Raw genomic sequence first — 434,065 nt, 5'->3', positions numbered from 1 at the left:
AGGTGTCCGTGAACGGAAGCGACGCCGTTTGTGTGCGTATGACCAAACACCGTCATACCTTCAAGGCCGGCGTTGAACCGTTCGACCAGATCCCGTTTCGGGGTCTACGCGCCGTCAGCTCAGGAAAGCAGCGTACGTTCGCGCGGATTCAAGTTTGCCGTCGTGACGGCCATCGCTGCGCGACTGACGGGGTTGAACCGGATCGTGGTCGCAGAAAGCGGTCAAGGCGCGCTCGGCCCGGTCCTTCTACTCCTGCACAACGTGTATGCGGATTACCGTAATCACCCGACCCACCTTCGCAGGATGGAGCGTTTCATCAAGACGTTGCTAGAACACGACGTCGGCTATGAGCAACCACGCCTGTGGAACACGAAGGGCGAGACCATTGCGGCCTTATTCAGAAACTCAAGAAGGCGGACGCCCCCTCCGCCAGATGGCCCTGACCCCGCCCGCTCCCATGAATTCTACTTGAGCAGTTCCAGACGCGAGGGCGCTCGCCCGAGGCCGCCGCCCACGCGCGCTCGTCGGCAGCTTACTTCTTCGCCTGAAGCCCCGGCGGCGCGTGGTCCCAAGGATAGCCTTTCGACGCCTTGTCATAGCCGTAGCGATAAAGCGCGCGCATGAATGTCTGGTCGAACTCTTCCGGGTGCGGCGCCTGGAAGTCCTCGCCGACATAAGCGAGGTTGAAAGAGGCGCCAGCGCGCTGCGTCACCAGATACATCCGGTAGAGATCGCCCACGCCGTTATAGTTGATCATCGTGGAGACGGCTTTTTCCGCGATGGGGAGCGTCGTGTCCTCCACGTCGGTCCAGGACGTCGTCAGCCGGGAATTGCGAATGATATAGGCGACGGACGATTTCCGGCGGTATCCGGAGCGCTCGAGCCCCGCGCGCGTATTGAGGCTCGGGGGCACGAGAAAGGCCTGGCTGACGGCGCCGCCGTCGACATGCATTTCCTGATATGACCTGCCGCCGGCCTCGACGTCGAAGAACACGGGCGGGAACGCCGCCGGGATCGATGCAGACGCCAGCAAGATGTGGCGAATGAGATCGGGCGCGCGCGGATCGCCGCTCGCGGCGAGCGCGCCAATGTTCCAGATGGCGGGGCGGCCTGCGTCCAGATCCGTCGTCTGGATCAGGAGCAGCCGGCCTTTATGGTATTCCTCGGCGATGCGCGCGAGCATCGTCCCGTCGAAATAATGCGCGATGGTGTCGTAGAGCGGCGCGCTGTCGGAGAGAGCGTTCTGAGCGAGCGCCGCGTAAGGCAGGAAGCGCTTCTCATAAACCTTCGACGGGTCGATGTTGGTGTAGACGTCGGTGAGCGCCGCGTCATAGTCCGGCCCCAGAAAGGCGAAGGGCGCGATCAGCGCGCCGGTGCTGATGCCGGTGACGAGCTTGAATTTCGGGCGGTCGCCATGCTTCGTCCATCCGGAGAGCAGGCCGGCGCCGAACGCGCCATTGTCGCCGCCGCCCGAGAGCGAGAGCAAATAGGCGGTCGGCAGCGCGCCCCCTTTGGGAACGCCCAGCGCCTTCGCCTCGCGCTCGAGCGCAAGCGCCTGCTCGGCCGCCATCAGGGCCGGCTGATCGATGAAGAAGCGACCGTTGGGCAGGCCGAGAACGCTCGTATTCTGACGCTCGGCGATTGGAACGGGCGTGCGCGGCGCAATGGACGAACAGGCTGAAAGCGCAAGGAGGGAAAAAGCGGCGAGCCAGCCGAGCGAATGAAAGCGTTTCACGAAACCGGTCGTGGTCAGACGCATCACTATTTCTCTCATTTACGCGGTCGGCGCGCGGCCCGGAACGACAGGCCTGCTGTAAGATCGCTCCGGCCTGCCGGCTTAGCGCGATCCCTTATCGCTTGCATGACTCTCGACAGGCGGCAAGCGCCGCGAGGCGGGCGCGATTGAAGCGAATCGAAATATTCGTCCGATGTTGCGGCCATGACACGCAAAGACAGCGGCGACGATTCTCATCGCCGCCGCCCGTCCTTTGCGAAGCCCACAGACTATTCGCTTGCCTTGTTGTTGCGGTCGGCCTCCATCAGCCGCTTTTCATCTTCCGCGGTGAGCTTGGGCCGGTCGATGGTCAGCGTGATCTTCCCGATCTTGCCGTTGAAGGCGAAGGGCGGCCGATAATCGGCGTCGTTCACGCCGGTCAGCGTGTCAGAGCCGATATCGAGCGCTTCGTCCCATTGCAGGATCAAGGGTAGCGTGCGCTCCATCTTCTGCTCGGCGACGACCTTGCCGTCGACTTTCAAGACGCCTGTTCCGCTCCGTCCGATCCCAGACAGGTTATTGAAGGCGAGCGTGCCGATGCCGAGGCCGTCATATTTGAAGTCGAATTCCAGCGTGTGTTCCCCGGGCGAAACCGGCTCCTGTCCTTCCCAGCGCACGCGCTTCAAATCGACGAGATTCCAGGTGAAGACGGGCTTGCCCTTCAGGAGATAGAAGCCGTAGCCGCCGAAGCGGCCGCCTTGCGTGACGAGCATGCCGTCGCCGCCGCCATCCGGAATGTCGACCTCCGCCTTGAAATTATAGGAAGCGTCGAGAACGGAGGGCGCGTCGCCGTTCGGCGTTCCGGTGAGCGGCATCGTCCAGGTGAAGACGTTGCGTCCCGCGGTGATGGAGGGCCGCGGCGTCACGAGACGCGTCGCCACCGTCGCATCGAGAGGAAGCACCTGGTATTTTTTGGCTTCCGCCCAGAAAATCTTTTCGAGCTCTTTCACCTTGGCCGGGTTTTTGTCGGCGACATTCTTCGACTGGGTCCAGTCGCTCTTCAGGTCGTAAAGCTCCCAGGGATAGGCGGCGGGGTCCTGGCTGACTTTTCCCATCACGTCCCAGGGCGGGCGCATCACTTTGGCGCTTGCGATCCAGCCGTCATGATAGATGGCGTGGTCGCCCATCATTTCGAAATATTGCGTCTTGTGCCGCGACGGCGCATCGGCGTTCGCCTTGTCGAAAGTGTACATCAAGCTGACGCCCTCGATCGGGCTCTGCTTCACGCCGTCGACGACTTTCGGCTCCGCGATATGCGTCGCCTCCAGAATGGTCGGCACGATGTCGATCATATGATGGAACTGGTTGCGAACGCCCCCCTTGTCCGAGATGGCCTTCGGCCATGAAATCGCCATGCCCTGACGGACGCCGCCGAAATGCGAGGCGATCTGCTTGGTCCAGGAGAAGGGCGTGTCGAAGGCCCAGGCCCAGCCGACCGCCATATGCGGATAGGTCAGGTCCGTGCCCCATTTGTCGTAGAAATATTTGAGCTGATCTTCGACCGGCACCTGAACGCCGTTGAACATGGCGACTTCGTTCGGCGTGCCGACGAGCTGGCCTTCGGCGCTCGTGCCATTGTCGCCGTTGATGTAGATGATCAGCGTGTTGTCGAGCTTGCCCATGTCCTCGACCGCCTGGATAACGCGGCCGATCTCGTGGTCGGTGTAAGCGACATAGGCGGCGAAGACTTCAGCCTGCTTGATATAGAGCTTCTTTTCATCCGCAGAGAGTTCGTCCCAGTTCTTGAGGAGCTCGTGCGGCCAGGGCGTCATCTTTGCATTCTGGGGTATGACGCCGAGTTTCTTCTGGTTCTCGTAGATCTGATCGCGCAGCGCGTTCCACCCCTTGTCGAAGAGATGCATGTCGCCGATCTTCTTCACCCATTCGGGGGTCGGATGGTGCGGCGCATGGGTGCCGCCCGGCACGTAGTAGAGGAAGAAGGGCTGCTCGGGGGCGAGCGCGTTGATGCGGTTCATATAGGCGATGGCGTCGTCCGCCATTGCGGTCGTCAGGTTCCAGCCGGGCTTGCCGAGGAAGGGATAGATCTGCGTCGTGTTGCGGAAGAGGTTCGGCGCCCATTGATTGGCGTCGCCGCCGACGAAGCCGTAGAAATATTCGAAGCCCATGCCGGTCGGCCATTGGTCGAAGGGCCCGTTCTGGCTGGCTTCGAAAGCCGGCGTGTTGTGATCCTTTCCGAACCATGACGTGCGATAGCCATTGTCCTTCAGGATTCGGCCGATGGTCGCCTTGTTGTCGGGGATGACGCTGTTGTAGCCGGGATAGCCCGTCGCTTGCTCGGCGATGACGCCGAAGCCGACGGAGTGGTGGTTGCGGCCGGTGATCAGCGCGGCGCGCGTCGGCGAACAGAGCGCGGTGGAATTGAAGTTGGTGTAGCGCAGGCCATTATTGGCGATGCGGTCGAGGGAGGGCGTCGGGATCACGCCGCCGAACGTGCTCGGCACGCCGAAGCCGGAATCGTCCGTCATGATCAGCAGGACATTGGGCGCGCCCTTGGGCGGTTCGATGCGCGGCGGCCAATAGGGTCTGGATTGCGCAGCGTTCTTTTCGATCTTTCCGCCGAATTTGAAAGGCGGCGCGGGCAACTGGTCGCCCTTGATCGTGACGGTCGCGCTGGGTGAACCGGCGACGCCGTTGATCTGTTGCGCAGGCGCGGAAGACGCGCCGATGAATGTGGCCGATAGAAAAACAATCGAGTGCAAAAACCGCATCTCGCCCTCCTTCGTTTTTCAAGTTTGGCGAAGTGTGGTTGGGCGAGCGATAAGCGTCAATAGTACTTAGCGTCCTGATGCGAAAACTGACGTTTGGCGCCCCTTAACTGACTTTGAAAGACTTGTTTCATGGAAAAACTGCCCCGGAAAAATAAAAAGCCCGGCGCGAGGCCGGGCTTTCCCTGATCCCTGCGGGCGCGGGGCTGGCGACACCCGCAAGTTTCAGAAGTGCGATCAGTACTTCGCGACGACCGGAGCGGCAGCGCCCCAGTTGAAGTGATAGTTCACGCCGGCGCGGACGGTATGATAGCTGGGGGTGATGCGGTTGGTGCCCCAGGTCCAGCCGAAGGCGCCCTGCGCGCCGCCGCCGGGGAGTTCGGTGTAGAGATATTCCAGCTTGGCCGACCAGTTCGGCATGAACAGCCACTCGCCGCCGCCGCCGACCGTCCAGCCGGTGCGGGTGTTGCTGAAGCCGTTGGCGTTGGCCGACAGGCCGGCATAGGCGAAACCGCCCGTCGCGTAGGCGAGCAGGGTGGGCGTGATCAGATAGCCGGCGCGGCCGCGAACGGTGCCGAACCAGTTCAGCGCAACGCCATTGTTGCCGCCCGAGGTCAGCGGAACCCAAAGGCTGCCCGCGGGGCCGAAAGCGCCGCCGTCGCCGGGATAGACCGCGAAATTGTTGGCGCCGCCCGAATTCATGCTCGAGCCCTGGAAGTCGGTTTCGACGCCGAGCAGGAACGAACCCATCTGGTAGTTGTAGCCGATCTGGCCGCCGCCGATCACGCCGCCGGCGGTGTTGCCGCCAGAATTGTTGCCGGGCAGGAAGATGATCGCGCCCGAGACGTTGTTGGCGTAGGGGGCGAGGCTGTTCGGGTTGACGCTGTTGGCGCTCCAGGCGCCGCCAATGTTCAAGCCGGCGTAGAAGCCGGTCCAGGTGATCATCGGGGGCGGGGGGATATAGGCCGGGGCCTCCTTGCGGGAGGGCAGATCCGCCGCGAGAGCGGAGCCGGCGGCAAGCGAGGCCGCCGCAATCATAGCGAGTTTCTTCATCTTAACTTCCTTACGCCTGTTTCCAAGGACTGCTTCGGGTCCGAAAGCGCTCAACCTACTCTGGGTAGCATTGATCCGCTCTAGCCAACCGATAGCTGAAGCCAGGAAGTTGTCATTCCAGGCCAAAGACCAGGGTCGGGCGCGAAAAGCAGGGTGTGTCGCTTTTTTGCAACAGGCCTGGCGACGCACGCAAAGGTTGCGTCAAAGGCCGCGCCGCCAGCGGGCCGGCGTCTTGCCCGTGAACTGCTTGAAAGCGCGGATGAAAGCGGTGGGATCGGAATAGCCCAGCGTCGCCGCGATTTCCGACAGGCTTTTCCCCGACCGCAACATGCGCTGCGCCACCTCGAAGCGAATGAGCTGGGCGAGTTCGGAGAAGGTCGCGTTTTCGTCGGCGAGCCGGCGCGAGAGCGTACGGACGCTTATGCCAAGCGTCGCCGCGGCGCGGTCGGGCGTCAGCGCGCCGCCCAGGACCTGCGTCCGCAGGATGTCGCAGAGCCTGTCCTTGAAGTTCGCCCCTTTTTCCTCGAGCGCCTGCGTAAGGATCGGCGACAGGATGTCGTGAAGCTGCGAATCGCGACCAGAGACGGGTTCGTCGAGCCACCCTTCTTCAAACATGACGCAGGCGACGTCGGTTTCGAAGCGGATCGGCGCGTTGAAAAACTGAACGTAGAGCGCCGCATTTTTGGGGCGTTCGCGCGTGAGACAGATCTCCGCGGCGCGCCAGCGCTTCCCGCAAAGGCCGCTCACAATGTTGAACATGACAGCGACGGCCAGATCGTCGATATGGTCGATCGCCGGGACCTCGGGCTCCACGACGATCCAGCGTAGGGCGGCGTAACCCCTTTCCACGACGAGGCTCGCGCTGCCCCCCGTATCGGAAAGCTTCAGGGAGCTTGTCATCGTCTCGAGCGCCTGGGACACGGTGGGCGCATTGACGCCGACATAGCCAGCGAGGCCGAGAATTGGAGCCGATTGGCGCATTCCCACGCGCAGTCCGAAATCCTCGAGGCCTGTCGCGAGAATGCTTTTTTCGATGAGGCGGCCGGCGGCCCGATAGCTGACGAGATTTTCCGGATTGGAGAAAAGGTCTCTCTCGAGACCGGCCTCGTCGAGCAAGGCGGCAAGGTCGACCCCCGCTTCAGCGAGAAGATCCGGAATCGCTGAAATATTTCTGACTTTAACGGTCCCCTGGGCGGTGACCCGGCCCGGGGCGGAGCGCGCACCCATTGTCGTCTCTCGGTCAGGAGGAACGGGTCTCCGGTCGCCCCTCGCAACGCTGTGAGCCCGGCGCCGCCAGCCGCCGGGAAGAGAAAAGCCCGGCTTTGGGCCGGGCTTCATTGCTTAGCGAGCGTTCTTCTGCACCGCGTCCATCAGCTTCGAATTCGGAAGCTTCTTGCAGTAGCGCGCGATCTTCTGGCTGTTACGCTTCACGTAGCGCGAATCGATGACCGTGAGGTTCTTCGCAGCCATGAAATAGCCGCGCATCCAATTCGAGACGAAATCCTGACGGGCGGCGTCGTACCCACCGAAATCCTTGCAGGTGATGTCCGCCATTTCCAGAGTGACCTGGGCGTCGGCGGGCGCGGCGAAGGCGAAGGCGGCGAAGAGGCCGGCGAAAATCAGCTTGCGATTCATGTTTTTCCCGATCTCTCTTACTTCTGCTGCGAAGCCCGCTCGAGGCCGTTGAAGACCGACTCGCCCTTGTTCGAGGCGCACCAATCCATCACGCTGGCGACGTTCTTCTGGAAAAGCTCAACATTGATGAAGGTGCGGCCGGCCTTCTGGGCGAAGAAGCCGCTCATGAACGCCGCAAAGTCGCTCTGCAGATCGGCCGGCATGGCGAGCACTTCGCCGCAGGTGATCTTGGTCATGTCGATCTGCACCGTCTGCGCCTGCGTCAGCGACGGAGCGAGCGCGCCCGCCATAGCCATCGCGAATATCAGTTTCCTCATCAGTTCTCCTCCAGAGAAACTCCGAATTCCAAAAAGCGGGACTGTCCCCCGCCCGGTCGGCGGGCTGTGTGATTTGCAACTTGAGCGCGTATAATTCAAGCGCAAGCCATGCCGACGCGAGACGGACAATGCCACATATTGTAAACAAGTCCAGCCCTTGCCGAGAGCTGAGCATTAAAACTTTCGCGGGAGAAATGAATAAGTTTTCAGAGAGACAGAGATTTAGCCCAAAAGCGCCCGGGCGCCCGTTTCTGTGGACGGGACAGCGACTCTGTCCTAGTTTGCGCCAAGGAGCGGTTTGTGGGTCCGCTCCCTCCCTCTCATAAGAGAATTCTCATGGATTGGACGCGACTTCGCGCTTCTCCCCGCTTTGCGTGGCTATCGTTTGGCGTCATCGTCTTGATCGCCGCCGCGGTCTTCCGCAACGGCGTCAGCGCCCAGGAAGGCGCGCCCGCCGCCCCGCCGGCGCCGGGCGTCACGGTCGCGCACCCGCTCGCCGAAGTCGTGCCGCGCTGGGATGAATATACGGGTCGCTTCGTTCCCATCCAGCATGTCGAAGTGCGCCCGCGCGTCTCCGGCGCCGTCGAAAAGATTCACTTCACGGACGGCCAGATCGTGAAGGCGGGCGATCTCCTCTTCACCATCGATCAGCGGCCCTATCAGATCGCCGTCGACAGCGCGCGCGCCGAGGTCGCCCGCATGCAGGCGCAGACGTCGATGCTGTCCAAGGACGTCGCGCGCGGCGAGACGCTGGTGAGCGGGGGCACGATCACCAAACGCGACATGGATCAGCGGCGCGGCGGCTCCGATTCGGCGCGCGCCCAGCTTCTCGGCGCCGAGGCGTCCTTGCGCAACGCCGAGCTCAATCTCGAATGGACGCAGGTGCGCGCGCCGATCGCTGGCCGCGTCTCCGACCGGCGCATTGACGTTGGCAACCTCGTGCAGGCCGGGACGACGCTGCTCACGACGATCGTCGCGCTGGACCCGATCCATTTCGAGTTCGACGTTTCGGAATCCGATTTCCTGCATTATTCCCGCAGCGGCGCAACCCGGCAGAAGGGCAAGACGCCGGCCTATGTGCGCCTCTCCGACGAGACGGACTGGAAACGCATGGGTTCGATCGACTTCCTCGACAACCAGCTCAATGCGCGTTCGGGAACCATCCGCGCCCGCGCCGTTCTCGACAACAAGGATCTCTTCCTCACGCCGGGCGCCTTCGGCCGCGTGCGCGTCAATGGCGGCGATCTCGCCGCCTTGCTGATCCCGGACGCCGCCATCGCTTCCGACCAGACCAACAAGATCGTCATGACGGTTACGCCGGACAACAAGGTCGTCCCCAAGCCGGTCTCGCTCGGCCCGCTGCACAAGGGGCTGCGCGTCATTCTTTCGGGTCTCGATCCCAAGGATCGCGTCATCACCGCCGGCCTCGCCAATCCGATGGTGCGGCCCGGCGCCATCGTCGCGCCGACCGAAGGCGTCATCGCTCCTCTGGCCAATTAGACGAAAGACGCATGCGCTTCCCGCACTTCTTCATCGAACGGCCGATCTTCGCCGCCGTCCTCTCGGTGCTGCTCACGATCGCGGGCCTCATCGCCCAGCGCACGCTGCCCATCGCGGAATATCCCGACATCGCGCCGCCGACCGTCGCCATGATCACGCCACCTATCCTGGCGCCTCGGCCCAAGTCATCGCCGAGACCGTTGCCACGCCGATCGAGCAGGAGGTCAACGGCGTCGACGACATGCTCTACATCGCCTCGCAATCGACGGGCGACGGCCTGCTGACGATCAATGTCGTCTTCAAGACCGGCGTGAACATCGATCTTGCGCAGGTCCTGGTTCAGAACCGCGTCGCCATCGCGAGCCGCGCCTGCCGGACGAGGTGCGCGCCTCGGCGTCGTCCGTCCGAAGCCTCGCCCGACCTGATGATGGTCGTGCATCTACCTCGCCGGACGGCTCGCGCGACCAGCAATACATCTCGAACTACGCCACGCTCTATGTGCGCGACGAGCTGACGCGCATCGACGGCGTCGGCGACGTGCGGTCTTCGGCGCGCGCGACTATTCGATGCGCGTCTGGCTCGATCCCGACAAGGTCGCCGCGCGCGGTTTGACGGCAGGCGAAGTGTCTCCGGCTGCGCGCCGCCAATCTCCAGGTCGCGGCAGGCTCCATCAACCAACCTCCCGCATCCTCCGATGGCGCCTTCACGATCAATGTCAAAACGCTCGGCCGGTTGTCTTCCGTCGAGCAATTCGGAAACATCGTCGTCCACGCCGAACCGGACGGATCGGTCGTCCGCGTCCGTGACGTTGCGCGCGTCGAGCTCGGCGCGCAGGATTACACGGTCAACGCCTATCTCGACCGCAAATCCCGCAACGGCCTGGTCATTTCCAGAAGCCGGGCTCGAACGCGCTCTCTACGGCCGCCGCCGTCAAGGCCGATGGTCGAGATGGGGAGATCCTTCCCGACCGGCCTCGCTTATTCGATCGTCTACAACCCGACCGAGTTCATCCAGCAATCCGTCGACGCCGTCGTTCGCACGCTCATCGAAGCGCTCGTGCTTGTCGTGCTCGTCGTGATCCTGTTTCTGCAGACGTGGCGCGCGGCGATCATTCCGATGGTGGCGATTCCCGTATCGCTTGTCGGCACGTTCGCGGTGATGAGCGTGGTTGGGCTCACGTTCAACACGCTGTCGCTCTTCGGTCTCGTGCTCGCCATCGGCATCGTCGTCGACGACGCGATCGTCGTCGTCGAGAATGTCGAACGTTACATCGCGCAAGGGCATCACGCCGAAGGAAGCCGCGCACAAGACGATGGACGAAGTCGGCGGCGCGCTCATCGCCATCGCGCTGGTGCTGATCGGCGTCTTCCTGCCGACGGCCTTCATCACGGGTCTGCAAGGCTCGTTCTTCAAGCAGTTCGCCATCACCATCGCCGCTTCGACCGCGATTTCGCTGATGGTATCGCTGACCCTATCGCCTGCGATGGCTGCGCTGCTTTTGAAGCCCCACGCCACAGGTCACGAAAAACGCAACCCGCTCGTGACGATCCTCGGCGCGCCGTTGCGTTGGTTCTTCGCCGGTTTCAACCATCTCTTCGACACGATGTCGCACGGCTATGCCTGGCTGACGCGCAATCTGATCGTTCGTGTCGGCCTTGTTCTGCTCGTCGTCTATGGCGCGCTCATCGGCGTCGCGGCGGCTGATGGCGACGCCTACCGGTCTCATTCCCCAGCTCGACCGTGCTTATTTCATCACCGTCTTCCAGCTGCCTCCTGGCTCGACGCTAAAGCGCACCGATGAGGTTGTTCGCCGGGCGTCCGAGATCATCATGCAGCGTCCTGGTGTCGAGCACGCAGTCGAGTTCGTCGGCTTCGACGGCGCGACATTCACAAATGCGCCGAACACAGGCGTTGTCTTCGTCGGCCTTCAGTCGTTCGAAAAGCGCCTCGCCAGCGGCCTGACGAAAGATGGCATTCGCGCCGACGTCCGCGCCGCGCTGTCGCCCATCAAGGAAGCCTTCGTTTTCGTGCTGGAGCCGCCCGCCGTGCCGGGCATCGGCACCGGCGGCGGATTGAAGGGCTACGTCCAGGATCGCGGCGGCATGGGCCTGCCCGGCGCTCGAAGGCGCGCATGGGCGATGGCCGGCGCGACCGGCCATGCACATGCCGGCTGTCGCGCAGGCCTTCACGCTGTTCAACACGCGCACGCCGCAGATCTTCGCCGACATCGACCGCACCAAGGCGGAGATGATCGGCGTGCCGATCTCGCGCGTCTTCGAGACCATGTCGATCTATCTCGGCTCGGTGTTCGTGAACGACTTCAATATTCTCGGCCGCACCTATCGCGTCACGGCGCAGGCCGACAATCCATACCGGTTGTCCTTGCGAGACGTATCGAACCTGAAAACCCGCAACGTCGATGGCGACATGGTGCCCATCGGCTCGGTCGCAACCTTCCGCGACACCACCGGCCCCTATCGCGTGCCGCGCTACAATCTCTACCCGGCCGCGGAAGTGCAGGTCGATCTCAAGAAGGGCGTTTCCTCCGGGCAGGGCATCGCAATGATGGAGGCGATCGCCGACAGGTTCTGCCGCAAGGCTTCGCCTTCGAATGGACGGAGATCGCCTTGCAGGAGAAGCTCGCCGGCAACACCGCGATCTCGCCTTCGGCCTTTCGCCGTGGTCTTCGTCTTCCTGCTGCTCGCCGGCCTTGTATGAAAGCTGGCTTCTGCCGCTCGCCGTCATTCTGATCGTGCCGATGTGTATCCTCGCCGCCATGATCGGCGTGGCGATGTCCGGGCCTCGACCGCAACATCCTCGTCGAGATCGGCCTTGTCGTGCTCGTCGGCCTGGCGGCGAAGAACGCCATCTTGATCGTCGAGTTCGCCAAGCAGGGCGAGGATAACGGTCTGTCCCGCGTCGATGCGGCAGTCGAAGCCGCCCGCACGCGCCTTCGCCCGATCCTGATGACGTCGCTCGCCTTCATCCTCGGCGTGTCGCCTCGCCTTCACGCCGATCTGGTCTTCGCGCCGATGGGCGCGGATGGCGCGCGACGTCGATGCGGCTGAATCGCTCGGCAGCGTTCGCCGCCGTGTTCGCGGGCTCACCGTCTCGATGCTTGGCGTAACGCTCTTCGGCCTGGTCTTCACGCCGATTTGCAGGCGTTGGGCGCCTTGGGATTCCTGAAGATCGCGTGCGAGCCGACGTGGATCTCTCCGCCATATTCATGCGCTTCGAGAAGACGCACGACATTGTTGCAGTAAACCCGCTTTGCGTCCTGCAGCCATGTCACTTCACGCACGGGTTCATATACAGGGGGCTCGAGCTTCGAGCCGAGGTCGAGCAACCGCAGATCATCGACGAAGGGCCGCTGGTCCAGAGCGTCGGTGTGGGCGAGGCCCAGCGCATCGCATAGCGTCTCATAGCCAAGCAGGCAGCCAACCGGATTCCAGTGCGTGTCCGTCCGCCAGTACAGGTCGACATCGTCGCGATGGGCGCGCATCAACGCGATGAGATCGACATAGCCGTAATGTGCGGGGTCGCCGCCGAAGAGTTTGATGAGCCGCAGACCAGGCGCGAGGTCGGGATCGACGAGCGGCTCCGCCTGCTTGTGACCGTAAATCGTCAGTTTCTCGGGGATCACGATATGTGCGTAGCGCGCCCCAATCGCGTCGCAACGCGCCTTGCGCGCCATGATCGTATCCCGCCACCTCGCCAGAGCGGCGTCGGGCAGGTGGCCGCCGTCGCTTTGATAAAGCGTCGTGACGAAATTGGACCCGCCGGTCAGGAAGAGCCAGTCGTCGAGGCCCTTGTGAACATGGAGGCTGGTCAGACTCATTTCGGAGCAGAACCGGTCGGCTTGCGCGCCAGGAGAATGGTGGCGGCGGCGAGTTCGAACTGCTTCTCCATGGGCAGATCGCGCGCCCAGGGCTGGGCGAGCATCGGGCCCGGGAAGGCGACAAGATCGCTCACGCGCAATTTCAAAAAGGATTTTTTCGCCGCCGGCGGCAGTCCTTCCGCCCAGGCGCGCAATTGCCAGGCGATGGCCCAGACGGGGTGGGTTGCCGGATTCACTTCCTGCCGTTCGATCGTCAGATAGGGTTCGAACAATGTCCGCAGCCCCTCATGCGTCATGTTGAAATAATGATGCGGATAGCCATGCAGCGGCTGCAGGAAGGGCACGCAGCATTTCAGCCAGCCGCCCGGTTTCAGCACGCGCGCGATCTCCCTTGCGCAGGCGAAGGGGTCCTTGACGTGTTCGAGCACCGCGATGGAGATCACGCCGTCGAAGGAATCGTCCTTGAAGGGCAGCCTGTCGGCGACGCCGATCACGTCGGTCGTCGGATAGTCCTTCACTTCGAGATTGACGACATTGCTGTAATAGACCGGCCGAAAGCCCGCGCCCACATCCAGAACGAGACCATCGGCGCAGCTTTCGATCAGCCCAACCGTCTCGTCGTCATAGCCGTTTTCGCTGATGGGAATCTCGTCGTCGAGCGCGTCGCGCGCGCGCGTTTCCGCGTCGAGAAAGCAGAGCTTTCCATTGGCGTCGAGAGGCCGATCGGGATCTAGAAGGCGCGGCCTCAGGGCCGAGAATTTTCGCGCGCGGATTGCAGGAAGGGGGCTTTCGCGGCGTTGCCGCCTGTGCTGCGAGCGGCCGATCGCATCGAAATGCGCGCGGGCCGACGCGACGTCGCCGCGCCGCACCGCTTCCCGCGCGTCGGGGTTCGCGGCGAGATAGCGCGTCTCGTCGAAATTTTCGGCCGTCGCCAGCTCTTCTTGAGAGACCGTCTGCCGCCGTCCTTCGACCGAGCCGAATTTCCTGAAATGCGCCCAGCCGGACGCGACTTTTCCTGATTTCACCGCGTCCGCGACGTCGGGATTGGCGGCGAGATAGCAGGCCTCGTCGAAAGTTTCCCGGGTCGGAGCCTCCTGGAGGGGCGCAGTCTGGTATGGATTGCTCATGATGCGTGGCGCGTTCGCGGGAGCTTCGACTATTAGCACAGCTCGCCCCCATGGAAAATTCGGCGCCTTGCGCCCCTTGCCGCGGCTTGGCCTTTCGCGGCGAGGGGCCTATCTTGCGGGCGAAAGAGCGACACTTTCGTTAAGGGGCGGGCATGTCTGACGTCGAGCCGATAGAGGTCGAAGCCTTTTACCGATACGGCTATCGCGGACGCGAGATGATTGCGATCCGGGCGCCTTTCGCTATGTCCGCTGATTCGGAAATCATCGGCCGGAACGTCCGCGTCGGCGCATCCGTGCACCATGTAATGGGCGTCCTGCGCCAGATATCGGGTCCAATCCAGAAAGGCGAGCCGATCGGAGTGGAGGTCGCCGCCGCGCCAGGGCCTGAGCGCGGATGAAAATCCTTGGTTTGGGCCACAGCCATATCGTCGCCATCGCCAAGGGCTGCTACGAACTCCAGCACCAGGGCGCGACGATCGGTGCGGAGACCATAACCTCGGCCTTCGTCTATCTTTACGACCCGCAAATCATGCCCACGCTCCTCGGCGGCGAGGGGGCGCCCGTCATCAATCCGCGCCTCGCCGAGATCGTCGCCAAGGAAGAGGCGGCGTTCGGTCTGCTATCCGTTGGCGGCAACGAACATGTCGCCATGTCCATCGCGCAGCCGCGCGAGCCCTTCGATTTCGTCCTTGGCGAGAATCCTGGCCTACCGCTCGCCGAGCGTGTCGTCATCGTTCCCGAGGCGGGCGTCCGCGAAACGATGCGGGAAAAAATGGCGTCCACGCTCGCCACGCTCTCCGCACTGCGACGCGCGACGAGCATCCCACTCTTCTGTCTGGAGCCGCCGCCGCCGCTACCCGATTCGCGCGTCCTGGCCTATCCGCAGGAGTTCTTCCGCAAGGCCGTCGATCGCGCCAAGCTGTCGTCGGAGCTTTTCCGTTATAAGATGTGGCGGGTGCAGAGCGGGCTTTATCGAACGGCCTGCGCTCGGGAAAACATCACATTCATAGGCGTTCCGGAGCGCTTCGTTTCGTCGCCGGGCGTGCTCGCCGAGGAGGCTTGGGGCGCGGATGCGAGCCACGCCAACCCAATTTTCGGCGCGGCCATGGTGCGAAAGGCGATGGAGATCATGGAAGCCAGACTGGCAGCGGGCGCGGGGAAATGAAGTCGCATCCCTATTCGAGGCTGCCCGGCTCGTCCTACTGGCGGCAGGCTGTCGCCAATGTTCCGCCGGACGATGTCGATCCGATGGGCGATCCCCCTTTTCGTCTCGGCGCGCGCGACAAGATCGTGACGGCCGGCAGTTGCTTCGCGCAGCATATTGGACGGCATCTGGCGCAAAGCGGGTGCAATTATCTCGTCACGGAAAAGGCGCATCCATTTCTCACCGCGGACGCCGCGCAGGCGTTGAACTACGGCCTCTATTCGGCGCGTTACGGCAATGTCTATACGAGCCGACAGTTGCTGCAACTCTTCGATCGCGCCTATGGCCGCTTCGTTCCCAAGGAGAATTACTGGCGCGAGGGGGCTGACGTCGTCATCGATCCCTTCCGTCCGCAGATCCAGGAGGGCGGCTTCAATTCCCTGCGCGAACTCGATCTCGATCGCGACCAGCATTTCGCCGCCGTGCGGGAGGCGTTCGAGACGCTGGACGTTTTTGTCTTCACGCTCGGACTGACGGAAGCGTGGCGCGCGCGCGCGGACGGCGCGGTTTTTCCGCTCTGCCCCGGCGTGGCGGGCGGCGACTATGCGCCCGAAGCGCATGAGTTCGTCAATTTCGGCGTCGACGAGGTCGTGGCCGACATGACCGGATTTTTCGAGCGCCTGTGGGGCGTCAATCCCGGCGCGCGCGTCATTCTCACCGTCTCGCCCGTCCCGCTCGTCGCAACCGCCGAGCGCCGCCATGTGATGGTTTCCACCATGGCGTCCAAGTCTATTCTGCGCGTCGCTTGCGACACGCTCGAGCGCCGCTTCGCGAATGTCGCTTATTTCCCATCCTACGAGATTGTCGCCGGCGGCTATTGCGGCGTCGACTATTTTGGCCCCGACAGGCGCAGCGTCACGCCGGAGGGCGTCGCGCATGTCATGCGCGTCTTCGACCGTCGATTCATCAAGCGTGGCCTCGTGGAAGAGGCGATGCGGCGCACCGTAAAGGCCTTTGCGCCCTCGCCGCCCGCGCCGCCGGACCCGGTCGCAGACGCGATGAAGCTGATGTGCGACGAAGAGGCGCTGGCGCTTGCGCCCGTGTCTTCCTCGCCCGGCGAGGAGTCTGCGACGCCGGAAGCCAGTGCGATCGACGAAGGTCCTGGTCAAACGCAAAACGGCACGGACGCAGCCGCAGACTGAGCCAACGGATCATGAATTGACCGCGGCGTCGGTGAAACGTGCAGAAGCGGGATGTTGACTTCAAAGTGCTGAGTGAAATTCTCGTAGACAACGCCGTTCGCTTCATAATTGAAGCCCCCCGCATTGTCCGGCGTGATGGCAAGCGCGCTGAATTTCAGCCCCGACGCTTCGCCGGCTGAGCGTCCTCCGACCCATCCCGCGCCGGCTTGCACGATCTCTCATTTCGGAAACCAAGTCGCCGATTGCGCGCGAACGATATATCGCGGCGCCCAACCACTCCTCCTAAGAACCGCGCGGCTTCTCGGGGTTCGTGGAGAGGCGAGCCGCGCTCTCTACCAGGAGATGATTTTCCCTCTGAAGAGACGGTCTCCCAATAGCGCGATCGCCGCGAGACTCCCGGCAATGACCAAGACATAGGCCTTATCGAAGGATCCAGACTCGTAACTGATGAAATAGGCGGAGCGCGACCACTCGACGAGATGGTAAATCGGGTTGTAATAAAGGTATTTCTGCGCCTCCTCCGGCATGGTCCATACCGGAACGTAAACGCCTGATACGAGGAAGAGCGCCATCATCAACAGCATCGCGACGACAGAGAAGAAATATCCGAAGATACCGCACATCATGACGTTGAACAGGCCGAACGCCACACCAAGGATGACTGAGGCCCCAAGAGCGCTCGCCGCCTCAAGATAATCGATCGGCGCAATGTCGATATCGAACAGATAAAGCCCGAGCAAAAATGTGGCCATCACGAATATGGCGTTCAAGGATTCCAGTAAGCACCTGGCCAGCATCAGATGGAGCGGTTGGAGAACCGGAATGCTGAGCAACTGACGATTGTCCATAAGCGCTTTCGCTGCTTCTCGACTAGGATAGATGCAGACGATGTAGGGGAGGGCGCCTGTAGTGATGAAGAGGGCCGGGCTGTCTCCGACCGGCGCGACAGCCGTCCGGACATAGTAGATGGCTGTCAAGAACGAAATATGAACGAGGGGCGTTATGAGCGTTATCAGATAACCGAAGTGGCTGCGCTGTCCATATCGGGTGCGCATGTCCTGCAATGCGACGATCCCGATCAGCCGGCAAAACGCTCGCATCTTCTCGGTGAAGGCGGGAAACGGAGCGTGGGCCAGGTCTCGCGTGGTGGAATTCATGCCATCATCCTTAGCTCGGTTCCGCTACCAGTAGAGCGCGGCGCAAAAAAGGCCTAGTGGTGGCGGCGCTGTTTTGGCGCTTGGCAAGGCGCCCGCCTCAACGCTTGTCTCTCGGCGGATTGAAATCATGCACGTTGTGGCCGTCGTTCTTTTGCTTTTCCAATTCCTCCTGCCCTCCGTCCCCCTCGCCGCGCAAGAGTCCTCCGCCAGTTTCGTCGGCTCCGCCGCCTGCGCCTCCTGCCATCAAAGCCAGCACGCCGACTGGCTACATTCGCAGCACCGGGCGGCGATGCAGGAGCCGACGGAGGCGAGCGTGCTTGGCCGGTTCGACGGCGCGACATTCAAGAAGGGCGGGACGGAGACGGTTTTCTCCCGGAAAGACGGCAGGTTTCTGATCCGCACGGAAGGCCCGGACGGGAAGCAGGGCGATTTCCCGGTCCGCTATGTCCTTGGGGTCGCGCCGCTCCAGCAATATCTGATCGAGCTGCCGGGCGGGCGTCTTCAGGCCTTCGGAATCGCCTGGGATTCGCGCCCCGTCGAGGAGGGCGGCCAGCGCTGGTTCGACCTTTACCCCGACCGCAAGCTCGCGGCGGGGGATCCCTTGCACTGGACGGGGATCGACCAGAACTGGAACTATCAATGCGCCTGGTGCCATTCCACCAATTTGCGCAAGAATTACGATCCCGCCTCGGGCGTCTTCGCGACTGCCTTCTCGGAGATCAGCGTGGGCTGCGAGGCTTGTCACGGGCCGGCGTCGAATCACCTCGCCTGGGCCGCGGGGCCGCGGTCGGCGCCCAACCGCGGCTTCGCCGTCAGCCTTGCGCGCGGCGGCGCCTGGCAGGCGGAGGGCGGCGCGACGGCGGTCCGGACAGGTCCGCCAGCGAGCGACAAGGAGGCGCTCGTCTGCGCGGGTTGCCATGCGCGCCGGCAGCAATTCTCGGATGATCCCCTCGCGGCCGCGCGCTTTTACGACGCCTTCCGACCGATGACGCTCGAAGCGGGCCTTTATCACGTCGACGGGCAGCAGCGAGACGAGGTCTATAATTTCGGCTCCTTCATGCAAAGCCGCATGCATGGGGCGGGCGTGACCTGCGCGGATTGCCATGATCCGCATTCGGGCAAATTGCGTCTCGCGGGAAACGCGGTCTGCGCCCAATGCCATTCGGCGACGGCCTTCGACGCGCCCGCGCATCATCATCACGCGTCGGGCTCCGCCGGCGCCCAATGCGTAAACTGCCACATGCCGACGACCACCTATATGGGCGTCGACGCCCGGCATGATCATTCGTTTCGCATTCCGCGTCCCGACCGCACGGCGTCCCTCGCGACGCCGAACGCTTGCAACAAGTGCCACGCCGACAAGAGCGCGGCCTGGGCGGTGGGGGCGCTCAAGTCATGGGGAGCCGGGTCGAAGCCCGGCGCGCAGAGCTTTGCGGAGGCATTCCAGCTCGCCGACGCCAATGCGCCGGGCGCGCAGGCTGCGCTGGCCCGGATCGTGGCGGATGCGGGGCAATCCGCCATTGCGCGGGCGAGCGCGTTGCAACGCCTGAGCCAGGCGCCGACGCCGGCGGCCTTGCAGGCTGCAAAAACCGCGCTTTCGGACAAGAACCCGATGGCCCGCGCGGCGGCTGTCGCCGTTTTCGCCAACGCCGACGCGGCGACGAAGCGGGAGGCGCTGGCGCCGCTCCTCTTTGACGAGACGCGGCTCGTGCGCATGGACGCCGCCCGCGCCCTCGCCGGCGACGCGGAGGCGGGCTTCTCGGATGTGGAGAGGGCGGCTTTCGAAAAGGCGCTCGCCGAATATGAGGCCGGCCAGCGCTACAACGCCGAGCGGCCGGAATCCCAAGCGAATCTCGGTGCGCTGAACCTTGCGCGGGGGACGAACGACGCCGCCCGCGCGGCCTATGAGAAGGCGCTGGCGCTCGATCCGACATTCGCGCCGGCGGCGATCTCGCTTGCGGACGTCATGCGCAGCGCCGGCGACGAAGCCGGCGCGGAGGCCGCCCTGCGCAAGTCCCTCGCCAGCAATCCCGATTCGGGCGCCCTGGCCCACGCGCTGGGCTTGAGCCTCATCCGGCAGAAGCGGCTCGGCGAGGCCATGGCGAGCCTGGAGCAGGCCGTGCGCCTGGCGCCGGACGACGCCCGTTTCGCCTATGTCTATGGCGTGGCGCTGCATGACACGGGCGCGACGCAAAAGGGGATCGAGACGCTCGTCCGCGCGCTGTCGAACCATCCCTTCGACCGCGACATTCTTGGCGCGCTCGCTTCCTATGAGGCGGAGGCCGGGGATTACGCGGCGGCGCTCCCCCATGCCGATCGCCTGGCCGAACTCGAACCCGAGGATCGTTCGATACAGAACATGGCCGCCGCCATCAGGGCGATGGCGGCGCGGGACGGTCGCTAAAATATGCACGCACAAGGTGCGGTATTTTCCCGAGGGCGGCAACGGCCGCCCGAGGCCCTGTTGCCGATCCGACACGCCAATAAAGAATATCGTGGCTGAAGGCAGAAACGGAGCCGGAAGCGACAATTCTCGTATAAGTTTAGCTGGCTCGCAGCCGAGCGCTGCGGGCGTCGTTGCTAGACGGGTTTCGATCGTGGCGAATTTCGTAAATCAATACAAAGCGCAACTCCTCGTGGTCGCGGGCCTCGCGCTCGCTTCTCCGGCTTTCGCCGCCGATCTTCCAGCCCATAAGGCGCCGCCGGCCGCGCCTCCCGCGTTCACCTGGACCGGCCTCTATGTCGGCATGAACGCCGGCTACACATTCGCGGCGAGCGACCCGATCAATCTTTCCTCCGTGAATCTCCTCGACAACACGCTGCTGAATTTCGGCTCGGCTTCGGCGCTCGGGGCCACGGGAACGGTGCGCGCGCGCCTCGACGGGTTCTTCTTCGGCGGCCAGCTCGGCTATAACTGGCAGTTCTCGGATCGTTTCATCCTCGGCGTCGAGGCCGATATCCAGGGGGCAGGCGTTCGCGGCGGCAATGGACAGTTGAGCGTCTGGCCCGCCGGGCCGGGCTTCGCCTCGACCAGCTTCAAGGCCAATCGCCAGCTCGAATATCTCGGCACCGCGCGGGCGCGCCTCGGCTATGCGGTGACGCCCACCATCATGGCCTATGTCACGGGCGGCTTCGCCTATGGCGGCACCAATATGTCGGGCGCGGTGTCTCAAGCCCTTCGCCCGTCGGCGCTGACCACCGACACGGCGAAGGGCGATCATTACGACATTCTCACGGGCTGGACGGCGGGCGCCGGCGCCGAAATGGCGCTGAGCCGCAATCTCTCCGCGAAGCTCGAATATCTCTATTATGACCTGGGAGAGCTCTGGCTTGGCAACCCGTCGCTCTCGCATCGCGACGTCCTGCTCGGCACGACGCCGCTGATAGACGCGACTTATGCGCATACGCGCTTTGCCGGCCATCTGGTGCGCGCCGGCCTGAACTATCGCTTCGACGCCTCGATCCCGGAGACCGGCGGATCGGCGGCGACGCCGCTTTTGGCCTCGCCCGGTTTCGCCTCGGTCGAGCGACCCAAATATGAAGGCTGGCGTTGGCTCGTCATGCCTTATGTCTGGGTCATCAACATGAATGGCGGCATGAAGCTGCAAAATCAGCAGCTCGCCACGGACGCCAGCTTCATCGACGCCCTGACCAGGAGCGCTTCTTTCCCGCTCGCCTTCATGGGCCGCGTCGAGACGTCGAACGGCCCGTTCTTCGCTTATGGCGATCTCGCCTGGGCGCGCATGCGCTTCGCCGGCTCCACGCTGTCGCTGCGCTCGCCCTTGGGCGATTTCGCCGTCGCCGCCACCACCAGCGGTCGCCTGCGGATGACGGTGACGGTCGGCGAAGCGGGCTTCGGCTACGAGCTTGCGCGCTTCAAGCTGATGAGCGCGCCGGCCTCCTTCACCGCCTTCGACGCCTATGCGGGCCTGCGCTACGTCAATATGGGCCTGAATCTCGACGGAAACATCAATTTCGCCGGCAACTCCGCCCTGCTCGGCATCCAGCAGATCGGGACGCGGAGCGTCGTGGGGACCGGCGCCCTTTGGTGGATCGACCCCGTCATCGGCATGCGCATGCGGCACAGCTTCGCGCCGGGCAGCCAGTTTGAGGCGCGCGCCGATATTGGCGGCTTCGGCGCCGGCAGCAAGTTCAGCTGGCAGTTCTATGGCGGCTATACATACGATTTCCAGTTCAACGGCGTGAATCTCACCGGCCTCATCGGCTATCGCGCCCTCGGCATGAATTTCTCGAAATGGGTCGACGGGCGTGAGAATGGAATCAACGCCGTGATGCATGGTCCCGTCACGGGCGTCGGCATGAAGTTCTGATCCCGAGCGGCGATGTTGCTTCGGCCTGGGGTTAACCGCTTCCGTAATCGAATCTTGGCAATAGCGAGGCTTTCTTGATGCGTTTCGCGCCCTCGGCCGCTCTGGTTTTCGCCCTCGCTTTTCCCGGCCTCGCGATCGGCGCCGAGAAGGCCGACGTCATCTATTATGGCGGGCCAATCGTCACGATGGACGACAGGCGGCCCACCGCGGAGGCGGTCGCCGTCAAGGGAACGAAAATTCTCGCCCTCGGCGCCGCGGACGACGTTTTGCGCGCGCATAGAGGCAAGCGCACCCAGCTCAACGATCTCGCCGGCCATACGATGATCCCCGGCCTCGTCGACGCGCATGGCCATGTATTCGGCGTCGGCTTGCAGTCCATCTCCGCCAATCTTCTCCCGCAGCCCGACGGACCGGTCAATTCCATCGCCGACCTGCAAAAGACGATGCGCGAGTTCATCGCGACGTCGCCTGTCGTGAAGAGCTATGGCCTCGTGATCGGCTTCGATTATGACGACGCCTCGCTCGCGGAGCATCGCCATCCGACGCGGGACGATCTCGACGCGATTTCGACCGAGCTTCCGATCATCGTGATCCATCAGTCCGGCCATCTCGGCGCCGTCAACAGCAAGGCGCTCGCCCTTGCCGGCGTCACCGCCGAGACCAAGGACCCGCAGGGCGGGATCATCCGCCGCCGTCCCGGAAGCGAAGAGCCGAACGGCGTTATGGAGGAGAACGCCCATTTCATGGCGCTGATGAAGCTCCTGCCGAAACTCGGGCCGGAGCAGGTCGCCGCGCTCGTCGGCGCGGGGGCGCAGACTTATGCGCGCTACGGCTACACCACGGCGCAGGAGGGGGCGGCGCTCGCGGGTTGGGCGCATGCGCTCGAAAATCCCGAGAACCGCAAGAACCTGAAGATCGACGTGGTGTTCTACCCGACGCTCGCCATGCTCGGCGACGATCCGATCATGTCGAGTCCGCTCGTCTCCAGAAAATATGACAAGCACGTCCGCATCGGCGGCGTGAAGGTCGTGCTCGACGGTTCGCCGCAGGGGCGGACCGCCTGGCTCACCAAGCCCTTCTACAAGGCGCCGGACGGACAGCAGCAGGGCTATGCCGGCTATGGCGCGCTGACGGACGATCAGCTCAAGGCCCTCGTCACCAAGGCCTACAAGAACAAGTGGCAGCTCCTCGCCCATTCCAACGGCGACGCCGCCTCGGACCAATTGCTTCGCACGGTCGCAGCCGTCTCCAGGGAGATGCCGGGCAAGGATCGCCGCACCGTGCTCATTCACGGCCAGGTGCTGCGCGAGGATCAGGTCGATCAGATCAAGTCGCTCGATATCTTCCCGTCCCTCTTCCCCATGCACACTTTTTACTGGGGCGACTGGCATCGCGACGTGACGCTCGGACCGGAGCGCGCGCAGAACATTTCGCCCACCGGCTGGTTCCTGAAGCGCGGCATGGTCTTCTCCTCGCATCACGACGCGCCGGTCACCTTCCCCAATTCCATGCGTGTCCTCTCCGCGACCGTGAACCGCACCACGCGCACGGGCGCCGTGCTCGGCCCGCAGCATCGCGTCGAGCCGCTCGTCGCGCTCAAGGCCATGACGATCTGGCCCGCCTTTCAGCATTTCGAGGAGAAGACGAAGGGCTCGATCGCGCCGGGCAAGCTCGCAGACCTCGTCATCCTCTCCGACAATCCGCTGACCGTCCCGCGCGACAAGATCGTGGACATATCGGTGCTGGAGACGATCAAGGAGGGACAGAGCGTCTTCAAGCTGGACGTCAGGAAGGCGGGGCTTGAAATCGATTGCGGCGCTTCCCCGACCTGCGCGCGACACTTCGTCGCTTTCCGCGCCGCGATCCTCACGCAGAAAGCCAATTCGCCGCTGGTCGAGCTCTTCGGCCCGCCGCCGCATTTCCATCCGAATTAAGAGGGCCAATATCGCCGGTCTTTTGGCAAGGAATTTACTTGCCGTCAAAGCTAAGAGCAGCTGCTGGCGCCCTTTCCGCGCCTATTGCAACTTTGCGTTGGCATTCGCGCAGAGCCGCTGGTAGGTTTTCGCTGCAATGCACAGTCATCACTTTTGATTTTGAGGAGGATGCGGAATGTCCAGTTTATCCTCGGACGACATCATTCGAGCGAGAGCGGCGGAGGCCGCGCCCCTGCATGAAAAATGGGGATGGATGGTCGCCTTCGGCGCCTTTCTCGCCCTCGCCGGATTTATCGCGCTCGGCAGCGTCGTCTCCGCGACGGTCCTGACCGTCGTCTTCGTCGGCGCCGCGATGATCGTGAGCGGCATCGTCGAGATCGCTTATTCCTTCGCCGTGAAGTCCTGGAAGAAATTCTTTCTCTGGGATCTCATCGGCCTGCTCTACATCATCGGCGGCGCGGCGACGGTCGCCAATCCGCTGCTGGCGGCCAGCTTCCTGACGCTTCTGCTCGGCGCCGGACTCGTCGCTTCCGGCCTCGTGCGCACCTTTCTCGCCTTTCAGCTTCCCAAGCACGCGCCATGGGGCTTCGTCGCATTCTCCGGAGTCGTCACCTTGCTGCTCGGCGGCGTGATTCTCACGAAGTGGCCCTATTCGAGCCTCTGGGTCCTCGGCACATTTCTCGGGGTCGACCTGATCTTCGCCGGGGCGAGCTGGATGGGATACGGCCTTTCTCTCAAACGCGTTGCGGGCGAGGGCGAAGCGGCCGCCCTCATTGGACAGGAAACAAGGAGCGTTTCGATGCAGGATGGATATGGCAAGGGTTTTGGGCGCAAGCTTTTTGCGGAGTTTCTCGGCACCTTCTGGCTGGTGTTTGGCGGCGTCGGCAGCGCGCTGATCTCGGCCGGCTTTCCGCAGCTTGGCATCGGCTTCACCGGCGTCGCGCTCGCCTTCGGCCTCACCGTGGTGACGGGCGCCTATGCTTTTGGTCCCATCTCCGGCGGACATTTCAACCCGGCGGTGTCGCTCGGCCTCGCGACGGCCGGGCGCTTCTCGTGGAGAGAGCTCGGGCCCTATTGGGTGGCGCAATTGATCGGGGCGACCGTCGCCGCCTTCGTGCTGTTGAAGATCTGCCAGGGCAATATTGATTTCTCGCTCGCCAACGGCTTCGCCGCCAACGGCTACGAGGATCACTCGCCCAACGGCTATACTTGGCAGTCCGGCTTTCTCGCCGAGACCGTGCTGACGGCTTTCTTCCTTCTCGTCATTCTTGGCGTGACCGAGGGCCGCGCGCCGGTCGGCTTCGCGCCGCTCGCCATCGGCCTCGCTCTGACGCTGATCCATCTCGTCGACATTCCGATCACCAACGCTTCGGTGAACCCGGCGCGCTCGACGAGCCAGGCGGTCTTCGTCGGCGGCTGGGCGCTGGAGCAGTTGTGGCTATTCTGGGTCGCGCCGCTGCTCGGCGGCCTCATCGGCGGTCTGATCCACCGCTTCGCGCTCGCCGACGACGTGTAAGCGCAAAGCTTGTTGTGACGAACGGGCCCCGCCGCTAGGCTGGGCCCGTTTTTCTTTGGAGACTGCCTATGCGCGCTTTCCTCGCCGCCGTTTTTCTTCTCGCCGCGCTTTGCGCGACGCCGTCGTTCGCCGCGCCGTCGCTCACGGGGCGATATCGCATCGTCTCCGTCGCTGGGGCCGAAGGTTTGGATGTGGCGCGCACCCAAGCTGAGTTCGCCGCGAATGGCCGCTTCGCGTCGACGATCGGCTGCAATCGCATCGCGGGGATGCCGACGCTCTCGGGATCGGAACTGACCTTCGGCCCGATGATGGCGACGCGCATGGCCTGTCCGCCGCCGCTCGATCAGGTCGAGCGCGCCTATATGGAGGCGCTGAAGAACGTGCGTAGCTACACGCTCTCCGGCAAGACTCTGGTCTTCACCGGCGAAGGCGGTGAGGCGCTCGTCACGCTGGAGCGCGCGAAATAGCGGCTATTCCTTCCCATTTGCTGCGAGGCGGCTCTCCGCGAGGCGGGCCGCTTCGGCGCCCGACAGCATCGCGCCGTTGAAGCCGTGCTCGCCGCCAAAGGCCGAGGCGAGATAGAGCCCGCCGATCGGCGTCGCCGGCGTGCGCGGGAAGCCCATAAGAATGGGCATGTCCGGCGGCAGCGGCGCGAAGCCGTAGACCGCGCCTTCCGGCGTGTTGAGATAGCTCGACATGGAGAAGGCGTTGAGCAGCATGCGCGACGTCACGAGGCTGGAGAAACCGGGATATTCCTTCTCCAGCCGCTCCTGAATCGCGTCGAGCCAGGCCTCGCGACGCGCGACCGCGTCTTCCTTGGAGACGCCCTTCCAATTGTCGAGCCGGTCGAGGCCGAGCACGCTCAACAGGATCGGCGGCTCGTCCCACAGGCCGGAATCCACCGCGGTGAAATTCGAGATGGCGTGGAGCGGCAATTCGCCCTTCGGCATGTCCGCCATCGCCGTCGCCCCGTCGCCATATTGGTCGAAGCGGCCCATGGAGGAGGGCAGGGTGATCGACAGGAAGTCGTTCACACCGACCGTCGAGGGCTTCGCCTTCAATCCGAAATTTGCGGAGAAGAGAGACGTCGAGAGCGGGCGGCCGCCAAAAGCCTCGTCCATCTTCGCGCGCGCCCGCGCGTCCATCATTGCGCCCGCCACCGAAGGCGCGCAATTCGCCATCACGACGCGCGCTTCGATGCGCTCCTCATTGTCGCTCGTGCGGCGCGCGACATGGCGAATGGCCACGGCGTTGCCGTCGGCGTCCGTCTCGATCTGCGTGACGAGGCGCCCCATGCGCACGGCGCCGCCCGCCCTAGTGATGCATTTGGCGAGCTTGAGGCTCAATTGCCGCGAGCCGCCCTTGATGTAAGCGCCGCCCGAGGCGATGTAGCCGCCCTGCGCGATGGCGTAGAAAATCCACCAGAGCTTGCGCGGATCGTCGCCGTAATAAGCGAGATTGGCGCCCAGCGCGCATTTCAGCGCCTCGGCTCCCGCGAAGTCGCGCGTGAAGATGTCGTCGAGCGACTTCATCCAGCCGTCGGCGGCGGGTTGCGCTTCCCAAAGGCCGCGCGTGAATTTGGCGAGCGAGCCTTCCTCGCGCGCCTGCTTCATCGTCCACATGGCGTCGTGGATTTGCTCGACTTCGCCAAGGAAGCTCTTGATCGCCGCGCTCTTGTCCGGAAAGCGCGAGGCCAGGGCGTCATGCGCGGCCTCGAAACCCACGGGCAGCGCGAAGGGCTCGCCAATGGGGCCGCCTTTCACCGTATAGAGCGGGCCGGTCGGCTGCCATTCGATCTCGTCGAGAATGCCGAGCTGACTCAAAATATGATGCTTCACGTCGCGCGGATTGCGCGCGTCGGAGGTCTGATGGAGCGAGGCTTCGACCCAGAGCTCGCCAACCTTGTAGACCGAGGCGGCGCCGCCAATGCTGAAATTGCGTTCGAGGAGGCAGACGCTGTAGCCGGCGTTGGCGAGCAGGGCGCCGGCGGTGAGGCCGCCCAGTCCGGAGCCGATCACCACGGCGTCGTATTTCTTGTCGCTCATCGGGGAATCGCCGCCTCTTTCTTGCAAATGCCCGGTCAATGGGGCCCCGTCTGGCCAAAGTCTGAATCGGCCCCAACATAACATGGCGCGGCGGGGGAGCGCCGTCCCGTTTCGAGGAAGCCTCAATGACAGATGAAACTTACCCGGTCACGCGCACGGACGAGGAATGGCGCGCCCGGCTGACCCGCGAACAATATGACGTGATGCGCGGGCACGGCACCGAGCGCCCGGGAAGCTGCGCGCTCAATCACGAGAAACGGCGCGGCGTCTTCCAATGCGCCGGCTGCGACCAGCCGCTCTTCCGCTCGGGCGAGAAGTTCGAGAGCGGCACCGGCTGGCCGAGCTTCTTCGATCCGCTGCCGGGCGCGCTCGGCTCGACCGTCGACCGCAGCTACGGCATGGTGCGCACGGAGGTGCATTGCAGCCGATGCGGTTCGCATCTCGGCCATGTCTTTCCCGACGGCCCCCCGCCCACCGGGCTGCGCTACTGCATCAACGGCGTCGCGCTCAATTTCGCGCCCGAAACCGCGCCCGTTCGATAAGCGCTCGCAATCGCCCGATAGGCGCAGCGCTGCGACAGGCAGGTGCGACAAAAATTTTTTTGACCTGCCTGTTTCCTGCGCAATCGGTTTCGCGCATACCCCCATCCAGGATGGGTTCGGGCGGGGCTCCCCTGTCCGAAAATGTTTGAGGTTGTCGTTTTTCAGCCCGCCGTGTCGGTCTGAGCGATTTTCCGATACATAAATGATTGATTGCTGGAATGTGGATTTTCGCAGGCGGTTGCTCACCTGCCCGTTCAGATAGGCTAGGGCTAGCCGGATAGCCTCGCTTGAAGAATATGCGGCGCCCGATGGGCGCATCTTCGCGCGAGCGGGAGAATCACTTTTGTTGCAATGCAGCGTCGCGCCTTCTCGCGCGCGAGGCTCCTTGACGGGCAATTTTTATTGCCGTCATACGGAGCGGCACAATCACGACGTTCGATGGGCTCATTGCGCCCGAGGGCGGGTCCGGGCTCGAGCCGGGCCTCGATGGGCGGGGCGAACTTGCTACGGTCGTTGAAAATGGCGAGGGCGTCGGGTCCTTCGCCCGGCCGCAAACACGCGACGGACGCGCGTCTGCCGCGGTCCTGCCGCGCCAGCGGCCGATAATATTGCCAGGGTCCGCGAAAACGGGCTCGAGAGGGAGTGGAGCTATATGTCGTCAACTACGTCAGCCGCCGCGCCGGGCGCGAGCGGGAAAGACAACCAGCACCTTTCGCCCAAGTCGGACATCGAGATTTCCCAGGCCGCCAAGATGCGGCCGATCGTCGATGTGGCGCGCGACAAGCTCGGGATCCCGGCGGAGCACGTGCAGCCCTACGGCCACTACAAGGGCAAGATTTCCCTCGACTACATCTCGTCGCTGGAAGGCAAGCCGAACGGCAAGCTGATCCTCGTCACGGCGATCACGCCCACCCCGGCGGGCGAAGGCAAGACGACGACGACGGTCGGCCTCACAGACGGCCTCAACTACATCGGCAAGAAGGCGCTCTGCTGCCTGCGCGAGCCGTCGCTCGGCCCTGCTTTGGCGTGAAGGGCGGCGCGGCCGGCGGCGGCTACGCCCAGGTCGTGCCGATGGAGGACATCAACCTCCACTTCACCGGCGACTTCCACGCGATCGGCGCGGCGAACAACCTGCTCGCGGCGCTGATCGACAACCACATCTATTGGGGCAACCAGCCGGCGATCGACTCGCGCCGCGTCTCCTGGCGGCGCGTCGTCGATATGAACGACCGCGCGTTGCGCTCGATCGTCGTCGCTCGGCGGCGTGTCGAACGGCTTCGCGCGAAGACGGCTTCGACATCACGGTCGCGTCCGAGGTCATGGCGATCTTCTGCCTCGCCTCGAACTTCGCCGATCTGCAGAAGCGCCTCGGCAACATCATCGTCGGCCAGACGCGCGACAAGAAGAGCGTGCGCGCCTCCGAGGTGAAGGCCGCCGGCTCCATGGCCGCGCTGCTGAAGGACGCATCGCGCCGAACCTCGTGCAGACGCTCGAGAACAATCCGGCCATCATCCATGGCGGCCCCTTCGCCAACATCGCCGCATGGCTGCAACTCGGTCATCGCCACCAAGGCCGGCCTCAAGCTCGCCGATTATGTCGTGACGGAAGCCGGCTTCGGCGCGGATCTCGGCGCGGAGAAATTCTTCGACATCAAGTGCCGCAAGGCGGGCCTCAAGCCCGACATCACCGTCATCGTCGCGACGATCCGCGCGCTGAAGATGCATGGCGGCGTCGCCAAGGACGATCTGAAGGCAGAGAACGTCGCGGCTGTCGAGAAGGGCTTCGAGAACCTCAAGCGCCATATCGGCAATGTCCGCAAGTTCGGCGTGCCGGTGCTCGTCACCGTCAACAAGTTCTCGTCCGACACCCCGGCCGAGATGGAGGCGCTGAACCGCCTCTGCAAGGCGGAAGGCGCCGATTGCGTCGTCGCCGACAACTGGGGTTCCGGCGGCGCCGGCGCGGCGGATCTCGCCCGCGCGGTCGTGCAGACGATCGAGACGCAGCCCTCGAACTTCAAGCCGCTCTATCCCGACGACATGCCGCTGCCGGAGAAGGTGCGCACGATCGCGAACGAGCTCTACGGCGCCGCCGACATCTCCTACGATTCGAGCATCAAGGCGCGCTTCGCGGAGCTCGAGAAGGAAGGCTTCGGCCACTTCCCGGTCTGCATCGCGAAAACGCAATACAGCTTCTCGACGGATCCGAACGCGAAGGGCGCGCCCTCGGGCCACGTCATCCCGATCCGCGAGCTGCGTCTCTCGGCGGGCGCCGAGTTCGTCGTCGTGGTCTGCGGCGACATCATGACCATGCCGGGCCTGCCGAAGGTTCCGGCGGCGAACAACATCGCCGTCGACGCCAACGGCCGCATCGCGGGCCTGTTCTAAACGCCAACGCGCCGGGGTCTCCCGGCGCGCCCAAACGCCAGCCGGCGCGCCGGCGAAATCGGTTAAACCCAGAAAAGCTCGAAGGGAGCACCTAATGTCGAATTCCAGAATTCCGGGCCGCAATTTCCTGTTCGTCCCGGGCCCGACCAACCTGCCCGACCGCGTCGTGCGCGCGATGATGGTTCCCTCGGAAGACCATCGCTCGCCCATCTTCCCGGATCTGGTGAAGCCGCTCTTCCCGCAGCTCAAGAAGGTCTTCGAGACCGACAAGGGCCACGCCTTCATCTTCCCTGCGTCGGGCACCGGCGGCTGGGAAGCGGCGATCACCAACACGCTGTCGCCCGGCGACAAGGTTCTCGCCCAGCGCTTCGGCCAGTTCTCGCATCTGTGGATCGACCTCGCCCAGCGCCTCGGCCTCGAGGTCATCAAGCAGGAGCGTCCGTGGGGCACGGGCAACGATCCGGAGCTGATCGAAGAGACGCTGAAGGCCGACAAGAACCACGAGATCAAGGCCGTTTTCGCGACCCATAACGAGACCGCCACGGGCGTCACCTCGGACATCGGCGCGGTCCGCAAGGCGATGGACAACGCCAAGCATCCGGCGCTGCTCTTCGTCGACGGCGTGTCCTCGGTCGCTTCGCTGCGCTTCGAGATGGACAAGTGGGGTGTCGACGTCATCGTGTCGGGCTCGCAGAAGGGCTTCATGCTCCCGGCCGGCCTGCTGCTGATGGCTGCCTCGCCGAAGGCGATCGAAGCCGGCAAGACGAACAAGCATCGTCGCGCCTACTTCGAGTTCCAGGACATGATCAAGAACAACGAAGCCGGCTTCTTCCCCTACACGCCGTCGATCCCGCTGCTGCACGGCCTGAAGGAAGCGCTCGCGATCCTGTTCGAAGAAGGCCTCGATCAGGTCTATGCGCGCCATCATCACCTCGCGGAAGGCGTTCGCGCCGCCGTTTCGGCCTGGGGCCTCAAGACCTGCGCCCAGGATCCGAAGTGGAATTCCGACACCGTCACCGCCATTCTGGTTCCGGAAGGCTATGACGCGGCCAAGGTCATCTCGACCGCCTACAAGCGCTACAACCTCGCGCTCGGCGCCGGCCTGTCGGAAGTCGCCGGCAAGGTGTTCCGCATCGGCCATCTCGGCGACCTCAACGAGCTGATGCTGCTCGGCGCCATCGCCGGCGCGGAAATGGCCATGCTCGACAACGGCATCAAGGTTCAGCCGGGCTCGGGCGTCGCGGCGGCTCAGGCGGTCTATCGCGCCAACCCGCTCCTCAAGATGTAATTCGACAATCCCTCTCCCCGCATGCGGGGAGAGGGTCTCTCCCGAGGGGAGAGCGCCGTCACGCAAGAATAACGAACACGGGGGAAATTCATGTCGCACAAAATCGTCTTTCTCGATCGCGAAACGCTCGACGCCAATGTGCGCAAACCGAACTTCCCGCATGAATATGTCGAGTTCGCCCAGACCTCGCCCGACCAGATCGTCGAGCGCGCGGCCGACGCGGACATCATCATCACCAACAAGGTGCCGCTGCGCGAGGATGTGCTGAAGCAGCTTCCGAAGCTGAAGCTGATCGCCGTCGCCGCCACCGGCACGGACGTGATCGACAAGGCCTACACCACGGCCAACGGGATCACGGTCTCGAACATCCGCAACTACGCCTACAACACGCTGCCCGAGCACGTGTTCGCGCTGCTCTTCGCACTGCGCCGCAACCTCGTGAATTATGTCGACAGCGTGCGCCACGGCCGCTGGGGCTATTCGAACCAGTTCTGCTATTTCGACTATCCGATCTATGACATCGCCGGCTCGACGCTCGGCATCATCGGCTATGGCGCGCTCGGCAAGCAGGTTCAGACCCGCGCCGAGGCGCTGGGCATGAAGGTGCTCGTCAACGACGTCATGGACATTCCGGGCAAGGTCGACGTCGCCACCATCCTGCGCGAGTCGGACGTCATCACGCTGAACATCCCGCTGACGCCCGCGACCAAGGGCATGATCGGCGCGAAGGAGCTCGCGTCGATGAAGAAGACCGCCAGCATCATCAACACGGCGCGCGGCGGCATCATCGATGAGGAAGCGCTCGCCGACGCGCTGCGCAAGGGCGTGATCGCCGGCGCCGCGCTCGACGTGCTCACCGTCGAGCCGCCGAAGAACGGCAACATCCTGCTCGATCCGACGATACCGAACCTGATCATCACGCCCCACGTCGCCTGGGCCTCGAAGGAGGCGATGCAGGTTTTGTCGGATCAGCTGATCGACAATATCGACGCCTTCGTCGCGGGCGATCCCCGCAATGTGGTGACAGCGTAAGATAGGGGCCGCTCTTCGCCCTCGCCGTCACGCCCGCGCGCGTCGCGGGCGTCCACGCGGCGTCGGCGTGGGGCCGCAGGAAGTATTTCGCAACGTTCCGGCGTGGATCGCCGGGACAAGCCCGGCCATGGCAAGGCCTGAGGAAAGCTAATGACCAAGAAGCTTCTTTTCCTTTTCGACACCGATCCCGTCCCGAGCGTTTTCGACACGGTCGTCGGCTATGACGGCGGCGCCGACCACATCATCGGCTATGGCGGCGTCGACACGAAGAATGTCGGCGCGCTCGTCGACGGCTGCATTTATACGCGCGGCCCGAAGGAGAAGCAGTTTACGGCGATCTTCGTCGGCGGCGGTTCCATGGTCGCGGGCGAAGCCGTGTTCAAAGCGGTCAAGAAGCGTTTCTTCTCGAATTTCCGCGTCTCGGTGATGCTCGACTCGAACGGCTCCAACACGACGGCCGCCGCGGGCGTCGCGCTGCTCGCCAAGGCTGGCGATCTGAAGGGCAAGAAGGCCGTCGTTCTCGCCGGCACGGGCCCGGTCGGCATGCGCGCCGCGGCCATGCTGAACATCGAAGGCGCCGACGTCACCATTACGTCGCGCGACCTCGCCCGCGCCGAGGCGTCGGCGAAGGCCATTCAGGAGCGCTTCGGCTTTACGCCGAAGGCTGTCGAAGCCAAGGATAACGCCGCCCGCGCCGAGGCGTGCAAGGGCGCGCAGGTCATCTTCGGCGCCGGCGCCATCGGCGTCGAGCTGCTCGCCGAAGCCGACTGGAAGGACAATCCGACGGTCGAGCTCATCGCCGACTGCAACGCGCAGCCCCCGCTCGGCATCGCCGGCGTCGAGGCGACCGACAAGGCCAAGGAGCGTCACGGCAAGATCGTGATCGGCGCGCTGGGCCTTGGCGGCCTCAAGCTGAAGCTGCATCGCGAATGCGTCGGCAAGCTCTTCGAGAGCGCCGACAAGGTATTCGACTGCGAAAACATTTACGCCCTTGCGAAAGAGCTGGCCTGATATGAGCGCGAAGACTGAAACAATCGGCAAATTTCTCGACGAGCTCGCGAGCAGCGCGCCGACCCCAGGCGGCGGCGGCGCGGCCGCGCTGTCGGGCGCCATGGGCGCCGCGCTCGTGTCGATGGTCTGCAATCTGACGATCGGCAAGAAGAACTACGAGGGCGTCTCCGAGGATCTCAAGAAGACCCTCGCCCGCGCCGAAGCGCTGCGCGAGGAGCTGACCAGGGGCATCGACGAGGACGTCGTCGCCTTCAACACGCTGATGGGCGCCTATGGCCTGCCCAAGGCGACCGATGAAGAGAAGGCCGCGCGCACCGCCGCCATTCAGGAAGCGCTGAGGGCCGCGACTCTGGCCCCGCTCGCGACCTGCAAGGTCTGCTACGAAGTGATCGCGCTGTCGAAGGAAGCCGCCGACAAGGGGAATCTCGGCGTGATCAGCGACGCGGGCGTCGCCGTGCTCGCCGCCAACGCCGGCCTGCGCTCCTGCGCGCTCAACGTCTTCATCAACGCCAAGTCGATCAAGGATCGCGACTTCGCCGAGAAGCAGCTCGCCGAAGTCAACGCGCTGCTCGCCAAGGCGGCCGCCGAGACGGAAGCCGTCTACGAAGTGGTGCGCGGAAAGATCGGCTAGCGCGCTTTCCGCTCGCATGGAACCATGCGAGCGATAAGAATTCGCGCAGAAGTTCGCCGACAATGGCGGCTGACGCGTCTCGCGCCGGCCGCCCAATAAACGCGAAGAACCGCGAGGGAGAAACCGATGGACGTCCACGAGTACCAAGCCAAGGAAATTCTGGCGGCTCACGGCGTAGCGATCCCGCCCGGCGCCGTGGCTTTCAGCCCGGACCAGGCCGTTTACGCCGCGACGGAACTCGGCGGCTCCCATTGGGTCGTCAAGGCGCAGATCCACGCGGGCGCCCGCGGCAAGGCCGGCGGCGTCAAGCTCTGCCGCACCTATCACGAAGTGCAGCAGGCGGCGCGCGACCTTCTCGGCAAGCGTCTCGTGACGACGCAGACTGGGCCCGAAGGCAAGCCGGTCCAGCGCGTCTATATCGAAGTCGCGGACCCCTTCGAGCGCGAGATCTATCTCGGCTTCGTCCTGGATCGTAAGCTCGAGCGCGTGCGCGTCATCGCCTCCAAGCATGGCGGCATGGACATCGAGGAGATCGCCAAGAACACGCCGGACGAACTGCTTCAGGTCATCGTCGAGCCGGCGGTCGGCCTGCAGCAGTTCCAGGCGCGCGAGCTCGCTTTCCAGCTCGGCCTCAATCTCAAGCAGGTCTCGCGCGCGGTGCAGACGATCATGGGCGCCTATCGCGCCTTCCGCGACAACGACGCGACGATGCTCGAGATCAATCCGCTCGTCATCACCAAGGACGACAAGGTCTGGCGCTCGACGCGAAGATGTCCTTCGACGACAACGCGCTGTTCCGCCGCCGCAACATCGTCGACATGCACGATCCCTCGCAGAGCGATCCGCGCGAGGCGCAGGCGCATGAGCACAGTCTGAACTACATCGGCCTCGACGGCGAGATCGGCTGCATCGTCAACGGTGCCGGCCTCGCCATGGCGACGATGGACATGATCAAGCACGCCGGGGGCAATCCGGCGAACTTCCTCGACGTCGGCGGCGGCGCCTCGCCGGAGCGCGTGGCCAACGCCTTCCGTCTCGTGCTCTCCGACCGGCGCGTGAAGGCCGTGCTCGTCAACATCTTCGCGGGCATCAATCGCTGCGACTGGGTGGCGCAGGGCGTCGTCGACGCGGTGCGCGCCGAGCGCATCGAGGGCGTGCCGCTCGTCGTGCGACTCGCCGGCACCAATGTCGAAGCCGGCAAGAAGATCATCGCCGAAAGCGGCGTTCCGATCATCCAGGCCGATACGCTGGCCGAAGCCGCGCAGAAGGCCGTCGCCGCCTGGCAGAGCGTGAAGTAAGGGTCGGGGAAAGACATCATGAGCATTCTCATCGACGAAAAGACGCCGATCCTGATCCAGGGCATCACCGGCGACAAGGGCAGCTTCCACGCCAAGGAAATGATCGACTACGGCAGCAACGTCGTCGGCGGCGTGACGCCCGGCAAGGGCGGCACGCATCATCTCGGTGCCGGTGTTCAACACCGTCAAGGGCGCCGTGAAGGCGACGGGCGCGCAGGCCTCGATCACCTTCGTCGCGCCGCCCTTCGCGGCGGACGCCATCATGGAGGCGGCCGACGCGGCATCAACTCATCTGCTCCATCACCGACGGCATTCCGGCGCAGGACATGATGCAGGTGAAGCGCTATTTCCATGCGCTACAAGGACCGCCGACCCATGATGGTCGGTCCGAACTGCGCCGGCATCATCTCGCCCGGCAAGGCGATGCTCGGCATCATGCCCGGCCATATCTACAGCCGGGCCGCGTCGGCATCTCGCGCTCGGGCACGCTTGGCTATGAGGCCGCGTCGCAGCTCAAGGCGCTCGGCTCGGCATTTCGACGTCGGTCGGCATCGGCGGCGATCCGATCAACGGCTCGTCCTTCCTCGATCATCTCGTCCTTTTCGACAAGGATCCGGAGACCGATGCCGTGCTGATCATCGGCGAGATCGGCGGTCCGCAGGAAGCGGAGGCGGCCGCCTGGATCAAGGAGAACTTCTCAAAGCCGGTGATCGGCTTCGTCGCCGGCCTGACGGCTCCGAAGGGCCGCCGCATGGGCCACGCCGGCGCGATCATCTCCGCGACCGGCGACAGCGCCGCCGAGAAGACGGAGATCATGAAATCCTTCGGTCTGACCGTTGCGCCCAATCCGGCGGAGTTCGGAACGACCGTCGCGAAAGTGCTCAAGCGCGCCTGACGCCGCCGGCGCGCCTGCGAAAAGGCGCGCGGCTTTTGCAGCAAGGCTCGCGCCGTGATTGCTCGTCAATGAGCAAACCCGGCGCGTGTTTCTCAAACCGCCGGCAAGGCGATGTCGCACCCGCAGGGAGTCCTCATGACCGAGACCCAGAACAATCGAGCCGCGATCAGCCTTCCTTCGGCTTTCGCGACGCGTTCTGTGACGGAGGCCTCCGCCTTCCTGCGCGAACAGCTGCTCGCCGTCATCCGCCGCCATATGCCCGAGATCGAAGCCGTGGTGCGCGACAACAAGGCCGGCGCCGGCCTCGCCCCGCGTCAGATGGCGCGCGCTCTGCAGGCGCAGGGCATTCTCTTCCAGCTCGTCTCCATCGCCGAGCAGGCCTACGCCATGCGCCGCCGCCGCCGGATCGAGCGCGAGAAGGGCCACGACAAGCTGCTCGGCACCTTCGACTATGTGCTGTCGAGCGCCGCGAACGCAGGCGTGGCGGCCTCGGAAGTCCATGCGCAATTGCAGACGCTGCGCATTCGCCCCGTCATCACGGCGCATCCGACCGAAGCCAAGCGCGTCTCGATCCTCGAGAAGTATCGCCGCATCTATCTTCTGATGCGCGAACTCGAATCCACGCGCTGGACCGACCGCGAGCGCGAGGCGCTGGTGAAGTCCGTCTACGACCAGGTCGAGCTCCTGTGGCTTACCGGCGAACTGCATCTCGAAAAGCCGACGGTCGAGCACGAAGTCGCCTGGGGCCAGCACTTCTTCCAGGAGAGCATTTTCGACCTCGCCCCGGAGATGCTGTCCTCCTTCGAGCGCGCGCTGAAGCGCCATTATCCGCAGGAGAAGTTCGAGGTCACGCCCTTCTTCCAGTTCGGTTCCTGGATCGGCGGCGACCGCGACGGCAATCCCTTCGTCACCAATGACGTGACGCGCCGCACGATGAAGCAGAACGCGACGGCGAGCCTCAATTACTATCGCAACCGCGTCGTCGATCTCGTTCGCGCTCTCTCGATCAGCGAGCGCGCCGCCGTCGTGCCGCCGGCCTTCAAGGAAGAGCTGAACCGCCGCCTCTCCGAACTGCATGACGGCGCGGCCATCGCGCAGCGCAATTTCAACGAGCCCTATCGCCAGTTCGTCACGACGATCCTGCGCAAGATCGACAACACGCTCGCGGCGACCAATGACGAGCCGACCTCCGGTCCGCGCTACACGAGCGCCGACAAGCTCATCGGCGATCTGCTGCTGCTCGAATCCGTGCTGACCGAAGCCAAGAGCGAGGCGCTCGCGACCGACCTCGTCCGCCCGCTTCGCCGCGCCGTGGAAATCTTCCGTTTCAGCACGGTGCGCCTCGACATCCGCCAGAACACGACCCGCACCACCTCGGCCCTGCACGAAATGTGGCGGCTCAAGACGGGCGGCGAGACGCCGCCGGAGGTGACGTCCGAGGCCTGGCGCGCGTGGCTCCTTTCGGAACTGGAGACGCCGCGCGGCGCGCCGATCCCGCGCGATACGCTCACCGCCGACACGCGCGACGTCATCGAGATGTTCGAAGTCGTCGCCGACATGCGCGCGCGTCTCGACCGCGAGGCCTTTGGCAGCTTCATCCTGTCGATGACGTCGTCGGCCAATGACGTTCTCGGCGTCTATCTCCTTGCGAAGGAGGCGGGCCTCTTCGCCGACGCCGCCGGCGTCGATCACGTGACGTTGCCGATCGTTCCGCTCTTCGAGACGATCGGCGATCTCCAGGACGCGCCGGAGATCATGCGCGACCTGCTCGCCATCCCGCTCATCCGCCGCAGCAACCATGCGCAGGGCGACCTGCAGGAAGTGATGATCGGCTATTCCGACTCCAACAAGGATGGCGGCTTCCTGTCGTCCAACTGGGAGCTGTTCAAGGCGCAGGCGCGCCTCACGGAAGTCGGGCGGGAGATGGACATCGCCATCGCCTTCTTCCATGGCCGCGGCGGCTCGGTCTCGCGCGGCGGCGCGCCGACGGGCCACGCCATCGCGGCGCAGCCGGCGGGCTCCATCCGCGGCCGCTTCCGCGTCACGGAGCAGGGCGAAGTCGTCTCCTTTAAATACGCCAATCGCGGCACGGCCGCCTATCAGATGGAGCTGCTTGCCTCCTCCGTCTTCGCCCATGCGCTGAAGTCGGAGCGCGAGGACGCGCTGGTGCCGCGCAAGGATTTCGACGAGGCGCTCGAAGAAATCTCCTTCGCCTCCTTCGCGGTTTATGAGCGGCTCGTCAGCGACCCCGATCTCGTGACCTATTTCCAGGCCGCGAGCCCGCTCGAAGAGATCTCGCTGCTCAATATCGGTTCGCGCCCGGCGCGCCGCTTCGGCGCCAAGAGCCTCGCCGATCTGCGCGCGATCCCGTGGGTCTTCGCCTGGGCGCAGAACCGCCACTCCATCACGGGCTGGTATGGCGTGGGCTCTGGCCTCAAGGCTTTCCTCGACGCGCGCGGCGATCGCGGGCTCGAATTGCTGCGCTGGATGTTCGAGGATTCCCGCCTCTTCCGCCTCATCATGGACGAGGTCGAGAAGACGCTGGCGCTCGTCGATCTCTCCATCGCCAAACAATATGCGAGCCTCGTCGCCGACGAAGCCGTGCGCGAGAAGATCTACAAGCTAATCGAAGACGAGTGGCATCTGACGCGCGACATGGTGCTGCGCGTGACGGGCGACCACACGCTGACCGAGCGCTTCAAGGAATATGAGGCGCGCCTCACCCATCGCCTGCCGGTGATCAACGAGGTCAATCGCGAGCAGGTCGAATTGCTGCGCCGGTTCCGTTCGGCGCAGGACGAACAGGAGAAGGAGGACGTGAAGGTGCCTCTGCTCATCTCCATCAGTTGCATCGCCGCGGGCCTCGGGGCCACCGGCTAAGTGCATCCTGGCGCGCTTCCGGGTTCCGTTCGTTTCGGCGGGGAGCGCATTCATACCTGAGAAGAAGGAAGGGGAATTGTTATGAGCTTTACCTTGATCGAGCAGGCCACGCCGCGCCTGCACCGCTCCGAGCTGGCCGTGCCGGGCTCCGCGCCGGGCATGTTCGAGAAGGCCGCCCAGTCGAAGGCCGACCAGATCTTCCTCGACCTCGAAGACGCCGTCGCTCCGGACGACAAGGAGCAGGCGCGCAAGAACATCATCCAGGGCCTCAACGACATCGATTGGGGCAAGAAGGTGATGACGCTGCGCATCAACGGCCTCGACACGCAGTATTGCTACCGCGACGTCGTCGACGTTCTCGAGAACTGCCCGCGTCTCGACGTGGTGCTGATCCCGAAGGTCGGCGTGCCGGCCGACGTCTACGCGATCGACATGATGATCACGCAGATCGAGCAGTATAAGAAGCGCACCAAGCGCATCGGCATCGAAATCCTGATCGAGACCGCGCTCGGCATGGCGAATGTCGAAGCCATCGCGCAGTCGTCGAAGCGCCTTGAGGCCATGTCGTTCGGCGTCGCCGACTACGCCGCCTCGACCCGCGCGCGCACGACCGTCATCGGCGGCGTGAACCCGGATTACGGCGTGCTCTCCGACAAGGACAAGGACGGCAACCGCGAATATTTCTGGATGGATCAGTGGCACGCCGCCCAGACCCGCATGATGGTCGCCTGCCGCGCCTACGGCCTGCGCCCGATCGACGGTCCGTTCGGCGACTTCAACGATCCCGATGGTTACATCGCCGCCGCCAAGCGCGCCGCCGTGCTCGGCTATGAAGGCAAGTGGGCGATCCATCCGTCGCAGATCGAGCTGGCCAATCAGGTCTTCACGCCCTCCGAGGCGGAAGTCACCAAGGCCCGTCGCATTCTCGACGCGATGGCGCAGGCCGCGAAGGAAGGCAAGGGCGCCGTGTCGCTCGACGGCCGCCTCATCGACATCGCTTCGATCCGTATGGCCGAAGCGCTGATCGAGAAGGCCAACGCGATGGCCGAAGCGTAAGGAACTTCCCCCTCTCCCCGCTTGCGGGGAGAGGTCTGGGGCAATTGGCGGAGCGTCGATCACGACGGTCGGCGGGAGACGCGGCGATTGCCGCGTTTTCCATTCCGGTCTAAACCCCAAGCCCACGACTTGGCCTTTTCCCGCATAGCCTGTCGAAAGACGGACGCCTGACCACGCCCTATGCGGGGAGAGGCGTCTTGGCGCCTCTTTTTCCCGAGTACGGAATCCTCCATGTCCGCCGATCACCGCCAGCTTCTCCGCGCCATGTTCGACGCCGCCGTGGGCGCCGCGCATCCCTCCGTCTGCCTGCCGCAGCATCTCGAGAAGATCGCGCCGCCCAAGGGCCGCACGATCGTCATCGGCGCCGGCAAGGCGGCCGCCTCCATGGCCGCGGCGGTCGAGGCGAACTGGAAGGGCGGGCCGCTCGATGGCCTGGTCGTCACCCGTTACGATCATGGCGCGAAGACCAGCCAGATCGAGGTGATCGAAGCCTCGCACCCGGTGCCGGACGCCGCCGGCCGCGAAGCGGCGAAGCGCATTCTCGAAAAGGTGCAGGGCCTGACGGAGGACGATCTCGTTCTCGCGCTCATTTCCGGCGGCGGCTCGGCGCTGATGGCGCTCCCCGCCGAAGGCGTGACGCTCGAAGAAAAGCAGGCGGTCAACAAGGCGCTGCTCAAGAGCGGCGCGAATATTTCCGAGATGAATTGCGTCCGCAAGCATCTCTCCGCCATCAAGGGCGGCAAGCTCGCTGCGGCGGCCGCGCCGGCGCGCGTCGTCGCGCTGATGATTTCGGACGTGCCGAATGACGACCTTTCCGTCATCGCCTCCGGCCCGACCGTTCCCGATCCGACGACGCGCCACGACGCGCTCGCGGTCATCGCCAAATACGGCATCAACGCCCCTGAGGCGGTGATCCGCCACCTTTCCAGCGACGCCTGCGAGACGCCGAAGCCCGGCGACAGGATTTTCCAGCGCGTCGAAAACACCCTCATCGCGACGCCGCAGGGCTCGCTCGACGCCGCCGCCAAGGTCGCGCGCGAAGCCGGCTACACGCCCTGCATCCTCGGCGATCTCGAAGGCGAGTCGCGCGACGTGGCGCTCGTTCACGCGGGCGTCGCCAAGCAGATCGCCCTTCACGGCCAGCCCTTCGAACCGCCGGTCGCCCTCATCTCCGGCGGCGAGACGACGGTCACCGTGCGCGGCAACGGCAAAGGCGGCCGCGACGCGGAGTTCCTGCTGGGCCTGACGCTGGCGCTCGAAGGCTTCGGCGACATCTCTGCCATCGCCTGCGATACGGACGGCATCGACGGCGTGGAGACCAACGCCGGCGCGATCATGACCGCCGACAGCTTCGCCCGCGCGCAGGCCAAGGGCGTGAACCTCAAGGCGCTCTTCGCCAATAACGACGCCTTCTCGGCCTTCGAGGCGCTGGGCGATCTCGTCGTCACCGGCCCGACCCGCACCAACGTCAACGACTTCCGCGCCATCCTCATCCCGCGCCGCGCCAGGGCCGACGAGCCGCGTCCGACCGTCGCGGCCGAGAAGAATGACGGGCTTGGCGGCCAGGTGTTGCGCTGGCTCGGCCTGGGGAAGTAACGCCTCGCGAATTGCTGCGGCGCCGCTAAGTTCTTGGACCGGCGCGCGCGGCTTGCTAGATTGATCGAAACGCGCCGGGCCTCGCGCCCGGCGCAGCTTTGTACGGCCTCGCCGAGACGAAATCCTGGAAGCCAGATGAACAAGCCCGTGAGCCCCGAGACTTTTGACGCGCGCGGCGCCGCCGCCATGTTCGAGCGCTATCGCCGCGAGGATTCCCCCAAGCCCGCGATCTGGAACGACACGCTCGACCTGATCCTCGCCCATCGCTCGCATCGTAATTATCTCGACCAGCCGCTCCCGCAAGGCGCGCTGGAGACGATCGTCGCCGCCGCGCAATCGGCCTCCACCTCCTCCAATCTCCAGGTCTGGAGCGTCGTCGCGGTCGAGGACGAGGACCGCAAGATCCGCCTCGCCGATCTCGCCGGCGGGCAGAAGCACATTCGCGACTGCAAGCTGCTGCTCATCTGGCTGTGCGATCTCGCGCGCCTCGAATTGCTCGGCAAGGAAAAGGGCCGCGACGCCGCCGCGCTGCCTTATCTCGAAATCTTCATGACCGGCGTCGTCGACGCCGCGCTCGCCGCGCAGAACGCGGTCACCGCGCTGGAGTCGCTCGGTCTCGGCTGCTGCTATATCGGCGCCATGCGCAACAAGCCCGAGGAAGTGGCGAAGGAGCTGAACCTTCCGCCCCACGTCTTCGCCGTCTTCGGCATGACGATCGGCGTGCCGGACCCGGCCGCCAACGCCGGCGTGAAGCCGCGTCTGGGCCAAGGCGCCGTTCTGCATCGCGAGCAGTATCATTGGGACGACGCGCAGCGCGACGCGATCGAGACGCTCGACGTGAAGTTCAAGGACTTCCAGAAGGAGCAGGGCTTGCCCGAGCAGGGCTGGATCCGTCAGGTGCTGTCGCGCGTGCGCGGCGTCGACGCCATGAGCGGGCGCGACCGTCTGCGCGAGGCGCTGAAGGCGCTGGGCTTTGAGCTGCGGTAGGTCGTTCCGGTTAACACCCGAGGCGGCCTCGTCCTTCGAGACGCCAGCTTCGCTCGCTCCTCAGGATGAGGCCTAAGTGTTCTCGGTAGACGAAGAAGCCCCTCATGCTGAGGAGCTTGCGAAGCAAGCGTCTCGAAGCGCGAGGGGCGTCGACCCGTCTGTCGCCGTTTCAAAGGCGCGCTCGTGACGATAACGCTCGAAAAACCCACTGAGGATATCGACGGCGACGCCATCGTCGACAAGATCGCCTGGCGGCTCATTCCGCTACTCGTCACGGGCTTCTTCGTCGCCTATCTCGACCGCGTGAATGTCGGCTTCGCCGCGCTCACCATGAACAAGGAGCTCGGCTTCACGCCCGAATTCTACGGCTGGGCGGCGGGCGTCTTCTTCATCGGCTATTGCCTCTTCGAGGCGCCGAGCAATTACGTGATGCACCGGGTCGGCGCGCGGCTCTGGATCGCGCGCATCATGGTGAGCTGGGGAATCATCGCCGCGATCACCGCCTGCGTCTGGGGCGAGGAGAGCTTCGTCGTCCTGCGCTTCCTGCTCGGCGCTGCGGAGGCGGGCTTCGCGCCGGGCGTCATTCTCTACCTCACCTACTGGATCCCCGCCGCGCAGCGCGCGCGCATCCTCGCGGGCTTCCTCATCGCCGTGCCTTTGGGAAGCGCCATCGGCTCGCCGATCTCGGGCGTCATCCTCTCGACCATGGACGGCGTCGCGGGTTTTTCCGGCTGGCGCTGGTTGTATCTCCTCGAAGCGCTCCCCTCGATCCTCCTTGGCGTCGTCTGTTTCTATTATCTCCCGGATCGCCCGACCGAGGCTAAATGGCTTAGCTCCGCCGAGCGCGACTGGATCGAGACGACGCTGGCGCGCGAGGCGCCGCCGCAGGACGGCAATCACTGGCGCGCGCTGACCGACCCGCGCATCCTCATTCTCGGCGTCGCCTATTTCGGCGTGGTGATGGCGCTCTACGGCCTCTCCTTCTGGCTGCCGCAGATCATCAAGGGCTTCGGCGCCTCGACACTGGCGACGGGCTTCCTCGCGGCCATTCCCTATGCCTGCGGCGCGCTCGCCATGTGGCTCTTGAGCCGGAGCTCGGATCGCAATCGCGAGACGGTGTATCACACGGCGATCGTCGCGGTTCTCGGTAGCGTCGGCCTCGCCGCCGCCGCCTATGCGCCCTCGCATTCGATCGCGATGATCGCGCTGACGCTCGCCGCCATGGGGTCCGTTTCGGCGCTGCCGACCTTCTGGAGCTTCTGCACGCTGGCGCTCGGTCCCGCCGACGCCGTTGTGGGCGTCGCGGTGATCAACTCCATCGGCAATCTCTCGGGGCTCGCCGGGCCCTGGCTCGTCGGCCTGATCAAGGGCGCGACGGGGGAGTTTTCGGACGCGCTGCTCGCTCTTGCGGCGGGGCCGTTACTGACGGCCATTTTGATCTTGCGGCTCGGGCGGGGCGTACCCCGCCGCTGATGTCGTCGCGGCCGAAACGCGCTTTATCGCGTGGGCGATTTCCAGATGATCGTGGGCGACGCGCCTTGGCTGGCGGGCGCTTCTTGCGCCGCTGGCGCGCCCTTCGAGTCTTGAGGCCCGGCCGAGCCCATAACGCCGTGGTTCAACTGGCTGTGATCCATCCCGTCGACATTGGGATCGCCCGCCTGCTTGGCCGCGGCGCCCGCCGCTTCAGGCGAAGCGCCGCCAGCGTCTGCGCCCGCGACCGCTTGCGTCACGCCCAGCGCCAGAAGGCCAGCAAAGGCCATGCTCAACAATTTATAACGCGCCATATGTTTCTCCGCCCGTTCTGCGGCCGCATGCGTCGCGGCCGAAGCGCATTATAGCGAGAGAGGCGCTGCGATTATCTCTCTATTTTTGCGCTTATTCCCGAGCTTCAGCCGGCCCCTTTCGTGAGGGCTCACGATCTGGCTCCACAAGCCGTCCTCAGGAGGATATGGGCGGTTTGTGGAGATGAGGATAAGATTTTGGGTAGCGGCGCCCATGCTCCGGTGGAATTGCGAAAGGGAGGCGGTCCGCAGCGCCATTGTCGTTCATGGCGGGAATGCCGGAACTGGATGAAGCGCTGGGTCTGCCCCCTCTCCTGCGCGAAGCGCGGGGGAGGGTTGGGGAGGGGGCGCTCCCGAATCTCTGGCTGCCACGCACGCCCTTCGATCCAGGCTAATATCGTCTCGCAGACGCCACCGAGATTCCGATAGACGTCCTCATTCGCGACGCGCAGGACGCGATACCCGTTTGCTGCAAACCATTGATCGCGTCGCCTGTCATAGGCGATCTGTTCCTCGCTCGAATGCGTCGCGCCGTCGACCTCGACGATGAGGCGCGCGTCCACGCAAAGAAAATCCGCCACGAATGGCCCGCAGGGCGCCTGCCGTCGGAATGACAGTCCCGCGAGTCGATGCGCGCGCAGCGAGTGCCAGAGTTTGCGTTCCGCGTCTGAGAGTTCCCGTCGCAAATTGCGGGCGCGTTTGGTCATGATGCGGGTTTGCCGCAATGAACCCTCGCTTCGCTCGGCCCCCTCCCTGTCCCTCCCCCGCTTCGCGGGAGAGGGGACGCGCGGCGCCATTGTCGCTCAAGCCAAAAATGGGTGAACCAGAATCCGCACAATATGCATCTGTGCGGAGAAAGTCGGAAATGTGATGAGTTACCCCTCAATCTCCTCCCGCTTGATCTCCAGTTCCAGCCACTCCTCCTCCGCAGCCGCCAGCTCGCTCTCGATCGCCGCGAACATCTCGCTCGCCTTGGCAAATTTCGCGGCGTCCTTGGCGTAAAGCTCGGGATCGTCCAGCAGCGCCTGCAATTTCGCGCGCTTGGCTTTCAGCTCGTCCATCTTCGCGGGCAGCGTCGCCAAGGCGTGCTGTTCCTTGAAGGAGAGCTTCGCTTTCGCGGGCGCTTTTTCGGCGGGCCTTTCCTTGGCGACCTTCTCCTTCGGCGCCTGCGACGCCACGACGCCGCGTGCGTCGACGCCGCGGCCGCGTTGCGCGATCATGTCGCTATAGCCGCCCGCATATTCCAGCCAGCGGCCGTCGCCCTCGCTCATCAGCACGCTCGTCGCGATGCGGTCGAGAAAGTCGCGATCGTGGCTGACGACGATCAGCGTGCCGGGATAATCGGCGAGCATTTCTTCGAGAAGGTCGAGCGTTTCGAGATCGAGATCGTTGGTCGGCTCGTCGAGCACGAGAAGGTTCGACGGCTTGGCCAGCGCGCGCGCGAGCATCAGACGGCCGCGCTCGCCGCCCGAGAGCTTGCCGATGGGCGTGCGCGCCTGTTCGGGCTTGAAGAGGAAGTCCTTCATGTAGCCGACGACATGACGCCGCTCGCCATTGATCTCGACCGTGTCCGAGCCCCCGCCGGTGAGCGCGTCCTGAAGCGTCGTTTCGGGCTTGAGGCTCGCGCGGCTCTGATCGAGCGTCGCCATCTCCAGCCCCGCGCCGAGCTTCACCTTGCCGCTGTCGGGCGCCAGCACGCCGGTCAGGAGATTGATCAGCGTCGTCTTGCCCGCGCCATTGGCGCCGACAATGCCAAGCCGGTCGCCGCGCAGCACGCGGGTCGTGAAATTGTCGATGATGACCCGCTCGCCATAGCTTTTTCCGATGCGGAACGCCTCGATGACGAGCTTGCCGGAGAGGTTCGCCTCGCTCGCCTCGAGCTTCACCTCGCCCGTCGGCATCACGCGGTTTTTGCGCTCGGCGCGCAGCGAATGGAGGCCGGCGAGCCGCTTCATGTTGCGCTTGCGCCGGCCGGAGACGCCGTGGCGCAGCCAATGCTCTTCATTGGCGATCTTGCGCTCGAGCTTGTGGGCCTGCTTCTCTTCCTCCTCCAGCTCCTTGTCGCGCCAGGCCTCGAATTCCGCGAAGCCGCGCGAGAGATGCTTGGCGCGGCCGCGGTCGATCCAGACGGTCTCGCGCGTCAGGTCCTGCAAAAAGCGGCGGTCGTGGCTGATGATGACCATGGCCGAGCGCAGGCCGGCGAGCCGCTCTTCGAGCCAGAGGATGGTCGGCAGGTCGAGATGGTTCGTCGGCTCGTCGAGGAGCAGAATGTCGGGCTCGGGCGCGAGAACGCGGGCGAGCGCCGCGCGGCGGGCTTCGCCGCCCGAGAGGTTCGACGGGTCCTCGTCGCCGGTGAGGCCGAGCTCCAGCAGCAGCGTTCGGGCGATGTGCGGGTCGTCGAGCGGCCCCAACCCGGCCTCGACATAGGCGGCCGTGGTGGGGAAGCCGGAAAAGTCCGGCTCCTGCGGCAGATAGCGCAGCGACGCCCCGGGCTGGAAGAAGCGCTGGCCGGCGTCGGATTCGAGCTCCCCTGCCGCGATCCTGAGCAGGGTCGACTTGCCTGAGCCGTTGCGGCCCACAAGGGCGACGCGCGCGCCGGGCGCGACGGAAAGGTCGGCGCCCTCCAGAAGCGGCTTGCCGCCAAGGGTGAGCATGACGCCCTGAAGGGCGAGAAGGGGAGGGGGAGCCATCTGAGCTTTTTTGCCGTATTTTTCGAGAACCGTTGGCTCTTTTCCATGGCCGCGACGATTTTGTCACCTCCCGGCGCCCCCAAAGCGGGCGAAAAGGTCTTTCAAAAAATGTGAAATGGGGCCATGTCTTTCGTTATGACGGACTCTCAAGAAGACAGGCTGGTCGAAGCCCTTCGCATCGTGGACGTCCATGGCGACGTCGCGCCGCCGCATGTCCAGGACCCGATGACCATGGTCATCCGCCAGAGGGCGCTCATCGCCGATCTCATGCGCTGGGATGACAGGAGCGGCCGTTACGTCCTCACGGGCACGGGCCGCAGCCGCATCACCGCGCGCCATCGGGCGCCCGGCGCGGTGCTGCGCTTCAAGCCCCGCGCCGAGCTGGCCGGGGCCAAACGGCGCAGCGGGGATTAGGCCGGAATCTTTCCGCTCTTCGGCTTCTGGCCCTTGCGCTTGGGGCCATGCCCGGCGCCCGCGTCGCGCCTTTCCGGGCGCTCGTCGCGGGCCTTGGGGCGCGCTCCCTTCGGCGGCCGTGCGTTCCCCGCATCCTGCGGTCCCTCCAGCCTCTCCACCCGAATATTGTCGCCGCCGGGCCGCCGCATATTGGCGGCGAAGTCGCCCGCCGCCGCCTCCGCGATCTCCACCCGCGTGTCGTGATCGAAAATGCGGATCGCGCCGATATCGTCGCGCGTGACGTTGCCCTTCCGGCAGAGCATGGGCAGCAGCCATTTCGGGTCCGCGTTCTTCTTGCGGCCGATGTCGAGGCGAAACCAGACCGCGGGCCCGCCGAGGCTCTTCGCCGGCCGCGCCTTGCCGGGCTCCCGGGGCTCCCTCTCGTGCGGTCGCCCTTCGTCGCGTCGCGGACGCATGCTGCGCGTTTCCCCGGGGTCGCTCACTTCCTCGATCGCCGGCAGGCGCGCGCGCCAGAGCCGCGCCAGCACGGCGCCGATCTCTTCGGGCGTGCGCTCCGCGACGAGCAGCCGGCCCAGCGCAAGATCTTCCTCCGACGGCGTTTCCGTCAACAGAGGGTCCTGCAACATGCGTTGCTGATCCAGCCTGCGGATCTCCTCGGCGTCCGGCGGCCCGCTCCAGCGCGCATGGACGCCGGCTTCGCCAAGCAGGCGCTCCGCGCGCCTCGCCCTCGATCCCGGCACGAGGAGCGCGCTGACGCCCTTGCGGCCGGCGCGTCCCGTCCGGCCGCTGCGATGCTGCAGGGCCTCGGTGTCGTGCGGCAGATCGGCGTGGATCACGAGGCCGAGATTGGGAAGGTCGATGCCGCGCGCCGCGACGTCGGTCGCGACGCAGACGCTGGCGCGTCCGTCGCGCAGCGCCTGCATCGAATGATTGCGCTCGTGCTGGCTCAGCTCGCCCGAAAGGAGCACCGCTCCAAAGCCGCGCTCCACCAGCGTCGCATGGAGATGGCGCACCGCCTCGCGCGTATTGCAGAACACGATGGCGGTCTGCGACTCGAAATAGCGCAGCAGATTGATGGTCGCGTGCTCGATCTCGTTCGGCGCGACCCGGACGGCGCGATACTCGATGTCGGCGTGGCCGCGCTCGGTTCCCGCGACGTCGATGCGCAGCGCGTCGCGCTGGTAACGCTTGGCGAGCGCGACGATGCCCTTGGGCATGGTCGCCGAAAAGAGCAGCGTGCGCCGCTCCGGCGGGGTCGCGTCGAGAATGAATTCGAGGTCTTCACGGAACCCGAGATCGAGCATCTCGTCGGCTTCGTCGAGCACGACGGCCCTGAGTTTGTGGGGGACGAGCCCGCCGCGCTCGATATGGTCGCGCAGGCGCCCCGGCGTGCCGACGATGATATGCGCGCCCTCCGACATTTTGCGGCGCTCGAGGCGCGCATCCATGCCGCCGACGCAGGCGACGATCTTCGCCTCGGCGTAGCGATAGAGCCATTGCAGCTCGCGCTCGACCTGCAAGGCGAGTTCGCGCGTCGGCGCGACGATGAGGGCGACGGGGGCGCCGGGCTGGCCCAGACGCTCGCGGCCTTCCAGGATCGTCGAGGCGATGGCGAGGCCGAAGGCCACGGTCTTGCCGGAGCCCGTCTGCGCGGAAACGAGAAGGTCGCGGCCTTCGGTCTCGCTGCCGAGAACGGCGGTTTGAACCGGGGTCGGGGTCGTATAGTCGCGCTCGGAAAGCGCGCGGGCCAGCGGTGCGCCGGCGGTCAAAAAGGTCACTTGCGCCTTGCCTGATGGGAGGGAAGCGGCGCGACCTTAGTGGAATTCTCGCGGCGGCGCCATCTTTTGCGCTTAGGGCGTCTCCTGCCGCATCAGCAGCAACTGCCCGCCTTCCACGATCTCCACGTCCTTCTTTCCCTCGCGCATCGCCTGGAAATGCGGTTGCGCGGTCAGGAGGAAGGCGCGTTGCTTCGACCCGCCCAGCAGCGGCGTCACGTCGATGATTCCCGAGGATTCCTCGTCCATCGAGAGCGCGCCTTCCTTCCCGAACAGCGCCGGATCGTGCCGGGCGAGCGGCAGGAGCGCGCCGGTCTTCGGATCGAACTGGTGGATACGTGCGAGATAGGTTCCCTCGTAGGGATCTTCCTGCAGGAAGACCTGCCCATTTTCGGCGACGGTCATGTTGTCCAGCATATGCTGGCCCTCGTCGCCCCGCAGGAGAATGCGGATCGTTCCGCCTTTCTGGGGCTGCGAGAAATCGTCGAAGTCCACGGCCCAGAGACGGCTCGGCTGGTCGAAGGTCGCGGTGGTGTTGAAGTAGAAGCGGTTCGGATCGCGCGTATCCCAGGCCCCGTCTTCGGGGCGCAGGAATTCCGTGACGCCGTTTCGCTTTCTCAGCGCGTCAATCTCACGTCCGGACAGCGCGCTGACGTCGCCGAGATCGACCAGCGTAAAGCGGGCGGCTTTCTCGGGACCGAGGGGATCAAGGACCGGCGCCTCGCTCGGCATCGCCTCGATCTTCAGACCGAAAAGGCGCCCATGCGCGAGGCCGGCGCGCTCGACCGCGTCGCCGGTCGCCTGCTTGTCGCCGGCGTAGAAATAGACTTCCCCCTTCGGATGCGCGTCTTCCATCATGCCGACAATGGTCCGGCGGCCGCCTTGCGGATGCGCCACCAGATTTTCGAAAGCCATGTTGCCGAGCGCGGCAAGCTCGTAGGATTTGCCCGCCTCCGGCCCCGTCACGACATGCGCGAAGGGCCGCCCTTCCGGGTCCTGCTCTTCCCCGCTCATGAAGATGCGGCCGTCATAGCCGAGTCCGCTCGCCGGATCGTAGAAGGCCGTTCCGCCCGCGAGGTCGGCCGAGCAGAGCTTGCCGAGGGGCGTCTTGAGCGGAACATAACGCCCGCTCGCCGCATCATAGTCGAAAGCCTGCTCGATGAGGTCGCCGGCGCTCGTGACGCGCAGGCTCGCCTTATCGATGACGAGCCTGCTGACGAAGGCGCCGGCGAAGCCGTGGCGGCGGACGACCCCTGCGCCGGGCTTCAATTCATGATCCATGAGGACCGTGATCGTGCCGTCGCCATTGTCGAAGGCGCCGAGCCCGTCGGGCGCGCCCGCCATGCGCCAGGGCGTCCCGTCGGGCTTCTGGCCGATCGCGTCGCCGGCGGTGAGGATGGATGTGAAGGAGACGCCGGGCGCGAGCGGTTCGAGATAAGGCGGAGTTGTCGTCGAGGGGCCCATCGCGCCGGGCGGCGGAGTCGTTTCCGCGAGGGTGGTCGCGGCGAAACCAATGAGGGCGGCGCAGAGGCCGCCGAAAGTCACGCGCCGCATATCAGGCTCCGAACTGCGCCGGACTCCGTCATTGCCACCCATTGAAGACGATAGGCTGACAGGTGAGGGGATTGCCTTCGGGTTAGTCGAGAAACCTCCGAGGCGGCCTCGCCCTTCGAGACGCGCCCTTCGGGCGCTCCTCAGGGTGAGGCCTAAGTGTTTCACGAACCAAGAACAAGCCCCTCATGCTGGAGACCTTTGCACGAAACGTTTCGGCGTGATTCACTCCCGGCAGAGCGGGAGGATGATCATGCCGAAGCGCCGAGTGGGCCAGCTTGATTTTGTCGATGGGTTGGTTGCCCAGCGCCCTCAATCCCGGCCTTCGGCTCTGATGGAGATCGCGCGCCTCGTCGATTGGGCGCCCTTCGAGAAGCTGCTCGGGGCGATTCCGGTCGCGGCGAGGGGCGAGCCCTCCTATCCGGCGCTCGTCATGTTCAAGGCGCTGCTCCTTCAGCGATGGCATGGCCTTTCCGATCCGGAAATGGAGACGGCGCTGGCGGATCGCCTGAGCTTCATGGCTTTCGCCGGCCTCGCGCTCGGCGATCCGACGCCGGATCACTCGACCATCTGGCGTTTCCGCGAGAAGCTTGGGAGCCATGATCTGCTCGACCCGTTGCTGGCGGAGGCCAATCGCCAGATCGAGGCGGCGGGGCTCATGGTCAAGCAAGGCACGCTGATCGACGCGACGCTGGTGACGAGCGCTGCCAGACGCCCGCGCATGGATGAAGGAAAGACAAGTTCGACCGACAAGGAGGCGCGGTTCGGCACGACCAATGAACGCGGCCGTTTCGCCTTTGGCTACAAGATGCATGTGGCGGTCGACGCCGGCTCCGGCCTCGTGCGCGACATGAGGCTGACGCCGGCCAATGTGCAGGACGTCTCGGTCGCGCCGCAACTTCTCGATCAGGCGGCGGGGACCGTCTATGCGGATCGCGGCTATGACAGCGACGGACTGCGGTCGGAGCTTGCGCGGCGGGAACTGGGCGACGGCCTCATGCGCCGCAAGCGCGGCCGGCCCCTGACGGAAGCGGACGTCGCGCGCAATCATGAGCTGTCGCTGGTTCGCCGCGCGGTCGAAAGCCTATTCGGCACGATGAAGCGAACTTATCGGCTCGGCCGCATGCGCGCCTTTTCGCAATTAAGCAACGCCGCCGATCTCACGCTCTTCTGCCTCGCCTTCAATCTACGTCGCTGGCGCGTCCTCGCGGCGCAGTGAAGGCAAGGCGGACGCCCCGGGGAGCGTCCGCCCAGCGCTGGTCTGTCCAGGCGAAGCATCCCCGCCGCCCAAACCGACAGATCCAACAGCGGCCCACGGGCCGTTAAACCCGTCTCGCGCAGACACCCGCTTCCGTGCAAAGGTCTCCATGCTGAGGAGCCTGCAAAGCAGGCGTCTCGAAGCGCGAGGGGCGTCGGCATGCCTTGATAGACTGTCTAAGGAAAACCCTCCGCCCGTTAGCCCCCGAGCCCCAGCGCCTTCCGCACCCGCGCCGAATAGCCGTAGAGATCGGGCCGCTGCACGAGCCGTCCCATATCGTCCACGTAAGCCGTGAAATAGACGATATGCACCGGCAGGGGCTTGGTCAGATTGATGTAGCGCTCGCTCGGGCCAATCATCTTCTTGACGCGCTCTTCCGACCAGCCGCTGCCGGGGCCGAGCACCGCCGAGGCCAGCGCGAAGGGCTGGTCGACGCGCATGCAGCCATGGCTGAAAGCGCGGTGCGACTGCGAAAAGAGGCCGCGCGACGGCGTGTCGTGCATGTAAACCGCGTAGTCGTTCGGGAAAACGAATTTGATGCGGCCGAGGGCGTTCTTCTCGCCCGGCGGCTGGCGCACCACCATCTGCCCGTTGCGATAGGAGACCTGATAGCCCGCGCCGACGTCGCCCTTCCACTCCTTCTGGATGATGGATTGCGGCACGTACCAGGACGGGTTGACGATGATCTCCCGCATCGCGTTGGAGAAGATCGGCGTGGGCGTCTCCACCTTGCCGACGATCACGCGCGTGCGATGCGCGACCATATTGTTGCGAATGACCGCCAGCTCGAAGTCGGGGATGTTCACCTCGATGCGCTCGTCGCCCATGTCGCGCGGCAGCCAGCGCCAGCGCTCCATATTGGCGAGGATTTCCCCTTCCATCGCCGAGGTCGAAGCGCCGCCAAGCGTCTCCATGCGGCGGCGCTTGGATTTCACGGCCGGCATGGCGTCGGTCTGCGCGACGCCTTCCTCGGCGGCGGCGACGCGCTCATTGGCTTCGGGCAGGCCCGCGCGGCGCCCGCGCAGCTCGGCGAGCTTCTCGCGCAATTGCTGATAGCCGAAATGCGGCGGGTTGAAATCCTGCAGCGTCTCGCCGGCGCGATAGCCGGCGCCGGAAACCTGCGCGATCGCTTCCGCCGGGTCGGGCAGCCAGGTCTTGGCGCCGATGAGGCGCGAGAGCCTTTGCGGCTCCAGCCGCCCGCCGCGCGCCTGATTGGCGTAGGTCGCGACGGCCTCGGAGAGGGCGAGTTCGTCCGCGACAGAGGGGGCGCCCGCATCGGCGGCCGGGATCGTCAGGCCGCGCAGATCAAGCCCGTCCTCATTCGCCGCGCGCAGACGCGTGACGGCGGAGGCGGCGCCTTCGCGCCAGCCATTGGCGTCGGTCCAGAAGGGCTCGAAATGGCGCGCGACATAGGCCGCCGCGATCTTGGCGCGCATCGCGCGGCGCGGCGCGTTGCGGGCGACGTCGGGCGCGTTGGTCCAGTCCGTCAGCGCCGAGGCGAGGGCGCGCTGGTTCTCGGGCAGGAGATTCCAGGCGAGGTCGAGTTCGTCCGGGGCGGCTGGCTCGACGCGCAGCTTCGCGGCCGTGAGCGCGACGACGGGCGGCGCTTCGGGCGCGGCCAGCGCGTCGATCGGCTGGACGGTCGACGCCTTGACGAGGCCGGTCAGCGCGACGGCGGCGGGCGGCGTGAAGAGATCGGCGCGGCGCGGCTCGGCGCCCGCCGGCGCGGCCGCGAGCGCCGCCGTCAGCGCGACGGCTGAAAGGGAGAATCGAGCAAAAATGTTGCGAGCCTGCATGGCTGCCTCGCACGAAACCGGGATACGGCGCGGATTCGTAAACCAAAACGGTTAAGGATATTGGCGTGGCGTCGCCGTGCGCCGCGCCAGGTTCTGACACAATATCTAGCGTGCGGGCGTCCGGCTGTTAATTGGCGCACACGGCAAAGCGCGCGCTTTTGTCGCAAAAAGCGACAGTGTGGCGTGGGGGACACATGCCGGATGGCAGGGGCGCCGCTTTGGCGCCATAGCGAGGTCCGCCATCCGGCGCTATGGTAGGAAGGATCAGACGAGGCAGCCGGATGAAGCCCTATATCGTGATCGTCCACAAGGACGAGAACAGCGCCTATGGCATGACCTTCCCCGACGCGCCGGGATGCTTTTCCGCCGCCGATGAGATCGACGATCTCTTCGCGATGGCGAATGAAGCGCTGGAGCTTTGGGGCGAGGGGATGCGGGAGGATGGGCTGCCGATTCCGGAGCCGCGCGATTTCGAGGCGCTGCGCGCCGATCCCAAATGGGCCGAGCAATTGAAAGCCGCGGATATCGTCATCGCGGTGGCGGCGCCTTGGGCCGAGAGGCGAGAGGCGGCGGAGTAATCAGTCCTTCGCCCAGCCGGCTCCCTCATAAATGCTGGCGACTGTTTTCGGCGGCATGTCTTTCTTCGGATGAGGCACGGTTATGCGACCGGGCTTTGCCGGATGCTTGAATTGATGATGTGAGCCTTTCGAGCGCACGAGTCGCCAGCCTTCCTTTTCGAGGCGGCGGATAATGTCGCGGCTGTTCGTGAGCATTGGCGCCTACGATTTTGTTGAGCGCCTATCCAAATATCACCAAGGCCGCTTAAAAGCCCAAATCCACGGGGTTTGTCCACAGATGATGAGTCTAGTGCTGGGCTTATGTTCTTTCTCTGTTCCTAATACTCCGAATTACCCCGCCTCCAAAAACGTCTCCAGCACCATCTTCCGCCCGGCCTTATCAAAATCCACCGTGCATTTGTTCCCGTCCACCGCCGCCACCGTGCCTGGCCTTCTATGGTCAGCGGTTGCTTCGAACGCGACGGGCGTGACGCGGGTTCGGCTTTCGCCGCCTGCGCGCGCTTCCAGCCGGGGGAGCTGTAGTTCGAGTTGTAAGTATCGAGATTGGCGAAGCGCGAGACGGCGTAGCCGCCATATTGCGACGCGCTCGGCGCCTCCACCACCTCGACATGGGTCGGCGGCAGATTGTCGACGAAACGCGACGGCACGGTCGGCTGCCACAGGCCGCGAATGCGGCGATTGCTCGCAAAGAAAATGCGCGCGCGCTTTTTCGCGCGCGTGAGGCCGACATAAGCGAGGCGGCGTTCTTCCTCCAGCCCCGCGCGGCCCTGCTCGTCGAGCGAGCGCTGATGCGGGAAGAGTCCTTCCTCCCAGCCGGGCAGATACACGGTCTCGAATTCCAGCCCCTTCGCGCCGTGCAGCGTCATGATCGAGACGCGCTCCTGCTCCTTCGACTCGTCCGCCTCCATCACCAGCGACACATGTTCGAGGAAGGCGGCGAGGTCGGGAAACTCCTCCATCGCGCGGACGAGTTCCTTGAGGTTTTCGAGGCGGCCGGCGGCTTCGGGCGTCTTGTCGTCGCGCCACATCTGCGTATAGCCGGACTCATCGAGCACCATTTCGGCGAGCTCGTGCTGCGGCTTCGTTTCGATGAGAGATTGCCAGCGGTCGAAATCGGCGACGAGATTTTTCAATGCGCCGCGCGGCTTCGGCTTCAGCTCTTCGGTTTCGGTGAGAAAGCGCGCCGCCTGCATCAGCGGAATGCGTTCGCGACGCGCATATTCGTGCAGCAATTGCACCGTCGCGTCGCCCAACCCGCGCTTGGGCGTATTGACGATGCGCTCGAATGCGAGATCGTCGGCAGGATGGGCGACGCAGCGCAGATAGGCGAGCGCGTCGCGGATTTCCAAGCGCTCATAGAAGCGCGGGCCGCCGATGACGCGATAGGGCAGGCCAATCTCGACGAAGCGTTCTTCGAATTCGCGCATCTGGAAGGACGCGCGCACGAGAATGGCGATCTCTTCGAGCGAATGGCCCTTGCGCTGCAATTGCTCGATGTCTTCGCCGATGACGCGCGCTTCCTCCTGGCTGTCCCACACGCCGGTGAGCGTCGGCTTCTCGCCCTCCTCGCCGTCGGTGAACAGCGTCTTGCCGAGGCGCCCCTCATTATGGCGATGAGATGCGAGGCGGCGGCGAGGATGTGTCCCGTCGAGCGGTAATTGCGCTCGAGCCGCACGATCTTCGCGCCAGGAAAATCCTGCTCGAAGCGCAGAATGTTTTCGACTTCCGCACCGCGCCAGCCATAGACGCTCTGATCGTCGTCGCCGACGCAGCAGACATTGCGACGGCCCTGCGAGATCAGGCGCAGCCAGAGATATTGCGCGATGTTCGTGTCCTGATACTCGTCGACGAGGATGTATTTGAAGCGCTGGTTGTAATCCGCGAGCACGTCGGGGTGCTCGCGAAAGAGCCGCAGCGTTTCGAGCAGCAGGTCGCCGAAATCGACGGCGTTGAGAATTTTGAGGCGCTCCTGATAGAGGGCGTAGAGCGCGCCGCCCTTGCCGTTGGCGAAACTCTCCGCTTCGCCCGCGGGCACGTGGTTCGGCAACAGGCCGCGATTTTTCCAGCCGTCGATGCGTTGCGCGAGCGCGCGGGCGGGCCAGCGTTTGTCGTCGACATTTTCGGCTTGCAACACTTGCTTGAGCAGCCGGATCTGGTCGTCCGTGTCGAGGATCGTGAAATTGGGCTTGAGGCCGACAAGCTCGGCGTGGCGGCGCAGGATCTTCGCGCTGATGGCGTGAAAGGTGCCGAGCCATTGCATGGCCTGCGCGCCTTCGCCGACCAGCATCTCGATGCGCTCGCGCATCTCGCGCGCCGCCTTGTTGGTGAAGGTGACGGCCAGAATTTCATAGGCGCGCGCCTTGCCGAGCGCGAGGATATGCGCGATGCGCGTCGTGAGCGCGCGCGTCTTGCCGGTGCCGGCGCCGGCGAGCACCAGCACCGGCCCGTCCAGCGTCTCGACCGCGGCGCGCTGCTCCGGGTTCAGCCCGTCGAGATAGCGCGGCCGCTGCGCCGCGGCGGCCGCCCGCGCGGCGAGCCCGCCTTCCTGCGGCGCGTAATCGTCAAAACTGGACAAGGGGTTGCTCCTCATGATTCCGCTGGCCAGCATATAGGAGAACGGAAGGGGAATCACGAATTCGCGGCGTGCTGCCGGGAAATGCTCGGAGTGCCGGCCAGAGACCCACCCTCCCCTGGAGGGGGAGGGTCGGCGCAACGCGCCGGGGTGGGGTGGAGCCACGCGTCCAATGCCGGGGGGAAAAGCGCGTTCCTTTTTCGCGCCTTTCGGCGCGGCGTCACCCCACCCCGAAGCGCTTTGCGCTTCGACCCTCCCCCTCAAGGGGAGGGTAGGGGTGCGCTCTCCACCCAGCTATTTGGCGCTCACCCGCTCCAGCACGAACACCCGCAGCGCCGAGGATAAATTCGCCTCCCCGCGCCCGGCGTCCACCTGCGCCACGAGAGCCGCGAGCGACACGCCGTCCGCCGCCGCGATGTCCTTGAGCGCGCGCCAGAAAGGCTCCTCCAGCGAGACGCTGGTGCGGTGGCCGGCGATGACGATGGAATGTTTGACGACGCGAATCGCGGGTTTCGCGGCGTCGTTCACGCGGGCTCTTCCGGCGTCTCGCGTTTATGCGCGTCGAGCTTTACGGCGTCGAGCCGCTTTTGCGCGTCGGTCAGTGTGCGCTCTGCCTTGGTGCGCCCGAAGGCGACGCGGTTCGCCTGCGCGGCCTCTTCCTTCTCGCGCCTCTCGCGCGCCTTGCGGGCGCGGCGAAGATTGATGACCTCGCCCACGGACGCGTCGCTCAGGTCTTTTTGCGAAAAGCGTCGATGGAGACGACCTTGGCGTCGCCGCTCTCGCTCTCGGCGGCCTCGGCCGCCGGCGCTTCGGCTTTCTTTTGCGGAGCAGGCTTCTCGGCCGCGGCCTTCTCCGTGGCGTTCTTCTTGGCCTCGGCCTTGGCGGCCTTTGCAGGCGCGGGGGCCGGGGGCGCCTCGGTCGCGTCGTCGACGGCGCGCAGCGTCGGGCGCGCGGGCGGCGCCTCTTCCTCTTCTTCCTCTTCCTCTTCCATTTCGTCGAAATCGGCGGTCTCGAAGCGCAGGCCGAATTCGACCGACGGATCGTAGAAGCCGGTGATGGCGGCGAAGGGGATGTAGAGGTTTTCGGGGATCGAGCGGAAGGACAGCGTCACGCCGAAGCCTTCCTCGTCCACGATGAGGTTCGAATATTGGTGCTGCAGGATGATGGTCAGCTCCTGCGGCCACTGCTCGGCGAGCCGGCGCGACATTTTCACGCCCGGCGCGTCGGTGCGGAAGCTGATCGTGAAATGGTGCTCGCCGGGGAGATAGCCGCTGACGGCCACGTCTCCCAAAACCTTGCGCACCACGCTGCGCATCGCGTCCTGAACGAGAAGATCGTAACGAATAAGATCGGTCGCCATGCGCTCGTCCCTGGCGCCTGGACTTTCTCCGACAGCCCGCGCCTGAAATGAAAGTGGAGGCTTCTGTTGCCAGGCGCCTCCGAGCCCCGCCTAGAAGTGCTAACCCCTAGGGCTTTGATCCCAGTACCAGCGCTGCATTACGCAGCGACGGCCACCGGAGCATAGTTGTCGTTGGCAACTATAAGGTTTGACCCGATAACGGCGGTATCATGCCGAGCGAAAAAGCACCCTTTACGCCCCCGTCGATCCTATTTCGCCCCCGCCGCAGCCCGCCCAAGTCTTCGCTTTCGCAAGTCTTTGCTTTGACGGGCTCTGGTGGAGGCGCCGGGTACCGCCCCCGGGTCCGGATGGTTTATTACGATGTTCGTTTATCGCCATAGCCGGCGAACCGGCAGAACGAATATAGGGGCTCCGACAATTTTACGAAAGGGGCGCTTATGACGGCGCGGTGAATAAGGAAAACGCCCCAGGCGCGGCCGGAAGGGTTTGTTGACGAATCTTAAGGGCGCCTTGTCGCCGCGCCGCCGGCTTGAAACATGAAGCCCCTCACGCCGGGGGGCGCCTGAAAGGCAGGCGTCGCAGCATGAGGGGCGTTGTCGGCGGTTCCTTTGGCCGACGGGCTCATCGCACGATGAGCTGGTCCTTGACCGGAGTCAGAACGTCCCCGGAGACGATCTTGCGGGCCGTCAGATCCTCGACGCTCCTGAAGGGGCGGCCTTTGACGATCGCCTCGGCCACGCTCTTGTTGAAGCCCTTGACGGCCATGAGCTGTTCGACCGTCGCGGCGTTCAGGTCGAGACGCTGCGCCTCGGTCGCCATCTTGTTGGACGGGATGAGCGCGGGCTTGGGCGCGGCGGTTTCGGCGAAGGCCGGGGCGGCGGCGAGGAGAGCGGCGGCGAGAAGGACGTTGCGGATCATCGCTTGAAACTCCTTTGTATCGAGACGGCGTCTCGATGAAGTGGAGCATCGCGCGAAGGGGCTGAACCGGCGCTGAGGGCCGCGTTCATCAAGCGTTTAGGCGCCGGTCCGCCCGTTATTGCTTCGCCGCTTCGCTACTCGCAATGACGGCGCGTCGAGCGGTCACTTCTTCGGCGTCAGGCAGGCAGGCTCCGCGGGCAGGCAGGCGACGCCCGCCATGGAGCAGTCGGGGCCGTCGTCTCCGCGCGCGCAGACGATGCAGCCGTCGGTCCATTGCGCGCAGTCGGGATGATCGTCGCCAAAAGCCGGGACGGGCTTTTGCGTCGCGTGGGACGCGGCCGGAGGCGTCGGCGTTTCGGCGGAGGCGGCGCCGGCGAGGAAGATCAGCAGCGCCGCGAGCCGGATCAATCCTTCTCTCCCACGCGCTTCACGGCGCCGAAGCCCTTCGCCTCCATGGCGAGATGCAGCTTGTTCTGCAGCCCGGCGTCGTCGCCTTTGACCAGCAACGCGGCGTTGTCGGCGAGGGCGTCGCACATCGTCTCGACCCAGGGCTCTTCGGCTTTGGCGAAGTCGTTCAGGACATAGCCATGCACCAGCGACTTGTCGCCCGGATGGCCGATGCCCATGCGCACGCGCTTGTAGTCGTTGCCGACATGGGCGGTGATGGAGCGCAGGCCGTTATGGCCCGCGACGCCGCCGCCGACCTTCACGCGGCATTTGGCGGGAGCGAGATCGAGTTCGTCATGGAAGACGACAATGTCGCCGACCGCAATCTTGTGGAAGCGCGCGGCCTCGCCCACGGAGCGGCCGCTTTCGTTCATGTAGGTCTGCGGCTCCAGCAGCAACACTTTCTCGCCGCCGATATTGCCTTCGCTGACGAGGCCCTGATAGCGCGAGCGCGCGGTCGCGAAGCCGTGGCGGCGCGCAATGGCCTCGATGGCCATGAAGCCGATATTGTGCCGGTTTCTGGCGTATTGGCGGCCGGGATTGCCGAGGCCGACGAAGAGCAGCATGGAAGGTCCCAAAAGAAAATGGCCGGGAGAACCCGGCCATTAGCACAAGACGAGAGGTCCTGCTTACTTCTTGCCCTTGGCCGGAGCGGCCGCGGCGGCCGGAGCGGCTTCCTCGGCGCCGCCAGCCGGCGGGTTGAGGCTCGCGACCGTGAAGTTCTTGTCGGGATTCGTCGGCCGGCAGCCCTCGGGCAGCGGGATCTGCGAGATGTGCAGCGAATCGTTGAAGTCCATGCCGGCGAGATCGGCGGTGACGGCTTCCGGAATGGCGTCGGCCGGCACTTTCATCTCGATCGTGTGATACACGATGTTGAGCGCGCCGCCCTTCTTGATGCCCGGAGCCTGGTCCTGATTGATGAAGTGCACGGGCACGTTCACCTTGAGGAAGGAGCCCGGCTTCAGGCGCAGGAAGTCGACATGGACCGGGAAGTCGCGCACGACGTCGAGCTGGTAGTCGCGCGGAATGGCGCGCTCCTTCTTGCCGTCGATGTCGAGCTCGAAGATCGTCGTGAGGAAGTGGCCCGCGAAGATCAGCTGGGTCGTGACCTTCTTGTCGAGCGAAATCGGCGTGGGCGCTTCGCCGCCGCCATAGAGTACTGCTGGAATACGGCCCTCACGGCGAACGCTGCGGGCGGCCCCCTTGCCGGTCCCGCTGCGCACCGTGGCCGCGAGCGTCTTCATCTCGGCCATTGTCGGTGTCCTTTTAGAAAAAGAAAAAGCGCCGCTCGCCTCCAGGGGTGTCGGAAACGCAGGCGCTGGGCGGCAGCTTATAGGGGAGGGCGCCGCGAGAGGCAAGGCGGCGCGGCGGTCGCGACGCGTCGCCGCATTTCACATAAAAGTCCCCTCTCACTATAGTCTAGCCGACGCCCGCAAGGGTTGCGCTTCGCTTCCTCTTGCGTCAGGCAGACGGGCAGGTTCGCGAATCGTGTGCTTCCCGCCATGCTTAAGCTAAAGGAGATCAATCCGTTATGACGACAGAACACAATCGCCGCCGGGTCGTCGTGACGGGTATGGGCGCGGTCTCCGCGGCGGGCGTCGGCGCCGCTTCACTATGGGCGGCGGCGAAGGGCGGCGTCTCCTGCATTCGCCCGCTCAAGCTCGCGCGCCCCTATCCGGGCCGCATCAAGATCGCGGCGCAGGTGCCGGATTTCGATCCGGCCGCCTATCTCGAGGCCGAACTGCTCCCCTATTGCGACGAGTTCACGCAATATGCGGTCGTCGCCGCCGACGAGGCGATGAAGCAGGCGGGTTTTTCGGGCAAGGAGGCGGGCGGGCCGCGCACCGCGGTCGTCATCGGCACGGGCATTGGCGGCGCCCATACGATCGACGACACGTCGTATCGCGAATATGCGGAGGGCATGAAGCCGGACACGCTGGCGGTTCCGCGCCTCATCCCAAGCGCTGCGCCGACGACGCTCGGCATGCGTTACGGCGCCAAGGGACCGACCTTCGCGCTCGCCTCCGCCTGTTCCTCGGCGTCGCAGGCGATCGGCGAAGCCTTCGAGATGCTGCGCGCGGGCCGCGCCGACCGCGCCATCGCCGGCGGCACGGAGGCCTGCGTCATCAACGGCTCCATGCGCGGCTGGGAGGCGCTGCGCGTCCTGACCCCCGATCTCTGCCGGCCCTTCTCGGCGAAGCGCAACGGCATGACCATTGGCGAGGGCGCCGCTGTTTTCATGCTGGAGACGCTGGAATCCGCGCAGGCGCGCGGCGCGACGCCGCTCTGTGAGCTTGCGGGCTACGGCACGACGAGCGACGCTTTCGATCCGCTGCGGGCCGATGTCGACGGCCCGGCGCGCTGCATGCGCATGGCGCTGGAAAGCGCGGGGCTGGAGCCCAAAGACGTCGATTATCTCAACGCCCATGGCACGGCGACCTACGCCAACGACATGACCGAGTCGGAAGCGATGCGCGTCGTCTTCGGCGAAAAGACGCCGCCGGTTTCTTCGACGAAGCCCATCCACGGCCATGCGCTCGGCGCGTCCGGCGGGCTGGAGATGGTCGTCACCATCAGCGCGCTGCGCGACCAGATCGCGCCGCCGACGATCAATTTCCTCGAACCCGACCCGAAATGCCCGGTGGACGCCGTCCCCAACGAGGCGCGGGCGATGCCGATTCGCGTGGCGATGTCGAACTCCTTCGCCTTCGGCGGCATCAACGCGACGCTGGTGGTGCGGGCGCTGTAGGACTTACGCCTCCAGCTCCGCCCTCAAACCGTCGACGCCTTCGGATATCGCCGTCTCGATGAGTTTCAGCATCTCTTCGCGGTGCGCCTCGTCCGCCTCGAAGCGCACGGTCCAGCACAGGACCGCGCTGTCCTCGCCGTCGTCGTCCACTTCCACGACGCCGCGATAATCCGTGACGGGGAAAGGATGCGTCGGCCGCTCGTAACGCAGCCGCCGCGCGCCTGCGTCGATCTCGACGATGCGGTCGCGCATCTCCGCGCCGTCCGCGAGCGTCATGATCCGCGTCGCGCCGACGCCTTCGCCTTCCACGCGGCATGCGGAGATGATCGGAAACCAGCGGTCGAGCCCCCCGATTCCGGCGATGGCCGCCCAGACCTTATCGGCCGGCGCGTCGATGCGCTTCGTGATGTTGACGGTCGCGCCCATTTACTTCTCCTCGATCCGCGTCTCTGCGAGGCGCTTGGCGAGATAGACCTCCGCGCGCCGCCAGGCCTCGTCGTCGTCGCCGCGAAAGGTCAGCCAGCGATCGTCTATCAGACGATCCTTCTCGACGTCGACAAGCTGGGTTTTCGCCCATTGCACCAGCGTGCTCATCTTGTGCACGCCGCCATAGAGAAGGAGGCGCGCGCCCGCCTTCTTCGCTGCATCGAACAATTCCTGCGGCGTCTCCTTGCCGACCGCGCATGGCGCGTCGCCGCAATCGAGCGGGACGACCCGGAATTTGCCGTCTCGCGCCAGATCGCGGCGCAGCGACGCCATAAAGTCGCGCAGCCGGCGCGCATGGTCTTCCCTTTGGTCACGCGGTTCGCCGGATGTGTCGACATAATCGAAATCGATGAGCGCGACAGCGAGGGACTCGGCGGCGGCGGGGGCCGCCGCGGCGAAGAAGGCGGCGAGCGAGAGCGTGAAAAGAGCTGGTTTCATTGTTTCCTCCGGCTTGGAGCCCCCTCCCTGTCCCTCCCCCGCTTTGCGGGAGAGGGGACGCTCGCGATCCGCTTTCTCAATGAGGGCGACAATCCGCTCCCTCTCCCGCGAAGCGGGGGAGGGTTGGGGAGGGGGCGGTTCCAGAAAAATGATGCCCGCCGCCGCTCCCAAAAACTTGCCATTTCGCGACACCGCACGAGACTCGCGGCGAGGAGGCGGCCGATGGCGCTCGGATTCACCAAGGCGCGTTCGATGGGGCCGGTCGCGGACGCGGTCGAGCGCGCCGGCGGCTCTGTCGCGCGGATCTTCCGCAAGGCGGAGCTGCCGCTGCGGCTGATCGAAACGCCCGACCAGCTCATCTTGCTCAAGGACCAGCTCGCCGTCGTGGAATACGCCGCGCGCGAACTCGACGACGAGACCTTGCCGCTTGTGCTTTCCATGCAGGCGGGTGTCAGAGGGCTCGGCGCCTTCGGCGATCGCGTGCGCGCCGCCCCGACGCTGAAGGACGCGATCGAGCGCTGCAATTCCGGCATGTGCGCCATGCTGCAATCCGCGACGCATATGCGGCTGGAAATATCGGGCGAGCTGGCGTCCTGGACCTATTTCGTCTCCGACGCGGCCGTGCTCGGGCGCGGCAAGAACGAACTCCTCGCCTTCGGCTATATGAGCGAGACGCTCGAGACGTTCGGGGCCGGCGCGCCGCTGCGGGCGGAACTGCCATCGCCGCCGGCGGCGCGGGCGAAGCTCGAAGACATGCTGGGCTGCGATATTGTGCGCGGCGATACGGCCCGGCTCGTCTTCGCCAGCGCGCATCTTGCGCGCGGCAATCCCTTTTGCGCCGGGACAGACGCGCCGCTTGCCGGGGACGTTCCGCCGGCCTGCGATTTCGTCGGCGGCGTCGAGCACCTCCTGCGGCTCGGGCTCCTCGACGGGCTCCCGACCATGGATTTCGTCGGCGCCCGCCTCGGCCTCTCGCCGCGGAGCCTCCAGCGCCGGCTCGCCGAGGCCGGGGCGCGCTTCGAAGTGATTCGCCGGCGGGTTCTGCTGGAGCGCGCCGTGGCCCTGCTCGCCGACCCGCGCCGCCCCATAACGCAGGTTGCATTCGAGCTGGGCTACTCCGATCCGGCGCATTTTTCCCGCGCTTTTCTGGGGATGACGGGCCTAAGCCCCCGGATTTGGCGCAAAAATCGCAGCGTGGGCGGGGCGGGCCCGCGCCCCGCCATGCTTGTCACCCCTGCCGCAAAGGCCTAGGAAGGCCGCAACTTCCCATCATGATTGACGCGTAGGATGACGGAAGAAAGCAAGGAGCCGGGCTCCGCCCCAAAAGGGACGGAATCGGGCGAAAAAGCTGGCAAGGCCGGAGCCAAGAAAAACGCCGCCGCGCTTTCCGCGGCGCTCCGGGCCAATTTGGCGCGCCGCAAGGCCCGTGACCGGGCGTTGCGGACCAACGCGCAAAAGAGCGACAGCGAGGGATAATGGACAGGATCAAAATCGTCGGCGGCGGGCCCCTGAACGGCGTCATTCCCATTTCCGGCGCCAAGAACGCCGCCTTGCCGCTGATGATCGCCTCGCTCCTGACCAAGGAGACGCTGACGCTCGAAAACATGCCGCTGCTCGCGGACGTGACGCAGCTCGAGCGCATTCTCGGCAATCACGGCGTCGACTTCACCATTTCGGGCAAGCGCAAGGGCGACACCGAAAACGCCGGCCGCACGGTGCATTTCACGGCGAAGGAGATCGTCGACACCACGGCGCCCTATGAGCTCGTTTCGCGGATGCGCGCGAGCTTCTGGGTCTTCGCGCCCCTCCTCGCCCGCATGGGCGAATGCCGCGTGTCGCTGCCCGGCGGCTGCGCCATCGGCACGCGCCCCGTCGATCTCCTGCTGACGGCGCTGCAACAGCTCGGCGCCAAGATCGAGATCGAGAACGGCTATGTCGTCGGTTCGGCCAAGGACGGGCTCGTCGGCGGCGAGATCGATTTCGACAAGGTCACGGTCGGCGGCACCCACACCGCGTTGATGGCGGCGACGCTGGCGCGCGGGACGACCGTCATCCGCAACGCCGCGCGCGAGCCCGAGATCGTCGATCTCGCGGACTGCCTGACCAAGATGGGCGCGAAGATTTCCGGCGCAGGCTCTTCCACCATTGAAGTCGAGGGCGTGACCTCGCTCAGCGGCGCGCGCCATTCCGTGATGCCCGACCGCATCGAGGCGGGGACTTACGCCATGGCGGTGGCGATGACGGGCGGCGACGTGCTGCTCGCGGGCGCTCGCGCCGACAGCCTGCAGGCGGCTCTGGACGTTCTGGAGCAATGCGGCGCGACGGTCGCGGAGACCAATGAAGGCCTGCGCATCCATCGCAACGGCGCCGGCATATCGCCGGTCGACGTCGAGACCGCGCCTTTCCCGGCCTTTCCGACGGACCTTCAGGCGCAGTTCATGGCGCTGATGACGCGCGCCAAGGGAACGTCGCGCATTCGCGAGACGATCTTCGAGAACCGCTTCATGCATGTTCAGGAGCTCGCCCGCCTCGGCGCCCATATCAAGCTCGAAGGCGATACCGCCATCGTGACGGGCTCCGACCATCTCGAAGGCGCGCCGGTGATGGCGACGGACCTTCGCGCATCGGTCTCGCTCGTCATCGCGGCGCTCGCCGCGCGCGGCGAAACGACGATCAACCGCGTCTATCACCTCGATCGCGGTTTCGAGCGTCTGGAAAAGAAGCTCTCGGGCTGCGGTGCGCAGATCGAGCGCATCAGCGGACACGCTTGAGGCGCGGACCAGGCCACAACCTTGGCTGCTTGTTTGACTTTGCAGCCATGTCGGGGCTTCTCCGCCAGCAAGATTGATCTTCCCTTCGGAGCCCTTTGGCGCCAACCTTTGGCGGTAAGTTTTTGCGCGCGAATGCGTTGTTCGTTTTCAACCAGCGCGATGCGGATGAGGATTTTCGGCATCCAGCGTGGCGAGAAGATCTTCGCCAGCCTTGATAGCCTTTCGCCGAAGCCGACCCCCGCGCCGCCGGGCGAGACCGCGAAGAAACGGCGCAGACGTCGGCCTTCTCGATCAGCATCTTGGCGAATTCGACGGAGCCCATGTCGCGATAGCGCTCCGGGACTGGCGCCCAGGCGAACATCGTCGCGGGCGGCGGCGGAATGGGCCAGCCGGCCTGCGCGAAGCTCTCCACCAGCACGTCGCGCCGCTTCTTGTAGATGGCGCGCATCTTCATCGACGCAATCGTCGGGGCCGTTGAGCGCGGCAGCGTCGCCGCGACCTGGATCGGCGTGAAGGCGCCGTAGTCGAGATAGGATTTCACGCGCGCCAGCGCGCGCGATCAGGCGTTCGTTGCCGACAGCGAAGCCCATGCGCCAGCCGGCCATGGAGAAGGTCTTCGACAGCGAGGTGAACTCCACGGTGACGTCGATCGCGCCGGCACCTGCAGCACCGACGGCGGCGGATCGTCGTCGAAGTAGACTCGGCGTAGGCGAGATCCGACAGGATGAAGATCTCGTGCTTCTTCGCGAAGGCGACGAGGTCCTTGTAAAAATCGAGCGAGGCGACTTCGGCCGTCGGGTTGGACGGATAGCAGACGATCACCGCGATGGGCTTGGGGATCGAATGGATCATGGCGCGCTCCAGCGCCGAGAAATAATCCGGCGTCGGCGCGGAGGGCACGGAGCGGATGACGCCGCCCGCCATCAGAAAGCCGAAGGCGTGGATCGGATACGTCGGGTTCGGCACCAGCACCACGTCGCCCGGCGCGGTGATCGCCTGCGCCATATTGGCGAAGCCTTCCTTGGACCCCAGCGTCGCGACGATCTGCGTCTCGGGATCGAGCTTCACGCCGAAGCGGCGCGCGTAATACGCCGCCTGGGCGCTTGCGCAGACCCGGGATGCCCTTCGACGCTGAATACCGGTGGGTGCGCGGCTTGTTGATCGTCTCGACGAGCTTATCGACGATGTGCTTTGGCGTCGGCATGTCGGGATTGCCCATGCCGATGTCGATGATGTCCGCGCCGCGCGCGCGGGCTTTGGCCTTCAGGCGGTTCACCTGCTCGAAGACGTACGGTGGCAGGCGCTTGATGCGGCGATTCTAGACCCTTGGCGCGGCTTCGCCAAATGGGCGGGGGAAAGCAACTCGTGTTGACGCCCCTCGTGCTTCGAGACGCCCTGCGGGCTCCTCAGCATGAGGGGCTACTGTTCCTGCGTCAGACACTTAGCCATTATCCTCTAGGAGCGAGCTAGGCTCTCGTCTCGAAGGACGAGGCCGCCATGGGCTTCTGCGACGCCAGCTCAGTTTGGAACCTTCACCCGCGCCGCCCGCCGCTTGTTCTCCGCCGCCGCTCTGTCCAGCGCCGCGCCGGCGGCCTGAAGCTCGGCGGCGCTTTTCTTGTGGTCGGCCTGGGGCGTCGGGGCGAGGGGGACGTAGTCCATCCGCTCGGGGCGCGATTCCCGCACGAAATCCGGCGCCGCGGGGACGGGCTTTCGCAGGCCCAGCGCGTCGAAAAGGCCGCCAATGGCGCGCCCGCCCGTCGCGGGCGCTTCCTGCGCGATAGCGGGGGCGGCGAGGGCGAGCGTGGCGGCGATGAAAACGAGGCGGAACGTCTGCATTGGCCTATCGAAGCGGCAAATTTTGGCGTGAGCAAGAAGGGGAGATCGCAGAGAGGCAGAATGCTGATCGTGAGCAATCCCTCCCCTTTACGGGGAGGGTGGCCCCGCGAATGCGGGGTCGGGTGGGGATCGTCCCACCAGCGTCTCGGCGGCTCGGACCCCACCCCGTGGCCTTTGGCCGCCGACCTCCCCGTAAAGCGGAGGTATTGGCCGCCTGCCGGTCAAGTTGGTCGTTCGCCCGACAGCCTGAAGCTCACACCCAGCCGGCCAGCTCCCGCCGCGCCAGCGTCTCGATCACGGCCATGCCCTCCGCGCTGTCGTTGAGGCAGGGCAGGCGGGCGAATTTCTCGCCGCCTTTCTCCAAAAAGAGATCGCGGATTTCGACGCCGAGCTCCTCGATCGTCTCCAGACAATCGGCCGAGAAGCCGGGCGCGACGATGGCGAGGCGCTTCACCCCCTCCTGGGCGAGCTGCATGACGACGTCGCTCGTATAGGGCTGGATCCACTTGGCCGGTCCGAAGCGCGACTGGAAGGAGAGGCGCAGCTTTTCCTCCGGCATGCCGAGCGCCTCGCGCAGAAGACGCCACGTCGCCTCGCAATGGCTCTGATAGGGATCGCCGCGATCGACCTGCAATTGCGGCAGGCCGTGAAAGGAGGCGAGCACCACCTCGGGCTCGAAATCGAGCGCGGCAATCTCGCGCCGGATGCTCGCCGCGAGCGCGTCGATATAGGCGGGGTCGTCGTAATAGGGCGCGCCGATGCGCAAGGCCGGCTGCTTGCGCAGGCGCATCAGGGCGGCGAAGGCGTCGTCAGCGACCGAAGCGTTGGTCGAGGCCGCGTATTGCGGATAGAGCGGCAGAAGGACGATGCGCTCGCAGCCCTTCGCCATCAGCCCGTCGATCTGCGTGGGGATGGAGGGCGAGCCGTAGCGCAGCGCGTAATCGACGATGACCGGAGCCTTGCCGCCGAGGGTTTTGGCCCAGCCCGCAAGTTTTTCGGCCTGAAGGCGCGTGATCGTCTTCAGCGGGCCTTCGCCGATGTCGTGGTTCCAGATCGACTCATAGGCGTGTGCGGATTTTTTCGGCCGCGTGTTGAGCACGACCCCGTAGAGCACCGGCAGCCAGACGAAGCGCGGCAGGTCCACGACGCGAGGATCGGACAGGAATTGCGCGAGATAGCGGCGCACGGAAGGAACGTCCGGCGCGTCGGGCGTGCCGAGATTGACGACGAGGAGGCCGACGGGGGTCTCTGAGGAAGCCATAGCGCCTGTGTTCTCTCAAAATTGCGCGGGCGCGCATCGGCGTTCACATAGCCGCTCTTGGGCTTGGCGGAAATCCCCGCGCCGATCAATCCTCGCCAATCAGCGGAAAAGAAACGCCCCGGCGACGCCCGCAAGCGCCATCAGCGGCAGCGGGTTCATATGCGTCCGCATCAAAATGGCGAAGACGGTCACGGCGATGGCCGCGCCGGTCCAGCCCGTCACCGCCGCCTTGCCGACGGCGATGACGCCGGCGAGCAGCAGGCCGATCGAGACCGCGTTCAGCGCCCGCTGGATCGAGGCGCGCCAGGGCCAGCCGGAAAGATGCTCCCAGACGCGGCCGACCCAGAGCGTCAGCAGGGCGGTGGGCAGGAAGAAGGCGAGCGTCACGACGAGCGCGCCGACGGGCCCCGCCACCCATTCGCCGATGCCGGCGATCATCATCATGTTCGGCCCGGGCGCCATCTGGCCGAGGCTGTAGAGGCGCACGAGCTGGTCCGCCGTCATCCAGTGATAGATGTTGACGGTCATCGTCTTCATCTCTGGATAGGCGGCCATGCCGCCCCCGATCGTCAGCAGCGACAGATAGGAAAAGACGCCCGCAAGGCTGATGAGCTGCTTCATCGCCCCTCCTTTCGCGGGCGGAACCACAAGGCGGCGACGGGCGCGACGGTGAAGAGGGCGAGCAGCACCGACTCGTGCAGCAGCGTCACGAAAGCGAGCGTCGCGGCGGCGAAGAAAGCGTCCGGCGGCTTCGTGATCGTCTTTCGCGCAAGCTCCACGGTGACGTAGAGCACCATGCCGACGGCCGCCGCCGAAACGCCGTGCAGCACCGCGTTGACGAGCGGAAAGTCCTTATGCGCCGACCCATAGGCCGCCGCCGCCGCGACCATGATGAGGCCGCCCGGAAGACAGATGCCGACGAGCGCCGCCGCCGCGCCCGCCCCGCCGCGCAGGCGGTCGCCGACAAGGATCGCCATGTTGGAGGCGTTGAGGCCGGGGAGAGACTGGCAGATGGAGAGAAGCTCGACGAAGGTTTCGTCGTCGATCCATCTGAGCGAGCCGACGAGACTCGAGCGCAGATAGCCGACGACGCCGCCCCCGAGGCTCGTCGCGCCGATCGTCAGGAAGGCGAGGAAGATCCGCGCCACCGAGACGTTCGGAATGTCGGGCGCTCGCTCACTCATGGCTTTGCGGCGGGGCGCCCTTCAGGCGATAAACCGCGCCGGTCTTGGTCGTGCCGAGGCTGATCCAGTCCTGCGCCTCGTGTTGCAGCGATTTGAAAAACTCTTCGCATCTGACCAGCGCCTTGGCGCTCAGATCCTCGCGGCGCTGGAATTTGCACTGGAAGGAGAATTCGCCGACGAGCTGATGCTGATCGCCGCGCGTGCGCCACACGGCGACATTGCTCGCCGCTTCGAACCCCTTGCCAAAATCGAGCGTGCCGAGTTCCTGCAGCACCTCTTCCACCGCCGTTCGGTTCACGAGTTCGAGTCGCTCCGTGTCGTTTGCGAGCAGAGGGCGCAGGGCGGGGAAAGTTTCGATGAGCGTCTCATGCGTGGTGATGTCGCCGCTGAAGGTCAGCGGGTCCAGCTTGAATTCCACATTGTGGGAATAGAGCGAGCGCACGCCGCCGATGCGGTCCTTTTGCGGCAGCCATTCCTCCTTGAACTTGATGCGATACATGCCGGGAATGTCCGGGCGGACGTCCAGCAGCGAGGCCGTGTCGAGGTCGGGATGGCGGAACTTGAAGACGATCTCCGGCTCGCCGGCGGGGAAGCCGTCCTCATAGGCGGTGCGGCGGCGCAGGATGAAGGCGTTGTTGTAGAGCTTGAATTCCTTCGTATCGAGGAACAGCACCTCGCGGATTTGCGGCCGCACGCCTTCATAGCTCTCGGTCTCGAAGTCGATGCGGGCGGCCTTGGCGGCCTTGCGCACGAGTTTCTCGAATTCACGGAAACTCTGCACGGAGGTGAAGCGCAGGCCGTTCAGAATGATCTTGGCTTCGAGGTAATGCACTTCGTCGAGCGGATGGCCGTCGGCGTAGAATTGCTCTTCGGGGGCGCCTGTCGCCGCGTCGGAATGATGATTGGCCAAACGGTCGCCCTCGCGAGAAGGTCAGGAGTTTTGTCTGTGCCGCAACTTTGGTCAAGCGCGGGAGACTTGTTCTTCAGCCATGGTTTACGAGCCAGGCTTCGAAGGCCGCGCGTTCCTCGTCCGCCATGTGAAATCCGTGCTCCGGCCCCGGAAAGGCGCCGCTGCGCACTTCTCCCGCATACGCGCTCAAAGCGTCGCGCAGCGCCGCGCCGATTTGCCCATAACGTCGGTTATGCTTGAAATCCCGCGTCGTCACGCCTGCAAGGTCGTTGACGACCAGCACTTGCCCGTCCGTCTCCGGCCCGGCGCCGATGCCGATGGTCGCCGATGTGATCGCGCGCGTGATGCGCCCCGCGAGCTCCTGCGGCACGAGCTCCAGCACGAGGAATTTCTGCCCCGCGGCGTCGGCGGCCAGCGCGTCGTCATAGAGCTTCGCGGCGGCGGCGGCGGTCTTGCCCTGCCGCCGCTTGATGTCCTGGTGCTGGGATTCGAGGCCGAGATGCCCGCAGACGTCGAAGCCCGCCGCCGTGAGCGCGGCGACGACGTCGGGCTGCGCGCCTTCGAACTTCACGCAATCGGCGCCGGCCTCGCGCAGGGTCCGTGCGCTGGCGAGCGCCATTTGGGGCGTGTCATAGGTCGCGTAGGGCAGATCGCCCATGACGTAGATGTCGGGCGCGCCGCGCCGCACGGCGGCGATGTGGTGCGCCATGTCGGAGAGCGTCACCTCGCGCTCATGCGCGTAGCCGAGAATGTTCACGCCGACGCTGTCGCCGACGAGGATCATGTCGACGCCGGCCTCCGCCTCGATGCGCGCGGTGGGCGCGTCATAGGCGGTGACGACGACGATCTTCTCGCCGCGGCGTTTCTTGTCGAGGAAGAGGTCGGCTTTCGACATGCGAGGCTCCCGCAGTCGTGATGAGGCGCGGCTGGCTCGAAAAGGGGCGCGTCAGCGCGCGCTGGCGTCCCTGCAGGCGTGCGGCTGGCCGGGAACGCGAATCTCCTGGAAGCCGCCGCATTTGTCGCAGGCGGAAAGCGTCAGCGCGCCGGCGAGAACCAAAAGGCAAAGACTGATTTTGCGCCGCATTCCATCCTCCGCGACAGGCCGCGCGGACCATACGCGGAGGAAGGGGGCTGGGCAAGGACGGCGGCCGAGCCCTCGCTGGGGCGCCTTATGGGCCGTCCGGGAAGATGACGAAGAGTTTATCGCCCTCCGGGCAACGGCCGATCGGCTGCGGCTTGTCCGCCGGATATTTCAGATCGCCCGAGGTCGACATCGGGAAGAAGAAAGCCTGCTGGTTCGTCGGGTAGGGGCCGCCGACCGGGATCGGGGCGCTATAGGGATAGACAGGCGGGATGCCGCAATTGGTCGGATAGCGCGCGCCGACGCCCGCGCGTGGGCCCCGGCAGACGAAAGTCGTCTCGCTCGGGCAGTAGAGCTGCACCGGCACATTGTAAGATGCGCCGGTGCTGTCGCTGTTGCAGCCGTTCGCCGCCCACTTGGCGTTGGTGCAGCCCTCCGGGACGATATTGATGTCGTACCAGACGCAGCTGCGCATCGGGTTTCGGTTGTCGGGAGGAAAGTCGTTCGGTCGGGCGCAACCCGTGCCGCCGGTAAAATTGGTCTCGATGATCGTCAGGCCATCCTGCTGGGCCGCAAAGCAGTTGGGCGTCTTGCCGGGCGGCAGGGGATTTTCCGTTGCGCAGAAGCGCGAGGCTCCGGCGCTCGTCGGCACGGAGACGGTGCAGATCTGGCCCGGGGCCAGGAGGATCTGCCCTTCGGTGGCGTTCGCGCCCGGAGGCACGACGACCTGCCCGGTGACGCGCCGGCAATCCGGCGACCAGGAGAAGGGGACGGGCCGGCCCGGCTGGGGGGAGAAGCCGAGATAGAGGTTGCGCTGGCTGCGATTGATGAAGCTGACGAGGCTGCCGTCCATCAACCCGCTGCCGACATTCTGGGCGCAAGCGGGCAGGGCGAAGCCCCCGAGAGCCGGGATCAGGGCGAAAGCCGCCTGCAAAAGCTTGAGCTTCATCTTCGTTCCTCGCTTGCAATAGGGAATGGTTGCAACCAACGCTCCCGGGCGTCAATGCGCGCGTCGTCGCAGATCGCTCGACTTGCGCGCTTGCATCCTGCCCAAACCTGCGTATAAGGCGCGGATCGCGAGGTTCCCGGCCGGGGGCTGAACGGAAGCGCGCGCCCTCATCATAGAGGGCTCACGAGGGGCTCGCCCCGCCTTCCCGTGTCTCCGCCTTCGAACTTTCCTTCTCGAGCCTTTCCCCGGAACCTTTGTTCCCAGAAGCGCTCGAAGGGCTTGGCGCCGGAACGGCTCGCGACAACGGAAAGGCGAAGAATAATGGCTCTCTACGAGCATATTTATCTCGCCCGTCAGGACGTTTCTCCCCAGCAGGTTGAGACGCTGACCGGGCAGTTCAAGAACGTCATCGCGTCGCTCGGCGGCACGGTGGGCAAGGTCGAATATTGGGGCGTCAAGTCGCTCGCCTATCGGATCAAGAAGAACCGCAAGGCGCACTTCACGCTCATGAACATCGACGCCCCGCCGGCGGCCATCGCCGAGCTCGAGCGCCAGCAGAGCATCAATGAAGACATTCTCCGCATCCTGACGCTGCGCGTCGAGGAGCTGGAGGAAGGCCCGTCCGCCCAGCTGCGCAAGCGCGACGACGACGACCGCGGCGAGCGCCGTGGCCCCGGCGGCCCGCGTGGCGATCGCGGCGAGCGTCGCCCGCGTCGTGAAGAAGGCCGCCCCGAAGGAGAAGCCGAATGAGCACCGCCCCGCGTCGCCCCTTCTTCCGCCGCCGCAAGTCCTGCCCCTTCTCCGGCGCCAACGCCCCGAAGATCGACTACAAGGACACGCGCCTGCTCTCCCGCTACATCTCGGAGCGCGGCAAGATCGTCCCGTCCCGCATCACGGCCGTCTCGGCCAAGAAGCAGCGCGAACTGGCCCAGGCCATCAAGCGCGCCCGCTTCCTGGGCCTGCTGCCTTACGTGATCCGCTAAGAAGATCGCTGTTCGCGACTAAGGCCGCGCTCCGAAAGGGGCGCGGTTTTTTTGTTGGCGCCCCTAATTCGGCCTTGGGCTTTCTGTAAGCGCTCCGTAGCTCGGCACATGCTCCGGGCGGATCGTCTGGAAGCCCGCAATCCGCCATTTACGAGCCTTCGCGCTCGGCTCAACAATCGCAACTTCAAAACGGCGGCGCTTCGGCTTTTACGCCGCCTCTCGGCGCGCCTATTCTTGTATTGAAGGCGAAGGGCGGAGGCGCCCTTCCGGCACCGAGGGCGCGGTTGATGCTGTCCGAAAGCGAGATTGCCCGTTGGAGAACGATCGCTCCGTCCCTCGTTACTTTAGATTTCAGCGACAGGGCGGTCGTTTACCGGCAAGGCGACAGATTGGCGAGCCTGTTCTGGCTGCTTGAGGGAATCGTCAAACTGTCTCACGTCACGGAAGGAGGAATTCAACTGACCACCGATGTGATGGGACCGGGCGGCGTATTCGGCAGCACATCGGCCGCACATCTATCGGAACACACAGCGACATCGTTGGGTGAAATTCGCATAGCCAAAGTTACGCAGGAGGAGCTGAGCAGCCTCATCGGCGAGAGCTCGGAATTTGCCTCTTTCCTGTGCGGCGAACTAGAAGTCTGGCAGAAACGGACTGAACGGAAACTGATCGCCGCCCTCACCAAAAATGTCGAGACGCGACTCGTTGAAACCCTACGCGAACTCGCCCTGATGTTTGGGACCCCATGCCCACATGGTTACGCGCTCGAGATCCCGCTTACTCAGCAAGACATTGCCGATCTGGTGTTTGCTAGCCGGCCGGCGGTGACGAAGGCCATGAACGCCCTGCGCCGCCTGGGCGCGCTCGATTACCGGCGGGAGTTAATCTGCGTGAACCATGCGGCGCTAGAGTCAGCCGGATAATTGAGAAGGTTGGATTTGTAATCTCGATGACAGACGCGCGAGCGCGCCACTCGCTAATTTTCCTTCTTCGTTCGGTTGCTCGGATCGATCCGTTCCGCCGTTGTCGAGAAGGAGAAAGCTCATGAAGCCCATCAACCCGATGACCCATGGCTATCTGGATTACCTCACAGTCGCGGTTTTTCTTTTGGCGCCAAAACTGTTGGGCTTCGAAGGTTTGCCGGCGCTGCTGTCCTGGACGCTGGCCGGCGTGCATTTGGCGCTCACGCTGGCGACGGATTTCCCGCTGGGCGGCCTCCGCTGGGTGCCGTTTTGGGTTCACGGATGGATTGAAAGGATCGTTGGCCCCGCATTGGTCCTCGTCGCCTTCGCGCCGAATTTCTCCGGCGGAGGCGCGGCATTCGGTTTTTACCTGCTTATGGGGCTAGGTATAACCGCCGTGAGCTTGGTTACCGACTATTCCAGTGAGACAAAGCGAGCGCTCACTCAGGCTCTTTGACGTCGGTTTCATACTCCGGAGGAGCCGCGTCGACGATCTTGCCCTGATCGAAGACGAGGATGCGGTCGGCGAGATCGTCCCGTCCCGCACCACGGCGGTCTCCGCCAAGAAGCAGCGCGAACTGGCCCAGGCGATCAAGCGCGTGCGATCTCCGGGGCTGCTGCCTTATGTGATGCGGTGAGAGATCCGCTTTTAGCGATGAGAGCCGCGCGCCGAAAGGGGCGCGGTTTTTTCAAGAGCTCTTGTAGATCGGGTAATCGACAAGAATTTCATGGGCGTTCTTTTTGATGAGAAGACTGAACTCGTCCAGGGGCAGATCGTTCGTGTCGACGCCAAACGGATTTTCAATCTCTTCAGCTAACGTCTCGAGGCTTGCAAGGACATAAAACATGAAGCTCGTAATCAAAACTGTCCAATAGCCGAACTCGGGCGCAAAAACGAAAGGCATGCTGATGATGTAAAAGAAGACGAACTTCTTGATGAAGACATGATAGGAAAAGGGTATTGGCGTTTTTTTGATGCGCTCACACGCTCCGCATATGTCTGAAAGCGCCGTCAGGTCGCCATTGAGCGTCAAAAACTGAACTTCGCTTATATAGCCCTGTCGATTGAGATCCGTGACGTCCACGAATAGCTGTTCCGCAGCCAGGCTCGGCGCGTGGCCCACGGGGTGCGGATAGTCGCTTGCGTAGCCTCGGAGATGGTTTTTGAGCGCTTCAGCGAAATTAGCGATATCGAAAGCGATGGTCTCTCTAACGCTATCCTGTGGGTGCAGATACGAATGGCACTTTAGCGCGATATTGCGAGATGTGTTGATGAGAGAACCCCAAAGCCGGCGCCCCTCCCACCATCGATCATAAGCCGTGTTGGTCCTGAACACGAGTAAAAGCGAGATGACAAACCCGAAAAGATTATGCACGGTAGCTGTATATTTCAGATACCCTGGCAATATTCCCGTATTAAAGTACACTACTAGTAGCGAAAACAGCGCAACAAGGGATATGTTTGGTAAGAGAGTCCTTAGCGTGTCTCCCTCGTGAAACTGGAAGATAAGTTTCCACCACGCTTTTGTGTTGTACCTAAGCATGCTTCATCCGTTCAACTGCCTATCGCGGCTGATCGCTTCTGTGTTGCGGTTGCGGTCCTCCTGCGAAGCCGGATGGACGCGCGCGCGTCTCACCCCGCCCGCGCCTGCGGCGCCGTCGCCTCATGCAGCCCATCCAGCCCCGCCGTCGCTTGCGGAGGCTCCGCCATGAACTGCGCCGCCGCCAGCGTGGCGAAGCGGCCGCCTTTTTCGACGAGCGTCTCGAAGGAGCCGCTTTCGACGATCTCGCCCTGATCGAAGACGAGGATGCAGTCGGCGTTGCGGACCGTCGCGAGGCGGTGGGCGATGACGAAGGTGGTGCGCCCTTTGGTCGCCGCCTCCAGCGCTTTCTGGATCTGCTTCTCGGTCGTGGCGTCGAGGGCCGAGGTCGCCTCGTCGAAGACGAGGATCGGCGGGTCCTTCAGCAGAGCGCGCGCGATGGAGAGGCGCTGGCGCTCGCCGCCCGAGAGCGAGCGGCCGCGCTCGCCGATGCGGGTGGCGCGCCCGTCGGTCTGGCGCGAGACGAATTCCGAGGCCTGCGCCAGCTCCAGCGCCTTCCGGATCTCCTCGTCCGTCGCGTCGGGATCGCCGATCCGCAGATTTTCCTCGATGGTGCGCGCGAAGAGCATTGGCTCCTGAAACACGACGCCGATGTTCCGGCGCAGCGACAGCAGCGTGAATTCGCGAATGTCGACGCCGTCGATCTTCACCGCCCCTTCGTCTGGATCGAAGGCGCGATGGAGGAGGCTCAGCGTCGTCGATTTGCCCGAGCCCGTGGAGCCCACAAGCGCGATGGTCTGGCCGGGCTTGGCCGTGAAGGTGACGTTCTTCACAGCCTTGCGGCGCGGGTCGTAGGAATAGGTGACGTTCTCGAAGGAGACGGCGCCGGCGAGGCGGCCGGCGTCGCGCGCGCCGGGGCGGTCGGCGACGGCGGACGTCGTGTCGAGAACCTCGAAAAATTCAGCGATTTTCGCCGATTGCGCAAAGAGCACGTTTACGAAGCCGACGACTTGCTCGAGGCGGCCGATCAACATGGTCGCGAAATTGGTGAAGGTGACGATCTCGCCGATCGAGGCCTGCCCATGGAGATGCAGCCAGGTCCCCAGCATGAAGATCGAGAGGATGGTCAGCGTCGCCGAGGCGCGGCTCGCGACGGCGACGAGCGCCCACCAGGAGAGCACCGGCATCTGCGCGGCGAGCACGTGCTCGACGATCTGGCGCAGCGCCCGCGCCTCGCTCTCCACCCGCGTAAAGCTCTGAACGACCGGGATGTTTCCGAGCGCGTCCGACGCATGTTCGGCGAGCGAGGAATTGTATCGCTCGACCTCTCCCTGCAAGGCCTCCGTGCGCCGCAGGACGTAGCTCGTCGTCAGGTAGAAAACGACGACCATCGCCATCAGCAGCCCGCCGAGCCGCCAATTGATGAAAAGCGTCATGGGCAGCAGGATGAAGAGCGCGACGAAGGAGGCGCAATTCTCGCGAAAAAACGACAGCCACAGGCCCGCCATCGCGCCCGACCCTTCGAGCATCGTCTTAAGTAGGCGTCCCGAATGCACATTTGAGTGAAATGTCAGGGGAAGATTAAGAACATGCTCGAAATATTCGGATACGACGGCGAGGCGGCGGCGATGCGCGAGACGGTCGGCGTTCAACCCGACGAGGATCGCGCCGCCGATCGAGAAGAGGCCGAAAGCGGCCCAGGCCAGGAGAAGCGGCAGCAAGTCGCCCCATGTCAGCGTATGGCCCGGCGCCTGCGCTTGCGTCATGCGGTCGATGATGCGGCCAAAGAGAAGGGGTTCGGCGAATTGCGCGACGGCGAGCGACAGATTGGCTGCGACCAGAATCGTCACGAGCCGCGCCTGCGGACGCAACTGTCCAAGGACGCGCGCATAAATCTTGAGAACCGTCATCGTCTCGCTCGCTCCCTCGCCCCTCGTGGCGCTTACAGGCGGCCTGGCCGCAGCGCAAGGCCCGGCGGGCGGTCAGCGTCGCGCAGGCCCGGCGCGATAGTTTCAGCCTGGCGCAGAGGTCTTGTCCATGCTTGAGGCTATGTCGCGGCGCGTTTCTGTCTTCGTGAAGCGCATACGCAAGCTGACCGCCGTTCCTGGCGATCCGGCCAGCGCCGCGCGGCTCCAGAAAGAGCAGTACGCCGCGCTGCGGGCGAATACGCCCGGCATGATGGCGGCCAATATCGGCAACGCGCTGGCGCTTCTCGCGACGTTCATCGACACGCCGCTCGCGCAGCGGGTGCTGGCGTGGACGGCCGCGCTGCTCTTCGTCACCCTTTACATCTACATGCGCGCGCGGCGGGGGCGGCCGCGGCGGTTCGGGCCGACGAGCCGGCCCTCCGGCATCGGCCGGCGGGCGGTGATCAACGCCGCTGTCCTTGGCGGGCTTTGGGCGGCGGTGCCGCCGCTGTTCTTTCTCGAGGCGAGCCCGGGCGCGCAGCTGATGGTCACGTCGCTGACCGCGGGCATGCTGTTCGGCGGCGCCTTCGCCCTGGCGCGGGCGCCGCTCGCCGCGACGATCTTTTCGGGGCCCATCGCGCTTTCCGCGGCCGTGACGCTGATCGGCGGCGGAGACCCCGATCTGTCGCGCATCGCCTTCGTGCTGTGCATCTATACGGCGGTGTTGCTGCGCAACGTCTATGTCGAGGCGGCGGCGTTCCGCGATCGGGTCCTGTCGCAAATCGGCGCCGAGCGCGAGGCGCGAACCGACGCGCTCACCGGCCTGCCGAACCGTTTCGCCTTCACCGACGTGATCGAACGCGAACTTGCGCGCGCGGCGCGCTATGGCGGCGGCTTCATGCTGCTTCTGGTCGACATCAACGATTTCAAACTGGTCAACGACCGCTACGGCCATCCGGCGGGCGACGATTTGCTGTCGCAGGTCGCGCTACGCCTGCGCAATTCCCTGCGCGCGGCGGATTTCGTCGCGCGCCTCGGGGGCGACGAATTCGCGGTGATCGCGACCGATGTCGCCAATGACGATTCCGCCAGCGCCGTGGCGCGCAGAATCGCCGCCTGTTTCGACGAGCCCTTCGCTCTGGAAGGCCGTATCGTTCCGGCGGGGGCGAGCGTCGGCGGCGCGCTCGCGCCGCGAGACGGCGACACTCAAAAGGCGTTGTTCAAGAGCGCCGACGTCGCCCTTTACGAAGCGAAGGCGCAAGGCGAGTGGCGGCTGTTCGACCGACGCGAAAAAGGCGACGCCGTCGCGCCGCTGTCGGAGGAGGATCTGCGTCTCGCCTTCTCGAACGGCCAGCTATCGCTCGCCTTCCAGCCGGTTCTCGATCTTGCTAGCGACGAGATCGTCGGCTTCGAGGCGCTGCTGCGTTGGCGTTGCCCGACGCGGGGCGAGATTCCGCCGGCGGATTTCATTCCGCTCGCGGAGGCAAGCGGCCTCATTCACGAGATCGGACTGTGGGCGATCGATAAAGCCTGCGCCGCCGGGGCGCGCTTTTCCGAGCGGTTCCGCGTCTGCGTCAGTCTCTCGCCCGTTCAGTTCCAGCGGCCGGATTTCGCCGATCGCCTGCTGGACCTCGTGGCGCAGTCCGGGCTGGCGCCGCACCGCCTCGAAATCGAGATCGCCGAGAAGGCCATGCTTTGCGATATCCCGCCTTTCAGCGAGCAGTTGCGCAAATTATCGCAGGCCGGCGTCTCGATCGCGCTGGAGGATTTCGGGGCCGGTTATGCGGCGCTCGCGCAGTTCTGCAAATCGCCGCTGGATCAGGTGAAGATCGGCGGGCCGCTGGCGCGCGAAGCGGTCGCGCGCAAGGAATGCGCGGCGATCGTCGCCGGCGTGACGCAAATGGCCAAGGGCTTTCACATGACCGTCGTCGCCGAGGGGGTCGAGACGCGGGAACAGCTCGAATGGCTGCGCAATGCGGGAGTGGACGAGGCGCAGGGCTTCCTCATCGCCGCGCCGATGCCGCTCGACAGGCTGGAGACCTTCATCGCCAGCTGGAGCCCCGCGCGCCGGCGCGCCATCGCCTCGCTGAGCGCCTGAGGCCGCTACTCGTCTTCGCCGAAGCGGTTGGCGACCAGCGCGTCGAGCGCCTCGAGCGCCTCCGCGGCTTCCGGGCCGGTCGCCGTCACCGTGATGGTCGAGCCCTGGCCGGCGCCGAGCGTGAGGATTCCCATGATGGAGCTGCCGCCGACCGTCTCGCCGTCCTTGGAGACGGTGATCTCGGCGTCGAATTTCTCGCAGCACTGCACGAACTTGGCGGTCGCGCGCGCGTGAAGGCCTTTTCTGTTGATGATCGGCAAATCGCGGGAGAGGGCGTCAGCCCCCTGTTCTTGCGCGTCGGACATGGAAGATCACTTCGGCGAGGTTATTTCGGGTTCAGCACACGACTCGCGATATATACGTATTTTCGCCCGGCGTCCTGCGCCTGAAGCACCGCCTGCTCGAGCGTCGCCGTGTCGCGCACCGAGGCGAGTTTGATGAGCATGGGAAGATTCACGCCGGCGAGAACTTCGACATTGCCGCCATTCATCACTGAAATGGCGAGATTGGAAGGCGTGCCGCCGAACATGTCGGTGAGCAGAACGACGCCGTCGCCGCTGTCAGCCCCGTGGATCGCTTCGAGAATGTCGGCCCGGCGGCGCTCCATGTCGTCTTCGGGACCGATCGAAATGGAGACGAGCTGCTTTTGCGGGCCGACCACGTGTTCGAGCGCGGCGCGGAACTCCGTGGCGAGGTGGCCGTGGGTCACCAAGACCATTCCGATCATTCGACCCTACCACTCATGAAGACGTCTCGCGCTGCCAAGTGACGTGTTCTGCGAAACCCGCCGCGGCTTCTCGCCCCCCACGTCAGCATATACAAGCTGAGCCGCTCCGCACATCCCATTTTGCCGGGGCGCTCGTCAGGCGCGCCATTTTGTGCGTCGCCGCGAAATTCGCAAGCAAAAAGCGCGGGCGGGCGTCAGATTGTCGTAATTTCTTGTAAGAAAAAGACGATTCGCGCAACTGAGACATCGCTGCAATCCTTCGCGGCGAGGCGTGGCAGCGCAATGCCGCAGATCGACGCGATTTTTTCGTCCGGCTCAGGATGCCGCGACGCCGTTTCACCCGGCCCGCAAATGTCGACGATCGCGTGCAGGACGCAGGCGGCTTCGAAGGCAACGCGCATCAAGCCGAGGCCGCGGATTTCGAGAAGGCCCGCAATGGCGGGATGCGGCCGCGCGACGAGGCGCCCGCAGCTCGCCTCGACGCCGACGCGGTCGTCGCCCACGAGCCGCGCGAAATCGCCCTGCGCCTCTAAGCGCGACATCAACGCAAGCGTCAGCGCGCTCTTGCCGGCGCCGGAGGGGCCGCGCAGCAAAACGCCCTTCTCGCCGAGCAAAACCGCATTGGCGTGGAGGTAAAGCGGAGGCGCTGCGGCGATCATCGCGCGGCGGGGAGCCAGACCACGAAACGTGCGCCCAGAACTGGATCGTCCGGCCCCGGCTCGTCCGTGCCTTCGGGTTGCGCCTGCGTGCGGTTCAGGGCGCGGATGCGGCCGCCATGGGCCTCGATGATCTGGCGCGAGATGGCGAGGCCGAGGCCGGAATTTTGTCCGAAGCCCTGCTCGGGGCGATCCGTGTAGAAGCGCTCGAAGACGCGCTCGAAGGCGCCGTCGGGAATGCCGGGCCCGTCGTCGTCGACGATGATCTCATAGCCGTCGAGGGGCGTCCCGCCCGGACCCTTGGCGCATTCCGGCCAGAGCAGGACGCGCACCTCGCCGCCATGCGGCGAGAAGGAGCGGGCGTTGTCGATGAGATTGTTGAAAACCTGGCCGAGCCGCGAATCATGCCCGCGAACCAGCCAGCGTTTGCGCGGCGATTCGTTCGACGAATGGCGGATCGTCAGCGCGACCTTCACCTCGTCGCCGCGATCGACGGCGCGGGCGATGTCGACGACGGTCATGACGGCCTTGGAGAGATCGACGTCGCTCATATCCGCACGCGCCAACTCGGCGTCGAGGCGGGAGGCGTCGGAAATGTCGCTGATCAGGCGATCCAGTCGGCCGACATCGTGCTTGATGATGGCGAGCAGCCGGTCGCGCGCGGAATCCGTCTTGGCGATGGGCAGCGTCTCGACGGCGCTGCGCAGCGAGGTCAGCGGGTTTTTGAGTTCATGCGCGACGTCCGCCGCGAAATGCTCGATCGCCTCGATGCGGTTGTAGAGCGCAGTCGTCATGTCGCGCAGCGCGGCGGAGAGATGGCCGATCTCGTCCGGCCTGTCCGAGAAGTCCGGAATTTCCTGCCTGGATTTGGCGCCCCGGCGCACGCGCTCGGCGGCCTCGGCGAGACGCCGCATCGGCTCGGTGATGGTGTTGGTGAAGAAGAGCGAGAGCAGGAGCATCACGCCGGCGGAGACGAGGAAGATGCGGATGATGCCCCAGCGCTCCTGCGCGATGATCGCGTCGATGTCGCCGCCCATCGTCGAGAGGAGCAGCGCGCCGCGCACGGAGCGGAACCGCTGCACCGGAACGGCCACGGAAATGATGGTTTCGCCCTTTTCGTTGGCGCGCACGACGGAATGCGCGCGTCCGTCGAGCGAACTCGCGACCTCCGGATAGGTCTTGCCGTTGCCCATGCCGATGTCTTCGTAGAGCGGCAATTCCGGGCGGCGCGTCAGGCGTCGCAGGAGATCGAGCGTCTTCTGGAGGAAAGACGAGGCGTCGATCGTCGTCGTCTTGCCGGCGGCCGGCAGATCGAAGCGCAGAATGTTGGAGCGGCCCGAGACCGAGCGCGAGTCGAGCAGCAGATAGCCGTCGCGGTCATAGATGCGCGCGCGCAGCCGCGTCGGCGAGACGAGACGCCTCAGCAATGGACCAACGCGCTCCGGGTTCAGCGAAAACTCCATCCCGAGCTCGTTTTCGCCCGGCGTCGCGCTTTCGCCCGGCGCGAGCTTGAGAAGTTTTTCCGGATCGATGGTGATGGCGTCGGTGTCGACCGTGGCGGACGCCGCGACCGCGGCGGCGATGATCTCGCCTTGAGTCTGCAGGCTCTGGACGCGCGCGTCGATCAGGCCTTCGCGGAACTGGTTGAGATAGAGAAAGCCGCCGAGCAGGGCGACGAGGCCGCCGAGATTCAGCACCACGATGCGGCGCGTCAGCGACGAGGAAAGATGCGACTGGACCGCCCGCGAGAAACGGCGCAGGCGGATGTTGGCGGTGCGGACGCGCCGGGCAGGGGGCCTCGGCGGCGCGGCGGCCGCGGGGGCAAAAGCGGCGTCGCCTACCGGGGCGAGGGAATCGCTCTCCGTTGCCTCTTCGATGACGGCGTCGCCGGTATCGGATGCGCTCATGAAGCGTCGGCCCGCTTACATTTCCTTGAAGCGGTAACCGACGCCGTACAGCGTCTCGATCATTTCGAAGTCGTTGTCGACGACCTTGAACTTCTTGCGCAGGCGCTTGATGTGGCTGTCGATCGTGCGGTCGTCCACATAGACCTGATCGTCATAGGCGGCGTCCATCAGCGCGTTGCGGCTTTTCACGACGCCGGGGCGCTGGGCGAGCGATTGTAGGATGAGGAACTCCGTCACCGTCAGCACGACCGGATCGCCGCGCCAGGTGCAGGTGTGGCGCTCGGGGTCCATGACCAGCGCGCCGCGTTCGAGAACCTTGGCCTCGGTCTCCTTTTGCGCCGCCGCCTCCTTCGGATTGGCGCGGCGCAGGATCGCCTTCACGCGCTCGACGAGGAGGCGCTGGGAGAAGGGCTTATGGATGAAGTCGTCGGCGCCCATCTTGAGGCCGAAGAGTTCGTCGATCTCCTCGTCCTTCGAGGTGAGAAAAATCACCGGAAGGTCCGATTTCTGCCGCAGGCGGCGGAGAAGCTCCATGCCGTCCATGCGCGGCATCTTGATGTCGAAGATCGCGAGATCCGGCGGATTGGCCCGCAGACCATCGAGCGCCTGGGCGCCGTCCGTGTAGGTCTGAACGCGATAGCCCTCGCCCTCGAGCGCAATGGACACCGAGGTCAGGATGTTGCGATCGTCGTCGACGAGAGCGATGGTCGGCATGATCAACCTTTGCTGTTGTTGGCGGCGATAGATGCATCCAGGGATACTTGGAGCGCGGGCTCGTGCGCCCGTGCGGCGCTGCGCTTTCCGTCACCCAGGGACCAAACGGGTTTCCATCAACCCGGACAAGGTCCCGATCTATCGCGGCTGAAATGTGGCCTTCAAAGCGGCCATAAACGCCCGATGCGCATTCAGGAGGCGCCTGTTCCCGTCCGCCACGAGTTCAACCGAACAGGCGGCGGCTGCGACAGCCTCACGCGCCTCTTATATACACATTTGGTCGGCAAAGCGACCCCGGCGCCTTTTTGAGACAGAAATGCAGGCAGAATCATGACGCTAGGTAAAGAGGACGGTCCCCAAAGGGACCCTCGGCAGGACCCTTCCTTCGATCCGGTGGGAGAATCCAAGCGCTTGCTGCGCGCCATTCGCACGGCGACGCTGGCGACGCTGACCGAGTCCGGCGCGCCCTTCGCGACGCTGACCGCCATCGCCACGGATCATGACGGGACGCCGATTCTCCTTTTGTCGCGGCTCGCCCATCACACCGGCAATCTGGAACGGGACGGGCGCTGCTCGCTGCTCCTCGCCCAGGGCGGGCGGGGAGACCCCATGGCCCATCCGCGCCTGACTCTCGTCGCCAAAGCCGCGCGCACGCAGGCGCCGTCTGCGCGGGCGCGCTTCCTCGCCCGCAATCCCAAGGCGCAGCTTTATGCGGATTTCCCGGACTTTTCCTTCTGGCGCGCCGAGATCGAGGCTGTCCATCTCAATGGCGGCTTCGCGCGGGCGGCTGATTTCGGCCCGGCCCAGCTCCTGGCGGATATCGGCGGCGCCGAGGCGCTGATTGCGGCGGAGGCGGACATTCTCGGCCATATGAACGCCGACCATGCCGACGCGCTGGCGCTTTATGCGGAGAAGCTCGCGGGGGCCAAGCCCGGGAAGTGGCAGGCGAGCGGGATCGACCCGGAGGGGCTCGACCTTGTCTGCAGCGACCTGACCGCGCGGGTGGCGTTCCCCAAGATCATCAGGACGCCGGCGGAATCGCGGCAGGTCCTCGTCGACCTCGCCCGTCTCGCCCGCGGCGCCTGAAACGCTGGAAGGCGCACGGGGCCGCCTAGCGACGGCCCGCGCGCCTTCGGGTTCAGATCAGACCGTCGCGAGAAAGCCGGCGATCTCGTCCTTGAGCGAGAGGCGCTTCTTCTTGAGATCCTCGATCGTCGCGTCGTCCGCCGGCTCGACATTGGTCTCCATGCGATGAATCGTGCGATTCAGCGTGTGATATTCCTCGGCGAGGCGCGCAAAATGGGCGTTGCTCGTCTTCAGATTGTGAATCGCCTCGGCATGTTCCGGGAATTCCTCGTGCAGCTCATGTGCGACATGGCTCATTTTAGGTCTCTCTCCCTCTCATTAATTGCGTAGCGCCTCCCGGCGCCCTCGAGACGCTTCTACCGGCTTTCGGGGGCGAAACTGAAGCCCTCGGTTCATGCGGCGAAAGCGCGCAAGCGGGGTCCGGGCTTGATGATCAACGCGCTCGTTCGGGCGGCTCGGGTCCGGACTCGCCGCCGACCGCCGACCGCCGATGGATCATCGCAGCAAGTTTCCGTTTCGCCATGATCGCTGCATTCCCGCAGCGTCGGGCCGATCACTTCGACGCACATGGCCGCGCAAACCTAATTTTTTGTTGGCTTGCGCTGAATCTTCGCTTGACGCGCCGCCTACCCGCGATTAGGTTCCGCCCACTTTCGACAGGCCGTAAGTTCACGCCGTCGGCGAGCGCCGCGCTCTCGACCTTCCGAACTTATACGCTGTCGCCTTGCCTGTGACCGCCAAGTACCTTTGGTAATCATACGTCGCTTCGCGGCGACGGACAGGAAGGCACGATCCCGGGTCTCCCGGGGTCCTCTGCGTCAGGAGCGCCTTGGCCTTGCGGCCATCGGCGCTTCGCTCGTTTGCGCGTCTTTGACGATGCGCTTGCGGGTTACCCCGAACATCCGCCATTCGCGTCAGCGAAGCGAAGGACTTTTTGATGCCGACGATCAGCCAGTTGATCCGCAAGCCGCGTCACCCGAAGACGTACCGCGAGAAGGCCCGCCATCTCGGCGCCTGCCCGCAGAAGCGTGGCGTGTGCACGCGCGTCTATACGACGACGCCGAAGAAGCCGAACTCGGCCCTTCGTAAGGTCGCCAAGGTGCGCCTGACCAACGGCTTCGAGGTGATCGGCTACATTCCCGGGCGAAGGCCACAACCTTCAGGAGCACTCCGTGGTCATGATCCGCGGCGGCCGCGTGAAGGATCTTCCCGGCGTTCGCTATCACATTCTGCGCGGCGTGCTCGACACGCAGGGCGTCAAGGACCGCAAGCAGCGCCGTTCGAAATACGGCGCGAAGCGTCCGAAGTAATCCGGCTCAAGAAGGAAGCATCCGATGTCTCGTCGCCACCGGGCCGAAAAGCGCGAAGTTATCGAAGACGCCAAGTTTGGCGACGTCGTGCTCGCGAAGTTCATGAACTCCATCATGTACGACGGCAAGAAGTCGTCGCCGAACGATCGTCTATGGCGCGTTCGACCAGATCGAGGCGAAGGCCAAGAGCGATCCGCTCGCCGTCTTCAAGCAGGCGCTCGAAAATGTCGCGCCGGCCATCGAGGTTCGTTCGCGTCGCGTCGGCGGCGCCACCTATCAGGTGCCGGTCGAAGTGCGCAACGAGCGCCGGCAGGCTCTGGCGATCCGCTGGATCATCACCGCGGCCGCGCGCGCGCAACGACAAGACCATGGTCGATCGTCTCTCGGCCGAACTGCTCGACGCGTCCAACAATCGCGGCGCTGCGTGAAGAAGCGCGAAGACACGCACCGATGGCGGAAGCCAACCGCGCCTTCTCGCACTATCGCTGGTAAGCCCGAGCTCTCACCGAGGACATTCGTTATGGCCCGCTCGCATCCGATCGAGGACTACCGCAACTTCGGCATCATGGCCCACATTGATGCGGGCAAGACGACGACGACGGAGCGCATCCTCTACTATTCCGGCAAGAGCCACAAAATCGGCGAGGTGCATGACGGCGCCGCGACGATGGACTGGATGGAGCAGGAGCAGGAGCGCGGCATCACCATCACGTCGGCCGCGACGACGACGTTCTGGAACGGCAAGCGCCTGAACATCATCGACACGCCCGGCCACGTCGACTTCACGATCGAAGTCGAGCGTTCGCTGCGCGTGCTCGACGGCGCGGTCTGCGTGCTCGACGGCAACCAGGGCGTCGAGCCGCAGACCGAGACCGTCTGGCGTCAGGCCGACAAGTACAACGTTCCGCGCATCGTCTTCGTCAACAAGATGGACAAGATCGGCGCGGACTTCTTCCGCTGCGTCTCCGACATCAAGACGCGCGTCGGCGGTCGGCCGGTCTGCGTGCAGCTGCCGATCGGCTCCGAGAACAATTTCAAGGGCGTCATCGACCTCGTCCGGATGAAGGCGGTCGTCTGGGAAGACGAAGGTCTCGGCGCCAAGTATCACGACGAAGAAATCCCGGCCGAGCTCCTCGATCAGGCCAAGGAATATCGCACGCATCTGATCGAGGCGGCGGTCGAGATGGATGACGACGCCATGGCGGCCTATCTCGACGGCAACGAGCCGGACGAGGAGACGCTGCACAAGCTGCTTCGCACCGCCGTGCGCAAGATCGCCTTCCATCCGGTGTTCTGCGGCTCGGCCTTCAAGAACAAGGGCGTGCAGCCGCTGCTCGACGCCGTCGTCCATTATCTGCCGTCGCCGTCGATCGCGAAGCGATCAAGGGCGTCGACGTGGACACGGGCGAGGAGATGGTGCGCAAGCCCTCCGACGCCGAACCCTTCTCCATGCTCGCCTTCAAGATCATGGACGACCCCTTCGTCGGCACGATCACCTTCGCGCGCGTCTATTCGGGCAAGATCGAGTCGGGCACGACGGTCGTCAACTCGACCAAGGACAAGAAAGAGCGCATCGGCCGCATGCTGCTGATGCACGCCAACAACCGCGAAGACATCAAGGAAGCCTACGCCGGCGACATCGTCGCGCTCGCGGGCCTCAAGGACACCCGCACCGGCGACACGCTCTGCGATCCGCAGAAGCCTGTCATTCCTCGAGCGCATGGAGTTCCCCGAGCCCGTCATCGAGATCGCGATCGAGCCGAAGTCGAAGGCCGACCAGGAGAAGCTCGGCGATCGCGCTCAGAAGCTCGCCGCCGAAGATCCGTCCTTCCGCGTGTCGACCGACCAGGAGAGCGGCCAGACCATCCTCAAGGGCATGGGCGAGCTGCATCTCGACATCAAGGTCGACATTCTGAAGCGCACCTACAAGGTCGACGCCAATATCGGCGCGCCGCAGGTCGCCTATCGCGAGCGTCTCGCAAGCGCGATCGAGATCGACTACACGCACAAGAAGCAGACCGGCGGCACCGGCCAGTTCGCGCGCGTCAAGATCATCTCGAGCCGAACGAAGCCGGCGCGGGCAATCAGTTCGAGAGCCAGATCGTCGGCGGCGCGGTGCCGAAGGAATACATCCCCGGCGTGGAGAAGGGCATCGAGTCGGTCGTTGGACTCGGCGTCCTCGCGGGCTTCCCGGTGGTCGACCTCAAGGCGACGCTCATCGACGGCGCCTTCCACGACGTCGACTCGTCGGTTCTCGCCTTCGAAATCGCGACGCGCGCCGCGACCCGCGAAGCGCTGCAGAAGGGCGGCTCGGTCCTGCTCGAGCCGATCATGAAGGTCGAGGTGGTGACGCCGGAGAATATACCGGCTTCGTCATCGGCGACATCAACTCCCGCCGCGGCCAGATCCAGGGCCAGGACATGCGCGCGCAACGCCGTCGTCATCAACGCCATGGTGCCGCTCGCCAACATGTTCGGCTACGTCAACAACCTGCGCTCCGGCACGCAGGGTCGCGCCAGCTACACCATGCTTTTCGATCACTACGAACAGGTGGCGGATGAGGTCAAGGCCAAGTACGAAGAAGGTGGGCCCAGGCCGAAATACCGCTCGCCGGGATCTCAGCGAACCCGGGTCGCAAACGGACTCTCTAAAGGAGACCAACAATGGCCAAGGAAAAGTTCTCACGCACGAAGCCGCACTGCAACATCGGGACGATCGGACACGTCGACCACGGCAAGACGTCGCTGACGGCGGCGATCACCAAGGTTCTGGCGGAGACGGGCGGAGCGACGTTCACGGCCTACGATCAGATCGACAAGGCTCCGGAGGAGCGGGCGCGCGGCATCACGATCTCGACGGCGCATGTCGAATATGAGACCTCGAAGCGGCACTACGCGCACGTCGACTGCCCCGGCCACGCCGACTATGTGAAGAACATGATCACCGGCGCGGCGCAGATGGACGGCGCGATCCTGGTGGTCTCGGCCGCCGACGGCCCGATGCCGCAGACGCGCGAGCACATCCTTCTGGCGCGCCAGGTCGGCGTTCCGGCGCTGGTGGTGTTCTTGAACAAGGTCGACATGGTCGACGATCCGGAGCTGCTCGAGCTCGTGGAGCTCGAAGTTCGCGAGCTGCTCAGCAAATATGAGTTCCCGGGCGACGACATTCCGATCACCAAGGGCTCGGCGCTGGCGGCGCTGGAGAACAAGACGCCCGAGATCGGCCATGACGCGATCCTCGCGCTGATGAAGACGGTCGACGACTACATTCCGCAGCCGGAGCGTCCGAAGGATCAGCCGTTCCTGATGCCGGTCGAAGACGTGTTCTCGATCTCGGGCCGCGGCACGGTGGTGACGGGCCGCATCGAGCGCGGCGTGATCAAGGTCGGCGAGGAAGTGGAGATCGTGGGCATCCGTCCGACGTCGAAGTCGACGGTGACGGGCGTCGAGATGTTCCGCAAGCTGCTCGACCAGGGCGAGGCGGGCGACAACGTGGGCTGCCTGCTGCGCGGCACGAAGCGCGAGGAAGTGGAGCGCGGCCAGGTTCTGTGCAAGCCGGGCTCTGTGAAGCCGCACACGAAGTTCAAGGCGGAGGCCTACATCCTGACGAAGGAAGAGGGCGGCCGTCACACGCCGTTCTTCACGAACTATCGTCCGCAGTTCTACTTCCGCACGACGGACGTGACGGGCATGGTGACTCTGCCGGAAGGCGTTGAGATGGTGATGCCGGGCGACAACATCTCGATGGAGGTGGCGCTGATCGTTCCGATCGCCATGGAAGAGAAGCTGCGCTTCGCCATCCGCGAAGGCGGCCGAACGGTCGGCGCGGGCGTCGTCGCCAGCATCATCGAGTAAGAAGCGGATCTGGACCGCGGGTCTTTCGACTCGCAGCGTCCCGCAGCCGCGCGCGCTTGCGCGCGGCTTTGAAAGCGGGCATGAGAAGCTCGCGGTCCATCAAAGGAAGAGACAATGAACGGTCAAAACATCCGGATCCGCCTCAAGGCGTTCGATCACCGGATTCTCGACACGTCGACCAAGGAGATCGTCTCCACGGCGAAGCGCACCGGCGCGCAGGTTCGCGGCCCGATCCCGCTGCCGACGCGCATCGAGAAGTTCACGGTGAACCGTTCGCCACACATCGACAAGAAGTCGCGTGAGCAATTCGAGATCAGGACGCACAAGCGCGTTCTCGACATCGTCGATCCCACGCCGCAGACGGTGGACGCGCTGATGAAGCTCGACCTCGCCGCAGGCGTCGACGTCGAGATCAAGCTCTAAGAAGAACTTCCGGGCCCTCTGGCGGTAACGCGAATGGCCCCGCGAAGGAAATGCACATGCGATCGGGCGTCATCGCGCAAAAGGTCGGAATGACCCGCATCTTCACGATGCGGGCGAGCATGTGCCGGTCACGGTGCTGAAGCTGGACGGCTGCCAGGTCGTCGCTCAGCGCACCAAGGAGAAGAACGGCTACACCGCCGTTCAGCTCGGCATCGGCCGCGCCAAGGTGAAGAATGTCTCCAAGGCCGAGCGCACGCGCTTCGCCGCGGCCAAGGTCGAGCCGAAGATGAAGCTCGCCGAGTTCCGCGTGAACGAGGACGCGCTGCTCCCGGTCGGCGCGGAGATCACCGCCGACCACTTCGTCGTCGGCCAGTTCGTCGACGTGACCGGCACCACGACCGGCAAGGGCTTCGCGGGTCCGATGAAGCGCTGGAACTTCGGCGGTCTGCGCGCGTCCCACGGCGTCTCGGTCTCGCACCGTTCGCATGGTTCGACCGGCGGCCGTCAGGATCCCGGCAAGACCTTCAAGAACAAGAAGATGGCCGGCCACATGGGCGTCGATCGCGTCACCACGCAGAATCTGCGTGTCGTGCTGACCGACGTCGCGCGCGGCCTGGTGCTGGTCGAAGGCGCCGTACCCGGCACCGCCGGCGGCTGGATTTACGTGCGCGACGCCGTCAAGCGCGCGCTCCCCAAGGACGCGCCGCAGCCGGGCAAATTCCGTCTGGCCGACGCCGCGCCCGCGCAAGAAGAAACGAAGGAGGACTGAGCCGTGAAGATCGACGTCACGTCGTTCGACGGACAGTCGGCCGGTTCGATCGAGCTTTCCGACGAAGTGTTCGGCCTGGAGCCGCGCGTGGACCTCATCGCACCGATGATCCGCTGGCAGCTCGCCAAGCGCCGGCCGGCACCCACGCGGTCAAGAACCGCGCGGAGATCGCGCGCACCGGCAAGAAGATGTACAAGCAGAAGGGCACCGGCGGCGCTCGCCACGGCTCCAAGCGCGCGCCGCAGTTCCGCGGCGGCGGTCGCGCGTTCGGCCCGAAGTGCGCAGTCATGAGCACGAGCTGACCAAGAAGGTCCGCGCCCTGGCGCTGAAGCACGCTCTCTCGGCCAAGGCCAAGGACGGCGGCATCGTCGTGTGGGAGAACGCCGAACTCGACGCGCCGAAGACGAAGGTTCTCGCCTCCGGCTTCGCCAAGACCGGCCTCAACAGCGCGATCATCATCGTCGGCGGTTCGCCGCAGGAGAACTTCCCGCTCGCGGCGCGCAACATTCCGAAGATCGACGTGCTGCCGGTCGAGGGCGTCAACGTTTACGACATCTCCGTCGCGAGAAGCTGGTTCTGACCCGCGCCGCCGTGGACGCGCTGGAGGCGCGCCTGAAATGAGCAAGGACGTCCGCCACTACGACGTGATCGTCGCGCCGGTCATCACCGAGAAGGCGACGCTCGCTTCCGAGAACAATCAGGTGGTCTTCAAGGTCGCCAAGACCGCGACGAAGCCGCAAATCAAGGCGGCGGTCGAGGGCCTGTTCGACGTGAAGGTCGAGTCCGTGAACACCTCGGTCCGCAAGGGCAAGGTGAAGACGTTCCGCGGCGTGCGCGGCCAGCAGAGCGACGTCAAGAAAGCCGTCGTCACGCTCGCCGAAGGTCACAAGATCGACGTGACGACCGGACTGTGACGGAAGGCGTGAGGACAGAACATGGCGCTGAAGACATTCAAGCCGGTCACGCCGAGCCTTCGTCAGCTCGTCATCGTCGACCGCAGCGACCTCTACAAGGGCAAGCCGGTCAAGACGCTGACCGAGGGCAAGACCTCGAAGGGCGGCCGCAACAATGGTCGCGTGACGGTCCGTTTCCGCGGCGGCGGCCACAAGCAGGCCTATCGTCTCGTCGACTTCAAGCGTCGCAAGATCGACGGGCCGGCAAGGTCGAGCGCCTTGAATATGATCCGAACCGCACGGCCTTCATCGCCTGATCCGCTACGAGGACGGCGACGCTGGCCTACATCCTCGCGCCGCAGCGCCTGGGCGTCGGCGACAGGTCGTCTCGGGCCGAGCAGGTCGACGTCAAGCCGGGCAACGCCATGCCGATCGGCCAACATTCCGGTCGGCACGATCGTCCATAACGTCGAGATGAAGATCGGGCAAGGGCGGCTCCATCGCGCGTTCGGCCGGCTCCTATGCGCAGATCGTCGGCCGCGACCAGGGCTATGTGATTCTCCGCCTCAACTCCGGCGAGCAGCGCCTGGTCCACGGCCAGTGCTTCGCCACGTCGGCGCGGTTTCGAACCCCGATCACATGAACACCTCGATCGGCAAGGCCGGTCGTTCGCGCTGGCTCGGCCGTCGCCCGCACAACCGCGGCGTCACGATGAACCCGATCGACCATCCGCATGGCGGCGGCGAAGGCCGCACCTCGGGCGGCCGGCATCCTGTGACGCCCTGGGGCAAGCCGACCAAGGGCAAGAAGACCCGCTCCAACAAGTCGACCGATCGATTCATCGTGTCCTCGCGGCACAATGTCGGAAGAAGAAGGGCTGATCCATGGCTCGTTCTATGGAAAGGTCCGTTCGTCGACGGCTATCTGCTCAAGAAGGCGGAGACCTCGCGCGCGTCCGGCCGCTCGGAAGTCATCAAGATCTGGAGCCGCCGCTCCACGATCCTGCCGCAGTTCGTCGGCCTGACCTTCGGCGTGCACAACGGCCAGAAGCACATCCCCGTCGCTGTCAGCGAAGACATGATCGGTCACAAGTTCGGCGAATTCGCGCCGACGCGCACCTTCCACGGTCACGCGGCGGACAAGAAGGCGAAGAGAGGCTAATCGATGTCCAAGCAGGCCAATCCGCCCCGGCTCGCGGAGAACGAGGCCAAGGCGGTCGCGCGCATGCTGCGCGTGTCGCCCGCAGAAGCTCAATCTTCTCGCCAGCTCATCCGCGGCAAGAAGGTCGAGCGCGCGCTCGCCGATCTCGAATTCTCGAGCAAGCGCATCGCGCTCGACGTACGCAAGACGCTGGAGAGCGCCATCGCCAACGCCGAGAACAATCACGGTCTCGACGTCGATGATCTGATCGTCGCGCAGGCCTTCGTCGGCAAGGCGCTGGTCATGAAGCGCTTCCACGCCCGCGCCCGCGGTCGTGCGAGCCGGATCGAGAAGCCCTTCTCGAACCTCACGATCATCGTGCGCGAAGTCGAAGCGCAAGCGAACGCCTAAAGGATCAGAACCATGGGTCAGAAGGTCAATCCGATCGGGCTGCGCCTCGGCGTCAACCGGACCTGGGATAGCCGCTGGTTCGCTGCCAAGTGGCGAATACGGCAAGCTGCTGCACGAGGACATGGCGATCCGCGCGCACATCATGAAGGAACAGCGCGAAGCCGGCATTTCGAAGATCGTCATCGAGCGCCCGCACAAGAAGTGCCGCGTGACCATCATGACGGCGCGTCCCGGCGTCGTGATCGGCAAGAAGGGCGCGGACATCGAAGATCCGCAAGCTCGTCGCCAAGCTCACGAGCTCGGAAGTCGTGATCAACATCGTCGAGTGCGCAAGCCGGAAATCGACGCGACGCTGTCGCCGAAGGTCGATCGCCCAGCAGCTCGAGCGCCGCGTCGCCTTCCGCCGCGCCATGAAGCGCGCCGTTCAGTCGGCGATGCGTCTCGGCGCCAGGGCATCCGCATCAACTGCTCGGGCCGTCTGGGCGGCGCCGAAATCGCCCGCCACCGAATGGTACCGCGAAGGCCGCGTGCCGCTGCACACGCTGCGCGCCGACATCGACTTCGGCTACGGCGTTGCGCGCACCGCGTACGGCATCATCGGCATCAAGGTTTGGATCTTCAAGGGCGAGATCCTCGAGCACGATCCGATGGCGCAGGACAAGCGCCGGAAATGCCGAGAGCGGCGCTCCGCGTCCGCGTCTGGCGGCGATCATCATCGAGCGTGATCGCGACCGGGATCCGCGGCGACCGCGACCGTCGTGGTGGCGCGTGGCCGCGCGAACCCGCCGCTTCCGACGCCTCCGTCGACGCGCGAACGCAAAAGAATTCAAAGAGCACCTATCATGCTGCAACCCAAACGCACAAAGTTCCGCAAGGCCTTCAAGGGCCGCATCCACGGCGCCTCGAAAGGCGGCTTCTCGCTGAACTTTGGTCAGTTCGGCCTGAAGGCGATGGAGCCGGAGCGCATCACCGCGCGCCAGATCGAAGCGGCGCGTCGCGCCATGACGCGCCACATGAAGCGCGCCGGCCGCGTGTGGATCCGCATCTTCCCGGACGTGCCGGTCTCCAAGAAGCCGACCGAAGTCCGCATGGGCAAGGGCAAGGGCGCGCCCGAATTTTGGGCGGCGCGCGTCAAGCCCGGCCGCATCATGTTCGAGGTCGACGGCGTCCCGGCGCCGCTGGCGCGCGAGGCCCTGACCCTCGCCGCGGCCAAGCTGCCGATCAAGACCCGTTTCATTGAGCGCATCGCCGAGTAACAGGAGGACGACATGAAAGCCAAGCAGCGCCTCTCCGACATCAAGGCGATGAGCTCGATCAGCTCGACGACCAGCTGGCTGAAGCTCAAGAAGGAGCAGTTCAACCTGCGCTTCCAGCGGGCGACCGGCCAGCTCGAGAACACCGCCCGCGTTCGCGTCGTTCGTCGCGACATCGCCCGGGCGAAAACCATCGCCGCGCAGAAGCGCACGGAAAAGTAAGGAAGCGCCATGCCGAAGCGAATTCTCCAGGGCGTCGTCGTCTCCGACAAGCAGAACAAGACCGTGGTCGTGAAGGTCGAGCGCCGTTTCACGCACCCGCTGCTCCAGAAGACGGTCCGCCGCACGAAGCACTATCACGCGCATGACGAGAACGGCGCGTTCAAGGTCGGCGACACGGTCTTCATCGAAGAAACGGCTCCGATTTCGAAATTGAAGCGTTGGCGGGTTGTGGAAAACGCGACAAACGCGTAAATAGCCTCGCTTGGGCGTCAACGTCGCAGACGCTTAGAGAGCGCCTTTCAGGCCGTCGGAGAGTTGGGAATTGCCCGATCGCAAGACCCATGCGATGGGGAAGAGCGTTGGGAAAATGATGAGATCGGCGTCGCGATAGGGCGCGGCCGAAACCAGACCGGATTGAAAGGCGGGTAAGCCATGATCCAGATGGAGAACAAATCTCGACGTCGCCGACAATTCCGGCGCGCGCCGCGTCCATGTGCATCAAGGTGCTGGGCGGCTCGAAGCGCAAATACGCGGCGTGGGCGATATCATCGTCGTCTCGATCAAGGAGGCGATCCCGCGCGGCCGCGTGAAGAAGGGCGACGTGCTGAAGGCCGTCGTCGTGCGCACCGCGAAGGACATCCGCCGCGCCGACGGTTCGGTGATCCGCTTCGATCGCAACGCCGCGGTGCTGATCAACAATCAGAAGGAGCCGATCGGCACCCGTATCTTCGGACCCGTGCCGCGCGAGCTTCGCGCCAAGAACCACATGAAGATCATCTCGCTCGCGCCGGAGGTGCTGTGATGGCCGCGAAGATCAAGAAGGGCGACAAGGTCGTCGTCTCGCCGGCCGCGACAAGGGCAAGACCGGCGAGGTGCTCCGCGTGATCCCGGACGAAGGCCGCGCCGTCGTCGACGGCGTCAACATGGTCAAGCGCCATCAGCGCCAGACCAAGGACCGTGAGGCGGGCATCGTCAACAAGGCCGCCACGATCGACCTGTCGAACATCGCGATCGCCGACCCCAAGGACGGCAAGCCGACCCGCGTCGGCTTCAAGATCCTCGACGACGGCCGCAAGGTTCGCGTCGCCAAGCGTTCCGGAGAAGTGATCGATGGCTGAGGAAAAGAAGGCCAAGGCCGCAGCGCGCCAAGAAGGCCGAGCAAGAAGGCGAAGGCCGACAAAGCCGCTTCGTCCGAGCCGCGCGCAGCCGCTGCGCCGCGTCCGGCCGATTACGCCGCGCATGAAGGAAGCACTATGAAGAAGTGGTTCGCCAGCAGCTCATCGAGCAGTTTGGCTACAAGAACCCGCTCGAAGTGCCGACGATCGAGAAGATCGTGCTCAACATGGGCGTGGGCGATGCGGTCAACGACACGCAAGAAGGTCGACCTCCGCCGCGGGCGATCTCAGCCTGATCGCCGGTCAGAAGCCGGTGGTGACACGCGCCCGCAAGGCGATCGCGACCTTCAAGGTCCGCGAGAACATGCCGATCGGCGCGAAGGTGACCCTGCGCAAGACCGCATGTACGAGTTCCTCGACCGTCTGATCACGTGGCCCTGCCGCGCGTGCGCGACTTCCGCGGTCTCAACCCGAAGTCCTTCGACGGCCGCGGCAACTACGCCCTCGGCATCAAGGAGCACATCGTGTTCCCCGAAATCGACTACGACAAGGTCGACAATCGTATCCTCGGCCTCGACGTGATCGTTTGCACCACGGCCAAGACCGACGACGAAGCGCGCGCCCTGCTCAAGGCGTTCAATTTCCCGTTCCGGCAGTGAGGCCATAAGGCCTCAAACGCGGATACCGAAAGGCTAAAATACTCATGGCGAAGAAAAGCGCGATTGAGAACAACAAGAAAAAGGCGAAGCTGGCGGTCAAGGCTACGCCGGAAGCGCAAGCGCTTGAAGCTGCTCGCTAAGGATAAGACGAAGACACCGGAAGAGCGTTTCGCTGGCTCGCCTGAAGCTCGCGCAGCTTCCGCGGAACTCGGCCGCGATCCGCATTCGCAACCGCTGCGAAGTGTCGGGCCGCCCGCGCGCCTACTATCGCAAGCTCAAGATGTCGCGCATCGCGCTGCGTGAGCTCGGGTCCCGCGGTCGGATTCCGGGCCTCGTGAAGTCGAGCTGGTAAGGAGAGCGGAATCTGAAATGGCGATCAACGATCCGCTCGGCGATTTGCTGACCGCATCCGCAACGCGCAGATGCGCCGCAAGGACAAAGTGTCCACGCCGGGCTCGAAGCTGCGCGCGCGTCCTCGACGTGCTCAAGGAAGAAGGCTACATCCGCGGTTATTCGACCACGGATTTCGGCAATGGCCGCACCGAGTTCTCCATCGAGCTGAAGTATTTCGACGGCCAGCCGGTCATCAAGGAGATCGAGCGCGTCTCCCGTCCGGGCCGTCGCGTCTATGCGGCTGTCGACGCCGTTCCGCGCGTGGCGAATGGCCTCGGCGTGACGATCATGTCGACCCCCAAGGGCGTCATGGCCGATCATGCGGCCCGCGAAAACAATGTCGGCGGCGAGGTGCTGTGCAAGGTCTTCTGACCTTGCCCGCCAGCGAACAGGATTTGAAGACCATGTCTCGTATCGGCAAGAAGCCCGTGGTCGTCCCGGCCGGCGTCACCGCCAAGGTCGACGGCCAGCTCGTCCGTGAAGGGCGCGAAGGGCCAGCTCGCCTTCACCGTTCCCGACGCCTTGAAGGTGCAGAGAACGGACAACGCGATCAAGGTTGACCCGCGCAACGACACCAAGCGCGCCCGCGCGCTCTGGGGCACGTCGCGCGCCCGCGTCAACAACCTCGTCATCGGCGTGACGACGGGCTTCGAGAAGAAGCTCGAGATCACCGGCGTCGGCTATCGCGCCGCCGTCCAGGGCAAGGTGCTGCAGCTCGCCCTCGGCTATTCGCATGATGTGAACTATCCGATTCCCAACGGCATCAGCATCGTAACGCCGAAGCCGACGGAAATCATGATCAGCGGCATCGACAAGCAGCAGGTCGGCCAGGTTGCGGCCGAGATCCGCGCCCTGCGCGGCCCCGAGCCCTACAAGGGCAAGGGCGTCAAATACGCCAACGAATTCATCTTCCGCAAGGAAGGCAAGAAGAAGTAAGGATCGGCCGCCATGGCCAAGGATGTCAGCATCGAACAGCGCCGCAAGGCGCGTGTCCGCAAGGCGATCCGCGAGCGCGCCTATGGCCGCCCGCGTCTCTCCGTGTTCCGTTCGTCGAAGCAGATCTACGCGCAGATCATCGACGACGAGAAGGGCGTGACGCTCGCGGCGGCTTCTTCTATCGAGAAGGCGAATCGCGAGTCGCTGAAGACCGGCGCAAATACCGACGCCGCCAAGGTCGTCGGCAAGCTCCTTGCGGAGCGCGCGACGGCGAAGGGCGTCAAGCAGGTCGTCTTCGATCGCGGCAGCTTCTATGTATCACGGCCGCGTCAAGGCGCTGGCCGACGGGGCGCGCGAAGGCGGCCTCGAGTTTTAAGAGATACTCGAGAGGAACGAAATCGTGGCCGCGTAAGTGACGGAAGAAAAGAATGCGCGTGAATCTGAAGGCGGTCGCGGTCGCGATCGCGATAGGGAAGAGCGCGACAGCGAATTCGTGGATCGTCTGGTCCACATCAATCGCGTCGCGAAGGTCGTGAAGGGCGGCCGTCGCTTCGGCTTTGCCGCGCTCGTCGTCGTCGGCGACCAGAAGGGCCGCGTCGGCTTTGGCCACGGCAAGGCGCGCGAAGTGCCGGAAGCGATCCGCAAGGCGACGGAAGCCGCCAAGCGCGCGCTGATCCGCGTGCCGCTGCGCGAAGGCCGGACGCTGCATCACGACGTCTATGGCCGTCATGGCTCCGGCCGCGTGATCCTGCGCGCCGCGCCGGCCGGCACCGGCATCATCGCCGGCGGTCCGATGCGCGCCGTGTTCGAGACGCTCGGCGTGCATGACGTCGTCGCGAAGAGCCAGGGTTCGTCGAACCCCTACAACATGATCCGCGCCACCTTCGACGCGCTGACGCGCGAAGATTCGCCGCGCGCGGTCGCCGCCCGCCGGAACAAGAAGGTTTCCGATATCGTATCGCGCCGCCGCCAGGGCGTCGACGCCGAAGCCGTCGACGCGTAACGGGAATAACGGAAGCTCGTTGCACTTCTGCCGCTTCGAACTGAGGTTACGATTAAGATCGAAGAAAACGATCACGTCGAGCAGGGCAGCCCGATCGGCGTCCTGAGCGGCAGCGCCAGACGCTGCGCGGGCTGGGGCTGACGCGCATCGGTCGCACCTCGACGCTGGAAGACACACCGGCCGTTCGCGGCATGATCGCCAAGGTGGCGCATCTCGTCAAAATCGTCGGCGAGAAGTGAGGACGCGGCTATGAAGCTCAACGAAATCTCCGACAATCCGGGTTCCAGCAAGAACCGGATGCGCGTCGGCCGCGGCATCGGCTCCGGCAAGGGCAAGACCGGCGGACGCGGCGTCAAGGGCCAGAAGGCCCGCACCGGCGTCGCCATTGGCGGCTTCGAAGGCGGTCAGATGCCGCTGCATCGTCGTCTGCCGAAGCGCGGCTTCCACAACCCGTTCACGGTCGACTACAACGAGGTCAATGTCGGCCGCATCCAGGCGGCCGTCGACGCCGGGAAGCTGGACGCCTCGGCGCCCGTGACCCTCGAGGCGCTCATCGCCGCGGGCGTTGTCGCCAAGCCGCGCGACGGCGTGAAAATCCTCGGCCAGGGCGAGATCAAGGCGAAGCTCGCCTTCGAAGTCTCGGCTGCGTCCAAGGGCGCCATCGCCGCGATCGAGGGCGCCGGCGGTTCGGTCGAGCCGAAGGCGAACCCGCTTCGACGAAGAAAAGCGCCAGAAGTCGGCCCGCTCTGCGCAAGGGCGAAGCCGCGCCGCGAAAGCGGAACGCAATCGCGCGTCCGACCGGGCGGAGGACTGCCCGGCTGAGCGTCCGCGGCTGGAAAGCACTGGAAACGGCGCATTCCGGACCCAAGTTGTGGTTTTGCCGAAAGCGCTCGGTTGGCAGCACCGCGGCGGCGACGAGGGATAGAGACCATGGCATCGGCAGCCGAGCAGCTCGCGGCCAACGTCAATCTCTCCGCCTTCGGCAAGTCCGAGGAACTCAAGAAGCGCATCTTGTTCACGCTGGGCGCGCTCATTGTCTATCGCCTCGGCACCTATGTGCCGCTGCCGGGCATCGATCCCGACGCCTTCGCGAAGAGCTTCTTTGGCCAGTCCAAGGGCATGCTCGAGCTGTTCAACATGTTCGCCGGCGGCGCCGTGCAGCGCGCGCGATCTTCGCGCTGAACATCATGCCGTATATCTCGGCCTCGATCATCATTCAGCTGCTGACGTCGGTGTTCCCGACCCTCGAGTCGCTGAAGAAAGAAGGCGAGCAGGGCCGCAAGGTCCTCAACCAATATACGCGCTATCTGACCGTCGTGCTCGCGACCTTCCAGGCCTACGGCATGGCGTCGGCCTCGAAGGCGCAGCAAGGGGTCGTGACACGGATCCGGGCCTTTTCTTCCGCATCACGACGGTCATGACGCTTGTCGGCGGCACGATGTTCCTGATGTGGCTCGGCGAGCAGATCACCGCGCGCGGCATCGGCAACGGATCCTCGCTGATCATCTTCGCGGCATCGTCGCGGCCTTCCCGTCCGCCATCATCTCGACCCTCGAACTCGGTCGCCAGGGCGCCATTTCGACGGGCATCATCCTTGGCGTGATCGCGATGTCCTTCTTCGTCATCGCTTTCATCGTCTTCATGGAGCGCGCCCAGCGCCGCCTGCTGATCACTTACCCGAAGCGCCAGCACGGCAACCGGGTCTATGAGGGCCAGACGTCCTTCCTGCCGCTGAAGCTGAACACGTCGGGCGTCATTCCGCCGATCTTCGCCTCGTCGCTGCTGCTGCTGCCGACCACGGTCGCGAACTTCTACCAGTCGACGGGGTCAGAGAGCATCTTCGCGACGATCTCGGCCTATTTCGGCCATGGCCGTCCGCTCTATATGCTGGCCTATGTCGGCCTGATCGTATTCTTCGCCTTCTTCTACACCGCGATCGTCTTCAACCCGACGGAAACGGCCGATAACCTGCGGAAGCATGGCGGCTTCCTCCCCGGCATCCGCCCCGGCGAAGCGCACGGCGAAGTTCATCGACGACGTCCTCATGCGCATCACCGTGCTGGGGGCCGCCTATCTCGCCATTATCTGTCTTCTGCCGGAAGGGCTCATCGCCTATGCGAACCTGCCCTTCTATTTCGGCGGCACCTCGCTCCTGATCGTCGTCAGCGTCACGATGGACACGGTCGCTCAGATCCACAGCCACATGCAGGCGCAGCAATATGAGGGGCTGATCCGCAAGACCAAGCTCAAGGGACGTCGTAAATGAGGCTCGTCCTTCTCGGCCCCCCAGGCGCCGGCAAGGGAACGCAGTCAGCCCGTCTGGTCGAGAAGCTGGGAATTCCCCAGCTCTCCACCGGCGACATGCTGCGCGCCGCCGTCGCCGCCGGCACGCCGATCGGCCTTAAGGCCAAGGCGATCATGGACGCCGGCCAGCTCGTGCCCGACGCAGTCGTCATCGGCATCATCGACCAGCGCATCGACGCGCCCGACTGTGCGAACGGCTTCATTCTCGACGGCTTTCCGCGCACTGTCGCCCAGGCGGAGGCGCTTCGGGAGTTGCTGGCCAGGAAGGGCATCGGCCTCGATGCGGTCGTGGAGCTCGTCGTGGACGACACCAAGCTGGTCGAGCGGATCGAAGCGCGGTCGCGAGACTTTGGAGGCCGGCGGCCGGTTCGGGCCGACGATAATCCCGAAAGCTTCAAGACGCGGCTCGACGCCTATCGCCAGCAAACGGCGCCGGTCTCTGCCCATTACGCCCAGAAGGGCGAGTTGAAGCAGGTCGATGGGATGCTGCCCATCGACGATGTGACCGCAGCGATAGACAAGACGCTCGGTCACTGATAGTTCGAGGACAGGCCCGGCTCCGCCGGGCCATTTCTTTTCGACCCTTCCCAAAATCAGAGAACCCCGATGGAAGCAAAATCCTTTTGCGGCCTCGACTTCGGCACGTCCAATTCGACGGTCGCGGTTCAGGGCGCGCAAGATGTCGAGCTGATTGCGTTGGAAGGCGGCTCCCGCACCCTCCCGAGCTCGATCTTCTTCGACTTCTCCAGCGGCGCGCCGGTCTTCGGTCGTGCGGCCATCCAGGCCTATGTCGACGGTGTTGAAGGCCGGCTGATGCGCAGCCTCAAATCCGTCCTTGGCACGGCGCTCATGGACGAGACGACGCGCATCAAGACCAGGACCTATACCTTCAAGGATATTATCGGACTGATCGTCGGGCGTTTGAAACAGACGGCCGACGCCGCGGCGGGCGCCGACACAACCCAAGCCGTTCTTGGCCGGCCGGTTCATTTCGTCGACGACGATCCCGCCGCCGACCGTCGCGCGCAGGACGCATTGGAGGAGATCGCGCGCGCCCAGGGCTTTCGCGAGATCGCCTTCCAATATGAGCCGATCGCAGCGGCGCTCGCCTATGAGCAGACGGTGCGAAACGAGCAATATGCGCTCATCGCCGACATTGGCGGCGGCACGTCGGACTTCTCCGTCGTGCGCGTCTCGCCGGAGGGAAAGTTCCGCGCAGACCGGGCGGCGGACGTTCTCGCCAACAAAGGCGTGCATATCGGCGGGACCGACATCGACCGGCTCTTCAGCCTGAAGACGGTCATGCCGCATCTGGGCCTCGGAACCGAGATGCGCATGCCGTTCAGCGACAAGTCGATCCTGGTTCCGAACGGTTTTTACGTCGATCTCGCGACCTGGCACCGGATCAACCTGCTCTACACGCCCAAGGTCGCGCGCGACATCGAGGAATTGCAGCGCTACGCTCTCGAGCCGCAGAAAATCGCGCGGCTCGCGGAGATTATGGAGTGCCGTCGCGGCCATTCCATCGCCCTGTCGGTCGAAAAGGCGAAGATCGACCTTTCAGGCGCGGAGACGGCTGCGATCGATCTCGCCGAGGTCGAGCGCGGCTTTGCCGTGGGAGCCGACCCGAAGACGCTCAACGACGCGATCGCCGACCAGTTGGGCTCCCTGACGCGCACGCTGAAGGAGACGCTCGCTGCCTCCGGGCTCGCGGGAGACCGCATCGGCGCCGTCTTTCTCACCGGCGGCTCCACCGCGATTCCGGCTGTGCGCACGGCGGTTACGGGAGCGACGCCCGGCGCCAAGATCATCGAAGGCGACATGTTCGGCGCCGTCGGTTACGGGCTGGGGCTGGACGCGCGGCGCAAATTCGGGTCTGATGCGCTGCGTCGAAGCGCTTGAGTCTCGCGCGGGCAGGGGAGAAATATTGCTTCTCCCTTGCGTATTTTCCTTGACTCGCGCGCAATCGCTAGTTATCGGCTCACTTCCGACGAAAATTCAGGAAGTTCTCTTCGGAGGGCTTCCGTTTTTGCGTTTCGGTGAATCTCGATCCGAAATTCCCGCAGGGGCCGGCCTCCACCGGACGCGGGTTCATCATCCGGCGGCGCCGCGAGGTTGCCGCCCGACATGGAGAAAATCGTGGCTCGTATCGCAGGCGTCAATATCCCGACCAACAAGCGCGTCGTCATCGCGCTTCAATATATTCACGGCATCGGCGCGAAGAAGGCCGAGGAGATCTGTGAGAAGGTGAACATCCCGGCGGAGCGCCGCGTGGCCCAGCTCACCGACGCTGAAGTCCTGCAGATCCGCGAGACGATCGACCGCGACTATCGGTCGAAGGCGATCTGCGCCGCGAAGTCGCGATCAACATCAAGCGCTTGATGGACCTTGGCTGCTATCGCGGCCTGCGCCATCGCCGCCAGCTGCCGGTCCGCGGCCAGCGCACCCACACCAACGCCCGCACCCGCAAGGGCAAGGCGAAGCCGATCGCCGGCAAGAAGAAGTAATCGGCTGAATCGCCGATCATCCCCGGGCGTGTTCCGGGGATTTCTTGTCGAAAGATGGCCGGGAAAGCCCGGCCATGACGCAGTGAAGACCATCCCCAGCGCCTGGCGTTACGGGCGCGCTTGAAGGACCAGGAACAAAATGGCCAAGGACACCACCCGCGTTCGCCGCCGCGAGCGCAAGAACATCGTCTCCGGCGTCGCGCACGTCAATTCGACGTTCAACAACACGATGATCACCATCACCGACGCGCAGGGCAATACCGTGTCCTGGTCGTCGGCCGGCACGATGGGCTTCAAGGGCTCGCGCAAGTCGACGCCCCTACGCCGCGCAGATGGCGGCCGAAGACGCCGCGCGCAAGGCTGGCGAGCACGGCGTCCGCACGCTCGAAGTCGAGGTTTCCGGCCCCGGCTCGGGCCGTGAATCGGCGCTGCGCGCGCTGCAGGCGGCGGGCTTCACCGTCACCTCCATCCGCGACGTGACGCCGATCCCGCACAACGGCTGCCGTCCGCGCAAGCGAAGCCGCGTCTGACGCCGGAGGGCGCACGGAGCGCCCACACGTCGCGCGGCGCGCCGCGCGAGAGACTTGAATCGCCCCAGATTCGTCCGGGGCGGTTTTTGTCGAAAGGGCTCCCTCATCCTTTGAGGGGCCGCTCGAAAAGCCCGCTGCTTTCATCCGAGCATATTTCGCGCGTGGTCCGACTTTTCTCCCCGACGGGCCGCGTTCAGGAGCTTCAAGGAAAGGCGTCCAAGTGAGCATCCAGAAGAACTGGCAGGAACTCATCAAGCCGAACAAGCTCGAAGTGACCGCGGGCGACGATCCGCGCAGCGTGGCGACCGCGGTCGCCGAGCCGCTGGAGCGGGGCTTCGGCCTGACGCTCGGCAACGCGCTGCGCCGCATTCTTCTCTCCTCGCTGCAGGGCGCGGCGATCACCTCGATCCATATCGACGGCGTTCTGCACGAATTCTCGTCGATCCCGGGCGTTCGCGAGGACGTGACCGACATCGTCCTGAACATCAAGGACATCGCCATCAAGTATCAGGGCGAGGGCGTGAAGCGCCTGACGCTCAAGAAGACGGGCCCCGGCGCCGTCACCGCCGGCGACATCCAGGCGACGGGCGACGTCCAGGTCCTCAATCCCGACCTCGTCATCTGCACGCTGGACGAGGGCGCGGAGATTCGCATCGAATTCACGGTTTCGACCGGCAAGGGCTATGTCCCGGCCGACCGCAACCGCGCCGAGGACGCGCCGATTGGCCTCATCCCGGTCGACAGCCTCTATTCGCCGGTCAAGAAGGTCAGCTACCGCGTCGAGAACACCCGCGAAGGCCAGGTGCTCGACTACGACAAGCTGACCCTGACGATCGAGACCAACGGCGCCGTCACGCCGGAGGACGCGCTCGCTTTCGCCGCGCGCATCCTGCAGGATCAGCTCAACGTCTTCGTCAATTTCGAAGAGCCGCGCCGCGAAGAGAGCCGCCCCGTCGATCCCGCAGCTCGCCTTCAACCCGGCGCTGCTCAAGAAGGTCGACGAGCTCGAGCTGTCGGTGCGTTCGGCGAACTGCCTGAAGAACGACAACATCGTCTATATCGGCGACCTCATCCAGAAGTCGGAAGCCGAGATGCTCCGCACGCCGAATTTCGGCCGCAAGTCGCTCAACGAGATCAAGGAAGTCCTCGCGCAGATGGGCCTGCATCTCGGCATGGAAGTCCCCGGCTGGCCGCCGGAGAACATCGACGATCTCGCCAAGCGGTTCGAAGAGCATTACTGAGTTCATTCCCTCTCCCCGTCCGCGGGGAGAGGGTTAGGGTGAGGGGCGAGGGGTATAGCGATGCTTCGCCCCTCACCCCGACCCTCTCCCCGTAAACGGGGCGAGGGAGATAAACGACGGCCGTACCTTGGCACGGCGGCCGCATAACAACGGAGAGAGCCAATGTATCACGGTCACAAGAAGCGCCGCTTTGGCCGCACCCATGAGCACCGCAAGGCCATGTTCGCGAATATGGCGCAGGCGCTCATCAAGCATGAGCAGATCGTCACGACGCTGCCCAAGGCGAAGGACCTGCGGCCGGTCGTCGAGAAGCTGGTCACCCTCGGCAAGCGCGGCGACCTTCACGCGCGCCGCCAGGCCATCGCGCAGATCAAGGACGTCAAGCTCGTCGGCAAGGCTCGGCCCGCGTACAAAGAAGCTACACCCGCGTTCGAGGCCGGTCCGCTCGACAACGCCCGCGCTACAACGTGAATGACGCGCAACGGCGGCTACACGCGCGTGCTGAAGGCGGGCTTCCGCTCCTCGCCGCGGCGACTTAATTCCGCCCCGCGCCGTGATCGAATTCGTCGAGCCTCGCCTGCGCGACGTCTTTCCGCCGCCCATAAGATACTCCTGCGCGATCCGCGCACCGATCTCGCCGTTCTCAAGCTGACGGAAGGCTCGAACTTCCCGACCATGGAGCTCGGCGACAGCGACGCGCTCGAAGTCGGCGATCTGACGCTCGCCATCGGCAATCCGTTCGGCGTCGGCCAGACGGTGACGCAGGGCATCGTCTCGGCGCTGGCGCGCACCCATGTCGGCATTTCCGACTACGGCTTCTTCATCCAGACCGACGCGGCCATCAATCCCGGCAATTCCGGCGGCCCGCTCGTCGACATGAACGCGCGCGTCGTGGGCATCAATTCCGCGATCTTCTCGAAGTCGGGCGGCTCGGTCGGCATCGGCTTCGCGATCCCCGTGAACATGGTCAAGAGCGTCCTGGCGGCGGCCAAGGGCGGCGGCAAGATGGTCAAGCGCCCCTGGCTCGGCGCGACGCTGCAGAGCATCTCGCAGGACATCTCCGAGGGTCTGGGCCTCGATCGCCCGACCGGCGCGCTGCTCGCCGACGTCGACCCCAAGGGGCCGGCGGCGGAAGCGGGCCTCAAACGTGGCGACGTGATCATATCCGTCGACGGCCAGCCCGCCGACGATCCCGAGGCCGTGGGCTATCGTCTCGGCACCAAGCCGCTCGGCGGGCAGGCGACGGTCGGCGTGCTGCGCGGCGGCAAGAAGATCGTCGCGCAGATCCGTCTCACCCCCGCGCCGGAGACGCCGCCGCGCGATCCGGTGAAGCTGAAGGGCCAGTCGCCCTTCGCCGGCGCCACCGTCATCAACATCTCGCCGGCCGTCGTCGAGGAAATGTCCGTGCAGGGCGTGATGAATGGCGTCGTCGTCTCGGAGATCGAGGATGGCTCTCTGGCGCAGCAACTCAATCTGCAACGCGGCGACATCGTGATGGCGGTCAACGACCAGAAGATCGATTCGACGCGCGACCTCGAAAAAGCGACGGCGAGCCGCGCCTATTACTGGAAGATCACCCTTGCGCGCGGCGGGCAGGTCTTCACGACCGTGGTCGGCGGCTGACCAAGGGAGCTCGGCGTGAGCGGCGTCTCGATCCTCGTCACGACGATCGACAGGGAAGACAAGGCGCGCGCCCTTGCGCGCGCCGCCCTCGCCGAGCGCCTCGCCGCCTGCGTCCAGATTTTTCCCATCGCGAGCCATTACGCCTGGAAGGGCGAATATTGCGAAGAGACGGAGTTCCGGTTGGAGATGAAATGTCGCGCCGAAGATTACGCCGCCCTCGCTGATCTGACGCGTCGTCTCCATAGCTACGAAACGCCGGAAATCCTTCGCATCGACGTTGCGGAAACTGACGCCCCTTACGCCGCTTGGTTGCGGGACGCCACCCGGCGGGACTGAGCGATTTCGCCGAGAACCGCGGGCGGGGCCCCGCATGAGCTGATGTTGTCGACTTTGCCTTGATCGGGCGCGTGCGCCCGATCAAGGCTCGAAAACCGAAGGCTCAATATTCGATTATTTCCGGTATGCGCAGCCCGGCTTTCACCTTGCCCAGCGTTTGCCTGAGCAGGAATTTCGCGCGGCTCGCGCCCTTCGCCGCGTGATCGAGAATTTCGTCGCTCGTAATGCAGCAGTTCTTGAACGGTTCGCAGTGCGAGGCGATTTTTGCGATGATGTCGTCTTTCGCGGAAGCGGGATTTTTGGCGAGCGCGTCGGCGTATGACGTCCCCTCCAGCGCAACCGCCCATTCATGCAAGACGCTATCGGGGAGCGCCGAGAGCTCGTCGGGCGACGGCGGTTCGGTCAGACATAGCGCGTTGTGTACGCTCATGTGGGTCGAATCCGCGCCGCAAAGATGCGCAGTGCGCGCAGGAAGCCACTCCGCGACGGTAAGGCGCTCTCCGGTCTCGCTTGCGAAGCGCCGGCCGATTTCCTTCATGATATGAACATAGCCGCTGATTTCTTCGCCGCCCTGAAACGCCTTGGCTTGCAACCCGATCGTCAGGCTCGGAATCCCGAGTTGCGGGTAGAGAAACTCTGCGACGCTTGCGTGGGTCGGCAGCTCTAACTGCGCGCGCATATGCGGCGCAAGCATGCCGAGGAAAGAATGCTCGAAGAGACGCTTGCAGTAATCCGTGTCCACGAAATTGGAGAGGAGTAAAAGCAGTTCGGTGTTCTCCCACAGCATCGAGGTAAAAACCAGATGACTTTTGTCGGGGTCGATCCCGCAGGCGAGAAAGTCTCGCGCAGTCAGCAACGTTCGGTTGAAGATGTCTTCTCTGACCTTCGGATACATGAAGGTTGCGATAAGGTCGTCTATGACGAAAAAACACTCGTAATTCTTTTCGCAGTCCGGCCATTCCATCATGGTGCTGACATAGTGCCCTAGATGGCGAGGCCCTGTCATGGGATTGTGCGCGCTGACGAGAATATCCATGTTACTTGCTCCTTTCGGAGGTGCGAAGAGATTTGCGAATAATGATGGTCTCATCCACCATGTTCAGACCACCAAGCTTCGCCCGCGTAATTTCGAGGGGCGGATTCAATAAGCTTTGCATGGGCAAATTGGCCTTTGGCGTGCTGCTCTGAAGGGCAATCTGCTTCCTGGTGACGCTAATGGTTTCCTTCGCCATCTAAATTCTCCTGTATTCCAATAATGATTCTCAGTTTTGCATTTCACGTATGTCCACGACGTCTCCAAAGTAGTCATTAGGTTTGGAGCGCTCTCTCAACGTCGTGATCAAATCCGAACTCGTCCACAATTCGCAGATCGCCTTGTCTCGGACATTCCCCAGGTAAACCGAGTCCGATAAGGCCGGCTTCAGTTTGATGGATGTATAGGCTCGTCCCATAGGGTCGATGCGCAAGAGAGCGTCCGGGCGTCGCGCAAGCACGCCCTGGTCGCTCCAAATGTCGTCGAACAGCCGGTCTCCGGCGTCTTGCGTCGCCTCCAGCCAGGCCGGATCCGCCGGCGCAACCAGCCCCTCCGACACAGCGCGATGCAAGCCGCGAGCAGCGGTTGCGAGATCCGAGTTGCTCGGCAGGAGATGGCGGAGCGCGGCGGCCGTCCCCCGGCCCGCTGCGTAAAGAGGCGCGGCGCAGTATCCGTTCGCGCCGAGCCGTCCGACCAGCTTCGCCGTCTCATAAATGTCGGCCGCATTCCTCGCATTCACGACCGTGCCGACAATGACCGGAACGTCCCTGCGTCGCAGCCTTTGGACGCCATCGATGACAGCCTCGAAATTTCCCGCGCCGCGCAGCGAATCCGCTTGCTGTGGAACGCTGCCGTCCAGGGTCGTTTGCAGCGCATAGAGATTCTCGAGATTCGACAGGAGTTCGATATGCGCATCCGTCAAGGCCGTCAGGTCCGAGCCGACTGTGATGATCAGGCCCAGAGCGTCCGCTTTCCGGACAATGTCCTCGAAGTCCGCCCGCAATAGCGGGTCGCCGCCCGTGAAGCGCACGAAAAAGGCGCCGTTGCGCGCAATGTCCTCCAATATTTGCGACCATTCCGAAAAAGTCAGTTCGCTTTCCGTTTGCGCCTTTGGATGCGCGTCATATGCGCAATAGCGGCATGACCGCATGCATTTCAAAGTCAGCTCAATTTCGACCCCAAGGGGGAAATAGAGATGATCGTCGGGAAAATCCCCGACGTCTGAGTAGAAAAAAGCCGCTTGGCTCTTTTCGGTCGGCGCCGACCGTTCAAGAATGCCGTTCTCGCACTGCTCATGCAAGAACTGCTCGACCAGCGCGGAGCTTTCGATGTCTTGCGCCGGTAAACTACTCACAATCTCGCCGATGCTTTTTGCTTCCCTGCAGGACTCGATGATTGCTGCGGCCGATAAATTGAAAAAACGAGTTTCTTGACGTTTTCGATGCAGGGTAATCGCCCCGAAAGATTCGCGACGAAAAGTAATTCGATTGGAAACAACATAGTTTTGCATGCAAAATCTCCTGTAATGCGCCAAAAAACGTAAAATTATTCTGTTGTTTATCGCTCTGCGTAGGCGTAACGCAGAAAGGGGCGTAATGTTCCATGGCGAATGAGCGAACTTCTATGGGACGCTCGAACGACCGCGTTGCGAGCCGCTGGCGCCGCCCGAGCGCTTTTCAAACGGGCGAACTCGTCTTACCTAAAGCGCCAACGCATAATGCTCGCGAAGGATACTCAATGTCGGCGCCCACGGATTACCTGCTCGATCGCCGTCGCCTGCGGCGCAAGCTCGGTTGGTGGCGGACGGCCGCCATCGCCGCGGCGGGCCTTGCCGGCCTGATCGCCGTCGCGCGATTCTCGGGCGCCGACTCGGCCGACAAGCTCACGCCCCATCTCGCCCGATTGTCGCTGCAGGGGATGATCGTCGGCGACAAGGGCACGATCGACCTCATCAAGAAGATCGGCGAATCAAGTCAGGCCAAGGCCGTGTTGCTGACGATCGACAGCCCTGGCGGCACGACGGCTGGCTCCGAGCGGGTTTATGAAGAGCTGCGTCGTCTGAACGAGAAGAAGCCGGTCGTCGCCGTCGTCGGCACGCTGGCTGCGTCAGGCGCCTATATCGCCGCGTTGGGCGCCGAGACGATTGTCGCCGAGGGCAATTCCCTCGTGGGCTCCATCGGCGTGCTGTTCCAGTTTCCCAATTTCTACAAGCTGCTCGATTCGGTGGGCGTGAAAGTCGAGGAGGTCAAATCCTCCCCCCTCAAGGCCGCGCCCAACGGCCTCGAGCCGACGAGCGAGGCGGCCAAGGCCGCCATCGCGAGCCTCGTCGCCGACTCCTATGGCTGGTTCAAGGATCTCGTGAAGCAGCGCCGCCATCTCGACGACGCGGAGCTCGCCAAGGTCGCCGACGGCCGCGTCTTCACCGCGCGGCAGGGCGTGCCGCTCAAGCTAGTCGACGTGATCGGCGGCGAGCGCGAGGCCATCGCCTGGCTCGAGACCAACAAGAAAATCGCCAAGGATCTGCCCGTGCGCGACTGGAAGAAGAAATCCAGCATCGAGAGGCTCGGCCTCGTCGAGGGGGCGGCGGCCGCGGCTCACCTTCTGGGGCTGGAGACCGCCGCCGGCGCGCTGGAGCAGGCGGCGAGCGCCGAAAGACGCGCAAGTCTTGACGGTTTATTGGCGATTTGGCAGGGTTTCGAGGTGCGTTGACGCCGGCTTGCACGGCAATTTCAACAGCAAGAACGATACAGGCTGGGTCATGATCAAGTCAGAGCTTATTCAGCGAATTGCGCGCCGTAACGGACATCTTTATCAACGCGACGTCGAGACGATCGTGAGCACGATTCTCGACGAGATCACTGCGGCGCTCGCGCGCGGCGACCGGGTCGAGCTGCGCGGCTTCGGCGCGTTCTCGGTCAAGAAGCGCGACGCGCGCACCGGCCGCAATCCGCGCACCGGCGCACAGGTCTCCGTGCAGGAGAAGTGCGTGCCCTTCTTCAAGACGGGGAAGGAAATGCGCGAGCGCCTGAACGAGGACTACCAAGGCTGACGCGCCGGTTGGCCACGCTCGGGCGAGCGCGGCGCAGACATGACGCCGGGCTCCCGCGGCCGATGCGCTGTCGAAACAACCCGGCGCGTCGCCAGCCATAGGGAGAGGTCATGAAATCCGTCCTGCGCATCATCGTTTTCGTTCCGCTCGCGCTCATCATCCTGTTTTTTTCGATGGCGAATCGCAGCCCGGTGAAAATCGGGCTCGACCCTTTCGCGACAAGCGACGCGGCGGGCCCCTATGTCGAGGCGCCGATGTTCCTCGTCGTTCTCGCGTCGATGGCGCTCGGCGTGCTCGCCGGCGGCGCCTCTTCCTGGCTGAGCCATCTGCCCGTGCGCCGCGCCGCGAAGATCGCGCGGGCCGAGGCCAAGAAGACGCGTCTCGAGGTTGAAAAGCTGCGCCAGCAGGCGCTCGCCGAGCTCCCAGCCGACGCCAAGGCCGGCAAGCGCTGAGGCGGGCGGGGGGATAAGCGCGCGAAGTGCAAAAACTAGCCCGAAGCCGCTTGAAAAACCCGCCAAGCGCCGATAAGAGAAACCCGCGCCAACGCCGCGCAACGCCGCAATAGCTCAGCTGGTAGAGCACATCATTCGTAATGATGGGGTCGGGGGTTCGAATCCCTCTTGCGGCACCAGCAAAATCAATATCTTACGCGAAATAAGAAGCGTTTCGAGGTCGTGCGCGAGTTTCGTGTCGCCACCATGTCGCCACCGAGTGCGATCTTGCCCCGCGTCATCTCGTGCTACGTCCCCCGTCAATCCCATCCCTAACGGACGGCGGCCCACGTCATCCAGACGCCGACGACGGTAGTCGGCAGTGCCTCGAGCTTTTTTTCCGAGCTAATTGCGGGCTGAATTCTCGCTAAAGGGGTTTGAACTGTTGCCAACTGCCTGATAGTCCCCCTTTTTGGGCTCAGATTGTTGATGGTTGGCGATGTTCGATACCTTCGTACTGGTTGGGATTTCTACCCGCAACGCCGTGCTCTGGCTGGCCTCTCTCCTAAAATTCGAACCGGCGCCGGGTCTTGTGACCCTGGCAATTCTTTGCCTCCTCGGTTTCGCAATTCTCACCTTCGGTCGGTTAGCATTTGCTCGGAGAGAAGCGGTCCTCTGGCTGCGTCGGTTGATCGCTGAAACCGCAAATCAGGCAGCCTTCGCAGCGGCGATCGCCGGTCTTGATTACAAGATTGAGTTGGAAGCAAAAAGCGGTGCCCGGCAGCAAGTGGCGACCGCGTGGCGCGAGTATCGGGAAACGCTCGTAGCTCACGAGGAAAACGGGACGACTACGCTCCGAAACTCGGTTCGCCCGGCGGTCTTTTTCAAACTGGAGGATTTGCATTTCGGGGTCGGGTTCTGGCGAACCGTTCCCGGCCTCTTCGTCACATTTGGCCTCCTCTTGACATTTCTCGGCCTGATCTCCGCCTTGAGTTCAATGGACCTCACTGCACAAGATAAGATTGAAAAATCGCTCCGCGAGCTGCTGACCATCGCCTCGGCCAAATTCATCATGTCCCTGACGGGATTGTTCTGTTCGATCGTGTTCACGCTTGTGTTGCGGCGAGGCGTCTCGCAGGTCGAGAGAGCCATCCACGACCTTTGCGCCGCCATTGAAAAAAGATTGACCTTCATCAGTCTCGAGGAACTCGCCGTCGAGCAATTGGCGGCCATCCGGGAGCAACGTGAGCATTTCCGATTGGTAGGGCTGGAGCTGGTGGCCGAACTGGGCAGACCTCTTCGCGAGGAGCTTCCTACCGCGATTTCGACCTCGATCAGTTCCGCTATGGCTCCCATCATGCAGCAGATTAGCCAGGCTGGCGCCGACGGGATGGGCGAGATGGTGAAGGGCCTGTCCGAACGATTTTCCGATGACGTCGGGCGCGCCTTGGCCAAGGCCAGCGAGAGTCTCGTCCAAGCGGGCGATCGTATCGCAGCCCTTTCCGAAAGAATGGATCAGAGCTCGGGTCGGGTGGGCACGGAGATCGATGCGGCCGTCGCTCGTCTCACTCAGGCGGTAGAGGATCTGCGGAGCGCAATGGGCGCAACGGCTCAGACCGCTTCTGGTGCATTCACGCAGGGCGCGGAGCAGCTGCTCGCCGTCATGGACCAGACGCTGGAAGGCATTCGCGACAACACTGGTGAAAGCGCGCGGGCTCTAAGTGAGGAGGTTAGTCGCGGGATTGGACTCGAACTATTCGAATGACACTATGAAGTCGATGCAAAAAAAGCATCGCGATGAACGCTGTCGCATAACCATCGGCTATCGAGATCAAAACCAGACGGCATTTCAAAGTTTCGACCCCTCAGTGCATCGTTTCATCAACATCCATTATGAAACGATGGAGTACATCCGATGCATTTGCAGGTGCTTGAACAATCCCGTACGGGGCGTCAGCTCGCCGGTCGCGTAGCGGTGGTGACCGGCTCGACCTCCGGAATTGGTCTAGCTATCGCTCGCGCGCTCGCCGCCGCCGGCGCCGATGTCGTCCCCAACGGACTTGGCGATCAGAAGGAAATCAAGGTCCTTTGCGACGAATTTGCCGCGGAACACGGTGTCAAAGCTATTTTCATGGCGCGAATCTCGTGGATCCCGTCGAAGCTCGGAAGATGATCGTTCGGTCTGTCTGGAAATTCGGCAAGGTCGATATTTTCGTCAGTAATGCTGGCGTTCAGTATGTCAATCAAATCGAGAGTTTTCCTGATGAGAGGTGGGACGCCATCATCGCGCTTAATCTTTCAGCGGTCTTTCACACGATCAAGGCATCATTCGGCGCCATGAAGTCGAGCGGCTTCGGCCGTATCATCAATATCGCCTCGGCGCATGGGCTCGTCGCCTCGCCCTTCAAGTGCGCGTATGTCGCCGCCAAACACGGCGTTGTGGGGCTGACAAAGACCGTTGCACTGGAGGGCGCAGAATTCGGCGTCACTTGCAACGCGATATGCCCCGGCTATGTCTGGACGCCGCTCGTCGAGAATCAAATCGACAGTACGGCTGCGGCGCGCGGTCTGACGCGCGAAGAAGTCATACGCGACGTCCTCCTCGCTGCGCAGCCGACGAAACGCTTCGCTGAGGTGGAAGAAATCGCCGCGCTGACAGTATTTCTAGCGAGCGATGCTGGCAAATCCATAACCGGCGCAGCACTGCCGATCGATGGCGACTGGACGGCGCATTGATGCAGAAAGAACATTGGAGCGATCATCATGGAATCGGTTGCCTCTGAGCTCAAGGAACTCGGCCAAATCGTTCTTGTCCTACAGGGTGGTGGCGCGCTCGGGGCCTATCAGGCCGGCGTTTATCAGGCATTTCACGAAGCCGGGCTCGAGCCAGACTGGGTAATCGGCACGTCGATCGGCGCCATCAACGCGTCAATTATCGCCGGAAATGCAGCGGAAGCACGTATTGCAAAGTTGCGGGAATTTTGGAAGCGCGTCGAGCGTGCAGACTTCCTTCAAACGCCGTTCTTCCCCTTCTTTGGCGCGGCGCTTCGAAACAGCCTGGCGATCGCCTCGGGAATCCCAAGTTTTTTCCGGCCAAATCTTGCAGCCTTTGTCAGCCCGCATACGCCGCTTGGCCCCGAGCAGGCAGGCTATTATTCCGCGAAACCGTTGAGAGACACTTTGCGTGGCCTTGTAGATTTCGGCCGGATCAACGCCGGATCGATGCGGCTGACGGTTGGCGCGTGCGACGTGCAGACGAGCGCGATGCGCTATTTCGACAGCCGCGACGTCCCTCTTTCCCTCGACCATGTCCTCGCGTCGGGTGCGCTGCCGCCGGCCTTTCCAGCCGTCCGCATTGATGGCAGGCTTTATTGGGACGGGGGCGTGCTTTCCAACACCCCTGTCGAGGCGGTTTTCGACGACGCGCGGCGCAGAAGCGGCGTCGTGTTTGTCGTCCATCTATGGAACCCACATGGTTCTGAGCCGCGAACCATTTGGGAAGTGATGAATCGTCAGAAGGATTTGCAGTATTCAAGTCGCGCGGCCACTCACATCAAGTGACAAAGACAGCTCCATTATCTGCGGGGTTCTGGTGCGAACGGTGTGAGTGGCGCATATTTGCTAATGAGGGGGAGAGACACGAGGAGGGGCGACCGCGATGCTGAGTGTGGACGATCTTTTCAAAGGCCGCCATTTCGACCGGGAAATCATCGTGCTCTGCGTGCGCTGGTATCTCCGATATAAGCTCAGCTATCGAGACCTCGTGGAGATGATGGCCGAGCGCGGCTTGTTTCTCGCTCATACGACCATCATGCGCTGGGTTCAGCGATATGTTCCAGAATTCGAAAAGCGGTGGAACCGTTTCGCGCGGCAAGTAGGCGGATCGTGGCGTGTCGACGAGACCTACGTCAAAATCAAGGGTCGCTGGACATATCTCTACCGCGCCGTAGACAAGGCAGGAAAGACCGTGGATTTCCTCCTTCGCGCCAAGCGAGATATCGCTGCCTCCAAAGCGTTTTTTCGTCGGGCGGTCAAGAACCAGGCTCAACTGCCGCAGAAGATCACGCTCGACGGCTATCAAGCTTCGCATCGAGCTGCTCGCGACGTTCTCGAACAGCACGGCGCGCGGGCTCAGATTCGATCTTCGAAATACTTGAATAATCTGATCGAAGGACCACCGATCCATCAAGCTTCGGCTGGGGCCGATGCTCGGGTTCAAGCGATTTCGGCATGCGGCGATCACGATCGCCGGCATCGAACTCCTGCATCGTATCAGGAAAGGTCAATTCGCCCTGAGCAAACTCAGGGCTACTGCAAAAGCCGCCCCCGAGATCTGGAGTGCGGTACTCGCTGCCTGAGCAACTGCGCTGGCCCCGATGAACGCCAGCGCCCAATCACGTGGTCATTCGTAAATTTGCACTACAACCGTCCTTGAGAAGCGACAAGGCTTCCGCGCCGACCACGCCGCCAAGAATTCTCTGCAAAAACCCCATGTCCTACTCCTGAAAAAAAGCGGCGCGTCATTGCGCCACGGTGCGGATTATCTCCATTTCCTGCGGTCGCGAAAGGGATCTCGTCCAACATATCAAGCCTCTGTCGTCAGGTTTCCCGCTCAACAGCCTGTCAGAAATCTCGTCAAATTAGCCAAGGCGCTCTGTCACGCGTGGGGGACGTTCTGATTCGGCCAATGCCTTTTCCGGGTGAACGTCGTCGTCGAGGGCGATGCCATTCAGCTTCTGCAGGAGAACGGGCGATGATCGGAACCTGACAACCCTGCGCGCGGAGACTGAAACGCGCTCTCCGGCCCACACATTTAAACCGGGCCGCTCGCGCTTCACGCGAACGGAGAATTTGCCGAATTTATGCAGCCCGACGTCATCACCCCGCACGAGGGCGTCGCAGATCTCGTCGATGACAGCATCGACATAAGACCGCGCGTCTTTCAGAGAGAGACCAAGGAATTTTCTATGGATGGCGTCCCTGAGATGATTGCGCGTCAGGACGTGCGCTTGCTTCCGTTTCATTGATGGCCTCCCATCACGACAGCCACGTCAACCCATCACGCGGCCATCGCCACATTGAATCGATCTGCGTTTGGCGGCGACGCTGAGGTCGAGCTCATCGGCCAGCTACGAGATCGCGGCCTGGCGCTGGTCGAACGGGGCGCTTGATGCCGGAGAGATCGTCGGACGCATCCTATTCAGCAACCGGTCAGGGCCGCTGCGCCGGCCCCTATGGCCGTGAGGCCAGACCGGCAGCGCGAGGGCATCGGGTCCAGTTTGGTGCGGGACGGACTGGCTGCTCTTCGGTCGCAAGGCTGCGAGGCGGTAATTGTTCTCGGCCATCCCTCATACTACCCGCGCTTCGGATTTTCGGCAGCCATGGCGGAAAAACTGACAGCCCCGTTCAGCGGCGAGGCATTCATGGCGCTTGAGTTGGCGCCGGGAATCCTGGCGGGTCGCGCCAGGTTAGTGATTTACCCGGACGTGTTCGGCGCCGCCGCCCCCAAAGATGCAGTCAGCGCGTCGTGTAGCCGCCATTAGCAAAAATGCACTGTCCGGTGATCCACCAGCCTTCGGTAACGAGAAACCGCACAATTGGAGTGATATCGGCGATGTCGGTTAGACCTGTCTTCGTGTATTTGCTGAGCGCGGCGGCTGACTGGTTATAGGCGGTGGACTCCTTCGTCTCCTGCCCATAGAAGAACGGCGTTTCCATCGGTCCGGGACCAAGCGCGTTCACGGAAATGCCCCGTGCGCCCCACTCCTTTGACGCCGCGCGGGTAAAATGCTCGATTGGGGCCTTCGAGCCGGGATAAATCGCGTAAGAATCGGTGTAGGCAGCGAGTAGCGACGAAACAATTGTGACGATCTTGCCGCGATCGCTCAGCGTGCGCCCGGCCTCCTGCATGAAGAAAAAAGCTGCCTTCGAATTGATCGCGAAGATTTTGTCGTAATCGTCCTCGGTGCATTCGAGGATCGGCTTCTTGATCACCATCCCCGTGGTGTTGACGGCGATGTCCACCTTACCGAAGCGGCTCTTGGTCTCGGCGAACAAGCGCTGGTTTTCCGCAACCTTCGTAAGATCGCCCTGAATGGCGAAAGCCTCGGCCCCTGCCGCTTTTACAGCGGCGACCGTCTCGTCCGCCGCTGCCTGTGTCGCGGCGCTGTTGTAATGGACGACGATGGCCTTAGCCCCATGCTGCGCGAGGTCACGGCTGATGAGGCCACCCAGATTTTTTGCGCCGCCGCCGATGATGACGACCTTATCCTTGAGTGTGCTGGGCACGAGTCTCTCTCCACCGATCAAATGCACAATTAGATTCACGAGATATTGCTTCGCCAGGACAGTTGGATAAAGATGATATTTCTGACTTCATTGGTCAGCCAAAACGAACAATGATATCGCCGCGTCATGGACAAATTCGACAGCTTCCGCATCTTCGCCCGGGTCGCAGAAGCCTGCAGCTTTACAAAAGCCGCAGAGCAGTTGGGCGTCCCGCGCTCGTCCGTTTCAGCGGCTGTCATGGCCCTCGAAGCCCGCGTCGGAACGCAGCTCCTTAATCGAACCACGCGCCGCGTAAGCCTCACAGCCGATGGCGATGCATTCTTTCAGCGCTGTCAGAAATTGCTGGCCGATCTCGAAGAAGCCGAGACCCTGTTTCGACAGGAGACGCCGCCTCCCGGCAAGCTTCGCGTCACCATGCCGAGTCGCATCGCGCGCTTGATCATCGCCCCGGCGTTACCGACATTTTTCGAAATAAACCCGCAAATCTCCCTTGAGATTTACGCAACCGACGCCGTGCGCGATCTCGTGCAGGACGACATTGATTGCGCTCTTCGGGTTAGCGAAAGCGATGATAACCGACTCATCCAAGTGGCGCTAGGCGAATTGGAAATCATCAATTGCGCCAGCCCTGCCTATGTCAAAAAATTTGGCTTGCCGCGTCGCGTCTCTGACTTGTCAACACACCGAGCCGTGCACTACCGGTCGTCGCTGATTGGCGGTGTCGAGCCTTGGACATATATGGATAAGGAGAAATTGCGGACCGTCGATTTATCAAGCATTGTTTCCACCGACGACGCCGAAACCTACATTGCCAGCACGCTCGCGGGTTTGGGACTCATCCAGGTTCCCGCTTATGACGTACAGCAACATCTCGCCCGGAAGGAATTGATCCAGGTGCTGCCCTCGGCGCGCGCGCCGCCAATGCCCATGTTTCTTGTTTATCCCCAGCGCCGTCACCTGTCTCGGCGTTTGCAGTCCTTCATCGAATGGGTGAAGCCGGTGCTGCAAGCACGGCTCTTGCTGAATCGCAAACCGCGCTCACCGCGCCAAACCACTCACAACAGGAGCCGCCATGCCCCCAGAACGATTGACAGCGTTTAGCGACGGCGTCGTCGCGATAATCATGGCTCTGTCGCAAATTTTTATCGTGGGTCGGTTGGGGCTATGATCGCCGGGAGTGGGGCGGACGGACTACTGGGATGATCGATTTCAAGGGCAGCCATTTTGAACGCGACGTGTTCCTGTGGGGCGTACGCTGGTATGTCGGGTATCCGATGAGCTATCGCCAACTCGACGAAATGATGGAGGAGCGCGGCGTCGAGGTCGACCATTCCACGCTCAACCGCTGGGTCGTCAAATATGCGCCTTTGCTGGAGACGCAGTTTCGTGCTGGCAAGCGCGCGGCCGGGACGAGCTGGCGTGTCGATGAGACCTACGTGAAAGTCAAAGGCTGCTGGAGATATCTGTATCGGGCGGTCGACAAGGCAGGCGCGACGGTCGACTTCCTGTTGGCGGCCAAGAGGGATTGCAAAGCCGCCTTGCGCTTCTTGCGCAAGGCGATTGGTCAGCATGGTGCGCCGAGGGGCTCTGGTGCAAAGGGGGTGAGCCGGGCATAGTCGGCAGGGTTAGCTGGGGCCGGGTGATTTTGATGCTGAGCGTCGACGAGCTTTTCAAGGGCCGCCATTTCGAGCGGGAGATCATCATTCTCTGCGTGCGCTGGTATCTGCGATACAAGCTCAGTTTCCGAGATCTCGTGGAAATGATGGCCGAACGCAGCTTATCACTCGCTCATACGACCATCATGCGCTGGGTTCAGCGCTATGTCCCCGAGTTCGAAAAGCGCTGGAACCGCTTCGCGCACCCGGTCGGCGGCTCCTGGCGCGTCGACGAGACCTACGTCAAGATCAAGGGCCGTTGGACCTATCTCTACCGCGCCGTCGACAAAGCGGGAAAGCCCGTGGATTTTTTGCTGCGCGCCAAGCGAGACGTCGCCGCCGCCAAAGCGTTTTTCCGTCGCGCCTTCGCGAAGCACAGACGCTTGCCGCAGAAAATCACGCTCGACGGATATCAGGCGTCGCATCGCGCGGCGCGCGAACTACTGGCGCAGCGTCAAAGCGGCGGGCGCACGCGCATTCGATCTTCCAAATATCTGAACAACCTCATTGAACAGGATCACCGCTCCATCAAGCTGCGTTTGATCCCGATGCTCGGGTTCAAACGCTTCCGACGCGCCACGATCACCATCGCGGGCGTCGAACTCATGAATCGCATCAGGTCAATTCACACTCAGCAAAATTGGAGCCGCGGGAAAAGCCGCGCCGGAAATCTGGAGCGCGGTGCTCGCTGCCTGAGTCCAACGCTATGACGAATCCTACATCGCATGGCCGTTTCCACGATTTGCACCAGAGCCATCTATCCAGCGTCGGCGACCGTTTCCTGGCTCGTCTCCTTCTTCGAGCCCGTCGCTTGGAGAGAATTCGTCGCCGGTTCAACTCAATCCAATCCCGGGAGTTAAATAGACTAGGTGCAGCTCGGCATGATGACTAAATCCGTAATGTATGGCTTCGCGCCGGCTGCAGTGATCATGGCGTGGGCCTGGCCACGATGATGCGTTTGATGATTGAACATGTGCGTGATAACAAGCCAACGTGGTTTCACGAAATCCGTATTAGTACTAGAACGCCATGCAAGATCCCCGGCTAGCTCGGCAACGCCAATTGCGTGCGCCCAATCGACTATTCTCCGGTCCATCGCGGCACGCTCTCGTTTCAGCGCTTCCCAATCGTTGAAGTATGATGCCGAACCAGACAATCCGACAGTCGGTTGCGGAAAATCGGACAAGCGACTCATCCACATGGTGTCCGCCCAAAGCAGATGATTTAGCGTCGCGCGAATGGATTTGAAGAACGCGCCGCGATCCTGATGACGCGCCTCTTCGCTGAGCGTATCGGCGCCTGAGTAAAGATTGTCGTTTTGCCAGCGTGCGTAGCGCGCCATCGTGCGAACATAGGCGGGATCGATCATAATTACCTCGATTTTGTTTCTGCGAAATTAGGACCTGCCCAATTCGACGGTTTCTTCTGTTGGGATCGATCAGCGAACAAAGAGCGACTCCGCGAGTTTTTCGCTCCCTTACAGCGCGATGGCTGTCGCAAGCAGAATAATGGCGACGACCGAGAATGCGCTGCGGTTTTCAAGAAGATGTCGCCGACTGGCGTCTCCCGAAACTGTCCGACTGGCGTTGGCGCCGCCCCGGTTTCTCAGCGACGTTTGCCGCTGCGCGTTGTCTCGAACTTGCTACAAGAATCAGCCGCGCCTCGCCGCCTCGATTGCAGCGACGTCAATCTTCTTCATTTTCATCATTGCTTCGAACGCCCGCTTTGCTTCGTCTCCTCCGGCCGCCATCGCCTCCGTCAATACGCGCGGCGTAATTTGCCAGGAGACGCCCCATTTGTCTTTACACCATCCGCATGCGCTCTCTTGTCCGCCATTTCCGACGATCGCGTTCCAGTAGCGGTCCGTCTCCTGCTGATCGTCCGTGGCGATCTGGAAGGAGAAAGCTTCGGTTTGCTTGAATGTGGGGCCGCCGTTGAGGCCGATGCAAGGAACGCCCGCGACGGTGAACTCAACCGTGATGACATCGCCGGCCTTGCCAGACGGATAGTCGGTGGGCGCGCGATGGACGGCGCCGACTGAGCTTTGCGGAAATGTCTCGGCGTAAAAGCGAGCCGCGGTCTCCGCATCTTTGTCGTACCAAAGACAGATGGTGTTCTTGGCCATTTCGTGTCCCCTTCCAAACGTCAAGATTTCACAGTCGCAAGACCCGCAGCTCACAGCGGGACTGTCATCAACTCCAATACGTAGCCGTCCGAACTTTTGAAATTGACCCCGCGCCCGCCATTCCAATGGTTGATCTCGCCGTCGTCAAACGTGCCGGGTGCGCCGCCAAAGGGAAGATGGCCGTCCTTTACACGGCCGAAAATGGCGTCAAATTCGGCGTCGTTCACATGAAAGGCCACGCTTTCCAGGCGGTTATGCCTTCTTGTTCTTTTGCGCGCCGTTCATTTTCGGGCAAAGCTTTCCATGCCGTCATTCTCAGATTGGTTTTGCTCCCAAGAAAAACAACGAGATAGGAATAATTCGCGGTCATGCGCCTCTCCTTTACAAATCACGGTTCGTTAGCCGTTCTGCACCTGCGCGGGGTCCATGAAGAAGGGCTCCCAGGTATGGCCGTCGAGGTCTTCGAAAGTCCGCTGCACCATGAAGCCGTAGTCCTGCTTCGGGCGCGGCTCTTTGCCGCCGGCTTTCACGGCCTTTTCGACCATCTCGTCGACGGCCTCCTTGCTCGCCAGTGCGAGCGCGACGAGGACGCCCGTCGTCTCGTGCGCATCGGGGATTGGTTTCGCCGAAAATTGACTGAACTTCTGGTGGGTCAGCAACATCGCATAATTGTGCTCGGAGATGACCATGCAGGCGGCCGTGTCGTCCGTAAATTGCGGATTGAAGGAGAAACCGAGCGCCTTGTAAAAGGCGATCGTCTTTTTCAGGTCTTTGACGGGCAGATTGACGAACATTTTGGTCATTACGGTCTCCGTGGGTTTGTCTCGATCAGGAATCCCTTGGGATGGCCCAACAGCCCTGAAAATGGGTCATTCCGATTCGCGGATAGTAGTCTTGGGCGAGCGGCGCAGCGACAAGGATCAGAGCCGCCATCGCGCCAGCCGCGACCCGAGTTTCTGCGATCAAACGCTTTCCGATCCCCTGGCGTTGGTAATCCTGATGCACGGCAAGGTCGGAAAGATAGCAGCAGTAGGCGAAGTCGGTGATCGCCCGGGAGATGCCCACAATGCGTCCGGCATCCCTCGCCACCATGACGATGTCGGCGTTGCGTAGCATTCGGTCGAGCCGAGCAAGATCATTGGACGGGCGACGCTCTGCGAGCGTCGAGGCGACGAGAATGTCCTGAAACTCGGCGGCAGTCAGGTCAGGTTCGTGAGCGTAAGAAATTCGAGCGCTCAACTTTTGCCGCCCTTCATCGCCAATACGCAGAAGCAGTCGTCCCCGTCGACGATGCGGACGTCGGCAAAACCGGCTTTCTCGAAACGTTCGATGAGGCCATCCTTCGGCTGGCCCGAATGACGCGTGAAGCCGAAGGCGATGGTTCCGCCGTCTCTCAGGACGCGTCTCACCTCCCGAAGGCCCGCCGCTGGGTCGGTCCAGACCTGGAGAGAATTTACCGAAAACGCTTTGTCGAAGGCGCCGTCGAGGAAGGGGAGATGTTCCGCCGAGCCAAGCCGGAGCTCAACCTGCCCGTCATCAATCGCCGCGCGATTGCGCGCCGTCGCCTGCCGGAACATTTCCTCCGAAACGTCAACGGCGGAGAATTTTGCCCTGGGCGCCTCGCGGACGAGGAGCTCGAGACCGACGCCAGGACCGAAGCCGATTTCCAGGACGCGGTCCCCCGGCTTGACCGCCAGGAGCTTGATCACCCAGGCGACGCTCGCGCGGTTCGTTCGGGCCATGATTGGTCCGCCCAGTTTGCCCAGCAGGCCCCTCGGGCGTCCAAAGCTGTCGCGCAACAAGTTCTCAAATGACAGACTCATAACTGTAGGTCCTCCGTCAGGCGGGTGAGCGAATTTTCGACGAAAACGGTTCGTTCAAGACGGAACGCAAATAATTGACATGATCGACGAAAGCGCGTTTTCCCGAACTGGTCGCTCTTACGCGGGTCTGCGGCTTTTTCCCGACAAATTGCTTGTCGATTGTCACATATCCAGCTCGAGCGAGCGTTTCGAGATGGGCGCCCAGATTTCCGTCCGTTGCTTCAACGAGAGCCCTCAGTCGCGTGAACTCGATCCATTCGCGGGCTTCCAGCACATTGAGCGCCGCCATGATGCGCAGGCGAGTAGATTGGTGAATGATGTCGTTTGGTTTCATGAGTCGCCGACGCCCTGACGGTACAAGAGCAAACCGCCCAGCACGAAGGCGAGGACGAAGATCGCGCCGATCCATAGATGCAGCCAGGGACCGGCAAGGAAATAGGCGGCAAGGCTGAGAACGGTCCCGCCAACGCCAAGGATCGTAAAGAGCGGCCCTTGCCACACGCCGATGACGACATAGCCCATCATCATCAGCGTGGACCAGAAGACGGCCAGTCGATCATGTCCGGCCGGCGCCAGCAGATATGACCACGCGACGCCGTAAGCGCAGAGCACAACCAGACTTGCGACCACCCGCAGAGCAGCGGGGTCGGCCTGGCGCGCGTCCTGCGCGCGACGGAAGGCTAGAACGCAGGTTCCCATTAGACCGACGCCATCGACGCTATACCAGATCGCCTCGGATCGGTCGGGAAAAGCTTGATTGAGCGCCGCGCCAATCGCGACCAAAGCTCCCCAAAGTATAAGGAAGGCGCTGGCGCGCTGATAGACGAGCGCGGTCCTCGTCCGCCGTTCGACGGCTGCGATTTCGGCGAGTGCGGTGGTGGCCTGATCTTTGATGTCCATGGCTGACCTCTTATACAGAGAACTCTGTATCACAGAGTTGTGCGCATTGCAATGTTCGACGACGTCCGGGATCCATAGCTCTGCTTGCGGATAGAGGAACCAACCCGTCGTAAGGCGGGTTGGTTCGCATCAGGAAATCTGCCACGACGGCAGGATCAGGCCGGTTCCCAAGCGCGCTTCGAGGCGAGCTTTTCCACCTCAGCGCCGGCGCGCAGCCGTGCAGGACGGTTCTCCAGGCCGCTCCAGTAGGCCTCGAATTCCGGACGCTTCTCAAGCGCGCCAAAGCGCAAGCCGAAGCCGATCATCGACCCGACATAGATGTCGGCGGCTGTGAATTTCTCTCCGGCAATATACCGGCGATCTGCTACAGCCTTTGCCAGGGTGTCGATCACAGTGGCGTAAGAGCCATAGCCGAAGCGTCCCTGCATTTCCGGCGTCGGATCCCAGCCGACGGCGTGATTGCCCATAGCCGCTTCCACGCAGCCAGCGGCGAAAAAGAGCCATCGATAGTATTCGCCGCGCTCGGCGGGCGTCGGCGCGAGCCCGGCTTCAGGGAACGCATCGGCGAGATAGGCGCAAATGGCAGCCGTTTCGGTCACCACCGTGTCGCCGTGTTTGATGGCCGGGACTTTGCCCATTGGATTGATGGCCAGATACTCCGGCGCCTTTATCGAGGTTCCATATTCCTTGACTTCGATCGAATAAGGAACGCCGATTTCCTCCAGCATCCAATGCACGATCATGCCGCGGGACTGAGGGTTGGTGTAGAAAACGAGCTCTTTCGCCATGGCTTCTCCTTTGGCCTCGTTTGAGGCACGGCGACGATAAACGAGCCTCCTGTCAGTTCCTGTCAGCATGCTTTGCCGCCATTGCTTCAAAAGCTTTTGCCTGCGCTGCTGCGGCGCCTCGTGCAGGATTTCAGCTGCTTCGATCCGGTCCGCGCGAAAATGGCGGAAGGCCGCTCGGAGTTCGCACCAGCCTGCAAGAACGCGAGTCGATTCGAAAAAACCGAGCGCTACGGGCCAAATGACTCGCTCGGAACATGCGCCCTTCTCGTCTCGATAGGAAATTGCGAGCTTGCGTTCATCGCGCAGCGCCCGGCGCAGCAGCTTGAGATCGACATGGTGAGGATGCTCCCATCCCGGGCCGACGAGAAGCGCCTCGTCATTCAGCTTGGCCGTCAGATCCTCAGGGAGAACCGCCGAGAGCTTCGCAACAGCATTGCGGGCCGCCTCGGAAAGCGCGTCGTCAGTGCGGCGCGCCACCCATTTCGCGCCCAAAGCGAGCGCCTCTATCTCTTCCTCTGAGAACATAAGGGGCGGCAAGAGAAACCCGGGCCGCAGGACATAGCCGACACCCGCCTCTCCTTCGATTTCAGCCCCCATCGCCTGTAAGGCGGCAATGTCCCGATATAGCGTGCGCAAGGAGACGCCTGCCTCGCGCGCGAGCTCCGCCCCGCTTACCGGCCGGCGACGGCGGCGCAGCGCCTGCAAGATATCAAACAATCGATGGGTGCGGGACATGGGCCAGGATTTTGAGCCTCATACGCGGATGCGATCCGTTATGCCTTGATCATGGCAAAAAAATTCTTGGAAGACCACCTTAGCGGCATGGTTCTGCATCGATTCTGACCGCCGTTCCCGGTGCAGAAAACGCGCTTTACGCCTGGGACTTCCGTCCAAAACCACGCGTTTGCAATATGTGTCAAAAAGCCGTCATCCAATCACGAGATTGCGCGCACTAACAGGCTGTTGAAAAACCCCTCGTCTGAGCGGCGCTGATGTGATTCCCTTCGTCTCGGGCAAGGGAGGCTTGGGATGCGGGGCGGCGACGAGCGGTCTGGGGCGTTGTTCAGCTACGTCCGACTTGGAAGCGCGTGTTCCGAAGACGCATCCTCTTCGGTTGATACGCGATCTGGCGAATGAGGCGCTCGCCGCTCTGGCCGGGGAGTTTTCGGCGCTCTACGCCTCGACGGGCCGGCTCTCCATCGCTCCGGAGAAGTTGCTGCGCGCCATGCTGCTGCAAGCCTTCTACTCGATCCGCTCGGAACGCCAACTCATGGAGCGGCTCGATTTCGATTTGCTGTTTCGCTGGTTCGTGGGGCTTGGGATCATTCGGTGTTCTCGAAGAACCGCGACCGGCTGCTCGACGGCGACGTCGCCGCGAAGTTTCTTTCCGCTGTGCTGGCGCAGCCGCGCGTGAAGCGGCTTCTGAGCAACGACCATTTCTCGGTGGACGGCACGCTGATCGAAGCCTGGGCGTCTATGAAGAGCTTCACGCCGAAAGGCGCGGACGAAGGCCCGGAGGACAGGAAAGACGATCCGCCGCCGGGCGGCGGCAGCCCGCGCAACCGCGAAGCGGAGTTCCATGGCGAGAAGCGCTCGAACGACACGCACGCCTCGACCAGCGACCCGGAGGCGCGGCTTTATCGCAAGGGCGCCGGCAAGGAAGCGAAGCTGTGTTTTATCGGCCATGCGCTGATGGAGAACCGCAACACGCTTTTTGTCGACGCCTGCCTCACGCCCGCCAACGGCCACGCCGAACGCATCGGCGCGCTGCATATGATCGAGCCGCGCGCCGACCGCGCGACGCGCATCACGCTCGCAGCCGGCAAGGGCTATGATGCCGAGGACTTCGTCAACGAGTTGCGGTCGATGCGGGTGATGTCAGCGGGTTCCCGACCGCTCAAGAGGTGGTCCGGGTGTATGGTCGGCGCGCCTAGACGCGAAGCCCACAATATTCGGATGTTGACGCGGCGGTTCTGGTGCGGAGAGTGCGAGCGGGGCATAATTGCCGGGCGAGGAGAAGCACGGGTTCTCGGTAACCGCGATGCTGAGTGATCTTTTCTGGCGCTCGCCATGCAGAAGCATCTCGTGGCTTGCGGGCGGCTTTGAAGTCGGTCGCAGCACGATCAACCATCGGGTGCTCGGGACTGAACTCTTCAGAAAAACGTGCAGAGAGATTGAGATGAGCGATATAATGCGACACTACGATGATTTCTTGGCGCCACATTATTCATGGATGGTCGACCTCTCACTCACAGACAAGATTGCGGAACAGCAATCGCTCCCGGCAATGTTAGGACTTCCTGGGGCCGTGCGCGGGTTCGCCGTAGATTTGGGCAGCGGACCGGGATACCAGTCGTTCGCGCTAGCGAATATGGGTTATGAAGCTGTAATCACCATCGACACGAGTCGTTTCTTGCTCGACGAGCTGGAGGCCGCGCGCGGGCCTGCACCTGTAAAAGCGGTTCATGCAGATCTGCGCGCGTTTTCGAAATTTGTAACGCCCTCGGGGGCAGACGCGATCGTCTGTATGGGCGACACACTTACCCATCTGGAAACCAGGGCGGACGTGACCAAGCTCTTCCAGGATGCCTTTGAGCACCTGGCGCCCGAGGGGCGCGTCGTGCTTACCTTTCGCGATCTTTTGACCGAACTGAAAGGATTGGACCGATTCCTGCCAATCCGCGCCGACGACGGTCGCATCATGACCTGCGTATTGGATTTCGAACCGGATACCGTAGTTGTCAACGACCTGGTCCATGTCCGCGACGGACAAACTTGGACTTTCCAGAAGAGTAGGCCTCGGCTCTGGCTTTGAGATCTGCAAGGCCCGATTCAAATGCGTCGCCGACCATTTTTTCGGTATTGACGAAGACACTGAACAATTTTCCCAGGAAGGATTGTTTGCCGGTCATCGCCCAAGTGACGTCGGCTCCGCCGTCCCTCGGCGCAATCGTGAATTCGACGCGATTTTGGCATTTCATTGGGCGGTCCATGCGCAGCGCCACGATCACGCTCAGAGGTGGCGCGGATTCGACGATTTCCGCTCTACCTGCGCCGACTCGACTGTCGCCCTCGAAATCATTGGTGGCGCCGACGCCGTTTGAGGGGCCGCTGTATGTGAGTTTGATGTTGGGGTCGGATTTCACGAAAGGGTTCCATTCATTCATGGCCCGCGGATTGTCGATCAGGGGAAATATTTTCTCTGGCGTCGCCGAAATGTGAACCGAACGCGAGAAATGACACGCATCCGGTTTGGTCGAAGCATAAATCAGGAGCGCCCCGAGAAGGCCGACCAAACAAGAGAAAAATATTAGCATCGCAAATCTCCGTGTTGCGGATTTTCGACATAGCGCGCGAAGTTGTTGAGGATCGCTTGCCAGCCGCCGCGCTGCTGCTCGATTGAATGCGTCGCCTCCGCGTCGAACGTCACCCGCACATTGACGCCCTTCGCGCCGTCAGTGAATTCGACCACGGCTGTTCGATCGCCGAAGAGGTATTCTATGAGCCTTGGCGCGACGATCTTCGTGTAGGTCCCGGCAAAGTCGAAGCCCATGCTGCCGTCCTTGGCCTCCATGCGGGAGGAAAAGGCTCCTCCCTCGCGTAGATCGACGGTTGCAGCCGTCGTGTGCCAATCGTCGGACGCGGCGTTCCATCGTTTGATGTCGTCAGGGTTCGTATAGGCGCGCCAGACACGGTCGATTGGCGCCACGACCGTCGTTTCAACTGTAATTTTCATGAGTGTTCGTTTCCTGTGCTGATGATCAAAGGGCTGTTAGGCGCCTGGTATCGGAAGAACGGGCATCACCTCGATGGATTCTCCGGGGAAATGTGTGAAATGCGGATGATTTTCAAAGAGCTTTGCAGCGGCTTCTTGTGACTCGGCGTTAACAACGGTGAACGCCCCCATTGCGTTGCTGACGTCCTTAATCCCGTTCGAGGAAACCTTCTTCGTTTTGCCTAAGGGCCCACCCATTACGACTATGGCCGCCTGGTGCTTATCGACCCAGCCTTTCCAGGCGGTGATGCCTTCCTGCGTCTTTTTTTGCCGTTCAGCTTCAGAGAGAGCGTTCCATGCCGCCATTTTCGGGCTGGTCTTACTGCCGATAAAAATGGCGAGGAAAGCGTTATTCGTAGTCATGACGTCTCCTTTCGTAATACGGGGTCCGCGTTAGTTCGCCCCCAAGGTTGCGACGTGGGACGGCGAGGCCAAAAGACCTGACATGTCGAGACACGTTCAGTGATTTTTCTGGACGAGTTCGCTTGCGAGCCGAGCGAGATTTTCGAAAGCGCCTGTCCAGCCGTGTTGATGCGAACATGCGGAGGTTTCGGTTGCGAGGCCCGCATGGACGAAGATCATCTGGGTCTTCTCGCCGATCTCGTCGAGAACGACGGTGATTTTCGTATTCGCAACCGGTTCCAGGCTGTTTTTCTCCCATCTATGCGTGAAGACGAGACGGGCGGGCGGGTCGATTTCCAGATATTCTCCGCAGTGAATGAAATTCTCTCCTTCCGGCGAACGCATCCCCGAGCGCCATTGGCCGCCGATACGCAAGTCATTTTCGGCAAAGATCACTTTGAAATTCGCCGGGCACATCCAGCGCAGAAGATGATCGGATTCCGTCCAGGCCTTCCACACGAGAATGCGCGGGGCGTCGAATGTTCGGCGCATAACGAGCGTATGGCCATTTCCATCTTCGCCCGTCGTACGCGCGAGGCCTTCCAATATGCTTTCCCAACCGGCCATCACGCCGGCATCGATCGACGCCCATTCTGGTGGCGTCATATGCGTGAGCGTCAGGATGCTTCCCTGGTCATTCGGTTGGACGTCCACCGTAACGGGGCTGAATGGGCCGTCCTTGTCATGTCCGAACGTGAATTCGATGCGCTTGGGTCGAATGATCTCTCGATATTCGCCAAAATGTGTGGCGAGGGTCTCGCCGCGCCGCTCATGAATTGCAAAGCCGCCGCCGACGCGCGCGTCTATTTCTGCCTGTTCCGAAACCCCGCCCGGAGTAGCGAACAGCCATTTTCCCACGGCTTTCGGATCGAACCAGGCGTCGAAGATAAGTTCCGGCGGCGCGGCGAAGCGACGAGAGACAACGAGCGGCGAAGGCGCAAGATCAGTTGCGAGGCTCATCGGGATTCTCCTTCTGCAGTTCTTTCAAATAGGCGTCCAGGCGATCGAAGCTTTGGTCCCAGAATTGGCGATAAGTCTCGAGCCATCCGGCGAGATCACGCAGGGGGGCGGCCTCTAGCCGGCACGGTCGGGACTGCGCCACGCGCCCCCTGCTGATGAGGCCAGCCTGTTCCAGAACCTTGAGATGCTTCGATATCGCCGGCTGGCTGATGGAAAATGGCGCGGAGATTTCGTTCACGGACGCTTCGCCCCGCGCCAGCCGGGCGAGGATGGCGCGCCGTGTTGGGTCCGCCAAAGCGGAAAGAGTCGCGCTCAGGGGATCGATCATTATTTCCTGCACAGTTATATAACTAGATAGTTAATTAAAGGGCTTGGCCATCCGCGTCAAGCCCTGTTTCAATGCGGCGCCATAGGCCGTATCTTCATTCTGTGGAACTCGAGGCGCCGCCGTCGCTCGTAATGGATTGCTTATGAAGAGCCTAAGTCCGGATTGATTCGAAACTCGAAAAAGGCGTGAAACAATCAGGAGCGATATGAAGCGGCAATTTAGAATAAGGGTCTCTAGAATTGAGACGATTCTTGCCAAAGAGCCGGGAGATTTTGCGCGGGTGACGTTCCGCATTGATAGCGGGTTCGGCAGCTTTGATTTCCCGATTTTGGTAAACAAAAACGAATTTGATGAAGCAGACATAACCAAAGTTGCGCGAAGCATTTTGTACGAGAACCTCGTCGCGCTGAGTAGCCAAACTGAAAAATGGAAATTGACGGAGGATGAATTGAAACAGCTCTCGAGTTGGAAGTTCTACCAGGGCGCATGAATTAGTCTGGATATGCCCCCATTCCGGTCTCTGGGTTCGGATGCATTTTTTCCGTCGCTCTTGGTCAGCCCGGCGAGGAATGGCCTGGGTCGAGGCGTGTCCGTAGAGCGACGACTTCGGGTCCCTGCGGAGGTTGATGCCGGCTACGTCGAGCGGACCGAGTCGCTGATGTTGGCGACGACGAGCCAAGGCCCTATCGGGCCGCCGATGACAGCTTCGCCCTCCACCATTCGGCAAATCACGAAAATATTTCTCAATCGTCGTCGAACGAGCCTTGCTCGGCGCCCTTGTGGCAAGCCTTGCAATCGCCTTTGAATTTTGCGCCGTTCTCCGCAAGCGCCGCCGGACCAACCCGGTTTCTCTTTTCGTGTTTGCGTTTCCACCACGGTAGGTCGGTGATACGCGCCGGCGTGACCTCGGGAGTGAGGTCGCGCAGCAATTTCGCGCCGATGCCTCCCGTGTCAGCGGCGTTGGCGACAAGGTAGTCGGCAATAGCTTTGGTCGTGGCGTGGTCGAGCGCAGCGTTCTCGCCAAAGTGGTTATTGAGGTTGGCGACGATCGAGGACCAGGAGCGGGCAGGCAGAAGCGCGGGTGGGTAGAGCATGTGGCAGGCGGCGCATTCCTTGGCGACGGTCTTGTCTCGCACCGGGGTAAGGCTCAACCCATCGGCCATTAGCGACTGCGCGCCGAAAGCAACGCCAGACAATGCGACTACGACTGCGATCGTTCCAGAATTCACATAGCGCCCCATTGAGGATCTCCTCAAATCAGATTGAAAGCAGGAAGGCGAGGATGTCGGATTTCTCCTGAGCCGAACATTCTCGACCGAGAACGTCCGAACAATTTCGTTTGAACCATTTCTCCACCTCCGCCCGGTCGGTGAAGCGATTGGGCGCGGCGGAAGCCGCCATCGGCTCAATCATTTTACCCGCGCGCGTCTTGCCCGGGCCCAAAAGATTGGTGGTATGGCAGGAGATGCAGGACGGAGAGTCGGCCTTTCCTCCGGCGTGGGTGGCGAAGAACAGGGCTTTGCCACGCGCCGCATCGCCTGTGGCGATGGCCTCATAGGTCTCGAGAAGGGCTTTTTGCGCGGGGGTCATCGCCGCGGCTGACGTGGTCAAGAATGCCAATGCCGCGGCGGCAAGCATGATGGGTTCGGAGACCGACATGAGGGGGCCTCGTTGGCTATGTCGTTTGCAGAATTATCCTGGAAGAGGGACGGGCGTTGCGCGCGCGTTTCCAGGGGATTATTCGTCACCAGGCGCGCGCTTGCGGCCTGTAAACATTGATAGGACGAGGTTTTCGCCATGCTCGATGGAAGCGACAAGAACGCCCAGAAGATGCAGCCCGATTAATGCGAGCATGATCGTCACGGAGGCTTCATGCGTTTCCTCGACCCATTTCTGTCCCCAGAATGCTTCCATCGTCAGCATGACGCCGGTGGCCGAGATCGCGAGGAGCGTCAACATCAGCACGATCACCATAAGGCCGCCAGCGGGATTGTGACCGACGTAGCGCTTTGCCCGAAACCTGGCGGTTTCGAAGACAAATCGCGCCACCTCCCGATGCGGAAAGCAAAAATCGCGAAAACGCGCATGCTTGGAGCCGACAAACCCCCACAGAATACGCAGCGCGACAAGCGCTAAAACGGTATAGCCTGCGCTTTGATGGACAATCTCGTAGGTGTCCTTTGTCGCGAAAGCGATCACGAACATACCGACGAGCGACCAGTGGAACATGCGCACCAACGGATCCCAGACTGTGACGCTGGATCGTTGAGTAACGAGTTCGCTTTCGGCCAGCAGCTGTGTCATCGGGATTGCCCTCTCAAATAGAAAAAGCGCAGGATGAAGCGGTGAAGGCGAGCGCTGGCCCCCCAGTGCCTTATTGCGCACCGGCCTTGCTCGCTCGTCTCACTTGAGCGTTGTCGACGCCAGTTGGGCGGTCGTCGGATCGTAGAAAAGTTCGAAGCGCTTACCGTCCTTGGTGGCGTAGACCTCGTAACAACTGCCTGACACTTTGGATTTCATGATCAAATAGCCGTCCGACTTCACTTTGGCTTCAACATCCTCGATCTTCATCCACGAAGCTTGGGGAGACTTGGTGCAGCCTGCCGCGTAGCTGCCTGCGTAGGCAGAGCTCGCAGTGAAGGTGAGAACCGTGGCAATGAGGAGGTTCGAGAGGATGTTTGAGTGGCTCATGATCGCTTATCCTTCCGCTTTTGGGCTATCTGCGGTCATTCGACCGATTGGCTGACAGTAAAAGAGGCGGCCCCGCATCCGCCTGACGCCCCGTGTCAGCGTATTGTCAGGCTGCGTCGTTCAATAATGGAGCCGGGATGTTTCTGGATCGCGTAACCCTGCGGCGCTCACCCGTTGGACTGTGTTCAGTCCGACGCCTGTTGCTTGGCGTCGGCCTTTCCTTTTGCGCGCTTCAAGGCGGAACAGCGGACGAAAAGATCGGACAGGACGAAATCCGAACGGCGGTCCGACGCGGCGAAATGCGATCGCTGTCGGAAATCGAAGACCTCCTGCGCGATAAGCTGCCCGGCGAGGCGATCAAGGTCGAGATAGAACGCGAGCACGGCCGCTGGATCTACGAATTCAAGGTTCTGGATCGCGGCGGTCAGCGCTTTGACGTGTATGTGGATGCCAGGACCGGCGAGATTCTGGAGACCAAGAGGAAATGACCCGCATTTTGCTTGTCGAAGACGATGCGGCGATTCTGCGCGATATACGAACAGTGCTCGAGGCGAACGGCTACCTTGTTGAAACGACGGCTGACGGTGAGGAGGCGTGGTTCAAGGGCGATGCCGAGGATTATGCAGCAGTTGTTCTCGATCTCGGCTTGCCGCGACTTGACGGCCTCGCTGTCTTGAAACGCTGGCGCCAGAATGGGCGTACGATGCCGGTGATCGTGCTGACCGCCCGCGGAACATGGCCAGAGCGCGTAGAGGGCATTGACGCCGGCGCTGACGATTATCTCGGTAAGCCATTCCGGATGGAAGAACTGCTCGCGCGTCTACGGTCCGTCCTGCGGCGTCACGCCGGGCAGGCGACGAGCCTGATAGAATGCGGCTCGGTGATGCTCGACGAGCGGCAAATGCGGGTCAGCGTCAAGGGCGCGCCGCTTGCTCTGTCGGCGTTGGAATATCGCCTTGTTTCATTTCTCATCAGGAATCGCGGCCGTGTTGTGCCACAGCATGAGCTTATGGAGCATGTTTATGCTCATAACGCCGAGCCCGACAGCAACGCGCTGGAGGTTCTGATCGGGCGCGTGCGAAGAAAACTCGGCGTGGATCTAATCGAGACGCGGCGCGGATTCGGTTACATAGTCCCGGGGCCTACATGAGCGGACGCTCGCTTACGCTCCGGCTGCTCGTCGCGGGATTCGTTGCAATGCTGGCCGCGCTTACCCTTGCGGGATTCGCGCTGGCTCTTCTGTTCGAGCGGCACGTCGAGCGCCGCGCCGTCGCCGAGGCCGACGCACACCTGCGAACATTGATTGCAGGGACGTCTGTTTCGGAGACTGGAGCCCTGAATATCGCTACCCCTCCCGGCGATCCGCAATTCGCGGAAGCTTATAGCGGACTGTATTGGCAGATTCAGTCGGACGGAATCGTCCTTGCGCGATCCCGCTCGCTCTGGGATGAAGAAATCTCGCTGCCGTCGGACGAAGTGCCGGAAGGCAGTGTTCATGTTCATGATATGAAAGGGCCGCGCGGCGCAGCGCTGCTGGCGGTAGAACGCTCGGTGCTGCTGACGAGCGGCGGCGTCGTAAGGCCCTATCGTATGGTTGTGGCTCGGGATTACGCCGAAATTGAGCGGGCGAGTAACGCCTTCTCGCGCGATCTTGCCGTCGCATTGGCGTTGCTCGGCGTCGTGCTCGCCGCGGCGTCTGTCGCGCAAATACATTTCGGCCTGCGCCCATTGAACGCGATCCGCGACGAATTGCACCGTGTCCGCTCAGGCGCACAGTCGCGCCTTCCCGTCGTGTTTCCGCGCGAGGTTATTCCGCTCGCCGACGAAATCAACGCACTGCTGGATGAGCGCGACATCTCAATCGAAAGGGCGCGCGGACGAGCTGCTGATCTTGCTCATGGCCTTAAGACACCTCTTACGGCGCTGAACGCAGACGCGCGCAAGCTCCGCGAGAGAGGACAAATTGACATCGCAGACGACATCGAGGCGCTTGGTGCGATGATGCATCGCAATGTGCTTCGGGAGCTGACGCGCGCGCGCATTGTCGGCCGCCGCGGCGGCGCGCCGCGGGTCAGAGTCAGGCCTGTCGCCGAAGCCGTGGCCGCGGTGGTGGCAAAGACGCCGGCGGCGACAGGAAAGGCGTTCGAATTCGACATCGACAGCGATTTTTCCATGGCTATCGATCGGGCCGATCTCGAGGAACTGCTCGGCAATCTGATTGAGAACGCCACGCGCCACGCGGTGTCCACGGTCAGGATAACCTGCGGCGCGAATCGCGATGTTCTGCACCTTGCGATATGCGACGATGGGCAGGGGCTCGACCCTGATCAGATCACCCGTTTGATGCGGCGGGGCGAACAGTTGGCGGCGTCCGGCGATGGCGCGGGACTCGGTCTGTCAATCGCACGCGAGCTTGTTGAGGCCTACGGCGGCGCAATTTGGCTCGGGCGTAGCGACCTCGGCGGGCTCTCCGTTGAAGTCTCTGTTCCTTATTGGAATCCGAGTTGAGATTGCGGTGTCCGACCATGATGCAGATTTGGGGACGCTGCCAAAGGCGAAAGCGCTCGTCGCGGAGGTGGAACCTGACACGCGCAATCTCGCGCCGGGGCCCTCCAATGCTTGGTTTGTTCCTCGTGCGTTTCGTCATACACGTGCCCCTCTCTCTCTGGGCAAAGGCGCTTCGCGTTACCTACTGTTGTTTCGATATCCGACGAGGCAATTGTGCGGCGGGCGCACACGCCGGTACGCTACATGCGGCTCGACCGGCCTCGATCAGGTCCCCACTGCGCGGCGAGAACCCTTCAAACGAGCCAATTGTCGAACAGGCAACTACGATTGCAAAAGCCTGACGGGCGCGTATTTGAGGGGGAGGGTCTGCTGAAATCTCCCCGCGTTTCAAAGCGCCGTACAAGGCATTCTCAAACGCATAGGACAGACGCTCAAAAAATGCCTCTATCTCCATCGCTACTTTGGGATCGGCAGCGATCCTGTCCGTGACGGTTCGCATGACTAAGCAACCGGACCAACCGGGGCGGCGGGCAGCGCTCTCGAAATTACTCCAGAATCCCGCCAGCTCTGCCAGGCCCGCATCCTGTCTCTCAAGGCCGTGCAGAAAGTGGCCGCCGACTATCCGCGAGTGACAGGACCTCCGATCTCTGTAGTGCACGCTCTGAGAGAGATCAGCTTGAACCAGGTCCTGGCAGGTCGCCGAGAATCATGCCGAATGAAAGACCGCCTACCCGATTGGGGATTTCCAAGCCGGCAATGCGTCGAAACCCCATGCGTCCATAAAGTCGACAAGCAGGATTCGTGTCTCGGACATTGAGACACAGACCCACATCGCGGCGGTGCGCCTCATCGATCAACGCCTTCAAAAGGGCTTGGCCAATCCCTTGGCCCCGAGCCACTTCGCGGACCCCAATCGAGACCTCGGGGGTAGGGGAATTCACGAAAAATACGGGGTTCTCTTTTTGCTCGAACTGGCGTCCCCAGGCAGCGCCGAGGGCGTCTCCATCCCGATAGGCAATAAATCCGAAGTCGCAAGGGCGCTGCCAGCCGCGAAGATGATCGGCGACCAACGGCACGGCGCGGGCGCATTGCGCATCTGGCTCGTACACGGCAATCGCAAGAAAGTCCCATAAGAGATCAAGGTCGCTCTGGACTGCATATCTGATGTCGAGGGTCATATTGGTCTTTTCAGTGATTGTGATGGTGGCAGGCCTCGAAAAAAGGGATTCACCGAATATGGTCGGCGATAACCGTCGCGACTTCGGCGGCGTGGGTGATCGCGAGATCAGGATTGCCCCCTTCACAACGTACAGGCGGACGCTCGGCAACAGGACAAGCAATCGCTCACTAACCGCTAGCGGGCTGATCTAGTCGCGTCTCCCCAAATCAGCAGCACGGGTGCGAAAATTGTCGGAATTCGCGCTGAGAGGTCCTCCCTGATTTCGGTGATCCAGGGTGCGGCGGCTGGAAAGGCTTGTTCGTAATCTGGCCGCCAATTTGCGCCCCCGAGACTATCAATCGGCAAGCCGGCCGAAGTCGCAGTCAGGACCATGCGGCGGATTTTCTCCGGTGCGGCAAGCGCGACTCGCGCGCGCGACCAATCCGTCTATGGATTGGGCAATCAGGTCAACGGCTCGCTAAGCTCAGCGAGCACCATGGCGACAAGATGGTCGATGCCATTCACGCCCTCAGCCGGTGGGTCATTTCCCAGTCCCGGCCAAGAAAGGAAATGCTGCGGATGATTGGTTGTGCTTCGATCTGCAACGGGGCGCCAGACCAGCGCCAGAACGCTGCGCTGCCTAGACACAGGTCTAAGATAAGCAATCCACAAGCAATCGACCTGTTCTGTTCGCATCGCTTGTAATTCACCTCCGCGCCGCCTCGTGCGCCACTGCTTGCCGATACGACGTGTAGATGTTGTCGCGCTGGGGAAGGGAATTCGTTTCGAGCAAGTGGCCCATTCCGCCGTTTGGAGGACGGCGGCGAACCGCGATTGCAGGACCACGCATAAGACTCGGTGAATATCTTCAGCGGACGCGTAGCCTGCACTGTTCGCATAGGAAACCGACCCGCCCGCATCCGACAAAAACTCGACTGCGAAGTCCAGATGCAGGGCGTGGACAATGGTCGAGAGAATGCAGTTGTGGGTCATGTAGCCCACGATCGTCACTGTATCGATCGCATTCGCGCGCAGCCACTGCTCAAGGTGGTGGCGGTGAACGCGCTTGGCGGCAGGTTTTCCACGTAATGATCATGCGGTCGTCTGGCGATCCCGGCATGAATCTCGCCGCCACGGCTTCCGTTGGCGAAAATTGGGCTGCTCTCCGGCGCCAGCTGCTTGACGACAACGACCTTGACGCCCGCCGCCGTCGCAACATCCATGGCGCGCGCCACGTTTTCGACGCTGTCGCGGATGGGCGGGCTTTGAATTGCGAGTTCTCCGCCAACGTAGTCGTTCTGAACATCGATAACGATCAGGGCCCGACGTGGTGATGAATTGCGGACGGGTAAAATGGTAACTGTGTCTCCTATGAGTTTCGACGCGGCGAGCTCAAAATGGGAGGGGCGTCGATTTGCGAAACTGACCCGATTGACATCATTCGAAAGACTCAGGACATTTTGCCCGCCTTCGGGGGTCTGCATGCCCAATCCGATCATCGCTGTCGTCGCTTTCGACGGTATCAGCCCTTTCCACCTATCTGTGCCGTGCCTGGTGTTTGGAGAGGACCAAACGCAGTTCGGTCTGCCGTGCTTCGATTTCCGCGTCTGCGCGCTGGAAGAGGGGCCGATCTGGACCGAGGCAGGGCTGACGCTGACCACGCGACACACCCCCACGGGCCTTGAAGGCGCAGACATAGTCATCTTGCCAAGCTGGCATGAACTCGATGAGCCCCCGCCACCGACCCTGGTGGAGGCGCTACGCATTGCGCATGCGAGAGGCGCGCTACTGGTGGGACTCTGCCTCGGCGCCTTTGCCATTGCGGCGACAGGATTATTGTCGGGACGACGGGCAACCACGCATTGGGCTTTTTCCGAGAAGCTGAGCCAGCCCTATCCGGATATCGCTGTTGAGCCCAAGCTGCTTTACGTGGACAACGGCGATGTGGTCACCTCCGCAGGCGTGGCCGCAGGGCTCGATTGCTGTCTGCATATCGTCCGGGCTCGCTACGGCGCGGAGCCGGCCTTGCGCCTCGCTCGACGCATTGTTCTCTCACCGCACCGGCAGGGAGGGCAGGCGCAATTTATAGAACGGCCAATTGCCAGAACTCCCGCTACTGACCGTTTCGCTCGGGCGCTGGAGAATGTACGCGCCACGCTCGGCGAATCCCATAATCTACAGTGTGGCCGAGACAGCAGGTCTGACTCGGCGGACGTTTACGCGTCGCTGCCGGAAAGCGATGGGCGCCAGCTTCAGCGACTGGTTGATCCACCAGCGGATCGAACTGGCGCAACAGCTACTCGAATCGACCGATGACACGATCGAGATGATCGCTTTCCGCGCTGGCTTTGGAACCGCAACGTCGCTGCGCCAGCATTTTGCATCCAGTCTGAAGGTTTCGCCCACGCATTACCGCAGGTCATTTTCGAAAGGCAACATAAGCGATTCAGGTCAAGCGAGATTGGCGACGCCTTAGGCGTCGCGCGTCGATGCTTGACACTCTGTATCGTTTGCAGGCTTTCCGGTTGTATTCACAGCCGAAAAAAACCGCTCACCCAATTACGCATATTCCTCGTCAATCGGCGCCGAGAGGGTGCTCGCCTGAGAACAAACAAGTTGAATGAAGCGCCTACGAACCTGCTGGGCGTATGGATTGGAGCTTGTGATCGCTTGAACGACCTCTGGCGCATCGTAACGGACCATGTTGACCGCTTCCATCAGCAGGTCGAAACTCCTCGTTGTCATGCGCGTGGGTAGCGGCTCCATCTGAATGAGTGCTTTGGCGATGACGTGCGTCAACGCTTGAGCCATGACGGCGTCTCGATCATGGGCTTCTGGCGTCGTTGATGACGCGCAAGCCAAGAACCTTTCGAAGGAAGGCAGCGACTCGGCGGCCGCGACTGCCCTCGGATCGAGCAAACCGCAATCTTTAGCCCTCTGATGCCGTTGCGGGCGCTTTGCGGCCCGAACAGCGGGTGCGTGGCTACGATCTCAACCTGCTCTGGAAGGTTTCGTTTCATAATTTCAGCCGGGATCACGTTGACTGATCCGACGTCGAGCACGAGCGCTCCTGGCTGCAGGTAAGGGACGATCGCTTCAATCGTTCCCTCAAAACTGTCAACCGGCGTCGCGAGGATGACCACGGGGCATTTCGCAGCAGTCGGGAGGTCGGTTAACCTGACCCCGCGCATCTCGACCAAGCCACCGTGCGGCGCGATCGAATCATAGGCGCACACCCCGAAATGCCCGCTAAGGTGCTGCGCCATCAAGCGTCCGAACGCCCCAAAGCCAATGACGCCAATAAACGGGTGGAACGCGCTCTTCCTGTTTGGTGACACTGTTGAACCTCTGCAAAGATGCGAGGCCAACGGCGTCCTCCAGGGTTCAACCGCTAGCAACGCAGCGGTTGAAAGATGGCAAAGCACCTCGCCGCTAAATAAGCGGCGCGGAATAGAGCCCGGAGGAGGAGGGAGACAATGCCATAACTTAACTATGTCGGCTTCGGTCTGGATGTCAACAGCGTTCCATTGAGTGACAATATGACACTTTAGACGTTCGGCACATTTTCAGGCCTCCCCGCCTCCCCGAAGACCAGAATTCGCATCAGGCGTACGACTGGAGACAATAGCGTATGTATGGGCGTTGTGGGGAAAGATGGTAGCGCTCCTGCGATAACATCAGCGGTTGTGAAATTGAAAAAATTCTATCTCCTCCTGGCACCTTCGAGTGCAGCTGAGATTGTATTTCCGATCATGTCTGCAACTCGCCGAACTGGGTCTGCGTCGAGATGTGCATATCTCTCTGTGGTAGCTGCCTGTGAGTGCCCGAGAAGTTTGCCTACTATCGGTAGGCCAAGCCCTGCACCGGCGCCGACGCTTGCAAAGGAATGTCGCAAGTCATGAATTCTAAGATTGGGCAGGCCTGCGAGGCTTATCGCCGCGGACCATGGCTTCTTCAAATCGGCTCGAGGTTGATCGACGCTCTTGCCTTCAATGACGTAGATTCCAGCGTGGTGGAGCGATTCTAAAACGGCGATTGCAGGAGCGCCCAGCACGATTGTCTTCCTGCCAGTTTTTGAGTCGGGCAGGAACAGCATGCCGCGCTCCAGATCGACGCTTTCCCACCGCAAATTCAAAATCTCTCGCAACCCGCTCCGGTAAAGAGGAGGAGTCGCAAGGCGGCGATACCCGAACCGTGGCGGCCTTCGAGTTCAATTCGCCGAAATGCTTCACCCAATCGCGCCAGTTCATCGGAAGACTAAAAGCGCTCACGGCGCGGTTCGGGATAGCGTTCAATTCCAAGCGCGGGATTGACACCCTCTGGCACAAGCCCGTGCTTTGAGCCAAAGGAATACATCGAGGCTATGACGGCAAGCACGTGGTTGGCTCGGTAAGGAATATGCTTCATCGAAAGATGCAGTCTGGCCAGATCCATTCTGGTCAGGTCATACGCCTTTCAAGCGCCAAACTTCGGCAACAGGTAGAGTTCAATCGCGCCGCGATGGTGACTCGCCGTCGAGCATTTCTTCTTCGCGTCGACGTGTTCGGCCAAGAAGCGAGAGGATAATTCGCGGATGGTTAGCGCCTACCTATTTTTAAGGCGCGCCTCAGCCGGTTCCTGGCCGCAATCGACGGATCCGAGAAGTCCTTTCGCCAGTCCGCGCGCGACATCCGGTGTCAGCGGACCATAGCGACCTACTGACAAAAAGCGCTTCCGACCGTTGGATCGATACCGAACGAGGAAGCTCTTTGTGCCTGATGGTTCGACTCGGAGTCCGAAGCCTTTGAGCTCGGTGTCCCAGATAATGTATCGCTCAAGTCCAGGTACCGCCGCGTCGACAATCCTTTTGGTGAGCCGACCGATTTGTTTTGACATGGGGTTCTTTCGGTGACCACATGGTGACCAGCTGAAAAGAAATCATGGGTGACCATAAAGAAATCATGGGTGACCATGGAGAGTAATAGGCGAATAGCAGTACATTGGTTTGAAAGAGAAAATCGCATGATGGCTTGGATCCGGATATGAACCGGAATGTCGCAGGTTGAAATTCGTAATGATGGGGTCGGGGGTTCGAATCCCTCTTGCGCACCAGAAATTTCAGCCGGCTCGCAAGTGTTGCTTCTAAGTTGCCGCACTCCATAGATTCCCTATTTTGCGAGCGCAGGCGCCGCCAAAACGCTTATTCGATCAGATGGGCCGCGCCGGCGAGCGCGTCGATCGGCAAGACGAAAGCAAGGCCATGGCCGGGGGCGTCCAGATCGGCCGCCCTTACAATCTCATCCAACATTCTGTCCCTTAACTCGCCCGGGACAATGGTGAGGACGATCTCTTTCTCGGGCTCGATTTGAATGCCGAACACTTTGTGCTGCTCATTACGGCCGATGCCGCGGCCGAATAATACCGTTCCGCCGTGAGCGCCGGCCTTAATCGTCGCGTCCAGGACCGTGTCTCCCCATCCCTTCCGGACGATGCTCACAATCAGACATGGATTCGGCATCCGCAGCACTCCCTTTCACACTGACCCTGACGAGGAAGCCAAGAGCCATTACTGAAATAACCGGGGCCAGGGAGATCAGCGCGACCAAGCCCAAGCCGTGGGCGATCGGATCCTGGTCTCCAATCGTTACAGACGCTCCCATCGCAAGCGCGAGAAGGAACGTGTTTGCGAGCGGCCCCGTGGCGACGCCGCCCGCATCCGCGGCGATGGCGACGAATTGCGGATCGCTTCGCCACATAGACGCGATTGCCAGCAGATAGCCAGGAGCGAGCAGATAGAGCAGAGGGATCTTGAAAATAAGCCTTGCGACGCCGAGACCGACGCATAAGGCGACGCCGACACAGATGGCGGTCAGCATCAAGGTTTTGGGGATCGAGCCGTTTGACGTGTCCTCGACCTGATCCGCCAGCACGCGCACCGCCGGCTCGCCCCACGTCGTGAAGAATCCGAGCAGGACGCCGGAGACGATAAAAAGGGCCTTCTGGTCCATCGCCCCGAACGCCATGCCAATGGCTTTGCCGAAGGGCAGGAAGCCAAGCTCCATTCCAAGCAGGAACAGGAACAGTCCCAAGGATGCGAGCGCCGTTCCGGCGAGGACGTCGATAACTTGCTGGAGCGGAAGTTTGAGCCACAGAAACTGGGCGACAAGAAAAAGCACGACCAGCGTCGCGATCGCCTCGAGAACGCTCCAAAGCGCAGCGGCGCTTTCAGTGAGCAGCATCTCCATCACTGGAATGCGTGACCAATGATCAGAAGCGCGATGATCGGTCCGACCGAGGCGAACCCCAGCAGTCCAAATCCATCGGACGCCGCCGAGCGACCGGCGAGAACCGAACTGAGACCAATGGCGATTGCGATCAAGACAGGCGCGGACAGCACGCCAGTCGTGACGCTGCCGGCATCGAATGCGAGGGAGACGAATTGTTCGGGGGCGAAGAAGGCTAGGAGGAGCGTCGAGAGATAGACTGCGGCAAGAAGATATTTCATCTGCCAGCCAGCAAGAATTCGTATCATCGCGATGACCGCGAAGACGCCCACGCCGACGCCGACGACATAGACGACCGTCTGCCTGGAAATTCCCCCATGCGACGCCTGATCCACTTGTCCCGCCAGCACAAGCACATCCGGCTCGGCGATCGTCGTGGCGAATCCGAGCGCGAATGAGACCCCCGCAATCAGCCAGATTGACTGTTTGCCCGGGAGCGCAGCTCCTATGTACCGACCCATTGGCAAGATTCCGTATTCGATACCGGCAAGGAGCAACGTCATGCCGACAACCGCGAGCGCAGAGCCAAACAGGTATTGCGAAAACAAGGGCTGTGGCGCGTGCACAACCGTAAACTGAAGCAGCGTGACAAAAATTGTGAGAGGAGCAACGGCCTGGACCACTTCAAGCAATCGCTCGCGGATTACAAGCAGCATGGGAGTCACCATTCGATCTGTGATTTGAGGCGCATTCGTCGATCGTTTCCTGCATTGCCAGCCAATGGGCAGGGTCCGATCGACAGGAAGTTCAGGAACGTTCACTTCCCTTCCTCGATTCCTTTCAGATTTCTTCTTCCGCCTCCTGCGTCGAACGCCCGGAGATGCGGCGGCGCGCCTGCTCGCGCTTGATCCGGCTGCGCCGCTCGGTCTGGCGCGCCCGCGCCTCCTCGCCCGTGGGGCGAAGGATCTTGCGAAATTCATCGCGCTTTTCGTGAATCGAGGCGATGACATACCCCATCGGCACGCCGACATCGACAAGCACCGTCTCGGCGAGTTGGAGGCTCGCCTCGATCGTCTCCGGAATGGCGTCGCTCGCGCCCAGGCGATAGAGCTCGGTGGCGTGTCGGGCGTCGCGGGCGCGGGCGACGATGATGAGATCGCTCCTGATCTCATGGGCGATGCGGACGATCTCCTCGACCGCCGGCGCGTTCTCGATCGTCACCACCAGCGCGCGGGCCTGCTCCAGCCCGCAGCGCAGCAGGAACTCGCGCCGCGCCGCATTGCCCCAGTAGATTTCGACGCCTCTCTCGCGCCCATCGGTGACGAGCGACACGACGTTCTCGATGGCGACATAGGGGACGTTGTGCCGCGCCAGCATGTCGCCGACGAGACTGCCAACGCGCCCGAAGCCCACGATCACGACGCGATCCTCCGCAATGGCGCTTTCAGGCGCGAGATGCGCGAACTGCGCCTCATCCTCCGCCACACTCGTGGGCCTGGAGAACCCCGCGCCAATACGCCCCAGCAGCGGGATGAAGAAGATGCTGAGCGTCACGACGATCATCGCGTCTGCGCCGAAATGGCTTGGCAAGACGCCGGCGGCCATGGCCGAGGTGAGCAGGGCGAAGGCGAATTCGCCACCCGGCGCGAGCAGCAGCGCCGACTCGAGGCCGACGCGCCAGTCGAGCCGGAAGAGCAGCGACAATGCAAAAACGATAGCGGTCTTCACGGCGATGAGGCCGATGGCGTTGCGCACGATCGGAATGGGGTCGGCCGCGACCGCGCCGATGTCGAGCCCCGCGCCCACCGAGACGAAGAACAGTCCGAGCAGCAGGCCCTTGAAGGGCTCGATCGTCACCTCGATCTCCCGGCGGAACTCGGTTTCCGCGAGCAGCAGACCCGCGATGAAGGCGCCGAGGCCCATGGAGAGGCCCGCCGCGGCGGTGACAAGCGCCTCGCCGATGACGACGAGCAGACAGGCCGCCATGAACAGCTCGGTGAGCTGCACAGAGGCGACGAGCCTGAAGAGCGGCCGCAGCAGCAGCCGGCCGAAGATGATAAGCGCAGCGAGCGCAATAACGGCCGGCAGGAACGTCCAGAGCGCGTCGCCGACGCTGAAGCCTTTCTTGGCGTTGGCGAGCACTGAAACGAAGAAGAGCGCCGGGGCGACCATCAGATCCTGCAGCAGCAGCACCGAGAAGGCGACGCGGCCGGGCATCTTGTTGAGGCGCTTGCCCTCCGCGAGCACTGGCATGACCACGGCGGTGGAGGACATGGCGAGCGCGACGCCCATCAGGATCGCCAGCGCAGGGGCGACCCCGAACCAGAAATGCCCGACTGCGGCCAGCACGGCGGCGCAGACGGAGAGCTGCGAGAGTCCCAGCCCGAACACCAGCTCGCGGAGCCGTACGAGCCGCTCCCAGGAAAGTTCGAGGCCGATCATGAACAGCAGGAAAACGAGCCCGAACTCAGCGAGCTGCGAGACGCCCTGGACGTCGGTGATGGTGAAGAAGGAAGCCCAATTGTCAGGAGTAGCGAAACGGCCCAGCCCATGCGGGCCGAGCGCCGCTCCCGCGACGAGAAACCCCAGCACCGGGCTGACGCGCAGGCGATGGAAAAGCGGGACGACGACGCCGGCCGTCGCAAGAAAGACCAGCGCCTCGCGATAGGATTCGAGATGTAGAGGATGCTCGCCCAAAAGGCCCCCCGCGCCTACGCTGACCGCGATAGCGAATGTGATTGTTGCAGCTGTCGACGCCAAGTAGCTATCAAAGGGGGCTCGATCACTCTCCCGCCGCGGTCATGATCGAGCCTTGCTTGGTTTGACGATATCGGGCGGATGATCACAAGGGAAGCGTCGCTGCTCATTGTTCTGGCGAGCTTCATCGGCCTCATTTTTTCGCCTTTGCCTTGCGCTGGTGGGTTGTACGAAGGCGCTGACACAATACCCCACACGGAGCGTCGCGTTGAAATGGCTTGGCCAGCTACGGCATGTCTCCCGGTAGTCGATCATCGACGACGACCAGAAGATCGCTTTGCAGTTCCGACACCAAATGGTTCGTCACGCTCCCGAGAAGGAGTTCGCGGGAGACGTTGGTTCCGTGCTTGCCGACGGCAACGAGGTCACTTCGTAGCATTTCCTGGTGCGCGACGATTTGCCGTGTTGGATCCCCCCGGACGACGAGACAGTTTGAAGACGTAGGTTCCAGGCCCACAGCCTTTGCAAGCTGACACAGCCGATCGAAGGCAGCGAGATTGATCTCCCTCAAATACGCATCAATTCTCTCCTGCGCGACGCCGGCATAAAACATCATCCCTTCAATAGGCGCGTCAGCGACGTGCAGCAGAGTAAGCGCTGCATTGGGGGCAACCGCTTGAGCCAGTGCTATCGCCGAAAGAGAACCTGGAGAAAAATCTACGGGGACGAGCGCGCGCTTGTAAGCATGACGCGGCGGAAGCTTCACGACAAGAGCCGGGCATCTGCTTTCACGAATGAGAATCGAGGCGGTGGAACCCAACAGAATTCTGTGAAGGAAGCCCTGCCCGTGCGCGCCTATCAGCAACAACTCCGCCTTGGAAGCCGTAGCGAAATTCGGCACCACAGACGCCGCTCTCCCGCATTCGACACGTATCTCGACGGAGTCGTGCTGGGCTGTATTCAACTCGGCGACGAGGTCGCGCAGCTGCGCCCTCGCATCCTCCACCACTTTTTGGCCGATCGCCTCCGTCTCCTCGCCCAGGAGATCCCTCAGCCGGTCGAGAGGGCTGACGTCCACGGCGTGCAAGACCGTAAGGCGCGCTCCTGTCGCCTTTGCGATCAGGAAGCCCCGCTCGATTGCATCTATTGAACTGCCGGAAAGATCGGTCGCCGCGAGTATTTGTTTCATGAGCGGAGCCCCTTTGCCTTGCTCGCCTGGGCAACGGCTCACTGTGGCGCGCGCTCTAACTCCTGCAAAGCTCGGTCGGCGATGGTCGTCGCGGCGCGACGCTTCGCTTTGCCGAATTTGACTGCTTCCTCGAGGCGGGTCACAGCCTTCTTGACATGGGCGTTCGGTCGTTCGCGTTGTGCGGCTTTCGCATGGTCGAGCGCTGTGGTCGCGTGCATGACGAGAGAGTTCGGCTTGTCCTCGCGTCCAGCGGCGACGGCTTCCCGCGTATGTCTGATTGCCTCCGCGAGGTGCGAATCTTTTGCAACGGCGCCCACAGCGCCAAAGGTCAAGCTAAGCCCCAACAACGCCGCGCAAGTCTTCCTGAGCATTTCTTTCTCCCTGAGATACTTCCATAGCTAGCGTTCAAGGCGAGGCCTTCAAGATTTGATTTTCATCGCACGCTTGCGATTGGCGCACGGATTCTTCGAGGTTCCGCAAGGGTGGGGCCCAATCCGCCTTCGGCAGATGGGCTCTCGTGGGGAGAGCGCTTCGACGACAAGCCCTGTGAAGCCGCCGAAAGCGTCCTCTGCGGATTGAGAAAGATTCAACGGGACAGAAGGGACTAAAAGACGAAAATTTCGAATACGGATATAGGTGTCATCCAAGCACGCAGAGCCGTTGGAGCAGCCTGTCAAGCGATTGGAGCAAGAGTAATGGCTCCACCGGATCGAATAGCCTCGGCGGATCGAGCGGTCTCTCGAGACAGACCAGTTTGTCGGGTCGCTTCAGGTCGACATGGCGCTGGCTACTTTTTGCATAGCAGGTCGTCGAGGTCGGTCTTTGCGTCGGTAACGTCGTGAGCGGTCCCGTCAGCTTGCATCGCAAGCACTGCCGCAATGGCGGGGGTTTTCATCTTGCGTTGTGTCGTGATCGCGTAGAATTGCTCGACTATCTCCGGGAGTTCGCCCACGATTTCGAGTTGATATTGCCGTTCGATCGCCTCTTTGACGATCGTCGGCGCGATCGTTAGCCCCATGCCATCCTCGGCGAAAGTCTTGAGCAACGCGCTGTCCTCGATTTCCGCGACAATATCGGGCCGAATGCGCTGATCCTCGAACCATTCGTCGAGCGATCGACGGATTTCGATGTTTGTTGTCGGTAGTACGAATGGCGCATTGTGAAGGCAGCGGGGAAAATTTTCTCGATACCGCGCCGCGTCGCCTTTGGCGGCGAAGACAGAGATCGTACTTTGGCGGATGATGTGATTGTAAACGCGGGATCCGCTCGCCGTCGATGCGGGCGCATCCGACAGCACAAGGTCGACGCCGTGCAGCGCGAGTTCGGCCAGCAGGCGGTCACGCTTGTCCTCGTAGCAATTCATGCGAATTGGCGTGTCCAACCTGAAAGCAGGCTTCAGTAATTGATATATGACGAGCTTCGGGATGGAATTGACGACGCCGACATTCAGGCGTCGGCGATCGGCGGCGCGACGGTCCTGGATGGAGGCGGAGAGTTCTTCGCCCAGCCGGAATATCTGCTCCGCATAGCCGAACACCTGGCGCCCCGCTTCCGTCAACGTCAAGCGGCGGCCATCCTTGTCGAAGAGTTGGGATCCGATTGCGTTCTCGAACGCCGAAAGCTGACTGCTGATCGTCGGCTGCGATAGTCCGATCTTCTCCGATGCTCGGGTGATGCTCCCCTGCTTTGCGACGATCCAGAAATAGTAGAGGTGCTGATAGTTCAGTCTTGGCATGCGATCTCCAGATAGGCTCGTCGACCGCCTGCTTCATTGCTCTCTCCCTATCCCGGCGCAAAGAGTGTCGTAAGCCCCGTGCAAACACACAATGCTAGAGGCGCGCATGCCCGCGAGCAAGGTCAAGACCATCTATAGCTGCTAGAGATTTTTTGAATGGCGGCGTTGTCGGCCTCCGCCTGTTTGTTTCCGCTGAAGAGAGTATGCTTCTTGCCCACAATGGCGAAGGCAGAACAATCCGGGAGCATCATGCAAGGACTGACGAGCCTCGAGGCGCGGGCCCGCCTCGCGGAATTTGGCCCCAACACGCTACCGGAATCGCGACCGCCTTCCTTCGCGGCGGTCTTCTTGAGACAGTTCCTGAGTCCGCTGATTTACATCCTCGTCGCCGCCGCCGCCGTCGCGATGGTGGTTGGCGACGCGAAGGACGCAATCTTCATTGGCCTCGTGCTGCTGATCAACGGCGTTATCGGCGCGGTTCAGGAATATTCCGCCGGTCAGGCTGCAGCTGCGCTGCGCGAGCAGGACCAGCCGCACGCGCTCGTCCTGCGCGACGGCGTTCAGCAGGAGATAGAGGCCCGCGACCTCGTGCCTGGCGATATCGTGCTGCTTGAGGCCGGCCGCCGCGTGCCCGCGGACATGCAGCTGATCGAAGCCGTCGACCTGCGTTGCGACGAATCTCTGCTGACGGGCGAGTCGGCGCCGGTCAAGAAAGTCGTCGCAGCAGGCGCCAAAGAGAGTTCGCGGGAGGGCAGGGCCTTTGCGGGATCGATGGCGACGCGCGGGCGCGGAATCGGCCAGGTGACGGCGACAGGCCTCTCGACGGAAGTCGGGAAGATCGCCGGGGAGCTCGTCAAACCGTCGGCGTCGCAGCCGCCGCTGATCATTCGCATGGAGCGGTTCTCGCAGCTCGTCGCCATCTTCGTGGCTGTAGCGGTCGCGATTCTCATGGTCATCGGATATCTGCGCCACATGGGGCTTGTCGAGCTCTTCATGATGGCGGTGGGCCTTGCCGTGGCGGCGATTCCGGAGGGGCTTCCGGTCGCAATCGCCGTGGCCCTCGCCATCGGGATGCGGCGCATGGCCAGGGCCAATGTGATCGTGCGCAAGATGGCGGCGGTGGAGTCGCTCGGCTCCTGCACCATGATCGCCACCGACAAGACCGGCACGCTCACGCGCAATGAACTCACCGTCACCGAAATCGCGCTGCCGGACGGCTCCGCTCTGTCATTGCAGGCGGGAGAAAAGGTGGAGTCCTTCTCTTTCCGCGGCGCGGCGCGCAACGAAGAGGCCGATCTCTTGCTCGCGGCGCTTCTACGCGCGGCGGCGCTGCCCAATGAGGCGGAGCTCCGGCGCGAGAAGGAAGAGATCCGGGGCGTGGGAGATACAGTCGACGTCGCGCTCCTTGTGGCCGCGCACAGGAGCGGCTGCGTACATGAGGAATTGAGGGCGCGCTATCCGCTGGTGAAGCGCATTCCTTACGAACCGGACCTGAGATATGCGGCTTCGTTCCACCGACATGAAGAAAATCGCGCCGTCCTGGCTTTTGCGAAAGGCGCGCCTGAGACACTGATCGCGATGGCGAGCCGCATGGATGTCGGCGGCGCCCTCGTCCCGATCGACAGGGAGGCGCTGTGGCGCCAGAAGGACGAGATGTCGGCAAAGGGGCTGCGCGTTCTGGCCTTCGCCGAGGGCGAGGTCGCGCCGGAGGCGGATCATGGCTATGGCGCCGGCCATCTGCGAGATCTCGTCTTTCTCGGTCTTGTCGGCATGCAGGATCCGCTGCGTTCGGAAGTGCGGCAAGCAATTGCGGAATGCCGCGACGCAGGGATTACGGTGGCGATGGTCACGGGCGACGCGCCCGGCACCGCCGCGGCAATCGCCAAAGACGCCGGCCTGGTCTTTTCAGACGACCAGATCGTGACGGGCGACGAAGTGAGGCGCGCGGAGGAAGCCGGCGCGACGGCGCTCGATTCGCTTACGAAACGCGCCCGCATTTATGCGCGCGTCGAGCCAATCCAGAAGCTCGCCATCGTCCTGTCGCTGTCGCGCAACGGCCATTTCGTCGCGGTGACGGGCGACGGCGTCAACGACGCGCCCGCGCTGAAGCACGCCCATGTCGGCGTCGCCATGGGCAAGCAAGGGACCGACGTCGCCAAGGAAAGCGCCGACATCATCATCGCGGACGACAATTTCGCCTCCATCGTGCGCGGCGTGCTGGAGGGCCGCGTCGCCTACGCCAACATCCGAAAGGTCATCTTTCTCCTGGTCTCGACCGGCGCGGCCGAGCTGCTGCTGTTTCTGCTGACCATTCCCTTGGGCCTGCCGATGCCGCTGCTGCCCGTGCAACTCTTGTGGCTCAACCTTGTCACCAATGGCGTTCAGCACATCGCGCTGGCTGCCGAAAAGCCCGAAGGCGACGAACTGACCTACCCGCCGCGCAAGCCGCAGGAGCCGATCTTCGACCGGGTGATGATCATCCGCAACGTCTATTCGGCGTTCGTCATGGCCGGCGTCGGCTTCGCCGTGTTCTACTGGCTCATCGAGCAAGGCTACGCCACGGACAGCGCGCGCAATCTGCTGCTCCTGCTGTTCGTCGTCTTCGAAAATTTCCAGGCGCTGAACGCGCGCTCGGAGCATCACTCGCTCTTCTACAAGGGCCTCCTTTCGAGCCCGCTGCTTCTGGCGAGCGTGATCGGCGCGCAAGTCCTCCATCTCGCCGCGGCGCATATCCCGGTCCTTGCCGATACGCTGCGGATCGAGCCCCCGACGCTCGCCGAGTGGGGCGCGCTTCTCGCCCTGGGCTCATCGCTGCTCGTGGTCATGGAGCTCGAAAAGTGGTGGGGCGAGCGCCACAAGCTTGCGAAGGCGCCGCCGTCGGAGCCCGAGGCAGGCTTCGCGTGGCGATATGCGCCCGTCGCGGCAGGCCTCGCCCTTGTCGTCGCCGTCGCGGCCGGCGGTACGATCTATTGGCAGTTCACGCGCGAGGGGACGCGAGACGAGCTTGCGACGGTCGGCCGGAGCGAAAACAAAGCTCCGGATGCGGCCCGAGTCGCGGTTCCCCCGCCCCCGGTCGAGGCGCTCGCGCCGGCTTCGGGAACGATCGAGGCGGTCGCATGCCGCGACGGCGATGTAGTCGATGCTGGACGCGTCTGCGCCAGGATCCTTCCGCTCGACCTCGAGGAGGAACTCGATCGGGCCCGCAAGGCGCTTGCCGTCGCCCAGGCTGCGCAGGGCAAGGCGGAAGCCGGGTTGGAACGCGCCAGGACGGGCTACGATCGCGCCGTGAGCCGGCGGGCTTCCAACGCAGCGAAGGCCAAGGCCCGCGCTGCAGCGGCGCGCGCGGAGGCCCGTCTGACGCGAGCCCACGCAGAGACGGCCCGGCGCGAGGAGGCGATGCGCGCGACGCTCGAGAAGGGCGCGCCAGTGGCGGCGCCGAGCGGCGGGACGGTCGTCGAAAGCCGTCTCGAGCCAAGCAGGGAGGCAAAGTCCGGGGAGGCGCTGTTCCAGGTTTCACCAGCCCAATGAGGCTTGTGAGGAAAGCATCCGGACGCATCCTGGCTCATCGCTCCGGCTGCGGGCTGAGTGCTGAATTCAGCCTACGGCCGAGCTGTGCGTGGTAGCGGCTGAGAGGGAGCTGAAAGCCCCGATGCGAGAGCGAATAGAGGGGATAGACTTCTGGCGTGGCGCGGCGCTCACACAATCCTCACCAACCACATCTACTCGGATAACCGGAGCAAGGCGCAAGTGCGAGTTAGCGTTCCGCTTCCTGTCAAGGCGAACAAGTTCTGACAAATTTAGCGTCGATCGAAAAGCCGGAGTGTATGATACTCGAGCTTATCTTGGATTGCGCGCGATACCAGGACTTGAAATCTCCCGTGATGAGGAGGCTCTCGACACTGCGTTTGTCGCCAGCGCCGCATTCGATCGTCACAATCACCTGATCTCCCGTGCGCGCGACCGATGGTTGAGCGCAGTCTTCCGGCTGAGGTCCGATGATGCTGTCTCCTTCAGCGATGCAGACCTCATGCGTTTGCATGCCGACATCGGGGGAAACGGTCGTGATTCTCCATAGACCCGGCGCTCTTCTTGGCAGCTCTGACGGCAAAGAATCCGCCAATATCGATTCCCGCGGGAGGGCCATTCCGACGAGTGCAATAGCGGCCGCAAGGACGCGTATGCAAGAAGGTGCGATCGTCATGATCTCTGCCTGAGCGTTGAGCGTGAAATTGACTTTCCGCATAGCGATCTCGTCGAGGCGATGTAAAGGTGATTTCCGATTTTTCCCTTCGACGGGTGAAACTCTCCCATTGTGCTGGCCGCGTCCGCAGCGAATATCAATTCTGCTTCTCTGATCGTTCTCAACGAGGAGACTGATGTCGTTTCCGCTGGGGCTATCCGTCATTTTGGCCTGCGTTCTCTGCTTGGTGGACAAGCCGTGTCTCGCCTCCGAGCTGACGCGCGCCGAGATCGAGCAGCGTTTGGCGCAGAACAAGGGCGCCGCCGTCGATCTCTCCAATCTGGATCTATCCGGCGCCGACCTTTCCGGTCTCGATCTGCACGGGGCCGATTTCTTTTCATCCAAACTTGCGGGCGCCAAGTTGAGGGGAGCCCATTTGGCTTCGGCGAATTTCACGCGCAGCGACGTCCAGAACGCAGACTTTTCCGACGCGGATCTACGTGGCGCGACGCTCTATGCGGCGCTGCTCGACGGCGCCGACTTCTCGGGCGCGGATATGACGCGCGCAAGGATCATTGGCGGTGGGCGCGGCGTGAAATTCACCAAGGCGAAACTCATCGACGCGGATCTTGGGGCTGACCCCGCCAATCAGGGAATGGTTCCCGTGCGCGCGGAACTTGCGGAGGCGATTTTCGACGGCGCGGATCTGACGCGCGCCAATCTCACCCATGCCGTGCTGACCTCCGCGAGCTTCACCGGCGCAATCGTCACAGGCGCGCGCTTCGACTACGCTGTTCTCGACGGCTCCAATCTGACGCTGACGCGGTAGCTCCCAGCTTGCGTGCCGTTCTTTCCCGAAGCCGACGAGAAGCTAGAAGCAGACGGCGCTTCGACGCTCGATTAGGAAGGCGGACTGCAACGTCATCGCGTGTTATCGAGGTCGCCGACATGGTCATTCGAGCATTTGCTCTTGCAGTAATTTGTACGGGAGCCAACATCCTTGCCGTCGGCGCTTCCGTGGCGGCCGATCTGTCGCGCGGGCAATATCTCGTGGAGGCGCTGGCGGCCTGCGACAATTGTCACACGCCGCGCGGCCCCGACGGCTACAACCTTTCCGCGCGCTTTTCCGGCGGCGCACAGACATTCACCGGCAAAGATTATGTCGCGCGCGGTTCCAATATCTCGCCCGACAAGGAGACGGGCGTCGGCGGGTGGAGCGACGAAGCGCTCAGCGCAGCCATTGTCGCCGGCCTCGGCCGCGACGGACAACTCGCGCCCGCCATGCCTGCCGATTCCTACCGCGCGCTGACGAACGCCGATCGCAGGGCAATCATCGCCTTCCTGCGAGCGCAGCCTGCGGTGAAGGCCCAACCTGCCGCGCAGCCGCAACGCAATGGCGCTTGGACTCCCCATCCCGCGCCCGGGGCGGAAGCGGCGTTCGACGAAGCGGCGCTCTCCGACAGGATCAAGCGGGGTCTATATATCGCGTCGATCGCCCGCTGCCTCGCCTGCCACAGCGCCGAGGTCGACGACGCGCCCGATTTTGTCAACGGGCTTGGGGCCGGCGGCAAGATCTTCCGAATGGCGGCGGGCGTCGCCGTCGCTTCGAATATCACGGCGCATCCCGATAAAGGCGTCGGCGCCTGGTCGGATGACGAACTCAAGCGTGCGATCACGCAGGGCGTCTCGCGCAAGGGCGCGGCTCTCAAGCCGCCCATGTCGACCCTCGCCAAGGCGCATTTCGCAAAGATTTCACCCGAAGACCTCGACGCCCTCATCTCCTATCTGCGAACGCTCCCGCCCAAGGAATAGTCAGCGCGGCTTCTGAACGGCTTCTCGAATCGCCTTTGCAAGATCGCCCTCGAAGAGAATGGCGGAGCCGTAATGTGTTTCGATGTCGAAGGGACGCGTCCAATTCATGTCGAGTGACGCGCTGTGCAGCGCGATCAGACGCCCGTCTTCTAAAAATAGTCCGGACCCCGAACCGCCATAGCCGTCATTGCAATCATGGCGCGCCCGTCGGACATGGCCCTCCGTGAGCTCGTCGATTCGGTGGATCGCACAGGACTCCACTGTCGCGGGAAGATGCGTGTTGGAGTGTCCCGCAGGCGACACCATCGTCACTTTCATATCCGCTCCCGTCAGAATGCCGCTGGCGTCGGGGATCGGCTGCGGTTTGACATTGTCCGGAGTCGGCTGAATGAGGCGCAGCAACGCCCAGTCGTCCGTGATGTGCAACCCCTTCGACCGGCCCGGGCCGAGGACAAGCTCGAAGCTCTGACCAAGAGCGAAGACAACTGGGTGATGCAGGGCAAGAACTACAGCGCCAACCACTACAGCACGCTGACCCAGATCAACGCCGAGAACGTCAAGAATCTCAAGGTTGCCTGGTCGTTCTCGACCGGTCTGCTCAGCGGCCACGAAGGCTCGCCGCTCGTCGTCGACGGCAAGATGTTTGTTCATACATCCTTCCCCAACAACACCTTTGCGCTCGATCTCGACGATCCGACCCGCATTCTCTGGCAGCACAAGCCCGAAGCAGAACGCCGCCGCGCGCGCGGTCGCCTGCTGCGACATCGTGAACCGCGGCCTCGCCTATTGGGCCGGCGACGGCAAGACGCCGTCGCTGATCATCAAGACGCTGCTCGACGGCAATGTCGTCGCGCTCAACGCCGAGACGGGCAGGAATTCTGGAAGGTCGAAAACTCCGACTTCAAGGTCGGTTCGACCTGACCGTCGCGCCGCATGTCTACAAGGATATCGTGCTCGTCGGTTCCTCGGGCGCTGAACTGGGCGTGCGCGGCTACATGACAGCGTATGACGTCGCACCGGCGAGCAGAAGTGGCGCGCCTATGCGACGGGCCCGGATTCCGACGTTCTGATCGGCGACGATTTCAACAAGGCCAATCCGCACTACGGTCAGAAGGGCCTCGGCACCTCGACCTGGGAAGGCGACGCCTGGAAGATCGGCGGCGGCACCAACTGGGGCTGGTTCGCCTATGATCCGGCTGTGAACCTCGTCTACTACGGCTCGGGCAACCCGGCGCCGTGGAACGAGACGATGCGTCCCGGCGACAACAAGTGGACCATGACCATTTGGGGCCGCGACCTCGAGACCGGCGCGGCGAAGTTCGGCTACCAGAAGACGCCGCACGACGAGTGGGACTTCGCCGGCATCAACTTCATGATGCTCTCCGAGCAGAAGGACAAGGACGGCAAGCTGCGCAAGCTGCTGACGCATCCCGATCGCAACGGCATCGTCTATACGCTCGATCGCACCGACGGCACGCTGATCTCCGCCGACAAGATCGACGACACGGTCAACGTGTTCAAGAAGTCGACCTGAAGTCGGGCCTGCCGGTGCGCGATCCCGAATATGGCACGCGCATGGACCATCTGGCCAAGGACATCTGCCCGTCGGCAATGGGCTATCACAATCAGGGCCTCGACTCCTACGATCCCACGAAGGAGCTGTTCTTCCTCGGCGTGAACCACATCTGCATGGACTGGGAGCCCTTCATGCTGCCCTACCGCGCGGGTCAGTTCTTCGTCGGCGCGACCCTGAACATGTATCCGGGTCCGAAAGGGCGATCGCCAGAAGGGTGGGTCTCGGTCAGATCAAGGCCTACAACGCCATCACCGGCCAGTTCAAATGGGAGAAGATGGAGCGCTTCGCGGTCTGGGGCGGCACCGCCGCGACCGCCGGCAACGTGGTGTTCTACGGAACGCTCGATGGCTTCATCAAGGCGCGCCAACAGCGACACCGGCGAGCTTCTCTGGAAGTTCAAGCTGCCGTCGGGCGTGATCGGCCATCCGATCGTCTACCAGCACAAGGGCGTCGAATATGTCGCCATCCTGTACGGTGTCGGCGGCTGGCCGGGCGTTGGTCTCGTGTTCGACCTCCAGGATCCGACCGCCGGTCTCGGCGCGGTCGGCGCCTTCAAGCAGCTCGCCAACTACACGCAGATGGGCGGCGGCGTGATGGTGTTCTCGCTCAACGGCCAGGGTCCGTACGACGACGTGAACCTCGGCGAATACAAGCCGAACTGATCTCCCCCCGCTCGAGAAAGCGACTGTGAGACGATGCTCGGATGCGCTCGCGCGCGTCCGGGCGACGCCAAACAACAATAATAGCGAAAGAAAAGCTGCGATGTTGCGTGTGCGCTCCTCTCTCTGGTTTGGCGTCGCTGCTTTGGCGCTCTTCGGAAACGCCAATGCGAGCGCTGCATCTCTCGGCGTTTCCGGCGACGCCGTCGGCAATGCCGCTCCTGCCGCCACACCGGCGCCGGCCGCTGATCCGAACGTGCTGCGGATCTGCGCCGCGAAAAATCAGCCGCCTTTGTCGCTCGAAGACGGCTCGGGCCTCGAAAACAAGATCGGCGTAGCGCTCGCGGACGCCATGAAGCGCAAGCCACAATTCGTCTGGTCCGAGAAGCCGGCGATTTATCTCGTGCGCGACTATCTCGACAAGAATCTCTGCGACGTGATCGTTGGCCTCGACACGGGCGATTCCCGCGTCGCAACGTCGAAGCCCTATTATCGCACCGGCTACGTCTTTGTGAGCCGGGCGGATCGCGATCTCGACGTCAAATCGTGGAATGATGGGCGGCTCAAGAAGCTCGGCCACATCGTGGTCGCCTTCGGCTCTCCCGGCGAAGTGCTGATGAAGGACATGGGCGTCTATGAAGACAACATGGCCTATCTCTACTCGCTGGTGAATTTCAGATCGGCGCGCAATCAATATACGCAGATTGATCCGAGCCGCATGGTCGGCGAGGTCGTGAACGGCGCGGCGGAAATCGCCGTCGGATTCGCGCCGGATGTCGCCCGCTACGTGAAGGGCTCGGCCGTTCCGCTGCGGATGACGTTGATCGAAGACGATGCGGCGAAGAGCAATGGCGAAAAGGTGCCACAGCGCTTCGATCAGTCTGTCGCCGTTCGTCGTGACGACAAGGCCTTGCTGGCCGCGGTGGATGCGGCGCTTGTCGCCGCGAAGCCGAAGATCGAGGAAATCCTCAAGACGGAGGGCGTGCCCCTTCTCCCCGTCACCCCATAATTTGCGACGACTACCGGATAGGAAGCAAGAAGTGTTGAACCAGAAGACAAAGGCGACCCGTATCGTTGTCGCCGCGGTTGGGGCTTTCGTGGCGGTTTCCGCAATCGCGCAGACGGCGATCACCTTCCGCAACACCATTACGGGCGAGGTTCTGAATTTCAATGACGCGCTGCCGGAAGGCAAGGACACGGCGGCCGTCAAGGAATTCATGACCACGGGCAAGAATCCCTACAATGAGGATGTGAGCTGCCTGAAACAGGGCGAGCAGATCTTCCTCTCCGCCTGCTCTGGCTGTCATGGCCATCTCGGCGAAGGCAAGATCGGGCCCGGCCTCAATGACGCCTATTGGACCTATCCGCAGAACGAGACAGACGAAGGTCTGTTCTCGACGATTTATGGGGGCGCGCAGGCGTCGATGGGTCCTCAGTACCAGAATCTCCAGTTGGATGAGATGCTGAAGGTGATGGCCTGGATTCGCCATCTCTTCAAGGAAGCGCCGGAAAAGGCGTCGTGGCTGTCGGATGATCAGCGCAAGGCTTTCAAGCCCTACGCCGGTCATGAGACTCTGCCGGACAACCCGCCGGGCAAGTGTCAGGCCAAGAAATAAGTTCGACCAAGGAAGTTCCGCCCCCATCGGTCGGAGGCGCAAACAAAGAGGCCCAGGCCTCGCACAATGGAGGAACTAGGGATGCGTAAGTTGCATTTCGCCGCGGCTCTCGCCGTCGGCTTCATGTTCACCGCCGGCGGCGCTCTCGCCTATGACGGCACCAAGTGCAAGGCGCCCGGCAATTGCTGGGAGCCCAAGCCCGGCTTCCCGGACAAAGTCGAGGGCTCGAAATACGACCCCAAGCACGATCCCAAGGAGCTCGCCAAGCAGGGCGCGTCGGTCCAGGCAATGGAAGAGCGTAACAAGAAGCGGGTCGAAAACTTCAAGAAGACCGGCAAGTGGGAATATGACGTGAGCAAGCTCGCTCAGTAAGGTTTCGCCGCGCGGCAACGCGGTGAATATGAAGCGGCCACGATCTGGAATCGATGTTATCCAACAACAGCGCATCGAGTCCGTTCCCGAGATCGTGGCCGCCTTTTGTCGATAGCATAGGTCGCGCCTTGAACGAGGTCTCCAAATCCGAGCCTGAACTCGCCGAATGGCGGGAACGCGCGATCGCCTTCGAGCAGGAAATCCGAAAGGCGGTCGTCGGCCAAGACCGTGTCATCCGTCTCGTCACCATCGGCGTCTTCGCACGCGGCCATGTCATGATCGAAGGCGATGTCGGCGTCGGCAAGACGACGTTGCTTCGTGCGGTCTCTCGCGCCCTGGGCGGCGATTTCGCCCGTGTCGAGGGCACGGTCGACATGATGCCGAGCGACATTCTCTATCACGCCTATCTCGGCGACGATGGCCGTCCCCGCGTCGACCCCTCCGAACTTCTTCGCCTCGCCGAGACGCTGCCCGTCTTCTTCTTCAACGAGATCAATCGCGCGCGCCCGCAGGTGCATTCGCTGCTCCTGCGTCTGATGGCGGAAAGAAGCGTTACGGCGTTCAATCGGCTGTATCGCTTTCCCTATCTCCAGGTCTTCGCTGACCGCAATATGGTCGAGCGCGAAGAGACCTTCGACCTCCCCGCCGCCGCGCGCGACCGGTTTTTCATGGAGATCTCCATGGCCGCGCCGGCGGATCGAGAAGCAAGGCGCAGACTGGTCTTCGACCCCGCCTTCCAGGATGTCGACGCTTTGCTCGAGCGCGTTGCGCCGGGCACGGTGGATTACCGCGAGATCGGGGACGTGGCGCGGCGAATCCAGGAAACGGTGAATGCGAGCGCGACCCTGGAGAGCTACGTTCTCAACCTGTGGCAGGGCCTTACGCAACCCGCTTCAGTCGGCATATCGCTCCCGGATGTCGACGTCTCTACGCTTGTCAAAGGGGGAGCCAGCCCGCGCGGGCTCGCCACGCTGGCGCGCGCGGCGCGGGTGCGCGCCTGGCTCGCAGGCCGGGATTACATGACTCCCGACGATGTCAAAGACGTCTTTTTCGAGGTCATGGGGCATCGCATCTTTGTCGATCCCATTCATGCGCTACGGGGCGACGAGCCGGTGAGACAGCTTTGCCACGCGGTCTTGGACGCGACGCCGGTCCCATGAAGACGCCCGCCGACATACTGTATCGACCGCGTGGACGCTTCCGGTCCAATCACGCCGGCGCGCATGTATCGAGCGAAGTCGGTGGCTTTGGCGTGTTCCGCGATCAGGCTCCGTTCCTGCGCTATCCAGACGCGAGGCACATCGATCTGCGAGCCACCTTGCGCGATCCCTTTGGGGAGACGCATGTCCGGCGCTTTGAGCAGAGAAGCGCGATCGAGATCTATGCGATTATCGACCTGTCGGCGTCCATGGGCTTCGTCGGGGCTGTCGATCGTTTCGCCGTAGCCTGCGATATTTGCGCGGCGCTCGCCTTTTCGGCGACGCGGATCGGCGACCGCTTCGGCCTCATCGCGGGCGGCGCCGGCCTGTGCGACGAACTGTTTCTATTGGCGACGCGTTCGAGAAGCGCGGCGATGCGCGCCGTCGAGCGATTGCAGAGCGTACGGCCCGCGAGCGCCCACGCTGAAGGCTTGGTCGACGCAGCGACGCATCTCGGCGCCGGGCGTAAGCTCGTGCTTCTGATTTCCGATTTTCGCTGGCCCTCGCGTTTGGTCCATCGCGTCTTCGGTTCGCTGGCTATTCACGACGTTTTACCTGTGGCTCTCGTCGACTCCGTCGAACTCGATCCGCCGCGCTGGGGACTTCTCAAACTACAAGATCCAGAGACCGCCCGCCGGCGCCTGATGGTGATGCGTCCGGCCCTGCGCGATAAGTGGATAGAAGCTGAGGCGGAGCGCCGGGAGGAGTTGATCCGGCTGACGGCTGGGCGCGCGCGTCCGCCGATCTTCATCGAGGATCGCTTCGACCCGCTATCCCTCAGTTCACGCCTGATGGCGGCGTGAGGCGCGTCATGCGTGTCGGCTTGCTCATCATCCTTTCGCTGGCCTGGGCGTTTCCCGCGCAAGCCGACGACGCGCGGGTGACGATCCATTCTGCGCGGCCCTTCGGCTATTTCGTCGGCGATATCATCCACGCGCGCGTCGACATCGCGACATCGGTGAATGCGACTCTCGTCTCCGCCTCGCTGCCGCGCCCCGGTCCCTTGAGCGCTTCTCTGGATCTCAGAGCCGTCGACATTCACGCGAACACGGTCGGTTTCGAGAAGCGCTGGCGCCTCGATCTCATCTATCAGAATTTCTACGTCGCACTCGATGTGCGCAATATCGAAATTCCTGGTTTCGAACTGCGTTTTGGGGACGAGACCGTCCAGGTGCCCGCATGGAGCGTCGGCGTCGCGCCCTTGCGCGAAATCGTCCCCGCAAAACAGGAACGCCCGGAAGACTACCTGCGCCCGGATTCGCCGATGGTCTTGGCCAGTGAGACGCAACCGGAGCGCCTCGCGATCGCCTTTGGAGCGCTTTCCCTTCTGGCGTTCGGCGTCGTCGCGCGGGATCGCGCCTGGCCGCCATTCCAGCGAAGACGGGAACGCATTTTTAATGCGCTCGCGCGTGAACTCGCCGCGAAGGCGCATGATGGACACGATGACCTCCCGGGGGCCATGCAAAGCATGCATCGAGCAATCGATCGCGCCAATGGAGGAACGCTGCTCGGAGAAGACGTCAGCATATTTTTGGCGCAGCGGCCAGAATTCGTGTCGTTGCGGCCATCCTTCGACCGCTTCTTTGCCGCCTCGCGCAGCGAATTTTTCTCGGAGGGCAAGACCGACCGTTACGGATTTGCGGAGTTGCTGGACTTCGCGAGAGCGCTCGCCCGGCAGGAACGCGCGCAATGACGCTCCCCGGCTTCGATCATCCGGGACTGCTGTTACTTGCGCCAGTCGCCGTCGTACCCTTGCTGCGATCCGCTTTGCGAAACTCCACCGTCCCGTCTCTAAATTGCGCGCCGGAAGATAGCCTTTCGGAAGTTGTCGGCGTGACGCTCAAATTTCTCGGCGCGGCGGCGCTGCTCGCAAGCCTCATGGGAGCGGCCGGGCCGTCTTTCCCGGGAGCGGAGGTCGAACGCCTCGCCGAGGGCGCGCAAATCGTGATGCTGATCGACCGAAGCGGCAGCATGAACGAGACCTTCGCGGGACGGAGCCCCTCCGGCGGCGAAGAATCCAAGGCGTCCGCGGCCAAGCGCATCCTAAAGGCCTTCGTCGACAGACGTCGACGCGATCTTGTCGGCGTCGCGGCCTTCTCGACGTCGCCCATGCTGGTGACGCCCCTTTCGGATCGCCTCGACGCGACAAGGGCGGCGATCGACGCCATGGATCGCCCGGGGCTCGACTACACCAATATTGCGCGCGGTCTCGCAATGGCGCTTTCGATGTTTCGCGCGAGCGACGCCGAACATTCGCGCGCCATTCTGCTCATCTCCGACGGCGCCGGCGTGATCGATCCGAAAATTCAGGACGATTTGCGCGCCGACTTCAGAAGGACCCGCGTCAATCTCTATTGGCTGTTCCTGCGCACCGAAGGAAGCCGGGGAATTTCCGCGGCCCCGGATGGCGAATCCGAATCTCCGCAAGCGGCGCCGGAACGGCATCTCGATCTTTATTTCAAATCTCTTGGCGTGCCCTATCGCGCCTTCGAAGCGGAAGGCGCGAAGGCGACCGAGGATGCGCTCGGGCAGATCGACCGGCTCGAACGCCAGCCCATCCGCTATTTCGAGAAGTTGCCGCGCCGTGATCTCGGCGGCGTGTTCTTCGCCGCGGCGCTGTTTGCGTCCTGCCTGCTTATCTTCGCGAAGCTGGCGGAGGTCCGCCTCTCACCCTCGAGAGGCGCATCATGATCGCGCGTCTTCGCAAAGCATTTTTCCATTTCTGGCGCACGCAGCGCTCTCTTCTTCTCGCCGCCGCCGCATCCGGCTTTGCCCTTGCCGCGCTCCTCGAAGGCGTCGCGTGGCGGCGCGCCGTTGCGACGAATGATGCTATCGAGGCGCTCCGCGCCGGGCGGGACATTCCCATCGATATGGAAGCGCCGCCCGAGGCGCTTTTCGCGCGCATCGCTTATCTGGCGAAGCGCGATCGTCTCGATCAGGCGCGCGCCTTCCTCGAGGCGTTGGATCGTAGCGGGGACGAGCCATCGCGCGCGCGCGCTCATTATCTCGTCGCGAACGCACTACTTCGCGCCGCTCTGGAGCATATCGAGAAATCCGAGCTCGAAGCCGCCGGGCCCTTCGTCAATCTCTCGAAACACGAATATCGCCGCGCGCTCAAGCTCGACCCCGAATTTTGGGACGCGAAGTTCAATATGGACGTCGCGGCGCGGCTCGTGCGCGATTTCCCGGATTTCGAAAGAAAGAGCGGCGACGAACTCAGCGCCGACCCCAAGAAGCTCTGGACTGACATTCCAGGCAAGCCGAAAGGCCTGCCGTGATGTGTCCCGACCTGCGTGATCCTCGCCTGATCCTGCTGGCCTTGGCGACGGCCTTGCTCGTCGCGACCTTTGGCGCGCCCACAATGCGGGTGACGCGCCCGGGTTACGACATTCTTGCAATCATCGACATCACGGGAAGCATGAATGTTCGCGACTATGCGGCGGGCGGGAAGCCGATCAGCCGGCTCGAAAAGGCCAAGGCCGCGCTACGGGATTTGATTGTCGCGCTGCCTTGCCCCTCGCGCGTGGCGCTCGGCGTCTTCACCGAGCGGCGCCCGTTCCTGCTCTTCGAGCCAATCGACGCTTGCGCGGAATTCTCGCCGCTGGAAGCGGCGATCGCGGCGATCGATTGGCGCATGGCGTGGGAGGGCGACAGCCGCATTTCCGCCGGACTGTTTCGAGCCGTGGATATGGCGCGTGAGTTGAGGGCCGATCTCCTCTTCTTTACCGATGGCCAGGAGGCGCCGCCGCTACCCGCCTCGGGCGGTCCCGTGTTCGACGGAAGAGCCGGCGAGACGCGCGGGCTGATTGTCGGTACGGGCGGCTATGAACTCTCGCCGATCCCGAAATTCGACGACAGGGGCCGTGAGGTCGGCTTTGTAGCAATCGAAGATGTGCCGCATGAAAGCCGCTTCGGACTCCCGCCCAAAGGCGCGGAGCGACGAGAGGGCTTCAACGAGCGCAATGCGCCTTTCGGCGCGACGGCGGCCGTCGGCGTGGAGCATCTCTCCTCGGTGAAGGAGGAATATCTTCGCTCGCTCTCCGAAAGGACCGGCCTCGGCTATTTCCATCTCGACGACAAAGCGAGCCTTCCGGAGGCCTATCGGGGCGTCGCGACCGAGCGCGCTCGCGACGGAGCGCTCGATTTACGACCCTATCTCGGGGGCTTGTCGGCCGCTTGCCTGCTCGCGGCCTATTCAGTGAGGCCCCTTTCGGACCGCTTCGCGCGTAAAGGGCGCTCCACGCGTTCCGCCTCGAAATGACAATGAGGGAGTTTCAAATGATAAAAGCGCTGTCACTGCTGGCTTTCCTGTTCGGGACGCCGGCTTTTGCGCATGGACCGACGCCGATCAAGGTCGATGAGACGATCGTCATCGCCGCCGATCCGAAGGCCGTGTGGGCTGTGGCCGGAAAGTTCGACGGGCTGGCCGCGTGGCATCCCGACGTCCAGTCGGTGAAGGCCTCGGGGGGCGACGCGGCGGGCGCCGAGCGTGAGGTGACGCTCAAAAAGGGCGGGGTGCTGAAAGAGGGGCTCGACGAATATGACGGGGCGGCGCACAAGCTCGGTTGGCGAATGTCCGATCCCAATCTCGATGCGCTGCCGGCGAGCTCGTATTCACTTTCCTTTTCTGTCGACCCGACGCCGGACGGCGGCAGTCAGGTGAAATGGTATGGTCGCCTCTATCGCGGCGACACCAGCAATGAGCCGCCGGACAATCTGAATGACGACGCAGCGCGCACGGCAATGGCGGCGTATCTCCATAATGGGCTCGAGGGCCTGAAGAAGAAGCTCGAAGGCAAATAGAGTGAGACTGCTTCGCGTCTCGAAAGCAGAGGCCGCTCTCGCCATGTGCCTCATCTGCGCCGCTTGCGGCAAGGAGGAGGGCGCAAGCGAAGTGAACGACGTGATCGAGACGCAGGCGGAGAAGAGCAGCGAGATGTGGTTGCGCGCCAACGAGCAGGTCGATCCCGCACTTTGGCTCGCCAGCCGGGAAGCCGGCCGCGAGCTTGCGGCGACCGATGCGGCCGTGGGCAAGATGCGCGAGGCGATCGTGGCGGCGCGCGCCCATTTCCTGGAGTCCCACCGCATGCTCGCCAACAGAACGGCCCAGATTGGCAAGATGCTCGCTGAAGACGGGGCTGCGGAGGACTACGCCGGTATTTTACGTGAACTCGCCGACGTCGCGAAGGCCGCAGGACAGACGCAGACTTATGGCGAGCTTTGCCAGCATTATTATAATTTGCGCCACAAAGGCGGCACGCGAGAAGAGGCGTTGGCAGTACTGGCCGAGCGCTACAAAGCGCAAAAGCAATTCAGATAGGGTGAGGTCTTCAGACCAGCCTCATCGCGACCTTGTTCTCGACAGCGATGCGCAAAAGATCCGCCTTCGACCGCGCGCCGAGCTTGCGCTTCAGCAGGATGCAGTTGTTCGCGACCGTCTTGTAGGAGACTTTCAGAATATGCGCGATCTCCGTCATATCCTTGCCATTGGCGAGATTGCGCAGGATTTCGATCTCGCGATTGTTGAGGGCGTCGAGCGGATTTTTCTTTAGGCTCTGATCGGCAAAGGCGAGTTTGAGCGCGAGATTGCTCGAGAGGTAGCGTTCACCCGCGCCGACGGATCGGATCGCCTTGATAAAAACCTTGGGGTCCTCGCTTTTCGCGAGATAGCCCCGCGCGCCGCGTTCAATCGCGCGCGCCGCGAAGACCGGATCGTCATTCATCGTGAATACGATGATTTTTGCGTTGGGATTGCGCTTCAACAGCAGACGCAGCAATTCGAAACCGGAGACGCCAGGAAGGTTGATGTCGAGAACGATAACGTCCGGCGCGGTCGAAGCGTATTTTTCGAGCGCCTCGTCAGCGTTGTGAGCTTCGGAAACTTCTATGTCCGTCTGCCCGGAGAGCATGCCCCGGCAGCCCTCGATCACCATCGGATGGTCGTCGACGATCAGAACGCGCATGACGATTTTTTCTTGTTGTGGACTTCGATCTTTGTTGTGAAAACCGTGCGCGGTGTCAATGACCTTGTGGCTTTGCGGCCATTCTTTCCAGGCGACGGGCGATGATTTCTCTGAAGGCGGGTCTGAGCTGGCTGATTGGCGTGGTGCTCCTTGCCACCCTCTTGATCAATCTGGCCATTCAAATGATGCATGCCGGGCCACGCGTTCGCGCCGAAGCGGGAAGTAATCTCCGACTTGTTCGGGAATTTGTCCTGTCAACGATTGCAAGTATTCCCGATAGCGCGAACCCTACGCCGGCTCTCCGTAGACTTTTCGCCAATCTTGGCAGCTTGCGCCATGTCGACATCAAGATACTCGAACGGGGCGAAGCGCCGCCTGTTTGGTCAGCGGCTGATCACATCAAGGACGCCGATCCGCCGGCATGGTTCGTCAGACTGGTCGACGTTCCGTCCCCGCGAGCCATACTTGTGCCCATCCGGGCTCAAGAGAGTGACTACGGCAACGTCTTGATCCTTTCCAATCCGCTCGACGAATTGGAGGAGATCTGGTCCGACATGACGTGGCTGGCGTCAATCAGCCTCGTCGTGACGCTTGCGATCATTGTTCTCGTGCTCCTTCTAGTGCGATTGTCCCTCACGCCATTCAGCGCATTGCAGGCTGGTCTCGCCGATCTGGAGGCGGGGAAGACCGGAATCCGGATCGCGCCTCGCGGCGCGTTGGAATTCCGGAATATTTCTAGCGCACTAAACTCGCTGGCGACGACGCTCGACCGCGTGCGGCAGGAGAACCGCGATCTCGTTAACGAACTCATCGAGATTCAGGACAGTGAGCGCAAGGAGATCGCGCGGGATCTGCACGACGAGGCGGGGCCTTGCCTCTTTTCAATCCGCGCGGCGGCGGCCTCGCTGCAAGAAGCAGTCGCGCATACGCCATCCGATCCTGAACGGCTCCGGCAAATCGGCGCGATCGTGGACCGCGCCAGCGAAGCGCTTCAGTCTTTATTTCGGGGCCTGCTTGAGCGCTTGCGGCCGAAGGGTCTAGCTGAACTCGGGCTTGAGTCGGCGCTCAAGAGCCTCTTCGCCTCCTGGGCGCTCGGCCATCCTGAGGTCGAACTGCGCCTGGTGTCGCCTCATGATTTGTCGTCCCTTGACGAAACCACCGCCTTTACGGCCTATCGAGTCGTTCAGGAGAGCGTAACCAACGTCTTCCGACACGCAAAGGCGAATTGGGCTCAGGTTTCGGTGACGTTCGGGTGGGATAAGCTCAGCGAAGCGGGAAACGACGAAGTGGAAGAGGTTCCGACACTGACTCTGCTGATCGAGGACAATGGGATCGGAATTGCGGAAGAGCATCGTTCTGGAATGGGTCTGCTCGGCATGCGCGAGCGTGTGCAGGCGCTTGGCGGCGCGATGAAGGTTGAGCGCCGCGCGGGAGATGGCACTCGAGTGATCGTCTCGCTCCCAATTCGCGACGAAGAGGAGCTGAGTAGCGGGTAGACGCCCAAGCGGGCTGCGGCCTGATCTCAGGAATTTTTGGCATGCGCCGTTGGCGGATTTTCTGGCTGAATGAGCCACGGTTGAGCGCTATGTTATGTGGTGGCCACAGGCCCGATTCAGGAGGAAATAATCATGATTTGGTCGAGCCCGGTGATCGTCGAAGTGTGCGTCGGCATGGAAGTCACGAGCTACACGTCCGCTGAAATCTGAGACGCGCAAACTTACCGACTCGCGCGGCGCGGCTTCGAGCTGCGTCGCGGCGCCGGAGGATCATCGGCGCTCCTGTTCCATCATTTGGTTTCGCCTGACTCCTTCAAGCGCAGCCGCGAGGTTGGTCGAGAGGGAGGGTCTAGGCGGTTGATTTTTTATAAAATCGTAAGATTGCCGGGATCGGGACAAGATAGAAAACGGTTCTGTATGAAATTGGTAATGATGGGGGCGAATCCCTCTTGCGGCGCCACCTCCGATCTTTGGTTGCTTCGAACCCTTGCCTTAAATCGACAATGTCCGCTTCAGCCTTTACCATCGCCGTAGCCAGGTCCTTGGAGGCTTTGGGACTGAGCGGGCAGGAGGGGGCGTGGGTCAGCGGAGACGGATTTTCGCCGTTCTGGGCGGGCTTTTCGGGGCGTTTCTGTTCTACGAGGCGCTGACGACCCTCGTTGTCTATACGGACGACGCCTATGTGCGTTCCTATAATGTGTCGGTCGCGCCCGAGGTGACGGGGCGGATTGTCGGCGTTCACGTGGTCGACAATCAGGAAGTGAAGATCGGCGATCCGTTGGTTTCGATCGATCCGGTTCCCTTCCAGCTCGACGTGAACGAGAAGAAGCACGCGGTCGATGAGGCGCGCGCCCAGCTCGCCGCCGATCAGGACGCGATCAAAGGCGCGCAGGACGCCGTCGCCTCGAAAAGCTCCGCGCTTACATTCGCCAAAGGCGCGCAGCAGCGCCGCGTCGCGCTGGGCAAAGGGGATTTCGTCTCCCCAGAAGATGTCGACGCCGCCACGGACCGCGAGAACCGCGCAGCCGCGGGCGTCGCCCAGGCGCAATCGCTCGTCGCGCAGCGAATGTCCGCGCTCAACATGCACAAGGCGGCGCTCGCCAAGGCGGAAGCCGCGCTCGCCACAGCGGAGTGGCGGCTGTCGCAGACTGAGCTCGTCGCCCCGCGTCCCGGCACGATCAACAATCTCACCGTGCGCGTCGGCGATACGGCCCCGGCCTATGCGCCGCTCGTCGGCATCATCGACGCGGAAGGCTGGCGCATCATCGCCAATTATCTCCAGTCGGACCTCAGACTGATCGAGGAGGGCAAACCGGCCTGGGTCTGGCTCGATTCGCATCCCTGGCATTGGCGGCGCGCGTGGATCGAGGGCGTCGCGCGCGGCATCAGCCGCCATCAGGGGCCCGAAAAGCTGCTCCCTTATGTCGAGCCGACGACGGACTGGATCCGCCTGCAGCGGCGTTTTCCCGTCACCATAACGCTCGTCGATCCGCCCCCCGATCTGAAGCTCTATATGGGCGCGGATGCGCGCACCGTGATTTTCCCATGGTAGAAGCCACGCCGTCTCAAGGCGTCCTCTCGGCGTTTTTCGACGACCTTGGCGAGTTGAGCTGGAGCGGCCCCCGCGGGCGGGCCTGCCTGATCGCGACCCTCTCCGTCGTGCTGTCCACCATCGTGGCGCTCGCGCTGAGGCTCGACAATGCGTGGTGGGCGGGCATCAGCGGCTTCATGGTGAGCCAGGCGACGAGCGTCGCATCGTTTCGCAAGGGCTTGCAACGCATCGCCGGCACCATCGTCGGCGCGCTCATCGCCTTCTTCGCCATGCGCTGGATCGCTTACGACCATCTCGCCTGCTACCTGTTCCTGCTCGTCTTCACGACGATCGGCGTGCTGGGCTTCGAACTCGAACGCAATGGCTACGCGTGGCTTCTGGCGGCGGTGACGGCCGACATGATTGTGTTGATGTCGTTGCAGGACCCGCTCGCGACGCTGCATGTGGCGGTCTATCGCACGGCGGAAGTGACGATCGGCACGCTCGTCGCGATGATGGTCGCCTTCGTGCTCGCCGGCGACGGCGCGCCGCAGGAATCAAGCGCCCCGCCGCCCGGTTTCGCAAGCATGTTCGACGCAGGATTTCCTGCCCTTCTGCATGCGCTGCGCAGCGGAATCAGCGTCATGCTGATTCCGCTGGTCTGGTCGTTGCTGGAACTCCCCGCGCTCGGCGCGCAGATGGGCGTGACGGCGATTGTCGTCGCAGCGGCGCCGGTGCTGGGCGTGCAGCCGTCGATCCTTCTCACCGTCGTCGTCACCCGCGCGCTGCATCGCATGGCGGGCTGCGTCATCGGCGGCGCGGCGGCGCTCTTCTGTCTCATGATCCCGCTGACCTTTTTTCTCCCCTGGTTGATCGCGCTTGCGGCCGGCGTCTGGATCGCGACGCATATCCAGTCGAGCGCGCGCGGGATCGGCTATGTCGGCACCCAGATGAGCCTCGCCTTCATCATGACGCTCGTGCAGGGCTTCGGCCCGCCGGCGAGCATCTGGCCCGGCCTCGATCGCTTCGCCGGCATCATGATGGGACTGACGGTGCTGCTGCTCGTCTCGCTCATTCTATGGCCGGCGGAGGAAGCGCGGTCGGGGAGCGCGGCTGGCGAGCGTTGAGACGGCCTCTTGCCCCTGCGCGGCTTTCCGGCGATTCTTCCCTGTCGAGATTCACAAGGTATGGTCATGACCCGCAATTTCTCGCGGACGCTCTTCGTCCTCCTGTCGTTCGGCGTCGTGGAAACGGCGACGGCGCAGGAAACGCCCAGGGACATCATCGCCGCGCATGTGCGCCTGCAAGGCTATAAATGCGACGCGCCGCAGAGCGCGACGCGCGACGTCAAGGCGTCGCGGCCGGGCGAGGCGGTCTGGAAGATCATCTGTGAAGACGCACGCTACAAGGTGCGCATGATCCCAAACATGGCGGATGTGATCGAGCCGTTTTGAGCGGGGCCGATCACGGGCGGATGTAGAGATAGCCGTCGCGCTGCAACTCCGCGAGGCGCACGGTTCCCGCTTCCGTGATCAGAAAGCCAGAGGCGAGGTCCTTCTCCTCCATGTTCTGGCCGCGCAGCGCGACGGCGCAGACGTAAGGAGACATGCCGCGTTTGAGGAGCCCGGCGAGACGCTCCTGCGTGACGCCGGAGCCGTCGCGCCGGAAGGCGCGGACGGCCGGACCGTGAACGACGAGCGCCAATGTCACCGGCCCGCCGGCGTTCTCGTAATGCACGCGCATATTGTGCAGGACGAAATCGGCCTTCTCGAAGTCCGAGAGGTGATAGACGACCTTCATGGGCGCCTTCGCCTCTTCCGCCGCCGCCTTGGCGCCGAACAAGCCGGCCGCCGCCGCCAGGGCCCCGTGGAACATGCCGCGTCTGTTCATCTCGCTCCCCTCCTGCATCTTTCCAAAAATATGGCATAGTCCGAGAGGGCGAAGAAGCAGGGGAGGGCGCCTTGAGATTTCCTTTATCGGTTTTCGCGGCGAGCGTCGCTCTTGCGCCTCTCGCCGTATCGGCGGCGCCCGCGCCCATCGAGAAGATGATCGCCGACCAGGGCAAGCTCTGTTTCGCCCGCGTCTATGACGCAGCGCATTTGAAGGCGCATCCGCAACAGAAAGTGGAGCGTTTTTTCTTCATGATCGGCAAGAACAAGGTCTCCACCTATTGGGAGGACCCCAATCTGCGCCACAGCGAGGAGAGCCCCGCCAAACATGCGGCGGGCGATGGGCAGGACCCGGAGAACAACTCGACCCATGTCGCCGCGCTCGTCACTCTGCGCGGGATGAAGCAGCCCGAGAATGTTTCCGGCTGGTGCAGCAGGGACGAGTCGACCGGCGCCAAAGCCGCGCTCAGTTGTGGCGGCGAATGCGACAGGCACATCGGCGCGATCCGCTCCGACGACGGAACGCATCTCGTGCTCGACGGCGTCGAGTGGGGGTTGCTCATGGACGCCGAAGCCGAAGAAGCGGAACAGACGAAGCTCAAGCTTGGCGCCGACGACCGCAGCTTCCGGCTCGAACAAAGACCTATCGAGGACTGCGTCGCCGAGGCGAACAAGACCAATCCGCCGTATGCGCGGCTGGGAGCGCCGCTCCGCGAGCGCCTCAAGCCCGACGCGCCCTTCTGCTATGGACGGGATTATTCGCCCGAGCATCTCGCCTCGCATCGACAGCAGGTGACTGCCTCGATACGCGTCTCGCGCACGATGAAGGCCATTGAGGGGGACCGCGCGAAAAATCTTTTGCCGGATTGGCCCGACGGCGCGAGCGTCGCCGTTTCGGCGACGACGCGAAAGAACGGCAAGCCGCAGACCATGTCCTATAGCTGCACGCCCTATGAGGACCAGTGGGAGTGCACGGCGGAGTTCTGCGACCCGAAGAAAGGCGACTGCACGCCGCAGCAGCGCGAGAATTCCAAGGTCGCCGATTGCAGCGGCGATTTTTCGCGCACCATCTATCTGCGTCGCGGCGAGAAGGATTTCGTGATGCTCGGCAACCCCAATATGGGCGCCCCGCTCGAGCCCTATTGCGGGCCTGACAGGAAAACCGTCAGCGACGACAAGGTCTATCGGCTGGAGCCGATGCCGCTTTCCGCCTGCGACGGCAGGTAGGAGGCGGGCGCGAGCGCGCCCGCCGCGCCTTATTTTACGGACTGGAACTGCTCCAGCGCCAATTGCGCCTGCTCGGTCGCCTTGGCGATGCGCTTGTCCATGCTCGTGCCCCTGGCCAGCTTCGCCGCCTTGCGCAGATATTTGATGCCCTTGCGGATAGGATCGACGGGCGTCTGCCACACGGCGCTGCGCGCATGGTCGTAGGCGTCGTCGATATGCTCGACGAATGAGGCCGCTTCCATCTGGTTGCCGGCGGCGATGGCTTCCTTCGTGTCCGAAATCGCCTGCTCCAGATAATTCGGGTCGGCATAGGCCGGGCGCGCGAGGGCGCCGAGGCCGAGGCCCATGCTCAACGTCAGGATCATCAATCGACGCGACATCATTCTTTTCGTCTCCTAAAAGAGCGTGATCGGGAACTCGGCCCCATACTGCGCATTTTTGCGCCGCGCTCAACTTCGCCGCGGCGGAAGACGATGATCATGATTTGTTCCGTGGCCGCGGCAGGCCGGCCGCATTACCTTTGCGTCGATCCAGAAGGAGCAAAGATGGTCACCGGGATGAAGATTTTCGTGCTTACCGGCGCAGGCGTCTCCGCCGAAAGCGGCCTCGGGACCTTCCGCGACAAATCGGGAACAGGTCTGTGGGCGCGCTTCGACCCCATGAAGCTCGCGACGCCCGAGGCCTTTGCGCGCGATCCGGCGGCCGTGCATGAATTCTACAATTTCCGGCGCCGCAACCTTCTTTCCGCCGCGCCCAACGCGGCTCATTCCGCCCTGGCGCGACTGCAAAGGGAGCTGCCGGGCCGAGGCGGCGCGATGACGCTGGTCACGCAGAACATCGACGATCTTCACGAACGCGGCGGCGCGGACGCTGTCGTGCATATGCATGGCGAGCTGTTGAAGGCGCGGTGCGCGGCCTGTGGGGCTATCCACGCGCAGCGGGACGATCTCTCGACCGAAAGCGTCTGCCCGTCCTGCGGACGCGAGGGAACTCTGCGGCCTCATGTCGTCTGGTTCGGAGAAACGCCGCTTTTCATGGACGAGATTTTCGCCGCGCTCGCCGAGGCGACGCATTTCGTTTCAATCGGCACGTCGGGCTCGGTTTATCCGGCGGCGGGTTTCGTGTCGGAGGCTCGGGCTCGCGGCGCGCACACCTGCGAGATCAATCTCGAGCCCTCGGACAACGCCGCCGTCTTCGACGAGAAACGCTACGGCGCCGCGAGCGACGTCGTTCCCGCCTGGGTCGATGCGCTGCTGAGCGGCTAGAGAAAGGTCCAGCGTGCGAAGGTCGCGGCCTGGCCCGCCGGGCGGCCGGCTGCGTCCGTGACGTTCCAGACGGTGGCGTTGGAGATTCTGAAGCGCCGGCCTGTCGCGCTGATGCGCACGCCTTCGTAGCCCATGAAGAAGCCGTCGCGCGCGGCCTGCTCCAGAAGCCTTTCGCGCTCTTCCCTGAGCATGGGCTCGGCGGTAAGGCGCGAAGGGGTGGCGAGAAGTTGTTCGGCGCTCATCTCCCACAGCGCCAGGGCGACCCGGTTGCCGTAATTGAGCACAGGGTCGGCTTCGGTCCCATGCGACACGACGACGAAAGGCGCGGCGAGGAGGCGCTCGGCCTCTTCTTCGGCGCTTCCGCCCCGCGCGATGAGTTCGCGCCCGGTAAGGTCGCGATGCGAGTTGAGCAGCGCGGCGGAACGCGCGATCCAGCGCGGCCAAAGATCGGCGGGCAATTCGGCGCTGAAGGTCGACATGGTTCCTCGTAGGGGCGGGCCCTACGAGTCGGGCGACGCCATATGCGCCTTTAGCACCTCATTCGTCGTCGCGTCGACCTCTTCCAGCACCACTTCATAACCCCAGAGCGTCGTGAGATGGCGCAGCACCAGCGCCGCGTCGACCACGTCCAGAATCTTCCCCGCGAAGACGCGGTGGTGCAGCACGAGGCGGCGCGTCCCTGCGAGATCGACGTCGACGACCTGGATGTCCGGCGTGTTGCGGCCGACCTCGTAATCGCTGGCGAGGCTGCGGCGCAGATCGTGATAGCCGCGCTCATTATGGATCGACTCGACCCTGAGCTTCGGCGCGTCCGCCTCGTCGACAATATGGAAGAGTCGCCATTTGCGGATGAGATGCGGGCTGAGAAACTGCGCGATGAAGCTGTCGTCGCGATAATTCGCCCAGACATCCCTGAGCACCGCCATCTCATCGCCGGCGCCCGCGATGTCGGGGAACCATTGCCGGTCCTCCTCCGTCGGATCGCGGACGATGCGCGCAATGTCGGTCATCATGTCGAAGCCCAGCGCGTAAGGGTTCACGCCGCCATAGGAGGGATCATGCGCGGTGGCTTGGCGGATCGCGTTGGTGTGGGATGTCAGAAATTCGAGGAAGCTGCCGTCGCTGATGCGCCCGCTTTCATGCAGGGAGTTCATGATGCGGTAATGGCAATAGGTGGCGCAGCCCTCGTTCATCACCTTCGTCTGCTGCTGTGGATAGAAATATTGTGCGATGAGGCGCACGATGCGCAGCACCTCGCGCTGCCAGGACGCAAGCTTTGGCGCGGTCTTCTCGAAGAAGTAGAGAATGTTTTCCTGCGGCAGCCGCAGCAGGGCGCGCTGATGGTCGATGACCTTTTTCGCCGCCTCCCCGGGCTTCGGGACGGTTCGCCAGAGATCGTTATAAAGCCGCTCGCTCTCGTCTCGCCGCGCCCGGTCGCGCATTTCCTCGTCGAGAAGGCTCATCGGCCGCTTGCGCGGATAGCGGTCGACGCCCTGCGGCGCCAGCGCATGAGCGGCGTCGAGCAAACGCTCGACTTCGGCTTCGCCATAGCGCTCCTCGCAGCTCGCAATGTAGTTTTTCGCGTAGGAGAGATAATCGAGAATGCCGCCCGGATCGGTCCATTGACGGAACTGGTAGTTGTTCTTGAAGAAGTGATTATGGCCGAAAGCAGCGTGCGCGATCACCAGCGCCTGCATGGTCGCGCTGTTTTCCTCCATCACATAGCTGATGCAGGGGTTCGCGTTGATGACGATCTCATAGGCGAGGCCCTGAAGCCCTGCGCGATAGACGCCTTCGAATTGCGCGAAGCGCTTGCCGAAGGACCAGTGCCGGTAGAGCAGGGGCATGCCCGTCGAGGAATAGGCGTCGAGCATCTGCTCGGCGGTGATGACCTCGATCTGGTTCGGAAAGGTGTTGAGCCCGAGCTCGTCCTTCGCTGCCGTCTCGACGGCCTCGTAGATGTTCTGGAGCGTCTCGAAGCTCCAATCCTTTCCTTCGAAGAGAAGCGCGCTCATGTCGTCGCTTCCTCTGCGCTGGCGCCGTCACGGCGGCGGAAGAGCTCTCGGAACACCGGATAGATGTGATCCCGCCGGGACACGCGCCGCATCTGGAAATTCTGCGCCGTCGCCGCGAGCGGCGCATAGGCGTTCCACAGCGAACTGCCGCCGACATAGGACAGCGAATGAGTCTCGTTCGTGTTGGCGACTTCGAGATAGGCGAAATACTGGCAGAGCGGCAGGATCTTGTCCTGCAGCAGCGCCCGCGTGCGATCATTGTCGCTCATCATGTTGTCGCCGTCGGAGGCCTGGGCGCCGTAGATGTTCCAGCTTGCCGGATCGTAGCGGTCGGCGATGATGCGATCCATCTCGATGAGCGCCGAAGACACGATCGTGCCGCCGGTTTCGGCGGAGCGGAAGAACGTCTCCTCATCCACTTCCTGCGCCTCGTCCGTGTGCCGGATGAACACGATTTCGACGCGCTGATATCGGCGCGTGAGGAAGACATGCAGCAGCATGAAGAAGCGCTTGGCGAGATCCTTCATATGCTCCGTCATCGAGCCCGAGACGTCCATCAGGCAGAACATCACCGCCTGCGCCACGGGCTTGGGGAAGCGCTCGAAGCGGCGATAGCGCAGATCGACGGGATCGAGGAAAGGTATGCGCATGCGCCGCGCCCGCGTGCGCAAGACTTCGTCCAGAAGCTCGGCCGCCTCGCTTCCCTTGGCGCCGGCGAATTCCTCCTCGAGCTGCTCCACGGCGCGACGTTGCGGGCGGCCCATGGCGATCCGGCGCGCGAGCGACATTCGCATCGTACGGCCGAGAGAGAGATTGGCGGGCGTGCCGCTCGTGGAATAGCCGGCGCGCCGCGAGCCGAGCTTTTGCGTGTCGACGAGGCCCCGTTTGGCGAAATCGGGAAGCTCCAGATCGTCGAGGAAGATGCTCAGAAACTCCTCGCGCGTCAGCACGAATCTGAACGTGTCCTCCTGTCCGTGGCCGCGGCCCGGCTCCGATCCGCCGGGTCCTTCCGCGCCCGTCGGGCGGTCGATGAGATCGCCCTCGACGAAGTCGCGATTGCCCGGCAGCACGAAGTCGCGCCGTTCGCCCGGCATGTGCCTGAACAGCGGTTCACGGGCGCCGTCGGCGGGAACCGTGACCTCCTGTTCGTTCTCGAGATCCTCGATGGCGCGCTCGCGGCTCGCCTCACGGACCGCGCGCTCCACCGTGTCCCGGACGCGGCGAAGGAAGCGCTGGCGATTTGAGAAGCTTTTACCCCCCGGATTGAGCCGGCGATCGACGATGCGCATTTCTTCCTTCGCTATCCTTGCGCGCGCGCCGCAGCCCCAGCGTCAGCCTGCCTGCTTCACACGCATGTACCATTCGACCAGACGGCGGACCTGTCGCTCCGTATAGCCGCGCGCGACCATCCGGTTGACGAACTCGGTATGCTTGCCTTCTGTTTCCGTGTCTTTCTTGGTTCCGAAACTAATGACAGGCAGAAGGTCTTCGACCTGCGAGAACATTCGTTTTTCAATGACGTCGCGGATCTTTTCGTAGCTCGCCCAGGAGGGGTTGCGCCCCTTGTTGGAGGCGCGCCACCGCAGGGCGAACTTCACCACCTCGTTGCGGAAATCCTTGGGATTGGCGATTCCGGCAGGTTTTTCGACCTTCGTCAATTCCTGATTCAACAGTTCCCGATCCAACATCTGTCCAGTGTCGGGATCCTTGAAGTCCTGGTCCTCTATCCATGCATCCGCATAATCGATGTAGCGGTCGAAGAGGTTCTGGCCATAGTCCTGATAGGATTCGAGATAGGCTTTTTGAATTTCCTTCCCGATGAACTCCGCATAGCGCGGCGCGAGCTCGGCCTTGATGAATTCGATGTAGCGCTTCTCGGTTTCCGCCGGCAGTTGCTCGCGGCGCAACGATTGCTCGAGCACGTACATCAGATGAACCGGGTCCGCAGCGACTTCGACGGTGTCGTGGTTGAAGGTTGCGGCGAGCACCTTGAAGGCGAAACGGGTGGAAAGACCCGTCATGCCCTCGTCGACGCCCGCGGCCTCGCGATATTCGAGGATGCTGCGCGCCCGCGGATCCACCTCGCGCAGACTTTCGCCGTCATAGACGCGCATCTTGGAGAAGAGATTTGAATTCTCGTGCGGGCTCAGGCGCGACAGCACGATGAAGCGCGCCAGCATTTCGAGCGTGTTGGGCGCGCAGCTCGCTTCCGCCAGCTCGGATTCCCGCAGCAGCTTCTCGTAGATCCGCTGCTCTTCGGTTACGCGAAGGCAGTATGGAACCTTGATCACGTAGATGCGGTCGATGAAGGCTTCGTTGTTGCGGTTGGATTTGAAGGTCTGCCACTCGGCTTCGTTCGAATGGGCGAGCACGACGCCGGCGAAGGGAATGGCGCCGATATTCTCGGTGCCGATATAGTTGCCTTCCTGCGTCGCCGTGAGCAGCGGATGCAGCATCTTGATCGGCGCCTTGAACATCTCGACGAATTCGAGAAGCCCCTGATTGGCGCGGTTCAGACCGCCGGAATAGTTGTAGGCGTCCGGGTCCGCCTGCGCATGGGCTTCGAGCTTGCGAATGTCCACCTTGCCGACGAGCGAGGAGATGTCCTGATTGTTCTCGTCCCCGGGCTCCGTCTTGGCGATGGCGATCTGGCGCAGGCGCGACGGCATGATCTTCGCCACGGTGAAGCGCGTGATGTCGCCGTTGAATTCGTCGAGGCGCTTGAGGCACCAGGGGCTCATGATGACGTGGAGGCGCCGGCGCGGTATGCCATAGCGCTCTTCGAGCACTGACCCCGCTTCTTCGGAATTGAAAAGGCAGAGCGGGCTCTCGAAGACGGGGCTCAGCTCGTTTCCCGCCTTCAGGACATAGATCGGGTTGATCTCCATCAGCGCCTTGAGACGCTCGGCGAGCGACGACTTGCCGCCGCCGACCGGACCCAGCAGATAAAGGATTTGCTTGCGCTCCTCGAGCCCCTGCGCCGCATGGCGGAAGAAGCTCACGATGCGCTCGATCGTCTCTTCCATGCCGTAGAATTCCGCGAAGGCCGGATAGACGCGGATCGTCCGGTTCATGAAGATGCGGCCGAGCCTCGGGTCTCTCGACGTGTCGACAAGCTGAGGCTCGCCGATGGCGTCGAGTATCCGTTCGGCGGCGCTGGCATAGGCTTGGGGATTGTCGCGGCAATGTTCGAGATAGTTCTGGAGCGACATCTCGCTCGCTTGGCGCTCTTTGTAAAATTGAACAAAGTCAGCGAAGACGTCGGTGTTCGCCATAGGCAGGGCCTCTCCTCACGAACGCGACATCGGCATGTTGCGCGTTCCGATAAGAGGTACCTGAGCAAGCGCGAACTGATTTCAATATGAGGAGCGATAAGACAGAAGGGCGCCAGTCACGATGGGGGCGAGACTGGCGTTTGAGGAATCGGCGTAGCTCAAGCTTTCGCAAAGGCGAGCAGGCGGTGCCATTTATGCGGCGCCGCCACGTCGAGCATGCGCAGTCCCCGATCCTCAGCCTGCTTCTGCAGCACGGAACAGGGTTCGGGCAGGTCGAAGCCGGTGATGTGTTCGCGGATCGCTTCACGCTCGGACGGTTCGAGCGTGACCATGACCTCGGTGAGATAATTGGTGTAGCCCTCGAGATAATCGGGGAGGTTTTGCCCTTCCTCGCGAACGACGTCGGCGACCAGCAGCAGGCCGCCGGGCGCAAGTTTTTGCGCCGCGACGCGAAAGAACTCGGCCTTTTGCGCCGTCGTCAGATGATGCAGCGCGAAACTGACATAGATGAGGTCATGCGGCTCGGCGCTTTCGAGCTCGCTCATGAGATCCGCCTGTGTCAGAACGACGGGGCAGGCGAGGCCGGAGAGATTTTGCCTCGCGAGCGCGAGCGCCGCTTCGGAGAGATCGGCGCCAAGATAGTTTTTCACGTCGAAGCCTTCGAGCAGCGGCGCGAAGGTCGCCGCGTCCCCGCATCCGAGATCGAGCACAGTGAACGCGCGCCCGCCGAAGCGCGCGCGCAAGGCCGCCTTGATGGCCTGGCCGATCTCCTGATGGTACATGTAGTTTGCGGCGACGACCTTGGCGTAGGTGTCCCACACATGGAAAAAGCGGACGGCGGCGGGCTCGTTCATCGGGAAGGGCTCCGGACAAGGCGATTCTGCCGGTTTCCATAGCCGAAGCGTGGCGATCAGCCAATCTACGGGGCCCGCTGCGGCGCGCGCGCTGGTTAAGCGATCTTTATCTTGGCGATACTGTCGGCGTCGATCATGATGGCGCGTCAATCAACAGGAGCCCTCATGCTCTCGCGACGCGCCTTTCTTTTGAATTCCGCTGCCCTCGCAGCCGCGCCCAACCTTTCTCTTGCGGCGGAGCCTGAGCCGACAATCCTGAAGCTGCAGCGGCGCGCGATCGAGGTGAACGGCAAGGCGGCGTCGGTCTACGCCATCGGGCGCAGCGACGGCGTCGGGGGCGTCGTGGCGGATAGGGGATCGCGCTTTCGCGTGCGCGTCGAGAACGAGCTTGCCGACTCCAGTCTCCTGCATTGGCATGGCCTCACCCCGCCCTCGGCTCAGGATGGCGTGCCGGGGCTTTCCGGTCCCGCCATCCCGCCCGGCGGTTCCGCGGAATACGATTTCCCGCTGCCCTTCGGCGGGACTTATTTCATGCATGCGCATTACGGCTTCCAGGAGCAGCTTCTCCTGGCCGCGCCGCTGATCGTGCGCGATCCGAAGCGTTACGCCGATTGGCAGGAAGTCGTCGTCATGCTCGCCGATTTCAGCTTCAGGTCGCCGCAGGAGATTTACGCCGCGCTCACGGGCGGGCGGGCTCCCGGCCATGCCACGGGCATGGGACATGACATGGGGGGCATGGCCATGGATCACGCCGCCATGGATCACGCCGCAATGGGTCACGCCGCCACGCGGCATTCCGATATGGGGGAGATGGCGGGCATGCCGACGCCGATGGCGAAGCCGGATCTCAACGACGTTGATTACGACGCCTTTCTCGCAAACGAGCGCACGCTCGCCGATCCTCAGGTCGTGCAGATCGAAAATGGCGGCCGGGTGCTGCTGCGCGTCATCAATAGCGCGGCCATGAGCGCCTTCCATGTCGATCTCGGGGAGAACGCAGCGAAGCTCGTCGCCGTGGACGGGCAGGACGTCGCGCCAGTCGCGGGAAGCCGCTTTCCCATTGCGGTCGGGCAGCGGCTCGACCTTCTCGTCGAAACGCCGAAAGGCGGGGGCGCGATCGCCGTATTCTTCGTGCTCGAGGGCGAGGCGAGGCGGACCGGCCTCATCCTCGCGCCGCCGCGCGCCCATATCTCCCGCCTGCCGGACAAAGCCGAGGCGGCCTCGGCCGCGCTGGATCTATCGCTCGAAGAGCAATTGCGGGCGGCCGCGCCGCTTGCCGCGAGGAAGGCGGATCGCGTCGTGCCGATCGACCTGACCGGCGACATGGCGAGCTATGTGTGGTCGATCAACAATGTCGTGTGGGACGAGAAGACGCCGCCTATCGCGCTGAAGTCAGGGGAGCGCGTCGAACTGGCGATGACGAACCGCACGATGATGTCTCATCCCATGCACTTGCACGGGCATCGCTTTCAGGTCGTCGACATCGACGGCAGGCGCTTCGACGGCGCGCTGCGGGACACCGTGCTGGTCCCGCCGGGCAAGCGCGTCGTCGTGGCTTTCGACGCCGACAATCCAGGCCATTGGGCCTTTCATTGCCATCTGCTCTATCACGCGCAGGCGGGCATGTTCGCGAGCTTCAAATATAGCTGATGCGCCCGGCGCTGTGAGCGCCGGGCCGCCATGCCTCAGTAATAGTAGCGCGGGCGGCGATAGTAGCGGGGCTGCGGCGCGGTCGCCGCGCCGACGAGGGCGCCGCCGGCGGCGCCGACCGCCGCGGCCGCCAGGGTCGGGCCAGCCATGCCGCCGGAGGCCAGCGCGCCAATGCCCGCGCCGCCGAGACCGCCGATGATGCCGCCGCCGACGGCCCGCTCGCCGGGCGTATAGCAGCCGGTGAGCGAGATCGCCGCCGTCAGGGCGGCGGCTGCGAGAAAGGCCTTTTTGGCGGGGCGGCCGAGAGAAATGCTTTGCATGGAGAGGAGCCCTCGATTCGTTGTTCGTGTGATTCGCGCCAGGCGTGGCCTTCGGCGTCGCCCCCCGAAAGACCGCAATTTTGAGTCGTTACGATGGCGGGGCGCTGGGGCTTCCCAATGGGGCGACCGATGCGCGCCTTGTGGGTGCGCGTGGATTTGGAAATAGTGACGTGTGCGATTCGAGACAGGGCGGCGGCGCGGTTTTGTCGCCCGGGTAAAAAAAGTCGGTTTTTCAAAAAGTTAGAGCTTCGGGCCCGTCAAATGGCTTAGCCGTTGCCGCAAGGTTCGCAGTTTGCGCGCGTGGCGTTTGGGCCAAATCTCAGGGACATCTAATGTCGATCACCGAAAAATTCGGTCATGTGTCCAATGACGAGTGGCTGCGGATCCTGACGCGGAGCGTCGAAGAGCCTGTTATCGATGGAGAGGATTTCCCACGTTTTCCGCACCCTTCCCGACAGGGCGACGATAACGGCGACGTCGATAGGGAGGCGATCGTCCGGGCGCACGCCCTATGGATTTACGCCGAAGGCTATTGCCGCGCTTTCGGCAGTCCGCTGACGGCCCATTCCACCGTGCTCGACGTCGGCTGCGGGTGGGGCGCCCTTACCCGCCTTTTCGCTCGGGACGTTGCGGCGGAAAACATTCACGGCGTCGATGCGAACCCCGACGCCATCGCCATGTGCAGCTATCTCGGCGTCCCGGGTTGGTTCACCCAGATGCAGCCCGGCGCGGCGCTGCCTTTCCCGAACGACTCTTTCGACGTCATCGTCGCCGGCTCGGTCTTCGCCCATCTGCCGGAGAGCCTCGCTTATGCGCTTCTTTGCGAAATGAGCCGCGTCTGCAAGAAACGCGGCGTCGTGGCGATGGCCGTCGAAGACGAGAGTTTTTTCGATGCGGCCGACCCGGCGGATAGCGCGCGCGCGCAACGATTGTCGGAATATGCCGAGGAAATCGACGCCATGCGCGCCAGCGCCGTGGCCGGCGATTATGTTTACCTGCCGCCGAGAGGCGCGCGCGCGGCGGAAGTCTATGGCGACGCCGTCATCCCGCGCCAATGGCTTCACGAACATTGCTGGCCGCTCTTCAATTTCCTGCGCTACGACTCGGCGCGCCCGCCGATCCATCGTGCGGTCGTCGTCGGCCGCAAAGAAGCGTAGGAGCCGCCGTCCCGCCTAGCCGCCTGCGACGTTGTAGAGAAAGCTGGCCCCGGGCGAAGGCTTCTCGATGACAAGCGTAAAGCCCCGCCGGTCCCGCCGGGAGATGTAATAGGACCCAACGGGCTCGATGCGGATCTCGGCTTCCTGGTTGAAGGGCGCTCTTACGGTTTCCTTCCGCGCCGGCGGCAGGCTTGGGGCGTTCGTTTTCGCTTTCAGAACCAGGGGCGCGCTTGCGCAGGGGATGGCGGCGCATGTCAAGGCGTCGCCCAGGTCCCACGCGTGTCCGGCAAGGTGCAGCGACGCGATAACGAGCAGCGGTTCCATAGACGGCTCCGGGTTTGAGATTGGGAGTCGCCTGTCTTTACGTCACGCAAAACGGCCGAATTCAGGACGCGGCTCCCGGCGCGGTCGGCCTCCCGCCGCTATGACCGTTTCGGCTTTGGCGTATCAGCGTCTTTGACGACCTGGAGGAGGTAGTCTCCATATCCGCTTTTGGCGAGGCGTTTTGCGGCTTCCTGCATGGCGTTGGCGTCGATCCAGCCCTGGGTGAAGGCGATTTCCTCGAGGCAGGCGACGCGCTGTCCCTGGCGCTGTTCGATGGCCTGCACATATTGCGCGGCCTCGAGCAGCGAGGCGGGCGTGCCCGTATCGAGCCAGGCGAAGCCGCGGCCCAATCGCTCGACGTTGAGCTTGCCCGCCTCGAGATAGATTCGGTTGAGATCGGTGATCTCGAGTTCGCCGCGCGGCGAGGGCTTCAGCGCGGCGGCGTATTCCGGCGCCTTCGTGTCGTAGAAGTAGAGGCCCGTCACCGCCCAGTTGGATTTCGGCCGGGCCGGCTTCTCCTCGAGCGAGACGGCGCGTCCGTCCCAGTCGAACTCCACCACGCCGTAACGGTCGGGGTCCTTGACGTGATAGGCGAAGACCGTCGCGCCATCGGCGCGCGCCGCATCGCTCAGCAAGCGACGAGGCCGTGGCCGTAGAAGATGTTGTCGCCGAGCACCAGGGCGGAGTTGTGCCCTTCGACGAAAGGCGCGCCGATGATATAGGCCTGCGCGAGGCCGTCCGGGCGCGGCTGCTCGGCGTAGAGATGGAGACGCCCCATTGCGCGCCGGAGCCGAGCAGGCGCTTGAAGGCAGGCAGGTCGTCCGGCGTCGAGATGATCAGGATCTCGCGCGCGCCCGCCAGCATGAGCGCGGAGAGCGGATAATAGACCATCGGCTTGTCATAGACCGGCAGCAGCTGCTTCGAGGCCGCCAGCGTCATCGGATGCAGTCTGGTGCCGGAACCCCCGGCGAGAACGATCCCGCGCATATCTTTTCCTTCAGGAATGACCGAGCAGCCGCTCGACGCAATGGGCGAGGGACGGACGCCAGTCTGGCAGGGCGACGCCGTAAAGCTGGCGCAGCCGGGAAGTGTCGAGACGCGAATTCGCCGGGCGTTTCGCCGGCGTCGGATAATCGGCTGTCGCGATGCGCTTCACCGCGACCGGCGCGCGGCCATGTTTCTGCGCGAGCGCGAAGATCTCTTCGGCGAAGTCCGCCCAGCTCGCCTGCGTCGCGCCCGTCATGTGAAAGACGCCGCGCAGCTCGCGCGAGGGGTCTTTCGCCATGCGTTCGGCGACGGCCAAGACGCCGTCGGCGATGTCGAGCGCAAAGGTCGGATTGCCGCGCTGATCGGCGACGACGCCGAGTTCGGCGCGCGTTTCGCCGAGACGCAGCATGGTCTTCACGAAGTTCGCGCCGAAGGGGCTGTAGACCCAGGCCGTGCGCAGGATCGCGTGATTGTCGCAGGCCGCCGCGACGCGCCGCTCGCCTTCGAGCTTGGTGCGCCCATAGGCGCCCGTCGGCCCCGTCGGATCGTCCTCGCGATAGGGCCGGTCCAGCTGGCCGTCGAAGACGTAGTCAGTGGAGATGTGAATGAGCGGCGTTCAGCGTCGCGCCGCCGCTTCGGCCACAGCGCCCGCGCCGTCGGCGTTGACGCGGCGCGCGGCCTCCTCGTCGCTCTCGGCCTTGTCGACAGCCGTGTAGGCGGCGGCGTTGACGATGACGTCGGGCCGCAGCGCCTCCAGAGCCCGCGCGACGCCCGCCGGATCCGAAAGATCGAGCTCCGGCCGGCCGATGGCGACGATCTCCGCCCTGCCGGCGCCGCGCTCGACGAGCGACGACACCACCTGTCCCTGCTTCCCGGTGACGGCGATCCGCATCGTCGTCACTCGAACATCGTCGACCAGATCGCGCAGGCGCGGCCAGCGCTTGTCCTTCGCGCGCATTCGCTTGAACGTCAGAGATCGGGCATCGGCCAGTCGATGCCGAGATCCGGATCGTCGAAGGCGAGGTCCGCGATCGTTCGGCGCGGAATAGAGCGCCGTGACCTTGTAGAGAACTTCCGTATCCGGCTCCAGGGTGATGAAGCCATGCGCGAAGCCGATCGGAACGAGCAATTGCCGCCAATTCTCGGCGGATAGCTCCAGCGCGACATGCTTTCCGAACGTCGGCGATGAACGGCGAATATCGACGGCGACGTCGAGAATTCTTCCGCGCAGACGCGCACGAGCTTGTCCTGCGCGAAAGGCGCGGTCTGGAAGTGAAGGCCGCGCATCACGCCGATCGCGGCCGAGAGCGAATGATTGTCCTGGACGAAGGTGTAGTCGAGCCCGGCGTTCTTCCAGTCGGACGCCTTGTAGACCTCGGAGAAGAAGCCGCGCGCGTCGCCATGCTTCTTCGGCGTGACGATCTTCACGGCGGGGATGTGTATCCTCAACGATCATGGAACCTGCGATCTCAATCTGCGTGTTGATCCTGGCGCGCGTCGAGGAAAAGTGCGAAGCGGTTTTCCGACAGGAAGGCGCAGCAAATTCGTTTTAGCGCGAACGTCCCGCCGCGCATCCGTTCGGGCGAAGCGCCTCAGGCGATGCGCCCAGGCGCTTTCGCCGCGATATTTTCCGGAGCGTATCGCGCCCCACCAGGCGGCGTTGTCGAGATACCACCGCACCGTCTTGCGCAGACCCGTCTCGAACGTCTCCTGCGCGCGCCAGCCCAAGCTCGCGCTCGATCTTCGAGCAATCGATCGCATAGCGCAGATCATGACCAGGACGATCGGTGACGAAAGTGATGAGATTGCCGAGGAGCCGCCGGACGGAAGGATTTCATCCAAAATATCGCAGATCGTATGAACGACGTCGATGTTCTTCTTCTCGTTGCGGCCGCCGACATTATATGTTTCGCCGACGACGCCTCGCGCGCGACGAGCATCAGCGCCGCGGCATGATCGTCGACGAAGAGCCAGTCGCGCACGTTCTCGCCGCGCCCATAAACGGGCAGCGGCTTTCCCTCGAGCGCGTTGAGGATCATCAGGGGATCAGCTTCTCGGGAAATGGTAGGGGCCGTAATTGTTCGAACAGTTGGTCACGACGGTCGGAAGGCCGTAGGTCTCGCGCCAGGCGCGCACGAGATGGTCGGACCCGGCCTTCGACGCCGAATAGGGCGAGTTCGGCGCATAAGGCGTATCCTCGCGAAAAAGCCCGTCCTCGCCGAGCGTGCCGAAAACCTCGTCGGTCGAAATATGCTGGAAGCGAAATTTCGCGGCCCTCTCCTTCGGCAGCGCGCGCCAATATTCGAGCGCGGCGTCGAGAAGCGTGAAGGTGCCGACGACATTCGTCTCGATGAAGGCGGCCGGGCCGTCGATCGAGCGATCGACATGGCTCTCGGCCGCAAGATGCATCAGGACGTCCGGCTGAAAATCGCAAAGCGCCTTCGCCACCGCCGCCCGGTCGCAAATATCCGCCTGCCGGAAGCTGTAACGCGGACTCTGCGCAATCGGCGCAAGCGAATCCAGATTGCCCGCATAGGTCAGCTTGTCGAAAACAAGGATCTCATCTGACGACTCCGCGATAAAACGACGCGCAACCGCCGAGCCAATAAATCCCGCTCCGCCAGTAATCAGCACGCGCATCAGAACCTCTCGACCGTAAATCGCAAATTTCTCTTTAAAAGACCGATGGATAACATTCAACCGGCCTGCAGGAAAAACGCCTGTCCCAGCTTTCGAGGCTGATCGACTTTCTCGGGCCCGCTCCTGGCGCGCGCCCGAGAGAGTCGGAAAGCGTCAGGGTTTCTGGCCGATGACGACGGCCTGCCAGAACTGGTTCGGATCGTCCACATAGGCGAAGCACTGGAAATATTTCCCCCATGCTTCCTTGATGTAGCTTTCGGGAATGACGGCGTCGCCATAGACGTCCGAGTCGAGCCCCGCGCCGCCCGAGGTGGGGATGTAGCAGAATTTCTTGGCGTCGAAGTCTTGATAGAGCTTGGGAATCAGATCCTTGAATCTCGCAAGTCCCGCATGCCAGGACGTTTCGGGCGGGTTCGGAATCTCGATGATGAAGTCGAGGAAGCGGCGGGGTTCGGTCGTATAGGCGATCACGCAGCCCGAACGCGCCACGCGATTCAATTCGCCCATCCAATAGTCCGCCACCTTTTTGGGCAAATGGCTGAAGACGGAATAGGCGATGATGAGATCGAACTTGTTGTCCTCGAAAGGCAGGGGGCCGTGCGGGTCGATCTTGAAGAAATTGCCGGGCGTGCCCACGCCCTTGCAGACGGCGAGCGTCTCGGGTTCGACGTCGACGCCGTGGAGCGAATCCGCGTCGATGTCGTTCCAGAGCATGCGCGTGTAGCGGCCCCAGCCGCAGCCGAAGTCGAGCGCCTGCGTTTTCGGATGGAGCGGCATGGCGAGAGCCTCGGAATAGGCTTTCACGTATTTATAGAATTTGAACGCTTCCTGCAGCGCGAGGGCGTCCGCCGAGCCGACGAGCTTCCGTTGCAGGTCGGGATGCGGAAAGCGCGGCATCTCGACGCCGTCGATGGTCGGCTCGGTGACGCTCCGGATCATGAGGTCGAGCCATTGCTGGTCGTCGTCGAGTTTGAAAAGGGTCTTGCCGTTGGGAAGCATTTTCCGTGTCGCCTTTTGCTTTCTTTCCGTCAGTAGGGCGCCGCCGCGTCCCCGCTATTGGCGTAGGGGTGGCTCTTGTAGCCCTGGATCGCGAGAAGAGTCGTGAACGTGCGCTCGAATGCGTGCGCGAGCGTGCCGTCGATCGCGCCGAGTTCCGGACCGAATTCAGCTTCGCCGACATTCATGGCCGCGATGTCATGGAAGGGCGCGACCCGGAACCAGAACATCGTTCCCGCGACGAAGTCCCGAAGCGGCTCGCCGGGCTTGCCCGCAAGTTCGAGCAGCGCCTCCATATTCGCCCTGTTGTCTTTGATGACATCCGGTGCCGTAGCCGGCATGAAGGCCTCCTGAGGCGCGGCGAGGCCGATTTGCGGGTCGCTCTCGAAGGCTTCGAAGACCGAACTGATCGCCTCTTCGTTGACGAGGCCGGCGATCAACCCCTTGCGCCAGCGACCGCCCGTCGAAAGATGCAGCGACTTCTTCGCGTGGACCTTGCAGCCATATTCGTAGCCGAGATCCCGTGTCGCCCGTAGAGATTCGAGGAAGGGCAGCACGTCGCGGCCGCGATTCTTCACGATTACGAGCCTCGTGGGCTGGATGAGTTCGACGAGGTGCGACGCCGCTTTCGCGCTCCAGGTCTCGGGGATGGCGACGATGGCGTCGATTTTCCGGCTCTTGCGCGCCGCGGAAATCGCATCGGCCAGCTCGTCGAGAATGTCCGAATAGAAGATATGCGCGTAAATCGCGGTGTCCGAGGTCGGCTTGGTTTTGGCGACCTCCGCCGCGACGGCTTCGAGCTCCTTGCGGTGGGGCAGGGCGGGTTCGCGCGAGGCCGCGACGGACCACAGATAGGCGTAGCCGAATTTGCGATCCGGCTCGAGATAGGTGCCTTCGCCCCATTCGTTCCAGGCGTTCACGAAGACGAGACGCTCGGAAGGCGCATTGTAATCGCGGGTGAAACGCGCAGCGCCGGAAAGCCAGCGATGGAACTCCTTAGGCGACGCATAGTGGAAGACGTGCCCCCGGCTTTGCTTGCGCGCGACATTGTCCCAGGAGGTCATGACGCCCGGAAAGAACGCCTTGTCGCGCGGCTTTTCCTGCGTTGCATCGAGAATGTCGAGATAGGCGTCGACGGTTTCGCGATAATCGTAGACGCGGCCTGAAAAATCCGGATTGAGCAGTTCGAGGTCGGCCGTGATTTCGGGCACGGCGACGGCGTGCGGCGGGAATTGGACAAGCGCGTCGAAGCCGATCGAGGCGGGGTCGGAAAACCCGAACGCGGTCGTGGCGACAAGATAGACGCCCGGCAGGCCGGCCTTGGCGGCCTTTCGCCGCCAGATCTCGCCCATCTCCTTGATGTTCTCGATGATGAGCGGCCGGTAGACGACGATCACGGGCTTGCCGTCGACGCGGATATAGCGCGGGTCCTTGAGATAGCGCAGGAGATCGTCGAAGACCCGTTCATGGTCCTCGGTGGAGTGGTCCTGCTTCATCAGGATTTCATGCTCGGCGCCATCCCACCGCCGCGTCCAGTTTTCGTTCGCCCAGCACAGGCAAAAGGGAAAATTCAGACTCTCGTCCTTGCTCGCGAGCAGCGTCTCGATCGGCCGTTCGAGCAGGCGCTTTCCAGCGAACCAGTAATAATGGAAGCAGAAGCCCTGAACGCCGAACTGTCGCGCGAGCTCGAACTGCCGCGCCAGCACCTCCGGCAGGCGAAGGTCGTAATAGCCGAGTTCGCCTGGCAGGCGCGGCTGATAATGTCCCTTGAAGTGCGGAACCGCCTTGGCGACGTTCGTCCACTCGGTAAAGCCGCGCCCCCACCATTCGTCGTTTTCGGGGAAGGGATGGAATTGCGGGAGGTAGAACGCGATGACCTGCGCGTCGTCGGGCGCGACGGTCGTCTTTGTAATCGGGAGAGGCGCGAAGTTCGGATCGCGCCCCCCCAAGGACGTCGACAAGGCTTCGCGATACTGGTCGGCGTAGAGGTCCTGATTATTCTCCAGGCTCCTGAGCATCGCGCCGGGCGGTCCCTCGGCGACGGTGATGGAAACCGCCTGCGCGATCTCGCGGTCCTTGACGGACTGGCGCGCGCCGCCGAAGAGGGCGCCAGCCGTCGCTTGCGCCACGGCGGGTATCGGCCCGCGCTTCGTCAGGAAACGCGGAAGCGATCGATAGGACGCGCGCAGCGACTTGTACAGGCCCTCGCTCAGCGACAAACGATCGGCGCCCCAATCCTCGATCGCCAGGCGGATAAGGGTGAAGCGGACTTGCGCTTCGGAAGGGTCGAAACGGATCGTGTGGATCTGGCGGCCTGCATGAATGTCGCCGCACCAGACATCCGGCGCGACCTGACGGAGAAACACGCAGAGATGTTCCGCTTCCGAGAAGCCGTCGCCCATATTCAGATAGAGGCGCGGGCGGTAGATGCGTCCCTTGGTGATTCGCGCCTGGAAAAAGAAACGGTACTTGCCCTTAGGAAGCTGCAGATGCTCGTCGCTTCCCGGCTGGCTGAGGATCATCTGCGGATCCGGGCCGATGGAGACATAAGCGAGCGCGCCGCCCACCTCTCTCTCCACGAGATCGTAAAATTGCGTCCCTCCGACGGGCCTGACTCTGACGATGATTTTCTGATCGTGGTTGCCGACTTCTGTAATCTCGGGCGAATGCGGGGCGGCTGTCTCGGTGTTTGTCACGACCATTCCGAAGAGTTGAGAGCTGGCTCGAAATTCGGCTTTCCGAAGATCCGGCTTCTATCGGCCGATTGTGACGGATCTGTCGCGAGGCGACGATCAACCACGGAAAAACGAAGATTGGGGAACCTACTGAATCAATTGACTCCGCGAAACCTATCATAATGCTTGCCCGGAGCAAAACACGCCTGGGAGTTTGCGCGCAATTCACGCGCGATGCGCGTCTTGCGAGCACTAATGAGGATTTGTGACGTTCCGCCTGCGACGGTAAGACCGGCGCGCCAAAGCGCATAGGAGGAGAACATGGACGCCCTCGAAGCCATCGAAACGCGGTCGAGCGTCTCCGCGCTCGCGGAGCCCGGGCCTACCGACGCCCAATGGGCGGCCCTTTTGCGCGCGGCGTGGCGCGCGCCCGATCACGCGCGGCTGCGGCCCTGGCGGTTTCTGATCGTCCGTGGCGAGGCGCGCCGTCGCTTCGGGGACATTCTGGCTGACGCCTTGCTGTCGAGCGAGCCCGGCGCCGCGCCGGAAGCGTTGAGCCGCGAGCGGCAAAAGCCGTTGCGTGCGCCTGCGATCCTCGTCGTCGCCGCCACGCCCAAACCGCATCCGAAAGTTCCACAGATCGAGCAGATGCTCGCCGCGGGCGCCGCGACGCAGAACATCTTGCTCGCCGCGCATGCGATGGGTCTTGGCGCCATCTGGCGCACCGGAGCGCCGGCCTATGATCCGGGCGTCGCCGCCGCGCTCGGCCTTCCGCAAGGGTCGCAAATCGTCGGTTTCGTCTATATCGGGACGCCCGCAGCTGGCGTTAAGCGCAAGGAGTCCGGCGAGACTCCGAGCGCCGTCGAGTGGGGCGAGACGCTGGCGGATTTCGTGGTTTCCTGAGAAAGCAGTCACCGGGAGGCTCGCGGGCCTTTCCGGCCCCCGACGACGTCGCGCATCAAGCCGTCTTTGTTCAGGAGTCGGCGGCGCTCGCGGCGCCTTGCATTGCCAGCTTCTCTGCGGGGCGGCGGGACGGGCGCTCGCCATTCTCCTCCATTATCCCTCCGGCTACCGCCGCGCGCATCTTCGCCGAGGGCTTGAAGACGAGCGCCTTGTGCGCCGGGATCGACGCTGCGCCGCCGGTTTTAGGATTGCGGCCGGTTCGCCGCCGTTTTTCCCGCACGAGGAATTTTCCGAAACGCGACAAGACGACCTCTTCGCCGGCGGCCAGGGCCTGAGCGATCTCGTCGAGACATTGCTGGACGAGGGCGTGTCCTGCGCTGCGGGAGAGGGTGGGGCAAGCGCGTTGGACCGCCTCGGCGAGGTCCTGACGCGTGCAGCTACCGTTTTCATTACCCTTCTGGTCCGGCGTATCCATCGCTCGGCCTCCCAATGCGCCAAAAGCGCAGGGTAGGGCGGTTTCCCGAGGGGGCGTTAGCCAGATTGCGCAAATTCTGGCGCTTGGCCCTCGCCTTACGGATCAGGGGCCGGCGGTTTCGGCTGAAGGCAGATGGCCGAACATCTCCCGGTAGTAACGTGCAAAGCGGCCGAAGTGATGGAACCCATGCGCATGCGCAATGTCGAGCACCTGCTTGCGCGGCAGGCTGCGCAAAGCGGCGCGGGCCTGCTGAAGGCGGATGGCGCGCTTGAGCGCGACGAAGCCGATCCCAAAATGCTCCTGCAGAGCGAGCTGGATCGTGCGGCGCGAGACGCCGAGACGCGCGGCGGCGTCTTCGAGCGACGTTAGCGGGTAGCCGTCCGCCTGCGGGCTCTTCCACAACATCCTTTCGACGGCGACCGCCAGCTCGTGACGCGCCGGCGGCCCGATTGTCGACTCCGGTTCGCACAGGAGAGTGTCGACGAGGGCGACGCCGAGGTCGATGAGCTCCTGCGCCGCCGCAGCCCTTTCTTCCAGACCCTCGGGCGCCTCCTCGTTCATGAGCGCCCGAGCCTTGCGTTCCAAGGCAAGCCCGGCGGCGTTCAAGGGCAGCAGCGCGGAGGAAGCGCCAAGTGGCCCGTTCAGACGCGCCAGCAGCAGCGGCGCGGTCCGCAGCGGGACAACGCGCTCCAACATGCTCTCGGCGAAATTGACCGTCAGGCCGGACCCCGGCAGATTGGCGACGGTCTCCCAGAAGCTGCCCGAATAGGCCACGCACATGACGCCGCTGTAGAAGGGGCTGCCGAGAAGCCGAAACTCCTCGCTCTCAAAAAATCCGATCTGCAGCCGGCGCGCCCGCAGTGCGCCTTCGATGCGCAGTCCGCCGGAACGCAAATGGCTCTCTTCCAAAGACAGCCCAGGCGCGATCTGACGCGCGCGTCTCAAAAAACCGAAACTTCCCCTCCTCAGCCGATAGGCGCGAATGTCCCAGCCTGGCCCCGCAATGACGGCTTCGTCCGGCTCGGTCGTGAATATTTCGCGGGAGGGGGAATCCAGGGTCGCCATTGGCCGCTCAATATTTGTGCAAAGATCGCAACATATGGATCTATCGAGAAATGACCGTCCCGGCGCTACTATTGCGCAAAGGCTAAGCCAGCCTCTGTCGACGTGTTGTCGGCCAAGCGCATGGATGCTCCCTTTTCGCCGGTGAAGCCCGAGGCGGCGATGTAGCTTGACCTCTTCTGTTTCTTGGTGAAACAGAATCGCCATGCCGCGCGACGGGTTGTAATTATCTGACCCGCCATGTTGGGCGATATGACGGCGAATTCCATCGTGAGTTCCAATAGATGGGGCTTGCCCCAGCGCGACGCCAGCGGCGCTGGAATGCGGCAATTCTGCTGAAAATAACGGCGACGGTCCAGTTTTCCGCCAAGCGTTGCTTTTTCCTCCCTCAAGCCTCGGCATGCGAGTTGCGCTGAAGGCTAAAATGCAACTTAAGAGAGGGAGAGGGGCAATGCCGGCGCAGCGCGAAATCATCTTCGACGCATTTTCGGAGCGGGAGACGCTCAGGGGCTTGCACGCACAAGCGACCGACAGGGCCGAAGAATTGTATCTGGGCCAGGATCTCGCAGCCTATGAATTCGCGCGCCGGGAGCAGGAGGAGGCCTGTTACCGGCTTTGCGAATGTGAGAGAGCGCTGTTCGCCACACGCCCCCAGACCGTCGCCGGCGCCCTGGCCTTATTGCGGTTTGCGGCCCCTTTCCTGGATGACTGCAGCGCGGCCGAGTGGGGCATCAGCGACGCGGTTCGCGCTTGTATCGAGGTTATCGAGCGCGAAGTCGCGTTTCGCGGGGTGGGCTGAAAGGAACGCACCCAGCTTGATTGGCATAACAGCGGCCTGGACGGCGAGCGCTCGGCCCCGTGTTACCACGTCTCTATGTTATTCTTGATTTTGTTTGGTGAGCGCGCTGGGACTCGAACCCAGGACCCCCTGATTAAAAGTCAGATGCTCTACCGACTGAGCTACGCGCTCGTTCCAATCCTGCGCCGCCTTTTTCGAAGCAGCGCGAGCGGGCGGGTCGGTCCGCCTGCCGTCGCCGCAGTCGCGGCTTGCGTTCAACTACCGGGCGCAGTCCGGCCGGTCAACCCCGGCGAGGCGGCGGGTGCGGGTTTATCGCTTACACCGCCACGTAATTCGCCCCAATCGCAACGAAAACGAAGACGATGGCGGCGATGACCGTCGTGATGGCGGCCTTTTTCAACAGCTGCGGCGCGACCGGCGCGCCGGGGTCGGAGCCCTCCGGCTGCTCCTCGCCCGCCTCCTCCGCCGAGCGAACGCCCAGCGGCAGCACGGCGAACAGGACGATCCACCAGATCGTCACGTAGATCGCCAGAGCGAGCGGGAGCGTGAAGGGCATGGGCGTCACGCCTGTTCGAGTTCGACCAGCGTGCCGCAGAAATCCTTCGGGTGCAGGAACAGCACCGGCTTGCCATGGGCGCCGATCTTCGGCTCGCCGTCGCCGAGCACGCGCGCGCCCGAGGACTTGAGCTGGTCGCGCGCGGCGAGGATGTCCTCGACCTCGTAGCAGACATGATGGATGCCGCCCGACGGGTTCTTGGCGACGAAGCCGGCGATGGGCGAATTCTCGCCATAGGGCTCGAGCAGCTCGATCTTGGTGTTCGGAAGCTCCACGAACACCACCGTCACGCCATGTTCGGCGACCGTCTCGGGCTCGGACACTCTCGCGCCCAGGGCGCCGCGATAGACCGCCGACGCTTTTTCCACGCTCTCGACGGCGATGGCGACGTGATTGAGACGACCGATCATATGCGAACTTCCCCAATTGCCGGCGGCGGCGCCGCGTTCCTCACGCGGCAATAAGGCCACGGCCCGGCAATTTCAACCGCCGAGAGGGGAGCTGGCCTCCGTTGCGGCCAGACGGCGGATCTCGTCGCGCAGCGGGGCGAGACGCGGGTCATGGGGCGCGAAGGCGAACCAGGGACACCCCGCATCCCGGCCGCGCGAAATCTCGCCCAGCGCCGCCTCGGGCTGGTCCATCGCGAGCAGGGCGGCGGCCGTGAACAGGCTGGGCGCGGCGCACCCCCCCCCGTCGCCTCGCGCCGCAGAGAGCATGTCGGCGGCCTCGCCGTTTCGTCCCGCCCTCGCCAGCACGGCGGCCAGCACCGCAAAAAGGGCGGGGTCCTCTGGCACCAGTTCGAGCCCTTGGCGCGCAGCCTCCTCCGCCGCCGCATGGTCGCCGGACAGGCTGGCCGCAATGGCGGCGACGCCCCGTAGCCATCCCCCGTCCGGGCGGAGGAACAGGCCCTTATGCGCGAGTTCGACGCTTTCCGCGATATTGCCCATACAGAGCTCCAGCCATGCGCGCTGGATAAGCAGGCCCTGATCGTGCGGCGAGAGCCGCAAGCCTGCTTCCGTGTCGTCGATCGCCTCTTGCAACCGGTCGAGGCGCGCCAGGACCCAGCCGCGATAGGCGCGGACCTTGCTGTACGTCGGATCCTCACCGACGGCGCGATCCATCAAGGCGAGCCCGTCTTCCGTACGTCCCATCAGCGCCGCCTGCGCCCAGCCGAGAACCGCCAGAGCCGCCGTGAATCCGGGCGCCAGGGCGAGGGCGCGCCCGGCGTCCCGCTCGATCATCGCCGCCGCTTCGGCTGGACACAAATGACCGCGTATGGCGCGCCCAGCGGCGATGTCCGCAGAGAGCGACCAGACGGCCGGGGACGAAGGGTCGAGTTCGCCGGCGGCGGCGATGGCGGAATGCGCCCTCTCATAGCCGTCGCGCGTGCGCTTGCCCGCGAGTTCATAGGCTGTCTGCCAAAGATCGAGGGTGCGGCCGTCCACCCTCCTGTCGGTCGCAGGCGCGCCGACGCCGTCTGGGTCGAGAAAATCGATCGTCGCCCGCAGGGACAGACCGCGCCCGTAAGCCGTGGCGATCAGATCGCCGTAACCCGCCTCGCGCAGCGGCTTGCGTAAAAGATAAGCGCAGCGATCGATCGAGTCGTCCGACGGCGGCCGGTCGGGCCAGAGCCTCGCCGCGATCTCGGCCTTGGACACGACGCCCCCCCTAGACTCCAGAAGGAGTTCGAGGAGTTGTCGCGCCTGCGGGCCCAGGTGAAGTTGAGCGCCGTCTCTCCATAAACCCGATTGCGGGCTGTATTCGAACCCTGCAAAGCGCCAGACCGAACCGCTCATCGTCCCCTCCGAGGACGCTCACGCTTGCATCCCCACCAAGCGACACAATGATCGATTCCGGCGGTCCGGCGCAAGCCCTTAAAAAACAAATCTTTTTTGCTTCGCATGCAGCGAGATTCTCGTCAGATCGCAAAAAAAAACGCCGGGCGTACCTCCGGCCCGGCGCTCTTGAACCTATCCGGCCTTTCGCGCCGGTAAGTCCGCCCATGGTTTAGGCGGCCAAGATGACGCGCAAATGACGCGCGTCGGGTTATGGCGCGGCTTCATTGCGCGCGCCTGCGGGGCTCTTCCTTGCCCCATAGCATCGCCAGAAGCGCGAGCGCGGCGGCGGTCGCCATGAGGTAATAGGGCGTGCGGGGCGAGTAGAGGCGTCCGACCGAGAAGGGGAAGCGCGACTCCCATCGCTCCCCATGCGGCCCGGCGACAGTGACGATGCCGATGAAATCGCCCGTTTCGGGGAAGACATGCTCCAGGCTGAGTGTGCCGCCCGGATAAATCCGGGGCGGCAGATAGGCGACCGTAGCCGCCTGCAGATTTTCCGGCGTATCGCCGCCGACGTCGCGGATGATGCGCAAATCGGCCTTCATCTCGCGCATTTCCGACTGCGCGTAGTCGAGCGTGAAGATCGTCTCGCCGGTCGTCGGTACGTCCTCGCAGAATTTCCGGTGTGAGATGGAAGGCTGGTACCCGGAAAAATACATGAGGTCGGGGCCGACCTTCAGCAGGCAGGAGCCCTCGACCTTGTGAATCGCGCCGCGAGCCGACGCGGGGGACGCGACGCCGGCGAGGCCAAGCGCGATGCCGACGCCAAGGGCGAGGGCGAAGTTGCGACAACTGAGCATTCGTTCCTCCCTTCGCGCGGCGCCTCGGGACGCGCAGGGGCGCACATCTTCATAAATTGTGAGGCGCGGTCGCGGGAGATCAAGGGGGACCTGTTCACCCGCCGCGGCCGAGGCTGTAAAATGCCGGCAAACCTCACTGGAAAAAAGGAAACCCGATGCGCCGCCGATCTCCTGTCGCCAGGGCGCTCTTCGCGGCGCCGCTTGCGATGTCGCTCGCCTCGTCCTTCGCGGCCGCCCCCGCACGCGCCGCCGAGATCAACGACTATCCAACCTCTGCGCGCGCTGATTACGTCTTCGGCTGCATGAAAGCCAATGGCGATACGCGCCTGTCGCTGGATCAGTGCTCCTGCTCCATCGACGTGATCGCGAGCATTATCCGGTATGACGACTACGTGGCTGCCGAGACGGTCGCGAGTCTCAGCCAGCAGGCCGGCCAGATCGGCGGCATGATGCGCAATACGGGCGCCGCGCGCGACGTGCTGGAGACGCTGCGGCGCGCGCAGGCCGAGGCGCAGGTGCGCTGTTTTTAACGCTTGGCGCGTCGGCGATCGAACAGCCGTGTTATAGACTGTGCGCCGTCCCCGGCGTTGATTGGAGCCCCCTAGCATGCTCATTCTCATTCTCGGCATCGCGCTTTTCCTCGGCGCGCATGTCTTTTCAACAATGCGCGGCGCCCGCGCGAAGGTCATCGAGACTTATGGCGCCGAGACGTACAAGCGCGTCTATTCCGTCGTCGCCCTTGCCGGCCTCTTGCTGATCATCTGGGGCTTCTCGCGCTACCGGGCCGAGGGGATCGTCCAGATCTGGGATCCGCCAAGCTGGGCGCGCCACGTCGCCATGCCGCTCGTCTGGTTCGCCTTCGTCGCCCTCGCCAGCCGCCGCGCGCCGCCCTCGCGCATACGCGGGTTGCTCCGCCACCCGACGCTGGTCGCCATCAAGAGCTGGGCCGCCGCGCATCTTCTCGCCAATGGCGATCTTGGCGGCATGGTCCTTTTCGGGTCTTTTCTAGCCTTCGGCGTCTATGACCGCATCGCGGTGAAGCGCCGCGGCGACGAGGGCGCGCCGCGTCTCGACGCCTTCACGAAGGGCGACGCCATCGCGCTCGGCGCGGGCACGGCGGTTTTCGCCGCGTTCCTCCTGCTGCACCCCTATCTCTTCGGCGTGGCGGTGCTGCACCGGTGAGTTGGCGAGGCAGCCCCGCGCCGACGCACAGCAGCGCCGGCGCGGGGCGCGGTTCTCGAATTGCTAGGCGGACAGCCGCGCCAGCGCCTTCGCGCGGCCGATCAAGGGCAGCAGCGCGGCGAGTTCCGGCCCGCTCTGCTCGCCGGTGAGCGCGAGGCGCAGCGGGTGGAAGAGCGTCTTGCCCTTGCGGCCCGTCGCGGTCTTGAGATCGCTCGTCCAGGCGGCCCAGCTCGTTTCGTCCCACGGCTCTTGTGGCAGGAGCTGCGCGGCTTCCTCGAGAAAAGCCGGGTCTTCATGCACGGCCTCGATCTCGCCCTCGATGACGCGCCACCATTTCAGAATGTCGTCGAAGGTCCAGAGATTGCCGCGCGCCGCGCGCCATAGCGGCTCGGCCTTGTGGCCGACGACGTCGAGCGCGGCGAGGCGCTCGCGCACATCCTCGAATTCGAGAAGCGCCAGCGTACGATGGGTGAGCGTCGAGAGATCTTCGGGGTCGAAGCGCGCCGGGTTCCGCGAGACATGCGCAAGATCGAAGCTCGCGCCGAGCTCGTCCAGCGAACGCACCGCATGCACATTGTCCGACGAGCCAGTGAGCGTTGCGAGCGCCGCGACCGCCATGGCCTCATAGCCTTCGTCGCGCAGCGAGGCGATGGAGAGAGAGCCCGTTCGCTTCGAGAGGCCTTCGCCGCTCGCGCCGATCAGCAGATTGTGATGCGCGAAGACGGGCGGCGTCGCCTGCGGCGCAAGCGCCGCAAAGAGCTGCAACTGCACGGCCGTATTCGTCACATGGTCCTCGCCGCGAATGACATGGGTGATCCGCATGTCGATGTCGTCGGCGACGGAGGGCAATGTGTAGAGGAAGCTCCCGTCCTCGCGGATAAGCACCGGGTCCGAGAGCGCCGCGCAGTCGATATGCGCGGGGCCGCGGATAAGGTCGTTCCATTCGACGACGCCCGGCTCCAGCATGAAGCGCCAATGCGGGCGGCGCCCCTCGGCTTCAAATCTGGCGCGGTCGGCGTCCGAGAGCTTCAGCGCCGCGCGGTCGTAGACGGGGGGCAGGCCGCGCGCCTGCTGCATCTTGCGGCGCTTCTCCAGCTCCTCCGGCGTCTCGTAGCAGGGGTAGAGACGGCCCGCCTCGCGCAGCTTCTTCGCCGCCGCCTCATAGAGCGCGACGCGCTGCGACTGCCGAAAGGTCTCGTGCGGGACGATGCCGAGCCAGGCGAGATCGACCTCGATCCCCCGCGCGAATTCCTCGGTGGACCGGGCGAAATCGGTGTCATCGAACCGCAGTATGAATCGTCCATGGTGCGTTGCAGAGAATAGATAATTGAACAACGCGACCCGCGCATTGCCGATATGGATACGGCCTGTCGGCGACGGCGCGAAACGAACGATCGGAGAGGTCATGAGGAAGCTTCGTCAGGAGTTTTCGCAAAACGCGCAACGGGAAAAGATTGTCGCGCCGCAACCCTTTTGCCAAGAGCCGGCGTCCTTGTCAGTCGGAATATTGAATTGGCCCCGGCCCGGCGTCGCGCGCCGCGACCGCCAGACGGAGGCCAGCCTGCGCCTGCGCCGCCAACCCGCCCGTCTCGACGCCTGAGTCCGACGCCTGATGATAATCGCCTATATCTGCGCCGGCTGGTGCGCCTTCATCCTCGTCATGAACTTCGCCAGCATGTGGCTCATGGGCCGCAAATGCCGGGCCCGCGAACGCAATCTGCCGGTCCCGGCCGACGCCCCCTGGGTCAGCATCGTGCGCCCCCTGCGCGGCGTCGAGACCTTCAGCGAAGAGACGCTGCGCGCGACCTTCGAGCTCGACTATCCGCATTACGAGATCATCTTCTGCGTTCAGTCGCCGCATGATCCGATCATCCCGCTCGCCCAGCGCGTGATCGCCGAATATCCGCAGCACGACGCGCGGCTTCTCGTCGGCGACGACTATGTCAGCGCCAATCCGAAGCTGAACAACTGCGTGAAGGGCTGGGAGGCGGCGCGCTACGACTACGTCATCCTCGCCGACTCCAACGCCCTCCCGCCGCGCGATTACGTTCAGACCATGCTCGCCGCCTTCGAGCCCGACACGGCCATGACCGTGTCCATGCCGATCGGCTCGCGGCCCAAGGGTTTCTGGGCGCATGTGGAATGCGCCGTTCTCAACACCTTCCAGGCGCGCTGGCAATATGGCGCCGAGGCGATCGGCGTCGGCTTCGCGCAGGGCAAGAACATGATGTGGCGGCGCGAGGTTCTCGACCGCGCCGGCGGCATCCGCGCGCTCGCCTCCGAGATCGCCGAGGACGCCGCCTCGACCAAGGTGATCCGGGCCGCGGGCATGACCGTGCGCCTCGTCGACATGCCCTTCGAGCAGCCGCTCGGCTCGCGCTCGGCGCATGAGGTCTATTCCCGCCATGTGCGCTGGGCGCGACTGCGCCGCGTGACCTTCCCTGCGCATTATACGCCGGAATTCATGAATGGCAGTTTCGTCGCCGTGGTGCTCGGCGCCTATGCGGCGCTGGAGTTCGGCGGCAGCGCCGGCGTGACCCTGCTGGCGGCTGCGTCGGTGATGTTTTCGCTCCATCTCGGCGAAATCTGGCTCGCCCGCATCTGCGGCTTCGCGCTGGATTGGCGCATGCCTTTCGCGCTGGTCATGCGCGATCTCATGCTGCCGGTGATGTTCGTCGATGCGCTGCTCTTCGATGATTTCGTCTGGCACGGCAACGCGATGACAGTGCGTGAAGTCGAAGATACGGCGGGGTGACAGGCTGCGACACAATCGCCGAGCCCGTGAAGGATCAGATCTGCTGGCAAACCCGTGCTGACGCCCCTCGTGCTTCGCTCCGCCACCAGGAACGCCACCTCGATCGCCTGCTCGGCGTTGAGGCGCGGATCGCAGTGCGTGTGATAAGCGGTCGCGGAAGATCCTGTCCTCGGAAATCGCGGTGGCGCCACCGGTGCATTCGGTGACGTTCTTGCCGGTCATCTCGAGATGGATGCCGCCGGCGTGCGTGCCTTCTGCGCGGTGGACCTCGAAGAACGACAGGCTCTCCTTCATGATACGGTCGAAGGGCCGCGTCTTGTAGCCATTGACGCCGCGCTGATCGTGTTGCCGTGCATCGGATCGCACGACCAAACGACGTTGCGGCCTTCGCGCGCCACCGCGCGAACCAGCGCCGGCAAATGGGTCTCGATCTTGTCGTGCGCCGAAGCGGCAGATCAGCGTGAGGCGGCCCGGCTCGTCCTTCGGGTTCAGCGCGTCGATCAGGCGCATCAGGCCATCGGGCGTCGAGCGACGGGCCGCATTTCAGGCCGATCGGGTTGCGGATGCCGCGCATGAACTCGACATGCGCGCCGTTCTCCTGGCGTGTGCGATCGCCGATCCAGAGCATGTGGCCGCTCGTCGCGTACCAATCGCCGCTGGTCGATGCGGGTCAGCGCCTGCTCGTATTGCAGCAGCAGCGCTTCGTGCGAGGTGTAGAAATCCGTGCCGCGCAGCTCGGGATGATGCTCGGGATCGAGGCCGATGGCGCGCATGAAGTTCGAGCGTTTCGGAGATCTGGTCGGCGAGTTCCTGGTAGCGGTGGCCTTGCGGGCTGTTCTTCACGAAGCCCAGCATCCAGCGATGCACGTTCGAGATTGGCATAGCCGCCGGTCGCGAAGGCGCGGATCAGGTTCAGCGTCGCCGCCGACTGGCGATAGGCTTCGAGCTGGCGCTGCGGATCGGGAACGCGCGCTGCTCGTGAAGTCGATGTCGTTGATGATGTCGCCGCGATAGCTCGGCAGTTCGACCGTTCTTCTTCTCGACCGGCGAGGAGCGCGGCTTGGCGAACTGGCCGGCGATGCGGCCGACCTTCGTCGACGGGCGAGCCGGCCGCGTAGGTCAGCACGACGGCCATCTGCAGGAAGACGCGGAAGAAATCGCGGATGTTGTCCGCGCGGTGCTCGACGAAGCTCTCGGCGCAGTCGCCGCCCTGGAGCAGGAAAGCCTTGCCGGCGCGCCGGCAATCGCGGCCAGTTGCTTCTTCAGCTCGCGCGCCTCACCGGCGAAAAAACAAACGGGCGATTGCCGGCGCGGCGGCTTCGGCGCGAGAGGCGCTTATAGAGGAAAAAGACGCGCTTCCACGTCGGCCAGCGCGCGCGCAGCCCGAAATTCGACCGGAGGCCGATGCCCTTCTTGCTTTCGCAGCTGATCGAGGCCGCGCGCTGGATGGGCGCGCTCGCCGTGCTGATGCTTCATGTGACCAACATGTTCTCAATCTCCAGAGCCTCGTCTTTCCGCATTTCGGCACGAATGGCCCGCTCTGGTCGCTGGCCTGCGAGTTCTGGTACTACATCGCCTTCCCGCTGCTGACGCTGCCTTTCGCGCGGCGATATGGGCTCGCAACGCGGGCCGGCGGCTTCGCGCTCGGCGCCGCTCTGGTCGCGGCGCTCTCCGGGCCCGGCAACTGGTTCGCCTTCGGCTTCGTCCTCTGGGCGATCGGCGCTTTCGCCACGCGCGCGCCGCGCCCGCTCATCCGCTCGCGCTGGCTTTCCCTTGCCTTGTTCGCGGCGGCGATCGCCGTCATCCGCCTCGTTATTCGCGGGTCGCTTCTGGCGGCGCATCCCTTCGCCAGCGGGGCCGCCGACCTCTCCGCCGCGCTTCTCTTCGCCAATCTGCTGCTCGCCTTCCGCGACGCGCCGCAGGAAGGCTTTTCGGCCCTGCGCTGGAAGTTGCACGCGCCGCTCGCGGATTTCTCCTTCTCCCTTTACGCGATCCACATGCCCATCGTGATCTTCGCGCGCGCGGCCGTCGGACATTTCGTGGGGCGCGACTGGGCGATGCAGCTTGCGACGGGCGCGAATTATGCCGTTGCGCTCGCCGTGGCTGCGACGGCGGTTGTGAGCGCCTATGCGTTCTCGCGCCTCACAGAGGCGAAGACAGGCGTTGTGCGGAAAGCGCTGGACAATGCGTTCGCCAGACTGGCCTGGGGGTCCGAGGGAAGGGCGGCAGGGTATCGAGGGGTGTCGCCGCGCGTTGAGGCTAAATCCGAACAGCGTGAGCTGATCCCTGATGGCGACTCGTAACGAGCCTGTTACGGCCTTCGTCGAATAGCCCGCCGCGGCGAGCGCGCGCGCCTGCCATGCGCTCGACTATCACGGCGGCCGGTAAGGCTGTCGTCGCGGGGCGCTTTCGGGCGCCCGGCATTGTTTGGCCTTTTCAAGCCTCGGGCCTGATTTTCCGCGATGGGGACCGCATCGTCACCAGCTCTTCCGCCGCTGTGGGATGCACCGCCATCGTTGCGTCGAAGTCTCGCTTCAAAGCCCCCATGCGCATGGGGATCGCGACGAGCTGCGCCATCTCGCCGGCTTCGGGGCCAAAGATGTGCGCGCCGACGACGCGCTCGCTTGCGCCGTCGACAATAAGCTTCATGAAAGTGCGCTCGTTGCGGCCCGAAAGCGTCGCCTTCATCGGGCGGAAGCTCGTTTCGTAAATATCGAGCGCGCCATATTTCTCCTTCGCGGCCTCTTCGGTCAGGCCCACCGTGCCGATCTCCGGCGTGGTGAAGACGGCGCTCGGCACGCAGTCGTAATCGACCTGAGTGGGCAGATTGCCGAACACGCTGTCGGCGAAGGCGTGGCCTTCGCGGATGGCGACGGGCGTGAGATTGATGCGGTCGGTGACGTCGCCCACGGCGTAGATCGACGGGACGTTGGTGCGCGAATGGGCGTCGACGATGATCGCGCCATTTTCGAGCGTCGCGACGCCCGCGCGCTCCAGTCCGAGATTGTGCGTGAGCGGCCGGCGGCCGGTTGCGACCAGCACGGCGTCGGCCTCGCGCGTCTCGCCGTCGCTCATGGAGACCGAGTAGCCTTTCGCGCTTTTGTCGATGCGCGTCGGCAATGCGCCGGCATGATGCGCGACGCCCGCATTGGTCAGCGCCTCGGCGACGCGCTTGCGCAAATCCTCGTCGAAGCCGCGCAAGGGAAGATCGGCGCGATATGAGAGATAGGTCTGCGCGCCGAGCCGCGCGAAGACGCTGGCGAATTCAACCGCGATATAGCCGCCGCCGACGATCAGCAGCCGCTGCGGGAAAGTCGGCAGGTCGAAGATTTCGTTCGACGACAGCGCCCATTCAAGACCGGGAATATGCGGCGCCAGCACCGGCGCGCCGCCCGTCGCGATGAGAATGTAACGCGCGCTCGCCGTGCGGCCATCGGAGAAATGCACGGCGTTCGGCCCCGCGATGGTCGCGCGGGCGCGAATGAGTTCGACCTTGTTATTGGCGAGCGTCTGCTCATAAAGCCCCGAGAGGCGCGTGATCTCTTTTTCCTTGGCGGAAACGAGCGCAGGCCACTCGAAGGAGGTCTCGCCGGCATGCCAGCCGAAGCCTTTTGCGTCTTCGAACTCATCCTTGAAGCGGCTCGCCAGCACATAGAGCTTTTTCGGCACGCAGCCGCGAATGACGCAGGTGCCGCCGACGCGAAACTCCTCGGCGATGGCGACCTTTGCGCCATGGTTCGCCGCGATGCGCGCGGCGCGCACGCCGCCCGAGCCCGCGCCGATGACGATGAGGTCGTAGTCGTATCCGCTCATAGCGCGCCGCCCGTCACGTCGCCGATGATGCGCACGCCCGTCGCGCCCGCGACGAAGATCGCGGTGGCGAGGCCGATGAAGAGGCCGTGATCCACGACGCCGGGAATGGCCTCCAATCTTTGCGCCAGCGTGTCGGGATCGCCGATCGCGCCGAAGGCGCAGTCATAGATGTAATGGCCGCCATCGGTCACATAGGGCGCGTCCGGCGCCGCCATGCGCAGCGTGATCGGGCCTTCGAGACCGAGCCCGCGCGCAACGCGCTCAATGTGGATTTGCGTCGAGCGCGCGCCGAAGCGGTCGATCTCGACCGGCAGCGGAAAGGCGCCGAGCGTTGCAACCTCTTTCGTTGCGTCGGCGATGACGAACATGCGCTTGGAGGCCGCCGCGACGATCTTCTCGCGCAGTAGCGCGCCGCCGCCGCCCTTGATGAGGCGCAGCGCGGCGTCGAACTCGTCGGCGCCGTCGATGGTGAGATCGAGCTCCGGCGTTTCGTCGAGCGTCGAGAGCTTTATGCCCAGTCCCTCCGCCTGCGCGCGCGTGCGCTCCGAGGTCGGCACGCCGATCACCTCAAGTCCGCCGCGCACCCGCGCGCCGAGAAGGTCGACGAAATGCGCGGCGGTGGAGCCGGTGCCCAGCCCGAGCCGCATGCCGTGGGCGACGGATTCGAGCGCGGCCGCGGCGGCGGCGCGTTTCATGGCGTCGGCGGAAGGAGGCGTCGTCAAATCCGTTCTCTTCTTTTGCCTGCTATTTTGCCTGCGGGGTGCAGACGACCGAGCTTTCGTTGAGCACGAAGCAGATCGACATCATGCCCGAGCGCAGATCGACGCGGAAGACGCCGCCTTCGCCCGTGTGGCGCGAGGCGACGAGGGCGTATTCGCTGAAGGTGCCGGCCTTGGCCCCTTCGCCCGGCGGATAGCACAGCGTCACGCCAATGGAGGAGCCCTCCTTCAGGCCGTATTGGCAGGCGCCGACTTCGCCATTCGCCTTGTCGAGTCGGAAGACGCGGTTGAGGTCGGTCTGCGGCGCGGCGAGAAACTCGTAATTGCCGGCGGCGTCGGCGGCGCCGGCGAAGAGAAGGGCGGCGGCAAGGGACAGGAAGCGGGGCCCACGGGAAAACTGCGAAAGACGCATCTTGCCACTCCTGTTGCGAATCGGTCGGGGCAGTCTACACGCGGCGCGGGCGTCATAAGCGAATTTTCGCCCCCTCCGACCCCGCGCCGCTTGATCTCGCCGGGCGCGGCCTTTACCTCCGCCGCCATGACCCAGCGCGCGCCCATTCTCGTTTTCGATCTCGACGGCACTTTGGCGGACACCGCCCGCGACCTCATCGCGACGCTAAATGTGCTGCTGGCCCGCGAGGGCCTGCCCACGGTCGCGCCCTCCGCCGCGCGGAGCCTCGTCGGGGCCGGGGCCAGGGCGCTGATCGAGCGCGGCTTCGCGATCGACGGCGCCCCGCCGCCGCCCGAGCGCGTCGACCCGCTGGTGCGGGACTTTCTGGCCCATTACGAGGCCCATATCGCCGATGAAAGCATCCTCTTTCCCGGCGCGCTCGCGGCCCTGGACCGCTTCGCCGACGCAGGCTTCAGGCTCGCGGTCTGCACCAACAAGCCGGAGCCGCTCGCCCGGCTGCTGCTGGAGAAGCTCGAGGCCGCCGACCGCTTCGCCGCCATTTGCGGGCGGGGGACCTTCCCAATGCACAAGCCGGACCCGCGCACCCTGGAGCTGACCATCGAGGCGGCAGGCGGCGACCCCCGCCGGGCCGTGATGGTGGGAGACTCCAAGACCGACATCGACACGGCCAAGAACGCCGGCGCGCCCGTGGTGGCGGTCGATTTCGGCTATACCGATATTCCGGTGGCCAAGCTGTCCCCGGACCGGGTGATCTCGCATTTCGACGAGCTCTGGGCGGCGGCAGAGGCGATTCTCCCGCCTTCGGCCTTCGCACGCACTTGACGGAACGCCTCCGCCTCTCTTACAGGGAGGGCGTTCCGCGTTTTTGACGCGACGGGCGATTAGCTCAGCGGGAGAGCACTCCCTTCACACGGGAGGGGTCGCAGGTTCAATCCCTGCATCGCCCACCATTGAAAAGCCTGAAATCACTGGGCTTTTCCCTGCCTCGTCGGACGGTCAGTTTCCTCGATCCTCAGTTTGTCACGCCCTCGTCACAACGACGGAGCGGACGATGGCGTCCTTACGCAAGCGTGGCGAAAAATGGCAGGCGCAGATCAGGCGCGAGGGGTTCCCCGCCCTCGCCAAAACGTTCCGGCTTAGAGAAGTCGCTCTCCGGTGGGCCTGAGAACAAGATCGGCGCATCGACCTCGGCGAGTGGGTTGCGATCAAGCGCCCGGCGAATGAGCAAACCCTCGCCGACCTTCTGAGGCGTTGCGGGTCGGAAATCTCGGTGCGAAAACGGTCGGCGGTCTCGGAGCGGGTTGCGGCGCGCTTTTCATGATCGTGGGTTTTCTCAAGGTATCCTTGGAATTGTCTGTGTATTGACCGCCCTCTTGACGACTCGCGGACACTATAGGGCGATTGGAGAGGAGCGGGGCGGGTGGTTTTTCCTTCCGCCGTTTGAAAATGGGGCGCCTTGGGCGAAGGACGCGATACAAGAAAACATCACGGTCTTAAGACGGTGAGACACGGAGCGCGCTCCGTCTACTGCAAGGCGCGGGGAAGTGACCGATAGCTAGAGAGGATGGGTTACAAAATGGCGAGACTGACAGTTGACCAAGATATGAAACTCGGCTCGGCCCTCGATCAACTGGAAGACGCCATTGAGGCCGCCCATGCCTCGCTCAAGATGGTGCGGTGGGCGCAACTGAACGTCGCTCGTTACGCCGGTGGTATTCTCGGACCTGAACTCAACGCCAAGATTCGAGAGGTTCCCTTGGATGTAGAAAGATTATGGGAACTGACGAGGATGCCGACGAAGGGGGAGCGTGACGGCGGACCGGCGCTCGTGGATTTCACCGACGATCACAATCAAAAAATACTGGACGCCATCGTGGCGCATGAACATTGAGGGCTTAGTGCGCAAACTGTCGCAAGCTGCGACACAATGGTGTGAGTTGCGCGAAGGTCATTAACCCCTCGGTTACCCTGCGGGCCCTACACCGCGTCAATCAGGGAGCCCCACGCATGACTGACACGGTAGGAATCGCAGGCGACCGCATCCGCTCGCTCATTGAGCGCGTCGAGCATATCGAGGAAGAGATCAAGGCGCTCAATGAAGGCAAGAAGGAAATCTTCGCGGAGGCCAAAGGTGAAGGTTTCGATGTGAAGGTGCTCAAGGAAATCATCCGCCTTCGCAAACAGGATAAGGACGAGCGCGACGAGCAAGAGTCGTTGCTTGACCTCTATCTCAGTGCGATGGAGTCTTCGGAGACGGAGCGTGCGAAGGCGGCATAGAGCCTGAGAGGAAAGTGGAGGGCGGTCCGCCGCTCTCCTCAGTCGCCACTGTGCTGGCTGGCCGAGAGTCGCTTCCCATCGTGGGAAACTCACTCTGAAAACATTCGAAAACGATTTGCAAATCGAGAGCGTATTTACTAGCGCCTAGTTCCTGCATACCATGCAAGTCGTGACCAATCATCTCCTGCACGTGCGCCATTCCTCTGTGCAAGCTCACCAAATAGCTCTCCAGAAGGCGGCAATATCGGCCTGCGGGTCGAAAATTCTGTTGGTCGTCGTAACATCTCCCGACGCAGGTTGAGCATTTTGGCAATGCAAAACTCCATCGGTTACGCAATCGTACGATTGTCGTAGAGCCCTTTCATTCAATTAGGACTATCTGTCTATTCGCGGCCACAACAACTTGGTGTTTGTACGTAGGGTGCAGGTTTAGGTTAACGGGCTTCTCGGGAATAGAATGTTTGTGGGGCTTCGGCGGGTCATAGTTACCAAAGCCCTTACAAGATTGGAATTTCGTCTCATTTCGGCCATCAGTCGATTTTTCGCTTGAGATTGGCCAGAGAGCCGATTTGAGAGAGGGCCTCATTATGGAGCGCCATTACGAGCATGAGACCTGCGTGAGCGCCATAAAGTGGATGGCAAACGTAATTTACAACTCGAAAGACGGTGGTCGCGGCGTCAGTTACTCGTTTAGCCGGCCGGAGGACCTCACTGACCTAATCGAGGCGGCGCAGGAGCGCGATAAAATCCTCAAGGTGGAGATTTCGATAGTCGAGGACATCAACTGATCGACTCGCCGGGGAGTCGAGAGGTTCGACGTTAAACCAGAACCGCGTAATGCGCCTTCGTCTCTGCTCTCGCCGTGAGATAGACGCGCAAATCCTCCTCGCTCGTAGCGACCGTGGGGGTCGCGACCGAGCGGCCGGCTCAAGGTGCGGCATTCGGGCGGCCCGCGGCCTAACGTATCTTTAACAAGGCGCTTTGAGGATCGAGGGTCGTTCGACGCGCATCCCTCCGAGTCCGTCATGATTATTTTTTACCTCCTCCTCGCTCTGCTCACGACATCCGAAGCACAGGCCAAGAAAGCGAGGGCGGCGGTAGTCGAAGACTTGGATCGCCGCACCGAAGAGCGGTATGCCGCCGGAAACGGAATGACTCTCGAGCGGGTGCGCTGGGAGTTCGGGGCCACGGGAAGAATTGACTGTCCGCACGCCTACGCGACGGCCAACGTCATTTGTAAGGCCGACCTCATTGCGACTGCGGCGCATTTATTCCAGGATGACAAAAGTTGCGCGCCAAGAGACGATCCAACGTCGTGTTATTTCGTTGTGGGGGGCGACTCGGCGGAGCAGAGGATTCCAATCGACGAAGTTGTCGCATCCAGGCTTCAATGCGGCGGACCGTTCGAAACGCAAGACGACTGGGCGTCGCGGTAACCGACAAGTTTCGCAAGGCGATCCGCGACGGCGGTTGCGCCGATTGAGCTTGGCGCGCCGCACTCCTCAACTGACAGGCCCGCTTTATTTGGCCAAGAAAAGCTGGAACGTGGCGGCTATTGCTTTGTTCCATGCAGCGCTTCGCAATTCGCCTGCTAACTCGACGTCAAGGCCGCCTGTTGAAGGTATTGATATAAAGAAGCAATCCCATGAGCGCTTAACAATGTGGAAAACATCACATTTAGGACAATATTAACCCTCTTATATTTCCCAATGAAATATACGATCGCCACGAGCGTGATTCTCGCGATGATTTCGCCGGATATGGCTCTCGCGAGACCTTGTCATTCTTCAGGCCACCGCGGCGCTCATTTGAAACGCCATCATGTGGCGAGAAGCGCCGGGACAAAGGCCCAGCGTCCGATCGTCGTGGAGAGAGACGCGCAGACCACGAAAGTGGACGTCGCCGAAATCAGCCTGGACGCAAGCGGCGGTAAACCGCTCCGGCAACTATTATCGGAAAATCTCGGAGCGCAAGTAGAGTGGAGCAACGGCCGTCTCGGCGAGCGGGTCGTTTCGGGCAATTATCATGGCTCGCCCGAATACGTCGCCCAGCAACTGCTCAAGGACTTCCAGTTCGCGATCTTCTACGATCATGCGCGCTTGCGCATCATCGTCCTGCGCGCCAACGGGCCTGAGGTGATCGCCGACAACCGGCCGAGAGGCCCCGCGCCGCCTCAGCCCGTCTTCAATTCCGCGCCAAATTCTCCGCCGCGACCGCCAAACGCGCCGCAACCGGTAATGGCGCCGAGCAACCCTTAATAATGCGGCGGCGGCGGTTCGGGCGCGTCGCGGGCGGGGCCGATATTCTGGATTTCCTCCCGCAATTGCGCCACTTGCCTCTCCAGCAAGTCGATCTTCCGCCACTGCGACGTGACCACGTCGTTAAGCTCGGCGATCAATCTCTCCTGATGCATGACGAGCGCTTCCAGAGCTTCGAGACGAGTAGCGTGATCCGAAAGGGCGTCGCTCATTTGCATCCGCTCGGCGGCTGGAGGGGTTTGAAAGCGTGAGGCGCGAGCCTCAGGCCTTCTTCACGAATTCGGTGCGAAGGACGAGGTCCTTGACCTTCTCGGCCTTGCAATCGATCTCCGCCGGATCGTCGGTCAGGCGGATGTTCTTGATCAGCGTTCCGCGCTTGAGGACGATGGAGGAGCCCTTGACCTTCAGGTCCTTGATCAGCGTGACGGAGTCGCCGTCCTTCAATTCCGCCCCGTTGCTGTCCCTGACGACGACGTCGCTCATTCCAATCCTCCTGCTGCGCGGGCCTCGATCGGCTCCGCGCAGGTTCGATAGCGCCTCGGAGGTCGCTTGCACAATGCGCGGTCGGCGTTTTTCCGCCTCGCCGTCGCCTATTTCCGCATTGTGACTGGCAAAATCGCTTTCTCGCGCCGGTTCTTGATAGTAACGTCCCGAAACTTCTGATTGTGGACGGGGGCGTCGCGGGCCCTCGCCCGCGCTCATCCAGCGTAAGCGTTTCTTTTCGCGTATCGTCGCGTTCGCGTTCACCCCCGAGGCAGGCTCGCGGGACGTCTCGACACATGCAAATCGTCTCATTTGTCACGCAGAAGGGCGGGGCGGGCAAAAGCACGCTCGCCTCCAATGTCGCCGTCGCCGCGCACAAGGCGGGCGAGCGCGTTTTCGTCTGCGATCTCGACCCGCTTCAATCGCTGGTGAAATGGTCGCGCGCCCGCAAGACGCTCGACATTCCGGCCGAGCGCATGCCGGCCGAAAAGCTCGCGCGCGCGGTGGCGCAGCTCGAAAGCGAGGGCGTGTCGCTCGTGATCGTCGATACGCCCGCGAGCGACACTCCGCAGGCGGACGCCGCGATCCGCGCCGCCGATCTTTGCGTGATCCCGGCGCGGCCCAATACGCTCGACCTCTGGGCGAGCGAGGCGACGCTCGCCAAGGTGAAGGCGTCCGGCAAGCCCTTCGCCTTTCTTCTCAACCAGTGCCCGCCCGCGCAGCAGAACGCCCGCGTCGAGCGTGGCGCGCAGGCGCTGCAGGAAATGGGCGCGCTGCTGGCGCCGATGGTGTCGACGCGCGTCGACTATCAGGAGGCGGTGCGCCTTGGCCTTGGCGTCGTGGAGCTCAATCCGAGAGGCGCCGCGGCGCGGGAGATGACGAAGCTCTGGGGCTCGATCGCCGCGAGGCTGCGCGAGATTGAGCCTGCGAGGGCGGCGCACGCCGATCCCGCGCCCGCGCGGCTGCCCTATCAGGACTTCTTCGACCAGGCGGTCAGGGCGAGCGGCGTCTATGCCGATCTCGTCAATACGATTCTGCAGTTCAATCGCCCGCAAGGTCCAAACCCGCCCGCTCCCGAACCAGATGGCGCCGCGCCCGACAAGCGCCGGCGCATCTCCTGATCGCCGCCGGACCTTCTTTCTCGCCCCCGCGTTACGAGATGGAGAGGCGCGCCGCCCCTGTCCTGCGCTGGAGGCCCTGATGATCGTCGCCGTCGAGTCGCTGTTCCTCATGGCGGTTATGAGCGCTTTCGTCGGCATCGTTGCGCTGCTGGCGCTCGGCAGTCCGGCCGCGAAGAGCTCCCCGCGGCTGCGGAGTTCTCTCGTCGGCACGATCGTCGTCGCGACGGCGGCGGCGGTGGGGTCGTATTTCTTCTACGCCCTTGCTCCGCACGAGGCCGCGCGGCAGGCCGTCTATGGCGCGGCGGGGGCGCGAGGCGACGTCTTAACCATATTGGCCGCCAAGCCCCCGGCGGCGCGGCTCCTTGCCGGGCCCCATCTTTAATTTTCGGGCGGGAAGCCCAATATGAGGCCCATAAATTGGGAAGGCGGATCCATGACTGACAATATCGACGACGATATGGACGGCCTGTCCGATCCCTTCAGCTACGAAGACCTCGTTTCCCAGCGCGCCATGGCCTTCTATCATGTGGCCCGCCTGACCGACACGGTTCAGGACGAGGCGGTGAAGGAGCTGTGCCTCACCATGCTGCGCAAGCTGAACGCCAGCATCAAGGCGCCGTCCACCGCAGAATTGCGGACGATCGAGGGCAGCAAGGGGCGGTAGGCTACCACCCCGCCGCATTGAAACTGTTGCGTTTTTGCCACAGGGTCCAGACCTTCGCAGCCGCTCGAGGCTCGCGAACACAGTTTCGCCACAGCCCGCGCCTCCAATCATCGCGTGCTCTCCTTGGGCATTCCTCCCTGAACTTGGGCCGCTGGCCGACAGCGGCTCTTTTTTTGCCGGGGCGCCGGCGTGGGGAAACTTGCCTGTGGAGAAGTGGCTGGAACGCCGTTCCGGCCTAGAGCGCGCCGCGAAAAAGTGGGAACCCTATTTCGCAAGAGGCGCGCCCCGAACCGACCGACGATCGCACCCCGCGGCTGGCTAAGGCCGCAGCGCGATTCAGGAGCGGGGCGCGAGGAGGGCCATCGATCTGTTGGCCAATGCGGGCCGCTATGGTCCGCACAGCCTGCGTCCGCAGGAAACGAACTTCAAGAAGGGACGTGTGAATGCGCAACTTTATCCGGCTTTCGGCTCTGCTGTCGCTGATCGTGGCCGCGCCGGCCTTCGCCCAGGGGACGCAAGCCCAGCGCGAGGCCTGCGAGGATGACGCCAAGCGTTTCTGCCAGGCGCAGATTCCGGATGTTGTCGCGATCGAGGGCTGCCTGAGGGCCGCCGCCGCCTCGCTCACCGACGACTGCCGCGCCGAGATGGGCCTCGCCGCGCCGGTCGCCGAAAAGACCACCAGCGGCAAGAAGAAGAAGCGCTGAGGCATTTGCGGGCGCGGGCCTGAAAGGCCCCGCCCGCCGCTCAGACTTTTCCGGCGAGCATCTCTATGACGCCGGAAAAGTCCCGCCCACCGCCGCCCTGGGCTTCATAAAGCGCGTAAAGCTGCGCCGCAGCTGCGCCGAGCGGCGTCACGGCGCCGGCCCTGGCCGCGGCGCTCTCCGCAAGCCTCAGATCCTTCAGCATCAGCCGCGTCGCGAAACCGGTCGCGTAGTCCCTGTTTGCAGGCGAGGCCGGCGCGAGCCCGGCGACCGGACAATAGGTCGTCAGCGACCAGGATTGACCGGAAGACGCGGCGGCGACCTCGAAAAGCTTCTGCGCCGGCAGACCGATCCGCTCCGCGAGCGCGAAGGCTTCCGCCGTGGCGATCATCGTCACGCCCAGCATCAGATTGTTGCACAGCTTGGTCGCCTGACCGAGGCCGGGGTCGCCGCAGTGAAAGAGACGCGCGCCCATCTTTTCCAGAATGGGCGTCGCGGCCGCGAATGCTTCCGAGGTCCCGCCGCACATGAAGGTGAGGCTTCCGGCTTCCGCCCCCGCGACGCCGCCCGAAACCGGCGCGTCGACCGCCCGCGCGCCGGCATAGCTCGCGAGCGCGTGGGCGTCGCGCGCCTGTGCGATGTCGATGGTGGAGCAGTCGATGAAGAGCGCGCCTTGCGGCATGAGCGGCAGCAATGCGCGCCAGACGGCGAGAACCTGCTCGCCATTTTGCAGCATCGTCACGACCGTATCGGCGCCCGCCGCAGCCTCTTCGAGGGACGAAGCGACGTCGAGGCCGCAACTCGCCGCCCTTTCGCGCGCCGCCTCGGCCGCGTCGAAGCAAGAAGGGCGTAAATTCGCGGCGGCGAGATTGCGCGCCATCGGCAAGCCCATGGCGCCAAGACCGATAAAGGCGATGCGGCCCATGGCTTGCTCCGCGATCATGACATTGTGGGCATGACGAAGCTCGCGCCTTCGCGCACCCCGCCCGGCCAGCGCGACGTGACGGTTTTCGTCTTCGTGTAAAACCGGAAGGCGTCTTCGCCATGCTGGTTGAGATCGCCAAAGGCCGACCGCTTCCAGCCGCCGAAAGTGTAGTAGGCGAGAGGCGTCGGGATCGGCACGTTGACGCCGATCATGCCGACCTGCGCGCGAGACGCGAAGTCGCGCGCCGCGCCGCCGTCGCGCGTGAAGATCGCCGCGCCGTTGCCATATTCGTGTTCGCTGACGAGCGAAAGCGCGTCTTCATAATTGCGCGCGCGAACCACGGAGAGCACGGGACCGAAAATCTCTTCCCTGTAGATGCGCATTCGCGGCGTCACCTCGTCGAAGAGACAGCCGCCCATGAAGAACCCGTCTTCATAGCCCTGCATCTTGAAGTCGCGTCCGTCGACGACAAGTTTCGCGCCTTCGTCGACGCCGAGCGCGACATAGTCCTTCACCCGGTCGAGATGCGCCTTCGTGACGAGCGGACCGAGATCGGCGCTCGCATCGGCAGGCAGCCCGATCTTGAGGCTTTCGACGCGCGGGACGAGACGGGTCAGCAACGCTTGCGCCGCTTCTTCTCCGACAGGTACGGCGACGGAGATCGCCATGCAACGTTCGCCCGCCGAGCCATAACCGGCGCCGATGAGCGCGTCGGCGGCGCCGTCCATGTCGGCGTCGGGCATCACGACCATATGGTTCTTCGCCGCGCCGAAACATTGCGCGCGCTTTCCGGCCGCGCAGGCGCGCGCATAGACATATTCGGCGATTTGCGACGAGCCGACAAAGGCGACGGCCTTCACGTCGGCGTCGTCGAGCAGCGCGTCGACCGCCTCGCGGTCGCCATTGACGACGTTGAGCGCGCCAGCCGGCAGGCCGGCTTCCATCATCAATTCGGCGAGGCGCAGCGGCACGCTCGGATCGCGCTCCGAGGGCTTGAGAATGAAGGCGTTGCCGCAGGCGATGGCGGGCGCGAACATCCACATCGGGATCATCGCCGGGAAATTGAACGGCGTGATCCCCGCCGCGACGCCGAGCGGCTGGCGCATTGAATAGAGATCTATGCCGGGCCCCGCCGCGTCCGTGTAGCCGCCTTTGAGAAGATGCGGCGCGCCGGCGCAGAACTCGACGACTTCGAGTCCGCGCTGGATGTCGCCGCGCGCGTCGGCGACGGTCTTGCCATGTTCGCTGGACAGCAATTCGGCCAGCTGCTCCTGCTCGCGCCCGACAAGCTCAAGAAACTTGATCAGCACGCGCGCGCGGCGCTGCGGGTTGACGGACGCCCATGCGGGCTGCGCGCGCTTCGCGCTTTCGACGGCGTCGCGAACTTCCGTTCGAGACGCCAGTGCGACCCGCGCCGCGACGGCGCCGGTCGCAGGATCGAAAACATCGCCGACGCGGCCGCTATTTCCCGCAACGCGTCGCCCGTCGATGAAATGCGCAAGGCTGGACATATGCATGGAGTTAGGGCGCATGGCGGCAACGCATAGGCCCGCGGGCGTCTGTCGAACACTTCAAGCGCGTTGGACTCGACATAAATAAATTCGCAGCAGCGAGGGCCGCCATGACCGCAGCACCGGAAGAAAAGAACCGCTACGCCCAAGCGCCGCGCAGGGACGATTGGACGATCGACCAGAACTGGGCGTCCTACACAATGGAAGAGCACGATCGCTGGAACCGGCTCTTTGCGCGCCAGGCCAAGCTCCTGCCCGGGCGCGCCTGCGACGCCTTTCTCGCCGCGAAGCAAAAGCTCGAATTGTCGCGCGCGGGGATTCCAGATTTCCAGGAGCTGAGCGACAGGCTTGGCGCGTTGACCGGCTGGCGCGTCGTGCCCGTCGCCGGGCTCATCCCCGACGACGCTTTCTTCGACCATCTCGCCAATCGCCGCTTCCCGGCCGGGGCCTTCATCCGGCCGGAGCGCGAACTCGATTACCTTTCAGAACCCGATGTCTTTCACGATGTCTTCGGTCACGTCCCGCTGCTGGCCGATCCGGTCTATGCTCGCTTTCTCGAAGCCTATGGGAAGGGCGGCGCGCGCGCCCTGCAGCGCGGCCAGCTACACAATCTGGCGCGGCTCTATTGGTATACGGTGGAGTTCGGCCTGATCCGCACGCCGCAAGGCCTGCGCATCTTCGGCGCGGGCATTCTCTCCTCGCCGGGAGAGACGGTGTTTTCGCTGGAGGATTCTTCGCCCAACCGCATCGCTTTCGACCTCATGCGCGTCATGCGCACGAAATACATCATCAGCGACTATCAGCAGAGCTATTTCGTCGTCGACAGTTTCGAGCAATTGCTGGACGAATGTTACCGGGATTTCGGCGACCTTTACGATGCGCTCCTTCTGGAGCCCGACATAGAGGCGCATGAGATCGTCGCGGGCGACAGGGTGATCACCAGGGGCGATCATCATTACTTTGACAGCAAGGGCGCGGCCGCTTGAGTCAGCGGCTCTCGACGCTTTGTTCGATGGCGCCGAAGATGGTGTGGCGGTTCTTGTCGAGCATCTCGATCCGCACCACGTCGCCCGCTTTCAGGAAGGGCGTGACGGGCGCGCCGGTGAGCAGCGCTTCCACCGTGCGCTGCTCGGCGATGCAGGAATAGCCGACGCCGCCTTTCGCGACGGGCAGCCCCGGCCCGCCATCGGCGGCGCGATTCGAGACCGTTCCCGAACCGATGATCGTTCCCGCCGACAATGGCCGCGTCCGCGCCGCATGCGCGATGAGCTGACCGAAGTCGAAGGTCATATCCACGCCGGCATTGGGATGGCCGAGAGCCGCGCCGTTGATCGAGGTGAGGAGAGGCAGCGACAGCTTCGCGCCGTCCCAGGCGTCGCCAAGTTCGTCCGGCGTAACGGCGACGGGGGAGAAGGCCGAGGAGGGCTTTGACTGGTAAAAGCCGAAGCCCTTCGACATCTCCCCCTGCACGAGGCTGCGCAATGTGACGTCATTGACGAGCATGACGAGCCGAATGTGGCGCCGCGCCGCTTCCGCCGTCACGCCGATCGGAACGTCGTCCGTTATGACGGCGACCTCGCCTTCGAGATCGAGCCCATATTTTTCATCGCCTAGCGGGATGGCGTCGCGCGGCCCGAGAAAGGCGTCCGAGCCGCCCTGATAGATCAGCGGATCGGTCCAGAAGCTTTCGGGCATGTCCGCGCCGCGCGCGCGGCGCACAAGCTCGACATGGTTCACATAGGCCGAACCGTCCGCCCACTGGAAAGCGCGCGGCAAAGGCGAGGCGCAGTCATGTTCGCGAAAGCGGAAGACAGTCGTCGTCTCTCTATCGACTCGATCCGCGAGCGTCGCCAGTTTCGGCGCGACTCTCTCCCAATTGTCGAGCGCGAACTGAAGCGTCGGCGCGATGTCGTCGGCGTGGGTGGCGTGCGTGAGGTCGCGCGACACGACGACGAGGCGTCCGTCGCGTCCGCCCTTGAGAGAAGCAAGCTTCATATGCGCCTCACGGCTTCGAGGTGAAAAGTTTGGGCAGGCCGGACCAGCAATCGGCATAGTCTGGTTGCAACGTATCCAAGGACAGCGCGTAGTCGGTCGGATGCTGCGGCAAGCGGGTCTCGAACATGAAGGCGAGCGTATTTTCGAGTTTCGAGGGCCTCAGCTCGGCGCGCGTCGCGGCGGCGAAGGCGGCGGCGTCCGGCCCGTGCGGCAGCATGGCGTTGTGCAAGGACATGCCGCCGGGCGCGAAGCCCTCGGGCTTGGCGTCATAGGCGCCGAAAATCAGCCCCATGAACTCGCTCATGACATTCATGTGGAACCAGGGCGGGCGGAACGTGTCCTCCGCGACCTGCCAGCGCTCCGGGAAAATCACGAAATCCACATCGCCAACGCCGGGCTGCGCGGAGGGCGAGGTGAGCACGCAGAAGATCGACGGATCGGGATGATCGAAGAGCAGCGCGCCCATCGGCGCAAATTTGCGCAGGTCGTATTTGTAGGGGGCGTAATTGCCATGCCAGGCGACGACGTCGAGCGGCGAATGGCCGATATCGCAGGCGAAGAAACGCCCGCCCCATTTCACGGTGAGCCGGCCCCGGCGTTCGACGTCCTCATAGGCCGCGACGGGGGTGAGAAAATCACGCGGCGCGGCGAGGCCGTTTGCGCCGATGACGCCGCGATAGGGCAGGGTGAGAGGCGCGCCGTAGTTTTCACAAAAATAGCCGCGCGCCGGGCCGTCCCTTAACGCGATGCGAAATTTCACCCCGCGCGGGAGGAGGCAGATTTCGCCGGGCGAAACGTCGATGCGCCCGAACTCCGTGTCGATGAGCAGGGCGCCTTTCTGCGGAAGAAGGAGAAGTTCGCCATCCGCATCGTAGAAATAGTCGTCGACCATGTCCGTCGTGACGACAAAGACGCCCGCGGCCATGCCAGTGCGGGCCTCCGCGTCGCCGCTGCATGTCATGGTGCGGACGCCCTCGATGAAAGTCAGTTTTTCATTCGGGATCGGTGTCGGCCCCCAGCGCAACTGGCCGAGCGGCGCTTCGGGAACGTGATACGGCGCCGTCTTCCAATAAGGGAGATCGAGAGGCGTAAATCGGCGCGCATGCAGGACGCTTGGGCGAATGCGGTAAAGCCAGGAGCGCCTGTTCGCGGGCGGCGGCGCGGTGAAGGCGGAGCCTGAGATCTGCTCGGCGTAGAGGCCGTAAGGACCGCGCTGCGGCGAGTTGCGTCCTTCCGGCAACGCGCCTGGCATGGCTTCGGTCGCGAATTCGTTGCCGAAGCCGGTCATATAATTCATGCGTCGGTCTCCGGCTTCAGAACGCCGCGCCGCAACTGGTCCTCCTCGATGGATTCGAAAAGCGCCTGGAAATTCCCTTCGCCGAATCCCTCGTCGCCCTTGCGCTGGATGAACTCGAAGAAGATCGGGCCGACGACCGTCTTCGAGAAGATTTGCAAGAGCAGGCGAGGCTGGGCCTCTGGCGCGCTCGAGCCGTCTATGAGAACGCCAAGCTCCTTCAGCCGGGGGATCGACTCCCCGTTGCCCGGAAGGCGCGCCTCCACCGCCTCGTAATATGTATCTGGCGGCGCCGGCATGAAGTCGAGGCCGTTGCGTCTCAATCGCTCGACCGTGTCGTAAATGTCCCGGCAGGCGCAGGCGATGTGCTGCACGCCCTCGCCATTATAGGCGTCGAGAAATTCCTCGATCTGGCTCGTTTCGTCGGCGCTTTCATTGATGGGAATGCGGATCTTGCCGCAGGGGCTCGCCATGGCGCGCGAATGCAGGCCGGTGAAACGCCCTTCGATGTCGAAATAGCGAATCTGCCGGAAGTGGAAGAGCCGCGCATACCAGTCCGCGAGCGCGTCCATGCGTCCGCGGCGGACATTGTGAGTGAGGTGGTCGATGGCGATGAGCCCCACGCCGTCGGGCCTCGGATCGGGGGCGTCCGTCCAGCGGAAGTCGATGTCCCAGATCGAGCCTTTGTCGCCATAACGGTCGACAAGATAGATCAGCGCGCCGCCGACGCCTTCGAGCGCGGGAATATGCAGCTCCATCGGCCCCGGCCTGTGCGAGACGATATTCGCCCCGAGCAGCGACGCCCGGCTGAGCGCGAGTCCGGCGTCGACGACGCGGAATCCCATGGCGCAGACGGAAGGCCCATGCTCGCGCGCGAAGGCTGCGGCGAAGCTGTCGGGCTCGTTGTTGAGCACGTAGTTGATGTCACCCTGCCGATAGAGCGTCACGTCTTTCGACCGATGCCGGGCGACGGCCACGAAGCCCATCGTCTCGAACAGGGCCGCGAGCTGCGCGGGATCTGGATGGGCGAATTCCACGAATTCGAACCCGTCCGTGCCCATCGGGTTGTCATTTGAGACGACAGGAGGCCTTTCCATGGAGAGCGCCGTCATCGCCTTTTGCCTCTAGCGCGGTTGCTCCTCCTGAAAATATGGCGGCGGCCCGGCGGGTGAAGCCCTATCTGAAACTTTGGCGACCATCCTTTCGGGGGGTTTCTCATGATCCTCTATGATTACTGGCGGTCTTCGGCGGCCTATCGCGTGCGGATCGCGCTCGCGCTGAAGGGGCTCGTCGTCGAGCGGCGCTTCGTGCATCTGCGGGACGGCGCGCAGAAGACGCCGGCATATCGGCGGAAAAACCCCCAACAGCTTGTGCCTGCGCTCGAGCTCGACGACGGTAGCGTGCTGACTCAATCGCTCGCGATCATCGACTATGTCGACGCGATTCATCCCGACCCGAGGCTCGCGCCCTCAGACGCTCTGCTCGCCGCCCGCGCGCGCGCCGTTGCGCTCGCCATCGCCTGTGACATTCACCCGCTCGCCAATCTGCGGGTCGCCGACTTTATGCGCGACGAGCTGAAGCTCGACGAGGACAGAATCGCCGGATGGCGGCGACACTGGATCGCCTCCGGTCTGGAGGCGATCGAAGCGACGATCGAACCTGCGCCATTCTGCTTTGGAAGCGCGCCGACCATCGCCGACATCTGTCTCGCGCCGCAAGTCTTCAGCGCCGAGCGCTTCGGCGTTCCTCTCGAGCCTTTTCCAAAAATTCGAAGCGTCTCGGCCATTTGCGCCGCGCATCCGGCCTTCGTCGCCGCGCATCCATTCAAGCAACCGGATGCGGAGGCAACGGCGCCGGCGCCTTGAAACCCCCGCGCGCCGGTAAATATAGCCGCTATGCCGCCGTCTGGCAGTCAGGAGTAAGGCGCAATGCGCCACTTTACGCCGGTCATGGATTTCGATCTCGGTGACACGACGCAAATGCTGCGTCACGAAGTCGAGACCTTCGCGACGAGGGAAATAGCTCCGCGCGCGACCAGGATCGACGCGCAGAACGCGTTTCCTGACGATCTCTGGCGCAAGATGGGACAGCTTGGGGTCCTTGGGGTCACGGTCTCTGAAGACTATGGCGGGGCGGGGCTCGGCTATCTCGAGCATGTCATCGTCATGGAGGAGATCAGCCGCGCATCGGCCTCCATCGGCCTCTCATACGGCGCGCATTCGAATCTCTGCGTTAATCAGATTCATCGCAACGGCTCCGACGAGCAGAAGCGCCGCTATCTTCCCGGGCTGATCACGGGCGAATATGTCGGCGCCCTCGCTATGTCGGAACCTGGCGCAGGCTCCGACGTGACCGGCATGTGCCTGCGTGCGGAGAAACGTGGCGACGGCTACGTCCTCAACGGACGAAAAATGTGGGTGACGAACGGCCCCGACGCGGATGTGCTGATCGTCTACGCCAAGACAGAGCCATCGGCGGGCGCGCATGGCATTACCGCCTTTATCGTGGAGAAGCGCTTCCCGGGATTTGATGCCGGCGTGAAGCTGGACAAGCTTGGCATGCGCGGCTCCAATACGAGCGAACTCGTTTTCGACGACTGTATCGTGCCGGCCGAGAATGTCCTCGGTGGGCCGGAGGGCGGCGTCGCGGTGCTGATGAGCGGCCTCGATTATGAGCGCGCGGTTCTGTCTGGCGGCCCTGTTGGCATCATGCGCGCCTGCATGGATCTCGTTCTTCCCTATGTTCACGACCGCAAGCAGTTCGGCCGCCCGATCGGCGAGTTCGAACTGATGCAGGGGAAGCTCGCGGATATGTACACGGCGCTCGGCGCCACGCGGGCCTATGTTTATGCCGTCGCCAAGGCCTGCGATCTTGGCCGTTCCACGCGCAAGGACGCCGCATCGGCAATCCTCTTCGCATCCGAGCGCGCGACCTGGATGGCGCTCGAAGCCATCCAGTGTCTTGGAGGCAACGGTTATACGAATGATTATCCGGCGGGACGTCTGCTGCGCGACGCGAAGCTCTACGAAATCGGCGCGGGGACGAGCGAGATCAGGCGCATGCTCATTGGGCGCGAGCTTTTTCAAGAGACGCGCTGACGATGCGCGTGAGGGTTTCAATGGCGATCGTCGAGACATCGATTGATCGACGCTTGGCGGAGTTCGCCGAAAACCGCGACGCCATGACCGCGCGTGTGGAAAAGCTCCGAGACATCTCTTCGCTCATCTGCAAGGGAGGCGGCGCCGAGGCGCAGGCGCGTCATACCGGGCGCGGAAAGATGCTGGCGCGCGAACGCATCGCCGCGCTTGTCGATCCGTTTTCGCCCTTTCTCGAAATCGGGCATTACGCCGCTTACGGCATGTATGACGGCAAGCTGGCCTGCGCCGGCGTCGTCGCGGGCGTCGGCCGGATCAAAGGTCGCGAATGCATGATCGTCGCCAATGACGCGACGGTGAAAGGCGGCGCCTATTTCCCGATGACGGTGAAAAAACATCTGCGCGCGCAGGAAATCGCGGCGCAGAACAGATTGCCCTGCGTCTATCTCGTCGACTCCGGCGGCGCCAATCTCCCGACGCAGGAAGACGTCTTCCCCGATCGTGATCATTTCGGCCGCATCTTTTACAATCAGGCGCGGATGTCGGCCGAGGGCGTGTCGCAGATCGCCGTGGTCATGGGTTCCTGCACCGCCGGGGGCGCCTATGTCCCGGCCATGTCCGACGAGACGATCATCGTGCGCAATCAGGGAACGATTTTTCTCGCCGGTCCGCCGCTCGTCGAGGCGGCGACTGGCGAAGTCGTCTCCGCAAACGATCTCGGCGGCGCTGACGTTCATTGCCGGCAATCCGGCGTGACGGATCATCTCGCAGAGAATGACGCGCACGCCCTCGCGCTTGCGCGCGCGATTGTCAGCCATCTGCCGCCGGGCAATAAACGAGCGGCCGAAGCGGCCGTGGAGCCGAGATACGACGCGCAGGAGCTATACGGGGTCGTGCCGAACGACGCCCGCAAGCAGTTCGATGCGCGGGAGGTCATCGCGCGCATTGTCGACGATAGTCGCTTCGACGAGTTTCGCGCTCTGTATGGACCGACGCTGTTGACGGGCTTCGCGCGCATCTGGGGCTACGAGGTCGGGATCGTCGCCAACAATGGCATCATCTTTCCCGAAAGCGCCTTGAAAGCCGCACATTTCATCGAACTTTGCGCGCAACGCGGGACGCCGCTCGTCTTCCTGCAGAACACGACAGGGTTCATGGTGGGAAGAAAATACGAAGCGCAGGGCGTCGCCAAGGAGGGCGCCAAGATGGTGGCCGCCGTCGCGAGCGCCGCCGTGCCGAAATTCACGGTCATCATCGGCGGCAGTTTCGGCGCCGGCAATTACGCGATGTGCGGTCGGGCTTATTCTCCCCGATTCCTGTGGATGTGGCCCAATGCGCGGATCGGCGTGATGGGCGGCGAGCAGGCGGCCAATGTGCTGACCCGTGTGAAGCGCGGAGCCAGCGAAGCGCGCGGGGAGCTTTGGACTGTCGAAGAGGAGAGCGCTTACTCCAGGACGATTCGCGCGCAATATGAGAGCCAAAGCGATGCGCTCTACGCCAGCGCGCGGCTGTGGGACGACGGCGTCATCGATCCCGCCGATACGAGGCGCGTCCTTGCGCTCGCCATTTCCGCAAGTCTCAACGCGCCTATCGAACAGACGCGTTTCGGTCTTTTTCGAATGTGAGGCCGCATGGAACTTGTCGAAACGATGGACGACAGAGGCGTGGTCACGCTGATCCTGAACCGCCCCCAGCGCCGCAATGCGCTCGACCCGTCGCTTGTCGCGCATCTCGGCGGCGCCCTGCGCCGGATCGATGCGGATCCCGATGCCCGCGTCGTCGTGCTCAGCGGGGCCGGCGAGAATTTCTGCGCGGGCGGCGACATCGAATGGATGAAAAGCGCAGCAGAGGCGTCGCCGCAGGAAAATGAAAAGGATGCGCTCGCCCTTGAAGAGATGTTCGGCGCATTGGACCAACTCTCCAAGCCGACAGTCGCGCTGGTTCAGGGGGTGGCCTTCGGGGGCGGCGTGGGGCTCGTCGCCTGTTGCGACATCTCCCTTGCCGCGAAGAGCGCGAAATTCTGTCTCAGCGAAGTGCGCCTCGGCCTGATTCCGGCGGTGGTCGGCCCTTATGTTCTGCGCGCCATCGGCGCTCGCGCCATGCGCGCCCTGGCGCTGTCGGCGGAAATCGTCGGCGCGGACTGCGCCTTTCATGTCGGACTCGTGCATGAGGTCGCCCGTGAAGATGGCCTGATCGCTGCGCGAGACCGGATCGTCGAAGCGCTCCTTCTCGGCGCGCCCGGCGCGCAGGCGGCTGTCAAACAATTGGTCCGCATATGTCAGGACCGCATTCCCGACGCTTCGCTATCAAGGGAGACTGCAAGGCTTCTCGCTGAGCGCCGCTCATCGCCGGAAGGGGTCGAGGGTCTGAGCGGCTTTCTGGAAAAGCGCGCGCCGATCTGGCGCGCTCCGCGGAGCGTCTAGCATGTTCCGAAAAGTCCTGATCGCGAACCGGGGAGAAATCGCCTGCCGCGTTATCAGGACGGCGCGCCGCATGGGCGTTGCGTCCGTCGCGGTCTTTTCCGACCCGGACGCCGATGCGCTTCATGTGGAGATGGCGGACGAAGCCTGGCGATTAGGTCCCGCGCCGGCGCGGGACAGCTACCTGTGCGCCGAGAAAATCATCGAAGTCGCGCGACACACTGGGGCCGACGTAATTCATCCGGGTTACGGGTTTCTCGCCGAATCGGCGGCTTTCTCGGAACGCTGCGCGCAAGCTGGAATCGTTTTCATCGGGCCGTCGCCTAGGACGATGCAAGCCGTCGGGGACAAGGCGGCGGCCAAGCGGCTGATGAACGAGATTGGCGTGCCGACGCTTCCCGGCTTTCATGGCGATGGGCAGGATGCGCGCCTTTTTGCTTCGGTTGCGCGCGAGATCGGCTACCCTGTCGTCATCAAGGCGTCTGCCGGCGGCGGCGGTCGGGGCATGCGCGTCGTTCAAACCGAAGACGAGCTGTCTGGCGCGATGGAGAGCGCTGCGCGGGAGGCAGCGCTCGCTTTTGGAGACGGGCGTTTGCTCCTCGAAAAATTCGTCGAGAGGCCGAGGCACGTCGAGATCCAGTTCGTCGCGGACGCTCACGGCAACGTCGCAACTTTCGCCGAACGCGACTGTTCCCTGCAAAGACGCCACCAAAAGGTGATAGAAGAAAGCCCGGGGCCCGGCGTCGCCAATGAGATGCGCGCCGCGCTTTGGAACGCGACGAGGCGCATCGCGCGCGCTTCAGCCTATGTCGGCGCGGGGACCGCAGAGTTCCTCCTGGACGGCCTCTCTTTTTACTTTCTCGAAGTGAATGCGCGTCTGCAGGTGGAGCATCCGGTCACCGAAATGATTTCGGGGATGGATCTCGTCGAATGGCAGTTTCGCGTCGCATCCGGAGAGTCGCTGCCGAAGCGGCAGGATGAAATCGGGTCTCGAGGTTGGGCGATCGAGGCGCGACTTTGCGCCGAAGATCCAGCGCAAGATTTCCGGCCTTCCTCGGGCGCCATCGCGCATCTCAGGCTGCCAGCCGAGAGCGAGAGACTGCGCGTTGAGATCGGCGTGAAGGAGGGGGACGCGATCTCGTCCCATTATGATTCTCTCCTCGCCAAAGTCGTCGCTTGGGACGAGGAAAGAGACGGGGCTGTCCGCTTGCTTGCGAGGGCGCTCGACGCGATTGCAATTGTCGGCGTCGCGTCCAATCTCGACTTTTTGCGCGCGCTGCTACGAAACGACGCGTTTCTCGACGGGCATGCGGATACGAGCCTCGCGCAGGACGTGGCGAATGCTCTGCAGCCGCTTCCCGCGGACGAAACGCTTCTGCTTGCCGCAGCCGCGGCGGGTTGGCGTGCGCGGGAGAGCGCATCGATCGCGTGCAGCGATCCATATTCTCCCTGGGCCGTCGCCGACGCCTGGCGTCTTTACGGTGAAGACAGGCAAAAGGTCGCGTTCCGCTACGACGGTCGGCTGCTAGAATGCGACATTGTCTTGATCGATGCGGATAGCTTTCGGATGACGACCCCGCAGGGGGCTCTCTTGGTCACGGCGAAGCATGTTGGCGAGCGCCTCGCGCTTTTTGTCGAGGGCAGGCGTAAGGAAGTCGCGGTCGCCACTCTGCCTTCGGGCTGGGTGGTGATCGTGGATGGTCGCAATTACTTTCTGGAATGGATCGAGACGCTCGCGCCGCCGCCGAAACCTGTCGAGCGCGAACGCCCTTTCATGGCTCCGTTGCCGGCGCGCGTCGCGAAGGTTCTCGTCAAGCGCGGCGATCACATTGAAAAGGGCGCGCCGCTCATTCTGCTGGAGGCCATGAAAATGGAAATCCCGATCAACGCGCCGCACGAGGGTGTGGTGAAGGAGGTCTATTGCGGAGAGGGGCAATCGGTGCGGGAGGGCGAGGAACTGCTCGCCTGGCGGTCCGCCGATGACGTTGCCTGAGCGCATCCGACTCGTAGAGGTCGGCCCTAGAGACGGTCTTCAGAATGAGCCGGCCCTTCTTTCGATCGACACCCGTGCGCGACTGATCGAGCTTCTCGCGCGGGCGGGCCTGAAGACGATCGAGGCCGGAAGCTTTGTGCCGCCTCGCGCCGTTCCGCAGATGAAGGGAACGGCCGAGGTGCTCGCGGCAATCGCTCCGAGCTGCGACGCGCGGCTATGTGTTTTGACGCCGAATATCATAGGGCTGGAGGCCGCGCTCGCCGCCGGCGTGCGAGAAGTCGCGGTTCTCACCGCGGCCTCCGAAAGCTTCTCCCTCAGGAATCTCAATTGCAGGATCGAGGAAAGTCTGGAGAGGATCGGGTCGCTTGCGCCAATAGCCAAAACCCACGGCGTCGCCATTCGTGGCTATATTTCCTGCGTCCTGGGCTGTCCGTTCGAGGGAAACGTCGACACGGCGCGCGTGGTCGCCATCGCAAGAGAGCTGCATAGGCTGGGCTGCTACGAAGTCTCGCTCGGCGATACGATCGGCGTTGGAACGCCCTTCGCCGCGCGCAGGCTTGTCGAAGCCGTCGCCCGCGATGTGCCGATCGAGCGGCTCGCTGGTCATTTCCACGACACCTACGGGCAGGCGCTTGCAAATATTTTCGCCTGCCTCGAACTGGGCGTATCGACCTTCGACAGTTCGGTCGCGGGGCTTGGCGGCTGCCCCTATGCCCCGGGCGCGACCGGCAACGTCGCGACGGAGGACGTTGTCTATATGCTCCATGACTCGGGCGCCGATACGGGCGTCGATCTCGACCGACTGCTCGATGCGGGCGCTTTCATTTGCGAGCGTCTTGGGCGTTCGCCCGAATCGCGCGTGGCGCGGGCGTTCCGCACAAAACGGAAGTTTTGTTGAGAGACAGGAGACGAGCCTTGCCTCTATATTCTCTGAGCGGCCTGAGCGAAGAGCAGCGCGCCATTCGGGACATGGCGCTGGGCTTCGCGGCCGAGAAGATTGAGCCTTTCGCGCTGGATTGGGACGCGAACAAGGTTTTCCCTGTTGAAACATTCCGCGCTGCCGCGGCGCTGGGGATGGCGGCGATCTATGTTCGCGAGGAGGCGGGCGGGGCCGGGCTTTCACGCGTCGACGCGGCGCTGATTTTCGAAGCGCTCGCGACGGGCTGCCCGGCGGTCGCCGCCTATCTTTCGATTCATAACATGTGCGGCTGGATGATCGACGCTTATGGCTCGGACGAGCAGCGCCGTCGCTACATGCCAAGTCTGGCGACCATGGAGACGCTGACGAGCTACTGCCTGACGGAACCAGGCTGCGGCTCCGATGCGGCGGCTTTGCGCACGTGGGCAGTCCGGCACGGCGACGCTTATGTCCTCACGGGCCAGAAGCAATTCATCTCCGGCGCCGGCGCGGGCGGCGATAAGCATCTCTACATCGTGATGGCCCGAACGGGCGATGCGGGGTCGACTGGAATCTCGGCATTCCTCGTCGAAGGCGACGCCGCCGGATTGAGCTTCGGCGTCAATGAGCGAAAAATGGGTTGGAACGCGCAGCCGACGCGGACCGTGGCCTTCGACGACTGCAGGGTTTCGGTTGAGAACCGCCTTGGCGCAGAGGGAGAAGGCTTTCGCATGGCGATGGCCGCTCTCGATGGCGGACGCCTCAATATCGGCGCCTGTTCGCTCGGCGGCGCCCAAAGCGCTCTGGAAAAGGCGACCGTCTATGCACATGAGCGCAAAGCCTTTGGGCGCGCCATCGCCGACTTTCAAACGCTTCAATTCAAACTCGCGGACATGGCGACGGATCTCGAGGCGGCGCGGGCTCTGCTTTGGCGCGCCGCGGCCGCCCTCGATGTGAAGGACGCGGATGCGACGCGCCTCTGCGCTATGGCGAAACGCGTCGCCACCGACACGGGCTTCGCAGTCGTCGATAGCGCCGTGCAAATCTTCGGCGGATACGGCTATCTCTCCGACTACGGCGTCGAGAAACTGTTGCGTGATTTGCGGGTGCATCGCATCCTAGAAGGAACGAACGAAATCATGCGCGTGATCGTCGCGCGGGATTTGTTGAAGGATTTATGATGGCGCAGGCGGAGATCCTTGTTTCGCGAGAAGGCCGGGTCGGCCGCATTCGGCTGAATCGGCCAAAGGCGCTCAATAGCCTGACGCTCCACATGGTTCGGGGGTTTAGGCGGGCGCTCGTCGACTTTGCGTCGGACGCGAACATCTTTGCGGTCCTCGTCACCGGCGAAGGCGAGCGTGGGCTCTGCGCGGGCGGCGATATACGCAGGCTTTACGACCTCCGCGACGGCGACAAAGATTACTACAGGGATTTCTGGCGTGAGGAATACGAACTCAACGCCATGATCGCCCGCTACGGAAAGCCTTATGTGGTCGTCATGGACGGGCTGGTGATGGGCGGCGGCGTCGGCGTTTCCGCGCACGGAAATTGCCGAATCGTGACGGAGCGCACGCGCCTCGCCATGCCGGAAACCGGCATCGGCTTCGTCCCTGATGTGGGCGGCACATGGCTGCTGACGCGGGCCGGCGGCGCAGGCGTTTATCTCGCATTGTCGGGCGCGACGATCTCCGCCGCCGACGCGCTTCATGTCGGGCTGGCCGATGTCTTCGTCGAGTCGCAAAAGCTCGAGGGGGTTATCCGACGCTTGACAACCATCAGGGACTCTTCCGAAGCGAATGCTCTCCTGCGGGAATCCGCGGGCCAGGCAGAGATCGGGGAATTGGCGAAAAACGCGGAAACGCTGGATCGCGTCATGTCGAAGGATCAAGTCGAGGACATTCTCGAGGCGCTCGAGTCTTTGGGGACAAGCTTTGCTGACAGCGCCGCCAGGGAGATCCGCGGCAAATCGCCGACGAGCCTCAAGGTGACGCATGCGCTGTTGAAGCAGGCGATGAGAGCCGAAAATCTTGAGGCGTGCCTCATCAAGGAATTTCGCGCGGCTTGCGGTCTCCTCGGGACGCATGATCTTCAAGAGGGCATTCGCGCGGCGATCGTCGATAAGGATCGATCTCCACAGTGGCGCCCCGCTGCGCTTGAAGAGGTGAGTGAGGCTGCGGTCGCGAAGATACTTGCAGGCGACGGCTCGCCGGAACCGCGCTTTCCGAGCGCTCCCTAGCGCCTCTTCCTTCTCCTCCGGGATGCGCCACGTAACAGGAAGTCGCTTGAGATTTCGAAGAGGCGCGTCATGCACGATCCCGTGGTCATTGTCGGCGCAGCGCGCACCCCGATCGGCGCCTTTCTTGGCGCGTTGAAGGATGTTCCGTCGCCAATGCTCGGGGCGCGGGCGGTAGCGGCGGCGGTCTCGCGCGCCGGCCTCTCGAAAGAAGGCGTCGACGAATGTGCGATGGGCTGCGTTCTCACGGCGGGACTTGGACAGGCTCCGGCGCGGCAGGCGGCCCTTGGCGCAGGCTTGAGCGAGGAGACGCCCTGCGTCACGATCAACAAGATGTGCGGCTCGGGCATGAAAGCCGTAATGGATGCGCATGATCGCTTGCGCGCTGAGAGCGCGCGCGTGATCATCGCGGGCGGCATGGAGAGTATGAGCAATGCTCCCTATCTCCTGGAGCGGGCGCGTTCTGGCTTCCGCATGGGCCATCGCCGCGTTCTCGACCATATGTTTCTCGACGGGCTCGAGGACGCCTATGAAAAGGGCCGTCTGATGGGCTCTTTCGCGGAGGATTGCGCGTCCGCTTATCAATTCACGCGCGCCATGCAGGACGAATACGCGCTCTCTTCGCTCGCGCGCGCCCAGCACGCAATGAAGGAAGGGTTCTTCGACGCGGAGATTTTGCCAGAGGGGCTCGTCCATGACGAATTGCCGCTCAAGGCGGATCCTGACGCGATCCCCAGGCTGCGGGCGGCTTTTCGCGAAGATGGAACGCTCACGGCGGCGAATTCCAGCGCGATCTCCGACGGCGCCGCGGCGCTCGCTCTGACGACGGCGCGCTACGCCGAAAGCGAAGGGCTGACGCCGCGCGCAGCGATTGTCGGGCATGCGACTCATGCGGGCGCGCCAGCCGCCTTCCCGACCGCGCCGATCGCCGCGGTCAGGAAGCTGGTCGAGAAGCTCGACTGGTCCCTGAAAGATATCGATCTCTTCGAGATCAACGAAGCCTTCGCCGTCGTCGTCATGGCGGCGATGCAGGATCTCGGTCTTCCGCGCGACAAGGTGAATGTCCATGGCGGCGCATGCGCGCTCGGCCATCCCATCGGCGCGTCGGGCGCCCGGATCATCGTGACTTTACTAGCGGCTTTGGAGCGCCATGGCCTCAAGAGAGGCATTGCCGCGCTCTGCATCGGCGGAGGCGAAGCCACCGCCATTGCAATCGAGCGTCTTCGTTAAGCGGCTAGCGCCAGCGCCGCAGCTCCATCATCTTGCGGAGCCGGTCGATCGCGAGGGCGGACGCCGCCTCGACCGGAGGAACGCCCATCTCTCGCGCGCGTTCGAGCGTCAGCAGCGTGTTTCCGCCAACCTTTTCCTCGATCATCGCGAAGGCTGTCGACCGCGCGCCGCCGCTATACTCGACTGCGGCCGAAACGACTCCGCCCGCATTTGCGATGAAGTCCGGCACGCTGACGATGCCGCGCTGGAACATGATTTTTTCGGCCTCCCGCGTCGCCGGAACATTGGCGCCTTGCACGACGAGTCGACACTCAAGTCGATCCACATTGTCGGCGCGAATGGCGTCTGGCCGCGCAGCGGGTATCCATATGTCGCAGGGCGTTGCAACCAGCGAGTCATTGGCGATGACGCGGCCGCCGCGATAGTCCGAGACGCTCTTTCCCTGCCGTTTCAGTTGCGACAGCGCCTCTATGTCCAGCCCTTCGGGATTGACGACGGCGCCGCCAATATCCGCGACGCCGACAAGGCGCGCGCCGCGCCTTTCGAGAAAGCGCGCTGCGTGCTCGCCGACCGCGCCAAAGCCTTGCACGACGATTCGCGCCCCGTTGAGCGACAAGCCTGCAAAGGGCGCCGCGACCTCGGCGGAGATGGCGACGCCAAAACCTGTCGCGCCGATGACGTCGAGCGGTATGCCGCCGATCTCGGCGGGTAGACCAACGGCCCGGCCGATCTCGTCGTGGATCCACCCCATCGCCGTTTCATCCGTGCCCATATCTGGACCCGGGATATATTCGGTCAGCGGCGCGATCGCGGTCGCGAAGGCCCGGATCAGTTGCTCCTTCTCGGGCCGCGGCATTGTCGGGTCTGCGAAGATCACCGATTTCGCGCCGCCGTGCCGCAGGCCGCAGGCGGCGTTTTTCAGCGTCATGGCGCGGGCGAGCCGGAAGCATTCGCGCGCGCTCACATCGGGGGCCATTCGCGTTCCGCCGATCGCGGGCCCCGCGGCGACATTGTCGATGACGACGATGGCGCGAAGGCCCACTGAGGGCGTGCGCAAATAGATGATTTTGGAAGGGCCGATTTCGTCGCCTAAGGCGAAAGGGTCCGTAAAAGAGTCACTCGCCATGCAACAAAGGTTGGACGCCTGGCCGGGCTTTCAAGACCCGTCCAAGCAGCGCGCCATGCGCGCGAGTCGCAAGCGGGTCCGCGCCAATTTTGGCGCCGCCTGCGTGACTTCCCGCGCCCTCGCGCTAACTGCTGACTGCATCGAGACCGCTAAGCCTCTCCAGCGCGAGCGTCGCCATGGGCCTTCACACCAGCATCGACCCGCAAATCGATCTCCTTCGCTATCTGTCGCCGGAGGGCGTCCCCCTTGGAGGGGCCCTGCCGGTCGACGACGAGACGCTGGAGACCCTTTATCGCGCCATGACGCGCACACGGGTCTTCGACGGCAAAGCCATCGCTTTGCAGAGAACAGGCCAGCTCGGCACCTTCGCTTCGGCGTTGGGGCAGGAAGCTGTCGGCGTCGGCGTCGCCTCAGCCATGGAGACGCGCGACGTGCTCGTGCCCTCCTATCGTGATCACGGCGCCCAGTTCATTCGCGGGATGAGCATGACGGAATGCCTGCTCTATTGGGGCGGCGACGAGCGGGGGAGCGATTTCCAGGCGCCCCGCCAGGATTTTCCCAATTGCGTCCCCGTCGCAACGCAGATCGCGCATGCGGTCGGCGCGGCCTACGCCTTCAAGGTGCGTAGGGAAGAGCGCGTCGCCGTCACATTCGTCGGCGATGGCGGCACGGCGAACGGGGCCTTCTACGAAGCGCTGAACATGGCCGGCGTCTGGAACGCGCCCGTCGTGATCCTGATCAACAATAATGGATGGGCGATTTCTACGCCGAGATCGCTCGAGAGCGCCGCACAGACGCTGGCGCAGAAGGGCGTTGCGGCGGGCGTCGAATGCCGGCAGGTCGACGGCAACGACGTCGCCGCGGTTTATGACATTGCGCGCCGCGCCGTCGCCAAGGCGCGTGCGGGCGAGGGGCCGACGCTCATCGAGGCGCTGACCTACCGTCTCGGCGACCACACGACCGCAGACGACGCGACGCGCTACCGCGATCCGGACGTCGTTCGGCGCGAATGGACGCGGGAGCCCATTGCACGCCTTCGCGCTTACCTGATCGAGAAAGGCCTTTGGTCGAAGGACAAGGAGGCGGCGCTGCTCAAGCAATGCGGGGAAGAGGTGGAAAACGCCGTGACCGCTTATCTCGGAACGCCAGCGCAAAGCAGCGACGCCATGTTCGACTATCTCTATGAGACCCTGCCAACCTCTCTCGTAGAGCAGCGCGATTGCGCGCGTCGTTATTCGAACAAGGCAAACGGTCATGGCTGAGCTGAACCTCGTCGAAGCCGTCAACGCCGCGCTCGCCACCGAGATGGCGCGGGACGAAAGCGTGCTCCTCCTTGGCGAAGACATCGGAATGAATGGCGGCGTCTTTCGCGCGACGAACGGCTTGCAGGCGCGTTTCGGTCGCGAGCGCGTTCTCGACACGCCGCTCGCCGAGGGCGGCATCGCCGGCGTCGCCGTCGGCATGGCCGCGATGGGCCTGAAGCCGGTGGCCGAGATTCAGTTCACCGGGTTCATCTATCCGACGCTCGACCAGATGATCAATCATGCTTCGCGATTGCGAAACCGCACGCGCGGGCGTCTGACATGCCCGATGGTGTTGCGCTCGCCTTACGGCGCCGGCATCCACGCGCCCGAACATCACTCGGAAAGTCCCGAGGCGCTTTTTGCGCATGTGCCGGGCCTGCGGGTCGTCATCCCCTCGTCGCCGGCGCGGGCCTATGGCTTGCTTCTCGCTGCGATGCGCGACCCGGATCCAGTTGTGTTTCTCGAGCCGACGCGACTCTATCGCCTCTTCAAGCAGGAAGTCGCGGATGACGGCGAAGCGCTGCCGCTCGACGCGTGCTTCCTCTCGCGCGAAGGAGCCGATGTGACCATGGTCTCATGGGGCGCCATGGTCAGGGAGGCCGAAGCGGCTGCGGACGTTTTGGCGGAGCAGGGGATCGACGCCGAAGTCATAGATGTCGCCACGCTCAAGCCGCTGGATTCAGAAACGATCCTGCGCTCCGTTGAGAAGACGGGACGTTGCGTGATCGTGCACGAAGCGACGCGCATGGCGGGTTTCGGCGCGGAAATCGCCGCGGAAATCGCAGAGCGCGCTCTGTATTCTCTCCAGGCGCCCGTCAAGCGCGTCGCCGGCTACGACGTGGTGGTTCCCCTTTATCGATTGGAACGGCAATTCATCCCGAGCGTCGACCGTATTGTCGACGCCGTTCGCGAGGTCATGGAGGGATCATGAAGACGTTTCGGTTGCCCGACCTTGGCGAAGGCCTGCAAGAAGCCGAGCTTGTCGAATGGCGAGTGAAGCCCGGCGATGAAGTCGCCGTCGACCAACCGCTGCTTGCAGTCGAAACGGCGAAAGCGGTCGTCGAGATTCCTTCTCCGCGCGCCGGGCGCATCGAGCGCCTTTTCGCCGCGCCGCGCGATATCGTGCGAGTCGGCGCGCCGCTCGTCGAATTCGAGGGCGCCCAGGAAGAAGATGCGGGCACCGTGGTCGGCGTCGTGGAGACGAGCGCAAACGTCATGCGGGACGTCACGACGATCGGGCGCGCCGGCGCGCCTGCCCGGGTCATTCCCGCCGTCCGCGCGCTGGCGCGCAAGCTGAACGTGGATCTGGGCATCGTCACGCCCTCCGGGCCTGACGGCGCGATCACCGCGGAAGACGTTCAGCGCGTCGCGCGCATTCTGAGCGAAGTCGAGCCGGCAGAGCCGTTGCGTGGATTCAGACGCGCGATGGCGCAAAATATGGCCTTCGCTCAGGCGGAAGTGGCGCCGGCTACGATTATGGACGATGCGCGGATCGACGTCTGGGAGCCTGGGGCCGACGTCACCATCCGTTTGGTTCGTGCTTTGGTCAAGGGCTGCGAAGCCGAGCCCGCGCTGAATTGCTGGTTCGAGAGCGCTACGCTGTCGCGGCGACTACTACATAGAATTGATCTCGGAATTGCGGTCGATACGCAGGACGGGCTGTTCGTGCCAGTTCTTAGAGATGTTGGCTCGCGCAGCGCATCGGATCTGCGCGATGGCCTGAATAGGATGCGCGCCGATGTGGCCGCGAGAAAAATTCCGCCAGAAGAGTTGCGCGGCGCGACGATCACGCTCTCGAATTTCGGCACCATCGCCGGTCGCTATGCGGCGCCGGTCGTGCTGCCGCCGACCGTCGCCATCCTGGGCGCGGGGCGCATCCGAAGCGAAGTCGTCGCACTTAATGGTGAAATGCGCATCGGCGCCGTCTTGCCGCTCAGCCTCACCTTCGATCACCGGGTCGTTTCCGGTGGCGAAGCAGGGCGCTTCCTCGCGGCTGTCATGTCCGATCTCGCGCGCGCGGCGTAACGCGCGCGCATACGACGCGCAGACGCGCAAGCCCGACAACGGCGACGCTGGAACAAAGGCGCTTAGAATCCCGTTACGTCCAGGGACAATCAACAAGTCTTTGGAATTAGGGCGCGAGCGAAAATCGCCGCGCCGGGAGGGATCACATGGCGCGTGCCGGCTGCAACTATTCGAACGATTCGACGCATCTTTTCTGCTTTTCACATCTTCGATGGCGTTTTGTTTTCCAGAGACCGCAGCATTTGATGAGCCGGGCCGCGCGGGAATTCAAAACCTGGTATTTCGAAGAGCCCGAGCATTTTGACGGCCCGCCATTCCTTCGCATCGAGACGGACAAGTCGGGCGTTTCGGTTGTTACGCCGCTGCTCCCAAGGCATCTTTCCGCGCAGGCGACCAACGCGGCGTTGCGTGGCATGCTCGATGGCCTCCTCGCCAAGGTGCAGCCCAAGCGTCTGATCGCCTGGTATTACACGCCGATGGCCCTCCAATTCACGAGCGAGTTGGAGCCTGATCGTTGCGTCTACGACAATATGGACGAGCTTTCGGCTTTCGCCGCTGCGCCCGACGGCATTGTCGAATGGGAGCGCCGACTGCTGTCGCGTTGTGACGTCGTCTATGTCGGCGGCCGTTCGCTCTACGAGGCGAAGCTGGATCGTCACGACAATATCCACGTCTTCCCTAGCAGCGTCGACGTCGCGCATTTCCGCAAGGCGCGGTTCTCGTTGAGCGGACCGGCCGACCAGGCGGGCTCCCCGCATCCGCGCATCGGCTTTTTCGGCGTCATCGACGAGCGTATGAATACGCGCATCGTCGCCGAAATCGCGGCGCTTCGGCCGAACTGGCATCTGATGATGATCGGGCCGACCGCCAAGATTGATCCGGCGAAGCTTCCGCGCGCCGCCAATATCCACTGGCTCGGGTGCAAGGATTACGCGGCGCTGCCGCAATATCTTGCAGGCTGGGACGTCGGCTTCATGCCCTTCGCAATCAATGAGGCGACGCGTTTCATCAGCCCGACGAAAACGCCTGAATTCCTCGCCGCCGGCGTGCCCGTCGTTTCCACGCCGATCAACGATGTCGTCCATCCTTACGGCGCGATGGGACTGGTCGAAATTGCGTCGACTGGAGAAGCGTTCGTCGACCGCATCGAGTACTTGCTGAAACGGCCTCGCATGCGCTGGCTCCGATCGGTGGACGAATTCCTCTCCGCAATGTCCTGGGACGACACCTGGGCGGGGATGAGACAGCATCTCGACGCATTCGTTCCGCCTCGCAACGTGAACGCGGAGGCGCGCCGTGTTTGATTGGCTTATCGTCGGGGCCGGCTTTGCGGGAAGCGTGCTGGCCGAACGCATCGCGTCGCAGCGTGGAGAAAGCGTGCTCGTCATCGACAGGCGACCGCACATTTCGGGGAACGCGTACGACCGCTACGATGAGGCTGGTCTCCTCATTCATCAATACGGGCCGCATATCTTTCACACAAACGCAAAGCCGATCTTCGACTATCTGTCGAATTTCACGCGCTGGCGGCCCTACGAGCATCGCGTGCTTGCGGAAGTGGACGGGATGCTTCTCCCCATCCCGATCAATCTGGACACGGTCAACCGTCTCTTTGGCTTGAATCTGGATTCGGAGGGACTCGCGGCGTGGTTCGCGGCGCGCGCGGAGAGGCCGGCGGAGATTCGGACCTCCGAGGATGTGGTGGTGAGCGCCGTCGGCCGCGAGTTGTACGAAAAGTTCTTTCGCGGCTACACGAAGAAGCAATGGGGCGTGGAGCCGTCGGCGCTCGACAAATCCGTCACTGCGCGCGTGCCGACGCGCACCAATCGCGACGACCGCTACTTCAACGACGCCTATCAATTCATGCCGGAGGGCGGCTATACGCGCATGTTCGAGCGGATGCTCGGCCATCCAAACATAAAGATCATGTTGCAGACGAGCTTCGACGAAGTGCGCGGTCGGATCCCATTTCGGCGTCTGATCTATACGGGGCCGATCGACGAGTTCTTCCAGTTCCGCTTCGGGAGGCTGCCTTACCGGTCATTGAGGTTCGAGCATGTCACCGTGAACGAGCGGCGCCATCAGCCGGTCGCCGTCGTCAACTACCCGCAGACGCAAGCCTATACGCGGGTCACGGAATATAAGCATTTGACCGGCCAGCAGCACGACAGAACCAGCCTGACCTTCGAATACCCTTGTGACGACGGCGATCCCTATTATCCGGTGCCACGCGCCGAGAATATGGAGCTTTACAAGCGGTATGAGAGGCTTGCGCTCGCGCAGAAGGACGTCTGGTTTGTCGGCCGCCTCGCGACCTATCGCTATTACAACATGGACCAGGTCGTGGGGCAGGCGCTGTCGACATTCCGCCGCATCAATCAAGAAGTTCCCTGTTCTACCGAGGGGGATTTCAACCCGTCGGTCGCTGCGGAGTGAACGAACGGGAACCCTCACCGTCGGCAGGCGTTTCGCGAGGAACGCTTCCGACGGGAGTTCATGATGTTCACGCACAACAAGAAGCTGCAATACACGGTCCGCGTCTCTGAGCCCAACCCTGTCCTTGCAAGCCTGATGCTGGAGCAGTTCGGGGGACCGCAAGGCGAACTCGCGGCGGCGATGCGTTATTTCACGCAGGCGCTCGCGGAGGATGATCCGGGCCGCAAGGACATGCTCCTGGACATTGCGACCGAAGAGCTGAGCCATCTCGAAGTGATCGGCAGCATCGTCGCGATGCTGAACAAGGGCGTGAAGGGCGAACTCGCCGAAGCTAACCAGACGGAAGCGGATCTTTATCGTTCGCTCACGCAGGGCGGCGACAGCCACACCCAAGCCATTCTATACGGGGGCGGACCGTCGCTGACCAATTCCTCCGGCGTGCCATGGACCGCAGCCTATATCGACACGATCGGAGACCCTGTTTGCGATCTGCGCTCCAACATCGCCGCGGAGGCGCGGGCGAAGATCGTCTATGAACGGCTTATCAACGTCACTGACGATCCGGGCGTGAAAGAGGCGCTTGGCTTTCTGATGACACGCGAGATCGCGCATCAGAAGTCTTTCGAGAAGGCGCTCTACTCGATCGAGGCGAATTTCCCGCCCGGCAAACTTCAGGGCATTCCCGAATACGCCAATCTTTACGTCAACACGTCGCAAGGCGAGGGCGATACGGAGGGCCCCTGGAACAGCGGCGATCAGTGGCGCCGGATGGACGACGTCGTCGGCGGCATCCCGGTCGATGGCGGGGATGGCGACGCCAGCGTGGGGCTGACGAGCTCGGAACAGAGCGATTTGTCGAGCTTTGCCGCGCGCACGATGTCCAACCCTCTGTCAGATCCGCGCACGGGCGCGGACCTTGGTCAGTCGGGCAACGCCTGAAGCCTCTATATTTCCTGAAGAAGGTCGACGACGCCGCGGAGCGACCATCCGTCGCGTCGTCCCATCGCAACGCGCAGGAAGGGCGGCGCATTTGCAGGCGAGACGACATCGTAGCGATGCCCTCGAAAGCCGAAGCTTCCACCGCGGTCGAAGATGATTTTCCGTCGCTCGGTTTCCTGCCGGATGCGTTGCGACAGCGCCTCGTAATCGCTAAGTTTGGACGATGAGAGGCGCATGATGCAGAAGGGAGCAACCCCGGCGGCGGAGTCGACGGAGGGGTGCGAAACGCACTCGAAAGAGCGCGAATGGGCGGTGAGCGCCGTCGCTAGCGCCTGGTTGTGCGCGAAGACGGCTTCGCTGTAGCGGCGCGTATAATCCCGGTTGAGGAACCATGGCGCTTCGAGGCCCGCGACGTCTGCAAAGCGCAGGCCTAGTCCAAGCAGGGCGCGAAGCCTTCTCATGGCTGCGTTGGCGTTGTTCTCGCGACGCTCATAGAGGCTGACAATGCCCACATTCGCCAGCTCCAGGCCGCCCTGAAGCAGCTTCAAGCCGGAGGCGATCCGGATCACCGCGCGGGTTTCAATATCCTCCAGCGCCGAGAGATCCTGTTCAACATCCACCGCGCCTCCCGTCAGCGTATCGTCAAAGATAAGGATGGTCGCCCCGCCGCCATCGAGACGCCTTCCGATCTCTGATGTGGGGATCCTTGCAAAGCGTCCTTCGTAAAAGATCGGCTCGATCAGGATGATATCGGCGCCCGTCCAAGGCGTGGAGAGGGCGGCATGGCCGGTCGCCATTGTGTGAAAGCGCGCCGCCAGCATGGAGAGGAGTTCCGACGTCTCGAAATACGCGCCCGCATGAATGACATTCATCGGGCGCTTGGTCGCCGCCGGGGCGAGCCGTTCGGCGAGATGCAGCGACGCCGCCATCGCCGCCTGTCCGCTGGAGAAGAGAATGTGGTCCGCGCGCCACCCCTTCGGGAGCGATCCGAAGAATGCCGCACAACGCGTTTCGAGCGCAGTCGGCTGCAACTCGCGTTCATAGCCGAAATTCTCGAAGAAGCGCGTCGGCGTCTTGACGGTCTGTTCGGCCGAGGGGGAGCGGTAGCTTTTGTGCGTCTCGGCGTCAGCGAGATCGAGCCATCGCCGCCGCAGCGTGAGGGCCCCGGCTTCCAAGGCTTCTTCAGCCGCGCGCGCGCTCCTCGCCTCCTGGGGGATGCGGTCGAACTCCGCGATTAGTCGATCGAAGTCTCGCGAGCCGGTTTGTCTGTGGAGCCCCTCCGCGAGCCCGGCGAGATCGGCCGCTTCCTCTTCTATCGCTGCGCGATGCGCCGCTTCGATCGTCATCCGCTCGCCTTTGGCATAGCGAAGGCGACGCGGCGCTTCGCGCGCAGGCAGCGGAAGAGTTCCTCGACATATAGAAGGGCGACGACGCTGGCGGCGGCGAGAACAGCGACGATATAGGTCGGGGAAAGGGATGGGGTCTTTCGGGCAAGATCCAACCGTGCGGTCTCCTCGCCCGCGCCGAACAACGCGAGGAATTGCGGCCAGTGGCGCGCAATGATCAGCAGCAGCGCCATCAAGGGGATCATTTCAAGAAAGCTGTGCACATGCTGTTCGAGCGGCGTCACGCGACGTCGGGCGACGGCGTAATCGACATCCCACATCGCCGTCGCTTCGTGCAGCAGGAACATCACGATCATGAAGCCGATAATGAGCGCGTTCACGTCGAGAAAGATTGCGGCGAGAAGCGGAAGTCCGATCTCCGCGAACATCATCAAATGAAGCACGGTCTCGTTCGCGCCGGATGTTCGCTCGATATGCGTCGCCTTGTGGCAGAGCCAGTCCGCGACGCCCACCATCAACCAGACAGGCATGAGGAAATACATCAGGATCGCGGCGGTGGGATCGACAGGCATGTTGGGATCCCTCTCAGTTCTCCGCTTCGCCGAGCGCTGAAAAGGCAGGCGCGTTCAGCGCCTCTCCGTCGGGAGCAAACTGCGACCCGTGACAGGGGCAATCCCAACACCTCTCGAAGCTGTTCCACCGGACGTGGCAGCCGACATGCGTGCAGGCGGCGGAGCGCTTCATGAGCGCGCCCGTCTCGTCCCGATAGGCGGCAATCTTGTAGAAGCCGTCTCGTACGATCGCGCCTTCGCCGGCTTTCAGCTCGTCGAGAGACGAAAGCTCACCGGGCGCGAGATATTCGACGAAGCTTTTGACGGCGGTCGCATTTTCCTTCACGAATTCACCCAGCGCCTTCACGGGCTTTCGGCTCGGGTCGTAAACCTGACGCCACGGGCTGTCGCCTTTGAGAATAAGGTCCGAAATGACGAGTCCCGCGGCGGCGCCGTGCGTCATGCCCTGACCGGAGTCGCCTGTGGCGACATAAATGTGATCGTCTCCCGGATTGCGGCCAATGAAACCGACATAATCGACAGGCTCCAGCACCTGACCGGACCAGCGCGCGATTTCCTGTCCGAGGGCAGGGAAAAGCTCGCGCATCCATCGCGACAGCGAGAGGATGCGCGTCTGGCCGTCATTGGCTTCTCCGGTTTTATGGTCCTCGCCGCCGACGATGAGCATGTCGCTCTCGGCTTCGCCTCTTTGCAGCCGCACATAATGATAGGGATCGAGCGTGTCCCAGTAGAGCGCGTCGGGCAGGCTGCCGCGCGCGATTTCGAAGGCGACGGCGTAGGTCCGGTAGGGCGCCTGCTTGCTGCTGATGGCGATCCGGTCGGTGATGGGCGCATTTGTTGCGACAACCGCCGCGCTCGCTTCTATTTCTTCGCCGTTTGCGGTCTTGATCGTAACGAGCTTGTTCTTTTCCTCCACTGACACAACGATGCTGTTGGCGAAGAACCGTCCGCCTGCGTTCCTGATCGCCTTTGCGAGGGCTGAAAGATATTTCGTTGGATGGAAGGTCGCCTGTTGCGGAAATTGCAGCGTCGGCGCCGTCTCGTATCCGGCGAAAGGCACGCCGCCATGGCGGAGCGCGATCATGCCGACCTGCGCGCTTGCGACGAGCTCGCGGTCGATAATGGCGGGGTCCGAGCCTTGCGCGAGAAAGAGAAAGGCGTCGAGCCGCCTGAAATCGCAATCGGCGGCCAGCGCCTGTACGTTCGCCTCGATGCGGGCGATCGCGGCGGCCTGGCTTTCCTGCCAGCCTCTTGCAATGTCCAGGCCCCGCATGTCGATCAGCTCGCGGAACCCGTCGTCGCAATAGGAGGAAAGATGCGCCGTCGTGCGCGCCGTCATCCCGCCGCCGATCGGGCCACGATCGACGACCACGACATTTTTCCCGGCCTTTGCAAGCTCATAGGCCACGGAGAGACCGGCGATGCCAGATCCGATCACCGCGACTTCCGTCGTGATTTTCGTCTCCAGCATTGGCGCCGAAAAATCGACCGCGCTCCAGATCGCCTTGCTGCGTTCGCCGCTCACATTCATCGCGCGCTCCTAATGCGACTTGCCTCGGCCGTCTGGCGCCGAGAGCTGGCGGTTGCTCCATGCAAGCAGCCACGCGGGCGTCAGCTGCGCCGTCATGCTGAGGAGCTTGTTGCGCCATCCGGTGACGATCTCGCGCCGGCCTTCCAAGAGCGCCTCGAATCCCTGCCGCGCCACTTCCGCCGGATCGTCCTTCGCCGAGCGGCCCGCTTGCGTGTCGAGCATGCCGGCGCGGCGGAAGAATTCGGTGTCGGTGACGCCCGGCATCAGGCATGTCACCGTGACGCCCGAGCCTTCCAGCTCATCGGCGAGCGCGGCCGCGAAATTGTCGAGAAAGGCTTTCGTGCCGTGATAAACGGCCTGAAAGGAGCCCGGTATGTAGCCGGCGATCGAGCCGACGACGAGGATCCGTCCCGCGCCGCGCGAACGCATGTCGCGCCCGACAAGCTGGGTCAGATAGACCGTGCCGGTCACATTGGTGTCGATGACGCGGCGGATCTCGGCGTAGTCCTGTTCAAGGAACGCGCCGCCCAGTCCGCGCCCTGCATTGGCGATGAGAATGTCGATGGGGCGCGTGAGACGCCGCGCGAGCCCATACAAGGCTTCGACGCCGGCCATCGTCGAGAGATCGCAGCGAAGCTCCCACACGCGCAGGTCCCCGCCGCGCAATTCTTCTGCGACATGAAGAATTTCCGCTTCGTCGGCGGCGATGATGAGATCGTAGCCGCGTTCGGCGCAGAGCTTGGCGAATTCATAGCCGATGCCGGTCGAAGCGCCCGTGACGAGGGCGAGAGGGCGCGCGCGCATGATCGGCTCTCCGTCATCCTGCGGGAAGAAAAACGCCCGCGCTTCCTTGGGGGAATCGTCGGGCGGAGGATGAACCGGCAGGGAAGCAAGAATGTTCCGACGCTTCCAGGTCGCGTAAACCTTCTCGCTATTCGGGTTCGCCGGTCGGTCCGTTCGCCGCGAGCGCCATCTTCACGAGCTCGGCGAGATTTCCTGCGCGCATCTTCGCCATGATGTTGGCGCGATGCACTTCCGCCGTGCGGATGCTGATGCCGAGGTCATGGGCGATGACCTTGTTGGAAAGGCCCTTCAGCAGGCCGGAGAGGATTTCGTTTTCGCGTCGCGTCAGACTCGCTAGCCGGCTCTTGATCACGACGGATTCGCGCGAGCGGCTTTCTTCCGCATTGCGGCGCTCGAGCGCGGCGTCGATGGCCGCGAGCAGGGCCGCGTCCTCAAAGGGTTTCTCCAGCAGGTCGATGGCCCCAAGCTTCATCGCTTCCACCGCGAGCGGAACGTCGGCATGCGCCGTCAGCACGATGACAGGCGTCGTTATGCGCGCTTCCTTCATCTTGGCGATCAGCTCGATGCCATTCATCTCCGGCATGCGCACGTCGGTGACGACGCAGCCTTCGTGCTGCGCGGCGCAGGCTTTGAGGAAGGCGAGCGCAGAGGCGTAGGTATGAACCTTGAAGCCCTCGGTGCTGAGCAACAGCCCAACCGCGTCGCGAACAGCCGCATCGTCGTCGATGACGTGAACCACACGATGATCTGTCATGCATCAACGTCCGAAGCTAGCAGTGGAAGCGAGAAGCTGAAAACGGCGCCGCCTTCGGCGTTGGGCGTCGCCCATATGCGACCGTAGTGAGCTTCGATAATAGACCTTGATATTGACAAGCCCACTCCCAGTCCTTTTGGCTTCGTCGTCCGAAAGGGCTCGAAACAGCCCGCGTCCGAGGATTCAGGCAGTCCACAGCCCGAGTCAATAACGTCGACGACAATTGTGTCGTCCCCGGGATTTGTCGTGGCGATAATGAGCTCGCGCCGCTGCGCCGATTGCATGGCTTCGGTTGCGTTACGGATGAGGTTGGCGATGGCCTGCCGCAATTGCGATCGATCCGCCACGACCCTGTCGCTTGCGGCTTCGCATTTCAGTTCGATCCTGACGCCCGCGCGCTCGCAATCTCCGCCTGCGCCGGCGGCTGCTTCGTGAATAACCTCATGGACGCCGAGCAGGGTCTTGTCCGGCTCGCCCCCGCACACAAGGTTTTTCAGGCTCGTCACGATCCGTCCGGCGCGCAACGTCTGCGCCGTCGCCTTTTCCAGTATGTCGAAGAGCGCTTCGTCCGCGACTCCCGATTTTTCGAGCAGGCGCTGCGCCACGCGCAAATAGGTCGCGTTGGCCGCCAGCGGCTGGTTGATCTCATGCGCGAGCGCCGCGGCCATGCCGCCCATGGCGTCGAGACGGCTGCGATGAAGCTCTTCGATCTGAAGCTCGATTTTGCGCCGCTCGGTCAAGTCTTTGATGAAAGCGACGCGCAGGCTTCGATTTTCGAAGAGGGTTTCTGAAATGGTCATCTCGGCGGGGAAAAGCTCGCCGCTCCTGCGGCGGCCCTGAAACTCGCGCCTCTCCCCTGCGCGCCCGTCGCCGTTCCGGGCCTCTTTGTCGGCGCCCAGCAGCTCTTCCACGCGTCTGCCGGCGATCTCGTCGGCCGAGCGGCCGAACATGAGGACGCCCGAGCGATTGACCGTCTGTATCCGCCCGTCCGCATCCATCGTGAGGACGGCGTCCTGCGCCGCGTCGATCGTCGCCTGCAGCCGCGCCGCCGTCTCCTCGAGGGACAGCTCCACGCGTTTGCGCGCCGTGACGTCGGAGGCGTAGCCGTGCCACACCACGAGGCCCGAATCTTCGCGCACGGGCGCCGCCTGCGCCTCCATCCAGATCGGGCCTTTTTCCGGATGATCGAACGGAAATTCGACAACCCACATGGAGAGGTCGCGCGCGGAGCGGAAGAGGCCCTCATTGAGAGCGTCGAGATGCTCCCGCCCCAGCCGTTTGAAGAAGACGCCGGCGTCGGCGCAAATGTCCTCGGGATCGAGGCCGAACACCGTCCGCGCCTTGGGCGACACATAGCGATAGGCGACGCGCCCGTTCGGGTCGACATAGAAGGTTCCGACCACGCCCGGCGTCGCCAGGGCGACGCTCGCAAGTTGCTCGGACGCCGGCGCGCGGGACTGCGGCGCGGCGGAGACGCGCGGGCGCAGGCGATGATAGGCTTCCTCGAGGGCGAGCAGCAAAGCCGAATTTCCCAAAAAGAGCGCCGAGGAAGCCTTGCTGGCCACGACGATGGGCGCGGAAAGAATATGCGTCGCAAGCACGGTCCCGAGCGCCGCGCACGCCCCGGGGACGAACCCGCCAAGCAGTCCGGTGACGCCGACAGCGAGATAGCCGGCTGCGTCGGCGGTCTCCTGCGCGAGGGGTGGGGATAGCGCCAGCCGTGGCGCCGCGGCTATTGCCACGGCCAAGCCTGCGATGGACAGGCGCAGCGGCAAGGGCGCCGCATAAACCCGCGCAACCAAACGCCCTGCGCCCTCGGCGCATTGTCGTAACGGTCGAGACGAAAGCGGGCCCATGAGAGATTTCGCCGTGCCGGTGAAGCGGAACTTGTTTCCCGATAGCGCATTCCAGCTCAGGGCTAAACGGTTTCGAGGCTCAAAGGCAAGGGTTATGTTGAAAAAACGCCCGAGCCTTCGTCTGTACTATTCTGAGTAAGTGATCCCATGCCGTAAAGAAATTAGGGAAAAACCCGTAGCCGTGCTGATCTGAAACAAAAATCAAGAGTTCATGCGTCGCACTATGCTATTGATGACGTGACGCACGGCGTATTTCGATCGGGGCGGAAAGACGGCGGCGTGAGTGTCGTTTGAGGGCTAAAGATTGAGAATTGAAGGCGGGTTCCGCAGACTCGAAAGTAAAGTGGTGGCCTTTTGGGGCGCGATCCTCGACGTCCTGCCTCAACCGGCCGCCGTGCTGGGCGATACCGGCGTCGTCGTCGCCGTCAATTCGCACTGGGCCGCGGATGGCGAACGCATCGACCTCGGGACAAACTTTCTAGACGCCATGCGCGAAAGCGCCGCGAACGATCCGTTTGCGCGTCGTTTGCTCGATGGGATCGAAGCGGTCGTTTGCGGCGAGAAGGACTCCTTCTCCTGCGAGGCTTCTGATGGGGATCGGGACGGGCGCTGGGCCTCGCTGGAGGCGCGCGCGCTTCCCGGGGACTTCGGCGGGACGCTGCTCATCAGAGGCGTTGCGGGGCCTTCCGGCCGCTCCCCCGAGCGCCGGGCCGGGGCCGCCGGGCGCGGATCTCCGGAAAGCCCTGCGGAGCTTCTCTCCCAGCGTGACGAACTGGAATGGATCTACCAGAACGCGCCGATCGGTCTTTGTCTGCTGGATCTCGATCTTCGCTATCTGCGCGTCAATCAGCGTCTCGCCGAGATGAACGGCCTGCCCGTCGAGGCCCATATCGGCCGCAGCGTCTTCGAGACCGTTCCCGCGCTCGCCGCCCGCGTCAAGGAAATCGCCCACCAGCTGCTGGAGACGAGAAAACCCGTTCTCAATGCGGAGTTCGCCGGCGAAACGCCCGCAGCGCCTGGCGTTCCCCGCTGCTGGAACACCGGCTGGTATCCGGTTCTCGACAAGAATGGCGAGATTATCGGCGTCGGCGCGGTGGTCGAGGAGACGACCGAGCGCAAGCGCGCAGAGCAGGCGCTACGGGAGAGCGAACAGCAGGAGCGCCGCCGTTCGGCGGAGCTTCAGGCCCTGCTGGATACGGCGCCCATCGGCCTGTCGATCGCCCTCGACCCGCAGGGCCTCAGCATCCGCGGCAATCGCGCAAATGAGCAGATATTCGGCGTCGCGCCCGGCGGGGAGCTGTCCAAGACGGCCGCGAACGCTCCCGCATTTCAGGTGCTGAAGGGCGGGCGCGTCCTGACGGCCGGCGAAATGCCCATGCAGCGCGCCGTCAGGGGCGAGGCGGTCGCGGGAGACGTCTTTGACGTTCGCCGGGAGGACGGGGAACTCGTCAGCGTCTTCGCCAAGGCCATGCCGCTCTATGACGAAGGCGGCAATCCGCGCGGCGCGGTCGGCGCCTTCATGGACATCACGAAGCCAAAGCGTGCGGAGGACGCGCTGCGCGAAAGCGAGGCGCGCTTCCGCAGCCTGGTGGAAGCCTATGCGCAGGCCGTGTGGGAGACAGACCCCGAAGGCGTCGTGGTCTCGGACAGCCCGTCGTGGCGGGCTTATACGGGGCAGACGCTCGAGGAATTTCTGGGCTGGGGCTGGCTCGGCGCCGTGCATCCCGACGACCGGGCGCACGCCGCGCGCGAATGGCGCAGGGCCGTCGCGTCCAAGTCCCTTTTCGACACCGAGTATCGGCTCAAGATCAGGGATGACGGTTGGCGCTGGACCAATGTGCGCGGCACGCCGCTCCTCAGTCCCGACGGCGAGGTCCTGAAATGGACCGGCATGAATATCGATGTCGACGCGCGCAAACGGGCCGAAGCGGCGCTGCGCGATAGCGAGGAGCGGCAGGCTTTCCTGTTAAGGCTGACCGACGCGCTGCGCCAGATCGTCAATCCTCACGAGATCCAGGCGGCCGCCTGCCGCCTGCTCGGCGAACATCTTGGCGTCAATCGCGTCTCCTACGCCGACATCGAGGGCGAGGAATTCATCGTTCGTGAAGGTTACGCGCAGGGCGTGGACCCCTTCATGGTTCGAATGCCAGTCGCCGATCTCGGCGCAAAGCTCATCGACTCTTATCGACGCGGCGAGACCGTCGCGATTGATGACGTTTTCGCCGAGGAAGGCTTCACCGAGGCCGAACGGGAGAGGTTCAAGGCCGGCCAAATCACCGCGCTGGCGAGCGTCATTCTGAGCAAACAGGGGCAATGGGTGGGCACGCTTTGCGCCCACAACGCGACGCCGCGCGCATGGCGAGCGCTCGACATCGAGCTGGTGCGCGAAGTCGCCGAGCGCATCTGGTCTTCGGCTGAACGCGCGCGCGCCGTGGCGGCCTTGCGCGAAAGCGAATTCAGACTGCAGTTGGCCCTGAATTCCGGCAATATCGGCATTTACGAAGCCAATCTCGAAAACATGGAGATGATCTGGGACGATCGCCTGCGCATGCTGTGGGGCCTGCCAGCCGGCGCACCCATCGGTTACGCAGATTTCCTGCGCGGCGTTCATCCCGGCGACCGGGAGCGCGTGGCGCGTGCGATCCACAGGGCGCTCGATCCAACGGGGCAGGGCAACGTCTTCGTCGAATGCCGCGTGGTGGGACGCGCCGACGGCGTGGAGCGCTGGGTCGCCGCGACGGGCGCTGTGTTTTTCGAGAATGGTCGCGCGATCCGCATCGTCGGGACGGCGCAGGACATCACGGCGCGCAAGCGCGCTGAGGCCGAGCGGCAGAAATTCGTCTCGCTCGCCGAGCAGAGCCTCGAGTTCATCGGCATTTGCGATATGGATTTCGTGCCGCTTTACGTCAATCCCGCGGGAGCCGCGCTTGTCGGGCTTGAGAGAGCGCAGGCGCCCAAGGTTCTTGTGGGCGACTTTTTCTTCGAGGAAGATCGTCCGTCGGTCGACGCGTTCTTCGAACGCGTCAGGCGCGACGGACACGCCAATATGGAGATCCGCTTTCGCCATTTCGTCACCGGCGAAGCGCTGTGGATGCTCTACAATGTCTTCGTTCTGCGAGACGAGCGTGACGAGCCCCTCGGATTTGCGACCGTCAGTCGCGACATCACTCAACGCAGACGCGTCGAAGACGCTTTGAGAGCGGCCGATCGTCGCAAGGATGAATTCCTCGCGACGCTGGCTCACGAGTTGCGCAACCCCCTCGCTCCGATCCGCAACGCCGTCCATGTGCTGCGTCATGACGCCGCCGCGACGATGAAATCGGCGCGGGACCTCACCTTGCTTGCGATGGTCGACCGGCAGGTCGACCATCTGATCCGACTCGTCGACGATCTGATGGAAGTGTCTCGGATCACCCGCGGCAAGATCGAACTCAGAAAGCAGCGGGTCGATCTTGGCGAGGTCTTGCGTCACGCCATCGAGACCGCGCAGCCGACGATCGATCAGGCCCACCATCGTTTGCATGTCGCGATGCCGCCCGAGCCCGTCACGGTCGACGGCGATCCCGTGCGTCTGGCTCAGGTCTTCACGAATCTCCTGAATAACGCCGCGAAATACACGGAACATGGCGGAGACATCGGGCTTATGGTGGAGCGGCGCGCCGGGGAGGCGGTCGTCACCGTGCGGGACAGCGGCGTGGGCATTCCCGCCGAAATGGCGCCGCGCGTCTTCGACCTTTTCACGCAGGTCGACAGGACGCTTGGTCGCGCCCAGGGCGGACTCGGCATAGGGCTGGCCCTGGTCAAAAGCCTGCTGGAACTGCACGGAGGCGCCGTCGAGGCGCAGAGCGAAGGACTTGGTCGCGGCAGCGCCTTCATTGTTCGCCTGCCGACGCCGCCGGATGTATCGAGGGAGGAAACCATGCCGGCGACGGCCTCGAACCAGACGTCAGCCAATCGCCGAATTCTCGTGATCGACGACGACCACGACGTCGCGGACAGCCTCGTCATGTTCCTGGAAACCTTCGGCGCCACGGTGCAGGTCGCCTATAGCGGCGCAGCGGGTATCGAAGCGCTCGTTTCGTTCAAGCCGGACCTTGTCTTTCTCGACCTCGGCATGCCCAGCATGGACGGCTACGAAACTGCGCGCCGCATCCGTGCGCTGCCCGAAGGCGCCGGCGTGCAACTCGTCGCCCTGACCGGATGGGGGCAGGAGCAGGTCAACGACCGCGCCCGTGCGGCGGGGTTCGATCGCCAGCTTACGAAGCCCGCTGGCTTCGAAGCGCTCCAGGAGCTCTTAGGATCGCTCTGATCGCCCGGTCTCGCCTCGCCGCTTGAGCCTCTTTCCCCGCCCGGAAACTCGTCCCGCTCGCTTATTGACAGGCGTCCGCCCCGATTGGTCACGCGCCGGCATACTGTTGCCCGGGCGTCTCCAATGACGGTTCATAATATGAATTGTTTGAACGACCTCGAGACGCTTGCAGTGCGCGTCAGATGCGGCGCAGGGGCCGCGCAAGGGCCCCGGCGAGAATGGCTGGCTTTTATTCGCCGCTGTCGGCCTGACGTCGAAGAATCCGGAATGAAAACAAGGTTGGAGCAGCGGAATTGAGGCGCCAGAAAGTAACTATTGGGGCAATTTCTATGCGAAAGCTTGGCGGTAGGGTGCGATGCTTTACACGTTAACCATATCGATTTGAGCGTTTATCTCTTTGATTCAAAAAGTCAAATTTATCACGGATAAATTCGAGAATTTATTTCTGGATTGTGGCTTGAACCGCGTATAGGTTTTAATAGTTAACTATTAGTTAATGGCGGTACTGTGTTTTAATGGAGCAGCGATATGAGTTCCGAGTTCAAAATCCGTCGTCGTCAATTGCTCCTCGGCGTGGCGGCGGGATTAGCGCAATCCGCGGTCCCGTCGAACATTTTGGCAGAGCAACTGGAGCCCGTTACGCCGAGGTTGGGCAAGAGGCGGGGCGCGCAGGACGATATGATCCCGAAGGATCCGTCCAATCCGTTTTTCAGGCCGCAGGGCGGACGGCGGACGAAACCTGTAGAGGTTCCGCGATCGATCGACGGCGAGGGGCTCGAAAAGGAAGACAAGAAGCGCAAAGACAAAGGCGCGTTGCTCGAGCCTGAATCGGAGCCCGAAGCGAAGATCGAATTTGCAGCGGCGACCGACGCCGACGAAGGGCTGATCCAGACCGCCGCTTTCACGATCCCTGCGCTTTCGCTGGATGACGAGAACATCGAAACCGTGCAGGTAGCGGCGCCCTCGGGGACGCTCGTGCTCTTCGACACCTCGGGGGCATGGGGGTGGCTGGGCGAACTCTACGGCATCATGATCGCCAATCTCGCGAGCCATTTCGGCTCCTACACGCTTATGCCGGTCAATCAATACACCGCAGGCAAGATGGCCAGTTACAAGGCGGTGGTCTATGTCGGATCGACATATGAAGAGACGGGTCTTGCGACGAGTCCGTTCCTCACGGACATACCAAATAATCAAACAGTCAATGTCGTATGGATCGCCCACAATATTTGGCTGTTGCCGTCGCTCTCCGCGACCTACAACATCCCGTTGACGTTCTACGAGTATCCGTCGCCGACGAGCCCGATGAGGGTGGTCGACGCCGTCAAATACAAGGGCGTCAGTTTCAAGAGATACGACCAAAACGCAGACGGCATCATGACCTTTGGCGCTCTGGGCGCCGGCGTGACGGCGCTTGCGAACTGCGTGCGCAAGGACCTTACCGAGTTCCCTTGGGCGGTGCGCTCCAAGAACCTCACCTATATTGGCGAAAATCCGCTCGTCTATCTCACGGAGGGCGACCGCTACCTGATTTTCTGCGATCTCTTGTTCGATGCGCTTGGCGCCACGCCGGTTGCAACGGGGCCGCGCGCCATCCTGCGTCTCGAGGACAACGACTTCCAGTCCGAGCCTACCAAGCTCCGGCAGGTGGCGGATTGGTTGCAATCGCAGGGCGTGCCGTTCGGCTATCACATCGTCCCGCGTTATCGCGACCCGCTCGGTTTCTACAATAACGGCGCGGCTCAAAATATCGCATTCACCAACAGGAGTCAGAGGGCGTTCCGCAATGCCCTGGTCTATTTGCAAGGCAAGGGCGGCGTGCCCATCCTGCATGGGTGGACGCACCAATATTACAACACCGCCAATGACCCGAATGGTCTGCCTTATATGCTGAACCCGGAAACGGGCGTCTCGGCGGACGACTGCGAGTTCTTTCGCCTCATCTGGAACGCAAGTACCAGCACATTCACCTATGCGGGACCGCTGCCCGAGGATCTCGCGAACCACCGGAACAAGGTCAACACCTGGGTGGCCGGGCGCATGACGAGCGCACTGAATGAAATCACCACGGCGTTCACCAACGACGGGCTGACGGCGGCGAAGGTCACGGCGAACACGCCGACGCTTTTCACGACGCCGCACTATCTCGGCACCGCCACCACGATGATGGCCTCGTCGGTGAGGTTCGCTGCGCGCGCGGAAAGAGCGCTCTATTTCGGCGGCACATTGGCGGCGAAGGCGGCGTCTCCTTTCGACTACACGAAGATCGACTACACCAAACTCGCCGGCCAGTATTTCCCTTACACGGTGAGGGATATCTATGGCGGCAAGGTGCTTCCGGACACGCTCGGCTCGATCGAACCGACGGCTTATCTCGGCTATGCCGCCCGGTTGCCGGAGGACATTATCGCGGACGCCGCCAGGATCAAGGCGGTGCGCGACGGCGTAGCGGCGTTCCAGTACCACTCCTATCTGGACATCAGCTACCTTCAGACCGTCGTCACCGGCCTGAAAAATCTCGGCTACACATTCGTCGCACCGACGTCGCTGTAGTCTTGCAGCGCCGGCGCGACGAAGACCCCCTTCGTCGCGCCGGTCGCACTTGGAAGGCGACCGTTATTGCTTGAGAGCGACTGCGCAGTCTAATAGTAAAGCTCAGGCTTTCGCAAGTTATGCAATCGACGGTTATGGCTTTATCTCTTTGATTCCCAGATAAAAATCATCACTAACTGTAAACAGAAAATTAAATTTCTGGATTGTCCCTTCATCTGCATATAGGTTTTAATAGTTAGCTCGCTCTTGGTGGCGGAAACTGTGTTTTTGGAGCGGTGATATGAGTTCTCAGTTCAAAATCCGTCGTCGTCAATTGCTCCTCGGGGTGGCGGCAGGGTTAGCGCAATCATCGCTCCCCTCGGACCTTCTGGCGCAGTCGCTGCAGCCCGTTCCTTCGAGGCGGAGCAAGAGGCGGGGCGCGCCGGACGATATGATCCCCAAGGATCCGTCCAATCCGTTTTTCAAGCCGCAGGGCGGAGCGCAGACGAAACCTGTTCATCAGGTTCCGCGATTGATCAACGGCGACGGTCTCGAAAAGGACGACAAGAAGCTCAAAGGCAAGGGCGCATTGCTCGAGCCGGACGACGAGATCGAATTCGCGGGGGCGACCGACGCCGACGAGGGGTTGATCCAGACCGCGGCTTTCACGATCCCCGCGCTTTCCCTTGATGAAGAAACCACCAAAATTGCGTCCTCCAGATTCGCGCCGGTGCTGCCGCAGCGGCCGCTGACGCTCGTTCTGTTCGACACCACGGGACAGTGGGGTTGGCTCGGCGAACTCTACGGCATCATGGTCGCCAATCTCGCCAGCCATTTTGGCGGCTATACGCTGATGCCGGTCAGTCAATATACAGCAGGCATGATGGCGAACTACAAGGCGGTCGTCTATGTGGGCTCGACCTATGACGAGACCAGCCTTGCGAACGGCACGACTCCGTTCCTCGCCGATGTTCCGACATACCAGAACGTCAACGTCGTCTGGATCCACGACAACATCTGGCGCCTGCCGTCGATCAATTCGACCTACAAGATTGCCTGGGCCGGCTTCGAGACGCCGCCCTCGTCGGTCGGCGCGGTCACCTACAAGAACGTCAGTTTCAAGCGCTACAACCAGAACCCCGACGGCATCATGACCTACGCGACGCTCGATCCGAGCGTCACGGTGCTGGCGAACTGCGTACGCGCCGACAACACGACCTTCCCTTGGGCGGTGCGTTCGCTGAACCTCACCTATATCGGCGAGAACCCGCTCGTTTATCTCACGGAAGGCGATCGATACCTCATCTTCTGCGATCTGCTGTTCGACGCGTTGGGCGCTACGGAAGCGCCGGGTGGGAAGAAAGCGATCCTGCGTCTCGAGGACAACGACTTCCAGTCCGATCCCGTCAAGCTCCGGCAGGTCGCGGATTGGCTGCAATCGCAGGGCGTGCCCTTCGGCTATCACATCATCCCGCGCTATCGCGACCCGTTTGGCTTCTACAATAACGGTCAGCCGCAGGACATCAGGTTCAACAATCCCGCCATGGCGGGCTTCCGCGACGCGATCGTCTACTTCCAAGGCAAGGGCGGGGTGCCGATCCTGCACGGATGGACGCACCAATATTACAACATCAATTATGTGTCCGAAGCGCTTAACCCGGAAACGGGCGTCTCGGCGGATGATTGCGAGTTCTTCCGTCTCATCTGGAATGCGGGCGCCTCCACGTTCACCTATGCGGGACCTCTGCCACAGGACATCCAGGACCATCAGAATAACGTCAACACCTGGGTTTCGGGTCGCATGACGAGCGCGCTGAACGATATCGCGCTGGATCCGCGGATCACCTTGCCGACGCTTTTCACGACGCCGCACTATCTCGGCACGACCACGACGCTGAACGCCGCGTCTCAAAAATTCGCTGCGCGCGCTGAAAGAGCGCTATATTACCCGGGCATATTGGCGGCGAAGTCGGGCGGCTCCTTCGACTACAGGCTGATCGACTATTCGAAAATGGCCGGCCAGTATTTCCCGTACAAGGTGAAAGACATCTATGGCGGCAAGGTGCTGCCCGACACGCTCGGCTCAATCGAGCCTGTGGCGTATCTCGGCTACGCCGCCCGTCTTCCGCAGGACATTATCGACGATGCGGCGCGACTCCTGGCGGTGCGCGACGGCGTAGCGGCGTTCCAGTATCACTCCGATCTGGACATCAGCTACCTTCAGGCCGTGGTCACCGGTCTGAAAAATCTCGGCTACACGTTCGTCGCTCCGACGTCGCTGGTGTAGCCTTGCAGCGCCGACGCGACGGAGCGCGCCTCCGTCGCGCCGATCGCGCATAGGCGGCTTACGCTGAATGGCTTCAAACGCGCTCGCCGTGGCGGGACGCGTTTTATCGCCGTTGGGAATGCCGTCGCATCCCCTCGACGACTTCAGGAAGCGCGTCCGCCACGGCGAGGCTGTGCGCCGTTTGATTTCGCGTGAGCGAGCAGGCGCGCGTTTCCGAGCGGAAGGCGACCATATCCGATTGCGTGATTTGGAAGATGGCGAGAGAGACGGGGCTCGAACCCGCGACCTCCGGCGTGACAGGCCGAAGATATAAAAGAAAAATCAGCGGCCTATGATTTGTAACGGAGCATGTTCGCCTACGCGATATCAATAACTTCCGCGCGCGGATTCGTAATGGAATTGAGGTGACGACGAACGTCTTTCGGGCCGAACGAATCCCCCGTCCAGCCGGATGATTGGAGCCCGTCCGAGGGCCTTTCGCTCGCGCCCATTTATGAACTCGCCGGCGGGCCCGGGAACGATGAGACCGGCGCAGGGGACGAAACAACAAAAAGCCCGGCGTGGCGGAGCCAGCCGGGCTACATTGGTTGAGGCAGGGCGCTACTCCAGCGGCGCGCAGCGCGGCGGCCGTCGCCACCATGTCACGTAGATTTTGGCGACGATCTGCACGAGCACCCAGAACGCGGCGAGGTAGTAACCCGCGTCGGCGGCGAGTCCTGCGCCTTGGTGGAACATATCGCGCCAGTACGTCCCAGCCGCAACGCCGCCGGCGACGCCGGCGCCGATGGTTTCAGCGATCGGCGTCGTCAGCGCCTGCGCCGCGTTGGAAAAATGTTGCTGCATATTCGGCATGCCGCTGCATCCCCTAACCACGTTTTAAGATCGTTGAGCATTATGGTCGGCAGCCGCTCAACACCCTTCCTGTTCGAGCGGCTAGAGGCGCGCCGGGCGCTGCCGTACCCGCGCGCCTCGTCTCACTCTCCGAACTCCCGCCGCACGTCGGCATAAAACGCCTGGCAGTCTCCAACCGCGCGATTGGCCATGTGCGCCGCGCGGCGGTTTTCCAACGCGAAGATTTCGAGATGCTTGCCTTCCGTCGCGTCCGGCAGCGGCGCCTTGCGGCAGGCTTCCGCCATGGGTGGCAGAATCGGCTTAACGATTTCCGGCCTTGTCGATCTGTTGCACGCGGCGCACGCGAGCGCGGTCAATGCGGCAATCATCGGCTTTGCGGGCTTCATGGACGGGGCCTTTCTTCGCGATGGCGGAATTCAAGCGATCGATCTCCGCCTGCATGGCGTCGGCGTGCGCGTTGGCCATATGGATGTTTAGGCGGTCCTTGGCGCGGAGCTCATCGGTTGCCTTGGCCTCGCGGGCGCGCTCAACGATGACGGCCTGCTGGGCTGCGGCGATGGCTGCTGCCTCACGCTCGGCGCAGCGCTCATCGGCGCGGTGGCCGGACCAGAGCCACGCGACCGCGAACGCGATTATGATTTGGCCGATGCGGGAGGCGGCGAAGTCGCGGAGAAAGGTGAGGAGGATGGCGGGCATTAGGCCTCGCCTCCGCCGGCCGCGAACACAGCGTCCTCAACCCGCGCGGCCTGGATCCGCGACGCGGCGCGCCAGGCGATGAAGACGAGCGCGGCGATTGTGACCGTGACGCCGAGCGCGATGAAGAGCGGAGCATAGGTCTTGAGCAACTCGATAGTCGGCGCGCCAGCGTCCCACCCTTGCGCAAGATCACGCGCCTGCTGGGCATAATCCTTGGCTTGCGCCGCCGCGCTCATCGCGTCGCCCACGCCAATCGTCGCAGCGCCGTTCTTGATCTTGTCGGCCAGCGTCACCGTGCGGGAGCCGGAGGCGCGGAGATAGTCGACAGAGACCCCTTCGTCTTCATGGAGATCGTCGGCCGCGATGAAGCGCACGGGAGCGCCGGTCTGGCCAACCTCGGTCGCTGCGAGGAACTGCGCGCGCTCGCCTTTACGACGGCCTGTGATTTCCGGTGGCTTGTTCCACATCAGAAAGGCGTCGCCGGCGCCGCGGTAGTTGCCTGCGTTGAGACGGCGGACAACGGTCGAATTGCGGAATCCGCCCGTCCCGATGTTGAAGCAAAGCGAGACGAGCGCGTCGAACTGCCCCTGCGTCATTGGCACAGTCACGGCGTTGACGACAGCCGACTCGAACTTGCGAAGGTCGCGGGTCAGGATGGCGTCGACTTCGGCCTTGCCGATGACCATTCCGGGCGTGACGAACGGAGGGCCCGCCGCCGACGTGTGGCCGACGCCGATCGTAAGCACGCCAACTGAATCCTTGTATACCTTCGTCTTGAAGCCCTCGCGCTGGATCAACAGCGCGCGACCTTGTGCGCTCATCTGCATGGTTGAGACCTTCTGTGTTTAGTGGTAAAAATTGCTGGTGAAGGCGAGAGCTGCTTTTGCAGGTTCTGGTTCGATTCCAGATGCGAGCGGTTAGGTCTGCTCGCATGGCGAAAATGGTAGAGGCGCTCGCCTTCACTCCTCCGTCCAATGTTTCCCGCATCGTCCACTATTCCCGGTCCGATCCCCGAACATGACCCGGGCGAGCCCGATCACGTCGCGCGCAATCCAGCCGGCGGCGAAGGCCGCAGCGATGCAGAACGCCATGGCGTGTTCCTGTTGTTGGTGGTAGATCGATGTAAGTGGGAGCGGAGCCGGTGGAAGCGCCTCATTACTGTGAGCGTGTCCCCGCGAGTGATCCAGGGATACCGCGTCGCTCTCACATCTTCCGCTTGCGCCAATCCGCCCACTTGAACGCCGGCCGCCGCGCATACGCGAACGCGTCCCGCACGATCCAAAGCGACAGCGCCCCGGCTTCAAGAGACGCGCCGAGAACGACCATCCACAGCGTTTCAGCTATCACAGCCTCCTGAGACCAGAGACGAGCGCAAGCAGCCACCACGCCAGCGCGAGCGGGAATAGGGCGCGGAACCGGCGCGGGGCCTTCATTCGACGGCGCCGTTGTGGAGAATGCGCTTGCGGATGTTGAACGCCAGCGTCACGGATCTGAGCGTCTCGTCATCGAGATAGGGCTCAAGCGGCGGGATGAGGTCGACATAGGCGCGGTCCAGATCGTCGGCGCTCTCGGCGGCTGAGAAGGCGGCGAGGGCGGCCTGCAGGTCGCGGTCGATGGAGGTTGGCGCCGTCATTAGGTCCACGTCCCGCCGCTTGCCGCGTCAGCCGCGCCAAGTTTTCGAATGATGATATATGACCCGGCCTTCACGACCGCCGCAGCCGCAACGCCAAGCGAAACTTGCGGGATGACTGTCCCCTGGGATGTGACATTGATCGTCCCTCGAATTCTCGCGTAGCCAACGGCCGACGTGCTCGCCGCTACTATGGCAGTATTAGCTGCGACATTGTATTGCGTCGCATAAAATGTTCCGGTTGCCGTCGCTTGATTTGCGACTTTTGCTGCAATTGTATCAAATGCAAATGTAAATGTAGCCGCGCCACCAAAGGCAAACCCGAATGCGCCGCTAGATGTCGACATGCTGTTAAGAGAGAAATAGCACTCAAACTCGTATATGCCGGTTTCGAGGGTAATCTCTCCGTTTGTGCTGACGTTGAAAAGCTTCTGCGCCGCCGTCTGACTCGTCAGCGTATAGTCGCTTTGGAGGCGGGCCCATGCGTAAAGGTCGCCACTGCCTCCCCCGCTCGGCGTCGCCCACGTCCCATCCCCGCGCCAGAACGTCGAAGAACTTGCGCTTGTGCCGCCGTTGAGGTTCGCGACAGGGAGATTGCCCGTAACGTCGCCCGTCGAGAGGTCAGCCGCGCCCTTCGTCGCAAGTGCGCCGAGCCCCAAATTCGTCCGCGCCGTTGACGCGCTGGCGAGATCGGAAAGGTTAGCCGACTTCTGCGCGGCGCCCGTGATGCGGCTGTCATCGCCGGCGGCGACAGTGCCTGTCGTCGTCCCGGTGTTTTTCGCCGCCGCGTCGCCGAGAGATGGCACCCCGGTGAGGTCGGAATAGGCGCCAGAGGTCGCGACCGCCGCGAGCCCCAACACGTCGCCTGCGGAATGGGTGTGCGACGCCGCGGCGAAGGCGGTGGAAGCCTGCGTCGCCGCCGTTCCAAGGCCGAGCGTCGTTCGCGCGGTCGCGGCGTCTGTGTCGTCGAGAAGCGACAGGCCGAACGCCGACGCCTGCGAGTCGTCGATCTTGTTATCCAGCGCGGTTTGCAGGCCGGTGACATCCGAGATGGCGTGGCCATGCCCGAGAGCCGAATAGCGCGCATCGCCGCGCGCGTCGGTGTGGTATTGCGTGTGGTCGTCGTCGGAGAGCCCGGTGAGGGCGCCGTGGTCGGTGACGCCGCCGCCGGTCTGGTCGACCCATGCCGTGTCGTGATCTGCGGCGCTGGCCTTCACGAGGACTTGCCCGGTCGTCCCGCCAATCGGGACGCCGACGCCATTCGCGCCTGCTGGGCCTGTCGCTCCGGTCGAGCCCGCCGGGCCTGTCGCGCCAGCGGGCCCCGTTGGGCCAGCGGGCCCAATATCGCCAGCCGGCCCAGCCGCCCCCGTCGCGCCGGCAGGACCTTGAACGCCCGTCGTGACTTCGATAACGGCGGCGGGCGCGGCGACGGTGATTTCGATCACATCAGGCATCGTCGTTCGCCCCCCAATTCACGACATTGAGATAGCCGAGCAACAGCGTCGTCTCCGCCCCGCCGATGCGGCGCTCAATCTCGTATTTGGCAACCTTGCCCTCCGGTAGCGCGCGTGAATTCGCGACCGTCAGGGCGATTGAGATTGCGCCGGTCGTCGGGTCTGAAATCGTGATCCCGCTTGAAGGGGACGATTTGCTCAGTGAGCCCCCGTCCCAAACCGCGCGGAAGATGATCGTGGAGCCGGTGAGGTCGAGTGGATTTACCTTCGCCGCATCTTCGTAGAACGTGATGGGGATCGTCTTCGAATTCCCGGCGACAATCTCAATGTCGTAACGCGCGACCGTTGTTGGGTTGGTGCAGGCCATCGTGCCTTCCTTACATCGCGGCGGTGCGCGAGATTTCGCGATAGGTCGTCCCGTCTCCGATGAAGCGGACGACGAATTCCTTGGCGGTCGTCGTGCCAGTCGAGAGGACGCCTTGGGATTTGAAATTCGTGCCGAAGGTGATGTCTCGCGACGTCGTTCCGCTCGTCGTGACGATGATGGTGAATTCGTCTTTCAGCACGGAAGTCGCATTGATCGTCGCGTCGCCGGCCGGCGTGATCGTCGCGTCGCCAAGCGCCGGGTCCAGCGAGATCGCGCCGCTCGTCGCAAGCGCCCGCGTCGCCCGGTCGAGGTCTCCGAAGAGCTTCCAAATATTCGTCCCGGTCTTTTCGAGCCCTACCCACGCGCCTTTGCGCGCCGTCGCCTTGGCGCGGCCCGCCGGCGCGGTGATTGTGACGCCGGCGGCGCCCGCGAAGGAGATCGCCCCGCCGCTATGCAGGAACGTGATCTGCTCGCCAATATCGAACGGAACGTCGGCATTTGCAGGCACTGTGACTGCGACTCCGCTCGTATGCGTGCAGTCCAGGAATTTCCAGCTGTCAATGAGCGCCAGCGTCTTTGTCGTCGCGGCGACTTCAGAATATCCAGGCCGGCTAGTCGGCAGGATCAGCGTGACCGTCGACGCGTCGGAGAAGGTGATGACGGCTTCCGTCGGCGAGGTTTGCTCGATCGAAACGATGCTGAGCGGACCGTCGGCGAGCGCGGCTTGCAGAGCCATGATGGCGTCTGCAAGCGCGTAATTATTGCCGTCATATTGTTCCGCGGTGATCGGCGCGCCGGTCGGCGCCGGCCAGCGCACATCCTCTGTGCGCCAGGCGATGTCGTCGAGAAGAGACATTGGATGTCCTTAAGGAGGCGGGGGAGGCGCGAGTTCTTGGATGCGCGAAAGCGGCATATCCATAATCATCGTCTGGATGTCAGCGAGCGCGATGCCGGTCGGCGCCCACGACGCCCCGTCGAGATACGCATGCGCCGTCGACCCGACGACAAATCCCTGAATGTCGTGCGAGCCGTTCGAAATCTGCAGCCACGACTTGAGGCCGGAGATTGGGTTGCCGCTGACCGTGACGCCGGAGAGCGTCCCGTAGGGCGTGATGAAGTCGACGGCTGAAAAGCCAGCGGAGCCGACGCCGGAGATCAGGTAGCGAGACGACTCCGACTTCGCGAACGGGAAGTTTAGGACGCCGAAGTAATGCTCTTGCGGGTTTGTCACTGTGAACGACTTGCCGAGGAATGACCCCGTCGCCGTGTCAGCCGGGATCAGCGGCGGCGTATCGTCGAAGACAGCGGCAGAAATCGAAAGCGTCTTCATCTCGATTGCGAGGCTATCGAGCCCGCCTGAGCGGCTATAGAACAGCCACGGCACATCGGCGCTCGTCGACCCACTTCCGGGGCGGCTGAAATTCGATCCTCCGCCGCCGAAAGTCGTCTTTGTCGTGTAAAATGTGAATATTGCGTTTGAAGATTTTAAAGACGAGACAGACGCGGAAACCGCCGGGACGACGCCGGAATAATAGGAAATATCCGAGTCGTCGCAGGCATTTAGCAAGAATCCCTCAATGCCGATAGCATCTTGCGCTTCCAGCGTGTAGTAGTAAGTCCCTGAATGGCTTATAGCATATGGCTCATTATTCGGAGCGAAGTCCGTCGACGAGAGCGACACGCTCGTCGCATCCGCGCTGAACACGTCCCATGCCGTGTAATAGGTTCCGCTCGCTCCGTTGAATATCGGCTGCGCCGCCTTGTCGAGACTGCTGGCGGCGAACGACTTTAGCGCGCTCGTCTTCGAGACGACTGTAAACTGGTGGTTCGTTTCGGCGGAAGGCGTCGCAATTGTGCCGCCCATGCCGTCGTCAACGTCTTCGACCTTCAACGGGCAGAACGCGACACAGAAGCCACTTTGCAGCTTCGCCTGCATGGTTTTGAGCTTGTCGCTCCCCCAACTTCCATTGGACTCTTCGTCATAGGTCGGCGTCGGGTCCGTCGAGAGCTTCGACATGGGGATCGCTGCGATGCGATTGCCGGAATAGAAAACCGCCAGATACTTCGCCTCCCAGCTGACGTCGATAATCTGCTGGAATGGGTCGAGACGCCATGGCGGGTTGATGCTCGTTCCGTCGTATTCGGTGATGAGCGGCGTAAGGCCGGTGTAATCGTCATGGCCGGCCCAATCAAGGCGTAGCTCCATCTCCTGCCCGCGGTCGCGGCCGTTATACCACTTCGCCACTTTGACGCGGCGAACCTTGATCCATACGTCTTCGTTTGTCCCTTCGTCTGCGTAGACCTTGATGTCTTCATATTCGAGATGCACAGGCGGGAATGTGCCGGGAGAGAAGAAAGACCAGTCCGTCGCCTGTCCGCGGTCGCGGCCGTTGTAGGTGATGAGCCGCTCAATGACCTCGACGTCGAGCTGACCGCCGTCCCCGTCGATGCTGTGCGTCGAAACCACGCGCCCCGAAGCCGGATCGTTGCGGAACTCATATTCGGTCTCTTGCCCACGATTTCTGCCATCGTAGAAGGTGATCTTGTCGATCACTTTCAAATCGACATAGACGGACGAGTCGTCCGGGTTCTTGATGCGCCGAACCGACGTCGTGCGCGAGGCTTCGACCGCCATTACGCCGTTTCCTCTTTCTGCTTGTGCTTCACATAAAATTGCGTTTGCGACTGGTAGGTGGCGGTGAGAAGCGCCCCTTGCGCATTCCCGCCCCACTCGTGGCGGATTAATCCGTTGCTCTTCGTCAGCGCGGCTCCCGTCGTCAGGCGCGGCGGCGCATAGTCGGGCCGCTGGAACGGCTGGACGATGCGTTCGATCCCGGTTCTCATGCGGCGATGTCGATCATCTTAGGGACGCGCAGATTTGTCGTCTGGACGCGGTAGGAGGTCGTGAAGCTCTGTTCCGTGACCGGCCGCAGATCGAGCGCAAATTTTATCGCGAGCCCCGAGAGAGCGGCGTCGACCGTCGATGGGCCGCGAGAGGCGATAAAACGGTTGCTGTCGAATTCGGGGATCGACATGCCGTCGACATTCAACGGCGGCGTCGGGTTTGCTGCCGCGATGATATAGCGAAGCGACGCCCGCAAGGCGCTTGCTTGAAGGGCCGCGCTCCCGATCCATTGCGCCCGCGCGACAGCCTGCCCTGCCGTGAGTGGGAAGGTCAGCCCGTCGTCATTCGGGGCCGGGGAAGGGGGCGTGTAGCCGACAGCGTCGTCGATCGTCACGACGCCGCCTGCCGTCGACTGCACGCCAGGCGCGAATACCCCCGGCTCGGCATAGACGCCGACGCCGTCCTCGGCGCTCTCTGACCCGCCGTTGCCGATCGACGAAGCCAGCGTCATGTTCACCAGGAACTCGCCGCTCTGCCCGTCGCCGGTCATCTCATAGGAGATGATCTTTCCCGTCACCTGATGGCCCGGCAGCGTCGGCGCCGGAGCAGTCGCGTTCTTACGCAGGCTCACGAGCGGCGCGACATGGAAGGGGCACACGAGCGTCGTCTCGACGCAGCGCGCGCGCTCGATGAGCAACCGTGACGACTTGTTGAGAACATATTCGAGCGACAGCAGACCGCGCGGCGTCGAAAACCAGTTGCGCGCCGTGACGCGGCCCGGATAGCCGCCCGCCGGGATGGAGAGCGACGGCCCGCCCGCGCCGAGCGAAACCCACACCACGCCGCCATCGGCCACGGGCTCCCCGGCCGTCGTCGAGAAAGGCGGCGGAACGGCCGCGCCGGTCGTTCCCGCCTGCGTGCAGATGTGGAATGCGCCGCCCGGCGCTTGCATGCCGAGAGAAACAAAGATCGCCGATCCATCCAGCGTCGGCACGCCGTAGAAGGGCGAGAAGTTCGGCCAGGAGAAATGCGACAGTTGCCCGCTGGCGAGGCAGTATTGAAACGACCCCGTGCGGTCGTCCCGGATGATCTGCCCCTGGGATACGCTCGGCCCCGAGGTGCGCACGCGGGCGGCAGGGAAGAGCGCGGAGCGCATGATCGACAGCGCCGGGACGGGCGCTATGACCGTTCCGCGCGAGACATATGTGTCGGCGGCCCACTCGCCGATTTCCGGAAGGCTGTCGCCGAGAAAGGCGAACGTCGCTGTTCCGTCAGCCGTGGTGAGGTCTGCTTCGTCTCCATAGGCCGGCTCGACGCTGTCCAGCGTTCCAGGCGAGATGCAGATCTGATAGGCGCTCGAACCGCCAATCGGCGGGTTGGTCGGAAGCGCCACCTGGCCACGCGCGACGGCGCCGGACAGCAGCGCGCGCGGCTTTGGCTCCCACATCGGCTTGGAGAGATCCACGCTCGACAGGCTGATCGTCTCGACTTCAGGCGTGCGCCCGGCGTCGGAGAGAACGGGCTGCAAGTCGGCGGCAAGAGAGAAAGAGACGCGCTCGCTGCGGCGACGCTCGGCCTGATATTGCAGATAAAGGCCGCAATCGACGCGATACATCGGGATGTGTCCGACCGTCGCGCTCCAATTGGCGGAAGGGTCGGCGTAATCCTCGCCGATGATCCCGCCCTTTCCTTCCTCCTTGATGACAAAGGTTATGCACGGGGCGCGCGTACGCGGAACCGCAGACGAGCCTGACCCGGATATCGCGTCGCCGTCATTATGGCGCGGCGATTGATCGGTGAAGCCGCCGGAGCTCTGAACTGTGCCGCCGCCGTCGATGTCGTAATAATCCAGCGCCCACGACGCCTGAACGAACCAACCGCCGCCGAGAGAGGCGCCGGCCTTCGGCCAATCCGAGATCAGAGACTTCCCGCTGTAGGAATTGATTGCCCAGGCGCCGACGAAAACAGAGCCGCCGGAATCGATCTGCGACCAGACAGCTTCCGCTTCGGCCGCCACGGCGTCGAGCGGCGGCTGCGTCAGGCGCGGACGCGCGCCCCACAGCACGTCGTCCTCGCCGAGCTCGAGAACCCCATCCTCTCCCGTGAGAAGATGAGAGACCGTCACCGCATGAGCCACGGGGTCGATGTGATAGGCGACCGGCCGCGCGTCGATCACGGCCTGCGGATCGTTGCGATGCGCGGCGTCGACAAACACCGGGTCGAAATACGAGCCGCTCTTAAGCGACTCGGCGAGCACGAGTTGGTCGACCTTCCACCTCGACGAGCGGCCGACGAATTGCAACGTGACGAAAAAATCGTCGATATTCTCCGGATGGCCGACAAGGCGCCCGAAGAACAGCGGGACGACCGCAGACCCGTCCCAATAGGCGAGATAGAGCCAATAATGCTGGCCAGGCGCGATGTATTTGAACGACGGCGCATCGATCCAAGGATTGACGACCTCGATCTCGAGCAGCGCCGCCTCGCCTTCCGACTGCCTGAGAGCGAAGCGGAAGATATCGGTGTCCCAGCGGTAATGCTCCGACCCGAAGACATTGTCGTCTTCGTCAGTCAGCGCCGCGTAGAACGGCCCGCCTGTTCCAGGACCCGCCACGTCAGACCTCGTCCAGGATCATGCGCCAGGAGACATCGGCCGGCCACTCGTCTTTCCCGAGGCTGAAATCCATGACCTTGGCGAGAATCTGCGGGCGGTAGTAGGTGAAATCGCCCTCGACGCGCGTGCTGCCCGAGACGACCGGCCGCGCCGGCGAGCCGCCGGCCGTGCGGAAGGAAAGTTCATGGACGCAGGAGATCAGCAGCGATTGCCCGCGCCAGACCCCGTCGAGGGCAGGGGCGTTGACGTCCTTGCAGGTCAGTTCGATGCGATATTTCTGGAACGCGGCGAAAGAGATGTCTCGCAGAGCGCCGTTGACGTTGCGACGCGGGGGTATGTTCTGCTCGATCGGCGTCAGCGTCTCGGTCACGCCCCGCGCCGACCATGGCGTGAGGATCTGCTGACCGCTCAGCGCGACGACGAGGATCGTCCCTTCGGCGGGGAGCTCTGACATCAGATCCTCGTGATGCGCTGGCGCTGAGCGATGCGGGACAGCTGTTCGAAGGCGTCGTCGCCGCCAGTGAATGGCCCCGCCCGCTCCCCGTTGATGACGATATCGCCCGTCCTCACGGCGCCCCCTGAAGGCCCAACGCTCGCAGCGGCGGCGAACAGCCCGCCATCCTCGAAAGCGGGGAGCGGCATGGAGAAGTCCGGCGCCTGAAAGCGCACCGCGCTTAAGTCGCCGACAAGGCCGCCGAGCGCGAATTTCGGCGCGCGGAGATTATTCAGGTCATGAAACAGGCCGACGCCGAACTTGCTCACGGCGGCTGCCTTGATGACGTATTCGCCGTTGGAGAGCCATGAAAGGATGCTGTCGCTCGTCCCGGTTCCGGCGCCGCGGACATGGCCGCCGCCGGCATAGCCGCTATTGCCGCTGCCGCCGGTCAGGTCGTGGATCTTAGCCCCTCCGCTAAAGGATACGCGCGCAGCCTCTTGCAGGGCGGTCACCAGGGCCCGGACTACATCCGCAGCTTTGCTCGCTACATCGGCGATCGCGCCAATGCCACTGACGATGCTCGCAATCCACGGCGTCTCCACATTGTCGCCCCTGAAGGCGTTGACGACGTCGAGCATGACCTGGCTTGCCGTCGTGCCGATCGGCAAGAGAGCCCCCTGGATACGGCCCGACAGCGTCTCAAACGTCGAGGCGATCTTCCCCATGTTCTCGGCCTGCGTCTGGGCCTGGGTGATATCGGCGCCTGAGATCTGCGGCGTCTGCCGCGCAACATCGTTGAAATAGGCGTCCACGGCCGCCGGGCCCTGCCTGATCTTCGGCAGCAGCGCGGCGACGCCACCTTCTGTCGCTGCGCGGAGCTGCAAGGCTGGATCCTTGATGGCCGCTAGCGCCTTTGCCAAATTACGCGTGTTCTCGGTCGCGTCGCGGGCGTTTCCGGAGGCGTCCGTGAATTTGACGCCGAGCGCAGCCGCGAGGCCTTCTGTCCCCTTTAGCTCGCGGCCATAGAGCCTCACCTTCGTCACGCCGTCTTCGACGGTTTTTGAAAGGCCGATGACGCCATTCCCAGCGTTGAATAGCGAGGCGATGAGTCCGCCGCCGATCTGGTCTGAGGTCTGGTTTGCCGCCTTGGCCATGTTGCCGACGGCAGCGACGACGCCTTCCTGATCGAGCCCTGCCGCGGTCGCTGCCTGCTTCAGCTTTTGGTATTGGTCGGTGGTCAGCCCCGCTGCGTCCGCCGCCTTCTGCAGCTCGCGCGCCGCCTCACCGGCGCTGAGCGCAAGTTTGACGGCTCCGGCCGCCGCCGCGCCGGCGGCAAGCGGCAAGAGCAAGGGGGCGAAGCGCGCCAGCATCGGCAAAAGGGTGGAGAATGTCCCGCGCACGCCGCCGAACGCCTGGCTAAGTTGCCCGCCCTGTTGGATGGCGATCGTCATGATCGACGCGCCGGAGGCGAGTGAGGCTGTCACGTCGTTGAAGGTATAAACGAGCGCTTGGGCCTGCATTTTGGTGAGGCCGATGCTGTTCCCGAGATTGGTTGAAGCGGCTCGAGTCGAGTCGAAGCCGGCGGATGCGTTCCGGCCAAAAAGGCCGGCCATGATTCGAGCGGTCCCGCCAATCTTTCCGATTTCGCTGCTGACGCTCTTGGCTCCGAACTCCGCGCGACGAAGCGAGCGCTCGAGCTCGTTCATCGGCGTGAAGTCGGCGCTCTTCAGCTTCTGCGTAAAGTCTTCTCCCACTTTCGCCAGATCGCGGAACGCGCGCTTCACTTCTTCGCCGCCAATGAGTGAGATGCGCGCTGTTAGGTCATTTCCCATTAGCCGAAGTTCTCCTCAGATGTTTCGCAAACAGGCCTGGCAGCGCCGCGCGCCCCGCCGCCGGAGCCTCCATGACGTCAAAGCGCTTCCGCATCTGGACCGTGGTGACGCCAAAAAACACAGGCACGTAATCGACGCCCTTGATGGCCGGCTGTCGCTGCCCCTTCCCGCCTGGGAACATCTTGGCGAAGCGCCCGCGCTTTTTCTTTTTCGGCGGGACGCGGATCAAAAGAGGATGCTTCTTCCCCTTCACATAGATCAGGTCTCCGAGACTCTTGCTTTTCTTGGCCCACTTCTGCGGCGTCATTTTCCGGCCGCCGAAGTTCTTCGCCGCAGGACCTCCAGGGATCGGCAGCCACATGATTGGCTTGCCTGAGATCGTTCCGCCTGTCTGGAAAATCCCGGCGTAGGGTATCTTGTGATACATGAACGCCGCCGCGCGCAGCGAGGCTCTGCCCTTCGGATAAGCCTCTACCCGCAAGGCGTTCTGCCAACGCTTTGAGAAGCCGCCCGCCGCGATGGCTGCTCGGCCGCGCTTTTTGACGATAACGCCTGCGTCCGAGACAGCGGCGCTCGCCGCCTGCGCCATGTTGTCGAGCATGCCGTCAAAGACTCGGCGGACCTGATCTCTGCTTAAGCCCGTGACGACAACGCTAGAAGCCATCTCCTTCCGTCATCTCCTTTAGCGTCTTCTTCACGACGTCAGGCGGGCTGTGGTAGGCTTGGCGCGCAACGCTCAAATCGATGGCGGCTTCCCGCCTCATGCGCCTATGGGCCAGCGAAGCGAATGCAGCCGCCTGGCGCGGCGTATAGCGCCAAACGGACTCGGGCGGGTGGCCGGCGAAAATCAGGAACTCGACAAGCTCTGCGAGTCCGACGAGGTTTTCCGCGCGCCATCGATCGCGGCCAGCAAGCGGTCCACGATGTTGATCAGCTCCGCGTCGAAGAGGCCCGCCTCGACGAGCGCCTCGGCTAAAGGGCGGGGGCCGTTCGGCGCCGTCGCCTTCCAGATCGCGGTAAGAACGCGCAACTGCTCATCCGGGAGAAGACGCTTCGCGGCCTCTTCATGTTCTGCCGAGAAATGGCGCCCGGTTCCCGACGCAATGATCGCCGATGCAACCTCGGGGCCAAGGCGGGCGATATCGAGACTCTTCTCATAGCCTTCTTGCTGGCTGAAGATGCTTTGCAGCACGGGAAAGCGCGCAACGAGCGCGGCGATAGCGCCAATGCCGAGGCCGGGGGTCTCGAGCTCCCGGCCTCGCACGGTGACGCTGCACACCACATTTTCGATCGGCGCGATATCGAGAAGACTGGCCATCACGCAGCCTCACTGAACTTGCCGAAGGAACCGAGACCGTCGAGATTGACCTCGCCCTTCAGATCATATTGCGCCCACGAATCTGAGATGAAAGGGACGGCGCTGTCAGGCTGAAAGGCGACGTGGCCGAAAAAGGCACTGCGCCGAGGGCCAACATCGTTGGTTCCCTCGCATTTCACCTGGCAGGTAATTTCCGCTGCATCGAAAATTTCGATTTCGCGGTTTGGAGAAGATCCGGAGAGCGTTCCGAGTAGCGCGATCTCCATGTTCTCCATCGTTCCTTCTTCAAAGGTGATAGCGAGCGACCCTTTCTTGCTGAGAATGACGGTCTTATCGCGCACCTTGATGCCGGCGCGCGAGGTAAAATGCTCGTCCTTTTCAACCTCCGGCGTGAATTCAAACTTAGGCACATTGCCAACATCAACCCAGGGCACATAGGCCCAGGTCACCGTGCCGTCAGTGATCGAAGACGTCGTCCCAGAGGGGCCGGTCCCCGGAGAGGCCGCTGAAGTTCCGCCGGTTGTGGCCTTGTAGAGATTTTTGCTCGTCGGCATGTAAACGTAGTCGCCGGTAGCAAAATCCGTCTCGGCGGCCCAAGCGACAGGTAGCTTCGTGAACCGGCGAACGGACACGACGCCCTTGAGGATCTGCAGATTGTCAGTTGAAGACGCCATCTCGAAAGGCTCCGTTCTTGGCGGTTAAAGCTCGACTTCGCTGAGCAGCAGCGGGTAGGTGAAAGTGAAGGCGACGCCGGCCTGTCCCATCATGTTGCGGCCCATCACGTCGCGCGTGCCGCAGCCGGTGTACCGAACGTCGCCATTGGCGCCGGTGATTTCGTTGAGATCGCTATCCGAGAGCACGGCGGCGACGAGGCGACGGCGCAGATCCGCGCGCGCCTTGGCGAGGTCCACAGACGTCGCCCCTTGCGCGAAGATCGTGATGTCCGGAATCATCGACACGACGTCGTTCCGACGCCGGCGCGGCGGGCCTTCTGGCTCCTCGACACTCTCGTCGCCGTCGTTGATGAGGATGGCGGGGCGCGGCGCTTCCGGGATTTCCTCTCGGTTACGAAAGACCGCGCTTCCGCCCACCAGGCAACCGGCGATTTCGGTAAGTCTTTCGAGGATTTCCTCGCGCCTGTCACGCATCAGATCTGCACCAGAATGAGGGCGTATTCGCCGTGCGCCTCGCCGGCCGGACCGGGCTTTGGCTTATAGCTCTCGATGCGCCAGCTCTTTCCGGAGAGAGAGACGGTCGCACCGAGAAGCTGATCGGGGCGTTTCGATTGCGCGGCGAGGTCGGCGGCGCGGATCATGGCGACGGGCTGAATCGTCGGAATGTCCACGCTGCCAAGGGTGATTTCGAGGCCAGCCGTCATGTCGATCGCCGGCAGCGTGAATGACCCAGCGCCCTTCGCCAAAGCAAAGGACGCCGAGACGCTCATCACGTCGTAGATCGGGCCTAGGGCGAGGGCCTCGAAATCTATCGTCATTGCGCTCTCGCCGCTTAGCCGTAATTGCCCGTCGCGAGCGTCGCGACAACCGCCGTCTTGCCGTTAATCGAAACCGCGACCTTGAATGCGGTCTTGGCGGTGTCGGTGATTTCCAGCACGAAGACGCCCGTCTTAAGGGTCTGGACCCGGAGCGCCTTCTTGGCGACCATGGCGCTCAGGACCGTGCCGGAGGCCGATTTAGCCTGGACGGTTCCAGATGCCGTTGTGCCGGTCAGCCCCTCGCCATCGGCGTCGTCAGAGAGCCAAACGTCGAGATTGTGAACCGCGGCGACCGCATTGCCCGCCGCATCCTTCACGGTGATCGTGACCTCAGCGACGTTGGATCCGCCGGCAGCCTTGGTGGCGGTCGCGGTCAGCGGCGTTCCGACATCATTGACGCCGGCGCCGATGAGGCGGACGTTTCCGGTCGTGTCGCCGGAACCGGCCGCCGCGGTAGCCACGCCGATGCGCGTGTTGCCCGCAGACGTCGTGGTGCAGTTCTTGGCGCTGTCGTCCCAATAGATCGCCGCGCCGACAGTCCACGCTGCGCCCGTCGCCTTGGCGAGCGTGAAGACGCCTTCGAGCGCAAAATTGGCGGAAACGCCATTGAGCACGTCGACCATGGCGACGCCAAAAAGCGCGCCGATGAGTGCGCCCTCACCGGAGTTGCGGTCATAGGGGGCGGCGAGCTCCAGCGTGTCGCCGCACTGAACGAAATTTTTGGCCATTGGTCTTGCTTTCGAGGTGGGAGGAGAAGCGCGCCGCGTCAGGCGGCGCGCTCAGGAGCGCCCGGCTTAGCCGCCGGCGTTGCGATAGCCGAAGCGGAAGTCGATCGCGCCGCAACCGAAGTCGTGCTCGAGCGAGACCGACATGCCCTGACGGCCGAACGGCTCGTCGATACGCATGCGCGGCGCCGCATAGCCTTCGAGCAGCCCCCATTCGAAGTTGGCGCCCTGCATCGGATCGGCGAACAGATACCAGGCGTTGCCCGTGATCTGCGGCGTGACCTGCAGGCTCAGCAAATTGCTGAACAGCGGCACGTTCGAGGCCTGCGCGGCGTAGAGCGGCGACAGCACGCTCTGCGCCTCCGTCTCCTTGTCGGGACCGACGAGCAGGATGGACGGAGAGACGTTGATATAGGTGCCGTCCATGGTCTTGCGTTTGCGCATGGCCGCGCGGCCGGCGCCCAGCGTCGTGTTGTCGATCGCCCCGCCGGAGGCGGCGAGCGTCTTGTCGGTCGTGTTGAAGACGGCGCGGCTGGTTTCGTTCAGCGTCGGGCCGGCGCCCGTCGCCGAAAGCATCATCGCGTAGAAGGTCTCCTCCTCAAAGCGAGCGACCGCCTCGCCACGCGAATTCAGAACGCGCTGAATGGCGCCGAGATTGTCGTTGATCAGGAGCTGGCGCGAGAAGGGCACGAGAACGGCGTATGCCTTGACGGCGGTTTTCTCCTTCGACTCGGAGAAATTGCCCGCCTGGATCTCGCCGGTTTCCTTGACTTCCTTGAGCTGCGGGAAGTCGCCGTCGCGGACGGTGATGTGGTCGCGGAAGTCGGTATAGGTGCGCTGCTGCGCAATCGCGCGGTAGGTCGGCGCGGCGACGACATAGCGCGCGCGCAGCGCGCGGTTGAGCGCATTTTCGAGCAGGATCGGGAAATCGCTCGTCGTCAGCATAGCGCGACGCAGCACGTCTTCGCGCTCGCCGAAGCCGGAGAGGCGGCCGGAGTGGTTGACCGAATCCGCCGCGAATTCGACCAGCGTGCGATTGCGCATGAAGCCGCGCGCCGGCTCATTCGGCTCGGCGCGCTCGCCAAGCTGAATCGCCAGCGCATCTTCGATCGCGCGGCGACGGGTTTCCGTCTCGTCGCGGCCGATCTGCGCGCGGGGCCCGCCAATCGTCGCGCCGGGATTGCCGGCGGCGGCGCGGGCGTCGCGAATCGACTGCAGGATCGCTTCCTTGGTCGCGCCGCGCTCGATCATGCTGCGCGCGAGCGGCGCCTGGCCGAGATCGGAGGCGATGTCGAGAATGAGCATTACGTCGCCGGCGTTAAGCGCCGGCGCGGCGCGCGTCTCGACCTCGGCCGACGGCGTCACAGGCGCGGGCGGCGCCGATGCGTTGGCGGAAACAGCGCGGGTTTCGGTCGCGGCGACGCTATTGTTGGGGGATTCGGCCGCCGCAGCGGCCGCCGGCTGGGCGGTTTCGGTCATCTGGTCCTCTTGGGGGGTATTCCGGGGCTGTGTATCGACATCGGCGACGGCCCGGACCATCGCAGCGTCATCAATGGGAACCGTGCAGAGCGTGACTTCGAGCAGGGTCCACTTTTCGGCGCGCCATGTTTCGGCGCCCATCTCGTCACGCGAGACGAAACTCCACTGATTGACGACATAGCCAATGGAAAAGCCGGTGATCTCGCCGCGCGCGACCTGGCCCTCAGCTTCTCTGCCCTGAGGCGTGTCGTGGAAGCGCACGCGCCCGACCAGCTCGCCATTCTCAACCCACGCCGCCTCGACAGAACCGAGCGCTTTGGTGATCGACGTCGTGTTGTGAACGTCGAGCAGCTTCACCTGCCCCTTGACGACGCGAGAAAGATCGATCGCCTCGGGGGAAATCTGAAGGGTCTCGATAAAACCGAGCCGCGGCCAGGCGGAGCCGGCTGCAAAGACGCCCTCGACCGTGCGCGCTTCCGCGTCATAGCTGCCCGGCACAACAGTGGCCGCGACCGGAACGCCGAAATTGCCGGGGCCGATGTCGCGCGCAAAGGTCTGGCCCGTCGCAACACCCTGCGGCGCGGTCAACGTCTTATCCATGCTTGTGCCTTCAGGTTGTCAGCGGGTCTTGCTGCTGGCGTTCAGCAGCGACAGCCGCGCCCTGCGCCGTGACGGCGGATTGCAGCGCGCCCTTGTCGTTTACGCGGCGCGGGTCTGTGTCGAAGATCAGCTCGGCCTTGTCGACGACTTTGAGCCATTCCTGCATTTCGGCGACGAAATCTTCCCAATTTATGCCGCGCTCGGCCAGCGCGTCGGGCTGCGCCTGAAGACCCGCGCGGATCTCCAGCACTTTCGCCATGATGTCTTTCAGCGGGTCGACCCAGGGCCGCACCGGCATGGACAATTCGCAAGACACGTTGCGCAGATCGACGCCGCTCAACGTCGTCTCGCGCCACATCACGCGCCGCCAGGCGGCCTTCACGCGCGGCGCCAGGACCAGCCATTGCACCATGTCCATCAGCACATAGCCTGCGACCTTCGCAGCGCGCATGCTGGAATAATTGGCTTGGGAAGCGTCGCCCGTGACCTCGTGGTAGGCGATTCCAGTCGTCGCGCAGAAGGCGTAGAGGCGCGAGCGCATGAATTCGATCGTGTCGCCGCTGCTCGACGGCTCGAAGGCGGTGACTTCCTCTCCGGGGCCGAGGCGCAGGATCTTCCCGGGCGCCATCGTTTCTTCGCGACGGCCCTTGTCATCCATCCTTTGCGCGCCGACGACGGGCGCGGCTCCTTGCGTGTCGGGCGTGCGCACAACGAGACCGAGACATGCCTCGATGCGCTTGCGCCAGATCATCGCCTCGGTCACGTCGTCGAGGCCGCGCAGCGACACGATGGACGGCGCAAGCCAGGAAACGCCGCGAATCTGGCCCGGGCGCGCGATGTGGAAGAAATGATCCACGTCGGCCGCGACGATGCGCTTGGTCTTGCTCGACAGGCGCACGATGTCGCTTTCTCCGGGATGCGTCTCGTGCAGATAATAGGCGAGGCGGCGGCCCCATTCGTCGAATTCGATTCCGTTGATGACGCGCGCATTCGCGGCTTTCACGAGCAGCGCGCGCGTTTCATCAAGATGATCGGCCTCGAGCAGGCGGATTTGGCTCCATTTGTTGCCGCGCCCGTCGTCGAGCCACAGATGCAGCGCTTCGCCGTCGATAAACATGGACGAAACGGTCGTCGACAGCAGGCCGTAATAGTCCTGCTGTCCCTCGGGGTCGCATGTGTCGACGAATCGCTTCCAGGCTTCGTTTGCCTTTTTGCGCAAACTCTTGTTGGCGCCGACTGCGCGCGGCGTGACCCCGGAGCCGACCGTCTGTCCCTGAAATTGCAACGTCGCAGCGCGGACGGCCTGATTGTTCTGGTAAAGATCGCGCGCCCGGTAGCGCAGCAATTCGCGCCCTGAGTCGCCTTCCGCCCGGGGGCCCGCCGCCGAAGCGCGCCAGCCCGAAAGCCGCCGATCCCGCGAGGCCCCGTCGTAGGCCCGTGCGGCGTCGAGCATCATCGCAGCCTGCATACGCGCTTGCAGCCGCGCTAGGCCGGCTTGCGGCGCGACGGCGAGAAACACGCGATCGAGGAAGGAGGGCGCGTAGGGCATCAAGCAGCCAGCTTGCGTTGTTTGAGGACGACGCCCTTACGGGCGTTCCCACGCGTATGTGCCCTCACAAAGACGAGCCCTTCCTTGCCCTCGCGGACAATCCGGCGCCAGTGTGCGATAACATCATGCAGACGGACGCCCGGCCGCTCTGCTTCGCGGACTTTTTTCGAACGCGATGGCCGATCTGGCGCAAAACTCACTTCGTTGAACGACAGAATTGGAAGCTGCCGCTTCGCAGCGATGCTCCGCGCAAGGCGCGATGGGCCTGCAATTTTTGTCTCGCAAGCGCGCGGCGTCATCATAAATGCGCAGAAGAGCGTAAAGAACCACACAAATTGACAAGCGCCTCGATATGCGACCCGCTCATCAACACAAAGGTCAGATAGCTGAATCTTCCCGTCCCATTTGAGCGTTCCGAAGTATTTTGAGTGACAACTAACGATCCCCCGTTCATCGTAAAGACGACTCATTTTCCGCGCTGCGGAGACCTTTTCTGCGGGAATTACGCCACTCGCGATATCTTTTTCTATTATCTCGGAGACACTTGCTCCGGGCCCCGGCTCGTCACACATTAAATAAAACAGAACCGCAAACTTCTCTCCATCGATCCTTCGCCACAAGGCCGCGCAAGTCCCATCGATGCCTGCCCGGCGAAATTCTAGATATCCGAAATCTGTCGGAAGCGCCGCACGCTCAGCAGCGATATCAATGTGCTCGCCATCGGCGCCAGCCATCGCGCTTATGACTTCTGCGACTTCTTCGGACACGATGAACGGCTTGGCGAAGTCATTGATTGCTTCCGGCGCAAGAATATCAGCGATGCAAGCGTGCGGTGGGGTTACGTGATTCTTGTGCCCTTCCGTCAAATGCTCCCAGGGAAGAATGAGCGCACGGCGCAGCTCGGTAAGGCCGGACTGTGCGCATTCTTCTTCCGTGTGCTTGAGAACAGAATTGGCAAGTCTTGCTTTCATGCCTCAACCTCCATCGGCGTCCGGCCTGCCAGGCCTGTAACGCACAGGGTCGCGATGCGACGCCGGAGCCGATGAAGCCCGTGTCGCGTTAATCCCCCTGGCACAGGAGAAACTTTGATGTTTGTCAGTCGCGCGAAAACGCTGCGTAAGACCCGCGATCGGCGCTGGCTGGCGCCGGGCCCGTTGAGGGAACTCCGGCTTTCAACCGCTTGAAGTAATCGAGCGACTTGATGAGATCGGCGGCGGATGAAAAGGTCGTGCGACGGCCGTCATATTCGACGGTGAGCACGCCGCTGGCGAGCGCGGTTTCAAGCTTGCCGATCGTCGCGTCGATCTGGTCCGGCGTCATATCCAGGAGTCCCCCTCGAAGGCCCAACCACCAGCCGGCGGCGCGGCGTCTGCGGTCGCTTCCGCTAGGGATGAAGCGCCCGCACCATCTGCCGCCGGCGATTCCGCGGCCCGGACGGGATCTGCGGCGCGCAGCAGGGGCGCGATAGCCGCGGCGCCGCCGCGCTCGAAGGCGAGCTCGCGCCAGAAGCTTTCGGGCCGGTTGCCGATGTCGAAGACCGGCGCCCCGAAAGCGAGCGCCATCGACAAAACGCGGCAATCGAGCCAGTGATTGTCCGGATAGGCCGTTTTCCAGATGCGCTTTCCGGCCTTGTCCTGCCCGACATATTCAGCCGTGATCTGCCGGAAATAACCTTCCTCGAGGAATGTCCCGAAGTGGCAGAAGCCGGAGGGCGTGCGCATTTCTCCGTCGTCGATGAAAGTTTCGCGGTTCAGATAGGCGTAGAAGCGGGATTTGAGGTTATAGGAGCCCGAAATCCACTGCTGCACGCCTTTGCGAATGCGCTTTCCGCGCCAGTCGAAATCGACATATTGCGGCGCGGAGAGCGGCGCGCGGCCCCAGCCTTCTTCCGTGCGGATGGCGTAAGCGCCATGATTGCGACGCTCCCAATCATAAACGACCGGGGCGTTGTATCGGCAGTCGACGCCAGTCGCGTCGATGCGGCGCTTGCCGCCGAAGGCGTCCGGCAGCGGCGACTCGTGCAGCTCCGTCAGACGGCGCCAGCAGGGATCATCCGGGTCCGCCGTCTCGCCGGGCTTTTCCGGCGTTCCGGCGGCGACGTATGACGCAAAAAGCGTGTAGCTGCGTTTATCGGGGGTCCAACCGACGATTTCGACATAGAGGCCGCGCTTCTGCACGTCGACGCCCATGGTGACGAGCAGTGCATCGGCCGGAATGGCGCGCTCGGCGTAGGATTCGCGGCGCTTGAACAGCGGCTCCCAATCCGGCGTATCGGACTTTTCCTCGTAAGCGAGGCCGAGCCAGTGATTATAGAAGCTCTTTTGCTTTTGTGGATCATCGCCGGCCGCGATGAAGGTATCTGCGATCTTGTCCCAGGTCGTGAAATTCGACGCGATCGCGTCGATATGCCAGGACGGATGACGCCCGGGCTCCGGTTTTTCGGCGACGAAGCCGTAATCCGGCAGATCCATCGCCGATGCGATCATGCCGCGCTTCTGCCAATGCTCGATGCGCGAGCCGCAGCACTGGGCGACATAGTGAGCGTCGGCGGGATGCGTGCGGTTGAACCGCAGGCCGACGCCGCCGGGTTCGTCCGCAAAGCCCCCGAAGACGAGGCGGATGCGCTCGCCGCAATGCGGGCAGGGCAGGCGCTGATATCGTTGGTCTCCGGCCTCGAATTCGGCGTCTACGAGCGACGCGCCCTTCATTGTCGGCGTGCCGCCCTGCAGCTTGCGATAATCGCGCGTGGCATGAAAGCTGATCTGGCGGGCGTCGACCATGGCCATTGGCGAACCCTGTTTGTCGAGATCGCGCGGCCACTGGTCGATTTCGTCGCAAAGCGCGTATTTGATCGTGCGCGCCTGCAGTTCGGCGGCGGAATTGGCGCCGGTGATGGCGATGGATCCGCCCGGGAACGACTTGTAGAGCGCCGACGAGCCGAGCGACGCGCGCTTCGACATGTCGAGCACCTTGCGGCGCATGGCGGGCGTCGCTTCGATCGAGGGCTGCAACTTTTCGCGGTTATAGGCCTGGGCGAGGCCCGTCGTCGGCAGGACGTGCAACGTGCGGGCGGGGGACTCGGTCGCAATCCAGTGCTCGATCGCAATCAAGCCCTGCGTGAAGCCGGTCTGCGCCGACTTACGGACGGTTCCCTTGGTATGCGGGCCGCAGAACACCGTGTCGATGATCGCGCAGATATAGGGAGCCTGCGCGGGGTCCCAGAGCTGTCCGGCGCGCGGGCCTTCGACCACGACGAGACTCTTGGCCGCCGCCTGGGAGGGCGTCAGCGTCGAGGGCGGCGTAACGGCGGCCGCGATCGCGCCGGCGATGATGGCCAGCGCGTTGGCGTAGCGGGTCGACATGAGTTGCTGCTAGTCCGCTTCCGTAGCGCCGCGCGCGGCGAGCTTCGCCATGCTTTCGGCGATTGAACCGAGCATCGCGTTGGCGATGCCGAGGAGTTCGATGTGCAGAGCTTCTTCGCCGCCTTTCGACGCGGCGTAGAGCTTGCCGGATTGAGCCTTCAGCGCATTTACGATCTGCGCGATCGACGTTCCTGTCTCGACGGCCGCGCGTTCGATCTCGCGAACCGGGACGAGCTCGCTGCGCTTCTGCGCCAGTTGCAGCTCGGCGAGTTCGGCCTTCGCGCTTTTCTCGCGCGCTGCAGCGTCGTTGAAATGTGGTTGGCCGGCGTGTTTCTTTTCATTAGGGGCCGCCGGCTCATCATCTGCGGGTCGCTTCACGTTGCGATTGCGCAGATCCTGCGCGGGATCGTGAGTTTCAGCGACGAGCGCCGCGTATGACGGAAGATGCACGCGAAGCCCGCGCCCAGCCCCTTTAACCTGCAAGCGGTTGGCTTCGCGGAAACCCTTCACACGCTTCGAGACATTCTGACGCGTGCATTTATAGCGATCGGCAATCTCGGAAACGGAAACCCAGTCCTGATCGTCAACCGCCCCGTGCATGCCCATCACACGCTTTCGTCAACCCTGTTCAAAAATCCAATCACGCCCCCGCCCCCGGGCCCCGCCTCCACCGCAATAGTTCGGGCTGGGGAGGACCCAAAAGCGTGTGCGTTTGGGCCGCGGCAATTATTCTAACCCGCGAGCTGCTGCCCGGCCGCCTCTGCCTCCGCGGTCATCTCGACGAATGCGGCGCGCGCGATCTGCGCGTCAGCGAGCGCTGTGTCCCGAGATGCGATCGCCGCGTCCCTTTCATCTTTCATCGTCACATACGCGTCGCGCATGGCCTTGAAGTCTTTGGCCATAGAGAGGGCGCTGGCGATGAAGGAGGTCTGCGCCTGCTTTGCGGCGTCGGATTCAGCCTGCATGGGATGCTCCAACAAGGTGGCACGCGGCTGTGGAGTCGCGTGCTCAGGGATCTTGATGTGGGGATAGCTTCGCACTTACGCCCGCTTACGCTGGCGTTGCTCAACGTCGCGCTCGATCGGAGGCCGGTGGCCCTGCTCCACAAGCTCGACGTGACCGACCGGGAGAATCAAAGGCGTCGGTCTGCCGAAGATGTCCAATTGAACGCAGACAACTCCGCGCTTGTCAACGCGATTGACGACGCCTTGCAAACCGGCGAACGGCCCTTGCGTAATGCCGACCTTGTCGCCAGCGGCGAGCGTCGGCATGACGTCGACGCACTCAGGCTTGAATTGCTTATAATGCGCAATCCATTCGTCGGGGACGGTCGCTGGATCATCCGATCCCGCATAGCAGAGCCAGGAATAAACGCCCGGTTGCTCGAGGACCGCGCCGAATATCGCGTCGCTCATATCGACTTGGATAAACAGATAGCGGCCGAAGATCGGAACATAACAGGGTTTGCGCTGGCGCTTCTCGAGCGGCTTTCCCTGCCAACGCGTAGACTCGCGCTTTTTGAGCGTCGGCCGCCAAACCTCAAAGCCGAGCGCCGCTAACCTCCCATACGCTTCTTTGTCCTTTCCCTCGATGCATTCGATCACATGCCACGCCATCGGCTTTTTCCCGCTCATTAGCGCCCATGTGCCCCATGTTTCTTTTAAACATGGGGCACAATAAATAATTGATATTACGTCGGTTGCCCCATGTGCCCCATGTGCCCCATGTTTTTTTGCGCTCGGACATCGAGCTCTACCCCCTTCTCACCAGCTTGCAGCTGCATGCGCGCGCGAGAAAAACATGGGGCACATGGGGCACATGGGGCAACGTTCTATAAAACAGTATGTTAGCGCGCCCCATGTTGAACCCAAACATGGGGCACATGGGGCTTTTTTAACCGCTGTGGTTGGGTCTCTCCTCGCATACGTCCAGCCACGTGTGTCTGCGCGCGGTGGCCTTCTCGAAATCACGCCGGCAGACGATCAACTCTGGAAAGGCAAAGCCCCAGACCCGACGAGCATCCGAAAGGCCGATTGTCCTTCGCACGCGTAAGATCGAGGGTGCGATTACTCTCATTCGAATGCCAAATTCGGTGGTGACGGATCTTCGGTTCGCGCTCGCCATTCCCAGAGCGCAGAGGCAGTCATCGAGCAATTCTTGAGACGGGACGAATGGTTCCCATCGAGCTGCGCCGCTCGTCTGTGCGCCTGCCTGCAGGCGGCGCAGCCACCATTCATCGATTGAATTATCCGCTTTACTCATGAGGCATTCCCTTCACCGTCGCTGTTTGGAGGTTCCCCCCAGTCAAATTCCTGCCTAAGCGCCTCTTCAAAGGCGGACCGGCATTCCTGAAGGCTCGGGAACTCGAGACACCAGACGCGCTTGTTTATGATAGTTGTCGCGCCGGACAGTTCGTCTGATACCTCTATCTCTTCAACAGACTTTATTCGCTTCAAGCCGGGCAAAAACCGCCGTATATGCAGCCCGAATTCGATCTCTGACGACTTTCGCCGGACGCCGAGTTTATCGACGGTTCGAAGATAATCATGAAAGATCGCCGACGTGGGAACGCGATCCCGCCAACCATAGGACCGATGCGTCTGCGACCCGTCGACGAGCCGCCCCAACCACCAACCCGCGATTGGATCCAGCGAGCGGATCTTCTGTTCGAGCAGCGCCCCGGTTTTCGGGATCACGCGAATATTCGGCGCATCGGGCGCGTCGAGGTCGACGGCGAGAAGATCGGCGAGCAGCGCCTCGCGCCCGCCCGCATTCATCTCGGCGTAAAGCTGCGCGAACTGCCCGTGATTTTCTTTCCAATGGTCCGCGACGTCGAAAACTGCGAAGCGCCGTTCGTCCATCCCCGCCGGCACGACCCAGCTTTCATTCGAGGAGAAGAGCAGCCGCACGAAATTGTCGAGGCGGATGGGATCGACGCCTTTCGACTCGATCATCTGCTTCGGCGCGGTCACCAGCCCCTTGAGCCGCCCTTCCGCCGCCTTGTCGCCGGCCCAGAAACCTTCGTCGACCTGCAGCAGCAGGCAGCTCGCCATGTGGGCGTTGAACTGGCCTACGAGGTAGCGCGGATCGTCGACTAGGAAGTAATGCGAGGCGAAGAGCGACCCTATCACGTCGCCGACAATCGTCTTGCCCGTGCCCATCTTGCCGCGCAGCACGATCGCGGTCCCGATCCGCTCGCGCGGACGTTGCACGAGATGCGCAAACCAGTGCCAGACCCAGCGATAGACCTCGGGGTTCATATCGCAAATATTCGCCTTCAAATGATCCTGGAAGGTTAGATATTTCAGCCAGCGATCTTTTGCCGGCGTCGTGACGTCCGGCGAGACGGAGAAGCCCCGCCACAAATTGAAATAACCGGGCGTTCCCGGCGCATTGGCGACATCCGGGAAGAATTCGATCCCGTCATAGGTGCGCCGGCGCTTATGCGCGAGCCAGTAGGGCGCATGCCTGCGAAAGCTGCGAATGGTGCGATATTCGCCGTCATCCTGCCTTTCGCGGCGAGCGACGAGGCTGCCCTGATTTTGAAAATAGGCCTTGAACGCTTCGAGCGACAGAACGCGCGTGCGATCCTCTATCGGCGCGTCCGGCATTTCGCGCATGATCACCGCGCGCGAGCCCATCAGCACGAACGAATATTCGCGGTTGATGACGTCGATCACGTCTTCCCCGCCGCCATCGTCATCCGGCGGCGGCGCGTCATCGTCCGGCGGCGCGCCGTCTCCGCCGGAGTCGTCTGGCGATCCTGCGCCGCCAGCCTCGCCGCCCGCCCCATCTTCAGCGGCCCCGCGCGCGATCGCGAGGCGCCCGCCTGGAAAAACGAGAACTTCCGCGCCCTCGACCGCCTTGACGATTTCGTCCTTGTCGCTCACGCGGCGGCCGCCTCCATGCGCATATCGCTGAAATCCACGCCCTCGCGGCTCATCGCCAGTTTGACCGTGAGAGCGGGATATTCGCGCGAAAATCGCTTCGCGCCGCGCAGCAAACCGAGCCGGGTTGTGAAGGGATCGCTGTCGCCGTCGCCGAGCAGGATCAATTCCTCGACGCTTGGAGGAATGTAGATCACCTTCCAGTCGCCTTCCGGCGCAACGGGCGCATCGTCGCGCACGCGCACCGCACGCACCCTTCCGCGCGCATCCGTGAAAGTCTTCGTCGGATGTTTCACGCGACCGGCCGCCTTGCCGCAGAGATTGTCGAGATCGACGCCCGTGCGAAACTCCGCGCCCTCGACGAGTGGCGACCCCGCCTCGACAAGCGCCCAATAGACCGACAGCACCGTCTCGATCCCTTCGCCCAGAAACCAGCGCCGCGGCGCATTGCCGGGCGCCGAAACGAGGCGGATCGAGCCGCCCTTGATCGAGCCCCGCACCTTCTTCGCCGGCAGCGGCGTTCCGGTCTCGGGATCGATTGTCTCGGCCTTGCCCTTCTCCGTGCCCAGGTCGATCCAGGTCACGTGCACGCCGGTAAAACGCCCGTCGACGCCTTCGATCGCGGCGAGCAGCGCCGGCCCGCGCCGCGCGACGCAACTCTTAGATTCGTTCCAGAGCTCCATCTCTGGCGCATAGCGCAGCCGCGACGTCGGATGCGGCCGAATGCGCCGCTTTTCGAGATAGGCTTCGGCCGGCGTCCCGCCGATCGGCAGGGCGCGCGCCCAAAAGCCCCAGGCGCGCCGTCGCTCCGCCTCGCGATAATCCGCCTGGACGCGCATCTGTCGCGCCTCTTCGGCGATGCGTTCTTCTTCGAGCCTAACGAGCCGCGCCTCGCGTTCCGCGCGCGCTTCCGCCGTCTCGCTGGAATCGCGGCCCGGCGGCGGACGGCCCGTCACCTCCTCGCAGGCGGCGACGAAATCCGTCCCGTCCATGTGCCGCGCCAGCGCAATGGCGTCGCCCTTTTCGCCGGAGACGCGGCAGTTCCACACATTCTTGCGAATATTCACAGCGAAGCGGTCGCGCCCGCCGCAGGCCGGGCAGGGCTGTCCTGCGTCGCCGGGCCGCAGCCGGATCCCGCGCGTCGCGCAAAAAGCCGCGACCTTCACGCGCCGCGCTTCTTCGATCCATTCGCGCCAGGCGGCGTCCCGATCGGCGCTCATCCTGGCATTCCCATCTCGTGCTGGAGACTGCGCATATGCGCCGCGTGATCGTCTGGATCGGAGAACTTCTCTCTCATTCGCGCCGAAAGTTTCCGCCGCGCCGCCTCAGACCACGCCATTTCGCCCTCCATCGATCGCATCGAGAACATGGCCGGCCAGCCCCTGCGGCCGCCCCTCACTGTCGCGCGACACCGTCTGCGCCAGACGTTGCGCTGTCGCGCCGTGCTGCAGGGCGAGCGAGAGCAGCAGCCCTGTGTCGCGCGCGAGATGGTCGAACAGCGTCGTGGTTTTCACGGCCCCGATGAAAATTTCCGCGAGGCGCGCATCCGCGAAGCGACCGATGGTCACGCGAAAGAGCTGGCCCTCGAACCAGGTCTCGAAGGTCTCGCCGTCGCGCCGCAACGGCAGATCGTCGCGTCGCCGGCGTAGCCGCTCGATTTCGTCCGCCGCCGCAAGGCATTCCGCGCCGCCTGCGGCCCTCAGCCGCTCTACAATGTCGCTCGTCTCAGCCAAGGTTTTTCCGATGCTTACGGCAAGCCCACACGATCGTTTCCATCCGCCGCACATCGCCCTTGCCGAAGGGTGCGAAGCCGCCGCACCAGGCGCAGACCCGCGGGCTCGCGCTGCGCCGCGCCTTGTCCGGCTCGGCCGGCGCTTCCTTGCGCGCGGGCGCCGGCGCGGCGGAAAAGAGATCGCCGGCCGTCATGACGCCAGCGCCTCTTCGATCGCCGCGCGCAGTCGCGCCTTCTGTTCAGGCGACAGCCGCCAGCCGACGCCATGCACGGTTTCGATCGATATGCCGGCCGCGCGCAGCTTCTTGCGCAGGAGCGAGATGCGAACGTCCGCCATCTTCGCCGAGCGATCGTCGTCGCCCTTGCGCGGATCGTGCGTCGCCGCGAGGAGCCCGGCGCGGCCGAGCGTGTGGCGCGCCAGCAGCGCCTGCAGGATCGCGACGTCGGCGGGCGTGAGCGTCTGCCCTGCGAGTCTGCGCGGAAAGATCGAAACGCCCTCATCCGCCGCCGCGACGGCGGAAAGATCGATCACGACGACGAATCCCGCGTCCCGCGACAGAGAGGCGCAGCGTTCGATGATGGTTGAAATATGGGCGTCGCTCATCGGGACGCCTTTCCGTCGTAACAACGCGCGGTATGCGTCGGGCAATAGGGCTTGCGCCCCGCATGCGCGCCGCAAAAGCCGAAATCCTCGTGGCGCGGATCGCCGAGCGGATAGCGGCACTGGCCGAATTTCAGATCGACGAGCGGAACGGCTGGCCGCTCCGGCGCGGCGATCGCCTCGAAGCCAATGCGCAGCTCTTCGGCGCGCGCGAGGCGCATGGCGTGCGTTTCCGCCACAGGCGGCGCTGTCTCCGCGACATTCTTCGGTTTGCGCGGCGCCGTCGTCCCCCGCGGCCGAGGGACGGCGCGCGGGGGGCCGTCATCCTTTCGCGGCGCGGCCCCCGCTTGTGGCGACGGGACGCGCCGCGGCTCGCGCGGTCCACGTGATCCGCTCACGTCGCTGAGCGAAATCCCCAGACGATGCGCCTTTCCGATCACCGCATTGCGGGTGAGTCCGCCGCCGATGGCCGTCGCGATCTCGCTCGCGCTGTGGCGGTCGGCCGCCATCTTCCGCAGCGTGTAGACATCGGCATCGGACCAATCCATCGCGTGGCTCCGTTGAGAAAAATTGAGGCGAGCGGCCGGACGCTGGCCAACCGACCGCTCGCCTAGCGCCGCGCGTCGGGGAGAGCGCGCGGGCCGCCGCCTTTGTCCCGCCCGGAGCGGCGCCGGGCTCGAGGTCCCGGCGGGAGCGGCCGGGGCGGGATAGCGTTGCGCCCAGGGGCGCGAATTCAGGCGGCCGCGTCGGGCCGCAGACGCTTGCGGATGACGTCGATCGCTTCGACGAGCGCGTCGAGATCGTCGCCATGGATCCGCACGCGTTGCAATTTGTCGGCGTCGACGGCGATGACGATCGAACCGTCCATCTGTCCGTTCTTCATGTCGCGAAAGGCCGAGACGCTGCTGAGGCGCCCTGAAGTCGGCGCGTGCGGTCTACGCGTCGCGCGTCGGCTGAGAGCGCCGCTCATTGTCCGCCTTCCTCGCCAGCCAGAGCATCAGCCGCGCGCACAAAAGCCTGAGCAAGCCAACTTTGCGGATGGGCGTCGCCCCGTTCGGCCGAGAAGATTTTCGCTTGCTCGTCGCAATGTCGGTCATAGGCGCAGACGATCGCGGCATAGACCTCGACGGCGATGGATTTAGGCTTTCTGTATCGGAGCGCCCAAAGAACGGCATAGGGAATCCCGTGGCTATGTTCCAAACGCCGCATGGCGTTATCCGTGTCGCCGGGGCCGCGACTTTCGCGCGCCACCATTTTCCCCGCGAGGAGGCTCGCGTGTTCAACGAAGGAAGCTGCGCTCATTTCTTTCCCCATCTGCAAAAGCTTTTTGCACACTTGCAAAACCTCCCATGCCATCCTCGCGGCATGGGAACGGTCACCAAAACTCGCTTCAACCCTCGCGCTTCCTGCGGTCCGCTAACTGCGAAAGCGCATATCCCTCCATTAAGCGCGCGGGCCGGCAAGCCCGCGTTCTCGACCCTCCGCCCGTCAGTCGGATTTGAGCAGCCGCGCCAGATGCGCGGCTTCGTCGCGCTTCAGCGCGCGTTCGAAGATCAGCGTGCCGCCCACGAGCGCCTGCAGCAGCTTATCGCCGTCATTACGGTTGCAGACGGCGACGCGTTCTATGGTAAGACGCCGCCAGCAAAGCCCATCGTCGCATTCAACGAGCTGCTCGGAAGGAACTGTCCGATCGACGGAACTGGCTTTGACGCCCGAGTCCGGACGCGCCATACTCGGCCATTTCGCACGCCGATTATGGAAAAAGCCCATGATTTTCTGGAGATATGAAAGCCGCTGCGGCGTCTTTGAGATCAGGCCGAAATGGGGTCGCTGGGAGATCTCACTCGATGGCGAGTTGCTCGGCTCATACCATTCTCCGGAAGCCGCGCTCGACGATTTGGTTGGCGGACACACATTTTGGCCGGCATCGGGCCGCGATCCATCGACTTGCGGCGTTCCGAACGAGCTCTCGGCCTGGGGACGATTTCGCATCGGCTGAAGCCAGATCTCTTCGCCCGCTTCGACAATATTGCGCGCGCAAGCTTCGGATAGCCTGTAACGCGCTATGCCGCCGGGCGTTTGGAGATGGAGCGTCGGTGCGCCGCTCACCGGATGGCGCGTCGCGCCATACCACTCGGCGACGATGTAGCCATCCGCTGACCGGAGCCGCGTGTTTGCTTCCGTCATGATTGCGTCCCGTAAATCCGGTCGAAACATTCGAGGAGGAAACCGACATCCGCCTTGGGGAAGGTGACAGGCGTCGCCTCGCCCTGCGCGTCGCGGAAGACGACGACGATCTCGCAATCCTCGTCATGGACGGACACGATCCCGGAGAAGCGCAGATAGGGCTCCTTCACGGGCGCTGCCGTTTCGACGGAGGGCGTCATTGGGCCTCCGCAGGGAAAGGGGAGCGGGCGGATTGCTCTTCGACGGGGAGGAAGTCACGCGCCGCAACGACGCCGCCGGTCAAATCCTCGATGCGAACCAACTCGGAAAGACGAGGCGTGCGCTCACCGTATTTCCACTTGCGCACCGCCCCCTCAGACACAGGCGGATCGAACTGCGCGCCGAAACTGGCGTCAGAAATCTGTTTCTCTTTGAGATAGTCGAGGAGTTTCATGGGCCCCTTTCCAATTGGCGGGTATAATCCCCAAAATGGGGATGATCGTCAACTAGAAAATTCCCCACAATGGGGCGCGCGTCCCGCGGTGAATAGTGGAAAAATCCCCGTTATGGGGAACAATCTGAAAAGTTTGAGAAAAGCAGCGAAGCTAACGCAGCCACAAGCAGCTGCTGCGATGGGGCTTTCAAAGGGTGGCTATGTTAAGCTTGAGGATGGAGATCGCAGGCTAACCGCCGACTATATTTCTCGCGCGGCAAAGGCTTTTGGGGTCAGAGAGTCGGAAGTCTTCCAAGATATCCCGGATGCAATCCCGGTCATGGGGAAGATTGGAGCCGGCGCGGAAATCGAACCGGATTTCGAGCAGGTTGCGGAAGGCGGGCTATATGAGATTCAGTCGGATCTTCCTCTCCCGGACGGAATGATAGGGTTTGAGGTAGAGGGGAACTCAATGTGGCCGCGCTATGACGCGGGAGACATTGTGATCTGCTCTGCGGCGGGCGTCGCGCCGGAATCGTTAGCTCCCGGTGCCGAGGCTGCCATTAAGACGGCAGACGGGCGTAGGTTCCTCAAGAGGGTCAGGCGGTCTGGCAGGGGCTACACGCTGGAAAGCCACAATGCAGGGCCGATTGAAAATGTGCAGATCGATTGGGCATCCGAGGTAGTTACTGTCGTCCGCGGTAGCCAGTGGCGCAGGTTAAATGGAAAATTTGCGATGTGACCCAGTATTCAGAAGGGAGCCGAAATGTTTTTGCGAGTTTCAATTTTATTTGCGCTCACCGCATTCGTCACGCCCGCTACAGCTTGTGCGGTCACTGCGGACGGATATTCCTCGCTCCGCGAGGGAGATAGCTACCGGAGTGCCGTCAGCAAGCTCGGCTGCGACGGCGAAGAAATATCGAGGTCAAGCGTCGCTGGATACACGACGGTCATGTATATGTGGAATGGCAGCGGGCTTGGTGCCAACATGAACGCCATGTTCCAAAATGATAGACTTGTTTCAAAATCCCAATTCGGATTAACCCGCTGATGATCGGCTCGTGAGGAGAGCGGCGTCATGGTTGTTATTCTCGGCTGGACTCTCGTTTGGGGAGTTGTTTGGGGCCTCGTTTGCGGGATCGTCGCAGCAAACCGAGGGCGATCCGGAATCGGGTGGTTTTTCCTCGGGTTTTTCTTTTCCTTCATCGCTGTGATCGTTCTCGCGCTTATCCCGGCGTTGAACACCACGCCGCAACAGATCATCGTGCAGCTTCAAGGCACACCAGGAATTGTCCCGAACGACCCCGCCATAGAAAACCAGCTTGGGGACCGAAAGACTCAAGGCGGCTCCAAAGCTGGTGTGTGGGTGCTTGCAGTTTTCGCCTCTATGATTGCGCTGGGAATGCTTATGAGCGGCAAGGACCGCAAGCCGGAACGCGAAGTTGTGACGCATACCGCCGTGCCCGTGTCGGCGCCTGCGCCGGCTGCTTCATGGGCCGATGGGTCCCCGCCGCCCACCGACCCTGCGCCGCCAGAGCCATCTCAGGTCAGGCCTCCTGCCGCTGCCGCTACCTCGCCGGCAAAGCAGCGCCAGCCGGCGAAGAGAAATCTGCAAATCATTATCGAGTGATTTGAACCGCTCCGCCCGCGGCGCCGGCAGCGTGACGCTCTGCATCGAGTGAGAGAGGCTCGGCATGGAAGAAGGTGACGAAAAGTTATTTAAGCAGTTCGAGCGCTGGGGAGAGCTAAAAGTTCGCGCAGACGTAGCCATCAAGAAATATCCAGAGCACGCTCATACGTCCGCTCTTCGTTGGTTGAGGGGAATCGATGAGGCGCGGGAACGCGCCGCAGCAGACATTGCAGCCGAACAATTAGAAATTGCGCGCTCCGCTAAGGATGCGGCGTGGGCCGCAGCCAAGGAAGCGGAGCGCGCTTCCTCCGCCGCCGAGCGCGCTTCCTCCGCGGCGGAACGACAGGCCGCCGCGGCGGAGCGCGCTGACACCAAGGCATTGATCGCAATAATAATTGCTATTGTATCGGCCGCGACGGCGATAGCTTCGATCATCGTTCCTCACTACTGGAAATAGGCCAGCCTATCGCGGCCAAAACGATCCCGGCCCCGCGCCGGGCTTTTTGTTTTTAGGGCCGCTCATAGGCCATGTCGACAAAAATCCCCAAAATGGGGTTGACATAAATCCCCAAAATGGGGAATATCCTCCCCATACCACACAGCGGCCACCCGAGCCGCAGGGGAGGTTTGCTTGAAACTCGATACTCATTGGCTCGATAGCCATAAAATCGATTACGTCATCGCCGCAGATGGCGCGCTCCACGTCGGCGGCTCCCTCGGTTTCCGTGACACGCAGATCACGGCGCTGCCCGAGGGCCTCCACGTCGGCGGCTCCCTCGACCTCAGAGGCACGCAGATCACGCCGCTGCCCGAGGGCCTCCACGTCGGCGGCTTCCTCGACCTCGAAGGCACGCAGATCACGGCGCTGCCCGAGGGCCTCCACGTCGGCGGCTACCTCGACCTTCGTGGCACGCAGATCACGGCGCTGCCCGAAGGCCTCCACGTCGGCGGCTTCCTCAACCTCGAAGGCACGCAGATCACGGCGCTGCCCGAGGGCCTCCACGTCGGCGGCTTCCTCGACCTCCGTGGCACGCAGATCACGGCGCTGCCCGAGGGACTCCACGTCGGCGGCTTCCTCAACCTCGAAGGCACGCAGATCACGGCGCTGCCCGAGGGCCTCCACGTCGGCGGCTACCTCTACCTTCGTGGCACGCAGATCACGGCGCTGCCCGAAGGCCTCCACGTCGGCGGCTCCCTCGACCTCCGTGGCACGCAGATCACGGCGCTGCCCGAGGGCCTCCACGTCGGCGGCTTCCTCGACCTCCGTGGCACGCAGATCACGGCGCTGCCCGAGGGACTCCACGTCGGCGGCTTCCTCAACCTCGAAGGCACGCAGATCACGGCGCTGCCGGATAATCTGACGGCCGAAGAAATCCTGTTCGAAGGTGATATCGGCGAGCAATCTTTCGCGATCTTCGACGGAATCGGATGCGTCGTTCTGTCGAAAAAGGAGATGGATGGCGTCGAAGTCCGACACTGCCGGAAATCGCATTTTGAGAACGGACAATGCGTCGGAGAGGCGTTTTTTGTGGCATCGCGCGGGGGCGAAAACGCACACGGCGACACGATCCGCGAGGCGATTGAAGAACTCGCGTTCAAGGGCGGAGATCGCAACGTCGAGCAATATCGAAGCATCCCGCTCGATACCGTGAAGAGCCCGCAGGACTGGGCGTTCGTCTACCGCATAGTTACTGGAGCCTGCCAGTTCGGAACGCGCGAGTTTATGAAGTCGAAGGGCGAACTCAAGGACAGCTACACGCTGGCTGAAATTCTCGAGCAGACGCGTGGCGCGTATGGGCATGAACAATTCGCGTCAGTCGTCGCGCCGGGTTGGCGAGGCGATGAGATCAAATCGCGCGTCGCCCGCCGCGCTGTGGAAGCCGCCCGCGAAATTCACGGGGAAAACGCATGAAGCGCGCGCCATTCTCCCCCAGGGCCTTCCGCCAGATCACGCGCCCGCTGATCCGCGCAGACGGAACATTCGACCGCAAGAAGATTTTCGCCGATGCGCGCGCCCGTTTCGCGAAGGCGCGCATGAAGGGCAAAGCGATCACATGGGCCAGGGCGATGTTTGACGCGTGGGAGTTCGCTCACCGGCAGATCGCGCTCGCCAGCTCATTCGACGCGAATTCCATTCCTCTCGCCGCATAGGAAAGCCCGCATGCCTTTTGAAAGCCTGACCCGGCGCCTGCCGGCCTTTGCTCACGTGACGATTGCACAAGTCTCGGCGGCTTTTCGCTTCGTCGGCGACGTGATCGAGGACGTCATGAGAGACGACTGTTTCGAGCGGATCGACTGGCTCGCCGAACAGATCGTCGCGGGCTGCGAAGCCCGGCGCCGCCTAACCGACGTCGAGCGCGCCGCAGCCGGTTACGCCGCCTTGGCGCTGCTCTCGACCGGCCTCCTCGCCATCTCGGCGGAGGCCGCGCTTCTCTGGTTTCTCGTCTAGGAGGCGTCCGTGACGCAGCTCGCTTATCTTCACGAAGTCGCCGCCTCGGCCAAATGGCCTTACGGGCGGGAGGAAATGGTCTTTGCGCCCCTCATCATCCTGCGCATGTCGGACGATCTCGAGACGCTCGACGCGCTTGGGGAGGCGCCGTCGCCGGAATCGCTCGCCGCGCTCGGCTGGCCCTCCGACATCGTCGCCGCCCATTATGACGACGCCGCCCGCGCCGCCGACGTCTCGATTTCGATCGCGCGAATGGTGCGCGCCGAGCGTCGCGACGCGCCGGCGGCGCAGGTCGAACCTGTCGGGCAATCGTCGGGCCCGGAAAACGACAACGCCCGCGCCGCCAATTTCTTCGATGCGCGCCAGGACGCGCTGCGCCGCGAAGCCCGCGCCTTCCTCGCCGGAACGCTCGGCGGCCTGCTCGCATCTTTCCTGCTTGCGCGCGCCGTCGAGTTTGCCTGGAGGCTCGGCCAATGACGAGCGCGCCGGACCTTTCCGCAAAGGATCTCTGGCGCGACGCCTATGACGGCCGCGTGTGCCGCGAGATCGGCGACAGCGATGGCCTGAAGGCCGCGATCCTGCGCCTTGCCGTGTTTCAACCCACCGGCCCGCGCGGCAAGCGCGCCGCGCTCGACGCGTTTCGCTGCGCGGCCGTTCGCGATCTTTGCGCCGGACTTTCTCAGGAGCGCCCGGCGGCGCTGAAGGAGGCGTCATGACCACATTGAATCTTTCCGACATTGCCGGACTCTCCCGGTTCAATGCGCGCCAAAGCCACGCGGCCGAGGATATCGACGAGCTCATCGGCAGCATCATGGAGATGGGCGTCACCGAGCCGCTTCTCGTGCGCAACGAAGACGGCGAGACGCGCGTACTCAATGGCGGGCGCAGGCTGATGGCGCTGCGCCGCCTCGCGGAGAACGACGCGCTTCCCCGCAATTTCGGGATCCCGGTCGCTTTCTTCGAAGGGACGGACGAAGAGGCTTTCGAGGCCTCGCTGATCAGCTTCGTCCAGCGGCGCGATCTGCATCCGGTCGACGAGTTCGAGCGCTTCGTCGAGCTGCGCGATCGCTTCCATCTGGACGAGACCGCGATCGCGCGCAAGACGGGCAAGAGCGTGCGTTTCGTGAAAGAGCGCCTTCGCCTGGCGCGCCTCTCGTCGAAAGTGCGCGAGGCCTGGCGCACGGGCCGCATCGTCGCGGAAGTCGCGCAGGCTTTCTCCGCCAGCGAAAGTCACGAGACGCAGGACGCGATTCTCGAAGAACCGGACCTGCGATATTTCTCCGCCGAAAGCATCCGCAGGGAGTTGCGCGGCGAGAACGCCGTCCGCGCCGACGATGGCGATGCGATCTTCGTCGGCCTCGACGCCTATGTCGCCGCCGGCGGCCGCGTCGACGAACAGCTCTTCGAAGAGGATAGCTGGCTGCTCGACCCCGCTCTGCTCGACCCCGCTCTGCTCGACCCCGCTCTGCTCGACCGCCTGGCGCGCGAGAAGCTGGAGGCGCTCGGCGAACAAATCTGCGCCGAGGAAGGCTGGGGCTTCGTGACGACCGACCTCGCGAACGTCGGCTATTCCGCACAGCGGCAAGACCTCACCGAGGAAGAAGAAGCGCGGCTCAATGAGATCGACGCGACCGAGCCGGCCGACGACGCGGAGCAGGAACGCCTCGACAAGGAACGCCTCGACATCGAAACACGGGCCATCCTGCGCGCCTTTTCGCAGGAGGATCGCGCGCAGCTCGGCGTCTGTCTCTTCGTGGATTCGGAAGGAGCGGTCGTCGTCGAGCGCGGCGTCAGCAAATGCGCGCCCGAGATCAGGAGCGAACACGAAGAGGAAGCGCCGGCGCGCGCGCCGAGCGGCTCGGCGTCCTTCGGCGCCGCGCCTGCGGCCGCAGGCCTGCCAGCCTCCGAGCCGATCGGGAAATCTCTCAAGGCCGTCCTCGACGAGACCGCCGAAGCGGCGCTCGGCGCGGTCGTCGCGCGCAATCCGCGCCTCGCCATGATCTACGCCGTCGCGGCCATGGCTTGCAGCTATGGCCGCGAGGCGATGGAGCTGTCGGGCGTGCCGATCCGCGGCGCCGATCTCAAGAGCGAGCTGCTCGCTGAGATCGCGCATAAGCGTTTCGAGCAGGCGCTGGCGCGCTGCGCCGAGGCGGACGCGGATCCCGCGCTCATCCCCGTCGCATTCGCCGAAATCATGAGCCACGCCTTCCGCCTCGCGCGCGCCAATCTCTTCGACCAGGCGCAGGTCATGCTCGCCGTCGCCTCTCGGCAAAGCGACATCCGCGGCGCGCTCTGCGAATCGTTCGATCAGGAGGCTTTCTTCAAGGCCAGCCCGCGCGACATTGCGGTCGACGCCATTCGCGCGATCGACGGCGAGGCGGCGGCGGCCGAGGCCGGCAAGCTGAAAAAGCCGGAGCTGGTCAAACGCGCCGCGCTGCTCGCGAAAGACCGCTTCTGGCTGCCGGCGATTCTCGACGACGCGGTTCGTTCGCCAGAGGAGCGCGAAGCGGCGGCGCCGGCGCCGGACGCACGCTCAACAGCGGAAGCCATGCGCGACGCGATCGAAGCAGACGAGACTACCAGGCCGCGCGGCGTTCTGGTGGATGAAATCGTCGACGGCTGCGAAGTCGAAGAGCGGGCGACGGCGGAAGCGCGCGTCCTGACCTTTATCGAACTGTGCTGTGCACGGGGCGGTGAAAAGGACGATGTCGGCAAAACCAAAGCCGCGACCCTGTACGCCGCCTTCGTCACTTTTTCCGAAATGCGCAATCGTCCGCCGATGACGCTAGCCGAATTCGGCTCCGCCGTCGCCACGCTCGGGATCGAGAAGAAGCGCGTCAAGAACGGCGTGCATTACCTCAACATCGCGCTCGCCGAGTCCGGCGCGGCGCAGGCGGCGGAGTAGCCCATGGCTGGCAGCGTCAACAAGGTCATTCTCGTCGGTCGCCTCGGTCGCGATCCCGATATCCGCACCATGCCGAGCGGCGGCAATGTCGTCACCTTCTCGGTCGCGACCGACGAAACCTGGCGGGACAAGAACAGCGGCGAGCGCAAGCAGCGCACCGAATGGCACAATGTCGTCATCTTCAACGAGGGGCTCGGCAAGATCGCCGAGCAATATCTCAAAAAGGGCAGCCGGGTTTACGTGGAGGGCATGCTCTGCACGCGCGAATACACGGACAAGGATGGCAATCAGCGCAAAGTGACGGAGATCGTTCTGAAGGCCTATCAGGGCGAAATCTGCCTCCTCGACAACGCCCAACGCGCCGGCCCCGATCCGGAAAGCTACGGCCAGACGTCGTCGCGCCCGAAGCAATATGACGACCCGCGCATGGCCATGGGCGAAAAGCCGCAACGCCTCGCCGATCAGCTCGACGACGACATTCCGCTCTGAGGAGAAGCGCATGCAACCGATTGGACAGAAATGGTGGCCCGAGCATTTCCTCGACGAAGTCATGCCGCCGGGCCGCGATCATCCCACGGCGTGGATCGAAACGATCGGCGGACGCGCCTGCATCGCCGCTCCGGACGACGATCGCGAGCCGCGCGAATTGAAGGATGGCGACCTGGTGCGCTTCCAGCGCTGCGACGATTACGGCGTCATCGATCTGCATCTGCGTCCCGACGGATACTCTCTTTCCCAGGATCCGCCGAAGGAAGCCGAACAGTGTTGCGTCCTCGACGGCTGGAACGTCGAGACGGTGGCGATCGACGTTGCCGAGATGGTCGAATCGCTACGCGACGCCGGCGCCGACCCGGAGACTTACCGCGCGGCCTTCTATACTTTCGTTGACACGGGCGACTGGCGCTATTGCGCGGCGACCAACGCATTCGAGCAGGTCCAGTCATGAGCAAGGCGCAGCAGCGGCTCGACGCTCATCTGATGTGGAGGCGGCAGTGACCTATCTGCGCCCGATCCGCCCGCTCGATATCGGCCCGGTCGATCGTGCGCCGATCGTCGAGTCGGCGCCCGCCTTCGGCATGCTGTCGCCGGTGGAGCTCTGTGTCGACGAGGATTATCAGCGCGGCCTTTCTGAGCGCAGCCGGCGCCTCATCGCGAAGATCGTCGCGAAATGGGATTGGGCGCGTTTCAAGCCGCCGATCGTCGTCAATGTCGACGGCGCGTGGCACATTGTCGACGGCCAGCATACGGCGATCGCCGCGGCGACGCATGGCGGGATCGACAAGATTCCGGTCATGATCATCGGCGCGAAGGATACGGAAAGCCGGGCGCGGGCCTTTGTCGGCCATAATCGCGACCGCGTGGCGGTGACGCCCATCCAGATCCACCACGCAGCCGTCGCCGCTGGCGACGAGGACGCGCTCACCATCGAGCAGGTCTGCAAGCGGGCGGGCGTGACCCTGCTGCCATGCGGATCCAAGGACGGCGTCTATGAGATCGGCGCAACCACGGCGATTTCGACCATCCGCACGCTCGTCGCGCGTCGTGGCGCCATGGGCGCGCGACAGGCGCTCGAGGCTCTCGTCATCGGGGAATGCGCCCCGATCGCCGCCGACGACATCAAGGCGGCCGAGGAGCTGCTGCATGGCAAGGAATACAAGGGAACCTTCGCCGTAACCGAGCTCGGCGCAATCTTTAGGGCGTCGCGCAGCAGCGGCGCGTTGGAGCCGTCTATCATCCAGCTCGCCATGTCCAAGAAAATCCCGCGCTGGCGCGCCATGGTCATCTTTCTCTTCAACCGGTCGAAGCGCTAGCGGGCCCAGACGCGTGAAACTCAAACGGAAGGGGAGGGCGTGAGCCCATGAGCGAGAGATCGTCGATCGAATGGACGGACGCAACCTGGCAGATCGTGACGGGCTGCTCGATCGTTTCCCCCGCTTGCACGAATTGTTATGCGATGCGGCTCGCAGGCACTCGGCTTCGCAATCATCCTTCCCGTGCCGGCTTGACGCGCGAGACGAAGACGGGCCCGGTCTGGACGGGTGAGGTCCGGTTCAACGAGGAATGGCTTTTGCAGCCGCTCCAGTGGGAGCGCCCGCGTCGAATCTTCGTCGCCGCGCATGGCGATCTCTTTCATGAGGGCGTGAAAGACGAATGGCTCGACCGCATCTTCGCGGTTATGGCGCTGGCGAGCTGGCATACGCTCCAAGTGCTGACGAAGTGCCCAGCGCGCATGCGAGCCTATATGAGCGATCCGCGCAGGCCGCATCGTATCGCCCGCGCGATTCTCGATCTCATCATTGCGGGGAGAGTCCCAAAAAGCGCTATTTCTGACGATCACTGGCCGATCAAAAGCATTGGCGACGTAGATTTGCCAGACGACATAACCCTGCACCGGTGGCCGCCCGCTAATGTCTGGTGCGGCGTGACGGCCGAAGACCAGAAGCGCGCCGACGAGCGCATTCCCGACTTGCTCGCTACGCCGGCGGCCGCGCGTTTCGTGAGCGTCGAGCCAATGCTCGGCCCGGTCGAGTTGGGCAATCTGCCATTCGCCAATGGGCAAATGCACGTGAAGGCGTTGACCGGTGAAACGCTTTCGCGCGCCGGCGACTACGACAATGACGGCCCGCGTCTCGATTGGGTCATCTGCGGCGGCGAGAGCGGCCCGAACGCGCGCCCGATGCACCCCGCATGGGCGCGCAGCCTGCGCGGTCAATGCGCGGCGGCGGGCGTTCCGTTTTTCTTCAAGCAATGGGGCGAATGGAAGCCCGTTTGCGAAATGAGCGAAGACGAGATTGACGCGGCCTATCACCCCGCGCTGAAAACTTTTCCAGAAGCCGCGCGCCGCCGACGCTTCCCACAATGCGTCTTGCACGACGACGCCAATCGCTTCGTCGCCGTCGAGGCGCACGGCGCTTTTCAGGGCGGGAAACAAGCAATGCTCATGATTCGCGTCGGCCGTGCCCGCGCCGGCCGCCTTCTCGACGGCGTCGAGCATAACGGCTTTCCGGAGCCCCGCCCATGAGCGCCCGCGCTCCCTTCCGTCAGCACGATCTCGCCCGCGCGCTCAAAGCCATGGCTCACGCCGGTATAGCGATCGCCGGCGTGCGCCTCGACGGCGACGGTGCGACGATCTTGACGACGACGGCTTCCGAGAGTCTGTTGAAGCCAGAGATGGTCGAAGCCGCGGGCGTCTTTGCGCGGCTCAACGAGCTCTACGGGCCGGAGGAGCGCGATGGTCAGGATTAGAGTCCCATACTACCGCGTCGTGCGCGGCAATGGCTTTTGGCAGCCGACGCGGGAAATGCGCGCGGCGGGGCTCGAGGCGCTCGCCTGCGGGCCGGACGGCCCCGAAGCCTGGCGCAAGGCCCAGGCGCGCAACAAGGAATGGCAGGCCATCAAGGCGAAAGCCCGCGCGAAGCCGTCCATGCCGCTCGCGCCGCGCGGCTCTCTCGACGAGGCGTTCCGCCGCTACCGCGCAACAGGAGAATGGTCGCTCAAGGCCGACCGCACGCGCGAGGAATGGGATCGCGCCTGGGCGCATATCGGTCCGATTTTTGGTCCCATGCCGCCGGCGGCCGTGACGCTGGAAATGATTTCGGCCTTCCGCCTTCGCGTCGAGCGCAAGGTCTCGCGCCGCGAGGCGCATCGCGTCGTCAAGATCTGGCGCGCGCTGTGGCGGGTCGCCGCCGCCCTGGGCTATTGCGAGCGGCACGCCGATCCGTCGCTTGGCGTGCGAAACCTCGAACCTGCGCGGCGCCAGGCGCTCTGGACGCACGCGGAGGCGCGCCGCCTGGTCAAGACGGCGTGGCGAGCGGGTTACCGCGGACTCGCCGCCGTCATCGCCGTCGCCTGGGATTCGAGCCTCTCGCCAGTCGACGCGCGCGGCCTGACGCCCGCACAGCGCGCCAGAGACGGCCAGGGAGACGTTTTCGACGTCTCCCGCGCCAAGACGGGCCGCTCGGCGATCGCGACGCTCTCGCGCCCTGCGAGCCGCATTCTCGACGCCTATCTCGAAGGGCTCGGCGCAGCGATCGCGCCGACGGCGCCGATCTTCCGGAACCGCTCCGGCCGCCCCTACAGCAAGGACACGTTGGGCGATGATTTTCGGTCAGTCCGCGCGCTGGCGTTCGGGCCGAGCGAGCGACGTACGCTCGCCGACTTTCGTCGCAGCGGCGCCGTCGAGGCGCTGCGCGGCGGGGCAGGGGCCGAGGAGATCGGGACGAAGCTCGCGAATGATTTTGCGAGCAGCGCGAATCTGCAGAAGACATACGCGCCGGTTGACTTGGAAACCGTGAGAAAAGTGGACGAAGCGCGGAAACGCGGACGGCTTCGCAAGCGCTGACTTAGTCAGTCGCGCCGAGCAAGCGACTGGCTTCCAGCGACGCAACCTGCCTGCTTAAATTACGACAAAGGCTCGTCTATTCGCCAGAGAGCCCTATCCTCAAAGCATCGTCGGCAGCCTGAAGGCCGCAGGCGTCGACGGCTGAGAGACTGAGAGCTCCCGCTTACAGCTAAGTGAGGGGGGACGGCCATGGTGGTTGAAATAGCAGTAGAGCTTGGCGGGAAGAGGCTCTTTCGCCGTATTTTCGATACGGAAGGGGCCACTTCTATCGAGCAGTTCCGGCGGGATTTCTATGTAGATTTCGCACGGGAGAATCCTGACGTTTCCCTTGCGAATTCTTTGATCACGGAAACATGGACCCCGCTCGAGGGCCGCAACTCCGAGCGCATGCACGCCAACATGACTACCCCGGAGGCAATTTCGCGCCTCGGCCCCATGAGTCGACGCCGGAAGCTTGCTTCGGGATAGCATGGCCGTTGCTAGCGGCTCAGGTTTCTCATTTCCCGAAAGTTTCCGCAATGCGACAATTCGGCTCATCCGGGCAAATACGGTATTTGAAAATTCTATCGCAGGAGAGCCGCCCTTAGCCTTTGTATCTTCGCGGGCTCTGGTGCGAGGCCTTCCCACCCTTCGCGCCGGCTTCGGACGCGAGCGCTGGGTCTTTGGAAAACGATCTATTGGCCGGGTTCACCGAATGACCGCCCTTCTTGCCCGCCGCGGACGCCAACGCAGAATCCCGCGAAAAGCTGCGCTTCTCGGGCGGCACGCTCTTGCCGCCCTTCGCTGAGATCTCCCGGCGCTTCTCGGGAGAGATGGAGGCGAAGCCGCGTTTGCTCTTCCTGGCGTCGTCCATCTGCGCTGCTCCGATCAAACCCAAACAGCTAAGCTAGAATGCATAATTGCGATTAACGCAAGCGTGGCTATTCGCGGCGAGACATCGGTCGCTCTTCAGCGTCTCGGCCGACGAAGCATTTCTGAGGGCCCGATCTCGAGCAGATAGATTGCCGGTCGGCAGCGCGCACGGCTTATGCCGCCCCCATAGACCGCCGACCTCGCAGCCTCGGGATATGCGCGGCCGAAGGGCCCTCGCTGCAGCGGGCGTTTTTACAAGGCGGTGAAGTCCTCGAATTGATCAAAAAAGTCAGCGATTAGGTAGAGTTACGTATGGAGTCCTTTTCGATCTCGACTAAGCTTTAATGGTTGTTTTTGTTGGAGTTTATGTAAATGAAAACGGAAAATGCGTCATATGTCGCACAGGCTTCGATCACTGCGTTTGTGGCGCTATTCGCGGCCTTCTGGCCACCAGACGTTTTCGCCGAGGAGGATGCGCCCGAGGCGAAGGCGACGAAACTCGCGGCGCTGGCGCTCTACACCGAGACCTGCTGCCCCGATCTCATGGCGGATTTATCCGCAATTGCGCTCGAGGGCGATCGACGCGTCAGCATTCGAGATTGGGAGCCTGGCGGCAGGATGCGCGGACTTTTCAAAGAGGAATTGCAGACGCTCCTTGCCGAAAAGGGCGTAATCCATAATCGAATTTTTTGCATTATAATGGAAGCCACACACCGGAGCGCGCTGAAGCATCGTTGAGAAGCACCTTAGACTCCTCCTTTTCCGGCGGAGTCTGTCGCCCGTCGGAGGCGTAAACAGTTCCGTTTTGGGGAAGCCGTTGAAACACACGCGGGAAATCCTAAAAGCGCGAATTGTCTTTATTGTTCTCTGGAACGCAGCTCTTTGCGGCTGCCGGACATATTGGCCCATATAAGAGATTTTGAAGTGTATAACGATTTCGATCGAGACCTTTCGCCTGTGGCTCTCGCATATTCGGAAATCATCCTCGCCCGCGGCGCGCTGTCCCGCGCCCTGCGGTTAGGTGTCCGCGACGATATCAAGAAAGCGATCTACGCGCTCCGCGCCGCGCGCATCGCCTACGCCTTCGAGCTTTCGCGAGATCCGCTTTATTGGGGAGCCTGATCGAGCGCTTGTCCATTGTCGTTTTCGTATCGAGATTTTTCGTAGTAGAGTTCTACTTCTAAACCCAGCAATTCTTGAAAAGCGCTTCTGATTGCACGCGCGTAAAGCGAGCTCATCCCGGGCGGATAGGCGAAAACCTCAGATGACAGGTTTCCATCAAGGAAGGATAGCCTTGGGGTTATGTCTTGTATAACCCAGTCAACAGCGTCATCCTGCAACCCCTTTTCGCTAAGCATTTGTTTTAAAATGTCATCCATCATGTTGCCCGCGCTTCGCAATCCCGTTTGACGGTCTGCGCAATCTACATCAGGAAGAGAGCGGTCATAAGACGCTGTGTTTCCGCACTGTTTCGCTGCTGGAAGCCTTTTGGATTAAAAAAATGGCAAGAAAAGAACAGTTTACGCTCCTGTTGGGGATATGCATGTTCGTCGCGCTCATCGTGTCCGTCAGCCTGAGCCCCACATCCGCGCCACGGTCCTTGTGGGTCGGCCAATCGAACAACCAAAAATAGACGCCAATGGGCGCGGATCAAAGGGCGAATGCCACCATGATCGTCGTCTCCAGAAACCCGCGCGCGCTTGCGCGCGCGGAGGGAGGAAACAAGCATGATTTTTCGTAATGCGTTCCGAAAAATCGCCGGAACATCATTTGGGAATGGCTAGCTAACTTGCTGATTTCGTGGCGAGAGAGACGGGGCTCGAACCCGCGACCTCCGGCGTGACAGGCCGGCGCTCTAACCAACTGAGCTACTCCCCCGCGCGGCGCGTTGTTCGCGCGAGGACTGCGGGATAGGGCGCCCGGATTTGTAAGTCAAGCGCCTTTGTGCGACGCCCGCGTTACCGCGCTTTTCTTTCGGGTCCCGCTGCGATAATCCAGCCCAAGGGCGGGGCGCGAATTCTCGGGCTCCGCATTTGAAGCGATTCACTCCATGCCCCAACATCCACAGGCCGAGGCGTCCGGCCTCAGCGAAAGCGACATCCGCCGCCGCCGGATCAAAATTCGGGCGTGGCGCCGGGGCATGCGCGAGCTGGACATCCTCGTCGGGGGGTTCGTCGACGCCCGGATCGACGCGCTGAGCGAGGCCGAGCTCGACGAGATGGAGGCGCTGCTCGACCTCCCCGACGCCGAGCTCCTGAGTTGGCTCGCGGGCGGCGCGGCCCCCCCGCCCGAGCGCGACACGGCCCTACTTAAAGCGATCATCGCTTTCCACACCCACGACGGACCCATTCATTGAGCAAGGCGGCCGTGAAGATGAAGGGCGCGGCCAGCGCGCTCGAAAATGCGCGTGCGCGCCTCGCCAAGGGCGAGAAGCTGCTCTTCGCCCAGGCGCCGGAAGGGTTCGACGCCTTCCTCTGCGCCGATCTCGCCCGCGCTTTGGCGCGGGAGGCGGAGGGGCGCCCGGCCGTCTTCGTTCACGTCGCGCGCGACGGCGCGCGCTCGGCCCAGTTCCGCGAGGCGCTGCGCTTCGCCAATCCCGATGTCGAGATTCTCGACGTGCCCGGCTGGGACTGTCAGCCCTATGATCGGGTCTCGCCCCACGCCAATGTCGTCGCGCGGCGGATGACGGCGCTGTCCCGCCTCGCCCGCGCCAGCTCCTCCGCCGAGCGCCCGCGCGTCGTGACGACGACGGCCGACTGCCTGCTCCAGCGCGTGCCGCCCAAAAAGATGGTCGCCGCCGAAAGCTTTTCGGCGGCTCCCGGCAATGTGGTGAAGCTCGACGAACTGGCGCTGTGGCTGGAGGCTAACGGCTTTCTGCGCGCCAGCACGGTGCGCGAGACCGGCGAATACGCCCAGCGGGGCGGTCTGATCGACCTCTTCCCGCCCGGCCTGCCGGCGCCTATCCGCCTCGACTTCTTCGGCGATACGCTCGAATCCATCCGCAGCTTCGATCCCGAGACGCAGCGCGCCACGGGACAGCTCCGCGCGCTCGATCTCACGCCGATGAGCGAATTGCGGCTGACATCCGACACGATGCGGCGCTTCCGCCAGAATTACGCGGCGAAGTTCGGCGGGCAGACGCGCGGCGACGCGCTCTATGAGGCGGTGAGCGAGGGCCGGCGCCATCACGGAATGGAGCACTGGCTGCCGCTCTTCTATGAGCGCATGGACACGCTCTTCGACTATCTTGGCGAGGCGCCGCTGATGCTCGACGCGCTGGTCGAGGATGCGGCGAGCGAGCGCATCAAGCAGATCGCCGACTACTACGACGCGCGCAAGGAGGTCTACGACCTCGATCCCGCGGGCTCGAACTACAAGCCGCTGGAGCCGGGCGCGCTATACCTCACGCGCGAGGAATGGCGTGATGCTCTCGAAGAGCGCGGCGCGGCGCATTTCTCGCCTTTCGCCTCGGAGCGCGCCGACGCCGTCGATTGCGGCGCGCGTCCGGGCCGCGACTTCGCGCCGGAGCGCAACGAGCCGGAGACGAACGTCTTCCAGGCGGCGGTCGACCATGTGCAGGCGCTGCGCGGGCAGGGCAAAACCGTGATCGTCGCCGGCTGGTCCGACGGCTCCTGCGAGCGTCTCGGCCATGTGTTGCAGGAACACGGGCTCAAGGATTTTTCGCTCGTCAATTCCTTGCCGATGGCGCTGGCGAAAGGGCAGGGCGCCGCGACGCTCGCCGTGCTCGGCGTGGAACATGGCTTCGAGACCGACGCTTATGCGCTGGTGGGCGAGCAGGACATTCTCGGCGACCGTCTCGTGCGCCGCCGGCGTAAGCGCAAGCCGACCGAAAATCTCCTCGGCGAAGTCGCCGCGCTCACGGCGGGCGATCTCGTCGTGCATGTGGACTACGGCATCGGCCGCTTCGTCGGCCTGACGACGCTCGACAGCGGCGGCGTGCGCCGCGACTATATCGAAGTGCATTACGCGGACAGCCAGAAGCTTTTCGTGCCGGTCGAGAATTTCGAGCTGCTGAGCCGCTATGGCGGCGAAGACGCCGACGCGCAGCTCGACCGCATGGGCGGCACGAGCTGGCAGGCGCGCAAGGCGCGGATGAAGAATCGCATCCGCGAAATGGCGAAGGGCCTCATCGCCATCGCCGCGCAGCGCCAGCTTCGCGCGGCCCCGAAGCTCACGCCGCCTGAAGGCCTCTACGACGAATTCTGCGCGCGCTTCCCTTACGACGAGACGGAAGATCAGCTCTTCGCGATCGACGCCGTGCTCGACGATCTCGCTGCCGGGCGGCCGATGGACCGCCTCGTCTGCGGCGACGTCGGTTTCGGCAAGACGGAGGTCGCGCTGCGCGCCGCCTTTGCCGCCGCGATCAACGGCAAGCAGGTGGCGGTCGTCGCGCCGACGACGCTTCTCGCGCGCCAGCATTTCAAGACCTTCAGCGAACGCTTCGCCGGCTTGCCGATCAAGATTGGCCGCCTCTCGCGCATGGTCGGGACGGCGGAGACGCGCGAAACGAAGAAGGGCCTGACGGATGGCACGGTCGACATCATTTGCGGCACGCACGCCATTCTCGGCAAGGGCGTCAGCTTCAAGGATCTCGGCCTCGTCATCATCGACGAGGAGCAGCATTTCGGCGTCGGCCACAAGGAGCGCCTGAAAGAACTGCGCGCCGAAGTGCATGTGCTGACGCTCTCGGCGACGCCCATTCCGCGCACGCTGCAACTCGCCATGACGGGCGTGCGCGAACTCTCGCTCATCACGACGCCGCCGGTCGATCGCCTGGCCGTGCGCAGCTTCATCTCGCCCTTCGATCCGCTCATCGTGCGCGAGGCGCTGCTACGCGAGCGCTATCGCGGCGGCCAGGCCTTCTTCGTCTGCCCGCGCATCGAGGATCTCGACGAAGCGGCCGCCTTCCTGCGCGAAAATCTGCCCGAAGCGAAATTCGTCGTCGCGCATGGGCAGATGTCGCCGACCGATCTCGAAGAGAAGATGTCCGCCTTCTATGACGGCAAATTCGACATTCTGCTCTCGACGACGATTGTCGAGTCCGGCCTCGACATTCCGAACGCCAACACGCTGATCGTCTGGCGCGCCGACATGTTCGGCCTTGCGCAGCTCTATCAGTTGCGCGGCCGCGTCGGCCGCTCCAAGACACGCGCCTATGCGCTCTTCACGACGCCCGCCAATCGCACCATCACGCCGCAGGCGCAAAAGCGTCTCGAAGTGCTGCAATCGCTCGACACGCTGGGCGCAGGCTTCCAGCTCGCCAGCCACGATCTCGACATTCGCGGCGCCGGCAATCTGCTCGGCGACGAGCAGTCGGGCCACATCAAGGAAGTCGGCTACGAACTTTATCAGCAGATGCTCTCCGACGCGATCACGCTGCTGAAAGCAGGCGTCGAGGAGCCGCAGGAGGAGGTCTGGTCGCCGACCATCGCCATCGGCGCGCCGGTCACGATCCCGGAGGATTACATCCCCGATCTCACGCTGCGCCTGCAGCTCTATCGTCGTCTTTCGACGCTGGAGACCGATCAGGACATCGAGGCCTTCGCCGCGGAGATGATCGACCGCTTCGGTCCCATTCCGCCGGAGGTCGAGCAGCTTTTCGAGATCGTCGCGATCAAGGCCATGTGCCGCCGCGCCCATGTCGAGAAGGTCGACACCGGCCCGAAGGGCGTCATCATCTCCTTCCGCGACAATCATTTCGCCAACCCCGCGGGATTGGTTCGCTACGTGGCGGAGCAGGGCGTCTCCGCGAAGGTGCGGCCCGACATGCGCATTGTCTTCATCCGTGAATTCGAGTCGATGAAGCAGCGTCTCGCCGGGACGCGCCGCATCATGCGCGCGCTTGTGGAGATCGCCGAGAAAAAAGTCGCCTAACGCGGCGATTTTGCATTGCCCATTGCGGCTGCCGCGACCTGTCGCCGCAGCGTAACCCGCCCGCGAGAAGCATCGTGCGGCAGCCTTGATTGTGCGGCGCACGCATGGCGACGGCGAAACGTTGACGTGCTGTGGCTCCGTTTGACGCGCGACAATTGGCGGGATGCTTCGGACCGGTTTCTGTGACAATGTTGCGGACGAAAGCTGCTTTGGCGATGTAAATCGCCAAAGCAGCGAATCAAGAATTTCAAGGGAGATAAACATGATCGCGCGGGCCATCTTCACTACGACGAGCATTGCGGCGCTTGCGTTGGCGTCCAGTCTGGTTCTCGCACGGGCGGAGCCGGCTCCCGAGATGGACCACAGCAAGATGGACCACAGCAAAATGGACCATTCCGCGCATGGCGCCGGCGCCGCGCAATGGGCCGATCCCGGCAAGGCGCAATCGGCCCCGGCCGCCGAGGCCGCGAAGCCCGACGCGCCTTCGGCGGCGCCGAAGGCCGATGAACATGCGGGCCATCACGGCGGCGGTTCGGGCGGCGACATGGGCGGCATGATGGGCGGCATGATGGGCGGCGGCATGAACCATGGCGGCTCGGGCGGCGGCGGCATGGGCGGCATGTCGCATGGCGGCGACAAGGGCGGCGGAATGGGCGGCATGATGCAGCACATGATGTGCGGCTTCACCGAACATCTCGAAGGGCGCCTCGCTTATCTGAAGGCCGAGCTGAAACTCACCGACCAGCAGACTTCGGCCTGGAACAATTTCGCTGACGCCTGGCGCGCCGCGGCGCAGAAGGCGCAGGCAAAATGCGGCGCGACGGAAGAGCGCGTGGATCACGCAAAGCCGCCGGTGCTGAGCAAGCTCGACATGATGGAAAAGCACATGACCGATCATCTCGACATTGTGCGCGCCCAGAAGGCCGCGATCGAGCCGCTCTTCACCGCGCTCTCCGACGAGCAGAAGAAGATCGCGAGCGAAACCATGACGCACTTCATGAAGGTCGGCATGTCCATGGGCGGCGGCGGCATGGGCGGCATGGGTGGAATGATGGGCGGTATGGGCGGCATGAGCCATGGCGGCTCGGGCGGCATGCAGCACTGACATACGCACCGACGATTAGGGGCCCCGCATTCGGATGCGGGGCCTCTTATTTTTGTCAGCTTGGCCGTTCGCGACAATTCGAAACAACCGGATCACAATCGCTTGTCATTTTGGCTTTATCGCAGACCGCACGGCGCTGGCCCTAAAGTCGTCACAATGAAGGCCGCTTAAATGAGGCGGCCGCCTTGCGGATGATTTTTCCCCGCCGCGGCGAAATGGACTTGCCGGCGCGTCGCGCCGCGTCCGCAAACCAAAAGGACAGACATGACCAAGACCCGCGTTTTCGCGTGCTGTGCGCTTTTGATGACGGCCATGCCGGCCTTTGCGAGGTCGCCCGCCGCCGACGCCGTCGGCGCCGTTCTTTCCCGCCCGACGCCCGTCGCGCGCAAGGCGGAGATCGGCCGCCAGGTCGCGCGCATGTGCAATATGTCGCTCTCCGACGATCAGCTCAGCAAGGCGTCCGCCTTCATCGAAGCGAACCGCGGCAAGGGCGTCGCCTGGGTGGCCGATCAGATCAGCAAGAGCGAGCTCAGCTACGCCTGCAATATCTGACGGCGCTCACATAAGCCGGTCATAGGGGCGCCGACGCCGAATGGCTCGGCGCTTGCTTCGCGCTTGAAAAGCGAGAAGCCCATGACCGTCGCCGAACTGATCGAGAAACTCCAGCGCATGCCGGATGAAGCCGTCGTGCTGCTCGAAGCCGAAGCGGGACTCGCCCGCGTCGCGGGACTCAATCTGGAAAAGAGCGCGACCATCGGGCTTCCCGACGAGGTCATCCTCTTCACGGACGCGGAAGAATAGGCGCGCGAGGCGCGCTCACTCCACAGAGAACTCCCGCATCATGCCCATGTCCTCATGTTCGAGGTTGTGGCAGTGATACATGAAGCGCCCTTTGAAATCGCCGAAAGGCTTGGCGATGCGGATGAGCTCGCCATGGGTGACGAGCACCGTGTCCTTCAGGCCGCTGTCGATCAGCCCCTCGCGGATCGTCGCGTAAGCGTCGGGGTCGTCGCCATTGTAGCTGCGGCTCAATATCTCGAACTGCTGACCGTGCAGATGGACCGGATGGGCCATGTTCATCATGCCCATCATCCCCATTCCACCGCCCATGCCGCCCATCATGCCGCCGCGCATCATGCCGGGGCCCATTCCGCCCATCCCCATGCCGCCCATGCGCCCCATTCCCATGCCGCCCATGCCGCCGCCATGTTCGTGGAAAATCTCGAAGAGCTGCACCGTGTCGACGGGCGCGCGCTCGATGTCGAGCAGGTCGTCATGGTAGGTGCGGCCGTTGATTGCGACTTCCATATGGCCCATCGAAAGCGCAATGGGGCGCGGCTTGTCGCGATTGGCGATGTCTTCCATCCGGTAATGCCTGATGGTCGAGAGCTTCTCGGGAAGCTTCGGGCTGTCGCTCATCTCACGCGTCACCGTCACGCTGAAGAGCGGATAGTCGTCGCCGACGATCAGCCCGTCGCCGCCCATGCGCTGCGCCATCGGCGGCACGAGGCCCTCGAATTCTCCGCTGCGCATGACGAGCTTCGAGCCCGCCTTGCGGCCGGAGAAATCCGCCCAGAGATCGAGCCGCTCGCCCGGCGCGAGCATCACATAGGGCCGCGTCTCGGGCTTCTCCAAAAGCCCGCCATCGACGCCGATGACGGTGAGCGGCGTTCCGTCGTCCCAGCGCAGCTTGTAGATGCGGGCGTTGGAGCCGTTCACGACGCGCAGCCGGTAGGCGCGGCTCGCGACCTCCAGATGGTAATCCGGCCGCCCGTTGACGAGAATGCGCTCGCCATAGAAGCCGAACATGTCGCGATGCATGCCGCCCCAATAGGCGAGCTGGTTGTTGTCGTCGAAGCTGCGGTCCTGCAGCACGATCGGGATTTCGTATTCCCCCGAGGGCAGGCCGAGCGCGCGCTCTTCCTCGTCCTCCACGATGATGCCGCCGGCGAGGCCGTGATAGACCTGCGTGGCCGTCGCCTCATGCGTATGCGGATGGTAGAAATTCAGGCCGGCGCGATTGCGCATCTCGAATTCGTAGACATAGGTCTCGCCGGGATCGATCGCGGCCATGGGATGGCCGTCGGCCTCCATCGGCACATGCAGGCCGTGCCAATGGGTGATGGTCTGCTCGGGCAGATCATTGCGAAGGCGGATGCGGATCTTCTGGCCCTTTGCGAAGCGCATCAATGGACCGAGATAGCTCCCCGGCAGATTGGTCAGCGTATTGGCCGGTCCCTTGAGCAGATTGCCCGCATAGCGCCAGACCGAGGTTTGCGCGCCGTCGAGGATGGCGACCGAATCGCGCTTGCAGACAAGCTCGATGTCGACGTCCGGGTTGAAGCTCTCGGACGCCGCGCGCGGCTGCGTTTTCCCAAAGGCGAAAGAAGGCGATGCGAGGGCCGCCGCAGACGAAAGCAGAAAGCCGCGCCGCGTGAGACCGAAGCTGCTGCGCATTGATTCTCCCCTTTGCGCGGCAGGGCCGCGCCCTTTTATTAGCTCTGCCTCATATAATGGCTGGACGGGCGAAAAACCCTGCGGCATAAGGCGACATTGCGGCTCTTGGGAGCGCCTTGCCCCAAAAAACGCCAGAAGGTTTGCGAAGGGGGCGGCGCATGTGGCAAATTCCCCCGTGATTTCGCCCCTGTGATTGGCACGCAGGTTGCCCCGGCTCGCGGACGGGTTCCCCCATCGAGATGAACGAAACGGTCAGACAAAAGCCGCGTGGCGCGTTGCTCGCCGCGGTCGCCATGGACCGGCTGTTCGAGCCGCGCCCGGGCGGCGGCGCGCCGCGTCCGCGATTCCTGGCCTTCGTTCTGCTCGGCCTGCTGCTGCATCTCGCGCTGCTGGCTTTCCTCCTGTGGGAAGACAAGCGCAACGCCTTCGTCCCGCCGCCGGAGGAAATTCCGGTCGAGGTGATCACCGAGCCGCCGCCGCCCGAGCCGCCGCCGGAGGAGAAGAAGGAGGAGCCGAAACCGCCGGAGCCTCCGCCGCCGGAAGAGAAACAGCAGCAGAAACCCCCGCCGCCTCCGCCCCCGCCGACGGAGATCGAGAAGCCTGCCTTCGACGCGCCCAAGGCCGAGAGCAAGTCGAAGAGCGAGGTGAACGCGCCGGAGGAGGCCGATCAGGCCAAGACCAAGCGCAACGAGCCGGAGAAATTCGCGCCGAAGGACGAAAAGCCGCAGGGCCTCAAGGACGCCCCGGACGACGCCGACGGCGAAAAGCCGCCCGAGGCGGCCGAGCAGAAGGAAGTGGAGGACAAGCCCGACGCCGAGATCATCGAGCGCGCGGAAAAAGCCCCCACGCCCACCGACAAGCCCAAGACCGAGGATTCGAAGCCCGCGAAGAAAGGCGACGCCAATTCGATCGCTGATCAGGTGGCTGCGCTCGCGCCGCTGCCGGACTTCAAGCTCGCGGCGCCGCCCAAGCCCTCGCCTGTCGGCGGCGGGCAGGCGAAGACGACCTACCTCTCCATCCTCTACGGCCTCATCATGCCGCATATGCGCATACCGCCGCGCGTGCGCGAGATGCAGATGTCGTCGAAGGGGGTGGTCGCTTTCTATATCGACGAGATGGGCAATCTCACCCATCAGGCGGTCTACAAGTCGAGCGGTCTGCCCGACCTCGACGCCGCCGCGCTCGCCGCCGTCCGCACCGCCGCGCCCTTCCCGCCGCCGCCGCGCGGGCTCCCGCATTCGATGCTGTTTACTTACGCGACGAAGTAGGGGCGGACTTGCCCCCTCCCTGTCCCTCCCCCGCTTTGCGGGAGAGGGGACGCTCGCGATCCAGAATTCTTGATGAAGGCGACAATGTAACTCCCTCTCCCGCGAAGCGGGGGAGGGCTGGGGAGGGGCTCACCCCTCCAGCGCAATGGCCGACACGAGCCGCCCGTAATCCGGCTCCTGCCGGTGAACGCTGCGGCGATAACTGAAGCAGCGCGCCTCGTCCGCATAGGTGTCGACGCCCAGCGCCTCGAAGGAGGCGATCTCGAGCCGGCCGACGCGCATGGCGATGAAGCCCTGAAGATCGAACATCGAATGCCCCGCGCGCGGCGAGGGCGCAAAGAAGCGCGCGTAACCGGCGTCTTCCTCGATGAAACGGGTTGAGAATTCCGGCCCCACTTCATAGCTCTCGGGGCCGATCGCGGGCCCCAGCGCGATGTGGATGTCCGCCCGGCGCGCGCCCTGCGCCTCCATGGCGGCGACCGTCGCCTCGATCATGCCGGTGAAGGCGCCTTTCCAGCCGGCGTGGCAGGCGCCGATGACGCCCGCCTTGGCGTCGGCGAAGAGCAGCATGCCGCAATCCGCCCCGGTGACGCCCAGCGCCAGCGACGCTTCTCGCGTCACGAGCCCGTCGCAGCGCGGGCGCTCTTCGGGCGCCCAGGGTTCGCTCACGGTGAGCGCGTCGGCCGAGTGAATTTGAAACGGCACCAGAAGCCGTTCGGGGGCGACGCCGACGCGCGTCGCCATGCGCGAGCGGTTTTGCGCGACCCGCTCGGGCGCGTCCTTCGATCCGACGCCGCCATTGAGCGAGCCATAGACGCCCTCCGACACGCCGCCCTCGCGGGTGAAGAAGGCGTGGCGTACGCCGGGCAGGTCGAGATTGCGCGCGGTGAGGGCGGGGGGGGTGGTCATGTTGGTCCTGCTTGTTCCCTCCCCCCGTTCAGGAGGAGAGGGGGCTGCTCACACGATAAACCCCGGCATGTCCGGCATGTCGGGATGCGTCACGGCCATAACCTTGAACAATGCGCCCATATGACGGCGCGGGTCCTGCGTGCCGGTGAGACGGTCGAAAGCGTCGGCGATGGCCTGGGCCTGTTCTTCGGTCGCACGGTTCACGAGCGCCTGCGCGCGACGTTCGATACCGAGCTGCACCAGGAAATGCGCCTGCGTCACGGGGCCCATCACCTTGGCGCCAGCGGCCCTCGCCGCGCGCGCGAGCGCGGCGAAGTCGACATGGGCCGTGAGATCAGCTTCGCCGGGCGCGGCCAGCGGATCGACATAAGCGTGCTTCGCGATGGCCTGCAGGCTGTCGCCGAGCGACGTTTCCGTGTAGCCGTAATCGATCAGCAGCAGCGCGCCGCCCTCTCGCACCAGCCGCGCGGCGATCTCGCTCATGATCCGCTGCGCGATGGCGCTCACCTCGATGATGGAGCCCTCCCGCGCCGGGACGTTCAGCGACGTTTCGACATGTTCCGAGAGGCCAAAAGCCAGTTCGCCCGACGGGGCGAGGCCGACGAGCCGCTCCCGCCAGCCGGGAATCGTCTTCACGTAGTGACGCACGGGCAGCGCGTCGAAAAACTCGTTGGCGAGAATGAAGGCGGGGCCGGGCGGCGTGTCGTTCACATCCGCGTTCCAGCTCACCGGCTTGCCTGAATTAGCGAGGGTCTGCTGCTGAATGGCGCGCAGCGTCGGGCTCGTCTCGACGAGATGCACGCTGATTGCGTCCAGAAAGGCGGGCGAGATGCGCGAGACGCGGAGAACGTCCGACATCAGCGTGCCGCGTCCGGGCCCGAGCTCGATGAGTTGCGCTGGCGAGGGCGAACCGGCCATGCGCCACGCTTCGCTCGCCCAGACGCCGATGAGCTCGCCGAACATCTGGCTGATCTCCGGCGCGGTGACGAAGTCGCCCGCCGCGCCGAAAGGATCGCGCGTCATGTAATAGCCGTAACGCGGATGGCCGAGGCAAAGGGCCATGTAATGTTCCAGCGTCATCGGCCCGTCATGGGCGATGGTCGCTGCGATTTCCTGTTTGAGCGGATTCATGCGGGCGCGCTCCGGCGGCGCAGGGAGAGAAGGAGGATCGCCGCGCCGATGAGGACGAGCGGCAGGGAAAGAACCATGCCCATTGTGAGGCCGCCCGGCAGCGCCTCCTGCACGGGGTCCGGCTCGCGGAAGAATTCGCAGAAGATGCGCGCGGCGCCATAGCCGATCCCGAAAAGCCCCGTCACGAGGCCGGGGCGCTTCAGGGCGCCGCTCTTTACGGCGAAGGCGAGAAGGAGGAAAAGCGCAACGCCTTCGAGTCCCGCTTCATAGAGCTGGCTCGGATGACGAGGATCGGACCCGGCCGGCGGAAAGACCATCGCCCAGGAAACGTCGGTCGGGCGGCCCCACATTTCCGGCTTGATGAAATTGGCGAGCCTTCCGAAGAAAAGCCCGACCGGCGCCACGGCCGCGCAAAGATCGGCGATGGTGAGAAAAGGCAAAGCGCGGCTGCGCGCAAAGAGCCACATGCCGACAAGCGCGCCGATCAGCCCGCCGTGAAAGGCCATGCCGCCTTTCCATGTCTGCAGGATTTCCAGCGGATGGGCGAGGTAGAAGCTGGGGTCGTAGATCAGCACATGGCCGAGCCGCCCGCCGATGATGACGCCCAGCGCCGCGTTGACGAGAAGATCGTCGACGCCCTCTTGCGTCGGGCGCGGCTGGGTCTGCGCCCAGAACTCATCCTTCCCGACGAGGAAACGCAGGCCAACCCAGCCAAGGATGAATCCGCCAATATAGGCGAGCGCATACCAGCGTAGCGGCAGTGGGCCGAGATTGACGGCGACCGGATCGATGACAGGGAAGGGCAGCACGAAGAAAGGCATCAAATGGGTCCGAGAGCGCGAGTCGGACCCCACGCCACATAGGTCTTTTAGCGGCCGTCAAGGGGGATGTCATGGGGTCTTTGGCGGGGCGCCGTCCTTGAAGGAAGCCAAGCCACAGCTAGCGCCGTCGTCCAATGAGATTCTAGCTTGCCGGGTGGGGCTTGCCCGATTTGAGCGCTTAAAGGGCGATCTCGGGCAAGCCCGAGATCGCAGCAGGCGTCTCGAAGCGCGAGGGGGCGTCGGCCCTGCTCTTTCGGCGTTCTGGGCTCGCAAGTTTCCTTGCGGGCTTTGCTCCTGGAGATAAGCGCTTAAGGGCCTAGGCCGCCTTCTTCTGCGGCAGGAAGCGCCCATAGAAGGTCTCGCCCTTCGCCGCCATGTCGCGCAGCAATTGCGGCGGCTCGAAGCGCGGGCCGTGTTTGGCGGCGAGCGCGTCGCACAGCGCGACGAAGGCCTTCGTCCCCATGCCGTCGATATAGCTCAGCGTTCCGCCGGTGAAGGGCGCGAAGCCGAAGCCGAGGATCGAGCCGACATCCGCCTCGCGCGGATCGGTGACGACGCCCTCGGCGATGGTGCGCGCCGCCTCGACCGCCTGGATGACGAGAAGACGCTGCTCCAGCTCCTTCACATCCAGCGTATCGGGATCGAGCTGCGCCTCCGCGAGCGCCGATAGGCCCGGCCAGAGGCTCTTCTTGCCGTCGGAGGATAGTCGTAGAAGCCCTTGCCGTTCTTGCGGCCGAAGCGGCCTTGTTTCTCGACCATGTAGCCGAGCACGCGCTCCTGGCGCGGATCGATCGCCGCGTCGCCAATGTCTTTCTTCGTCGCTTGCAGGATTTTCCAGCCGAGATCGAGCGCGACTTCGTCGTTGAGCGACAGCGGTCCCACCGGCATGCCCGCCATCTTCGCAACATTCTCGATCATCGCCGCCGGCACGCCTTCGGTCAGCATGATCTGGCCTTCGCGCACGAAGTTCAGCACGCAGCGATTGGCGTAGAAGCCGCGCGTGTCGTTCACGACGATCGGCGTCTTCTTGATGATGCGGATGAAGTCGAGCGCGGTGGCGAGCGCGCGGTCGCCGGTCTTTTCGCCCATGATGACTTCGACCAGCAGCATCTTTTCGACCGGCGAGAAGAAGTGGATTCCGATGAAATTCTCGGGAACCTGCGCCGTCTCGGCGAGCGAGGTGATGGGCAGCGTCGAGGTGTTGGAGGCGAAAATCACGTCGCCGCCGACAACCGCCTGCGCGCGTTTCGTCACGTCGGCCTTCACCGCGCGGTCTTCGAACACGGCTTCCAGCACGAGATCGCAGCCCGCAAGCGCCGCATAGTCCGGCGTCGCGTTGATGCGCGCCATCAGCGCGTCCTTGTCGGCGGCGGTCGCGCGGCCCTTGGCGACGGAGCCGGAGATGAGCTTGTCGATCACCGCCTTGCCCTTGTCGGCGCTTTCCTGATCGCGGTCGATCAGCACGACGTCGAGCCCGTTCAGCGCCGATACATAGCCGACGCCCGCGCCCATGAAGCCGGCGCCGAGAATGCCGATCTTCTTGAGGTTCGTGGGCGGGATCTCCGTCGGACGATGCGCGCCTTTCTCCAGCTCGTTTTTCGAGAGGAAGAGCGAGCGGATCATGGCCGCGGCTTCCTTCGAACGCAGAATAAAGGCGAACCAGCGCGACTCGACGGTGAGCGCCTGATCCATCGGCAATTGCAGGCCCTCATAGACCGAATGCAGGATCGCGCGGGCGGCGGGGTAGTTGTTGTAGGTCTCGCGGCGCAGGATGGCGTTGGCCGCGGGCCAGATCATCATGCCGGTCGGCGAGAAGACCTTGCCGGACGGGTTCTTGAAATCCTTCGTGTCCCACGGCGCCTGCGCCTTGCCGCCATTCACGATCCACGCGCGGGCGCGGTCGACGATCTCGGCCTTCGGCGCGATCTCGTGCACCAGCCTCGCGCCGAGCGCGGCTTTGGGCTTCACCTGATCGCCGCGGAAGAGGAACTGCAGCGCGTCGCCCGTCTGCATGATGCGCGAGACGCGCGTCGTGCCGCCGGCGCCGGGGAACAGGCCGACCTTGATCTCCGGCAGGCCGACCTTCGTCTTCTCGTCATCGGCCATCACGCGGTAATGGCAGGCGAGAGCGAGCTCGAAGGCGCCCCCGAGGCACACGCCGTTGATCGCGACGGCGAAGGGCTTTCCGCAGGTTTCCAGCTTGCGATAGAGCAGCGAGAGTTTGCGCGAATTCTCGAAGAACATCTTGTTCGCCGCTTCCTCGCCCTGTTCCTTGAGCGCCTTGGCGTATTGCGCCGCGCCCTGCTGAAGCATGGTGAGATCTGCGCCGCCGGAAAACGCGTTTTTGCCCGACGCGATGACGCATCCCTTGACGTTCGCGTCGGCGACGATCGTGTCGATTGCCTGTTCGAGCTCGCTCATCACCTCCGGGTTGATGACGTTCATCGAACGACCGGGCATGTCCCAGGTGAGGAGCGCAACGCCGTCGGCGCCGGTCTCGTAGCGGAAATTGGCGAGGTTCATTGTTTCGCTCCCGAATTGTTTGTCTCTCCCCCTCCCTGACCCTCCCCCGCTTTGCGGGAGAGGGGACGCTCGCGATCGACAGTCTCGATGAAGGCGGCGCCGTGCTCCCTCTCCCGCTTGCGGGGGAGGGGTGGGGAGGGGGCCTGAATCACACCCGTTCGATAATCGTCGCCGTGCCCATGCCGGCGCCGATGCAGAGCGTCACGAGCGCGGTCGATTTGCCGCTGCGCTCCAATTCGTCCACCGCGATGCCCACGAGCATCGCGCCCGTCGCGCCGAGCGGATGGCCCATGGCGATGGCGCCGCCATTGACGTTCACCTTGGCGGGATCGAGGTCGAAGGCCTGGAGATAGCGCAGCACGACCGCCGCGAAAGCCTCGTTCACTTCGAAGAGGTCGATGTCCGAGATCGACATGCCGGAGCGGGCGAGCACCTTCTTCGTCACGTCCACCGGGCCGGTCAGCATGATGGCGGGCTCGGAGCCGATATTGGCGAAGGCGCGGATGCGGGCGCGGGGTTTCAGGCCCAGTTTCTCGCCCGCTTCCTTCGAGCCGACGAGCACGGCCGCCGCGCCGTCCACGATGCCCGACGAATTGCCGGCGTGATGCACGTGGTTCAGTTTCTCGATCGCCGGATAGGCCTGGATCGCCACCGCGTCGAAGCCGCCCTGCTCGGCGAAGAAGGCGAAGGAAGGCTTCAGGCTCGCCAGCGCCTGCATGTTGGTGTCGGGCCGCACATGCTCGTCGCGGTCGAGGATCGTGATGTCGTTCACGTCCTTCACGGGCACGACCGATTTCTTGAAGCGGCCCTCCGCCCACGCCTGCGAGGCGCGCTTCTGCGACTCCACCGCGAACGCGTCCACATCGTCGCGCGAGAAGCCGTATTTCGTCGCGATGAGATCGGCGGAGACGCCCTGCGGCATGAAATAGGAGGGGATAGCGATGGTCGGGTCCACCGGCCAGGCGCCGCCCGAGGCGCCGATGCCGACGCGGCTCATGCTCTCGACGCCGCCGCCGATGGCGAGTTCGTGCTGGCCCGACATGATCTCGGCCGCCGCGAAATTCACCGCGTCGAGGCCGGAGGCGCAGAAGCGGTTGATCTGCACGCCGGGCACTTTGTACGAATAGCCCGAGGCGATGGCGGAAGCGCGCGCAATGTCGCCCCCCGCTTCGCCGACGGGATCGACGCAGCCGAGAATGACGTCGTCGACTTCCGGGCCCTTGAGATTGTTGCGCTCGCGAATGGCGGTCAGCGCCGTATTGGCGAGGCCGAGCGAGGAGACCTCATGCAGCGAACCGTCCGGCTTGCCGCGGCCGCGCGGCGTGCGGACGGCGTCGTAAATAAAGGCTTCGGCCATGACGTTTCCTCGTGTTTTCGTCTTTTCCCTCGCCCGTTCGCGGGAGAGGACGGCCCCGCATGGCGGGGTAGGGTGAGGGCGCTAGAACATCTCCGGCGCAAGCGACATCATCGTGTCGGCGCCGGTGACGATGCGTGCGAGGCGCAGGCCGGTTTCGGGCAGCATGCGCTCCATGTAGAAACGCGCGGTCGTCAGCTTGGCGTCCATCAGCGCCGCCGTCTCCGGTTCGCGCGTCTTCTTCTCCAGAGCCGCGGCCGCGATCTTCACCCACATCAAGGCGAGCGCGACGCGACCCAGGAGATGCATATAGTCATAGGACGCGGCGCCGGCGTTGTCGGGCTTCGCCATGGCGTTCTGCATGAGCCACATCGAGGCTTTCTGAAGGTCGGCGAGCGCCGCTTGGGCCGGCGCGACGAATGGCTTCATCGCCTCGTTGGCGCTGTGGCCGCCCAGCAGTTCCGCGCCTTCCTTGAAGAAGGCCATGATGGCGCGGCCGCCTTCGCGCGGCAGCTTGCGGCCGACGAGGTCGAGCGCCTGAATGCCGTTGGCGCCCTCATAGATCATCGCGATGCGGGCGTCGCGCACGAACTGCTCCATGCCCCATTCGCGAATATAGCCGTGGCCGCCAAAGACCTGCTGCGCCTTCACGGCGTTGTCGAAGCCGAGATCGGTGAACATGCCCTTCAGCACGGGCGTCATCAGGCCGAGCCGATCCTCCGCCGCCTGCCGCGCCGCCGGGTCGTCCGAGCGATGCGCGATGTCGCTGTCGAGCGCGGCGGCGAGCGCGAGGCCGCGCGCCGCCTCGTTGAAGGCCCTGATCTCGAGCAGCATCCGGCGAATGTCCGGATGCACGATGATCGGATCGGCCTTCTTCTCAGGATATTTCGGCCCCGTGAGCGCGCGGCCCTGCAGGCGGTCCTTGGCGTAGGCCACCGCGTTCTGATAGGCGACCTCGGATTGCGCGAGGCCCTGGACCGCGACGCCGAGCCGCGCCTCGTTCATCATCACGAACATGGCGTTGAGGCCGCGATTCTCCTCGCCGATCAGGAAGCCCTGCGCGCCGTCGTAGTTCATCACGCAGGTCGCGTTGCCGTGGATGCCCATCTTCTCTTCGATGGAGCCGCAGGAGACGGCGTTGCGCGCGCCGAGCGAACCGTCGGGTTTGGGAACGATCTTCGGCACGATGAAGAGCGAGATGCCCTTCACGCCCGCGGGCGCGCCCTCGATGCGGGCCAGCACGAGATGCACGATGTTCTCGGCGAGGTCGTGCTCGCCGGCCGAGATGAAGATCTTCTGGCCGGTGATGGAATAGGTCCCGTCCCCGCGCGGAACGGCTTTCGTGGTGAGGAGGCCGAGATCCGTGCCGCATTGCGGCTCGGTGAGGTTCATCGTGCCCGTCCAGCGGCCTTCGGCCATCTTCGGCACGTAAAGCTGCTTTTGCTCCTCGGAGCCGTGAGTCAGCAGCGCCGCCAGCGCCCCCTGCGTCAGGCCCGGATACATGGCGAAGGCCATGTTGGCGGAGGAGGCGAATTCGTTCATCGCCATGGAGAGCGTATAGGGCAGGCCCTGGCCGCCATATTCCTCGGGCACGGGCAGGCTGATCCAGCCGCCGCCGGCATAGGCCTGATAGGCCGCCTTGAAGCCGGCCGGCGCGGTGACGGAGGCGTCGGCGTTGCGTTTGCAGCCATTTGCGTCGCCGGACTGGTTGAGCGGCGCGAGCGCCTCCTCGCAGACCTTGCCGGCCTCGAGGAGAATCTGAGCGGTCACGTCGGGGGAGATGTCGGCGAAGCCCTTCAGATTGCCGAAGCGCTGCAATTGCAACACGTCGTTGAGGAGGAACAGCGTGTCGTCGACAGGCGCTCTGTAGCTCGGCATCGAGGTCTCCATGAAATCGCGCCCGCTTCGAGAGGCGGGCAGGAGCGGCGTCCTTCGCGTCTTAGGTAGAGAGGGGCGCGAGTCGGCGCAATAGGGGCGTGAACGCGGCTCAAAACGACCTTGAAGGGTCGTTGCGATCAATGTTCTCCTTCGAGCGAAACGATTCGCCAGAGTAGCGTCGGATTTCGCCAAATCGTGAATGAAAGGCGTTCACTAAACTCGAAACTTAACCTGTTATTTACCTTGATTGACGGAAAGTCGCGTCAAGGGCGCCAAGGCTCCCGGAGTATAGCGCGATTCGCGCGGTCCCAGAGTCGGTTCCCCCAGTTTCTCTCGAGCTATCCGCAAGTCGGATCCGCCGGACACAGACATGACCAAGGCTCTCTCCCGCAAATCCCGGGGTAACGATCAAGAGATGCGCGAATCCGCCCGCTCGGAGGCGCGCCGGTCCGGGAAAAGCCTCGGCGATTGGCTCGACGATGCGATCCGGGACTTCGATCGCGAAGAGGAAGAGGTCGAGCGCGAGGACGACGACCGTCTCGACGCCGTGGCGCGCCGCCTCGCGCGGCCTGCGGGGGGGCGCGAAAACCCGCGCCGCGAGGAAGAGGATTACCGCCAGCCGCGCCGCTGGCGCGACGACGCCGACGACATGCGCGCCGCCGCCCGCCGCGAGCGCGACGACCGTTTCGACGACGAGGACGAGGATCTCGAGCGCGCGCCGCGCAGCCGGCGCGACGCCGAGAAGCGCGACGTCGAGGCGCGCGCCGAGCCCGCCCGCCAGCGCCGCGAGCCCGAGCCCGGCCGTCGCCGCTGGCGCGACGAAGCCCGCGTCGATCCCAAGGCGATCGTCGCCGACGCCGCCGCCATCGTGGAGCGCCGCGTGGCCGAGAGCGAGCGCCACACCGCCCGCGCCTTCGAAAATCTCGCCGATCTCATCAAACGCGGCCAGCGCCGCGGCGAAGGCGACGCCGTCAAGCGCGCCGTCGCCGCCTTCGCCCAGCGCGCCGAGCAAAGCGAGCGCCATACGGCGCGCGCGCTCGACAATCTCGCCGGCCTTTTGGAAGACGGCCAGCGCCGCCGCGAGACGGCGGAGGAGGGCCTCGCCTTTCTCGCCGAACGTCTCGGCCGCATCGAATCCCGCCTCGCCGAGCAGCCCGCGGCGAGCGGCGCCGTGAAGCCGATCCGCACCGCCCTCGCGCGCCTCGAGTCGCGCCTCGACCGCCTGTCCACCAGCGAGCGCGGCCCCGATTTCGAACAGGCGCTGTCGAGCCTCGATCGCCGCCTCTCGGAAATCGCCAGCCGCCTCGACGGCGACGCGCGCGCCCCGAAAGCCGCGCCCGTCGTCCCGGCGCCGAGCGTCGACCTTGCGGGACCGAGCCCGGCCGCGCTGGAGCAGGGCCTGCGCCGCGCCGAGCCGCTGACGCGCCGTCCGCTCGTCGACGCCATCGCAGAAATCACCCAGCGCCAGCGCGCGCTCGACGACACCCCCGCGCCCGTTTCGCCCGCCCTTGCGGTCCCGGCGCCGGATCTTTGGGAGGGCCAGCCGCCGGCCCAGCGTTTCGCCGCGCTCCACGCGTCGCTGGATACGCTCACGCAGCAGCTCGACACCGTGCGTCAGGACGCCGGCGAGCGCGCCGACCAGCAGATGGTCGTCATGCGCCAGATCGAGGGCCTGCGCCGCGAGGTCGAAGACATGTCCCGCGCCATCGGCGATCTCGCCCCGCGCGCCTCTGTCGCGGCCATCGAGACGGCCCTGCGGGATCTCGCCCATCGCGTCGACATGCAGCGCCATCGCGGCGTTTCCGACGATCTCCTCGCCCCCGCCGAGCGCATCGCCGGAGAACTCCGCGCCGTCATTCGCGACCTCGATCCAAGCCCGATCGTCCGCAATCTGCACGCCGACGTGCAGACCATCGGCCGTCGCCTCGACGCCATGCAGCAGCCCAGCGCCGCCGACGCCGCGGCCATCCGGCAGCTTTCGGCGCAGACGCGGGAAATCCGCGAGCAACTCTCTGCGCTCGCCTCCCGCCCGCTGCCGATCGAAAAGATCGAGACGCGCCTCTTCGATCTCACCCAGCGCGTCGACGCGCTCGCCCATGCGGGCGTCGGCGCCGCCAAGGCCGCCGCGGCGCTCGACATGGGCGAGCTGGCCCGCTCCATTCGGACCATCGTCGCCGCCGAAACCAACGCGGGCATCGACACGTTCAACCGCCGTCTGGAGCAGGTCGCGACGAAGCTGGACGAGGCCGTTCTAAGCGCCGGGGCCAAGCGCTTCGACGAGCTCGGCGAGCGCATCGACGAACTCGGGCGCACGCTGTCGCGCCGCATCGAGGACAGCGCCGTCGCGCAGAAGCCCGTCGACACCGCCTCGCTCGAACAGCTCATCGCCAGCCTCGCCCTCAAGATCGACTCCGCGCTCGACGACCGTCCGCACAATCCGGGCTTCGAGGAAATCGGCCGCAAGATCGAGCGGCTGGAGACACGCCTCTCCGATCCGACGCCGGGCGTCGAGGAGATCGGTCGCAAGATCGAGCGGCTCGAAAACCGCATCAACGATCCAATCGCCGCGGACTCGATCGCGCGCATCGAGGCCATGCTGCAGCGGCCGGTCGCCGACCGCCAGTTCGCGGAACTCGCCCAGCGCATCGATTTCGTGCGCGAGACGCTCGCGCAGCGTCTCGACCAGGGCGCCGCCGCGGCTCCCGCTTCGGACGTCCGTTTCATAGAGGAGATCGTGCGCGGGCTCGACCAGAAGGTCGAAGCCGCGCTGGCCGCCCCATCGAAGGCGCCCGATCTCGGCGCAATCCAGAACCAGCTCGAGGCGCTCTTCTACAAGGTCGACCGCCTTGAAGACGCGAGCGCCAATTCCCGCCTCGGCGCCATGCTCGCCGAGCCGCAGCATCATCCGCAGCTCGAAGACATCGCGACGCGGCTCGAAAGAATGCAGGCCGCGCTGTCGCAGCGCGCCGATGAAGGCTACCGCGTCGAGGCGCGGCAGAACGATCTCGCCGCTCTCGTCGAGCAGCTCGCGGCGCGCATGAATCAGGCGCTCGATCCGCGCGCCGACTCCGAGGCGCTGCGGGCGCTGGAGGCGCAGATCGGCGCGCTCTCGCAGCGGCTCGACCGCAACGATCAGAACGGCGCCGCGCTCGCGGGCGTCGAGTCCCGCATCGCCGCGCTCGTTTCGCAGATGGAGGAGACGAAGGCGGCGACGACGCTCGCGGCCGAAGAAGCCGTGCGCCGCGCGACGCAGGACATTCTCCGTCAGGCGAACCCGGTCCCCGGCGCGCTGCGCGAGGCGCTGGAGCGCGAGCTCATCGACATTCGCAATATCCAGGACGAGAGCGGCCAGCGCACCCATGAGACGCTGCTCGCCGTGCACGAGACACTGGAGCGCGTCGTCGACCGTCTCGCCGTGTTCGAGGACGAGCTGACCGAAATCCGCAGCGCCGCAGTCGCCGCCCCGGCTGTCTCGGCCGTCGAGCCCGCGCTCGCGCGCCGCATCGATGACGCGCCGCAGGCCCTGCGCGCGCCCGAGCCCGCCGTCGAGCCGCGCCGCGCGCCCCCGGTCGCTGCGGACGGCGACGACGATCTGGTCGATTTCCTCGTGCCGCCGGGCGGGCCGCGCCCGCAGCGCCGCGAGCCGGGCTTCGCGCCCGCCGCCGAGGCGCCGCGCAATGACGCGGTGCAGACGGACTTCATCGCCGCCGCGCGCCGCGCCGCCCAGCAGGCGGCCATGGACGCCGAAGCCGCCGAGAAGGCGCAGCAGGCCCGCCGGAACGCCCCCCGTTCCGACGCCGCCGGCGCGCGCAAGCCGGCGGCCAGCCTCGCCTCCACGCTCGAAGACCGCAAGCGGCCGCTGCTGCTGGGCCTCGCCGGCGTGGTTCTGCTCGCCGGCGCCTTCGGCATGACGCGCATGGCCTTGCAGGGCCGCGGCGCCGAGCACCAGGACCATCAGGTCACCGAAGCCGCGCCAGCGGATACGGACGCCGCTCCGGCCGCGACGGCCGACGCCCCCGAGGCCGCGCCGAAGGAAGCCGCGCCCGCCCCGGCGGCTCCCGCTCGCGCCGCAGCGCCGGCGGCGACGCCTGCCGCCCCTGCGCCCGCGCCGGTCGCAGCGACGCCGGCCCAGCCGACGCCGCCGGTTTCCTCCGCGCCGGCCGAGCCGGTGCGCATCGTCCGCCCGCCGTCCCTCGCCCCCGAAGCGCCGCGCACGGCGCCCGGCATGATGAGCCCCGGCGGCGTCGGCGCGTCGCCGCCGCGCATGATCGCGCCGCGCACCGACAACGCGCCGGTCGACACCATGCCCGTCGGTTCGATCGGCGGCCTCAATCCGCTGTCGGCCCCCGACGCCATCGGCGTCATCAAGTCGCTCGCCCAGCAGGGCGACTCGGCTGCCCAATACGAACTCGCCGTGCGCTTCGCCGACGGCCGCGGCGTCGCGCGCGACGCCAAGACGGCGGCGCAATGGTTCGAGAAGGCGGCGGCGCAGGGCCTCGCGCCCGCGCAATATCGCCTCGGCTCGTTCTACGAGAAGGGCGTCGGCGTCGAGCGCGACTACAGCCGCGCGAAGAAATATTACCAGTCGGCGGCCGACGCCGGGAACGCCCGCGCCATGCACAATCTCGCCGTGCTGCTCGCTGAAGGCGGCGACGGCGGCAAGCCGGATTATGCGGCGGCGTCCGAATGGTTCCGCAAGGCCGCCGAGTATGGCGTGCGCGACAGCCAGTACAATCTGGCGATCCTCTACGCCCGCGGTCTCGGCGTCACGCAGAGCATGACCCAGTCCTATCTCTGGTTCGCCGCCGCCGCCGATCAGGGCGACGCCGACGCCGCCAAGAAGCGGGACGAGGTCGCGGCGCGGCTCGACACCAAGGATCTCTCGACGGCGAAGTCTCTTGCGGCGGGCTTCAAGCCCAGGGAGCCGCGTCGCGAGGCCAATGACGTTCTCCCGCCCAAGGGCGGCTGGGAAAACCTCAAGGATCCCGCGATGAACGCCGGCAAGCCTTCGGCGGGCTCCGGCGCCAAGGCGATGCAGAAAGCGAAACTCTCTGCGATCTGACCCTTGTGAGCGGCGGGCGCGTCAAGTTTTCGCCGTTCATTTACGCTTCATCGACTCTCTGACGGTTAACGTCCCGATGTCGTGAGGCTTTCACCCGCCGCATCGCCCTTCTGGAGAGTTGAGATGAGAAAAATCCTCGCCACGATCCTCGCCGCTTCGGCGATCGGGGCCCTGACGCTCTCGGCCGCGCCCGCGCAGGCCGATTCGGCCGGGCCGGCCATCGCGGCCGGCATTGGCGGCTTCGCGCTCGGCGCCATCGCCGGCGGCGCACTTGCCCAGCCGGCCCCGCCGCCGGTCTATTACGCGCCCCCGCCGCCGCCCCCGCCGCATTGCTGGGTCGAGCGCCGTCCGATCTTCGACGAATATGGCGTCGAAATCGGCTCGCAACCACGCCGCATCTGCCAGTAAGCCTCCCCCGGAAAAATCACATGCGTCGGTCCGCCACAGGCGGCCGGCGCATTGTCTTTTTCACGATGGCATGTCGGTTGCTCGATTTTCGCCGATCCAATTCCAAACGGCGAAGAGTGACCACATGACCAGCATTGCCGACACCGCCTTCAAGACGCTCGAAGAGCAGGGCCGCCTCCTCAACGCGGTGCTCAAGGGCCCGACGGAAAAGCCCGGACGCTTTGGATTTCGTGGCGAATTGGCGCTCATCTTCCAGGAGACGCTCGCCGACGAGAAGCGTCCGCCGGAGCGTTCCGTCGATCAGGTGATTGCGATCGCGAATGTCGGAGAACCGACAATTCCGTTCTTCGCCTGTTACCTTCATTCCTTCGAATGGCTGACGGATCTCGCCAATGTGACGAAGGGCCTCTTCTCGCCGGACGGGAAGTATTTCATCTTCTGCAACAATATCGACTTGCTCTCGAAATATGAGGTCGAGATCGATGGCGTCACCTTCAACGTCCTGCCGATCGACGAGGCGACGGTCTATAACGAGCTTCTCGAACTGCTCTATCTCGACAAGGGCGACCTGAAGAAACTGTCGACCGCCGGCAAGACCGACGCCGTCGCCGACGCGGCGCTGGGCTTCAACGCGAAGTTCGACGTCATCAGCTATGCGCAGGGCGTCGAGCGCATGGGGCCCGTGCGTAATCGCAACGCCAACCGCCCGGTGTGATTCCTCCCGATTTTAACGACGTTCCTGCGGGCGCGCCCGCGGGAGCGCCTTTTTTGCGCCTTTGTCGGATGTTTCAGCTCTTGGCCTTCCTTTACTGAAAAAGGGGCCTTTCTGCGCTACCCTCCCGGAATGAAGGCGAATCAGTTCGCGCTGGCTGCGGCCGCGCTTCTCCTCCTCGCAAATCCCGCTCATGCGGATTGGTCCTCCTGCCTCGGCGGCCTGCGTCATGCAGCGGCGGGGGCGGGCGTGAGCCAGCAGACCATCGCCGCGGCGACGGACGGCATGGAGCCGAACGACGCCGTGTCCTTCATGGACAAGCAGCCCGAATTCACGACGCCCGTCTGGGACTACGTCGCCGGCCTCGTCGACGAGGAGCGCGTCGAGGAAGGGCGCGCGATGATGCACAAATATGGGAGCGCGCTGCATGCGGCGCAGTCGCATTACGGCGTCGATCCCGCGACCGTGGTCGCCGTCTGGGGCGTCGAAAGCGATTTCGGCAAGAGCTTCGGCAAGCGCTATGTCCCGCAGTCGCTCGCAACGCTCGCCTGCGAGGCCCCGCGCCGCAACGACTATTGGCGCAAGGAGTTCATCGCCGCGCTGAAGATCCTCGACAGCGGCGACGTCGCCAGGGACGAAATGCTGGGCTCCTGGGCCGGCGCCTTCGGCCATACGCAGTTCATGCCCTCGACCTTCCTCGGCACGGCGGTCGATCTCGACGGCGACGGGCGGCGCAATATTGCAAGCTCCGCCGCGGACTCGCTCGGCTCGACGGCGAATTATCTGCGCAAGAGCGGCTGGCGCTCCGGCGAGACCTGGGGTTTCGAAGTGCGGCTGCCCGAGGGCTATAACGGCCCCTCCGGCCGCACGCGCAAACAGCCCATGTCGCATTGGGAGTCGCTCGGGATCACGCGGCTCGACGGCGGCGGGCTCGGGGGCGGCTCGGCGGGTCTGATGCTGCCGGCGGGCAAGAACGGCCCGGCTTTCCTCGTGACCAAGAATTTCGACGCCATCTACGCTTACAACGCCGCCGAGTCCTATGCGCTCGCCATCTGCGTGCTGTCGGACCGCCTGCGCGGGCGTCCGGGCATCCAGACGCCCTGGCCAACGGATGATCCGGGGCTCTCCCGCGCCGAGCGCCGCGAGCTACAGTCGCTGCTGATCCGTGCCGGCTATGACGTCGGCGATCCCGACGGCGTGATCGGGACCAAGAGCAAGGAAGCCATCGCCGACTATCAGGGCCGCGTCGGCCTGCCCCGCAACGGCCGCGCGAGCCTCAAAGTGCTCAACGCTCTGCGGGGATGGTAAGGGGCTCCACGGGCGGCGCAATCTGCTCGAGCGCCTCCTTCTCGGCCGCCTCAACCTCGGCCTTCTCCGTCATTTCGTCGGCGATCCAGGCGGTCGCCAGCTCCCAGACGACGGCGAGCACGACCGGACCGACGAAGAGGCCAGCGACGCCATGCGCCAGCACGCCCCCGATCACGCCGATGAAGATCACCGGGATCGGCGTTGAGAGGCCATGCGCGAAGATGAATGGTTTCAGTACGTTGTCCATGTAATTCACGGTCAGCATGCAGATCGTCAGCCCGATGGCGGCGGGCGTCGAGAGGGTCGTCCAGGCCCAGAAGACGACCGGAGCGACGACCAGCAGCGGCCCGATCTGGACGATGCCCAGGACCAGGATGGCGATGGTCAGGAGATTCGCGCCGGGGACCTCGGCGAGATACATGCCCACGCCGCCGATCACCGCCTGCATGATCGAAAGGCCCATCACGCCGCGCGAGACGGCGTTGATCGTGGCGCCCGAGAGGTTGAGATATTTCTCGCCATTGCTCGGATCGATCCGGCGCGCCAGCGCCCGCATGCCGACGAGGAGCTGCTGCGCATAGGCGAGCAGGAAGCCGGAGAGGATCACCGAGAGCAGGAATTTCAGCGTCCCGACGCCGGCGTTGCGCACCATGCCGAGCAGATATTCCCCCACGGGCTTGAGCTGCGGCAGGATCTGCGTCAGCGCGCTGCGCAGATTGGTGGAGGCGAGCTCCCAATAGGAATAGATCTGCGCCCCGATCAGCGGCCAGTCCTTCACATTGGCGGGGGGCGGCGGGATGGTGATGTCGCCGTTTTCAAAGCCGGCGATGACGCCCTTCACCGGATCGACGAAGCCGAGGCCCATCCAGGTCATCGGACCGATGACGAGGGCCAGGGCGGCGACGGTGATGAGGACGGCCGCAATGGTCGCCCGCCCGCCCAGCAGCGCTGCGAGCCTGTCGAGCAGCGGGTAGAGCGCGACGGCGACGACGACGCTCCAGACGATCATCGCCCCGAACGGCGCGATGATCACGAAGGTCCAGTAGGCGAGGAAGCCGATCACGAAGAGCCGGATCGACATTTCGATGAAGAGGGCGTTGAAGCGGCGTTCGCCGCTGCTGAAGGGGGGCAACTCGTCGGCCACGGAAGGTCTCATTTTGCGCTGCGCTGCAGCGAGAGTGGACGCGCCCGGCCCCGGAGGCAATAGGCGGGCGGCGGGATTCGCTCTATTGGGCGCGCGCTTCGTTAAAAGCCAGCGTCACCTTTGATTTCACGAGGTCGCGGACATTTTGCGACCAGCAAGTCGAGTCGAGCGCCTCGCCGATATTTTTCTGGTCGGGAAAACCGATCTCGGCCAGTCGGCGGCGGACGGTCGCCACACGCTCATGATCGCCCCTCGCGGCCGCCAGCGCCAGCTCGACGACCAGCACGATCGCCGAATCGGTGTGCGACGCCGCCCGGCGCAATCTGGGGCGGTCTTCATAAACGCCGCTGCGCAGGGCCTCCACGGCCACGGCGATCGTGTCGACCGGGGTGAGATCCGCGGCGATGGCGCGCGCTTTCTGAATCAGGGCGATCCCTTCGGCGTAATCGCCCGAGCCCAGAATGAACCGCGCCCCGACATCCGCCAAACCGAGAGGGTTATTGGGAAAACGCTCGATCGTCTCCCTGGCCTGGAGGCGGAATGTCTCGAGGTCGCCGCCGCACAGCGCGCTCGCGTAACTGGCGACGCGGGTGAGGAAGTCCGTCTCGTTCATTTGCGCCGCGCGCCCCGCCATGACGATCGCCTGAGCCCGCGCTTCCGCGAGCGTGCGGTCGGTCAGCCGGAAATTGAGCGGATCGAGCGAGAGCAGGGCGCCGATGGCGAGCGTCTGCGCGTCGAGAGGCCCGCGCGCCTCGGCGGCGGCGAAGCAGCGCCAGGCCGGGGCGTAATCCAGCGACTTGAAGGTCTTCCAGTAATGGAAGGCGCGTAGCTGGCAGGAGAGCGCCTCGTCGCTGGCGGCCTGGACCGTGTCTTCCTGGGCGCGGGCGATGTCGGCGACGATGCCGAAAGGATTGCCGACGTCCCGGCCGATCCTGGCCACGAGATCGCGCTGCATCGCCATGACGTCCCCGGCGGAGAGGCGCATCTCGTAGCGGTTCGTCCAGCGCGCCGCGCCCGAGCGGGCGTCGAGCAGCAGCACCGTCGCCTTCACCTGATCGCCGATCAGCCGCAGCGAGGCGCGGACGATGTAGTCGGGCTTCGCGCCATCCTGCGGCGCGCCGGCGCCGGTCTCCTCGTTCAGAGGAATGACCGTCAGCCACTGATAATCGGAAAGCGTGTCGGCGAGGTCCGCCTGGAGGCCGCCCGCGACGAAATCCTGCCCCTCCTTGTCCGAATGAAACTCGAACGGGGCGATGGCGACGATGGGACTGCGCGCCCCGGATGCGGCCTGTGTTGCGGGGGGCGTCGAAACCGTGAATTTCCAGGCCGCGACTCCCGCAACGGCGCAAGCAAAGGTTAATCCTGTGAACAACGCAGCCAAGCCGAGCTTGCGCTTCGGCGCAGGGATTTCGACGATCGTAGCGGGCTCGGCGGGGGCCTCGGCGCGCGTGAAAACGGGGCGGTACTGGCCCTTCGGGATCGAGATGACGATCGAGGCTTCCTTGCCTTCGGTCAAATAATAGCGCTCCAACGCCTGGCGCAGCCGCCCCACCTCGACGCGCACGATGCTGTCCGTCTGCGGGTCGAAATCCTTCGGGCGGCCAAAGACTTCCGTTGCGACGGAATAGGCCTTGATCCGCTCGCCGCGACCCTCGAGCTCCTCCGTCACGAGATAGGAGAGCAGGCCGCGCTGCCGTTCGCTGGCGCCGTCCAGCCCGCTGTCGAAGGCGCGGTGCAGCTCCTCCAGAACGGCGAGCTTCATCTCGGAGTCGGTCGCAACAGAACTCATTAAAATTCAACGCTCCTCGGAAAGGACGACGTTACGGTCACATGTTAACGCCTAGCACGTGCCTGCCGTCCTGCCGAGCCTACGACAATCTCGCCTTCGTCGAAACGCGCGTCGCATTTCTCGGACGCCGGGTTGGGAGTTTCATGAATGACTGAAATCGACGAAGCCGAGAATGGCGGCGAGCCGGAGAACGACAACGCGAGGCTCGAACAGGCGCTGGTGGAGGCCCATTATCTCGGCCTGTCCCTGAGGGCGCTGGCGGCCAACAAGAACTTCCGTTACGCGGCGATCACCGCCTCGGTCTGCGAATTGCTGATCGGCTGGGCGCGCTTCGTCGGCGACCGGCTTCAGGAGGGCGAGCGCCCCTTCCTCAACGGCGCCGCAGCCCGCGGATCTCGGAAGAAATAGGCGCCTCTTCGACAAGCCTTCCGCATTTCGGCTAGAATGGCGGAAGGCATGTCCTAACGAATCGGATGTCATGACCATCAGACTGCATCAGGGCGACCTCCCGTCGGAGGCCGCCCTTTCGAACATCGTCGCCATCGACACGGAAACGCTCGGCCTCAACCCCCATCGGGACCGGCTGTGCCTCGTGCAGCTCTCCTTCGGCAATGGCGACGCGGAGCTGGTGCAGATCGCCAAGGGCCAGACGCGCGCGCCCAATCTGGAGAAGCTGCTCGCGGACCCGAACATACTGAAACTATTCCACTTCGCCCGCTTCGACCTGGCGATCCTCGCCAAGACTTTCGGCTTCGTTCCGGCACCGGTCTATTGCACCAAGATCGCGTCCAAGCTCACCCGCACCTATACGGACCGCCATGGGCTGAAGGATCTCGTGCGGGAACTCGCGGGCGTGGAAATCTCCAAGCAGCAGCAATCCTCCGACTGGGGCGCCGCGACCCTCTCCGACGCCCAGCAGAATTACGCCGCCTCGGACGTGCTTTACCTGCACCAGCTCAAGGAGAAGCTCGACGTCATGCTCGCGCGCGAGGGGCGGACCGCGCTCGCCCAGGCCTGTTTCGACTTCCTGCCCGCGCGGGCGCAACTCGATCTCGCCGGCTGGCCGGAGACCGACATCTTTTCACACGAATAAAGTGTGAACGGCCCCGAATTCGCCACGCCGCGGCCCGATAATCGCAACATGACAGACGGCAGCGCCGCCACTCCCGAGCAACCGAAGCCCCGCGCCGGCGGTCAGCCGCCAGGCGGCGGCCGTGACCGGCTCGCCGCGCTCACGGCGCGTCGCGAGAGCGCCTTTCCCGACGCCCTGCGTCACACGGCGCGCGTGACGCGGCTGCGCCGCTGGATCTTCTGGGGCGTCGGCGGCACGGTGGCGCTGGTGGGGATCGGCCTCGCCGCGAGTTCGCTGCGCTTCCTGCCGATCGACCTCAATCTTTCGCGCGTGGCGCTGAAGGGCACGCGCATCGTCATCGAGACGCCGAAGCTCGTCGGTTACCGCAAGGACGGGAAGCCTTACGAAATCCGCGCCCGCGTCGGCGTGCAGGACATTTCGACGCCCGACGTCTTCGATCTCGACGGCCTCGACGTGCGCGTCGAGACGGAGGGGGTGAACCCGATCGTGCTGACGGCCGCCAAGGCGAATTACAGCACCAAGAACGATCGCGGGACGATGACCGGCGGCGTCACCGTCTCCGACGGCAAGAATTTCGACATGCGCATGGATTCCGCCGTCATGGATTTCAAGGCGAGCGTGATGACCTCCGACAAGAAAGTCACTCTCAAGATCGAGGGCGGCGAGGTCGTTGCGGACGGCGTGGAATTTTCGCAAAAGGAGCGCCGGGCCACTTTCGGCGGCAATGTCCATTCCGTGCTTTACGGCGAGGACGAGGCCGCTCAGAACGCGGTAAAGCAGCCGGACGGCGGCAAGCAGGACGCCAAACAGGACGCCTTGCGCGCGGCGCAGTGAGAAAAGAATGACACGCCAGAAGACCTACGCTCTCCTCGCCGCTCTCCTCCTCGCCAGCGCCGCGCCCGCTCTCGCCAAGGCGGGGCGCTCGGGCGGCATTCTGCCGGGGGCGACCGCGAAGGACCCGCTAAATATCGACGCCGGCAAGCTCGATTATTTCGACCAGGAGCAGAAGCTCGTTTATTCCGGCAGCGTCATCGTGACGAACGGACCGTCGACGCTTAAAGCGACGCGGATCACAATCTTTCTGGAAGGGAAGGGCGCCGCCGCCTCGGCGGGCGCGACCAGCAATGACCGCGTGAAGCATATCGAGGCGGACGGTCCGGTGACGCTCGTCTCCAAGGACCAGATCGGCACGGGCGATCGCGGCGTCTACGACAAGGCCGACAACAAGGTCTGGCTGACGGGCAATGTGACGCTGACTCAGGGCGACAATATCGTGAAGGGCGATCGGCTCGTTTACGACGTCACGAGCGGCGTCGCGAGCATCCAGGGCGGCGCCTCGCAGGGAGGCCGCGTGCGCTCGACCTTCATGCCGGGCTCGGCGAAATAAAACAGCCGCTCGCGCGCCGCGAGCGGCTTCAGCATTTTCCGAAACGGATTACTGCGTGTTCAGCGCTTCCTTGTGGAGCAGGCCGAGCATGCCGCGGCGCTTCGCCTCGTAATAATAGCCGCCGGCGTAGAGCTGAATGGCGCGGGCCTCATTGCCGCCCGAGAGTTTGTAGGCGTTGGCGAGATAGGGCACGGCGTAGGTGAGATTTGTCTCGGCGTCGAGCAGGCCGCTCGCCGAACCCTTATAGCCCATGCCCCGGGCCGTATCGTGCCGGATCTGCATCAGGCCCCAATAGGGGCCGTTGCGGGCGGCCGGGTTGTAATTGCTCTCGCGCCGCACGGAACGATGGATCAGCGACTCCGGGATGTCGTAGAGGCGCGCATAATGGGCGATGCGAGCGTGAAGCGCGTCTTTTCCGTGGACAGCGTCCTCCGGACGCGGCTCGTTGACATAGGATTCGGGCGCGGACGCCACGGGAGAGCCGGTTTGTGCGCAGCCAGCGAGGGCGAGCGCCGCCAGGCTTATGGCGCAAGCGGTTGATTTCATTGTTAACCCTTCCCCTCAAACCGCCCCGACGAAATCACTTCACCGTAAGTCGCCATGGGGAGATGGCGAAATCGTGGCAGGCGCGCGAACTGTCGCGCCCTTGGGCGTGCGCCTGCGCTGTGCGCCAGCGCACTGACCCGACGTTAAAAAAGCGTCACTGTCCCTGTGTTCGATGCAGTGATTTCAGGGGCAAGTCTGAGGGGCAGTTTCAAGGCGCTTTTCAGGATCGACGACCCGGCCGCCCTCAAGCGGCCGGGTCTTTTCGTTTCCGGCGCGCGCATTAGCTCTTCGACGACGGGAGGCGGTCCCGATGACGGCGCGAACGCAATGGTCGCAGGAGGTGACGCGCCACAGCAACGCGCTCGACCTGGAGCCGGGCGTGTTCACTTTCGACGATCCGACGAAAATCGCGGCCTCGCTCAAACGCTCGGCGGAGGCGAGCGACCGGCGCAAATCCACGCCCTACCGTTCGGCGATGTCCATGCTGACCTTCTACATCAATCGCGCCGGACGCGATCTGCCGCAAGCGCGCCGCGACGTGCTGGAGGCGGCGAAGGGGGAGCTCAGGAAGGCCTTCGGGCGGGCGCCGCGTTAAGGCGAGGGATGCGCCCTCCAGTGAATGACACGCCATCAAAATAAATGCGGCTGACCTAAGCGACCGTCTCGTTCGGGGCCGAAGCCCCCTCCCTGTCCCTCCCCCGCTTCGCGGGAGAGGGGACGCTCGCGATCCGCATTGCCAATGAAGGCCCACGCCTGCTCCCTCTCCCGCGAAGCGGGGGAGAGTTGGGGAGGGGGCCCTCAAGCGTCAATCAGCGCGTGAACTTCTTGTATTTCAGACGGTGCGGAATGACGCTGTCGACGCCGAGCCGCCGCTTCTTGTCTTCCTCGTAATCGGCGAAGTTCCCTTCGAACCATTCGACATGCGAGTCCCCTTCATAGGCGAGGATATGCGTCGCGATGCGGTCGAGGAAGAAGCGATCGTGCGAGATGATGACGGCGCAGCCGGCGAAATCGGCGAGCGCCTCTTCCAGCGCGCGCAGCGTGTCGACGTCGAGATCGTTGGTCGGTTCGTCGAGCAGCAGGACGTTGGCGCCGCTCTTGAGCATCTTGGCGAGATGAACGCGGTTGCGCTCTCCGCCCGAGAGCTGGCCGACCTTCTTCTGCTGATCCGCGCCCTTGAAGTTGAAGGCGGAGCAATAGGCGCGTGAGTTGATCTCGCGCTTGCCCAGATAGATCACCTCATTGCCTTCGGAAATCTCTTCCCAGACCGTCTTGTTGGCGTTCAGCGCGTCGCGCGACTGGTCGACATAGCCGAGCTGCACGCTCTCGCCGACCTCGATCGTGCCGCCGTCGGGCTTCTCCTGGCCGGTGATCATGCGGAACAGAGTCGTCTTGCCGGCGCCGTTGGGGCCGATCACGCCGACAATGCCGCCGGGCGGCAGTTTGAAGGAGAGATCGTCGATCAGCAGCTTGTCGCCGAACGCCTTGGAGATGTGCTCGAAGTCGATGACGTTCTGGCCGAGACGCTCCGCCACCGGAATGATGATCTGCGCGGTGGTCGGCGCCTTGTCGTTCTGCTTGGCGACGAGCTCCTCATAGCGCTGGATGCGGGCCTTGCTCTTGGCCTGACGGGCCTTGGGCGACGCCGCGATCCACTCGCTTTCGGCTTCGAGCGCGCGCTGGCGGGCCTTGTCCTCGGAGGCCTCCTGCATGAGCCGCTTCTGCTTCTGCTTCAGCCAGCTCGTGTAATTGCCCTCGTAGGGAATGCCGCGGCCGCGATCAAGTTCCAGAATCCAGCCCGTGACATTGTCGAGGAAGTAGCGGTCGTGGGTGACGATGAGGATCGCGCCCGGATAGTTGCGCAAATGGCCCTCGAGCCAGTTCACCGTCTCCGCGTCGAGATGGTTGGTGGGCTCGTCGAGCAGGAGCATCTCGGGCTGTTCGAGCAGCAGCTTGCACAGCGCCACGCGGCGGCGCTCGCCGCCCGAGAGCTTGGTGACGTCGGCGTCGTCGGGCGGGCAGCCCAGCGCGTCCATGGCCTGATCGACCTGGCTGTCGAGATCCCACAGGCCCTTGGCCTCGATCTCGTCCTGCAGCCTGGTCATCTCGTCGGCGGTCTCGTCCGAGTAATTCATGGCGAGATCGTTGTAGCGGTCGAGAATGGCCTTCTTCTCCGCGACGCCGAGCATGACGTTTTCGCGCACGTTCAGCGCCGGGTCCAGATGCGGCTCCTGCGGCAGATAGCCGACGCGCGCGCCTTCGGCGACGAAGCCCTCGCCCGTGAAATCCTTGTCGATGCCGGCCATGATGCGCAGCAGGGTCGACTTACCCGCGCCGTTGACGCCGAGCACGCCGATCTTGGCGTCCGGGTAGAAGGAGAGGTGGATGTTGTCGAGGACCTTCTTGCCGCCCGGATAGGTCTTGGTGAGGCCCTGCATATGGTAGATGAACTGGCGCGCCATCGGCTCCGTCTCGGGGTTCGAGAAATCTTTGCGCCGTGTTTAGAGCCTTCGCGCGGGCTGGGAAAGCCCCAAGGGGCGCTTTGAAAGCCCCAAGAGGCCCTTTGCAATCCCAAAGGCGGCGCTTTCCCGAACCATTGCTCGACGCGAGGGCGCGCCCGAAGCGCTGGGGCAGGGCGGCGCTCAGGACGCCGTTTCGCGCCGGTTCAATTCGAGCGCCATGCGCTTCCTCCGCTTCTGCGCCTCGGCCAAACGGCGCGACAGCAGCGCGCCGTCGTCGGATGCCACCGTCACGAGGCGGAAGTTCGAGACGGTCGCCACGCTGCCCGAGGAGTAGAAAAACACATAGATTGGCAGCGGGAAGATTTCGCTCCATACGGCGGAGGCGATGGCGATCGAGGTGGCGCCGGCCGGTTGCGACTGGCCGTCGAGCACGCAGACGACTTTTTGCTCGCCAGAGACCGGCGATTCGACCGTGAAGACGAGGTAATCGCCCGGCTGCGGATCGCTCCAATCGACATCGACGGCGAGCCCATAGGCTTCGTCGCCCAGCTGGCTCCAATAACTTCCCTGAAAAATCGCAAATTCCTGCGGCGTCGCGCCGGGGCCGAATTGCAGGACCGCCGAGGGGGCGCCCTGCACATTGCCCTCGGTTGCGATCGTCGTCACGGTCAGTGGCTCGGTTCCGTAGGTGAAGACGCTTTTGAGCGAGACGCCGGGATCGAGGCTCCATTGCGCCGCTTCGCTCGGGCCGTCAGCCCAATATTGGTTGAGGGCGGGCTTGAGGTCCGCCGGCGCCGGCGGCCAGGCGAAGCCCAGCGGGCCCTCGCCCTGACCAGCGCCGCCGGCCGCGGCGCCGCCATACCAGGCCGCGGCGTAGGTGTGCTGTTCGCCAATCTCGACGACGCTGTAAACTTCGCCGGCGTCGAGCGCGACCTCCACGACATTGCCGACGCCGGGCGCGCCGTCATAGCCGACGCCGAAATAGGACGCGTAATTGTCCACAAAGGCGCCCGCCCCGCCGGTGGGGTCCGCGATCTGCATTGCGTTGAGGTAGAAGCCGAGGAGATTGGCGGCGTTGACCTCGAGCGTGGTCTCGCTTTCCGGCGCGTCGAGAATGGTCAGATGCGCGACCTTGCGGCCGCGTTGCTGCAGCGTCGTCGCGGCGACGCTGACGACCTTCGATCCATGCGAATGGCCGATGAGCCGAAGCGTCCCGCCATTGCGCCAGAATGAGGGGTCGATCGCGTCCTCCAGCGCATTTGCGAGGCGCAGGCCGTTGATGTGCGTATAGGCTTCTGAGCGATAGACCTCCAGGAGATTGAGCACGTCCGGCGATGGGCTGTCGGTTGCGGAATCGTCGATCCAGGAATAGGCGAGCGCGATGGCGTTCGGATCGAAGGCCATGATGCTTTGAAGCATCCCCGTGGGGTTCACCTCGAGAGGCGCTTCCGTCGCGTCGACGCCGGACCAGGCCCATGCCGACGCCCAGACGCCGGCGACCGAAGACTTCGGTCCCCACCAGAGCATATGGCCGTCCTGCGCGAGCACGGCCTCGCGATAGCCCGGCGCCCAGCCATGCGCGACGACATAGATCGTCGGCGGCGAGGCGCCGCCGCCAAGGCTGTGCGGCCTGACGCTTTCAAAATAAGGGGAAGGACCGCCCGCGAAGGTCCGGGGATTGGGAATCGGGGTCACCCCGCCCGTCCACCGTCCGAGCCGATCGATGTTCTTGAACGTATTCTGATAGACGGGCCAGTTCGTCGGCGTGGCGGGGAGGAGGGCCGAAACGGGAAGGGGAGCGAGCTTCGAGACCATTTGCAGACTCCAAAAAATTTTTCAGGAACGCCTTGGACTATACAGGAAAAAACTGTTTTGTCTCATGAGTTTATCGTTAACGGGCGGATTGTCTCCCGTTACGCGGTCACGCCCCTTTCATAGAGGGCGCCCACGCAAGGGACTTGAAACTTTCCCAAGCTTTTCATGGGGAATCTGACACCCGGCAGGAGTATCGGATGGCATTTCCCTGGGGCTGGACGGATGTGGCGAATTCGCGCTCTACGCCGTTGTCGGAACGGTTCGCCATTTTCACCTAGTAGCGCGCCTTCTTCGGCCAGCGCTTCGGCCAGACGCGGATGTAGTCGACCGTATCCTCCTCGTCGATCTCCGCCTCGCTGACCTCGACCTTGCCGCGCACGGAGACGCCGGCGCGATGCACGCTTTCGGGGTCGCCCGAAATCAGCGGATGCCAGGGCGGCAGGGGCTTGCCTTCATTACGCAACACATAGGCGCAGGTCGGCGGCAGCCAGTCGATCTCCTGCAGCTTCGTAAGCGTCAGCCGCACGCAGTCCGGCACATGGTCGCGGCGGTTCTTGTAGTCGCTGCAAAGGCAGGACTCGTGATCGAGCATCTTGCAGGAGACGCTGGTGTGATAGACGCGCCCCGTATCCTCGTCCTCGAGCTTGACCAGACAGCAGCGGCCGCAGCCGTCGCAAAGCTTCTCCCATTGCGCGCGGGTGAGTTCCGAGAGCGGCTTCTCCCAGAAAGGAAGGTCCGCGCCTTTTCCGCCTTTTTCGTTCGCCATATCTCTTCCGCCACGGCCCGCCGCCGCCCGACGGAAACCATAACCGCAATGAGGGTCGCGGCGGGCGTCGTCAAGATGGTTTAAAAAGTGCTAACGTCACGCGCCGGGGTTGTCCTCGCCGGCCGGGGAGTTTTCGAGCCTTGTTCGAGCGTTTCTGGTCCTCGCCTTTCGTCAAGCGCATCAGGCGCATTCTGCTGTCGACCGACGCGCTCATCGATTCGAGCGTCTTCGACAGCCAGCGGCGTTCGCGCGAGCTTTACGAGGATTTCTCCACCTTCATGGAGCGCTTCCACGTCTCGGGCTTCGCCTGGGTCGCGGTGGAAGTCGCCTGCGAGGGCCTCACGCTCGGCCTTGGCGGGCTCATCGTCCTGATGGCGCTGGCGGGCTCGGCCTTCCAGATGACGAGCGAAGGCGACTGGCTGAAGCAGACGGATCTCGCCGTCACTTTTCTCGACCGCTACGGCAATGAAGTCGGCCAGCGCGGCATCAAGCATGACGACGCCGTGCCGCTCGAGGAATATCCCGATTATCTGATCAAGGCCGTGCTCGCGACGGAGGACCGTCGCTTCTACGAGCATTTCGGCATCGACGTCATCGGCACGGCGCGCGCGCTCACCGTCAATGCGCGCTCTTCGGGCGTCGTGCAGGGCGGCTCGTCCATCACCCAGCAGCTCGCCAAGAATCTGTTCCTCTCGAACGAGCGCACCATCACGCGCAAGATCAACGAGGCCTTTCTCGCCTTGTGGCTGGAGCATCACCTCACCAAGCGCGAAATCCTCAAGCTCTATCTCGATCGCGTCTATATGGGCGGCGGCGCATTCGGCATTCAGGCCGCGGCGGAGTTTTATTTCGGTAAGTCGGTGAAAGACGTCACGCTCGCGGAAGCGGCCATGCTCGCGGGCCTCTTCAAGGCGCCGACGAAATACGCGCCCCACAATAATCTGCCCGCCGCCCGCGCGCGCGCCAATGACGTGCTCAACAATCTCGTCGACGCCGGCTTCATGAGCGAGAGCCAGATCGTCGCCGCGCAGCGCAGTCCCGCCACGCCGGTCGACCGCCAGCGCGAGGAGAGCCCGGACTGGTATCTCGACTTCGCCTATGGCGAGATCCGCAAGCTCGCTTCCGCCGGCAAGCTCGGCGACAACCGCGTCCTGACCGTGCGCACGGCGCTCGATTCGAACGTGCAGAAGCGGGCCGAGGAAGTGATCGAGAAAAACCTGCGCGAGCAGGGCCGCTCCTTCCACGTCAAGCAGTCGGCCATGGTGGTGATGGAGCCGGACGGGGCCGTGCGCACGGTCGTCGGCGGTCGCGACTATGGCGAGAGCCAGTATAACCGCGCGACGGAAGGCTCGCGCCAGCCGGGCTCGTCTTTCAAGCCTTATGTCTATCTGACGGCGCTGATGACCGGCAGATTCAAGCCCACCACCATCGTCACCGACCGCCCGACCTGCATCGGAAATTATTGCGTCCACAATTACAGCGGCGGCTATGCGGGCTCCATGCCGCTCGCCATGGCGCTGGCGAAATCGCTCAACACGGTCGCCATTCAGCTTTCGCAGGCGATCGGCAATGGCGACTCGCGCATCGGCCGCGCCAAGATCATCGAGACGTGCCGCAAGCTGGGCATCTCGACGCCGCTCGAAGACACGCCGTCGCTGCCGGTCGGCCAGAGCAGCGTGATCCTGCTCGAACATTCCGCCGCCTACGCCGCCTTCGTGAACGGCGGGAAGCGCACGACCCCTTACGCGGCGGTCGAGATCCGCAACCGCCAGGGCGATCTGCTCTATCGCCACGATCGCGACGCGCCGCCGCAGCAGCAGGTGCTGCCTTACGAGAAGGTCGTCGATCTCGCCGGCATGATGAAGAAGGTCGTCGAGGAAGGCACCGGCAAGCGCGCGCAGCTCGGGCCCGGCATCGACGTCATCGGCAAGACGGGCACGACCAACGGCTACAAGGACGCCTGGTTCTGCGGCTATTCCGGCACGATGGGCGGCTGCGTATGGTACGGCAACGACGACAACGAGCCCATGAACAACATGACCGGCGGCACGCTGCCGGCGGGCACCTGGCATGACGTGATGGCCTATGCGCATCAAGGCATTCCGCTGAAGCCGATCGTCGGCCTGAAGCCCGAGGCCAAGCCCGACGTCGCCGCCGCGACGAACGGCGCGCCGCCGCTCGAACTCGGCGCGCCGCAGCGTCCGGCGACGCTCTCCAAGGGCGCGGTGCAGGCGCTGGAGTCCATCGAGAAGAAGGCGAAGGCGAGCGGCGCCGGCAGGCAGAGCTCCATCGTCGCGCCGGCAACAATTGCGCAGCGGCCCGATCGCAACGCCTTTCCCACCATCGGCGCGATCGAGTAGGGGAATCGCAGCGTGACTCTCCCTTACGCCAAATATTTGCGCGCGGGTTCGGCCATGCTCGGCGGGCTGGCGCTCGGCCTGCTCGCGACATTCCTTTCGCTGAATTCGGGCTACGGCTTCAATCCGCTGCGCGCGGGCCCCTGGACGGCGTGGCCGTCCGTCGGCGGCGCCGAGATCGATCCTTACGCACGCGCCGTCGTCGCGCGCTCCGGCGAGGCGCCGCTCGGCCGCGATCAGGGTCTCGCCTTCATCGCCAGCGACGATTCCGACGGCGCGCCGCTCGACGGCGCCTGCGAATATCGCATCGTCGATCCGCTGCCCACGGCGCGCTTCTGGACGCTGTCGCTCGCGACGCCGGCGGGCGCGCTCATCGACAATCCGACAGGCCGATACGGCTTTTCCTCCGTCGACGTGCTGCGGCGCGAGGGCGGGGCTTTTGAGATCGCCGTCGCCCGCAACGCCCGCGCCGGCAATTGGCTGTCGCCGGGCGAGGCGCGCCGCTTCGTCGTCATGCTGCGCCTCTACGACACGCCGCTCGACACGGACGCGCATCCCGATCCCCAAAGCTTTCCAAAGATCGTGAAACAAAAGTGCGACTGACGCTCCCCGACCGCTATTTCGATTATCTCCCCTGGGCGGCGGCGACGCTGCTCGTCGCTGGGATCGTTCATATCGTGTCGGTGCTGCTGATGCCGACGGTGGCGCCGCGCGACGCCTATGCGCGCGTTGTCGCGGCTGTGGGCGCGGCGCCCGCCAACAAGCTCGCCTTGCTGCCGCCCATGGCGCCCGGCGCCGAGGCGTTGCCTTTCGAGGATCCCGCCTTCGCCGAAGCGGTTTGCGTCTTCGATCTCACGCAGGGCATGCTGCGCGTTACGTCCAATGCGGATGGCGAGGATTATCTTGCGCTCTCTTTCCATGCGCGCGCCGGCCGCGTCTTCCACGCCATCACCGACCGCGCGGCCATCAAGGGAAAGATCGACGTGGTGATCGGCGACGCGCGCCAGATGGACGCGCTTCAAGGCGCAAGCGACGAGGCGCCGCCGCAGGAGGTGCGGATCACGGCGCCGACGAAGCGCGGCTTCGTGCTCGTGCGCGCCTTCGCCAGACGCCCGTCCGAGCAGACCCGCGCAAGGGAGCGCCTCGCCGGCGTGACATGCGAGCGCTTCGACCCGCCGAAGGACTAGAGCCTAGTTCCCGTCGTTCGGCAGGCCGGGGATCGGCAGGATTTCGATCCCGTCTTCGAGCAGCGCCTTCGCCTCTTCGAAGGTCGCGCGACCGCGAATGGGCCGCCGGTCGGCGTCGCCTTCCTCTATGGCCCGGGCCTCTTCAGGGAAGCGGTCGCCGACGTCTTCCGTGCCGGCGACGACCTTCTCGCGCAATTCGCGGATCATGCTGCGCAAACGGTCTGCGTCTTCTTCGCGGCCGGAGCGCGCGACATGCGGCGCCATCACGCCGCGCGAGACGCTCGTGGAGGCGCAGATAGGGCAGGCAATCTGGCCCTGCGCGCATTGGCGCTCGAAGGAGTCGCTATCGCGAAACCAGCCGTCGAAATTATGCCCGTCTTCGCAAACCAGCGAGTAGTGGATCATCCTCAGGCCTCCGCGGCGAGCAAAGGGTCGAGTCCGCCCTTGCCGTCCAGCGCATAGAGATCGTCGCAGCCGCCAATGTGCTGTCCGTCGATGAAAATCTGCGGGACGGTCGTGCGGCCGCCGGCGCGCGCGCTCATGGCGGCGCGACCCGCGGGGTCGCCCGCGACGCTGACTTCCTCGAAGGCCGCGCCCTTGTCGGTCAACAGCTTCTTGGCTGCGATGCAATAGGGGCAGGTCGGCGTGGTGTAGATTTCGATTCGCGCCATACGGTCGCCACCTGAATCGACTGTTTCGTTGCGGCGCTTATACGCTGTCCGTCACGCGCTTGTCACGGCCCGGGCGAAGACGAGCAGATCCACCTGCGCCGCTCCCGCTTTGAGCAAAGCGCGCGCGGCGGCGTTCGCGGTGGCGCCGGTGGTGAGGACGTCGTCCACCAGAACGACGTTGCGGCCGTCGAGCCGCGCGGCGCGCTCGGGATCGATCCGGAAGGCGCCCGAGAGATTGACCGCGCGCTGGGCGCGGGAGAGCCCCACTTGCGGGGCGGTCGCCTTCACGCGCAACAGCGCCTGAGCGTCGACCGGCGCGCCGCATTCGCGCGAGACGACGCGCGCCAGCTCGGCGGACTGGTTGAAGCGCCGCGCGGCGAGCCGCAGGCGGTGGAGCGGGATGGGGACGAGGAGGTCGGCCTCTGCCAGAATGTCCGCCCCCGCCCGCGCCATCCAGCGGCCCATCGGGCCCGCGAGCTCCAGCCGGTCGTGATATTTCAGCCGATGCGCGAGCGAGCGCGCCTTGTCGCTGTCATAGCGCGCGACCGCCCGCGCGCGCCGGAAGACGGGCGGATTGGCGGCGGCCTCCGGCGAGATGAGGCCGGGCTGGTCGAGGTCCTGCGCGAAAGGCGTGCCGAGCCGCTCGCAAAAGGGCCGCTCGATGAAGGCGATCTCCCCCCAGCATTCCGCGCAAAGCGCCCCATGTTCGGCGACCGCCTTGCGGCAGACGAGGCAGGAGGGGGGATAGACGAGATCGAGGAGAAAGGCGCCGGCGCGGCGGGCGGCGTTCGAGACACGGTCCAGAGGGGGCGCAAACTGCATCTTGGCAGTATGGCGCAACGCCCCCTCCCTGTCCCTCCCCCGTTTCACGGGAGGGGGACGCTCGCGATCAGCAATGTCAACGAGGGCCGTAACCTGCTCCCTCTCCTGCGACGCGGGGGAGGGGTGGGGAGGGGGTCAGCCCAGCAACCCGCCCCTTGCCGGCGCCAGCGGATTATTCGTCAACGCCTCGGCGTCGGGCGTGTCCACCGCCGGCATGTGCACCAGCGCCGCGTAAAGCTCCTCCACGAAGCGCCGGTCGAGATCCTTCAGGATGAAGACGATGCGCGTGCGGCGGTCGGCGTCCGGCCAGGCGTCGAGGCGGTGCGGCGGATGGAAGACGTGCTGCACGCCATGGATGACCACCGGCCGCTCGGGATCGTCCGACAGCGCGACGACGCCCTTTACGCGCAAGAGGCGCGGGCCGTGGGTGTGGCGCAGCAGGTCGATGAAAATGTCGAAAGAGGGCGGCGTGAAGGGCGTGTCGTCCGTCAGGCAGAAGGCCTGGATATGCGCGTCGTGCCGGTTGACGTCGTGATGGTGGTGGTCATGACCATGATCGTGATGATGGTCGTGACCATGATCATGGTGGTGGTCGTGCTCGTGGCCATGGCCGCGCGGATTGGCCTTTTCGACCGCCTCGGCGTTCAACCAGTCGCGCACGCGAGCGGTCTTGGTCGCCGGGTCGTAAAGGCCGCAATCGAGCAGCGCCGATGGCGTCGCCTCGGCGCCTTCCAGGATGCGCGCGCCGGGATTGAGCGCCGCGAGCCGCGCCTTCAGGCCCGCGACCTTCGCCGCGCCCTCGGGCAGATCGGTCTTGGTGACGACGAGGCGGTCGGCGACGGCCGCCTGCTTCACCGCCTCCTCATGCGCGTCGAGCGTCGCCTCGCCATTCACGGCGTCGATCACCGTCACCACCCCGTCGAGCCGGAAACGCATGACGAGATAGGGGTGGTTCATGATCGCATGGAGGATCGGCGCAGGGTCCGCGAGGCCCGTCGTCTCCAGCACGACGCGGCGGAACGGCTTGATGCGGCCATTGTCGCGCTGGCGCAGCGCATCTTCGAGCGCGCGCGACGAGTTCGCCGCGAATCGTGCAGCAGACGCAGCCCGAGCTCATCACGATCATGTCGCCGTCGATCTTCTCGATGAAGAGATGGTCGAGCCCGATCTCGCCGAATTCGTTGATGAGGACCAGCGTGTCGGCAAATTCGCTCGATGGCGAGCAGTTGATTGAGCAGCGTCGTCTTGCCGGCCCCAAGAAAGCCGGTGAGGACCGTCAGCGGAATGGGCGGCGGCGGCCGGCGGGCCGCCATCGAGAAGGCGTCGCTCACTGGGTCTTGACCTGCTGCGGCTTGCTGGCGGCCGCTGCGTCTTGGCGGGGGCCTTCGGCTTTTCGGCGACCGGCTTGGCGGTCGCTTTCGTCGCGGCGGCGTCGTCGCCGCGCTTTCAGCGCTTGTCTTGTCGCCTTGGCCCCGGTCGTGATGCGCGGCCGCCTTGCCCTTCGCCTTATGCTTGCCGGACTTTCCATGCGGCTCCTCCGCATCGATGTTGTCCACCGGGGCGGGCGTCGCGAGAGCCGCTGCGGCCGCGCCGCGCTTGGCGCGCTTGCCCTTGCGCATGCTCGCCGCGCGGCGCGCTGATCGGCGAGGTCCGCCCGCGGGCTCATCCGCGCCCACGGCGGTCTGCTCGCCGATCGGCGCGCCAGCCGCCCGGGCGCGGGCCACGGGGCCCGTATAGCCGGGCGCGCGGCCCGCATAGACCTGCACCGGCTGGAACTGCGGGCGCGGCAGGCGAGCGATGTCCTTCACGCTGATCGATTGCTGGCCGGCGCCCATCGTGTCCAGCAGCGGAATGCCGGTCGGCGCTGAGCCGACGGGGATCGACATGTCCTCGACCTCGTTCATGAACTTGCCGTGGCGCACGCAGATCTTGTCGCGCTGGTCGCGCATGTCCGGCGCGGCCGTCGGGCCGCTGCTGGGCAGCGAAGCGAGCGAGCCCTGCGCGCCGCCGGTCTGGAAGGCGCGGTCGAACAGCGCCGCCGTGCGCAAGGTGCGGGCCGCGCCGCTTGGCGCGCCGAGCACGACCGTGATGAGACGCTTCGAGCCGCGCGTCGCCGAGGCCACCAGATTATAGCCGGCGGGGCAGGTGAAGCCGGTCTTCATGCCGTCGGCGCCGGGATATTGCTTCAGCAGACCGTTGTGCGTCGGCATGATCCGCCGGCCGATGCGAAAAGCGCCGATGTGGTAGAGGTCGGCGGATTCGGGAAAATCAACCAGCAGCGCGGCCGAGGATCGCCAGGTCGCGGGCCGAGGAGACCTGGCGATCGTCGGGCAGCCCGTTGGGATTGACCCAGACCGACTGGGTCATGCCAAGCCGCCGAGGCGTTGTTCATCTCATCGGCGAAGGCTTCGATCGAGCCCGAAACGCCCTCGGCGATGGTGACGGCGATGTCGTTCGCGGATTTCACCATCAGCATGATGAGCGCGTTTTGCAGCGTGACTTCCTGGCCGACGCGGAAGCCCATTTTCGAGGGCGCCATGCGGGTCGCGCGCGGCGACACCATCAGCGGCGTGTCCATGGTCAGGCGGCCGGCCTTGACGGCTTCGAGCGCGACATAGGCCGTCATCAGCTTTGTGAGCGAGGCGGGATACCAGGAGGCCGTGGCCTGATCCTGCTCCAGCACCGCGCCCGAGGCCACGTCGATGACGAGGGAGGGCGTCGCTTGCGCGACCGTGGCGCCGAGCGCCGAGGCGAGGCATGACGCGAATGCGCCGAGACGGACAAGTCGCTTCATCGTCGTCATTGGCAAATGTCTCTCAGGTCGGCGAATGGCGGTTGCAAAAAGCATACTGACCATCCGGAAACGGTTCAAATATGGGCAAATTGTGGCCTGCGCCAGACCTGCCTCAAGCGTAGCCAGAAATGCAAATCGGCGGGATGCGCCGCGTCGTTGAACCGGGGCGGCGGCTGTCTTGCGTGATTCATCGATGAATCACAACCGCTTTTCGCCTCCGCGATCGCCTGAAAGCCGTCGCGCCTTCGAGCGCTTTTTAAGTTTGCGGCCGCGCGGGCCCAGATGCTATGCCTTTTCAAGGCCGCGCGCGAAGGGCCGCCTGCGCGCCGAAACGTCTCGAGCGTGATCGACAAGCTGGAGTTCTTCATCGCGCTCGCGGGAGAGCAGAGCTTTCGCGCGCCGCGGAGGTTTGCGGGGTGACCCAGCCCACGCTTTCCGCCGGCATCAAGCAGCTCGAGGATTCGCTCGGCGTGCTTCTGGTCAATCGCTCGTCGCGCTTCCACGGCCTCACCGCCGAGGGCGAGCGCGTGCTGGAATGGGCCAAACGCATCGTGGGCGACGCGCGCGCCATGCGGCAGGAAGTGCGCACCCTGCGCGACGGGCTCTCCGGCCAGCTCAAGATCGCCGTCATCCCGACCGCGCTCGGAGCCGTCTCGTCCCTCATCGCGCCGTTCCTCGACAAGCACCCGGGCGTCCGCGTCAAGGTCATCAGCGCGGCCTCGGTCGACATTCTGGCCATGCTCGACAATCTCGAGATCGACGCCGGGATCACCTATCTCGACAACGAGCCGCTCGGCGCGTGCGCAGCGTGCCGCTGTGGAAAGAACGCTATCGTTTGCTGACCGTCGAGGGAAATCCGCTGGGCGACCGCGAGCGCGTCACCTGGGCCGAGGTCGCGCGCCGATCGCTATGTCTTCTGACGCCGGACATGCAAAATCGCCGCATCGTCGACCAGTTGATGCGAGAAGCCGGCAAGCCCCCGCAGACCGTGCTCGAATCGAACTCGGCCATTCTGCTTTTCGATCACGTCAAATCCGGCCGCTGGGCGACGATCCTGCCGGAAAAACTCGCAAAAACATGGGGAACCGAATCGCCCCTGCGCTCCATTCCGATCGTCGAGCCGGAGGCCGTGCACGAGATCGGCCTCGTCGCGCCGCAGCGCGACCCGGTGATTCCGCTGGTTGGCGCGCTCGTTGCAGAGGCAAAGTCGCTGGCTGAAAGCGGCATTCTGGGCTGTTTCTATCGTTCTATGGTTCCCGGCCATTGATTGGAACCTGAAATTACGGCAATCTCATCTTTCAACTAATCAAAATAGAAGAACCGCGCCGCGCGCTGTCTTGGCTCACGGTCAAACGCGAGGGAAGAAATGGCTGGCGCTGCTCCATATAGCGACGAGCGGGCGCGGGAGATTATTGCGGCCCATATGGGTCTCGAAGGTCCTGCACTGCCCATACTGCATGCGCTTCAGGCGGAGTTCGGCTGCGTCCCAGAGGCGGCCGTGAAGGAAATCGCGCAGGCGCTCAACATCAGCCGCGCCGAGATGCACGGCGTCGTCACCTTCTATCACGACTTTCGCAGCGCCCCGCACGGACGACATGTGCTGAAGATCTGCCGCGCCGAATCGTGCCAATCGATGGGGTCGGAGAAGATCGCCGACGAATTCCTGGCCCGCCACAAGACGGATTGGCATCACACGACGCCGGACGGCGCGCTGACGATCGAGGCGGTCTATTGCCTCGGCTCTGCGCCCACAGCCCGTCGGCGCTCTTTGACGGCGAGCCGATTGGAATGGTCGACGCCGCGACGCTCGACGATATTGTCGAGGAGGCGAAGGGCAAATGACCAAGATTTACATCCCGCTCGACATGGCCGCCGTGGCGATGGGGCGCGGACAAGGTCGCCGCGGCGATCGCCAAGGAAGCCTCGGCGCGCGGCCTCGACGTCCAGATCGTGCGCAACGGCTCGCGCGGAATGCTCTGGCTGGAGCCGCTCGTCGAGGTCCAGACCCCACAGGGTCGGATCGGTTACGGCAATGTGGCGGCAAAGGACGTCGCGTCGCTGTTCGACGCCGGCTTCCTGACGGGGGGCGCGCATGCGCTGAACATCGGCGTCGTCGACGAGCATCCCTGGATGAAGCGTCAGAACCGCGTCACCTTCGTGCGCTGCGGCATCACCGATCCGCTCTCCATCGATTATGCCCTGACGGCGCTACAAGGGTCTGAAGCGCGCCTTCGAGGTCGGCTCCGCCGCCGTCGTCGAAGAAGTGACGACGTCGGGCCTGCGCGGCCGCGGCGGCGCGGGCTTCCCGACCGGCATCAAGTGGAAGACGGTCGCCGATTGCGCGCCGGCGGATCGAGAAATATGTCGTCGTCAACGCCGACGAAGGCGACAGCGGCACTTTCGCCGACCGCATGATCATGGAGGGCGATCCCTTCGCGCTGATCGAAGGCATGATCATCGCGGCTACGCCGTCGGCGCCTCGAAAGGCTATGTCTATCTGCGCGCCGAATATCCGGTCGCCGAAAAGGTGTGCTTCGGCCGAAGCGATCGAGAGGCGCGCGAAGCCAATTGGCTCGGCGACAACATCCAGGGAACGAAATACTCCTTCGATCGAACTGCGCATGGGCGCCGGCGCCTATGTCTGCGGCGAGGAGACCTCGCTGCTCGAAAGCTCGAGGGCAAGCGCGGCATCGTGCGCGCCAAGCCGCCGATCCCGGCGCATCGACGGCCTGTTCGGCAAGCCAACCATCATCAACAACGTGATCTCTCGATCGCGACGTCCCGATGATCATCGCCAAGGGCGCGCAGTTCTACGCCGACTACGGCGTCGGCCGCTCGCGCGGCACCATGCCGCTGCAGATCGCCGGCAACGTCAAATATGGCGGCCTGTTCGAAATCGACTTCGGCATGACGCTCGGCGAGATCATCAACGAGATCGGCGGCGGCACGCATTCCGGCCGTCCCGTGCGCGCCGTTCAGGTCGGCGGTCCGCTCGGCGCCTATGTCCCGGTCAAGGACTTCGACCTCATCTTTGACTACGAGGATTTCGCCAAGCGCGACGCGCTGATCGGCCATGGCGGCCTTGTCGTGTTCGACGACACTGTCGATATGTTGCTAAAGATGGCGCGTTTTCGGCATGGAGTTCTGCGCGATCGAAAGTTGCGGCAAGTGCACGCCCTGCCGGATCGGCTCGACGCGCGGCGTCGAAGTGATCGACCGCATTATCGACGGCGTGGAACGCGACAAGAATTTAGCGCTGCTTGAAGGATCTGTGCAACACCATGAAGTTTGGCTCGCTGTGCGCGATGGGGGGCTTCGCGCCCTTCCCCGTCATGAGTGCACTGCGCGGCTTCCCGGAGGACTTCCACAAGCCGTCGCCGAATAAATTTCTTGCAGACGCCGCAGAGTAGAATTTGAGGATCAGCAAGAGGACGCCATGACGCCGATGAGCCTCATCAAAGAGATCGATTTACGGCACGCCGCGCCCACAGTCCGAGAACATGGTCACCCTGACCATTGACGGCAAGGGTCACGGTGCCGGAAGGCACGTCGATCATGCGCGCGGCGATGCAGATCGGCACCGAGATCCCGAAGCTCTGCGCGACCGACAGCATCAAGGCCTTCGGCTCCTGCCGCCTCTGCCTCGTCGAGATCGAAGGCCGCGGCGGCACGCCGGCATCCTGCACCACGCCGGTCGCGCCCGGGCATGTCGGTCAAGACGCAGACGCCGCGCCTCGCCGCCATCCGCCGCGGCGTGATGGAGCTCTACATCTCCGACCATCCGCTCGACTGCCTGACCTGCGCGCCAATGGCGACTGCGAGCTGCAGGACATGGCCGGCGCGGTCGGTCTGCGCGAAGTCCGTTATGGCTATGACGGCGCGAACCACGTCTTCGCGCGCAACAATGGCGAAGCGAATTTCGACTGGAAGCCGAAGGACGAGTCGAACCCCTATTTCACCTACGATCCGTCGAAGTGCATCGTCTGCAACCGCTGCGTGCGCGCCTGCGAGGAGGTGCAGGGCACCTTCGCGCTGACGATCTCCGGCCGCGGTTTCGCCTCGCGCGTCTCGCCCGGCATGGACGAAGCTTCATGGCTTCCGAATGCGTCTCCTGCGGCGCCTGCGTGCAGGCCTGCCCGACCGCGACGCTCATCGAGAAGTCCGGTGATCGAGATCGGCCAGCCGGAGCATTCGGCGGTCACCACCTGCGCCTATTGCGGCGTCGGCTGCACCTTCAAGGCGGAAATGCGCGGCGAGGAAGTCGTCCGCATGGTTCCGTGGAAGGACGGCAAGGCCAATCATGGCCATAGCTGCATCAAGGGCCGCTTCGCCTATGGCTACGCCATCACAAGGATCGTGTGCTGACGCCGATGATCCGCGAGAAGATCACCGATCCCTGGCGCCGTCTCCTGGGAGGAGGCGATCGCTTACGCCGCGAAGCGCCTCAAGGCACTCAGGAGAAATACGGCAAGGATCTCGGTCGGCGGCATCACCTCGTCGCGCTGCACGAACGAGGAGAGCTATCTCGTCCAGAAGCTCGTCCGCGCGGGCTTCGGCAACAACAACATCGACACTTGCGCGCGCGTTGCCATTCGCCGACCGGCTATGGCCTCGCCCAGGCCTTCGGCACCTCGGCCGGCACGCAGGACTTCGACTCGGTCGACGACGCCGACGTCATTCTCGTCATCGGCGCCAACCCGACCGACGCGCATCCGGTCTTCGGCTCGCGCATGAAGAAGCGGCTGCGTGAGGGCGCCAAGCTGATCGTCATCGATCCGCGCCGCATCGACTCGTGCGCTCGCCGCACATCGAGCCGACTTATCACCTGCCGCTCAAGCCCGGCACCAACGTCGCCATCGTGACCGCGCTCGCGCATGTCATCGTGACCGAAGGCCTCGTCAACGAGACCTTCGTGCGCGCGCTGCAACTGGGACGAATATCAGGACTGGGCGGCCTTCGTCGCCGAGGAACGCAACAGCCCCGAGGCGACCGAACACCTCACCGGCGTTCCGGCACAGATGGTGCGCGCGGCCGCGCGTCTCTACGCCACCGGCGGCAACGCGGCGATCTACTACGGCCTCGGCGTCACCGAGCACAGCCAGGGTTCGACGACCGTCATGGCATCGCCAATCTCGCCATGGCGACCGGCAATCTCGGCCGCGGCGTCGGCGTGAACCCGCTGCGCGGCCAGAACAATGTCCAGGGCTCCTGCGACATGGGCTCGTTCCCGCACGAGTTCCCCGGCTACCGCCACATCTCGAACGCCGAAGTCCGTAAGGCTTCGAGAAGGAGTGGGGCGTCGAGCTCGATCCCGAGCCCGGGCCTGCGCATCCCCGAACATGTTCGATGCGGCGATCGACGGCACCTTCAAGGGCCTCTATGTCCAGGGCGAGGACATTCTCCAGTCCGATCCCGAACACCAAGCATGTCTCGCGCGCGCTGGCGGCGATGGACATCGTCATCGTTCAGGATCTCTTCCTGGAACGAGACGGCGAACTACGCCCATGTCTTCCTGCCGGGCGCGACCTTCCTCGAGAAGGACGGCACCTTCACCAACGCCGAGCGCCGCGTTCAGCGCGTGCGCAAGGTGATGTCGCCGAAGAACGGCTATGCCGACTGGGAAGTCACCCAGCTTCTCGCCAAGGCGATGGGCTGCGACTGGACTACAATTCGCCAGCGAGATCATGGACGAGATCGCGCGCTGACGCCGACTTCGCGGGCGTTTCGTTCGACCGGCTCGACGAGTTGGGCTCCGTCCAATGGCCGTGCAACGACGAGCAGCCGGAAGGCATGCCGATCATGCACATCGACGAATTCGCGCGCGGCAAGGGCAAGTTCGTCATCACCGAATATGTCCCGACGGACGAGCGCACCGGACCGCGCTTCCCGCTGCTGCTGACGACGGGTCGCATCCTCTCGCAATACAACGTCGGCGCGCAGACCCGCCGCACCGAGAACAGCCGCTGGCATCCCGAGGATATCCTCGAGATCCATCCGCACGACGCCGAGGTGCGCGGCATCGCGACGGCGACTGGGTGCGCGTGCAGAGCCGCGCCGGCGAGACGACGCTGCGCGAAGATCACCGACCGCGTCGCGCAAGGCGTCGTTTACACGACCTTCCATCACCCCGTGACCGGCGCCAACGTCATCACCACGGAAAATTCCGACTGGGCGACCAACTGCCCCGAATACAAGGTGACGGCGGTGCAGGTGTCTCGTCCGCGAGGACGTTGGCCGACACAATGCGCTCGACAAGCTCGCCGGCGCCTTGGCGCGGCAAGGTCTTCCGGCCTCGCAGGGGGTCGTGTTGATGACGAGTCGCGTTTCCGTCGAGCTCGTCCAAAAGGCCGCCCGTATCGGCGCGCCGATCATCGCCGCTGTGTCGGCGCCGACCGCCTTGGCGGTTCGCAGCGCCGAAAAATGCGGTATGACGCTCGTGGCCGTGATGCGGGGCCGCGACTTCGAAGTCTTCACCCATCCAGGACGCATCCTCGAACAGGTTTCCGCACATGTCGCATGATTCAGTTGAGAAGCTCGTGAAAATGGCCAATCAAATCGGCGCCTTCTGGGGCGCCCAGACGGTCGGCGGCCCGTCCGGCATGGCGGAGCATCTGCGCAAGTTCTGGGAGCCTCACATGCGCGACGCCATCATCGAGCATGTGAAGCATGGCGGCGCCGGCCTCGATCCCGTGTCGATCGAAGCGATCAAGCTCCTCGAAACCGAAAAGGCGAAGGGCGCCGCGTAACGCGCCTTCATGAAGACGCACGAAAAGCGGCGCCGGCGACAGCCGGGCCGCTTTTTCGCATCCGCGCAAATTTGATGGACGCGATCCCCGCCGTCGCCTAGGGATCGGCATCCTGTCCGCAATAGAACGAACGAGCTGAACATGACCGACGCAGTCTGTCCCTGCCGCGCGACCGACGCCGAGAAGCGCGACTACGCCGATTGCTGCAAGCCTTACCTCGAAGAGGGCAAGGCGCCGCCGACGGCCGAAGCCCTGATGCGCTCGCGCTACACGGCTTTCGTGCGTGGCGACATCGATTATCTGGAGAATACGCTCGCCCCGGACACGCGCCATGATTTCGACCGCAAGGCGATCACGCATTGGGCGAAGCAGTCGCAATGGCTCGGCCTCGAAATTCTCGCGACCGAAGAGGGCCGGGAGAGCGACGACAGCGGCTATGTCGAATTCGTCGCGAGCTTCATGAATGAGGGCCAGCGTTACGACCATCGCGAGCGCTCCCTGTTCAACAAGATCGACGGCCGCTGGTATTTCCAGGAAGAAGCCAATCGCAAGAACGAGCCGATCGTGAAGGGCAAGCAGCCCGGCCGAAACGATCCGTGCCCCTGCGGTTCCGGCAAGAAATATAAAAAGTGCTGCGGCGCCGCCGCCTGAAGGCGCAGATTTAATCCTTCATTAAGCGCGTTCCGGCAATGTCCTTCGCAACGTCGCGACTTCATGTAAGGTCGCGAGGTCGGCAGGCCAGAACGCATCATTTCGATGTCAGCCGACGAGCTTCGGACGGGCGCAACGCCCGCGGCATGACGCCAATTCCGTCGAACCGGCGCAACACCGGTATGTCCCTTACAAGTTCTCAGTCACAAGGGATCGACGAACCATGTCTAGCATTCTCGTCAACGCTTCAGCCATCACCGCTCTCCAGTCGCTGCGCATGACGCAGTCGTCGCTCAACACGACGCAGAAGGAGATCTCCACCGGCCTCAAGATTTCGTCCGCAGCGGACAACGCCTCCACCTGGTCGATCGCGGAAGCGATGAAATCGGACAAGGGCGCGCTGTCCACGATCAGCGACTCGCTTGCGGGCGCGCAATCCGTCCTGAACGTCGCCACCGCCGCGGTGAAGAGCGCCATCTCGGTGATGAACGATATCAAGGACGCGGTCGTGCAGGCCCAGCAGCCGGGCGCCGATCAGGCCAAGATCCTCACCAGCCTGAAGCAGCTTGGCGAGCAGCTCAAGAGCGTCGTCTCCTCCGCGACGTTCACCGGCCTCAACCTCACCGACGGCACGCAGACGAGCCCGCTGAAATTCATCGCGTCCTATAATAATGGCAGCGGCGCCGCGGCGTCGGTGGTCGGCACGATCGACCTCACCGTCCGCGATCTCACCAACGCCGGCGCCGGAATTCTCGACAACGCCCAGGCCGCCGGCTCGGGCGCCGCGACGGATTTCACCGCGCTGGTCGCCGGCGATCTCGCAGTTGCGACCATTGCAGACACGCTCTCGAACGCGGACAAGGCGATCGCCGATCTTACGACATACGCCGCCGAGATCGGCGCGACGTCGACGCGCGTGAAGCAGCAGAACGAGTTCATCAAGACGATGAATGAAGCGCTGACGACGGGCGTTTCGTCGCTTGTGGACGCCGACATGAACGAGGCGTCGACGCGCCTGCAGGCGCTGCAGACCCAGCAGCAGCTCGGCGTTCAGTCGCTCTCCATCGCGAACCAGAACGCGCAGATCATTCTGAAGCTGTTCCAGTAATCCTCAATCGCGGATTGCTCCGAGGGTCGCGCCGGCAACGGCGCGGCTCCCCCGCTATGCGCGCGATGCAGGTTAACCTTTTGTTAAGAAATGGCTTGGCCGCAGGGCGCAACGCTCGCGCAAGCCGAGGGGACGAGTGTCGGCGAAGGAGCCACCAGGGACCTTTCGCAACTCGTCATGAATCGCATCACGCTTCTCATCGACAAGCTCAAGGCGCTCGGCGCAAGAAAGCTCGCCGCGCTCGGCCTGACGTTCGCGCTGGTCGTCGGCGTCGTGTCCGTCGCGGCCTTCTATCTCTCGCGCCCTGCTTTCGAGGTGCTTTACGCCGGTCTCGAACGCGAGGATGTGAGTCGCATCGGCGCCGCGCTGAAATCATCGGGCATTCCCTTCGACGTCAATCCCGAAGGAAACGCCGTCTCCGTGCCCTATGGGCAGACGGCGCAGGCGCGCATGCTGCTCGCCGAGCGCGGACTGCCGCAGAGCGCCAACGCCGGCTACGAGCTTTTCGATAAGGTGGGCGCGCTCGGTCTCACATCCTTCATGCAGGAAGTCACGCGGGTGCGCGCGCTGGAGGGCGAGCTTGCCCGCACGATCCAGCTCATTCGCGGCGTGAAGGCCGCGCGCGTACACATTGTCATGCCGGACGAAGGCTCCTTCCGTCGCGCAAAGCAGCCGCCTTCCGCCTCGGTGATCATCCGCACGGAAGGGCCCGACGATTCCAGCGCGGCGCAGGCCATTCGTCATCTCGTCGCCTCGTCGCTTCCCGGGATGACAGTCGATCAGGTGACCGTGCTCAACACCGACGGCATGATCCTGTCATCCGCCGACGGCGAAGCGAGCGACGCCGTGCCCGTGAAAACGCTGACGCTCGAAAAGAGCATCGCGAAGGACATACAGGACAATATAAGGCGAACGCTGACGCCCTATCTGCGCCTGCCCAATTTCCAGGTGAGCGTGCGCGCGCGCGTCAACACCGATCGACGGCAGACGAACGAGACCATCTTCGATCCGGATTCGAGAGTCGAGCGCTCGATCCGGACGGTGAAGGAAAGCGCGCAATCGCAAAATAGCGGCGGCGCCCAGACGACCAGCGTCGAGCGCAACATTCCGCAGAACAGCGCCGGCGCCGCAGAGGGCAAGCAGTCGACCGACGAGAGCAAGAAAAGCGAGGAGCTCACCAATTTCGAGCTTTCGTCCAAGACTGTCACCACTGTGAGCGGCGGCTACAATATCGAGCATCTTTCCGTCGCGGTTCTCCTCAATCGCTCGGCCTTTTCGGAACCCAACAAGGAGCCGCCAAAGCCCGAAGCCGTCGACCGGCAGATCAAGGAAATCGAGCAGCTCGTCTTCTCCGCCGCCGGTTTGAAAAAGGAGCGTGGCGACACGCTCAAGGTGACGGCCGTGGACTTCATGTTCAACGAGCATGAAATGAGCCCGGTCGAAAGCCCTGGTCTCGCCGCGATGCTCGGCAGTCATCTCGGCTCGACTCTGAACGCTCTCACGGCTGTCGCCATCGCCGCGCTCGTCGTGATCTTCGGGCTCGCGCCGATACGAAACGCGCTCCTTGCCGAGTCGACGCCGGAAAGGCGGGAGCCGCCGCCCTTGATCGCCGAGGAGCAACTTGCGCTCGGCTCGCCGCCGAATGACGTTGTCACGCCGCCGCTGCTTGCTGGCGCCGGCCAGGGTCTTCTCGGCAATGTCGTGGACAATGCGAAGGAGAGCGCGCGGACGCGGCTCGAGCAGTTGATCGAAAGAGACGACGCCCAGGCTGCGGCGATCATGAAGCAGTGGATGCAATCCTGAGCGCCGCCATGATGATCCATCACATATCGAGCTATCTACAGCGCTTCGATGTTGCGGAGCCGCCCGTTCTCGAAATGCACGACGAGACTCATGGCGGGTCGCAAGTCGAGCTGGAAGAGCCGCGTCTCTCTCTCGCCGAGGTGGAGACGATCCGGCGCGACCTCGAAGCGGACTTCGCCCGGCGCCTGCAAGCGCAGCATGAAGCGCATGAGCAGAGCCTCATTCGCATGCGCGAAGAATGGACGCGCGCCGAGTCCGAAGTGTTGCGCCAGGGATTTCTTCAGGCGCTGGAGGCCGCTTTTATCGAGCTGCGCGCCGATGTGGCGCGTGTGCTGACGCCCTTTCTGGCTGCGTCATTTGAAAAAAAGGCGCTCGATGAACTCATACAGGCCGTTCGCCAGGCGATCGGCGACACGCGGGATCCTGTTCTCCGTCTGTCGGGCCCTGTGGATCTCATCGAGAAAGTGGGTCTTGCGCTGGGCGTGGACGCGGCGATCAATGTCGTGGAGTCGCATGATGTCGATGTGAGCGTCGATCTATCTCCTCTCAAAATTGAAACGCGCCTCTCCGAATGGAGAGACCTTCTCGGCTTGAATGAGGAGGCGCGACTATGACCGACGAGACGCCAACCATCATTCGACGCAAGCGTAACGACGACGAGGAAGAACATCACGGCGGCGTCTGGAAGCTTGCTTTCGCCGACTTCATGACGGCGATGATGGCCTTCTTCCTTGTGATGTGGCTCATCAACTCGTCGTCGAAAGAGACCAAGGCGGCGATCGTTCAATATTTCAACCCTGTTCAGCTGGTGAACACGACCTCCGCACATCGGGGCCTTCGCGATCCGGCGCAAGGCGAAGGAAGAAGCGCGACGCCGACGAACGAAGCGTCTGACGGACCGTCGAACGAGAAGTCGAAGGACAAGGAGGCGGCGCTCCACAGCGAGCCGCTCAAGACACTGGATGAAATCGCGGCGAAAGAAAGCCCTCTGGCGCCTCCGAACCAATCAAAGCCGCGCGATCCCTTCGATCGCACGCCGATGGCTGCATCGTCGCCGTCGTCGAAGGCGAGCGAGACCGCATCCGTCGCCGCGACGCTGCAAACCGAGATCGAGCGCATCGCTGCGGGAGAGGCGCGGGCGCCGAAGGTTGAGGTGAAGCAGAGCGAGGAGGGGCTCCTCATCAGCCTGACCGACGACGCAAATTTCTCGATGTTTGCGGTCGGGTCCATCGAGCCCAAGCCGCAACTCGTCCGCATTATCGGCCAGATTGGTAAAACGCTCGCCTCGCGCGGCGGAGAGGTCGAGCTGCGCGGTCATACGGACGGACGATCCTACGCCACCAAAAGCTACGATAATTGGCGGCTCTCCAGCGATCGCGCGACGGTCGTGAATTACATGCTCATTCGTGGCGGTCTGCCTGCGTCGCGCATCGGCAAGATCGTCGGTTTCGCGGACCGCCGCCTGAAGGCGCCCAAGGACCCGCTCGCGCCGGTCAACAGGCGCATAGAAATTCTCCTGCGCGGAGTGGAGAAATGACGCGGGCCATCGCGGTTCTTGTCCTGTTCGCGCTTCTGGGCTGCGTTGAAGCGCACGCGCAGCCGCTCGCCGATCTCGTGCGTGATCTCAACGCCATGCAGAACCGAATGGTGGCGGGCGATCTGCCGGCGCGCGATCAGGCTGCGCGGCAGTTCGATTTGATCGAAAAAGAGATCGGGGGCGGCGACGACGCGAGCTGGATGGAAGAGCGTCATGCGCGCGCGGCGATCATTTATCTGCTGTGCGGCGGCGCGTCGGGCGGCTTGCGCAGCCTTGCGAAAGACAAGCGTTTCAATGAAGCGCTCTCGCCGCTCCTTTCCGCGAGCCTGCTCTACGCCGACGGGGATCCGCGCGCGCGAGACGCATTGATGGCCTTCGACGCGAGGGCGTATCCCGCGGTGCTCGGCGGTCATCTCGCCCTCGTGCAGGGCGGGGCGCTTGTCGGAACGGACAATTCGCGCGCCATCGCGCTCCTGGATCTTGCGCGTCTCCTGATGCCGGGATCGCTCGTGGAAGAGGCGGCTCTGCGCCGCGAAATCTCAGCGCTCGATCCCGTCCGCGACGAAGAGAAGATCGGACTGCTCGCGATCCGTTACGCTACGAAATATGCATCGTCGCCTTTCGCGCGTCATTTCTGGGAGCTTTTCCCAAATATCGCGCTTGCAGCTACGGCCTTGCCCCCGTCGCGCGTCGACCTTGTTCTGGCAAAGGCGCCGCACGCCGAGCGGCTGGACTTCTATCTCGCGCTGTCGCGCCGTTCGCTTCTCGAGGGCAATTTCGGCGAAGCCGACGCCGCTCTCAAAAAGGTCGAGAAAATCGTTCTGGACCCGCCGCAAGGCAAGCGTTTGGCCGCCTATCGCGCCGTGCTCTCCGTGCTTCGCGACGATCAAGGCGCCGCCGCTCTCCGAGGTCTCGATTTAACGGGTCTCACAAGCGAAGACGCAGGTGTCGTCAAGCTCGCGGCGAGCGTCGGAGCGAAACTTGAGAAGGCGCTCGCCGCCGATTCGCCTGTTTCGGAGGCAGGAGAAGCGCCGAATGACGACACATACGACGTGGAGGACAATGTGCGCAAAGCGCTCGCGCAGACCGATGAACTGCTGAAAAGGGCAAACCGCCGATGACGCATTTGGAGCAAGGGTTGGGAATCTTACAGTGCTTGCGCGGCGCCGCCTTGCAAGGGGACGGAAGCGTCAGCTCCGCGAATGCCGGCGACGGCTTCGCGCAGACGATCAAGCGCATCGAGGACGATGCGAGAGATTCATCGGGGCGCACGCTCGATCCGCCGCCGTACGCGCCCGAACCCCTGCCGTCGAGCCCAACGGGGATAAGCGTTGCGCTCCCTCCCTGTCTTTTCCCCTACGCCGTCGCATCGATGGCGCCGGAGCAGGCGCCGCATGTCGCCATCCATCCGGAGCCCGGCTCGATTGGTCGATCGAAGGAATCAGTCGCTGTCTCTCTTGAGGAAGTCGCGGCTGCAATTCGTGGCGCAGCGCCGACTGCCCGGGACGAACTTGTCATGCGACGTCCCCATGACGCGTCGAAGGATCCGAGTTGCGTCGCCATTGGCGGCATAACCGCCGCCAACGCATCGTCTCTTCCGCCGGTTTCCGAAACCGGCGGGCCAGAGCTTTCGGCTCTGGACGCTACGGATTCGGGGACTGCGACGGATGTCCGAATCGATACGCAGGATAAACTGCAACCCGCCGCGCTCACGGCGTCCTTGTCGTCGCAAGAGATGCAAGGCGGCGCGCCTAGGATTCATATCAACGAGCTTGCCGTGCATCTGCCGATCGCCCTGGATCGCGCCGTGACGGAAGTGATCTCGCAGCCAGGAGACGCCCGCAGCGGGGCTGCGCGTCAAGTCGTCTCTCCCGCTCCGGCTCGCCAGGAGGCTCTGAAGATCCTCAAATTCGACGTCGAGCCTGCCGCCATGGGGCCGATCTCCGTGCGTATGAAGATCACGCAGTCCCGTATCGAGATTCGCATGGACGCTCAGTCGGCCGCTGCTCCGGCTCTTATGGAAGCGCGCGAGGCGCTCTCCGCGACGATCGGCGACAGGGGATTGACCCTCGACGCCTATGAGGTGCGCGTCCTGGCTGCGCCGCAATCTACGACCACGCCGGACGCGTCGGCCGAGAGCAGGGGAAATTTGGAGCGGGGTTTTGCGAATGACGACGGCTCGAACCAGCAGGAGAGACGGCATGCGAGCAAGCGTGCGATGGCGCCGCGCGACGAGCCTCCTTCTTCTTTCGTGCCTCTCGGCCTCGTTCTGTAGCGGCGCGTCGCTCGCCGACGAGAATATCTGCGAGGCGGAGATGACGCGTTCGTCCAGGGAGAACGCGGTGCCCGTGGCGGTTCTCTATGCTGTCGCCCTCACCGAGACAGGCCAGCGAGGGGCGCTCCACGCCTATGCCATGAACGTCCACGGGCGACCGGCCTTCAACGCGACGCGCGAAGAAGCGCTCGCGACCTTTGACGCCGCAAGGCGCCGGGGGGAGAGACTGATCGACATGGGCTGCATGCAGATCAATTATCGCTGGCACGGACGTCAATTCGTTTCAGTCGAGGAGATGCTGGATCCGGCGCGCAATGTCGACTACGCCGCCCGCTTTCTGAAGTCGCTGAGAAGAAGCGAAGGATCCTGGACCGCCGCAGTCGCGCGCTACCATGCAGGCCCGGGCAATCCGCCGGCGCAGCGCGCTTATGTTTGCGCCGTCATCCGCAATATGGTCTCCAGCGGCTTCGGCGCCTGGACGCGCGAGGCCGATGCGTTCTGCCGGCGATGAAGCCGCTGATCAGGCTCGGGTAAGTCCCATAACTTATCCAGAGCTTGTCCTTAATATCAAATCAGCGTGATGAAATGAGCTTCGTCATCGGTCTTGTCGTGACCATGGGCTGCATGCTTGGCGGCTTCGCCGCGCTCGGCGGACATTTGATTGTCCTATGGCAGCCCTGGGAGTTCGTGATCATCATGGGCTCTGCCCTCGGGACGTTCATCGTCGCCAATCCGACCAAGGTCATAAAGGACACCGGCAAGGCCATCGTGCAGGCGGTGATGGAGAAGACGCCGAAGCGACGCGATTATCTCGACATTCTCGGGTTGCTGCATGTTCTCATGCGGGAATTGCGGAGCAAGTCGCGCACGGAAGTAGAGGCCCATATCGACCAGCCGGGCGAGTCGGCGCTGTTCGCGGCCTTTCCGAACGTTCTCAAGAACGCGGAAATAACGACCTTCATCTGCGACTATTGCCGCCTCTACATCATCGGAAATGTGAAAACATTTGAGATCGAGAATCTCATGGACGAGGAAATCTCCGCGATCAAGCACGATAAGTTGAAGCCCTATCAGGCGTTGACGGCGATCGGCGACGGCCTGCCGGCGCTCGGCATCGTGGCGGCGGTGCTCGGCGTCATCAAGGCGATGGGCGCGCTGGATCAATCGCCCGAATTGCTCGGCGGTCTGATCGGCGCGGCGATGGTCGGCACCTTTGCAGGCATCTTCGTCTCCTACGGCATCATGACGCCGCTCGCTTACAAGGTGAAGGTCGCGCGCAGCAAGGAATGTCACGTCTTCCTCATCATCAAGCAGACGCTGCTCGCCTTCATGAACGGGGCCCTGCCGCAAGTCGCCGTCGAACATGGACGCAAGTCGATCCCCGCGCATGACCGCCCGACGATCGACGAAGTCGAAAACGAAACGCTGAACGGCGGCGCCGCCATGGCGGAGGCTGCATGACGAAGCGGGAACCGTCGAGCGGCGGCGCCGGGGAGCCGCTCGTACTCATTGGCGAGGCGACGCTTGACCGAATGCCGGGGCTGGCGCTCCTCGTCGAAGAGACGGCCGCCGCTTTCTCGCGCTTCCTCGGCGAATATGCCGAAGGAGCCGTTCTTTCGATCGACAGTCTGGAGGCCCTGCGTGTCGGAGATCTGACGGACAGCTACGGGGGCGCGGGAAAGACTCTGGTCTTTCGAGGCGTCGGCCTCGACGCCCGCGCCGCCCTGGCGGTCGATGAAGGCTTTAGGAGCCTCGCTTTCGAGCTTCTGTTGGGTTCGGGCATTGTCGAGCCGGTCGCCGAGCGCCCGCTCACGCGCATCGAGGATTCGATTCTCGGCTTCGCCGCCCAGAAGCTCTTCGACGCTCTTTCGGGCGCGCTCGCGACGCTCGCGACGGTTTCGTTCGAGCGCGATTGGGGCGCCGAGGAGGCCGGGTTCTTTTCGCTCGGACCCAAAGCCGCTGTAGCCGTGCTCATTCGCATGGGCTTGCAGTATCGTGAACATGCGGGGCTCGCCTTCCTCGCCCTTCCGCGCACGGCGCTTGATCCGTTCCGCAGCGCGCTTGCGCGGCTGCCCGACGCCGACGGCCAGGCGACCGATGAAAAATGGTCGGTCGATCTCTACGACAATATCGTCCGCACGGAAGTGACGGCGGAGGTGAAGCTCGAAGCGCGCGGCTTCACGCTGGGCGACATCGCGCGGCTGGAGGTCGGAGACGTGCTGCGACTGCCGATCGCGCCGACCAGCCCGATACGCGTCGTCTCCGAAGGGCGCACGCTCTTCTGGTGCACGCTCGGCCAGAAGGACGGGAAATACACTGTGCGCCTCGAGGAATTTTCGGACGAGCGCGAATCCTACATCGAAAACATTCTGGGCGTTTGAAGGGATATGTCGGCGATGACCAATGTCGAGATTGATCAGGGCGGCGCCCCGTCGCGTCGCGCGTCGGAAAGCGCAGCGAGGCCGCAGGACGACGCGCAAATTCAGGCGCGGCGCATCGACTCCATCCTGCGCATCCCCGTCGTCTTGCAGGTCGTGGTGGGTTCGGCGACGCTGCCGGTTTCCAGTCTCTTGAAACTTGGCCGCGGCGCCGTCGTGCCGCTCGATCATCGCGTGGGCGATCCGGTCGACGTCGTCGTCAACGGCCGTACCATCGCGAGGGGAGAGGTGGTGGTCGTCGAGGAGGACGGCGCGCGCTTCGGGGTTTCCCTGACCGAGATTTGCGAAACCCAGCACGAACGCGTGAGCTGATCGGCGCGACGCGACTCATGACCGATCATCCCCTGCAGGAAAGGCGCGGACCGCTCCGCGGCGCCGAAAAGGTTGCGGCGGTGCTGCTCGCTCTCGATCGTGACGCGTCGAGCCGGGTGCTGAAGCACTTCGATCAGAAGGAATTGAGAAAGGTCGCGCGCCTCGCGGCCAATCTGGGCTCCGTGCCGAAGGCGGCGCTGGAGGAGATTTGCGCCGGCCTCGTCGAGGATATTCGCAACAGCGAGCCCGATCTCGTGGGGGGGCCCGCGCTTGCGGAAGACCTGATCGCGAGCGTGCTTCCCGACGAGGAAGTCGCAGACATCATGTCGGACGTTCGCGGCAGCTCGAACAGGTTTCTGTGGCGCCGCGTCGCCGCGCTGCCGGACAAGATGCTCGCCGAGTATCTTTCCGCGGAGCACCCCCAGACGATCGCCATCGTGCTCGGGCGCGTCGACCCGGCGGGCGCCGCGCGGGTGCTTGCGGAGTTGCCCGCAACCTTGCGGGCGCAGGCGATGCGACGCATGCTGATTTCGAAGCCGACCGCCGAAACCATCCTGCGTCTGATAGAAGAGGCGTTGCAGGCCGCGCTATTTGCGACCACCAACGCGCCCTCGACCTCCGAGGTGAGCGCCAAGGTGGCGGGGATCGTCAATCAGCTCGAGCGCGATCAGATCAATGAAATCCTCTTCGGGCTTTCGGAGGCGGAGCCCATTTTGGCGGAGCAGCTCAAGGCCTTGCTCTTCTCCTTCGAGGATATTGTGGGCCTCGGCGAGCGCGCGCGCATGCTCATCTTCGATCAGGCGCCGACGGATCGCGTGATCCTCGCGCTGCGGGGCTCGGATGTCGCGATGCGCGAAGCCGTGTTGCCGTGTCTTTCCGCGCGCACGCGCCGCATGGTGGAGGCCGAGCTCGCATCGCCGACCGAGCCGCCTCGGAAGGAAGTGCTTGCGGCGCAACGCGAGCTCGCCAATCTCGTCCTGCGTCTGGCGAGCCAGGGTTTGATCGAACTGACCCAGGACGCGCCCGAGGCGTAAGAGAGGCGACGTGTCCGAAGCGGAAGACGCCGAATCCAAAACGGAAGAGGCGACAGAGAAAAAAATATCCGACACGGTCGAGCAGGGGCGAACGCCCGTCTCGCGCGACATCGCGACAGCGCTCGGCGTCTTCGCGCTGCTGGCTTGTCTCGCCTTTCTCGTCGAGTCGGGCGGGCCGCGCTTCACCGAGTCGCTGGGGCTGCTTCTCGCCAACTCCGGCTCGCTGCGAATGCCCGCCGACTCGGACGCCTTTCGGTATGGTCAGGTCGTGACGTTGGAAATGGCGCGCTTTGCGTCGCCCATGCTCCTTGCGCTGATGCTCGCGGGCGTCACGGCCTCTTTCATCCAGGGCGTTCCGCGTTTTGTCGTCGATCGCATCGCGCCCGATTTTTCCCGCGTTTCGCCGCTTGCTGGTTGGAAAAGACTCTTCGGAATTGCGGGCGTCGTCGAGCTCGTGAAGGCGTCGGTCAAGATCTGCGTCGTCGGCGTCGCTGTCGTGATCGTCGTCCAAAGCGATCGCGCCGCCTATATCGACGCGATGCGCGTAGAGCCGCGAGCGCTTCCGTCCCTGACCCTGCGGCTGCTCATCCATCTTGTGAGCGTCGTGGCGCTGTCTCTTGTGGTTGTCGCGGCCGCCGATTTCGCCTGGGCGAAATTCAAGTGGCGGCGCGATCTGCGCATGAGCCGTCAGGAATTGAAAGACGAATTCAAGCAGGCGGAAGGCGATCCGATGGTGAAGGCGCGAATGCGTTCGCTCGCCATGGACCGTTCTCGTCGGCGCATGATCGCGTCGGTGCCGAAGGCGAGTTTCGTCATCGCCAACCCGACGCATTACGCCATCGCCCTGCGTTACGTTCGGGACGAGGGCGGCGCGCCGCTCGTATTGGCGAAAGGCAAGGATCTCGTGGCGCTGAAGATCAGGGAGATCGCCGAGGCGAACGACATTCCCGTGCTCGAGCGCAAGGAGCTCGCCCGCCATGTTCGACTTCGTGGAAGTCGACAAGATGATCCCGCAGGATTTCTACCGGCCCGTAGCGGAGCTCATCCATTTCCTGGACAGGCTCTCGCCCCGGCGCGGTTATTGAATGATGAGATCCGCCTGCAATGCGCCGGCGCTCTTGATCGCCTGAAGAATGGAGATGATGCCCGTTGGCTTGAGGCCGATCTGGTTCAGGCCCTTGACGAGCTGCTTCAATGTCGGCCCGGCGAGCATGGCGACCTGTCCGGTCTGCTCGGCGGCCGAAATGGTCGTCTGCGTCGTGACCGCCGTGCGGCCATTGGAGAAGGGCGCGGGCTGCGAGACTTCTGGCGTCTCGGTGATGCGCACGGTGAGGCCGCCATGGGTGACGGCGACGGGCGAGATCTGCACGTCGGCTCCGATGACGACCGTGCCGGTGCGCTCGTCGATGACGACGCGGGCCGGCGTCTCGACGGCGACGCGCAATTCGCCAATCTCTGCAAGAAGGCGCGTCGCATGCGCGCCCTTGGGGAGCGACAGGAGAACGCTGCGGTCGTCCCGCTCATGCGCGAGCGCCGCGCGATAGCGTTGGCGCGAGAATTTGTTGACGGCGTCGGCGATGTGCACCGATGTCGTGTAATCCGGGTTTCGCAATTGCAGGACAAGCTGGCCGTCATTGGAGACGCTCGGGCGCGGCGGCTCGCGCTCGATCGTCGCGCCGTTGGGAATGCGGCCGACCGTCGCGACGCCATGGGTGAGCGTTTCGTTCTGGCCCTGCGCCGCAAAGCCGGAAACGGCGATCGGCCCCTGCGCGACGGCGTAAACGGCGCCGTCGAGACCGCTGAGCGAGGTCAGCACCAGCGTGCCGCCCATGAGCGAGGTGGCGTCGCCCATGGAGGAGACGGTGACGTCGATGGTCGAGCCCCAGCTTGCGAATGGCGGCAGGGCGGCCGTCACCATCACCGCCGCGACGTTGCGCGTGCGCATGCTGTTGTTGGGGCGAACGTTGACGCCCATGCGGTCGAGCAAAGCGGAGGTCGACTGTTCGGTGAAGGGCGCGTTGCGAAGCGTGTCGCCCGTGCCCTGCAGGCCGATCACAAGCCCGTAGCCGACAAGCTGATAGTCGCGCGGCCCGATGGGCGCCGTGATGTCCTTGATGCGGACGCCGGCGCGGGCGGGAGACGAAAGGGAAAGATCGCCGGCGCGAGCGGGAGACGCAAGGAGCAGGACGACGCAGAGAATGGCGCGGCGCTTCATCAACCCTCACCGACGCGGACGGAGCCGTCGTTTTGAATGCGCCCGGAAATGAAGAGGCCGCTGTCCTGGTTGCGCACGCGGATGAGATCGCCGATCGCGCCAGCCTGCTGGGCGATCCCATAAGCGACAATCTGAAGCCCGTCTTCCGCGAAGACAATCTTGATCTGCGCGCCCACATTTATGATGCGCGGATTGTCGATCGCGATGGTGGGGATCGGTTGGCCGGGGAGCAGCGTGCGACGCGCCATCTTGCCGATGAGAGTTTCGCGCGCGCGCGCATAGAGCGGCTCCGAGCCCGGCGCGAGCCCATAGGCGCGTTCGTCGAGCATCGATTCGGCGATGACGTCCCCTGGATAAATCGTGATCCGCGCGACAGGCAGTTTCTCTTGCGCGACCGCGGGCGTCGCGGCGGCGACGGTTGCCGCGAGCAAGTATCGAAGCCGGCTCATCTGATGCCTTTCGAGACTGTGCCGGCCATTTCGTCCGCCGCCTGGATGACCTTGGAATTGAGCTCGAAGGCGCGCTGCGCGGCGATGAGGCTGACGAGTTCCTTCACCGGATCGACATTGGAGCTTTCGAGATAGCCCTGATGCACGACGCCGAAGCCGGGATCGCCCGGCACGCCGACGACGGGCTGGCCGGAAGCGAATGTCTGGCGAAACAGATTGCCCCCAAGCGCTTCGAGACCCGCATCGTTGGGGAAGGTCGCGATGGTGAGCTGCCCGAGCTGCTGCGGCTGCGTTTGGCCGGCGACGATCGCGGAAACGACGCCGGTCTGGCTCACCGTCACGTTCAGCGTATTGTTCGGCACGGTGATGGTCGGGCTCAGTTGGTAGCCGTCGACCGTGACAAGCTGGCCATTGGCGTTGGTGCTGAAGGAGCCGGCGCGCGTGTAGAGCGTTTCATTGTCCGGCCCGAGGATCTGAAACCAGCCATGTCCGTTGAGGCTCAGATCATAGCTGTTGCCGGTGTTGGCCATCGCGCCCTGCTGTTGCAGACTGCGCACGGCGGCGGTGCGTACGCCGAGGCCGAATTGCGCGCCCTGCGGCACGGTCGCGTCGCGGCCGCGATTGGAGACGCCCTGGACGCGCTCCGTCTGATAGAGAAGGTCGGTGAACTCGGCGCGCGCGCGTTTGAACCCGGTCGTGTTGATGTTGGCGATGTTATGCGCGATGACTTCGATATTCTGCTGCTGCGCGCTCATGCCGGTCGCAGCGATGGCGAGTGCTCTCACGACGAACGCTCCTCAAATCGCCATGCGGCTGATTTCCTGATAGGCGGCGACAGCCTTGTCGCGCAGGGCGATGGCCGTGTGCAGGTCGCGCTCGGCCTGCATGACCGCGCTCACCACGTTCTGAACGGAGGCTTTGCCTTCGATCCCGGCGATGGACGCGGCTTCGCCGCTTTTCACCGACGCGACGGTCTGGCCGACGAATTGCTGGAGGATGTCGCCGAAGGATGCGGCGGCGGCCTCGGCGCCGGCGGCGAGGCGGGGGGCGGACGTAATGGCTGTTTCGGCGAGCGGGCCGATGGCGTTGACGGCGATGGGAGCGAGCGGGAGCATCAGGCGCCTTTCAGGAGATCGACGGTCATGGAGAGGAGGTCGCGCGTCTGCTTCATGATTTGCAAATCGGCTTCATAGGCGCGATTGGCTTCGCGCATGTCGCCCATTTCGACGAGCAGATTGACGTTGGGACGTTTCACGTCGCCATTGGCGTCCGCGGCGGGGTTGCCGGGATCGCGCTCGATCGCGAAGGGCGTCGGATCGACGCCGATGGCGTTGACGCGCACGAGGCGCGTTCCGCTGGCGCGATCGAGTTCGTTGACGAAGGAAATGGTCTTGCGCGCATAAGGATCGGCGCCGGGCGTCTTCCCCGTCGATTGCGCATTCGCCATGTTCTCGGAAACGACGCGCAGGCGCGCCGATTGCGCGGCGAGACCCGCGCCCGCGACCTTCATCGACGCGTCGAGCGGATCGATCATGTGCGCACCGCCGACATCCACATGCCGTGGAAGGCGCGCATGAGATTTGTGTCGAGCGTGAAGGCGCCGCGCACTTCGCCCGCCTTGATCATCTCCAGCTCGGGGGAAACGCTGTTGCCGGAATGGCTGGTCTCCCAGCCCTCTGTCGGCCGCATGGCGGCGGCGAGGGTTTCGGTGGGGGAGGGGCGCATATGCAGCGGATCCGCGCCGGCCATGTCGAGCGCGCTGCGCTCCATGACGCGCGAAAAGGGCATCAGGTCCTGCGCCTTGTAGCCCGGCGTATCCGCATTGGCGATGTTTTGAGCGACGAGAGATTGTCGCATCGACAACCAGCTTTTCTGCTGGTCGATGAGATTGAAGAGATAGACCGGCTCCATTGTCCGCCTCGCATGACCCGATGAAGCGACGCTAGGGCGCGGCGCTTGTGTCGGGCTGGAAGCGGTCAGTCGGGAACGGAGACGCCTTCTCGCGCAAGCAAAGCGCGCTTGCGCTCGACGCCGCCGCGATAGCCGGAGAGCGCGCCGTCGCTGCGCAGAATGCGATGGCAGGGGATGGCGATGGCGACGGGGTTGGCGGCGCAGGCGCCCGCCACCGCGCGCGTCGCCGTCGGCGCCCCTATGGCTCTCGCGATGTCGGCGTAGCTTGCCGTCTTGCCCGGCGGGACGGCGCGCAGCGCCTCCCAGACGCGTCGCTGGAACGGCGTGCCGCGCGCGTCGATGGGAAAGGAGATTGGGGAGGCTGGCGCCTCGATCAACGCCAGTGCGGCGCCCATCAGATTGTCGCGGTCGTCATTCGCTTCGATCAGCGCGGCGTTTCGGAAGCGCGCGCGCAATTCGTCGCGCAACTGATACGGATCGTCGCCAAACCAGAGTGAGCAGACGCCCTTGTCGCTCGTCGCGACCAGCGCGAGGCCGAGGCTGCATGTCTGGACACTGTAGCGGATCGCGTCGGCCTTTTGCCGCGTGACGCGCCCGGCCTGTCCTTCAGCAAGATGCGTCGTCGTCATCCGCGCCTCCTCATGTGAGGACGACAATAGCGCGCAGGAGCAAGCAAGACGATGACAAAAAGGGGGCGCCGTCATGCGCCCCCTTGCTTCGTTACGGACGGCTGCGCAGCGCGTCGCGGATTTCGGTCAGGAGAACTTCCGTTTTGGTCGGCTCCGGCGGCGCGGCGGGGGCTTCCGCGGGCTTCTTCTTCATGCGCTCGAAAGCCTGGATGACGAGGAAGAGCACGAAGGCGATGATGATGAAGTTGACGGCGACGGTGATGAACTGGCCGTAGCCAATGACGGCGCCGACCTTCTTGGCTTCCTCATAGGTCATGTCCGTATGGGCGGCCTTGGAGAGGGGGACGAAATAGTTGGAAAAGTCGAGCCCGCCAGTGATGGCGCCGATCATCGGCATGATGACGTCGGTGACGAGCGAGTCGATGATCCTGCCGAAGGCGGCGCCGATGATGACGCCGACGGCGAGGTCGACGACATTCCCGCGAAGCGCGAAATTCTTGAAATCCTGCAACATGTCCAGCTCTCCTTCTGCCGAGGCGTGAGCGGGACGTTAAGCAATTCCCCACCTGCGTCAACGCTGCAAAATTCCCGTTTCGCAGCACCGGCTTATGAGGCGAGCAACGCCAGCTCCGCATCTGAAAAAAGCCGCGAGCGCGTGAGGAATCGGCTTCCCGTGCCATTGTCGAGCGAGAACATGCCGCCCTGGCCGGGGACGACGTCGATGATGAGCTGGGTGTGCTTCCCCTCCCCCGCTGTCGCGGGAGAGGGGACGCTCACGATCCGCATGCGGATGAAGGCCCCGATCTGCTCCCTCTCCCGCTTTAGCGGGGGAGGGTCGGGGAGGGGGCCTCAAAAGAACCCCAGCTTTTTCGGGCTGTAGCTCACCAGCATGTTCTTCGTCTGCTGATAATGGTCGAGCATCATCTTGTGGTTCTCGCGCCCGATGCCGGACTGCTTGTAGCCGCCGAAGGCCGCATGGGCTGGATAGGCGTGGTAGCAGTTCGTCCAGACGCGGCCGGCCTGAATCGCGCGGCCGAACCGGTAACAGCGATTGACGTCGCGGCTCCACACGCCGGCGCCGAGGCCATAGAGCGTGTCATTGGCGATATGAAGCGCTTCCTCGTCGTCCTTGAAGGTCGTCACCGACACGACAGGGCCGAAGATTTCCTCCTGGAAGACGCGCATGCGGTTGTGGCCCTGAAGCACGGTCGGCTTCACGTAGAAGCCGCCGGCGAGGTCGCCTTCGAGCGTGTTGCGCTCGCCGCCGGCCAGCACCTTGGCGCCCTCCTGCTTGCCGATGTCGATATAGCTGAGGATCTTTTCGAGCTGCTCGGAGGAGGCCTGCGCGCCGATCATGGTTTCGGGGTCGAGCGGATTGCCCTGCTTGATCGCGGCGACGCGTTTGAGCGCGCGCTCCATGAAGCGGTCGTAGATCTTCTCATGCACCAGCGCGCGGCTCGGGCAGGTGCAGACCTCGCCCTGATTGAGCGCGAACATCACGAAGCCTTCGACGGCCTTGTCGAGATAGTCGTCGTCCTCGCGCGCAACGTCTTCGAAGAAGATGTTGGGCGACTTGCCGCCGAGTTCGAGCGTCACGGGATGATGTTCTGCGACGCATATTGCATGATGAGGCGGCCGGTCGTCGTCTCGCCGGTGAAGGCGATCTTGGCGATCCGGTTCGACGAGGCGAGCGGCTTGCCGGCCTCGAGGCCGAAGCCGTTGACGATGTTGAGCACGCCCTTCGGGAGCAGGTCGCCGACGACCTCCGCCCAGACGAGAATGCTTGCCGGCGTCTGCTCCGCGGGCTTCAGCACGACGCAATTGCCGGCCGCGAGTCGCGGGGCGAGCTTCCACGCCGCCATCAACAGCGGGAAGTTCCATGGAATGATCTGGCCGACGACGCCGAGCGGCTCGTGGAAGTGATAGGCGACGGTGTCGTGGTCGATCTCGGAGATGCCGCCTTCCTGCGCGCGGACCGCGCCGGCGAAATAGCGGAAATGGTCGATGGCGAGCGGGATGTCCGCGGCCATCGTCTCGCGGATCGGCTTGCCATTGTCCCAGGTCTCGGCGGTCGCGAGGAGCGCGAGATTCTCCTCCATGCGGTCGGCGATCTTGTTGAGGATGCGCGCGCGCTCGGTCGTGCTGGCCTTGCCCCAGGCATCCTTGGCCGCATGCGCGGCGTCGAGCGCGGCGTCGATGTCGTCCTTGTCGGAGCGGGCGATCTCGCAGACCTTCAGGCCAGTGACAGGCGAGATGTTGTCGAAGGTGCGCCCGGATTTCGCGTCGGCCCATGCGCCATTGATGAAATTGCCGTAGCGCGCCTTGAAGGGCGGCTTCGCGGCGGCGAATGTCTCGTGCTTGGTCATGGGCGGCTTCCTTCGGGTTTCCTCGACGGAGCGCGTTGTCGCGCCTCTCATTTGTCCGAAGATAGTAACGCATAGGCCCGCGCCAAGAGAAAGACCTTCAAGCGGCGGCGCCGCCCGGAATGGGCCAGCGCGCGCGAGCCGTCGCCCGGCAGCGCGTGCTTTTCCGCGGACATCATCTCGCCGAAGGTCTTGTCGAGTTCGTCGGGCTTGAAGATCGGATCATAGCCGAAGCCCTTGTCGCCCTTGGGCGGGAAGACGAGCGCGCCGTCGACGCGTCCCTCGAACTCTTCCGTATGACCGTCGGGCCAGACCACGGCGAGCGCGCAGGTGAAGTTGGCGCGGAAGGGCGGCGTCGCGCCGCGCTCTTCGAGCCGCTGGCGCACGAGTTCGCAGGCCGCCTTGAAATCCCGGTTCTCGCCCGCCCAACGCGCGGAATAAATGCCCGGCGCGCCGTCAAGCGCGTCGACGCAAAGCCCCGAATCGTCGGCGAAGGCGGGAAGCTTCGCGGCGATCGCGGCGGAACGGGCCTTCAGCAGGGCGTTGCCGGCGAAGGTCGTCTCGGTCTCTTCCGGCTCCGGCAGGCCAAGGTCGCCCGCCGAAACGGCGTCGACGCCGTGCGGCGCGAGGAGCTGTTGCAGCTCCCAGAGCTTGCCGGGATTGTGCGTCGCGATAACGAGCTTGCCGTGAATCTTGCGGTGGGTCATGCCGAAGGCGGGCCTTTTCGCGTGAGCCTGAAGCTTTGTGAGGGCGGCGGTTTGTTTCCTCTCCCCCTTGCGGGGAGGGGTTAGGGGCGGGGGGTCGACAATCACGAACGCCAATCTCGATCGCCTTGGCGGCGCCCCCCGCGCTGACCCTCCCCGCAAGGGGGAGGGAAGGGATCGCGTCGATGGTTCGTGACTAACCCAACGCCGCCTTTTGCAGCGCAACGAGATCCGTCACGCCCTTCTGCGCCATCGCCAGCATGGCGGAGAGTTCGTCGGGCGAAAACACCGCGACTTCGGCCGTCGCCTGAATCTCGACGAGCCCGCCTGAACCCGTCATCACGAAATTGGCGTCGGTCTGCGCGGTCGAGTCCTCGGCGTAATCGAGGTCGATCACCGGCGATCCGTTGAAGATGCCGCAGGAAACCGCCGCCACATGATCGCGCAGCGGGTTTTCCTTGATGATGGAGCGCGAGCGCATCCATTCGAAGCAGTCGCGCAGGGCGATCCAGGCGCCGGTGATGGAGGCCGTGCGCGTGCCGCCATCGGCCTGGATCACGTCGCAATCGAGCACGATCTGGCGCTCGCCGATCGCGGGCAGGTTGGTCACGGCGCGCAGCGAGCGGCCGATGAGGCGCTGAATTTCCTGCGTGCGGCCCGAAAGCTTGCCGGCCGAGGATTCGCGGCGCGTGCGGGTGTGCGTCGCGCGGGGCAGCATGGAATATTCGGCCGTCACCCAGCCGCGTCCCTGGCCGCGCAGCCACGGCGGCGGCTTGTCTTCCAAAGTTGCGGCGCACAATACGTGCGTGTTTCCGAATTTAACGAGACACGAGCCTTCGGCGTAGCGGGCGACTCCGCGCTCGAAACTCACCGGGCGCATCTCGTCTGGCGCGCGCTTGCTGGGACGCATTCTCTCTGGCTCCTGCGAAAGTTGATTGCGCTTCTAGCCTGCTTTGCCCAAGCGGGGAAGCCTTGGACGGATGCGCTCAGCCTTTCGTGGGCCTGACTTCAGGGCTCGGCGGCGCGGCATGGTTTATTCTTGCGTGAAGCAGGACATGGTGGGAGCATGACGCAACGGAGCCCGTAAACGAGGCTTCGCTACATAGGGAGGTTAGAATGGGCGACACGACCTTCTCCCACGAAGCGAGAGCGCGCGGTCCGCGCCTGATCGCGCTGGCCGGTCCCTTCCAATGCGGCAAAACCACGCTCCTCGAAGCGATCCTCGCCCATGCGGGCGCCATTCCGAAGCAGGGCTCCGTCGGTGAGGGCGCCAGCGTCGGCGACGCCAGCCCCGAGGCGCGGGCGCACAAGATGAGCGTCGAGGCGAATGTCGCGACCGTCGATTACATCGGCGATCGCTACACGTTTATCGATCTTCCCGGTTCGGTCGAATTTTCGCATGAGGCGAAGAACATCCTTCCCGCCGTCGACGCGGCGATCGTCGTCTGCGAGGCGGACGAGCGCAAGATCCCCGCGCTGCAACTGACTTTGCGCCAGCTCGAGGAGCTCGGCGTTCCTCATCTTCTCTTTCTCAACAAGATAGACGCGGCCACGATCGACATGCGGGCCGCCTTGTCGATCCTTCAGCCCGCCTCGCGCACGCCGCTTCTGCTGCGGCAGATCCCGATCTGGAACAACGGCGTCGCGGTCGGCTTCATCGACCTCGCGCTGGAGCGCGCCTATGTCTATCGCGAACACGCGCCCTCCGAGGTGATCGAGATTCCGCAAGGCGAAGCGGCGCTCGAAAAGGAAGCGCGCTATTCCATGCTGGAGCGCCTTGCCGATTACGACGACGCACTGATGGAGGAACTGATCTCCGACATCGAGCCGCCGCGCGATCAGGTTTTCGACGATCTGACGAAGGAACTTCGCGGGGGCCTCGTCGCGCCGGTCTTCATCGGTTCGGCGGAGCGCGGCGCGGGCGTCACGCGGCTCTTAAAGGCGTTGCGTCACGAAGCGCCGGGAATCGCCGACACGCGCGCGCGGCTGGGAGTTGCCGAAAGCGGGCCGCCCATTGCCCGCGTACTGCGTACCATCCACACGTCGCATGGCGGGAAACTCTCCGTCGCGCGCGTCCTTCGCGGCGCCATCGCTGACGGGCAGACGGTTGTCTCGGCGCATGGCGAGGATCGCGTCTCCGGGCTGTCGCGCCTGATGGGCGCCAATATCTCGAAGGCGAGCGAGGCGAAGGAAGGCGACGTCGTCGCGCTCGGACGTCTCGAACATGCGCATACGGGCGACGCGGTGGTTGCGGACGGCAAGGCGGACGGCGCCAAGCTCGTCACCCGCGCGCCGATCCCCGATCCCGTGCATGCGCTGGCCCTCGCCGTGAAGGACCGCAAGGACGAGATGCGCCTCGCCGCGGCGATGGCGAAGCTCGTCGACGAAGACCCTTCGCTCGTCTTCGTGCATGATCAGGAGATGTCCCAGATCAAGCTTTACGGGCAGGGCGAGATGCATTTGCGCGTCGCGCTGGAGCGGCTGCAATCGCGCTTCGGCGTCGCGGTCGAGGTGTCAAAGCCGACGGTCGCCTATCGCGAGACGATCCGCCACAAGGTGACGGTGCGGGGCCGCCACAAGAAGCAGTCGGGCGGTCATGGCCAGTTTGGCGACGTGGTGCTGGAGGTTGCGCCGCGCGGGCGCGGGGAGGGCTTCGCCTTCGCCGAGCGCGTCCACGGCGGCGCGGTGCCCCGGCAATATTTCTCGTCGGTCGAAGCGGGCTGCCAGGACGCGATGATGCATGGGCCGCTCGGTTTTCCGGTGGTGGATGTCGAGGCCGTGCTGACCGACGGGTCGTATCACACGGTCGACTCCTCCGACATGGCGTTTCGAACCGCGGCCCGCATCGGCATGAGCGAGGCGCTGGGCAAGGCGGAGCCGATCCTGCTGGAGCCGGTTCTCGCTGTGGACATCTTCGTGCCGAGCGACGCGATGTCGCGCGCGACGGGGCTCGTCTCCGGGCGGCGCGGGCAGATCATGGGCTTCGGCCCGCGCGAGGGCTGGGACGGCTGGGACAAGCTCGAGGCGCTGATCCCCGAAGCGGAGATGGACAATCTCATCGTCGAGCTGCGCTCCGCGACGGCGGGCGCCGGTTTCTTCCAGGCGCGCTTCGACCATCTCGCGGAAGTCGTCGGCAAGCAGGCGCGCGACATCGTCGCGGCCCATGCGAAGGAGCCGGCGCGGCTCGCAGGCTAGTCACGCCGGGAAGCACCTGCCGAAGGCGAGCAGCAGCCTCGGGTCGCCGCGCAGTTTGATGCGGCGGCTCAAAAGCGCGAAGGGCAGGCTCGCCTCCTTGCGCAGAAAGCGGATCCAGGTCTCGCCGTCCGCCGTGACGGCGAGATCGGCCTTTCCGACGAGCCCCTCCTGCACGGCGAGCTTTTTGTTCGCGATGACCACCGTCGCCTGCCGTCGACGCGCGCCGGTGAAGGTGAAGTGATAGACGGCGTTCAGGCCCTCGGATTGGTTGCGCTGGAAAATATTGCGCAGCGCGCCGAGGAAATTGTCGACATTGGTGGGCCGCAGGACGGAGCCGACATGCCTGATCCGCTTGTGCGGAAAACGGCGTCGGACATAAGCCTCGGCGTCAGAGCCCCTGGAGACGTAGATCGTCTCTTCCTTCTTTTGCAGCGGATCGACGATGGCGCGCAGGAAGGTCTTCTTGTCCTTCGCATAGGCGCCGATCACGTCTTCGCCGGCGGGGCAGACCGCCATGCAATAGGCGGCCTTGTAGTTCGGGCCGAAAGCCAGGCTCTGCCACATCGAGATCGACTCTGAATCGCTGACCTTTTCGCGGTAGCCGCGCGCGTCCTTCGCGTCCGCGATCGTCTCCACGAAATCGGAAAACCCGCCCATGAATTCCCGGTAATTATGCGTGTAGCAGGCCGCGAAATCGAAATGGCCGTCGGGCGCGATGGCGCCGGTGGGGCAGGCCGCGACGCAGAGCTTGCATTCGAGACAAGGGTTGAAATCGAGCGGCGCGCTGCTGCGCCCCACGTCGAGATCGATCGCGACCGTGCCCAAAAGGATGAAATTGCCGAATTTCGGATGGATGACGTTGCGGTGGATTCCCATGCGGCCCAGTCCCGCGGCCACGGCGACCGGCTTGTGCGAGATCACCCACATTTTGCCCGGCCAATTATCGGCCTCCATCGGAAAGCCGACCGGCGGATAACCCGCACGTACGCCGCGCGCTTCGAGCGCCCTGACGATCCTGTGCGCAACCGAGTCGCAGTCGTCATTGGCGTGATGGAATTCGAGATTGGCGAGGGAACGCGCAGGGGGGCGAATATTCTCGCGGTTCATCTTCACCACGAAAGAGACGAGCATGCGCGTGAAAGGGAACGCGGCGAGAATGTCGGCGCGCTGATCGTCGAGCGCCGGATCGTCCAGGGCGACGAATCCGACGTCGTCCGCCCCAGCGGCAAAGGCGATTTCGCGGAGGCCTTGTTCGTCCAGTTGCGGGGAAACAGCGCTCGCAAGTGCAATCATGGCATATACCCCTTTTTGGGCGTGCGACGTCGAATCATTCTTTTTCTTCAGCCTTTGCGACGGCCTTCATCAGCGCCTGCAGTTCAAACAAAAGCTCTTGCAGGCGTTCCGCGCCGAATTGCGTCTCGACCGCGCTCTGCGCCTCGCGCCAATGCGGCATGGCGTTGGCGAGGGTCGCCGCGCCGAAGGGCGTCAGAGTCACCTTGCGGGTGCGTCGGTCCTCGCCGGGCTTCACTTTCACAAGCCCCCGCTTTTCCATAATGGCGAGATTGCGGGCCAGCGCGCTGCGATCCATGACGAAAGCTTCCGCCAGCTTGCTGACCGTCGCGCCGCCGGTCAGGGAGCAGGCGACGAGCAGGGAATATTGCGTGGGCTCGAGCCCGGTCGCCGCCATGAACTGCCCATAGAGCTTCGTCACCGCGCGGCTCGCGCGCCGCACATGGGCGGCGGCGCAGTTCTGCGCACAGGCTCTGACGGCGGCGGGATCGAGATCGGCCATGAAAGATGTATATGCCCCTTTATGCCTTCCGTCAATGTGCGCACGGTCACAGCGCCATGTCTCGGATTTTGCGATCGTCGCACGATGACCCCCCGCGGCTTTCGAGCCGCGACATTGCCGGAGCGACAAATGCGCATGTTTATTCTTTTGACAGTCGTGGTCGCCGCGACGTCGATGAGCTTTTTCTCCAGCGCCGACAGCGCGCGCGGCCTTTCCTTCACCGCGTCGCAAGCGCGGCAGGAGGCGGTCAATTCGCGCTGCGCGAAAAGAGTGGCGATCGGAAGCGAGACCGCTTGTCTGATGCAGAAGCGCAGGGGCCGGGCTTAAATTACGCCCCGGCGCCGCGCCATTTGTTCATCGCGACATGGACGGGCGCGAACAGCGCCAGCGGGAGGCCGACCATCAGCAGCGTCAGCCACGCCCATCCGGGCATCCAAGTCTGCGGCGCGGCCTCGCTCGGCCCGAAGACGTAATCGACATTGACGGGCGTGAGGCCAGCGTCGGGGCGCGGGCCGGGCAGGAAAAAGTAGGAGACGAGCATCAGGCCCCAGGCCAGCGCCGTCCATGAGGCGAAGGCGCGGCGGTCATAGCCCAGCCGCCAGACGAGATAGACGAGCAGGAAGGGCAGCCAGCCGTGGAAGAGCGACAGGCCGCGCAGCAGAAGCGGCGACGCCTCGTTGAACATGTAATCGGTCATGCCCGTGAGGCGGACGCCTCCGAGATTGAGGCCGAAATCCGCGACCCAGAGAATTTGTGGCGCGAGGATGCCGACGGTCGGCATGGAGACGAGGAGCGGGTTTTCCAGCCAGACGCCGAGAAGCGTCAGCAGCAGCGCCATGTCGCAGAAATAAAGGAAATTCGTGGGTCCGTAATTGGCCCAGTAAACCGGGATCAGGACCGCCATGAAGGCGGTGAAGGCCAGCTTGAGCGACAGGGGAATGCTGCGGGACATGAAACGCTCCAGTCTTGAACGTCATTCATGAACGATGTTCTAGACGAAATGACCGGGCCTGTCGAGAGGGCGTCCCCGGCCATGGTTGACGCTTTCCGCAGCCTTCTTACGGCGTCACCACGACCGTCGCGCCCACCGCCACGCGGTCATAGAGGTCGACAATGTCCTCGTTCAGCATGCGGATGCAGCCATAGGAGGCGGCAGAGCCGATGGAGGCGCGCATCTTCTGCGTCGTGCCGTGAATGGCGACCTGGCCCTCACTGAGCGTCATGGCGCGGGCGCCCATCGGATTGTTCGGCGCGCCGCCGGGGATCACGTCGGGCAGATCCGGATGGTCGTGTTTCACGTCTTCCGGGGGCGTCCAGTCGGGCGCGACATATTTGGCGTTGATCTGCACGACGCCCGACCATTCCTTGCCGGCCTTCGGCACGGCCACCTTATATTCGATGGCGTCGTCCTGATCGACGATCAGATAAAGCCGACGCTCATGTTCGCTCACCAGGATGGAGCCCGGCGTCAGATCGGAATGGTAGTGCACGAAGGCGCGGGCTTCCGCCATCTGCGGCAGGGCTGCCGCGCCGATCATGGCGACGGCGCCGAGGATGACGGAAGCGGTTTTCTGGGAAGCAGGGCGTTTCATTTTTGCGCTCGGTGTTCGAATTTCCTTGAGCGCGTTTTTAGAAAATCCCGGCCTTCGATTCCGTGCGTCGGCGCACGCATCGTTTGCGCGCTATGAACCCCAGCGCGCCTTCAACTGTCGCAAGAGGATCGATCCCAGAAAGAGGATGACGATGATCGTGTGCGGCGCGGTTATCGACAAATGATAGGCGAGCGCCGTGGAGATCGCTTTCTCCTTCTGGACGTCGTACATCGTCGTCAGATAGGAGACGATCCCCGCCTCGAAAATGCCGAGCCCGGCGGGGCTGGCGGGCATGGCGATGGCGAGCGACGCTATGACGATCAATGTCATGGCGTCGAGCAGGCCGAAGGGTCAACGTGGAACCGGTGATGAATCCGGCATCGTCGGACGCAAGGAACACGACGCAGCGCGCGATCTCGTTCGGCTCACCCAAGCGGCCAACGGGGATCTGCGGGAGGATGCTCTTCTCCAACACATCCTGCGGTACCGCCTTGACCATCTCGGTTGCGATATAACCCGGACAGATGACATTGACGGTGATACCGGCGCGGGCACCTTCCTGCGCCAGCGCCTTCACGAAGCCGATGTCGCCGGCCTTGGATGCCGAATAGTTCACCTGACCCCTGGCCCTTCTGGCCGTTGATGGACGAGATGTTGATGATGCGGCCGAAGCCGCGGTCGCGCATGCCGTTGATGACCTGGCGCGTGACGTTGAAGAGACCGTTCAGATTGGTGCCGATAACCTCGTCCCACTGCTGCTTCGTCATCTTGTGGAACATGACGTCGCGCGTGATGCCGGCGTTGTTCACGAGCACGTCGATCGGGCCGACGTCTTTCGCGATCTGGGCGACAGCTTTTTCCGTCGCTTCGTAGTTGCCGACGTCGAACTTGAAGACGGGGATGCCGGTCTCGGCCTTGAACTTGTTGGCGGCCTCGTCATTGCCGGCATAGGTCGCGGCGACGTTGTAGCCCGCTGTTCTTCAGAGCGATTGAAATCGCGTCGCCGATGCCGCGCGTGCCGCCGGTGACGAGGGCAACCCGTGCCATGGTAGTCTCTCCCTGGATTTTTTGTGTTGGGGGTGGGGACGATAGCGCAGCCGCTCTAACACAAGCGGCTGCGCGATGGATTTGATCAGGCTCAGTCGCGAGCGATGCACAGCGCGATGCCCATGCCGCCGCCGATGCAAAGCGTTGCCAAGCCCTTCTTGGCGTCGCGGCGCTGCATCTCGTAGACGAGCGTGTTCAGGATGCGGGCGCCCGACGCGCCGATCGGATGGCCGATAGCGATGGCGCCGCCGTTGACGTTGACCTTGGCGGTGTCCCAGCCAAGGTCCTTGTTGACCGCGATCGCCTGCGCCGCAAACGCCTCGTTGGCCTCGATCAGGTCGAGATCGCCGACCTTCCAGCCAGCCTTCTCAAGCGCCTTGCGCGATGCCGAAATCGGACCGGTGCCCATGATGGACGGGATCGACGCCGGCGTCGCCCAGGAGGCGATGCGGGCAAGCGGCTTGAGCCCGCGCTTCTTGGCTTCCTCAGCGCTCATCAGCACGACGACGGCGGCGCCGTCGTTGATGCCGGAGGCGTTCGCCGCGGTCACCGTGCCTTCCTTGGTCGAAGGCGGGACGCAGCTTGAAACGCCTTCCAGCGTGACGCCGTGCTTGACGTATTCGTCGCTGTCGACGACGGTACGTCGCCCTTCCGGGTCTTGATGGTGAAGGGGACGATCTCGTCCTTGAACTTGCCGGCCTTCTGTGCGGCCTCGGCCTTGTTCTGCGAGGCGACGGCGAAGGCGTCCTGCTCTTCGCGCGTGATCTGCCACTGGCGCGCGACGTTCTCGGCGGTGATGCCCATGTGGTAGTTGTTGAAGGCGTCCCAGAGGCCGTCATGATCATCGTGTCGACGAACTTCATGTCGCCCATCTTGGTGCCGGCGCGCATGTGGGCGGCGTGGGTCGAGAGCGACATGCTTTCCTGGCCGCCCGCGACGACGATCTTGACGCGTCGCCGGCCTGGATCTGCTGGGCCGAGCGCCACGGCGCGCAGGCCCGAGCCGCAGACCTGATTGACGCCGAAGGCGTGGAGCTCGACCGGAACGCCGCGCCGACGGAGGCCTGGCGGGCCGGGTTCTGGCCCTGGGCCGCCGTCAGGACCTGGCCGAGGATCACTTCGGAAACGTCGCCTGCCGGCACCTTGGCGCGCTGGAGGGCGGCCTTGACAGCAGCGGCGCCGAGCTCGTGGGCCGGAACCGTGGCAAAGGCTCCGTTGAACGATCCGACGGCGGTGCGCGCCGCGGAAACGATCACGATATCGCAAGCGACGGCCCGTTTTGCACGGAATTGAGCGGAAGCGAAAGGCTCTTACGAGGAAAATATTGCCGCAGGCGCCAAAATGCGCTTATCGTCAATCGGCTGGGCTTGACCTTTTTTTAGGCTGCCCGGACGGCGAGGGGAGCACTGTCAGGCGTATGGCGACCGAAAAGAAACCGACCACCATCAAGAAATACGCCAATCGTCGTCTGTACGACACGGGAACAAGCACTTACGTGACCCTCGAAGACCTCGCCGCCATGGTGAAGCGGGGAGAGGATTTCGTGGTCTGCGACGCCAAGTCCGGGGAGGACATCACCCGCCCGGTGCTCACCCAGATCATCTTCGAGCAGGAGGGCAAGGACGGCCAGAGCCTCCTGCCGATCGCCTTCCTGCGCCAGCTCATCCGCTTCTATGGCGACTCGATGCAGATGCTGGTGCCGAGCTATCTGGAGTTCTCGATCGACAAGCTCACCAAGGAGCAGCAGAAGTTCCGCGACCAGTTCACCTCGGCCCTGCCGGCCGGTCCCTTCGCCGAGCCCACCCGCGCCGCCTTCCAGGCGATGGAGGAGCAGGCCCGCAAGAACATGGCCGTGTTCCGTCAGGCGCTCACCATGTTCAACCCCTTCGGGCTTCCGGCCGAGGGCGTCTCGGCCACCACCGGCCCGTCGCTCGATGAGCATGAGGGCGTTGCGCCCGCCGCCAAGGAGGGCGGCGACGTGGCGGAGCTGAAGCGGCAGCTGGATGAGCTGAACAAGCGGATCGATAATCTGTCGAAGGGGTGAGTGGAGCGAAAATCTAGAAATCATCCGGCCATTTTTGAGCGGTGTGGATGATCGTCAGAATTTCGATATGACGCGCCTTCACCCGATAGGCGACGATATACGGCAGTTCCGCGAGCGGGAGTTCACGCGTGCCTTTCACGCGCCCGGCGCGGCCCATCTCCGGATAGTCGGCAAGCGCCGCAGTCGCGGAACTGATCCGCGCGACGACGCGGGACGCCAATCGCCTGAGCAACCACTGAAGCTGGCGAACGGTCGAGCTTCTTTGCCAGCAGGTCGAGCTTACTGAGGGTCTCATCGGGCAGTTGGAGGGTATAGGCGGTCATCTGGCGCAGCTCCTGGAGAGCAATATTCGCCTGCGGCCTCGGTCCGTCAATGCGTCAGGTGTTGAACCTGAAATGCATCACGTCGCCGTCGGCGACCACATATTCCTTGCCCTCCAGCCTTAGCCGGCCGGCGTCGCGCGATGGTTTCGGCGCGAATGAAGCCTTTTTCGAAGTCGATGGTTTCGGTGGATGACCCGAAATCCGTGTGGCCGCTTGCGCCGCCGGGGCGCGGGTGCCTTTTTCGATCGTCCAGGCGCGCGCTTCCTTGGGGCCGACGGTGAAGTAGGTGATGAGTCGCAGCAGCTCGTAGCCGGCGCGGATGACGCGGTTGAGGCCAGGTTCGTCGAGGCCCACGCCTCCAGAAAATCCTTCTGCTCCTCGACCGGCATCACCGCGATCTCGCTCTCGATCTTGGCCGATGACCACGACGCCGCCGCGTTCTTCGCTTGGCGCGCTGCTTCGACCTGCTTCGAAAAGGCATTGCCGTTGGCCGCCGAAGCTTCCTCGACGTTGCAGACGTAGAGGACCGGCTTCGACGACAGCAGGCCCAGCCCCTCGAAGGTCTTGCGCTCGTCTTCCGAGACCTGCGCCATGCGCGCGGGCTTGCCCTCGCGCAGCAGCGCGAGGCAGCGGTTCATGAGGTCGACCTGCTCCTTGGCCTCCTTGTCGCCGCCCTTGGCCTTCTTCTCGAGCTGCGCGACGCGCTTTTCGAGGCTTTCGAGATCGGCGAGCATCAGCTCGGTCTCGATCGTCTCGATGTCGCGGATCGGATCGACGCCGCCCTCGACATGGGTCACGTCGCCATCCTCGAAGCAGCGCACGACATGGGCGATGGCGTCGCATTCGCGGATATTGGCCAGGAACTGGTTGCCGAGGCCTTCGCCTTTGGAGGCGCCGCGCACGAGACCGGCGATATCGACGAAGGTGAGCGCGTCGGGATGATCTGCTTCGAACCTGCGATCTCGCACAATTTGTCGAGGCGCGGATCGGGCACCGCGACCTCGCCGACGTTCGGCTCGATGGTGCAGAAGGGATAGTTGGCGGCCTGCGCCGCCGCCGTTTGGGTCAGCGCATTGAAGAGGGTCGATTTGCCGACGTTCGGCAGCCGACGATGCCGCATTTGAAGCCCATTTCAGGAGATCGGCGAGGGTCGGCACTGAGCCATTGTGGAGATAGGGGGCCGTGGCCCAGATCCCCTTCATGACGCGGGACTCGTATTTCGGCTCCTTCGGCAGATCTTCCGGGCGCCGATAGATGCCCTCGAGCGTCTTCTTCACGACATCGATGAAGTTCAGCTTCAGGACTTCCACCACCTCGGGGTCGCCGGCGCGATTTCGGACGCACTCCTCTATGATCGGGCGAAACAGAAGCGGGTTCCTGATCGCCGACTGGCCGATCGACTGAAATACCGACGTCGCCAGTATGTTGAAAATCGCGTCGCGATTTTTGAGCTTGCCGAACGGGGGCAGGGGGATCAGCTCTCCTTGCAGCACGCCGGTATCCGCCTCGCGCGTGAGCACGGCGTATTCGGCCCCGTCTGTCTGGACGGCTTGAATGGGCGTCGCCCAGGTGTCCCCCGGCTTGGCGCAGGCCCGCGGCGGGTTCACGTTCGTGTTCACCTCGTGACAGTTCGGCCCGCAGCCGCCCTTCTCCTGAGGCCAATCGAAGATTTCGTCGCCCTCTTTCACGAGGTCCTGATCGAGCTTGCCGGGCCATTTCGGCGGCTGAAGCTTCTTGATCAGGTCCTCGAGCTTCATGAGGCCAGGAAAATTGAGCGACAGATCGTCCGTATATTTCACGCCGATGATCGGAACGCGCCTCGGCTTGAACACGCCGAAGACGCCGAAGACCTCTCCCGCATTGCGGGCAAGTCCGAGAATGTCGTCGCCATTATCCGCGAATCCCGGCCACTGGGTTTTGTGTTGTCGCGCCGCGTTCCACACGAAGGGATAACGCACCGGCGCATCGGCGGCCTGTATATTGCCGGGAATGATGCGATTGGCGCTGTCGCCGATGTCGAGGCCCGCGACGCGGTTGAAGATCATCGAAACAGCGTCGGCGCGCCCTGGTCCCCAATGCAGACCCAGCGGACGCTGAGGAGCCGCCGGGTGCAGCGCGGCCTGAAAGATCGTGTGGAAGGGTTCGAACCAGGTTTTGAAGTCCTGCTTCAATTTGTCTTTCGCGGCTTGCGACGCCCCTGCGCCGAGCACGCCCTTGGCGAAGTCCGCGAAGGCCGCGTCGTCCGTCGCCACTTTGTTGAAGGACGCGTCCATTTCGTCGAAGAGGCCCTGGAAATCGACGAGGGCCGGGCCGCCGTCGATGCGAAGCGGCGCTCCATCGATCTCGATCTGCCGCGTATGGCAGGCCGAGCAGGTCATGCTCAGATAGGGTTGTCCGTCATAATTTGCGGCGAGGAATCCGACCGGGAGGCCCGGCGTCGGGCTTTGCGGATTCTCCAGATAGCCGTATCGGCCAAAGCCGTCGGCGAGAAAGCTCGTTCCGTCGTTCCGCTTCAGCGCCTTTATCCATTTCAGGGGAACGATGCGCGCCCCCTGATCCTGGCTGTAATAGGCGTTGCGATCCGACGCGGACCATCCCTGGTCGGAGAATTTGACTTGCGCGGCAGCCGGCGCGGTGAGCGCGATCAGCGAAGAGGCGCCGAGCCAGACGAGCGTCGACGCTATAATCCCACTTTGTTTCAACATGGCGGTCTCCCAATGAATCACGAATATTTTTTACGTAGCGAACCACAAAATAGCCTCGCCCGCAATTGGAGTTAGGTTGCGTGACGCCCGCAATTGCGCGCACAAATCGCTCAAATTGAGTTGACCCTCGTCGCAACGCGGTCGAAAAGCGGGACAAAATATGTATGCGTCCCGACGATGCGGCGGGCGCCTCGGAAACGGTTCAAAATGGCGAACGGTGGAATGATGAAGAAGGCGCGTTTCGTCGGCGCGGGACTGATCGCGATTGCGCTGACGGGAGGCGACCCCTTGCTGGCGCAAAATGCGCCGCCGCCGCCCGCGCCGTCCCCTGCGCCAGCATCGGCGGCTCCGGCGCCCGCTGCGCCCGCAGCTCCCTCGGCGCCTGCGCCGGCTCCTGCGGATTCCCCGGTTCCGGCCGCCGACGCCAGCGCCCCCGCGCCGAAGCCCAAACCCAAGCCCAAACCGCCCGCGCCGCCGCGCGAGACGGCGCTCTCCGACGATCCGACGCCGGTCCTGCAGCCCGAGACGTTCTTCACGACGTCGAAGGCCTCAGAGCGCTATGCGCAGATCGTCGATCTCGGCGGCTGGCCGACGGTCGGCGTTTCGCTGAAACCGGGCTCGAAGGGACCGGCGGTCGTGGCGCTGCGTCGGCGTCTCGCGGCGGAGGACGATGCGCTGTCCGACACGCGCAAGCAGACGTGGGACAATGAGCTGACGGCCGCCGTGAAGCGCTTCCAGTTCCGCATGGGCTTAAAGCAGACGGGCGTCGTCGCGGGCGCCACGCTGAAAGCGCTCGACGTTCCGGCCAATGTCCGCTTCCGCCAGCTCGCCTCCAGCGCGCAGCGCCTCGCCGGCCTCGATTTCCCTTTCGGCGATCGCTACATTGTCGTCAACATCCCTTCCACCGCCGTCGATGCGGTGGAGAACGACCGCGTCGTGCGCCGCTATGTCGCCATTGTCGGCGATCCCGAGCATCATTCGCCGGAAGTGCAGGCGAAGGTCGTCGCGGTGAACATCAATCCCACATGGACGGTGCCGACGTCGATCATCAAGAACGAAATCGCGCCGAAGATGCTGAAGGACTCCTCCTACCTCACGCGCCAGCGCATTCGCGTGCTCAACAACAAGGGGGAGGAGATCGATCCGCGCTCGATCAACTGGTCGAGCGAGAAGGCGGTGAATTACACGCTGCGCCAGGACTCGGGCGCGGGCAATTCGCTGGGCTCGATCCGCATTTCGATGCCCAATTCGCATTCCGTCTATATGCACGACACGCCGTCGCGGAACCTCTTCGCCAACGACTATCGCTTCCTCTCGCATGGCTGCGTGCGCGTGCAGGGCGTCGTCGATCTCGCGGCGTGGATCCTCGACGGCGCGAGCGGGCCGACGGTCTCGAAGGAGCAGATCAACGCCAAGATCGCGAGCGCCGAGCGCGAAGAGGTGAAGCTCGCCAAACCGGTGCCGGTGGTGTGGGTCTACATGACGGGCTGGGCGTCGGCGGATGGGACCGTGCATTTCCGGGATGATGTGTATCATCTCGATGAGGTGGGCGGCGAGGCGGGGCAGTAACGGCGGCGACCCCCTCCCCAACCCTCCCCCGCTTCGCGGGAGAGGGAGCAGACAGTCAATTTCATCGAAAATGTGGATCGCGAGCGTCCCCTCTCCCGCGAAGCGGGGGAGGGACAGGGAGGGGGCTTACTCCCCCCTCTCCCGCGCGCTCTCATGCCAGCCGCGCAGCAGGTAATGCGACAGCGCCGCGAGCGCGCCATAGATTGCAAGCCCCGTCGCCGAAATAAGCGCCAGCGCCGCGAACATGCGCGCAATGTCGAGACGAAAACCTGCCTCCACGATGCGATAGGCGAGACCGGTTCCTTGGCCCGAGGCGCCCGCTGCGAGTTCCGCGACAATCGCGCCGATGAGCGCGAGGCCGCCGCCGATGCGAAGCCCCGTGAGAAATTGCGGCAGCGCCGCCGGCAGGCGCAGATAGATCAGCTTTTGCCACGCCGAGGCGCGATAGAGGTCGAAGAGATCGCGCAGGGCGTGATCGACCGAAGCGAGCCCCAGCGCCGTGTTCGACAGGATCGGAAAGAAGGCGACGAGGAAGGCGCAGACCAGCACCGCGTTTTCAGGCTGCATATAGACGAGCAGCAGCGGCGCGATGGCGATGATCGGCGTCACTTGCAGAACGATCGCAAAAGGCAGCAGCGCCCGCTCCAGCCATTTTGATTGCGCAAGCAGCAGAGCCAGCGCGACGCCGCAGACGGTGGCGATAAGCAGCGCCTTGAGCGTCACGCCGAGCGTGACGAGAAGCGACGAGAAGAGAAGCTCGCGATCTTCGACCAGCTTGGCGAGGATCGCGCTCGGCGCCGGCAGCACGTAAGGCGGGATGGCTTTCCAGGCGACGATCCATTCCCAAAAGCCGAGGGCCGCAGCGAAGACGATGAGCGGGATCGCAATGTCGCGCAGCTTGGTCACGCGGCTTCTCCCGTCGCCTCGCGCAGCGCGCGGGAGGCGCGGCGGCAGATGTCCGAGAAGGTGGAGCTCATGCGGAACTCGGCGTCGCGCACAAGGGCGGGGTCGATGTCGATCTCCTCGACAATGCGGCCGCGCGGCTTCGACATGACGACGATGCGCGTCGAGAGGAAGGCGCTTTCATAGATCGAATGCGTGACGAAGACGATGGTGGCGCGAAGATCGCGCTTCAGAGCGACGAGATCGTCATTGAGCTTGAAGCGCGTCACCTCGTCGAGCGCGGCGAAGGGTTCGTCCATGAGAATGAGCGACGGATTGGTGACGAGCGCGCGGGCGATGGCGCAACGCATCTTCATCCCGCCGGAGAGTTCGCGGGGGAGGGCGTTCGCGAAGTCCGAGAGGCCGACGCGCGCGAGCGCCTCCTTGATACGCGGCTCAGCCGTGGCGCGGCTGACGCCCGCAAGGCGCAGCGGCAGCCAGACATTGTCGAAGACGTTGGCCCAGGGAAGCAACGTCGGATCCTGAAACACGACGCCGAGATTCTTGCGCGCCATCGGGTTGGCCCATGTGATCGCGCCGACTGTGGGCCTGGCGAGCCCGGCGATGAGCCGCAGCACGGTGGACTTGCCGCAGCCCGACGGGCCGAGAAGGGTGAGCGTCTCGCCTTCGCGCACGTCGAGGTCGAGGCCTGTGAGGGCGGTGACGCCGTTTGGGAAGGTTTTCGAGACGGCGTGGAGGGAAAGGAGCGCGTGGCTCATATGCGCCGCCTCTTGCCGCCTTTGCAAACGCCCCCTCCCTGTCCCTCCCCCGCTCCGCGGGAGAGGGGACGCTCACGATCCGCATTCTCGATGAAACTGACAGCCTGCTCCCTCTCCCGCAGAGCGGGGGAGGGGTGGGGAGGGGGCGCTGCGCCAATCACCTCCGCAACTCCATGCCCACCTTCTTCCCGATGAACTGGAGCGTGTAGCCCTTCCGGAAATCGAGGCCCGCCGGAACGACGCCCGCCTTCGCCATCTTGTCGAAAAAGCTCTTCATGCGCGCGTCGGTCATGACGCCGACGCCCAGCGTCTGCGCGTCGCCGGAATCCACAATGCCGCGCTCTTTCATTTTCGCGAGGGAGAAGGCGATTTGCCCGTCCGTCATCTCCGGATTGTCGCGCTTGATCGCCGCATTGGCGGCGGCGTTGTCGCCATAGACGTAATTGTGCCAGCCGATGATGGAGGCGTCGACGAAGCGCTGCACGAGATCGGGTTTCTTCTCGATGGTCTCGGCGCGCGTTTCGATGGTGGTCGAGTAGCTGTCATAGCCGTAATCGGCGAGCAGGAAAACGTTCGGCTTGAAGCCGCCTTTCTGCTCGATGGCGTAGGGCTCGGAGGTCAGAATGCCTTCCTGCACAGATTTTTTGTCGGCGAGGAAAGGCGCCGCGTTGAAGCCGTATGGCTTCGCCTTCTCGTCCCTGAAACCGTAAGCCTGTTTCAGCCATTGCCAGACGGAGGCGCGGAAGTCGCTCGCGATGAAGACGGTCGCTTTCGGCAAATCCTCGAAGCGGTCGAGCCCTTCGCCGGGATGCGACATGAAGATCGCCGGCTCGATCTGGAACATGCTCGCCACCGTAACGATCGGCACGTTTTGCTGCACGGACTCGAACATCTGGATCGTGTTCGCGCCCATGGCGAAATCGACGCGACCGGCGGCAAGCAACAGGCGAGCGTTGATCTGCGGGCCGCCCTGCTGGATCGTCACATCGAGTCCGTAGCGGGCGTAGGTGCCGTCGACGACGGCCTGATAGAAGCCGCCATGCTCGGCCTGCGCGCGCCAATTCGTCGCGAAGGTCACCTTGTCGAGGGCAAGAGCGGGCAGCGCCGCGAATAGAGTCAAGAAGGCGATAACGAGCCGAACCAGCATGGACTGCGCGCTCCGAGAAAAGCACGCGCAGCATACACGAATTCGCGCGGCTAGATGCCGCTGGATTTGGACGAGAAGTGGAACTTTTCCGCCAGCATGGGAGGCGCCGCAGGCGCGCCGCCGCCGACCGCGCGCCAGACGCGCTCGGTCTTGCCGAGGGCGACGATCTTGGCGAAAAGCTCGCCCAGCCGCTGATTGAAGCGCATATTGCGCACCGGCGCCGTCACGCGGCCATTTTCGATCAGAAAGTTTCCGTCGCGGGTGAGGCCGGTGAGCAGCAGGCTCCGTGGCTCCACCATGTTTTCGTACCAGATGCGCGTCACCAGCACGCCGCGCTTCACGGAGCGGATCATGTCGTCGAGCGAGGCGTCGCCGCCCTCGATGATGAAATTGCGCGCGAAGGGGATGGGCTCTGCGCTCGTCTTCTGCGCCCATGTGCGTGAGCGGTAGAGCGTCGAGACCACGCCCTTGTCGATGAAGGCGCGGGCGCGATGCGGCACGCCCTCCCAGCCGACGCCGCCTTCGGGCGCGAGCGGATCGGCGGGGTCGATGCGGATGGTCAGCTTGTCGTCGAAAAGCTTCTCTCCAACCATCGTGCCGCCGCCCGGCCGCGCATAGAAGCTGCGGCCTTCATCCGCCGCGCGGGCGTCCATGGCGCTCATCACCCAGAAGGCGAGCTCCGCCACGGCGACGGGTTCGAGCACGACCGTGTAATCGCCGGGTTCGAGATCGACGGGCTCGACATCGTAGGCGGCTTTCGCGCAGGCGCGCTCGGCGATGGCGCTGGCGTCGAGACGCGCGCCGAAAAATTCATGCGCGCCCGCCCAGCCGGACCATGTGTCGCTCTTGTTGCGCGCCGTGGCGGAAAGGTCGATCTCGCTGCGGCGCTCATAGGCGAAGAGGCCGTTGCTCGTCGCCAGCGCATCGAAGCGCCGCGCACTCGACGCGCAGCCGAACGTGTCGACGTTTCTGCGCGCGCCTTCCTCGATCACGCGCGCCGCCTGCGCCGCGAGCGCATCGAGCTTCAGCGAAGCGGCGTTGTCGTCATAGCGCGCGGAGGCGTCGTATGTCTGCGGGCCGAGTGGTGCGACATAATCAGGATCGACCGGCAGCATGCGCGCGATTTCTTCGGAACGCGCGCGCGCCGCGTCGAGCGTGGCTTCGTCGAGGCTCGCCGTCGTCACCGAGCCGACGCGGCCGCCGACATGGGAGGAGATGCGCACCGTCGCTTCGGAGGTGGCGATATTCGTCGTCGCGCCGCCGCGCGCGAAACGCAGGCTGTAATCCTCGCCGCCGTCGATTTTCACGACGCAGGCGTCGGCCTGCGAGCGCGCGAGGATTTTTTCGGCGATGGACTTCGCGTCGTCGGATGAGAGGAACATGTCGCTCAGGCGCCGCCGCTCGTGTTCAGCACGCGCACCTCGCGGAATCGCGCAAGCGGCGCGCCATGCGAGACGGGCGCGACCTGCACGGGCTCGGCCTTGCCGCAGGTGAAGGTGCCGTCGAGATGATAGGTCGTGGCGTCGCCAAGCCCGTCGAGCGAATTCCAGAACGGAATCGTGCGGCCCTGATAGGCGACGTCGCGCAGCATCTCGCCGAGCTTGCCGTTCTTGATCTCGTAGAAGAGCTGTCCGCCAAACTGGAAGTTGTCGCGCTGCTGGTCGATGCTCCAGCTTCCGGCGCCGACGACGTATATGCCGTTCTCTATGCCGCCAACGAGATCGTCCAGTGAACATGTCGAAGGGTTCGGCGCGAGCGAGATGTTGGGCATGCGCTGGATCGGGAAGGAGGTCGGGCTGTCGGCATAGGCGCAGCCGTTGGAGGCTGAGAGGCCGATATAATGCGCCTGTCCCAGCGCCATCTGGAAGTTCGTGAACACGCCCTTGTCGACGATCTTGAACTCCGCCGAGGCCGCCGGGGCGCCGTCGTCGTCGAAGCCGATGGTCGAGAGCGCGCCGGGCTGCGAGCGGTCGGCGACGATAGTCATCAGCTCCGAGCCGAAGCGCAGATTGCCGAGCATGTCGGGCTTCACGAAGCTCGTGCCGGCGAAATTCGCTTCCCAGCCGAGCACGCGGTCGAGTTCGGTGGAATGGCCGACCGTCTCGTGAATGGTGAGCCAGAGATTGGTCGGGTCGATGATGAGGTCGTAATCGCCGGCGATAACCGGCTTGGCGCCGAGCTTTTCGCGCGCCTGCCTTCCGGCGAGCGCCGCTTCTTCGAGCAGTCCTGCGCCGGTCACATATTCCCAACCGGCGCCGCGCGCGGGGGTGAGGCTGTCGCGTGCGGCCATGCGGCCGGCGGCGCGGTCGATCGCGGTCGCGGTGAAGCTCGGATGCACGCGCGTGCGCGTCTGCCAGATGCGGGCGCCGAAGCTGTTGGCGAAAAGACGTTCCTCGCGCGCGAGCGAAAGCGACGCGGAGCAAAAATCGGCGCCGTTGTCGCGCGCCGCCGCGGAGATGGCCAGCAGCAGGTCGGCCTTGTCGCGCGTTGGAATGGAGAAGGGATCGACGCCCATCGGCATGATCCACTCGGCCTCATGCGCGGGGAGCTGTTCGAGCGCAATGGGCCGACCCTGGATCGGCTGCACGGCGCGAGCGTTTTCCAGCGCGCGGGCGACGCCCTCGGCGACGCTCGCTGCGTCGAGGCGGCGGGCCCCATAGAAGCCCCAGGAGCCGTCGAGCAGGACGCGCAGGCCGAAGCCGCGCGTGGAGCGCTCGTCGAAATGCTCCAGCCGGTCGTCCTTGGCGTAGGAATATTCCCGCAGCGTCTCGCCCAGCCGAATGTCGGCATAGCTCGCGCCGCCGCGCTTGGCGGCTTCCAGCGCGCGGCTGGCAAGCTTGTCGAGTTCAGCCCGGTCGAGCGCGAAGCCGCCGCTGGCGGCGGAGCGTTCAGGCGCGTCCATGACGGGCGCAGTTTTGGGCGCCACTTGAGTTTCTCCGTGGATTCAGTCTGCTAATTTGAGCGCTTCAGGGGCTTTTGGCAAATCCTGCGCCACATTCCCGTCTTCCCGCCAGCCACAGGCCGCCATGGCCTCGCGCATATGCGCCGGCGCTGGCGCTTCGACGCTGACCGGCCCCTTGCTCTCCTGCATTGGGATCGCGATGGCCCGCGCATGGAGATGCAGCGGCGGAGACCCCTCGCGACGCCCGGAGCCGTAGACGGGGTCGCCCAGTATCGGCCAGCCCATGGCTTGGGAATGGACGCGGATCTGATGCGTGCGGCCGGTATGGGGCGTGAACTCGATAAAGGTCAGCGCGGCGTCGGGCGAGCGGCCGAGCACGCGCCAGCTCGTGCGCGAGGGCAGGCCCATCGGGTCCGGCTGCATCCACCATCCGCGCGCCGCGTCGAGGCGGCCAAGCGCGAGATCGATCTCGCCTTCTTCCGCCTCGGGGCCGCCTTCCACGACGGCCCAGTAAGTCTTGGAGATGCGGCCCGACTTGAACAGCTTGCCGAGCCGCTCCAGCGCCTTGCGGTGGCGGCCGAGAACGAGGCAGCCGGACGTGTCCTTGTCGAGCCGATGCGCCAGCGCCGGGGCGCGAGGCAGGCCGAAGCGGAGCTGGTCGAAGGCGTCCTCGAGGCTCGGGCCGCCCTTGGGGCCGCGATGCACGGGGACGCCCGCCGGCTTGTCGATGACGAGCATCAGCCCGTCGCGATGGAGAAGGCGGGAGAGGAGATCCATGCGGGGCTTATAGCAGGACGCAGCCTATTTGCGGGCAGTCACTTTCGCGGAAAGCGACATGGCCGAGCCGATGAACTTTCCGTATTTGTGCAGCCACTCGTCGGTCAGATGAACGCCGTCGAATTTGTAATATTCCTCGTGGCCCTCGAATTTATCGATGAAGTTGTCGAACTCCATGACGTTCATATCGGGATAGTCGCGCCACAGCGCCACGCGGTAGACGTCGTTCACCTGAAAACTGCAACCGTCATAGACGCATCGCAGAATGTTGCGCTTCATGCGGCTGAAGAGGTTCGGCGGCTTGAACCAGCGTTCGTTGACGCGCGGAATGGCGATGACTTCGACGTCTTCGACGTCCGAGAAATAATCGACGAGCTTTTTCGTATATTCGACATAGGCCCCGGCGCCGACATGCTGGATCTCGTCATTGACGCCGTTCATGATGACGACCTTGTGCGGCGTCTTTCCCTCGAAGAGCGAATAGAGCTTGTAGCGGGGATATTTCTCGCGGAGCTCCGTATAGAGCAGGCGCGAATTGCGGCCGTTGAAGCCGACGCTGCAGGCGGCGACGCCCTTGCCGCCGAGCCGCACCGAAACGGCTCTCGGCAGTTCGGGAAAGACCTTCCCTTCGGAGGCCCAGGATTCGCCGATGACGAGCACGCGATAGGCGTCGGGCCCGGCATTCACCTCGGAGCAGGCGACCGAAGGCTCGTCCGTGCGCTTTAGCGTCAGCAGCGTCAGTCCGGTCGTGACGAAGAGGACGAAAAAGGCCCGCCGCAGATGCGGCAGCAGGATTGCGAAACCTTGCGAAATCAAAGCGACGGCCCTGCTGACCTACGGCGTCGCCACAGCGGCGGCGCCCGGGCGTCTCCTTAGCAGTTTTGGCGCATCGCGGCCAAGCGGCGGCTTTAGGCGGCCGCCGTCGCCATGATCGGTTGACGCACGCTACGCCGGCTGGCCACCCAGGCCGCCCGCATCTTGCTTATGGGCTGATCAAAGATCGACCAGATCAGCCAGGACGCGGCGAGGGTGACGACGAGCGCTTCCGAGCAGATCAGGAAACGGTGGGCGTAGTCGCCTTCGCCGGTTCCCATGGCGCGGATCACCGACCAGTGCAGCAGGTAGAAGATGTAGGACATGTCGCCGACCATGCGGTCGGTCGAGCCAGTCTTCTGCTGCGTGGTGTAGATCGCCCAGGGCGTCATCAGCACGGCGATGAGGAGGTTCATCGTGGAGCCGAAAGCGTGCACAGGCCCCTGCGTCTCGCCGAGCGCGAGATCCTTCACGAAGATCATGCCGCACAGAAACAGAAGAGCAAGCGTCGCATAAAGCGAGCGATAGGCCAGAGCGCGGCTCGGAATCATCTTGTGGCTCGCCGCCGCCACGCCCAGGCCGAAAAACAGCAGGAAGGGCGCAACCGTCGTCGCGCCGCCGAGCGCCTGCGACATAACCGACAGCGCCATGCAGGCCACGAGAACATAGAGATTGCGCGCGACGAGGAAGATGAAGAGCGGCGCGATGAGGTAGAACTGCAGCTCCATGTCCAGCGACCAGCCTGGCACATTCGCCTGATAGGGCAGGGAGTTGTAGCCGAGGATCATGATGTTCGAGAAGATCTGGCGCGAAATTCCGCCCACATCCTCGGGAGCCGCGCCGCGCCAGAACAGCAGCGCCCAGGCGATGCCCGAACACAGCGCGAAGACGGGAACGATGCGCCAGAAGCGCGAGACGAGGAACGTGAGATAGGCCCCGTTCGTCTTCGAATAGGTGTGCGTCCACATGGTCGCGACCCAATAGCCGCTGAGCACGAAGAAGATCAGCACGGCCGCGAGGCCGAGATTGAACGTGGTCGTATGGTGGACGAAGACGGCGAAGGCCAGCGTCATTCTCAGCACGCCGGGCGAAGCCAGCTTATCCGTTCCGATCGACATGACCTCTCCCTGCTCGCCGGAGTTGCAGCGGCCACCATGCCGTAGATGCGGTCTGGAGATGCTGTGGCATGAGGTCGCGAAAGGCCGTCAGCCATGTGGCGAGACGTCGCAGCGCCGGCGCGCCGGCTCGAGCGCGGGCGATGCGCCGCTTTTCGTCGACGCCCGACTTCTGTAACTACGATCTCATGAACACTTCTTCCCCCTCGCCCAAGCTCCGCGTGGAACTCGCCAATGGCGTCGCGCGGCTCCTCATCGACAATGGCGCCAAGCGCAACGCCTTCGACCTCGACATGTGGCGGGCGCTGCCGCCGCTCTTCGCCGCGATCGACGCCGAGCCCGAAGCGCGGGTCGTCGTTGTGTCCGGCGCGGCAGGCCTGCCTTTCTGTTCGGGAGCCGATATTTCGGAGTTTTCGACGGTGCGCGCGACGAGCGAAGGCGGGCGCGCCTATGAGCAGGCGAATGTCGAGGCCTTCGAGGCGATCTCCGCCTGCTCCAAGCCCACCATCGCCGCCATCTGCGGCTTCTGCATGGGCGGGGGCATGGGCATCGCCTCCGCCTGCGACCTGCGCGTCGCGCAGGAGGGGGCGGTCTTCGGCATTCCGGCGGGGCGGCTCGGCGTCGGCTATCCGCCCTCCGCCATGCGCTTCGTCGTCGCCGCCGTCGGCGCGCAGCGGGCGATGGAGCTCTTCTTCACCGGCCGCCGCCTCAGCGCGACGGAAGCGCTTGAGATCGGCTACCTGTCGCGCCTCTTCGAGCAGGAGAGTTTCGAGGGCGGCGTCGACGATCTCGCCGCGACCATCGCCGCCAACGCGCCGCTGACCCTGCGCGCCGCCAAGGCCGCCATCCGCGCCGCCGCGCAATTGCCGGGAGCCCCGACGCTGGAGGCGTGCGAGGCGCTGGCGAAGGATTGTTTCGACAGCGCGGATTACATGGAAGGGCGGGGGGCGTTTCTGGAGAAGCGGGCGCCGAGATTTACGGGGCGCTAGCGCGGACCCCTGAAAGATCTTTCAAGATAGTGATTGCAGGAGGGGCAAATGGTCAGATTTCTTGGAGTAACGGCCTTTGCCGCCGCCATTTGCTCGGCGTCGCCGGCCGCCGCTGGGCCAGACGCGACGCGCGGGGAGGCGCTCGATTTCACGGCGCTCGTCGTCGAGCCTGTCATTGCGCCGCGCCCGGTCGAGGCGACGGACGAGCGCAGGCATCTCGTCTACGAACTCTTGCTCGTCAATGAAACCGACCTCCATGTCCAGATCGACGAAATCCGCGCGATCGACGCGGCGACCGGGGCCTCGCTCGGCGAATGGAGGGGAGACGCGCTCGCTGCGATTTTACGCATGAACGGCAAGCTGCCTGGCGTTACGCTGCGGCCGGGCGGATCGGCTTACGCATTCCTCGACGCTACCGCGCCCAAACGCGGCCCGCTTCCGAAGGCGATCAAGCATCGTATCGCCGTCAGCCGTTTCATGGGGAAGGACAAGGATACGCTTGTTCCGCTCGATCCCAAATCCGGCGTTCCGGCCCTCGCCAACTTCGAAACCGCTAAGATCGCCGTCGATTCCGGCAAGCCCGTCGTCGTTGACCCGCCGCTCCGGGGGCGGGGCTGGGTCGCCTTCAATGGCTGCTGCGCCAATCTTCAGCATCGCGGCGCGGTCATGGCGTTCAACGGCGCGCCCAAAATCCCCGAGCGCTTCGCGATCGACTTCATGCGGCTCGACGGCGACCGCCGGCTGTTTTCGGGGGCGGTCGATCGGAACGAAAGCTATGCCGCCTATGGGGCGCCGGTCTATTCGGTCGCCAATGGAACGGTGATCGAGACAAGCGACGGCGCGCCCGAGCGGATTCCCACCAAGCCCCGCGATCCGACGCGCTTCGACAATGCGGGCGGCAATGACGTCGTGATCGATATCGGCGGCGGGCGTTACGCATTTTTCGCGCATCTGAAGACCGGAACGGTCGCGGTCAAGCGCGGCGAGCGGGTGAAAGCGGGCGACGTCATCGGCTATTTGGGCAACACCGGCAATTCCGACGCGCCACACCTCCACTTCCATATCATGGACGGCCCCTCTCCATTTGCGTCGAACGGAATTCCCTACGAATTCTCGACCTTCGCTAGCGAGGGACGTTTGAGCGCCGATAACGACCGGAGCTTCGAAACTGGCGCTCCGGTAAAACTTGATCCCGGGTTGCGGTCGGGCCCGCACAAGGCGCAATTGCCGCTCGACCTCGAGATCGTGGACTTTCCCGAATAATTCGCGCCGCGCAGCATTGCCATTGCGCATGAAGCGTCTCACGCGTTGCGCGCCGATGTGCGCGGGCGCAATGAAACGCCGGACTCTACAGGCTATCGTTTGATTATCGAATGCTGGAGGGCGATGAATAATGCGCAACTTTGAAACCAAACGCAGCGCTAAAAGCCGTTGGGGCAATTTGATCGCGCTTTTGCTTTGCTACTCTTTCGCCGGCGGCGGTATCGCAGCGGCCCAATCATCCAAGAACAGCGACGCGTCGTCGTCCGCTTCTCTCAAAAAATATCTTCAAACGCTCGGTGACGACAAGCAGGCGCGTTATGTCGCGGCGTTCGAAGACCTCGATGGCGACGGGACGCCCGAAGCGATCGTCTACATGCTTGGCGGGGAATGGTGCGGCAGCGGCGGCTGCGACACGATCATCCTGCAGCAAAAGGGCGAAAGCTGGAAAACCGTAACAGACATATCCATCACGCAGCCGCCCGTTCGCGTGTTACGTTCAAGTTCCAAAGGCTGGCGAAACCTCGCCGTTTCGGTTGGTGGCGGCGGAATTCCGGTAGGCTACGAAGCTGAATTGCGTTTCGACGGGAAGTCCTATCCGGACAACCCCACGACTCCGCCCGCCAAGCGGCTGAAGGATGACAAAGCCCCCGGAAAAACAGTGATACTGTCGCTGGACCACGCCGTCCCGCTTCATCCCTGAGGCCGCCCGGGCTCAGATCACATAGTCGAACGAGTCATAAGCCAGCCCGCGCAGGATCTGATCCATGTCGCGGGCGGGTTCGGATGTCAGTTCGACTCCTACGACCTTGGCGGGAACGCCGGCGACGACCGAATGTGGCGGCACGGCGTGCAGAACGACCGACCCCGCCGCGATGCGCGCACAGGCGCCGATCTCGATATTGCCGAGGATCTTCGTCCCGGCGCCGATCATCACGCCGCGCCGCACCTTGGGGTGACGATCGCCCGCGACCTTGCCGGTGCCGCCCAGCGTCACGCCATGGAGGATGGAGACTTCGTCCTCCACCACCGCCGTCTCGCCGACGACGAAGCCCGTGGCGTGGTCGAGGAAAATCCCCTTGCCGAAGCGCGCCGCCGGATGAATATCGGCGGCGAGCGCGTCGGAGGCGCGGCTCTGAATGTAGAAGGCGAAGTCGCGCTTGCCCTTGCGCCACAGGGCATGGGCGAGGCGCGAGGCCTGGATGGCGTGATAGCCCTTGAAATAGAGCAGGGGCTCCATCAGCCGCCGGCAGGCGGGGTCGCGCTCGACAAAGGCGGCGGCGTCGGCGCGGAAGGCCTCGCCGATTTCAGGCTCGCTCGCCAGCGCGTCGAGAAAGGCGTCGGCGATCGAGGCGGCGTCCATGGCCGAGGCGCCGAGCCTCCCGCTGACGCGATGGATCACCGCCTCTTCGAGGCTGTGGCGGTTGAGCAGTTCGCCGATGAAGAGCGGCGCCAGCGTCGGATCGAGGCGGAGGGCGTCCTCCGCCTCCTGTCGCATATGCGCCCACATGGCGTCGCTTTCGGCGCAAAGCGCGCAAAGCTCCTCCTGCGGGCGCTCGCTCGTCATTTAGAACTTCACCTGCGGCGCCTGCTGGGCGGATTCGCTGGCGGTGAACTCGGCCATGGGCTGCGTCCCGGAGAAGAAGGTCTTGGCCCAAAGTAGCGTCGGGAAGGTGCGCAGCGAGGTGTTGAACTCGCGCACCGCATTGATGTAATCGCGCCGCGAGACGTTGATGCGGTTCTCGGTGCCTTCGAGCTGCGACTGGAGCGCGAGGAAGTTCTGGTTGGCCTTCAGGTCCGGATAGGCCTCCGTCACCGCCAGCAATCGCCCGAGCGCGCCGGTGAGCTGCGCCTGCGCGTCCTGGAACTGCTTCATCTTCTCAGGATCGGTGACGGTCGAGGCGTCGACATGCACCGAGGTCGCCTTGGCGCGCGCCTCGACGACGGAGGTCAGCACGTCCTTCTCCTGCTTGGCGTAGCCCTGCACGGTGGCGACAAGGTTGGGAATGAGATCGGCGCGCCGCTGGTATTGGGATTGCACCTCCGCCCACTTGGCTTTGGCGTTTTCCTCGAGCGTCGGAATCGTATTGTAGCCGCAGCCCGAAAGCGACAGGGCGGCGACGATCGCGACAGCGAGGACGCGCCAGCGGGACAAGAGGCTCATATGACTCTCCGTGAAATCGTAAGGGCGCGACCGTCGCCCCGATGCCGGCAAACTTAAGCGCTCGCGCAAGGCATGGGAAGGGCGGGGCGAGGTTTGATCGCTCGCCTGCAACCCGCCATCTGGGTTAGAATGCTGGAAAAGGGGAAGGCGATGGCCATCGACGAAATCATCGGCAATTTCGAGCTCCTGGACGAGTGGGAGGATCGCTACCGCTATCTGATCGAGCTCGGCCGCACGCTGGAGCCGCTGCCCCAGGCCGCCTATACGGACGAAAACAAGGTGCGCGGCTGCGCCAGCCAGGTGTGGCTGGAGACGACGCGGGGTCAGGACGCGGCCGGCGCGCCCGTGCTCACCTTCCGCGGCGACAGCGACGCCCATATCGTGCGCGGCCTCGTCGCTCTGGTGCTGGCGCTCTATTCCGGCCGCCGCGCGCAGGAGATCGTCGAGACCGACGCGGCGCCGCTCTTCGAGCAACTCGGGCTCGCCGCGCATCTGACGCCGCAACGCGCCAACGGGCTGCGGTCGATGGTGGAGCGGATCAAGAGGGAAGCTCGGGACGCGCTCGCGTGAGCGGCGGGCGGACATGATCGGCTTCGTTCTTGTCGGAGCGAACGATCTGGACCGCGCCACGCGTTTCTATGACGGGATCTGCGCCGCGCTCGGCGCCAGGCGCCATTACCCAATGGCGCATGGGCGCACGGGCGTTGCGTATGGGGTAGACCGCGGGGGCCGGTCAAACCCGGCCCCGCATCCTTCACAAACTCGGCCGGTAATCCTCCGCGCCCCAATGCAGCAGCCCCTTCGCCCGCGCGGGGCCGGTCGCCTGGCTGGCGATGCCGTAATGCCGCGCCAGCCGATCCAGCGCGATTTTAAGCACCACCTTGCCTGATCGGGCCGGCCAGCCGCGTTCGCTTTCGACGACCTCCAACCCCTTCAGATAGCCGCAGACGTCGGTGAGCAGCCCGGCAAGGTCCGGCCCGACGGCGTCATAGGCGCGCGCGAGGCGCTTGCGGGCGTCCATGGCGATTTCGGTCACGCCGACCCCGGCGTCCGAGCCGCGGCGCGAAGCGGCGATGGACGCCTCCCAATTGGCGGTGACGCGCTGGAGGATTTGCGCCTGCTCGACGTCGCGGCGAAAACGCTCGCCCGCCTCGATCTGCGCCGGCGCCAGGAAGGGTTTGCCGTCCGGGCCCTTGCGGCGCGCGAGCCAGGCGAGGGGGCTCTCCGCTTCGTTGATCAGGGCCGGCCGCGCGCCCTTTTCCGGGGCCCGCTTCTCGAAGGCGCCGTGCTGCGCGCGGAAGGGGTCGAGCGCCGGCTCGCCGCCTGAAGCCGCGCGGCGCAGATAGGCGCGGCCCGCCTCCGCGATCTGCAGGCGACGGCTGGCGCCCTCGCGCGCCACCAGCCCCTGTGACAGCGCCGCCTCGCCCGCCGCCGCGGGCAGGCGCGCCCGCACGACGGTGACGCCGTTGCGGGGCGCGAGGACGACGATCGCATCGTCTTCGAGATCGCTCGGCGCGGCGCAGGCGCCGGCCTCGCTCAGCGCCTCGAGCAGGCGGCGAAGCGCACGGCTCATCTCGCTTTCGGTCTTCCGGAGGCTCTTGGTCATCGCGCCGCTCCCTCGAGCGTCCGGATGAGCCGGAAAATCATGTCGCATTGCGCGGCGAGCGCCTGCTCCAGCCGCGCGGCCCAACAGTCGATGCGCGGATCGTCGCGCATATCCTCGATCACCGCGCAGGCGTGGCGGACCGTAGCGCGGTCGCGGCCGAAGGCGCGCGCGCAGGCCGAGAGGCTCGCGCCGAGCGCGACATGGTGGAGATAGACCGCGAGTTGCCGCGCCCGGGCGACGGGCGCCCGGCAGCGGGAGCGCGCCGCGAGCGCCGCGGCGGGAACGCCCAGCGCGGCCGCCGCGGCCGCGGCGCTGAGGCCGGCAATGGGAAAGGGCTTGGGGTCAATGCATTGAAGTGACATTCGCGCCTCTGCTTGAGTGACCCGCAAAGGCTAGTGCGGAAAAAAATCCTATTCAAGCGGAAAAAATTCTATCCCCAGCCATGCAGACGCCGCCATCCTTCCCGCGAAGGAGGCCCAGCCCATGCCCGTTACGCCCAATTTCTCGACACCCCGCCGTTGGCCCGCCGAGGCCGGCGCCTGCGAGCGAATGAAGACCCGCGCTTTCGAGCGCCTCAAGGCGGGCGCGCGCCCGGCGCTCAACGCCGCGCTCGACGCGGGCCTTGCCGGTTATGACCGTCTTGACGCGTTGTCGCGCTTCCATCGGCTCTCGCGCGACACCATTCTCAGCGAAACGCCGGAGGCCGCGCGCGCCGTGCTGCGCGAGATCGAGCGGGCCTTGCGCGCCGAGCGCGCCCGCGGCGGTCATTGGACCTACGATCTCAACCGCCATATCGCGTTGCTCGTCGCGCATCGCGCCGAGAAAACGCGGCTGGCGCGTCTCGTTAAGCCGGGCGCGTGAGCGCTCTTTCCAGCGCGCCATGCTATGGCATAAATTCTCGGCGTCGGTTTCGCCGCGCAAAGGCATTCCCATGCTGATTGAGAGAGTTTTGGCCCTCGCCGCCGCGGCCGTCGTCGCGATCTGCCTCGGCGTCGGCTTGCTGATGATGGCCCTCGTTCCCCCCAAGCCCGGCGGCGGCCCGCTGGCTGCCCTGTCGGGTCCGATCGACAAGGGAACAGCGCGCCAGATGGTCGAGACCGCGATCGCGCAGACGCCGGAATATGCGCGCTTTTTCGCGCGGCTGCGCGAGACCTTCACGCAGGATTACGAATCCGCGCTCGACGAGTTCGCAACGCGTCTCTCCGACACCAAGCTGGAGCAGAGCGTCGACTACTATCTCTCGGAGGCGGTGCGCCGGCTGCGGCAATCGCGCGGGGCGCTGGCCGCCAAGGCCGAGCCCGACGCCATGTCGCGCGTCTTCGCCAAGCAGCTCGAGGTGTTGCAGGCCGTCGCGCGCGAGGACAAGAAGATGTGCGTCGCCTTTCTTTACGGCGCGACCAATCTCGACTTTCAGCGCTTCGCCGCCGCGCAGCGCCCGCTCGTCGCCGACATGTCGACGGCGAGCCTCGACGCCATGGTCAGCGGGCAGGCGAAGAACATCGCCCGCGCCCAGCCCAACGAAGCGGATTTCAAGACGCTGGAGACGGCGCTTCAGGCGCGTGGCCTAGGCAAGGCCGAAATCGACGCGCTGCTCGACGGCAAGATGCCCGATCCGCCGCTCGACGACGCGAAAATGTGCGCCGCCGGCCAGACCTATCTCGAAGTGCTGCGGACATTGCCCGAGGCGTCGCGCACGCGGATTTATGGGCTGGCGCTGGAGTTGATGTCGAAGTCGTAACGCTCACGCCCTCATTGCAAGGAGCGCGAAGCCACGACGCAATCCGGAGCCGCGCGCAGCCCCTGGTTTGCTTCGCTTCGCTTGCACTGGCGGGTCGGCGCCCTAGCGTTCGTCCTCGACCTCCTCACAGCTGAACGGCCCGCGCCAACGCGCATATCGCCACGGCGTCAGCGCGCTCGCCCGCGGATTCAGCGTCTGCGGCACGGGATCAAATCCCTCGCCGCCGCCTGGCCGGCAGCGGCAGATGCGCGCGAAGCCCATCCACCCGCCCGCCCAGAGGCCGTGGCGGCTGATCGCCTCGTCGGCATATTCGGAGCAGGTTGGCGCATAGCGGCAGCTTCTTCCGGCGAAAGCTGAGAAGGTCACGCGATAGAGCAGGATCAAGGCGCGGACGGCGCGCGCGGGGAGCCTTTGCAGCTCTGAAAGGATGGTTGTCACGTCGACTATTTAGGCGCTTTCGACGCAAATCTGAAGGTGATGCGTTTGCCGCGTTTGAGCCTCGTCGCTAGGGTCGGTCGACTCGATCGCCACAGGGACCGCCGCAATGTTCGATTCAACGCATTTGACCACGCTTCTCCAGCACTACGGCTATTGGGCGGTCGGCGGGATCGTGATGCTTGAAAGCGCTGGCGTGCCGCTGCCGGGTGAAACCATCCTCGTCGCCGCCTCGATTTACGCCGGTCATTCGCATGAATTGGCGATCGAAGGCGTCGTTCTCGCCGCGGCGGCGGGGGCGATCCTCGGCGACAACGCCGGTTATTGGGTTGGGCGCGAACTGGGCGCGCCGCTGCTCGCGCGCTTCGGGCCGCGCATCGGCGTCACGCCGGAGAAAATACAGATCGGGCAATATTTCTTCCGCCACTGGGGCGGCTATGTCGTCTTCATCGGCCGCTTCATCGCGCTGCTGCGCATGCTTGCGGCTTTTCTGGCCGGGATGAACCGGCTTGCTCCGCTGACTTTCTTTTTCTTCAACGCGACCGGCGCGCTCGTCTGGGCGCATCTCTACGGCTATGGCGCCTATATGCTCGGGTCGGAAATCGAGAAGGTGAAGGGACCTGTCGGGATCGCGGGCCTGGTGATCGGCGCGATGGGGTTCATCGCGGGGTGGCGCTATTACAAGGCGAACGAAGAAGCTTTGATCCGGCGCGCGCAGGAAGCGATCGCCGCCGAAAACGCGGCGAAATAACGCTTCGGCCGGAACAAATGAAAAAAGGGCCGCCTTTTGGGCGGCCCTTCTTTTTCGTGTCGCTTGCCTCACTCCGCCGGCGGCAGGGCCGGGGCGGGTTCGGGCGTCTCGGCGCGCTGCTCGATGATGAGGTCGTCGCGACCGGTCGCGATGCCGCGGAACTTCGCCATGGCGGCGCCGGTGCCGGCCGGGATCAGACGGCCGACGATGACGTTCTCCTTGAGGCCCACCAGCGGGTCGATCTTGCCGTTGACGGCGGCCTCGGTGAGGACGCGCGTCGTCTCCTGGAAGGACGCCGCCGAGAAGAAGGACCGCGTCTGCAGCGAGGCCTTGGTGATGCCGAGCAGCACCGGCGTGCCATGCGCGGGCTTGCCGCCGTTCTCGAGCGCCTTTTCGTTCGCCTCTTCGAGCTCGAGCTTGTCGACCTGCTCGCCCTTCGAGGAAGCCGGTGTCGCCCGGATCGACGATGTCGACCTTCTGCAGCATCTGACGGACGATCACCTCGATGTGCTTGTCGTTGATGTTCACGCCCTGCAGACGATAGACCTCCTGGATCTCGTTGACGAGGAAGCCGCAAGCTCCTCGACGCCCTTGATCGCCAGAATGTCGTGCGGCGCCGGATTGCCGTCGACGATGTAATCGCCCTTCTCGACGACGTCGCCGTCCTGAAGGTGGATGTGCTTGCCCTTCGGGATCAGATATTCGACGGGCTCAGCGCCTTCCTCGCTCGGAATGATCGAGAGCGCTGCTTGTTCTTGTAGTCCTTGCCGAACTGCACGGTGCCGGAGATTTCCGCGATGATCGCGTGATCCTTCGGACGCCGGGCCTCGAAGAGTTCCGCAACGCGCGGCAGACCGCCGGTGATGTCGCGGGTCTTGGCGCTTTCCACCGAGATACGCGCGAGAATGTCGCCGGCCTTCACCGTGCCGCCGGGCTCGACCGCGATGATGGAGTCGACGGGCAGGAGATAGCGGGCGTCGCCGCCGCGCTGCAGCTTGCCGATCTTGCCGTCCGCGCCCTTGATGACGATCGACGGCTTGAGGCTCGCCGAACGCAGGTTGAGCCGCCAGTCCATGACCATGCGCTTGGCGATGCCGGTCGACTCGTCCACCGTCTCCGACATCGACTGGCCTTCGACCAGATCCTCGAAGCCGACGACGCCGTCGATCTCGCTGATGATCGGACGGGTGTAGGGATCCCACTCCGCGAGGCGCTGGCCGCGCTTGACCGTATCGCCCTCGTCGACCTTCAGCGCGCGCCGTATTGGATACGGTTCACCGCGCGTTCTTCGCCGTTCGGGCCGAGGATCACGATGGCGACGTTGCGCGCCATCACGATCAGATCGCCGTCCGAGTTGCGGGCCAGATGCCGGTTGCGGATGTGCACCGTGCCCTCGAAGTTCGACTCGAAGAAGGACTGGTCAGCAAGCTGCGCCGCGCCGCCGATGTGGAAGGTGCGCATGGTGAGCTGCGTGCCCGGCTCGCCGATCGACTGCGCGGCGATGACGCCGACGGCCTCACCCATGTTGACCGGCGTGCCGCGCGCGAGGTCGCGACCGTAGCACTTCGCGCAGACGCCGTTCTTGGCCTCGCAGGTCAGGACCGAGCGGATCTTCACCTCCTGAATGCCGGCGGCGTTGATCGGCTCGAGTGTGCCATCTCCTGGATCATCTCGCCGCAGGACGATCACCTGCCGTCCGGCGCGCTTCAGTCCTCTGCCGCGGTGCGGCCGAGAATGCGCGTCGCGAGCGAGGCGACGACCTGGCCGGCGTCGATGATCGCGCGCATGCGGATGCCGTTCGGTCGAGCCGCAATCCGTGGACGAGATGATCGAGTCCTGCGCAACGTCGACGAGACGGCGGGTGAGGTAGCCGAGTTCGCGGTCTTCAACGCCGTGTCGGCGAGACCCTTGCGGGCGCCGTGCGTGGAGTTGAAGTATTCGAGAACCGAGAGGCCTTCCTTGAAGTTCGAGATGATCGGGCTCTCGATGATCTCGCCCGAGGGCTTGGTCATCAGGCCGCGCATCGCCGCGAGCTGCTTCATCTGCGCGGCGAGCCGCGCGCGCCGAATGCGACATCATGTAGATCGAGTTGATCGGCTTGATCGCGGCCGTGCTCGTCCTTCTTCACCGACGAGATGCGACCATCATCTCCTCGGCGAGCTTGTCCGTGCACTTCATCCAGGCGTCGACGACCTTGTTGTACTTCTCGCCCTGGGTGATCAGGCCGTCGTTGTACTGCTGCTCGTATTCCTTCGCCGCGGCGCGCGTCTCGGCGACGATCTTCTCCTTCGTCTCCGGAACGACCATGTCGTCCTTGCCGAACGAGATGCCGGCCTTGAAGGCTTCGCGGAAGCCGAGCGCCATGATGCGGTCGCAGAAGATCACCGTCTCCTTCTGACCGCAGTTGCGGTAGACGGTGTCGATCATGTTCGAGATTTCCTTCTTCGTCATCAGCTTGTTGACGACGTCGAAGGGGATCTTCGGATGCTTGGGCAGGAGCTGGCCGAGGATCATGCGGCCGGGCGTCGTGTCGAAGATCTTCGCCACGCGCTCGCCGTTCGCGTCATAGGTCCAGCCGCGGCCCTTGACCTTGGCGTGCAGCGTGATCGCCTTGGCCGCGAGCGCGTGCTCGATTTCGCCCTGATTGGCGAAGCACATGCCCTGGCCCGGCTCGCCGTCACGATCAGCGTCAGATAGTAGAGGCCGAGCACGATGTCCTGCGACGGCACGATGATCGGCTGACCATTGGCCGGATGCAGGATGTTGTTCGTCGACATCATCAGACGCGCGCTTCGAGCTGCGCTTCGAGCGACAGCGGCACGTGCACGGCCATCTGGTCGCCGTCGAAGTCGGCGTTGAAGGCCGCGCAGACGAGCGGATGAAGCTGGATCGCCTTGCCCTCGATCAGCACCGGCTCGAAGGCCTGGATGCCGAGACGATGCAGCGTCGGGGCGCGGTTCAGCAGCACCGGATGCTCGCGAATGACCTCGTCGAGGATGTCCCAAACCTCGGGCTTCTCCTTTCGACGAGCTTCTTCGCTTGCTTCACGGTCGCCGAATAGCCCTTCGCGTCGAGACGCGCGAATAGATGAAGGGCTTGAAGAGCTCGAGCGCCATCTTCTTGGGCAGGCCGCATTGATGCAGCTTGAGCTCCGGGCCGACGACGATGACCGAGCGGCCGGAATAGTCGACGCGCTTGCCGAGCAGGTTCTGGCGGAAGCGGCCCTGCTTGCCCTTCAGCATGTCGGCGAGCGACTTCAGCGGACGCTTGTTGGCGCCCGTGATGACGCGGCCGCGGCGGCCGTTGTCGAACAGCGCGTCGACGGCCTCCTGCAGCATGCGCTTTTCGTTGCGGATGATGATGTCCGGCGCGCGCAGCTCGATCAGCCGCTTCAGGCGGTTGTTGCGGTTGATGACGCGGCGGTAGAGATCGTTGAAATCCGAGGTCGCGAAGCGGCCGCCGTCGAGCGGCACGAGCGGACGCAGATCCGGCGGGATGACCGGGATCTCTTTCAGGATCATCCATTCCGGCTTGTTGCCCGATTGGATGAAGGCCTCGATGATCTTCAGGCGCTTGGCGAGCTTCTTGGGCTTCAGCTCGGTCGTCGCCTCGGCGATCTCCTGGCGCAGAGGCTCGGCGATGCTCTCGAGGTCCATCGACTCGAGCAGGCGGCGGATCGCCTCGGCGCCGATCATGGCGGTGAAGTGTCCTGGCCATATTCGTCCTGGCCGTCAGATATTCCTCTTCGGACAGGAGCTGACGCTCCTTGAGCGGCGTGAGGCCCGGATCGATGACGATGTAGGACTCGAAATAGAGAATGCGCTCGAGATCCTTCAGCGTCATGTCGAGCAGAAGGCCGATGCGCGACGGCAGCGACTTCAGGAACCAGATGTGCGCGACGGGCGCGGCGAGCGAGATGTGGCCCATGCGTCGCGGCGAACGCGCGCGAGCGTGACTTCGACGCCGCACTTCTCGCAGATGACGCCCTTGTATTTCATGCGCTTGTACTTGCCGCACAAGCACTCATAGTCCTTGATCGGCCCGAAGATGCGCGCGCAGAACAGGCCGTCGCGCTCCGGCTTGAAGGTGCGGTAGTTGATCGTCTCGGGCTTTTTGATCTCGCCGAAGGACCAGGAGAGGATCTTCTCCGGGCTCGCGATCGAAATCTGAATCTGGTCGAAGGCCTGCGTCGCCACGACCGGATTGAAGAGATTCATGACCTCTTGCTGATTCATGGTCTTCTCCTGGACGCGGCGCGGCGCGCGCGTCCCGATTTGGAACTCCCTTAGCCGGTCGAAAAGTCGTTGCCGCCATTTGCATCTCCCGCTTCCGAGGGGCGGAGATCCTCTTCGAGGCGTTTTTTGTGAGGGTCACGACCCGTTCGGGCGGAATTGCGCTTGCGGCGCTTCCGGTGTCTCCGGCTGATCGTTCTCGGCTTCGATCTGCGGCAGCTCGCGTTGGTCAGCTCGACGTTGAGCGCCAGCGACCGCATTTCCTTGATGAGCACGTTGAAGCTCTCCGGAATGCCGGCCTCGAATGTGTCGTCGCCGCGACGATCGCTTCATAGACCTTGGTGCGGCCGGCGACGTCGTCGGACTTCACGGTCAGCATTTCCTGCAGCGTGTAGGCGGCGCCGTAGGCTTCGAGCGCCCAGACCTCCATTTCGCCGAAACGCTGGCCGCCGAACTGCGCCTTGCCGCCCAGCGGCTGCTGGGTGACGAGCGAGTACGGACCGATCGAGCGCGCATGGATCTTGTCGTCGACAGATGGTGCAGCTTCAGCATGTAGATGTAGCCGACGGTCACCTTGCGATCGAAGGCTCGCCCGTGCGGCCGTCGAAGAGCGTCACCTGGCCCGACGGGTCGTGGCCCGCCTTGGACAGCATGTCGACGATGTCCTTCTCGCGCGCGCCGTCGAAGACGGGCGTCGCGATCGGCACGCCGCGGCGCAGATCCTTCGTCGTCTCCAGCAGCAGGCCGTCGTCGAGCTTGTCGATCTCCTCGTCCTTGCCATAGACGTCGGTCAGCGCGTCGCGCAGGATCGATGCGTCCTTTGACTTCAGATAGGCGTCGACGGCCCCGCCGACCTGCTTGCCGAGGCCAGCGCAGGCCCAGCCAGATGCGTCTCGAGAATCTGGCCGACGTTCATGCGCGGCTCGGCACGCCGAGCGGGTTCAGCACGATGTCGACGGGCGTGCCGTCCTCGAGGAAGGGCATGTCTTCCTGCGGCACGATGCGCGAGACGACGCCCTTGTTGCCGTGACGGCCGGCCATCTTGTCGCCCGGCTGGATCTTGCGCTTCACCGCGACGAAGACCTTGACCATCTTCATCACGCCGGGCGGCAGCTCGTCGCCGCGCTGGAGCTTCTCGACCTTATCGAGGAAGCGCGTTTCGAGGCCCTTCTTCGACTCGTCGTACTGCTTGCGGACGGCTTCGATGGCGGCCATCAGCTCGTCGTCCTCGATGACGAAGGTCCACCACTGCGAGCGGGGATATTCGTCGAGGATCGCCTGGGTGAGCGTCTGATCCTTCTTGAAGCTCTTCGGGCCGGCAATCGCCTTCTTGCCGATGAGCATCTCGGCGAGACGCGCGTAGACGTTGCGGTCGAGGATCGCGAGCTCGTCGTCGCGGTCCTTGGCGAGACGCTCGATCTCTTCGCGCTCGATCGCCTGCGCGCGCTCGTCCTTCTCGACGCCGTGGCGGTTGAAGACGCGCACTTCGACGATCGTGCCCTGAACGCCCGGCGGCACGCGCAGCGAGGTGTCGCGCACGTCGGAGGCCTTTCTCGCCGAAGATGGCGCGCAGAAGCTTTTCTTCCGGCGTCATCGGGCTTTCGCCCTTCGGCGTGATCTTGCCGACGAGAATGTCGCCCGCCTGCACTTCGGCGCCGATGTAGACGATGCCCGCTTCGTCGAGGTTCTTCAGCGTCTCTTCCGAGACGTTCGGAATATCGCGCGTGATTTCCTCGGGGCCGAGCTTGGTGTCGCGCGCCATCACCTCGAATTCGTCGATGTGAATCGAGGTGAACACGTCTTCCTTCACGATGCGCTCGTTCAGGAGGATCGAGTCTTCGAAGTTGTAGCCGTTCCACGGCATGAAGGCGACGAGCACGTTGCGGCCGAGCGCGAGATCGCCGAGATCGTCGAGGGGCCGTCGGCGATGATGTCGCCCTTCTTGACCAGGTCGCCGACGCGGACGAGCGGCTTCTGGTTGATGCAGGTCGACTGGTTCGAGCGCTGGAACTTCATCAGGCGATAGATGTCGACGCCCGGCTTGGCCGGATCGAGCTCTTCCGTCGCGCGGATAACGATACGGGTCGCGTCGATCTGGTCGACGACGCCGGTGCGGCGCGCCGCGATCGCAGCGCCGGAGTCCGGCGCGACGCGTTCTTCCATGCCGGTGCCGACGAGCGGCGCGTCCGCCTTGACCAGCGGCACGGCCTGACGCTGCATGTTCGAGCCCATCAGCGCGCGGTTGGCGTCGTCGTTCTCGAGGAACGGGATGAGCGCCGCGGCGACCGAGACGAGCTGCTTGGGCGACACGTCCATCGCGTCGACTTTTTCGCGCGGGACAAGCATCACATCGCCGGCATGACGGCAGAGCACGAGGTCTTCCGTCAGATTGCCGTCGGCGTCGATCGGCGCATTGGCCTGGGCGACGTGATACTTCGCCTCTTCCATGGCGGAGAGATAGGCGACCTCGTTCGTCACCTTGCCGTCGCGCACGCGGCGATAGGGGCTTTCGATGAAGCCGTATTTGTTCACGCGCGCGAAGGTCGCGAGCGAGTTGATGAGGCCGATGTTCGGACCTTCCGGCGTCTCGATCGGGCAGATGCGGCCGTAATGCGTCGGGTGCACGTCGCGCACCTCGAAGCCGGCGCGCTCGCGCGTGAGACCGCCCGGACCCAAGCGCCGAGAGACGGCGCTTGTGGGTGATCTCGGAGAGCGGGTTGGTCTGGTCCATGAACTGCGAGAGCTGCGACGAGCCGAAGAACTCGCGCACCGCCGCGGCTGCCGGCTTGGCGTTGATCAGGTCCTGCGGCATCACCGTGTCGATGTCGACCGAGGACATGCGCTCCTTGATGGCGCGCTCCATGCGCAGCAGACCGACGCGATACTGATTTTCCATCAGCTCGCCGACCGAGCGGACGCGGCGGTTGCCGAGATGGTCGATGTCGTCGATCTCGCCGCTTGCCGTCGCGCAGGTCGACGAGCGCCTTCACGACGGCGAGGATGTCCTCGCGGCGCAGCACGCGCATCGTGTCGGGCGCGTCGAGATCGAGGCGCATGTTCATCTTCACGCGGCCGACCGCCGAGAGGTCGTAACGCTCGGCGTCGAAGAACAGCGAATGGAACATGGCTTCCGCCGTGTCGATGGTCGGCGGCTCGCCGGGGCGCATGACGCGGTAGATGTCGAACAGCGCTTCCGCGCGGTTCGAGTTCTTGTCGACCGCAGCGTGTTGCGGATGTAGGGACCGACATTGATGTGGTCGATGTCGAGGATCGGCAGCTCGTCGAAGCCCTTTTCGAGCAGCAGCGGCAGCGTCTTCGCGGTGATCTCGTCGCCCGCTTCGGCGAAGATCTCGCCGGTCGACGGATCGAAGAGGTCCTGGCGAGATACTGGCCGTAGAGGTCTTCGGCGGCGACGCGGATCGCCTTCACGCCCTTTCGGCGAGCTGGCGCGCCGCGCGCACGGCGAGCTTCTTGGCGCGCGAGAATGACCTCGTCCCGTGTCGGCGTCGATCATGTCGGCGACGGCCTTCACGCCCTTCATGCGCTCGGCGTCGAAGGGCATGCGCCAGTTTTCGCCATCGGCCGTGTAGGGGATGGTCTTGTAGAAGGTCGAGAGGATCTCTTCGCCGTCGAGGCCGAGCGCGAAGAGCAGCGACGTCACCGGAATCTTGCGGCGGCGGTCGATGCGCGCATAGACGATGTCCTTGGCGTCGAATTCGATGTCGAGCCAGGAGCCGCGATAGGGAATGATGCGGGCGGCGAACAGCAGCTTGCCGGAAGAATGGCTCTTGCCCTTGTCGTGGTCGAAGAAGACGCCCGGCGAACGGTGCATCTGCGAGACGATGACGCGCTCGGTGCCGTTGACGATGAAGGTGCCGTTCGACGTCATGAAGCGGCATGTCGCCCATGTAGACGTCCTGCTCCTTGATGTCCTTGACCGACTTGGCCTGCGTCTCCGGATCGACATCAAACACGATGAGGCGCAGCGTCACCTTGAGCGGCGCGGCGAAGGTCATGCCGCGCTGCGGCACTCGTCGACGTCGTATTTCGGCTGCTCGAACTCGTAGCGGACGAATTCCAGCGCGACGCCGGAGAAATCGGAAATCGGGAAGACGGATTTGAAGACGGACTGCAGGCCCTCTTCGGGGCGGCCGCCCTTGGGCTCGTCGACAAGCAGGAATTGATCGTAGGAGGCCTTCTGCACTTCGATCAGATTGGGCATCTCCGCGGCTTCCCGGATGTGACCGAATTTGCGAAGGCGTTTGCGGCTGGTGCGCTTGCGATATCGGTGAACTTGCGCGCGACGCTGAGCCATGTCGTCCTCGAACCTCTCTTGTTTAAGGGCCGCCGGTTCGCGAACCCGAGGATAGCCCGTTTTGAACCATTGCGATTCTGACGGAATAGCGCCGCTTGCGCGGAATTTCGCGCGGCCCCGGCCTGAGCCGGGACCTCTCCCGGCGGGAGGCCGTCGCTAAGCGACGGCGAGCCGAATTACTTGAGCTCGACCTTGGCGCCGACCTTCTCGAGGGTCGCCTTGATCTTCTCGGCCTCTTCCTTGGAAGCGCCTTCCTTGATCGGCTTCGGCGCGCCCTCGACGAGGTCCTTGGCTTCCTTCAGGCCGAGGCCGGTGATGGCGCGGACTTCCTTGATGACTTCGATCTTCTTGTCGCCGGCCGAAGCCAGGATCACGTTGAACTCGGTCTTCTCTTCGGCCGGAGCCGCAGCGGCGGCGCCAGCGGCCGGAGCGGCGGCGACGGCGACGGCGGCCGCGGCCGAAACGCCCCACTTCTCTTCGAGGAGCTTCGCGAGCTCAGCCGCCTCGAGCACGGTGAGGGTCGAGAGGTCTTCGACGATCTTTTCGAGATTAGCCATTTTGTAGCGTCCTTTGAATTTGGTTCAGTTTTGTAGGCGTGCCTCTTAGGCCGCGTCTTTCTTGGCGTAAGCGCCGAACACGCGCGCGAGCTTGGCGGCAGGCGCGGTCGAGAGCTGGGCGATCTTGGTCGCGGGGCGTTGATGAGGCCGACGATCTTGGCGCGCAGTTCGTCGAGAGACGGCATCGTCGCAAGCGACTTGACGCCGTCGGCGTTCAGCAGCGTCGCGCCCAGCGCTCCGCCCAGGATCACGAACTTGTCGTGTTCCTTGGCGAAAGCCACGGCGACCTTCGGCGCCGCCACCGGATCGTCCGAATAGGCGATCAGGGTCGGTCCCTTGAGCAAGGGGCCGATCGGCGACGCTCGTGCCATTCGAGAGCGATCTTGGCGAGGCGGTTCTTGGCGACCTGAACGGTGGCGCCGCTGCGCGAGCCCGCTTGCGCAGGGCCTGCATCTGGGCGACCGTCAAGCCGGAGTAGTGCGCAACGACGATCGCGCCAGCCTTCGAGAAGGTCTGGTTGAGCGCCGCAACGGCTTCTTTTTTCTCCGCTCTATCCACGGTTGCTCTCTTCTAACAGGCGGGAAAACCCGCCGGTTGCGACATGCCGCCCGCGGAAGCAGGCGGCGCCGTAGATCCTGTCCCCAGCGCTCCCCGCCCGAGGGCGAAGGCTCTGGTTGAAGGGGCGTGAACCAAATTCGAAGGACGTCGGCTTGCGCCGCCGGCCAAAAAATTCCGGTTTCCCCGTCTGTGCAGGCCGGTTTCGGACGACAGATTTCTCATGTCGCCCTCAGCCGATTGAGCCGTTCGGGATTGTGGAAAACCCCTCGCGCGCGCCGGCAGTCTCGGACAGGACATGGCCGGACGGGACGCGAGGCATAACCCCCGGGTCCGCCGGCCTATCCACCGCCATCATCCTAAGCCGTTGACAAAGCCTAGGTTCAGGCGGAAGCTCCAAATCTGAAATCGGGGCGGGAGATTCCAAAAGCCAGCCCCGGAACGGCCTATTTAATGGGGCCGCGCCCGTTTGCCAAGAGGTAAATTCGGGGTTTATCGCTCGTTTTCAGCGCGAACCATCCACCGGACTTTTTCGCGCGTCACCGCCGCCCTGGCGTGAACTCCATCCGCACCCGCCCGCCGCTTGTATGGGACACGGCCCCGCCATAGCCGCCCGAGGCTGTCGCGTGGCGGGCGCCGGCGGATGCGGACGCGCGGTTCTTCGCGCCGCCGCCCTTCTGGCCCTCGCTGGCGACGCCGGGATAGCTCGCGCCATGCTGGCCGCGCATCGGGCCGAAGGAAGCGAGGCAGAGATTATAGGCGTTCGCTTCCTTGATCGCCTCGCAATCGTCGATTGAGCGCGGGCCGGCGAAAGCGGGCGTCGCAACGAAAAGCGCGAGCGTAAGAAGACCGCGCCTCACCGCAGCGTCGCTCCGGTCTTCTTCTCCGCCTCCGCGACGATCTTCGTGGCCACGGCTTCGATTTCGGCGTCGGTGAGCGTCTTCTCGCGCGGCTGCAAGGTCACGGCGACGCCGACGGACTTCTTGCCCTCCGGCACGCCGACGCCCTCATAGATATCGAAGACGCTGACATTCGTGATCAGCGCCTTGTCGGCGCCCGCGACGGCCTTGACAAGATCGCCGGCGTTCGCCGCGCGATCGAGGATGAAGGCGAAATCGCGGGAGAGCGGCTGGAGGTCGGAGAGCTCCAGCTTCGGCTTGATCTTGGTGGGCTTCGCCTTGGGCGCCGGGAGATTATCGAGCACGATCTCGAAGGCCGCGATGGGCCCCTCCACGTCGAGCGCCTTCAGTGCGCGCGGATGCAATTCGCCAAAATAGCCGATGACGGCCTTGGGGCCGAATTGCAGCGTGGCCGAACGGCCCGGATGGAACCAGGACGGTCCACCCGGGACGACCTGCAACCCGCCCGTCGCGACGCCGAGCGCGCCGAGCAGCGCCATCGCGTCCGCCTTGGCGTCGAAGGCGCCGGCGCGTTGGGCCTGCGCCGACCAATGGCGGCCGGCGCCGGCGAGGCCACGGCGAATGCCGGCCGCGGAAAGGCGCTGGCCCTTCTCGCTCGGGTCGAGGAAGATCTGGCCGACTTCGAAGAGGTCCTGATCACCGAGGCCCCGCGCGGCGTTGCGTCCCGCCGCGGCGACGAGGCCGGGCAGCAGGCTCGGGCGCATGTCGGACAATTCGGCGGCGATCGGGTTGGCGAGCTTCAATCCCGCCGCGCCGCCGCCAAAGGCTTCCGCCTCCTCGGTCGAAATGAAGGACCAGGTCACGGCCTCGACGAGCCCCTGCGCGGCGAGCGCGCGGCGGGCGTTGCGGGCGCGCTTCTGCATGACGGTGAGGACGGCGGGCGCGACGCCCTCAGTGCGGGGCAGGGGCGTCGAGGGCACGTTATCGACGCCGAGAATGCGGACGATCTCCTCGACAATATCGGCCTTGCCTTCAATGTCGGGGCGCCAGCTCGGCGCAGCGATCTTGGCGCGGTCCTCGCCGTTCTTTTCGACCGTGAAGCCGAGGCGTTCCAGAATGGCCGTCGCGTCGGCCTGCGAAACGTCGACGCCCGCGAGGCGCTGCGTCTCGGACCAGGGGAAGTCGACGACCTTCGTCTCGCGCGGAACGGCGCCGGCGATCACCCATTCGGACGCCTCGCCGCCGCAAAGCTCCATGACGAGCTGCGTCGCAAACTCGCCGCCGGGCAGCGCGAAGGCGGGGTCGACGCCGCGCTCGAAGCGGTAGCGAGCGTCGGTGACGATTCCGAGCTTGCGGCCCGTATGGGCGATGTTCTGCGGGTCCCAGAGCGCCGTCTCGATCAGCACGTCGGTCGTGTCGTCGTTGCAGCCCGACACCTCGCCGCCCATCACGCCCGCGATGGATTCGACGCCATTGTCGTCGCAGATGACGACCATGGCGTCATCGAGCTCATGCGTCTTGCCGTCGAGAGCGAGCAGCGTCTCGCCCTTCTTCGCCTTGCGCACGACGAGAGCGCCCTTCACCTTTTTGGCGTCGAAGACGTGGAGCGGGCGGGCGCGGTCGAAGGTGAGATAATTGGTGATGTCGACGAGCGCGTTGATGGGGCGCAGGCCGATTTCGCGCAGGCGCTTCTGCAGCCAGTCGGGGCTCGGACGGTTCGTCACGCCGCGCACGAGGCGCAGGCCAAAGAAGGGCGCGAGATGTTTCTCGCCTTCCGGGAAATCCAGCGTCACGCCGACGGGGCAGGGGAATTTGCCCTCGACGGGGAGAATGTCTTTCGTCTTGAGAACGCCGAGGCCCGCCGCCGCAAGATCGCGCGCGACGCCGTAGACGCCCGCAGCGTCGGGGCGGTTCGGCGTGAGATTGATCTCGATGACCGGATCGTCCAGCCCGGCCCATTGCGCGTAAACCGCGCCGATCGGCGCGTCTTCGGGCAATTCGATGATGCCGTCGCTTTCCGTCGCGAGCTCCAGCTCCTCGAAGGAGCACATCATGCCGAGCGAATCGACGCCACGAATATTGCCCTTGCCCAGCGTGATCTTCTTGCCGGGAATGTAAGTGCCCGGCGCCGAGAAGACGCTCTTGAGGCCTGTGCGCGCATTGGGCGCGCCGCAGACGACCTGCACGAGTTCGCCCGCGCCCGTATCGACCTTGCAGACGCGCAGGCGATCGGCGTTGGGATGCTGCGTCGCCTCGACAATCTGTGCGATCTTGAAGTCTTTGAGCTGCGCGGCGGGATCATGCACATATTCGACTTCGAGGCCGATGCGCGTGAGCGTCTCGACGATCTCGGCGAGCGTGGCGGATGTGTCGAGATGCTCTTTGAGCCAGGAGAGGGTGAGTTTCATGCCCGTCTTCTAAAAATTGTAGGTCTGCTTCAGGATGTCGAAGAGCTGCTTCGCGGACTCTTTTCCAAATTGAAGCGTTTGGCTTTGCTTGCCGGGATTCTTGCGTTCTTCAGAGCCAAGCGTGTCGATCTGAACGACCGGCGTGCTGTCTTCTGCATCGAAGACCTTCACAAACGCGACGACCTGGGAAGGCTGGAGGCGACCCTTGCCTTCTCTGCGTTCGACGCTTTGAACCCATGCCATTGCTGCGTTCCGTTACTTGCGTTCAACTGCTCAACCCGCCCGCAAGCGTCGGGAAATCCAGCGGCCTGAATCCGTAATGCTCCAGCCAGCGCGTGTCGGCGTCGAAGAAGGCGCGCAGGTCCGACATGCCGTATTTCAGCATGGCGAGGCGGTCGATGCCGACGCCGAAGGCGAAGCCCTGATAGATGTCGGGATCATGCCCGCAATTGCGCAGCACATTCGGGTGCACCATGCCGCAGCCGAGGATCTCCATCCAGTCCTCGCCCTCGCCGAAGCGGATTTCGCCGCCCTGGCGCCGGCACTGCACGTCGACTTCCATCGACGGCTCGGTGAAGGGGAAGAAGGAAGGGCGCATGCGCAGCTTCACGCCCTTCACCTCGAAGAAGCTCTTCAGGAACTCCTCGAGCACCCATTTGAGATGGCCCATATGGGTCGACTGGTCGATGACGAGTCCCTCAACCTGATGGAACATCGGCGTATGCGTCTGGTCGAAGTCGCAGCGATAGACGCGGCCGGGGCAGATCACGCGGATCGGCGGCTTTTGCGTCAGCATGGTGCGGACCTGCACCGGGCTGGTATGCGTGCGCAGCAGCTTCTTCTCGCCGGCTTCCGGGGCGAGGAAGAACGTGTCCTGCATCTCGCGGGCCGGATGGCCCTCGGGGAAGTTCAGCTTCGTGAAATTGTAGTCGTCGCTCTCGATGTCGGGCCCTTCCGCCACGGCGAAGCCCATGTCGGCGAAGATCACCGACAGCTCGTCCATCACCTGCGAGATCGGGTGAATGCGGCCGCGCTCCAGCGGGCTCGTTGCGGCGGGGAGCGTCACGTCGAGCGTCTCGGCCTTGAGCCGCGACTCCAGCGCCGCCTCGGCCAACTCGGCGCGGCGGGCGGCGAGGGCCTCGGTCGCCTTGTCCTTGAGCGCGTTGATCTTCGCGCCTTCGGTCTTGCGCTCCTCAGGGGACATTTTGCCGAGCGTCGAGAGCAGGGCCGAAATCGCGCCTTTCTTGCCCAGAGCGGCGAGTCGCACCGCCTCCAGCGCCGGCTCGTCGGCGGCCTCGTTGATCTGGCGCAGCGTGTCTTCTTCGAGTTTCGCGATGTCGGTCATGTCGGCTTCTGATGTGGACGTTTCCTCGTCCTTCGAGACGCCCGCGTTGCGGGCTCCTCGGGATGAGGAAACGTAAGGGCGCCGCCTGCGCCCTCATGCTGAGGAGGCTCCGCAGGAGCCATCTCGAAGCAGGAGGGCGAAACGGAGCCGCCCCTTCCGGGAAATCTGTCGTTCGGCGGCGGTTCTGCCACGCGCGGGGGGCTCTTGTCGAGGCGGCTAGGCCGTCTCGCGCTTGCGGTGCGTGAAAAGCTGGGCCAGGGCCGAGGAGGCGACCCGGGAGCCGACATCGTCGGCCCGGCTGGTCAGCACGATGGGGACGCGGGCGCCGAGGACGACGCCGGCCGTATCGGCCCCCGCGAGGAAGACGAGCTGCTTGGCGAGGATGTTGCCGGATTCTAGGTCGGGGGCGACGAGAATGTCGGGGTCGCCGGCGACATCGGAAACGATATGCTTGGCGTCGGCGGCCTCGCGCGAGATGGCGTTGTCGAAAGCGAGCGGCCCGTCGAGCAGCGCGCCCGCGATCTGGCCGCGATCGGCCATCTTGCAGAGCGCCGCGGCCTCCACGGTGGAGGGAATCTTGGCCTCGACGGTTTCGACGGCCGAGAGAATCGCGACCTTCGGCCGTTCGATGCCGATCGCGTGGGCGAGGTCGGCGGCGTTGCGCACGATGTCGCGCTTGACGTCGAGCGTCGGCGCGATGTTGATCGCCGCGTCGGTGACGAAGAGCAGCTTGTGGTAGGTCGGCGCGTCGATGACGAAGACATGGCTGATGCGCCGGTCGGTGCGCAGGCCCGTGCCCTCGCGCACCACGGCGGCCATCAGCTCGTCCGTGTGCAGCGCCCCCTTCATGATCGCGTGTAGCTTGCCCCGTCGCACCAGCTCGACGGCCTGATCCGCCGCGGCGTGGCTGTGGGGCGCCTCGACGATGTCGACGTCTTCCAGCGACACTCCGGCCTCGCGCGCGGCGGCCTCCATCTTCTTGCAGGGGCCGATGAGGGTCGGCACGATCAGCCCCTTGTCGCGCGCCGCCAGCGCCCCTTCGAGCGAGGGGCGATCACAAGGGTGGACGACGCCCATGCGGATCGGGGGCAGGGCCTGCGCGCGCTTGATGAGCTCCGCGAGCAGCGCTCCGCGCGGGCGGGAAAAGACGGCGGTCCAGGGCGGCGCGGCTTTATCGCTCTTGGTCTCGCTCATCTTGTCGCCTTGCAATTCGTCAGGTCGCGGGATCGCGCGCGATGCGCTCGGTGAAGAACTTCGCGGCGCGCGCGTAGGAATTGTCGTTATCGCCGCGAAAATCAAAGCCTTGATGAAAGACAAGCTCGCCGGACGATGCGCGTGTGATCGAGACGCCCATGCTCAGAATGAGCGTGCTGACCTTGTTGACGAGCCCGGTCATGACGAGATCGGCCCCGGCCTTTCGGCCGAGATCCGCGACGCAATTGCAGCTGCGCAAGAAGGTCTGCGCCTCGATGCGGTCGAGATCGCCCTGGATCAAGTTGCGGTCGACGATATCATAGGTTCCGCGCGCGGCGAGGCCCGAGGAAATCGCGTCGCGCGCTGCGGCAAGACGCCGTGCATGGTCCGCGCGCTGGTCCGTCGGCTCCTGCGACGTGTCGATGATTTCGAAATCCAGAACCAGAAGACGCTTGCCGGTCCTCGCTCCTGTCTGCGCATTTTCCGCCCGCGCATTCCCGGCGAAGGGAAGCAGAGCTGCTGCGGCGATCAGACGCCGGCGATCGAGCGTCATCCCTTGGCTCCGTATTTATGAAGATGCGCGCCATGCGCCGAGAGCCAGCTTTCGGCGCGATCGGTGTCCGGGCACAGACGACGCGCCAGCGACCAGAATCGCGGCGAATGGTCGAGATGGACGAGGTGCGCCACCTCATGCGCCGCTAGATAATCCAGAACGAAGCCGGGCGCCATGATCAAACGCCATGAAAAATTTAGCGAGCCCGAAGAGGAGCAGGAGCCCCAGCGGCTCACCGGATCGCGCAGGCCGACGCCGCGCGGCGGCAGACCGAGCGCGGCGGTGTGGCGCGCGACCGCGCTTTCGAGATCGCGCCGCGCCTCGCGCTTGAAATGATCCTGCACGCGCCGATGCACATGCTCGGCATGGCCCGCGACGCACAGCGCAAAGCGCGTTTCCGGATCGTCGCGTTCTTCGACCCAGACCGTGCCCCGCCGGTCGGGTAGATGAATCAGCGCATGGTCGACGCCGCGCAGAGGAACGACCGAGCCATGCGCGAAGGGAATGGTCGCCGGGAGGCGATTGAGTCGCGCGGCGATCCAGGCGGCGTGACTTTCGGCGAAGGCGCGCGCGTCGCGCAACGAGGCGCGGCTCGGCATGGTGAGAACGGCGTCGCGCGCGGCGAATCGAACGCGCAGAGTAAAACGCCGCGCGGTGGTCGCGCGGCGCAAGGCGACGACGATCGTCTCGCCGGCGTGCTCGAGAGCGATGAGGGGCGATCCGTTGCGGCCGGGTCCGTCACGCAGGAGTCGAAGCATGCGCACATGCTAGCGAAAGGCGCCGCGCCGCGCGAGTTCGAAAAACGCAAGCACCGAAAAAAAATCGCTTGCCTACGTTTGCGCAAATCATCGCGTCCCACGGCGACTCGCTTGGCCTTACAGATAGCGCGCGAGCTCCTTCGCCGCTTCTTCCGGTTTGCGGCCGACATTGAAGGACGTGACGAAGCGGCCGTTCTTGTCCATGAGATAGACGACGGTCGTGTGATCGACGGCGTAATCTTCTTCCTTGCCGGGCGCGCGCTTCGCATAGATGCGGTAGCTGCGCAGCATCGGCTCGAGCTGGGCGCGCGGTCCGGTGACGCCGATGATGCGAGAGTCGAAGCTGGCGAGATAGTCTTTCAGGACCTCCGGCGTGTCGCGCTCGGGATCGACCGTCACGAAAAGCCCGCCGACCTTCGCGTCGGGCCCCAGCGCGCGCATGATCTCGGACATTTCAAAGAGCGTCGTGTGGCACACGTCGGGGCAATGCGTGTAGCCGAAGAAAATGAGAAACGGTTTGCCGAGGAGGTCTTTCTCGCTCACCTGCTGGCCGGTTTGCGATGTGAGCTGGAACGGGCCGCCGATCGCCGAAGCCGGCGGCGCGGGCGGCGTGCCGCTCGTCATCGCGACGAAGACGCCGAAGATCGCCGCGAAAACCACGCCGGCGCCGATGAGCAACGGCTTCGACGCCGCTGGGCCTTTGGGGGCGTTTTTCTCGCCGCGCCGAGCCGCTCTGCCGTTGCCTTTCACCGACCCTCTGGACATGCTGCGTTTCCTGCTTGTTGTTTTTGCGCGTTTTCAACCGCGTCTTCGTTGCGCTTTTTTTTGAGGCTAATCGACGAGAATGATACGGGCGTTGCCGCACAGGTCGACATCGCCGGCGTCCGTGAAGTCCTCGAAGGCCCAGCGCGCCTGATAGGCGCATCCCTCGACGCCCGAAAGCGGAAGGCTTGCGCTTGCGCCCGCGGCGAGGGGCTTGTCGAGCTTGCCGACGACAATCTCCGGCGTCTTGTCCCGCGCCGGCGACACGATCTCGAAATTGAGCAGCGCGACGGGGCGTTTGTTCTCCAAATTCACGGCGCTCGCAAGCTTGAGCGGCTTCGAAGGCGTCGTGGCCGCGACGCTGACGCCCGCTCCCAGGGCCACCATGCCGACGATCGCTAGTACTGCCCTCATACGCTTCTCCCGGCCGGGAACTTAGCCCGGTCCGTCGAATTCGCCAAGGCGGGTTCGGGGCGCCTGCGGCTCGCGTGGCGTGCGGCGCCTCCCGGAATGATGTAGCTTTGCTTAATTCCCTGATTCCGACCAAAGCGCGCGAGCCGAGAGCAGATGAGCGAGACGAAGACCGAAAGCCCGAACGCGGTCCCCGGAACGATCCTTGTCGGCGCGACGCATGACGGGGCGCGCGCCTATCGCTATCTGACGCTGTCGCTCGGCAATCGCCACGGCCTGATCTCCGGCGCGACCGGAGGGGGCAAGACCGTGTCTTTGCAACTTCTTGCGGAAGGCTTCTCCAATGCGGGGACGGCTGTTTTCCTCGCAGACGTGAAGGGCGATCTCGCCGGCCTGTCGCAGCCGGGCGACGCCAAGCCTCCTTTCGTCAAGCGCGCGGAAGAAATTGGCCTTCGCTACGAACCTGATCGTTTCCCGGTCGTCTTCTGGGACGTTTTCGGCGAGCAGGGCCACATGGTGCGCGCGACGGTGTCAGAGATGGGCCCGCTGCTGATTTCGCGCCTTCTCGAACTCAACGACACGCAGGAAGGCGTGCTCAACATCGTCTTCAAGGTCGCGGACGAACAGGGGCTTTTGCTGCTCGACCTGAAGGATCTGCGCGCGGCGCTGACGCATGTCGCCGAGCACGCCGCCGAATTCAAGGTCAAATACGGCAATATCGCACCCGCCAGCGTCGGCGCCATCCAGCGCCAGCTTCTCGTGCTGGAGACGCAGGGCGGCGACAAATTCTTTGGCGAGCCGGCGCTCGACATCGGGGATTTCATCCGCACCGATCGCGACGGGCGCGGCGTCGTCAACATTCTCGCAGCCGAAAAGCTGATGCGCTCGCCGAAGCTTTATGCGACGTTCCTTCTGTGGATGCTCTCTGAACTGTTCGAGACGCTTCCCGAAGTCGGCGATGTCGACAAACCCAAACTCGTCTTCTTTTTCGACGAAGCGCATCTCCTCTTCGAGGACGCTCCGAAGGCGCTGCTCTCGGCGATCGAGCAGGTCGTGCGCCTCATTCGCTCGAAGGGCGTCGGCGTTTACTTTGTCACGCAAAATCCCCTCGACGTGCCGGACACGGTGCTGGGCCAGCTCGGCAACCGCATCCAGCACGCGCTGCGCGCCTTCACGCCGCGCGATCAGAAGGCTGTGCGCGCCGCCGCCGAGACGTTCAGCAAGAACCCCTCTTTCGACACGACGGACGCGATCATGCATCTCGCCGTGGGCGAGGCGCTCGTCTCCATGCTCGGCGAGAAGGGCGCGCCGGAAATCGTCGACCGCGTCCTCATCGCGCCGCCCGCCGCGCGCGTCGGACCGGTGACGCCGGAGGAGCGCGCGGCGGTGATCGCGGACAGCAAATTCGCCGGCAAATACGATCAGGCCGTCGATCGCCAATCCGCTTTCGAAACCTTGCAGGGCGGCGGCCCCGGAAAAAGCGGGGCGGGGGGCATGCTCGGCGGCGTCATTGGCGGCGTGCTCGGCACGCTGTTCGGGTCCGCCAAAGGCAAGCGCCTCTCCCCGGCGGAAGCCGCCATGCGTTCGGCGGTGCAGAGCGCGGCGCGCGAAGCCGGCACGCGCATCGCGAAGGAGATCTTGCGCGGCGTGCTCGGCACGATGAGTAAATGAAATCCTAACTCGCGGGCGCCCCGCGCAAATCGCGCCAAACCCGGAGCGTCGCCGGCGGCGCAGCCTTGTCAGCCGGACCGCCCGCACAGCTTCCGCCAGCCGATTATTACAGAATCTTAATCCCGACTTTAGCGACTTGTCACGCGCGGGTCATTTTCCCGGAAAGGCTTTCCGGCCTATAATCTCCTTGTTGCGATCGGCGAGTGCGCGATCGACCATTGCGGGCTTGCCGTCGCCCGGGAGCCCGCCAGGAGGGACGCAATATGGCGAATTCCTTGCCCATCGTCGCGGAAGGCGGGCTTTCCCACTACCTCGCCGAAATTCGTCGTTTCCCCATGCTGGAGCCCCAGCAGGAATATATGCTCGCCAAACGCTGGCGCGAGCACGAAGACCCGAAGGCGGCTCAGGAACTCGTGACCTCGCATCTGCGCCTCGTCGCGAAGATCGCGATGGGCTATCGCGGCTACGGCCTCCCGATCGGCGAAATCATCTCGGAGGGCAATGTCGGCCTGATGCAGGCCGTCAAGCGCTTCGAGCCCGACCGCGGCTTCCGTCTCGCTACCTATGCGATGTGGTGGATCCGCGCCTCGATTCAAGAATATATCCTGCGCTCCTGGTCGCTCGTGAAAATGGGCACGACGGCGAGCCAGAAGAAGCTGTTCTTCAATCTGCGCAAGGCCAAGAGCCGCATCTCCGCCTATGAGGAGGGCGATCTCAAGCCCGAGAACGTCGAGAAGATCGCGACGCGCCTCGGCGTCTCGCAGCAGGACGTGATCGAGATGAACCGCCGCATGAGCGGGGACGCCTCGCTCAACGCGCCGCTGCGCGAAGAAGGCGAAGGCGAGTGGCAGGACTGGCTCGTCGACGACAGCGACGACCAGGAGCGCCTTCTCGTCGCGCAGGAGGAGAACAATAATCGCCTCACGGCCCTTCGGGGCGCGCTCGACGTGCTCAATCCCCGCGAGCGCCGCATCTTCGAGGCGCGCCGCCTCGCCGACGATCCGGTGACGCTGGAGCAGCTGTCCGAGGAATTCGGCGTCTCCCGCGAGCGCGTCCGCCAGATCGAGGTCCGCGCCTTCGAAAAGGTGCAGGCCGCGGTGAAGTCGGGCGTTGCGAAGATGGAGCACGCGGCGGCGGCGGTTTAAGGCGAGCGCCTCTCCCTCGCTTTGCGAGAGAGGCGATCCTCGCGAAAGCCAGGATCTACCCTCTCTCCCGCGGCGCGGGGGAGGTATGGGAAGCAGGGTCGGCGGCGGGCGTATGCTCGGCGGCGTTTTTCCCGGCGTTCGTTTCCGCCAGCATCGCCTGAAGGCGGCGGCGGAGTTTGGACGTATCCAACTGCCGGGGCGTTGCGGCCGAGCCTTCGCCGGCGAAGAGATCGCCCTGCGCATTGGTCTGTCCGAACGGATCGGGCGCGTCGTTGCTCATCATCTCCACCGCATGTGAACCAGGCCAGCCTATCCGATCGGCAGGCGCGCTTGAAGGCGCCGGCTTAGGTCTCCCGCAAGCCCGCGTCTAGCCGCAAATCCCCTTCAGCGCCTTCCACTCTTCATCGCTCAACAGCGGCGGGGCCGTTTCGCCCTTGCTCGCTTTCGCAAGCCGCGCCAGGCGGTCCTCGCTCAGCGGGTGATCCTGCAAGATGCTCAACGGGCCGCCATCGTCTTCGCCCGTGATCCGCACCAGCAGCTTGCCCATCGGCTTGGCCGGCCGGCCCAGCGCCGCCATGGTCTGGGCGGCGAAAGCGTCGGCTTCGCTTTCGTTTTCGCGGGAATGGGCGGCGTTGAGAAGCGAATTGCCGATGATGATCATGGCCGAACCGCCGCTGACGTCGCCGAAGACGAGCCCGACCAGCAGCGCGGCGCCGCCGGTCGCGATGATGCGGCGCAGATGGTCGCGATGCTCCAGATGGCCGAGCTCATGGGCCAGCACGCCTGCGATCTCGTCCTGGCTCGCGGCTTTGTCGAGAAGGCCGGACAGGAGATAGACCTTGCCGCCGGGAAGCGCGAAGGCGTTGGGCGTCTTCGACTCGATCGCCTCGATCGTCGCAGGAAGCCGCAAATGCGCGGCCTCCTGCAATTTCTGGCTGAGCTTCTTCAGGGCCGCGGCGCCTTCAGGCGCGGCGCAGGCCTTGCCGGAAAAGGTCTTGCGCACCTCTTCGTCGGCGCTGTCGCCGAGCTTCTTTTCCCATTCGACCGGGATGACGGGCGCGATGATGCCCGCCATGCGGGGCACGCCGCTCCACAGAAAGGCGCCGAACATGACGGCGGCGGCGAGTCCATAGGCGAGCCTCTTGCGGCCTTCCTTATCTGGCGGCGCCCTCTCGCCGCCGAGCAGCGGGCAATGGCGCTCGACCTCGGCCTGGGTCGCCGGATCGTCGATTTCGAGCCAGGCCCCTTTCGCGGCGCCGAGCGCCTTGAGCCGCATCACGCCGCCCGGCGGCGGCAGGCGCCGGACCTCGGCATAAGGCCAGGCCGCGAGAAGGGCGCCGTTTTCCACGATTTCCAGAGCGGGGCCGAAAACGATCGCGACCGAACGGCGCTTCTCGGCATAGCCGTCGAAATAACAGGCCTCGCCGCTAACGATTTCTTGCGCCGTCATCCGCGTCCTCGCTTTGCCGGCCAACGCTAGCATTGCAAGAGCCAAAGGCAAGGCGCCGCGCTATATGTGAGGCCGAACGGGATCAGGGAGAGTTTTTCCATGTCGCATTGGCTGATCGCCGGCGCGAGCCGGGGCATTGGATTGGAGCTGGCGCGCCAGCTCGCATTGCGCGGCGAACGCGTGACGGCGAGCGTGCGCAGCGAAGCGGGCCGCGCCGCGCTTCAAACCGCGCTCGGCGGCAAGGGGCGCGTTCTCGTCTTCGACACGCGCGACGAGGCCCAGATCCGCGCCGCCGCCGCCTCGGTGACGGAGCCCGTCGACGTGCTGATCGCAAACGCCGGCGCCTATGGGCCGGAGCGCCAGAATGCGCTCGACATGGATTTCGACGGCGTGCTCGACCTCTTCAACGTCAACACGCTCGGGCCGCTGCGCGTCGCGCAGGCCTTCCTGCCGCTTGTGAAGCAGAGTGCAAATCCGCGCATCGTGATGATGTCGAGCGTGCTCGGCTCCATGACCCTGGAGGGCACGTTCAACGCCGGCTATCGCGCGTCGAAAGCCGCGCTGAACAAGTTCACTCAATGCCTCGCCGACGATCTTCGGCCGGAAGGCGTCGCCGTCGTCGCCATGCATCCCGGCTGGGTGCGCACCGATATGGGCGGTCCGAATGCGACGCTGTCGGTGGAGGAAAGCGTCGAGGGAATCATCCGCGTCGCGGAAGGGCTCACGCTTTCCGGCACGCGCCGCTATGTCGATTATCGGGGCAACGAAATCGACTGGTGAGCGTCTTCCCCCGACAATTTTGCAACGAAAAATTTGGAAGCGGGCGCCATCGTCAACCATGCCGGACCAGTTGCGGCTCTTAGTCAGAAGCCGCCTTCGGCATGGATCGATGGTGGGTAAAATGACGACCTATGACGGGCTATGTCACGAAGTCGTGCAGCATCTCGGTGGCGAAGCCGGGCTGAAAGAGCTGGGCGCCCGCGTCGCCGCCGACGACCATTCGCATGTCAGCCTTCGACTCAATCATCCCAACCCGCGCGGCGTGCGCTCGGTCGTGATCACCGCGCGCGGCAATGGCCTTTTCGACATGGACTGCTTCGGCCCCATGCGCATGGACGCCTTCCGCGCGGAGCGCGTCGGCCATGCCGAACAGATCGTGCCGGACAGTCTCGCAAGCGTGCTGGGCTTGATGACGGGCGTCGAACGACTGCATCACCACCATTACTGACGCGCGGCGGCGAGCGCCGCGCGCGCCTGCGCCTCCAGCGTCTGCGCGACGTCCTGCGTCAGCTTGCTGCGCGGCGTCGCGATGTCGAGCGTCTCGACGACATGGGCGGGGCGGGGCGAGAGCAGGAAGATGCGATCCGCAAGGGCGATCGCTTCCGAGAGATCATGCGTCACGATCAGCGTTGTGATGCGCTTCTCGTCTATGAGCGTGGCGATGCGGTCGCGCAGATCGCGCGCGAGCGCCGCGTCGAGCGAGACGAGCGGCTCGTCGAGCAAAAGCAGATCGGGCTTGGCGGCGAGCGCGCGGGCGAGCGAAACGCGGCGCGCGAGGCCGAGCGACAATTCGCCGGGGAAATGCGTCGCATGTTCGGCGAGCGACAATTGCGCGAGAAGCGCGGCGATCTCTTCCTCGGTCGCCTCCGGCGCGGCGATGCGGATATTGTCGGCGACGCTGCGCCAGGGCAAAAGGCGCGGCTCCTGAAAGACCATGCCGAGCCGACCATGCGCGGGGAGATGTATATGGCCCGTATATTCGCGGTCGAGCCCTGCGATCAAGCGCAGCAGAGTCGTCTTGCCGCAGCCGGAAGGGCCGACCACGGCGCCGGCCTGTCCGAAAGGCAGCGCCAGGCGCAAATCTTCGAGCGCGCGCAAAGGCCGCCCGTCGGCGCGATGATGGTCCTTATGCGCGATCGCGACGTCGAGGGGCGCCGCGCCGCCAGCGGGCGACGTGTCGTTCAAGGGGCTGCACCAGAAATGTCTCGACGCCGAGCATGAGGGCGACGAAGGGGAGGGCGTAGGCGAAAAGCAGCTTCATGTCGAACTGCTGAAAGGCCATGTTGATCTCGAAGCCGACGCCGTTGGAGCGGCCGAGCAGCTCCACGACGAGCACGATCTTCCAGACGAGCGACAGCCCCGCGCGCGTCGCGGCGGCGAAATAGGGCGCAAGCTGTGGGAGGATGACATGCCGCAGGCGCGCCGCCCGCGAAAAGCGGAAGGCTTGCGCCATTTCGTCGAGGTCGTGATCGAGCGCGCGGGCGCCTTCGCGGATCGTGACGACGGCGTTGGGCAGCTTGTTGAGCGCGACGGCGCCGATGGCCGCCGCCTCCGTCAGTCCCGCCCAGACATAAGCCAGCACGATGACGACGAGGGCGGGGAGATTGAGCAGGAAGACGAGCCAGGGATCGAGCAGGCGGTCGGCGAGCCTGTTGCGGCCCATGAAATAGCCGATCGCCGCGCCCAGACTCATGGCGAGCGCAAAGGAGGCGACGACGCGCGCGAGCGTGATGGCGAGATTGGAGAAGAGCGCGCCGCTGCGGGCTTCCTCGATGATCGCCTCGAAGACGAGGGCCGGTCCCGGCAGGCGTCGCGGATCGGAAAACCACGCGGCGGCCTGCCAGACGGCGAAGAGCGCCGCGAGAGAGACGAGACGGATCAACCCTTCGCGGACCAACTCTTCGCGCACAAGTCTGATCACCGTTTCGCGGCCTCGCCGCCCTTGTAGAAGGTTCCAGGATCCAGCGTCTTGCCGGGGCCGACGAGCTTCTCGCCGCCAATCTCGGCGAGCGTCTTGTAGAGAACCGCGGCGTCCGCTTCTTCCTGCGCGATCGTGCGCTTGGGAACGCCGGCGACATAGCGCTTGCGGTAGATGTCGAGCGTCGCGGCGTCCTTTTGGCCGAGACGCTGCGCGGCGGCGGCCCAGGCCTTGTCGTCGGTGGAGATGAGCGCTTTCGCCTTGCCGGTCATGGCGAAGAAGCGCGACAGCGCATCCTTGTTCTTCGCCGCGAAGCCGTCGTCGAAAACATAGCCGGTCACGACGACGTCGCCCTTGGCGCCGAGCGTCTTCTCGACTTCCGCAATCTCTATGGCGCGCGCAAAACCCTTGCCTTCGAGATCGGCGGCGAAATTCCAGAACTCCAGCGCCGCGTCGATCTCACCCTGCAACGCCTTTTCGGCGATGAGCGGCGGCGCGCCGTAGAGGATGGTCGCGCTCTTTTCGAGATCGACGCCCCGCTTGAGCGCATAGGCCTTCAGCAGCAGCCAGCTCTTGTCGAGCGGTCCGCCCGCGACGCCGAGCTTCTTGCCCGCGAGGTCCTTCACGGTCTTGATCGACGCGTCCTTGGTCATCACCGCGCCGACGCCGGTGGAATAGGGGTAGAGCGTGAGCTTCGCGCCCTGAGCCCGCTCGCGCGCGACCCACAGCCAGTCGGAGACGATGATGTCGGCGCTCCCGCCCTGAATGGCGATCTTGCCGGCCTCGGGCGAGGCGAGCTCCGTCACTTCCAGTTCGAGCCCGGCCTCCTTGTCGAGGCCGAAAGCCTTCACGACCGCCATTTCCCAGCCGGTCGTGCCCGTCTTCTGCAAGGCGAGGCGCAGCTTTTCGGCGCTGGCGGGCGTGGCGAGGAGGAGGGCGGCGGCGAAGAGGGCGAAGGGGCGTTTCATCGTCTTTCCTGCGATTTTCGCCGTTGGTTTAGCGCAGGAAAGGCGCCGCGTCGATTGCGGGAAGATTTCCCGTCAGGCGGCGGCGCGTCGCGCAAGCATCGCCTCGTAGACGGCGAGCGTTTCGCCGACATGGCGTTCGCGCGTCGCGGGCGCGGCCCAATAAGCGTCGTAGGCGGCCTTGGCCATCTGCGTGATCACCGCGTCGTTGTTCAATTCGCGGATCGCGGAGGCGAGCGAGTCGGCGTCGCCGCTCCTGAACCAGAGGCCCGTGACGCCGTCCTCGATCGCTTCGCGCGCGGCGCAGCCATCGGCGACGATGGCCGGGGTGCCCATGGCCTTGGCTTCGAGCGCTGTGAGGCCAAAGGTCTCGTACCAAAGGGACGGGAAGACGAGGGCGCGCGCGGCGCGCATGGCCTCGCGCGCCTCTCGCGGCGATTTCCACCCCAGGAGCCGCGCCTGCGGGAAGCGCGCTTGCAACTCGCCTGCAATGGGCCCGTCGCCGACAAAGACGGGCGTCACGCCCGCGCGGCGCGCAGCCTCCGCAAAGAGGAAGGCGCCCTTCTCCGCCGAGAGGCGCCCGACGAAAAGAAAATCGCCGCTGCGCGGGTCCGCCTTGGGGCCGAGCGGCTCGGCTTCGACGGGGTTCGTCACGCGATGGATCGCGGCGCCTTTCGGCAGGCAGGTCGCAAGCACTTTCTCCTGCAGATCGGAGAGGAGGACGATGTCCGAAAACGTCTCCGCCAGATGCGCGACATGCTGCGCGACGAACATGCGGGCGTTGCGCCACAGCTTGAAGGGATAGTTGCGCGAGTCGCAATTCGTCCCCCAGCACGCCATGGACATTGGCTTCAGCGCGCAGACGTCGCCTTTCGGGAAATTGTAGAAGCCGCCATTCGGGCAATGCAGGAAATATTCGTGCATCGTGTAGACGGCCGGAAGGCCGGCCGCCTGTATGGGCTTTGCGATGGAAGGCGACAACGCCTTCGCCCAGCCATGCACATGAACGATGGTGCGATCGTAGGAAAGATGACCCAGCGTCTCTTCGAGAAGCTTTTCGGCCTGCGCGTTCCAGACGCCTTGCCGCGCGGCGGCGAGCCGCGACGGGTTGCCGAGTATGTCGGGCTGGCCGAGGCAGACGACCTCGACGCCCGCTGGTCCCAGACGCTCGTCAACGGGGCCGCAGGCCGCGAAGAACACGACGCGCGCGCCGGCCGCCCTGAGCCCGAGCGCGCTTTCGATCGCAACCTTGGATTGCCCGCCGCTCACATAGGCGTGGTCGACGCAGATGACGACGGTCAGCGGGGGCATGAGCGCTCCAAAACGGGAAGAACGATGTCGAACGCTAGATCGGTTCTGCTTGCGGCCGGGTAAACCGGATCCGCCCGATCGCCCGCGATCCGGCATTTCACGAGCTAACTCCGCGTCTTAAGTGGAATTTTCTTAAGCTTTCGCGTGCATTCTCGGGTGAGCTAGAACGTAGGTTGATTGAATGACGGCGCCGGGCGGTTCGCCGCCGCGGGGGCTGGAAAATCGGCCGGGGCGCGCCTTTTGGCTGGACAGGCGACCCGATCCGCGTGTGGCGTTGGTATCGAGTTTTTGCGGGCGAGCATGTCTGATTTGAACTGCGCGGGCTGTGAAAAGCCGACAATGCTGGGATTGCGCGCCCTGCAGCATGACGTGCTCGAGGGCGTCGCACGCGACCTGCCGGTTAAACTCGTCATGAACCGGCTCTGTCTGCAAGCGGAGCGCCTCGCGCCCGACGTCGTCTGCTCCATTCTCTTCGTCGACGCCCAAGGCCATCTGCATCCGCTGGCGGGGCCGGGCCTGCCCAAGAGTTTCTGCGACGCGATCGAAGGCCTCGCGGTTGGCCCGCAGGTCGGCTCCTGCGGAACTGCGGCCTATCTGCGCGAGCCCGTGGAAGTCTGCGACATCGAGACCGACCCGCTCTGGGCGGCCTATAAAGATCTCGCTTTGCCGCTTGGCCTACGCGCCTGCTGGTCGTCGCCGATCTACGCCGCCGACGGGCGGGTGATCGGGACATTCGCCTTCTATTACCGGACCTGCCGGGGGCCGAACGCCCTGGAGCGCACCATCGTGCAGGCCTGCGTCAATCTCTGCGCCATCGCCATGGAGCAGAAGGAGCGGAAAGAGAGCATTCAGCGCCTCGCTTATTTCGATCCGCTTACCGGCGCGGCCAATCGCGCGTCCTTCGAACAGCACGCGCGCGACGCCCTGGCCGACGCGGCGCAAGACGGGAATGGGGTCGCCATTCACTGGATCGACCTGGACGATTTCAAGAGCGTCAACGACACGCTCGGCCATGAGGCTGGCGACAACCTGCTCAGGATCGTGACGCAGCGGCTGCGGGCGGCGCTCAGGGCAGGTGAATTTCTCGCGCGCATCGGCGGCGATGAATTCGTCGTTCTCCAATATCCGGCCGCCAGCGTCTCGGCGATCGAGGAGCTCGCGCAGCGGCTGGCAAGGGCGGTGGCCGAGCCGGTTCCGCTCGCCGAGACCACGGCGTCGGTGGGCGCGAGCATCGGCATTGCGCGCGCCCCGCAGGACGGCTTCGACCTCGCGCAGCTCATGAAAAAGGCCGACCTCGCCCTCTATGAAGCGAAGGCCGCCGTCGGCAGGGGAATCAGCTTCTTCGATGCCCGGATGGAGGCCCGGATCGCCTCGCGCTGGCAGATGGAGCGGGAGCTCGAACAGGCGCTCGCGCGCAACGAGTTCGAGCTATATTTTCAGCCGATCGTTGATCTCGCCGCCCTTGAAGTCTCCGGCTTCGAGGCGCTCTTGCGCTGGCGCCGACCGGGTCACGGGATGTTGAGTCCGCCGGCGTTTCTTCCTGTTGCTGAAAAGGCGGGGCTCATTTGCGAAATCGGCGAGTGGGTGCTGCGGGAGGCCTGCCTCCTGGGCGCCACGCTGCCGGCGCATATGCGCGTCGCCGTGAATCTCTCTCCGACGCAGCTCGTCAAGCCGGGCTTTGCGCTCGACGTCGCCTCCACGATCGGCGCCTGCAACATCGATCCGTCGCGCCTGGAGCTGGAAATCACCGAATCCGTGCTTCTGCTCGAAAACGCGGCCACGCATGCCTGCCTGACCCATCTGCGCCAGCTCGGCGTCTCCATCGCCCTCGACGATTTCGGCACGGGCTATTCCGCGCTTTCCCATCTTCGCGCCTTTCCGGTGGATCGGATCAAGATCGATCGTTCCTTCGTGCAGGAGGTGGACATTCGACGCGAGACGGCCTCGATCATTCGCGCCATCATCGGGCTGGCGCGCGAGCTGGGCGTCAAGACGACGGCCGAGGGCATCGAGACGTGCTCCCAGCTGCGAATGCTGCACAGCTTCGGGTGCAACGAAATCCAGGGCTATCTGATCAGCCAGCCCAAGCCGCTTTCCGCCTTCCGGGAGATCATCGAGGCGGGCGCGGAGCGGCTCACGGCGGCGAAAAGGGCCTGATTCCCACGCTTTCCCCGGTTTTCCCGGCCTTCGGCTGAAGCCTCGCGCACGGGCGCTCGAATCGCGCTAATATCGGGGCCATGGCCACGAAACCCGACCTTTTCGGCGGCGCGCCGCGCAAGGCGCCCGCGCCCAAACCCGCAGCAAAAA

At 64.0% G+C, this 434,065-nt stretch carries 417 protein-coding genes, 4 tRNA genes, 1 other RNA gene and 60 pseudogenes (1 of these 482 cut by a window edge); 238 read left to right on the top strand and 244 right to left on the bottom strand.

The features are described from left to right. Positions 1-532: 532 nt before the first annotated feature. From ACPFMJ_RS11270 to ACPFMJ_RS11245, 6 genes are all read right to left on the bottom strand, one after another. On the bottom strand, positions 533-1,759 hold the full coding sequence (locus ACPFMJ_RS11270) for a patatin-like phospholipase family protein (protein WP_424360132.1): 1,227 nt from the start codon (positions 1,757-1,759) through the stop codon (positions 533-535). A 245-nt stretch (positions 1,760-2,004) separates the two neighbouring features. Then, positions 2,005-4,503, bottom strand: a complete 2,499-nt coding sequence (locus ACPFMJ_RS11265; RefSeq protein ID WP_424360131.1) for an arylsulfatase — start codon at positions 4,501-4,503, stop codon at positions 2,005-2,007. Between the two features lie 234 nt (positions 4,504-4,737). Then, on the bottom strand, positions 4,738-5,553 hold the full coding sequence (locus tag ACPFMJ_RS11260; RefSeq protein ID WP_424360130.1) for an outer membrane protein: 816 nt from the start codon (positions 5,551-5,553) through the stop codon (positions 4,738-4,740). A 201-nt stretch (positions 5,554-5,754) separates the two neighbouring features. Further along, entirely contained in the window at positions 5,755-6,780 is a 1,026-nt protein-coding gene (locus ACPFMJ_RS11255; RefSeq protein ID WP_424360129.1) for an AraC family transcriptional regulator, read from the bottom strand. Between the two features lie 114 nt (positions 6,781-6,894). Beyond that, positions 6,895-7,188, bottom strand: a complete 294-nt coding sequence (locus ACPFMJ_RS11250) for an HdeA/HdeB family chaperone (protein ID WP_424360128.1) — start codon at positions 7,186-7,188, stop codon at positions 6,895-6,897. Between the two features lie 17 nt (positions 7,189-7,205). Further along, positions 7,206-7,505: an HdeA/HdeB family chaperone gene (locus tag ACPFMJ_RS11245; protein ID WP_424360127.1), complete on the bottom strand. Its 300-nt coding sequence runs from the start codon at positions 7,503-7,505 to the stop codon at positions 7,206-7,208. Between the two features lie 336 nt (positions 7,506-7,841). Between ACPFMJ_RS11245 and ACPFMJ_RS11240 the strand changes: the two genes are divergently transcribed. The 7 genes and pseudogenes from ACPFMJ_RS11240 to ACPFMJ_RS11210 all read left to right on the top strand — a co-directional run bounded on the left by ACPFMJ_RS11240 (position 7,842) and on the right by ACPFMJ_RS11210 (position 12,073). Continuing rightward, positions 7,842-9,005: an efflux RND transporter periplasmic adaptor subunit gene (locus tag ACPFMJ_RS11240; protein ID WP_424360126.1), complete on the top strand. Its 1,164-nt coding sequence runs from the start codon at positions 7,842-7,844 to the stop codon at positions 9,003-9,005. Between the two features lie 11 nt (positions 9,006-9,016). Further along, positions 9,017-9,289 (top strand): efflux RND transporter permease subunit, encoded by a 273-nt coding sequence (locus ACPFMJ_RS11235; RefSeq protein WP_424360125.1) that lies wholly within the window; start codon positions 9,017-9,019, stop codon positions 9,287-9,289. Beyond that, complete coding sequence (locus ACPFMJ_RS11230; protein WP_424363848.1) at positions 9,193-9,519, top strand: efflux RND transporter permease subunit; 327 nt, start codon at positions 9,193-9,195, stop codon at positions 9,517-9,519. Before ACPFMJ_RS11235 ends, ACPFMJ_RS11230 begins: the two co-directional genes overlap by 97 nt. A gap of 119 nt (positions 9,520-9,638) precedes the next feature. Continuing rightward, a pseudogene (locus ACPFMJ_RS11225) lies at positions 9,639-10,806 on the top strand (efflux RND transporter permease subunit). Beyond that, positions 10,709-11,050, top strand: a pseudogene (locus tag ACPFMJ_RS11220) (efflux RND transporter permease subunit); the annotation flags it as partial. The pseudogenes ACPFMJ_RS11225 and ACPFMJ_RS11220, both read left to right, overlap by 98 nt. 112 nt (positions 11,051-11,162) lie before the next feature. Continuing rightward, positions 11,163-11,723: an efflux RND transporter permease subunit gene (locus ACPFMJ_RS11215; RefSeq protein ID WP_424360124.1), complete on the top strand. Its 561-nt coding sequence runs from the start codon at positions 11,163-11,165 to the stop codon at positions 11,721-11,723. 119 nt (positions 11,724-11,842) lie between these two features. Further along, positions 11,843-12,073, top strand: a complete 231-nt coding sequence (locus tag ACPFMJ_RS11210) for an efflux RND transporter permease subunit (RefSeq protein WP_424360123.1) — start codon at positions 11,843-11,845, stop codon at positions 12,071-12,073. Positions 12,074-12,150: 77 nt separating this feature from the next. On the opposite strand, the gene ACPFMJ_RS11205 is transcribed toward ACPFMJ_RS11210, so the two are convergent. Together ACPFMJ_RS11205 and ACPFMJ_RS11200 are read right to left on the bottom strand one after the other, a co-directional pair. After that, positions 12,151-12,843: an alginate O-acetyltransferase AlgX-related protein gene (locus ACPFMJ_RS11205; RefSeq protein ID WP_424360122.1), complete on the bottom strand. Its 693-nt coding sequence runs from the start codon at positions 12,841-12,843 to the stop codon at positions 12,151-12,153. Then, complete coding sequence (locus ACPFMJ_RS11200) at positions 12,840-13,970, bottom strand: class I SAM-dependent methyltransferase (RefSeq protein ID WP_424360121.1); 1,131 nt, start codon at positions 13,968-13,970, stop codon at positions 12,840-12,842. The genes ACPFMJ_RS11205 and ACPFMJ_RS11200 overlap by 4 nt, the downstream gene beginning before the upstream one ends. A 152-nt stretch (positions 13,971-14,122) precedes the next feature. Between ACPFMJ_RS11200 and ACPFMJ_RS11195 the strand changes: the two genes are divergently transcribed. The 3 genes from ACPFMJ_RS11195 to ACPFMJ_RS11185 are packed head-to-tail and all read left to right on the top strand — an operon-like array spanning position 14,123 to position 16,316. Beyond that, entirely contained in the window at positions 14,123-14,368 is a 246-nt protein-coding gene (locus ACPFMJ_RS11195; RefSeq protein ID WP_424360120.1) for a hypothetical protein, read from the top strand. Then, positions 14,365-15,135, top strand: a complete 771-nt coding sequence (locus ACPFMJ_RS11190) for a hypothetical protein (protein ID WP_424360119.1) — start codon at positions 14,365-14,367, stop codon at positions 15,133-15,135. Before ACPFMJ_RS11195 ends, ACPFMJ_RS11190 begins: the two co-directional genes overlap by 4 nt. Beyond that, the gene (locus ACPFMJ_RS11185; RefSeq protein ID WP_424360118.1) at positions 15,132-16,316 is read left to right on the top strand and encodes a GSCFA domain-containing protein; all 1,185 of its coding nucleotides are present in this window, start codon (positions 15,132-15,134) and stop codon (positions 16,314-16,316) included. The genes ACPFMJ_RS11190 and ACPFMJ_RS11185 overlap by 4 nt, the downstream gene beginning before the upstream one ends. A 332-nt stretch (positions 16,317-16,648) precedes the next feature. Here ACPFMJ_RS11185 and ACPFMJ_RS11180 read toward each other — a convergent pair whose 3' ends face one another. Then, positions 16,649-17,473, bottom strand: a complete 825-nt coding sequence (locus tag ACPFMJ_RS11180; protein ID WP_424360117.1) for an ABC transporter permease — start codon at positions 17,471-17,473, stop codon at positions 16,649-16,651. Between the two features lie 127 nt (positions 17,474-17,600). On the opposite strand from ACPFMJ_RS11180, the gene ACPFMJ_RS11175 reads away from it, so the two are divergent. The 6 genes and pseudogenes from ACPFMJ_RS11175 (at position 17,601) to ACPFMJ_RS11150 (ending at position 25,721) form a co-directional block, all read left to right on the top strand. Continuing rightward, complete coding sequence (locus tag ACPFMJ_RS11175; protein ID WP_424360116.1) at positions 17,601-19,877, top strand: tetratricopeptide repeat protein; 2,277 nt, start codon at positions 17,601-17,603, stop codon at positions 19,875-19,877. Between the two features lie 193 nt (positions 19,878-20,070). Beyond that, positions 20,071-21,804: an outer membrane protein gene (locus ACPFMJ_RS11170; protein ID WP_424360115.1), complete on the top strand. Its 1,734-nt coding sequence runs from the start codon at positions 20,071-20,073 to the stop codon at positions 21,802-21,804. Positions 21,805-21,881: 77 nt separating this feature from the next. Next, the gene (locus tag ACPFMJ_RS11165) at positions 21,882-23,738 is read left to right on the top strand and encodes an amidohydrolase (RefSeq protein ID WP_424360114.1); all 1,857 of its coding nucleotides are present in this window, start codon (positions 21,882-21,884) and stop codon (positions 23,736-23,738) included. 175 nt (positions 23,739-23,913) lie between these two features. Then, positions 23,914-24,315, top strand: a pseudogene (locus ACPFMJ_RS11160) (HdeD family acid-resistance protein); the annotation flags it as partial. Between the two features lie 222 nt (positions 24,316-24,537). Beyond that, on the top strand, positions 24,538-25,254 hold the full coding sequence (gene aqpZ / locus ACPFMJ_RS11155; protein ID WP_424363847.1) for an aquaporin Z: 717 nt from the start codon (positions 24,538-24,540) through the stop codon (positions 25,252-25,254). A 68-nt stretch (positions 25,255-25,322) separates the two neighbouring features. Further along, entirely contained in the window at positions 25,323-25,721 is a 399-nt protein-coding gene (locus tag ACPFMJ_RS11150) for an META domain-containing protein (RefSeq protein ID WP_424360113.1), read from the top strand. 3 nt (positions 25,722-25,724) lie between these two features. Here ACPFMJ_RS11150 and ACPFMJ_RS11145 read toward each other — a convergent pair whose 3' ends face one another. Beyond that, complete coding sequence (locus ACPFMJ_RS11145; RefSeq protein ID WP_424360112.1) at positions 25,725-27,299, bottom strand: phytoene desaturase family protein; 1,575 nt, start codon at positions 27,297-27,299, stop codon at positions 25,725-25,727. Positions 27,300-27,424: 125 nt separating this feature from the next. On the opposite strand from ACPFMJ_RS11145, the gene msrB reads away from it, so the two are divergent. The 13 genes and pseudogenes from msrB to ACPFMJ_RS11080 all read left to right on the top strand — a co-directional run bounded on the left by msrB (position 27,425) and on the right by ACPFMJ_RS11080 (position 44,372). Further along, on the top strand, positions 27,425-27,841 hold the full coding sequence (gene msrB, locus ACPFMJ_RS11140; protein WP_424360111.1) for a peptide-methionine (R)-S-oxide reductase MsrB: 417 nt from the start codon (positions 27,425-27,427) through the stop codon (positions 27,839-27,841). 751 nt (positions 27,842-28,592) lie between these two features. After that, positions 28,593-30,225, top strand: a pseudogene (locus tag ACPFMJ_RS11135) (formate--tetrahydrofolate ligase). A 94-nt stretch (positions 30,226-30,319) separates the two neighbouring features. After that, a complete protein-coding gene (locus ACPFMJ_RS11130; protein ID WP_424360110.1) occupies positions 30,320-31,513 on the top strand; it encodes an aminotransferase class V-fold PLP-dependent enzyme in 1,194 nt (397 codons plus the stop codon). 90 nt (positions 31,514-31,603) lie between these two features. Next, positions 31,604-32,545, top strand: a complete 942-nt coding sequence (locus ACPFMJ_RS11125) for a D-2-hydroxyacid dehydrogenase (protein ID WP_424360109.1) — start codon at positions 31,604-31,606, stop codon at positions 32,543-32,545. A 150-nt stretch (positions 32,546-32,695) separates the two neighbouring features. Continuing rightward, positions 32,696-33,556 carry an NADP-dependent methylenetetrahydromethanopterin/methylenetetrahydrofolate dehydrogenase gene (locus ACPFMJ_RS11120; RefSeq protein WP_424360108.1) on the top strand — a complete coding sequence of 287 codons (861 nt, stop codon included), beginning with the start codon at positions 32,696-32,698 and terminating at the stop codon, positions 33,554-33,556. A 1-nt stretch (position 33,557) separates the two neighbouring features. Next, on the top strand, positions 33,558-34,187 hold the full coding sequence (gene fchA / locus ACPFMJ_RS11115; protein WP_424360107.1) for a methenyltetrahydrofolate cyclohydrolase: 630 nt from the start codon (positions 33,558-33,560) through the stop codon (positions 34,185-34,187). A 126-nt stretch (positions 34,188-34,313) separates the two neighbouring features. Next, positions 34,314-35,485: pseudogene (locus ACPFMJ_RS11110) on the top strand (malate--CoA ligase subunit beta). 18 nt (positions 35,486-35,503) lie between these two features. After that, positions 35,504-36,380, top strand: a pseudogene (gene sucD, locus ACPFMJ_RS11105) (succinate--CoA ligase subunit alpha). 135 nt (positions 36,381-36,515) lie between these two features. Then, positions 36,516-39,260, top strand: coding sequence for a phosphoenolpyruvate carboxylase (locus ACPFMJ_RS11100; protein WP_424360106.1), 2,745 nt, complete (start codon positions 36,516-36,518; stop codon positions 39,258-39,260). Positions 39,261-39,341: 81 nt separating this feature from the next. Beyond that, on the top strand, positions 39,342-40,316 hold the full coding sequence (locus ACPFMJ_RS11095; RefSeq protein ID WP_424360105.1) for an HpcH/HpaI aldolase/citrate lyase family protein: 975 nt from the start codon (positions 39,342-39,344) through the stop codon (positions 40,314-40,316). A 231-nt stretch (positions 40,317-40,547) separates the two neighbouring features. Continuing rightward, positions 40,548-41,912, top strand: a complete 1,365-nt coding sequence (locus ACPFMJ_RS11090; protein ID WP_424360104.1) for a glycerate kinase type-2 family protein — start codon at positions 40,548-40,550, stop codon at positions 41,910-41,912. Between the two features lie 135 nt (positions 41,913-42,047). Next, positions 42,048-42,899 carry an NADPH-dependent oxidoreductase gene (locus tag ACPFMJ_RS11085; protein ID WP_424360103.1) on the top strand — a complete coding sequence of 284 codons (852 nt, stop codon included), beginning with the start codon at positions 42,048-42,050 and terminating at the stop codon, positions 42,897-42,899. Between the two features lie 183 nt (positions 42,900-43,082). Continuing rightward, a complete protein-coding gene (locus ACPFMJ_RS11080; RefSeq protein ID WP_424360102.1) occupies positions 43,083-44,372 on the top strand; it encodes an MFS transporter in 1,290 nt (429 codons plus the stop codon). Between the two features lie 23 nt (positions 44,373-44,395). Here ACPFMJ_RS11080 and ACPFMJ_RS11075 read toward each other — a convergent pair whose 3' ends face one another. The 3 genes from ACPFMJ_RS11075 to ACPFMJ_RS11065 all read right to left on the bottom strand — a co-directional run bounded on the left by ACPFMJ_RS11075 (position 44,396) and on the right by ACPFMJ_RS11065 (position 47,370). Continuing rightward, the gene (locus ACPFMJ_RS11075) at positions 44,396-44,683 is read right to left on the bottom strand and encodes a hypothetical protein (RefSeq protein WP_424360101.1); all 288 of its coding nucleotides are present in this window, start codon (positions 44,681-44,683) and stop codon (positions 44,396-44,398) included. 128 nt (positions 44,684-44,811) lie between these two features. Next, entirely contained in the window at positions 44,812-45,387 is a 576-nt protein-coding gene (locus ACPFMJ_RS11070; RefSeq protein WP_424360100.1) for an endonuclease domain-containing protein, read from the bottom strand. A gap of 168 nt (positions 45,388-45,555) precedes the next feature. Next, complete coding sequence (locus ACPFMJ_RS11065) at positions 45,556-47,370, bottom strand: ABC-F family ATP-binding cassette domain-containing protein (protein WP_424360099.1); 1,815 nt, start codon at positions 47,368-47,370, stop codon at positions 45,556-45,558. Positions 47,371-47,493: 123 nt separating this feature from the next. Between ACPFMJ_RS11065 and ACPFMJ_RS11060 the strand changes: the two genes are divergently transcribed. Beyond that, on the top strand, positions 47,494-47,784 hold the full coding sequence (locus ACPFMJ_RS11060) for a hypothetical protein (protein WP_424360098.1): 291 nt from the start codon (positions 47,494-47,496) through the stop codon (positions 47,782-47,784). On the opposite strand, the gene ACPFMJ_RS11055 is transcribed toward ACPFMJ_RS11060, so the two are convergent. Together ACPFMJ_RS11055 and ACPFMJ_RS11050 are read right to left on the bottom strand one after the other, a co-directional pair. Beyond that, the gene (locus ACPFMJ_RS11055) at positions 47,781-49,562 is read right to left on the bottom strand and encodes a DEAD/DEAH box helicase (RefSeq protein WP_424360097.1); all 1,782 of its coding nucleotides are present in this window, start codon (positions 49,560-49,562) and stop codon (positions 47,781-47,783) included. The two genes, ACPFMJ_RS11060 and ACPFMJ_RS11055, sit on opposite strands and share 4 nt — an antisense overlap. Before the next feature lie 72 nt (positions 49,563-49,634). Beyond that, positions 49,635-51,113, bottom strand: coding sequence for a hypothetical protein (locus ACPFMJ_RS11050; protein WP_424360096.1), 1,479 nt, complete (start codon positions 51,111-51,113; stop codon positions 49,635-49,637). A gap of 250 nt (positions 51,114-51,363) precedes the next feature. On the opposite strand from ACPFMJ_RS11050, the gene ACPFMJ_RS11045 reads away from it, so the two are divergent. Next, positions 51,364-52,329 carry an IS5 family transposase gene (locus tag ACPFMJ_RS11045; protein WP_424360095.1) on the top strand — a complete coding sequence of 322 codons (966 nt, stop codon included), beginning with the start codon at positions 51,364-51,366 and terminating at the stop codon, positions 52,327-52,329. 236 nt (positions 52,330-52,565) lie between these two features. Here the strand turns inward: ACPFMJ_RS11045 and ACPFMJ_RS11040 are convergent, their stop codons facing one another. Further along, the gene (locus ACPFMJ_RS11040; protein WP_424360094.1) at positions 52,566-54,164 is read right to left on the bottom strand and encodes a L,D-transpeptidase family protein; all 1,599 of its coding nucleotides are present in this window, start codon (positions 54,162-54,164) and stop codon (positions 52,566-52,568) included. A gap of 281 nt (positions 54,165-54,445) precedes the next feature. On the opposite strand from ACPFMJ_RS11040, the gene ACPFMJ_RS11035 reads away from it, so the two are divergent. Then, the gene (locus ACPFMJ_RS11035; RefSeq protein ID WP_424360093.1) at positions 54,446-54,742 is read left to right on the top strand and encodes a type II toxin-antitoxin system HicB family antitoxin; all 297 of its coding nucleotides are present in this window, start codon (positions 54,446-54,448) and stop codon (positions 54,740-54,742) included. Here the strand turns inward: ACPFMJ_RS11035 and ACPFMJ_RS11030 are convergent, their stop codons facing one another. The 10 genes and pseudogenes from ACPFMJ_RS11030 to ACPFMJ_RS10985 form a co-directional block, all read right to left on the bottom strand. Continuing rightward, the gene (locus tag ACPFMJ_RS11030; protein ID WP_424360092.1) at positions 54,743-54,937 is read right to left on the bottom strand and encodes a type II toxin-antitoxin system HicA family toxin; all 195 of its coding nucleotides are present in this window, start codon (positions 54,935-54,937) and stop codon (positions 54,743-54,745) included. A 135-nt stretch (positions 54,938-55,072) separates the two neighbouring features. After that, a pseudogene (locus ACPFMJ_RS11025) lies at positions 55,073-57,332 on the bottom strand (ATP-dependent helicase). Between the two features lie 276 nt (positions 57,333-57,608). Beyond that, a complete protein-coding gene (locus tag ACPFMJ_RS11020) occupies positions 57,609-57,842 on the bottom strand; it encodes a ribbon-helix-helix domain-containing protein (protein ID WP_424360091.1) in 234 nt (77 codons plus the stop codon). After that, entirely contained in the window at positions 57,839-58,030 is a 192-nt protein-coding gene (locus ACPFMJ_RS11015; protein WP_424360090.1) for a DUF4169 family protein, read from the bottom strand. The genes ACPFMJ_RS11020 and ACPFMJ_RS11015 overlap by 4 nt, the downstream gene beginning before the upstream one ends. Before the next feature lie 11 nt (positions 58,031-58,041). After that, positions 58,042-58,674, bottom strand: a complete 633-nt coding sequence (locus ACPFMJ_RS11010) for an SspB family protein (protein WP_424360089.1) — start codon at positions 58,672-58,674, stop codon at positions 58,042-58,044. A gap of 52 nt (positions 58,675-58,726) precedes the next feature. Further along, positions 58,727-59,106, bottom strand: a transfer-messenger RNA (tmRNA) gene (ssrA, locus tag ACPFMJ_RS11005). A 189-nt stretch (positions 59,107-59,295) separates the two neighbouring features. Next, positions 59,296-59,592, bottom strand: coding sequence for a ComEA family DNA-binding protein (locus ACPFMJ_RS11000; RefSeq protein WP_424360088.1), 297 nt, complete (start codon positions 59,590-59,592; stop codon positions 59,296-59,298). A 162-nt stretch (positions 59,593-59,754) separates the two neighbouring features. Then, positions 59,755-60,000, bottom strand: coding sequence for a hypothetical protein (locus ACPFMJ_RS10995; protein WP_424360087.1), 246 nt, complete (start codon positions 59,998-60,000; stop codon positions 59,755-59,757). Then, positions 59,997-60,605: an aminoacyl-tRNA hydrolase gene (gene pth / locus ACPFMJ_RS10990; RefSeq protein ID WP_424360086.1), complete on the bottom strand. Its 609-nt coding sequence runs from the start codon at positions 60,603-60,605 to the stop codon at positions 59,997-59,999. The genes ACPFMJ_RS10995 and pth overlap by 4 nt, the downstream gene beginning before the upstream one ends. A 63-nt stretch (positions 60,606-60,668) precedes the next feature. Continuing rightward, a complete protein-coding gene (locus tag ACPFMJ_RS10985) occupies positions 60,669-61,292 on the bottom strand; it encodes a 50S ribosomal protein L25/general stress protein Ctc (RefSeq protein ID WP_424360085.1) in 624 nt (207 codons plus the stop codon). A 278-nt stretch (positions 61,293-61,570) separates the two neighbouring features. Here ACPFMJ_RS10985 and ACPFMJ_RS10980 point away from each other — a divergent pair, with 278 nt between their 5' ends. Beyond that, complete coding sequence (locus tag ACPFMJ_RS10980) at positions 61,571-62,788, top strand: beta-ketoacyl-[acyl-carrier-protein] synthase family protein (RefSeq protein WP_424360084.1); 1,218 nt, start codon at positions 61,571-61,573, stop codon at positions 62,786-62,788. Positions 62,789-62,791: 3 nt separating this feature from the next. Here the strand turns inward: ACPFMJ_RS10980 and ACPFMJ_RS10975 are convergent, their stop codons facing one another. Both ACPFMJ_RS10975 and ACPFMJ_RS10970 read right to left on the bottom strand, forming a co-directional pair. Beyond that, the gene (locus ACPFMJ_RS10975; RefSeq protein WP_424360083.1) at positions 62,792-63,214 is read right to left on the bottom strand and encodes an SRPBCC family protein; all 423 of its coding nucleotides are present in this window, start codon (positions 63,212-63,214) and stop codon (positions 62,792-62,794) included. After that, entirely contained in the window at positions 63,215-63,712 is a 498-nt protein-coding gene (locus ACPFMJ_RS10970) for a DUF2380 domain-containing protein (protein WP_424360082.1), read from the bottom strand. Positions 63,713-63,934: 222 nt separating this feature from the next. On the opposite strand from ACPFMJ_RS10970, the gene ACPFMJ_RS10965 reads away from it, so the two are divergent. Together ACPFMJ_RS10965 and murA are read left to right on the top strand one after the other, a co-directional pair. Next, entirely contained in the window at positions 63,935-64,963 is a 1,029-nt protein-coding gene (locus ACPFMJ_RS10965; protein ID WP_424360081.1) for an AraC family transcriptional regulator ligand-binding domain-containing protein, read from the top strand. 224 nt (positions 64,964-65,187) lie between these two features. Next, a complete protein-coding gene (gene murA, locus ACPFMJ_RS10960) occupies positions 65,188-66,483 on the top strand; it encodes a UDP-N-acetylglucosamine 1-carboxyvinyltransferase (RefSeq protein ID WP_424360080.1) in 1,296 nt (431 codons plus the stop codon). A gap of 128 nt (positions 66,484-66,611) precedes the next feature. Here murA and ACPFMJ_RS10955 read toward each other — a convergent pair. The 9 genes and pseudogenes from ACPFMJ_RS10955 to ACPFMJ_RS10915 all read right to left on the bottom strand — a co-directional run. Beyond that, positions 66,612-67,792, bottom strand: a pseudogene (locus tag ACPFMJ_RS10955) (LL-diaminopimelate aminotransferase); the annotation flags it as partial. A gap of 209 nt (positions 67,793-68,001) precedes the next feature. Then, complete coding sequence (locus ACPFMJ_RS10950; RefSeq protein WP_424360079.1) at positions 68,002-68,319, bottom strand: hypothetical protein; 318 nt, start codon at positions 68,317-68,319, stop codon at positions 68,002-68,004. 253 nt (positions 68,320-68,572) lie between these two features. After that, a complete protein-coding gene (hemH, locus tag ACPFMJ_RS10945) occupies positions 68,573-69,580 on the bottom strand; it encodes a ferrochelatase (protein ID WP_424360078.1) in 1,008 nt (335 codons plus the stop codon). A gap of 99 nt (positions 69,581-69,679) precedes the next feature. Then, on the bottom strand, positions 69,680-70,201 hold the full coding sequence (locus tag ACPFMJ_RS10940; protein WP_424360077.1) for a chromate transporter: 522 nt from the start codon (positions 70,199-70,201) through the stop codon (positions 69,680-69,682). After that, positions 70,198-70,764: a chromate transporter gene (locus ACPFMJ_RS10935; RefSeq protein WP_424360076.1), complete on the bottom strand. Its 567-nt coding sequence runs from the start codon at positions 70,762-70,764 to the stop codon at positions 70,198-70,200. Before ACPFMJ_RS10935 ends, ACPFMJ_RS10940 begins: the two co-directional genes overlap by 4 nt. Next, a complete protein-coding gene (locus ACPFMJ_RS10930; protein WP_424360075.1) occupies positions 70,757-71,674 on the bottom strand; it encodes a hypothetical protein in 918 nt (305 codons plus the stop codon). Before ACPFMJ_RS10930 ends, ACPFMJ_RS10935 begins: the two co-directional genes overlap by 8 nt. Positions 71,675-71,747: 73 nt before the next feature. Beyond that, positions 71,748-72,569 carry a 3-methyl-2-oxobutanoate hydroxymethyltransferase gene (gene panB, locus ACPFMJ_RS10925; protein ID WP_424360074.1) on the bottom strand — a complete coding sequence of 274 codons (822 nt, stop codon included), beginning with the start codon at positions 72,567-72,569 and terminating at the stop codon, positions 71,748-71,750. 51 nt (positions 72,570-72,620) lie between these two features. Continuing rightward, a complete protein-coding gene (locus tag ACPFMJ_RS10920) occupies positions 72,621-72,758 on the bottom strand; it encodes a hypothetical protein (protein ID WP_424360073.1) in 138 nt (45 codons plus the stop codon). 85 nt (positions 72,759-72,843) lie between these two features. After that, positions 72,844-73,704 (bottom strand): hypothetical protein, encoded by an 861-nt coding sequence (locus ACPFMJ_RS10915; protein ID WP_424360072.1) that lies wholly within the window; start codon positions 73,702-73,704, stop codon positions 72,844-72,846. Positions 73,705-74,025: 321 nt separating this feature from the next. Between ACPFMJ_RS10915 and rpsF the strand changes: the two genes are divergently transcribed. The 5 genes and pseudogenes from rpsF to rpsR (ACPFMJ_RS10890) form a co-directional block, all read left to right on the top strand. Next, positions 74,026-74,454 carry a 30S ribosomal protein S6 gene (gene rpsF / locus ACPFMJ_RS10910; protein ID WP_424360071.1) on the top strand — a complete coding sequence of 143 codons (429 nt, stop codon included), beginning with the start codon at positions 74,026-74,028 and terminating at the stop codon, positions 74,452-74,454. After that, complete coding sequence (rpsR, locus tag ACPFMJ_RS10905; protein ID WP_016917696.1) at positions 74,451-74,687, top strand: 30S ribosomal protein S18; 237 nt, start codon at positions 74,451-74,453, stop codon at positions 74,685-74,687. Before rpsF ends, rpsR (ACPFMJ_RS10905) begins: the two co-directional genes overlap by 4 nt. A gap of 287 nt (positions 74,688-74,974) precedes the next feature. After that, complete coding sequence (locus tag ACPFMJ_RS10900; RefSeq protein ID WP_424360070.1) at positions 74,975-75,610, top strand: Crp/Fnr family transcriptional regulator; 636 nt, start codon at positions 74,975-74,977, stop codon at positions 75,608-75,610. 121 nt (positions 75,611-75,731) lie between these two features. Beyond that, positions 75,732-76,106, top strand: a complete 375-nt coding sequence (locus tag ACPFMJ_RS10895) for a hypothetical protein (protein WP_424360069.1) — start codon at positions 75,732-75,734, stop codon at positions 76,104-76,106. A gap of 67 nt (positions 76,107-76,173) precedes the next feature. Further along, positions 76,174-76,287: pseudogene (gene rpsR, locus ACPFMJ_RS10890) on the top strand (30S ribosomal protein S18); the annotation flags it as partial. A gap of 51 nt (positions 76,288-76,338) precedes the next feature. Here rpsR (ACPFMJ_RS10890) and ACPFMJ_RS10885 read toward each other — a convergent pair. Both ACPFMJ_RS10885 and ACPFMJ_RS10880 read right to left on the bottom strand, forming a co-directional pair. Next, the gene (locus ACPFMJ_RS10885) at positions 76,339-77,193 is read right to left on the bottom strand and encodes a bestrophin family protein (protein WP_424360068.1); all 855 of its coding nucleotides are present in this window, start codon (positions 77,191-77,193) and stop codon (positions 76,339-76,341) included. Between the two features lie 89 nt (positions 77,194-77,282). Further along, positions 77,283-79,100 (bottom strand): glucan ABC transporter ATP-binding protein/ permease, encoded by a 1,818-nt coding sequence (locus ACPFMJ_RS10880; RefSeq protein ID WP_424360067.1) that lies wholly within the window; start codon positions 79,098-79,100, stop codon positions 77,283-77,285. A 127-nt stretch (positions 79,101-79,227) separates the two neighbouring features. On the opposite strand from ACPFMJ_RS10880, the gene ACPFMJ_RS10875 reads away from it, so the two are divergent. After that, on the top strand, positions 79,228-81,195 hold the full coding sequence (locus tag ACPFMJ_RS10875) for a putative bifunctional diguanylate cyclase/phosphodiesterase (protein WP_424360066.1): 1,968 nt from the start codon (positions 79,228-79,230) through the stop codon (positions 81,193-81,195). Positions 81,196-81,200: 5 nt separating this feature from the next. Here the strand turns inward: ACPFMJ_RS10875 and ACPFMJ_RS10870 are convergent, their stop codons facing one another. The 5 genes from ACPFMJ_RS10870 to ACPFMJ_RS10850 form a co-directional block, all read right to left on the bottom strand. Beyond that, complete coding sequence (locus ACPFMJ_RS10870; RefSeq protein WP_424360065.1) at positions 81,201-81,500, bottom strand: HPr family phosphocarrier protein; 300 nt, start codon at positions 81,498-81,500, stop codon at positions 81,201-81,203. Between the two features lie 20 nt (positions 81,501-81,520). Beyond that, a complete protein-coding gene (locus ACPFMJ_RS10865) occupies positions 81,521-81,922 on the bottom strand; it encodes a PTS sugar transporter subunit IIA (protein WP_424360064.1) in 402 nt (133 codons plus the stop codon). A 194-nt stretch (positions 81,923-82,116) separates the two neighbouring features. Beyond that, the gene (locus ACPFMJ_RS10860) at positions 82,117-82,581 is read right to left on the bottom strand and encodes an HPr kinase/phosphorylase (RefSeq protein WP_424360063.1); all 465 of its coding nucleotides are present in this window, start codon (positions 82,579-82,581) and stop codon (positions 82,117-82,119) included. Beyond that, positions 82,578-84,485: a stimulus-sensing domain-containing protein gene (locus ACPFMJ_RS10855; protein ID WP_424360062.1), complete on the bottom strand. Its 1,908-nt coding sequence runs from the start codon at positions 84,483-84,485 to the stop codon at positions 82,578-82,580. The genes ACPFMJ_RS10860 and ACPFMJ_RS10855 overlap by 4 nt, the downstream gene beginning before the upstream one ends. Positions 84,486-84,500: 15 nt before the next feature. Then, the gene (locus ACPFMJ_RS10850; RefSeq protein WP_424360061.1) at positions 84,501-85,199 is read right to left on the bottom strand and encodes a response regulator; all 699 of its coding nucleotides are present in this window, start codon (positions 85,197-85,199) and stop codon (positions 84,501-84,503) included. 330 nt (positions 85,200-85,529) lie between these two features. Between ACPFMJ_RS10850 and ACPFMJ_RS10845 the strand changes: the two genes are divergently transcribed. Continuing rightward, the gene (locus tag ACPFMJ_RS10845; protein WP_424360060.1) at positions 85,530-86,285 is read left to right on the top strand and encodes a HugZ family protein; all 756 of its coding nucleotides are present in this window, start codon (positions 85,530-85,532) and stop codon (positions 86,283-86,285) included. 57 nt (positions 86,286-86,342) lie between these two features. On the opposite strand, the gene ACPFMJ_RS10840 is transcribed toward ACPFMJ_RS10845, so the two are convergent. Next, positions 86,343-86,582, bottom strand: a complete 240-nt coding sequence (locus ACPFMJ_RS10840) for a YdcH family protein (RefSeq protein ID WP_424360059.1) — start codon at positions 86,580-86,582, stop codon at positions 86,343-86,345. 640 nt (positions 86,583-87,222) lie between these two features. Here ACPFMJ_RS10840 and rpsL point away from each other — a divergent pair. The 36 genes and pseudogenes from rpsL (at position 87,223) to cutA (ending at position 109,207) form a co-directional block, all read left to right on the top strand. Next, positions 87,223-87,595 (top strand): annotated as a pseudogene (gene rpsL, locus ACPFMJ_RS10835) (30S ribosomal protein S12). A 24-nt stretch (positions 87,596-87,619) separates the two neighbouring features. Then, positions 87,620-88,898: pseudogene (gene rpsG, locus ACPFMJ_RS10830) on the top strand (30S ribosomal protein S7); the annotation flags it as partial. A 110-nt stretch (positions 88,899-89,008) separates the two neighbouring features. Continuing rightward, a pseudogene (locus tag ACPFMJ_RS10825) lies at positions 89,009-89,227 on the top strand (EF-Tu/IF-2/RF-3 family GTPase); the annotation flags it as partial. Positions 89,228-89,315: 88 nt separating this feature from the next. Beyond that, positions 89,316-89,842 (top strand): annotated as a pseudogene (gene fusA / locus ACPFMJ_RS10820) (elongation factor G); the annotation flags it as partial. An 84-nt stretch (positions 89,843-89,926) separates the two neighbouring features. Further along, positions 89,927-90,343: a hypothetical protein gene (locus ACPFMJ_RS10815; RefSeq protein WP_424363846.1), complete on the top strand. Its 417-nt coding sequence runs from the start codon at positions 89,927-89,929 to the stop codon at positions 90,341-90,343. Further along, a complete protein-coding gene (gene tuf, locus ACPFMJ_RS10810) occupies positions 90,259-91,449 on the top strand; it encodes an elongation factor Tu (protein ID WP_424360058.1) in 1,191 nt (396 codons plus the stop codon). The genes ACPFMJ_RS10815 and tuf overlap by 85 nt, the downstream gene beginning before the upstream one ends. 114 nt (positions 91,450-91,563) lie before the next feature. Beyond that, the gene (gene rpsJ, locus ACPFMJ_RS10805) at positions 91,564-91,872 is read left to right on the top strand and encodes a 30S ribosomal protein S10 (RefSeq protein ID WP_014890764.1); all 309 of its coding nucleotides are present in this window, start codon (positions 91,564-91,566) and stop codon (positions 91,870-91,872) included. 56 nt (positions 91,873-91,928) lie between these two features. Beyond that, a pseudogene (gene rplC, locus ACPFMJ_RS10800) lies at positions 91,929-92,641 on the top strand (50S ribosomal protein L3). Between the two features lie 3 nt (positions 92,642-92,644). After that, a pseudogene (rplD, locus tag ACPFMJ_RS10795) lies at positions 92,645-93,262 on the top strand (50S ribosomal protein L4). Further along, a complete protein-coding gene (locus tag ACPFMJ_RS10790; protein WP_424360057.1) occupies positions 93,259-93,555 on the top strand; it encodes a 50S ribosomal protein L23 in 297 nt (98 codons plus the stop codon). The pseudogene rplD and the gene ACPFMJ_RS10790 overlap by 4 nt, the downstream one beginning before the upstream one ends. Before the next feature lie 21 nt (positions 93,556-93,576). Next, on the top strand, positions 93,577-94,695 hold the full coding sequence (gene rplB, locus ACPFMJ_RS10785) for a 50S ribosomal protein L2 (RefSeq protein ID WP_424360056.1): 1,119 nt from the start codon (positions 93,577-93,579) through the stop codon (positions 94,693-94,695). Positions 94,696-94,698: 3 nt separating this feature from the next. Continuing rightward, on the top strand, positions 94,699-95,085 hold the full coding sequence (gene rplV / locus ACPFMJ_RS10780; protein WP_424360055.1) for a 50S ribosomal protein L22: 387 nt from the start codon (positions 94,699-94,701) through the stop codon (positions 95,083-95,085). Positions 95,086-95,206: 121 nt separating this feature from the next. Further along, positions 95,207-95,296: pseudogene (locus ACPFMJ_RS10775) on the top strand (30S ribosomal protein S3); the annotation flags it as partial. Positions 95,297-95,393: 97 nt separating this feature from the next. Beyond that, entirely contained in the window at positions 95,394-95,810 is a 417-nt protein-coding gene (locus tag ACPFMJ_RS10770) for a hypothetical protein (protein ID WP_424363759.1), read from the top strand. A gap of 117 nt (positions 95,811-95,927) precedes the next feature. Next, the gene (gene rplP, locus ACPFMJ_RS10765) at positions 95,928-96,341 is read left to right on the top strand and encodes a 50S ribosomal protein L16 (protein WP_424363758.1); all 414 of its coding nucleotides are present in this window, start codon (positions 95,928-95,930) and stop codon (positions 96,339-96,341) included. A gap of 12 nt (positions 96,342-96,353) precedes the next feature. After that, entirely contained in the window at positions 96,354-96,560 is a 207-nt protein-coding gene (gene rpmC / locus ACPFMJ_RS10760) for a 50S ribosomal protein L29 (RefSeq protein WP_424363757.1), read from the top strand. A gap of 9 nt (positions 96,561-96,569) precedes the next feature. Continuing rightward, positions 96,570-96,812: a 30S ribosomal protein S17 gene (gene rpsQ, locus ACPFMJ_RS10755; RefSeq protein WP_424363756.1), complete on the top strand. Its 243-nt coding sequence runs from the start codon at positions 96,570-96,572 to the stop codon at positions 96,810-96,812. Between the two features lie 241 nt (positions 96,813-97,053). Further along, entirely contained in the window at positions 97,054-97,362 is a 309-nt protein-coding gene (gene rplN, locus ACPFMJ_RS10750; RefSeq protein ID WP_424363755.1) for a 50S ribosomal protein L14, read from the top strand. Continuing rightward, positions 97,362-97,678 (top strand): annotated as a pseudogene (rplX, locus tag ACPFMJ_RS10745) (50S ribosomal protein L24). Before rplN ends, rplX begins: the two are co-directional and overlap by 1 nt. Before the next feature lie 121 nt (positions 97,679-97,799). Beyond that, a pseudogene (gene rplE, locus ACPFMJ_RS10740) lies at positions 97,800-98,334 on the top strand (50S ribosomal protein L5). Positions 98,335-98,378: 44 nt separating this feature from the next. Next, a pseudogene (rpsN, locus tag ACPFMJ_RS10735) lies at positions 98,379-98,686 on the top strand (30S ribosomal protein S14). 17 nt (positions 98,687-98,703) lie between these two features. Continuing rightward, on the top strand, positions 98,704-99,099 hold the full coding sequence (gene rpsH, locus ACPFMJ_RS10730) for a 30S ribosomal protein S8 (RefSeq protein ID WP_424363754.1): 396 nt from the start codon (positions 98,704-98,706) through the stop codon (positions 99,097-99,099). Between the two features lie 32 nt (positions 99,100-99,131). Beyond that, positions 99,132-99,663: pseudogene (rplF, locus tag ACPFMJ_RS10725) on the top strand (50S ribosomal protein L6). A gap of 12 nt (positions 99,664-99,675) precedes the next feature. Further along, positions 99,676-100,039: pseudogene (rplR, locus tag ACPFMJ_RS10720) on the top strand (50S ribosomal protein L18). 36 nt (positions 100,040-100,075) lie between these two features. After that, the gene (gene rpsE, locus ACPFMJ_RS10715; protein WP_424363753.1) at positions 100,076-100,666 is read left to right on the top strand and encodes a 30S ribosomal protein S5; all 591 of its coding nucleotides are present in this window, start codon (positions 100,076-100,078) and stop codon (positions 100,664-100,666) included. 83 nt (positions 100,667-100,749) lie between these two features. Beyond that, positions 100,750-100,905, top strand: a pseudogene (rpmD, locus tag ACPFMJ_RS10710) (50S ribosomal protein L30); the annotation flags it as partial. 10 nt (positions 100,906-100,915) lie between these two features. Continuing rightward, positions 100,916-101,488, top strand: a complete 573-nt coding sequence (rplO, locus tag ACPFMJ_RS10705) for a 50S ribosomal protein L15 (protein WP_424363752.1) — start codon at positions 100,916-100,918, stop codon at positions 101,486-101,488. Positions 101,489-101,596: 108 nt separating this feature from the next. Further along, positions 101,597-102,932 (top strand): annotated as a pseudogene (secY, locus tag ACPFMJ_RS10700) (preprotein translocase subunit SecY). Beyond that, a complete protein-coding gene (locus ACPFMJ_RS10695; protein ID WP_424363751.1) occupies positions 102,929-103,507 on the top strand; it encodes an adenylate kinase in 579 nt (192 codons plus the stop codon). Before secY ends, ACPFMJ_RS10695 begins: the two are co-directional and overlap by 4 nt. Before the next feature lie 69 nt (positions 103,508-103,576). Beyond that, positions 103,577-104,872, top strand: a complete 1,296-nt coding sequence (locus tag ACPFMJ_RS10690; RefSeq protein ID WP_424363750.1) for an Hsp70 family protein — start codon at positions 103,577-103,579, stop codon at positions 104,870-104,872. Between the two features lie 237 nt (positions 104,873-105,109). Next, a pseudogene (rpsM, locus tag ACPFMJ_RS10685) lies at positions 105,110-105,477 on the top strand (30S ribosomal protein S13). A gap of 139 nt (positions 105,478-105,616) precedes the next feature. Beyond that, positions 105,617-106,007: pseudogene (rpsK, locus tag ACPFMJ_RS10680) on the top strand (30S ribosomal protein S11). Positions 106,008-106,233: 226 nt separating this feature from the next. Then, a pseudogene (locus ACPFMJ_RS10675) lies at positions 106,234-107,248 on the top strand (DNA-directed RNA polymerase subunit alpha). Positions 107,249-107,410: 162 nt separating this feature from the next. Continuing rightward, positions 107,411-107,630, top strand: a pseudogene (gene rplQ, locus ACPFMJ_RS10670) (50S ribosomal protein L17); the annotation flags it as partial. An 89-nt stretch (positions 107,631-107,719) separates the two neighbouring features. Next, entirely contained in the window at positions 107,720-108,871 is a 1,152-nt protein-coding gene (locus ACPFMJ_RS10665) for a trypsin-like peptidase domain-containing protein (RefSeq protein ID WP_424363749.1), read from the top strand. A gap of 15 nt (positions 108,872-108,886) precedes the next feature. Further along, the gene (gene cutA / locus ACPFMJ_RS10660) at positions 108,887-109,207 is read left to right on the top strand and encodes a divalent-cation tolerance protein CutA (protein ID WP_424363748.1); all 321 of its coding nucleotides are present in this window, start codon (positions 108,887-108,889) and stop codon (positions 109,205-109,207) included. A gap of 103 nt (positions 109,208-109,310) precedes the next feature. On the opposite strand, the gene ACPFMJ_RS10655 is transcribed toward cutA, so the two are convergent. Genes ACPFMJ_RS10655 through ACPFMJ_RS10645 form a run of 3 tightly spaced genes read right to left on the bottom strand, consistent with a single transcriptional unit; the run spans position 109,311 to position 111,750 of the window. After that, entirely contained in the window at positions 109,311-110,243 is a 933-nt protein-coding gene (locus tag ACPFMJ_RS10655; RefSeq protein ID WP_424363747.1) for a hypothetical protein, read from the bottom strand. Between the two features lies 1 nt (position 110,244). Further along, positions 110,245-110,439, bottom strand: a complete 195-nt coding sequence (locus ACPFMJ_RS10650) for a hypothetical protein (protein ID WP_424363746.1) — start codon at positions 110,437-110,439, stop codon at positions 110,245-110,247. Between the two features lie 30 nt (positions 110,440-110,469). Further along, on the bottom strand, positions 110,470-111,750 hold the full coding sequence (locus tag ACPFMJ_RS10645; protein WP_424363745.1) for a radical SAM protein: 1,281 nt from the start codon (positions 111,748-111,750) through the stop codon (positions 110,470-110,472). 227 nt (positions 111,751-111,977) lie between these two features. On the opposite strand from ACPFMJ_RS10645, the gene sppA reads away from it, so the two are divergent. From sppA to ACPFMJ_RS10605, 8 genes and pseudogenes are all read left to right on the top strand, one after another. Further along, positions 111,978-112,949, top strand: coding sequence for a signal peptide peptidase SppA (gene sppA, locus ACPFMJ_RS10640; protein WP_424363744.1), 972 nt, complete (start codon positions 111,978-111,980; stop codon positions 112,947-112,949). A gap of 49 nt (positions 112,950-112,998) precedes the next feature. Then, on the top strand, positions 112,999-113,289 hold the full coding sequence (gene ihfB, locus ACPFMJ_RS10635; protein ID WP_424363743.1) for an integration host factor subunit beta: 291 nt from the start codon (positions 112,999-113,001) through the stop codon (positions 113,287-113,289). A 110-nt stretch (positions 113,290-113,399) separates the two neighbouring features. Then, positions 113,400-113,741, top strand: a complete 342-nt coding sequence (locus tag ACPFMJ_RS10630) for a LapA family protein (RefSeq protein ID WP_424363742.1) — start codon at positions 113,400-113,402, stop codon at positions 113,739-113,741. Between the two features lie 103 nt (positions 113,742-113,844). Continuing rightward, positions 113,845-113,920 (top strand) — tRNA-Thr (locus tag ACPFMJ_RS10625). 299 nt (positions 113,921-114,219) lie between these two features. Continuing rightward, positions 114,220-115,485 carry a MotA/TolQ/ExbB proton channel family protein gene (locus ACPFMJ_RS10620; RefSeq protein WP_424363845.1) on the top strand — a complete coding sequence of 422 codons (1,266 nt, stop codon included), beginning with the start codon at positions 114,220-114,222 and terminating at the stop codon, positions 115,483-115,485. 150 nt (positions 115,486-115,635) lie between these two features. Then, a pseudogene (locus tag ACPFMJ_RS10615) lies at positions 115,636-116,456 on the top strand (3-hydroxybutyrate dehydrogenase). 27 nt (positions 116,457-116,483) lie between these two features. Beyond that, positions 116,484-117,278, top strand: a pseudogene (locus ACPFMJ_RS10610) (patatin-like phospholipase family protein); the annotation flags it as partial. Positions 117,279-117,378: 100 nt separating this feature from the next. After that, positions 117,379-118,078 (top strand): IS6 family transposase gene (locus ACPFMJ_RS10605; RefSeq protein WP_424363741.1). Its coding sequence is split into 2 segments (ribosomal slippage): positions 117,379-117,893 and positions 117,892-118,078, totalling 702 coding nucleotides; the frame shifts between segments, so codons are not numbered across the junction. A gap of 282 nt (positions 118,079-118,360) precedes the next feature. Here ACPFMJ_RS10605 and ACPFMJ_RS10600 read toward each other — a convergent pair. Then, entirely contained in the window at positions 118,361-118,744 is a 384-nt protein-coding gene (locus ACPFMJ_RS10600) for an HU family DNA-binding protein (protein WP_424363740.1), read from the bottom strand. A gap of 210 nt (positions 118,745-118,954) precedes the next feature. On the opposite strand from ACPFMJ_RS10600, the gene ACPFMJ_RS10595 reads away from it, so the two are divergent. Continuing rightward, the gene (locus tag ACPFMJ_RS10595) at positions 118,955-119,263 is read left to right on the top strand and encodes a GNAT family N-acetyltransferase (protein ID WP_424363739.1); all 309 of its coding nucleotides are present in this window, start codon (positions 118,955-118,957) and stop codon (positions 119,261-119,263) included. On the opposite strand, the gene ACPFMJ_RS10590 is transcribed toward ACPFMJ_RS10595, so the two are convergent. Continuing rightward, complete coding sequence (locus tag ACPFMJ_RS10590) at positions 119,238-120,008, bottom strand: SDR family oxidoreductase (RefSeq protein ID WP_424363738.1); 771 nt, start codon at positions 120,006-120,008, stop codon at positions 119,238-119,240. The genes ACPFMJ_RS10595 and ACPFMJ_RS10590 overlap by 26 nt on opposite strands. Before the next feature lie 126 nt (positions 120,009-120,134). Between ACPFMJ_RS10590 and ACPFMJ_RS10585 the strand changes: the two genes are divergently transcribed. From ACPFMJ_RS10585 to ACPFMJ_RS10575, 3 genes and pseudogenes are all read left to right on the top strand, one after another. Next, a complete protein-coding gene (locus tag ACPFMJ_RS10585) occupies positions 120,135-121,109 on the top strand; it encodes a LysR family transcriptional regulator (protein ID WP_424363737.1) in 975 nt (324 codons plus the stop codon). A 98-nt stretch (positions 121,110-121,207) separates the two neighbouring features. After that, a pseudogene (locus ACPFMJ_RS10580) lies at positions 121,208-121,570 on the top strand (IS6 family transposase); the annotation flags it as partial. An 86-nt stretch (positions 121,571-121,656) separates the two neighbouring features. Continuing rightward, positions 121,657-122,373: an IS6 family transposase gene (locus ACPFMJ_RS10575; RefSeq protein WP_424363736.1), complete on the top strand. Its 717-nt coding sequence runs from the start codon at positions 121,657-121,659 to the stop codon at positions 122,371-122,373. A gap of 155 nt (positions 122,374-122,528) precedes the next feature. Here ACPFMJ_RS10575 and ACPFMJ_RS10570 read toward each other — a convergent pair whose 3' ends face one another. The 10 genes from ACPFMJ_RS10570 to ACPFMJ_RS10525 all read right to left on the bottom strand — a co-directional run bounded on the left by ACPFMJ_RS10570 (position 122,529) and on the right by ACPFMJ_RS10525 (position 128,034). After that, positions 122,529-123,032 carry a DinB family protein gene (locus ACPFMJ_RS10570; protein ID WP_424363735.1) on the bottom strand — a complete coding sequence of 168 codons (504 nt, stop codon included), beginning with the start codon at positions 123,030-123,032 and terminating at the stop codon, positions 122,529-122,531. A 282-nt stretch (positions 123,033-123,314) separates the two neighbouring features. After that, positions 123,315-123,788, bottom strand: coding sequence for a VOC family protein (locus tag ACPFMJ_RS10565; RefSeq protein WP_424363734.1), 474 nt, complete (start codon positions 123,786-123,788; stop codon positions 123,315-123,317). A 50-nt stretch (positions 123,789-123,838) separates the two neighbouring features. Further along, positions 123,839-124,015 carry a hypothetical protein gene (locus ACPFMJ_RS10560; RefSeq protein WP_424363733.1) on the bottom strand — a complete coding sequence of 59 codons (177 nt, stop codon included), beginning with the start codon at positions 124,013-124,015 and terminating at the stop codon, positions 123,839-123,841. Continuing rightward, positions 124,012-124,158 carry a hypothetical protein gene (locus tag ACPFMJ_RS10555; protein ID WP_424363732.1) on the bottom strand — a complete coding sequence of 49 codons (147 nt, stop codon included), beginning with the start codon at positions 124,156-124,158 and terminating at the stop codon, positions 124,012-124,014. The genes ACPFMJ_RS10560 and ACPFMJ_RS10555 overlap by 4 nt, the downstream gene beginning before the upstream one ends. A gap of 28 nt (positions 124,159-124,186) precedes the next feature. Continuing rightward, the gene (locus tag ACPFMJ_RS10550; protein ID WP_424363731.1) at positions 124,187-124,591 is read right to left on the bottom strand and encodes a VOC family protein; all 405 of its coding nucleotides are present in this window, start codon (positions 124,589-124,591) and stop codon (positions 124,187-124,189) included. 25 nt (positions 124,592-124,616) lie between these two features. After that, complete coding sequence (locus ACPFMJ_RS10545; protein WP_424363730.1) at positions 124,617-125,027, bottom strand: GNAT family N-acetyltransferase; 411 nt, start codon at positions 125,025-125,027, stop codon at positions 124,617-124,619. After that, entirely contained in the window at positions 125,024-125,530 is a 507-nt protein-coding gene (locus ACPFMJ_RS10540; RefSeq protein ID WP_424363729.1) for a class I SAM-dependent methyltransferase, read from the bottom strand. Before ACPFMJ_RS10540 ends, ACPFMJ_RS10545 begins: the two co-directional genes overlap by 4 nt. A 97-nt stretch (positions 125,531-125,627) precedes the next feature. Further along, complete coding sequence (locus tag ACPFMJ_RS10535; protein WP_424363728.1) at positions 125,628-125,945, bottom strand: winged helix-turn-helix domain-containing protein; 318 nt, start codon at positions 125,943-125,945, stop codon at positions 125,628-125,630. Further along, complete coding sequence (locus ACPFMJ_RS10530; RefSeq protein ID WP_424363727.1) at positions 125,942-126,511, bottom strand: hypothetical protein; 570 nt, start codon at positions 126,509-126,511, stop codon at positions 125,942-125,944. Before ACPFMJ_RS10530 ends, ACPFMJ_RS10535 begins: the two co-directional genes overlap by 4 nt. A gap of 155 nt (positions 126,512-126,666) precedes the next feature. Then, the gene (locus ACPFMJ_RS10525) at positions 126,667-128,034 is read right to left on the bottom strand and encodes an HTH domain-containing protein (protein ID WP_424363726.1); all 1,368 of its coding nucleotides are present in this window, start codon (positions 128,032-128,034) and stop codon (positions 126,667-126,669) included. 294 nt (positions 128,035-128,328) lie between these two features. On the opposite strand from ACPFMJ_RS10525, the pseudogene ACPFMJ_RS10520 reads away from it, so the two are divergent. Both ACPFMJ_RS10520 and ACPFMJ_RS10515 read left to right on the top strand, forming a co-directional pair. Beyond that, positions 128,329-129,174 (top strand): annotated as a pseudogene (locus tag ACPFMJ_RS10520) (IS5 family transposase); the annotation flags it as partial. Positions 129,175-129,301: 127 nt separating this feature from the next. Beyond that, on the top strand, positions 129,302-130,114 hold the full coding sequence (locus ACPFMJ_RS10515) for a methyltransferase domain-containing protein (protein WP_424363725.1): 813 nt from the start codon (positions 129,302-129,304) through the stop codon (positions 130,112-130,114). Here the strand turns inward: ACPFMJ_RS10515 and ACPFMJ_RS10510 are convergent. The 5 genes from ACPFMJ_RS10510 to ACPFMJ_RS10490 form a co-directional block, all read right to left on the bottom strand. Further along, complete coding sequence (locus tag ACPFMJ_RS10510) at positions 130,041-130,616, bottom strand: SRPBCC family protein (RefSeq protein WP_424363724.1); 576 nt, start codon at positions 130,614-130,616, stop codon at positions 130,041-130,043. The two genes, ACPFMJ_RS10515 and ACPFMJ_RS10510, sit on opposite strands and share 74 nt — an antisense overlap. Then, positions 130,610-131,035 (bottom strand): SRPBCC family protein, encoded by a 426-nt coding sequence (locus ACPFMJ_RS10505; protein ID WP_424363723.1) that lies wholly within the window; start codon positions 131,033-131,035, stop codon positions 130,610-130,612. The genes ACPFMJ_RS10510 and ACPFMJ_RS10505 overlap by 7 nt, the downstream gene beginning before the upstream one ends. 36 nt (positions 131,036-131,071) lie before the next feature. Beyond that, positions 131,072-131,437 carry a hypothetical protein gene (locus ACPFMJ_RS10500; protein ID WP_424363722.1) on the bottom strand — a complete coding sequence of 122 codons (366 nt, stop codon included), beginning with the start codon at positions 131,435-131,437 and terminating at the stop codon, positions 131,072-131,074. Between the two features lie 96 nt (positions 131,438-131,533). Further along, on the bottom strand, positions 131,534-132,436 hold the full coding sequence (locus tag ACPFMJ_RS10495) for an SRPBCC family protein (protein WP_424363721.1): 903 nt from the start codon (positions 132,434-132,436) through the stop codon (positions 131,534-131,536). Then, positions 132,420-132,761 (bottom strand): ArsR/SmtB family transcription factor, encoded by a 342-nt coding sequence (locus ACPFMJ_RS10490; protein ID WP_424363844.1) that lies wholly within the window; start codon positions 132,759-132,761, stop codon positions 132,420-132,422. Before ACPFMJ_RS10490 ends, ACPFMJ_RS10495 begins: the two co-directional genes overlap by 17 nt. Positions 132,762-132,969: 208 nt before the next feature. On the opposite strand from ACPFMJ_RS10490, the gene ACPFMJ_RS10485 reads away from it, so the two are divergent. Next, the gene (locus ACPFMJ_RS10485; protein WP_424363720.1) at positions 132,970-133,254 is read left to right on the top strand and encodes a hypothetical protein; all 285 of its coding nucleotides are present in this window, start codon (positions 132,970-132,972) and stop codon (positions 133,252-133,254) included. A gap of 253 nt (positions 133,255-133,507) precedes the next feature. Here ACPFMJ_RS10485 and ACPFMJ_RS10480 read toward each other — a convergent pair whose 3' ends face one another. From ACPFMJ_RS10480 to ACPFMJ_RS10465, 4 genes are all read right to left on the bottom strand, one after another. Further along, positions 133,508-134,005, bottom strand: a complete 498-nt coding sequence (locus ACPFMJ_RS10480; RefSeq protein ID WP_424363719.1) for a hypothetical protein — start codon at positions 134,003-134,005, stop codon at positions 133,508-133,510. A gap of 16 nt (positions 134,006-134,021) precedes the next feature. Further along, the gene (locus ACPFMJ_RS10475; RefSeq protein ID WP_424363718.1) at positions 134,022-134,423 is read right to left on the bottom strand and encodes a DUF1924 domain-containing protein; all 402 of its coding nucleotides are present in this window, start codon (positions 134,421-134,423) and stop codon (positions 134,022-134,024) included. Positions 134,424-134,501: 78 nt separating this feature from the next. Then, positions 134,502-135,068 (bottom strand): cytochrome b/b6 domain-containing protein, encoded by a 567-nt coding sequence (locus ACPFMJ_RS10470; RefSeq protein ID WP_424363717.1) that lies wholly within the window; start codon positions 135,066-135,068, stop codon positions 134,502-134,504. A 99-nt stretch (positions 135,069-135,167) separates the two neighbouring features. Further along, the gene (locus ACPFMJ_RS10465) at positions 135,168-135,455 is read right to left on the bottom strand and encodes a PepSY domain-containing protein (protein ID WP_424363716.1); all 288 of its coding nucleotides are present in this window, start codon (positions 135,453-135,455) and stop codon (positions 135,168-135,170) included. A 137-nt stretch (positions 135,456-135,592) separates the two neighbouring features. Between ACPFMJ_RS10465 and ACPFMJ_RS10460 the strand changes: the two genes are divergently transcribed. The 3 genes from ACPFMJ_RS10460 to ACPFMJ_RS10450 are packed head-to-tail and all read left to right on the top strand — an operon-like array spanning position 135,593 to position 137,963. Beyond that, positions 135,593-135,943: a PepSY domain-containing protein gene (locus ACPFMJ_RS10460; RefSeq protein ID WP_424363715.1), complete on the top strand. Its 351-nt coding sequence runs from the start codon at positions 135,593-135,595 to the stop codon at positions 135,941-135,943. Further along, positions 135,940-136,605: a response regulator transcription factor gene (locus ACPFMJ_RS10455; RefSeq protein ID WP_424363714.1), complete on the top strand. Its 666-nt coding sequence runs from the start codon at positions 135,940-135,942 to the stop codon at positions 136,603-136,605. The genes ACPFMJ_RS10460 and ACPFMJ_RS10455 overlap by 4 nt, the downstream gene beginning before the upstream one ends. Before the next feature lie 47 nt (positions 136,606-136,652). After that, a complete protein-coding gene (locus ACPFMJ_RS10450) occupies positions 136,653-137,963 on the top strand; it encodes a sensor histidine kinase (protein WP_424363713.1) in 1,311 nt (436 codons plus the stop codon). 671 nt (positions 137,964-138,634) lie between these two features. On the opposite strand, the gene ACPFMJ_RS10445 is transcribed toward ACPFMJ_RS10450, so the two are convergent. Together ACPFMJ_RS10445 and ACPFMJ_RS10440 are read right to left on the bottom strand one after the other, a co-directional pair. Further along, entirely contained in the window at positions 138,635-139,141 is a 507-nt protein-coding gene (locus ACPFMJ_RS10445) for an N-acetyltransferase family protein (protein WP_424363712.1), read from the bottom strand. A gap of 443 nt (positions 139,142-139,584) precedes the next feature. Then, positions 139,585-140,606 (bottom strand): annotated as a pseudogene (locus tag ACPFMJ_RS10440) (isochorismatase family protein). Here ACPFMJ_RS10440 and ACPFMJ_RS10435 point away from each other — a divergent pair. Continuing rightward, positions 140,605-141,598 (top strand): annotated as a pseudogene (locus ACPFMJ_RS10435) (helix-turn-helix domain-containing protein). The pseudogenes ACPFMJ_RS10440 and ACPFMJ_RS10435 overlap by 2 nt on opposite strands. A gap of 83 nt (positions 141,599-141,681) precedes the next feature. Here ACPFMJ_RS10435 and ACPFMJ_RS10430 read toward each other — a convergent pair. The 10 genes and pseudogenes from ACPFMJ_RS10430 to ACPFMJ_RS10385 form a co-directional block, all read right to left on the bottom strand. After that, positions 141,682-142,460, bottom strand: a pseudogene (locus ACPFMJ_RS10430) (prephenate dehydrogenase/arogenate dehydrogenase family protein). Between the two features lie 365 nt (positions 142,461-142,825). Then, positions 142,826-143,251: a site-specific integrase gene (locus ACPFMJ_RS10425; protein ID WP_424363711.1), complete on the bottom strand. Its 426-nt coding sequence runs from the start codon at positions 143,249-143,251 to the stop codon at positions 142,826-142,828. A 455-nt stretch (positions 143,252-143,706) separates the two neighbouring features. Then, positions 143,707-143,997: an Arm DNA-binding domain-containing protein gene (locus ACPFMJ_RS10420; RefSeq protein WP_424363710.1), complete on the bottom strand. Its 291-nt coding sequence runs from the start codon at positions 143,995-143,997 to the stop codon at positions 143,707-143,709. A gap of 304 nt (positions 143,998-144,301) precedes the next feature. Next, the gene (locus ACPFMJ_RS10415) at positions 144,302-144,619 is read right to left on the bottom strand and encodes a P-II family nitrogen regulator (RefSeq protein ID WP_424363843.1); all 318 of its coding nucleotides are present in this window, start codon (positions 144,617-144,619) and stop codon (positions 144,302-144,304) included. After that, positions 144,546-145,346, bottom strand: a complete 801-nt coding sequence (locus ACPFMJ_RS10410) for a DUF1538 domain-containing protein (RefSeq protein WP_424363709.1) — start codon at positions 145,344-145,346, stop codon at positions 144,546-144,548. The genes ACPFMJ_RS10415 and ACPFMJ_RS10410 overlap by 74 nt, the downstream gene beginning before the upstream one ends. Next, the gene (locus ACPFMJ_RS10405) at positions 145,346-146,041 is read right to left on the bottom strand and encodes a DUF1538 domain-containing protein (protein WP_424363708.1); all 696 of its coding nucleotides are present in this window, start codon (positions 146,039-146,041) and stop codon (positions 145,346-145,348) included. Before ACPFMJ_RS10405 ends, ACPFMJ_RS10410 begins: the two co-directional genes overlap by 1 nt. Before the next feature lie 124 nt (positions 146,042-146,165). Beyond that, positions 146,166-148,022, bottom strand: a complete 1,857-nt coding sequence (locus tag ACPFMJ_RS10400) for a cation:proton antiporter (protein WP_424363707.1) — start codon at positions 148,020-148,022, stop codon at positions 146,166-146,168. 286 nt (positions 148,023-148,308) lie between these two features. Further along, positions 148,309-149,211 carry a universal stress protein gene (locus ACPFMJ_RS10395; protein WP_424363706.1) on the bottom strand — a complete coding sequence of 301 codons (903 nt, stop codon included), beginning with the start codon at positions 149,209-149,211 and terminating at the stop codon, positions 148,309-148,311. A 38-nt stretch (positions 149,212-149,249) separates the two neighbouring features. Further along, a complete protein-coding gene (smbP, locus tag ACPFMJ_RS10390) occupies positions 149,250-149,582 on the bottom strand; it encodes a small metal-binding protein SmbP (RefSeq protein ID WP_424363705.1) in 333 nt (110 codons plus the stop codon). A gap of 416 nt (positions 149,583-149,998) precedes the next feature. Then, a complete protein-coding gene (locus ACPFMJ_RS10385) occupies positions 149,999-150,946 on the bottom strand; it encodes a LysR family transcriptional regulator (RefSeq protein WP_424363704.1) in 948 nt (315 codons plus the stop codon). A 219-nt stretch (positions 150,947-151,165) separates the two neighbouring features. Here ACPFMJ_RS10385 and ACPFMJ_RS10380 point away from each other — a divergent pair. After that, positions 151,166-153,787 (top strand): annotated as a pseudogene (locus tag ACPFMJ_RS10380) (cation-translocating P-type ATPase); the annotation flags it as partial. Between the two features lie 931 nt (positions 153,788-154,718). Here ACPFMJ_RS10380 and ACPFMJ_RS10375 read toward each other — a convergent pair. Further along, entirely contained in the window at positions 154,719-155,351 is a 633-nt protein-coding gene (locus ACPFMJ_RS10375) for a DUF3617 domain-containing protein (RefSeq protein ID WP_424363703.1), read from the bottom strand. Between ACPFMJ_RS10375 and ACPFMJ_RS10370 the strand changes: the two genes are divergently transcribed. Then, positions 155,323-155,955, top strand: a complete 633-nt coding sequence (locus ACPFMJ_RS10370) for a pentapeptide repeat-containing protein (protein ID WP_424363702.1) — start codon at positions 155,323-155,325, stop codon at positions 155,953-155,955. The two genes, ACPFMJ_RS10375 and ACPFMJ_RS10370, sit on opposite strands and share 29 nt — an antisense overlap. Before the next feature lie 188 nt (positions 155,956-156,143). Continuing rightward, on the top strand, positions 156,144-156,938 hold the full coding sequence (locus ACPFMJ_RS10365) for a c-type cytochrome (protein ID WP_424363701.1): 795 nt from the start codon (positions 156,144-156,146) through the stop codon (positions 156,936-156,938). Here ACPFMJ_RS10365 and ACPFMJ_RS10360 read toward each other — a convergent pair whose 3' ends face one another. Beyond that, the gene (locus ACPFMJ_RS10360) at positions 156,939-157,364 is read right to left on the bottom strand and encodes a trypsin-like serine peptidase (RefSeq protein WP_424363700.1); all 426 of its coding nucleotides are present in this window, start codon (positions 157,362-157,364) and stop codon (positions 156,939-156,941) included. It abuts the gene before it with no gap. A 12-nt stretch (positions 157,365-157,376) separates the two neighbouring features. Between ACPFMJ_RS10360 and ACPFMJ_RS10355 the strand changes: the two are divergent. The 12 genes and pseudogenes from ACPFMJ_RS10355 to ACPFMJ_RS10300 all read left to right on the top strand — a co-directional run. Continuing rightward, positions 157,377-159,176 (top strand): annotated as a pseudogene (locus ACPFMJ_RS10355) (methanol/ethanol family PQQ-dependent dehydrogenase); the annotation flags it as partial. Between the two features lie 100 nt (positions 159,177-159,276). Beyond that, positions 159,277-160,182: a methanol oxidation system protein MoxJ gene (gene moxJ / locus ACPFMJ_RS10350; protein ID WP_424363699.1), complete on the top strand. Its 906-nt coding sequence runs from the start codon at positions 159,277-159,279 to the stop codon at positions 160,180-160,182. Positions 160,183-160,216: 34 nt separating this feature from the next. Further along, on the top strand, positions 160,217-160,789 hold the full coding sequence (gene moxG, locus ACPFMJ_RS10345; RefSeq protein WP_424363698.1) for a cytochrome c(L), periplasmic: 573 nt from the start codon (positions 160,217-160,219) through the stop codon (positions 160,787-160,789). Positions 160,790-160,870: 81 nt separating this feature from the next. Continuing rightward, entirely contained in the window at positions 160,871-161,161 is a 291-nt protein-coding gene (locus ACPFMJ_RS10340; RefSeq protein ID WP_424363697.1) for a methanol dehydrogenase [cytochrome c] subunit, read from the top strand. 128 nt (positions 161,162-161,289) lie between these two features. Next, a complete protein-coding gene (locus ACPFMJ_RS10335) occupies positions 161,290-162,321 on the top strand; it encodes an AAA family ATPase (RefSeq protein ID WP_424363696.1) in 1,032 nt (343 codons plus the stop codon). Beyond that, positions 162,318-163,163: a DUF58 domain-containing protein gene (locus ACPFMJ_RS10330; RefSeq protein ID WP_424363695.1), complete on the top strand. Its 846-nt coding sequence runs from the start codon at positions 162,318-162,320 to the stop codon at positions 163,161-163,163. Before ACPFMJ_RS10335 ends, ACPFMJ_RS10330 begins: the two co-directional genes overlap by 4 nt. A gap of 8 nt (positions 163,164-163,171) precedes the next feature. After that, positions 163,172-164,053 (top strand): nonribosomal peptide synthetase MxaA, encoded by an 882-nt coding sequence (locus ACPFMJ_RS10325; protein WP_424363694.1) that lies wholly within the window; start codon positions 163,172-163,174, stop codon positions 164,051-164,053. Next, positions 164,050-165,051 carry a vWA domain-containing protein gene (locus ACPFMJ_RS10320; protein ID WP_424363693.1) on the top strand — a complete coding sequence of 334 codons (1,002 nt, stop codon included), beginning with the start codon at positions 164,050-164,052 and terminating at the stop codon, positions 165,049-165,051. Before ACPFMJ_RS10325 ends, ACPFMJ_RS10320 begins: the two co-directional genes overlap by 4 nt. Then, entirely contained in the window at positions 165,048-165,638 is a 591-nt protein-coding gene (locus tag ACPFMJ_RS10315; protein ID WP_424363692.1) for an MxaK protein, read from the top strand. Before ACPFMJ_RS10320 ends, ACPFMJ_RS10315 begins: the two co-directional genes overlap by 4 nt. Beyond that, positions 165,638-166,621: a VWA domain-containing protein gene (locus ACPFMJ_RS10310; protein ID WP_424363842.1), complete on the top strand. Its 984-nt coding sequence runs from the start codon at positions 165,638-165,640 to the stop codon at positions 166,619-166,621. The genes ACPFMJ_RS10315 and ACPFMJ_RS10310 overlap by 1 nt, the downstream gene beginning before the upstream one ends. A 17-nt stretch (positions 166,622-166,638) precedes the next feature. Then, positions 166,639-167,163: an SRPBCC family protein gene (locus tag ACPFMJ_RS10305; protein ID WP_424363691.1), complete on the top strand. Its 525-nt coding sequence runs from the start codon at positions 166,639-166,641 to the stop codon at positions 167,161-167,163. A 1-nt stretch (position 167,164) separates the two neighbouring features. Then, positions 167,165-167,680, top strand: a complete 516-nt coding sequence (locus ACPFMJ_RS10300) for a hypothetical protein (RefSeq protein WP_424363690.1) — start codon at positions 167,165-167,167, stop codon at positions 167,678-167,680. Between the two features lie 10 nt (positions 167,681-167,690). Here ACPFMJ_RS10300 and ACPFMJ_RS10295 read toward each other — a convergent pair whose 3' ends face one another. Then, positions 167,691-168,323: a response regulator transcription factor gene (locus ACPFMJ_RS10295; RefSeq protein ID WP_424363689.1), complete on the bottom strand. Its 633-nt coding sequence runs from the start codon at positions 168,321-168,323 to the stop codon at positions 167,691-167,693. Between the two features lie 101 nt (positions 168,324-168,424). Between ACPFMJ_RS10295 and ACPFMJ_RS10290 the strand changes: the two genes are divergently transcribed. The 5 genes from ACPFMJ_RS10290 (at position 168,425) to ACPFMJ_RS10270 (ending at position 172,804) form a co-directional block, all read left to right on the top strand. Next, on the top strand, positions 168,425-169,819 hold the full coding sequence (locus ACPFMJ_RS10290; protein ID WP_424363688.1) for a histidine kinase: 1,395 nt from the start codon (positions 168,425-168,427) through the stop codon (positions 169,817-169,819). A 132-nt stretch (positions 169,820-169,951) separates the two neighbouring features. Then, complete coding sequence (gene pqqA / locus ACPFMJ_RS10285; protein WP_424363841.1) at positions 169,952-170,029, top strand: pyrroloquinoline quinone precursor peptide PqqA; 78 nt, start codon at positions 169,952-169,954, stop codon at positions 170,027-170,029. Positions 170,030-170,396: 367 nt separating this feature from the next. Further along, the gene (locus tag ACPFMJ_RS10280; RefSeq protein WP_424363687.1) at positions 170,397-171,371 is read left to right on the top strand and encodes an HlyD family secretion protein; all 975 of its coding nucleotides are present in this window, start codon (positions 170,397-170,399) and stop codon (positions 171,369-171,371) included. After that, positions 171,365-172,477 carry an FUSC family protein gene (locus ACPFMJ_RS10275; RefSeq protein WP_424363686.1) on the top strand — a complete coding sequence of 371 codons (1,113 nt, stop codon included), beginning with the start codon at positions 171,365-171,367 and terminating at the stop codon, positions 172,475-172,477. The genes ACPFMJ_RS10280 and ACPFMJ_RS10275 overlap by 7 nt, the downstream gene beginning before the upstream one ends. A gap of 66 nt (positions 172,478-172,543) precedes the next feature. After that, complete coding sequence (locus ACPFMJ_RS10270) at positions 172,544-172,804, top strand: hypothetical protein (RefSeq protein WP_424363685.1); 261 nt, start codon at positions 172,544-172,546, stop codon at positions 172,802-172,804. A gap of 10 nt (positions 172,805-172,814) precedes the next feature. On the opposite strand, the gene ACPFMJ_RS10265 is transcribed toward ACPFMJ_RS10270, so the two are convergent. Further along, positions 172,815-173,240 (bottom strand): DsrE family protein, encoded by a 426-nt coding sequence (locus ACPFMJ_RS10265; protein ID WP_424363684.1) that lies wholly within the window; start codon positions 173,238-173,240, stop codon positions 172,815-172,817. 71 nt (positions 173,241-173,311) lie between these two features. Between ACPFMJ_RS10265 and ACPFMJ_RS10260 the strand changes: the two genes are divergently transcribed. After that, complete coding sequence (locus ACPFMJ_RS10260; protein WP_424363683.1) at positions 173,312-174,466, top strand: hypothetical protein; 1,155 nt, start codon at positions 173,312-173,314, stop codon at positions 174,464-174,466. Positions 174,467-174,495: 29 nt separating this feature from the next. Here the strand turns inward: ACPFMJ_RS10260 and smbP (ACPFMJ_RS10255) are convergent, their stop codons facing one another. Continuing rightward, a complete protein-coding gene (gene smbP, locus ACPFMJ_RS10255; RefSeq protein ID WP_424363682.1) occupies positions 174,496-174,849 on the bottom strand; it encodes a small metal-binding protein SmbP in 354 nt (117 codons plus the stop codon). Between the two features lie 174 nt (positions 174,850-175,023). On the opposite strand from smbP (ACPFMJ_RS10255), the gene ACPFMJ_RS10250 reads away from it, so the two are divergent. After that, positions 175,024-175,731, top strand: a complete 708-nt coding sequence (locus ACPFMJ_RS10250; protein WP_424363840.1) for an NAD-dependent deacylase — start codon at positions 175,024-175,026, stop codon at positions 175,729-175,731. On the opposite strand, the gene ACPFMJ_RS10245 is transcribed toward ACPFMJ_RS10250, so the two are convergent. From ACPFMJ_RS10245 to ACPFMJ_RS10225, 5 genes are all read right to left on the bottom strand, one after another. Beyond that, positions 175,728-176,210: an MEKHLA domain-containing protein gene (locus ACPFMJ_RS10245; protein ID WP_424363681.1), complete on the bottom strand. Its 483-nt coding sequence runs from the start codon at positions 176,208-176,210 to the stop codon at positions 175,728-175,730. The two genes, ACPFMJ_RS10250 and ACPFMJ_RS10245, sit on opposite strands and share 4 nt — an antisense overlap. A 21-nt stretch (positions 176,211-176,231) precedes the next feature. Continuing rightward, on the bottom strand, positions 176,232-177,746 hold the full coding sequence (locus ACPFMJ_RS10240; protein WP_424363680.1) for a SpoVR family protein: 1,515 nt from the start codon (positions 177,744-177,746) through the stop codon (positions 176,232-176,234). Further along, the gene (locus tag ACPFMJ_RS10235; RefSeq protein ID WP_424363679.1) at positions 177,743-179,035 is read right to left on the bottom strand and encodes a YeaH/YhbH family protein; all 1,293 of its coding nucleotides are present in this window, start codon (positions 179,033-179,035) and stop codon (positions 177,743-177,745) included. The genes ACPFMJ_RS10240 and ACPFMJ_RS10235 overlap by 4 nt, the downstream gene beginning before the upstream one ends. 42 nt (positions 179,036-179,077) lie before the next feature. Beyond that, on the bottom strand, positions 179,078-181,021 hold the full coding sequence (locus ACPFMJ_RS10230; protein WP_424363678.1) for a PrkA family serine protein kinase: 1,944 nt from the start codon (positions 181,019-181,021) through the stop codon (positions 179,078-179,080). A 158-nt stretch (positions 181,022-181,179) separates the two neighbouring features. After that, a complete protein-coding gene (locus ACPFMJ_RS10225) occupies positions 181,180-181,875 on the bottom strand; it encodes a class I SAM-dependent methyltransferase (protein WP_424363677.1) in 696 nt (231 codons plus the stop codon). Positions 181,876-182,040: 165 nt separating this feature from the next. On the opposite strand from ACPFMJ_RS10225, the gene ACPFMJ_RS10220 reads away from it, so the two are divergent. Continuing rightward, a complete protein-coding gene (locus ACPFMJ_RS10220; protein ID WP_424363676.1) occupies positions 182,041-183,525 on the top strand; it encodes a multicopper oxidase family protein in 1,485 nt (494 codons plus the stop codon). Positions 183,526-183,560: 35 nt separating this feature from the next. On the opposite strand, the gene ACPFMJ_RS10215 is transcribed toward ACPFMJ_RS10220, so the two are convergent. After that, on the bottom strand, positions 183,561-183,845 hold the full coding sequence (locus ACPFMJ_RS10215) for a hypothetical protein (RefSeq protein WP_424363675.1): 285 nt from the start codon (positions 183,843-183,845) through the stop codon (positions 183,561-183,563). Positions 183,846-184,177: 332 nt separating this feature from the next. Here ACPFMJ_RS10215 and ACPFMJ_RS10210 point away from each other — a divergent pair, with 332 nt between their 5' ends. Then, positions 184,178-185,002 carry a methyltransferase domain-containing protein gene (locus ACPFMJ_RS10210; RefSeq protein WP_424363674.1) on the top strand — a complete coding sequence of 275 codons (825 nt, stop codon included), beginning with the start codon at positions 184,178-184,180 and terminating at the stop codon, positions 185,000-185,002. Between the two features lie 15 nt (positions 185,003-185,017). Here the strand turns inward: ACPFMJ_RS10210 and ACPFMJ_RS10205 are convergent, their stop codons facing one another. The 7 genes and pseudogenes from ACPFMJ_RS10205 to ACPFMJ_RS10175 all read right to left on the bottom strand — a co-directional run bounded on the left by ACPFMJ_RS10205 (position 185,018) and on the right by ACPFMJ_RS10175 (position 192,645). Next, a complete protein-coding gene (locus ACPFMJ_RS10205) occupies positions 185,018-185,326 on the bottom strand; it encodes a hypothetical protein (RefSeq protein ID WP_424363673.1) in 309 nt (102 codons plus the stop codon). A 98-nt stretch (positions 185,327-185,424) separates the two neighbouring features. Further along, a pseudogene (gene rfbA, locus ACPFMJ_RS10200) lies at positions 185,425-186,313 on the bottom strand (glucose-1-phosphate thymidylyltransferase RfbA). 10 nt (positions 186,314-186,323) lie between these two features. Next, positions 186,324-187,205: pseudogene (rfbD, locus tag ACPFMJ_RS10195) on the bottom strand (dTDP-4-dehydrorhamnose reductase). A gap of 90 nt (positions 187,206-187,295) precedes the next feature. Next, a pseudogene (rfbC, locus tag ACPFMJ_RS10190) lies at positions 187,296-187,741 on the bottom strand (dTDP-4-dehydrorhamnose 3,5-epimerase); the annotation flags it as partial. A 186-nt stretch (positions 187,742-187,927) separates the two neighbouring features. Continuing rightward, positions 187,928-188,953 (bottom strand): annotated as a pseudogene (gene rfbB, locus ACPFMJ_RS10185) (dTDP-glucose 4,6-dehydratase); the annotation flags it as partial. 153 nt (positions 188,954-189,106) lie between these two features. Then, the gene (locus ACPFMJ_RS10180; RefSeq protein WP_424363672.1) at positions 189,107-189,952 is read right to left on the bottom strand and encodes a class I SAM-dependent methyltransferase; all 846 of its coding nucleotides are present in this window, start codon (positions 189,950-189,952) and stop codon (positions 189,107-189,109) included. Between the two features lie 29 nt (positions 189,953-189,981). Next, a complete protein-coding gene (locus ACPFMJ_RS10175) occupies positions 189,982-192,645 on the bottom strand; it encodes a glycoside hydrolase family 99-like domain-containing protein (RefSeq protein ID WP_424363671.1) in 2,664 nt (887 codons plus the stop codon). 300 nt (positions 192,646-192,945) lie between these two features. Between ACPFMJ_RS10175 and ACPFMJ_RS10170 the strand changes: the two genes are divergently transcribed. Next, positions 192,946-193,527 carry a nitroreductase family protein gene (locus tag ACPFMJ_RS10170; protein WP_424363670.1) on the top strand — a complete coding sequence of 194 codons (582 nt, stop codon included), beginning with the start codon at positions 192,946-192,948 and terminating at the stop codon, positions 193,525-193,527. 70 nt (positions 193,528-193,597) lie between these two features. On the opposite strand, the gene ACPFMJ_RS10165 is transcribed toward ACPFMJ_RS10170, so the two are convergent. The 3 genes from ACPFMJ_RS10165 to ACPFMJ_RS10155 all read right to left on the bottom strand — a co-directional run bounded on the left by ACPFMJ_RS10165 (position 193,598) and on the right by ACPFMJ_RS10155 (position 195,456). Beyond that, positions 193,598-194,002, bottom strand: a complete 405-nt coding sequence (locus ACPFMJ_RS10165) for an HU family DNA-binding protein (protein WP_424363669.1) — start codon at positions 194,000-194,002, stop codon at positions 193,598-193,600. 102 nt (positions 194,003-194,104) lie between these two features. After that, positions 194,105-195,067 (bottom strand): helix-turn-helix transcriptional regulator, encoded by a 963-nt coding sequence (locus ACPFMJ_RS10160; RefSeq protein ID WP_424363668.1) that lies wholly within the window; start codon positions 195,065-195,067, stop codon positions 194,105-194,107. 68 nt (positions 195,068-195,135) lie between these two features. After that, positions 195,136-195,456: a hypothetical protein gene (locus ACPFMJ_RS10155; RefSeq protein WP_424363667.1), complete on the bottom strand. Its 321-nt coding sequence runs from the start codon at positions 195,454-195,456 to the stop codon at positions 195,136-195,138. Positions 195,457-195,515: 59 nt separating this feature from the next. Here ACPFMJ_RS10155 and ACPFMJ_RS10150 point away from each other — a divergent pair, with 59 nt between their 5' ends. Continuing rightward, a complete protein-coding gene (locus ACPFMJ_RS10150) occupies positions 195,516-195,863 on the top strand; it encodes a hypothetical protein (RefSeq protein ID WP_424363666.1) in 348 nt (115 codons plus the stop codon). 95 nt (positions 195,864-195,958) lie between these two features. On the opposite strand, the gene ACPFMJ_RS10145 is transcribed toward ACPFMJ_RS10150, so the two are convergent. The 5 genes from ACPFMJ_RS10145 to ACPFMJ_RS10125 all read right to left on the bottom strand — a co-directional run bounded on the left by ACPFMJ_RS10145 (position 195,959) and on the right by ACPFMJ_RS10125 (position 199,057). Beyond that, positions 195,959-196,034, bottom strand: a tRNA-Lys gene (locus ACPFMJ_RS10145). A 145-nt stretch (positions 196,035-196,179) separates the two neighbouring features. Then, positions 196,180-196,419, bottom strand: a complete 240-nt coding sequence (locus ACPFMJ_RS10140; protein ID WP_424363665.1) for a DUF1467 family protein — start codon at positions 196,417-196,419, stop codon at positions 196,180-196,182. A 5-nt stretch (positions 196,420-196,424) separates the two neighbouring features. Next, on the bottom strand, positions 196,425-196,829 hold the full coding sequence (mce, locus tag ACPFMJ_RS10135; RefSeq protein ID WP_424363664.1) for a methylmalonyl-CoA epimerase: 405 nt from the start codon (positions 196,827-196,829) through the stop codon (positions 196,425-196,427). Positions 196,830-196,901: 72 nt separating this feature from the next. Then, positions 196,902-198,215, bottom strand: coding sequence for a winged helix-turn-helix domain-containing protein (locus tag ACPFMJ_RS10130; protein ID WP_424363662.1), 1,314 nt, complete (start codon positions 198,213-198,215; stop codon positions 196,902-196,904). Positions 198,216-198,478: 263 nt separating this feature from the next. Then, a complete protein-coding gene (locus tag ACPFMJ_RS10125; RefSeq protein ID WP_424363661.1) occupies positions 198,479-199,057 on the bottom strand; it encodes a hypothetical protein in 579 nt (192 codons plus the stop codon). 206 nt (positions 199,058-199,263) lie between these two features. On the opposite strand from ACPFMJ_RS10125, the gene ACPFMJ_RS10120 reads away from it, so the two are divergent. Next, a complete protein-coding gene (locus tag ACPFMJ_RS10120; RefSeq protein WP_424363839.1) occupies positions 199,264-199,587 on the top strand; it encodes a hypothetical protein in 324 nt (107 codons plus the stop codon). Positions 199,588-199,663: 76 nt separating this feature from the next. Then, the gene (locus ACPFMJ_RS10115) at positions 199,664-200,239 is read left to right on the top strand and encodes an NnrU family protein (RefSeq protein ID WP_424363660.1); all 576 of its coding nucleotides are present in this window, start codon (positions 199,664-199,666) and stop codon (positions 200,237-200,239) included. Between the two features lie 63 nt (positions 200,240-200,302). On the opposite strand, the gene gltX is transcribed toward ACPFMJ_RS10115, so the two are convergent. Beyond that, entirely contained in the window at positions 200,303-201,646 is a 1,344-nt protein-coding gene (gene gltX / locus ACPFMJ_RS10110; protein ID WP_424363659.1) for a glutamate--tRNA ligase, read from the bottom strand. A 205-nt stretch (positions 201,647-201,851) separates the two neighbouring features. Between gltX and ACPFMJ_RS10105 the strand changes: the two genes are divergently transcribed. Beyond that, the gene (locus ACPFMJ_RS10105) at positions 201,852-202,994 is read left to right on the top strand and encodes a ceramide glucosyltransferase (RefSeq protein ID WP_424363658.1); all 1,143 of its coding nucleotides are present in this window, start codon (positions 201,852-201,854) and stop codon (positions 202,992-202,994) included. 62 nt (positions 202,995-203,056) lie between these two features. Here the strand turns inward: ACPFMJ_RS10105 and ACPFMJ_RS10100 are convergent. Continuing rightward, positions 203,057-204,293 (bottom strand): annotated as a pseudogene (locus ACPFMJ_RS10100) (class II 3-deoxy-7-phosphoheptulonate synthase); the annotation flags it as partial. A 2-nt stretch (positions 204,294-204,295) separates the two neighbouring features. On the opposite strand from ACPFMJ_RS10100, the gene ACPFMJ_RS10095 reads away from it, so the two are divergent. Beyond that, positions 204,296-205,297 carry an acyltransferase family protein gene (locus tag ACPFMJ_RS10095; protein WP_424363838.1) on the top strand — a complete coding sequence of 334 codons (1,002 nt, stop codon included), beginning with the start codon at positions 204,296-204,298 and terminating at the stop codon, positions 205,295-205,297. Positions 205,298-205,430: 133 nt separating this feature from the next. Here the strand turns inward: ACPFMJ_RS10095 and gor are convergent, their stop codons facing one another. From gor to ACPFMJ_RS10080, 3 genes are read right to left on the bottom strand one after another with little or no spacing between them, the layout of a single operon-like run. Beyond that, on the bottom strand, positions 205,431-206,807 hold the full coding sequence (gor, locus tag ACPFMJ_RS10090) for a glutathione-disulfide reductase (protein ID WP_424363657.1): 1,377 nt from the start codon (positions 206,805-206,807) through the stop codon (positions 205,431-205,433). Continuing rightward, positions 206,804-207,502, bottom strand: coding sequence for a ribose-5-phosphate isomerase RpiA (gene rpiA / locus ACPFMJ_RS10085; protein WP_424363837.1), 699 nt, complete (start codon positions 207,500-207,502; stop codon positions 206,804-206,806). The genes gor and rpiA overlap by 4 nt, the downstream gene beginning before the upstream one ends. A gap of 49 nt (positions 207,503-207,551) precedes the next feature. Next, complete coding sequence (locus ACPFMJ_RS10080; protein ID WP_424363656.1) at positions 207,552-207,938, bottom strand: hypothetical protein; 387 nt, start codon at positions 207,936-207,938, stop codon at positions 207,552-207,554. 126 nt (positions 207,939-208,064) lie between these two features. Here ACPFMJ_RS10080 and ACPFMJ_RS10075 point away from each other — a divergent pair, with 126 nt between their 5' ends. The 7 genes from ACPFMJ_RS10075 (at position 208,065) to ACPFMJ_RS10045 (ending at position 212,473) form a co-directional block, all read left to right on the top strand. Next, the gene (locus ACPFMJ_RS10075; RefSeq protein WP_424363836.1) at positions 208,065-208,760 is read left to right on the top strand and encodes an HAD family hydrolase; all 696 of its coding nucleotides are present in this window, start codon (positions 208,065-208,067) and stop codon (positions 208,758-208,760) included. Between the two features lie 53 nt (positions 208,761-208,813). Next, positions 208,814-208,888, top strand: a tRNA-Val gene (locus tag ACPFMJ_RS10070). A 626-nt stretch (positions 208,889-209,514) separates the two neighbouring features. Beyond that, positions 209,515-209,829 (top strand): hypothetical protein, encoded by a 315-nt coding sequence (locus tag ACPFMJ_RS10065; protein WP_424363655.1) that lies wholly within the window; start codon positions 209,515-209,517, stop codon positions 209,827-209,829. Between the two features lie 116 nt (positions 209,830-209,945). Continuing rightward, positions 209,946-210,215, top strand: coding sequence for a DUF2312 domain-containing protein (locus tag ACPFMJ_RS10060; protein WP_424363654.1), 270 nt, complete (start codon positions 209,946-209,948; stop codon positions 210,213-210,215). A 587-nt stretch (positions 210,216-210,802) separates the two neighbouring features. Next, on the top strand, positions 210,803-211,003 hold the full coding sequence (locus ACPFMJ_RS10055; RefSeq protein ID WP_424363653.1) for a hypothetical protein: 201 nt from the start codon (positions 210,803-210,805) through the stop codon (positions 211,001-211,003). Between the two features lie 237 nt (positions 211,004-211,240). Further along, positions 211,241-211,651, top strand: a complete 411-nt coding sequence (locus ACPFMJ_RS10050) for a hypothetical protein (RefSeq protein ID WP_424363652.1) — start codon at positions 211,241-211,243, stop codon at positions 211,649-211,651. Between the two features lie 225 nt (positions 211,652-211,876). After that, complete coding sequence (locus tag ACPFMJ_RS10045) at positions 211,877-212,473, top strand: hypothetical protein (protein ID WP_424363651.1); 597 nt, start codon at positions 211,877-211,879, stop codon at positions 212,471-212,473. Here ACPFMJ_RS10045 and ACPFMJ_RS10040 read toward each other — a convergent pair. Both ACPFMJ_RS10040 and ACPFMJ_RS10035 read right to left on the bottom strand, forming a co-directional pair. Continuing rightward, the gene (locus ACPFMJ_RS10040; protein WP_424363650.1) at positions 212,470-212,685 is read right to left on the bottom strand and encodes a SlyX family protein; all 216 of its coding nucleotides are present in this window, start codon (positions 212,683-212,685) and stop codon (positions 212,470-212,472) included. The genes ACPFMJ_RS10045 and ACPFMJ_RS10040 overlap by 4 nt on opposite strands. Before the next feature lie 49 nt (positions 212,686-212,734). After that, positions 212,735-212,956 carry a zinc ribbon domain-containing protein YjdM gene (locus tag ACPFMJ_RS10035; RefSeq protein WP_424363649.1) on the bottom strand — a complete coding sequence of 74 codons (222 nt, stop codon included), beginning with the start codon at positions 212,954-212,956 and terminating at the stop codon, positions 212,735-212,737. A gap of 296 nt (positions 212,957-213,252) precedes the next feature. Here ACPFMJ_RS10035 and ACPFMJ_RS10030 point away from each other — a divergent pair, with 296 nt between their 5' ends. The 4 genes from ACPFMJ_RS10030 to ACPFMJ_RS10015 all read left to right on the top strand — a co-directional run bounded on the left by ACPFMJ_RS10030 (position 213,253) and on the right by ACPFMJ_RS10015 (position 215,445). Continuing rightward, positions 213,253-214,077, top strand: coding sequence for a division plane positioning ATPase MipZ (locus tag ACPFMJ_RS10030; protein ID WP_424363648.1), 825 nt, complete (start codon positions 213,253-213,255; stop codon positions 214,075-214,077). Positions 214,078-214,156: 79 nt separating this feature from the next. Beyond that, a complete protein-coding gene (locus ACPFMJ_RS10025) occupies positions 214,157-214,459 on the top strand; it encodes a hypothetical protein (RefSeq protein ID WP_424363647.1) in 303 nt (100 codons plus the stop codon). A gap of 51 nt (positions 214,460-214,510) precedes the next feature. After that, complete coding sequence (locus tag ACPFMJ_RS10020) at positions 214,511-214,741, top strand: hypothetical protein (RefSeq protein ID WP_424363646.1); 231 nt, start codon at positions 214,511-214,513, stop codon at positions 214,739-214,741. A 443-nt stretch (positions 214,742-215,184) separates the two neighbouring features. Then, complete coding sequence (locus ACPFMJ_RS10015; RefSeq protein ID WP_424363645.1) at positions 215,185-215,445, top strand: hypothetical protein; 261 nt, start codon at positions 215,185-215,187, stop codon at positions 215,443-215,445. A gap of 40 nt (positions 215,446-215,485) precedes the next feature. Here the strand turns inward: ACPFMJ_RS10015 and mmsB are convergent, their stop codons facing one another. Next, positions 215,486-216,436, bottom strand: a complete 951-nt coding sequence (gene mmsB, locus ACPFMJ_RS10010; RefSeq protein ID WP_424363835.1) for a 3-hydroxyisobutyrate dehydrogenase — start codon at positions 216,434-216,436, stop codon at positions 215,486-215,488. Continuing rightward, complete coding sequence (locus ACPFMJ_RS10005) at positions 216,382-217,878, bottom strand: CoA-acylating methylmalonate-semialdehyde dehydrogenase (RefSeq protein ID WP_424363834.1); 1,497 nt, start codon at positions 217,876-217,878, stop codon at positions 216,382-216,384. The genes mmsB and ACPFMJ_RS10005 overlap by 55 nt, the downstream gene beginning before the upstream one ends. A gap of 110 nt (positions 217,879-217,988) precedes the next feature. Between ACPFMJ_RS10005 and phhA the strand changes: the two genes are divergently transcribed. Beyond that, positions 217,989-218,864, top strand: coding sequence for a phenylalanine 4-monooxygenase (gene phhA / locus ACPFMJ_RS10000; RefSeq protein WP_424363644.1), 876 nt, complete (start codon positions 217,989-217,991; stop codon positions 218,862-218,864). Position 218,865: 1 nt separating this feature from the next. Here the strand turns inward: phhA and ACPFMJ_RS09995 are convergent, their stop codons facing one another. The 3 genes from ACPFMJ_RS09995 to hppD are packed head-to-tail and all read right to left on the bottom strand — an operon-like array spanning position 218,866 to position 222,264. Next, positions 218,866-219,873, bottom strand: coding sequence for a fumarylacetoacetate hydrolase family protein (locus ACPFMJ_RS09995; protein WP_424363643.1), 1,008 nt, complete (start codon positions 219,871-219,873; stop codon positions 218,866-218,868). Between the two features lie 7 nt (positions 219,874-219,880). Continuing rightward, on the bottom strand, positions 219,881-221,170 hold the full coding sequence (gene hmgA, locus ACPFMJ_RS09990; RefSeq protein ID WP_424363642.1) for a homogentisate 1,2-dioxygenase: 1,290 nt from the start codon (positions 221,168-221,170) through the stop codon (positions 219,881-219,883). Beyond that, entirely contained in the window at positions 221,167-222,264 is a 1,098-nt protein-coding gene (gene hppD, locus ACPFMJ_RS09985; RefSeq protein ID WP_424363641.1) for a 4-hydroxyphenylpyruvate dioxygenase, read from the bottom strand. Before hppD ends, hmgA begins: the two co-directional genes overlap by 4 nt. Positions 222,265-222,384: 120 nt before the next feature. Here hppD and maiA point away from each other — a divergent pair, with 120 nt between their 5' ends. The 9 genes from maiA (at position 222,385) to ACPFMJ_RS09940 (ending at position 233,036) form a co-directional block, all read left to right on the top strand. After that, positions 222,385-223,032 carry a maleylacetoacetate isomerase gene (gene maiA, locus ACPFMJ_RS09980; RefSeq protein ID WP_424363640.1) on the top strand — a complete coding sequence of 216 codons (648 nt, stop codon included), beginning with the start codon at positions 222,385-222,387 and terminating at the stop codon, positions 223,030-223,032. Between the two features lie 63 nt (positions 223,033-223,095). Then, on the top strand, positions 223,096-224,265 hold the full coding sequence (locus tag ACPFMJ_RS09975) for an isovaleryl-CoA dehydrogenase (RefSeq protein ID WP_424363639.1): 1,170 nt from the start codon (positions 223,096-223,098) through the stop codon (positions 224,263-224,265). Between the two features lie 20 nt (positions 224,266-224,285). Further along, on the top strand, positions 224,286-225,887 hold the full coding sequence (locus ACPFMJ_RS09970) for a carboxyl transferase domain-containing protein (protein ID WP_424363638.1): 1,602 nt from the start codon (positions 224,286-224,288) through the stop codon (positions 225,885-225,887). Between the two features lie 6 nt (positions 225,888-225,893). Further along, the gene (locus ACPFMJ_RS09965; protein ID WP_424363637.1) at positions 225,894-226,685 is read left to right on the top strand and encodes an enoyl-CoA hydratase-related protein; all 792 of its coding nucleotides are present in this window, start codon (positions 225,894-225,896) and stop codon (positions 226,683-226,685) included. A 1-nt stretch (position 226,686) separates the two neighbouring features. Beyond that, positions 226,687-228,675: an acetyl/propionyl/methylcrotonyl-CoA carboxylase subunit alpha gene (locus tag ACPFMJ_RS09960; protein WP_424363636.1), complete on the top strand. Its 1,989-nt coding sequence runs from the start codon at positions 226,687-226,689 to the stop codon at positions 228,673-228,675. After that, positions 228,662-229,573, top strand: coding sequence for a hydroxymethylglutaryl-CoA lyase (locus ACPFMJ_RS09955; RefSeq protein WP_424363635.1), 912 nt, complete (start codon positions 228,662-228,664; stop codon positions 229,571-229,573). Before ACPFMJ_RS09960 ends, ACPFMJ_RS09955 begins: the two co-directional genes overlap by 14 nt. Positions 229,574-229,644: 71 nt before the next feature. Beyond that, entirely contained in the window at positions 229,645-230,754 is a 1,110-nt protein-coding gene (locus ACPFMJ_RS09950; RefSeq protein WP_424363833.1) for an acyl-CoA dehydrogenase family protein, read from the top strand. After that, positions 230,751-231,809, top strand: coding sequence for an enoyl-CoA hydratase/isomerase family protein (locus ACPFMJ_RS09945; RefSeq protein ID WP_424363634.1), 1,059 nt, complete (start codon positions 230,751-230,753; stop codon positions 231,807-231,809). The genes ACPFMJ_RS09950 and ACPFMJ_RS09945 overlap by 4 nt, the downstream gene beginning before the upstream one ends. Positions 231,810-231,878: 69 nt before the next feature. After that, a complete protein-coding gene (locus ACPFMJ_RS09940; protein WP_424363633.1) occupies positions 231,879-233,036 on the top strand; it encodes an acetyl-CoA C-acyltransferase in 1,158 nt (385 codons plus the stop codon). A 4-nt stretch (positions 233,037-233,040) separates the two neighbouring features. Here ACPFMJ_RS09940 and ACPFMJ_RS09935 read toward each other — a convergent pair whose 3' ends face one another. After that, a complete protein-coding gene (locus ACPFMJ_RS09935) occupies positions 233,041-234,093 on the bottom strand; it encodes a Glu/Leu/Phe/Val family dehydrogenase (protein WP_424363632.1) in 1,053 nt (350 codons plus the stop codon). A gap of 245 nt (positions 234,094-234,338) precedes the next feature. On the opposite strand from ACPFMJ_RS09935, the gene pdhA reads away from it, so the two are divergent. From pdhA to ACPFMJ_RS09905, 6 genes are all read left to right on the top strand, one after another. Next, positions 234,339-235,424, top strand: coding sequence for a pyruvate dehydrogenase (acetyl-transferring) E1 component subunit alpha (pdhA, locus tag ACPFMJ_RS09930; protein WP_424363631.1), 1,086 nt, complete (start codon positions 234,339-234,341; stop codon positions 235,422-235,424). After that, the gene (locus ACPFMJ_RS09925; protein WP_424363630.1) at positions 235,417-236,397 is read left to right on the top strand and encodes an alpha-ketoacid dehydrogenase subunit beta; all 981 of its coding nucleotides are present in this window, start codon (positions 235,417-235,419) and stop codon (positions 236,395-236,397) included. The genes pdhA and ACPFMJ_RS09925 overlap by 8 nt, the downstream gene beginning before the upstream one ends. Continuing rightward, positions 236,394-237,491 (top strand): dihydrolipoamide acetyltransferase family protein, encoded by a 1,098-nt coding sequence (locus ACPFMJ_RS09920; protein ID WP_424363629.1) that lies wholly within the window; start codon positions 236,394-236,396, stop codon positions 237,489-237,491. Before ACPFMJ_RS09925 ends, ACPFMJ_RS09920 begins: the two co-directional genes overlap by 4 nt. Before the next feature lie 245 nt (positions 237,492-237,736). Then, positions 237,737-238,795: a glycosyltransferase gene (locus tag ACPFMJ_RS09915; protein WP_424363628.1), complete on the top strand. Its 1,059-nt coding sequence runs from the start codon at positions 237,737-237,739 to the stop codon at positions 238,793-238,795. Then, a complete protein-coding gene (gene glf, locus ACPFMJ_RS09910) occupies positions 238,788-239,927 on the top strand; it encodes a UDP-galactopyranose mutase (protein WP_424363627.1) in 1,140 nt (379 codons plus the stop codon). The genes ACPFMJ_RS09915 and glf overlap by 8 nt, the downstream gene beginning before the upstream one ends. 63 nt (positions 239,928-239,990) lie before the next feature. After that, entirely contained in the window at positions 239,991-240,866 is an 876-nt protein-coding gene (locus ACPFMJ_RS09905; protein WP_424363832.1) for a manganese catalase family protein, read from the top strand. Between the two features lie 5 nt (positions 240,867-240,871). Here the strand turns inward: ACPFMJ_RS09905 and ACPFMJ_RS09900 are convergent, their stop codons facing one another. The 6 genes from ACPFMJ_RS09900 to ACPFMJ_RS09875 form a co-directional block, all read right to left on the bottom strand. After that, positions 240,872-242,212 (bottom strand): hypothetical protein, encoded by a 1,341-nt coding sequence (locus ACPFMJ_RS09900; protein WP_424363626.1) that lies wholly within the window; start codon positions 242,210-242,212, stop codon positions 240,872-240,874. After that, entirely contained in the window at positions 242,209-242,784 is a 576-nt protein-coding gene (locus tag ACPFMJ_RS09895) for a diguanylate cyclase (RefSeq protein WP_424363625.1), read from the bottom strand. Before ACPFMJ_RS09895 ends, ACPFMJ_RS09900 begins: the two co-directional genes overlap by 4 nt. A gap of 13 nt (positions 242,785-242,797) precedes the next feature. Further along, positions 242,798-244,315 (bottom strand): FAD-dependent oxidoreductase, encoded by a 1,518-nt coding sequence (locus ACPFMJ_RS09890; protein ID WP_424363624.1) that lies wholly within the window; start codon positions 244,313-244,315, stop codon positions 242,798-242,800. 9 nt (positions 244,316-244,324) lie between these two features. Beyond that, on the bottom strand, positions 244,325-245,119 hold the full coding sequence (locus tag ACPFMJ_RS09885) for an SDR family NAD(P)-dependent oxidoreductase (RefSeq protein WP_424363622.1): 795 nt from the start codon (positions 245,117-245,119) through the stop codon (positions 244,325-244,327). 127 nt (positions 245,120-245,246) lie between these two features. Then, a complete protein-coding gene (gene fixJ, locus ACPFMJ_RS09880; RefSeq protein WP_424363621.1) occupies positions 245,247-245,873 on the bottom strand; it encodes a response regulator FixJ in 627 nt (208 codons plus the stop codon). Continuing rightward, positions 245,870-247,615, bottom strand: coding sequence for a PAS domain-containing sensor histidine kinase (locus ACPFMJ_RS09875; RefSeq protein ID WP_424363620.1), 1,746 nt, complete (start codon positions 247,613-247,615; stop codon positions 245,870-245,872). Before ACPFMJ_RS09875 ends, fixJ begins: the two co-directional genes overlap by 4 nt. Positions 247,616-248,072: 457 nt before the next feature. Between ACPFMJ_RS09875 and ACPFMJ_RS09870 the strand changes: the two genes are divergently transcribed. The 3 genes from ACPFMJ_RS09870 to ACPFMJ_RS09860 all read left to right on the top strand — a co-directional run bounded on the left by ACPFMJ_RS09870 (position 248,073) and on the right by ACPFMJ_RS09860 (position 256,857). Next, positions 248,073-252,038 (top strand): PAS domain S-box protein, encoded by a 3,966-nt coding sequence (locus ACPFMJ_RS09870; protein WP_424363619.1) that lies wholly within the window; start codon positions 248,073-248,075, stop codon positions 252,036-252,038. Between the two features lie 528 nt (positions 252,039-252,566). After that, a complete protein-coding gene (locus ACPFMJ_RS09865) occupies positions 252,567-254,591 on the top strand; it encodes a DUF2334 domain-containing protein (protein WP_424363618.1) in 2,025 nt (674 codons plus the stop codon). A gap of 280 nt (positions 254,592-254,871) precedes the next feature. Further along, positions 254,872-256,857: a DUF2334 domain-containing protein gene (locus tag ACPFMJ_RS09860; RefSeq protein WP_424363617.1), complete on the top strand. Its 1,986-nt coding sequence runs from the start codon at positions 254,872-254,874 to the stop codon at positions 256,855-256,857. 600 nt (positions 256,858-257,457) lie between these two features. On the opposite strand, the gene ACPFMJ_RS09855 is transcribed toward ACPFMJ_RS09860, so the two are convergent. The 35 genes from ACPFMJ_RS09855 to ACPFMJ_RS09685 form a co-directional block, all read right to left on the bottom strand. Beyond that, the gene (locus tag ACPFMJ_RS09855) at positions 257,458-257,709 is read right to left on the bottom strand and encodes a hypothetical protein (protein WP_424363616.1); all 252 of its coding nucleotides are present in this window, start codon (positions 257,707-257,709) and stop codon (positions 257,458-257,460) included. A 122-nt stretch (positions 257,710-257,831) separates the two neighbouring features. Beyond that, on the bottom strand, positions 257,832-257,993 hold the full coding sequence (locus ACPFMJ_RS09850) for a hypothetical protein (RefSeq protein ID WP_424363615.1): 162 nt from the start codon (positions 257,991-257,993) through the stop codon (positions 257,832-257,834). Between the two features lie 16 nt (positions 257,994-258,009). Next, positions 258,010-258,405: a hypothetical protein gene (locus ACPFMJ_RS09845; protein ID WP_424363614.1), complete on the bottom strand. Its 396-nt coding sequence runs from the start codon at positions 258,403-258,405 to the stop codon at positions 258,010-258,012. Beyond that, entirely contained in the window at positions 258,405-259,232 is an 828-nt protein-coding gene (locus ACPFMJ_RS09840; protein ID WP_424363613.1) for a lysozyme, read from the bottom strand. The genes ACPFMJ_RS09845 and ACPFMJ_RS09840 overlap by 1 nt, the downstream gene beginning before the upstream one ends. A gap of 376 nt (positions 259,233-259,608) precedes the next feature. Further along, a complete protein-coding gene (locus ACPFMJ_RS09835) occupies positions 259,609-259,731 on the bottom strand; it encodes a hypothetical protein (protein WP_424363612.1) in 123 nt (40 codons plus the stop codon). A 103-nt stretch (positions 259,732-259,834) separates the two neighbouring features. Further along, positions 259,835-260,038 carry a hypothetical protein gene (locus tag ACPFMJ_RS09830; RefSeq protein WP_424363611.1) on the bottom strand — a complete coding sequence of 68 codons (204 nt, stop codon included), beginning with the start codon at positions 260,036-260,038 and terminating at the stop codon, positions 259,835-259,837. Next, the gene (locus ACPFMJ_RS09825) at positions 260,038-261,489 is read right to left on the bottom strand and encodes a collagen-like triple helix repeat-containing protein (RefSeq protein WP_424363610.1); all 1,452 of its coding nucleotides are present in this window, start codon (positions 261,487-261,489) and stop codon (positions 260,038-260,040) included. Before ACPFMJ_RS09825 ends, ACPFMJ_RS09830 begins: the two co-directional genes overlap by 1 nt. After that, the gene (locus ACPFMJ_RS09820; RefSeq protein ID WP_424363609.1) at positions 261,482-261,856 is read right to left on the bottom strand and encodes a hypothetical protein; all 375 of its coding nucleotides are present in this window, start codon (positions 261,854-261,856) and stop codon (positions 261,482-261,484) included. Before ACPFMJ_RS09820 ends, ACPFMJ_RS09825 begins: the two co-directional genes overlap by 8 nt. Positions 261,857-261,866: 10 nt before the next feature. Then, on the bottom strand, positions 261,867-262,712 hold the full coding sequence (locus ACPFMJ_RS09815) for a hypothetical protein (protein ID WP_424363608.1): 846 nt from the start codon (positions 262,710-262,712) through the stop codon (positions 261,867-261,869). Positions 262,713-262,721: 9 nt separating this feature from the next. Then, positions 262,722-264,491, bottom strand: coding sequence for a hypothetical protein (locus tag ACPFMJ_RS09810; protein ID WP_424363607.1), 1,770 nt, complete (start codon positions 264,489-264,491; stop codon positions 262,722-262,724). Next, complete coding sequence (locus ACPFMJ_RS09805) at positions 264,491-264,700, bottom strand: hypothetical protein (protein ID WP_424363606.1); 210 nt, start codon at positions 264,698-264,700, stop codon at positions 264,491-264,493. The genes ACPFMJ_RS09810 and ACPFMJ_RS09805 overlap by 1 nt, the downstream gene beginning before the upstream one ends. Further along, positions 264,697-267,315 carry a hypothetical protein gene (locus ACPFMJ_RS09800; RefSeq protein WP_424363605.1) on the bottom strand — a complete coding sequence of 873 codons (2,619 nt, stop codon included), beginning with the start codon at positions 267,313-267,315 and terminating at the stop codon, positions 264,697-264,699. The genes ACPFMJ_RS09805 and ACPFMJ_RS09800 overlap by 4 nt, the downstream gene beginning before the upstream one ends. Position 267,316: 1 nt before the next feature. Further along, entirely contained in the window at positions 267,317-267,769 is a 453-nt protein-coding gene (locus tag ACPFMJ_RS09795) for a hypothetical protein (RefSeq protein ID WP_424363604.1), read from the bottom strand. Beyond that, positions 267,769-269,583, bottom strand: coding sequence for a phage tail length tape measure family protein (locus ACPFMJ_RS09790; RefSeq protein ID WP_424363603.1), 1,815 nt, complete (start codon positions 269,581-269,583; stop codon positions 267,769-267,771). The genes ACPFMJ_RS09795 and ACPFMJ_RS09790 overlap by 1 nt, the downstream gene beginning before the upstream one ends. Then, positions 269,573-270,247 (bottom strand): DUF6441 family protein, encoded by a 675-nt coding sequence (locus ACPFMJ_RS09785; protein ID WP_424363602.1) that lies wholly within the window; start codon positions 270,245-270,247, stop codon positions 269,573-269,575. The genes ACPFMJ_RS09790 and ACPFMJ_RS09785 overlap by 11 nt, the downstream gene beginning before the upstream one ends. 183 nt (positions 270,248-270,430) lie before the next feature. Then, the gene (locus ACPFMJ_RS09780; RefSeq protein WP_424363601.1) at positions 270,431-270,901 is read right to left on the bottom strand and encodes a hypothetical protein; all 471 of its coding nucleotides are present in this window, start codon (positions 270,899-270,901) and stop codon (positions 270,431-270,433) included. Then, entirely contained in the window at positions 270,901-271,575 is a 675-nt protein-coding gene (locus ACPFMJ_RS09775; protein WP_424363600.1) for a hypothetical protein, read from the bottom strand. Before ACPFMJ_RS09775 ends, ACPFMJ_RS09780 begins: the two co-directional genes overlap by 1 nt. A gap of 24 nt (positions 271,576-271,599) precedes the next feature. Continuing rightward, entirely contained in the window at positions 271,600-272,049 is a 450-nt protein-coding gene (locus ACPFMJ_RS09770; RefSeq protein ID WP_424363599.1) for a hypothetical protein, read from the bottom strand. After that, positions 272,049-272,393 (bottom strand): hypothetical protein, encoded by a 345-nt coding sequence (locus ACPFMJ_RS09765; RefSeq protein WP_424363598.1) that lies wholly within the window; start codon positions 272,391-272,393, stop codon positions 272,049-272,051. The genes ACPFMJ_RS09770 and ACPFMJ_RS09765 overlap by 1 nt, the downstream gene beginning before the upstream one ends. Positions 272,394-272,407: 14 nt before the next feature. Continuing rightward, entirely contained in the window at positions 272,408-273,121 is a 714-nt protein-coding gene (locus ACPFMJ_RS09760; RefSeq protein ID WP_424363597.1) for a DUF2190 family protein, read from the bottom strand. Between the two features lie 66 nt (positions 273,122-273,187). Continuing rightward, entirely contained in the window at positions 273,188-275,197 is a 2,010-nt protein-coding gene (locus ACPFMJ_RS09755) for an HK97 family phage prohead protease (RefSeq protein ID WP_424363596.1), read from the bottom strand. 10 nt (positions 275,198-275,207) lie between these two features. Then, positions 275,208-276,746: a phage portal protein gene (locus ACPFMJ_RS09750; protein ID WP_424363595.1), complete on the bottom strand. Its 1,539-nt coding sequence runs from the start codon at positions 276,744-276,746 to the stop codon at positions 275,208-275,210. Next, on the bottom strand, positions 276,746-277,717 hold the full coding sequence (locus tag ACPFMJ_RS09745; RefSeq protein ID WP_424363594.1) for a hypothetical protein: 972 nt from the start codon (positions 277,715-277,717) through the stop codon (positions 276,746-276,748). The genes ACPFMJ_RS09750 and ACPFMJ_RS09745 overlap by 1 nt, the downstream gene beginning before the upstream one ends. 124 nt (positions 277,718-277,841) lie before the next feature. Next, entirely contained in the window at positions 277,842-278,066 is a 225-nt protein-coding gene (locus tag ACPFMJ_RS09740; RefSeq protein WP_424363593.1) for a phage head-tail joining protein, read from the bottom strand. Continuing rightward, entirely contained in the window at positions 278,063-280,108 is a 2,046-nt protein-coding gene (locus tag ACPFMJ_RS09735; protein WP_424363592.1) for a terminase gpA endonuclease subunit, read from the bottom strand. The genes ACPFMJ_RS09740 and ACPFMJ_RS09735 overlap by 4 nt, the downstream gene beginning before the upstream one ends. Before the next feature lie 9 nt (positions 280,109-280,117). Beyond that, the gene (locus tag ACPFMJ_RS09730) at positions 280,118-280,708 is read right to left on the bottom strand and encodes a hypothetical protein (RefSeq protein ID WP_424363591.1); all 591 of its coding nucleotides are present in this window, start codon (positions 280,706-280,708) and stop codon (positions 280,118-280,120) included. 131 nt (positions 280,709-280,839) lie between these two features. Then, on the bottom strand, positions 280,840-281,148 hold the full coding sequence (locus ACPFMJ_RS09725) for a hypothetical protein (RefSeq protein WP_424363590.1): 309 nt from the start codon (positions 281,146-281,148) through the stop codon (positions 280,840-280,842). Beyond that, positions 281,149-281,724 (bottom strand): transcription termination/antitermination protein NusG, encoded by a 576-nt coding sequence (gene nusG / locus ACPFMJ_RS09720; RefSeq protein ID WP_424363589.1) that lies wholly within the window; start codon positions 281,722-281,724, stop codon positions 281,149-281,151. It lies immediately after the preceding gene. 642 nt (positions 281,725-282,366) lie between these two features. Next, positions 282,367-283,998: a primase-helicase family protein gene (locus ACPFMJ_RS09715; RefSeq protein ID WP_424363588.1), complete on the bottom strand. Its 1,632-nt coding sequence runs from the start codon at positions 283,996-283,998 to the stop codon at positions 282,367-282,369. Then, the gene (locus tag ACPFMJ_RS09710; protein WP_424363587.1) at positions 283,995-285,215 is read right to left on the bottom strand and encodes a DUF7146 domain-containing protein; all 1,221 of its coding nucleotides are present in this window, start codon (positions 285,213-285,215) and stop codon (positions 283,995-283,997) included. Before ACPFMJ_RS09710 ends, ACPFMJ_RS09715 begins: the two co-directional genes overlap by 4 nt. A 105-nt stretch (positions 285,216-285,320) precedes the next feature. Beyond that, positions 285,321-285,728, bottom strand: a complete 408-nt coding sequence (locus tag ACPFMJ_RS09705) for a hypothetical protein (RefSeq protein WP_424363586.1) — start codon at positions 285,726-285,728, stop codon at positions 285,321-285,323. After that, the gene (locus tag ACPFMJ_RS09700) at positions 285,721-285,921 is read right to left on the bottom strand and encodes a hypothetical protein (protein WP_424363585.1); all 201 of its coding nucleotides are present in this window, start codon (positions 285,919-285,921) and stop codon (positions 285,721-285,723) included. Before ACPFMJ_RS09700 ends, ACPFMJ_RS09705 begins: the two co-directional genes overlap by 8 nt. Continuing rightward, positions 285,918-286,331, bottom strand: a complete 414-nt coding sequence (locus tag ACPFMJ_RS09695) for a winged helix-turn-helix domain-containing protein (protein WP_424363584.1) — start codon at positions 286,329-286,331, stop codon at positions 285,918-285,920. The genes ACPFMJ_RS09700 and ACPFMJ_RS09695 overlap by 4 nt, the downstream gene beginning before the upstream one ends. Continuing rightward, a complete protein-coding gene (locus tag ACPFMJ_RS09690; RefSeq protein ID WP_424363583.1) occupies positions 286,328-286,876 on the bottom strand; it encodes a GcrA family cell cycle regulator in 549 nt (182 codons plus the stop codon). The genes ACPFMJ_RS09695 and ACPFMJ_RS09690 overlap by 4 nt, the downstream gene beginning before the upstream one ends. Positions 286,877-287,061: 185 nt before the next feature. Further along, the gene (locus ACPFMJ_RS09685) at positions 287,062-287,298 is read right to left on the bottom strand and encodes a hypothetical protein (RefSeq protein WP_424363582.1); all 237 of its coding nucleotides are present in this window, start codon (positions 287,296-287,298) and stop codon (positions 287,062-287,064) included. Here ACPFMJ_RS09685 and ACPFMJ_RS09680 point away from each other — a divergent pair. After that, the gene (locus ACPFMJ_RS09680) at positions 287,298-288,116 is read left to right on the top strand and encodes a hypothetical protein (RefSeq protein WP_424363581.1); all 819 of its coding nucleotides are present in this window, start codon (positions 287,298-287,300) and stop codon (positions 288,114-288,116) included. The genes ACPFMJ_RS09685 and ACPFMJ_RS09680 overlap by 1 nt on opposite strands. A gap of 395 nt (positions 288,117-288,511) precedes the next feature. Here ACPFMJ_RS09680 and ACPFMJ_RS09675 read toward each other — a convergent pair whose 3' ends face one another. Next, positions 288,512-288,715, bottom strand: a complete 204-nt coding sequence (locus tag ACPFMJ_RS09675) for a hypothetical protein (RefSeq protein ID WP_424363580.1) — start codon at positions 288,713-288,715, stop codon at positions 288,512-288,514. After that, positions 288,712-288,948 (bottom strand): hypothetical protein, encoded by a 237-nt coding sequence (locus ACPFMJ_RS09670; RefSeq protein WP_424363579.1) that lies wholly within the window; start codon positions 288,946-288,948, stop codon positions 288,712-288,714. Before ACPFMJ_RS09670 ends, ACPFMJ_RS09675 begins: the two co-directional genes overlap by 4 nt. 112 nt (positions 288,949-289,060) lie before the next feature. Here ACPFMJ_RS09670 and ACPFMJ_RS09665 point away from each other — a divergent pair, with 112 nt between their 5' ends. The 16 genes from ACPFMJ_RS09665 (at position 289,061) to ACPFMJ_RS09590 (ending at position 300,253) form a co-directional block, all read left to right on the top strand. After that, positions 289,061-289,669 (top strand): XRE family transcriptional regulator, encoded by a 609-nt coding sequence (locus ACPFMJ_RS09665; RefSeq protein WP_424363578.1) that lies wholly within the window; start codon positions 289,061-289,063, stop codon positions 289,667-289,669. A gap of 24 nt (positions 289,670-289,693) precedes the next feature. After that, the gene (locus ACPFMJ_RS09660) at positions 289,694-289,978 is read left to right on the top strand and encodes a DUF3862 domain-containing protein (RefSeq protein ID WP_424363577.1); all 285 of its coding nucleotides are present in this window, start codon (positions 289,694-289,696) and stop codon (positions 289,976-289,978) included. Between the two features lie 27 nt (positions 289,979-290,005). Then, positions 290,006-290,557, top strand: a complete 552-nt coding sequence (locus tag ACPFMJ_RS09655; RefSeq protein ID WP_424363576.1) for a hypothetical protein — start codon at positions 290,006-290,008, stop codon at positions 290,555-290,557. A 64-nt stretch (positions 290,558-290,621) separates the two neighbouring features. After that, entirely contained in the window at positions 290,622-291,014 is a 393-nt protein-coding gene (locus ACPFMJ_RS09650; RefSeq protein ID WP_424363575.1) for a hypothetical protein, read from the top strand. A gap of 174 nt (positions 291,015-291,188) precedes the next feature. Then, positions 291,189-292,469 carry a leucine-rich repeat domain-containing protein gene (locus tag ACPFMJ_RS09645; RefSeq protein WP_424363574.1) on the top strand — a complete coding sequence of 427 codons (1,281 nt, stop codon included), beginning with the start codon at positions 291,189-291,191 and terminating at the stop codon, positions 292,467-292,469. Further along, entirely contained in the window at positions 292,466-292,708 is a 243-nt protein-coding gene (locus ACPFMJ_RS09640) for a hypothetical protein (RefSeq protein ID WP_424363573.1), read from the top strand. The genes ACPFMJ_RS09645 and ACPFMJ_RS09640 overlap by 4 nt, the downstream gene beginning before the upstream one ends. Positions 292,709-292,718: 10 nt before the next feature. Continuing rightward, complete coding sequence (locus ACPFMJ_RS09635) at positions 292,719-293,006, top strand: hypothetical protein (RefSeq protein ID WP_424363572.1); 288 nt, start codon at positions 292,719-292,721, stop codon at positions 293,004-293,006. Between the two features lie 9 nt (positions 293,007-293,015). Beyond that, the gene (locus ACPFMJ_RS09630; RefSeq protein ID WP_424363571.1) at positions 293,016-293,483 is read left to right on the top strand and encodes a hypothetical protein; all 468 of its coding nucleotides are present in this window, start codon (positions 293,016-293,018) and stop codon (positions 293,481-293,483) included. Continuing rightward, a complete protein-coding gene (locus ACPFMJ_RS09625) occupies positions 293,480-293,722 on the top strand; it encodes a hypothetical protein (RefSeq protein ID WP_424363570.1) in 243 nt (80 codons plus the stop codon). The genes ACPFMJ_RS09630 and ACPFMJ_RS09625 overlap by 4 nt, the downstream gene beginning before the upstream one ends. After that, a complete protein-coding gene (locus ACPFMJ_RS09620) occupies positions 293,719-295,911 on the top strand; it encodes a ParB/RepB/Spo0J family partition protein (RefSeq protein WP_424363569.1) in 2,193 nt (730 codons plus the stop codon). The genes ACPFMJ_RS09625 and ACPFMJ_RS09620 overlap by 4 nt, the downstream gene beginning before the upstream one ends. 3 nt (positions 295,912-295,914) lie before the next feature. After that, the gene (gene ssb / locus ACPFMJ_RS09615; protein WP_424363568.1) at positions 295,915-296,400 is read left to right on the top strand and encodes a single-stranded DNA-binding protein; all 486 of its coding nucleotides are present in this window, start codon (positions 295,915-295,917) and stop codon (positions 296,398-296,400) included. A 10-nt stretch (positions 296,401-296,410) separates the two neighbouring features. After that, positions 296,411-296,857 carry a hypothetical protein gene (locus ACPFMJ_RS09610; protein ID WP_424363567.1) on the top strand — a complete coding sequence of 149 codons (447 nt, stop codon included), beginning with the start codon at positions 296,411-296,413 and terminating at the stop codon, positions 296,855-296,857. Between the two features lie 46 nt (positions 296,858-296,903). Further along, the gene (locus ACPFMJ_RS09605) at positions 296,904-297,722 is read left to right on the top strand and encodes a hypothetical protein (RefSeq protein ID WP_424363566.1); all 819 of its coding nucleotides are present in this window, start codon (positions 296,904-296,906) and stop codon (positions 297,720-297,722) included. A 47-nt stretch (positions 297,723-297,769) separates the two neighbouring features. Then, entirely contained in the window at positions 297,770-298,933 is a 1,164-nt protein-coding gene (locus tag ACPFMJ_RS09600) for a phage Gp37/Gp68 family protein (protein WP_424363565.1), read from the top strand. After that, positions 298,930-299,157 (top strand): hypothetical protein, encoded by a 228-nt coding sequence (locus ACPFMJ_RS09595; RefSeq protein ID WP_424363564.1) that lies wholly within the window; start codon positions 298,930-298,932, stop codon positions 299,155-299,157. Before ACPFMJ_RS09600 ends, ACPFMJ_RS09595 begins: the two co-directional genes overlap by 4 nt. Continuing rightward, on the top strand, positions 299,144-300,253 hold the full coding sequence (locus ACPFMJ_RS09590) for a tyrosine-type recombinase/integrase (RefSeq protein ID WP_424363563.1): 1,110 nt from the start codon (positions 299,144-299,146) through the stop codon (positions 300,251-300,253). The genes ACPFMJ_RS09595 and ACPFMJ_RS09590 overlap by 14 nt, the downstream gene beginning before the upstream one ends. A gap of 583 nt (positions 300,254-300,836) precedes the next feature. Here the strand turns inward: ACPFMJ_RS09590 and ACPFMJ_RS09585 are convergent. Then, on the bottom strand, positions 300,837-301,106 hold the full coding sequence (locus ACPFMJ_RS09585) for a general stress protein (protein ID WP_424363562.1): 270 nt from the start codon (positions 301,104-301,106) through the stop codon (positions 300,837-300,839). Positions 301,107-301,477: 371 nt separating this feature from the next. On the opposite strand from ACPFMJ_RS09585, the gene ACPFMJ_RS09580 reads away from it, so the two are divergent. Together ACPFMJ_RS09580 and ACPFMJ_RS09575 are read left to right on the top strand one after the other, a co-directional pair. Continuing rightward, complete coding sequence (locus tag ACPFMJ_RS09580; RefSeq protein ID WP_424363561.1) at positions 301,478-301,843, top strand: hypothetical protein; 366 nt, start codon at positions 301,478-301,480, stop codon at positions 301,841-301,843. A gap of 186 nt (positions 301,844-302,029) precedes the next feature. Continuing rightward, complete coding sequence (locus tag ACPFMJ_RS09575; RefSeq protein ID WP_424363560.1) at positions 302,030-302,227, top strand: hypothetical protein; 198 nt, start codon at positions 302,030-302,032, stop codon at positions 302,225-302,227. Here the strand turns inward: ACPFMJ_RS09575 and ACPFMJ_RS09570 are convergent. The 3 genes from ACPFMJ_RS09570 to ACPFMJ_RS09560 form a co-directional block, all read right to left on the bottom strand. Then, positions 302,212-302,487: a hypothetical protein gene (locus tag ACPFMJ_RS09570; RefSeq protein ID WP_424363559.1), complete on the bottom strand. Its 276-nt coding sequence runs from the start codon at positions 302,485-302,487 to the stop codon at positions 302,212-302,214. The genes ACPFMJ_RS09575 and ACPFMJ_RS09570 overlap by 16 nt on opposite strands. Positions 302,488-302,528: 41 nt before the next feature. Further along, positions 302,529-302,834, bottom strand: coding sequence for a hypothetical protein (locus ACPFMJ_RS09565; protein WP_424363558.1), 306 nt, complete (start codon positions 302,832-302,834; stop codon positions 302,529-302,531). A gap of 72 nt (positions 302,835-302,906) precedes the next feature. Beyond that, positions 302,907-302,983: transfer RNA gene (locus ACPFMJ_RS09560), tRNA-Asp, on the bottom strand. Positions 302,984-303,155: 172 nt separating this feature from the next. Between ACPFMJ_RS09560 and ACPFMJ_RS09555 the strand changes: the two genes are divergently transcribed. From ACPFMJ_RS09555 to ACPFMJ_RS09535, 5 genes are all read left to right on the top strand, one after another. Continuing rightward, a complete protein-coding gene (locus ACPFMJ_RS09555; RefSeq protein ID WP_424363557.1) occupies positions 303,156-303,461 on the top strand; it encodes a succinate dehydrogenase assembly factor 2 in 306 nt (101 codons plus the stop codon). Between the two features lie 17 nt (positions 303,462-303,478). Next, a complete protein-coding gene (gene mfd, locus ACPFMJ_RS09550; RefSeq protein ID WP_424363831.1) occupies positions 303,479-307,000 on the top strand; it encodes a transcription-repair coupling factor in 3,522 nt (1,173 codons plus the stop codon). A 262-nt stretch (positions 307,001-307,262) separates the two neighbouring features. Then, on the top strand, positions 307,263-308,105 hold the full coding sequence (locus ACPFMJ_RS09545; RefSeq protein ID WP_424363556.1) for a Spy/CpxP family protein refolding chaperone: 843 nt from the start codon (positions 307,263-307,265) through the stop codon (positions 308,103-308,105). Between the two features lie 264 nt (positions 308,106-308,369). Beyond that, complete coding sequence (locus tag ACPFMJ_RS09540) at positions 308,370-308,657, top strand: hypothetical protein (RefSeq protein WP_424363554.1); 288 nt, start codon at positions 308,370-308,372, stop codon at positions 308,655-308,657. Between the two features lie 81 nt (positions 308,658-308,738). Continuing rightward, complete coding sequence (locus ACPFMJ_RS09535; RefSeq protein WP_424363553.1) at positions 308,739-308,906, top strand: hypothetical protein; 168 nt, start codon at positions 308,739-308,741, stop codon at positions 308,904-308,906. Positions 308,907-308,921: 15 nt separating this feature from the next. Here ACPFMJ_RS09535 and ACPFMJ_RS09530 read toward each other — a convergent pair whose 3' ends face one another. Continuing rightward, positions 308,922-310,562, bottom strand: coding sequence for a multicopper oxidase family protein (locus ACPFMJ_RS09530; RefSeq protein ID WP_424363552.1), 1,641 nt, complete (start codon positions 310,560-310,562; stop codon positions 308,922-308,924). Positions 310,563-310,801: 239 nt separating this feature from the next. Here ACPFMJ_RS09530 and ACPFMJ_RS09525 point away from each other — a divergent pair, with 239 nt between their 5' ends. Beyond that, positions 310,802-311,830, top strand: a complete 1,029-nt coding sequence (locus ACPFMJ_RS09525; protein WP_424363551.1) for a TonB family protein — start codon at positions 310,802-310,804, stop codon at positions 311,828-311,830. A 129-nt stretch (positions 311,831-311,959) separates the two neighbouring features. Here ACPFMJ_RS09525 and ACPFMJ_RS09520 read toward each other — a convergent pair whose 3' ends face one another. The 6 genes and pseudogenes from ACPFMJ_RS09520 to ACPFMJ_RS09495 all read right to left on the bottom strand — a co-directional run bounded on the left by ACPFMJ_RS09520 (position 311,960) and on the right by ACPFMJ_RS09495 (position 320,446). Then, positions 311,960-312,739 (bottom strand): polyphenol oxidase family protein, encoded by a 780-nt coding sequence (locus ACPFMJ_RS09520; protein WP_424363550.1) that lies wholly within the window; start codon positions 312,737-312,739, stop codon positions 311,960-311,962. Between the two features lie 48 nt (positions 312,740-312,787). Then, complete coding sequence (locus ACPFMJ_RS09515) at positions 312,788-313,870, bottom strand: class I SAM-dependent methyltransferase (RefSeq protein WP_424363549.1); 1,083 nt, start codon at positions 313,868-313,870, stop codon at positions 312,788-312,790. Next, on the bottom strand, positions 313,867-314,691 hold the full coding sequence (lgt, locus tag ACPFMJ_RS09510) for a prolipoprotein diacylglyceryl transferase (protein WP_424363548.1): 825 nt from the start codon (positions 314,689-314,691) through the stop codon (positions 313,867-313,869). Before lgt ends, ACPFMJ_RS09515 begins: the two co-directional genes overlap by 4 nt. Positions 314,692-315,007: 316 nt before the next feature. Continuing rightward, positions 315,008-317,214, bottom strand: a pseudogene (locus tag ACPFMJ_RS09505) (3-hydroxyacyl-CoA dehydrogenase NAD-binding domain-containing protein). 148 nt (positions 317,215-317,362) lie between these two features. Further along, entirely contained in the window at positions 317,363-318,571 is a 1,209-nt protein-coding gene (locus tag ACPFMJ_RS09500; RefSeq protein ID WP_424363546.1) for an acetyl-CoA C-acetyltransferase, read from the bottom strand. Between the two features lie 81 nt (positions 318,572-318,652). Next, positions 318,653-320,446, bottom strand: coding sequence for an acyl-CoA dehydrogenase C-terminal domain-containing protein (locus tag ACPFMJ_RS09495; RefSeq protein ID WP_424363545.1), 1,794 nt, complete (start codon positions 320,444-320,446; stop codon positions 318,653-318,655). 370 nt (positions 320,447-320,816) lie between these two features. On the opposite strand from ACPFMJ_RS09495, the gene ACPFMJ_RS09490 reads away from it, so the two are divergent. The 4 genes from ACPFMJ_RS09490 to ACPFMJ_RS09475 all read left to right on the top strand — a co-directional run bounded on the left by ACPFMJ_RS09490 (position 320,817) and on the right by ACPFMJ_RS09475 (position 327,936). Further along, the gene (locus ACPFMJ_RS09490) at positions 320,817-325,508 is read left to right on the top strand and encodes a peptidoglycan-binding protein (protein WP_424363544.1); all 4,692 of its coding nucleotides are present in this window, start codon (positions 320,817-320,819) and stop codon (positions 325,506-325,508) included. 123 nt (positions 325,509-325,631) lie between these two features. Further along, positions 325,632-325,916, top strand: coding sequence for a hypothetical protein (locus tag ACPFMJ_RS09485; protein WP_424363543.1), 285 nt, complete (start codon positions 325,632-325,634; stop codon positions 325,914-325,916). Positions 325,917-326,040: 124 nt separating this feature from the next. After that, on the top strand, positions 326,041-326,631 hold the full coding sequence (locus ACPFMJ_RS09480; protein ID WP_424363542.1) for a hypothetical protein: 591 nt from the start codon (positions 326,041-326,043) through the stop codon (positions 326,629-326,631). A 129-nt stretch (positions 326,632-326,760) separates the two neighbouring features. Next, positions 326,761-327,936 (top strand): lytic murein transglycosylase, encoded by a 1,176-nt coding sequence (locus ACPFMJ_RS09475; RefSeq protein ID WP_424363541.1) that lies wholly within the window; start codon positions 326,761-326,763, stop codon positions 327,934-327,936. Here the strand turns inward: ACPFMJ_RS09475 and ACPFMJ_RS09470 are convergent. Further along, positions 327,914-329,092: an AI-2E family transporter gene (locus ACPFMJ_RS09470; protein WP_424363540.1), complete on the bottom strand. Its 1,179-nt coding sequence runs from the start codon at positions 329,090-329,092 to the stop codon at positions 327,914-327,916. The two genes, ACPFMJ_RS09475 and ACPFMJ_RS09470, sit on opposite strands and share 23 nt — an antisense overlap. Positions 329,093-329,162: 70 nt before the next feature. Then, positions 329,163-330,869, bottom strand: a complete 1,707-nt coding sequence (locus ACPFMJ_RS09465; protein WP_424363539.1) for a hypothetical protein — start codon at positions 330,867-330,869, stop codon at positions 329,163-329,165. A gap of 147 nt (positions 330,870-331,016) precedes the next feature. Here ACPFMJ_RS09465 and ACPFMJ_RS09460 point away from each other — a divergent pair, with 147 nt between their 5' ends. The 4 genes from ACPFMJ_RS09460 (at position 331,017) to lptA (ending at position 333,349) form a co-directional block, all read left to right on the top strand. After that, the gene (locus ACPFMJ_RS09460) at positions 331,017-331,277 is read left to right on the top strand and encodes a hypothetical protein (RefSeq protein WP_424363538.1); all 261 of its coding nucleotides are present in this window, start codon (positions 331,017-331,019) and stop codon (positions 331,275-331,277) included. Positions 331,278-331,347: 70 nt separating this feature from the next. Then, positions 331,348-331,962, top strand: coding sequence for a ribonuclease D (locus ACPFMJ_RS09455; protein ID WP_424363537.1), 615 nt, complete (start codon positions 331,348-331,350; stop codon positions 331,960-331,962). Positions 331,963-331,965: 3 nt separating this feature from the next. Beyond that, positions 331,966-332,796, top strand: a complete 831-nt coding sequence (gene lptC, locus ACPFMJ_RS09450; protein WP_424363536.1) for an LPS export ABC transporter periplasmic protein LptC — start codon at positions 331,966-331,968, stop codon at positions 332,794-332,796. A gap of 7 nt (positions 332,797-332,803) precedes the next feature. Further along, positions 332,804-333,349, top strand: a complete 546-nt coding sequence (gene lptA / locus ACPFMJ_RS09445) for a lipopolysaccharide transport periplasmic protein LptA (RefSeq protein WP_424363535.1) — start codon at positions 332,804-332,806, stop codon at positions 333,347-333,349. A 48-nt stretch (positions 333,350-333,397) separates the two neighbouring features. Here lptA and ACPFMJ_RS09440 read toward each other — a convergent pair whose 3' ends face one another. Beyond that, positions 333,398-333,895, bottom strand: coding sequence for a transglycosylase SLT domain-containing protein (locus ACPFMJ_RS09440; protein WP_424363534.1), 498 nt, complete (start codon positions 333,893-333,895; stop codon positions 333,398-333,400). A 310-nt stretch (positions 333,896-334,205) separates the two neighbouring features. Here ACPFMJ_RS09440 and ACPFMJ_RS09435 point away from each other — a divergent pair, with 310 nt between their 5' ends. Next, positions 334,206-334,490: a DUF3175 domain-containing protein gene (locus tag ACPFMJ_RS09435; protein WP_424363533.1), complete on the top strand. Its 285-nt coding sequence runs from the start codon at positions 334,206-334,208 to the stop codon at positions 334,488-334,490. A gap of 214 nt (positions 334,491-334,704) precedes the next feature. Here ACPFMJ_RS09435 and ettA read toward each other — a convergent pair whose 3' ends face one another. From ettA to ACPFMJ_RS09420, 3 genes are all read right to left on the bottom strand, one after another. Beyond that, positions 334,705-336,357 (bottom strand): energy-dependent translational throttle protein EttA, encoded by a 1,653-nt coding sequence (gene ettA / locus ACPFMJ_RS09430; RefSeq protein ID WP_424363532.1) that lies wholly within the window; start codon positions 336,355-336,357, stop codon positions 334,705-334,707. A 180-nt stretch (positions 336,358-336,537) separates the two neighbouring features. Beyond that, complete coding sequence (locus tag ACPFMJ_RS09425; RefSeq protein ID WP_424363531.1) at positions 336,538-338,172, bottom strand: hypothetical protein; 1,635 nt, start codon at positions 338,170-338,172, stop codon at positions 336,538-336,540. A gap of 274 nt (positions 338,173-338,446) precedes the next feature. After that, positions 338,447-338,938: a YcgN family cysteine cluster protein gene (locus ACPFMJ_RS09420; RefSeq protein ID WP_424363530.1), complete on the bottom strand. Its 492-nt coding sequence runs from the start codon at positions 338,936-338,938 to the stop codon at positions 338,447-338,449. A gap of 140 nt (positions 338,939-339,078) precedes the next feature. Here ACPFMJ_RS09420 and ACPFMJ_RS09415 point away from each other — a divergent pair, with 140 nt between their 5' ends. Genes ACPFMJ_RS09415 through ACPFMJ_RS09405 form a run of 3 tightly spaced genes read left to right on the top strand, consistent with a single transcriptional unit; the run spans position 339,079 to position 342,482 of the window. Beyond that, positions 339,079-341,298 (top strand): transglycosylase domain-containing protein, encoded by a 2,220-nt coding sequence (locus ACPFMJ_RS09415; RefSeq protein WP_424363529.1) that lies wholly within the window; start codon positions 339,079-339,081, stop codon positions 341,296-341,298. Positions 341,299-341,310: 12 nt separating this feature from the next. Continuing rightward, positions 341,311-341,898 carry a DUF1214 domain-containing protein gene (locus ACPFMJ_RS09410; protein WP_424363528.1) on the top strand — a complete coding sequence of 196 codons (588 nt, stop codon included), beginning with the start codon at positions 341,311-341,313 and terminating at the stop codon, positions 341,896-341,898. After that, the gene (locus ACPFMJ_RS09405) at positions 341,889-342,482 is read left to right on the top strand and encodes a DUF1254 domain-containing protein (RefSeq protein WP_424363527.1); all 594 of its coding nucleotides are present in this window, start codon (positions 341,889-341,891) and stop codon (positions 342,480-342,482) included. The genes ACPFMJ_RS09410 and ACPFMJ_RS09405 overlap by 10 nt, the downstream gene beginning before the upstream one ends. A gap of 3 nt (positions 342,483-342,485) precedes the next feature. Here the strand turns inward: ACPFMJ_RS09405 and ACPFMJ_RS09400 are convergent, their stop codons facing one another. From ACPFMJ_RS09400 to ACPFMJ_RS09380, 5 genes and pseudogenes are all read right to left on the bottom strand, one after another. After that, a complete protein-coding gene (locus tag ACPFMJ_RS09400; protein WP_424363526.1) occupies positions 342,486-342,887 on the bottom strand; it encodes a DUF1178 family protein in 402 nt (133 codons plus the stop codon). Positions 342,888-342,889: 2 nt separating this feature from the next. Further along, complete coding sequence (gene grxC, locus ACPFMJ_RS09395; protein ID WP_424363525.1) at positions 342,890-343,153, bottom strand: glutaredoxin 3; 264 nt, start codon at positions 343,151-343,153, stop codon at positions 342,890-342,892. Positions 343,154-343,204: 51 nt separating this feature from the next. Continuing rightward, positions 343,205-343,975 (bottom strand): ComF family protein, encoded by a 771-nt coding sequence (locus tag ACPFMJ_RS09390; protein ID WP_424363830.1) that lies wholly within the window; start codon positions 343,973-343,975, stop codon positions 343,205-343,207. 135 nt (positions 343,976-344,110) lie between these two features. Continuing rightward, positions 344,111-345,288 (bottom strand): annotated as a pseudogene (locus ACPFMJ_RS09385) (CobW family GTP-binding protein). Between the two features lie 872 nt (positions 345,289-346,160). Next, the gene (locus ACPFMJ_RS09380; protein WP_424363524.1) at positions 346,161-346,778 is read right to left on the bottom strand and encodes a D-alanyl-D-alanine carboxypeptidase family protein; all 618 of its coding nucleotides are present in this window, start codon (positions 346,776-346,778) and stop codon (positions 346,161-346,163) included. Between the two features lie 333 nt (positions 346,779-347,111). On the opposite strand from ACPFMJ_RS09380, the pseudogene ACPFMJ_RS09375 reads away from it, so the two are divergent. The 27 genes and pseudogenes from ACPFMJ_RS09375 to ACPFMJ_RS09245 all read left to right on the top strand — a co-directional run. Beyond that, positions 347,112-348,036 (top strand): annotated as a pseudogene (locus tag ACPFMJ_RS09375) (LysR family transcriptional regulator). A gap of 99 nt (positions 348,037-348,135) precedes the next feature. Then, a pseudogene (locus ACPFMJ_RS09370) lies at positions 348,136-348,611 on the top strand (formate dehydrogenase subunit gamma). A gap of 494 nt (positions 348,612-349,105) precedes the next feature. Next, positions 349,106-349,804, top strand: coding sequence for a hypothetical protein (locus tag ACPFMJ_RS09365; protein ID WP_424363829.1), 699 nt, complete (start codon positions 349,106-349,108; stop codon positions 349,802-349,804). Between the two features lie 101 nt (positions 349,805-349,905). Further along, positions 349,906-349,977, top strand: a pseudogene (locus ACPFMJ_RS09360) (NADH-ubiquinone oxidoreductase-F iron-sulfur binding region domain-containing protein); the annotation flags it as partial. A 73-nt stretch (positions 349,978-350,050) separates the two neighbouring features. After that, positions 350,051-350,179 (top strand): NADH-ubiquinone oxidoreductase-F iron-sulfur binding region domain-containing protein, encoded by a 129-nt coding sequence (locus ACPFMJ_RS09355; protein ID WP_424363523.1) that lies wholly within the window; start codon positions 350,051-350,053, stop codon positions 350,177-350,179. 145 nt (positions 350,180-350,324) lie between these two features. Beyond that, a pseudogene (locus tag ACPFMJ_RS09350) lies at positions 350,325-350,417 on the top strand (2Fe-2S iron-sulfur cluster-binding protein); the annotation flags it as partial. 58 nt (positions 350,418-350,475) lie between these two features. Continuing rightward, entirely contained in the window at positions 350,476-350,805 is a 330-nt protein-coding gene (locus ACPFMJ_RS09345; protein WP_424363828.1) for a hypothetical protein, read from the top strand. Between the two features lie 41 nt (positions 350,806-350,846). Further along, complete coding sequence (locus ACPFMJ_RS09340) at positions 350,847-351,134, top strand: hypothetical protein (protein WP_424363827.1); 288 nt, start codon at positions 350,847-350,849, stop codon at positions 351,132-351,134. After that, a complete protein-coding gene (locus tag ACPFMJ_RS09335) occupies positions 351,128-351,631 on the top strand; it encodes a molybdopterin-dependent oxidoreductase (protein WP_424363522.1) in 504 nt (167 codons plus the stop codon). Before ACPFMJ_RS09340 ends, ACPFMJ_RS09335 begins: the two co-directional genes overlap by 7 nt. A gap of 156 nt (positions 351,632-351,787) precedes the next feature. After that, positions 351,788-351,943 carry a hypothetical protein gene (locus ACPFMJ_RS09330; protein WP_424363521.1) on the top strand — a complete coding sequence of 52 codons (156 nt, stop codon included), beginning with the start codon at positions 351,788-351,790 and terminating at the stop codon, positions 351,941-351,943. A 251-nt stretch (positions 351,944-352,194) separates the two neighbouring features. After that, complete coding sequence (locus ACPFMJ_RS09325) at positions 352,195-352,668, top strand: molybdopterin-dependent oxidoreductase (RefSeq protein ID WP_424363520.1); 474 nt, start codon at positions 352,195-352,197, stop codon at positions 352,666-352,668. Further along, positions 352,560-352,913, top strand: a pseudogene (locus tag ACPFMJ_RS09320) (molybdopterin dinucleotide binding domain-containing protein); the annotation flags it as partial. The gene ACPFMJ_RS09325 and the pseudogene ACPFMJ_RS09320, both read left to right, overlap by 109 nt. Before the next feature lie 70 nt (positions 352,914-352,983). Further along, positions 352,984-353,289: pseudogene (locus ACPFMJ_RS09315) on the top strand (formate dehydrogenase accessory sulfurtransferase FdhD); the annotation flags it as partial. Between the two features lie 22 nt (positions 353,290-353,311). Further along, the gene (locus tag ACPFMJ_RS09310; protein WP_424363519.1) at positions 353,312-353,515 is read left to right on the top strand and encodes a formate dehydrogenase subunit delta; all 204 of its coding nucleotides are present in this window, start codon (positions 353,312-353,314) and stop codon (positions 353,513-353,515) included. Positions 353,516-353,656: 141 nt separating this feature from the next. After that, on the top strand, positions 353,657-354,166 hold the full coding sequence (locus tag ACPFMJ_RS09305; protein WP_424363518.1) for a YchJ family protein: 510 nt from the start codon (positions 353,657-353,659) through the stop codon (positions 354,164-354,166). Positions 354,167-354,389: 223 nt separating this feature from the next. After that, positions 354,390-355,274 carry a flagellin gene (locus tag ACPFMJ_RS09300; RefSeq protein ID WP_424363517.1) on the top strand — a complete coding sequence of 295 codons (885 nt, stop codon included), beginning with the start codon at positions 354,390-354,392 and terminating at the stop codon, positions 355,272-355,274. A 177-nt stretch (positions 355,275-355,451) separates the two neighbouring features. Then, positions 355,452-357,077, top strand: coding sequence for a flagellar basal-body MS-ring/collar protein FliF (gene fliF, locus ACPFMJ_RS09295; protein WP_424363516.1), 1,626 nt, complete (start codon positions 355,452-355,454; stop codon positions 357,075-357,077). Continuing rightward, positions 357,062-357,691, top strand: coding sequence for a hypothetical protein (locus ACPFMJ_RS09290; RefSeq protein WP_424363515.1), 630 nt, complete (start codon positions 357,062-357,064; stop codon positions 357,689-357,691). The genes fliF and ACPFMJ_RS09290 overlap by 16 nt, the downstream gene beginning before the upstream one ends. Then, the gene (locus ACPFMJ_RS09285) at positions 357,688-358,614 is read left to right on the top strand and encodes a flagellar motor protein MotB (protein ID WP_424363514.1); all 927 of its coding nucleotides are present in this window, start codon (positions 357,688-357,690) and stop codon (positions 358,612-358,614) included. The genes ACPFMJ_RS09290 and ACPFMJ_RS09285 overlap by 4 nt, the downstream gene beginning before the upstream one ends. Next, complete coding sequence (locus tag ACPFMJ_RS09280) at positions 358,611-359,735, top strand: hypothetical protein (protein ID WP_424363513.1); 1,125 nt, start codon at positions 358,611-358,613, stop codon at positions 359,733-359,735. The genes ACPFMJ_RS09285 and ACPFMJ_RS09280 overlap by 4 nt, the downstream gene beginning before the upstream one ends. After that, on the top strand, positions 359,732-360,889 hold the full coding sequence (locus tag ACPFMJ_RS09275; protein ID WP_424363512.1) for a hypothetical protein: 1,158 nt from the start codon (positions 359,732-359,734) through the stop codon (positions 360,887-360,889). Before ACPFMJ_RS09280 ends, ACPFMJ_RS09275 begins: the two co-directional genes overlap by 4 nt. Continuing rightward, positions 360,816-361,400, top strand: coding sequence for a transglycosylase SLT domain-containing protein (locus ACPFMJ_RS09270; protein ID WP_424363511.1), 585 nt, complete (start codon positions 360,816-360,818; stop codon positions 361,398-361,400). Before ACPFMJ_RS09275 ends, ACPFMJ_RS09270 begins: the two co-directional genes overlap by 74 nt. 74 nt (positions 361,401-361,474) lie before the next feature. Further along, a complete protein-coding gene (gene motA, locus ACPFMJ_RS09265) occupies positions 361,475-362,350 on the top strand; it encodes a flagellar motor stator protein MotA (protein ID WP_424363510.1) in 876 nt (291 codons plus the stop codon). Next, positions 362,347-363,270, top strand: a complete 924-nt coding sequence (locus ACPFMJ_RS09260) for a FliM/FliN family flagellar motor switch protein (RefSeq protein ID WP_424363509.1) — start codon at positions 362,347-362,349, stop codon at positions 363,268-363,270. Before motA ends, ACPFMJ_RS09260 begins: the two co-directional genes overlap by 4 nt. Positions 363,271-363,285: 15 nt before the next feature. Further along, positions 363,286-363,639, top strand: a complete 354-nt coding sequence (gene fliN, locus ACPFMJ_RS09255; protein WP_424363508.1) for a flagellar motor switch protein FliN — start codon at positions 363,286-363,288, stop codon at positions 363,637-363,639. Between the two features lie 17 nt (positions 363,640-363,656). Beyond that, a complete protein-coding gene (locus tag ACPFMJ_RS09250) occupies positions 363,657-364,673 on the top strand; it encodes a flagellar motor switch protein FliG (RefSeq protein WP_424363507.1) in 1,017 nt (338 codons plus the stop codon). Positions 364,674-364,683: 10 nt separating this feature from the next. Beyond that, a pseudogene (locus tag ACPFMJ_RS09245) lies at positions 364,684-365,592 on the top strand (EscU/YscU/HrcU family type III secretion system export apparatus switch protein); the annotation flags it as partial. Between the two features lie 159 nt (positions 365,593-365,751). On the opposite strand, the gene ACPFMJ_RS09240 reads toward ACPFMJ_RS09245, so the two are convergent. From ACPFMJ_RS09240 to rph, 12 genes and pseudogenes are all read right to left on the bottom strand, one after another. Continuing rightward, complete coding sequence (locus ACPFMJ_RS09240) at positions 365,752-366,888, bottom strand: flagellar basal body P-ring protein FlgI (protein WP_424363506.1); 1,137 nt, start codon at positions 366,886-366,888, stop codon at positions 365,752-365,754. Continuing rightward, entirely contained in the window at positions 366,888-367,337 is a 450-nt protein-coding gene (flgA, locus tag ACPFMJ_RS09235; protein ID WP_424363505.1) for a flagellar basal body P-ring formation chaperone FlgA, read from the bottom strand. Before flgA ends, ACPFMJ_RS09240 begins: the two co-directional genes overlap by 1 nt. Further along, the gene (gene flgG / locus ACPFMJ_RS09230) at positions 367,334-368,122 is read right to left on the bottom strand and encodes a flagellar basal-body rod protein FlgG (protein WP_424363504.1); all 789 of its coding nucleotides are present in this window, start codon (positions 368,120-368,122) and stop codon (positions 367,334-367,336) included. Before flgG ends, flgA begins: the two co-directional genes overlap by 4 nt. Before the next feature lie 12 nt (positions 368,123-368,134). After that, complete coding sequence (locus ACPFMJ_RS09225; protein WP_424363503.1) at positions 368,135-368,452, bottom strand: flagellar hook-basal body complex protein FliE; 318 nt, start codon at positions 368,450-368,452, stop codon at positions 368,135-368,137. Continuing rightward, on the bottom strand, positions 368,452-368,871 hold the full coding sequence (flgC, locus tag ACPFMJ_RS09220; protein ID WP_424363502.1) for a flagellar basal body rod protein FlgC: 420 nt from the start codon (positions 368,869-368,871) through the stop codon (positions 368,452-368,454). The genes ACPFMJ_RS09225 and flgC overlap by 1 nt, the downstream gene beginning before the upstream one ends. Next, complete coding sequence (locus ACPFMJ_RS09215) at positions 368,868-369,248, bottom strand: flagellar basal body protein (RefSeq protein WP_424363501.1); 381 nt, start codon at positions 369,246-369,248, stop codon at positions 368,868-368,870. The genes flgC and ACPFMJ_RS09215 overlap by 4 nt, the downstream gene beginning before the upstream one ends. 65 nt (positions 369,249-369,313) lie before the next feature. Next, positions 369,314-369,877 (bottom strand): methylated-DNA--[protein]-cysteine S-methyltransferase, encoded by a 564-nt coding sequence (locus ACPFMJ_RS09210; protein WP_424363500.1) that lies wholly within the window; start codon positions 369,875-369,877, stop codon positions 369,314-369,316. 91 nt (positions 369,878-369,968) lie between these two features. Continuing rightward, positions 369,969-370,391, bottom strand: a complete 423-nt coding sequence (gene mscL / locus ACPFMJ_RS09205) for a large conductance mechanosensitive channel protein MscL (RefSeq protein WP_424363499.1) — start codon at positions 370,389-370,391, stop codon at positions 369,969-369,971. Positions 370,392-370,483: 92 nt separating this feature from the next. After that, positions 370,484-370,618, bottom strand: a pseudogene (locus ACPFMJ_RS09200) (DUF779 domain-containing protein); the annotation flags it as partial. A 108-nt stretch (positions 370,619-370,726) separates the two neighbouring features. Beyond that, positions 370,727-372,243: pseudogene (gene adh / locus ACPFMJ_RS09195) on the bottom strand (aldehyde dehydrogenase). 47 nt (positions 372,244-372,290) lie between these two features. Continuing rightward, the gene (rdgB, locus tag ACPFMJ_RS09190; protein WP_424363498.1) at positions 372,291-372,947 is read right to left on the bottom strand and encodes an RdgB/HAM1 family non-canonical purine NTP pyrophosphatase; all 657 of its coding nucleotides are present in this window, start codon (positions 372,945-372,947) and stop codon (positions 372,291-372,293) included. Between the two features lie 193 nt (positions 372,948-373,140). Beyond that, a complete protein-coding gene (rph, locus tag ACPFMJ_RS09185; RefSeq protein ID WP_424363497.1) occupies positions 373,141-373,854 on the bottom strand; it encodes a ribonuclease PH in 714 nt (237 codons plus the stop codon). A 206-nt stretch (positions 373,855-374,060) separates the two neighbouring features. Here rph and ACPFMJ_RS09180 point away from each other — a divergent pair, with 206 nt between their 5' ends. Beyond that, entirely contained in the window at positions 374,061-376,139 is a 2,079-nt protein-coding gene (locus ACPFMJ_RS09180) for an elongation factor G (protein ID WP_424363496.1), read from the top strand. Here ACPFMJ_RS09180 and ACPFMJ_RS09175 read toward each other — a convergent pair whose 3' ends face one another. Together ACPFMJ_RS09175 and ACPFMJ_RS09170 are read right to left on the bottom strand one after the other, a co-directional pair. Further along, positions 376,140-377,432: an SCP2 sterol-binding domain-containing protein gene (locus tag ACPFMJ_RS09175; protein ID WP_424363495.1), complete on the bottom strand. Its 1,293-nt coding sequence runs from the start codon at positions 377,430-377,432 to the stop codon at positions 376,140-376,142. It abuts the gene before it with no gap. Between the two features lie 34 nt (positions 377,433-377,466). Further along, positions 377,467-377,931: a MarR family winged helix-turn-helix transcriptional regulator gene (locus ACPFMJ_RS09170; RefSeq protein WP_424363494.1), complete on the bottom strand. Its 465-nt coding sequence runs from the start codon at positions 377,929-377,931 to the stop codon at positions 377,467-377,469. Between the two features lie 129 nt (positions 377,932-378,060). Here ACPFMJ_RS09170 and ACPFMJ_RS09165 point away from each other — a divergent pair, with 129 nt between their 5' ends. Beyond that, a complete protein-coding gene (locus ACPFMJ_RS09165) occupies positions 378,061-378,258 on the top strand; it encodes a hypothetical protein (RefSeq protein ID WP_424363492.1) in 198 nt (65 codons plus the stop codon). Between the two features lies 1 nt (position 378,259). Here the strand turns inward: ACPFMJ_RS09165 and ACPFMJ_RS09160 are convergent, their stop codons facing one another. The 7 genes and pseudogenes from ACPFMJ_RS09160 to ACPFMJ_RS09130 form a co-directional block, all read right to left on the bottom strand. Next, positions 378,260-378,883, bottom strand: a complete 624-nt coding sequence (locus tag ACPFMJ_RS09160) for a hypothetical protein (protein WP_424363491.1) — start codon at positions 378,881-378,883, stop codon at positions 378,260-378,262. 106 nt (positions 378,884-378,989) lie between these two features. Continuing rightward, entirely contained in the window at positions 378,990-379,523 is a 534-nt protein-coding gene (locus ACPFMJ_RS09155; RefSeq protein WP_424363490.1) for a L,D-transpeptidase, read from the bottom strand. 90 nt (positions 379,524-379,613) lie between these two features. Then, positions 379,614-379,853 (bottom strand): lysylphosphatidylglycerol synthase domain-containing protein, encoded by a 240-nt coding sequence (locus tag ACPFMJ_RS09150; RefSeq protein WP_424363826.1) that lies wholly within the window; start codon positions 379,851-379,853, stop codon positions 379,614-379,616. A gap of 19 nt (positions 379,854-379,872) precedes the next feature. After that, positions 379,873-380,570, bottom strand: a pseudogene (gene phbB, locus ACPFMJ_RS09145) (acetoacetyl-CoA reductase); the annotation flags it as partial. Positions 380,571-380,661: 91 nt separating this feature from the next. Then, complete coding sequence (locus tag ACPFMJ_RS09140) at positions 380,662-381,342, bottom strand: hypothetical protein (RefSeq protein ID WP_424363489.1); 681 nt, start codon at positions 381,340-381,342, stop codon at positions 380,662-380,664. Further along, a pseudogene (locus ACPFMJ_RS09135) lies at positions 381,309-381,565 on the bottom strand (acetyl-CoA C-acetyltransferase); the annotation flags it as partial. The gene ACPFMJ_RS09140 and the pseudogene ACPFMJ_RS09135, both read right to left, overlap by 34 nt. A 119-nt stretch (positions 381,566-381,684) precedes the next feature. Next, positions 381,685-381,825, bottom strand: a pseudogene (locus tag ACPFMJ_RS09130) (acetyl-CoA C-acetyltransferase); the annotation flags it as partial. Between the two features lie 161 nt (positions 381,826-381,986). Here ACPFMJ_RS09130 and phaR point away from each other — a divergent pair. Beyond that, positions 381,987-382,613 (top strand): polyhydroxyalkanoate synthesis repressor PhaR, encoded by a 627-nt coding sequence (gene phaR / locus ACPFMJ_RS09125; protein WP_424363488.1) that lies wholly within the window; start codon positions 381,987-381,989, stop codon positions 382,611-382,613. Positions 382,614-382,626: 13 nt separating this feature from the next. Here phaR and ACPFMJ_RS09120 read toward each other — a convergent pair whose 3' ends face one another. From ACPFMJ_RS09120 to ACPFMJ_RS09110, 3 genes and pseudogenes are all read right to left on the bottom strand, one after another. After that, positions 382,627-382,833, bottom strand: a complete 207-nt coding sequence (locus tag ACPFMJ_RS09120) for a type II toxin-antitoxin system RelE/ParE family toxin (RefSeq protein WP_424363487.1) — start codon at positions 382,831-382,833, stop codon at positions 382,627-382,629. Between the two features lie 157 nt (positions 382,834-382,990). Then, the gene (locus ACPFMJ_RS09115; RefSeq protein WP_424363825.1) at positions 382,991-383,779 is read right to left on the bottom strand and encodes a DUF933 domain-containing protein; all 789 of its coding nucleotides are present in this window, start codon (positions 383,777-383,779) and stop codon (positions 382,991-382,993) included. Then, positions 383,776-385,641 (bottom strand): annotated as a pseudogene (locus ACPFMJ_RS09110) (di-heme-cytochrome C peroxidase); the annotation flags it as partial. The pseudogene ACPFMJ_RS09110 and the gene ACPFMJ_RS09115, both read right to left, overlap by 4 nt. A gap of 207 nt (positions 385,642-385,848) precedes the next feature. Between ACPFMJ_RS09110 and ACPFMJ_RS09105 the strand changes: the two are divergent. Further along, positions 385,849-387,210, top strand: coding sequence for a L,D-transpeptidase family protein (locus tag ACPFMJ_RS09105; RefSeq protein WP_424363486.1), 1,362 nt, complete (start codon positions 385,849-385,851; stop codon positions 387,208-387,210). Between the two features lie 126 nt (positions 387,211-387,336). Here the strand turns inward: ACPFMJ_RS09105 and ACPFMJ_RS09100 are convergent, their stop codons facing one another. The 8 genes from ACPFMJ_RS09100 to ACPFMJ_RS09065 all read right to left on the bottom strand — a co-directional run bounded on the left by ACPFMJ_RS09100 (position 387,337) and on the right by ACPFMJ_RS09065 (position 395,628). Continuing rightward, positions 387,337-388,116, bottom strand: a complete 780-nt coding sequence (locus ACPFMJ_RS09100; protein WP_424363485.1) for an ABC transporter permease — start codon at positions 388,114-388,116, stop codon at positions 387,337-387,339. Beyond that, positions 388,113-388,871, bottom strand: coding sequence for an ABC transporter ATP-binding protein (locus ACPFMJ_RS09095; RefSeq protein WP_424363484.1), 759 nt, complete (start codon positions 388,869-388,871; stop codon positions 388,113-388,115). The genes ACPFMJ_RS09100 and ACPFMJ_RS09095 overlap by 4 nt, the downstream gene beginning before the upstream one ends. 157 nt (positions 388,872-389,028) lie before the next feature. Then, a complete protein-coding gene (locus ACPFMJ_RS09090) occupies positions 389,029-390,018 on the bottom strand; it encodes an ABC transporter substrate-binding protein (protein WP_424363483.1) in 990 nt (329 codons plus the stop codon). A gap of 50 nt (positions 390,019-390,068) precedes the next feature. Next, positions 390,069-391,400: a TldD/PmbA family protein gene (locus ACPFMJ_RS09085; protein ID WP_424363482.1), complete on the bottom strand. Its 1,332-nt coding sequence runs from the start codon at positions 391,398-391,400 to the stop codon at positions 390,069-390,071. A 5-nt stretch (positions 391,401-391,405) separates the two neighbouring features. Beyond that, the gene (locus ACPFMJ_RS09080; protein ID WP_424363481.1) at positions 391,406-392,944 is read right to left on the bottom strand and encodes a TldD/PmbA family protein; all 1,539 of its coding nucleotides are present in this window, start codon (positions 392,942-392,944) and stop codon (positions 391,406-391,408) included. Positions 392,945-392,962: 18 nt separating this feature from the next. Further along, entirely contained in the window at positions 392,963-393,697 is a 735-nt protein-coding gene (locus ACPFMJ_RS09075; protein ID WP_424363480.1) for an RluA family pseudouridine synthase, read from the bottom strand. Between the two features lie 24 nt (positions 393,698-393,721). Then, positions 393,722-394,513, bottom strand: coding sequence for an SGNH/GDSL hydrolase family protein (locus ACPFMJ_RS09070; RefSeq protein ID WP_424363479.1), 792 nt, complete (start codon positions 394,511-394,513; stop codon positions 393,722-393,724). A gap of 92 nt (positions 394,514-394,605) precedes the next feature. Further along, positions 394,606-395,628, bottom strand: a complete 1,023-nt coding sequence (locus tag ACPFMJ_RS09065) for an acyltransferase family protein (RefSeq protein ID WP_424363478.1) — start codon at positions 395,626-395,628, stop codon at positions 394,606-394,608. 185 nt (positions 395,629-395,813) lie between these two features. Here ACPFMJ_RS09065 and ACPFMJ_RS09060 point away from each other — a divergent pair, with 185 nt between their 5' ends. The 3 genes from ACPFMJ_RS09060 to ACPFMJ_RS09050 all read left to right on the top strand — a co-directional run bounded on the left by ACPFMJ_RS09060 (position 395,814) and on the right by ACPFMJ_RS09050 (position 398,577). Further along, the gene (locus tag ACPFMJ_RS09060) at positions 395,814-396,614 is read left to right on the top strand and encodes an enoyl-CoA hydratase (protein ID WP_424363824.1); all 801 of its coding nucleotides are present in this window, start codon (positions 395,814-395,816) and stop codon (positions 396,612-396,614) included. Between the two features lie 48 nt (positions 396,615-396,662). Further along, on the top strand, positions 396,663-397,877 hold the full coding sequence (locus ACPFMJ_RS09055) for a M23 family metallopeptidase (protein WP_424363477.1): 1,215 nt from the start codon (positions 396,663-396,665) through the stop codon (positions 397,875-397,877). Between the two features lie 130 nt (positions 397,878-398,007). Next, complete coding sequence (locus tag ACPFMJ_RS09050) at positions 398,008-398,577, top strand: hypothetical protein (RefSeq protein ID WP_424363476.1); 570 nt, start codon at positions 398,008-398,010, stop codon at positions 398,575-398,577. Between the two features lie 12 nt (positions 398,578-398,589). Here ACPFMJ_RS09050 and cysE read toward each other — a convergent pair whose 3' ends face one another. Together cysE and ACPFMJ_RS09040 are read right to left on the bottom strand one after the other, a co-directional pair. Further along, positions 398,590-399,441: a serine O-acetyltransferase gene (gene cysE / locus ACPFMJ_RS09045; protein WP_424363475.1), complete on the bottom strand. Its 852-nt coding sequence runs from the start codon at positions 399,439-399,441 to the stop codon at positions 398,590-398,592. Beyond that, a complete protein-coding gene (locus ACPFMJ_RS09040) occupies positions 399,442-400,038 on the bottom strand; it encodes a LemA family protein (RefSeq protein ID WP_424363474.1) in 597 nt (198 codons plus the stop codon). It abuts the gene before it with no gap. Positions 400,039-400,188: 150 nt separating this feature from the next. On the opposite strand from ACPFMJ_RS09040, the gene ACPFMJ_RS09035 reads away from it, so the two are divergent. Then, positions 400,189-400,608 (top strand): SufE family protein, encoded by a 420-nt coding sequence (locus ACPFMJ_RS09035; protein WP_424363473.1) that lies wholly within the window; start codon positions 400,189-400,191, stop codon positions 400,606-400,608. A 184-nt stretch (positions 400,609-400,792) separates the two neighbouring features. On the opposite strand, the gene ACPFMJ_RS09030 is transcribed toward ACPFMJ_RS09035, so the two are convergent. Next, complete coding sequence (locus ACPFMJ_RS09030) at positions 400,793-401,644, bottom strand: DUF6456 domain-containing protein (RefSeq protein WP_424363472.1); 852 nt, start codon at positions 401,642-401,644, stop codon at positions 400,793-400,795. Beyond that, positions 401,641-402,006, bottom strand: coding sequence for a helix-turn-helix domain-containing protein (locus ACPFMJ_RS09025; protein ID WP_424363471.1), 366 nt, complete (start codon positions 402,004-402,006; stop codon positions 401,641-401,643). The genes ACPFMJ_RS09030 and ACPFMJ_RS09025 overlap by 4 nt, the downstream gene beginning before the upstream one ends. 121 nt (positions 402,007-402,127) lie before the next feature. Here ACPFMJ_RS09025 and ACPFMJ_RS09020 point away from each other — a divergent pair, with 121 nt between their 5' ends. Both ACPFMJ_RS09020 and ACPFMJ_RS09015 read left to right on the top strand, forming a co-directional pair. Further along, positions 402,128-402,505, top strand: a complete 378-nt coding sequence (locus ACPFMJ_RS09020; RefSeq protein ID WP_424363470.1) for a DUF6477 family protein — start codon at positions 402,128-402,130, stop codon at positions 402,503-402,505. A gap of 70 nt (positions 402,506-402,575) precedes the next feature. Continuing rightward, positions 402,576-403,382 (top strand): hypothetical protein, encoded by an 807-nt coding sequence (locus ACPFMJ_RS09015; protein ID WP_424363469.1) that lies wholly within the window; start codon positions 402,576-402,578, stop codon positions 403,380-403,382. 102 nt (positions 403,383-403,484) lie between these two features. Here the strand turns inward: ACPFMJ_RS09015 and yidD are convergent, their stop codons facing one another. Then, the gene (gene yidD / locus ACPFMJ_RS09010) at positions 403,485-403,820 is read right to left on the bottom strand and encodes a membrane protein insertion efficiency factor YidD (RefSeq protein ID WP_424363468.1); all 336 of its coding nucleotides are present in this window, start codon (positions 403,818-403,820) and stop codon (positions 403,485-403,487) included. A gap of 106 nt (positions 403,821-403,926) precedes the next feature. Here yidD and ACPFMJ_RS09005 point away from each other — a divergent pair, with 106 nt between their 5' ends. Continuing rightward, a complete protein-coding gene (locus ACPFMJ_RS09005) occupies positions 403,927-404,568 on the top strand; it encodes a DedA family protein (protein ID WP_424363467.1) in 642 nt (213 codons plus the stop codon). A 68-nt stretch (positions 404,569-404,636) separates the two neighbouring features. On the opposite strand, the gene ACPFMJ_RS09000 is transcribed toward ACPFMJ_RS09005, so the two are convergent. From ACPFMJ_RS09000 to ACPFMJ_RS08925, 16 genes and pseudogenes are all read right to left on the bottom strand, one after another. After that, positions 404,637-404,918, bottom strand: coding sequence for a hypothetical protein (locus ACPFMJ_RS09000; RefSeq protein ID WP_424363466.1), 282 nt, complete (start codon positions 404,916-404,918; stop codon positions 404,637-404,639). Positions 404,919-405,262: 344 nt separating this feature from the next. Continuing rightward, the gene (locus tag ACPFMJ_RS08995) at positions 405,263-405,691 is read right to left on the bottom strand and encodes a hypothetical protein (protein ID WP_424363465.1); all 429 of its coding nucleotides are present in this window, start codon (positions 405,689-405,691) and stop codon (positions 405,263-405,265) included. Positions 405,692-405,816: 125 nt separating this feature from the next. Further along, positions 405,817-406,580: pseudogene (locus tag ACPFMJ_RS08990) on the bottom strand (hypothetical protein). A 153-nt stretch (positions 406,581-406,733) separates the two neighbouring features. Beyond that, a pseudogene (gene rpoC, locus ACPFMJ_RS08985) lies at positions 406,734-408,803 on the bottom strand (DNA-directed RNA polymerase subunit beta'); the annotation flags it as partial. 218 nt (positions 408,804-409,021) lie between these two features. Continuing rightward, a pseudogene (gene rpoB / locus ACPFMJ_RS08980) lies at positions 409,022-413,115 on the bottom strand (DNA-directed RNA polymerase subunit beta); the annotation flags it as partial. Between the two features lie 176 nt (positions 413,116-413,291). After that, complete coding sequence (gene rplL / locus ACPFMJ_RS08975; RefSeq protein WP_424363464.1) at positions 413,292-413,672, bottom strand: 50S ribosomal protein L7/L12; 381 nt, start codon at positions 413,670-413,672, stop codon at positions 413,292-413,294. 45 nt (positions 413,673-413,717) lie between these two features. Beyond that, positions 413,718-414,230 (bottom strand): annotated as a pseudogene (rplJ, locus tag ACPFMJ_RS08970) (50S ribosomal protein L10). Positions 414,231-414,766: 536 nt separating this feature from the next. Continuing rightward, positions 414,767-415,087 (bottom strand): hypothetical protein, encoded by a 321-nt coding sequence (locus ACPFMJ_RS08965; protein ID WP_424363463.1) that lies wholly within the window; start codon positions 415,085-415,087, stop codon positions 414,767-414,769. Beyond that, positions 415,084-417,495, bottom strand: a complete 2,412-nt coding sequence (gene pheT, locus ACPFMJ_RS08960) for a phenylalanine--tRNA ligase subunit beta (protein ID WP_424363462.1) — start codon at positions 417,493-417,495, stop codon at positions 415,084-415,086. Before pheT ends, ACPFMJ_RS08965 begins: the two co-directional genes overlap by 4 nt. A gap of 9 nt (positions 417,496-417,504) precedes the next feature. After that, positions 417,505-417,738, bottom strand: a complete 234-nt coding sequence (locus ACPFMJ_RS08955) for a hypothetical protein (protein ID WP_424363461.1) — start codon at positions 417,736-417,738, stop codon at positions 417,505-417,507. Positions 417,739-417,760: 22 nt separating this feature from the next. Next, a complete protein-coding gene (gene pheS, locus ACPFMJ_RS08950) occupies positions 417,761-418,840 on the bottom strand; it encodes a phenylalanine--tRNA ligase subunit alpha (protein WP_424363460.1) in 1,080 nt (359 codons plus the stop codon). 216 nt (positions 418,841-419,056) lie between these two features. Then, positions 419,057-420,034, bottom strand: coding sequence for a bifunctional enoyl-CoA hydratase/phosphate acetyltransferase (locus tag ACPFMJ_RS08945; RefSeq protein WP_424363459.1), 978 nt, complete (start codon positions 420,032-420,034; stop codon positions 419,057-419,059). Positions 420,035-420,053: 19 nt separating this feature from the next. Further along, positions 420,054-420,587, bottom strand: coding sequence for a DUF3280 domain-containing protein (locus tag ACPFMJ_RS08940; RefSeq protein WP_424363458.1), 534 nt, complete (start codon positions 420,585-420,587; stop codon positions 420,054-420,056). Continuing rightward, the gene (locus tag ACPFMJ_RS08935) at positions 420,584-421,345 is read right to left on the bottom strand and encodes a M48 family metallopeptidase (protein WP_424363457.1); all 762 of its coding nucleotides are present in this window, start codon (positions 421,343-421,345) and stop codon (positions 420,584-420,586) included. The genes ACPFMJ_RS08940 and ACPFMJ_RS08935 overlap by 4 nt, the downstream gene beginning before the upstream one ends. A gap of 117 nt (positions 421,346-421,462) precedes the next feature. Continuing rightward, positions 421,463-422,110 (bottom strand): SCO family protein, encoded by a 648-nt coding sequence (locus tag ACPFMJ_RS08930; RefSeq protein WP_424363456.1) that lies wholly within the window; start codon positions 422,108-422,110, stop codon positions 421,463-421,465. Between the two features lie 66 nt (positions 422,111-422,176). After that, positions 422,177-422,521: a hypothetical protein gene (locus ACPFMJ_RS08925; RefSeq protein ID WP_424363455.1), complete on the bottom strand. Its 345-nt coding sequence runs from the start codon at positions 422,519-422,521 to the stop codon at positions 422,177-422,179. 153 nt (positions 422,522-422,674) lie between these two features. Between ACPFMJ_RS08925 and ACPFMJ_RS08920 the strand changes: the two genes are divergently transcribed. Together ACPFMJ_RS08920 and rpoH are read left to right on the top strand one after the other, a co-directional pair. Then, positions 422,675-424,189, top strand: a complete 1,515-nt coding sequence (locus ACPFMJ_RS08920; protein ID WP_424363454.1) for a helicase HerA-like domain-containing protein — start codon at positions 422,675-422,677, stop codon at positions 424,187-424,189. A gap of 263 nt (positions 424,190-424,452) precedes the next feature. Next, on the top strand, positions 424,453-425,334 hold the full coding sequence (gene rpoH, locus ACPFMJ_RS08915; protein ID WP_424363453.1) for an RNA polymerase sigma factor RpoH: 882 nt from the start codon (positions 424,453-424,455) through the stop codon (positions 425,332-425,334). 55 nt (positions 425,335-425,389) lie between these two features. On the opposite strand, the gene ACPFMJ_RS08910 is transcribed toward rpoH, so the two are convergent. Together ACPFMJ_RS08910 and ACPFMJ_RS08905 are read right to left on the bottom strand one after the other, a co-directional pair. Next, entirely contained in the window at positions 425,390-425,617 is a 228-nt protein-coding gene (locus ACPFMJ_RS08910) for a hypothetical protein (RefSeq protein WP_424363452.1), read from the bottom strand. A gap of 84 nt (positions 425,618-425,701) precedes the next feature. Next, positions 425,702-426,784 (bottom strand): M48 family metallopeptidase, encoded by a 1,083-nt coding sequence (locus tag ACPFMJ_RS08905; RefSeq protein ID WP_424363451.1) that lies wholly within the window; start codon positions 426,782-426,784, stop codon positions 425,702-425,704. Positions 426,785-426,883: 99 nt separating this feature from the next. On the opposite strand from ACPFMJ_RS08905, the gene ACPFMJ_RS08900 reads away from it, so the two are divergent. Together ACPFMJ_RS08900 and ACPFMJ_RS08895 are read left to right on the top strand one after the other, a co-directional pair. Then, the gene (locus ACPFMJ_RS08900; RefSeq protein ID WP_424363450.1) at positions 426,884-427,564 is read left to right on the top strand and encodes an SDR family oxidoreductase; all 681 of its coding nucleotides are present in this window, start codon (positions 426,884-426,886) and stop codon (positions 427,562-427,564) included. A 121-nt stretch (positions 427,565-427,685) separates the two neighbouring features. Next, a complete protein-coding gene (locus ACPFMJ_RS08895) occupies positions 427,686-428,012 on the top strand; it encodes a hypothetical protein (protein WP_424363449.1) in 327 nt (108 codons plus the stop codon). Here the strand turns inward: ACPFMJ_RS08895 and ACPFMJ_RS08890 are convergent. The 4 genes from ACPFMJ_RS08890 to ACPFMJ_RS08875 form a co-directional block, all read right to left on the bottom strand. Further along, positions 428,006-428,749, bottom strand: a complete 744-nt coding sequence (locus tag ACPFMJ_RS08890) for an ATP-binding cassette domain-containing protein (protein ID WP_424363448.1) — start codon at positions 428,747-428,749, stop codon at positions 428,006-428,008. The genes ACPFMJ_RS08895 and ACPFMJ_RS08890 overlap by 7 nt on opposite strands. Next, the gene (locus tag ACPFMJ_RS08885; RefSeq protein WP_424363823.1) at positions 428,691-429,446 is read right to left on the bottom strand and encodes an ABC transporter permease; all 756 of its coding nucleotides are present in this window, start codon (positions 429,444-429,446) and stop codon (positions 428,691-428,693) included. Before ACPFMJ_RS08885 ends, ACPFMJ_RS08890 begins: the two co-directional genes overlap by 59 nt. 35 nt (positions 429,447-429,481) lie before the next feature. Next, entirely contained in the window at positions 429,482-430,450 is a 969-nt protein-coding gene (locus ACPFMJ_RS08880) for an ABC transporter substrate-binding protein (protein ID WP_424363447.1), read from the bottom strand. Positions 430,451-430,522: 72 nt separating this feature from the next. After that, positions 430,523-431,758 carry a glycosyltransferase family 4 protein gene (locus tag ACPFMJ_RS08875; RefSeq protein ID WP_424363446.1) on the bottom strand — a complete coding sequence of 412 codons (1,236 nt, stop codon included), beginning with the start codon at positions 431,756-431,758 and terminating at the stop codon, positions 430,523-430,525. A gap of 339 nt (positions 431,759-432,097) precedes the next feature. On the opposite strand from ACPFMJ_RS08875, the gene ACPFMJ_RS08870 reads away from it, so the two are divergent. After that, the gene (locus ACPFMJ_RS08870) at positions 432,098-433,915 is read left to right on the top strand and encodes a putative bifunctional diguanylate cyclase/phosphodiesterase (protein WP_424363445.1); all 1,818 of its coding nucleotides are present in this window, start codon (positions 432,098-432,100) and stop codon (positions 433,913-433,915) included. Between the two features lie 80 nt (positions 433,916-433,995). Beyond that, on the top strand, positions 433,996-434,065 hold the start of the coding sequence (parE, locus tag ACPFMJ_RS08865) for a DNA topoisomerase IV subunit B (RefSeq protein WP_424363444.1). Its footprint extends 1,946 nt past the window's final position; the window shows 70 of its 2,016 coding nt (coding positions 1-70); the start codon lies at positions 433,996-433,998; its stop codon lies off the right edge, out of view.

Source organism: Methylocystis parvus, assembly GCF_049675845.1.
Lineage (GTDB): Bacteria > Pseudomonadota > Alphaproteobacteria > Rhizobiales > Beijerinckiaceae > Methylocystis > Methylocystis parvus_A.
This window is presented reverse-complemented; position numbering and strand designations above follow the sequence as displayed.

What these genes read in the sequence shown, in the direction of transcription:
- motA (WP_424363510.1), top strand. Translation starts at nt 361,475, where the DNA reads ATGAGCTTCGTCATCGGTCTTGTCGTGACCATGGGCTGCATGCTTGGC.
- ACPFMJ_RS10025 (WP_424363647.1), top strand. Translation starts at nt 214,157, where the DNA reads ATGATCGTCGCCGTCGAGTCGCTGTTCCTCATGGCGGTTATGAGCGCT.
- ACPFMJ_RS10480 (WP_424363719.1), bottom strand. Translation starts at nt 134,005, where the DNA reads ATGGGGCGCTATGTGAATTCTGGAACGATCGCAGTCGTAGTCGCATTG.
- ACPFMJ_RS10210 (WP_424363674.1), top strand. Translation starts at nt 184,178, where the DNA reads ATGTCGATCACCGAAAAATTCGGTCATGTGTCCAATGACGAGTGGCTG.
- phaR (WP_424363488.1), top strand. Translation starts at nt 381,987, where the DNA reads ATGGCGACCGAAAAGAAACCGACCACCATCAAGAAATACGCCAATCGT.
- mce (WP_424363664.1), bottom strand. Translation starts at nt 196,829, where the DNA reads ATGATCGGTCGTCTCAATCACGTCGCCATCGCCGTCGAGAGCGTGGAA.
- ACPFMJ_RS09435 (WP_424363533.1), top strand. Translation starts at nt 334,206, where the DNA reads ATGACGGCGCGAACGCAATGGTCGCAGGAGGTGACGCGCCACAGCAAC.
- ACPFMJ_RS09955 (WP_424363635.1), top strand. Translation starts at nt 228,662, where the DNA reads ATGACGTTGCCTGAGCGCATCCGACTCGTAGAGGTCGGCCCTAGAGAC.
- ACPFMJ_RS09970 (WP_424363638.1), top strand. Translation starts at nt 224,286, where the DNA reads ATGGCGATCGTCGAGACATCGATTGATCGACGCTTGGCGGAGTTCGCC.
- ACPFMJ_RS09690 (WP_424363583.1), bottom strand. Translation starts at nt 286,876, where the DNA reads ATGGATTGGTCCGATGCCGATGTCTACACGCTGCGGAAGATGGCGGCC.
- ACPFMJ_RS09425 (WP_424363531.1), bottom strand. Translation starts at nt 338,172, where the DNA reads ATGGTCTCGAAGCTCGCTCCCCTTCCCGTTTCGGCCCTCCTCCCCGCC.
- ACPFMJ_RS10320 (WP_424363693.1), top strand. Translation starts at nt 164,050, where the DNA reads ATGACGCTCCCCGGCTTCGATCATCCGGGACTGCTGTTACTTGCGCCA.
- ACPFMJ_RS10900 (WP_424360070.1), top strand. Translation starts at nt 74,975, where the DNA reads ATGCTGTCCGAAAGCGAGATTGCCCGTTGGAGAACGATCGCTCCGTCC.
- ACPFMJ_RS09805 (WP_424363606.1), bottom strand. Translation starts at nt 264,700, where the DNA reads ATGAGAACCGGGATCGAACGCATCGTCCAGCCGTTCCAGCGGCCCGAC.
- ACPFMJ_RS10645 (WP_424363745.1), bottom strand. Translation starts at nt 111,750, where the DNA reads ATGCAAAACTATGTTGTTTCCAATCGAATTACTTTTCGTCGCGAATCT.
- ACPFMJ_RS09160 (WP_424363491.1), bottom strand. Translation starts at nt 378,883, where the DNA reads ATGTCCCGCAGCATTCCCCTGTCGCTCAAGCTGGCCTTCACCGCCTTC.
- rpsH (WP_424363754.1), top strand. Translation starts at nt 98,704, where the DNA reads ATGGCGATCAACGATCCGCTCGGCGATTTGCTGACCGCATCCGCAACG.
- fliN (WP_424363508.1), top strand. Translation starts at nt 363,286, where the DNA reads ATGACCAATGTCGAGATTGATCAGGGCGGCGCCCCGTCGCGTCGCGCG.
- ACPFMJ_RS11180 (WP_424360117.1), bottom strand. Translation starts at nt 17,473, where the DNA reads ATGAATTCCACCACGCGAGACCTGGCCCACGCTCCGTTTCCCGCCTTC.
- ACPFMJ_RS10410 (WP_424363709.1), bottom strand. Translation starts at nt 145,346, where the DNA reads ATGGAGATGCTGCTCACTGAAAGCGCCGCTGCGCTTTGGAGCGTTCTC.
- ACPFMJ_RS10305 (WP_424363691.1), top strand. Translation starts at nt 166,639, where the DNA reads ATGATAAAAGCGCTGTCACTGCTGGCTTTCCTGTTCGGGACGCCGGCT.
- ACPFMJ_RS10235 (WP_424363679.1), bottom strand. Translation starts at nt 179,035, where the DNA reads ATGCGCATCGTCGATCGCCGGCTCAATCCGGGGGGTAAAAGCTTCTCA.
- ACPFMJ_RS09525 (WP_424363551.1), top strand. Translation starts at nt 310,802, where the DNA reads ATGAACGAAACGGTCAGACAAAAGCCGCGTGGCGCGTTGCTCGCCGCG.
- ACPFMJ_RS08925 (WP_424363455.1), bottom strand. Translation starts at nt 422,521, where the DNA reads ATGAGGGCAGTACTAGCGATCGTCGGCATGGTGGCCCTGGGAGCGGGC.
- rpoH (WP_424363453.1), top strand. Translation starts at nt 424,453, where the DNA reads ATGGCGAATTCCTTGCCCATCGTCGCGGAAGGCGGGCTTTCCCACTAC.
- ACPFMJ_RS09830 (WP_424363611.1), bottom strand. Translation starts at nt 260,038, where the DNA reads ATGACGGCGCCAACCTCCATCGACCGCGACCTGCAGGCCGCCCTCGCC.
- ACPFMJ_RS10220 (WP_424363676.1), top strand. Translation starts at nt 182,041, where the DNA reads ATGCTCTCGCGACGCGCCTTTCTTTTGAATTCCGCTGCCCTCGCAGCC.
- ssb (WP_424363568.1), top strand. Translation starts at nt 295,915, where the DNA reads ATGGCTGGCAGCGTCAACAAGGTCATTCTCGTCGGTCGCCTCGGTCGC.
- ACPFMJ_RS11270 (WP_424360132.1), bottom strand. Translation starts at nt 1,759, where the DNA reads ATGCGTCTGACCACGACCGGTTTCGTGAAACGCTTTCATTCGCTCGGC.
- ACPFMJ_RS10450 (WP_424363713.1), top strand. Translation starts at nt 136,653, where the DNA reads ATGCTGGCCGCGCTTACCCTTGCGGGATTCGCGCTGGCTCTTCTGTTC.
- ACPFMJ_RS09850 (WP_424363615.1), bottom strand. Translation starts at nt 257,993, where the DNA reads ATGGCGGAAGCCTGCCGCAAGGCGCCGCTGCCGGACGCGACGGAAGGC.
- gltX (WP_424363659.1), bottom strand. Translation starts at nt 201,646, where the DNA reads ATGACCTCTCCGATCGTTCGTTTCGCGCCGTCGCCGACAGGCCGTATC.
- ACPFMJ_RS11000 (WP_424360088.1), bottom strand. Translation starts at nt 59,592, where the DNA reads ATGATCCGCAACGTCCTTCTCGCCGCCGCTCTCCTCGCCGCCGCCCCG.
- ACPFMJ_RS08875 (WP_424363446.1), bottom strand. Translation starts at nt 431,758, where the DNA reads ATGCCCCCGCTGACCGTCGTCATCTGCGTCGACCACGCCTATGTGAGC.
- ACPFMJ_RS10065 (WP_424363655.1), top strand. Translation starts at nt 209,515, where the DNA reads ATGGCGAGACTGACAGTTGACCAAGATATGAAACTCGGCTCGGCCCTC.
- ACPFMJ_RS09650 (WP_424363575.1), top strand. Translation starts at nt 290,622, where the DNA reads ATGGAAGAAGGTGACGAAAAGTTATTTAAGCAGTTCGAGCGCTGGGGA.
- ACPFMJ_RS09865 (WP_424363618.1), top strand. Translation starts at nt 252,567, where the DNA reads ATGAGTTCCGAGTTCAAAATCCGTCGTCGTCAATTGCTCCTCGGCGTG.
- ACPFMJ_RS08955 (WP_424363461.1), bottom strand. Translation starts at nt 417,738, where the DNA reads ATGGCATGGGTTCAAAGCGTCGAACGCAGAGAAGGCAAGGGTCGCCTC.
- ACPFMJ_RS09565 (WP_424363558.1), bottom strand. Translation starts at nt 302,834, where the DNA reads ATGCTTGTTTCCTCCCTCCGCGCGCGCAAGCGCGCGCGGGTTTCTGGA.
- ACPFMJ_RS10005 (WP_424363834.1), bottom strand. Translation starts at nt 217,878, where the DNA reads ATGTCCAGCCTTGCGCATTTCATCGACGGGCGACGCGTTGCGGGAAAT.
- ACPFMJ_RS10940 (WP_424360077.1), bottom strand. Translation starts at nt 70,201, where the DNA reads ATGAAGCAGCTCATCAGCCTTGCGGGCGTCTTTTCCTATCTGTCGCTG.
- ACPFMJ_RS10140 (WP_424363665.1), bottom strand. Translation starts at nt 196,419, where the DNA reads ATGCCCTTCACGCTCCCGCTCGCTCTGGCGATCTACGTGACGATCTGG.
- ACPFMJ_RS10265 (WP_424363684.1), bottom strand. Translation starts at nt 173,240, where the DNA reads ATGAACAGACGCGGCATGTTCCACGGGGCCCTGGCGGCGGCGGCCGGC.
- ACPFMJ_RS10585 (WP_424363737.1), top strand. Translation starts at nt 120,135, where the DNA reads ATGGACAAATTCGACAGCTTCCGCATCTTCGCCCGGGTCGCAGAAGCC.
- ACPFMJ_RS10975 (WP_424360083.1), bottom strand. Translation starts at nt 63,214, where the DNA reads ATGGGCGCGACCGTCAACATCACGAAGCGCATCGACGCGCCGGCCGAT.
- ACPFMJ_RS09765 (WP_424363598.1), bottom strand. Translation starts at nt 272,393, where the DNA reads ATGACGATAGATTTCGAGGCCCTCGCCCTAGGCCCGATCTACGACGTG.
- ACPFMJ_RS10575 (WP_424363736.1), top strand. Translation starts at nt 121,657, where the DNA reads ATGCTGAGCGTCGACGAGCTTTTCAAGGGCCGCCATTTCGAGCGGGAG.
- ACPFMJ_RS10505 (WP_424363723.1), bottom strand. Translation starts at nt 131,035, where the DNA reads ATGAAAATTACAGTTGAAACGACGGTCGTGGCGCCAATCGACCGTGTC.
- ACPFMJ_RS10080 (WP_424363656.1), bottom strand. Translation starts at nt 207,938, where the DNA reads ATGCGTCTTTCGCAGTTTTCCCGTGGGCCCCGCTTCCTGTCCCTTGCC.
- ACPFMJ_RS11265 (WP_424360131.1), bottom strand. Translation starts at nt 4,503, where the DNA reads ATGCGGTTTTTGCACTCGATTGTTTTTCTATCGGCCACATTCATCGGC.
- ACPFMJ_RS09695 (WP_424363584.1), bottom strand. Translation starts at nt 286,331, where the DNA reads ATGAGCGACGCCCATATTTCAACCATCATCGAACGCTGCGCCTCTCTG.
- mfd (WP_424363831.1), top strand. Translation starts at nt 303,479, where the DNA reads ATGAAGGGCGCGGCCAGCGCGCTCGAAAATGCGCGTGCGCGCCTCGCC.
- ACPFMJ_RS10475 (WP_424363718.1), bottom strand. Translation starts at nt 134,423, where the DNA reads ATGTCGGTCTCCGAACCCATCATGCTTGCCGCCGCGGCATTGGCATTC.
- ACPFMJ_RS10455 (WP_424363714.1), top strand. Translation starts at nt 135,940, where the DNA reads ATGACCCGCATTTTGCTTGTCGAAGACGATGCGGCGATTCTGCGCGAT.
- ACPFMJ_RS09995 (WP_424363643.1), bottom strand. Translation starts at nt 219,873, where the DNA reads ATGAAGCTTGCTTCTCTCAAGGGCGGACGCGACGGACGCCTCGTCGTC.
- ACPFMJ_RS09795 (WP_424363604.1), bottom strand. Translation starts at nt 267,769, where the DNA reads ATGTCAGAGCTCCCCGCCGAAGGGACGATCCTCGTCGTCGCGCTGAGC.
- ACPFMJ_RS09665 (WP_424363578.1), top strand. Translation starts at nt 289,061, where the DNA reads ATGGGGAACAATCTGAAAAGTTTGAGAAAAGCAGCGAAGCTAACGCAG.
- smbP (WP_424363705.1), bottom strand. Translation starts at nt 149,582, where the DNA reads ATGCTCAGGAAGACTTGCGCGGCGTTGTTGGGGCTTAGCTTGACCTTT.
- ACPFMJ_RS09305 (WP_424363518.1), top strand. Translation starts at nt 353,657, where the DNA reads ATGACCGACGCAGTCTGTCCCTGCCGCGCGACCGACGCCGAGAAGCGC.
- ACPFMJ_RS10160 (WP_424363668.1), bottom strand. Translation starts at nt 195,067, where the DNA reads ATGGCGACCCTGGATTCCCCCTCCCGCGAAATATTCACGACCGAGCCG.
- ACPFMJ_RS09640 (WP_424363573.1), top strand. Translation starts at nt 292,466, where the DNA reads ATGAAGCGCGCGCCATTCTCCCCCAGGGCCTTCCGCCAGATCACGCGC.
- ACPFMJ_RS10105 (WP_424363658.1), top strand. Translation starts at nt 201,852, where the DNA reads ATGATAATCGCCTATATCTGCGCCGGCTGGTGCGCCTTCATCCTCGTC.
- ACPFMJ_RS10860 (WP_424360063.1), bottom strand. Translation starts at nt 82,581, where the DNA reads ATGATCGCCGCAGCGCCTCCGCTTTACCTCCACGCCAATGCGGTTTTG.
- pheT (WP_424363462.1), bottom strand. Translation starts at nt 417,495, where the DNA reads ATGAAACTCACCCTCTCCTGGCTCAAAGAGCATCTCGACACATCCGCC.
- ACPFMJ_RS08880 (WP_424363447.1), bottom strand. Translation starts at nt 430,450, where the DNA reads ATGAAACGCCCCTTCGCCCTCTTCGCCGCCGCCCTCCTCCTCGCCACG.
- ACPFMJ_RS09660 (WP_424363577.1), top strand. Translation starts at nt 289,694, where the DNA reads ATGTTTTTGCGAGTTTCAATTTTATTTGCGCTCACCGCATTCGTCACG.
- ACPFMJ_RS10290 (WP_424363688.1), top strand. Translation starts at nt 168,425, where the DNA reads ATGATTTCTCTGAAGGCGGGTCTGAGCTGGCTGATTGGCGTGGTGCTC.
- fixJ (WP_424363621.1), bottom strand. Translation starts at nt 245,873, where the DNA reads ATGACAGATCATCGTGTGGTTCACGTCATCGACGACGATGCGGCTGTT.
- rpiA (WP_424363837.1), bottom strand. Translation starts at nt 207,502, where the DNA reads ATGAAACGCGCCGCCGCCGCGGCCGCGCTCGAATCCGTCGCCCACGGC.
- ACPFMJ_RS11035 (WP_424360093.1), top strand. Translation starts at nt 54,446, where the DNA reads ATGAAGCCCTATATCGTGATCGTCCACAAGGACGAGAACAGCGCCTAT.
- ACPFMJ_RS09275 (WP_424363512.1), top strand. Translation starts at nt 359,732, where the DNA reads ATGACGCATTTGGAGCAAGGGTTGGGAATCTTACAGTGCTTGCGCGGC.
- ACPFMJ_RS09760 (WP_424363597.1), bottom strand. Translation starts at nt 273,121, where the DNA reads ATGGCCAAAAATTTCGTTCAGTGCGGCGACACGCTGGAGCTCGCCGCC.
- ACPFMJ_RS09460 (WP_424363538.1), top strand. Translation starts at nt 331,017, where the DNA reads ATGACTGAAATCGACGAAGCCGAGAATGGCGGCGAGCCGGAGAACGAC.
- ACPFMJ_RS10470 (WP_424363717.1), bottom strand. Translation starts at nt 135,068, where the DNA reads ATGACACAGCTGCTGGCCGAAAGCGAACTCGTTACTCAACGATCCAGC.
- ACPFMJ_RS11040 (WP_424360094.1), bottom strand. Translation starts at nt 54,164, where the DNA reads ATGCAGGCTCGCAACATTTTTGCTCGATTCTCCCTTTCAGCCGTCGCG.
- ACPFMJ_RS10500 (WP_424363722.1), bottom strand. Translation starts at nt 131,437, where the DNA reads ATGACTACGAATAACGCTTTCCTCGCCATTTTTATCGGCAGTAAGACC.
- rpmC (WP_424363757.1), top strand. Translation starts at nt 96,354, where the DNA reads ATGAAAGCCAAGCAGCGCCTCTCCGACATCAAGGCGATGAGCTCGATC.
- ACPFMJ_RS09020 (WP_424363470.1), top strand. Translation starts at nt 402,128, where the DNA reads ATGCCCGTTACGCCCAATTTCTCGACACCCCGCCGTTGGCCCGCCGAG.
- ACPFMJ_RS10600 (WP_424363740.1), bottom strand. Translation starts at nt 118,744, where the DNA reads ATGAAACGGAAGCAAGCGCACGTCCTGACGCGCAATCATCTCAGGGAC.
- ACPFMJ_RS10540 (WP_424363729.1), bottom strand. Translation starts at nt 125,530, where the DNA reads ATGGCCCGAACGAACCGCGCGAGCGTCGCCTGGGTGATCAAGCTCCTG.
- ACPFMJ_RS09035 (WP_424363473.1), top strand. Translation starts at nt 400,189, where the DNA reads ATGGCCATCGACGAAATCATCGGCAATTTCGAGCTCCTGGACGAGTGG.
- ACPFMJ_RS09595 (WP_424363564.1), top strand. Translation starts at nt 298,930, where the DNA reads ATGAGCGCCCGCGCTCCCTTCCGTCAGCACGATCTCGCCCGCGCGCTC.
- ACPFMJ_RS10460 (WP_424363715.1), top strand. Translation starts at nt 135,593, where the DNA reads ATGTTTCTGGATCGCGTAACCCTGCGGCGCTCACCCGTTGGACTGTGT.
- ACPFMJ_RS11165 (WP_424360114.1), top strand. Translation starts at nt 21,882, where the DNA reads ATGCGTTTCGCGCCCTCGGCCGCTCTGGTTTTCGCCCTCGCTTTTCCC.
- ACPFMJ_RS11060 (WP_424360098.1), top strand. Translation starts at nt 47,494, where the DNA reads ATGTCTTTCGTTATGACGGACTCTCAAGAAGACAGGCTGGTCGAAGCC.
- ACPFMJ_RS11150 (WP_424360113.1), top strand. Translation starts at nt 25,323, where the DNA reads ATGCGCGCTTTCCTCGCCGCCGTTTTTCTTCTCGCCGCGCTTTGCGCG.
- ACPFMJ_RS09860 (WP_424363617.1), top strand. Translation starts at nt 254,872, where the DNA reads ATGAGTTCTCAGTTCAAAATCCGTCGTCGTCAATTGCTCCTCGGGGTG.
- murA (WP_424360080.1), top strand. Translation starts at nt 65,188, where the DNA reads ATGGACAGGATCAAAATCGTCGGCGGCGGGCCCCTGAACGGCGTCATT.
- ACPFMJ_RS09540 (WP_424363554.1), top strand. Translation starts at nt 308,370, where the DNA reads ATGACCAAGACCCGCGTTTTCGCGTGCTGTGCGCTTTTGATGACGGCC.
- moxJ (WP_424363699.1), top strand. Translation starts at nt 159,277, where the DNA reads ATGTTGCGTGTGCGCTCCTCTCTCTGGTTTGGCGTCGCTGCTTTGGCG.
- ACPFMJ_RS10985 (WP_424360085.1), bottom strand. Translation starts at nt 61,292, where the DNA reads ATGGCCGAGATGAAGACGCTCGCGGCCACGGTGCGCAGCGGGACCGGC.
- ACPFMJ_RS10420 (WP_424363710.1), bottom strand. Translation starts at nt 143,997, where the DNA reads ATGTCAAAACAAATCGGTCGGCTCACCAAAAGGATTGTCGACGCGGCG.
- ACPFMJ_RS09345 (WP_424363828.1), top strand. Translation starts at nt 350,476, where the DNA reads ATGTCGGTCAAGACGCAGACGCCGCGCCTCGCCGCCATCCGCCGCGGC.
- ACPFMJ_RS10035 (WP_424363649.1), bottom strand. Translation starts at nt 212,956, where the DNA reads ATGAGCGACGTCGTCGTCAGGGACAGCAACGGGGCGGAATTGAAGGAC.
- ACPFMJ_RS10240 (WP_424363680.1), bottom strand. Translation starts at nt 177,746, where the DNA reads ATGAGCGCGCTTCTCTTCGAAGGAAAGGATTGGAGCTTCGAGACGCTC.
- flgC (WP_424363502.1), bottom strand. Translation starts at nt 368,871, where the DNA reads ATGATCGATCCGCTCGACGCGTCGATGAAGGTCGCGGGCGCGGGTCTC.
- ACPFMJ_RS09105 (WP_424363486.1), top strand. Translation starts at nt 385,849, where the DNA reads ATGGCGAACGGTGGAATGATGAAGAAGGCGCGTTTCGTCGGCGCGGGA.
- ACPFMJ_RS10325 (WP_424363694.1), top strand. Translation starts at nt 163,172, where the DNA reads ATGCGTGTCGGCTTGCTCATCATCCTTTCGCTGGCCTGGGCGTTTCCC.
- ACPFMJ_RS10465 (WP_424363716.1), bottom strand. Translation starts at nt 135,455, where the DNA reads ATGAGCCACTCAAACATCCTCTCGAACCTCCTCATTGCCACGGTTCTC.
- smbP (WP_424363682.1), bottom strand. Translation starts at nt 174,849, where the DNA reads ATGATGTCGCGTCGATTGATGATCCTGACGTTGAGCATGGGCCTCGGC.
- ACPFMJ_RS10550 (WP_424363731.1), bottom strand. Translation starts at nt 124,591, where the DNA reads ATGACCAAAATGTTCGTCAATCTGCCCGTCAAAGACCTGAAAAAGACG.
- ACPFMJ_RS08995 (WP_424363465.1), bottom strand. Translation starts at nt 405,691, where the DNA reads ATGTCGGAGACGGTGGACGAGTCGACCGGCATCGCCAAGCGCATGGTC.
- rpsF (WP_424360071.1), top strand. Translation starts at nt 74,026, where the DNA reads ATGGCTCTCTACGAGCATATTTATCTCGCCCGTCAGGACGTTTCTCCC.
- ACPFMJ_RS10865 (WP_424360064.1), bottom strand. Translation starts at nt 81,922, where the DNA reads ATGATCGGAATGGTCTTGGTGACCCACGGCCACCTCGCCACGGAGTTC.
- ACPFMJ_RS09455 (WP_424363537.1), top strand. Translation starts at nt 331,348, where the DNA reads ATGACCATCAGACTGCATCAGGGCGACCTCCCGTCGGAGGCCGCCCTT.
- ACPFMJ_RS09730 (WP_424363591.1), bottom strand. Translation starts at nt 280,708, where the DNA reads ATGCACGGGGCGGTTGACGATCAGGACTGGGTTTCCGTTTCCGAGATT.
- ACPFMJ_RS09285 (WP_424363514.1), top strand. Translation starts at nt 357,688, where the DNA reads ATGACCGACGAGACGCCAACCATCATTCGACGCAAGCGTAACGACGAC.
- ACPFMJ_RS09055 (WP_424363477.1), top strand. Translation starts at nt 396,663, where the DNA reads ATGGTCAGATTTCTTGGAGTAACGGCCTTTGCCGCCGCCATTTGCTCG.
- ACPFMJ_RS08905 (WP_424363451.1), bottom strand. Translation starts at nt 426,784, where the DNA reads ATGACGGCGCAAGAAATCGTTAGCGGCGAGGCCTGTTATTTCGACGGC.
- ACPFMJ_RS09810 (WP_424363607.1), bottom strand. Translation starts at nt 264,491, where the DNA reads ATGGCGGTCGAAGCCTCGCGCACGACGTCGGTTCGGCGCATCAAGAAC.
- ACPFMJ_RS08910 (WP_424363452.1), bottom strand. Translation starts at nt 425,617, where the DNA reads ATGATGAGCAACGACGCGCCCGATCCGTTCGGACAGACCAATGCGCAG.
- ACPFMJ_RS09340 (WP_424363827.1), top strand. Translation starts at nt 350,847, where the DNA reads ATGGACGAAGCTTCATGGCTTCCGAATGCGTCTCCTGCGGCGCCTGCG.
- ACPFMJ_RS11175 (WP_424360116.1), top strand. Translation starts at nt 17,601, where the DNA reads ATGCACGTTGTGGCCGTCGTTCTTTTGCTTTTCCAATTCCTCCTGCCC.
- ACPFMJ_RS10040 (WP_424363650.1), bottom strand. Translation starts at nt 212,685, where the DNA reads ATGAGCGACGCCCTTTCGGATCACGCTACTCGTCTCGAAGCTCTGGAA.
- ACPFMJ_RS10980 (WP_424360084.1), top strand. Translation starts at nt 61,571, where the DNA reads ATGACGACAGAACACAATCGCCGCCGGGTCGTCGTGACGGGTATGGGC.
- rplL (WP_424363464.1), bottom strand. Translation starts at nt 413,672, where the DNA reads ATGGCTAATCTCGAAAAGATCGTCGAAGACCTCTCGACCCTCACCGTG.
- ACPFMJ_RS11085 (WP_424360103.1), top strand. Translation starts at nt 42,048, where the DNA reads ATGAACAAGCCCGTGAGCCCCGAGACTTTTGACGCGCGCGGCGCCGCC.
- ACPFMJ_RS09325 (WP_424363520.1), top strand. Translation starts at nt 352,195, where the DNA reads ATGTCTCGCGCGCGCTGGCGGCGATGGACATCGTCATCGTTCAGGATC.
- ACPFMJ_RS10150 (WP_424363666.1), top strand. Translation starts at nt 195,516, where the DNA reads ATGCCGGCGCAGCGCGAAATCATCTTCGACGCATTTTCGGAGCGGGAG.
- ACPFMJ_RS09675 (WP_424363580.1), bottom strand. Translation starts at nt 288,715, where the DNA reads ATGACGCCCTCCGTCGAAACGGCAGCGCCCGTGAAGGAGCCCTATCTG.
- ACPFMJ_RS11100 (WP_424360106.1), top strand. Translation starts at nt 36,516, where the DNA reads ATGACCGAGACCCAGAACAATCGAGCCGCGATCAGCCTTCCTTCGGCT.
- ACPFMJ_RS10395 (WP_424363706.1), bottom strand. Translation starts at nt 149,211, where the DNA reads ATGAAACAAATACTCGCGGCGACCGATCTTTCCGGCAGTTCAATAGAT.
- ACPFMJ_RS10370 (WP_424363702.1), top strand. Translation starts at nt 155,323, where the DNA reads ATGTCGTTTCCGCTGGGGCTATCCGTCATTTTGGCCTGCGTTCTCTGC.
- ACPFMJ_RS10530 (WP_424363727.1), bottom strand. Translation starts at nt 126,511, where the DNA reads ATGGACATCAAAGATCAGGCCACCACCGCACTCGCCGAAATCGCAGCC.
- ACPFMJ_RS09530 (WP_424363552.1), bottom strand. Translation starts at nt 310,562, where the DNA reads ATGCGCAGCAGCTTCGGTCTCACGCGGCGCGGCTTTCTGCTTTCGTCT.
- rplP (WP_424363758.1), top strand. Translation starts at nt 95,928, where the DNA reads ATGCTGCAACCCAAACGCACAAAGTTCCGCAAGGCCTTCAAGGGCCGC.
- ACPFMJ_RS11205 (WP_424360122.1), bottom strand. Translation starts at nt 12,843, where the DNA reads ATGAGTCTGACCAGCCTCCATGTTCACAAGGGCCTCGACGACTGGCTC.
- ACPFMJ_RS09735 (WP_424363592.1), bottom strand. Translation starts at nt 280,108, where the DNA reads ATGTCGACCCGCTACGCCAACGCGCTGGCCATCATCGCCGGCGCGATC.
- ACPFMJ_RS09960 (WP_424363636.1), top strand. Translation starts at nt 226,687, where the DNA reads ATGTTCCGAAAAGTCCTGATCGCGAACCGGGGAGAAATCGCCTGCCGC.
- fliF (WP_424363516.1), top strand. Translation starts at nt 355,452, where the DNA reads ATGAATCGCATCACGCTTCTCATCGACAAGCTCAAGGCGCTCGGCGCA.
- rplB (WP_424360056.1), top strand. Translation starts at nt 93,577, where the DNA reads ATGGCGCTGAAGACATTCAAGCCGGTCACGCCGAGCCTTCGTCAGCTC.
- rplO (WP_424363752.1), top strand. Translation starts at nt 100,916, where the DNA reads ATGAAGCTCAACGAAATCTCCGACAATCCGGGTTCCAGCAAGAACCGG.
- ACPFMJ_RS10565 (WP_424363734.1), bottom strand. Translation starts at nt 123,788, where the DNA reads ATGGCCAAGAACACCATCTGTCTTTGGTACGACAAAGATGCGGAGACC.
- ACPFMJ_RS09745 (WP_424363594.1), bottom strand. Translation starts at nt 277,717, where the DNA reads ATGAAAGCAAGACTTGCCAATTCTGTTCTCAAGCACACGGAAGAAGAA.
- ACPFMJ_RS10030 (WP_424363648.1), top strand. Translation starts at nt 213,253, where the DNA reads ATGCAAATCGTCTCATTTGTCACGCAGAAGGGCGGGGCGGGCAAAAGC.
- ACPFMJ_RS09150 (WP_424363826.1), bottom strand. Translation starts at nt 379,853, where the DNA reads ATGACATTGATCGTCATAGCGTCGCTCGCCATCGCCATGCCCGCCAGC.
- ACPFMJ_RS09580 (WP_424363561.1), top strand. Translation starts at nt 301,478, where the DNA reads ATGAAAACGGAAAATGCGTCATATGTCGCACAGGCTTCGATCACTGCG.
- ACPFMJ_RS10665 (WP_424363749.1), top strand. Translation starts at nt 107,720, where the DNA reads ATGACGCGCAACGGCGGCTACACGCGCGTGCTGAAGGCGGGCTTCCGC.
- pqqA (WP_424363841.1), top strand. Translation starts at nt 169,952, where the DNA reads ATGATTTGGTCGAGCCCGGTGATCGTCGAAGTGTGCGTCGGCATGGAA.
- ACPFMJ_RS09710 (WP_424363587.1), bottom strand. Translation starts at nt 285,215, where the DNA reads ATGAGCGCCGATCGGGACGCCGCCTGGCGCGAATGGATCGAAGAAGCG.
- ACPFMJ_RS08900 (WP_424363450.1), top strand. Translation starts at nt 426,884, where the DNA reads ATGTCGCATTGGCTGATCGCCGGCGCGAGCCGGGGCATTGGATTGGAG.
- ACPFMJ_RS09210 (WP_424363500.1), bottom strand. Translation starts at nt 369,877, where the DNA reads ATGACGACGACGCATCTTGCTGAAGGACAGGCCGGGCGCGTCACGCGG.
- ACPFMJ_RS09400 (WP_424363526.1), bottom strand. Translation starts at nt 342,887, where the DNA reads ATGATCCACTACTCGCTGGTTTGCGAAGACGGGCATAATTTCGACGGC.
- ACPFMJ_RS11130 (WP_424360110.1), top strand. Translation starts at nt 30,320, where the DNA reads ATGTCGAATTCCAGAATTCCGGGCCGCAATTTCCTGTTCGTCCCGGGC.
- ACPFMJ_RS09225 (WP_424363503.1), bottom strand. Translation starts at nt 368,452, where the DNA reads ATGCTCCCGCTCGCTCCCATCGCCGTCAACGCCATCGGCCCGCTCGCC.
- ACPFMJ_RS10115 (WP_424363660.1), top strand. Translation starts at nt 199,664, where the DNA reads ATGCTCATTCTCATTCTCGGCATCGCGCTTTTCCTCGGCGCGCATGTC.
- ACPFMJ_RS11065 (WP_424360099.1), bottom strand. Translation starts at nt 47,370, where the DNA reads ATGGCTCCCCCTCCCCTTCTCGCCCTTCAGGGCGTCATGCTCACCCTT.
- ACPFMJ_RS11215 (WP_424360124.1), top strand. Translation starts at nt 11,163, where the DNA reads ATGCACATGCCGGCTGTCGCGCAGGCCTTCACGCTGTTCAACACGCGC.
- ACPFMJ_RS10125 (WP_424363661.1), bottom strand. Translation starts at nt 199,057, where the DNA reads ATGCTCAGTTGTCGCAACTTCGCCCTCGCCCTTGGCGTCGGCATCGCG.
- ACPFMJ_RS09775 (WP_424363600.1), bottom strand. Translation starts at nt 271,575, where the DNA reads ATGGCGTCTTCAACTGACAATCTGCAGATCCTCAAGGGCGTCGTGTCC.
- cysE (WP_424363475.1), bottom strand. Translation starts at nt 399,441, where the DNA reads ATGACGAGCGAGCGCCCGCAGGAGGAGCTTTGCGCGCTTTGCGCCGAA.
- ACPFMJ_RS09895 (WP_424363625.1), bottom strand. Translation starts at nt 242,784, where the DNA reads ATGCCTGTCGATCCCACCGCCGCGATCCTGATGTATTTCCTCATGCCT.
- ACPFMJ_RS09585 (WP_424363562.1), bottom strand. Translation starts at nt 301,106, where the DNA reads ATGGACGACGCCAGGAAGAGCAAACGCGGCTTCGCCTCCATCTCTCCC.
- ACPFMJ_RS09155 (WP_424363490.1), bottom strand. Translation starts at nt 379,523, where the DNA reads ATGAAACGCCCTGCTTCCCAGAAAACCGCTTCCGTCATCCTCGGCGCC.
- ACPFMJ_RS09495 (WP_424363545.1), bottom strand. Translation starts at nt 320,446, where the DNA reads ATGCCGAGCTACAGAGCGCCTGTCGACGACACGCTGTTCCTCCTCAAC.
- ACPFMJ_RS09915 (WP_424363628.1), top strand. Translation starts at nt 237,737, where the DNA reads ATGAGCCGGGCCGCGCGGGAATTCAAAACCTGGTATTTCGAAGAGCCC.
- ACPFMJ_RS10405 (WP_424363708.1), bottom strand. Translation starts at nt 146,041, where the DNA reads ATGCTGCTTGTAATCCGCGAGCGATTGCTTGAAGTGGTCCAGGCCGTT.
- ACPFMJ_RS09470 (WP_424363540.1), bottom strand. Translation starts at nt 329,092, where the DNA reads ATGAGACCTTCCGTGGCCGACGAGTTGCCCCCCTTCAGCAGCGGCGAA.
- ACPFMJ_RS10570 (WP_424363735.1), bottom strand. Translation starts at nt 123,032, where the DNA reads ATGATCGATCCCGCCTATGTTCGCACGATGGCGCGCTACGCACGCTGG.
- ACPFMJ_RS10620 (WP_424363845.1), top strand. Translation starts at nt 114,220, where the DNA reads ATGTTCGATACCTTCGTACTGGTTGGGATTTCTACCCGCAACGCCGTG.
- ACPFMJ_RS10375 (WP_424363703.1), bottom strand. Translation starts at nt 155,351, where the DNA reads ATGACGGATAGCCCCAGCGGAAACGACATCAGTCTCCTCGTTGAGAAC.
- ACPFMJ_RS09570 (WP_424363559.1), bottom strand. Translation starts at nt 302,487, where the DNA reads ATGATGGATGACATTTTAAAACAAATGCTTAGCGAAAAGGGGTTGCAG.
- ACPFMJ_RS10695 (WP_424363751.1), top strand. Translation starts at nt 102,929, where the DNA reads ATGAGGCTCGTCCTTCTCGGCCCCCCAGGCGCCGGCAAGGGAACGCAG.
- ACPFMJ_RS09015 (WP_424363469.1), top strand. Translation starts at nt 402,576, where the DNA reads ATGCTGATTGAGAGAGTTTTGGCCCTCGCCGCCGCGGCCGTCGTCGCG.
- ACPFMJ_RS11045 (WP_424360095.1), top strand. Translation starts at nt 51,364, where the DNA reads ATGCCGAAGCGCCGAGTGGGCCAGCTTGATTTTGTCGATGGGTTGGTT.
- ACPFMJ_RS10655 (WP_424363747.1), bottom strand. Translation starts at nt 110,243, where the DNA reads ATGGATATTCTCGTCAGCGCGCACAATCCCATGACAGGGCCTCGCCAT.
- ACPFMJ_RS09755 (WP_424363596.1), bottom strand. Translation starts at nt 275,197, where the DNA reads ATGGATAAGACGTTGACCGCGCCGCAGGGTGTTGCGACGGGCCAGACC.
- ACPFMJ_RS10845 (WP_424360060.1), top strand. Translation starts at nt 85,530, where the DNA reads ATGACGCTAGGTAAAGAGGACGGTCCCCAAAGGGACCCTCGGCAGGAC.
- ACPFMJ_RS11050 (WP_424360096.1), bottom strand. Translation starts at nt 51,113, where the DNA reads ATGCGGCGCGTGACTTTCGGCGGCCTCTGCGCCGCCCTCATTGGTTTC.
- ACPFMJ_RS09215 (WP_424363501.1), bottom strand. Translation starts at nt 369,248, where the DNA reads ATGGAGCCGGTCTATCTCTTCAATCTCATCGACCAGCAGAAAAGCTGG.
- ACPFMJ_RS09520 (WP_424363550.1), bottom strand. Translation starts at nt 312,739, where the DNA reads ATGACCACCCCCCCCGCCCTCACCGCGCGCAATCTCGACCTGCCCGGC.
- ACPFMJ_RS11095 (WP_424360105.1), top strand. Translation starts at nt 39,342, where the DNA reads ATGAGCTTTACCTTGATCGAGCAGGCCACGCCGCGCCTGCACCGCTCC.
- ACPFMJ_RS09030 (WP_424363472.1), bottom strand. Translation starts at nt 401,644, where the DNA reads ATGACCAAGAGCCTCCGGAAGACCGAAAGCGAGATGAGCCGTGCGCTT.
- ACPFMJ_RS09535 (WP_424363553.1), top strand. Translation starts at nt 308,739, where the DNA reads ATGACCGTCGCCGAACTGATCGAGAAACTCCAGCGCATGCCGGATGAA.
- ACPFMJ_RS09075 (WP_424363480.1), bottom strand. Translation starts at nt 393,697, where the DNA reads ATGGATCTCCTCTCCCGCCTTCTCCATCGCGACGGGCTGATGCTCGTC.
- ACPFMJ_RS10965 (WP_424360081.1), top strand. Translation starts at nt 63,935, where the DNA reads ATGGCGCTCGGATTCACCAAGGCGCGTTCGATGGGGCCGGTCGCGGAC.
- ACPFMJ_RS11075 (WP_424360101.1), bottom strand. Translation starts at nt 44,683, where the DNA reads ATGGCGCGTTATAAATTGTTGAGCATGGCCTTTGCTGGCCTTCTGGCG.
- ACPFMJ_RS09940 (WP_424363633.1), top strand. Translation starts at nt 231,879, where the DNA reads ATGCACGATCCCGTGGTCATTGTCGGCGCAGCGCGCACCCCGATCGGC.
- ACPFMJ_RS10330 (WP_424363695.1), top strand. Translation starts at nt 162,318, where the DNA reads ATGAAGACGCCCGCCGACATACTGTATCGACCGCGTGGACGCTTCCGG.
- ACPFMJ_RS10690 (WP_424363750.1), top strand. Translation starts at nt 103,577, where the DNA reads ATGGAAGCAAAATCCTTTTGCGGCCTCGACTTCGGCACGTCCAATTCG.
- rpsJ (WP_014890764.1), top strand. Translation starts at nt 91,564, where the DNA reads ATGAACGGTCAAAACATCCGGATCCGCCTCAAGGCGTTCGATCACCGG.
- ACPFMJ_RS09085 (WP_424363482.1), bottom strand. Translation starts at nt 391,400, where the DNA reads ATGTTCCTCTCATCCGACGACGCGAAGTCCATCGCCGAAAAAATCCTC.
- aqpZ (WP_424363847.1), top strand. Translation starts at nt 24,538, where the DNA reads ATGCAGGATGGATATGGCAAGGGTTTTGGGCGCAAGCTTTTTGCGGAG.
- ACPFMJ_RS10270 (WP_424363685.1), top strand. Translation starts at nt 172,544, where the DNA reads ATGACCCGCAATTTCTCGCGGACGCTCTTCGTCCTCCTGTCGTTCGGC.
- ACPFMJ_RS09635 (WP_424363572.1), top strand. Translation starts at nt 292,719, where the DNA reads ATGCCTTTTGAAAGCCTGACCCGGCGCCTGCCGGCCTTTGCTCACGTG.
- ACPFMJ_RS09490 (WP_424363544.1), top strand. Translation starts at nt 320,817, where the DNA reads ATGACCAAGGCTCTCTCCCGCAAATCCCGGGGTAACGATCAAGAGATG.
- ACPFMJ_RS09920 (WP_424363629.1), top strand. Translation starts at nt 236,394, where the DNA reads ATGAAGACGTTTCGGTTGCCCGACCTTGGCGAAGGCCTGCAAGAAGCC.
- ACPFMJ_RS10245 (WP_424363681.1), bottom strand. Translation starts at nt 176,210, where the DNA reads ATGTCGACCTTCAGCGCCGAATTGCCCGCCGATCTTTGGCCGCGCTGG.
- ACPFMJ_RS10525 (WP_424363726.1), bottom strand. Translation starts at nt 128,034, where the DNA reads ATGTCCCGCACCCATCGATTGTTTGATATCTTGCAGGCGCTGCGCCGC.
- ACPFMJ_RS09545 (WP_424363556.1), top strand. Translation starts at nt 307,263, where the DNA reads ATGATCGCGCGGGCCATCTTCACTACGACGAGCATTGCGGCGCTTGCG.
- hemH (WP_424360078.1), bottom strand. Translation starts at nt 69,580, where the DNA reads ATGGCTTCCTCAGAGACCCCCGTCGGCCTCCTCGTCGTCAATCTCGGC.
- ACPFMJ_RS10215 (WP_424363675.1), bottom strand. Translation starts at nt 183,845, where the DNA reads ATGCAAAGCATTTCTCTCGGCCGCCCCGCCAAAAAGGCCTTTCTCGCA.
- ACPFMJ_RS10415 (WP_424363843.1), bottom strand. Translation starts at nt 144,619, where the DNA reads ATGCCGAATCCATGTCTGATTGTGAGCATCGTCCGGAAGGGATGGGGA.
- ACPFMJ_RS09165 (WP_424363492.1), top strand. Translation starts at nt 378,061, where the DNA reads ATGCGCATGTTTATTCTTTTGACAGTCGTGGTCGCCGCGACGTCGATG.
- msrB (WP_424360111.1), top strand. Translation starts at nt 27,425, where the DNA reads ATGACAGATGAAACTTACCCGGTCACGCGCACGGACGAGGAATGGCGC.
- ACPFMJ_RS09065 (WP_424363478.1), bottom strand. Translation starts at nt 395,628, where the DNA reads ATGTCGATCGGAACGGATAAGCTGGCTTCGCCCGGCGTGCTGAGAATG.
- rdgB (WP_424363498.1), bottom strand. Translation starts at nt 372,947, where the DNA reads ATGACCCACCGCAAGATTCACGGCAAGCTCGTTATCGCGACGCACAAT.
- ACPFMJ_RS10535 (WP_424363728.1), bottom strand. Translation starts at nt 125,945, where the DNA reads ATGAAACCAAACGACATCATTCACCAATCTACTCGCCTGCGCATCATG.
- ACPFMJ_RS10495 (WP_424363721.1), bottom strand. Translation starts at nt 132,436, where the DNA reads ATGAGCCTCGCAACTGATCTTGCGCCTTCGCCGCTCGTTGTCTCTCGT.
- ACPFMJ_RS10885 (WP_424360068.1), bottom strand. Translation starts at nt 77,193, where the DNA reads ATGCTTAGGTACAACACAAAAGCGTGGTGGAAACTTATCTTCCAGTTT.
- ACPFMJ_RS09170 (WP_424363494.1), bottom strand. Translation starts at nt 377,931, where the DNA reads ATGGCCGATCTCGATCCCGCCGCCGTCAGAGCCTGTGCGCAGAACTGC.
- ACPFMJ_RS10295 (WP_424363689.1), bottom strand. Translation starts at nt 168,323, where the DNA reads ATGCGCGTTCTGATCGTCGACGACCATCCGATGGTGATCGAGGGCTGC.
- ACPFMJ_RS09945 (WP_424363634.1), top strand. Translation starts at nt 230,751, where the DNA reads ATGATGGCGCAGGCGGAGATCCTTGTTTCGCGAGAAGGCCGGGTCGGC.
- ACPFMJ_RS09240 (WP_424363506.1), bottom strand. Translation starts at nt 366,888, where the DNA reads ATGAAGCGCCGCGCCATTCTCTGCGTCGTCCTGCTCCTTGCGTCTCCC.
- ACPFMJ_RS09555 (WP_424363557.1), top strand. Translation starts at nt 303,156, where the DNA reads ATGCCCCAACATCCACAGGCCGAGGCGTCCGGCCTCAGCGAAAGCGAC.
- ACPFMJ_RS09770 (WP_424363599.1), bottom strand. Translation starts at nt 272,049, where the DNA reads ATGCGTGACAGGCGCGAGGAAATCCTCGAAAGACTTACCGAAATCGCC.
- ACPFMJ_RS09670 (WP_424363579.1), bottom strand. Translation starts at nt 288,948, where the DNA reads ATGAAACTCCTCGACTATCTCAAAGAGAAACAGATTTCTGACGCCAGT.
- ACPFMJ_RS09620 (WP_424363569.1), top strand. Translation starts at nt 293,719, where the DNA reads ATGACCACATTGAATCTTTCCGACATTGCCGGACTCTCCCGGTTCAAT.
- ACPFMJ_RS09845 (WP_424363614.1), bottom strand. Translation starts at nt 258,405, where the DNA reads ATGCCCGCCATCCTCCTCACCTTTCTCCGCGACTTCGCCGCCTCCCGC.
- ACPFMJ_RS11010 (WP_424360089.1), bottom strand. Translation starts at nt 58,674, where the DNA reads ATGGCGACCGATCTTATTCGTTACGATCTTCTCGTTCAGGACGCGATG.
- ACPFMJ_RS10920 (WP_424360073.1), bottom strand. Translation starts at nt 72,758, where the DNA reads ATGCGGCGCAAAATCAGTCTTTGCCTTTTGGTTCTCGCCGGCGCGCTG.
- ACPFMJ_RS09855 (WP_424363616.1), bottom strand. Translation starts at nt 257,709, where the DNA reads ATGCCGAATATGCAGCAACATTTTTCCAACGCGGCGCAGGCGCTGACG.
- ACPFMJ_RS09815 (WP_424363608.1), bottom strand. Translation starts at nt 262,712, where the DNA reads ATGTCTCTTCTCGACGACATCGCCTGGCGCACAGAGGATGTGCGCTGG.
- ACPFMJ_RS10340 (WP_424363697.1), top strand. Translation starts at nt 160,871, where the DNA reads ATGCGTAAGTTGCATTTCGCCGCGGCTCTCGCCGTCGGCTTCATGTTC.
- ACPFMJ_RS10050 (WP_424363652.1), top strand. Translation starts at nt 211,241, where the DNA reads ATGATTATTTTTTACCTCCTCCTCGCTCTGCTCACGACATCCGAAGCA.
- maiA (WP_424363640.1), top strand. Translation starts at nt 222,385, where the DNA reads ATGATCCTCTATGATTACTGGCGGTCTTCGGCGGCCTATCGCGTGCGG.
- ACPFMJ_RS11190 (WP_424360119.1), top strand. Translation starts at nt 14,365, where the DNA reads ATGAAAATCCTTGGTTTGGGCCACAGCCATATCGTCGCCATCGCCAAG.
- ACPFMJ_RS09700 (WP_424363585.1), bottom strand. Translation starts at nt 285,921, where the DNA reads ATGACGGCCGGCGATCTCTTTTCCGCCGCGCCGGCGCCCGCGCGCAAG.
- ACPFMJ_RS10555 (WP_424363732.1), bottom strand. Translation starts at nt 124,158, where the DNA reads ATGACCGCGAATTATTCCTATCTCGTTGTTTTTCTTGGGAGCAAAACC.
- ACPFMJ_RS09005 (WP_424363467.1), top strand. Translation starts at nt 403,927, where the DNA reads ATGTTCGATTCAACGCATTTGACCACGCTTCTCCAGCACTACGGCTAT.
- ACPFMJ_RS10075 (WP_424363836.1), top strand. Translation starts at nt 208,065, where the DNA reads ATGACCCAGCGCGCGCCCATTCTCGTTTTCGATCTCGACGGCACTTTG.
- hppD (WP_424363641.1), bottom strand. Translation starts at nt 222,264, where the DNA reads ATGGAAAGGCCTCCTGTCGTCTCAAATGACAACCCGATGGGCACGGAC.
- nusG (WP_424363589.1), bottom strand. Translation starts at nt 281,724, where the DNA reads ATGGCGTGGCATGTGATCGAATGCATCGAGGGAAAGGACAAAGAAGCG.
- ACPFMJ_RS09925 (WP_424363630.1), top strand. Translation starts at nt 235,417, where the DNA reads ATGGCTGAGCTGAACCTCGTCGAAGCCGTCAACGCCGCGCTCGCCACC.
- ACPFMJ_RS09780 (WP_424363601.1), bottom strand. Translation starts at nt 270,901, where the DNA reads ATGGCCAGTCTTCTCGATATCGCGCCGATCGAAAATGTGGTGTGCAGC.
- ACPFMJ_RS10950 (WP_424360079.1), bottom strand. Translation starts at nt 68,319, where the DNA reads ATGCAGACGTTCCGCCTCGTTTTCATCGCCGCCACGCTCGCCCTCGCC.
- ihfB (WP_424363743.1), top strand. Translation starts at nt 112,999, where the DNA reads ATGATCAAGTCAGAGCTTATTCAGCGAATTGCGCGCCGTAACGGACAT.
- ACPFMJ_RS10130 (WP_424363662.1), bottom strand. Translation starts at nt 198,215, where the DNA reads ATGAGCGGTTCGGTCTGGCGCTTTGCAGGGTTCGAATACAGCCCGCAA.
- ACPFMJ_RS08870 (WP_424363445.1), top strand. Translation starts at nt 432,098, where the DNA reads ATGCTGGGATTGCGCGCCCTGCAGCATGACGTGCTCGAGGGCGTCGCA.
- ACPFMJ_RS10935 (WP_424360076.1), bottom strand. Translation starts at nt 70,764, where the DNA reads ATGAGTGAGCGAGCGCCCGACATTCCGAACGTCTCGGTGGCGCGGATC.
- ACPFMJ_RS09950 (WP_424363833.1), top strand. Translation starts at nt 229,645, where the DNA reads ATGGCGCTGGGCTTCGCGGCCGAGAAGATTGAGCCTTTCGCGCTGGAT.
- ACPFMJ_RS09600 (WP_424363565.1), top strand. Translation starts at nt 297,770, where the DNA reads ATGAGCGAGAGATCGTCGATCGAATGGACGGACGCAACCTGGCAGATC.
- ACPFMJ_RS09420 (WP_424363530.1), bottom strand. Translation starts at nt 338,938, where the DNA reads ATGGCGAACGAAAAAGGCGGAAAAGGCGCGGACCTTCCTTTCTGGGAG.
- ACPFMJ_RS10250 (WP_424363840.1), top strand. Translation starts at nt 175,024, where the DNA reads ATGAAGATTTTCGTGCTTACCGGCGCAGGCGTCTCCGCCGAAAGCGGC.
- ACPFMJ_RS11240 (WP_424360126.1), top strand. Translation starts at nt 7,842, where the DNA reads ATGGATTGGACGCGACTTCGCGCTTCTCCCCGCTTTGCGTGGCTATCG.
- ACPFMJ_RS09500 (WP_424363546.1), bottom strand. Translation starts at nt 318,571, where the DNA reads ATGGCCGAAGCCTTTATTTACGACGCCGTCCGCACGCCGCGCGGCCGC.
- ACPFMJ_RS10170 (WP_424363670.1), top strand. Translation starts at nt 192,946, where the DNA reads ATGGACGCCCTCGAAGCCATCGAAACGCGGTCGAGCGTCTCCGCGCTC.
- ACPFMJ_RS09440 (WP_424363534.1), bottom strand. Translation starts at nt 333,895, where the DNA reads ATGAAATCAACCGCTTGCGCCATAAGCCTGGCGGCGCTCGCCCTCGCT.
- ACPFMJ_RS11030 (WP_424360092.1), bottom strand. Translation starts at nt 54,937, where the DNA reads ATGCTCACGAACAGCCGCGACATTATCCGCCGCCTCGAAAAGGAAGGC.
- ACPFMJ_RS11125 (WP_424360109.1), top strand. Translation starts at nt 31,604, where the DNA reads ATGTCGCACAAAATCGTCTTTCTCGATCGCGAAACGCTCGACGCCAAT.
- ACPFMJ_RS11255 (WP_424360129.1), bottom strand. Translation starts at nt 6,780, where the DNA reads ATGGGTGCGCGCTCCGCCCCGGGCCGGGTCACCGCCCAGGGGACCGTT.
- ACPFMJ_RS09515 (WP_424363549.1), bottom strand. Translation starts at nt 313,870, where the DNA reads ATGAATCCGCTCAAACAGGAAATCGCAGCGACCATCGCCCATGACGGG.
- ACPFMJ_RS09390 (WP_424363830.1), bottom strand. Translation starts at nt 343,975, where the DNA reads ATGCAGTTTGCGCCCCCTCTGGACCGTGTCTCGAACGCCGCCCGCCGC.
- rpsR (WP_016917696.1), top strand. Translation starts at nt 74,451, where the DNA reads ATGAGCACCGCCCCGCGTCGCCCCTTCTTCCGCCGCCGCAAGTCCTGC.
- ACPFMJ_RS09465 (WP_424363539.1), bottom strand. Translation starts at nt 330,869, where the DNA reads ATGAGTTCTGTTGCGACCGACTCCGAGATGAAGCTCGCCGTTCTGGAG.
- ACPFMJ_RS09610 (WP_424363567.1), top strand. Translation starts at nt 296,411, where the DNA reads ATGCAACCGATTGGACAGAAATGGTGGCCCGAGCATTTCCTCGACGAA.
- ACPFMJ_RS11235 (WP_424360125.1), top strand. Translation starts at nt 9,017, where the DNA reads ATGCGCTTCCCGCACTTCTTCATCGAACGGCCGATCTTCGCCGCCGTC.
- ACPFMJ_RS10445 (WP_424363712.1), bottom strand. Translation starts at nt 139,141, where the DNA reads ATGACCCTCGACATCAGATATGCAGTCCAGAGCGACCTTGATCTCTTA.
- ACPFMJ_RS10840 (WP_424360059.1), bottom strand. Translation starts at nt 86,582, where the DNA reads ATGAGCCATGTCGCACATGAGCTGCACGAGGAATTCCCGGAACATGCC.
- ACPFMJ_RS10870 (WP_424360065.1), bottom strand. Translation starts at nt 81,500, where the DNA reads ATGTCCGACGCGCAAGAACAGGGGGCTGACGCCCTCTCCCGCGATTTG.
- rpsQ (WP_424363756.1), top strand. Translation starts at nt 96,570, where the DNA reads ATGCCGAAGCGAATTCTCCAGGGCGTCGTCGTCTCCGACAAGCAGAAC.
- ACPFMJ_RS11185 (WP_424360118.1), top strand. Translation starts at nt 15,132, where the DNA reads ATGAAGTCGCATCCCTATTCGAGGCTGCCCGGCTCGTCCTACTGGCGG.
- ACPFMJ_RS09820 (WP_424363609.1), bottom strand. Translation starts at nt 261,856, where the DNA reads ATGGCCTGCACCAACCCAACAACGGTCGCGCGTTACGACATTGAGATT.
- ACPFMJ_RS10595 (WP_424363739.1), top strand. Translation starts at nt 118,955, where the DNA reads ATGGCCGTGAGGCCAGACCGGCAGCGCGAGGGCATCGGGTCCAGTTTG.
- ACPFMJ_RS09590 (WP_424363563.1), top strand. Translation starts at nt 299,144, where the DNA reads ATGGTCAGGATTAGAGTCCCATACTACCGCGTCGTGCGCGGCAATGGC.
- hmgA (WP_424363642.1), bottom strand. Translation starts at nt 221,170, where the DNA reads ATGAATTATATGACCGGCTTCGGCAACGAATTCGCGACCGAAGCCATG.
- ACPFMJ_RS10275 (WP_424363686.1), top strand. Translation starts at nt 171,365, where the DNA reads ATGGTAGAAGCCACGCCGTCTCAAGGCGTCCTCTCGGCGTTTTTCGAC.
- ACPFMJ_RS11120 (WP_424360108.1), top strand. Translation starts at nt 32,696, where the DNA reads ATGACCAAGAAGCTTCTTTTCCTTTTCGACACCGATCCCGTCCCGAGC.
- ACPFMJ_RS09330 (WP_424363521.1), top strand. Translation starts at nt 351,788, where the DNA reads ATGGTGCGCGCGGCCGCGCGTCTCTACGCCACCGGCGGCAACGCGGCG.
- ACPFMJ_RS11195 (WP_424360120.1), top strand. Translation starts at nt 14,123, where the DNA reads ATGTCTGACGTCGAGCCGATAGAGGTCGAAGCCTTTTACCGATACGGC.
- ACPFMJ_RS08920 (WP_424363454.1), top strand. Translation starts at nt 422,675, where the DNA reads ATGAGCGAGACGAAGACCGAAAGCCCGAACGCGGTCCCCGGAACGATC.
- ACPFMJ_RS11250 (WP_424360128.1), bottom strand. Translation starts at nt 7,188, where the DNA reads ATGAATCGCAAGCTGATTTTCGCCGGCCTCTTCGCCGCCTTCGCCTTC.
- ACPFMJ_RS09250 (WP_424363507.1), top strand. Translation starts at nt 363,657, where the DNA reads ATGACCGATCATCCCCTGCAGGAAAGGCGCGGACCGCTCCGCGGCGCC.
- ACPFMJ_RS11090 (WP_424360104.1), top strand. Translation starts at nt 40,548, where the DNA reads ATGTCCGCCGATCACCGCCAGCTTCTCCGCGCCATGTTCGACGCCGCC.
- ACPFMJ_RS10060 (WP_424363654.1), top strand. Translation starts at nt 209,946, where the DNA reads ATGACTGACACGGTAGGAATCGCAGGCGACCGCATCCGCTCGCTCATT.
- ACPFMJ_RS09175 (WP_424363495.1), bottom strand. Translation starts at nt 377,432, where the DNA reads ATGATTGCACTTGCGAGCGCTGTTTCCCCGCAACTGGACGAACAAGGC.
- ACPFMJ_RS08895 (WP_424363449.1), top strand. Translation starts at nt 427,686, where the DNA reads ATGACGACCTATGACGGGCTATGTCACGAAGTCGTGCAGCATCTCGGT.
- ACPFMJ_RS09840 (WP_424363613.1), bottom strand. Translation starts at nt 259,232, where the DNA reads ATGCAGATGAGCGCACAAGGTCGCGCGCTGTTGATCCAGCGCGAGGGC.
- ACPFMJ_RS10855 (WP_424360062.1), bottom strand. Translation starts at nt 84,485, where the DNA reads ATGAGCGCATCCGATACCGGCGACGCCGTCATCGAAGAGGCAACGGAG.
- lptA (WP_424363535.1), top strand. Translation starts at nt 332,804, where the DNA reads ATGACACGCCAGAAGACCTACGCTCTCCTCGCCGCTCTCCTCCTCGCC.
- ACPFMJ_RS10650 (WP_424363746.1), bottom strand. Translation starts at nt 110,439, where the DNA reads ATGGCGAAGGAAACCATTAGCGTCACCAGGAAGCAGATTGCCCTTCAG.
- ACPFMJ_RS10875 (WP_424360066.1), top strand. Translation starts at nt 79,228, where the DNA reads ATGCTTGAGGCTATGTCGCGGCGCGTTTCTGTCTTCGTGAAGCGCATA.
- ACPFMJ_RS10790 (WP_424360057.1), top strand. Translation starts at nt 93,259, where the DNA reads ATGAGCAAGGACGTCCGCCACTACGACGTGATCGTCGCGCCGGTCATC.
- ACPFMJ_RS09905 (WP_424363832.1), top strand. Translation starts at nt 239,991, where the DNA reads ATGTTCACGCACAACAAGAAGCTGCAATACACGGTCCGCGTCTCTGAG.
- ACPFMJ_RS09480 (WP_424363542.1), top strand. Translation starts at nt 326,041, where the DNA reads ATGACCAGCATTGCCGACACCGCCTTCAAGACGCTCGAAGAGCAGGGC.
- mscL (WP_424363499.1), bottom strand. Translation starts at nt 370,391, where the DNA reads ATGTTGCAGGATTTCAAGAATTTCGCGCTTCGCGGGAATGTCGTCGAC.
- ACPFMJ_RS08940 (WP_424363458.1), bottom strand. Translation starts at nt 420,587, where the DNA reads ATGACGCTCGATCGCCGGCGTCTGATCGCCGCAGCAGCTCTGCTTCCC.
- ACPFMJ_RS09115 (WP_424363825.1), bottom strand. Translation starts at nt 383,779, where the DNA reads ATGCGACGCCATCGCCCATGTCGTGCGCTGCTTCGAGGATGGCGACGT.
- pdhA (WP_424363631.1), top strand. Translation starts at nt 234,339, where the DNA reads ATGGGCCTTCACACCAGCATCGACCCGCAAATCGATCTCCTTCGCTAT.
- ACPFMJ_RS09825 (WP_424363610.1), bottom strand. Translation starts at nt 261,489, where the DNA reads ATGCCTGATGTGATCGAAATCACCGTCGCCGCGCCCGCCGCCGTTATC.
- ACPFMJ_RS09475 (WP_424363541.1), top strand. Translation starts at nt 326,761, where the DNA reads ATGAAGGCGAATCAGTTCGCGCTGGCTGCGGCCGCGCTTCTCCTCCTC.
- ACPFMJ_RS10630 (WP_424363742.1), top strand. Translation starts at nt 113,400, where the DNA reads ATGAAATCCGTCCTGCGCATCATCGTTTTCGTTCCGCTCGCGCTCATC.
- ACPFMJ_RS09095 (WP_424363484.1), bottom strand. Translation starts at nt 388,871, where the DNA reads ATGAGCCACGCGCTCCTTTCCCTCCACGCCGTCTCGAAAACCTTCCCA.
- ACPFMJ_RS09835 (WP_424363612.1), bottom strand. Translation starts at nt 259,731, where the DNA reads ATGGTCGTTCTCGGCGCGTCTCTTGAAGCCGGGGCGCTGTCGCTTTGG.
- lgt (WP_424363548.1), bottom strand. Translation starts at nt 314,691, where the DNA reads ATGCCTTTCTTCGTGCTGCCCTTCCCTGTCATCGATCCGGTCGCCGTC.
- ACPFMJ_RS09625 (WP_424363570.1), top strand. Translation starts at nt 293,480, where the DNA reads ATGACGAGCGCGCCGGACCTTTCCGCAAAGGATCTCTGGCGCGACGCC.
- ACPFMJ_RS10315 (WP_424363692.1), top strand. Translation starts at nt 165,048, where the DNA reads ATGATCGCGCGTCTTCGCAAAGCATTTTTCCATTTCTGGCGCACGCAG.
- ACPFMJ_RS10055 (WP_424363653.1), top strand. Translation starts at nt 210,803, where the DNA reads ATGGAGCGCCATTACGAGCATGAGACCTGCGTGAGCGCCATAAAGTGG.
- rph (WP_424363497.1), bottom strand. Translation starts at nt 373,854, where the DNA reads ATGCGTCCCAGCAAGCGCGCGCCAGACGAGATGCGCCCGGTGAGTTTC.
- ACPFMJ_RS09300 (WP_424363517.1), top strand. Translation starts at nt 354,390, where the DNA reads ATGTCTAGCATTCTCGTCAACGCTTCAGCCATCACCGCTCTCCAGTCG.
- ACPFMJ_RS09785 (WP_424363602.1), bottom strand. Translation starts at nt 270,247, where the DNA reads ATGGCTTCTAGCGTTGTCGTCACGGGCTTAAGCAGAGATCAGGTCCGC.
- ACPFMJ_RS09750 (WP_424363595.1), bottom strand. Translation starts at nt 276,746, where the DNA reads ATGCCCTACGCGCCCTCCTTCCTCGATCGCGTGTTTCTCGCCGTCGCG.
- ACPFMJ_RS11245 (WP_424360127.1), bottom strand. Translation starts at nt 7,505, where the DNA reads ATGAGGAAACTGATATTCGCGATGGCTATGGCGGGCGCGCTCGCTCCG.
- ACPFMJ_RS09380 (WP_424363524.1), bottom strand. Translation starts at nt 346,778, where the DNA reads ATGACGACGATGAAGCGACTTGTCCGTCTCGGCGCATTCGCGTCATGC.
- ACPFMJ_RS09280 (WP_424363513.1), top strand. Translation starts at nt 358,611, where the DNA reads ATGACGCGGGCCATCGCGGTTCTTGTCCTGTTCGCGCTTCTGGGCTGC.
- ACPFMJ_RS10895 (WP_424360069.1), top strand. Translation starts at nt 75,732, where the DNA reads ATGAAGCCCATCAACCCGATGACCCATGGCTATCTGGATTACCTCACA.
- ACPFMJ_RS09050 (WP_424363476.1), top strand. Translation starts at nt 398,008, where the DNA reads ATGCGCAACTTTGAAACCAAACGCAGCGCTAAAAGCCGTTGGGGCAAT.
- ACPFMJ_RS09885 (WP_424363622.1), bottom strand. Translation starts at nt 245,119, where the DNA reads ATGCGCGCGCGCCCTCTCGCCCTCGTCACGGGCGCTTCGACCGGCATC.
- ACPFMJ_RS10915 (WP_424360072.1), bottom strand. Translation starts at nt 73,704, where the DNA reads ATGAAGCTCAAGCTTTTGCAGGCGGCTTTCGCCCTGATCCCGGCTCTC.
- ACPFMJ_RS10485 (WP_424363720.1), top strand. Translation starts at nt 132,970, where the DNA reads ATGAAGCGGCAATTTAGAATAAGGGTCTCTAGAATTGAGACGATTCTT.
- ACPFMJ_RS09900 (WP_424363626.1), bottom strand. Translation starts at nt 242,212, where the DNA reads ATGACGATCGAAGCGGCGCATCGCGCAGCGATAGAAGAGGAAGCGGCC.
- ACPFMJ_RS10230 (WP_424363678.1), bottom strand. Translation starts at nt 181,021, where the DNA reads ATGGCGAACACCGACGTCTTCGCTGACTTTGTTCAATTTTACAAAGAG.
- ACPFMJ_RS09740 (WP_424363593.1), bottom strand. Translation starts at nt 278,066, where the DNA reads ATGACGCCGGACCAGATCGACGCGACGATCGGCAAGCTTGAAACCGCG.
- ettA (WP_424363532.1), bottom strand. Translation starts at nt 336,357, where the DNA reads ATGGCGCGCCAGTTCATCTACCATATGCAGGGCCTCACCAAGACCTAT.
- rplV (WP_424360055.1), top strand. Translation starts at nt 94,699, where the DNA reads ATGTCCAAGCAGGCCAATCCGCCCCGGCTCGCGGAGAACGAGGCCAAG.
- ACPFMJ_RS09060 (WP_424363824.1), top strand. Translation starts at nt 395,814, where the DNA reads ATGAACACTTCTTCCCCCTCGCCCAAGCTCCGCGTGGAACTCGCCAAT.
- ACPFMJ_RS10015 (WP_424363645.1), top strand. Translation starts at nt 215,185, where the DNA reads ATGCGCAACTTTATCCGGCTTTCGGCTCTGCTGTCGCTGATCGTGGCC.
- ACPFMJ_RS11070 (WP_424360100.1), bottom strand. Translation starts at nt 45,387, where the DNA reads ATGACCAAACGCGCCCGCAATTTGCGACGGGAACTCTCAGACGCGGAA.
- ACPFMJ_RS10880 (WP_424360067.1), bottom strand. Translation starts at nt 79,100, where the DNA reads ATGACGGTTCTCAAGATTTATGCGCGCGTCCTTGGACAGTTGCGTCCG.
- ACPFMJ_RS11200 (WP_424360121.1), bottom strand. Translation starts at nt 13,970, where the DNA reads ATGAGCAATCCATACCAGACTGCGCCCCTCCAGGAGGCTCCGACCCGG.
- ACPFMJ_RS08945 (WP_424363459.1), bottom strand. Translation starts at nt 420,034, where the DNA reads ATGAGCGAGACCAAGAGCGATAAAGCCGCGCCGCCCTGGACCGCCGTC.
- gor (WP_424363657.1), bottom strand. Translation starts at nt 206,807, where the DNA reads ATGAGCGGATACGACTACGACCTCATCGTCATCGGCGCGGGCTCGGGC.
- ACPFMJ_RS11260 (WP_424360130.1), bottom strand. Translation starts at nt 5,553, where the DNA reads ATGAAGAAACTCGCTATGATTGCGGCGGCCTCGCTTGCCGCCGGCTCC.
- ACPFMJ_RS11145 (WP_424360112.1), bottom strand. Translation starts at nt 27,299, where the DNA reads ATGAGCGACAAGAAATACGACGCCGTGGTGATCGGCTCCGGACTGGGC.
- ACPFMJ_RS09485 (WP_424363543.1), top strand. Translation starts at nt 325,632, where the DNA reads ATGAGAAAAATCCTCGCCACGATCCTCGCCGCTTCGGCGATCGGGGCC.
- ACPFMJ_RS10385 (WP_424363704.1), bottom strand. Translation starts at nt 150,946, where the DNA reads ATGCCAAGACTGAACTATCAGCACCTCTACTATTTCTGGATCGTCGCA.
- ACPFMJ_RS09025 (WP_424363471.1), bottom strand. Translation starts at nt 402,006, where the DNA reads ATGTCACTTCAATGCATTGACCCCAAGCCCTTTCCCATTGCCGGCCTC.
- ACPFMJ_RS09040 (WP_424363474.1), bottom strand. Translation starts at nt 400,038, where the DNA reads ATGAGCCTCTTGTCCCGCTGGCGCGTCCTCGCTGTCGCGATCGTCGCC.
- ACPFMJ_RS09965 (WP_424363637.1), top strand. Translation starts at nt 225,894, where the DNA reads ATGGAACTTGTCGAAACGATGGACGACAGAGGCGTGGTCACGCTGATC.
- ACPFMJ_RS09975 (WP_424363639.1), top strand. Translation starts at nt 223,096, where the DNA reads ATGCGCCACTTTACGCCGGTCATGGATTTCGATCTCGGTGACACGACG.
- ACPFMJ_RS10225 (WP_424363677.1), bottom strand. Translation starts at nt 181,875, where the DNA reads ATGAACGAGCCCGCCGCCGTCCGCTTTTTCCATGTGTGGGACACCTAC.
- ACPFMJ_RS10850 (WP_424360061.1), bottom strand. Translation starts at nt 85,199, where the DNA reads ATGCCGACCATCGCTCTCGTCGACGACGATCGCAACATCCTGACCTCG.
- fchA (WP_424360107.1), top strand. Translation starts at nt 33,558, where the DNA reads ATGAGCGCGAAGACTGAAACAATCGGCAAATTTCTCGACGAGCTCGCG.
- ACPFMJ_RS10180 (WP_424363672.1), bottom strand. Translation starts at nt 189,952, where the DNA reads ATGCTTCCCAACGGCAAGACCCTTTTCAAACTCGACGACGACCAGCAA.
- ACPFMJ_RS08935 (WP_424363457.1), bottom strand. Translation starts at nt 421,345, where the DNA reads ATGCTTCGACTCCTGCGTGACGGACCCGGCCGCAACGGATCGCCCCTC.
- ACPFMJ_RS09355 (WP_424363523.1), top strand. Translation starts at nt 350,051, where the DNA reads ATGAAGTTTGGCTCGCTGTGCGCGATGGGGGGCTTCGCGCCCTTCCCC.
- ACPFMJ_RS09655 (WP_424363576.1), top strand. Translation starts at nt 290,006, where the DNA reads ATGGTTGTTATTCTCGGCTGGACTCTCGTTTGGGGAGTTGTTTGGGGC.
- ACPFMJ_RS08930 (WP_424363456.1), bottom strand. Translation starts at nt 422,110, where the DNA reads ATGTCCAGAGGGTCGGTGAAAGGCAACGGCAGAGCGGCTCGGCGCGGC.
- ACPFMJ_RS09260 (WP_424363509.1), top strand. Translation starts at nt 362,347, where the DNA reads ATGACGAAGCGGGAACCGTCGAGCGGCGGCGCCGGGGAGCCGCTCGTA.
- grxC (WP_424363525.1), bottom strand. Translation starts at nt 343,153, where the DNA reads ATGGCGCGAATCGAAATCTACACCACGCCGACCTGCCCCTATTGCATC.
- ACPFMJ_RS10020 (WP_424363646.1), top strand. Translation starts at nt 214,511, where the DNA reads ATGACTGACAATATCGACGACGATATGGACGGCCTGTCCGATCCCTTC.
- ACPFMJ_RS10120 (WP_424363839.1), top strand. Translation starts at nt 199,264, where the DNA reads ATGTCGCTCGCCTCGTCCTTCGCGGCCGCCCCCGCACGCGCCGCCGAG.
- ACPFMJ_RS10205 (WP_424363673.1), bottom strand. Translation starts at nt 185,326, where the DNA reads ATGGAACCGCTGCTCGTTATCGCGTCGCTGCACCTTGCCGGACACGCG.
- ACPFMJ_RS10970 (WP_424360082.1), bottom strand. Translation starts at nt 63,712, where the DNA reads ATGAAACCAGCTCTTTTCACGCTCTCGCTCGCCGCCTTCTTCGCCGCG.
- flgA (WP_424363505.1), bottom strand. Translation starts at nt 367,337, where the DNA reads ATGAGCCGGCTTCGATACTTGCTCGCGGCAACCGTCGCCGCCGCGACG.
- pheS (WP_424363460.1), bottom strand. Translation starts at nt 418,840, where the DNA reads ATGACCGACATCGCGAAACTCGAAGAAGACACGCTGCGCCAGATCAAC.
- phhA (WP_424363644.1), top strand. Translation starts at nt 217,989, where the DNA reads ATGACCGCAGCACCGGAAGAAAAGAACCGCTACGCCCAAGCGCCGCGC.
- ACPFMJ_RS09090 (WP_424363483.1), bottom strand. Translation starts at nt 390,018, where the DNA reads ATGCTGGTTCGGCTCGTTATCGCCTTCTTGACTCTATTCGCGGCGCTG.
- ACPFMJ_RS10815 (WP_424363846.1), top strand. Translation starts at nt 89,927, where the DNA reads ATGAAGGTCGAGGTGGTGACGCCGGAGAATATACCGGCTTCGTCATCG.
- sppA (WP_424363744.1), top strand. Translation starts at nt 111,978, where the DNA reads ATGTCGGCGCCCACGGATTACCTGCTCGATCGCCGTCGCCTGCGGCGC.
- tuf (WP_424360058.1), top strand. Translation starts at nt 90,259, where the DNA reads ATGGCCAAGGAAAAGTTCTCACGCACGAAGCCGCACTGCAACATCGGG.
- pth (WP_424360086.1), bottom strand. Translation starts at nt 60,605, where the DNA reads ATGCTGCTCTTCGTCGGCCTCGGCAATCCCGGCCGCCAATACGCCAGA.
- ACPFMJ_RS10165 (WP_424363669.1), bottom strand. Translation starts at nt 194,002, where the DNA reads ATGGATACGCCGGACCAGAAGGGTAATGAAAACGGTAGCTGCACGCGT.
- ACPFMJ_RS09685 (WP_424363582.1), bottom strand. Translation starts at nt 287,298, where the DNA reads ATGAGCGGCGCTCTCAGCCGACGCGCGACGCGTAGACCGCACGCGCCG.
- panB (WP_424360074.1), bottom strand. Translation starts at nt 72,569, where the DNA reads ATGTCGAAAGCCGACCTCTTCCTCGACAAGAAACGCCGCGGCGAGAAG.
- ACPFMJ_RS09310 (WP_424363519.1), top strand. Translation starts at nt 353,312, where the DNA reads ATGGCCAATCAAATCGGCGCCTTCTGGGGCGCCCAGACGGTCGGCGGC.
- ACPFMJ_RS09270 (WP_424363511.1), top strand. Translation starts at nt 360,816, where the DNA reads ATGCGAGCAAGCGTGCGATGGCGCCGCGCGACGAGCCTCCTTCTTCTT.
- ACPFMJ_RS09890 (WP_424363624.1), bottom strand. Translation starts at nt 244,315, where the DNA reads ATGAATGTGAGCGGCGAACGCAGCAAGGCGATCTGGAGCGCGGTCGAT.
- ACPFMJ_RS10510 (WP_424363724.1), bottom strand. Translation starts at nt 130,616, where the DNA reads ATGCTAATATTTTTCTCTTGTTTGGTCGGCCTTCTCGGGGCGCTCCTG.
- ACPFMJ_RS09790 (WP_424363603.1), bottom strand. Translation starts at nt 269,583, where the DNA reads ATGGGAAATGACCTAACAGCGCGCATCTCACTCATTGGCGGCGAAGAA.
- ACPFMJ_RS10310 (WP_424363842.1), top strand. Translation starts at nt 165,638, where the DNA reads ATGTGTCCCGACCTGCGTGATCCTCGCCTGATCCTGCTGGCCTTGGCG.
- ACPFMJ_RS09180 (WP_424363496.1), top strand. Translation starts at nt 374,061, where the DNA reads ATGGGCGACACGACCTTCTCCCACGAAGCGAGAGCGCGCGGTCCGCGC.